Origin of the sequence: Actinomycetospora sp. CA-053990, assembly GCF_050948445.1 — a bacterium.
GTDB classification, from domain to species: Bacteria; Actinomycetota; Actinomycetes; order Mycobacteriales; family Pseudonocardiaceae; genus Actinomycetospora; species Actinomycetospora callitridis.
Genome location: NZ_CP192043.1, coordinates 4,647,605 through 5,098,140 on the forward strand (window position 1 = coordinate 4,647,605; position 450,536 = coordinate 5,098,140).

The window sequence follows — 450,536 nt, forward strand, 5'->3', positions numbered from 1 at the left end:
ACCCCTCCATCACGCCGCCGGGTGCGTGGACTCCGAACGCCACGGCGTCCTGCGCGGACTCGTTGCGGATCGTGTGCGGGGTGTCGCCGGCCATCGTCACCGTCTGCCCGACGCCGGCCACCCGGCGACTGGTCCGCCCGTCGGTGTCCGTGATGTAGAAGGTCAGTTCCCCGGAGAGCACCCGGTAGATCTCGCTGGGCGCGTGCCGGTGCATCACCGGTGGGCCGCCGCCCGGCGGCATCCGGAGCTCGACGGCGAACAGATCGCCGCCGGTCTCCGCACCGCCGGCGAGCACGGTGATCTCGTCGGTCCCCACGCGGAGGGTCTCGATGTCGGTCGGAGAATCGACAGGTAGCATGTCCATATCCGACGGTAGACAGGCGGCTTGTCTGATGTCAACGAGGATCCCCGTGCTCGCCGGGCACGAACGGCCCCACAACCTCGTGGTGCAGCTACGGGAGGCCTTCACCGCGCTCAACGACCTCGTCGTGCCGCACCTGGTCGAGCACGGCTTCACCGACTTCCGACCTGCGCACGGGGCGGTGTTCCAGTATCTCGACGACACCGGCACGACCGTGAGCACGCTCGCCACCCGGGCCCAGATGACCAAGCAGGCCATGGCTGAGCTGGTCGGCCATCTCGAGCGCGGCGGCTACGTCGTGCGGGTGCCCGACCCCGACGACCGTCGCGCCAAGCGCGTCGTGCCGACCGAGCGCGGCCGCGCCGTCGTCGAGGTGGCCCAACAGCTCGCACCGGAGATCGAGGAGCGCGTGGAGCGCCTCATCGGCGCGACTCGGCTGTCCGCGCTGAGGGCCGACCTCGAGGCGATCCGGGCGGACTTCGACACGGCCGAATCCCGGCACGACGAGGGGCCCGCGAACAGCGCCACCTGATGGGTACGGGCCGGGAGGAGCACGACCGGCCTCTGCCCCCGGGCCTCGGTGACGCGCTCACCGGGCGGCCCGCTACGGGCGCGGGGTGACCGGAGCCGACGCGGTCTCGTCGCGGGGCGCGCGGCGGCGGTCCTGGGCGAGGCCCATGGTCCGGGCCACGGCGGCGGCCTCCCGGCGCGTGCGGACGTCCAGCTTGGTGAGGATCGCCGAGACGTGGTGGTCGGCGGTCTTCTCCGAGATGACCAGGCGCGCGGCGATCTCCGCGTTGGTGAGCCCCTCGTCGAGCAGGCGCACCACGTCGACCTGTCGGGACGTCAGGCCCGCCGGGTTGGCTCGGGTGCTCGTCCGGGGCCGTGCGGGGACCCCGGCGACGCCGCGCCGACGCAGGCTCCGCCGCACCGTCGCCGCCACGGTGTCGGCGCCCAGCCGGTCGAGGATCTCCAGGGCCGCGAACATCTCCGCGAGCTCGCCTGAGTCGACCATCGCGAGCGCCCGCTCGTAGGGGCAGCCCAGCGCCTCCCAGCACTCTGCCGCCGCCAGGGGCCGACCGTCGAGCAGGAGGCGATACGGCCGGGCGATGTGCAGGTGCGCGGTGTCCACGTCCCGGCCGAGGCGCACGAGCCACACCGCGAGGTCGCCCGCCGACCACTCGGTGCCGGGCAGGGACGCGGTCGGGAGCAGAGCCGCCGCCTCGTCGAGGCGGGGGTCGGCCGCTGCGGTCGTCCAGCACCTCTCGGCGAGCGCGGCGGCGGCCGGCAGCAGCCGGAGCGGCTCGCCGAAGCGCTGCGCGAGCTCCCAGCCCCGCGCGAGGTGCTCCTCGGCGCCGGCCCGCCCAGTGCGCAGCTCCACCAGCCCGCGGACCAGGCACGGCCAGGTGTGGGTCACCGGCGAGCGACTACCCGTGAGCACCGTCGACGCGTCGTGCCAAGCCTCGTCCCAGGCCCCGCGCAGCAGGTGCAGCCGCGCCCGGACGCCGAGCTGCAGGCCGTGCGCGATCCGGACGTCGCGCTCCGCGATCAGTGGCAGGCTGTGGTCGAGGACCTTCTCCGCGTCGTCGAGCCGACGCTGCTCGACGTCGAGATCGACGAGGCTGCCGGCGACCGTGGAGCGGGCCTCCTCGTCGAACCGCTCACGGGCGTGATCGAGGACGGCGACGAGCCTGTCTCGGCCACCCTCATCCCCGGACATCACGGCGACCACCGACTCGATCACCCCGAGCCGGATCTCGAACGCGCGGTCCGTGGCACCGTCGGCGACCTCCCGGGCCCGCGCACATCGCTCCCGGGCGCCCACCAGGTCGCTCATCTGCATAGCCAGGAACGCCTGGATCGAGTAGGCGTGCCCGAGCACCGCGTTCTCGGCTGCGGCAGGGTCCGGGCGGCCTTCGAGGACGTCGACGGCGGCAGCCGCGTACTCCTCGGCGCGGCGACGGTTGCCCAGGCACCACTCGAGCACGGCCAGCAGCCGGCGGCCGGCGCTGACGCCGCAGACGTCGCCCTCCGCGTGGCGCCACGAGACCGCTCGGCGGCCGACCGCGACCGCCTCGTCGAGACGGTCGGTGAGGTAGAGCTCGACGGCGAGCAGCTCGGCCAGCCCGGCGGTGGCGGCGCTCGGGGCCGCGTCCAGGGCGGTCCGGAAGAACCGGACGGCCTCGGTGTGGGCTCCCGACCCCGCCGCGGCGCGCCCGGCACGCTCGGCGTAGGAGAACACGCGCTCGGCGTCGCCGGCGGCGAGCGCGTGGTGCACCAGCACGACGGGATCCGGGTCGGGCTGCGTCTCGAACGCCGCGAGCATCCGCCGGTGCAGCGCCACGTCGCCGCCCGGGGGGATCGCGTCGGCGACCGCGAGCCGGCAGATGTCGTGCCGGTAGGTGATCCGGCGCCGCTCGCGGGCGACCAGCCCGGCGGCGTCGAGCGTGCGCAGGGCTCCGCTCCCGACCCCGAGCGGGGACAGCAGGACGTCCGGGATCCCGGTGGGTGCGCAGGCGACCAGCTCGGCGAGGTCGCGCGCAGCGGCGTCGAGCCCGGCGGCTCGCGCGAGGACGGCGTCACGCACCGTGGTGGGCAGGACCTCCCCGTCCTGGCTGACGATCTCGGTGACGAAGAAGGAGTTGCCGTGGGTGAGCCGGTGCAGGTGCGCCGGGTCGATGTCGCGAGCGCCGACCATGGTCGTGACCGCCTCGATGCTCAACGGCGCGAGGTCGAGCCGGGTGGCCGCGGGCGCCCGGGCCACGTCACCGAGCAGCCCCCGCAGCGCGTGCTCGTGGTCCAGGTCGTCGTCGCGGTACGTGGCCAGCACCAGCGACCGGGTCCCGGCGATCCGGCGCAGCAGGAAACGCAGCAGGTCGACCGTCGCCGCGTCGGCCCACTGCAGGTCGTCGACGACCAGCAGCACCGACCGGGCCTTCAGGAGGCGCAGGACCTCGGCGGAGATCGCGTGCAGCGGAGCGCCGTCGGCCAACAGCCGGGCGAGGGCGTCGCCGAGGTCGGCCTCGACGTCGTGCAGCGGGCCGAGCGGGCGCGGTACGCCGAGCGGGTCGCAGGCGCCCCACAGGACCGGGACGTCGTCGAGCCCGTCGACGAACACCCGGGCCAGCTGGGTCTTGCCGATGCCGGACTCACCGGCCAGGAGGACGATCGACCCCGACCCGCCGAGCGCGTCGTCCCAGGCCCGACGGAGGCACTGCAGCTGGTGGTCGCGCTCCAGCAGAGCCACGACGATCACGTTACGTGATCACTTCCGCGCGCGGAACGCCCGATCGGACCACCGCGGCCGGCGGTGTAGGGAGTCGCCTCCCGCAACGTGGGCACTCGACACCGATGAGGTGATGGGCGGTCGGGCCACATCGTTCTCGGCATGACCTCCACCGACCAGCCCACGACCCGTACCCCCGTGCCCCCGCACGGCGCGAACGCGCAGCCGGGACCGCCGCCGACCCGCTCGTTCTCGACGCCGGGTGCGGCGCCGCCGGGCCGATCGCGAGGGGTGAAGCTCGCCGTGGCGGCGGTCGCGCTGGCCATCGCGGCCGGCACCGCGACCGCGCTCGCGCGCCTGGACCCCGGCCCGGACAACGAGTACCAGACCGTCTCCTACGCCGGGGCCGACCCGTTCACCGCGCCGGTGGGCACCGACGTCCCCGGCATGCCGCCGGTGGACGCCGGTGGCGAGCGGCCCGCGGACACCCCGCAGATGTACGCCGCGGACCCGGCCGCGCCGGCCTGCGACGCGACCGCGCTGCTCTCGGCACTGCAGACCGATCCGGCTCGGGGGACGGCGTGGGCGCAGGTCCAGCGCATCGCCCCCGACCAGCTGCCGGCCTACGTCCAGGGCCTGACGCCGGTGGTGCTGCGCACGCCCACCGCGGTGGTCGACCACGGTTACCGGGACGGGACCTTCGCGCCCACCCCCGCGGTGCTGGCAGCGGGTACGGCGGTGTTCGTCAACAGCTACGGCCAGCCCACCGTCAAGTGCTTCTCCGGCAACCCGCTCACTCCCGGGCAGAGCTCCGACCCGGCCGTGACGACCGTGGTGCCGGCCGCTGCACCGATCGCGACCCACACCTTCCGCCACCCGGCCACCGGCGGACCGGTGAGCCGCCCGGGCAAGCCCGACACCACCGGCTCGGGCCCGGTCCCGACCGACATCGACGGCGGCATCGGCGACACTCCCGCCGACCCGGACCCCGGTACGCCCGACCCCGGCACCCCCGCCCCGCCGGTGACCGGCACCTTCGAGTACGACGGTTCGGTCCTGCTCTCCGACGGGCGTCTGGTGAAGCCCGACGGGTCGATCGTCACCCTGCCGACGCGCTCCGCCGCCGACACCACCGGCCTGCCCGACGGCGGCTGGCGGGACAAGTACGGGCTCGTCTACAACCGGGACGGCTCGCGTCGGGACCTGGTGTACATCTACGGGAACGACGGCACGGACTTCTACCTGACGCCCGAAGGGCAGTTCATCGACGGCAACAACCGTCCGACGACGCCGCCCGACGAGGCCCAGATCCTCCGCAACTACGACGGCTCGGTGACGTACATCTTCCGGACCAGCAGCACCACGGTGACCCTGCAGACGACGTACAAGGACGGCACGCGCGGGAAGGTCACCGAGGGCCGAGGGTTCAACGGCGGAGTCTTCACGGACGCCCAGGGCAACCGCTACAACATCGACGGTTCCGAGCGCAAGGGTGCCGACCTCCCCGGCGGCGGCCGGATCGAGCCGGACGGGACGAACGTCCCCCCGCCCTCGACGAGCACGAGCGGGCAGCCGAGGGTCCCGGGCGAGCCGCAGAACGGCGGGGTCGTCGGGCCGCTCCCGACGACCACCGACGTCCCGGCCACCGACGTCCCGGCCACCGACGCGCCGGTCGAGCCCGGCGATCCGCAGAACGGCGGCGTCGTCGGCCCGAACGTGGACACCGGCGGGACCGCCGACGGGGCCGGCGGCACCGACAGCGGCGACACGACCAGCGGCTCCACCGAGGAGGGCAGCGGCACCTGACACGCACGACCCGGCGCGGAGCCCAGGGCGGCCGAGAGGCGGCCCTGGGCTCTCGCTTGCGTGCGCCCACGGCCGCTCAGCTGCCCACCGAACGGCCGCGATCGAGCGGTGCCGCGCTCGGCACCAGCACCTCGGGATCGCGCACACGGCGCACGAAGCTCGGCCGCCCCGACAGCACCACCGCGCCGACGACGAGCCACTCGAGGACCACCGCGAGGAGCGGCAGCGCCTCGTCACCGGCACTCGTCGCCGCCAGGGGAAGGGCGAAGACATTCATGCTCGCGTGCAGGAGCACGGCGATCAGGACGCTGCCGCGGGTGTGCAGGAAGACCCACGTGAAGATCATCGACTTCGCCATGAGGTCCGCGACGAGCAGCCAGAGGGGGCGTTGGTGGAGGGCAGCACCGGGCGTCCACACGAGCGGCAGGTGCCACGCCGCCCAGATCGCGCCCAGCACCAGGCTCGCCACCAGGGGCGTCCGGCGTGACAGCAGCCGAGGCAGGGCGAAGCCCCGCCAGCCGAGCTCCTCGCCCAGCCCGTCCGTGAGGGCCGCGACGAGGAGGAAGACCGGCAGCGCCGCCCAGTCGCTCGCCGTGAACACGAGGGGATTGCCCGCGTCCCACGCAGCGCCGAGCACCGTGCCCAGGACAGCGACGAGGGCGGCGAACAGCACGGGACCGAGCAGGACGACCACATACCAGCGCCAGCCGACGCGCCACCGCACCAGTCGGGAGAGAAGGTCGCGCAGCGCGCCCCGACCCCCGGTCAGCAGGGCCACGACGATCGCGACCAGCGAGACGGTCCACGTCCAGAGCAGCCCGACGACCCCCACCGGGGCACCGAGCGCCCGGGGTATCCACACGGCCCAGGTCGCGCCCACGGCGAGGACGACGAAGGTGACCAGGGGATACCGGCGGAGGATCCTCATGCCGGTCCGCTGACGGCCCGAGCCGTCCCCCTCGGGAGAGGAGCCGGCGTCGTCATGACCGCACGGTGCGCCCGGGGACGTCGCCGCACCAGCAGGCCAGCCCTCGTCCTCGCGAGGGTTGTCCCCGTGGCCGGACGCCGGCCGGCGGTCTAGCGCTGCCGTCCGGGACGCCGACCACGTCCCAGCGCGAGTGAGGCTCCGAGCACGGCGAGGCAGATCGAGGCCGAGAGGAGGTTGACCTCGACACCCTTGACGGTGTTCGCCGGCGAGTCGCTGAACTCCTCATCGCTCAGCGCCGTGCCCGGGAAGGCCGCGGCGCCGAACATGCCCACGTGCGGTACGGACACGATCGCGGTGGCGAGGACCCGGTTGTGGTCCGGATCGCCGTGCGGTGAGCTCAGCAACCGCAGGCCGAGCCCACCGAGCAGGGCGCTCATGACGATGTACTGCGCGTTGTGGAACTTCGCGTGCGCAGGCCAGCGGGGGTTGCGCATGTGCTGTCGGGCCGTTTCCGGCAGGAGGGCGTCCACGACCACTGCCCCGGCCGCCGTCCCCCCTGCCACCAGGCCGACCATCGCGCGTGATGCGGTCTTCGATGCACTCATGGGAGGTACCTCGCTCGTGATCGTGGCCCCGCCGGGGACGGCCCCGACGGATCGGCCGGTAGGAGGGTGCTGAGGAGGACCATCGCGGCGTCGGTGAGTTCCCCCAGGTCGGCGCCGTCGTCCCCCTCGACCCATCGGGCGTACGCAGTGGCGAACACCTGCACTCCGACGCGCGTCGCGAGTCGGGCCGCAGCCTCCTCGACCCCGCGCCGTTGCAGGGCGTGGATGACCTCGATCGCGATGTCGTTCTGCTTGATCAGCTCGCGTTCCAGCAGTCCCGGGTTGGCCGCGATCACCGCGTGACGCCGGCGCTGGAGCTCCCTGTCGTGACCGGTCCAGTCGAACTCCGTCAGGACGGTGATGACCACCCGGAGCGGCTCCGTGACCTCGGGGGCATCGAGGATCGCCTGCACGAGCGCCGTGCGGATGCGATCCGACTCGGCGAACAGCACCTCGCGCTTGTCCGGGAAGTACCGGAAGAACGTGCGCGTGGTGACACGCGCGCGGTCGGCGATCTCGACGACGCTCGTGTCCTCGAACCCGTGCTCCTCGAACAGCTCCAGGGCGGCCTTCGTGAGTCGGTCCGCGCTGCCCTGTTCCCAGCGGGGCATGGCCTCCCCCTCGCGCTGTCGACGTCGATCTCACCCGACTTCGATGTCGCGGTGTGACATCAACCGTAGCACCTGATGTCGCACCATGACATCAATCGGTGTGACGGTGCTCCCCTACCGCCGCCGTGCGGGGACGCTGACCACGGTGAGGACCGCGGCGAGGAGGTAGCCGGCGGCGCCGAGGGCCATGAACGTGGTGACGCCGGCGGGCAGGCCGGCCACGGCGACGAGCGACCCGGCGATCGCGACCCCCGCGGCCGAGCCGGTCTGCCGGGCCGTGTTGAGGGTCGCCGACGCCGTCCCGGCGTAGTCGGCGGGGGCGGCACCCATCACCGTCGACGTCGCCCCGGTGAGCGTGAACGACGTGCCGAAGCCGCAGGCCACCATGGCGATGACGAGGACCGCGTAGCTCGCCGCGTCGCCCACCACGGCCCAGAGGGTCAGACCGAAGCACGCCGTCAGGAGGCCGACGAGCATGAGGCGCTGGTGGGGGAAGCGGTCGGCCAACCGCCCCGAGAGGGCGGAGGCCACCATCGTCACGGCCATGGCGGGCAGCAGGGCGAGCCCGGCCAGCGCGGCGCTGAAGCCCTCGTGCTGCTGGAAGTAGACGCTGGCGGCGAAGATCATGCCGTAGAAGCCGAAATTGAACAGGAGTCCGATGGCGGTGCCGCCCACCAGCGGTCGGGATCCCACCAGGGGCCTCGGGAGCGGCGGGTGGGCGCCGTAGCGCTCGCGCAGGACGAACACGCCGGCGGCGACGGCGGCGACGACGACGCCGGCGATGACCGCGGGCCCTCGGATGCCCTGGCGACCCACCTCGTTGAGCGCGGCGATCAGGGCGGCCACGGTGACCACGACGGCGGCCTGCCCGAGGGGGTCGATGACACGGCGGGGGTCGCGGGGCGACGGTCCCACCGTCGCGAGCGTGGCGCCCAGGCACAGCAGCCCCACCGGCAGGTTGATGACGAAGACCCAGCGCCACCCGACCGTCGAGGTCAGGACCCCGCCCACGAGCGGACCGGCGGTGGCGGCGACACCCGCGATCGCGCCCCACAGCCCGAACGCGCGCGCCCGGGCCTCCGGCGTCGGATGGACCTGTTGCAGCAGCGCCAGCGAGGCGGGCACCAGCAGGGCCGCGCCGCACCCCTCGACGAGGCGGAACACCGTGAGCGTGAGGGCGTCGCCCGCGACGACGCAGCCCAGGGACGCGCCCGTGAACACGGACACCCCGAGGCAGAACACGCGGCGGTGCCCCCAGCGGTCGCCCAGCGCCCCACCGAGCAGCAGCAGGCCCGCGAACGCGACCGAGTAGCCGTCCACGATCCACTGCAGGTCCGTCAACGACGTGGTGAGCTCGCGCCCGATCGCGGGCGCCGCCACGTTCACGATGGTCACGTCGAGGATGACCATGAAGTAGCCGGAACAGACCGCCAGCAGGGGCGCCAGCGCGACCGCGGCACCCGGCTCGGCAGGGTCACCCACGGAGCCCCGGCTGGCCGTCACGTCGACATCATCCACCCCGCCACCGAACAACTCATCCGCCCCGACATCGTGTTCGGCGAGGTGCTGACGATGCGTGCCGCCCCGGCGTCGGTCAGCGCAGGGAACGGAACGCGGCGCGGACCTCGGTGGAGAAGAGCGCAGGCTCTTCCCAGGCGGCGAAGTGACCGCCCCTGTCGGCCTCGTTGAAGGAGGCGAGGCCGGGATAGACGGTCTCGACCCAGCTCCGCGGGGCAGCCCAGATCTCGTCGGGGAAGGTCGTGAAGCCGACCGGGACCGACACCGGTGGTGGGGCCTGGCCCGCCGCACGGGCGACGAACTGCGCGAACTCCCAGTACCACCGGGCGGCTGAGGCGCCGGTGCCCGTGAGCCAGTACAGCGTGATGTTGTCGAGGACGCTGTCCCGGGTGAGATGGCCGACGGGCTCGCGGTCGACGAACGCGCGGGAGATCTTGTAGTAGCTGTCCGTGTCGTGGTCGAGCATCCACGCCGCCAGCCCGACGGGCGAATCCAGCAGGGCGTAGCCGATCGTCTGCGGTCGGGTGGACTGCTCGAGGAAGTAGCCGAAACCGTCCGTCGTGAACGTGGTGAGCGCGGCCAGCGCCGTCCGTTCCGGCTCGGTGCCCGCCGGCAGCACGTCCTTGATACCGATCGCCCCGGCGAGCAGATTGACGTGGATGCCGAGCAACCCCTCGGGTGCCTGGCGCCCCATCGCGTCGGTCACGGCGGCGCCCACGTCGCCGCCCTGGGCGACGTAGCGGGTGTAGCCGAGGCGGACCATCAGCTCCGCCCAGGCCCGGGCGATGCGGCCGGCGTCCCAGCCGAGCTCGGTCGGCTCGCCTGAGAAGCCGTAGCCGGGCAGGGACGGCAGCACCAGATGGAAGGCGTCCGCCGGGGTCCCGCCGTGCGCGGTCGGGTCGACCAGCGGGCCGACCGCGTCGAGCAGTTCGACGACCGAACCAGGCCAGCCGTGCGTCATGATCAACGGCATCGCGTCCTCGTGTCGCGACCTGACGTGGATGAAATGGACATCGACGCCGTCGATCGTGGTCGTGAACTGCGGAAGAGCGTTCAGCCTCGCCTCGCAGCGCCGCCAGTCGTACTCGCTCGTCCAGTAGCGCGCGAGTTCCCGGACCGTCTCCCGTTGCACGCCCTGCGAGCGATCGGACACGAGTTCCCTGGTGGGCAGACGTGTCGCCAGCACGCGTCGGCGGAGGTCGTCGAGGTCCTCCTGCGCGACCTCGACGCGGAACGGGTGTATCTCGGGGCGGGTGCCGGTGGGGATCTGGGTATCGGTGGGTGCCGACATGGAATCTCCTGACAGGGAACAGCGGATGGCGTCGAGGTGTGCCCCCGGTCGGCATCGAGACGATTCCGCTGAACCCGAGCTCTCTACGCGGCACTCGACGGACGGCTCACGAGGGCGCCGGCTGGCCGTCCTGCGACGCAGCCGACCGCCAAGAGGCGCTACGCCGACACGAATGCGACGTCGCGCGCCGATCTCCGCGAGCACTGACTCCGATCGCCGGGCACTCCGACAGCAGAATCGGAGGGAGTCGTCCTGGCCACTACGTCACTCTCTCCGAGCAAACCCGCGAATGGAGAACCGTACTCCTGGACGTCCCGTCGCTGGGAGGCGTCGACTCCAGGAGGGAACGTGTGCCGATGCTGTTCGACCCGTCGGCGGCACGATCTCTCCTCCATCGGAGGGAGGAAACGAGAATTCGCGCACGGGGAGTGCCCGAAACGTCACGCTCGGGCACGAATTCACCAATCGGTCTCTCCGATGGTGATCCGCTGATCGTATCGCCCGGCCGGTCGGCGGCTGTTCGGCGGTACGCCCGCGCCGTTCGCAGACGCTAGCGTTCGCCGGCGCGACACGTGGCGCATCCGTCAACGCAGGGGGCGGCGCCGGTGTTCGGCGCCCGGACCCGGGTGCCTCGTCCCGGACTCCTGCGCGCGTTCCGGAGCGAGCATGTCTCCCACCGTCTCCGCGGCCGTCGTCACCAGCCGCATCGAGGCCGAGCTGATCGCCGGCTTCCTGCGGGACCACGACATCCGCGCCGCCGTGGCGGCGGACGACGCCGGTGGCCAGGAACCCGAGTTGCAGCTGCAGGGAGTCCGCGTCCTCGTGGACTCCTCCGACGAGGCCTCCGCGCGTCGTCTGCTGGCCGCCGTCGAGGACGGCGCCGATCCCGGCGAGTAGCCGCCGACCCGAACCCCACCGCAAGGAGCACGTCATGGCCACGCGCGCATCGAGCACGGCGACCGCCGAGCGGGAGATCCGACCCTTCACCATCGACGTCCCCGAGGAACAGCTCGCCGACCTGCGGCGTCGCATCACCGCGACGAGGTGGCCCGACCGGGAGACGGATCCCTCGCAGGGCGTGCAGCTCGACACCATCCGGGCGCTGGCCGGCTACTGGGCGAGCGAGTACGACTGGCGCGCCTTCGAACGCCGGTTCGCGGCCCTGCCGCACTTCGTCACCGAGATCGACGGCGTCGACATCCACTTCATCCACGTCCGCTCCGAGCACCCGGACGCGATGCCGCTCATCGTCACGCACGGGTGGCCGGGCTCGACCGTCGAACAACTCAAGATCATCGATCCGCTCACCCGCCCCACGGAGTACGGGGCGAGCGCGTCGGACGCCTTCGACCTGGTGATCCCGTCGCTGCCCGGCTACGGGTTCTCGGGGCGACCGACGGAGACCGGCTGGGACCCCGTGCGCATCGCGCGAGCGTGGGTGGAGCTGATGGGCCGGCTCGGCTACACGAGGTTCGTCGCGCAGGGCGGCGACTGGGGCAACGCCGTCACGGAGCAGATGGCGCTCCTGAAGCCGCCGGGGCTGCTCGGCATCCACACGAACATGCCGGCGACGGTCCCGCCGGAGATCTCGAAGGCGCTCGCCGTCGGGGACCCGGCGCCGCCCGGCCTCGCCCCCGCCGAGGAGAAGGCGTACGAGGTCCTCGCCCACTTCTTCGCGACCGGCGTCGGCTACGCCGGCGAGATGGCGAACCGGCCGCAGACGCTCTACGGCATCGCGGACTCCCCCGTCGGCCTGGCCGCGTGGATGCTCGACCACGACGTCCGCAGCTACGAGCTCATCGCGAGCGCCTTCGCCGGACGACCCGGCGGGCTCTCGCGGGACGACGTCCTCGACAACATCACCCACTACTGGCTGACCAACACCGCGATCTCCTCCGGGCGGCTCTACTGGGAGAGCAAGCTCGCCTTCTTCGACGTCAAGGGCGTGGAGATCCCGGTCGGCGTGACGGTCTTCCCCGACGAGCTCTACCCGGCCCCGAGGAGCTGGGCGGAGCGGGCCTACCCACAGCTCATCCACTTCAACGAGGTCGGCGAGGGCGGTCACTTCGCCGCCTGGGAGCAGCCGCAGACCTTCGCGGAGGAGATGCGGACGACCTTCCGGTCGCTGCGGTGACCAGGACCGCGGAGCTCCCGGTCGAGGGTGTGTTCCCGCCGCTCGACGGGGCGACGACGTGGCTGAACTCCGCTCCGCTGACGCCCGAGGAGCTGCGCGGGAAGGTCGTCGCCGTCCAGTTCTGCACCTTCTCCTGCATCAACTGGCTGCGCACCGTGCCGTACGTGAAGGCCTGGGCGGAGGAGTACGGGCCCGGGCTGACGGTGGTGGGCGCCCACTCCCCCGAGTTCCCGTTCGAGCACGACCCCGAGAACATCCGGTCGGCGCTCGCCGCGATGGGCATCGGCTACCCGGTGGCCGTCGACAACGACTTCGCGGTCTGGCGCGCCTTCGACAACGCCTACTGGCCGGCGCTGTACGTCGTCGACGCGCAGGGACGGGTGCGCTACCACCACTTCGGTGAGGAGGCCTACGAGCGGTCGGAGCGGGCCATCCGGCAGCTGCTCGCCGAAGCCGGGCACGACGTGGACCCGGAGCTGGTCCACGTCGAGGCGGACGGGGTGTACCTCGCCGCCGACTGGCCGCGGCTGGGATCGCCGGAGACCTACGTCGGCTACGCGCGAGCCACCGGGTTCGCCTCGCCGGGCGGATTCGCCCTCGACCGCAGCCGGGTCTACCCCGAGCCGGAGCGGCTCCGGTTGAACCACTGGTCGCTCGCCGGCGCGTGGACCGCGGGCAGGCAGGTCATGGTCCTGGACGAGCCCGGCGGCCGGATCGTGCACCGTTTCCGGGCCCGGGACGTCAACCTCGTGATGGGCGGCCGGGCGGACGGTGGGCCGGTGCGCTTCCGGGTGACGCTGGACGGCGAACCACCGCGCAGCGCCCGGGGGCTGGACGTCGACGAGGACGGCTCCGGGACCGCCCGCGAGGAGCGGCTCCACCAGCTGATCCGGCAGGACGGAGCGATCCGCGACCGGACCGTCGAGATCACCTTCACCGACGCCGGGGCCCGCGCCTACGTGTTCACGTTCGGCTGAGGGCGAGGTCGCCTGCCGGCAGGCGCACCCCTGACGCGCCGTCGAGAACGCACCGTCCGCCGCCGCGTGGGCGTAGGTTCGGGGAGTCGGCCCCGAGAGCCGGCGTCCGTTCTCCGGGCACCCGTGATCCGGGCGAGCCCGTGCCCCCGACCCCGTCGCTCACCAGTGGTAGCGGCGGGGTCGTGTCGTGTCGTGGGGTCTCCCGCCGAGGCGATCGCCGGTAGTCAATCGTCACCTGCCCGGCATGCGGTGCCGCTAGCGTCGACCTCCGTCCGCCGCTTCGCCCGAGCTGAGGAGACCTCTCGTGGACATGCACCTGGCGGGCAAGGTCGCCGTCGTCACCGGCGCGAGCAAGGGCATCGGGCTGGCCGTGACCCGGGCGCTGGTCGCCGAGGAGGTGCGGGTGGCCGCCGGCGCCCGCACGACCAGCGACGAGCTCGCGGCACTGACGGCGGACGGGACGGTCGTGCCCGTCCTGGGCGACCTCTCGGCCCCGGACGGTCCGGCGGCGCTGGTCGACGAGGCGGTGCGGACGTTCGGGGCGATCGACGTGCTGGTCAACAACGTGGGCGCCGTGACACCGCGGCTCGACGGCTTCCTCGCCATCGACGACGCGGAGTGGGAGCGCACCCTCGCGATCAACTTCCTCACGGCGGTGCGGGCGACCCGGGCGGCGCTGCCTCACCTGCTCGAGCGCGCCCCGTCCACCATCGTCACCGTCTGCTCGGTGAACTCCTTCCTCCCCGACCCGACGGTGGTCGACTACAGCGCCGCGAAGGCCGCGCTGGCCAACCTGAGCAAGTCGCTGTCCAAGGAGTTCGGCCCCCGCGGCGTCCGGGTCAACACCGTGAGCCCGGGGCCGGTCGAGACCGCGCTGTGGCTCGGGGACCAGGGCGTGGCGGCCACGCTCGCCGGTCCCGGTGGGCGGGAGCCGGAGGCCATCGCCAAGGAGGCCGTCGCGGGGGCCGCCACGGGGCGGTTCACCCGTCCCGACGAGGTCGCCGACGTCGTCGTCCTGCTCGCCGGCGGCCGGGCCGGGAACGTCACCGGCTCCGACGTCGTCATCGACGGCGGCCTGGTGACCACCTTGTGACCACGACGAGGCGGGCGGATGCCCGTCTCACGAGGGCTGCTCGAGGGGGCTGCCCACAGTATCCAGGTGCTGCCGGAGGATCATCAGGGTCCGGTCGCCGAGCTCCGACGGTACGGTCCCGGTCTCGCCGAGCCGCCGCTCGTGGTCGGCGAGGACCCGACGGGCGGCCTCGACGAGCGAGACGCCGCCGAACTGGGCCTTGAAGTCGAGGCTCACGGCGGCCTGCTCGGTCGGCACGCCGAGCACGACCGCCAGCACACCCTCGGCCTGGTGGACCGTCGCCTGATCGCGGACGGCCTCGGTGATCTCGCTGGTCTCCATCGACAACCCCGACGTACTCGTGCCGCGACGGAACGCGGCTGGTGGTCGGCGGGGGCTGGGCCGAGAGATCGACACTTTCACCATCGCCCATCCCCGGCCTCGATGCCACCCGATGTGCGGTCCCGCACGATGTCACCACGGGACGGTGCCGCCGCGGGACGCCGGGACGACGGAGGAGAGCACGGATGGACGGGCAACGGGTGCTGGTGACCGCGGGCGCGGCGGGGATCGGGCTGGCGGTCACGGAGGCGTTCGTCGCCGCCGAGGCTCGGGTGCACATCGTGGATCTCGACGCGGCCGCCCTTGCCGAGGCGACCGGGCGCTCCGCGGCGACGACGGGCACGGTCGGCGACGTCACCGATCCCGCCGCGGTGGAGCGCCTGTTCGCCGACGTCGAGCGCGAGCTCGGCGGCCTGGACGTGCTCGTCAACAACGCGGGCGTCGCCGGGCCGACGGCGTCCGTGGAGGACTACGACGCCGAGGCCTGGAACAGCGTGCTGGCCGTCAACCTCACGGCCACCTTCGTGATCACACAGCGCGCGATCCCCCTGCTCAAGCGGTCCGACCGCGGGTCGATCATCATCATGAGCTCGGTGGCGGGCCGTTTCGGCTACCCGAACCGCGTGGCGTACTCGACGACCAAGTGGGGGCTGGTCGGGTTCGCCAAGACCCTCGCCCTCGAGCTCGGCCCCCACGGCATCACCGCGAACACGATCCATCCCGGGGCCGTCGCCGGCCCCCGCATCGAGCGCGTGCTCGCCGGTCGCGCCCAGGTGGCAGGGACCGACGTCGAGACCGAGCGCGCCAGAGCCCTCGACAACCAGTCGGTCAGGGAGCTCACCGATCCCGCCGACGTCGGCGCCCTGGCCGTCTTCCTCGCCGGACCGCACGGTCGCTCGATCTCCGGCCAGGTGCTCCCGATCGACGGCGACTCGAAGTCCGCCCAGTGATCGCGCCGACGCCGCGGTCAGCCGCCGGCGGCGACCCGGCGGTAGCGGATGTGCGTGGCCAGCGGCGAGTGGAGCACCTCGACGGGCTCGAAGTCGAAGGAGTCGACGCCCTCGAACATGCGCTCGCCGGCACCGAGCAGGGTGGGGGCGATGTCGAGGCTGAACTCGTCGATCACGCCGGCGTTCAGCGCCTGCCGGACGGTGGAGGCGCCCCCGGCGATGTCCACGCCCTTGTCGCCCGCGGTCTCGGACGCCTGCGCGTACGCCGCATCGAAGCCCTCGGTGACGAAGTGGAACGTCGTCCCACCCTCCATCTCGATCGGTTCGTGGGCGTGATGGGTGAGCACGAACACCGGCGCGTGGTACGGCGGTTCGGCGCCCCACCAGCCGCGCCAGTCCTCGTCCCACTCCCCGCGGATCGGCCCGAACATGTTCCGGCCCATGACGTAGGCCCCGCGGGGGCGCATGAGCCACCCGGTCGCGATCTCGTCGGCCTCGGTCGCCCGCGGGTCCCCGATGTGCCACCCGTGCACCTCGATGCCCCGCTTCCCGAGCGGGTCGTCGCGGCTCTGGTCCGGCCCGGCGACGAAGCCGTCGAGTGAGATCGACATGTGGCAGGTGGTGTCCGACATCAGCACTCCCGAGTGATTGCGAGTTGCAACCGGTCGGGACACGCTAGCAGTCGGATCAGCCCGGCGGACGGGTGCGTCGGCCCCGTCCTCCCCGGCGGGACCTGGGCTACGCGGACCCGTACACCACCAGCGTGTTGCCCCACGGATCGCGAGCGACGGCGCGCACCTCGTGCGGACCGGTCTCCGCGGGGCGGACGACCGTGCCGCCGGCCTGCTCGAGCGCGACGAGCGTCGCCGCGACGTCGGCGACCTTGAACGACGCCGCCGGCACACCGCCGGTGATGTCCTCCTCCGGCGCGGCGAGCGCCAGCGTCGTCCCGTTGCCGTCGAGCGCGGCGTAGCGGTCGCCGTCCACGAACCTCGTCGGCAACCCGAAGGCCGTCGCATAGAAGTCGACGGCTGCGGCGACGTCGGCGACCGGGTGCAGCACGTTGCCGATACGAGCGGGTGTCGTCATGACGCGCAGCCTAGGAACTACGCGGTGGTCCCGAGAGTGCTCGACGCGCTGCGCGTGCCGACCGAGGAGGACCCGTCACCGGTGCGGGGGCCGGAGTCCGGCACCCCGGCGTAGTCGGGCAGCTCGGGGCCGGTGACCGCACGCTCGATGAGCTCGGTGAACCACTCCGAGGTGAAGTCCGGGAGCGGCTCGGGGTCCGGCCCGGGGACGTCGCGGGTGCGCGCGTTCAGCCGGCCGATCTCCTGGTTGGCCTCGACGAACGAGCGCATCCGCGCCTCGTAGCCGGCGAACCCGGCCTCCGGATCCCATCCGGCGGCGGCCAGCTCCCCGGCGAGCATGTACGCGCCGACCAGCGCCAGCCCGGTGCCCTGCCCGGACATCGGCGACGAGCTGAACGCCGCGTCCCCGAGCAGCCCCACCCGTGCGCTCGACCAGCGGTCCATCACGACCTGGGCGACCTGGTCGAGGTAGAAGTCCGGGGTGTCGTCGAGGTGCTCGAGGATGCGCGGGGTCCACCAGCCGTACCCCGCCATCCGCTCGCGCAGCAGCCGCTTCTGGGCCCCGACGTCGCGGTGGTCGACGTCGTGGTCGGCCGCGGGGAAGGAGAACATCGCCATGGCCTCGTGGGCCTCGTGGATGGGCCGCAGGCCGGCGGAGCGCCCGTTCTCCTGGTACTCGATCAGCCAGCGGTCCAGACCGAACTCGTTGGGCACGCTGTAGAAGGCGAGCACGTGTCCGAGGTGGCGGACGAACCGCTCGCGCGGCCCGAAGACCATCGCCCGCAGCGCCGAGTGCAGCCCGTCGGCCCCGACGACCAGGTCGAAGCGCCGCCGGTCGCCGCCCTCGAAGGCCACGTCGACCCCGTCCGCGTCCTGGGTGAGCTCGACGATGCGATCGCCGAAGAGGTACTCGACGTCGTCGCGGGTGTCGTCGTACAGCACCCGAGCCAGGTCCCCGCGCAGGATCTCGATCTCCGCGATGAACCCGTCGCCGCCGTCGTCCTCCGCGCTGAAGGTCTCCAGCACGTTGCCGTCCGCGTCCACGCTGTGGGCCCCGGCGGTGACGGTGCGGGCCGCGCGCACCTGCGCGTCCAGCCCCATGAGCCGGATGACCTCCTTGGCCACCCCGCGCGCGTCCACCGCCTGCCCGCCGGGACGCAGCCCGGGGGCCCGCTCCACCACGGTGACCTCGGCTCCTCGCCGACGCAGCCAGTGGGCCAGCGCGGGCCCCGCGATGCTCGCCCCCGCCACCAACACCCTCGTGCCGCTCACTGCGCCCCCTGCTCGCCCGCTCCGACCACGGGTCCGGACCCTACGGTGGCCCCCCGACACGGCAGCTCCGGCCGACGGTGGTCCGGACCTGGTCCGAGGGCAGGATGTGCCCGTGAACGACGAGCACCTCCGGTTCTGCGCGAGCGCCGAGTGGGCGGCCGTGGTCCGCGACGAGCTCCTGCCCTGGGTCCTCGGGGACGAGGGTCTGGGCGACGACGTGCTCGAGCTCGGCGCAGGGCCCGGGCTCGTGACCGACCTGCTGGTCGAGCGCGCGGCCCGCGTCACCGCCGTGGAGCTCGACCCCGCGCTCGCGGCGGCCCTGGAGGAGCGGATGGCCGGGCACCCCGTCGAGGTCGTCACCGCCGACGCCACGGCCCTGCCGTTCGAGGACGGGCGCTTCTCGGCCGCCGCCTGCTTCACGATGCTGCACCACGTCCCGACGCGGCAGCTCCAGGACCTCGTGCTGGCCGAGGCCCGGCGGGTCCTGCGACCCGGCGGGCTCCTGGTGGGCACCGACGGCGAGGACACCCCGGCCCGGCGCGCCCTGCACGTCGACGACGTCTTCGTCCCCTCCGACCCCGCCGAGCTGCCCGCGCGCCTGCGGGCCGCCGGGTTCGTCGACGTCGTGGTCGACAGCACCGGCGACCGCTTCCGGTTCCGGGCCGCCGTCCCGGCGCGTTGATGCGGGAACCCGCCGTCTCAACCCCCCGGGCACGGTGACGTTCGGCCGATCGGTCCGGGGATGACGGTGCCGCGCGCCGGTGTTGCACAGGACATCGGGCCCGGGTCCCCTGCAGTCCCCCGGTCCCCTGTCCGACCGGCACCACCGGTCAGGAGGAGCACCACATGACCGACGTCAGCCCCGCCAGCACCGAGCCCACCACCGGCAACGTCCGCACCGTGCGGGTGCCCGAGCTGGTCGGGGTCCCGGCCATCGACGCCCACGACCGTGCCCTCGACGCCGGCGTGCTCGCCGTCGCGGAGAACGCCACCCACACCGCGAGCGGCCGGAGCCTCATCCACCGCCAGGACCCCGACCCGGGCGCCGAGGTCGAGCACGGAGCCATCGTGCGGATCTGGGTCAGCTCCTGATCCGGTAGCCACGCCGGGGGCTCGAACCGCGCCGCTCGGTGGGGCACGATTCGCAGCATGTGCCGCAACATCCGGGTCCTGCACAACTTCGAGCCCCCGGCCACCGACGCCGAGGTGCACGAGGCCGCCCTCCAGTACGTGCGCAAGATCAGCGGAGCGGCGCGGCCCTCGAAGGCGAACGAGGACGCCTTCGCCAGGGCCGTCGCCGAGGTCACGGCGAGCACCCGCGTGCTCCTCGACCAGCTGGTCACCACCGCACCGCCGAAGGACCGCGAGGTCGAGGCGGACAAGGCACGGGAGCGGGCCCGCGAGCGCTACGCCCGCTGATCAGCCCGCGGACGGGTCACTCAGGGGGCCACCGCTCAGCGCGCCCTGCTCCGCGGGCCGGGACGGCGCTGGATGACGCGTTCCGACGACGTCGGCGCAGCGACCGGCGGGCGTGTGGCCTCCGGCTGCACGGGCTCCGGCTCGACCGACCCCGGCTCGACGGACCCCGGCTCGACCGCCGCGGGCGGCGGCGCGTCCTCGGCCCGGTCGCGCCCCCGGGGCAGACAGCACTTCTTGTACTTCGCGCGTGAGCCGCACCAGCACGGGTCGTTGCGGCCCGGGGGCCACGGGAGGCGAGGTCCGGGCTCCGGGGCGGTGCCCTCGTCGTCGTCCTCCGACAGCATCGCGGCGAGCAGCCCCGGGGTCGCCACCTCGACCTCGAGGACCTCGCCCTCGGCGTCGGCGGCCTGCAGCTCGCCCTCGACGATCGCCCGGTGGGCGTCCCAGTCGCGCCCGAGCTCGTCGGCCGCCTCCGGCTGGGCGGCCAGGAGCTGGAGGAACGCCGCCTCCGGGTAGAACACCAGGTCCGGCGCGGCGTCGAGGTCGTCGGCGAGCGTGTCGTACTCGTCGGGCACGCGACCGAGCCCGGCACGGACGTCGCGGCGGGTCATGACCAGCTCGTCCACCACCGCCGCCACCTCGAGCTGCTCCTCGGAGCCGTCGGTCGCCCGGTCCTCGCGTTCGATCGCGGTGAGCATGGCGGCCGTGACCCACTGCTCGGCGAGCTCGGCGCGCCCGGTCTCGGTGAGCGCCTCGACGACCGGCCCCACGGCGTCGACGTCGCGGTGCAGGAGGGGCCGCAGCGCCGCGAGTGCCGCCATCCCCTCGTCCTCACGTCCGAGACGCAGGAGGCGCTCCGCGTGGATCGCCTGCAGCCACGTCGCGTCGACGGTCCCCTCGCCCGTCGTGGCCGCCCGGGCCGAGAGGGCGAGAGCGCCCTCGTGGTCCCCGGCGAGCTCGCGGGCCTCGGCGGCGAGGCTCAGCGCGTAGCCGGCGTCGTCGGGGTCGGCCAGCCGGCCCCCCTCGACCGCGGCGACCAGCTCGACGGCGAAGGGACGTGGATCGCGCGCGGCCTGCGCGTCGGCACCGATGGCGTCGAGATCGTCCGCGGTCAGGAGAGGGGCCACCGGCGCAACGTAGTCCCGGCCCGCCCGCCGCCGCCGGTCACTGCGACCCGGCGGCCACCAACGTCGCGGTGAGGGGCTCGAGCTCGGCGATCAGCTCGTCGAGCTCGGCGGGGGTCAGGGCGTCGTAGGGCGGGGTGGCGAGCTCGTCGGTCATGGCCTCGATGCGCTGCTGGGTCTCGCGGCCGGCGTCGGTGAACCGGCCGTCGGCGTCGACGAGCCCGCGGTCGCGCAGGCCGGCCATGACCGCGGCGAGCCGCTTCTTCGGCAGGTGGTGGATGCGTCCGAACGACTCCGCCGGGTAGATACCGTGCGCCAGCGCACTGAGCACGTGGGCCTCCGTGCCGCCGACGCCCGCCGCGAGCAGCGCGGTGACGTGCCCGTCACCGCGGTGCTCGCGCAGCATCGTCGCGGCGTGCCACAGGCGGGTGACCGGGTCGCCGGGCATCTCCAGGGCGCGCCATCCGGCGTACATCACCCGGCCCTCGGTGGGCGCGCCCGTCGCCGCCTTCGTCGCCAGGTCGGCGGCGCGCACCAGGCCCGGGAGTCGGCCAGCTCCGCACCGAGGATCCGGCGCACCGACGCCGCGCTGCCCCGTCGCCACGCGGCGAACGACGTCTCGGGCGGGACCGTCTCCCACGCGCTCGGGATGTGCCGCGCGGCCTCCCCCTCGGCGAAGCTGTAGAACGCCGCGTGCACGACCTGGGCCGGCACCCGCCCCAGCGGCGCGGCGCGGGCGGCGAAGTAGCCGTCCCAGTACGTGCGGTGCCCGAGCGCGGCCAGCTCCTCGTTCGACTCGTCGGCGAAGTAGGTGACCAGGCAGATCGGCTCCAGGAGCTCGAACATGTGACGGGCGGTGCGGGTCATGGCGGGTGCCTCTCCCTCGGTGGCGGGCCTTCACCACGACGACGAACGCGCTCCCCCCGTTTTCGACACCGGCCCTCGGCGCTCACGCCCCGCGGCGCAGGACCGGTCGGCGTAGGGTCGATCCCACCGGCGGAGTTGGCCCCGGACCTCGGCGGACCCCGTCCCTTTCTCGTTGGGCGGAGTTCCCGTGAGTGCCTTGTTGATCTCCCTTGTCGTCGTCGTCCTGGTCCTGCTGGTGCTCACCACGGCGAGCGTGCGGCTCGTGCAGCAGTACGAGCGAGGTGTCGTGCTGAGGTTCGGCCGCCTCCTGCCGGACATCCGTCAGCCGGGCCTGCGCCTGCTGATCCCGTTCGCCGACCGGATGGCCAAGCTCTCGGTGCAGACGGTCGTCCTCGACGTGCCGTCGCAGAGCACCATCACCCGCGACAACGTCACCATCGGGGTCGACGCGGTCGTCTACTTCCGCGTCGACGACCCCGTCCGGGCTGTGATCAACGTCCAGAACTACCTGCAGGCGACCTCCCAGGTCGCGCAGACCTCGCTGCGTTCGGTCATCGGCCGCGCCGACCTGGACACGCTGCTCTCGGACCGCGACCGGATCAACGGCGAGCTCAAGGACGTCATCGACGCCCCCACCGAGGAGTGGGGCATCAGCATCGACCGCGTCGAGATCAAGGACATCTCGCTGCCGGAGGGCATGCGGCGGTCGATGTCGCGCCAGGCCGAGGCCGAGCGCGACCGGCGGGCCCGCGTGATCAACGCCGACGGTGAGCTCCAGGCCTCGACCAAGCTGTCCCAGGCCGCCGCGGCCATGGGCGAGACCCCGGGCGCGCTGCAGCTGCGCCTGCTCCAGACCGTGGCCGACGTGGCGTCGGAGAAGAACAGCACGCTGGTGATGCCGTTCCCGGTCGAGCTGCTGCGCTTCTTCGAGAACCGCAGCGGCGACCCCGTGCCGGCGACCACCGCCACTCCGGCGCCGGTGCCCGCGTCGGAACCGGACGCGGACGCCCCGGCCGCCCTCGAGACCACGCCGACGACGGACGCGCCCACCAACGGCGCCGTCGTCCCGTCGAACGTGACCGACCTCCAGGACGAGGGCGACCGCTGAGGGCGCGAGCTCAGTCCTCCCGCAGCGCCCGTCGCAGGATCTTGCCGGTGGTGGTGCGGGGCAGCTCGTCCAGGAACTCGATCTCCCGTGGCACCTCGTGGGCGGCGAGCCGCGACCGGACGTGGGTGCGCAGCTCGTCGGCGAGCTCCGCGGACGCGGTGACCCCGGGGCGCAGCACGACGAACGCCTTGGGGACCTGCCCGCGCCGCTCGTCCGGCACGCCGACGACCGCGGCCATCGCGACGGCCTCGTGCCCGCCGAGGCTCTGCTCGATCTCGCCGGGGCCGATCCGGTAGCCGGCCGAGTTGATGACGTCGTCCTTGCGGGACTCGAACCAGATGTAGCCGTCCGCGTCCTGGCGGGCCAGGTCGCCGGTGAGCAGCCAGTTGCCGAGGAACTTGGCCTCCGTCGCCTCCGGGTTGCGCCAGTACTCCAGCATCGTCGAGGGCGTCCGGCGGTCGAGGGCGAGCTCGCCGACCGTGTCGACCACGGGCGTGCCGTCGTCGTCGAGCACGACGGCGGTGAACCCCGGCAGCGCCTTGCCCAACGATCCGGGACGGACCGGGTACACCGACGCGCAGTTGCCGATGCAGGCGTTGAGCTCGGTCTGCCCGTAGCCCTCGTTCACGGTCGCGCCGAAGAACTCCTCGCTCCACTTCAGCAGGTCGGCGCCCAGGGCCTCGCCGCCGGAGGCCACCGAACGGAACGCGAACCCGTCACCGTCGATCCCGGACGCGCGGATCACCCGCAGCGCGGTGGCCGGCAGCAGGGTGAGCGTCACGCCGAACTCGCGCATCAGCCACACCGACCGCTCGGCGGTGAACGCCGGCTCGCGGTCCACCACCACGGGCAGACCGTGGAACCAGGCCGGCACGAGGATGTCCATGATCCCGGCGATCCACGCCCAGTCGGCCGGGGACCACAGCACGTCGTGGGCCTTCGGATAGAACTCGAAGATCGCCTCGAAGGCGACCAGGTGCCCGAAGACGATGCGGTGGGCGTGCAGCGCGCCCTTGGGGTCGCCGGTCGTGCCCGAGGTGTAGATCAGGAACGCCGGGTCCTCCGCGGCCGTGTCCACGGGCGTGAACTCCGGGGACGCCGCGGCCAGCGCGTCCTCGTAGGAGTCCGCGCCGGTACCGCCGATCACCAGCAGCGGCACCTGATCGCCGCCGTCGTCGAGCGCCTCGCGCACCCGGTCGGCGTTCGCCGCGGCCGTCACCACGGCCTTCGCGCCGGCGTTGCGCAGCCGGTAGCGCAGCGCGTCCGGGCCGAACATCGACGACAGGGGCAGCGCGATCGCACCCATCCGGAACATCGCGACGAAGCCGACGCCGGTCTCGAACGAGGCCGGGCTGACCAGCCCCACGACGTCGCCCCGCCCGACCCCGAGCCCGGCCAGCGCGTTCGCGAGCCGGTTCGAGGACTCGGTCACCTCGCCGAACGTGTGGTCGCGCGAGGTCCGGTCCACCTCGATGACCGTCAGCGCCCGCGCGCCCGGGTCCTGCCGGTCGGCGCACGCCACCCCGAGGTTGAACCGTTCCGGGATGTCCATGGTGGCGAAGTCGACCTGTCGCCAGAGCTCGTCGTAGCTCGAGGCGGGGCTCAGCAGCGGATGCTCCACGACGACTCCCGCGGGTCCACGACGATGAGGACCACTCCACGGTAGGGCGCGGACGGTGGCCTGGATAGCTCCCCGGGCCACCGGGCCAGTGGTCCGGGTGTGCACGATCTGGCGTCTGCCGGTGCGCTCGGTGGCGGCCGCGTCGGTGCGGGGCCTCCTACAGTCGCGGCACGGGCCCGATCGCGTGCTCGGCTCGGCGGACCGGGAGGTGACGGATGAGCGCACAGGCTCCGGAGGGCTCTGCTCCCTCCGCCCGTCACCTGGTCGCGGTGGCGGACGCCGGCGACGGCGCCCGGTTCGCGGCGCTCCTCGCCCCGTCGGTCGGCCCGGTCCGGGTCCGCCCGCTCGTCGACGGCACCTTCCGCAGCTCGCTGCGCAGCGCCGTGGCGGGCGAGGTGCGGGTCTCCGTGATGAGCGGCAGCCCGTGCGTGCTCACCCGCGACCCCGACCTCATCGACCCGGCGGATCCCGCGTTCCTCACCGTCACCCTGCACCGCACGGGGCGGGCCGGGGTCGCCCAGGACGGGCGGCACTGCCTGCTCGGCCCCGGGGACCTCGTCAACTACGTCACCTCACGGCCCTACGAGGTGACGTTCTGGGAGCCGTACGAGGCCGTGGTCGTCTCGGTCCCGATCGCGGCGCTGGGATCGCACGCGGACACGCTGGCGGGACGCACGGCCGTCGCCGTCGGCACCGACTGCGGGCCGCGGGACGTGGTCGGCGCGCTGTTCGAGGGCCTCGCCGCGAAGGTGGACGGCTGCACCCTGGGCGCGGCGAGCCGCAGCAAGGAGTACCTCGCGGACGCGATCGTCTCGCTCGTCATCGCCGAGCTGGTCGACATCGCGCCGCAGGGAGCGGGCGACGACCTCGCGGACAGGGTGCTCGCCCACTGCCTGGCCTCCCTGGCCGATCCGGGGCTGACCGTGGAGTCGGTGGCGCGGGCCCACGGCGTGTCCGTGCGCTATCTGCACAAGGTGCTCGCCCCCACCGGCCACACCCTCTCGGCCTGGATCCGTCGGCAACGGCTGGAGCGGGTCCGTCGCGACCTCGTCGACGAGTCGCTCCACGGGCGCACCGCCTCCGCGATCGCCGCGCGGTGGGGCATCACCGGCACCGAGCACCTGAGCCGGGCGCTGAAGGCGGAGTTCGGCATGACCGCCAACGAGATCCGTCGCTCCGGCCGGTGGGAGCGCGGCGGGCCACGCCCGCCACGCGAGTAACGCGGTTCGCCCGCCACCCCACGGATCCCACACCCCGAGGGCCGCGCCGAGCGGTCCCGTCGATGACGCACGTCCCGAGGAGATTCCATGACCACCACGAACGGCCAGAAGGTCGTCATCGTCACCGGCGCATCGCGCGGCATCGGGGCCGGTGTCGTCGAGGGCTACCGCAAGCTCGGCTACGCCGTCGTCGCCACCTCGCGCTCCGTCGCGCCGTCCGACGACCCACAGGTGCACACCGTCCCCGGGGATCTCGCCGAACCCGGGACCGCCGACCGCGTGGTCGATGCCGCCCTGGAGCGGTACGGACGCGTCGACACCCTGGTCAACAACGCCGGGATGTTCCTCGCGAAGCCCTTCACCGCCTACACCGACGACGACTTCGCGGCGATGGTCGGCCTCAACCTCGCCGGGTTCTTCGGCATCACCCGGCGAGCGGTCGCGACGATGCTCGAGCAGGGCGCCGGCCACGTGGTCACCCTGACCACCTCGCTCGTCGACCATCCGCTCAAGGCGGTCCCCTCCGTCCTCGCGTCCCTGACCAAGGGAGGGCTCGACGCCGCGACCCGGTCCCTGGCCGTGGAGTGCGCCGGCTCCGGCGTGCGGGTGAACGCGGTGTCGCCGGGGATCATCAAGACCCCCATGCACCCCGTCGAGGCGTACGACGCCTACGCCGGGCTGCACCCGGTGGGCCGCATGGGCGAGATCGAGGAGATCGTCCACGCCGTCCTCTATCTCGAGGCCGCGGCGTTCGTGACGGGCGAGACCCTGCACGTCGACGGCGGCCAGTGCGCCGGCCACTGAGGAGGGAGGAACACGCCGTGACCGTCACCGATTCCGTCCGCAGCGAGCAGCAGACCCTGCGCGCCCGGGCGCGCGAGTTCGCCGGCGACGTCCTCGCCCACGTCCGCGACGTCACCGACCCCCTGCCCACACCCACCGAGCGCTACCGGGCCACCCGCCCCTTCTACCGGCAGATGGTGGAGGCCGGGTTCCTGCGCCGGCTCGTGCCGCAGGCCCTCGGCGGGGACGGGACCGGGGCGTCCACGACCGCGGTGCTCGCCGAGGAGCTGGTCGCGGGCGATCCGAGCGTGGCCCTGCACCTGTTCTCGACCGGGCTCGGGCTGACCCCCCTGCTGCGCGCCGGCAGCGCGGCTCAGCACCGGCAGTTCCTCGCCCCGTTCCTGGCCACGACCGGGACCCCGCTCGCCTCCCTCGCCCTGTCCGAGCCCGGCGGCACCGCCAACCTCGACCAGCCCGATCCCGGCACGGGGATGGAGGTGGGGCTGCGGACCACGGCCCGCCGCGACGGCGGGCACTGGATCCTCGACGGGGAGAAACAGTGGGTCTCCCACGCGACCGGGTGGGACGGCGACGGGCCCGACCTCATGACCGTGGTGTGCCGCGCCGGGGACGACCCCGATCCGCGACGGTCGACGGCGGTGCTCCTCGTCCCGGGCCCGATCGAGGGGCTGACGATCACCGAGGTCCTCGAGCCGCTCGGCCATCGCGCGCACCTCCTCCCCCGGTTCTCCCTGAGCGACGTCCGCGTCCCGACCTCCCACCTCCTCGGCGAGGTCGGCGACGGTCTCGGCATCGTCGCCACGTCCTTCGGCGGCGCCCTGATCGGAGCCTGCTCGGCCGGTGTCATGCGCGCCGCGTTCGACGTCGCCCTGCAGTTCGCGCGCACCGACCGCCGCGGCGGGCTGGTGCCGGTCGTCGAGCACCAGGGCGTCGGTTTCCAGCTCGCCGACGTGAAGACCCGGATCGAGGCCGTCCGCGGCCTCACCCGTGCGGCGTGCGCGGCGGTGGACAGCGGCTCACCCGGCGCCGAGGAGCTGTCCGTCCACGCCAAGATCTTCGGTTCCGAGGCGGCCGTCCAGACCCTGGTCGAGCTGATGAGGGTCGTCGGCGTGGACTCCTACGGACATCACCTGCCCCTGGCCGGCCTACTCCAGGACGCGCTCGCGTATCCGCTGTTCAGCGGCGGCAACGTCGGGTTCCGCCGACGCCGGCTGCACGCCCTCCTCGCCGACCCCCACTACGACCCGTGGTGCACCGTCGAGGGCTGACCTCGGAAGAGAGCGACCACGGCCACCCCCACCCCACCCGCGACGCTCGGCGCGGTGTTCACCGCCGACGCCACCCTCGACTTCGGGCCCGCCGCCCGGGCGACGGGCATCGTCGACGGGGTCGCGGTCAGCGTCGGGCCCATGGACACGGTGCACATCGCGACCAACCTCCGCGTGCTCCACGCCGAGGGCGACGGCGCCCGCGCCCCGGGTCGTGCCGGTCGGCACGCCACCCCGAGGTTGAACCGTCCGGGATGTCCATGGTGGCGAAGTCGACCTGTCGCCGGAGCTCGTCGTAGCTCGAGGCGGGGCTCAGCAGCGGATGCTCCACGAGGACTCCCGCGGGTCCACGACGATGAGGACCTCTCCACGTAGGGCGCCGGCGGTGGCGTGGGTCGCTCCGGTCGGTGGTCGGGGAGCGATCCGGCAACGCGTACCTGACCACGAGCACGTCGGAGCTATGGTCTGGTCGGCACCGCTGAAGGCGGGGACGCCATGATCGTCGTGACCGGAGCCGGCGGCCGGCTCGGCCGCGCCGTGGTCGAACAGCTGCTCGACCACGTGCCACCCGGTCAGGTCGGGGCGAGCGTCCGCGATCCGCTGAAGGTCCAGGACCTCGAGCAGCGGGGCGTGCGGGTCCGTCACGGGGACTACACCGTCCCGGCGAGCCTGGGTCCCGCCTTCCGCGGCGCGTCGAGGCTGCTCGTGATGTCCGCGGACACCACCGGGGAGGAGGCCGTGCGACGCCACCGCGCGGCGATCGCTGCGGCCGTCTCGGCCGGCGTCGAGCGGGTCGTCTACACCAGCCGCATGGGCGCCGATCCGACCTCGCCCTACGCGCCCATGCCCGACCACGCCGCCACCGAGGCGATCCTCCGCGACAGCGGCGTCGCGTTCACCTCGCTGCGCAACGGCTTCTACGCCTCGACCGTCCCGCAGCTGCTGGCGGGCGCGTTGCAGACCGGCGAGCTCCGCGCGCCCGCGGACGAGCCCGTGGCGTGGACGACTCACGCCGATCTCGCGGCCGGCGCGGTGCTCGCGCTGACCGGGGACGTGTTCGACGGCAACACCCCGCCGCTGACCGGCTCCGAGGCCCTCGACATGACCGACGTCGCTGCCCTCGCCTCCACCCTCGTCGGCCGGGCGATCAGGCGGGTGGTCGTCCCCGACGCGCGGTACCGCGCCGAACTGCTGGAACAGGGCCTCTCCGAGCACGCGGCCGACCTGCGCGTGGGCTTGTTCGCCGCGAGCCGGCGCGGGGACTTCGCGCCGGCGGACCCGACACTCACCCGCCTCCTCGACCGCCCGACCACCACGCTCGCCGCGTTCCTGGACGCGACGCTGACGCCGCCCGGGACCACGGGTCCGTAGGGCCATCACCGCGGCGGCGACGCTAGGACCTCGGTCGAAGGAACGTGAGGCCGATCCGGTCAGGTGCCGAGATTGTTTGTCGCGACCAGTACCCGAGTCGGCACTGACCGTGAGAGCATGCCATTCCTGTTCCTGCAGCCGGGGTACGCTCACGACCGCCGTGAGGTCGAACCAACTCGGCATTCGACCGCTCATGGCCTCGTGCGCTCCCGATCTCCCGGTTCCGTGAGTAACGTGGCTTCCCGTCTGGTCGGCGGTGAGATCGCGATGTCTCGCCGGGTGAGTCGCTCTCGTCCACCTCCCACACGTCGGGCCGACTCGCCAGTTCGTGCCGCTACCACGCTCACCGAGATCCATGGCCTGCGGTCGTGCGGCCGATCGAACTCCGACCACCTGCGAGTGGGAGCGCCCCATGGGAACCATCACCGTCGCCGACGGTACCGAAATCTTCTACAAGGACTGGGGTTCGGGCCAACCGATCGTGTTCAGTCACGGTTGGCCGCTCTCGGCTGACGACTGGGACACCCAGATGCTGTTCTTCGTGCAGCACGGTTTCCGCGTCGTCGCCCACGACCGGCGGGGTCACGGACGGTCGAGCCAGACGGGCGACGGCCACGACATGGATCACTATGCCGACGATCTCGCGGCGTTGACGGCCCATCTCGACCTCACGGATGCCGTCCACGTCGGTCACTCCACCGGAGGCGGCGAGGTGGTCCGCTATCTGGCCCGCCACGGCGAGGGCCGAGTGGCGAAGGCTGCGATCGCGAGCGCCGTACCGCCCTTGATGGTCCGCACCGACGCGAACCCGGGCGGCCTCCCCAAGAAGGTCTTCGACGACTTCCAGACCGAGCTCGCATCCAATCGATCGTCGTTCTACCGTGAGGTGGCGGCCGGCCCGTTCTACGGTTTCAACCGACCGGGAGCGGAACCCTCCGAAGCCATCGTCCAGAACTGGTGGCGCCAGGGCATGATGGGTGGCGCGAAAGCGCACTACGACGGCATCGTCGCCTTCTCGCAGACTGATTTCACCGATGACCTGAAGAAGATCACGGTGCCCGTGCTCGTGATGCACGGCGACGACGACCAGATCGTGCCCTACGCGGACTCGGCGCCCCTCTCGGCGGAACTTCTCCAGAACGCCACGCTGAAGACGTACGAAGGATTCCCGCACGGTATGCCGACCACGCAGTCGGAGACGATCAATGCCGATCTGCTGGAATTCATCAGGTCGTGACCGGACCCAACCTGTGAGAGGTACCGATGAGCCGTCCTTCCGTCGTCGTCGTCGGAGGCGGGTTCGCGGGATACTTCGCGGCACGAACGCTGGAACGCCTGGTGCCGGCCGATTCGGCCGACCTCACGCTGATCAGCGCAACGGATCATTTGTGCTACAGCCCGCTGCTGCCCGAGGTCGCGGCGGGCCGGCTGGATCCGAGGCGCATCGCCGTTCCCCTTCACTCGGGCCTGCAGCGCACCCGCCTCGTCCAGGCCACGGTGGCGAACGTGGACTTCGAGGGGCGGACACTCGAGGTGGTCGCCGAGTCCGGCCCCGTCGAACCGGTTCGGTGGGACCGCCTGGCCCTGACCACCGGCAGCGTCACACGCACGCTCCCGACGCCCGGGGTGGACAACCACGCGCTGGGCCTGAAGACACTGGTCGAGGCCCAGTTCGTCCATGACCACGTCCTGCGGCAACTGGAGCTCGCCGACAGCACGGCGAACCCGGATGAGCGCAGGGCTCGGTTGACCTTCGTCGTGGTGGGGGCGGGCTACGCCGGTACAGAGACCGCCGCACAGCTTCAGCGCGCGACGGTCACGCAACTGGACCGCTTCCCGCGGCTGTCGCGGGACGAGCTGCGGTGGGTCCTGCTCGACCTGGCTCCGTCCGTGTTGCCGGAGCTGGGTCCGCGCCTGGGTCGAGCGGCGCTCGCCGTCATCCGGGGCCGGGGGATGGAGGTGCGCCTCGGTACGACCCTCACGTCGATCGGCGAGGGACGCGTGGCCCTCTCCGACGGGACGGGTCTGCCGACTCACACCGTGGTGTGGACCGTGGGGGTCACACCACCACCGCTCGTAGGTCGGCTCGGGCTGGCCGTAAGTCGTGGTCGGCTCGTCGTCGACGAGCACCTCCGCCTGCGCGAGGGGGTGTGGGCGGCCGGAGACAGCGCAGCGGCTCGCGATCCCTTCAGCGCGACGGGGAGCGACTACCCGCCGACAGCCCAGCACGCGCAACGCCAGGGCCTGGTCATCGGCCGCAACGTGGCGGCCAGCCTCGGCGTCGGGAGGGCGCGCCGCTACCGACACCGCGATCTCGGCCTGGTCGCTGACCTGGGCGGCGTCGCGGCCGTCGCCCGTCCGATGGGCGTGCCGCTCACCGGACTGCCCGCCAAGCTGGTGACCAAGGCCTACCACCTGTACGCGTTGCCGGCGGCAGGCAACCGATTGCGGGTCGCGGCCGACTGGGCGCTGAACCTGGTCAGCCGGCCGATCGCGGCTCAGCTCGGCCTCGTTGGACCAGCCGCGGCCCGTCTGGCCGCCGAACACGAGGGCGCAGATCGGTGACGCGCTGGACAGGAAAGCCCACGAGAGGTCGTCAGCGCCGCGGGTCCTCCGGCCACGCGTGCTTGGGGTAGCGGCCCCGCAGCTCCGCGCGCACCTGCGGATAGCCGGAGTCCCAGAACGACGCGAGGTCGGCGGTCACCGCCACCGGACGTCCCGCGGGTGAGAGCAGGTGGACGACGACCGGGACCCCCGCCAGGACCGGAGCACGCTCCCACCCGAACGCCTGCTGGACCTTGAGCGCGACGACGGGGGCCGCGGGGTCGGTGTAGTCGACGCGGACGCTGCGTCCCGACGGGGTCGTCACCGTGGTCGGCGCGAGCTCGTCGAGCCGGCCGGCCTCCGACCACGGCACGAGGTGGCGCAGCGCGGACGCGACCTTCACGCGCGCGACGTCCGCCCGGCGGCGCACCCGCGTGAGGTCGAGCCACTCGTCGAGACGGGACAGCAGGGCCTCGTCGTCGACCGCGGGCCACGGGTCGCCCCGCGCCGCGTGCAGGAACGCCAGCCGGGCCCGCAGCGCCGTCGCCGCGTCGTCCCAGCGCAGCAGCCCGAGCCCCTCCGCGGCCATGCCGTCGCGCACCGCGGCCGCGACCGCCGCCGGGTCGGGGTGGGCCAGCGGCCGGCGGGCCAGCACGATCGCGCCGAGGCGCTCGCGGCGCTCCGCCACGACGTCGCCGCCCTCCCAGGCCACCACCGCGTCGTCGTGCCACCAGCCCGCGGCGGCCTCCCGGGCGAGGTCCTCGTCAACGGGCACGGCGAGCCGCACCCGCGCCACCCGGTCGCCGGGACCGCGCACGGCGTCCGCCACGGCGATCCACGGGCTGCCCCGCAGCCGCGACCCCGCGGAGAGCTCGACCCCGGTGCCCCCCGTCGTCAGGTACTCGCGGGCGTCGGCGCCGCGGGCCCGGGCGAGGCGGTCGGGGTAGGCGAGGGCGACGACCGAGGCCGCGCCCTGCGAGCGCGTCGCACCGCCCCGGCGACGGGGACCGTTGCCCTGGCGGAGCCTCCGGACCTCCGCCCGCCACCGCGGATCGTTCGCGGCCCGAGCGGTGCGCAGGAGCTCCTCCAGGTCGTCGGAGTCGCCCCGCACGTCGGCGGCGAGCAGCGCGACCACCTCGGTCGCGGTGTCCGCCCCGACGGCCTCCGCGCCGTCGAGCAGCGCGCGACCGAGCCGGGGGTGCACGCCGGTCGTCGCCACCGACCGCCCCCGTTCGGTGATGTGCCCGCCCTCGTCCACGAGCCCCAGCCCGCGCAGCACCTCCCGCGCCGCGTCGAACGCCACGGCCGGCGGCGGGTCGAGCAGAGCCAGCCCCGTGGCGTCCGGCGTGCCCCACCGCGCGAGCTGGAGCGCGAAGCCGGCCAGGTCGGCGTGCGCCACCTCCGGGGCGTCGTCGCGGTCACGGTGCGCGTGCTCGGCCTCCGACCAGCAGCGGAACACCGTCCCGGCGGCCTCCCGGCCCGCGCGCCCGGCACGCTGCGTCGCCGAGGCCTGCGAGGCGAGCACCGTGACCAGGGCGTCGAGGCCGCGGGCGTGGTCGGTCCACGGCCGCCGGGACAGCCCGGCGTCGACGACGACCCGCACCCCCGGCACCGTCAGGCTCGTCTCGGCGATCGAGGTCGCCAGCACCACGCGGTGTCGTCGGGAGGGCCCGCCCGAGGAGCCGCCCAGCACGGCGTCCTGGTGCGCCGCGTCCTGCCCGCCGTGCAGCGAGAGGACCTCCGCGTCCACCGGGCCCAGGCGGCGGCCGACCTCGTCGATCTCCCGACGACCGGGCAGGAACACGAGCACGTCCCCGGTGGTCTCGGCGACGGCCCGTCGCACGACCGCGCCCACGTGATCGAGGAACGCCGGCTCCACCCGCATCCCGCGCGGCGGTGGGACGGGACGCGGGGGCGGGCTCCAGACGACGTCGACCGGGTGAATCGGATCGGGCGCGGTGACGACGCGCCCGTCGAGCGCGACCGCCAGGTCGTCGGCGGCCGCCGTGGCGGAGGTCGCGAGCAGGCGCAGGTCCGGGCGCAGGGCGGCGCGCGCGTCGACGCCGAAGGCCAGCGCGAGATCGGTGTCGAGGTGGCGCTCGTGGCACTCGTCGAGGACGACGGCGTCGACGCCCGCGAGCTCCGGATCGCGCTGGAGCCGGGCGACGAGCAGGCCCGTCGTGACGACCTCGACCCGGGTCTCCGGTCCGGTGCGCCGCTCGCCGCGGATCGCGTAGCCGATCCGCCCGCCCACCGGCTCGCCGAGCAGCCACGCCATCCGCTGGGCCGCGGCGCGGACGGCCACGCGGCGCGGCTCGGCGACGAGCACCCGCCCGGCGACCGACCCGGCCAGCGCGAGCGGCACCAGGGTCGTCTTGCCCGTGCCGGGCGGGGCGACGAGGACGGCGGACCCGCGCTCGTCCAGCGCGGCCTCGAGCTCCGGGAGCGCCGCACGCACCGGCAGGTCGAGGTCGACCTCGTCGATCACACCTGTCGGTCTACCAGTCCCTCGACTCATCCGAGCCGGGTGATGCGGTCGGCGGCCGGTGCTACTTGTCTCGACCCTGATGACGGACCCACGCACCCCCGCCGCGAGCTGCCGTCGTCAAGGGAGTCGCGATGTCCGCCGTCGATGATCTGACGGAGCTGGTCGAACGTGCGGGTGCCGCCGAACGGGCCGCGCTCGCGTCGAGGTGGAAGGAACGCGAGGACGTCGACGCTCTCCGGCGACGTGTGGAGGGCGCCATCACCGAAGCGCACCAGCTGGAGAAGCTCTCCTCGGGGCCCGTGCTGAGCGATCGGCGCGCCCGCCTCCGGGACGCGTTCCTCGACGAGGGGCTCCGCAGCGAGCCCTCTCCGACGGTGACCCACGCCGACGCCGCGCGCGCCGAGTCGGAGGCTGCCGGCGCCGTGACCGTGGCGCGGCTGGCGCTGCTCGAGGCGCACCTCGCGGTGCTCGACGCCCGGCTCGCCCGCATCGACGCCGGTGAGGCCGAGCCCGGCGCGGAGGCGATCGACGGCCACACCCCGCTGCAGGGGCGCAACGCGGTCACCCGGCACGGGCCCGCGCTGGCCAACGGTGTGCGCGGCGAGATCGTGTACATGCTGACGCGCAAGCCACGCTCGCTCCTCACGAGCCTCGCGATCGGCCTCGCGCTCGGCCTGCTCTACCTCGGCGTCATCCGGGTGTTCCAGTGGGACCGGGCCCAGGCGTGGCTGCCCTACCTCGGGCTGTGGGCGATCTCGGTCGTCATGGGCGGCGCGGTCTGCCTCAACGCCATGAGCTTCGACGCGATGCGCGTCCGGGCCGCTCTCGACAGCGGGGCGCGGCTGTGGCACCTGCTGGTGACCAAGAACCTGGCCCTGGTCTCCCTCGTCGCCCCGATCGGCTTCCTGCTCAGCGGCCTGCTCGCCTGGCGGGCCGGCAACCTCGACGCGTTCTTCAAGGCCTGCGCCCTGATGATCTCGTTCATCCTGCTCTGGCTCGGCGTCGGGAACGTGCTGTCGGTCGTCGTGCCGATCCGGGACGAGCCGATCCTGCGCCGCCGCAAGGACGGCACCCTCAAACAGTTCGCGATCGTCTTCGCCGTGTCCTACGCGATCGGCTACCTCGTGAACATCATGCTGCTCTGGCGGGTGTTCGCGGCCCAGGAGTGGGCCGCGCGCCTGGGGAGCGCGATCCTCCCGGCGATCTTCGTCATCGTCAGCAGCGCCTCGATGTGGATCCTCCTGACCATCGTCGCGGTCGCGCTGTCCCAGCAGCCGAAGATCCGGCGGGGCCTGATGAAGGAGCTCGCCGACTTCCAGTCGAACGCCGAGGCACAGGCGCTCGCCCGGGAGGCGGACCAGGCACGCGCGAGCGGGGACTCGGCGCCCGAGCCGACGGCGGAGACGGGAGCATCAGCCGCCCGGTGACCGCGTCCGGGAGGTCATCGGGGGCTCCTGCCAGGTGCCGTCGATCACCGAGGGCTCTGGTCCGTAGAGACGGAAGATCGCGGTGAACGGGCCGGCCGGCGCGGGCAGCCAGTTGGCTCGTTCCTCGGGCGCGGACGGTTCGTCGTGCTGCACGGTCAGGGTCAGGGAGCCGTCCGGACCGAACACCAGGCCCTCGGTGCGGTCCCCGATCGAGTACCTGTCGATCGGGTTGTCGACCAGCAGGCGGCTCGGGAGCGCGTACATGGTGATCGACCAGAAGAGCTTGACCGGCGGGAGCCGGTCGGCCGGGAAGTGCACCGTGTAGGAGTCCCCGCCCGTCAACGGGCGGCCCTGCTCGTCGGCGTGCCAGCCGATGTAGATCGCTTCCTCGACGTTGTTGCCGTAGATGCCCATCGCCGCGGCCGTGGCGCGACGCAGGTAGTCCTGGCCCAGGCTCGCGCGACTGCCGAAGAGCCCGACGGACGAGTGCGTGGCGTGGATGGAGTCGGTCAACCGGCGATGCCCGTCCTCCACCCCGGCGTCGAGGGCTGCTCGCTGCTCGTCGGTCAGCGACCCGGCGTCGAACGACCACCCCGGACCGATGCCGGCGCGGGCGAAACGGGCCATGAGCTCCCGCTCGGACGGGTCGGGCGGCTGGCAGAACTGCAGCAGGAAGTTCAGGTAGGCGATGAACTCGCGGCTGAGGGCACGCTGCTCGTCCCACACCGGCCAGTCCACGGCCGGGGCGGGCGGGGGTGGCTCCGTGCCGGCCACGGCGTGCCGTGGCGCGAGCCCGTACTGCTCCTGCAGCGCCTCGACGTTCGCCAGGTCGTCCGGCCCGTCGAGGCCGGTGCGACCCAGGCAGCCGATGAACTCGGTCTCGGATCGGAACACCCCGTCGATGCCCTCGGGCACGTCCCCGTCCCAGCCCGGGCCGGCGAACAGGTAGCGGCCCCCGGCCCGGCCGGTGCTGAGAACGCCGGCGTAGGCGAAGTTGTAGGTGAACAGGTCGAACCACTGGAACGTCACGTACCGGTCCCCCGGGACCGGCGGCACCGTGAGCACCCACGGTTCGGCGCGCAGGTCCAGCCAGGCCCAGGAGTACGGGGTGTCGTTGTTGGCCGTGACGATGTCGGTGTCGGCAGGGGTGTAGACGCGGTCGTAGTGGCGAAAGCGACCGAAGCCCCCGACATAGCCGGGGAACGTCTCGTCCACGGCCTGCTCGTAGAGGGTCTTGTAGTTGAACAGCATCGCGTAGGCGTAGACGAACGCGTCGGCCGTCGTGGCCCTCAGCTCGTCCGGTCCGGCGTCCACCCGATGGCCTCCCGCACTCCGCCTCAGCCCTGACCACCGCACGGTAGGGAGGCGCCCGGCGTCGAGGCCTCCTCCTGAGCGGGTGAGATCGAGTTCGACCGGGCCCGCCCTCAGCCCACCCGCGTGATGTCGACCGTCGCCTCGGAGCCCTCGACAGCGGTCACCAGCGTCCGCAACTGCGCCTGCTGCCCGTCGACCCCGCCGGAGCAGACGGTGGACGCGTCGACCTGGGCGGGCAGGTAGCCGGGGCAGATGACATCCGTCGCACCGCTCTGGGCGCCGACCTGCTCGGCGAGCGCGTCGCTCGGCACCTCCGGGCCGTACTCGCCGTTCGTGACCCCGACCGTCGCCGTCCCGGCCGGTCCGGTCGGCACCGGATCCGTCGGGGCCGCCGGCTCGGAGACCTCGGGTTGGTCGGGGACCGGGCCGGGTCCCGACGACACGACCTGCGCCGCGAGGACGGTCAGGTACACCGTGGCCCCGAGGCCGAGGACGAGGAGCACGACGGAGAGCGCCAGGCCGGCCGTCGCGAGTCCCCGTCCCGGCTGGCCGGTGCGACGGGTCTGGCGACGCCCGACGATCCCGAAGACGATGCCCAGCGGGGAGAACAGGACGGCGAAGACGACCGAGAGGATCGCCATCGTGTTCGTGCCGGCGGGTCGGCCGCCGCCGGGCATGGTCGGCGGCGGGCCATGGGTCGGCGGCGGGCCATGGGTCGGCGGCGGGCCGTAGGTCGCCGTGGGTCGCAGGGACACCGTCGGGGCGTCGTCCTCGGCGAACGTCCGCGGCGCACGAGGGTGGGTCGGCGGCGGCTGCTGGCTCATGGGCGACGTCCTCGTCGGAGGCGGTGCGGGGTCGCTGCGCACGCTAGGACCACCGACGATCACCGGCGTAGGTCTTCACCGGCGATGCAGTAGCCCGTCCTCGGGAAGGCAGTAGTCGGGAGCGCCCTCGACGACCACCCGCACCTCGTGCACGGCGTTGCGCGCGCCGTCGAGGGGCTGGACGCGGCCCTGCGCGTCGGTGGCGCGGGCGGCGAGCACGTGCTCGCCCGCCGGCAGCTCGAGGTCGAGCGTGAACCGCTGCCACGTCCGGTGCTCGCCCCGCGCCTCCAGGGAGGCCGGACGCCACCGGCCGTCCACGCCGACCTCGACCGACGCCACCGGCCACGCGCCCCACGCCCACCCGGTCACCGCGACCGCGCGGCCGACGCGTGCTCCCTCGACGGGCGTCGTGACGACGCTGGTGACGTCGAGGTCGCGCACCGGCTGCGGCACGGGCTCGCCGGGCACGGTGCGCTGGTAGAGGCGAGTGGTGAACAGGTGCTCGGGGCGCCGGTCGGCGACGGTGAGCGCGCGGAGCCACTTGACGTTGTTGGTGCCGAAGTACCCGGGCACCACGAACCGCGCCGGCCCGCCGTGCGCGTCGTCCAGCGGCGCCCCGTTCATCCCGAGCGCCACGATCCCGCGCTCGCGGGCGACCTCGAGCGGCACGTCCTTGCGGTACTCGGTGCACGCGACGTCGGCGAAGACCCCGGCGTCGGCGCCGGTCGCCCACAGCGCCGACACCGACGCCGCGCCGGCGGCCTCGAGCAGCGCCGCGACCGGGACGCCGTGCCACACCACGTTCGCGGCCCGGCGTACGAACACACCCGGCTCGAGCGGGTTCCCGAAGCACTCGAGGACGGCCGGCACGTCGACGGTGGGCAGGCTGCGCAGCGTGGGCAGGTCCAGCTCCCGCGGCGTCGCGACGTCGCCGTCGATCCGCAGCCGCCAGGACTCGCGGTCGACGTGGGCGATGCCGAAGTGACCGATGAGGTAGACGTCGTCGATCGCCGTCACTCGCTCGGTGAGGCGCTCCGGGCCGGGGATCCACTTCGTCGTCGACGCGGGGTCCATGGGGGTGGCGGTCACGGCAGGACCTCCCAGGTCGGCCAGGGTCTGTCGTCGGGTCTGCCCAGGCTCCGGTGCCGGCCGTCCCGGGTCCAGAGGACGGCGCCCCGAACAGCTGTGGCGACGGGCCGGACCTGCGTAGCGTCAGGGCGCATGACGACGCCGTCGGTGCTGGACGAGACGCAGCTGGGCCACCTGCGCCACTGGGACAACCTCTCCCGCCGTCTGCCCCACGACTGGTCGCTGATGCAGGGCAAGGGCGCCGGCGAGGACGACTTCGGCAGCTACCGGTTCCAGCTCGCCTACATGATCTACGGGCTGGCCCTCACCCACCGCCACCGGCTCCCGGCGGCCCCGGGCCTGTTCCGCCCGACGATCCAGCGCCTCATCGAGAAGCTGCTGATGCCCGACGTCTGGCTCTACTGGCGCGACGTCTCGCGCGGCGGCATGGTCGCGAACGCGCACCTCTCCGAGGGCTACCACGAGGAGTGGGACCCCGTGGTGCGCGACAACATCATGTACTCGGCCTACGTGCAGTCCTGCGCCCTGCTGCACGACCACCTCTTCGCCGAGGACCGCTACGCCGAGCCCGGCGCGCTCACCTTCGAGCACTGGTCCTTCTTCTGGGGCGGTGAGCCGAAGCGCTTCCCCTACGACCGCGACTCGCTCAACGAGCACCTCTACTGGCAGATGGTCGAGAACGGCTACCTCGGCGTCGCCTGCGAGCCGAACTGCGTGTTCCAGATCTGCAACCAGCCCGCGATCCTCGGCTTCCGGCTGCACGACGTCCTCACCGGCGGCGACCGCGCCACCGAGGTGGTGGCCGGCTACGAGAAGGCCTGGGCCGACTTCGGGCGCCTCGACGCAGCGGGGCACTACAACCAGATGATCCTGGAGGACAGCAAGATCGTGGCGCCCAACGCCATGCTCGCGCCCTGGGTCGACGCCTGGTGCGGGGCGCTGATGAACACCTGGAACCGCGACTTCGTGCGCGAGAACTACCCGCGCCAGGTGGCGGAGTTCCTCGTCCCCGGCCCCGACGGCACCCTCTCGGTCCGCTCCGCGCCGGCGCGGAACGTGATGGGCCAGGCCGTCATCACCGACACCTGCGACACCGGGTGGGTCGCCGCCTGGGCCGCCGAGATGGGCGACCGCGCCACCCTGGACGGCCTGCTCGCCCACGCCGACCGGTTCATGGCGCCCACCCGGCAGGACGGCGGCCTCTACTACCCGCGCAACGACACCCCGTCCGACGCCGACGGCCACCGCACCGAGGTCGAGCCGATGACGGGCAACGTCCTGCTCGGCTACGCGCGGCTCAACGTCCCCGACGGGCTGCACGAGCTCTACCAGCGGCCGTGGGGACCCGAGCACTTCACCGAGCCCGCGCTGACCGAGGTCGGGCGCGACGTCGAGGTCCACCGCGCCGAGGTCGTCGACGGGGTCCTGCACGCCCGTCTGCGGCGCACCGGCGACGGCGAGTCGGCCGTCGTCGTCGGACGTGTGCCCGAGGGCGCGCGGCTGCGGATCGACGGCCGGGAGGTGGAGGCGCGCGCGGTGCCCGAGGGCCTGCGCATCGACGTCGCCCCCGGACCGGCCCACGACCTCGAGCTGGTGTGAGTGAGCGCGCCCCCCGACGTCGCCTTCGACCTCGTCGACCACGACGGCGCCCCGGTGGACGCCCGGTCCTACCCCGGCGCGTGGCTGCTGGTGCAGTTCGGCTTCACCTCGTGCCGCGTCGTGTGCCCCCGGGCGCTCACCCGGCTCACCGCGGCCCTCGACGCCCTCGACGACGAGGTGGCCGGCCGGGTCCGGCCGCTCTACGTGAGCGTCGATCCCGAGCGCGACACCCCCGAGGTCCTCCGGGCCTTCCTCGCGGCGTCGTACCCGCGCTTCACCGGGCTCACCGGCACCCCGGAGCAGGTCGAGGCGGCCAAGCGGGCCTTCCGTGTGTTCGCCCGCCGCCGCGCCGATCCCGAGGACCCGGACGGCTACGCCGTCCCGCACACCGCGATCACCTACCTCGTCGACCCCGACGGGCACCTCGCCCACCACTGGCCCGACACCGCCGACGCCCCGACCGTCGCCGCCGGGCTCACGGCGCACGTGGCGGCCGGGATCGGGGCGAGCCCGACGCCCTGACCGGGTCACGGCGGTCCGGCCGGGGTCGGTGCGAGCCGGTCGAGGAGCAGGGCGAACAGCTGCTCGGCGAACGCCACGTCACCACCCCGCGCGAGGGACAGCACGGCGATGCCCGTCGAGGTGGCCTGCAGGAGCGCGATCGACACCGGGTCGGCGTCCCGCCCCGCGGTGGCGAGCACCTCCGCGCCCAGCGGCGCGACGCCGGCGGCGAGGGCACCGAAGGCGGGGCGGACGGCCTCGTTCTGGTCGGCGGCCTGGGTCAGGGCCAGCAGCACCCGGGTGTCCGCGGGCGAGCTGACCACGCGCGCGAGGGCGGCGACCTGCTCGGCCCTCCCGTCGGCGCCGGCCAGGGTCTCGGCCAGCAGGGCCACGCGACGGCGCACCGCCTCCTCGGCGACGGCGACGACCTGCTCGTCGCGGGTCGGGAAGTAGTAGGTGAGGTGGCTCTGGCGCATCCCGGCCCGGGCGGCGACCCGGGGCTGGGTGAACCCGGCCGGCCCCGACTCGCCGATCACCTCGAGCGCCGCGTCGACGAGGGCGCGGCGCCGGTCGGGCTTCGCCGTCACGACGGTCCTGCGACCGCCGCCGGCTCGGCGGCGGGCGCGGCGACGTGCAGCGTGTCGGCGAGGTAGCGGCGCACGAGGGCCGGGTCGGACGTGTCGGCGACGAGGCCGAGGTAGCCGTCGGGGCGGATCAGCGCCAGCCCCTCGGCCGCGAGCCCGTAGGCGCGGCCGACGACGTCCTCGGGGTCGAGCACGTCCTCGCCGATCCGGACGACCGACCCGAGGTCGCCGAGGGCCTCCGCCGGCCCGGTGGCGTCGCCCCGCACGAGCAGCAGGAAGCCGGGTCGCTGCGCCAGCTCCTCGACCGCGACGGGCGTGCCGTCGGGACGGGTGAGGCCCTCGGGGTCGGGGGCGTGCTCCCCGCGCGGGCCGCGCCGCGGTGGTGGGCCCCGTACTGCACGGACAGCGGGCTGTGGCGGTAGCTCACCCGCAGCTCGGCGGTCGTCGTGGCCGCGGCGGTCCCGAGCGGGTGGACGTGGCCGACGACGAACAGGGCGGCGTCGCGCAGCGCCGCACCGGCGCCCTGCGCCGTGCCGACGTCGGTGAGCAGCGTCGTGGCCTTGACGACCTCGGCGCCGACCGGGTGCCGCTCGTCGTGGTAGGTGTCCAGCAGGACGGCGTCGGCGCGGCCCCGCACGACCAGGGCGAGCTTCCAGGCGAGGTTCGCGGCGTCCTGGATGCCGGTGTTCATGCCCTGCGCCCCGGCCGGGCTGTGGATGTGCGCGGCGTCGCCGGCCAGGAGGACCCGCCCGAGGCGGTAGCGCGGGACCTGGGCGTGGTGGACCTCGAAGTAGGTCAGCCAGCGCGGATCGCGCACGGTGACCCGCCCGCCCATGCGGGCGTCGGCGAGGGCCTGGATCTGCGCGAGGGTGGGGTCGGGCGCGTCCGGCCCGGGGTCGTCGACGAGGAACATGATGCGGGCGCGGGCGCCTGCGAGCGGGAAGAGGATCCCCATCCCGTCGGGGTGGGTGAACATCCGGATCGTGTCGGGCGACAGCTCGGTGTCGACGTCGACGTCCGCCATCGCGAAGTGCTGGCCGTGGAAGGCCCCGTCGAGGTGCGTGCCCGCGAGGTGCCGCGTGGCGCTGTGCCCGCCGTCGGCGCCCACGACCCAACCGACGCGCGTCGTCCGCTCGCCCTCCGGTCCGCGCAGGGTGACCTCGACGCCCTCGTCGTCCTGGGCCAGCCCGGTCAGCGAGACCCCGCGCTCCACGACGATCCCGAGCTCGGTGGCGCGCTCGGCGAGGACCGCCTCGGTGTCGGGCTGGGGGATGTCGAGCAGGAAGGGGTGGCGGCTCGGCACGTCGTCGAACGGGACGCGCGCCCGCGTCTCACCGGTGCGGCCGTCGACCATCGCGATCGCGGGGATGCGTCGTCCCCGGGCCTCGAGCCGGGGCAGCACGCCCATCGCCGCGAGCATCTCCATGCTGCGGGCGTGGAGGGTCACCGCGCGCGACTCGGTGGTCGGCGCCGGCAGGGCGTCCACGACGCGCACCGGCACGTTGAGCCGCGCCAGCTGGGACGCGGTCGTCAGCCCGACGGGCCCCGCGCCGACCACCAGTACGCCGTCTGCCGTGCTCATGTCCTGTGTCCTCCGCGCCCTTGTTTGGTGACCCAACCAAGTAGAGAACGCCTGCTCAGAGGCCGTCAAGTGGCACTCCGCGGGGTGCTCGACCGGACACGGAGGGCACGCGGCGCACCCCTCGGTGGTCCTCTCAGGCCGGCGGCCGGCCGAAGTCGACGAGGACGCGCTCGAGGGGAGCCGGGTGGACCGCGACGTCGCCGGCGAAGGGGTGGTCGAGCGCCAGGGCGACGACCATGAGGACCCCGATGAGCCAGGCCGGCAGGGCGTTCACGGGCGAGGAGCCCCGGTGGACCTCGTCCCGTCGTGCATGTCGGCTCCCTCGATCGCGTGACCCACACAGCCTTTCCGTGCGCGCGGGACCCCGCACGGGTGCGCTCCCGGCTCGACCGACGGGAGGGGGCGTGGGACCTCGGGCGGTGGGAGATGCCCGTGGCCGTCGCCGCGCTGCTGTGGGTCGTGGTCGCCCTGGTCGTCGCCATCGCGACCTCACCGTCCCCGGGCCCGCTGCTGATCGTCGCCGGGCTGATCCTGGTGGGTGGGGTGTCCTTCGCCTACCTGCTGGTGTTCCGGCGACACGTGCTCACGACTCCTCGGGCTGGAGCTGACCCGGAGTGACGCTCTGGGGCCCGAGGACGGACAGCAGCTGCAGCTTCTCGTAGCTCGCGCTGCCCGGGACCGCGGTGTAGACGAACAGCAGGTGGGACTGCTCGGGGTCGAGGAGCGTCTGGCAGTTGAGCTCCAGCTCGCCGACCTCGGGGTGCACGAAGCGCTTGACGTCGTGGGGCCGCAGGCCGATCTCGTGGGCCTCCCACAGCGTCCGGAACTCCTCGCTCTCCCCCAGGAGGAGAGCGGCCAGGTACGCGGCCCGCGACGCGGGTCCGCGCAGGGTGACCAGCCCCCGCAGGCCCGAGGCGTACATCCGCGAGAGGAACGCGTGCTCCCCGGGCGCGTAGAGCGCCCGGGACGCGGTGTCGGTGAACCACCGGTAGCCGCGGCTGCGCGCAGGCCCCGTGTAGGCGGTCGCGTCGCCGACGAGCGCCACCCCCAGCGGGCTCTGGCGCAGCGTCTCGCCCAGCTCGGTGACGATCTCGGCCGGGGTGTCGGCGAGGCGGTCGAGGATGCGCAGCAGGCCCGGGCTGATGTGCTCGCTGGCCGCGCCCCGCACCGGGGGGTGGTGCCCGGCGAGCCGGAAGAGGTGGTCGCGCTCCTCGAGCGAGAGGTGCAGTCCCTGCGCGATCGAGGCGATCATCTGCTCCGAGGGCTGCGGACCGCGCTCCCGCTCGAGGCGTGAGTAGTAGTCGGTCGACATGTGGCACAGCGCAGCGACCTCCTCGCGCCGCAGCCCGCTCGTCCGGCGGCGCGCGCCCCGCGGCACGCCGACGTCCTCGGGCTGCAGCGCCTCGCGGCGTCGCCGCAGGAACGCCGCCAGCCCGGCCCGGTCGATCATCGACTACCGCCCTCTCCTCGCTGCTCCCCCGTTCCTACCGGCGCGCCGCCGCAGGCAGCCACGGTTCGTCGATCCCCCTCTGACGACGACCCCGTGCCCCCGGGTCCCTGGGAGATGCTGTCCCCGGTACCCGGCGAACGAGAGGTCACGGCGATGACGACGCCCGCGGCGAAGCCGAAGCGCATCCCCAAGAAGCTCTACGAGGCCGAGCTGCTGCGGCTGCAGGGCGAGCTGGTGCAGATGCAGGAATGGGTCCGCACGAGCGGCGCCCGGCTCGTCGTGGTCTTCGAGGGACGCGACGCGGCCGGGAAGGGCGGCGTCATCCAGCGGGTCGTCGAGAACCTCAACCCCCGCGTCGTGCGCACCGTCGCCCTCCCCGCGCCGACCGCGCGCGAGCGCACGCAGTGGTACTTCCAGCGCTACGTCGCGCACCTGCCGGCGGCCGGGGAGATCGTCCTGCTCGACCGCTCCTGGTACAACCGCGCCGGCGTCGAGCACGTCATGGGCTTCTGCACCCCGCAGGAGTACGACCGCTTCCTGCGCCAGTGCCCCGTCTTCGAGGACATGCTGATCGAGGACGGCATCCTGCTGCGCAAGTACTGGTTCTCGGTGAGCCCCGACGAGCAGGAGCGCCGTTTCCGCGCGCGCCTGGAGAACCCGCTCAAGCGCTGGAAGCTCTCCCCCATGGACCTGGAGTCGATCAGCCGCTGGGACGAGTACTCGAAGGCCAGGGACGCCATGCTCGCGGCCACCGACACCGACACCGCGCCCTGGACGGTGGTGGAGTCCGAGGACAAGCGGCGCGCCCGCCTGAACACGATCGCCCACCTGCTCGACACGGTGCCGTGGACGCCGACCGACCTGTCACCGCTGTCGATCCCGGCGCGCCCGGCGGGCGAGGGCTACGTGCGCCCGCCCCGCGAGCTCGCCCGTGCCGTCCCCGACCACGCGGCGATGCTGCTCGACGAATCCTGATCCACAATGGGGTCTCACCGAACGCGAGGTGTGGCCCCGGATGTCCGATCTGAACGACCCCCGACCGCCGGAGCCCGCGCGCCCGCTCTCCGACGAGGAGGAGGCGGTGCTCGCGCGGCTCGAGGCCGACCTCGCTCAGGACCCTGGGCCCGAGCCCGAGCCCGCGCCGCCCGAGGTGGCGACGCGGCCGGGCCCCCGGCCCCGCACCCTGCTGGTGCAGGTCGTCGTGGTCGTCGCCCTGGCCGTGGTCCTAGCGCCCAGCGCCGCGGTCGGCGCCGTGATCGCGGTGGTCGTGCTCGCCGGTCCGATCGCGGCCTCGCTGTGGGCCCTGCGGGGCACGGCCGGATCCCCGTCCTGATCCTGCGGAACGACGGCGCCGGGCAGCGTTGCCGCGTAGCGGCGCACCCGACGGGCGCGGGACACCGCGAACAGCGCCGCCGCGCCGCCCAGCACGGCCAGCGGCGGCTCGACCAGCAACAGGCCGGCCGCGAGCAGCGCCCGCCGAACCCGAGGACCTGCCATCGGCGCTGCGCCGCGAGGCACCGCGCCCGCTCGTGCGCGATCTCGCGGGGGTCCGCGTCGACGACGCCCGGCGCCGGCTCCCCTCCGCCTGGGGGTCCCGGAGGGCGAGCCAGGCGTTGGCCGCGCCCGCGAGCGCGAAGACGGCCGCCCACACCGGCGCCCCCTGGGCCGCCCGGACACCGGCCAGGGCCAGGAACCCGACCCCGAGCACGACATGGCGCCACGACACCGTGGTCCTCATGCGATCGCCCCCACCAGCTCGAGGATCGCGACCACGCCGCAGACGGTGAGGAACGCCGAACCGAGCACGACCAGCGTGCGCAGCGTCCGTCCCATCCGGTAGGGCTCCGGCAGGTTGACCTTGTCGATGTACACCAGCCCGGCGCCGTAGATGCCGCAGGCGAAGACGCCGCCGAGGATCGACGCCGGCGTGACCAGGTCGGTGAAGCTCAGGTCCGAGAGGATCGCGACGAGGGCGATGGCGCCGGTCCATCCGTAGACGACGGGCCGGATTCCGCGCTGCCCGCGTGCCCGCACCTTCTCCGAGACCGCCGCGAGGCTCTCGTACGCGGTCCAGGAGTAGGCCTCCCAGAGCGCGTAGATCGTGCCGAAGAGGACCATGACGATCGCGACGATGTAGAAGTACTCGAAGACCGGCGCCACCACGCCGAAGAACTGCGACTGGTAGGTCAGGACGTCGTTCTCCTCGGGCACCTGCTGCTGCGCACCCAGGATCGTCGCCCCGTTCATCATGAACGCCACGGCGATGACGCCCAGGGCCAGGAACGCCGCGAGCATGTCGAAGAACGGGGCGCGGCTCCAGGCGCGCGCGGTCGCGACGTCCTCGGGATCGGTCGACAGCGGGATCGGTGCGCGGTCGTCCTCCGCCGCGAGGTCCTGCTCGATCCGGGCGGCGTCGCGGTGGCCGAGCATCCCCCACTTCTTCTCACGCAACATGCCGGTGTAGCCGATGTAGTCGTACATCCCGCCGCCGAGCCCGCCCATGAACACCGCGAGCTCGACCCACACCGACGTCTCCGCGACCTCGGGGTACCGCTCCGCCACGAAGGGCGCGTAGTCGGGGAACACCGGCAGCAGCCCGCGCAGGGCCGCGAGCCAGTCCGGGTTCGAGACGAACACCGCGATCAGGACCAGCAGCACCATGATCCCGGCGATCGCCACCTGCACCTTCTCGAGCACGGCGTAGCCGCCGACGAAGGACAGCACCGCGGCGACGAGCAGCACGCCGACGGCCCAGAGGGTGGCGTTGCCGAGGCCGAGGGCCTCCAGGTAGTCCCCGAGCGCCGTCGCCACCCCGCTGGCCCAGCCCGGGAAGGAGGCGAAGCAGATCACCACCAGCACGATCGGGAACCAGCCGCGCGGGCCCGGCATCACCCGCGCGAAGCGCCGCATCGGGTGCTCCCCGGTGAGGGTGATGTAGCGGTTCGAGGCGTACACGAGGGCGCCCTTGGCGACGCAGCCGACCACGACGGCCCAGAGGACGGCGTAGCCGAAGACGGCGCCCTCGCGGGAGGCGAGGATGGATTCGCCGCTGCCGATGGTGAGCGACGCGATGATCGCCCCGGGTCCGAAGTACCGCAGAGCGGTCGCCACCCCCACCCGTCGCTTGCGCAGGGCCGCCGGCGCCTCGGGCAGACGGAGCACCGGGTCGGTGGCCCGGCTCGTCTCGGATGTCGACATGTCGATCACTCAGATCGTGTAGGAAATTTCCTGTAGGGTGCGTGTGAGGCGGCTCACCCGTCAAGGGGTGGGGCCGGAGCGACGGGGGTCGGACATGAGCAGCGCAGCGCCGGGAGCGACGGTCGGCCCGCTACCCCGCCGTCAGATGCTGGCCGACGACGTCCACGAGGCGATCAAGGCGCTGATCATGGATCACGCCCTCGAACCGGGCGCGCGGGTCTCGATCGACGGCCTCGCGCGCCAGCTCGGGGTGTCGCCCACGCCGGTCCGCGAGGCGCTGGCGCGCCTGGAGTCGGCCGAGCTCGTGGTCAAGGAACCGCTGCGCGGCTACCGCACCTCGCCGCTGCTCTCCCGCGAGCAGCTCGACGACCTCTACGAGTTCCGGCTGCTCATCGAGCCGTGGGCGGCGGCGCGCGCGGCCGAGCACGCCGACGCCGAGGGCCGGGAGCGGCTCGACGCCGAGATGCGGTCCTGCGCGACGCCCGCGAGCGACACCTACGACTCCTACAAGGCGCTCGCCGCGCACGACACCCGCTTCCACGTCCTGGTGGCCGAGTTGGCCGGCAGCGCACAGGTCCGGCGGGCGTTCGAGCGCACCCACTGCCACCTGCACATCTTCCGGCTGCACTACGACCGCGGGCTGGGCGAGCGGACGCTCTCCGAGCACCGCCGGATCACGCGCGCGATCCTCGACCGCGACCCCGTGGCGGCGGAGGCGGCGATGCGCGGCCACCTCGAGGCGGCCTGCTACGAGCGCCTGCGCCCGGTGTCCGAGGAGGCCGGCGGCCCGACGCAGGGCTGACGGCAGGGCTGATCTCATCCCGTCTCTCATCCCATACGGAGCACCTCCGAGGTCCCGAACCGCTCCGCGACGAGCTGCTTGACGCCGCGCGGGAAGTCGCGCTCGCAGGCCAGGTGGGTCGGGGTGAACTTCCGCATCGCGTCGGCGTCACCGGCGAACGCGGCGGCGCACAGCTCGGGGGCGACGTTGGCCAGGGCGAGGATGCCGCCCGCGCAGCCGAGCGCGCCGGCCATGTGGATCAGCGCCGGGTTCCCGGTCCAGACGGGCCCGGCGTAGGAGTCGATCGTGGCCAGCAGGCGGGTCGGGTCACCCGACGAGTCCTTGCAGCCCGCGACCGGCAGCCCGGGCAGCATCTCCACCGGGATGCCGGGCGGGGAGACCGCCGGGAAGTGGTAGGCCAGCACCGGGGTGGCGCCCGCGGCGTCGGCGAGTTCGCGGTAGTAGCCGGACGGGTCGGCGAGCCCGCGCGGGGTGCGGGCGATCACCGCGTCCACGCCGGTGTCGGGGGCCCGCGCGGTCAGCGCCACGGCCTGGTGGGTCGAGGCGGCCCCGGTGCCGCCCACCACCACGGCCCCGTCGGACGCCGACCCGACCGCGGCGCGCACCGCGGAGAACAGCCGCAGCCGCTCGTCGTCGTCCAGCGCGTCGGCCTCGCCGGTCGTGCCGGCCACGACGATCGCGTCGGCGCCCAGCTCGACCAGCTGCGCGGCGAGCCCGGCGGTGGCGTCGGCGTCGAGCGCCCGGTGGTCGTCGAACAGCGTCACCAGGGCGACGCCCACGCCGGTGAAGACGGGGTCCATGTCGTTCCTCCTCAGCGGAGAGTGGGGATCAGTGCGATTCGCGCGGGACCTCGGCCCCGCCGGCCCCGACCAGGAAGTCGAGGTCGGCGCCGTGGTCGGCCTGCAGCACGTGCTCGGTGTAGAGGCGGGTCCAGCCGCGGGACTCCGCCGGCGCGGGCGCGCGCCACCGCTCCCGGCGGCGGGCCAGCTCGTCGTCCTCGACGTGCAGGGTCAGCGAGCGCCCGGGCACGTCGAGCTCGATCTCGTCCCCGGTCTCGACCAGGGCGAGCGGTCCCCCGACGGCCGCCTCGGGCGCGACGTGCAGCACGACCGTGCCGTACGCCGTGCCCGACATCCGGCCGTCGCAGACCCGCACCATGTCCCGCACCCCGCGTTCGAGCAGCTTGCGGGGCAGCCCGACGTTGGCGACCTCGGGCATGCCCGGGTACCCGCGCGGGCCGCAGTAGCGCAGGACCAGCACCGTCGACTCGTCGATGTCGAGCTCGTCGCTGACCGCCCGGTACTCCTCGGGCGACTCGAAGACCAGGGCGCGGCCCCGGTGCTGCTGCAGCGACGGCGACGCCGCCGACTGCTTGATCACGGCACCGTCGGGGGCGAGGTTGCCCCGCAGCACGGCCGTCCCGCTGCCCGCGGGCGCCATCGGCCGGTCGAACGGGTGGATGACCTCGCGGTTCCAGCACGCCGCGTCCGCGATCGCGTCCGCGACGGTGCCCCCGGCCACGGTGGGCCGACCGAGGTGCAGCAGCCCGGCGATCTCCTGCATCACCGCCGGCAGCCCGCCCGCGTAGCAGAGGTCCTCCATGAGGAACCGCCCCGAGGGCTCGAGGTCGACGAGCGTCGGCACGTCGCGGCCCAGCGCGTCGACGTCGTCGAGCGAGAACGGGACGCCCAGCCGGCCCGCGATCGCCGCCAGGTGGATCACGGCGTTGGTCGAGCCGCCGATGGCCGCGTTGACCTTGACGGCGTCCTCGAACGCCTCCCGGACCATGATCGACGACGGGCGGACGTCGGCCTCCACCAGCTCGACGATGCGCTGACCCGCCCGTTGCGCGGTCTGGTCGCGGCGGGCGTCGACGGCGGGCCAGGTCGCCGAGTACGGGAGCTGCATCCCCAGCGCCTCGGCCAGGCACGCCATCGTCGACGCGGTGCCCATCGTCATGCAGTGCCCGGGCGAGCGGGCCATCGCGCCCTCGGCCACCGCGCACTCGGCGGGCGTGATGGTCCCGGCGGCGAGCTCCTCCTCGAAGCGCCACACCTGCGTGCCCGAGCCGAGCTGACGGCCCTGGTACCGGCCGCTGAGCATGGGCCCGCCGGTGACCATGATCGCCGGCAGGTCGACGCTGGACGCGGCCATGAGCAGCCCGGGCGTCGTCTTGTCGCAGCCCGAGAGCAGGACCAGCCCGTCGAGGGGGTTGGCCCGCATCAGCTCCTCGGCCTCCATCGCCAGCAGGTTGCGGTAGAGCATCGCCGTGGGGCGCAGCAGCGTCTCGCCGAGCCCGGTGCACGGGAACTCGCGGGGGAACCCGCCGGACTGCCACACGCCGCGCTTGACCGCCTCGGCGACGCGGTGCAGGTGGGCGTTGCACGGGACGAGCTCGGACCACGTCGTGGCGATCCCGATGACCGGGCGCCCGTCGAAGACCTCGTCGGTGACGCCCTGGTTGCGCATCCAGGAGCGGTGGATCATCCCGGACCGGCCCTCGGCACCGAACCACGCCGCGCTGCGACCGCTCATGGCCGACCTCCCGCACTCGTCAGATGGGCCCGGACCCACTCCTCGACCTCGACGACGTGGGTGGAGGCCGCGGTCCAGGCGGCGAGCGAGTCCCGCTCGCGCAGGGCCCGCAGGATCGCCACGTGCTGGTCGTGGGTCCAGCTCAGGACGTCGTGCTCGACGATCGCCCGCCAGATCCGGACGCGCGCCGTGCGCCCCGCGACGGCGGCGGTCAGCGAGGCGAGCGTCGCGTTGCCGGCCGCCGCGGCGATCGCGGCGTGGAACTCCAGGTCCTCGGCGACCAGGCGCTCCGGCTCGGTGAGCCCGCGCATCCGTGCGAGCCGTTCCTGGAGATCCTGGAGGGCCGCCTCGTCGATGCGGGTCGCGGCCAGGGCGGTGGCGCCGGGCTCGAGCACGCGGCGGCACTCGAAGAGCTCGGCGACCCCTTGCTCGCCCACCAGCTCGAGGAACGAGCCGGTGGCCCGCACCAGCCGGTCGGGACGCAGGTCGGTGACGAAGGTGCCGTCGCCGCGGCGCACCTCGAGCACCCCGGCCCCGGCGAGCGCGCGCACCGCCTCGCGCAGCGACAGGCGCGACACGTCGAGGTCGGCGGCCAGGTCGGTCTCCGGCGGCAGGCGCTCCCCCGCCGAGAACTCCCCGTTCTCGACGCGGGCGACCAGCGCACCGATCACCCGGTCGACGACGCTGTCAGCTCGCGTCACGGGCCCGGTCCGTCCACGCCGAGCCGTGCGGGAACGCGTACGCGGCCCGGGAGGCCGCGAGGATCTCCGCGCTGTAGCCCGGCCGGGTCGGCGGCAGGTAGGACGTGCCGCGCATCCGGACCGGGTCGGCGAAGTGCTCGTGTAGGTGGTCGACATACTCGATCATCCGATCCCGACGGGTGCCGCTGACGGCGACGTAGTCGAACATCGACAGGTGCTGCACCAGCTCGCACAGCCCGACGCCGCCGGCGTGGGGGCAGACGGGGACGTCGTGGGCGGCGGCGAGCAGCAGGACCGCGACGGCCTCGTCGACGCCGCCGGGCCGCGCGGCGTCGAGCTGGCAGACCCCCATGGCCCCGGCGGCCAGGAACTGCTTGAACATCACGGCGTTGTGCGCGTGCTCGCCGGTGGCCACGCGGACGGGGGCGATGGCGCGCGCGATCGCGGCGTGCGCGAGGACGTCGTCGGGGCTGGTCGGCTCCTCGAACCACCAGATGTCGTACGGCTTCAGGGCGTCCGTCCAGCGCACCGCGTCCGCGGCCCCGAGCGTCTGGTTGGCGTCGATCATCAGGCGACGCCCGGGACCGATCGCCTCCCGGGCGAGCGCGCAGCGGCGGACGTCGTCGGCGAGGTCGCCGCCGACCTTCAGCTTGATCGCGTCCCAGCCCGCGGCGACGGCCTCCCGGCACAGGCGCACGAGCTTGTCGTCGTCGTAGCCCAACCAGCCGGCGCTCGTCGTGTAGGCCGGGTAGCCGTCCTCGTGCAGGCGGGCCTCGCGCTCCGCGCGCCCGGGGAGCTGCTCCTCGAGCATCGCGAGCGCGGCCTCGGGGGTGAGCGTGTCGCGCAGGTAGCGCCAGTCGACGAGGTCGACCAGCTGCTGCGGGCTCATGTCCGCGAGGACCTTCCACACCGGCTTCCCGACGGCCTTGCCGATGAGGTCCCAGGCGGCGTTGACCACCGCGGCGAGCCCGAGCTGGATCGTCCCCTTGGTCGGGCCCAGCCAGCGCAGCTGGCTGTCGGCCTGCAGGTGCCGGGAGAAGCCGCCCGGGTCGGCCACCAGCTCGGCGATCGACCAGCCCCGCGCCCGCCGGCCGATCGCCTCCGCCGCCGCGAGCGCGAGCTCGTTGCCGCGCCCGATCGTGAACGTGAAGCCGTGGCCCTCCAGGCCGGCGTCGGTGTGCAGGACGACGTAGGCGGCCGAGTAGTCCGGCGCCTCGTTCATGGCGTCCGACCCGTCGAGCGCGCGTGACGTCGGGAAGCGGAGATCGACGGTCTCCACGTCGACGATGACCCCGTGCATGGCCCGCTCCTCAGACCTCTCGACCACTCCGAGCGCAGCGATCGCCGGAGATGCGCGAGCTCCTCACGGTGCCAGGCACAGACATCAGATGTCTAGCGCGGACGGTCGCCCTCTCCCGAGGTCGCCATCTCCGGGCTCGACGGCTCGTCAGTGACGTGGTGGCGCAGGTTGCTGCGGAAGTACAGCAGGATCCCGAGGAAGCACAGCGCCGAGACGACGAAGGACATCTGGAGCGATCCGAGCACGTCGGACACCGCGCCCTGCACCACCGGGATCACCGCTCCGCCGACGATGGCCATCACCAGGATCGCGCCGGCGGTCTCCTGGTAGCGCTTGTCCTCGATGGTGTCCAACGTCTGCCCGAAGATCGTCGGCCAGCACGGTCCCATCACGAGGTTGGAGGCGATGACGAACCAGATGGCGGACGAGGCCGGACCGAACGCGGCCAGCGTCAGCAGCACCGCGCCGATGGCGCAGTAGACCACCAGCACGCGGGCCGCCGAGTACCGCGCGATGAGCCCGTTCGCCACGAACTTGCCGACCAGGAAACAGGTGAAGCCGGCGATCATGTAGTTGGTCGCCCCGCGCTCGTTCATGCCGGGATAGAGCTCCAGCGCCACCCGGATCGTGAACGACCACACCGCCGTCTGCAGGCCGACGTAGAGGAACTGCGCGACGATCCCCTTGCGGTACTGCGCGGTGCGCACGAGCACCCGCAACGTCTCGGCCAGCCCGGCCTGCTGCCGCGCCGGCTCGTCCGCCGGCTTGCCCCGGGGGAACTCGGTGACCACGAAGAGCACCAGCAGGCAGACGAGCACGATCAGGATGTACTTGTAGGGCAGCAGGGTGTTCTGCAGCAGGGCCTCCCCGAGGGCCCGCTTCGCCTCCGGCGTCGGCGCCGCGTCGAGCTGCGCCTCGATCGAGTCCCCGGTACTGAAGATCAGGTACTTGCCGAGGATGACGCCCAGCAGGTTGCCGATCGGGGTGAAGGTCTGCGAGATGTTCAGCCGCAGCGTCGACGTCCGGCGCGGACCGAGCATCGACGAGTAGGTGTTCGCGCTGGTCTCGAGGAAGCTCAGGCCGATCGCGACGGCGAAGATGCTGAACAGGAACATCGCGTAGGTCGCGAGCGTGCTGGCCGGGAAGAACAGCGCGCAGCCGACGATGTAGACCGACAGGCCGATCAGGATGCCGACCTTGTACGACGTCCGGCGCACGATGCGCGACGCCGGGATCGCGATCAGGAAGTAGCCGCCGTAGAACGCCGACTGCACGAAGGCCGTCGCCGCGTCGGACAGCGTGAAGACGTGCTTGAACTGCGTGATCAGGATGTCGTTCAGCCCGGCTGCGGCGCCCCACATCGGGAACAGCAGCGACAGCAGGACGAACTGGAAGATCGGCGTCTTGTCGAGGTATCCGGAGGCCAGCTGCCGTGCCGGATTCTTGATCAGCATCAAATCACCCCGCGCGCCGCCGCACCCCCGACGGCTCGCAAGGTAACCCGGCGGTTCGAACGGCGGCAATCCTCCGGTGACCCCGTCGTGGCGTCCCGGCCCACCTACCCCAGCGCCGGGACGACCGCCTCGATCAGGTGCGGGCCGGGCTCGCCCCGGGCCCACCGCAGGGCTTCGAGCAGGTCCTCGGTGGTCTCCACCCGCCGCGCGGGCACGCCGTACCCGGTCGCCAGCGACACGAAGTCCGGCGTCGGGTCGGCCAGGGTCAGCATCCGCCCGGCGCGCCCCGAGTGGGCGGCCTCCCCCGCCCCGGTGCGGGCGAGCTCCACGCGCAGGATCGCGTAGGCCGAGTTGTTGATCAGCACGGTCGTGACGTCGAGCTGCTCGCGGGCCTGGGTCCACAGCGCCTGCAGCGTGTAGAGCGCGCTCCCGTCGGCCTGCACCGCGACGACCGGCCGGTCGGGGGCCGCCATCGCCGCCCCGAGCGCGGCGGGGGCCCTGCCCGATCGCCCCGCCGGTCAGCGCGAGCTGCGTGTGCGGGGCGGCCGTCTGCAGCGCCGGGGCGAGCACGGCGGCGGCGGTCAGCGACTCGTCGACCACGATCGCGTCCTCCGGCAGCGTCGCGGCGACCGCGGCGCACAGCGACCGCACGTCGAGCGGCCCGGGTGCGGGCTCCGGCGCGTCCCGCGGTGCCGGGTCGACCACGGCGTCCGGCGCCACCTCGGCCGCCAGCGCCTCCAGGGCCGCCGCCGCGTCGGACGCGGCGTCGGCCAGCCCGACCACCGTGCACCCCTCGGGCACGAGATCCCCCGGGGCCCCGGGGTAGCCGAAGAACGACACCGGCGACCGCGCCCCGGCCAGCACCAGCGACGACGCCCCGTCGAGCTGTTCGAGCGCCTGCTCGGCGAAGTAGGCCAGCTTGTCCGCCCGCGGGCGCCCGGCGCCGGTGTCCCAGCGCCGCGGGAACGTCTCCGTCAGCAGGCGCGCGCCGGTCGCGGCCGCGACCCGGCCCGCGGCGTCCATCGCCTCCGCGGTCAGCGCCGGGCCGCCGAGGAGGATCACCGCCCCGGGCTCGCGCACCGCCTTCGCGGCCGCCGCCACCCGCGAGGGAGCCGGCGGGAACGGTGCCGCCGCGGGCAGGGCGGGCGCGAGGGCGCCGCCCTCGGACCACGACACGTCCGCCGGCAGGACCAGGGTCGCGACCTGACCGCCGCGCTCCGAGGTCGCCGCCAGCGCGCGCATGGCGTCGTCGGCCACGTCCCGAACGTCGCCGCACACGTGCACCCAGCCCGACACCGTCCGCGCGAGCGCGGTGATGTCCGACTCCAGCGGCGCGTCGTGGCGCACGTGGCTGGTGGCGTGCGCGCCGACGACGCACAGCAGCGGGGTGCCGGCCCGGCGGGCGTTGTGCAGGTTCGCCATCCCGTTGCCCAGGCCCGGTCCCAGGTGCAGCAACACGGCGGCGGGCCGGCCGGCGAGGCGCGCGTAGGCGTCCGCGGCGCCGGTCGCGACGCCCTCGAACAGGGTGAGCACGCCGCGCATCTCGGGGACGGAGTCCAGCGCCTGCACGAAGTGCATCTCGGAGGTGCCGGGGTTCATGAAGCACACGTCCACGCCGGCCTCGACCAACGAGCCGACCAGCGCCTCGGCGCCCCTCATGCGTCGGGCCCGGGCAGCGGAGCGGGCGGGGAGCACCACGACGTCGTCATGGTGCCCACTCCACACGGTCCGGCCCCACCGGTGCCAGCCGGGATCGGCGCTCGGCCGTCCGGCGGTGGAGGAACGGAGCGTGTGCGTTCAGACTCGGAGGGTGAGGCGCACCACACCGGCCATCGGGGGCCGGCGCCGCGGAGCACCTGACCGCGGATCGGTGGACGCCGCGACGAGGAGGACGCCGATGTCCGAGACCGTGTCCACCGATCTCCGTGAGCTCGACGCCCTGGTGGTGGGAGCCGGGTTCTCCGGTCTGTACATGCTCCATCGCCTGCGGAACACCCTCGGCATGTCGGCGCTCGTGCTCGAGGCCGCCGACGACGTCGGGGGCACCTGGTACTGGAACCGCTACCCGGGCGCGCGGTGCGACTCGGAGAGCTACTTCTACAGCTTCTCCGACCGGCTCTCCGAGGACCTCCTCGAGGAGTGGACGTGGAGCGAGCGCTTCGCGGGCCAGCCGGAGATCCTGCGCTACCTGCAGACCGTCGCCGACCGCTTCGACCTGCGCCGCGACATCCGCTTCCGGACCACGGTCACGGCGGCGTCCTGGGACGACGACGCCGGGCGCTGGCTGGTCGACACCCGGGACGGCGAGCGCTTCGCGGCCCGCTTCCTCGTCACCGCGGTGGGTTGCCTGTCGACGACGAACCTGCCCGAGTTCCCGGGCCGTGACAGCTTCCGGGGCGACTCGTTCCACACCGGGCTGTGGCCGCACGAGGGCGTGGACTTCACCGGCAAGCGCGTCGCGGTCATCGGCACCGGGGCCACCGGCGTGCAGCTGATCCCCGAGGTCGCGCAGGAGGCCGCGCACGTCACCGTCTTCCAGCGCACGCCCAATTACGACATCGCCGGCGGCAACCACCCGGTGACCCCCGACTTCGACCGCAAGATCAAGGACGACTACCCGCAGATCTGGGCGCGGACCCGCGAGACGGCCTTCGGCTTCCCCTACGACGTCGCGGACCGCACGGCGCTGTCGGTGCCGGAGGAGGAGCGCCGGGAGATCTTCGAGGAGGCGTGGGCGAAGGGCGGCTTCCGTCTCGGCACCACGTTCAACGACCTGCTCCTCGACGAGGACGCCAACGAGACGGCCGCCGAGTTCCTCCGCAACAAGATCCGGGAGCGGGTGGACGACCCGGAGATCGCCGAGATGCTCGCGCCGAAGGACCACCCGTTCTTCACGAAGCGTCCGCCCCTCGAGAACGGCTACTACGAGACCTACAACCGGGACAACGTGACGCTGGTCGACGTCAACAAGTCGCCGATCGAGGCGATCACGCCCGCCGGGGTGCGCACGGCGGACGGCGAGTACGAGGTCGACAGCATCGTCTACGCCACCGGGTTCGACGCCATGACCGGCACGCTGTTCAAGCTCGGCATCAGGGGGCGGGACGGACTGACGCTCGCCGAGAAGTGGGCCGAGGGCCCGCGCAGCTACCTCGGGATCGCCACCCACGGCTTCCCGAACCTGTTCATGATCACCGGACCGCAGAGCCCGTCGGTGCTGAGCAACATGCCGGTCTCGATCGAGCAGCACGTCGACTGGGTCGCAGGCTGCCTCCGCCACCTCCGCGAGCAGGGTGTCGCCCGGATCGAGCCGACCCGCGAGGCCGAGGACGGCTGGGTCGCCCACCACGACGAGGTGACCGCGACGACGCTGCTGCCCCGGGCGAACTCCTGGTGGGTCGGGGCCAACATCCCCGGCAAGCACCGCAGCCTCTACCCGTACGTCGGCGGGGTGGGGACGTACCGCGGCATCTGCGACGACGTCGCCGCGAAGGGCTACGAGGGGTTCACGCTGAGCCGGGCCGACGTGGCGGCGGCCTGAGCGGCTACCGCTGCGGCCGGGCCATCGCCCCCTGGCGGGCGGCCTTCTCGGGCTCGGACATCGAGCGGTGGTCGACGACCTGCTGCTTCGTGGCCTCGTCGCCGCCGACGACGTGGTCGTCGCCGGCGAACAGGGCCTCGATGCCCTGGCGGGCGACCTCGGTCCGGTCGTTCTTCCAGCTGTTGTCGCCGAAGACGGTGTCCCCCATGCCGGCGTGGGCGTGGAACTCGGAGTCGGTGGCGCCGGGCAGCAGCGCGGTGACGGTGACGCCGTCCTCGCGCAGTTCCTCACGGATCGACTCGGCGAAGGAGAACCCGAAGGCCTTGGTGGGCCCGTAGACCGGCTCGTAGGGCGTGGGGGTGGTCGCCGACACCGAGGAGACGACCAGGATGCGCCGATCGCCCTGGTCGGGGCCCTGATCGAGCATCGCGCGGACCACGCGCTTGGCCATGTGGACCGTGCCCGCGCAGTTGATGGCGATCATGCGGAGCTCGTCGTCGAGGTCGGTGTCGGCGAAGGCGCCGCCGACACCGATCCCGACGTTGAGGCAGGCGACGTTGACCGGGCGCCCGAGGTCGGCGACGAACCGCCAGAACGCCTCGACACCGTCGAAGGTGGCGGCGTCGGCGCGGAACGGATACGCCTCGACGCCGAGATCCTCGAGCTCCTTCGCGGCGTCGTGCACGCGCTCGCTCTGCCCGGAGATCGCGACGTCGTGGCCACGCTCGGCGAGGCGGGCGGCCAGCTCGTAGCCGATCCCCGACGAGCCGCCGGTGACGAGGGCGAGGGGGCGGATGGCAGTCATGGCGCGGGGGTGCCCGACGGCATCCGTCGCGACCCCCGCGAGGAGGTCGTGCGGGTGTGGCCGTTCGGGCCCTCGTTGTCGGGGGTCGACTCTAGAATCGAACACATGAGCGAACGAGGTCCCGGGGTGGTGGAGCGCGAGGCGCTCGACCGCGCCCGGACGCGCCTGGTCGCTCTGCGCGCCGAGCAGTACCGGTTGCTCGAGGACATCGCCGAGCTCGAACGCCTCGGGGTCGCCCAGCAGACGGGGGACCGCGCGACACCACGCCTGCTGCAGGACCTCTCGACGCTGGATCTGCACGAGGCGAAGCGGCTGACCGAGGAGACCGCCGATCTCGCCCCGCGACGTTCCCTGCTGGGGGAGCCGTTGCCTCCGCGGCTGCCGGTCACGGCGACGGTCTACGCCTCCGGGGAGATCGGCCCGGGGCACGTCGTGATCATCCGCAGGACGATGGCGCACCTGGAACGCCTGGAGACGGTGTCGGTGGAGGACTGGTCCGCCGCGGAGCGCGTGCTCGCCGACGACGCGACCCGGTTGCCGCCGCGGCTGCTCCAGCGGGTGGCGGCCCGGTTGATCCTCCAGTTCGACCCGGACGGGGCGGTGCCGCCGGAGGGAGAGGACTGCCGCGACGAGCTGCACCTGGTGCGCCGACGCGACGGGCGCCTCGAGTTCAAGGGTCGGTTGCACGACCCGGTCGACGGGGAGGTGTTCCTCGGCGCGATCGACCCGCTCGCCGAACCGTTCGGCCCCGACGACACCCGCAGCCTCGCGCGGCGGCGCATCGACGCGCTCATGGACATCCTCGGCGACTCCGCCCGGCCCGGCGGCGTCAGCGCCGACACCGCTGCCGCCCACACCGACACCGACGCCGACCCTGAGGACGAGGACGACGACGCGGGCGCGCTGATCCCGCGGCCGCGCCGACCCGAACCGGCACCGGCGCGCACACAGCGCCCGGGTCGGGCACTGGTGACGATCACGATGGACCTGCGATGGCTCCAGCTCGCCACCGGCCACGGCGCCCTCGACACCGGAGCCCCGGTCGACCCGGCCACGGTGCGCCGGTGGGCCTGCGACGCCGAGGTCGTCCCGGTCGTGCTCGGCTCGAAGTCCGAGCCCCTCGACGTGGGCCGGTTGCAGCGCACCGTCACCGACGCCATCCGTCGTGCCCTCAACATCCGCGACGTGGGCTGCGCGTTCCCCGGCTGCGACCGGCCCCCACGACGCTGCCACGCCCACCACATCCGGTTCTGGGGACACGGCGGCGACACCAGCCTCGACAACCTCGTCCTCTTGTGCCGACACCACCACCAGGTGATCCACCACGGGCACTGGACCGTGCGGATCGCCGACGGCCTGCCCTGGTTCACCCCACCGAGCTGGATCGGACCCCGACCAGCGACCCCGACCCGGCGGCCGACCCCGCGTCCCTCTCTGACGGCCGAAGTCCAGACCCCGCGCTCCAGCGCGCCTTGACCATGCCGCGACGGCACGGTGTTCCGTGGACGCCATGACCGCCGCACCCGCCCGCGGGTCGATGCCCGACCTGATCGACGTCGAGGACTTCTTCGCCGATCCGCCTTTCGCCGACCTGTCGATCTCCCCGGACGGCACGCGGATCGCCTACCTGGCGCCGCACCGGGGACGCCGCAACGTGTGGGTGCGCGGCGTCGACCAGGGGCACGACCACGCCGTCCCGGTCACGCACGACACCCGCCGCGGGATCAGCACCTACTACTGGACCGACGACCCCCGCTGGCTGCTCTACCGGCAGGACACCGACGGCGACGAGGCGTGGCACCTGCACCGTGTCGACCTCGACCACCCGGACCAGCCGGCCGCCGACCTGACGCCGCTGGCGCCGGGCTCACGGGTGTTCGCCGTCGAGCCGGAGACCACGGTGCCCGGCACGGTGATCGTCTACATGAACCCCCGTCCGCTGTTCGTCGACGTCTTCCGCGTCGACGTGGCCACCGGCGTGACCACCCCGCTCGTGGAGCGGACCGATCCGGCGGAGACGTTCCTGCTCGACCGGGCCGGGCGCCCGAGCTGGCACGTCTCACAGGACGCCGCGGGCACCCACGAGATCGCGGCCGTGGACCCCGACACCGGCGAGCGGCGGATCGTCCACCGGGTCGGCGGCCCGGAGCACCCGATGGGCCTCTTCCTGATGCCCACCCCGGACGGCCGCGGGGCACTGCTCGGCGACTACCAGGACTCCGACGACCTGCGGCTGACCCGGATCGACCGCGACACCGGCGAGCAGACGGTGGTCGCCGCCGTCGACGGCCACAGCCTGGACAGCCTGAGCTCGGTCGCCGACACGCTGCCGCCCAGCGTGTTCGTCAGCCGGCGCACCGGGGAGGTCATCGCCGCCCGCTTCACCGGAGACCGGCCCCGCGTCGTTCCGGTCGACCCCCACTTCGCCGAGGTCCAGGCCGCGCTGGAGGAGCTCTCCGACGGGGTCCTGAACGCGGTGTCGTCCGACCTGGACGAGCAACGCTGGATCGCCACCTTCGGCCACGACCGCGAGCCGACGGGGTCGACCTGGTTCTACGACCACGCCACGGGCGAGAGCCGCCTGCTCTCGAGCGGCGCCCCGCACCCGGACCCGGCGGTCCTCGCACCGATGACCCCGGTCGCCTTCCCGGCCCGCGACGGCCTCCCGCTGCACGGGTTCCTCACCCTGCCCGTCGGGGTCGCCCCGGAGAGCCTGCCGCTGGTCCTGCTGGTGCACGGCGGGCCGTGGATGCACGACACCTGGGGCTACAACGCCACGGTGCAGTTCCTCGCGAACCGCGGCTACGCCGTGCTGCGCGTGAATTTCCGCGGCTCCACGGGCCACGGGCGCCGCCACCTCACCGCCGCGATCGGCGAGTTCGCCCGAGCGATGCACGACGACCTCATCGACGCCGTCGACTGGGCCGTGGCCGGCGGCCACGCCGACCCCGACCGCGTCGGCATCCTCGGCGGCTCCTACGGCGGGTACGCCGCGCTGGTCGGCGTCACGGTGACCCCGGACAGGTTCGCCGCCGCCGTCGACTACGTCGGCATCTCCGACCTGGCGAACTTCCTGGCCACGCTTCCCCCGTTCGTGCGCGCGAACATGACCAACAACTGGATCCGCTACGTCGGCGACCCCGACGACCCCGAACAGCTGGCCGAGATGCGCCGGCGTTCCCCGATCACGATGGTCGACCGCATCCGGACCCCGCTGCTCGTCGCCCAGGGCGCGAACGACGTCCGCGTCGTGCAGGCCGAGTCCGACAACCTGGTCGCGCCGTTGCGCGAGCGCGGAGTGCCGGTGGAGTACCTCCTCGCCGAGGACGAGGGGCACGGCTTCGAGAACCCCGAGAACCAGGTCCTGCTGCACCGCGCGATCGAACGGCACCTCGCCACGCACCTCGGCGGTCGGGCCGCCCCGTGACGGGGCCGATCAGCCACGCACCTCGGCGGCGAGGTCCGCCCGTCGCGTCTCGAGGAAGGCACGTTCCGTGTCGTTCGTGGCCAGGGTGATCGCCTCCGCGTAGGCGGCGACGGCCTCGTCGGTCCGACCCAGACGCGCGAGCAGGTCGGCGCGGGTGGCGGGCAGCAGGTGGTAGCCGGGGATGGCCAGCTCCTCGACCGCCGCGAGGGCGGCCGCGGGTCCGTGCACCTCGGCGACGGCGACGGCGCGGTTGAGCGCGACGATCGGGGTCGGGGTGAGCGCCATGAGCTGGTCGTAGAGGGCGAGGACCTGGGTCCAGTCGGTGGCCGGGCCGTCGGTGTGCACGGCGTTGATGGCGGCCTGGATCTGGTACGGACCGGGACGGTCACGGCGCAGGCAGCGCCGGACGAGCTCGTGCCCCTCGGCGATCAGCTCCTGGTTCCACAGGGTGCGGTCCTGCTCGGCGAGGGTCACGATCTCGCCGGAGGGCGCCGTGCGGGCCGGCCGGCGTGCCTCGGTGAGCAGCAGGAGCGCGAGCAGCCCGAGCACCTCCGGCTCGTCGGGCATCAGGTCGGCGAGCGCCCGGGCGAGGCGCACCGCCTCCCCGGAGAGATCGGTGCGCAGCAGCGGGCCGGTCGTCGCCGTGTAGCCCTCGTTGAAGATCAGGTAGAGCACCGTCAGCACCGGCGGCAGACGGTGGGGCAGCTCCGCCTCGGCCGGGACGCGGTACGGGATGCCGGCGTCGCGGATCTTCTTCTTGGCCCGCACGATCCGCTGGGAGATCGTCGCCTCGGGGGCGAGGTAGGCGCGGGCGATCTCGGGGACCTCGAGGCCGCCGAGCAGGCGCAGGGTGAGCGCGGTCTGCGCGAGCGGCGAGAGCGCCGGGTGGCAGCAGGTGAAGATCAGTCGCAGCTGGTCGTCGCGCACCGGTCCCACCTCCTCGGTCTCCTCGGGCTGGTGCAGCAGCAGGGCCTGCGCATGGCGGGCCTCGCGGGTGGATTCGCGGCGGATGCGGTCGAGAGCCCGGTTCCGGGCCGTGGTGACGATCCAGGCGCCCGGGTTGCGCGGCACCTCCTCCCCCGGCTGCGTCCACTTCTCCATCGCCACCGCGAACGCGTCCTGCACGGCCTCCTCGGCGAGCCCGATGTCGCCGAGGAGGCGTGTCAGGGTGGCGACGCAGCGGCCGTACTCGGCGCGGTAGACGCTGGTGAGGTCCATGCTGGTGACGTCCATGGAGACGGGGCGTCCCGGTCAGGCGAGGCCGTCGAAGGGACGGACCTCGATGGGCGCCTCGCAGGCGTCCGCGCACTTCTCGGCCCAGGCCAGCGCCGCGTCGAGATCCGGGACCTCGATGACCCAGAAGCCGGCGAGCTGCTCCTTCGTCTCCGCGAACGGCCCGTCGGTCATGGTGGTGGTGCCGTCCTGCACGCGGACGACGGTGGCGCTGTCGTAGGGCAGCAGGCCCCCGGCGAAGACCCAGATCCCCTGCGCCTTCATCTCGTCGTTCACGGCGCCGACCCGGGCGAAGTTGCGCTCCTGCTCCGCCTCGGTGGGCCGGGGTCCGCTCTGGTCGAGCTCGACGCTCATCAGGTAGTGCACGGTGCTCGCTCCCGTTCGTTGAGGTCGGGTCAGGCCAGCCGGCGCGCGACGGTGGGGATCACGATCGCGGCGGCCACGACGTGGGTGAGGATCAGCAGCATCTTCGTGGACACGGTGGCGTCGGCGAGGACGTCCGGCACGAAGGAGAGCACGGTCAGCGCGACGGTGGTGCGCACCCACGCCGCGCGCGGGTGGCGGGCGAAGCGCCGCAGCGCCGTGGCGATGACCAGCCCGAGGACGGAGAAGATCGCGGTCAGCACGGCGAACCCGCTGGTCGGGATCGGCGCGCCGGCGACGGCGGTGCTGATGCCGATCGCCTGGCCGCCGGCGGCCACGGCCGCGGTGGCGACGGAGGCGGCGACGGTGGCCGCGGCGCCGGCCAGGAGCATCGAGCCGACGCCCGGGGCGGCCGCGGTGGTGTCGTCGGTGTGGACGGTGGCGGTGGTGGTCGTGGACACGGGGACCTCCGGTGGGTGCGGGGAGCGGCTCGGTTGCCGCTCCCTCACCCAGGCGACGAACGGGGTCGACCCCTTTTCGACATGCCCCCGGAAATTCCTCCAGAGAATCTTCGCCGGCCCCTCAGGCGCCCTGCCCAGCGAGCTCGCCCTCGCGGCGGGTGAGGACCAGGGGGCCGTCCTCGGTGACGGCGATGGTGTGCTCGGAGTGGGTGGTGCGCGAGCCGTCGGCCGAGCGGATGGTCCAGCCGTCCGGGTCGTAGGTGATCTCGTCGGTGGTGCGGGCGAACCAGGGCTCGAGGGCCAGGGTGAGCCCCGGCCGCAGGCGCAGCCCCCGTCCGGCGCGTCCGGCGTTGGCGACGTGCGGGTCCTCGTGCATCGTGCGCCCGAGCCCGTGCCCGCCGAACTCGAGGTTGACCGGATAGCCGTGCCGGGCGGCGGTCGCGCCGATGGCGGCGGAGACGTCGCCGAGGCGGTGACCGTCCTGCGCGGCGTCGATCGCGGCCTCGAGGGCCTCCTCGCCGGCGCGGACCAGCTGCCGGTCCTCGTCCCGGGGGGTGCCGACGATGACGGTGCGGGCGGAGTCCGCGACCCAGCCGTCGACGGCGACCGCGAGGTCCATGCTCAGGACGTCGCCGTCGCGCAGCACGTAGTCGTGCGGCAGGCCGTGCAGGACGGCGTCGTTGACCGACAGGCAGATGACGTTGCGGAAGGGGCCGCGGCCGAAGGAGGGGGCGTAGTCCCAGTAGCACGACTCGGCGCCGCGCTCCCGGATGAGCTCACGGGCGTGGAGCTCGAGGTCGAGGAGGTTGACCCCGACCTCCGCGCGCTCCCCCACGGCGCTCAGGACGTGGGCGACGAAGCGCCCGGTGGTGTGCATTCGCTCGATCTCGGCAGCGGTCTTGAGCTCGATCATCGCCGCACCTCGGAGTGGGATAGTTATCCCGGTATTAGTATCACGGTCATGGTGCGCGTGCCCTTGACCCCGCAGGACCACGAGCGAGGCCGGCGACTCGGCGAGGTCCTGCGCGCGGCGCGCGGGCCGCGGAGCATGACGTCGGTGGCCACGGCGGCCGGGATGTCCCCGGAGACCCTCCGCAAGATCGAGACGGGCCGGGTGCCGACACCCGCGTTCTTCACCGTCGTCACGCTGTGCACCGAGCTCGGGGTGCCGCTCGACCAGCTCGCCGACCGGTGTGCCGGCGAGGACCCGGCGGAGCCGCGCAGCGCCTGACGGCGGACCTCCGGACGGCGGTGGACTTCCCGGCGGGTCGGGAGCACAGTGGCGTCGACCCCGGTCCGGACCCCGCCGTGGCGTGCAGTGCGCGACTCCTCACGAGCCGCGAGCCACGAGCGCAGGGGGTGACGATGGACGACGACGGCCGATCTTTCGACCCCCGGGTCCACCAGGCCGAGGGCATGCTCACGGCGCGGTACGGGGTGCCGATCACCGAGGCGGCCGTGATGCTGCGCGCGTGGGCGGCCCGCGGCGACGTGACGGTGCCCGAGATGGCGGCCCAGGTCGTCGGCACGCTCGTCGTCCGCCGCGGGAACGGCCACCGGGGACGGTGACCGGCCACGCGGGGGAGCCCGACATGGTCGAGCAGCACGTCGTGAGCACCGGTGAACGTGCGGGCGACGATCTGGCACGGGCCCTGGAGGACGCGGCTCGCGGGCTGGTGGAACGGGGGGCGGACGAGGACGTCGAGCACACCCTGCAGCTGATCGTGCGGGGTGCGATCCACACCATCCCGCACGTCGAGCAGGCCGGTGTCTCGCTCGTCGAACGCGGCGGGATCGTCACGGCCCGCGCGCCGAGCAACGACGTCGTGCGCGAGCTCGACGAGCTCCAGACCGAGCTCGGGGAAGGGCCGTGCCTCGACTCGATCTGGTACGAGCAGCGGACGTTGATCGAGGACATGAGCCAGGTGCGCGCCCGGTGGCCCCGGTGGGCGGTCGAGGCCGAGCGACGCGGCATCGGGTCGTTGATGGCGTTCCAGCTGTTCACCGACAAGGGCAGCGCCGGAGCCCTGAACCTGTACGCCTCCGAGCCCGGGGTGTTCGACGAGGCCACGGCGGACACCGGCTCGCTGTTCGCCACCCAGGCCGCCCTGGTGCTCCACGGCGCCCGGCGCGTCCACGGCATGGCCGGCGCCCTGGCCAGCCGCGACCTCATCGGGCAGGCCAAGGGGGTCCTCATCGAACGGATGGGCGTCGGTCCCGAGCGGGCCTTCGCGCTGCTCGTGGAGTCGTCCCAACAGACGAACATCAAGCTCGTGGACGTCGCAGCCTGGCTGGTCGACGAGGCGCAGAAGCCCGGCAGACCGGGCCACCGGAGACGTTAGCCCGGCACAACGAGATGGGTACCTCCGCGCCAGGTCGGTCGTGACACCCGCGGGTACGACGTCGGCTCAGGTCCCGTCGGTTCAGCCTTCACGAGCCGGCGGGACCGTCGTCGTCCGGGGGCTCACGCGGCCCGGAACTCCTCCGGACGTCGCGGGGTGGCCTCGGCGAGGGCCGCGCGGACGCCCTGCGCGTCGTGGTCCTTGCCGTAGACCGGCGTCCCGGGCTGCTGGCGCCACGACTCCCCGAGCGGGCCCGCGTCGACCGGGTCGAACCCGAGCTCGTCGACGAGCGCGACCACGGTGTCCTTGCCCGGCCCGTCCGCCCCGGCGACCGGGAGCGCGATCCGCCCCTGCTCGCCCCGGGGCTTCCCGCGCTCGAGCAGGTGCTTCCAGTAGATGCCGTTGAACACCTTGTACACCGGCACGCCGAGGTGCCCGGCGACCCACACGCTCTCCGGGGTGCCGTCCTCGAGCGCGTCGATGCGGCCGTCGCGCTGCTGCGGGTAGTAGTTGTTCGTCTCGATCACCGGCGCACCCGGCCGTGCCGACGTCACGAGGCCCGGCGCGAGGTCCGGGGTGTTCTTCTGCGGGATGCTGACGATCACGACGTCCGCGTCGACGGCGGCCTCGCGCGCCCATACGGCCGTCGCGCCGGTCTCCGCGGCCAGCTCGGCCAGCGTCTCCGGGTCCCGGGAGTTGGCCACCCGGACCTCGTGCCCCAGGGCGCTCAGCCGTCGCGTCAGCGTTCCGCCGATCAAGCCTGCACCGATGATCCCGATCCTCATGACGACCAGAACCCGGCGTCGCGCGCCCTGATTCCGGCGGCGCTCAGGCCAGGCGGACGACGTCGGACCCGGCGCCCTCGACGACACGGGGGTCGTGACCGGGGACGACGAGGCCGTCGTCGCCGGCGAGCTCGACGAGCCGGTCGAAGGCGGCGTGCACGTCGGGCACCGAGTGCAGGATCGGCGGCGGGTGGTCGGCGGTGAGGTTCTCGTGGAAGTGGGCGGCGTCGGAGGCCAGCACCACCGGGCCGGCGGCGGTGCGCACGCGGACCACCTGCATGCCCGCGGTGTGCCCGCCGACGTGGTGCACCTCCAGCCCGGGCACGACCTCGGCGGAGCCGTCGACGAGGTCGAGCCGGGAGCGCGCCGGACCGGTGAGGTGGCCGACGTCCTCGCCGCTGACCAGCCAGTGCTCGCGGCGGATGCGGGCGGCCACCGGGCCGGTCCAGTAGTCGAGCTCCCGGCGCTGCACGACGTAGCGGGCGGCGGGGAAGGCCGCGACCGTGCCCGTGTGGTCGTAGTGCAGGTGGCTCAGCACGACGTGGTCGACCTGCTCCGGACGGATCCCCAGCTCGGCGAGCCCCTCGACGGGCGAGCGGTGGAACGTGATCCCGTCGATCGGCACGGGCCGGGCGGGGTCGATCCCGGCGTCGACGAGGACGACGTGGTCGGCGTTCGCCGCGAGCCAGACGTAGTAGGCGGTGGGGTGGGGCTCGCCCGCGCGCTCGTCGTGACCGAGGAAGTGCTGGCCCCGCACGCCGGGCCGGCTCGCGAAGCGGACGGCGTGCACCGCGAACGGCGGCGCCCCGCTCACGAGGCCGTCGGGCTGGCCGCGGTGGTCTCGGACCGCGGCACCGGGCTCCCGCCCAGGTCCTCGGTCGGGGTGCGGTAGTAGTCGCGGCCGGTGGCCACGGCGACGATGTTGAGCAGGCAGACCGCCGCGACGAAGACCGCCACCGCGGGCCAGTTGCTGCCGTCGTCCCCCGCGAGGGCGGCGGCGATCGTGGGCGCGAAGCCGGCGACCGCGAAGCCGATCTGCGTGCCGATCGCGACCCCGGAGAGCCGGACGCGGGCGGGGAACATCTCGCCGTAGAAGGCGGGCCACACACCACCGGTGGCGCTGTTGCCGAGGCCGAACACCAGGATGCCGAGGACGAAGATCCAGACATAGCTGCCGGCCGAGATGGCGGCGAGGTAGCCGGCCATCGTCACGGCCATCGCGATCGAGCCGGCGAGGAACACGGGCTTGCGGCCGATGCGGTCGCCCAGCGCGCCGAAGAGGGGGATGACGACGATGGCGACGAGGTTGGCGACCACCCCGACCCAGAGCATCGCGGTGCGTGAGAGCCCGACGTCGTTCACGGCGTAGGACAGCGCGTAGACGGTGAAGATCGTGCTGACGGTGGCGATGGTGGAGGCCAGCACCACCCGGATCACGGCGCCGAGGTGGGAGCTGAACAGCTCCGCGACGGGCGCGCGGGAGGTCTCGGCGCGACGCTGCTGCTCCTGGAAGACCGGCGTCTCGTCGAGGGTGCGGCGGATGAGGAGCCCGGCGACGACCACGACGGCGCTGAGCCAGAACGGCAGGCGCCAGCCCCAGCTCAGCAGGTCCTCCGTGGGCAGCGCGGCCACCGGCAGGAAGATCGCGGTGGCGAGCACCTGGCCGAACTGGGTGCCGCCGAGGGTGAAGCTCGTGAAGTACGCGCGACGGTTCGACGGGGCGTGCTCGAGGCTGGTCGACGAGGCGCCGGCCTGCTCACCGCCCGCCGAGAAGCCCTGCAGGAGGCGCAGCACGACGAGGATGATCGGCGCGGCGATGCCGATGGACGCGTAGGTCGGCAGGCAGCCGACGGCGAACGTCGCGATGCCCATGAGCAGCACCGTCGAGACGAGGATCCGCTTGCGCCCGAAGCGGTCGCCGAGGTGTCCCAGCACGAACGCCCCGACCGGTCGCGCCACGTACCCCGCGCCGAACGTGGCGAGGGCGAGCAGCGTGCCGGTGGCCGGCTCGGCCCCGGGGAAGAACAGCTTGTTGAACACCAGCGCGGCGGCCGTGCCGTAGATGAAGAAGTCGTAGTACTCCAGCGCGCTGCCGATCCAGGCGGCCAGCGCGGCCTTGCGGGGCTGGGCGGGGGGCGCCTGCGGCGATGCGGTCACGACCACTCCTCGACACGGTGCGTCTATGTACCGTTTGGTTACGTACCGGATGGTGAGTTGAGACGCAGGGCCGTGTCAAGCCACTCGGGTCAGGCTCGGCCGACGTGCGCAGTCAGGTACTCCAGGACGAGGTCGCCGACCATGCGCCGGTAGTGCGCGCGCCGGTCGGGGTCGAGGAGGTCCCGGTCGAACACGGCCTGGAAGGTGTGCCGGTTCGCGGTGCGGAAGATGCAGAACGCGCTGATCACCATGTGGACGTCGAGGGCGTCGACGTCGGCGCGGAAGAGGCCCGCCGCGCGGCCGCGCTCGAGGATGCCGCCCAGCACGTCGACGGCCGGCGCCGCCAGGCCGGCCAGGGCCTCCGACGTGCGCAGGTGCTCGGCGCGGTGGATGTTCTCGATCGCCACGAGACGGACGAAGTCGGGGTGGGACTCGTGGTGGTCGAACGTCAGCTCGGCCAGGGCCCGCATCGCCCGGGCCGGGTCGAGGTGCTCGACCTCCAGCTGGGCCTCGAGGACCCGGATGCCGGCGTAGGCGTTCTCGAGCACCGCCAGGTAGAGCCCGCGCTTGCTGCCGAAGTAGTAGTAGATCATCCGCTTCGTCGTGCGGGTGCGGGCCGCGATCTCGTCCACGCGCGCACCGGAGAACCCGTGGTCGGCGAACTCGGTGGTGGCCACGGCCAGCAGGTCGGCACGGGTGCGGACGGCGTCGCGGCGCCGCTCGGCCACCCCCACCTCAGCCACCCCCGCCTCGGCGACCCCCGCCTCCTCGCTCACGGCCCCGAGCCTAGGCGGCGCGGACCCCGGCCGGGCCTCCGAGGTCTGGATAATGAACCATCCGGTACGTACGCTGCGGCCCGTGAGACTCGTCGCCGACCCCGACACCGTGCACGTCGGCCTGATCGGTGCGGGCATCGGCCCGTCGCTCTCCCCCGCGCTCCACGAGCGCGAGGCAGGCGCACTCGGGCTGGCGTACCGCTACACGCTGGTGGACCTCGACGTGCGGGGCCTGGGCCCCGCCGACGTCGGCGACCTGCTCGCCGAGGCCCGCGACGCCGGCCTACGGGGCGTCAACGTCACCCACCCCGTCAAGCAGCGGATCCTGCCCCACCTCGACGCGCTCTCCCCCGACGCCGCGGCGATCGGGGCGGTCAACACGGTGGTGTTCGACGGGGACCGCGCCCTGGGCCACAACACCGACTGGTCGGGGTTCGCCGCGGCCCTGCGGACGGGTCTGCCCGGGGCCGCGCTCGGACGGGTCGCCGTGCTCGGGGCCGGTGGTGCCGGCGCCGCCGCGGCCCACGCCCTGCTCACCGCCGGGGCCGGCACCGTCGACGTCCTCGACGTCGACGCCGCCCAGGCCCGCGAGCTCGTCGCCCGGCTCGACGCGACCTTCGGCCGCGGCCGCGCGCACGCCGCCGCGGCCGACACGATCGGCGACGTCCTGACCTCGGCCGACGGGCTGGTCCACGCCACCCCGACCGGCATGGCCGACCACCCCGGCCTGCCCGTCCCGGCCCCGGTGCTGCACCCGCGCCTGTGGGTCGCCGAGATCGTCTACCGCCCACTGCGGACCGCCCTGCTGGACGCCGCGGCGGGGATCGGGTGCCCGACGCTCGACGGCGGTCTGATGGCGGTGCACCAGGCCGCCGACGCGCTGCACCTGTTCACCGGCCTCCGGCCCGACACCGCCAGGATGCGCCGCCACCTGCACGAGCTCGTCGGCGAACCCGCTGAGACCGACCCCCGGGAGGACCACCGTGCCGGCTGACCCCCGCACCGCCGTCGCCACGGTCTGCCTGTCCGGCGCCCTCGAGGACAAGCTGGCGGCCGCCGCCACCGCGGGCTTCGACGGGGTCGAGATCTTCGAGCCCGACCTCGTCGCCTCGCCGATGTCGCCGGGCGAGGTCCGGCTGCGCTGCGCCGACCTGGGCCTGTCGATCGACCTCTACCAGCCGTTCCGCGACCTCGACTCCACCGACGACGAACGCCTCGCCGCGAACCACCGCCGCGCCGAGCACAAGTTCGACGTCATGCGCGCCCTGGGCACCGACACCGTGCTCGTGTGCTCCTCGGTCGCCCCCGACGCCGTCGCGGACCCCGACCGGCTCGCCGGCCAGCTGCACGGCCTGGCCGACCGCGCCGCCGAGCGCGGCCTGCGGCTGGCCTACGAGGCGCTCGCGTGGGGCCGGCACGTCGACACCTGGGAGGCGTCCTGGGACGTCGTCCGGCGGGCCGACCATCCGGCGCTGGGACTCTGCCTCGACAGCTTCCACGTCCTGTCCCGCACATCCGAGATCGACGGCATCGCCGGGATCCCCGGCGAGAAGATCTTCTTCCTCCAGCTCGCCGACGCCCCGGTGCTCTCGATGGACGTGCTGCAGTGGAGCCGCCACCACCGTCTCTTCCCCGGCCAGGGAGGCTTCGACCTGCCGCGCTTCCTCGCGGCGGCCCTGGACGCCGGCTACGCGGGGCCGCTCTCGCTCGAGGTCTTCAACGACGTCTTCCGCCAGGCCGACCCCGTGCGCACCGCCGTGGACGGGCACCGCTCGCTGCTCGCGCTCGCGGAGGCCACGGCCGCCGGCGGCGCCGGGACCGACCCGGTGGGCGGGCCGGCGCCCGCCGTCGAGGGCACGGCGTTCGTCGAGATCGCCACCGGTGGCGAGGACCCGGCCCTCGACGACGCGCTCACCGCCCTGGGATTCGCCCGCACCGGGCAGCACCTCACCAAGCCCGTCGACCGCTGGGAACAGGGCCGCGCCCGCATCCTGGTCAACCGCGCCGAGGGCCCCTCCGCGGCGATCAGTGCGCTCGCGGTCGAGTCGGCGGACCCGCCGGCCGCGGCTCGCCGCGCCGCCCGGCTCGGGGCGCCCCGCCTCGCCCGCGCGCACGGTCCCGCCGAGGCCGACCTCCCGGCCGTCACCGCCCCCGACGGCACCGCGCTGTTCTTCTGCCGGCCGGGTGTCGACGCCGACTGGAGCGGCGACTTCCGCGCCACGGGGAGCACGGGTGAGGGCCTGGCCGGTGGTCTCGGTGTCACCGCCGTGGACCACGTCGGGCTCGCCCAGCCCTTCGACCACTTCGACGAGGCGACCCTGTTCTACCGCGCGGTCCTCGGCCTGCAGCCCGGCAGCGCCGGCGAGTTCGCGGCCCCGTTCGGCCTCGTGCGCAGCCGTGCCCTCGCCGACCCCGCCCGGCGCGTCCGGCTGGCCCTCACCGTCTCGCTGCTGCGCCGCGGCGAGTGGGCGCCCGGCATCCCGGAGCCGCAGTACATCGCGCTCGCCGTCGACGACGTCGTGGCCGCCGCCCGCGCCGCGCGGGCGGCCGGGGCGCCCCTGCTCGGCATCCCGGACAACTACTACGACGACCTCGCCGCGCGCGTCGACCTCCCGCCCGACCGGCTCGCGGCGTACCGCGAGCTCGGCGTCCTGCACGACCAGGGGCCGCACGGCGCGTACCTGCAGGTCTGCACCGAGGTCCTCGCCGGCCGGATCTTCGTCGCCCTCGTCCAGCGGGTGGGCGACGACGACGGGTACGGCTGGACCGACACCCCGGTGCGCATGAGCGCCCACCGCCGCCAGCGCCTCGCGCGCCGGGCGCTCACCCCGGGCTGAGGCGGTCCTCCGGCGTCGCCGTCGGGGTGATCAGGCGCCGGGTCGACCGGCGGAACGCCCAGAAGGCGACGGCCGCGGCCACGAGGGTCATCGGCGTCCCCATGACGACCTTCGCGATCGCGAGCCCGCCCGTCGCGTCGATGCCGTAGAGCCACTGCGTCACCACGAAGCGGGCGCCGAACACGGCCGCGGCGGCCAGCGTGGCGACGTCGTGGGCGCGCCGGACCGGTCGGTCCTCCCGCCACGCGTGGCCACCGCCGTGCAGGGCGTTCCACGCGAGCCCGGTCAGCGGCCGGCGGACGACCACCGACGCCGTGGTGGCGACGAGGCCGACCAGGGCCGCCACGATGCCGACGAGGAAGAAGTTCGCGGCCGAGCCGGTCCACACCGAGATCCCGCTCGCGATCGCGACGCCGAGCACGCCACCGGCGACCGTCGTGGTGGGCTCCCCGCGCGCCCGGAAGATCGCCGCCTGCACCAGGGCGACGGCGAGGGCGATGCCCGCCGCGGCGAGCAGCGGGACGACGACGATCGCGACGGCGAACACCACCTGCGGGATCGCCGCGCCCAGCACCCCCCACGGCCAGCCGACGCGCTCGAGCAGCGTCATCGGCCGGTCCCCGGGGCCGGGGACGGGCACCTCGTCGGTCGGGGTCCCGTCGACGTCCCCGGGTCGCGGGGGGCACTGCGGCCTCGGCGCTCTCATGGCGGTCCTCCGTCGTCGGAGCGGGCCCGGACGAGCTCACTGCCGCCTCACGAGACGCCGTGCCGCCACGGCACACTCAAGCGCCCGCGCGCGTGAGCGCCGTCACCCGCCGAGCGCGGCGCGGTGGACGTGGACGAGCGCGACGTCGTCGTCGTGGACGCCGCCGGTGAGGCTCGCGATCAGGCCGTCGCAGGCCGCGGCGGTGACCGGCCGGGGCAGCGCGGCGACCTCCTCGAGCAGCCACTCGATGCCCTGGGTCAGGTCGCGGGTGCGGCTCTCGACCAGCCCGTCGGTGTAGAGGAGGAGGTCGGCCCCGGGCGGGAACTCCGCGCTGCGCTCGGAGAAGGCGCGGCCGACGCCGAGCGGCTGGGCCATGGCCTCCCCGAGCTGCTCGATCGTGCCGTCGGCGCGGCGCAGCACGGCCGGCAGGTGCCCGGCATTGGCGTAGACGAGCCCCTCGTCCGGCCGGAGCACCGCGTAGAAGCAGGTGACGAAGGTCGGCTCGGCGAAGGTCTCGAGCAGCGCCGAGACGTAGCGCAGCACGTCCGAGGGCGCCAGCCCGAGCACGGCGTACGCGCGGATCGCGGTGCGGACCTGGCCCATGATCGTCGCGGCGGTGACCCCGTGCCCGACGACGTCGCCGATGACGACCGCGGTGCCGCCGCCGTCGAGGGGGATGACGTCGAACCAGTCGCCGCCGATCTTGTGCCCGGTGGCCGCGGGCAGGTACCGGGTCACGAGGTCCAGCCCCGGCACGGCGGGCGCCTCGGGCAGCATGCTGCGCGAGAGCTCGCGGGTGTAGTTCCGCTCGCGCTCGTAGAGCTGGGCGTTGTCGAGCGCGATGGCCGAGTAGCCGGCGATGCCCTCGGCCAGGTACTCGTGGCGGCTCGTGAACCGCGCGCGCTCGGGGTGGCCGAAGAAGAACCCGCCGAGCACCTCGCCACTGGTCGGGCTGATCACCGAGACCGCCAGGTAGCTGCTCACGGGCAGGTGTCCCTCGGGCATCCCGTGGTACGGGGTGTTGTGGCCGAAGCGCCGGTCGGCGGTGATGTCGTCGCTGCGGACGGTGCCCTCGCCGTCGAACGTCGGCGCGAACACCAGGGTGTTGCGCGGCATCGGGAAGCGGGAGAAGGCCTCCCGGGGCACCCCGGAGAGCGTGTAGAGGGTGTACGACTCGCCGAACTGGTTGATCAGGTTGTAGAAGAAGGCGCCGAACGCCGCCCCGACGGCCGTGGTCGCCGCGTCGGTGGCCTCCTGGACGAGCTGGTCGATGTCGAGCTGCGCGGTCAGCCGCCGGCCCACGGACTGCAGGGCGTCGATCACGGCGGCCTCGGCGCGCAGCGCCGCGAGGGCGCTGCGCAGCCCGTCGGTGGCGGTGACGACCGCCTCGGCCGCGACCAGGTGGGTGCGGTCCACCGCGACCCGGGTGATCAGAGCCGTCGCGCCGCCGGGGTCCTCGCGGTCGACGACGACGAGCCCGGCCGTCGCCCCCGGGACCAGCGCGGCGAGCTGCGCGTCGTCGGGGACCAGGACACCCGAGCCCCCCGCGGTGGGCAGGCCGGCGAGCCGGTCCGGGCCGAGTGCCACCCGCTCGACGGGCACCCGCTCCCCGTCCGGTGCGGTGAACACCCCGGCGAGCGCGGTCAGCAGGGCGTCCGCGTCGGGCCCCGGGCCGTCGGTGCCGGGCGGCGGCGCGGTCATCCCGGCCTCATCCGGCGGCGAGGGCGTCGGCGAGCGTCGCGTGGATCGCGAGCTCGTCGGTGAGGCGGGTCAGCTCCAGCGGACGCAGGACGAGCCGCCCGGTGGCCACGACGCGAACCAGGATCTCGCCCTCGAGCTGCCGGTGGGTGCGGACGAGCTCGGCCATGCCGGAGGAGGCCAGGAACGTCACGGCCGTCAGGTCGAGCACCAGCAGGGCCGGACGCAGCCGCGCCGCCCGCTCGACGGTCCGCCGCACGGTCGGGGCGAGCGCGAGGTCGAGGGCCCCGGACACCGCCAGGACGATGCCCTCGGGCACCTGGTCGAGGGCCACCGAGCCCGCCGGCTCGTCCTCGGACGGTTCCCCGTCCACCGATCCGCGCCCGGTCATGGCGTCATCCTCCCGTGAAGTGCCGACGCGCCGACACCGGCTCCGGCCGAGGGAACCCGGCCGCGCCCAGGGTGACGATGTGCACCTTTCCCGCGACCCGGTGGGCACCCCGGGCCACGGTGGCGCACGGTGTCGTGACCGGCAGACGTCACCAGCGGAGACAGGAGCATCGGGTGGACGACGAGGCGATCGTGCTGGCAGCGCCGCTCGTCCGGACCGACCCGCACCGCCCCGACACCGAGACGTGGCTGGGCCGTCCGGTGCCCGAGGGCTATACGGACATGATCGACCAGGTCCGGGAGCTGCTCGACCGCCTCGCCGGGGCCGCCCCGAGCGCCGAGGTCGTGCGGTCCACGACCAAGACCGTCGCGGAGCTGAGCGCCGCGCTGGCCGCGTACGAGGTCGACGAGCCCGACCAGCTCTCCGGGCGGCTCGGGTCCGCGCCCGGCCGGGCGCAGGTGGCCGGTCCCGCGCTGCACGTGGACGAGGTCGACGACGAGCGGATGACCGGGCGGGTCCGGTTCGGCCGGCACTTCCTGGGCAGCAACGGCGTCGTCCACGGCGGCGCCATCCCGTACCTGTTCGACGACCTGCTCGGCCGGCTCGCCCTCGGCGGGGGACGTCCCCGCTCCCGGACCGCCTACCTCCACGTCGACTACCGCTCCGTCGCCCCGATCGACACCGAGCTGCGGGTGGAGGCCTTCTTCGAGCGCGAGGAGGGGCGCAAGCACTTCCTGCGCGGCACGCTCCACGACGGCGACCGCCTGTGCGCGGAGGCCACGGCCCTCTTCGTCGCGCTCACTCCGGGTCAGACCTGACCCACCCGACGTCGGCGCGGACGCTCCCCGAGACGTAGAACGCCGGCGCCGTCACCGACGTCCCGCACGAGGGGCAGCGCCGACGCTCGCGGCGTCCGCCGTCGACCAGGAAGCCCGGTGGGAACCGACGGATACGACCTCGGCACCACTCACCCGGGCAGATCAGATCCTGGTGCCACACCAGGTGCTCGCCGTCCCCCATGACCACCGAGTCTCGCCGGTCCGCGAGGCCTCTGGCGCGCCTCGCCGGCAATTACTTCCCGATGCCGGTCCGACGATCTCGCCGCCCGGTGCGACGGCTCCCCCGACCGCGCTCCCCCGACCGGCCCGGCGCGGGGGCGTGACGGCCCAGCGGTGTCGGCCACTCGCGACGCCACCCCGGCGACCGGCGCAATTCCGTGGGGAATCCGCGCCGACCAGCACCGCCGGATCGGCCGGACTCGTTGTGCGGGGAGACCGGCCGGGTTGCAGACGGACGACCCGGACCGGCTCCTCGCACGCTCCCCCCGGTATCGGAGAAACCTGTGATCATCCTCGGCATCATCCTCATCGTCGTGGGCTACGTGGCCCCCGTCCCGAGCATCATCGCCACCATCGGCTGGATCCTCCTGGTCGTCGGCCTGATCCTCACCCTGCTCGGCGCCGTCGGGCGCCCCGTGGGCCGCAAGACCTACTTCTAGGCACTCCCGGGGACCCGCCGGCGGCCGCTCGCTCGAGGGCCGCCGGCGGGTCGTTCCGTCACCGGCGGGGCGGGAGCACGACGTCGCTGTCAGCGTTGGTCGCAGGGCTGACCACCCTGGACGGCGTCAGCGGCGTCATGTTCACCTTCCAGGACTACCTCAGCGACATCGACCGGTTCGGCCAGGAGGTCATGCCGCTGCTCGCGGACTGACACGCCCGAGGGAGACCGATGAGCGCCCTCCCGCCCCCGTCCCGCTCGACGGCTGCGCTCCCGACGGCCGAGTACCCGGTCGCCGGGCTCCGCGGCGCCGTCGAGATCCTCGTCGACCGCTGGGGCGTCCCCCACGTCTACGCGGACACCCCGCACGACGCCTACGTGGCCCAGGGCTTCCAGGCCGCGCGGGACCGGCTCTTCCAGATCGACCTGTGGCGGCGGCGCGGCCTGGGGCTGCTCGCGGAGGCGTTCGGCTCTGCCTACCTCGCGCAGGACCGGGCGCGGCGCCTGTTCCTCTACCGGGGCGACATGGACGCTGAGTGGTCGTCCTACGCGGAAGGCACCCGGGAGATCGTCGCGGCCTTCGTCGACGGGGTGAACGCCTACGTCGACTGGGCGCTCCAGGCCCCGCACGACCGTCTCCCGCCCGAGTTCGCGACCCTCGGTCACCGGCCGGCCCGCTGGCGCGTCGACGACGTCGTGCGCATCCGCACCCACGGGATGTTCTACAACGCCGAGCAGGAGCTCGCCCGTGCGCTGACCGTGCGCGACCTCGGGCTCGGGGCCGAGGAGCTGCGCTCGGTGCGGGAGCCCGGGGGGCCGCTGGTCGTCCCGGACCCGGCGGTGCTCGAGGGCCTCGGCGACGAGGTGCTCGACGTCTACCGCCTCGCGCTCTCTCCGGTGGAGTTCGGCCCGGCCTCGGACTCCGCGACGGCCGCGACGGCCGCGCCCGGCGGGAGCAACAACTGGGTCGTGGCGGGGAGCCGGTCGGCGACCGGGCGGCCTGTCGTGGCCAACGACCCCCACCGCCCCGTCACGGTCCCGTCTCTGCGCTACCTCGCCCACCTCGAGGCGCCGGGGCTGACCGTGATCGGCGCCGGGGAGCCGAACCTGCCGGGCATCTCCATCGGCCACAACGGCCGGGTCGCCTTCGGGCTCACGATCTGGCCGCTCGACCACGAGGACCTCTACGTCTACGACCTGCACCCGACCGACGACGGGCGCTATCGCCACGGCGACGGCTGGGAGGCGTTCGACGTCGTCGAGGAGCGGGCGCCCGTGGCGGGGGCCGACGACGCCGTGCTGACCCTGTCCTTCACCCGCCACGGCCCAGTGGTGCACCTCGACCGCGAGGCCCGGACCGCCGTGGCGCTGCGCACCGCGTGGCTGCTACCCGGGATGGCGCCCTACCTCGCGAGCCTGGACTACCAGGACGCGGCCGACGCCGCCGAGTTCCGCCGCGCCCTGGCCCGGTGGGGGGCGCCCGGCGTCAACCAGGTCTTCGCGTCCGCCGACGGGGCGATCGGCATGCAGACGTGCGGCCTCGTGCCCCGCCGGACGGGATGGGACGGCGCCGTGCCCGTCCCCGGCGACGGCCGCTTCGAGTGGGACGGCGCGGTGCCCTTCGGAGACCTCACGGGCGAGCAGGACCCGGCGAGCGGCTGGGCCACGACGTCGAACCAGGCCAACGTGCCCGCGGAGGCAGGCTTCGTCGCCACCACGGACTGGTACTCGAGCGCCCGCCACGAGCGGCTGGCAGCCTGGTTCGCCGGTGGCACGGCCGTCGACGTCGACTCCAGCCTCCGTATGCAGGCCGACGCCTTCAACCTGCACGGCCGGCGGCTGCTCGACCGCCTCGCCCCGGTCCCGGTCGCCGAGGACCTCCGGGCGCTCTGGACGCAGCTGCAGGCCTGGGACGGGGTCGAGGACGTCGGCTCGCGCGCCGCCCTCGTCGCGCAGGTCTGGCTGCGCCGGCACTGGCGCCCCTGGCTGGTCGACCGCTGCCTCGACCGGCTCGGAGCCGGGGCGGACCCGGTCGCCCGTGCGCGCCTGATCCGCGACGACACCCTGTTCGGCGACCTGCGGCCCGACCTCCGCATGCTCGACGTCGTCGATCCCGACCGCGACGACGACCGCCGGCTCCTGGCCGAGGGGCTCGACGCGACGGTGCGTGCGGCGCTCGCGGAGATCCGGACCTGGCTGGGCCCCGACCTCGAGGGCTGGACGTGGGGCCTCCTGCACCGCACGGAGCTGCGGCACGCAGTCCTCGGGCCGGAGGGCTCGCTCCCGCCGCTCCCCCGGCCCGGCAGCGCCGACACCGTCGGGCTCGCCGGCCACGACGCCACGTTCAACTCGGTGATGGGCAGCAGCTTCCGCATGGCGATCGACGTCGGCGCCTGGGACGGGTCGCGCGCCATCACCGCGCCCGGCCAGTCCGGGGACCCCCGCTCCGAGCACTACGCCGATCTCCTCGGGCTGTGGGCCGACGGCGGCACCTTCCCCCTGCTCTTCAGCCGCGACGCCGTCGAGCAGGCGGCGACGACCCGGCTCGTCCTGCACCCCGGCCCGCCGGCGGACGGCGACGCCGCCCCGGACTGAGCACGCGGTGGTGTGCCTACGGTGGTGCCGACACCCGCACCGAGAGGACACCCCCATGGCGACACCGTCCGGCTCGGTCGGGGCCCACCTGGCGACCCGGCTCGTCCAGCTCGGCGTCCACCACCTCTTCGGCCTCCCCGGGGACTTCAACCTGGCGCTCCTCGACGAGATGCTGCCGGTGCCCGGGCTGGAGTGGGTCGGGTCGACGAACGAGCTCAACGCCTCCTACGCCGCCGACGGCTACGCGCGCGTCGGGCGCCGGGTCGGGGCGTTCGTCACCACCTACGGCGTCGGGGAGCTCTCCGCGGTCAACGGCATCGCGGGCAGCTACGCCGAGGACGTCCCCGTCGTCCACGTCGTCGGGATGCCCTCGCGCACCGCCATGGCCGCCGGCGCCCCGCTGCACCACACCTTCCTCGACGGCGACTTCCGCCGCTTCGAGCGCATCTTCCGCGAGGTGACCGCGGCGCAGACCGTCCTCGAGCCCCACAACGCCGTCGCCGAGATCGACCGGGTCCTGCGGGTGGCCCTCGAGACGAGCAAGCCGGTGTACATCGGGGTGCCCGCCGACGTCGCCACGGCCGCTCCGGGCGCCGGCTCGGTCGAGCCGCTGGTCGCCTCCGCCGGCGACCCCGCCGGGCTCGAGCAGTTCCGCGCCGGGCTGGCGGCGCACCTGCAGGGTCACGACGACGTCTGCGTCCTCGCCGGTCCGCGCGTGCACCGCCGGGGCCTCGAGCACGTCGTCGCCGGGCTCGCCGAGCTGCCCGGGGTCCGGGTCGCCTCGCAGTCCGGGTCGAAGGCGCTCGTCGACGAGGAGCACCGCGCCAGCCTGGGGACCTACCTGGGCGCCACCACCCGCTCCGACGCCGCCCGCGCCGCCGTCGACGACGCCCGTCTCCTGGTCATGGCCGGCACCGTCCACAGCGACTTCACGACGGGGTTCTTCACCCACCGCTACGACCGCGAGGCCGCCGTCGAGCTCGCGGTCGACCACGCCCGGATCGGGCGCGCCGTGTACCCGCGCGTGCGCCTCGAGGACTCGCTGCAGGTCCTCCACGAGCTCGTCGAGGCGGCGGGGTTCCCGCCGGCGGCCCCAGTCGAGCTCGCCCCCTCCGCCCACGAGGTGCTGGGCGCGGACGACGAGCCGCTCGACCACGCCCGGTTCTGGAGCCGGCTGCAGGGCTGGATCGCCCCGCGCACCACCCTCATCGCCGAGGCGGGCACCGCCTTCTACGGCGCGCTCGATCTCGCGCTGCCGGCCGAGTCCGATCTGCTCGGTAGCCCGGTCTGGTCGGCGATCGGCTTCACGCTGCCGGCCACGCTCGGCGCCGCGCTCGCACGCCCCGACCGGCGGCCCGTGCTCGTGATCGGCGACGGCTCGGCGCAGCTCACCGCCCAGGAGCTCGGGACGCTCTACGCCCGCGCGCCGGACGCGATCGTGCTCCTGCTCAACAACGACGGGTACACCGTCGAGCGCGCCATCCAGAGCCCGGACGCCGTCTACCAGGACATCACCGCGTGGGACTGGACCCGCCTGCCCGCCGCCCTGGGCGCCCCGGACGTCCACACGGCGTGCGCCCGGACCGTCGGCGAGCTCCGCACCGCCCTCGAGCACGCGGGGACGCCGGGGACCGCGTCGTTCGTCGAGGTCGTCCTGCCGCCGAAGGACGCGCCCCGTCTCCTGCTCGAGCTGGCCCGGGGCCTGTCCACCACCGGCCGGGCGGCCTTCGAGACGTCCTGACCCCAGCCTCGGGCCAACCAGCATCGGCCCGGCCAGCCTCGGATCGACGGGCCGTGGTGACCGTTCCGGCCAGGCCGCACTCTCGGGTCACACCCCCGAGAGCCAGGAGCGATCCCATGCCACGCACACGCCCCGACATCACCGTCCCCGACCTGACGGGCAGGCGCGCCGTCGTGACCGGGGCGAGCGACGGCGTCGGCCTCGGCATCGCCGCGCGGCTCGCCGCCGCGGGCGCCGAGGTGGTCCTGCCCGTCCGGAACCCGCGCAAGGGCGAGGCGGCGCTCGCCACGATCGCGGACCGGACTCCGGGGGCGGACGTCTCGCTGCGCGCCCTCGACCTGTCCTCGCTCGCCTCGGTCGCCGACCTCGGCACGACGCTGCGCGAGGAAGGCCGGCCGATCCACATCCTGATCAACAACGCCGGCGTCATGACCCCGCCGGACCGCCGGAGCACCGCCGACGGGTTCGAGCTGCAGTTCGGCACCAACCACCTCGGCCACGTCGCGCTGGTGGCCCACCTGATGGCGCTGCTGCGCGCCGGGCAGGCCCGTGTGACCTCGCAGATCAGCGTCGCCGCCCGCTCCGGCACGATCCACTGGCCGGATCTGGACGGGGTGCGCTCCTACGACGGGATGCGCGCCTACCGCCAATCGAAGATCGCGCTCGGGCTCTTCGGCCTCGAGCTCGACCGGCGCAGCCGGGCCCACGGCTGGGGCATCACCAGCAACCTGTCGCACCCCGGCGTCGCGCCGACTAACCTGCTCTCCGCCCGCAGCGAGGTCGGCCGCGACCGCCCCACCCTGGGACGGCGGGTCATCGGCGCCCTCTCCGCGCGCGGCATCCTCGTCGGCACCGTCGAGTCGGCGGGCCTCCCCGCGCTCCACGCGGCCACGTCCCCCGAGGCCGGTGGCGGGCTGTTCTACGGGCCGGGCGGGCCCGGGAGCCTCGGCGGCGCGCCCGCGGAGCAGAAGCTCTACGCGCCCCTGCGCAGCGCCGAGGAGGCCGAGCGTGTCTGGACGGTCTCCGAGGAGCTGGCGCGGGTGGGCCTGACGACCGGGTGACGCCGGACGTCAGTGCTCAGCCTCCGGCGAGACGCCGGCGGTTGCCCGTCACCGACTGGTGCACCGGGGCGAGGACCTTGCCCACGAACTGCGCGGTGTCCCGCGGCGGGTTCACCACCGCAGCGTATCCCGCCCGGCCGAAGGCGCTCGCCTTCTCGGTGACCATCCGCTGCAGCTCCCGGCGCTCCCTGGCGTTCGGGGGCCACCCGCCCAGCACGAGCTGCGCCGTCCGGTAGGAGATGACGATCGGGGTCGAGACCGTGATCTCGACGAGCTGCATCCACGGGCGCAGCCACCCCGACCCGGACCTCGTGCTCGTGGTGTTCATCCTGTCCACGGTACGGACGGGGCGCCGGGACGCCCGCCGACCGAGGGGGCCGCGGCCGGCAGCTCGCGGACGGCCCGGGCGTCCGCGCAGGTCAGCGCGGCCGCGGCGAGGTCGCGGGCGGAGTCGAGGTCGACGGCCCGGACGGCCTCCTTGACCGTGGCGGCCGCGCCCGGGGCGACGCTGAGCTCGCGGACCCCGAGGCCGATGAGGATCGGGACGGCGGCCTCGTCGCCGGCGAGCTCACCGCAGACCGCGACGAGCACGTCGTCGCCGGCCCCGCGCACCGTGGCCGCGATCAGCGCGAGGACCCCGGGGTCGAGGGCGTCGGCGAGCGCGGCGAGCTGGTCGTTGCCGCGCTCGGCGGCGAGCGTGTACTGGGTGAGGTCGTTGGTGCCGATCGAGAAGAAGTCGACGTGCGGGGCGAACGCGGCGGCCTTGAGCGCCGCGGCCGGGACCTCGACCATGATCCCGACCCGCAGGTCGGCGGGACGCCCCCGGCCGACGGTCTCGATGGCCTCGACCAGCGCCCGGCGGGCGGCGGTGAGCTCGTCGACGGCCGCGATCATCGGGAACATGACGTCGACGGGGTGGTCGTGGGCGACCCGCACGATCGCCGTCAGCTGGTCGGCGAGGATCCGCGGGCGGGCCAGCGCCAGCCGGATGCCGCGGACCCCGAGGAACGGGTTGGCCTCGGGCGCCACGGGCAGGTAGTCCAGCGGCTTGTCGCCACCGACGTCGAGGGTGCGCAGCGTGATCCGCCGGCCGTCCATGGCCTCCGCGATCGCGCGGTAGGACGCCTCCTGCTCGTCGACGGTCGGCGCCTCCCGCCGGTCGAGGAAGCCGAATTCGGTGCGGACCAGACCGGCGAGGTCGGCCCCGAGGGCGGCCCGGGCGTCCTCGGGTGACCCGAGGTTGGCGCCGACGAGCACGGTGGTCCCGTCGCGGGTGACCGCCGGCTCGTGCGCCCGGCGCTGTGCGTCGTCACGGCGCCGGTCGAACGCGGCGGCCCGGTCGCGGAAGGCGGCCAGCGTGGGTGGGTCGGGGTCCGCGACGACCTCGCCGGTGGTGCCGTCCACGACGAGGAGCGCGGCCTCGCCGGCCCGGGCGGCCAGCGCGGCGCCGACCCCGACGACGGTGGGCACCCCGCGGGCACGCAGCAGGATCGCGGCGTGCGCGGTGGGGCTGCTGCCGGCGAGGACCACGGCGGGCGTGCGCGCCGGGTCGAGCGCGGCGGCGTCGGCGGGGGTCAGGTCGTCGGCGACGAGGATCCCGTCCGGCGCGGTGTCCTGCTCCGTGTCGTGGGCGGGGGTGCCGCCGAGGGCGCGCAGCACCCGGTCCCGCACGTCGCGCACGTCGGCGGCGCGGGCGCGCAGGTACTCGTCCGCGGCGGCCGCGAACCCCGCTCCACCTCGTCGAGGGCGTCCGCCCAGGCGCGCGCGGCGTCGGCGCCGCCGTCGAGGCGGACGGCGGTGTCGGCGAGCAGGTCGGGATCGTCGAGCAGCAGGACCTGGGCGTCGAAGATGGCGGCCTCGGCCTCGCCGATCTCGCGGGCGGCGGTGCCGCGGACGCCCTGCAGCTGGTCGCGGGCGCGGGTGCGGGCCTCGTCCAGGCGGCCGCGCTGCTCGTCCGGGGTGCCGGGCCGGGCGTCGGGGACGGTGACGGCGGCTCGGCGCGCGACCCGCACGGGGCCGATCCCGATGCCGGGTGAGGCCGGGATCGGTCCGTGGGCGGCCGGCTGCTCCTCGACGTCGACCGTGGCCGGCGGCGGGCCGGCCTCGCCGAAGCCGTCCTCCGCGAGCGCGAGCACCCGGCGGAGCGCCTCCGCCGCGCCGGCGCCCCGGGCCCGCACCGCGACCTCGTGGCCGTGCAGGGCCCCGAGGGTCGCGACCTTCGACAGGCTCGCCGCGGACACCTCCGGCCCGTCGAGCGTGACGTTGCGCAGCCGCACCTCGGCATCGAGGCCCTGCAGCGCCCGCACGAGCTGGGCGGCGGGCCGGGCGTGGAGGCCGTGGGGCATCGCGACGATGAAGGACCCGCGCTCGTCGTCGCCGGACGGCGCGGTGTCGGCGGGCTGCGGTGCCGGCGCCGGGGTCGAGGACGGGGCCGAGGACGGGGACGGGTCGAGGTGGACCGCCTTCGCCTCCAGCGCGTCGCCCGCCTCGGCGGCGACGGCCGCGGCCGAGGCGCCGCCGGCCGCGCTGACCGAGGCCAGCACGAGGCCCTCGACGAGCGGGGCCGGGGTGAGCACCACGCGCTCGCGGACGTCGTCGTCGACCATCTCGAGGGCCAGCTCGGCGGAGAGCACCGCGCTGCCCATGTCCATGAGCACGACCACCCCGTCGCCCTGGTCGGCGCGGGCGACGGCCTCGCTGATGGCGATCGCGTCGGTGCCGAAGCCGCCGTCGTCGAGGCCGGCGGCGATCTCGATCGGACCGCGGCCGTCCTGCAGCATCTCCCCCGCCAGCGCCACCGCCGCCTCCGCGAGGGCCCGGCTGTGGGACACGACGACGATCCCGACGGTCACGCACCCTCCGCGACGGCCTCGCCGACCGCGCTGGCAGCCGCGGCGACCAGCAGGGCCGCCGACGTGGCGCCCGGGTCCTGGTGGCCCGCGCTGCGCTCCCCGAGGTAGCTCGCCCGCCCCTTGCGGGCGACGATGGGCGTGGTGCCGTCGCGGCCCTCGTCGGCGGCCGCGGACGCCGCGCGCAGCGCGTCGGCGAGGGACCCGCCGCCGCTCAGGCCGGCGTCGAGCGCGTCCACCGCCGGGGTGAGGGCGTCGACCATGGTCTTGTCGCCCACCTCGGCCTTGCCGCGGGCGACCACGCCCTCGAGCCCCGCCCGCAGTGCCTTCGCGAAGGTCTCGGGGTCGAGCGTCGCGGCCCCGCCGGTGGCCGGCGCCATCCGCAGGAACAGCGTGCCGTACAGCGGGCCGCTCGCTCCCCCGACCGACTTGACCAGCGTCATCCCCGTCTGCTTGAACAGCGCCGCCGGGTCGTCGGGGGGCGTCGCCGACAGGGACTCGACCACCGCGCTCATGCCGCGGTGCATGTTGGCGCCGTGGTCGGCGTCGCCGATGGCGGCGTCGAGGGAGGTCAGCTCGTCCTTGTGCTCGGCCACGGATGCGGCGAACGTCCGCAGCCAGCGCTGCAGGGTGTCGAGGTCGACATCGGCCATCACATGCCCCATCGCAGGCCGGAGGTGGCCACCGGCGCGTCCCAGAGCCGCAGGAGCTCGTCGTCGAGCTGCGTGATGCTGACCGAGCACCCGGCCATGTCCAGGCTGGTGACGTAGGGCCCGACCAGGCTGCGGACCGGCACGACGCCGGCCTTGTCCAGGAGGGCGGCGATCTCGCCGTACATCAGGTACAGCTCGAGCAGCGGTGTCGCGCCCGTCCCGTTGACGAACACGAGCACGCCGCCCCCGCCGGTGAAGTCGCGGTCCGCGAGCACGGGGTCGACGAGCATCGGGGCGATCTCGTGCGCGGGTGCGAGCGGGACGCGACGCCGGCCCGGCTCGCCGTGGATGCCGATCCCGATCTCGATCTCGTCGTCGGGGAGGTCGAAGGTGGGGCTGCCCTTGGCCGGGACGGTGCAGGACGTCAGCGCCATCCCCATGCTGCGGGAGTTGTCGTTGACGCGGCGGGCCAGGTCGGCGAGCTCGGACAGGCTGCGCCCCTGCTCGGCGGCGGCGCCGACGATCTTCTCGACGGCGATGGCGGCACCGGTCCCGCGTCGCCCGGCGGTGAAGAGGCTGTCCTCGACGGCGACGTCGTCGTTCATCACCACGGCCTCGACGGCCGTGTCGGTCTCCGCGGAGGCGAGCTCGGCCGCCATGTCGAAGTTCATGACGTCGCCGGTGTAGTTCCAGACGAGGTGGAGCACGCCGGCGCCGCCGTCGATGTTCTTGGTGGCCTCGGCCATCTGGTCGGGCACGGGCGAGGTGAAGACCTCGCCGGCGCAGACCGCGTCGAGCATCCCGGGGCCGATGAACCCGGCGTGTGCGGGCTCGTGGCCGCTGCCCCCGCCGGAGAGCAGCCCGACCTTGCCCGACACGGGCGCGTCGGCGCGGTAGATGATCCGGTTCTCGTGGTCGACACGCAGCTCGGGATGCGCGCGGTCCAGCCCGCGCAGGGACTCCGCGACGAGGTCGGCCGGGTCGTTGAGAAGCTTCTTCATGATTCGACTCCTGACGGTGAGCGCCGAGCCGACGATGGTCGTTCCGCCTGGTCCGGGCAAGGGTCCGGACGGCCGAGACGATCAGCGATCGGCCCGCGCGAGCCACCACGCCACGACATCTCTCTTGGTGTAGCCGACCGGTCGCCCGACGTCACCGGATCCGGGCTCGTCCGGTGATGCCATCGCCCGCCGGAGGCCGTCGGCGAGGCTCGCCGGGTCGCCCGGGACGGTCAGGGTGACCAGCGGGTGCCCGCGCAGGTCGTCCGCGAGGCCCGTCTCCGTCGTCGTCACCACGCGGCAGCCGTGCGTCAGCCCCTCCACCAGCGGCAGCCCGATCTGCTCGCGCCACCGCCGGAGCCGGACCGACGGCATGGCGACCACGGCGCTCGAGCGCAGGAGCTCGTGCACGACCTCCCGGGGCGGGGCACGCCGGATCGACACCCCGGCCGGCAGGTCCGGCTCGCCCTCCCCAGCGGGGTCGCACACCACCATCCGCCAGCCCTGCTCCACCGCGCCCGCGCGTTCCCAGGCCTCCATGAGCACGGGGAACCCCTTGCGCGCGCTGGGGGCACCGAGGACCAGGACGGTGCGGTCGCGGGGCGCCCCGGTCGGGGGCCCGCACACCCGGCAGGCGTCGAGCCGCGGCGTCAGGACGGTGTGGCGCGCGCGTCGCAGCGACCACCCGAACGCCCGCCGGTAGTTCTCGGACGCGCCGGTCGTCCCGAACACCACCGCGTCGAGCAGCAGGAGGGACAGGCCGAGACCGACGGTGGCGAGCCGCGTCGCCGCCGCGCCGAGCACGGGCCGGTCGTCGAGGGACGGGAAGCTCAGCCGCTCGCGCGCGTCGAGGTTCTCGATGGCGTAGGTCGCGACCCGCACGCGGCGCCGGCCCGGACGCACCGCGCGCAGCACCTTGAGCAGCAGGACGGAGCGCAGGGCCCGGACCCACTCCCCGACCCACAGCGGCTCCGCGACCTCGAGGAGCTCGAGGTCGGGGTCCTGCAGGGCCCGCAGCAGCGCCGGCCAGCTGAAGGGCCGGACGTCCGGGTGCGCCAGCAGGGCGGGGTCGGCGTCCCCGAGCTCCGAGGTCACGAGCAGCACCTGGCCAGCCGGCATCTCCTCCACCACCGAGCTCCGCAGGTTCGGGACGATCCGCAGCGTCTGCACCGCAGCTGGTACCCCGCCGGCGCCGGGCCAATCCGGCTGTCGGGCACCTCTCAGAGATCCATCGTGGGCAGTTGAATGGTGTACAACCGAACTGTCGGTCGGGGCTGGCACGGTGCGAGGAGGCACAGACGGTGGAGCGCGCTCGCCGACCCCGGGTGACCGTCGGGATCACGTCCGACGGCGACGTGCTCGCCGACGGATGGCTGGCCGAGAGGGCCCGCGGCGGTGATGTCGCCGCCTACGAGGTGCTCGTCCGGCGGCACCGCGACCGCATCCGCGGGATCGCGCTGCGGGTGCTCGGCAACACCGCCGACGCCGACGACGTCACCCAGGACGTCGTGATCGGGCTCTGGACCGCGCGATCGGGGTACGACGGCGCCGCCGCCTTCACCACCTGGCTGCACCGCGTCGTCGTCAACCGCTGCCTCAACCACCGCCGCGCCCAGCGCCCCACCGGCGAGCTGACCGAGATCCTGCACCCGGTCGCGCGGGGCCCCGAGGACTCCGTGGTGGCCGGCGAGCACGTCGCCGCGGGCCTGCGGGCGATCGCGGCGCTCCCCGACGAGCTGCGCGTGCCGCTGGTGCTGGTGCACCTCGAGGGCCTGAGCTACCGGCAGGCGGCGGCCGTCACCGGGCTGTCGGAGGCCACGCTGCGCGGGCGTCTCGCCCGCGCCCGCGCGCGGCTGACGGCCGAGATGACGCCGTGGGCCGTCGAGGAGCTCGCCGTCGCGGGGTGAGCTCCGGAGGGTCCGCCGTGGCCCCTCGCTGCGCTACCGTCGCCCCCTGCCCGGCCGCCGAGGACGGAGGCGGTTCTGTGTCGCCGACGGGATGGCTCGGGGAGCGCGGCGCCGTGCGGTGGCGGCGTGTGGCCGTGGCGGCCGTGCTGGCGGCCGGCCTGGTCGTCGAGGCCGTCCACCAGATCCGCGCCGGCGACCACGCGCCGGACCTCGCGATCATCGACGACTGGCTCCACGCCGGGCTCATCCTCGCCTCGAGCGCTGTCTGCGTGTGGGGCGCCCGCCGCCGGAAGACGAGCCCGTCCCGAGGCGCGTGGTGGTGCTTCGCCGCGGCGCTGCTGATCTTCGCCCTCGCGGAGCTCCTGTGGGGAGCGCTGTACGGCGACGGCGGCGACGTGCCCACCCCGAACCCCACCGACGTGCTCTATCTCGGGACCTACCCGCTCTTCATGGCGGGCCTCGTCCTGATGGTGCGGGCCCGGGTGGTCGACATCCCCTGGCACCGCTGGCTCGACGGGTTCGTCCTGGTGCTCCTCGTCGCCACCCCCGGCGTCCTGCTCGTGATCGTCCCGGTGCTGCAGAACGCCCCGATCGACCCGGCGGGGCAGGTCGTCGCCGTGGCCTATCCCCTCGGCGACGTGCTGCTCATCGGCGCCCTGCTCGGCACGCTCCCGCTGATGTCCTGGCACCTGTACGGCAGCTGGCCGTGGGTCGGCGCCGGGCTCGTGTGCCTGACCGTCGCCGACGCCGCCTACAGCCTCACCGCCGCCGACGTCGTCGCCCACCGCGGCCCCTACGACTTCCTCTGGAGCGCCGGCGCGCTCGCGTTCGCCGTCGGCGCCACCAGGCTGCCCGGCCACCCCCGACCGTCGCGGGAGATCACCGGCTGGCCCGCGATCGCCCTGCCGCTGTTCGCCCAGGCGGTCGCCGTCGCCACCCAGGTCTACGGGTGGTTCCGGCCGCTGCCGCCCGCCGAGCGGCTGCTGACCATCGCCGTGCTGGTCCTCGGGATCGCGCAGATCATCGTCTCGCGGCCCCGGCCGTCGGACGAGACGGACCAGCCGGCCGGGGCGGGGGCGGCGGGCGGCGCTACGCCGCCTCGACCTTCGGCATGATGTCGTTCTTGATGCGCTTGAGGTCGTCGAGCGTCTTCGCCACGGGCACGTCGGTGAAGGGCGGCCAGATCAGCGGCATCGTCAGACCGGCCTCCTTGTAGGCCTTGAGCCGGTCGGTGAGCTGCTTCTCGGTGCCCACCAGCAGGTTGGACGCGACGCCGTTGTCGCTCTGGTCGGTCTCCTCGTCGGTGATGACCGTCCAGATCATGCTGCAGATCTCGAGGTCCTTCGAGCGCTTCGGGCTCCCGATCTCCTCGAACTGCTGGTCGATGGCCGTGAGCCACTTCCCGAGGCTGTCCGGCGAGTCCTGGATGCCGATGAACCCGTCGAGGTCGTACTTCGAGATGCGCTTCGCCGCCCGCAGCGGGTCCTTGAGCCCGCTCATGAAGATCGGCGGGCGCGGCTGCTGCAGGGGCTTCGCGCCGAAGCCGCAGCGGTCGAAGTCGGCGAACTCGCCGTGGTACTCGAAGTGCTCGTTGGCCCAGATGCCCTGCAGCACCTCGATCGTCTCGCGGACGTGCTTGTGCCGCTTCGGGAAGATGTGCGCGGCGCTCGCGGCCGCGAACTCCTCGGGCATCCACCCGGCCCCGAGGCCGACGTTCAGGCGGCCTCCGGCGAGGTGGTCGATCGTCGCGAGCTCCGCGGCGAGCACCCCGGGCGCGCGGAACGGGGTGTCGATGATGCTCATCCCGATCCGCACCGTCGACGTCTTCGCCGCGAGCCACGGGATCAGCGGGAAGCCCTGGAAGAAGCCTCCCGTCGAGGCCACGGGGAGGGCGTTGGGGAGCCCGTCCATCATGCCGAACGAGTACTGGAGCTCCCCGCGGTCCGAGGCCTCCGGGACGACGATCCGGTCCAGGGTCCAGACGGAGTCGAACGCGAGCTCCTCGGCGAGGTCGGTCAGGTCCTCGAGCTCCTTGATGGTGACCTCGGTACGGAAGTTCGGCAGGTAGAGAGCGAGCTTCATCGGGGACGGTCTCCTTGCCCTCGGAGCGACGTGCGTCACAGCGGCCGACGATGACGCTCCCGCACCTCCTGATCCAGGGCAAGGGTTGCGTCCAACCGGAGCACCTCCCGCGACACCGGCCCTGCTGGCATGATCCGCACTCCGATGACCCTGACCTCCGACCATCCCGGGACCTCCCGCCGTCCCGGGACCTTCGCCGAGCTCTGGCTGCGCGCCGTCGACCGGTACGCCGACCGCCCGTTCCTCGTGTTCCGCAGCGAGGACGGCGAGATCGACACGTGGACCTACGACGAGTTCGACGGCCTCGTCCGCGACACCATGGCGCTGCTCGCGGCGCACGGCGTCGGCCGCGGGGACGCGGTGCACCTGTGCCTGCGCAACTGCCCCGGGTTCATCGCGCTCTGGCTCGCCACGACGGAGCTCGGCGCCTGGATGGTGCCCGTCGACCCGGCGTCGACGAGCCGGGACGTCGAGACCCAGCTCGCCCGCGTGACCCCGAAGATGGGCTTCTACGCGAGGTCGCGGAAGGACACCTACCTCGCCGGCGCGGAGGGTGCGGGCCTGCGGAGCATCGCCCTCGAGGAGACCGCCGCGGACGTGCGACCCGGCGGACGCCTGCGGGCCGGGGACGGCCGGACCGCCGAGGTGGAGGCCGTGGAGCCGGGCACCCGGCTCGCCGTCATGTTCACCTCGGGCACGACGTCGCAGCCCAAGGGCGTCGTGCTGACCCAGGCCAACTACCGCCACGTCGCCGCGGGCATGGCGGACGCCGCGGACCTCGGCGCCGACGACCGGTGGCTGGTCACCCTGCCGCTGTTCCACGCGAACGCGCAGTTCTACTGCTTCGCCCCGGCGATCGAGGTCGGCGCCTCCGTCGCCCTGACCGCGACCTTCTCGGCGAGCGGGTGGGTCGCCACGGCGACCGGGCTCGGCGCCACCCACGCCAGCCTGTTCGCCGCGCCCGTGCGCATGATCCTGGCGCGGACCCCCGAGGGCACCCCGCCCGCCGGGCTGCGCCACGTCTGGTTCGCCCAGAACCTGGGCCGGGACCACCACCGCGAGTTCTCCGAGCTCGTCGGCACCCTGCCGCGCCAGGTCTACGGGATGACCGAGACGACCACGGTCGTCACCGCCGACCGCGGCGATCCGCCGAGCCACGAGCTGATCGGGGAGCCGCTGCCCGGTCGCCGGGTCCGCCTCGTCGACCCGTCCACCCACGCCGATGTCGAGCCCGGCACGCCCGGGATGATCATCGTGGCGGGCGAGCGCGGCGTCGACCTGTTCGCGGAGTACCTCGACGACCCCGCGGTCACCGACCGCACGTTCACCACGGACGCCGACGGCGTCACCTGGCTGGTCACGGGCGACCTCGCCAGGGAGACCGAGACCGGCGCCCTGCGCTTCGTCGGACGCGCCGACGACGTCATCAAGGTGGCCGGGGAGAACGTCAGCCTCACCGAGGTCGAGGCGGTCCTCGCCCAGGCGCCGGGCGTGCTCGAGGTGGCGGTCGTCGCCCGCGCCGACGCGATGCGCGACCAGGTGCCCGTGGCCTACGTCGTCGCCCGCGACCCGGACCACGCCCCGACCGTCGACGAGCTCGCCACCTGGGCCGCCGGTCAGCTCACGCCGCAGGCCCGGCCGCGCGAGTGGCACCTCATCGACAGCCTCCCCCGCACCAGCGTCGGCAAGGTGCGCCGCTTCAAGATCGGTACCGACGACGCCTGAGCGGCGAATCTGCCGACGCCGGGCGTTTGTTGCTCATCCGGCGCGACCGTGGGTGTGATGTGGGCCTCACCATGACCCTCGGGAGGTCGTCGATGGCCGACACCATGAAGGCGCTCGCATTCCTCGGCATCGGGAAGGTCGGGCTCGTCGAGCGTCCGATCCCCACCGCCGGCCCCGGCGATGCGGTCGTCCGGACGACGAAGGCGCTGATCTGCACCTCCGACGTCCACACCGTCGCCGGCCTGCTGCCGGTCCCCGAGGGACGCCTGCTCGGGCACGAGAGCGTCGGCGTGGTCCACGAGATCGGCGAGGGCGTCACGTCGGTGCAGGTGGGCGACCGGGTCGCGGTCAACGCCGTCACCCCGGACGGCACGTGCGACAACTGCCAGGCCGGCTACACGTCGCAGTGCGGCGGCCCGCTCGGCGGCTACCGCTTCACCGTCCAGAAGGACGGCAACATGGCGGAGTACTTCCACGTCAACGACGCCGACTACAACCTCGCCCCGATCCCCGAGGGCCTCGCCGACGAGGTCGCGGTCTACGCCTGCGACATGCTCTCGACGGGACTCATCGGCTCCGAGAACGCCAACATCCCCGTCGGCGGCTCCGTGGCGATCTTCGCCCAGGGCGCGGTGGGTCTCTCCGCGACGCTCGGCGCCAAGCTCCGGGGTGCGGGGTTGGTGATCACCGTCGAGGGCCTGGCGAACCGGCAGGCGATGTCCCGGCAGTTCGGCGCCGACGTGGTGATCGACCCGGCGTCGGGCAACGTGGCCGAGCAGATCACCGAGATGACGAACGGCGGGGCGGACTCCACGGTGGAGGCGCTGGGCAACCAGGCCACCTTCGAGGGCGCGCTCTACGCGACGCGTCCCGGCGGGACGCTGTCGAACGTCGGGTACCACGGGGAGTCCGGCCCGACGGTCGTCATGCCGCTCGACGCGTGGGGTCTGGGCATGGCCGGCAAGAAGATCGTCACCGACCTCTGCCCCGGCGGCCGCCTGCGCATGGAGCGGCTGATGCGCCTGCTCTCCAACGGCAAGATCGACCCCACGCCGATGACGACCCACCAGATGGGCATCGACGACGTCGAGGAGGCCTTCGACATGATGACCCACAAGCGCGACGGGATCATCAAGCCGCTGATCACCTTCTGATCACCCCTCCCCCTCTCACCCCTCCGCCTCCCGGTCGGCCGGGCCACCGCCCGGCGGCCGGGGGGCGTTGAGGCGGAAGCCGACGCCCACCAGGCGGACGACGAGGGCCACGGCGGCGCCGACGAGCGTCCAGACCAGGCCGCCGACGCCCGCCCGCGCCGCCAGCACGACGACCGCGGCGCCCAGCATCGCCGGGATCGCGTAGAGCTCGCTGCTCAGCACGCTGGGGACGCGGCGCACGAGGACGTCGCGGATCGTGCCCCCGCCCGCCGCGGTGATCGTGCCGAGCAGGATCGCCTGCCCGGTCCCCGCGCCGTGGACGAGGGCCGTCGTCGCCCCCGTCACCGCGAAGAGGCTCAGCCCGAGCGCGTCGAAGACCGTGATCGGCAGGGTGAGGCGCTCGAGCTGCCCGGCCGCCGCGAACGCGACCAGCCCGCCGGCGGTGGCCACCGTGAGGTAGCGCCAGTCGCTGAACGTCGCCGGGGGCAGCGCGCCGAGCAGGACGTCGCGCAGGATGCCGCCGCCCAGGGCCGTGATCATCCCGAGCGTCACCACCCCCACGATGTCGAGCCGCGCGAAGCGGATCCCGGTGAACGCGCCGTTCAGGGCGAACGCGAACGTCCCGGCGAGGTCCAGGACGAGCGCCGTCGTGACGGCCGCGGGCGATCCGGTCATGTCCCCATCAACCCACGCCCGGCCGCTCCCGCGGCTCCGGGGTTCGCGGGACGGGCGAACTAGAGTCCCGTCCGTGATCGCAGCGGTTCGGCTGACGACGCGGGGGCACATCGACCTCGCGCGCGTGTCCTCCGCGCTCTGTCGTCCCTGACGCCGATCGCTCCCGGGCCTCCGCGCCCCTCGCTCTCCTCCCCCACGCCCCGTCGCGGCGATCTCGTGCGCCCTCCCGGGCGGACGACGCCGCGCGTCGGCGGCCGCCGTCGAAAGGACCCCGTTGAGCACCACGACCAGCACGGACGCCCCCGCCACCGACGAGCAGCTCGACGAGACCTTCGCCCCGGTGTTCGCCCGGATCGCCGAGGGCGCCGTGCAGCGCGAGCAGGACCGCTCGCTGGCCCGGGACGAGGTGGCCGCCCTCAACGAGGTGCGGTTCGGGGCGCTGCGCGTGCCGGTGGAGCTCGGCGGCTACGGAGCCTCGGTGCGCCAGCTGTTCCGGCAGCTGGTGAACCTGGCCGCGGCGGAGTCGAACCTGCCGCAGGCCCTGCGGGTGCACTGGTGGTTCGTCGAGGAGCAGCTCCTCGCCGAGCCCGGACCCGAGCAGGAGCGCTGGCTGCGGGCGGTCGCCGACGGCCGCCTCGTCGGCAACGCCATCAGCGAGCCGGGGGTCGGGGCCATCGACCGCTACCGCACGACGGTGACGCCGGACGGCGCGGACCTGCGCCTCAGCGGCACCAAGTACTACAGCACCGGCAGCCTCTACGCCGACCACATCGTCGTCGCCGCCGACCAGGACGGTGAGCGGGTCGCGGTGCTGGTCGACGCCGACGCCGAGGGCGTGACCCAGCACGACGACTGGGACGGCTTCGGCCAGCGCCTCACCGCCAGCGGCACCACCGAGTTCGACGGCGTGGCCGTGCCCGGCGACCGGGTGCTCGGCCCGGGGTACGGCACGCCCGGGCGCACCTACGGGACCGCCTACCTGCAGCTGGTGCAGCTCGCGGTGCTCGCCGGGATCGCCCAGCGCGCCACCGACGACGTCGCCGCGTGGGTGCGCGACCGCACCCGCACCTTCACCCACGCCGCGGCGGACCTCCCGCGGCACGACCCGCTGGTGCAGCAGGTGATCGGCCGGCTCTCCTCGGCCGCGTACTCGGCGCGCACGATCGTGCTCGACATCGCCGGGCAGCTCGAGCACATCCTCGCCACCGACAGCGCGGACGCCGACCTGCTCGACCGCGTCGAGTTCGACGTCGCCCGCGCCCAGGCCGCCGTCATCCCGTCGGTCCTCGACGCCACCACGCAGCTCTTCGAGGTCGGCGGGGCCTCGATCACGTCCGAGTCGTTGCGCCTGGACCGCCATTGGCGCAACGCACGCACGATCTCGGTGCACAACCCGCTGATCTACAAGCTCCAGACCGTCGGCGACCACGTCCTCAACGGCTCCGACCTGCCCTACGCGTGGAGCGCCGGGGCCCGCTGACCGGCCGTGCTCGCTCAGTGCCCCCGGAACGCCTCGGCCAGCCACCAGGACGGGCCGTCGGAGGTCACCTTCGCGTCGAGCAGCAGCGGGCGGTCGCGCGGGCCGTCGAGCCACTCCCCCACGATCGCGAGGTCCGCGCCCGACCGGACCACGGCCGCGTCGCACCCGTAACCGCGGGCGATCGCGGCGAGGTCGGTGTCGGGGAAGCGCACGGTCCCGTGGTCGGCGTCGGCGAAGTGGTGGAACTCGGCGCCGTACCCCGCGTCGTCGTACACCACCACGACCATCCCCAGCCCCAGCCGCACGGCCGTCTCGAGCTCGGCGATCCCCATGAGGAAGCCGCCGTCGCCGCACGCCGCGACGGCGAGGCGGTCCGGACGGGCCAGCGCGGCCCCGAGACCGGTGGCGAGGCCGAGCCCGATCGACTGGAAGGCCTGGGTGAAGCAGAAGCCGGCCGCGTCGGGGACGGCGAGGTAGCCGGCCGGGTAACCCATGAAGTTGCCGGAGTCCACGGCGACGGTCCGCTCGGCGGGCAGCAGCGCGTCGAGCGCGGCCGACAGGGTGCGCGGGTCGATGCGGTCCGACCCCGCGACGTCCGCTGGCGCCGCGTGCCGGCCGTCGGTGCGCAGGCGGCTCGCGACGGCGTCGGTGCGGTAGCCGACCGACTCGCCGACGTTCTCCCGCACGTCGCGGGCCGTCGCGGCGACGTCGCCGAGCACGCCCAGGTCGACCGGACGCTGGGCGCCGAGCGCGTCGGCCGTGTCGTCGACCTGCACCAGCGTCGCGTCGCCGAGCAGTGCCCCGTGCCGGGTGGTCCACATCGTCAGCGAGGCGCCCCAGGCGACGACGAGGTCGGCGCCGGTGATCAGCTCGGCGGCCAGTGGGGTGGAGAAGCCCCCGGAGATGCCGAGCGACCACGGACGGCCGGCGAAGAGCCCGTGCGCCACCGCGGACGTCGCGAGCAGCGCACCGCAGGCGTCGGCGAGCGTCTCGAGCTCCGCACGGGCGTGCCGTGCGCCGCGCCCGGCGATGAACACCGGGCGCTGCGCGCCGTCGAGCAGCGCGGCGAGCGCGGCCACCGCGCCGGGGTCGGGGCGGGGCGCGCGCCAGGTGGTCCGCGCCGGGGCGGGCGCCGGGTCCGCGGGCGCGGCCTGCACGTCGAGGGGCAGGTTGAGCACGACGGTCCGGCGCTGGTCACGGCAGGTGCCGTAGGCGCGGACGACATCCGCGGCCGCCGAGGCCGGCGAGTGCACCCGCTCCGCGACGGCGCCGACGGAGCGCGCCACGGCGTCCTGGTCGATCCGGAAGTTCGACCGCACGGCCGCTCCGGCGGTCTCGGCGGCGAGCACCAGCAGCGGGGTGCGGCTCTTCGCCGCCTCGGCGATGCCGGTCAGCGCGTTGGTCAGCCCGCAGCCCTGGTGCAGGGTGACGACGGCGACCTCTCCCGAGGTCCGGGCGTACGCGTCGGCCATCGTCGCCGCGCCGCCCTCGTGGCGGGCGGCGACGTACGGGACGCCTGCCGCGCGCAGCGCGTTGGTGACGTGGAAGTTGCCGCTGCCGACGACGCCGAACGCGTGCCCGACGCCCAGCTCCGCCAGGAGCGTGCCGACCCGGTCGGCGACCGTCACGTCTCCACCAGCGCCAGCACGCGCGTCGGACTCCCCGACCCGCCGACGATCGGCAGCGGGCACACCACCAGCACGGCGCCGGTGGCGGGGAGCCGGCCGAGGTTGCGCAGGCTCGTCAGGCCCCACTTGTGCGCACCCATGAGGAAGTGGTGGCACGCGAACGGCGGGTCGAAGCCGCCCGCGGCGCCGGCGTCGGTGCCGACGGTCTCGACGCCGAACCCCGCCAGCGGCGAGGACTGCGCGATCCAGCGCGCGCACTCGGCCGACACCCCCGGGGTGTGCGGGCCGGCCTCGTCGGCGTTCATGAACGCGTCCTGCGTCCCGCCGCGGGCCTCCCACCCGGTGCGGTAGAGCAGCCACCCGCCCTCGGGCAGCGGGCCGTGCTCGGCCTGCCAGGCCTCGATGTGGGCGACCTCGAGCAGGAAGTCGGGGTCGCCCTCGACCTCGCGGCTCATGTCGATCACGACGACCGGCGCGACGAGCAGCCCCATCGGCGCCTGCGAGACGTCGACGCCGTCCCGGCCGGTCACCCAGTGGTTCGGGGCGTCGAGGTGGGTGCCGGTGTGCTCGCCGGTGTGGATGTCGTTCCAGTACCAGGCGGGGCCGCGGTCGTCGTAGCGGGAGAGCTCCTCGAGCCGGAACCGCGAGGTGTTCGCGAACGGCGCGGGCAGCTCGAGGATCGGCGTCGACTCCTGCAGCGGCGTCGTCAGGTCGATGACCTCGACGCTCCCGGAGCGGGTCGCGGTCACCAGGGCGGACAGGACGGACACGGGGTCTCCTCGGTGGGGCGTGACTCAGTAGATGCGGCGCAGGCGCGCCGCCAGCGGGCGCCCGTCGGGATCCAGCACCCTGCGGTACGCGGGGCCCGTGATCCAGCGCTGCCGCCAGGTCTGGTCGACCTGCTCGTGCCCGGGGGCGTGGCGACGGAGGCGCCCGGGCGGACGCGCACCGGGCGCCCCGTCCGCGTGCCAGGCGTCGAGCGCGGCGGCCCGATCCCGCACGGTACGCGCGGCAGCGTCGGGATCGAGCAGGGCCGCGTCGTCCACCTCGAGGTGCTCGCGCATCAGCTCGAGGCGCAGCCGGCGGGCGAAGCCCCGGGCTCCGTCGCCCAGGCCCCCCGGGTCCGCGGGGGCACGCCCGTCGCGCTCGGAGTCGAGGATCGCGGCCGCCAGCTCGGAGTCGTGGGTCCAGGACCGGGTGTTGAAGTTGTTGCTCCCGACCGTGGCCCAGACGTCGTCGACGACGCAGATCTTCGCGTGCACGTAGACCGGGCGCGCCTCGTCGTTCTCGACGTCGAGGATCTGCACGCGGTCGCCGCCGGCCTCGTGGACCATCGCGATCGCCTCACGCTGCCCGACCGACGCCGGGGTCGGGCCGTCGTCGCGGTCGGGACGCGGGACGACGGCGATCAGGTGCAGCTGCGGGGCACGGCGCAGTGCGGCGGCGAACACGCGCGCGACGTCGGCGGACCACAGGTACTGGTCCTCGACGTAGACCAGCCGCTGCGCCCGGCCCAGCACCTTGATGAACGCACGGGCGAGGCTGCGCTCGCCCCCCGGGGCGAACGGGTGCGCGGGCCGCCGCTGCGGATAGGTGCGCAGGATCTGGATCGCGCACCCTCCGACCCGCGGCGGGTCCGGTGCCGGGTCCGGGAGCGACGATCCCCGCCGCGGCAGGCCGTGGAGGAGGTCGGGGACGACGTGCCAGGGCAGCCGGGCCAGCGGCGCCGGGTCGTCCCACCGCTCGGCGATGACGTCGTGCAGGTCCCGGACGACCGGTCCGCGCAGCTCGACCTGGGCGTCGTGGCGGGGGCTGCGGGTGTACTCGTCGCCGGACGCCGCCGACTGCGGATCGCCCCGGTGGACGATGTCGTCGCGGGCGCCGAGGACGAGGTCGATGCCGCCGACGTAGGCGACGTCGTCGTCCGGGTCGCGGTGCCGGAGGACGACGATCTTCTGGTGGTGGCTGCCCAGCGGGCGGATCCGCTGGTCGAGCAGCACCTCGCCGCCCGCGGCGAGGACCGCCGCCGCGAGCCGGCGGTTCTGCGCGACGTGGTAGCCGAACACCTCGAGGTGCGAGCGCCACAGCAGCCCGCGCACCAGGGCCCCGCGGCGCGCCGCACCCGTGAGGACCTCGGCGACCGTCGGTCCGCCGTCGCCGAGCTGCTGGTCGCCGTCGCCCCGCCAGCCGGCGAACAGCACCAGGTCGCCGTCGCCGGTCGCCGCCACGCGCTCGGTGAGCGCGCGGTAGTAGGCGCTCCCGTGCACCCGCAGGTGCACGGCGTTGCCCTCGGTCCACGCCCGCAGCCGGGTCGCCGGGTTGTCGCGCTCGGCGCGCGTGAGGAACCAGTCCTCGATCCGCGGCGCGCCGCGCCGTGGCCCGATCCCCAGCACCTCGCACAGCCCGGGCAGCAGCTCCTCGCCGTTCGGGGCCTCCACGACCGGCGGGCTGCCCTCGTCGCCGGCGGACGTCCGGTCGTCCCCGACGTCGACGAGCCGGCGCAGCGCGATGACCGCGACCCGCCCCGGGTGGTCGCGGGCGAAGTCCGCGAAGAGCTGGGGGTCGTGGCCTGCGTCGTCGCCCACGAGCACGAAGGTGGTGTCCGGGTGCCGGGCCACCAGCCGCTCGAGCACGGCGCGCTTGCTCTCCAGGCCCGCGCCGAAGAACCAGCCCGTGAAGATGCCGCGCCCGGCCATCAGCACCGTGCCCGGCGGGTAGTGGTCGTGGCGCAGGATCCGCCGCAGCGGGCGGGCGAGCCGGATCGGCAGGGCCGTCAGGAAGAACACGGAACCCCCGACCCCGCCCTCGACCAGCGTCCGCAGCACCCGCTGCATGCCGAGCTGCGACCGGCGGTCCTGCGGGCCCCGGGTCGCCAGCGCGCGCAGCCGGCCCCACTGCCGGCGCAGCGGCGCGATCCGCAGGATGGCGTCGATGTCGTAGACCACGGCGTAGGTCGGCTGCCCGGTGGTCACCGTGCGCATCGTCGCGGGCGGGCGGGCCGAGGACAAGCGTTGTCAGGCCGTCGCCGTGATCAGCCAGCAGGCGGCGGTGAAGGCCACCTCGTCCTCCCGGACGAACGGGGCGAGGGCCGGGCGGACGCGGTCGGCGACGCGGGCCCTGGTCGCGTCCTCCCGCCCGGCGAGCGCGCGGCCGACCGGGCCCATCAGGGTCAGGTAGGCCTCCAGCTCGCTCGCGGGGAAGGTGCACTCGCGGTCGACCGGCTCGACGGTGACCTCGCCCCACCCGGCGCCGCGGAGCATCGTCGCCGTGCGCTCGCCGTCGGCGAGGCCGAACTGGCCCGGGACCCCGGGCACGGCCGGGGGCACGTCGAGCAGGCCGGCGGCCGCCTCCGGCGCCGCGGTCATGAAGGGGTTCTCCCCGGGGTCGCGCCAGACGATCGCGCGCAGCGCGCCGCCGGGGGAGGCCGCCAAGCGGAGGTTGGCGAACGCCGCCGGCGGGTCGTCGAAGAACATCACCCCGAACCGGGAGGCGACCACCCGCGGCCCGGGACCGAAGTCGTGGCGCTGCGCGTCGGCGGCGACGAAGGGCACGTCCAGGCCCGCGTGCGACACCCGCTCGCGGGCGGCGGCCAGCATGGGCTCGGAGACGTCCACCCCCGTCACCGCCGTGCCCGGGCCGAGCCGTCGCGCGAGGGCGAGGGTCGTGGCCCCGGTGCCGCACCCGACGTCGAGCACCGAGGGGAGGCCGGGCGCGGCGTCGGCGACGCGGTCGACCAGGAGCTCCTCCAGCGGGACGTACATGGCGTCCAGGACGTGCTGCATCCGCACCCACGCCCCGCCGCCGGGTCCGTTCCACTGCGCCGCCTGCTCCGTCACCGTCCGCCCGCCTCTCGTCGCCGTGCCCCGTGACCATGCCGCGACGGCGCGGTCGGCGCACCTGGTCCCCCGCCCCGGCGGCTGGTCCGGGCCCGCGCGCTGGTGGACGCTGGGGTGCGTGGGCACGGAGCTGGGTCCCTATCGCCTGGGCCCGGTGCTGGGCAGGGGCGGGATGGGCGAGGTGTACCGGGCGTGGGACACGCGCCGCGGGCGCTGGGTCGCGCTCAAGCTGCTCCACCCCGGGTTCGGCGCCGATCCGGCCTACCGGCGCCGGTTCCGGCGCGAGGCGGAGGCCGCGGCGGACCTGCGCGAGCCGCACGTGGTGCCGGTGCACGACTTCGGCGAGATCGACGGCCAGCTGTTCCTCGACATGCGCCTCATCGACGGCACGGATCTCGGCACCGTCCTGGTCGAGGGCCCGCTCGCTCCCCCGCGCGCGGTCGACCTGATCACGCAGGTCGCCGCCGCGCTCGACGCCGCCCACGCCGCCGGTCTGGTCCACCGCGACGTCAAGCCGTCGAACGTGCTGGTGGGGCCGGGCGACTTCGCCCACCTGGCCGACTTCGGCATCGCCCGCTCCACCGGATCGGAGACCGCCGAGGGCTCGGTGATCGGGACCATGGCCTACATGGCCCCGGAGCGGCTGCGGGCCGAGCCCGCGGACGCACGCTCCGACGTGTACTCCCTGGCCTGCCTGCTGCACGAGTGCCTCACCGGCTCGCCGCCCTTCGTCGCCGAGGACCCGTCCGCGCTCGTCGACGCCCACCTGCGCCTGCCCCCGCCCGCCCTCACCGACGACACGATCCCGCCGGCGCTGCGCCGCGTCATCGCCCGCGGCATGGCGAAGGAGCCCGGGGACCGGCCCGCGGGCGCCGGGGCGTTCGCCGCGGAGGCGAGGGCGGCCCTGCACACGCGGGCGACCGCGCGCCTCACCCGGCTCGTCCCGTCCAACCGGCTCGTCCGGGGCTGGCGTCGCTGGTCGCCGCCCCTCCCCGGCCGGTGGGCCCGCCGGATCCTCGGCGTCGCGCTCGCGGTCCTGCTCCTCGTCGTGGGGATCGCCGCGGTGCGCCGCTATGTCGGCGAGGGGATCTCCGTCGGGTACAGCCCGGTCGCGGTGGCCTTCTCCGCCGACGGCGCGGACGCCTTCATCGCCAACGCGGGCGACCGGTTCGTCTCGGTGTACGACACCGGCCGGCGGGTCCGCGTGGGCGAGATCCTCCTCGAGGGCGAGACCGTGGGCGCCGTCGCCGACCCCGCGGGCGAGCAGCTGTTCGTCACCACCACCCGCCGCGACCGGCACGCCCTGTCCGTGATCGACATGCGCACCTCCGCCGTCGTCGCGGGCGTCGCCCTCCCCCGGGCCCCGGTCGCCGTGCCGGTGGTGGACGCCCGCCGCACGACGGCCTTCGTCCCGACGCCCCGGGGCATCGACGTCGTCGACCTGCGGGGACGGGGTGTCGTGGGCACCCTCAACCGCACGGCCACCGGGCTCGCGCCGAGCGCGGACGGCACCCGCCTGCTCACCGTCGACGACCGCCGCTCGACCGCCGAGGTCGTCGACGTCGCCAGCCGCTCGACGGTGACGTCGATCCCCCTCGAGGCGCCGGCACGCAGCGCGGTCGCGTCGCCCGACGGCACGAGGGTCTACCTCGGCAGCGCGGATCCGCGGCACGCCCTGACCGTCGTCGACCCCGTCGCGGGGGCCGTCGTCGACTCCGTGGCGCTGCCCGGTCCCGTCTCGGCGCTGACCATCTCCCGCGACGGCCGCCGGGCGTTCCTCGCCCTGGCCACCGCCGACCGGCCGGTGCTCGCCGCCGTCGACACCGACGACCTCCGGCCCCAGGTCGGCTGGTTCATGGAGGAGTTCACCGGCCGGGTCGCGCTCGCCGCCTCCCCGGACCGCCGGGAGGTCTACATCGTCAACACCGACCTGGGGACGCTGACGATCGACGACGTCACCCGCCGGCCGTGAGGGCCAGGGGGTGACGCACGACTGTTTGCGTTGTCGTTAGCGGTGCTATGGACTGGCGGTCATGCTCCGTGACGCCGACGCCGCGGTGGCGCCACCGAGCGACACCAGCACGGAACCTCCCCTCCGCTGGCTGGTCCCGGTGCTCAGCGTGCTGTTCGTGCCGATCTACGCGTCCGGGTTCCTCGCCGGGAAGATCGCCACCGCGCACATGGCGGTGCCGACGGTGCTGCTGTGGCGCTTCCTCATCGCGCTGGCCGTGGTGCTCGTCGCCGTCGTCGTGATGCGGCCCGCGATGCCGCGCGGCCGGGCGTGGGTGCACCTCGTGGTGACCGCCCTGCTGCTGCAGGTCGGCCAGTTCAGCTTCGTCTACACCGGCCTGGCGGAGGGCGTCCCGGCCGGCGTCTCCAGCCTCATCCTCGGGATGGCGCCCCTGCTGGTCGGGCTGCTGACGCCGCTGGTGCTCGCCACGCGCCTGGGGGCCGCGCCCGTCGTCGGCCTGCTGATCGGGGCCTGCGGGGTCTACATCGTCCTGTCCGACCAGCTCGGCGGGTCGCTCGGCTCGGCGGTCGTGCTCCCGGTGCTCGGGATGCTCTCGATGGCCGCCGGCACGCTCTACCAGAAGCGGTTCAACGACGACACGCCCGTCGCCACGAGCGTCGCGGTGCAGATGGCGGCGTCGCTGGTCGTGACCGTCGCCGCGATGCCCTTCCTCGGCGTGGGGTGGCTGCCCACCGACGCGGCCGGGTGGTGGGTGTCGCTGTGGCTCGGCGTCGTGAACTCGGCCGGCGCGTTCGCACTCATGTTCGTGCTGCTGCAGTGGCGCTCGACGGTGCACGTGAGCGCCCTGCTCAACCTCGTGCCGGCGACGGTCGCGCTCGCCGCCGTGCCGATCGTGGGCGAGCCCCTCACCGTCAACGCCGTCATCGGCCTCGCCGTGGCCCTCGTCGGCATGTACGTGGGCCTCGGGCTCCTCGGCCGGCGGCGCCGAGCCCCGTCCCCGCCCTGAGGGGGGCGTGCACATCCTGAGCCGATGTTGACGGTCGTCGCGCCACCTCACGACGATGCGCGGAGGCGATGACCCGCCGACGACTCGAAGGAGCCCGCCGTGATCGTGATCAACATCGTCATGCCGATCCGTCCCGAGAAGACGGACGAGTGGCTGGCCCTCGCCGACTCCTACGCCAAGGACGTCAACTCCGAGGAGGGCTGCCTGTTCTTCAAGTTCTCCCGCAGCCTCACCGACGAGAACGAGTACGTCTGCATCGAGGGCTTCCGCGACGCCGACGCCGGCGCGACCCACGTCCAGCAGCCCTACGTGAAGCAGTTCTTCGACGCCGCGCCCGACCTCGTGTCGGCGCAGCCGCAGATCCTCTACATCGACACGCCCCACGACGGCTTCGGCCCGATGGGCGAGATCCAGCCCCGCTGACCGTGCAGGGTCCGCAGGGTCTCCGCCGGCGGGCCTAACCGTCGTCGAACGGCCCGGACGCCGGGCCCACCTGGCCGATCGGGGCCGCGGGCGTGTGGCCGTGGCGTCCGTCGTGGCCCTGGAACACCAGGACCAGGCCGAGGACGCCGGCCGCGATCGCGAGGACCGCCCCCACGCGGTCCTTCGCCGACGTCGCGACCGGGACGATCAGCGGGCCGTCATGCGCGTGGCCCCGCTCCGCCCGGAGCCAGGCGGCGAGGCGGGACGGCTGGGTGGACCAGGGCATGGGGTCCGCCCCGTCGACCCGTATCCCGGCCCGGCGGGCGTTGCTCGTCCGACGCTCGACGACGGCGGCGACCGCGTAGGCGACGGCCAGCGGGAAGAGCGCCACGGTCAGCAGGTCGAGCGGGGCGGCGACCACCCGGACCAGCCCCGCGAGCAGGCAGGCGGCCGAGATGGCGACGCCGCCCTTCCAGCTCCTCAACCAGGTGAGCACGCCGGATCACCCCCAGATCGCGTCGATCGCGGTCCACACCGCGAGCCCGACCATGATCGCGGCCGCCACCCGCGTCACCCACTTCACCGGGATGTAGCGGCGGACGCGGTCGCCGCCCCAGACCGCGAGCGCGGAGACGACCCAGAGCCCGAGCAGGGCGCCGATGCCGACGGCGACCGGGTCGCCGTACCGCGCGACCAGCGACGCGGCGACGATCTGCGACGGGTCGGCGAACTCCGAGAGCACGGTGATCCCGAACGCGGTCGCGACCACGCTCCACGCCGTCCGGGGTGTCTCCTTCAGCGTGATCTCGTCGTCGTCATCGTCGTCCTCCTCGCCCTCGCGCCAGATCAGGAACGCCCCGACGAGGAAGATCAGGGCGAGGACGGCCTCGAGGGGCCGTTCGGGCAGCAGCGCCAGGAGGCTGCCGGCCGCGATCGCGACCCCGACGTGCACGAGCATCCCGGCACAGACGCCGACGAGCACCCACCGCGCCGGGAGGCGGCTGGCGAGCACGAGGGTGACCAGTCCGCTGGTGTCCGCCACCTCCGCCAGGAACACGAGCCCGAAGGTGATGGCTGCCACAGACACGGGGGGATCATCCAGTCACGCGCGTCCCACCACAACCGCCGCGGACGAGACGGAGGGCGCAGAATGGTTGTAGCGACAACCACTTCTCTCGCTCGACGCCCCACGAAGGAGCCCGATGACGGACGCCGGTCCCCGCCCCCTGCTGCAGATCATCGTCGCGAGCACCCGCCCCGGGCGGGTCGGTGAGCCGATCGCGCAGTGGTTCGCGTCGTACGCACGGCAGTACGAGGGGTTCGACGTCGAGACCGTCGACCTCGCCGACGTCGACCTGCCGATGTTCGCCGAGCCGGAGCACCCGCGGTTCGCGCGCTACACGCTCGACTCGACGAAGGCGTTCAGCGCCACGATCGCCCGCGCCGACGCCTTCGCGATCGTCCACCCCGAGTACAACCACAGCTACAACGCCGCGCTGAAGAACGCGCTCGACCACCTCAACCAGGAGTGGGCGGGCAAGCCGGTCGCGCTGCTCGGCTACGGCGGCGTGGCCGCGGGTGCGCGGGCCACCGAGGCGCTCTGGCCGGTGCTGGTCGCCCTGCGCATGGTGCCGGTGGCGGCCACCGTGCCGATCCCGTTCGCCAGCAAGTTCGTCTCCGGCGAGGGCGACGCGCGGACCTTCACCCCGCCCGAGGAGACCGAGGCCGGCGCCAAGGCGGCCCTCGACGGCCTCGCCGGGTGGATCGAGACCCTGGGGCTGCGCGGCACGCGCTGACCCGCACTCGCCGATACGATGGCGACCACTCGGGCAGCGTGGCTCGTCCGGGTGAGCACGTGCTGCCCGTCGGCCATGAGCTCGGCGACCGAGGGCGCCCGCGACGGGAGATGGCCGCCGACGCCGCGCGGGTGCGCGAGGGCCGGCCGACGATCCTGACGTCGGTGCGCACCGCTCCGGCCGTCACCGAGATCGCGGGCTGGGTCCGTGACGAGGTGGCCCGGCACGCGCTCGTGGCACACCCGGCGCACCGCGAGTAGCTCAGAGCGCCAGCCCCAGGCCCGCGGCGCCGAGCCCGGCGAGCACCGAGGCGACGACGTTGAACACCGCCGAGCTCCAGGCGCCCTGCTCGGCGAGGCGGACGGTCTCGTACCCGAGCGTGGACCACGTGCTCAGGGCCCCGCAGAACCCGGTGCCGACCAGCGCCGCCACCGCGGGCGGGCTGCCCCCGGCCACCAGCCCGAGGACGAACGAGGCGACGACGTTCACCGTGAACGTCCCCCACGGGAAGCCGGTGCCGTGGGTGGACTGCAGCCACCGGTCGGTGAGGTAGCGGGCCGGGGCGCCGACGGCGGCGCCGAGGACGACCAGCAGGCCGGCGGTGGCGGTCACGGGCGGGCCGCCAGGCCGACGGCGCGGCGGGTGACCATCAGGCCGAGCACGACCGCCACCAGGGCGGCGACGACGGTCAGGGCGAGGTAGAGCGCGGCCACCCCGAGGTGGGCGCCGTCCACGAGCTGCTGGGCCTCGACGGCGTAGCTGGAGAACGTCGTGAACCCGCCGAGGACGCCGACGCCGAGGAACGGCCGCACCATCGGGTGGGACTCGCGGGCCTCGGTCACGAGGACCACCAGCACGCCCATGAGCAGGCACCCGGAGACGTTGATCGCGAACGTCGTCGCCGGGAAGCCACCGGGCGGGGCGGGCCACACGGACTCGAGCACCCACCGGGCCAGGGCACCGAGCGCGCCGCCCCCCGCGACAGCGCCGGTGATCGCCGCCTGGCTGCGCAGCACGTCGTCTTCCCCCCGTCGTCGAACCCCGTACCGGCCGGTGTCTAGTTTCGTCCGGTGCCGCCCAACATGGCGATCCTGGTGCACGGGACGGTCGCCGTCCTCGGATCGGCCGCCGCCCTCGCCGCGCTGGCCGGTGCCGCGACGGCGAGCCCGCTGATGGCGCTCAACGCCGTCGGGTTCGTCGGTGCCGGCGCGCTGTCGTCCGCCGCGGTCTTCTACTCGGTGGCGCTGCTGCGGATCGGGCTGCACAGCGCCCGCAAGGCGGCGACGACCCTGGTCGCGGTGCTCGCGGGATCCGCGGGGTTCATGACCCTCGTCCTCGTGCTGCTCCTCACCGAGGCGAGGTTCCGCGACGAGGCGTCACGCTTCGGGCTCCACTCGGTGGCGGGCATCGGCGTGCTGCTCGTGCTGGCCGCGGCCCTCGCGGTCAGCTGGCACGAGCGGTAGCCGGGCGGCGGATCAGGGCCACGGTCTCGCGGACCGCCAGGAGCAGCGCGACGGTCGCGAAGACCAGACCGAGCACCACCGTGTCCAGCGCCAGGCCCAGCAGCGCTCCGGCGACGACCCCGGGCGCCGACGTCAGCCCCAGCAGCCAGCCCCAGCGGGCGGACGCCGTGCCCTGGCGGATGTGCACCCAGGACCCGACGATCGAGTTGGGGATGAACATCAGCAACGACGTCCCGGCGGCGACGTGCAGCTCGACCCCGAACAGCAGCACCATCGCCGGGACGGCGAGCAGCCCACCGCCGAGGCCCATCGCCCCCGACCAGGCGCCGATCACGGTCCCGACGACGACGGTCGCCGGGACGACGAACCACAGGTCGGCGAGCAGACCGGCCGGCAGGAGGGCGTGGGTCAGCAGCGGCAGCCCGAGCGCGTCGACCGAGAACTTGGCGGCGGTCAGCACCAGGATCACGATCAGCAGGACCCGCAGCAGCCGCTCGGACGCGCGGGCCAGGAGGCGGGGCCCGATGAGGCCGCCGAGGGTGCCGCCGACCATCATCCCGGTGCCGACCCGCAGGTCGACCGCGCCGCCGCCGAGCGCGTAGGCGGCCGAGCCGGCCACGCAGATGCCGATGTTCGCGATCGTCGACGTGCCGTGCACGCGGGCCCGGGACATCGCCGTGAAGCGGTCGAGCCCCGCGACGAACAGCACCCCGCCGCCGCCCCCGATCAGGCCACCGACGGCCCCGCCGACCACCCCGATGGCCGCGATCCCGCCGCGGGAGCCGCCCTCGGTCGGCTCGTCCCGCCGCGTCCGCACGGGGTCACTGTCGTCGATGGCGGTCGTCGGGGCCAGCTCACCGTCCAGCTCACCGTCCAGCTCACCGTCCAGCTCACCGTGCGGTCGGGAACGGCTCGATCGATCGGTACCGTCCGATCTGTCGATCCCGCCCGGGTCCGTTCGTGGGGAGACATGAGCATCGACATCGAGTACCTGCCACCCGCCCGCACGCTGCTGACCGGCCTGGCGATGGTGGAGTCCGCCCGCTGGCACGACGGGCGGCTCTGGTTCGCGCACTGGGGCGTGGGCGAGGTCGTGGCCGTCGACCTCGACGGCCACGCCGAGGTGATGGCTCCCGGTCCGGCCTCCATGGGCTGGTCGATCGACTGGCTGCCCGACGGCCGCCTGGTCACCACCGGCGAGTCGGTCACCCTGCGCGAGCCGGGCGGCCCGGCGGCGACGCTGCGCGACCACGGCGCCAACGAGGTCGTCGTCGACCCGCGCGGCCACGTCTACGTCAACGGCGCCGACTTCGACTTCGCCGGCGGCGCGGCCCCGGAGCCCGGCTGGATCGACCTCCTCGCGCCGGACGGGTCGTCCCGACGGGTCGCCGAGGACATCCAGTTCCCCAACGGCATGGTCGTGACCCCGGACGGCGGCACGCTCGTGGTCTCCGAGTCGTTCGCGGGCCGGCTGTCGGCGTTCGACATCGGCGACGACGGCAGCCTCACCGGCCGCCGCGTGTGGGCCGACGGGCTCGGTCCCGACGGCATCACCGTCGACGCCGAGGGGGCGGTCTGGGCCCAGACCGCCGACACCTTCGCCCACTCCCAGCAGCCGGACGCCCCCGGCGGGGCCTGCGTCCGCGTGCTCGACGGCGGGGAGATCACCCACCGGATCGACACCGAGCTTCCCTGCTTCTCGTGCGTCCTCGGCGGCCCGGAGGGCCGGCACCTGTTCCTGCTCTGCAACGAGTTCGAAGGTATCGACAAGCTCGCCGAGGTCCAGGCCCGGCGGTCGTCCCGCATCCTCGTCACCGAGGTGCCGGCGATCAGCCCAGGCGGGCGTGATCGATGATCGCCTCGAAGTCGACGCCGCGCAGCGTCCCGTAGCCCGGGCCCCAGCCGGTGCCGAGCCGTGAGGTGACGAACGCGTCGGCGACGGCGGTGGGCGCGTGCTCGACGAGCAGCGCGGCCTGCGCCGCGAGCGCGAGCCGCGTGACCAGGTAGCGCGTGGTGTCCTCGGGCTCGTTCACCAGCTCCTCGATGTCGGCGAGGGCACCGGCGAGCAGCGGGTGCTCGGCCGCGGCGGGCCGGATGTCGTCGAGCACCGGCTCGAGGGCCTTCGGCTCGCGGGCCAGGACGCGCCCGACGTCCATGACCATCATGTTCGAGGTGCCCTCCCAGATCGCGTTGAGCGGCGCCTCGCGGTAATAGCGCGGCAGCGGGTGCTCCTCGATGTAGGCGTTGCCGCCGATGGACTGGATGACCTCCTCGGTGACCCCGGAGACCCGCCGGCAGTTCCAGAACTTGGCGACGGGTGTGAGCAGGCGACTCACGAGCTGCTCGGACACCTGATCATGGGAGTCCTGGTGGTCCTCGGCGCGCGCCACGCGGAACCCGAGGTGCGCCGCCCCCGCCCACTCCAGGGCCAGGTCGGCGAGCACCGGGGCCTGGATCGGCAGCTGCGAGAGCGGGGCGCCGAAGGCGGTGCGGTGGTCGTTGAAGTGCAGGGCCTGCGAGAGCGCCGCGCGCATCAGGCCCGCGGAGCCGATCGCGAAGTCCAGCCGGGTGTACTCGGCCGAGGACAGGATCGTCCGCACGCCCTTGCCCTCCTCGCCGACCAGGATGGCCTCGGCGTCGTGGTACTCGATCTCCGAGGAGGCGTTGGCGCGGTTGCCGAGCTTGTCCTTGAGCCGGTTGACCCGGATGCCGTTGAGGCTCCCGTCGGCGCGCCGCCGCGGGATGAGCAGGCACGACACCCCGCCCTCGGTCTGCGCGACGGTCAGGTAGCAGTCGGCCATCGGGACCGAGGCGAACCACTTGTGCCCGTTGACCAGGTAGGTCTCCCCCGTCCCGCGCCGGCCGACCGGGCGGGCGACGGTGACGTTGGCCCGCAGGTCGGAGCCGCCGTGCTTCTCGGTCATGAAGTAGCCGATGGTGGCCGCGGACTTCGCGGTGACCGGCACGTCCGCGGGGTCGTAGCCCTCGACGACCACCTTCTCCGCCCACGGCGCGAGCTCGGGCCTGCTGCGCAGGATCGGGATGGACGCGTAGGCCATGCCCGTCGGGCAGGCGGTGGAGCCGTCGACCTGGTTCCAGAGGTACGACAGCACCGCCCGCGCCGAGTGCGCCCCCGGCTCGCCGGCGGTCCACGCCAGCGAGTGCACCCCGGAGCCGAACGCCAGGGACATCAGGTCGTGGTAGCTCGGGTGGAAGTCGACGTCGAAGACCTCGCGGCCCAGCCGGTCCAGCGGGCGCAGCTCCGGGGTGTGGCGCTGGGCCTTGCGCGCGGTCTCGAGCACCTCCGGGTCCCAGACGCGCGACCCGAGGGTGGAGGCGCGCTCGCGGGCCCACGGCGCGTACCGCTCGACGACCCCGGACGCGATCGCGTCGCCGGCGAAGGCGTCGACCCCGTGGAGATCCGGGATCAGGTTGTCGTCGGGGATCGGGCGCGGACGGGAGAACGGGGTCTCGTCGACGAGGGTCACGGGGCCATCTGAACCGCGACTCATCACCCTCGTCAATCGCCGGCTCAGCGCGGGTCTCAGCGCCGGTCGAGCCCGTCGAGCAACGGCGTCAGCGCCGCGGCGAAGCGGTCCGGTTCGCCGAGCAGGGCCAGGTGGCGGGCGCCGGGGAGCCCGGCGATCAGGGAGGTGCGCAGGCGCGCGGCGGTGGCCTGCGCCTGCTCCCGGGTGAAGCTGCCGTCCTCGCTCGTATAGAGGATCGCGGTGGGGACGGCGACCGTCGTCTCCTGCGCGTCGGTGAGGCCGATGAGCGGCTGTCGCAGGATGCTCGTCAGCGCGTCGACGGCCCCCGGGAGCAGGAACGGAGCGCGCCACCGGTCGACCGCCGCGTCGTCGACCGGGCACCCGGGCCCGCACTGCGCGGCGACGATCGAGCGGATCGGGGCGCGGTGCCGCATCGCCGCGGTGACGATCGCGGGCGCGACCGGGTCGACGAGCACCCAGCGGGCCCCGCCGCCCGAGCTCGTGCGGTCGGCCCCGAAGTACGGGGTGCCGTCCCCGTTGGCCGCGACGACGCCGGTGACGCTCTCCGGCGCGCGCAGCGCCAGCGACAGGGCGATCGCGACGCCCGACGAGTGCCCGACGACGATCGGGCGCTCGAGCCCGAGTGCCGCGACGAGGCCGCCGAGCTGGTCGGTGTCGGACGCGAGGTCGTAGGGCGGGACGCGATCGGTGAACCCGTAGCCGCGCACGTCGTAGGCGTAGACGTCCCGGTTCGCGGCGAGCAGCGGCGCGACCCGCGACCAGACGTAGGTCGACTCCGCGAAGCCCGGCACCAGCACCAGCGGCGCCTTGCCGGACGGTCGCACCGCGGGCCAGTGCTCGACGTGCGTTCGGACCCCGGCGGCGTCGACGTCGAACCCCGGCGGCGCGACGTCGAGCTGCTCCGGGCTCAGGCGGTCCCAGCCCAGGTAGGCCCCGGAGACGGCGAAGACCAGCACGACGAGCACCAGGAGGGTCAGGCCGACCCGCCGCGCCCACGTCCACACCCGACGGCGTCCGCGCACGGCGTCACTGTGCTCGCTCGCCGGTGCCGTCGCCGTGCGGCCCACCTCAGAAGGGTGGGGGGGGGTCGATGAGGGCCTGCCCGCGGCGGTGTGCCGTGTCTGTCGTCGACCCGGCTGTCTCCGGTGGAGGCGAGGGTGCGAGGTCGTCGGGGTGGCCGTCGTCGTCGTCCTCGTCGTCTGGGGGGTCGAAGGCTTCGTGGGCGGGCAGCGGCCGGGGCTCGTCGCCGGGCTGGGGCGCGGGGAGCGGTTCGGTGATGCGGGGTGGTTCGACGACGTGGTGGGCGCCGGCGCGGGTGGTGATGTGGAACCGGCCCGGGGAGGGTTGGGTGACCCGCCAGCCGCCTTCGTGTTTGGTGCGGTGGTGGTGGCGGCACCAGACCCCGCAGTTCCAGGACAGGCTCGGGCCGCCGAGGGCGTGGTCGAGGGTGTGGTCGAGGTCGCTGGCGTAGGCGGGGCGCCGGCAGCCCGGGGCCACGCAGTGGCGATCCCGGACCCGGACCCACCGGTCGACCTCGGCGCCGGGGCGTCGCCGCCGCGCCTGCGCCGGGGTCGCGGCGCGGTCGGGTGGACTGCCGGGCGGGCTGCCGGGTGGCTGGTCGGGTGGCTTGCCTGCGGCGAGTCGGCGTTGGAGTTCGTGCAGCATCGGGGCCCAAGCGCCGTGGTCGTCGGGGGTGAGGGCGGCCAGCAGCGTTGCCGGAGCTTGGAGCTCGACAATGGCGTTGCGGCTTGTCCCCCGCCGGTCTTCGGGCCGGTGGGGGCCGGCTGGTCGATCGACCGTTCGTGGGCGGCGGCGTGGGAGCAGGACCTGCCGCAGGCGGCCGTCGTCGTTGGTGATCACCATCCGCCACTCGCTGTGGCGGTGGCGTTCGAGCAGGTCGCGGGCGGTGCCGGCGAGGACCGTGCCCCATCCCGGGACTTGGGCCGGCATGTCGTCGAGTCCCAGGGCGGTCGAGAGCCGCAGCCGGACCTCCACGATCCCTTCCCGCACCACACCCGCCCGCGGGTCCGGGCCTGTGATCAGCTCGCCGCCCCCGGCGTCGTCACCACCGCGGCCTCCGTGGCCGGGTCCCTGGTCGGCTGCGGCTGCGGCAGGGTCGTCGCCCGCGACACGCCCGCCGGGCGCATCGCCCGGGGGCGCATCGGCGGCGGCCCCACGCTCATCGGAGCCGCTGTCGCTGGGACTGGCGCCGCCTCCGTCGGGGTCACCGTCATCGGGGCCACCACCGTCGTCACCTGGCCCGTCGTCGCCATCGGGGCCGCCGTCGCGATCGGGCCCACCGTCGCTGGGGCCACCGTCATCGGGCCCGCCGTCGTCGGGGCCACCACCGTCATCAGTGTCACCGTCATCGGGACCATCACCGTCACCGGGGCCACCGAGGTCGCCGTCACCAACGGGGTCACCGGCGTCATCGGGGCCACCGTCATCGGGGCCACCGTCGCCACCCGGGCCACCGTCGCCTCCCACGGGAGCGGGGGCGTCGGTGTCATCGGTGGGCTCGGCGCCGAGCTCGGCGATCAGCAGGGGCACCAGCTGGGCGTCGGTCAACCCCGCCGCGAAGCCATCCAGCAGCCGCTCGAACACCCGCCCCCGCAGCCACGCCATCCGCCGCGTCACACCACCGCGGCGCACCGCCACCGCCAGCGCATCCACCCGCGCCATGATCGCCACACCACTGGTCATCGGCAGATCACACCCCGACACGTTCGCCGTGCCCGACGGATTCCGCGACGCGACCACCCGCAGCCGTTTCTCCGCCGCCCGCTCCCGGCGCGCCGCCCACGCCGGATCCAGCGCCCCCGCCACCTCCTGCAACCGCGCGATCAACGCCCCCACCGGCAACCCCGGCGCCTCTGGCAACAACACCTCGCACACCTGGTGGGCGTGGTCGTCGGCCAGGTCACGGGTCCACTCCGAGAACACCCGGGCCTTGGGCTCGTCGAGCTCCCCCGACGCCATCGCCGCGTGCACCTCCACCAGACGACGGTGCAGATCGTCGGCGAACTCCAGACACCGCCCCGCCATCGACAGCGACCACCCCAACGCCGTCGACACCTCATCACCGGAGAACTCGTCCACCACCCCCCGACGGGTCGTCGTGCCGTCCTCCGCGCGCCCGGCCTCGTGCACCGCAGTCAGGAACCGCGCCGCCGCCCGATTCCGCGCCCGCGCACACCCACGCAGATATGCGATCGACTCCGCGCCCTCCAAGCACGTCGGATCGACCCCCTCCACCGCATCCACCAGCACCGATCCCGGCGCACGACCCTCCCACCCGGCCACACCACCGGGCACCGGATCGAGGTCGATGCTCACAACACGAACGCTAGACGCGACCCCCGACAACGATGTCGATCATGATCGGCCCACCCCTCACGGCGGCCCCAGAGCCACCAGCGTCGCGAGGCCGGGTCGAGTTCGTCGGTCAGGGCGTCGACGCGTCGCTGGGCCTCGCCGCCGACGTCGGTGATGCGGGATCGGAGTCGCCGCGCCCGCGCCGCCGCAGAGCGGCCACGACCGCGGCCGACGCGTCGGCGCAGAGAGCACACCCCCGACCCCGCACGCACAGCCCACCGCTCTGCACAGACAGGACATTCCGCCCGGACTCCCGCTGCCAGGTTGGGACGACCTGCTCGTCCTCGCGACGGCCTGAGAAAGGGACCCTGTCATGACCCACGCCGCCCGCCCGGCCCCCGACACCATCGTCCTCGTCCACGGCTTCTGGGTGACCCCGCGCTCCTGGGAGCAGTGGATCGCCCACTACGAAGCCAAGGGCTATCGGGTGATCGCCCCGGGCTATCCCGGCTTCGACGTCGAGGTCGAAGCCCTCAACGCCGATCCCTCGCCGGTCGAGGCGCTCACCGTCCCCGCGATCGTCGAGCACTTCGAGTCGGTCCTGCGCGGGCTGGAGAGCCCGCCGATCATCATCGGGCACTCGGCGGGCGGGGCGTTCACCCAGATCCTGCTCGACCACGGGTTCGGCGCCGCCGGCGTCGCGCTGAACTCGGCGCCCACCGAGGGCGTCCCGATCATCCCGCTCACCCAGGCCAGGGCCACGTTCCCGGTGCTCAAGAACCCGGCCAACCGGCACCGGGCGATCCGCTACGACTTCGAGCACTGGAACTACGCCTTCACCAACACCTTCCCCGAAGCCGAGGCCCGGGCGCTCTACGAGCGCTACGCCGTGCCGGTATCCGGCGGCATCCTCTTCGAGAGCGCCCTGGCGAACCTGGCCCCGGGGCACAGCGGGACCTGGGTGAACTACCACAACGAGGACCGGGCGCCGCTGCTGTTCGTCGCCGGCAGCGAGGACAACATCATGCCGCCGAGGATCCAGTGGTCGAACGCCCGGCACTACAAGGGCGAGAAGACGATCACCGAGGTGGTCGAGTTCGGCAGCAAGCCCCACCTCCTGCCCGCCGCTCCCGGCTGGGAGGAGATCGCCGACTACGTCCTGGCCTGGGCCCTGCGCCACGCCACGACCCCGCCCGCGATCGTGCCCGCGCCGGCGGCACCGGCGGAACCGATGGCGGTCTGACCTCCTCGATCACCACGACGCGTACACGCTGGTGTGCACGTCGTGGTGGTCGTTGACCCCGCGGTCCCGGGGACCGACGCTGAACGGGACGAACCACGACATCGGGGAGCACCCGTGCTCGTTCCCGAGCGGGCGACAAACGCCCCGGAGATCGCGCTGGTCCTGCCCACCGGCGACCCGGCGTCGTGCGCCCTCGTCCTCGTCGACCCGTCTGCGCCGGCCGTCGACAGCCGCCCCGGGGACGCCCTCCACCTCGACCTCGACGCGCTCGGCCTGCCCCTGGAGGTCGTCCGAGCGGCGGCCCCCGAGCTGCGGTCCAGCCCGCTCTACCCCCTCGTCCGGGACCACGTCGTCCGCGTGACCGCCCACGCACGGACGCTCTCCGACAGCGCCGCCGCCGACCTCGGCCGCGCCTCGGTGCGGCTGGTGCGCGCCCTCGTCCTCTCCGCCGTCGAGCAGGCCCGGGCGCTCGACGCGGCGGCGCCGGCGTCGACCGCGGACCGGGTCGACGCCTACGTGCGCACCCACCTCCGCGACCCCGACCTCGCCCCCGCGGAGATCGCGGCGGAGAACGGCATCTCGGTCCGCGCGCTCTACAGGGTCTTCGAGGATCGCGGCGTCGGCCCCGAGCGGTCGATCATCGAACGACGGCTCGAGGGCGCCCGGACCGACCTCGCGGCCCCCGGCCGTCGCCACCACTCGATCGCCACCGTGGCCTGCACCTGGGGCTTCGACAACCCGAGCTTCTTCTCACGGCGCTTCCGGGAGGCGTTCGGGGTCACGCCCCGGCAGTGGCGGGACGGGACCGGCGCACCCACTCCGACGGCGTGAGCCCGTAGGCGCTGCGGAACCGCCGGCCGAAGTGGCCGGCGTCGACGAACCCCCACCGGCGCGCCACCGCGAAGATCGTGACGTCGAGTGGCAGGAACGTCAGCTCCCGGCGCACGCGTTCCAGCCGCTCGCGCAGGATCCAGGCGGCGAGGGTCTCCTCCTGGTCGCCCCACACGGTGTAGAGCGTGCGGAGCGAGACGTGGTGCGCCGCCGCGACGCGCGCCGGCGTGAGGTCGCGATCGGCCAGGTGGGCCCGGACGTGGGCGACCACCCGCGTGCGCAGCGTCTCCCCCAGGACCTCCCGTTCCCGGTGCCCGACGGCGGAGACGACCAGGGCCCGCGTGAGGGCGGCCGTCGCCGTACCCAGGTCCGCGGCCACGACGGGGCTCGCCGCGAGCTCGTCGATCGCACCCGACATGTGCACGAGATGCGCCCGGACCAGTGGCAGCAGCTCGCTGCGGGCCAGTCGGGGGACGGCGGCCCGCACGACGTCGACGCCCAGGCCGAGGTCGTCGTGGGAGATGTGCGCGACGATCGAGCTCATGCGCGCCCCGGCGTGGGAGAACGCGTACGGGCTGGTGAAGTCGACGAGCACCACGCCGTCGCGGCCCAGCCGCTGGTCGGTGCCGTGCGCCGAGTACGTGCACCCGCTGCGCGCCAGCGCGATCCCGACGAGCTCGGGGGCGTCGCGGCGCACGTCGCGCGCCGTGCGGGTGAGCGTCAACGCCGTGCCCACGGTGCGCAGGACGCCGGTGGCGCCGAGCTGCCAGGCGTCGGCGCGGACGTCCACGGACTCGGCCGGGGCCTTCATCTCCACCCGGCGGCGGACGCCGCTGCGGGCGATCACCTCCTGCACCAGCTCGGCCCGATCGCCCGGTGGGTGGGCGGTGGACTCCAGGACGAGGGTCATGCCCGCTCCCTCCCGAGAGGCACACGCCCTTGTGACGCCCAGTCACCGACGACTCGTTCCAACAGGTGAGCATAGGGACGATCCGGGCAGGTCGGAAGCACCGACGGTGACCTCGGGTCAGGCGACGGGGTGCGACCCGTCGTCGGCCTTCGGCACGAGCACCTCGCCCTCGAGCCCGTCGGGATCGCGGAAGAACATGCTGAAGGCGCCGCCGAAGTCGTTGACCGTGCCGTCGGAGGCACCCCGGGCGATCAGCCGCTCACGGATGGTCGCGAACGCCGGGTAGGACGCGGCGTGCAGCCCGAAGTGGTCCAGGCGGCCGCGGTGCCACATGGGCGTCTGCCGGTCGGCCTCGTCGCTGCTCGGCACGGTGAAGACGTTGAGCTCGGTGTGCGGCCCGATCCGCATCACCGTCATGGTCTCCTCGCCCTCCTGGCCGTGCGTCCGGGTCGGCCCGATCTCGGCGTCGAACACCGCCGCGTAGAACTCCCCGAGCCGCGCCGGGTCGTGGGTCAGGCACGCGATGTGGTCCACCCCGCGAAGAAGCACGTCGATCATCCCTTTCGTCACCGATCGTCCCCGGAGCAGGGCGTCGCGGCGGCTGGTGCGGAGCCGCGCCGACCTGCCAGCATCCTCTCGTGGAGTCCACGCAGCCGTGGTTCACGCTCCCGATCCCCCGCTGGTCGGACCGAACCGCCACGGCGGGCCTCCAGGCCAGGGCGGGGACCACGCGGCACGAGCTCATCCTGGCGGCCGCCCGCCGCTTCGCGTCCCAGGGTTACCACGCGACGTCGCTGGTCCAGGTGGTCGAGGACTGCGGCCGCACCAAGGGCGCGCTGTTCTTCCACTTCGGCTCCAAGAGCGCCCTCGGCTGGGCGGTCGTGGACGAGGTGCACGCCTCGTGGGCGGACCTCGCCGGGCGCATCGCGGCCCGGCGCCTCGATCCCCTGCAGACCCTGCTCGTCGTGTACGACGCGCAGATCGGCCGCCTCATGCACGACCCGGTCGTCCAGGGCGGGGTGCGCGTGATGCGCGAGGACCCGGGCATGCAGGCCGACCGGCACAAGTGGGTGGAGGGCTGGCGCGCCGAGAGCGAGGTCCTGCTCGCGCGGGCCCGTGCCGACGGGCTGCTCACCGCCGACACCGACCCTGCCGCGGTCAGCACCATGCTGCTCAGCACCGTCGTCGGGCACCACTACCTCGCCGAGGCCCAGCCCGACGGCCCCAGCACCTGGGAGCGCATGACCACGACGTGGATCGGGCTCCTCCCGACCATCGCGGCGCACCCCTGGGTCGCGCGCTGGTCGGGCTCGGGCTGGGCGCAGCGGCCCACGCCGACGGCCGAGCCCTACGAGCGGGCACGGAGGGAGGGTGTGTCCGACCGGGTGTGACCCCGAAGGCCGTGACCCCGACGGGCGACCGGGCGGAGCGCCGTAGGGTCCTCGACGTGACGAGCCGAGCGACGTGGGGCGATGTCTTCACGACGCTGACCGATCGGTCCCACCTCGTCGTCGGCGAGGGCCTGTCGGCCATGCTCGACGAGGCCGTCCGGCCCCTCGGGCTCCACGCCGATGTGCTGCTGATCGACCTCGGCCAGCGGGTGCTCACCTCGGTGCGGGTGGACCCCCCGCCGCCGCAGTCGGTGGAGGGGACCCTCGCCGGACGCGCGTACCAGTACGGCGAGTTCGTCGCCGGCTTCGGCGACGACGGCCGCCGGATGCTGTGGGTGCCGATGCTCGACGGCACGGAGCGCGCCGGGGTGGTGAGCCTGGAGCTCGGTCCCGAGGTGGTCGACGACCTCGAGTTCCGCCGCCGGTGCTGGACCCTGTCCGGGCTGATGGGGCACATCGCGATCGCCAAGCTGCCCTACAGCGACCGCATCCGCCGGCTCCGCGCCCCCCGACCGCTGACGGTGGCCGCCGAGCTCCTCTGGCAGCTGGTCCCACCGCGCACCTTCGCCACCGACAACGTCTGCGTCACGGCGCTGCTCGAGCCCTACGACCGCGTCGCGGGCGACGGCTACGACTACGTCGTGGACCTCGACACCGCCTACGTCGCGGTGTTCGACGGCGTCGGGCACGACCTCGCCGCGGGCAGCGCGACCGCCCTGGCCGTCAGCGCGATCCGCAACGCCCGCCGCCGGGGCGTCACCGACCTCGCGGCACTGGCCCTCGAGGCCGACGTCCAGATGCAGGCGGCCGGGGTGCTCCCGCGGTTCGTCACGGCGATCCTGGCCCGGCTGGACCTGCGCACCGGCGAGCTGCGCTACCTCGTCGCCGGGCACCCCCACCCCCTGCTGCTGCGTCACGGGCACCTCGTCGACGCGTTCGGGGCGACCCCGCGACCACCGCTGGGGGTCGGCGAGCACGCCGCCCCGGTGGAGGAGGCCGTGGAGTGGCTCGAGCCCGGCGACCGCGTGGTCTTCTACTCCGACGGCATCACCGAGGCGCGCGGCGCCGACGGACGGTTCTTCGGCGAGCGCCGGCTGGTCGACCTCAGCGAGCGCGCGGAGCTCGACGAGGTCTCGGCGCCCGAGACCCTGAGGAGGCTCGCCGCCGCGGTCCTCGACCACCAGGGCGGGTTGCTGCAGGACGACGCCACCCTGCTGATGGTGGACTGGTCGGTCACGGCGCACGAGCGCCTGCTGCCCTCGGTCGCCCGGGAGGTCACGGCGTCGACCCCGCCGTCGCAACGACCGGAGAAGGTCCGGTCCAGCGCGGTCGGGGGCTTCCGCTCCCCCACGGCGTGAGTCAGAGGTAGCGGGTCAGGGCGAGGCTGGTGCCCCCCGGACCGGCCTCGATGGCGACGTCGTCGACCAGCTGCCGCATCATGGTGAGACCCCGGCCCCGGTGGCCGGTCTCGGCGCCCTCGAGCTGCCAGGACCCGTCGTCGGCGACGGTGATGACCAGCCGGTCGTCCGCGTGGGACGCGGTGAGCGTCATGGTGCCGGCCACGTCACCACGGGTGTAGGCGTGGTCGCAGCAGTTCTCGAGCGCCTCCGACGTGGCCAGGACCAGGTCCTCGATCAGGTCCGCGTCGAGGTGGTCACCGCCGAGCCACTGCGCGAGACGCCGGCGGAGCAGTCGGACGTGGCTCCCCTGGGCCGACGTACTGACCTGCAGGGTGTCGGGCCAGCAGGCGAGGGCGGCGGTGCCCAATGCGTCCGGGTTCGGCATGGTCCTTCCTGGGTGCCCGATCCACGACGGGCCAACCCACCGATTCCGGGGACGCGTTCTCGAGAATGGCATCCCTCCACGTCCCACCAATTCTCGACGATGGACGGGAATGGTCGAGGTGCGATGCCGGCCGCCATTCCTTGCTGGCGATTCTTGCCTGTGCTAAACCGACCGGGCCGTCCAGCCGCGGGCGGTTCACCATCGACAGAAGGGATCGTGGAGCCGGGATGAGCAGGTTCAACGGTGGCCGTCACGTCCTGCCCGAGCCGGAGCAGCCGGCCGGGGTGGTCACCGCCCTCGGGATCGACGAACAATCCGAACCCTTCGAGCCGGTCCGTCCGACGGCCGCGCCCGAGGGAGCCCCGAATGTCGTGGTCGTGGTCCTCGACGATCTGGGGTTCGGCAGTTCCAGCGCCTTCGGCGGACCTTGCGACATGCCGACGGCCGATCGGCTGGCCGCCGACGGGCTGCGCTACACCCGCTTCCACGTGACCGCGCTGTGCTCGCCGACGCGCCAGGCCCTGATGACCGGCCGCAACCACCACTCGGTCGGCATGGGCGGCACCACCGAGATGGCCACGTCGGCCCCCGGGTACTCCGGCTTCCGCCCGCGCAGCGCGGCGACGATGGCCCGGACCCTGCAGGGCAACGGGTACTCGACGGCCGCGTTCGGCAAGTGGCACCAGACCCCGCCGTCGGAGATCAGCCCGGTCGGACCGTTCGACCGCTGGCCCACCGGCGAGGGCTTCGACCACTTCTACGGCTTCATGGCCTGCGAGATGAACCACTGGTACCCCCTGCTCTACCAGGGCACGACGCCGGTCGAGCCCACGCGGCGACCGGAGGAGGGCTACCACCTCTCCGAGGACCTCGTCGACCACGCCGTCGACTGGGTGCGCACCCAGCGCACCCTGACCCCGGACCGGCCCTTCTTCACCTACCTCGCCTTCGGGGCGTCGCACGCGCCGCTGCACGTCCGCCCGGAGTGGCGGGACCGCTACCGCGGGCGGTTCGACCACGGCTGGGACCGGCAGCGCGAGCTGACGCTGGCCCGGCAGAAGGAGCTCGGGGTGGTCCCGCCGGACGCCGAGCTCGCCCCGTGGGCCGCGGAGGTGCCGCACTGGGACGAGCTCAGCGACGACCAGCGCGCGCTGGGGGCGCGGTTCATGGAGACCTTCGCCGGGTTCACCGAGCACGCCGACGCCCAGCTCGGGCGGTTCGTCGACGAGCTGGACGAGCTCGGCGAGCTCGACAACACGGTGATCGTCTACCTGATCGGCGACAACGGCGCCTCGGGCGAGGGCGGCCTCGAGGGAACGCTCAACGAGCACCGCCTCGGGCACGGCCTCGTCGACGACCCCGCCGAGATGATCGGGCGCATCGACGAGATCGGCGGCGTCACGAGCTACCCGATCGCCCCGGTGGGCTGGGCGCTGGCGCAGAACACCCCCTACCAGTGGACCAAGCAGGTGGCGTCGCACTTCGGCGGTACCCGCGACGGGCTGGTGATCCACTGGCCCCGGGGCATCACCGACGCCGGCGGCCTGCGCCACCAGTTCCACCACGTCATCGACGTGCTCCCGACCGTCCTCGAGTGCGCGGGCGTCCCCGCCCCGATCTCGGTGGACGGGGTCACGCAGAAGCCCATCGAGGGCACGAGCATGCGGTACACGTTCGACGACGCCGCGGCGCCCGACCGCCGCCGGACCCAGTACTTCGAGATGTGCGGCAACCGCGGCATCTACCACGAGGGCTGGACCGCGGTGACCCGTCACGGCGTCCCCTGGGAGATGGTGCCCGAGGCCGGAAAGTCGTTCCGGGACGACGTGTGGGAGCTCTACGACACCACCACCGACTGGAGCCAGGCCCACGACCTCGCCGACCGCCACCCCGAGAAGCTCGCCTCCCTGCGCGAGCTCTTCCTGATCGAGGCGGCGAAGTACCAGGTCTTCCCGCTGGACAACCGCGTCACCGAACGGGAGAACCCGAGGATCGCGGGGCGGCTCGACCTGCTCGGCGACCGCCGCTCGGTGACCTACCACGGGCGCACCCGCCGGCTGATCGAGGAGACGACGCCCAACGTCAAGAACCGCTCCCACACCGTGGTCGCCGACGTCGACACCGACGGAACGCTGACCGACGGGGTGATCGTCGCCCAGGGCGGGCGCTTCGGGGGCTGGGCGCTCTACTGCCTCGGCGGGCGCGCCTGCTACGTCTACAACTACTTCGGCACCACCAGCCACGTCCTGCGCGCCGAGGACCCGATGCCCGCCGGGCGCCACGAGGTCCGGATGGACTTCCGGTACGACGGCGGCGGCCTCGGCCGCGGCGGCACCGTCGTGCTCACCGTGGACGACGTGAAGGTCGCCCACGGCACGGTGGACGCCACCATCCCGTACTACTTCTCGTTCGACGAGACCTTCGACGTCGGCGTCGACCTGGGGACGCCGGTGGGCACCGACTACCCGGTGGTCGGCAACGCGTTCACCGGGACCGTGCACACGGTGCGGATCGAGCTCGGCGACGCCGGCGACGAGGAGGGGACCTCCGAGGACGGGGGGCTCTACCGGCGGGTGATGGCCGCCCAGTAGGAGGTCAGGTGGCGCAGCGGAACCCGAGGTTGCCCGAGCTGGACTCGGGGGTGTTCGACGACCGCGCCGCCACCCGGAACCGGTAGCAGTACGAGTCGTGGCAGAGGTACGAGCCGCCGCGCATCACCCGGCTCACGCCCTCCGCCGGCCCGACCGGGTCGGCGGGGGGCGACACCCGGTAGGTGTCCGGGGAGAACCAGTCGGCGCACCACTCCCAGACGTTGCCCACCATCTGCCAGAGCCCGTGCCCGTTGGGCCGGAAGGTCTTGACGGGGGCGGTCGTCAGGTAGCCGTCCTCCTCGGTGTTGTGGGTGGGGAAGCGGCCCTGCCAGATGTTCAGCGGCCACCGCCCGCGGGGCCGGAGCTCGTCGCCCCAGGGGAAGCGGGCGCCCTCGAGCCCGCCGCGCGCGGCGTACTCCCACTCCGCCTCGGTCGGTAGCCGCTTGCCCGCCCACGCGCAGTAGGCCTGCGCGTCGTCCCAGGACACGTGCACCACCGGGTGGTTCGCGCGGTCGCCCACCGACGAGCCCGGCCCCTCCGGACGCCGCCAGCAGGCGCCGCGCACCCCGAGCCACCACCCGGCGCCGTCGACGCTGGTCAGGACGTCGGCGCGGTCCCCCTGGAAGGCCAGGTGGAACACCGCCGACGACCCCCAGCGCTCCGCGTCGGTGACGTAGGAGGTGTCCTTGACGAACGTCGCGAACGCGGCGTTGGTGACCGCGGTGGCGTCGAGCCCGAAGGGCGCGAGGGTGACCTCGTGCACGGGGTGCTCGCCGTCGTCGACGTAGCCCTCACCGAAGTGGTCGCCCATGGCGAAGCGCCCACCGGGCAGGGCCACCTGCCCCCGCGTGCTCACGCCCCGACACTAGAGGCCGGGACTAGAGGTGGCCGGTGTTGAGCGGCTCGTCGCGACCCCGCAGGGCCAGCCACGTCACCACGGCCATGACGGCGGCGGCGACGCCGAGCACGGCGAGGGCCGGCTGGAGGCCGCCGACGCCGACCCCGATGCCCGCGATGACCAGCGGGGCGAGGAACTCGCCGAGGAACAGCGACCCGGTCCACAACCCGGTACCGCGGCCGCGCTGCTCGAAGGAGAGCCGGTTGACCGCCCAGGTCAGCAGGGTCGGCAGCAGCATGCCGGTGCCGAAGCCGGTGATCACGGCGCCGAGGGTGACGACGACGAGGGAGGTCGTGGCGAAGACGACCACCAGGCCGACGGCGGACAGGCCGAACGCGGTCGGCAGCAGGACCCGGGGCGAGAGCCGGGAGACCCGGCCGAACACGATGGCGCCGGCGGCCGTCGCCAGCGACATGACGGCGCTGATGCCGCCGATCACGGCGGTGGAGACGACCCCGAGGCCGTTGAGGACGAAGGAGAGCTCGACGATCAGGGCGTAGAAGACGGCCCCACCGAACAGCGTCACCAGGCACGGCGCGGCCAGCAGCCGCCACGGCACGCCCGCGAGCCGGGCGCCGGTCCGGGCCTCGGCGGTGGGACGGGCCGGCTGCCAGAGGAAGCGCGCCATGGGGACGACGAGCAGGATCGCGGCGAGGTACAGCCAGAACGGCGTGCGCCAGCCGGCGGCCCCGAGCGCCCCGCCGAGCCCGAGGAACACCGTCGCGGAGAGGGTCGCGACCAGCGTCTGCAGCCCGAGGTAACGGCTGCGCTGCTCGCCCGACCAGTAGTCGCCGATCAGCGTCGTCGCGCAGGTCATGATCGCGGCCTCGCAGACGCCGACCAGGACCCGGCTACCGAGGATCGCGCCGAGCGAGCCGAGGTACAGCGGTGCCGTGCCGAAGATCGTGTAGCCGACCATCGCGACGAGCAGCAGGCGCTTGCGGTCGAAGCGGTCGGCGATCGCGCCCGCGAACGGTGCCATCAGGCCGATGATCAGCGCGGGCACGGTGAGCACGATCGGGACGAGCACCTCGACGCCCGCCACCGCGGCGAACTCGGCCTGGATCTGCGGCAGGACCGGAGCGATGAGGACCGCGCCGAGCACGGACATGCAGCTCGCCGCGAGCAGCAGGATCAGCTGCGCGCGGCCGGCCGGACGGCCCGTGGCGGGGTCGACGACCGCGTCGCCCGCGGTGGCGGCGGCCCCCCGGACGGGCGGCGTGGTGGGACTGGTGGTCATGGGTGGTTGGCTCCTCGGCCCTGAGGTGACACGACCGTTCGTGCTGGTCGGCGGGTTGCGGTGGCCGTCAGGGTGACGGCGCTCTCAGGGCGCGAGGAAGCCCGAAGAGCTGATGGCGGGTATCGGGGCTGCCGATACGCGCGTCACACCGACTCTCGTCGCAGCCGGTCACGGACGCGGCCGAAGACGGTGCGCAGCCACTGGTGGCCGGTGTCGCGCTCGTAGACCGGGTGCCACCACAGCGCCTCGACCAGCGGCGTCACCGGGAAGGGGCACGCCAGGATCCGGACGTCCGCGGCGGCGGCGAGCCGGGCCGCGAGGCGCTGCTGGACGAGCGCGAAGCGGTCGGTGCCGGCCACGAGGAACGGCAGGGCGAGGAAGCTCTCCGAGACCGCCACGACCCGGGGCTCGATGCCGACCATGTGGAGCTGCTTGACCGCGGGGGTGAACCGGGTGGGCTCGCGGTAGGTGACGGCCATCGGCAGCGTGTGCAGGTGCTCGAGGGTGAACGTGTCCCCCACGACCTCGTTCCCGGCGCCGACCATGCAGACCCACTGGTCGTCGTAGAGGTCCTGGTGGGGCAGGTCGGTGAGGTAGCCGTGCGGCAGCAGCAGGCCGTCGACCGCGCGGAGGCTCTCGGGTGCGGCGTCGACGGTCTCGGTGCGCATCTGCTGGAACCGGAGGCACACCGACGGAGCCTCCGCGGCGAGCAGCTCGCTCAGGGGCCCGCCCAGCACCGTGGCCGCGTAGTCGGAGACGACGACGGTGAACTCGCGGTCGGAGACGGCCGGGTCGAACTCGGGCTGACCGGCGAAGACCCGCTCGAGGACGCCCACGGCGCCGGTGACGCGCTCGACGAGGTCGGTCGCCAGCGGCGTGAGCTCGTAGCTGTTGCCGACGCGGGTCAGGAGCTCGTCGTCGAAGTGGCGCCGCAGCCGCGACAGGGCCGTGCTCAGGGTGGGCTGGCTCAGCCCGAGCCCGGCCGCCGCCCGGGTGACCGACCGCTCGCGGAGCAGCGCGTCGAGGGAGACGAGCAGGTTCAGGTCGAGGTTCTGCAGCGCGACGCTGCGCCGCGCCCTCACCGCTCGCCCATCGGAAATCGCCATACCCCGCATCGCCAGGTTCGTGTTCCCCGATAGTGCTCGGCTGCCGCACGGTGAGGCAACACACACGAGTCCTCGGGAGGGACCAGCAGTGCCGACCGATCCGACCGGCGGCGACACCCGCGCCATCCTCGCGGCGGGCCTCGACCCGGCGAAACCCGAGGACGCCATCGCCGCCACCGTCGCCCGCGTCTCGAACTGGGGCCGCTGGGGTGCCGACGACGTCCTGGGCACCCTGAACCTGCTCGACGACGCCAAGCGCGTGGAGGGCGCCCGGCTCGTCCGGCGGGGCGCGGCGTTCTCGCTGTCGCAGCCGTTCGACATGGACGGGCCGCAGCGTGGGTGGCGGCGGCGCACCAACCCCGTGCACACGATGCTCGACACCGGCCGCGAGGCCCTCGACGGCGAGTTCCCGCACGGGCTCGGCGGCGCCGACGACGTCATCGCCATGCCGCTGCAGTGCTCGACCCAGTGGGACGGGCTCGGGCACATCTTCGACCACGGCCACGCCTGGAACGGTCGCGCCGCCGCGGACGTCGTCACCAGCGCGGGCGATCGCGTCACCGGCATCGAGACCGCCGCCGACCGCCTCGCCGGGCGCGCGGTGCTGCTCGACGTCGGCCGCGCCCTCGGCCCCACCACGGGCGCGGGCGCCGGCGAGCTGCCCGACGGCTTCGCGATCACCACCGAGCACCTCGAGCGGACCATCGCCGCCCAGGGCGTCACGGTCGGGCGCGGCGACATCGTCTGCGTACGCACCGGCCAGTACGCGCGCACCCGCCGCGAGGGCTGGGGCACCTACGCCGGCGGCCCCGCACCGGGCCTGTCGTTCACCACCGCCGACTGGCTGCACGACACCGAGATCGCCGCGATCGCCACCGACACCTGGGGCTTCGAGGTCCGGCCCAACGAGTTCGACGTCGCCTTCCAGCCCCTGCACCAGATCGCGATCCCGCACCTCGGGCTGTTCATCGGCGAGATGTGGGACCTCGAGGCGCTGGCCGCGGACTGCGCTGCCGATCGCGTCTACGACTTCTGGCTCACCGCCGCACCCCTGCGCATCACCGGAGCCGTCGGCTCCCCCCTCAACCCGCTCGCCGTCAAGTAGGAGGACCTCATGGCTGCGGTCCGATCCGTGCTCGTGGTCGGCGGCGGTGCCGCCGGCTGCGCCACGGCCATCCAGCTCGCTCGCGCCGGCGTCGCCGTCGACCTCGTCGAGGTCAAGAACGACGTCACGGCGGTGGGCTCGGGCATCACGCTGCAGGGCAATGCGCTGCGCGTGTTGCGCGATCTGGGCGTGTACGACCACGTCGCCGCGGTCGGGTACGGCTTCGACACCCTCGGATTGCGCGCGCCCGACGGCACGGTGCTCGTCGAGATGCCGGACGCGAAGACCGGCGGGCCGGATCTCCCCGCCACCGTCGGCGCCCGGCGCGCGGACCTGGCGCGCGTGCTCGTCGCCCGTGCCCAGGAGGTCGGCGCGAAGCTGCGCTTCGGCACCACCGTCGAGACCCTCGCCCAGGACGACGACGGCGTCGACGTCGCGTTCTCCGACGGCAGCACCGGGCGCTACGACCTGGTCGTCGGCGCCGACGGCGTCCGGTCGCACGTGCGGTCGCTGATCGGGATCGAGGTGGACGTCGCCCCGCTCGGGATGGGCATCTGGCGGGTGTTCACGCCCCGTCCCGCCGGCCTCGAGCGGACCGACCTCTACTACCACGGCGCCTGCTACATCGCGGGGTACTGCCCGACGGGCGAGGACAGCATCTACGCCTACCTCGTCGAGGACGCGCAGGACCGGTCCGGGCTCTCGCCCGAGGAGCAGCTCGAGGTGATGCGCGAGCTCGCCGCGCAGTACCACGGCCCGTGGGACGACATCCGGGCTCTGATGACCGACGCCACCCGCGTCAACTACACCTGGTTCGCGTGGCACGTCCTCGACGGACCGTGGCACCGCGGGCGCGTCGTGCTGATCGGCGACGCCGCGCACTCCTGCCCGCCCACCCTCGCCCAGGGCGCCGCCCAGGCCCTCGAGGACGCCGCCGTGCTCGCCGAGGTGCTGCTGGACGCCGACCGCCTCGACGGCGCCGTGCTCGACGCCTTCACCGACCGCCGTCTCCCCCGCGCCCGCACCGTCGTCGAGAACTCCGTGCAGCTGTCGCGGTGGCTGCTCGACCACGTCCCTCCCCCTGAGAAGGGCGGGGCTGCCGACGTCCCCGGCCTCATGGGCCGCACCGCCGCGCTGCTCTCGCAGCGCCCCTGAGAGGAAGCACGATGGACCGCCTCATCACCCACCTCCGGCACGTCGATCTCGGTGTGCCCGACTTCGACCGCCAGCTCGCCTTCTACACCGACCTGTGGAAGCTCTCCCCGGAGACCACCGACACCGGCATCGCGTTCCTCGCCGCCGAGGGCTCGCCGGAGCAGTACCAGGTGCGCCTGCGCGCCGACGCCGAGAAGCGCGTCGACCTCATCGCGTTCGGCGCCGAGTCGGCCGCCGACGTCGACGCCCTGGCCGAGAAGCTCGGACGCGAGGGCGTCACCCTCGTCAGCACCCCCGACAAGCTCCAGACCCCGGGCGGCGGCTACGGGTTCCGGTTCTTCGACCTCGAGGGCCGCACCGTCGAGGTGTCCTCGGACGTCGCGGTCCGGCAGCACCGCCGGGTCGAGGAGGGCGAGTCGGTGCCGGTGAAGCTCTCCCACGTCGTCATCAACTCGCCGCAGCCCGAGGCGCTCGTGGCCTGGTACGACCGCCACCTCGACTTCAAGCTCTCCGACACCCTCTACTCGCCGCACATGGGCGAGATGATGTGGTTCCTGCGCTGCAACCCCCAGCACCACTCGCTCGCGATCGCGCGCTGCCCGCACGTCTCGCTGCACCACGCGTCGTTCGAGCTGCGCGGCATCGACGAGTACATGCGCGGCACCGGCCGGCTGCTGCGCGCCGGGGTCGAGAAGGTGTGGGGTCCCGGGCGCCACATGGCCGGGAACAACACGTTCTCCTACTTCCTCGACCCCCAGGGCAACACCGTCGAGTACACGACGGAGCTGGAGAACCTCGACGAGGACACCTGGCACCCGAGCCTGCACGACTTCACCGACCCGATGGTCTCCGACCAGTGGGGCACCGCGAACCCGATGAGCGAGTTCGTCGCGAAGAAGTCGTTCAACGACCCCGACCGCGGCGTCTTCGTCGCGCCCCCGGTCTGATGATGGCCAGGAACTCATGAGAATCGCTTCGGTGCGCCACGACGGCGTCGTGCGCGTGGGCGTCGTCGAGGGCGACGGGGTGCACCTGCTCGGCCGCCCCGTCACCGTGCTCGACCTGCTGCGCTCCGGCGACCTGACGGCGGCCGGAAGGGACGCGCTGCGCTCCCGCCCGGTCGCGCTCGCCGACGTGCGCCTCCTGGCGCCGCTCGAGCCGCCGACGGTGCGCGACTTCGTCGCGTTCGAGGAGCACGTCGAGGGCGTCCGGAAGTCGATCGACGGCGTGGGCGGCGTCGTGCCCGAGTGGTACGAGGCGCCGACGTTCTACTTCACCAACCCCTACGCGGTGATCGGGCCGCACGACGACGTCCCGGTCCCGCCGGGGAGCTCGGTGCTCGACTTCGAGCTCGAGGTGGCCGCGGTGATCGGCCGCGAGGGCCGCCACCTCGCCCCGGAGCGGGCGCGTGAGCACATCGCGGGCTACACGATCTTCAACGACTGGTCGGCGCGCGACCTCCAGGCCCGCGAGATGAAGGTCAGCCTGGGCCCGGCCAAGGGCAAGGACACCGCGACGACGCTCGGCCCCTGGCTGGTCACGGCCGACGAGCTCGAGCCGTACCGCGACGCCGACGGCTTCCTCGCCCTCGCCATGACCGCCGAGGTCAACGGCCGCGTCGTCGGCCGCGACCTGCTCTCGAACATGGGCTGGCCGTTCGAGGACCTGATCGCCTACGCGTCCCGCGGCACCCTCGTGCGCCCCGGCGACGTCCTGGGCTCGGGCACCTGCGGCAACGGCGGATGCCTCGCCGAGCTCTGGGGCCGCGGCACCTCGCGCGAGGAGCTCCCGCCCCTGCGCCCCGGCGACGTCGTCACCCTGACCGTCGAGGGCCTGGGCACGATCGCCAACCGCGTCGTCCCGGGCGTCGAGCCGATCCCGGTCCCCGCCGCCCGCCCGCGACCCCGCACGCGCCCGTCCACTGCGCCGGTCGGGTCATGACGAGTGTCAGCGGCGTGGCGTCGCAGACGTTGAGTGTCCATCGAGACGAGCACGCCGATAGGGCTACGCAGACGACGGCCACCGCTCACGGCGGCGTCACGTCGATCTCCGACGGGCAGCGCTGACCCCGAATCCCGAGAGGACCCCGAAGTGTTCGAGTACTTCCCCGGCAACTACGTCTGGAACCTGGGCGTCGTCGCCACCCTCAACAGCGGCGGGCTCATCGACGAGGTCGACCGCGCGTGCCGCCCCATCAAGGAGGCCGCGGCCCAGGGCGAGGACGCCGGTACGCCGGACTTCCTGCGCGCCTGGACCGCGCTGACCGACCAGCTCGTCGGCCAGGCCGAGGAGGCCGAGAAGGCCGGGCACACCCGCACGGCCGGGCAGCTCTACTCCCGCGCCACCAACTACCTGTGCCAGGCCGAGCGCATGCTCGCCCACTCCGACGAGAACCGGGTCCCCACCTACCGCCGCGTGCTCGAGCTGGCGCAGAAGGCCTTCGACCTGCAGGACACGCGCATCACCCGCGTCGCGATCCCCTACCAGGGCACCACGCTGCCGGCCTACTTCAGCGCGGCCCCGGCGACCGACGCGGGCCCCGCGCCGGTGATCATCCTGGTGAACGGGCTCGACTCGGCCAAGGAGCACATGTACAGCTCCGGGCACTGGGCCGAGCTCGCCGCCCGTGGCATCTCCTGCCTGATGCTCGACCAGCCCGGCACCGGCGAGGCGCTGCGCCTGCAGGGCCTGACCGCGCGGATCGACACCGAGGTCTGGGCCGGCGCGGCCGTCGACTTCCTCGAGGCCCGCGACGACGTCGACGCCGACCGGATCGGGATCGTCGGCTGGTCGCTCGGCGGCTACTTCGCCCCGCGCGCCGCCGCGTTCGAGAAGCGCCTCGCCCTCTGCGTCGCCTGGGGCGCCAACCACAACTGGGGCGCAGTGCAGCGCCGGCGCCTCGAGCGCGAGGGCGAGCGGCCGGTGCCGCACTACTGGGAGCACGTGCTCTGGGTGTGGGGACACGACGACCTCGCGACGTTCATCGAGTTCGCCGACGGCGTGCACCTCGACGGCGTCGTCGAGCACATCACCGTCCCGTTCCTCATCGCCCACGGCGAGAACGACCGGCAGATCCCGCTCGACTACGCCCACCGCTCCTACGAGCAGGCGGTGAACAGCCCCCGGCGCGAGCTGCGCGTGTTCACCCCCGAGGAGGGCGCGACCGAGCACATCGGGCTCGACCACCTGCCGCACGTGAGCACCTTCGTGGCCGACTGGGTGGCCGACGTCTTCGCCGAGCTCCCGACGCGGGCGCGGTCGTGAACACCGGCCACCCGATCTCGGTGCTGACGTCGTGTCGGGGTCGTCACGACGCGGAAGGTGCCCCACCCCCCGGGGCGTTGACCACGACCATGGCCCCGACACTCCTCGCGCCGGACACCACCGTCGTCCTGAACAACGGCCTGCGCATGCCCCAGCTCGGCTTCGGGGTCTCGGAGGCCCGCGACGCCGAGGCGTCGGTCTCCGAGGCCCTCGAGCAGGGCTACCGCAGCATCGACACCGCCGCGGTCTACGGGAACGAGGAGGGCGTCGGCCGCGCGATCGCCGCGTCGGGCATCCCGCGCGACGAGCTGTTCGTCACCACCAAGGTGTGGCGCGGCCACGAGGGGTGCGCGCACGCCCGGGACTGCGCCGCCGGCAGCCTGGAGCGGCTCGGCCTGGACTTCGTCGACCTCCACCTCGTGCACTGGCCGGCGGACGTGCTCGCCGAGTCCGTGCAGACCTGGGACGGGATGGAGCAGCTGCTCGCCGAGGGCCGCACCCGGGGGATCGGCGTCTCCAACTTCCGCCCGGGCCACCTGCGGCGCCTGCTCGACCTCGGCGGCACCGTGCCCGCCGTCAACCAGATCGAGCTGCACCCGCACCTGCAGCAGCACGAGCTGCGCGCCCTGCACGCCGCGCTGGGCATCACCACCGAGGCGTGGAGCCCGCTCGGGCGCGGCACCGTCCTCGACGAGCCGACCCTCGTGGCCGTCGCCGAGCGGCTCGGTCGCACACCCGCCCAGGTCGTGCTGCGCTGGCACCTGCAGCAGGGCACGGTCGTGATCCCCAAGTCCGACAGCCCCGAGCGCATCGCGGGGAACCACGCCCTCTTCGACTTCGCGCTCACCGACGAGGACATGCTGGCGATCGCCGACCTGCACGTCGCCGACGGCGCCGGGCGCATCGGGCCGGTCCCCGACGAGCCGACCGGGGTCTGATCAGGCCGCGGGCCGGGCCCGGCCGACGAGCGACGGGAAGCTGCGCGCCGCCACCGCGGCGGAGGTCAGGACGACCACCGCCGAGACGGCGAACCCGAGGGCGATCGGCACGGCCCCCGCTCCGCCCTCCGCCGTCACGGGCCACGTCGACGCCAGCGCGCCGACCGCACCGACTCCGGCGACGCCACCGACCTGACGGACCGTGGACACCAGGCCCGAGGCCTGCCCGCGCCGGTCGACGGGCGCGGCGGAGAGCGCGGTGTTCGTCATCGGCCCGAGCAGCAGGCCGATCCCGAGCCCCGCGGGCACCAGCGCCACGCACACGACGACGACCTGGCCGAGCACGATCCCCGCACCGGCGCCGACGAGACCGGCGGCCAGGGCCAGCGTCCCGGAGACGCCGAGCACGCGGGGACCGACGCGCGGTCCGTTCCGCCCCGCCCACCGCGTCGCCACCAGCAGCGGCACCACCAGCGGGAGCACGGCGGCGCCCGCGGCCGCCGGGGGCAGCGACAGCGTCTCCTGCAGGGCGGCGGCGCCGTAGACCGTCGCGACCGTCATGCCGAACCCGAGCGCGAACAGCACCACCGACGCGCCCCCGAACGCGGGGCGGCGGAAGAGCCCGAGGTCCAGCAGGGCGCGTCCCGGGTGACGCGGCGTCACGGGACGCGCGCGGGCGAGCAGGACCAGCCCCGCGATGCCGACCGGCACGTTGACGAGGAACCCCCAGCGCCACCCCACGAACTCCGCGCACAGCCCGCCGACGAGCGGGCCGACCGTCGCGAAGCCCTGACCGACCCCTGTGTAGACGGCGAGCGCCCCGGCCCGCCGATCGTCGGGGTAGACCTCCGCGAGCACCGCGAGCCCCGCCGGCATCAACAGGGCCGCCGCGGCGCCGGCGACCCCCCGCCAGGCGAGGATCTCCGGGCCCGATCCCGAGAACCCGATCCCGGCCGAAGCGACCGTGAAGGCGGCCATGCCGATCGAGAACGCCCGGGCGGCGCCGAGCGCGTCGCAGAGCCGACCGCCCAGGGGCAGCAGGACGGCCAGCACGGCGAGGTAGATCCCGACGATCCAGGCCTGCGTCGCCGGCCCGACGTCCAGATCGGCGCGGATGCTCGGCAGCAGGACCCCGACGATGCTGGAGTCCAGCACGAGCATCACCATCGCCGACGTCGTGGCGATCAGCGTGGCGCGCACTCCGGGATCATCCCCGCCGGGATCCCACCGGAGGTCCGCCGGTCAGCGGCAGATGCAGCCCCGGTCCCAGCCGTGGTCCTGGGTGGCCGCGCAGAACCGGCGGCCGAGCGCGTCGTGCCCCGACCACGTGTGCGGGCAGGCGGAGCAGGAGGGTCCGCTCGTCTCGTCCAGGACCTGGTCGGTGGGATCCTCGATGACCGAGGCCTCGTGAGTGCCCATGGCGTGCCCTTCTCGAGCGGCTGGAGTGGCTCCGGACGCGAGAGGGACAGCCCGGCGGAGCAGGTACCGGACCTCGCCGACGCTACGCCGTGTCGTGGGATTCGCGTAGGCTGAGGTCACCTGCGGAGTTGGCCCCGGCACCCGGCGAGCCCCGTTCCCCTCCTGGTGGTCGGAGCTCCCATGGCGTCAGTCGGTCCGAACGTCGACGGTGATGTCCCTCCCGAGCGCATCCTCAAGAGCCACGAGGCCGAGGTCGCCGCGCACCACCTGGCCCGCCGCCGCGCCGTGCCGGTGATCGCCGGACGTGCCATCGACGCCGACGACTGCCGCGAGCTGCTCCACATGCTCGGGCTCGCCGACGTGGCGGGTCTGCCGTCGATCGACATCCCGCCGCGCCGCTGACTCCCGGTCAGTCCAGGAAGCGCGCCCGGTAGCGCGTGGCGACGACCAGCAGGGCCAGCTCGGCCACGACGGCGACCACCACGAGCTCGGCGTCGAGGTAGCCCAGCGCGACGTTGACGCCGGCGAGCGCCACGACGAGCCCGATCCGGCAGAGCCGGACGCCCGCCCGATCGCGCCCGATCACCAGAGCCACCGCCGCGACCAGCAGCAGGACGCCGACGACCGCCTCGCCCGCCGAGGCGACGACGAGCATCGGCGGTCGCGTGCCCGGCGGCACCACCTGGTCGTCGAGGACGATCTGCGTGTCCGGGTCGCTGCTCCACAGCGCGATGAGCACGACGAGGCCGACCAGCGAGAGCAGGCCGAGCAGCGCCGAGCCCGCGGCGAGCAGGATCCGGTGCAGCCAGCGCGGGACGAGCGCCGCCTCGGCCCGGGCGAGGCCCGCGATCCCGGCGCGGGACCGGCTCGGCGCCTCCTCGAGCGGGGCGGCCTCGACGACCGGGCGCAGCGCCGCGGCGTAGGCGACGAGGTCGGGACGTGACGTGTCGGCCTCCAGCGCCGCGAGGTCGCGGAGCAGCGCGGCACGGTCGTGCGGGCGCAGGGCGCCGTCGGCGAGGTCCTTCGACCGGACGGCCACCGAGTAGGCGAGCGCCCGGGGCCGGTCGAGGCGGGCGTGGCGCGTCACCGTCGCCAGCCCGAGCACCCCCAGGAAGACGACGTAGATGATCGGGGCCGCCAGCGGCGTGAAGTAGTCGTTCCGGCGGGTGATGAACTTCCCGACCTCGTCGACGAAGAGCCCGGAGCCGACGCCGACGAGGACCGCGGTGGCCGTCGGCACCCAGCGGTTGCTCCACATCAGGGCGGCGAGGCCGCCGAGCAGCAGGAGCAGCCCGCCCCAGAGGGCGTGGGCGAGGTGATAGGTCGCCCCGCCGATCTGGGGATAGCCGGTGAGTGCCAGGTAGAGGCGGGTGACCACCACGGTGACCCCGAAGGCGACGGCCACCAGCCGGACGTTGCGGGCGGCGTCCTCCCGCGGCACGGGACCGCGCAGCCGGCGACGCGCGGGAGCCTCGTCACCGGTCGACGCCGCCACCGCGGTCGTGGTCATGGAGCCCGACCGTAGTGACTCCGGGCGCACCGCGGGGGACGCCCGGCGCGCCGCCCGCCGGGGCGATTGCGAGCGCTCCACCGGGCAGGGGACCCTGTACGTGTGGGCGAACACCCGACGCACCTGGCACTCGACGACCTCGGCGTGGCCCGGGACCTCCCCCGGCCCGGCGGCAAGGACCAGATCCAAGGCGTCCCCTACCGACCGATCCAGTTCCTCGACGACGACCTCCCGACCGCCCTCGAGCGCTCGGCGACCTGGTTGAGGGAGGCCGAGCAGTGGCTCGGTGAGCCCCTCGACGTCATCGCCGTGCACCTCGACTACGACGACGCCAAGGGCTCGCCGTACTACGACCTGAAGCTCCTCTGCAACGAGGAGGATCTGGCGGGCGTGCCGATCGCGATGCGCAAGCGCGACAACCACACGGGGTAGGCACACGGGGTAGGCCCCCGGTCAGCGGCTCCGGAGCCCGGACGCCTCCACCTGGCCGACGAAGTAGCGCACCGACTCGGGACGGGCGGTGACGCTGAAGTCCAGGTGGTCGGCCGCCTCCCGCCCGGGGAGGGCACGCACGCCCGGGGCCAGCTCGTCGAACTCGACGCGCAGGGTGCCGGCGCCGACCGTGGCGACCTCGCGCAGCGCGGCGATCGGGAACTCCATCCGTCCGGAGTGCTCGCCGTCGAACGTCACCGCCATCGGTGTCACGCACAGCAGGCCGCGGTCGGTGGTGTGGGGCTCGGTGATGACGGCGCTGAGGACGGCGCGGACCGAGGTCGTCTCCGGCACGGCGGCGAGAGCCTCCGCGAGGTGACGCTTCGACCGCAGGCGCCCGGCGTCCTTGGCGTGCATGCCGTTCAGCGCCCGGCGCACGTCCTCCCGCTCGGGCAGCGGCACGGGCGGGGTGCGGGAGAAGAGACCCATGGCGTGGACCCTAGGGACCAACGTCGGGATTCTGAACGGAGTCTTCCACGGAGCGTCCGGCCCAACTTCGGTAGTGGCCGTCTGAACCCTCCTGATCAGGGAATGTCGATCACATGAGTGCCGACGACACGGTCAAGAACCGCTCGAAGCAGGTCAAGGGCAAGGCCAAGGAGGTCACGGGCAAGGCCACCGGCAACAAGAAGCTCGAGCGGAGCGGCCAGAAGGACATGGTCGTCGGCGAGGTCAAGGAGCGCGGCAACCTCTGACCGGCGCCCGCTGATCAGCACCCTCTGATCGCCGCCTGACGGCGACCCACCCTCGCCCCCATGATGGGGGGCGTGGCCACGCGGACGCAGGACACCGAGGTGATCCTCCGCCTGCCGTGCCTCGGTCCCGAGCCGATGCCGCTGGCGCAGGCGACGTCCGCGGTCGTGGGGTACGCCCGCGCCCGGCGATGGCTGCGCTTCCGATCGCCCGGCACCCCGGAGGGCCGGTGGGTGGAGGTGCCGGCGTTCGGCTGGGCGCGGTTCGACGCCCGCCCCGCCGGCGGGGGGCTCGACGCCGACATCCTGCTGGCCGAGGGCCTGCACGGGCGCCTCGACCACGCCGCCTGGCACGCCGTGCACGACACCCTCGCGGGGATCGGCGGGCTGGTCGACGCCCTGGTCGCACAGGCCGGCGGACAGACGTTCTGGGAGCTCTCCGACGAGGAGCTCTCGGTGCTCGGCGAGCCCGGCACCGTCGGGGCGTACCTGCGCCGGATCGGGCAGGACTCGGGCGCGTACTCCGGCCACGTCCTCGCCGCCCTGCACCACCGGCACCCCGAGCTCGTCCCGCACCTGACCCGGACCACCCGCCGCGCACTGCTCCCCCATCTCGAGGAGGGCGACAGCGGCGTCGAGGCCGTGGTGCGACGGGACCTGCGGGCCAACGCGGACGCGTTCGCCGCGCTGGAGGACGCCGTGGCGGCGGCGACGGGCGACGCCCGTCCGACCCGCCTGCGCCTGCACGACGTGCTGCTCTGGCTGTCGACGACGCTGCGCCTCGCGCACGCCGTCGCGGCCGGGGACCGCCTGCTCAGCGCGGCCGGCGATCCCGACTGCAGGTCGTGAGCGCCTCCAACAACGGAGCGAGGCGACGACCCTCGGCGGAGAGCGCGTACTCGGTGCGCGGTGGACGCGCGTCGAGCACACGCCGTTCGAGCAGCCCCGCCGCCTCGAGATCGGCCAGGCGCGCCGCGAGCGTCGCGGGCGGCACCTGGCCGAGGGCCTGCTCGAACTCCGAGAACCGGACCGCACCGAGGTGCGCGGCATAGAGCACCGAGAGCGACCAGCGTCGCTCCAGCAGTGCCGTCAGCGCACGCACCTCGGGCGGTACCGGCTCCCGTGAGCACATGTCAGGCGGCCACCTCGAGGCTCTGCGGCACGGGCTCCAGGGCCACGTCGAGGACCTCATTGATCGTCATCGACGGGTGGAACTCCAGCTGCGCGGCCACGTCGGCGGGGACGTCGTCGAGGTCGGCACGGTTGCGCTCGGGGACGACGATCTGCGTCAGGCCCGCCGCGTGCGCGGCCAGCACCTTCTGCTTCACCCCGCCGATCGGCAGGACACGGCCCTGCAGCGTGAGCTCACCGGTCATCGCGACCGTGTGCCGCACCGGGCGCCCGGTCAGCAGCGACACCAGGGCCGTGGCCATGGTGACACCGGCCGACGGCCCGTCCTTCGGGGTCGCGCCCGCGGGGACGTGCACGTGGAACGACCGTCCCGAGAACGCGTCCTCGGCGATGCCCAGCTCCGCGGCGTGCGAGCGCACCCACGACAGGGCGATCCTGGCCGACTCCTTCATGACGTCGCCGAGCTGCCCGGTGAGGATCAGGCCCTCGTCGCCCGCCATCCCGGCGGCCTCGATGAAGAGGACGTCACCCCCTGCGCCGGTCACGGCCATACCGGTCGCGACGCCGGGGACCGCGGTCCGCTCGACGGCCTCGGTGAAGACCTTCTGGCGGCCGAGGTGCCTGCGCACCACCTCGGTGTCGACGACGACCTTGTCCGACCCCGACGCCACCTCGGTGGCGATCTTGCGGGTCAGCTTGCCGAGCGCGCGGTCGAGCTGCCGGACACCGGACTCGCGGGTGTACTCCGACACCACGAGCCGCAGCGCGGACTCGTCGGCGCTCACGTCGTCGACCGTGAGGCCGGCGCTCGTGATCTGCCGCGGGAGCAGGTGGTCCCGGGCGATGGCGACCTTCTCCTCGACGGTGTAGCCGTCGAAGGAGATGACCTCCATGCGGTCGAGCAGCGGACCCGGGATGGTGTCCAGCTGGTTGGCCGTCGCCAGGAACACGACCTGCGAGAGGTCGATCTCGACGTCGAGGTAGTGGTCGCGGAACGCGTGGTTCTGCGCCGGGTCGAGCACCTCGAGCAGCGCGGCGGACGGGTCGCCGCGCCAGTCGGCGCCGACCTTGTCCACCTCGTCGAGCAGGATCACCGGGTTCATCGTGCCCGCGTCGCGCAGGGCCCGCACCAGGCGTCCCGGCAGGGCGCCGACGTAGGTGCGGCGGTGACCACGGATCTCGGCCTCGTCGCGGACGCCGCCGAGCGACATCCGGACGAACTCGCGGTTCATCGCCCGAGCGACGGACTCGCCGATCGAGGTCTTGCCGGTGCCCGGAGGCCCGACCAGGGTCAGGATCGTCCCGGCCTTCTTGTCGCCCTCGACGCCGCGGTCGCGGCGCAGCTTGCGGACGGCCAGGTACTCGACGATGCGGTCCTTGACGTCCTCGAGGCCGGTGTGGTCGGCGTCGAGCACGATGCGGGCTGCAGCCGGGTCGAGCTGCTCCTCGGAGACCTTCGACCACGGCAGGGCCAGCAGCCAGTCGAGGTAGGTCCGGATCATCGAGGACTCGCCGGACTGCTCGCCGCTGCGCTCGAGGCGGGCCAGCTCGCGCTCGGCCTGCTCGCGCACGTGGTCGGGCATGCCGGCCTCGGCGATCTTCGCGCGGTAGTCGTCGCCGCCGCCGCCCTCGTCGCCCTCGCCCAGCTCCTTGCGGATGGACTCGAGCTGGCGACGCAGCACGTACTCGCGCTGTTGCTTCGCCGCGCCGGACTCGACGTCCTCGCGCAGCGTCTTGCGCACCTGCAGCTCGGCGAGCCGCTCGCGCTGCAGGCGCAGGGCCAGCTCCAGGCGCTCACGCACGTCGAGCGTCTCGAGCAGGGACACCTTCTCGTCGTAGGGGGTCTCGGGCGCCCAGCCGGCGGTGTCCGCCAGCGCGCCCGGCTCGTCGATGCCGCGCAGGAACGTCGACACGCGGCCGTCGTCGCCGCGCAGCTCGAGGATCTCCTCGACCACCACGCGGTAGGTGCTCTCCAGCTCGCGAATCCGTCCGTCGCGATCCGTGCTGTCCTGGTGCGGCGTCACGTCGACGCGCAGGTGGCCTGCCTCGTCGGTGTTGCCCGTCCCGGCCCGGCCGCGGTGCACTCCGGTGAGCTGCACAGCGGTGACGCCGTTCGGGAGTCGGGTGCGGCCCGTGACGTCGGCGACCGTGCCCACCGTGGCGAAGCGACCCTCGTGGCGCGGGACGAGCAGGACCTGCTCGCCCTCCTCGGCACCGACCTCGGCGGCCGGGACCACGACGGTCATGCCCGGGAAGATCACGTTGTCGTCGACGGGGACCAGCAGCAGCTCGGTCATTCTCGTCACCCCATCACTCGTACTGATAGCAGCTACAAGTGTTGAAGTGGCTACGGTATTCCGTGCTGGTGCCCTCAGCCGAGCGCCGGGACGACACCCGCCTTCTGCAACCACCCGAGCCAGTCGCCGTGGTGCCAGATCTCGACCGGCATGCCGTCCCGCCAGGCGACGATGTGGCAGCCGGTGGCCTCCGTCGCCGCACCCGTGGGCGCCCCCGGCAGGAGGCCCGAGTCGCCGGTGAGCGTCCCGCGGCACGACCAGCGGTGGGCGCTGCGGTCGTCGGTGTCGAACGCGTCCTGGACCGTCAGCGAGAAGTCCGGGAAGGCGTCGTGGAAGGCCGACATGAACTGCTTCAGGCCGGCCCGGTCCATGTCGGGGAACGGGGCCAGGTGGTACACGACGTCGGCGGGCAGCAGCTCGTCGACGACGTCCACGTCGCCCGTCTCCCACACCTCGCCGAAGCGTTCGAACGTCGTGGCCGTGTCCGTCATGTCGCCCCCCCCTGCCCGGTCACCTGGACCGAGCAGCGTCCCACCGGCGCGGGACCGTCAGCGATACGCAGACCTACGTAGGGGTCAGGTGGTGCGGGGGCGGCTGCCGCCGCGGGGGCGCATGGTGACGCCGGCGTCCATGAGGAGCCGCCGGACGTGGCCGAAGCTACGGCCCGTGTCCTGCGCGAGGCGCATGAGGCTCTCGCCGGCGGCGTAGCGCTCGACCAGGTACCTCGAGAGCACCGCCCGCTCCGACCCGCGGAGCTGCTCACCCGTGTCCGGCACCCAGGTCCCCTTTCGTCGACTGCCGTGACCATAGGCAGGTTCAGGGACCTTCTCCGTGAACTGTCCGGGATTGAGACAGGCCACGTCTCAGCCCCTCGCGGCGGGGGAGGTCCCTGGCAGCGAACGCCCTATCGGCGTGCTCCCCCTGATTTCGCTGCGCTTCTAGGCGCGCAAAGTCCCCGTCGATCATCAGTAGGAGCGCTCCAGCCCGAGCACCGACTGCGCCAGGTAGTTCAGCGCCATCGCCTGGGGCAGCGGCGCGAGGCGCTGCAGGCGCGCCTCGCGGAAGTAGCGCTCGACGTGGAACTCCTGCGCGTACCCGAAGCCGCCGTGGGTCTGCACCGCGGTGTCGGCGGCGAAGAAGCCCGCCTCCGCCGCGACGAACTTCGCGGTGTTCGCCGCCTCCCCCGCGGGCTCCCCGCGGTCGACGGTCCACGCCGCCTCCCGCACCACGAGCCCGGCGGCGTGCAGGCGGGCGTGGGCCTCGGCCAGCGGGTGCGCGACCGCCTGGTTGGCGCCGATGCTGCGTCCGAACACCCGGCGTTCCTGCGCGTAGGCCACCGCGCGCCGCAGCGCCGCCCGGCCGGTGCCCAGCGCCTCCGCGGCGATGAGCACGCGCTCGGCGTTGAGGCCGTCGAGCAGGTAGCGGAACCCGCGGCCCTCCTCCCCGACCAGGTCGTCGGCCGACACCTCGAGCCCGTCGTAGGAGACCTCGCAGGACGCGACGGCGTTGCGCCCCATCTTCGGGATCGGCGTGATCGTCACCGCGGGGTCCTGCAGGTCCGCCAGCAGCAGGCTCAGGCCCTCGGTGCGTGTCGCGCAGTCCGCGGCCGGCGTGGTGCGCACCAGCAGCAGGACCTTCTCCGACTCCAGCGCCTTCGAGGTCCACACCTTGCGGCCGGTCACCCGGTAGAGGCCCCCGTCGCGGACGGCCCTCGTGGTGATGGCCGTGGTGTCGAGGCCGGCGTCGGGCTCGGTGACGCCGAACGCGACGTGGAGGTCGCCGGTCGCGATGCGCGGCAGGTAGCGGCGGCGCATCGCCTCGCTGCCGTGCCGCACCACCGGGTGCATGCCGAAGATCGACATGTGGATCGCGCTCGCGCCGTTCATGCAGGCCCCGGACGCGGCGACCTCCTCCAGCACGATCGACGCGGCCTCGATGCCCTGGCCCCCGCCGCCGTAGGACTCGGGGACGGCGATCCCGACCCACCCGCCGGCCGCCATCGCGTCGTAGAAGGCCCACGGGAAGGTGTGCGTGCTCTCGCACCCCGCCCAGTAGTCGTCCTCGAAGCGGGCACAGACGTCGCGAACGGCCTCCCGGATGAGCCGGTGGTCCTCGGATTCGCTGAAGTCCATGCCGGATGCGTACCAGCGGTCGGGTGACAGGGTGAACGTGTGAGCACCGCGACGCTGGACTGGTACGGGTGCGCGACGTTCCGTCTGCGCACGCCCGAGGGTCTCACCGTGTTCCTCGACGCCTACCTCGACCGCGTCCCCGACGCCGAACGCAGCGGCGTCGAGGTCGACGACGTCACCGAGGCGGACTGGATCCTCGTGGGCCACAGTCACTTCGACCACCTGTGGGGCGCCGAGCGGATCGCGGTGCGCACCGGGGCCACCGTCGTCGGGTCCTACGAGTCGGTGCGCATCCTCGCGCGGCTGGGCGTGCCCGAGGAGCAGCTGCTCGCGGTGGCCGGGGGCGAGCGCCTGGCCCTGGACGCCACGACCGTCGTACGCGTGCTGCCGAGCTTGCACTCGTGCGTCTGGTCGTCACAGCCGATGCCGCCCGCCGACGAGGTCTGTCTCGGCGAGCTGGGGCTCACGCTGCAGGAGCGGACCGCGAAGATGCAGGCGCTGTGGGCCGGCCTCGGCGCGCTGGGCGACGACGTGCGCGCCCACCTCGCGGCCGCCGATCTCAGCGAGCGCGGCGACGGCGGCGCGCTGGTGTTCGTGCTCGACACGTCGGAGGGGTCGGTGCTGTTCCAGGACAGCATCGGGTGCTGGAGCGGCGTGCTCGGCGGGGAGTCGCCCGACGTCGCGATCCTCGCGGTCGCGGGCCGCGGCAACCGGGACGGCGAACCCGTCCAGGGCTCGACGGCCGACTTCGTCGCGGAGCAGGCGGCCGCGCTCGGCGCGCGCAGGGTGGTGCCGTGCCATCACGACGACTGGCTGCCCGGCTTCTCGCGGGCCATCGACACGGCACCGATCCGCGCGGCGGTGGAGCGGGCGTCGCCGGGAACGGCGCTCGTCGACCTCGGCTACGCCGACGGGCACCGGTTGTTCGAGTCGCCGCTCACGTGACCGTGCGCCGCAGCGCACCGGCGATCAGCGTCCGAAGTGCTCGGCGTACCGGGCCCGCAGCTTGTACTTGAGGACCTTCCCGCCGACCGTCTCGGGCAGCTCCTCGGTGAACACGACCGCCTTGGGCGTCTCGTAGCCGCCGAGGCGCGTGCGGCAGTGCGCGACGAGGTCGTCCTCGGTGACCTCCGCACCGGTGGCCGGCACGACCACCGCGGTGACGGCCTCGCCCCACCGCTCGTGGGGGAGGCCGACCACCGCGGCGCGCGCGACGCCGGGGTGCTCGTAGAGCACGGCCTCGACCCGCAGGCTGGAGACGTTCTCACCGCCCGTCTTGACGATGTCCTTGATCCGGTCGACGGCGATCCGCAGACCGTCCTCGTCGACCGCGGTGCTGTCGCCCGAGTGGAACCAGCCGCCCCGGAAGGCCTCGCGGGTGGCCTCCTCGTTCCGGTAGTACCCGGCCGTGATGATCGGGCTGCGGTAGACCGCCTCGCCCGCGACGCCCGGCTGGTCGCGGAGGGACTCCCCCAGCTCGTCGACCACGTCGGAGGCCAGCAGCGGGCTGGGGACGCCGACGTAGTTGGTCGCCGGAGCGGTGCGCTCGTAGGTGTCGGGCCACTTGCCCGGCCAGAAACGGTGGCAGGCGATGGCCTCGGTCTGGCCGAAGATGCCCAGCACCACGAGGTCCTCGCCGGCCTGGTCGAGCAGCGTCCGGTAGACCTTCGGGGCCAGCGCACCCCAGCCGTAGACCAGCACACCCAGGCTCGAGAGGTCGTGCCCCGAGCCCTCGGCGTCGGCGGCGACAGCGGCGACGAACTGCGGCGACCCGGCCCAGAGGGCGGTGACCCGCTCCTCGGTCACCGCGGCCACCACATCTGCCGGCACCGGGCGGCGCCCGAGCACCAGCGAGCCGCCGGACAGGAACGCCGAGAGCGTGAAGATCAGGTCGCCGACGTGGTAGATGATCGGCAGGAACGTCCCCACCCGCAGGTCACCCTCGAGGCGCACACCGCGGGTCAGCGACAGGGCGAAGTTCATCGCGGCCAGGTAGCTGGACCCGTGGGAGGTCATCACGCCCTTGGGCATGGCCGTCGTGCCCGACGTGAACAGCATCTCCCAGATGTCGTCACCGTGGATCTCCACGTCGGGCTCCTCGACCGGCTGATCGTCGACGAACGCGGTGAAGGACGGGCTACCGGCGACGGCGTCGCCGCCGATCGTGATGGTGGCGCCGACCGCGAGCCCGGCGGCCCCGAACGCGCCCTGCGCCCGGGGCCAGAGCTCGGCGTCCACGATCGCGAGCGACGGGGCGGCGTGGCCGATGAGGTACTCGAGGACGTCCGGCGCGAGGTTCGGGTTGAGCGGCATGGCGACCATGCCTGCCTTCGCGATGCCGATCTTCGTCAGGTAGGCCTCGATCGAGTTCTCGCAGAACAGCAGCACCCGGTCGCCGGGCTGCAGCCCACCCGCGTGCAGGGCGTGGGCGACCTGGTTGGCCACCTGATCGGCCTCGCGGTAGGTCACCGACCGGAAGCGCTCGTCGGCATAGGCGCCCGGCCGTCCGGTCAGCGCCGTCTTCTCGGGGTGGCTCCACGTCATGCGCTCGAAGACGTCGCCGACGGAGGTGCGCTCCCAGCGCGCCGTGGCCCGGCGCCCGCGCAGGGTGGTGACGTCGAACGTCGTGGTGTCCAGGTCCACACGGGCCTCCCTGCCGGTCGGATGTGACCTGGAGCATTCCGGGCGGCCCACGCCTCGCGCAAGACCTAAGTCATCGGCAATTCACTTACGGCGCCCGCACGACCCTCCGCGGCGCCGCCGATCCCGAGGCAGTCCAGGCCCATGCGGCCGAGGAGCTCGGTGAGCCGGCCCGCGGGCAGGCCGCTGTGGTGGAAGAGCACCGCCTGGGTGGTGCCGACGGCGGCGTGGACGGTGAGCCGCACCTCGGCGTCGGAGAGGTCGCGGCGCAGCGGCGCGAGGACGACGACCCACTCCTCGACGTAGTGCCGCTGCGCGCGACGGAGCCGGCGCAGGTCCTCCTCGGGCAGGTTGTGCGCCTCGCGGTAGTACACCTGCAGCAGGCGCCGCTGCTCGATGGCGATGCGCACATGGTTGGCCACCAGCCCCTCGACGGCCTCGCGATCGCCCGCGGAGCCGGTGACGATCGCCGCGGCGGTGCGCTCCATCTCGTCCATGACCGTGCTCAGCAGGGCGACGAGCAGCGCGGACTTGCTCGGGAAGTGCCGGTAGATGCCCGAGCCGACGATCCCCGCCGCGGCGCCGATGTCCGCCATCCCGACGGCGTGGTACCCGTGCCGGGCGACGAGGTCGGCGGCCGCGGTCAGGATGCGGTCCTTGCGGGCGGGGTCGCGGCGCCGCCGTGGACGCGCGCCGGCGTCGCCGCCGGGGACGATCTCGGTCACCGGGACTCCGCCCTCGTCCACTCGCGACACGTCGTCCACCTCTCCAGTCTTGCGCTCTGCTAGTGAACGATGATGCACTACAACGGCACACGGCGCACCGATGCGAGGGAGTCTCGGCGTGGACCTGCAGGAGACCGACGAGCACCGGGCCCTCCGGACGACCGTCCGCGAGATCACCGAGAAGTTCGGCCCCCGCTACTACGTCGAGCGCGCCGAGGCCGGCGAGCCCTGCACCGAGCTGTGGCGCGAGCTCGGCACCACCGGCTTCCTCGGGATCAACCTGCCCGAGGAGCACGGGGGCGGCGGCGCGGGCCTCCTGGAGCTCGCGATGGTCGTCGAGGAGACCGCCGCGGCGGGCTGCCCGATGCTGCTGATGCTCGTGTCGGCGGCCATCTCGGGCGAGGTCATCGGCACCTTCGGGACTCCCGAGCAGCAGCGGACGTGGCTGCCGCGCATGGCGTCGGGCGAGGCGAAGGTCGTCTTCGGCATCACCGAGCCCGAGGCGGGATCGAACAGTCACAAGATCACCACCACCGCTCGGCGGGTCGGCAGCGAGTACGTCATCTCCGGCACGAAGCACTACATCTCCGGGATCGACGAGGCCGACGCCGTCCTGCTCGTGACGCGTACCGGCACCGACGACCGGGGCAAGGCCCAGCTCTCACTGCTGCTGGTGCCCACCGACGCGCCGGGGCTCCTCAGGACGCCGCTGCCGGTGTCGGTGTCTCTCCCCGAGAAGCAGTTCGTCCTGCACTTCGACGACGTCCGGGTGCCCGTCGAGGCGGTGGTCGGCGAGGAGGGCGGCGGGATGCGGCAGGTCTTCCACGGCCTCAACCCCGAGCGCGTCACCGGCGCCGCGCTGTGCGTCGGCGTCGCCCGCCACGTGCTGACCCAGGCCGCGGACTACGCCAACACCCGGGCCGTGTGGGACCGCCCCATCGCCACGCACCAGGGCGTGTCGCACCCGCTGGCCAAGGCGAAGATCGAGACCGAGCTCGCGGCCCTGATGACCACGAAGGCGGCGTGGTTCCACGACCGCCGGCTGCCCGCGGGCGAGGCCTCCAACATGGCGAAGTACGCCGCGGCCGAGGCCGCGCACGCCGCCGCGGAGGCCGCCATCCAGACCCACGGCGGCAACGGCCTGGCCACCGAGTACGGGCTGCTCCCCTACTGGGGGCTCGCGCGGCTGCTGCAGATCGCGCCGGTGAGCCGGGAGATGGTCCTCAACTACGTCGCCCAGCACAGCCTCGGGCTCGCCCGGTCCTACTGACCCTGCTGACCCGGTCCTACTGGCAAGGAGCCTCGGTGACCACCGTCCTGACCTCCCAGCTGCGAACCTCCGACGAGACCTACCTCCGGAACCGCACGGCGCAGGAGCAGAACCTCGCCGAGCTCGAGGAGCAGATCGCCGCCGCGATCGCCGGCGGCGGCCCGCGCTACCAGCAGCGCCACCACGACCGCGGCCGGCTGCTCGCGCGGGAGCGCATCGAGCTGCTGCTCGACCGGGACGCGTCGTTCCTCGAGCTGTCCACCCTCGCGGCGTGGGGCAGCCAGTTCACCGTCGGCGCCAGCATCATCACCGGCATCGGGGTGGTGTCCGGGGTCGAGTGCATGCTCATCGCCCACGACCCCACCGTGCGCGGCGGCGCGATGAACCCCTTCTCGCTGAAGAAGACGCTGCGGGCCCTGGAGATCGCGCGGATCAACCGGCTGCCGGTGATCAACCTCGTCGAGTCCGGCGGCGCCGACCTGCCGAGCCAGTCCGAGCTGTTCGTCCAGGCCGGCAAGATCTTCCACGACCTCACCGAGCTGTCCTCGCTGGCGGTCCCCACGATCGCCCTCGTCTTCGGCAACTCCACCGCCGGCGGCGCCTACGTGCCCGGCATGTGCGACTACGCGGTCCTGGTCGATCGGCAGGCGAAGGTGTTCCTCGGCGGTCCCCCGCTGGTCAAGATGGCCACCGGTGAGGACGCCGACGACGAGGAGCTCGGCGGCGCGGCGATGCACGCCAAGGTCTCGGGCCTGGCCGACCACTTCGCCGCCGACGAGCGCGACGCCATCCGGATCGGCCGCCAGATCGTCTCCGAGCTGCGCTGGCGCAAGCTCGGACCCGGCCCCACGCTGCCGGCCGACGAGCCGGTCTTCGACCCCGACGAGCTCCTGGGCATCGCCCCGTCCGACATCAAGGTGCCGTTCGACCCCCGCGAGGTGCTGGCCCGCGTCGTCGACGGCTCCCGGTTCGGCGAGTACAAGCCGCTGTACGGCACCAGCCTGGTCACCGGCTGGGCCTCGGTGCACGGCTATCCCGTCGGGGTCCTCGCCAACGCGCGCGGTGTGCTGTTCAGCGAGGAGGCCAAGAAGGCCAGCGAGTTCATCCAGCTCGCCAACCAGACGGACACGCCCCTGCTGTTCCTGCAGAACACCACGGGCTACATGGTCGGCAAGCAGTACGAGCAGGGCGGGATCATCAAGGACGGCTCCAAGATGATCAACTCGGTGGCCAACAGCCAGGTCCCTCACATCACGGTCAACATGGCGGCCTCGTTCGGCGCGGGCAACTACGGCATGTCCGGGCGGGCCTACGACCCGCGGCTGATGTTCTCGTGGGCCGGCGCCAAGCTCGCGGTGATGGGCGCCGCGCAGCTCGCGGGGGTGCTGTCGATCGTGGCGAAACAGAGTGCCGCGTCGTCGGGCAGGGAGTTCGACGTCGAGGCCGACGAGCGCCAGCGCGCGGCGATCGAGGCCCAGATCGCCGAGGAGTCGCACGCCTTCTTCGTCACCGCCCGGCTCTACGACGACGGTCTGATCGACCCTCGCGACACCCGCACGGTCCTGGGCATCGCGCTGTCCGCCGCCCACTCCAACCACGTCGCCGGCCAGCGTGGCTACGGCGTCTACCGGATGTGACCACCGTGAACCTCATCCGGAAACTTCTCGTCGCCAACCGGGGCGAGATCGCCGAGCGCGTCATCCGCTCGGCGCGCGCCCTCGACGTCGCCACCGTCGCCGTGTTCTCCGACCCCGACGCCGCGGCACCCTTCGTCGCCCTGGCCGACGAGGCCGTGCACCTGCCGGGCGCCGCGCCGTCCGAGACCTACCTGCGCGCGGACCTGATCGTCGCCGCCGCCGAGGCCGCCGGCGCCGACGCGATCCACCCGGGCTACGGCTTCCTCTCCGAGAACGCGGACTTCGCCCGGCGGTGCGCGACCGCCGGGATCCGCTTCGTCGGCCCGCCGGTGGAGGCCATCGAGGCGATGGGCTCGAAGATCGCCGCCAAGGAGCTGATGACCACGGCAGGCGTCCCCGTGCTCCCGGGCGCCGTGGTCGACGACGACGCCCTCGCCGCGGACCCGGACGCCCTGCGGACCATGGCCGAGGGCATCGGCTACCCCGTCCTGGTCAAGGCGGCTTTCGGCGGCGGCGGGCGCGGGATGCGGATCGTGCAGGACGCCGACGAGGTCGCGGACGCCGTGGCCGGGGCGCGGCGTGAGGCGGCGTCGGCGTTCGGCGACGGGACGGTGTTCCTCGAGCGGTTCGTCGAGGACCCTCGCCACGTCGAGGTGCAGATCTTCGGCGATACGCACGGCACCGTCGTGCACCTCTTCGAGCGCGAGTGCTCGATCCAGCGCCGGTACCAGAAGATCGTCGAGGAGGCGCCGTCGCCGGCCGTCGACGAGGCGCTGCGCGACCAGCTCGGCAGCGCCGCGGTCGCCGCCGGCAAGGCGATCGGCTACACCGGCGCGGGCACCGTCGAGTTCGTCCTCGCGGGCACCGGCGAGTTCTTCTTCCTGGAGGTCAACACCCGCCTGCAGGTCGAGCACCCGGTGACCGAGGAGGTCACGGGTCTCGACCTCGTCGCCCTCCAGCTGCAGGTCGCCGAGGGCGAGCCCCTGCCCGCGGACGTCCTGGGCGCCACCCTGCGCGGGCACGCGATCGAGGCTCGTCTCTACGCCGAGGACCCGTCGCGCGACTACCACCCCGGCAGCGGGACGCTGCACCGCTTCGCGGTCCCCGACCTGCCCGGCGTGCGCGTCGACACCGGTGTGCGCAGTGGCTCGGTGGTCGGCACGCACTACGACCCCATGCTGGCCAAGGTCATCGCGCACGGGGCCACGCGCACCCAGGCCGCGCGCCGGCTCGCCCGCGCGCTGGCCGAGTCGCAGATCCACGGGATGGTCACCAACCGCGACCTGCTGGTCGGCATCCTGCGCGAGGCCGAGTTCCTCGCGGGACGCACCGACACCGGCTACCTCACCCGCCACGGCCCGGCGGAGTTGTCGGCCGGCTCCTCCGCCGCGACGGCGCGGCGGGTGCACGCCCTGGCGGCCGCCCTCGCCGACCAGGCCGGGCGCCGCGCCGACCCGCCCGTCCAGCGACCGGTCCCCAGCGGCTGGCGCAACGTCGTCAGTGCGCCGCAGGTCGCGAAGTTCCGGCTCGGCGAGGAGGAGGTCGTCGTCGCCTACCGGCGCGAGCGCGGCGGCTGGTGGGCCTCGGTGGACGGCGAGGCCGTGAACCCGCTGCGGGTGTACGACGCGACGGCCGAGGCGATCGACCTCGAGGTCGACGGCGTCCGGCGCACCGTCGCCCTGCACCGGGTCGGTGCGAGCGTGTACGCCGACAGCCCGTTGGGCGCGACCGAGCTCGTCGACGTCGAGCGCCTCCCCGTGCCCGGGACCGAGGCCGCGCCGGGGTCGCTCTTCGCGCCCATGCCGGGCACGGTCGTGCGCGTGCTCGCCGAGCCCGGCCAGGCGGTCACCGCCGGCACCACGGTCCTGGTCTTCGAGGCCATGAAGATGGAGCACCAGGTGAAGGCCCCGGTCGACGGGCACGTCGCCGAGCTCCTGGTGTCCCTCGGTGACACGGTCGAGACGGGCGAGGTGCTGGCAGTGATCACTTCCGAGGAGGAGGCCGCATGACCGGCGTGCGCTACGAGGTCATCCGTGGGGTCGCATGGCTGACCATCGACCGCCCGGACGCCCGCAACGCCCTGTCGAAGGACGTCCGCGACGGTCTGTTCGACGGAGTGCACCGGTTCAACGCGGACGCGGAGGCGAAGGTCCTCGTGCTCACGGGCGCCGGGGACAAGGCGTTCTGCGCGGGCGGCGACCTCAAGGAGATGTCGCAGAGCGCGCTGACGGTGCCTCCGCCGGACTTCCTCCCGCAGTTCGGGCGCAACGTGGACGTCGCGAAGCCCACCATCGCGGCCGTCAACGGCGTCGCCTTCGCGGGAGGGTTCCTGCTCGCCCAGCAGTGCGACCTGGTGGTGGCCGCCGAGCACGCACGGTTCGCGATCTCCGAGGTCAAGGTCGGGCGCGGTGCCCCGTGGGCGGCGCCGCTGTCGTGGCTGGTCCCGCCCCGGATCGCCATGGAGCTGCTGCTCACCGGCGACCCGCTCGACGCCGCGCGCGCCCACGACGTCGGGCTGGTGAACCACGTCGTCCCGGCCGCCGACCTGCACGAGCACACCCAGGCGCTCGGCGAGCGGATCGCCGGCAACGCGCCGCTCTCGGTGCTCGCCGGCAAGCGCACCGCGTACCTCTCGGCGACCCATCCCCGCGAGGAGGCCTACGCGCGGGCCGAGGAGATCTGGGAGCCGGTGTACCTCTCGGCCGACGCCCAGGAGGGTCCCGCCGCGTTCGCCGCCAAGCGCACGCCCGTCTGGCAGGGGCGCTGACATGGCCGTCTCCATGCCCGACCTGCTCGCCGACCTCGACGCCGAGACCGCCGTGGTGCTGGACCTGGTCGCCGACCTCGACGACGAGGGCATGGCCGCGCCGACCCCGGCCGCGGGCTGGACGGTCCGCGACCAGCTCACCCACCTCGCCCACTTCGACGAGACCGCCACCCTGAGCGCCGTGGACCCCGAGCGCTTCCGCCGCGAGGCGGCGGAGCTGCTGGGGCGTGGCGACGACTTCCCCGACCAGGTCGCCGCCGAGCACGCGCACCTGCCGGCGGCGGCCGTCCGCGAGTGGCTCACCCGGTCCCGCGCCGAGTACGTCGCCACGTTCTCGGAGCTCGACCCGTCGACCCGTCTGCCCTGGTACGGGCCGGACATGAGCGCCGCGTCGTCGGCCACGGCGCGGCTCATGGAGACGTGGGCGCACGGCCAGGACGTCGCCGACGCCCTCGGCGTGACGCGTACCCCCACCGACCGGCTGCGCCACGTCGCCCACCTCGGGGTCCGCACCGCCGGGTTCGCCTTCGTGCTGCGCGGGCGGCCCGCCCCCGACGCCCCGGTGCACGTCGAGCTCGTCGCCCCCTCCGGCGAGACGTGGACGTGGGGTCCCGGGGACGCCGCCGACCGCGTCACCGGGTCCGCCCTCGACTTCTGCCTGCTCGTCACCCAGCGCCGCCACCTGTCCGACACCGACCTGGTCGTCGAGGGCCCGGTCGCCACCGAGTGGACGTCGATCGCCCAGGCGTTCGCCGGCGCGCCGTCCGAGGGCCGCGCACCCGTCGATCGGAGCCCGGCATGACCCGCCCCGTCCTCATCGGCAACTGCTCGGGGTTCTACGGCGACCGCCTCGCCGCCGCCCGCGAGATGGTCGACGGCGGCTCGATCGACGTGCTGACCGGCGACTACCTCGCCGAGCTGACGATGCTCATCCTCTGGAAGGCGCGCCGGAAGGACCCGGCCGCGGGCTACGCGAAGACCTTCCTCGCCCAGCTCGAGGAGGTCCTGGGCACCTGCCTGGACCGCGGCATCAAGATCGTCAGCAACGCCGGCGGCCTCAACCCGCCCGGCCTCGCCGCCGAGATCACCGCGCTGGCCGAGCGCCTCGGGCTCCATCCCCGTGTCGCCCACGTCGACGGCGACGACCTCACCGGCCGCCTCGACGACCTGCAGGCCGCCGGCCACGACCTCGCCCACCTCGACACCGGGCGCAAGCTCGGGGAGAGCGCGGTCCGCCCGGTCACCGCCAACGCCTACCTCGGCGGGTTCGGCATCGCCGCCGCGCTCGACGCCGGCGCCGACGTCGTCGTCACTGGCCGCGTCACCGACGCCTCGCTCGCGGTGGGCCCCGCCGCCTGGTGGCACGGGTGGCAGCCGGGCGACCTCGACGCGATCGCCGGCGCGATGGCCGCCGGCCACGTCATCGAGTGCGGCCCCCAGGCCACCGGCGGCAACTACGCGTTCGCCGACGAGGTCACCGACCGCCGCTACCCCGGCTTCCCGATCGCCGAGGTCGCCGCCGACGGGTCGAGCGTGATCACCAAGCACCCCGGCACCGGCGGACTCGTGTCCGTCGGCACCGTCACCGCGCAGCTGCTCTACGAGATCGCCGACCCCGCCTACGCCGGCCCCGACGCCGTCGCGCACTTCGACACCCTGGCGCTCGAGCCCGACGGCGCGCACCGGGTCCGCATGTCGGGCACCCGCGGCACGGCGCCGCCGGAGACGCTCAAGGTCGCGCTCAACCACGAGGGCGGCTACCGCAACACGATGACCCTGGTGCTCACCGGCCTCGACATCGAGGCCAAGGCGGCGTGGGCCGAGCAGCAGCTCTTCGAGCTGCTCGGTGGCAAGGACCGCTTCGCCGAGACCGACGTGCGGCTGCTGCGCTTCGACCATCCCGACGCACCGACCAACGAGCAGGCCACCGCGCACCTGCGGATCACGGTCAAGGACCCGGACCGCACGAAGGTCGGCCGCGCGTTCTCCAACACCACCATGGAGCTCGCGCTCGGCGGCTATCCCGGTTTCCACACCACCACGCCGCCCTCGGCCGAGAGCGCCTACGGCGTCTACTGGCCCACGGTCGTCCCCGCCTCCGAGGTCGAGCACCGCGTCACACTGCCCGACGGGACGGTCACGGTGATCGCGCCGCCGCCCTCGGGCGGACCCGTGACGCCGTCCCGTCGCACCGAGGGGGCCCCGGCGCCCGACGGCCCCACCCGGCGGGCCCCGCTCGGCGCCGTCGCCGGCGCGCGCTCCGGGGACAAGGGCGGCAACGCCAACATCGGTGTCTGGACGCGCACCGACGAGGCCTACGCGTGGCTGCGCACGTTCCTCACGCCCGAGCGCGTGCGCGCGCTCCTGCCCGAGGCCCGCGACCTGCCCGTCCAGACCTTCGAGCTGCCGAACCTGCGCGCGGTGAACGTCGTCGTCACGGGGATCCTCGGCGACGGCGTGGCGTCCGCGACGCGCCCCGATCCGCAGGCCAAGGGCCTCGGCGAGTACCTGCGCTCCCGGGTCGTCGACGTGCCCGAGCATCTGCTGCCCACCGCCGACCAGGAGTGACGATGACAACCTTGCCCGCCGACGTCGCCGAGAACCTCGTGCACCGCGTCAACGTCGGCGACTCGCTCACGCGCACGGCGGCCCGCCATCCCGGGCGCACCGCGGTCGTGGACGGCGACCGCCGGTGGACCTACCGCGAGCTCAACACCTGGGTGAACCGCCTCGCCCACGGTCTCGCGGGCCGCGGGTACGAACGCGGGGACGCACTCGCCCTCGCGTCGGGCAACAGCGCCGAGTTCCTCGCGACCTACTACGCGTGCGCGAAGCTCGGCCTCGTCTGCGTCCCGATCAACCTCGGATGGCGCACCGACGAGGTCGTCTACGTGCTGCAGGACTCCGGCGCGCGGGGGCTGGTCGTGGAGTCCCAGCTGGTCGCGACGCTCGCGCCGGCCGTGCAGGAGTCGCCGGCCGTCACCGACGTGATCGTCGCGCCGGGTACGGGTGTCGAGCTGGCCGAGGGTCTTCTGCTCGACGAGGTGCTGGCAGACAGCAGCGCCGAGCCGGAGGTCGTCGTGGGCGACCGCGACCCGATCACCTACCTCTACACGAGCGGCACCACGTCGGCGCCCAAGGGCGTGATCGGCAACCACACCGCGATCTACCTCGAGTCGCTGACCATGGCCTTCGAGGCCCGGTTCGCCGAGGACGACCGCTTCGCGGCGATGCTGCCGATGTTCCACACCGCACAGCTCAACACCCACTGCACGCCGGCGATCATGGCCGGCGCCGCCATCCACGTACTGCGGGCGTTCGACCCCGCCGGCCTGCTCGCCCTCATCGAGAGCGAGCGCATCACGCAGATCTTCGGGCTGCCGATGATGTACCGCGCGATGCTGGACCACCCCGACGTCGCCACGCGGGACCTCTCCAGCCTGCGCCGGGCCTGCTACGCCATGGCACCCATGCCCGAGGCGCAGGTGCGCCGCGCCATCGAGACCCTCGGCTGCGATCTCTACCTGCTCTTCGGGCAGACCGAGATGAGTCCGACGGCGACGCTCTTCCGCCCCGAGCACCAGCTCACCCACCCCGGCGCCGTCGGCACCCCGGTCGTGAACGTCCAGCTCGCGATCATGGGGCCGGACGGCGAGCTGCTCCCGGACGGCGCGGAGGGCGAGATCGTCTACCGCGGCCCGCACACCATGACCGGCTATCTGCACAACCCCGAGGCCACCGAGCGGGTCTTCGCCCACGGCTGGTTCCACTCCGGCGACGTCGGGAAGGTCGACGACGACGGCGTCCTCTGGTTCACCGACCGCTCCAAGGACGTCATCAAGACCGGCGGCGAGAACGTGGCGTCGCTCGAGGTCGAGCGGGCGCTCTACGCCGACACGCGCGTCGGGGAGGTCGCCGTGCTCGGCCTGCCGCACGAGCGGTGGAGCGAGGCGATCACGGCCGTCGTCGTCCCGGCGGCGGGGCAGACGATCGATCCCGATGCCCTGGTCAGCGACCTCGGCGGCCGCCTCGACCGCTACAAGCTCCCGAAGTCGGTGATCGTGGTCGACGAGCTGCCGCGCACCTCCACCGGGAAGATCCAGAAGAACGTACTCCGCGAGCGGTTCTCCGACCACTACGGCCGCTAGAGCTCCGCCCGCACCAGCGCCGCCCCCTGTGCCATCGCCGCGAGCTTCGCGCGCGCCACGGGCCCGGTGAGGTGCCGGAGCCCGCAGTCGGGGTTGATCACGAGACGGTCGGCGGGCACGAGGTCGAGGGCCCGGCGGATGCGGGTGGCGACGAGGTCGGGCGTCTCGACCTCGGCGCTCTTGACGTCGATCACGCCCAGCCCGATCGCGCGGTCCCAGCCGAACTTCTCGATCACGGGCAGGTCGTCGTCGCCCTTGCGCGCGAACTCCAGGACGAGCTGGTCGACCCGGGCGTCGAGGACGGCCGGGAAGAGGAAGTCGTAGTGGCCCTCCCACAGCGGGCGGGCGTAGCGGTTGCCGTAACAGACGTGCAGCGCCCAGGTGGCGTCCACGCCCTCGGTGACGACGTTGACGGCCTCGACGGCCCCGCGCACCTGGTCGGGGTAGCCGGCCAGGAAGGGCTCGTCGATCTGCAGGAGCTCCGCGCCCTGCGCGGCGAGCGCGCGTGCTTCGGCGTTCAGCACCCGCGCGATCGCCAGCGCCAGCTCGTGGCGGTCGTCGTAGGCGAGGTTCCGGGCGCGGCGGGCCAGCGAGAACGGGCCGGTGAAGGAGAACTTCACCGGGGCCGCGGTCTGGGCACGGGTGAACGCGAGGTCGTCGGCGAGCCCGAGCGCAGGACCCGTGGGGTCGGTGTCGGGGAGCACGCGCGGGACCGTGACGTCGTAGTAGTCGGACGCGAAGTCCTTGACCGTCTCGGCCAGCTCGACCCCGGGCAGGCGGGCGAGGAGGTAGTCGATGTCGTTGTCCCGGCGCAGCTCGCCGTCGGAGACGATGTCGACGCCCGCGTTCTCCTGGTCGCGCAGTGCGGCCTTGATCGCGGTCTCGTGGAGGTCGTCGAGCTGGGCGCGGCTCATGCGCCCGCGGTAGTAGTCGCTGGTCAGCCGCTCCATCCACTCCGGCACCGGGTAGGAGCCGACGACGGTGGTCGGGAGCAGGGGAAGCCCGATCATCAGCTCAGCCATCAGTCCATCACCTGGGCCGACATCGTCACGATGTTGCCGCCGCTGCGGTGCGCGAACGGCGCGTACTGCACGTCGAAGCCCCGGCGGCGGGCGACGTGGGCGAGCAACCGGCCGTTGACCCAGTTGACCACCGAGCCGTCGTACTTCCCGGGCCCGCGGAAGTGCGTGCGGTAGGCCTGGGTCTCGGTGACGAACAGGTCGTGGCACACCAGCTTCCCGTAGGGGTGCAGCAGCGGGAGGGTGTCGACGAAGCTCGCGAGCGCGCCGTTGCTGACGTGCATCCGCAGGTCGGCGCCGGACTCCAGCAGCGGGCGCAGCATCTCGCCGCTGACGCCCGGCGCCAGCGCGTAGAGGTCGAGCCCGCCGAGCGGGACGTAGCGCTCCTCGAGGCGGATCTCCGCCCACACGCGGCGCCAGAAGTCGACGGCCGCGGCGAGGTCCGGGACGTGGGCGGGCGCGGCGTCGACGAGCAGCTCGGGTCCGAGGCGCAGCAGCTTGCGGACCAGGCCCGGGAGCTCGCACGGCTCGGCGTGCACCTGCGCGGCGATCTCCGCGGCGGGCGCGGCCGGCAGGTGCGCGCGGGTCTGCACGCAGTAGGTCCGGCCGCCGAGCTGGGCGACCTCGTCGGTGGGCAGGTTGTCGTAGACGTTGGAGATGTAGACGAGGAAGACCTTGACCGTCAGGAAGCCGAGCGAGGTCCGCGGCCGCGTGGCGTCGAGGACGAACGAGCTGACGTGGTCGCGGTGCTCGGCGACGGTCGCCCGCGCCAGGTCGAGGACGTGCTGGGAGTAGTCGCACATCAGGTAGTGCAGGCGTCGGTAGTAGCCGCGTCCGTGGGCCCGGTCGCGGGCGCGGAACTCGTCGAGGAACACCCTGGCCTGGCTGCCGTTGCCCACGCCGAGCTCGACGACGTAGAGCTGATCGGGCAACGCGCCGGAGGCCGCGAGCCCGTCCCAGACGACGAAGAGCTCGTCGATCAGGGCCCGGGCACCGTCGCGGTTGCGCGCGTCGCTCTCCCCGCCGGGCAGCGCTTGCTCGTAGCCCTGCCCCGTCGCCTCCTCCCAGAGGCGCAGGTGGGACCAGTAGAGCGCGTTGAAGTCCCAGATGCAGCTCGCGCTCCCCGGACCCCAGTCCTCGAGGTGCACGCGCGCTCCGGGGTCGGCGCTGAGCCGGGCCGCGGTCAGCTCCTTGAGCGCGACACCGCCGCTGCGCCGCAGGTCGACGGCCACCTCGAGGTCGTCGTCGCGCACGCTGATCGGCGTCGGGGTCGGGCCCGCACCCGTCCCGTCGCACGACAGGATCGGCCGCACGTCGACCACGTCGCGGAAGCTCTGCTTGTACTGCACCCAGTCGCAGACGACCCGGACCCGGTCCAGGTCCGCGTCGTCCTCGCCGAGCGCCTCGAGCACCGGGGTGACCGCGGTGGTGAGGTCCACCGGGGTCGCGCCGCGCAGGCGCGCGTGGGGTCGCAGGTCCACCAGCATGGCGTCAGCCCTCTCCGGGAACGGCGGACAACGCGCGGGGCGGCGCATCGTGGGCGGGCCCGCGGTCCGACGAGAACCCGGCCGCGGCGAGGATGTCGGGGACGCCGCGCTCGTAGCCGAACGCCATGAGGTGCACGCCGGCGACACCCGGCACCTCGCGGAGCGCCTCGATCGTCTCGACGCACACGCGGATGCCCTCGGCGGCCACGCGGTCGGACGGGACGCCGCGCAGCCGGCGTTCCAGGTGGTCGGGGACGTGGATGCCCGGGACCCCGGTGCGCAGATACTCGAGCACGCGCAGGGACCGGACCGGGCCGACGCCCGCGAGCACCGCGCAGCGCTCCGGGAGCCCGAGGTCCCGGACGTCGGCCATCCAGCGGGCGAACCCGTCGACGTCGAACACGTACTGGGTCTGGGCGAACTCCGCGCCGGCGGCGACCTTCTTCGCGAGCCGCCGCGCGCGGTAGGACGCCGGCGGCGCGAACGGGTTCTCCACCGACCCGATGAGCCAGCCGGGTCGCCCGGCCAGCTCGCGTCCGGAGAGCAGCTCGCCCTCGTCGCGCAGGGTCCGGGCGGTCCACGTGAGCTGCACGCCGTCGAGGTCGAAGACCGGCATCGCGTCGGGGTGGTCGCCGTAGCGCGGGTGGTCGCCGGTGAGCAGCAGGACGTTCGGGATGCCGAGCGCGCCCGCGGAGAGCAGGTCGGACTGCAGCGCCATCCGGTTCCGGTCGCGGCAGGTCACCTGCATGATCGGCTCGACGCCGGCGCGCTGGACCAGCACGCTCGCGCCGAGGCTGCCCATGCGCACGTGCGCGCCCTGGTTGTCGGTGACGTTCGCGGCGTCCACCCAGCCCCGCAGCATCTCGGCCTTCGCCACGACGGCGCCCGCGTCGGCACCCCGGGGCGGCCCGATCTCGGCGGTGACGGCGAAGCGGCCGGCGGCGAGGGTCGCGCGCAGGCCGTTCCCAGGACTCGTCCTCACTGCGGGGTCAGCCCGAGCTCGCGGCGCAGCAGCGGGCGGTCATCGCGCGGCGCGGTCCACAGGTCGGCGTCGCGTCCCTGCCAGTGGTGGAGCCAGGAGCTCTGACCCCACCGGCGGTGGTCGAGCGGACGCTGCAGGCGGTCCATGTCCTCGCCGTGGCCGGACGCCTCGGCCCGCTCGTGGGCCGTCACCCAGACGCAGGTCATCTCCGGGTACACCTCGCAGCGCCCCTCCGGCGAGACGCCCCCGCACGGGCCGTTGCGCAGCTGCTTCGGGCAGGTCTGGGGGCACGCGTACCCGGTGGCGGGCAGGGCGCACTGCCCGCACATCCGGCATCCGTAGAGCCGTTCCTTGCTGGCGCGCTCGCCGCGGGTGAAGGCCCGCTCCAGCCCCGGGTGGCGCTCGACGAACGATGCCAGCGCCCCGTAGGCGCGGTGGCGGGCGAGGACGGCGTGGGCGGCGTAGCTCGCCCGCGCCGAGATCCGGGGTGTGCGCGGGCGGGGCCACGAGGTGTCCGGGACGGAGTCCACACGGGTCCTTCCTGACCACCGACGGCGGCTGGGTGACGCGGAATCCAGCCTGGCAGCCCGGCGGCGCCGATCCCTCGGGGCCGACACCAAGGTTCGGCGTCGCGACCTTGTGGTGTCCGACAAGCGACCGGGCGCGGTTGGGCCTCCTGGAGCAGCGCCACGCCCCGGCGCACGTCCTACGGTCACGCCGTGGCGCGATCCGGGTCCGGCGAGTCGGTGCTCGAGCGCGTCGTACGGATCCTCGAGGCCTTCACCCCGCGGTACCCCGTGCTGACCGTCGGGGAGGTCGCCCGCCGCGCCGACCTGCCGGTGGCGACGGCGTCGCGGCTGATCGCGGAGCTCGTCGGGCACGGCCTGCTCTCCCGCGACGAGGACCGCCGCGTGCGGGTCGGGACGCGGCTCTGGGAGCTGGGCTCGCGGGCGTCGCCGACGTCGTCGCTGCGCGAGCTCGCGATGCCGGTGCTCGAGGACCTCCTGCGGGTGGTCGGCCACCACGCGCAGCTCGGGGTGCTCGACGGCGAGGAGGTGCTGTTCGTCGAGCGGCTCTCCGCCGAGCACGCCGTCATCAACTACACCCGGATCGCGGCGCGGCTGCCGCTGCACGCGTCGTCGTCGGGTCTCGTCCTGCTCGCCTACGGCTCCGAGGTCCTCCAGGAGCGCATCCTCGCGGGGACGCTCGCGCGCTTCACGCCGGCGACGATCACCGACCCCGGCGAGCTGCGGCGCCGCCTCGCGGACGTGCGTCGCCAGGGGTTCGTGCTCTGCCCCGGCTTCCTCCACGTCGACGCGACGGGCATCGCGGTGCCGGTGCGCGACGAGAACGGTCACGTCGCGGCGGCGGTGTCGGTGATCGTGCCCAACGACGAGCACGCCCGTGGGTACGTCCCCGTCCTCACCGCCGGCGCGCGGCAGATCGAGCGCCGGCTCATGCAGGCCCCCACGTGAGCGAAGTTCCCGGCTATAGCCGGGAACTTCGCTCACATCAGGGGACCCGTCTCATTGAATGAGAAGGCCGTTCCGACCACGGCGGCGACCTCGTCATCCTCGGCGCATGGACAGCACCGCCGTCGACCGCCTCGTCGTCACCGGGAAGTCTCCGGCCGCCGAGGGCGTCGCGGTCCTGGAGCTGGCGCGGCCGGACGGGCGCCGGCTGCCGGACTGGACGCCCGGGGCCCACATCGACGTGACGCTCGCGAACGGCGAGACCCGCCAGTACTCACTGTGCGGGGACCGGTGGGACGCCCACCGCTACCGGGTCGCGGTGCTGCGCGAGGTCGACGGCCGGGGCGGCTCGGCCTACGTCCACGACGAGCTCGCGGCGGGCGACCCGGTGACGCTCGGCGGGCCCCGCAACAACTTCGCGATGGTGCCCTCGGCGCGCTACGTCTTCGTCGCCGGCGGTATCGGGATCACGCCGCTGCTGCCGATGATCACGCAGGCCGAGCGGGTCGGCGCGGAGTGGACGCTGCTCTACGGCGGCCGCCGGCGCGCCTCGATGGCGTTCCTCGACGAGCTCGCCCCGTACGGCGACCGCGTGCACGTGGTGCCCCAGGACGAGGCGGGGCTGCTGCCACTGGCGTCCTGGCTCGGCGAGCCGCGCACCGACACCGTCGTCTACTGCTGCGGCCCGGCCCCGCTGCTCGCGGCCGTCGAGCAGACGGTCGCCGCGGCCGGCTGGGCGCCCCACCGGCTGCGCACCGAGCGGTTCACCGCCGCCGAGGTCGGCGCGCCCGTCCGGGACGCCCCGTTCACCGTCGAGCTCACCCGCACCGGGACGACCGTCACGGTCACCCCGCAGATCTCGGTGCTCGCGGCCGCTCGAGACGCCGGGGCGACGACCCTGTCGTCCTGCGAGAAGGGCACCTGCGGCACCTGCGAGACCACCGTGCTCGGCGGCGTGCCCGACCACCGCGACTCGATCCTCGCCGACCACGAGCGCGCCGCCGGCGACTGCATGTTCCCGTGCGTCTCCCGGTCCTGCACCGACCGTCTCGTCCTGGATCTCTGAGGGGTTCCGACATGACCACCACCACCGCCCTGCCCGCGGTCGCCGCCGTCGACCCGTTCTCCCCCGAGGTGCTCGAGGATCCGCTGCCGTTCCAGGCGGCGCTGCGCGACGCCGGGCCCGTCGTCCCGCTGACCCGCTACGACGACCTCTACGGCATGGGCCGCTACGCCGACGTGCACGCCGCGCTCGTCGACTGGCAGCGGTTCTGCTCGTCGGCCGGGGTCGGTCTGTCGAACTTCCGTCGCGAGGCGCCGTGGCGTCCGCCGTCGCTGCTGCTCGAGGCCGACCCGCCGCACCACGACGCCCCGCGCCGGGTGCTCGCGCCGATCCTCGGCCCGCGGGCGCTGCGCCGGCTGCGCGAGCGGTGGTTCGCCGTGGCCGAGGAGCACGTCGACGCCCTGCTCGCGGGCGCCGGCCCGGTCCTCGAGATCGACGCCATGCCCGCGCTGGCCGAGGCGTTCCCGCTGCGCGTGTTCCCCGACGCCGTCGGCATCCCCCGCGAGGGCCGCGAGCACCTGCTGCCCTACGGCGACCACCTGTTCAACGCCTTCGGCCCGCCGAACGACCTGGTCGCGAGGGGCGCGCCGCACGTCGCCGAGCACGCCGGGTGGGTCAACGCGCAGTGCGCCCGCGAGGTGCTCTCCGACGACGGGTTCGGCGCCGCGATCTGGGCCGCCGCCGACCGCGGCGACATCACCCACGACCAGGCGCCGCTGGTGGTGCGCTCGCTCCTGTCGGCCGGCGTCGACACCACGGTCCACGGCCTGGGTGCCGTCCTGCGCGCGATGGCCACCCATCCCGGGGCCTGGGACCGGTTGCGCGCCGACCCGACGCTGTCGCGGGTGGCGTTCGAGGAGGCCATCCGCTGGGAGTCGCCCGTCCAGACGTTCTTCCGCACCGCCGAGGTCGACGTGCCGGTCGGCGACACCGTCGTCCCCGAGGGCGCCAAGATCCTCATGTTCCTCGGGTCCGCCAACCACGACCCCCGGCACTGGGACGACCCCGATGCCTTCGACCTCGACCGCGACCCGTCGGGCCACGTCGGCTTCGGCATGGGCCTGCACCAGTGCGTCGGCCAGCACGTCGCGCGCCTCGAGGCCGAGGCGCTGCTGACCGCGCTGGCCGCCCGCGTCGAGCGGATCGAGGTCGCGGCCGAGCCGACGCGGCACCTCAACAACACGATGCACGCCTTCGCGACCCAGCCCGTGCGGCTACACCTCGCGGGCCTGTGACCATTGACATGGCCGTACTGATTAGTAGGACTTCCGAGTAACCGCGGACCACCGGCACCGTGGAGTGCGGGCGTCGTCCACCACGGCGTGACCGCACCCTCGTGGAGGTCCCCCTCGTGCCGCCAGCCCCCATCGCCGCGCGTCCCGCCCCCGTCACGACCGGGGAACGACTGCTGGGACTGGGCGCGTACCGGCCGCGGCGCACGGTGGACAACGACGAGGTCTGCGGGCCGCTCGAGGACGTCGATCCCGACTGGGTGGTCGCCCGCTCCGGAATCCGGACGCGCCGCTTCGCCGGGGTCGACGAGACGGTCGTGGCCATGTCCACCGCCGCGGCCGGCGATGCCCTCACCGCGGCCGGGCTCACCGCCTCCGCCCTCGACGCGGTCCTCGTCGCGACGATGTCGCCCGACACCGCATCCCCGCAGGTCTCCACCCGCGTCGCCGCCGAGCTCGGCACGACCGCTCCCGCCTTCGACCTCGGCGCCGCGTGCTCCGGGTTCTGCTACGGCCTCGAGGTGGCGGCCTCGCTCATCCGCGGCGGCACGGCCCGCCACGTGCTCGTCGTCGGCGTCGAGCGCATGAGCGACCTGCTCGACCCGCGTGACCGCGGCACCGCGTTCCTCTTCGGCGACGGGGCCGGGGCGGTCGTCGTCGGACCCGCCGACGAGCCCGGCATCGGCCCCGTGGCCTGGGGCAGCGACGGCGGGCAGGCCGACCTCATCGTCCACTCCCCCACCTGGCAGGAGGCGGCACGGGGCGCCGGGGACGGGGTCCCCGGCCTGCGCATGCAGGGGCCCGCGGTGTTCCGCTGGGCCAGCACCCAGATCGCGCCGCTCGCGGAGAAGGCCCTCGCCGCCGCCGGGGTGGGCGTCGACGACCTCGACGCCTTCGTGCCCCACCAGGCCAACAACCGGATCACCGACGGGATCGTGCGCGCACTGGCGCTGCCCGACGGCGTCGCCGTGGCCCGCGACGTCGTCGACACCGGCAACACCTCGGCCGCGTCGGTGCCGCTCGCGATGCACGCGCTGCTGACGGGCGGCGAGGTCCGGGCGGGCGACCTCGCCCTGGTCTGCGGCTTCGGCGCCGGCCTGACCTACGCCGCCCAGGTGCTCACCCTGCCGCCGGTGGCCCCGTCGTCGGCGCCCCGCGAGGGCTGACCGGCAGGCTCGCGACCTCGTGGCGCCAGGCGGTGTCGTGGGTGAAGCCGCCGCCGAGGTCGGGGAGCTCGGCGAGGTCCTCGGGCGGCAGGTCCACCGGGAGCCCGCCGGCGCGCGCCACGGCGAGCGTGAGCCCGGCGAGGGTGTCGACGCTGCGGGCGCGCAGCACCGCCTCGGGCACCGACGCGCCGGTGGCCGTGAGGCCGTGGCCGCGCAGGAGGACGACCGGCCGGTCGCCCATCGCCGCGACCATCTCGGCGGCGAGCGCGCGGTTCCGGATCAGGACCGCCCGCGGGTACACCGGGATGCCGGCGGCGGCGAGGTGCGCACCGGGGATGTCGAACGCGCCGACGATCGGGCGCAGGGCCAGGCCCGCGAGGTCGGCGGCGACGGTGTCGGCGGGGTGGGCGTGGACGACGACCTCGACCCCCGCGCGGGCGCGCAGCACCTCGGTGTGCAGGGGCAGCTCGTTCGGGACCGCGTAACCGTCGTCGAGCTCGCCCGGCGCGCCCGGCTCGCCGTCGAGCGTCACGAGGCGGATGTCCTGCGCGGTCGTGAAGGCGAGCCCGCGCTCGTGGGGGCCGCGACAGCGCACCAGCAGCCGGTCGGGCGCGACCCGCAGGCTGACGTGCCCAAGGACGCCGGGGGCGAGGCCGCGGTGGGCGAGGACCCGGCAGGCCGTGGCGACGAGCTCGCGCGTCATGCCTTGGCCCCCATCCCGCCGTCGGGGTGGGCGACGTCGCCGGTGATGCCCCGGGCCCGCTCCGAGGCGAGGAAGACGTAGCTCCACGCGTGGTCCTCGCCGGCGAGCGCCACCTGCAACGGCACACGGGCGGCGATCGCGGCGGCGCGCTCGGGGCCGTCGTCGAGGCGCTCGCCGTCCAGCCCCAAGCTTGCGGCGCCCCGCAGGTCGGTGTGCACGGTGCCGCCGGGGGCGACGGCGTTCACCCGCACCTCCGGGGCCAGCTCGTGGGCCAGGCTCGTCACCAGCCCGCGGACGGCGAACTTCGACGCCACGTAGAGCACCCCGCCGCGGCCCGGGTAGTACGCCGAGGTCGACGACGTGAGCACCACCGAGCCCCGGTGCGCGCGCAACTCGGGCAGGGCGGCCCGCACCCCGTGCAGGTGGCTCTTGACGTTCACCGCGAACACCTCGTCGAACGCGGCGTCGAGGACGCCGGCGTCGATGTCGCCGAGCCCGCTGTAGAAGTCGAAGATCCCGACGCAGCTGACGAACAGGTCGAGGCCGCCGAACGCCTCCACCGTCGCCGCGACCGCGCGCTCGTTGTCCTCGCGGGTGGTGGCGTCGCCGGTGACGACGGGGACGCCGACGGTCCGCAGCGCCGCCGCCTTGTCCGGGTCCTTCTCCAGCACGGCCACGCGGGCGCCCTCGGCGCGGAACGCGTCGACGACGGCCCGGCCGATGCCGGAGCCGGCCCCGACGACCAGGGCCCGCCGACCGGCGAGCCAGTCAGTCATCGGGCCCGATCTCCAGGGACCCGTACGGGTTCCCGACCATCGCCGAGAACACCTCGTCGGACTGCCAGGTCAACGCCTCGAGCTCCAGCGGGCACAGCGCCACCCACTGCCCCGAGCGCGGGGACTCGATCATCAGCCGCGCGCCGTTGCGCGTCTCGACCCTGCGCACGCGGATCTCGGCGAACTCGTTGGCGACCGTGATCTCGTCGCCGTGGGAATCGTTGCTGCTCACAGGAAGATCGCCAGATTCTGGGTCCGCAGCACGGACTCGTCGACGCTGATCGTGCGGCGGGCGAGCATCCAGTGCCCGGCCGAGGGCACGGTGCCCGACGGGTCGCGGCGCAGCAGGTCCTCACGGCCCGCCGAGATCAGCGACGGCTCGCGGACGTCGCCCCGGCTGCGGAAGAGCAGCACCGCGGACTCGACGATCACCTCCTCGACATCGGAGCTGTCGGTGCCGTCGACGGCGAAGGTGCGGACGTTGCCGAGGTGGTGACGCAGCCGCGAGGGCGGGTCCTCGGTCCACGCGTGCTCGGTGGCGAAGCGCGCCACGCGCCGGGACAGCGAGTAGTGGTCCTCGTCGAAGTGCGCCATGCCCGTCGCGGTGTCGAACCCGGCGCCGCGTGCGGTGGTCACGCGGACCGGCATGAGGTAGCGGATGTCGCTGGTCATCAGGGAGAGCCAGGTGTCGTAGTCCTGGGTGTCGAGCAGCGCGGCCTCGTCGACGAGGAACTGGTGGGCCTCGAGGTGCCGGGGGTCGCCGAAGGGCAGGCAGCGCCCGAGGGTGCGGGGGGCCGGCGCGAGCGTCACGACACACCCCCGAGGTCCGTCTGCTCGGGCTCCGGGACCGGCGTCTCCAGGCAGTCGGCCCAGGCCCGCAGCATCGCGCGCTGGTTGTACTCGCCGAAGCCGACGTACGCGACGCCCGGCCCGGAGAAGTGCGCGAGGGGCGCCGACACCGGCTTGTCGTCCGCCAGCAGCCCCATCCGGTTGTTCAGCTTCAGGCGCCGGGCCATCGAGCCCGCGGCCGTCGAGGTGATCGACACCCAGTTCTCGACGTCGTCCTGCTCGAACATGCCGGTCGAGCCGAAGCACATGAGGTAGGCCTTGTAGGAGAGCTCCTTGAAGCGCTCCGGGGCGTTGCGGTCCACCGCGAACCACGACAGCACCTCGGTCTCGTCGGCCGAGACCGGCTGCCACTGACGCAGGGAGATGAACGGGACGACCTCGTCGGATTCCGTGTCCTCCACCTTGGGCCAGTTGTGCACGAGGCTGAGGTTCGGGAACACCGACGCCGCCGAGACCATGAAGCCGTCGTCGCCCACCAAGCGCAGCTGCGCATCGCTCCAGGTCGAGCGCATGCGCGCGATCATCTCGTCGGGGTAGCCGACGTAGCGCAGGCGCTCGTCGAGCGAGCCGGGCGGGAGCTTGTAGGTCGTCCCACCGCCGCTGCCCGCCCAGTAGAGCGCGCCCTCCTTGCGCTTGGAGGCCTTCGGCTCCCGGAACAGGCCGATCTCCACGACGCTGGAGTGGGTGTGGGGCGTGTGGTAGCTGTCGCCGGCGAAGTTCTCAGCGCCGATCTTCCAGTTCGCCTTCACGCGCCAGCGCTGCGGGCCGACCAGCTCGATGCCCTCGGGGCTCTGCTGCGTGTAGAGGTCGAGGTAGAACGCGAAGTCGCCGAGGTACTCGCGCAGCGGGGCCGCCTGGGCGTCGAGGCTGACGAAGATCAGCCCGTTGTAGACGTCGAGCGACGGCGCCGGCAGGAGCGTCTGGCCCTTCTTGCGGAACCCCTCCTCGCCGCCGTAGGCCTCGCCGTGGAAGGGCAGGCCGACGAGCCGGCCGTCGTTCTTGTACGACCAGCCGTGGTACGGGCAGCGGAAGTGCGACGCGTTGCCCACCTCGGCGCGGCAGACCTGCATGCCGCGGTGCAGGCACATGTTGAACAGCGCCCGCACGACGCCCGACTCGTCGCGGCTGATGATGAAGGAGTCGTCGACGACCCGTCGCACGACGTAGTCGCCGGGCTGCGGGACCTCGGACTCGTGCGCGACGAAGATCCAGGAGCGTCCGAAGACCCGCTCCTTCTCGAGGGCGAAGAGCTCCTCGTCGTTGTAGATGTGCGCGGGCACCATGCCGCGCCGGACGTCCCCGAGGACGGCCCCGTGGTCGCTCATGGTGAGCTCCCGTCTTCTGCTCCGCAGACAACGTTTCCTCTACGGAGAGAGTGCGGTCCGCGAGCGGGCGCCGTCAAGCACGTCAGAGGAGGAGCGCGTCGATCTCGCGGGCGGCCTCGCGGACCGCGGTGAGCATGGCGGACCACCGCGGCTCGCCGAGGCGGCTCACGGGGCCCGAGGCGTTGATCGCGTGGTGCGGCGTGCGGGCGGCGGTGAGAGCGACGGCGATCGAGCCGACGCCCTCCTCGCTCTCCTCGTGGCTGGTGGCGTAGCCGTCCCGGCGGATCGCGGCGAGCGCGGCGAGGAGCTCGGTGCGCGTGCCGATCGAGTGGTCGGTCATGCGCGCCAGCTGCTCGTGCGGGTAGAGCACGGCCACCTCGTCGTCGGTGAGCGTCGCGAGCATGGCCTTGCCGTTCGACGTGCAGTGCGCCGGCACCGACCGGCCGAGCCGTCCCCCCACGCGCAGCGCCCGGCTGCTCTCGAGGGAGTCGATGAAGTGCACCTGGTCGCCCTCGAGCCGTCCCAGGTGCACGGTCTCCTGGAGGTCGGCGTTGAGCTTCTCGAGCACCGGGTGCGCGCGGGTGCGCACGTCGAGGCGCCGCAGGATCCCCATCGCGACGCCGTCCAGCGACGGGCCCGGCACGTAGCTGCGCGTGGCGGCGTCCTGCCGGACGAAGCCGCGGTACTGCAGCATCGCCAGCAGTCGGTGCGCGGTCGAGGAGGCGACGCCGAGGTAGTGGCTGACGTCGGTCAGGCGCAGCCGCGGCTGGTCGCCCATGAGCAGCAGGACCTTGAGCGCGTTGTCCACCGAGTCGATCGGGTACTGCGGCGTCGACCCGAACTCGGGGGCCGTCGCCGGCGAGGCGCGATCCATGGGCCGAGCCTACGGACTGTCTGCTCTGCAGAAGACGCGCCGACCGGGTGGACAGGCACCGCTCACGCGGCCGGCAGCACGAACGCGATCCACGTGACCACCGGCGCCACCACGATGAGCGTCAGCCCCCACCCGAGCAGCGTGCGGAAGACCTTCGGGCGCCCCTCCTCCGGCACGTTGGCCAGCGTCAGCGCGCCGACCGACGAGAACGGCGTGGAGTCGACGACGGTCGCGGACACCGCGAGGGCGACGATCACGCCCGCCGCCCCGATCTGCCCGGCGACCAGGAAGGGCGCGGCCAGCGGGATGAGCACGCCCAGGATTCCCGCACTCGAGGCGAACGCCGAGGTCGCGGCACCCACCAGGCAGAGCAGGAACGCGACGAGCAGCGGGACACCGAGCCCGGAGATGCCCTGGCCGACCACGTCGATCGTGCCGTAGCGCGAGAGCGCCTCGACGTAGGTGACGACGCCGCAGATCAGCAGGACGACGCTCCACACGATGCGCTTGTCGGCGCCGGCGACCCGCTGCGGGAAGGCGAGGTGCAGCAGGGCCGCCGCGATCAGCGCGAGGAAGCCGATCTCCGCGCCGAACACGAGCGCGCCCACCGCCACCGCGAGGATCACGGTGAGAGTGATCCACTGGTCGGGGCGCAGGACCGTGCGTTCCGGGGCATCGGCGACGACCACCGGCGTCGGCGTGGCCGCCGGCGCCGTGACCGTGCCGGACGTGCCCACGGGGGCACCCCCACCCGCGCCGTCGGGCTCCTCGGCCGGGCGCGGCGCGGGGACGTCGGTGCCGCCGGAGGGGACCGCCGCCCGGCTCTCGCGCACGAGCGTCAGGCCGCCGAAGATCAGGTAGGCGGCCACGCCGAGCGCCAGGTTGGCGGCGAGGTTGCCGAAGAACAACTGGGCCGCCGAGACCTCGAGCCCGTTGGCCGAGGCAGCGCGGTTGACGATCACGGAGAGGCCGTTGAGCGGCGAGAAGTTCCCGGCCGACGAGCCGTGGATGACCATCAGGGCCGAGAGTCGGCGGTCGATGCCGTAGCGCTCGCCGAGCCCCAGGCACAGCGGCGCGAGCATCGCGACGCCCGCCGGTCCGAGGGCGCCCGCCATGGTGGGGATCGCGGCGAACAGGAAGATCAGCCAGGGGACCAGGGGCGGGCGATCGCCGAGCAGCCCGCAGGCGCGGTCGACGACCCACCCCAGCGTGCCGTTCACGGTGGCGATCCCGAAGAGGTACGTCACGCCCACGAGCAGCACGAACAGGTCCGGCGGGAAGCCCGACAGCAGCTCGTCGACGTCCTCCCCCGCCACGAGCGTGCCGATGAGGAACGTCGCGATCAGGGCGAGCACGCCGATGTTGACGGGGCGCAGCGTGCCGATCACGAAGATCAGCACGAGGCCCACGATCCCGATGACGTGGATGGACACGTGGCCTCCCGGGAACTCCAGCAGAAGTGTTCTCTGCGGTGAAGAAGAGTGTCTGGCAGGCTCGCGTCGTGTCAACCGTCACAGCGCCCGAGCCGGGAGGACCGATGTCCGAGGAGTCCCCGCCGCCCCGCCCGGGCGCCGACCTGGTGGTCGACTGTCTGGCCGCCGAGGGCGTGGACCTGGTCGCCGGCGTCCCGGGGACGACGGTGATGGAGGTGATCGACGCGATCGCCCGCCACGACGGCGTGCGCTACCTGCACACCCGCCACGAGCAGGTGGCGGGCTTCCTCGCCGACGGCCTCTCGCGCGGCGGGCGCCTCGGCGTCTGCCTCGTGTCGCGCGGGCCGGGCGCCGCCAACGCCGCGATCGCGGTGCAGAACGCCTACGACGAGTCGGTGCCGATGCTGCTGCTGGTCGGCCAGGTCGCCGACCGGATCGTCGAGCGCCGCGCCTTCGAGGAGGCCGACGTCGTCGCCGCCTTCCGGCCGATGAGCAAGTGGGCGGTCGAGGTGCGCCGGGCCGACCGCATCCCCGAGCTGCTGCAGCGGGCGGTGCGCACCGCCGTCTCCGGACGGCCGGGGCCCGTCGTCGTGTCGCTGCCCCTGGACGTCCTGCAGGAGCCGGTCGACCCCGCCGTCGGCCCGGCGCAGCGCTGGCGTCCGCACCGGCCGGCACCCGACCCCGACGGCGTCGCGGAGGCGGCTGCGCTGCTCGCCGCGGCCCGGCGGCCGGTGCTGATCGTCGGCGGCGGGGCCGCGGGCGCACCGGAGGCGATGACCGCGCTCGCCGACCGGGCCGGCGCGCCGCTGGTGACCACCTGGCTGCGGCAGGGCGCGGTGCCCCACGACCACCCCGCCTACCTCGGCGGCCTCGGCTACGGCGTCCACGACGTGACCTGGCGAGCGGTGCACGACGCCGACGTCGTCGTCGCGCTGGGCTGCCGGTTCTCCGAGTTCAGCACGCGACGCTGGACCCTCCTGGCCGACGACGTCCGCCTCGTCCACGTCGACGTCGACCCCGTGGAGCTCGGGCGCGTGTACGTGCCCGCGGTGGGCCTGGTCGCCGACGCCGCGGCCGCCGCGCGGGCGCTGGCCGCGGCGCTGGACGCCCCGCCCGAGGAGCGGGTGCGCCGCCGCGACGCGTTGCGCGCCGAGTACGCCGAGGCCGCGTCACCGGGCTCGCCGGTGCTCGACGCCGACGACCCGCGCGGCGGGGTGAGCAGCCGCGCCGCCCTCGCCGCGCTGGCCCCGCTCGCGTCCGGCGACGACGTGCTGCTCGTCCAGGACGCGCCGAGCTTCGGACCGTGGACCCACCGGTACCTGCCGCTGCCGGTGCCCGGGCGCTTCCTCGGGTCGGCCGGCGGCGCGATGGGCTGGGGGCTGCCGGCGGCTATGGGGCTGTCGCTGGCGCGTCCCCGCGAGCGCGTGGTCTGCGTCAGCGGGGACGGCAGCTTCTGGATGGTCGCCCAGGACCTCGAGACCTGCGTGCGCGAGGACATCCCGATGATCAACGTCGTCATGAACAACAACGCCTACGGCAACACCCGCGACCGCCAGCGCCTCGCGCACGAGGGCCGCTACCTCGGGGTGTTCTACGGCAACGCCGACCTGGCCGGGTTCGCGACGTCGCTGGGCGGCTTCGGGGTGCGCGTCGAGCGCGACGACGAGCTGGCGCCGGCCCTCGCCGCGGCGCTGGCCCAGGACCGGCCTGCGGTGATCGATGTGATCCAGGACCCCCTGTACGGCCTGCCCCCGGGCCTCGAGCCGCCGGCCACCCGATGAGCCGCGTCCCGATCACCCTCGCCTGCTGGGACTACGACCGCACCCGCGCCCTGGAGGACGGCACGGTCACCGTCGACGGCGTCGACCTGACCTACCTGCGCCTGCCGGTCGAGGAGACCTTCTTCCGGATGCTGCGCCACGGGGAGTTCGACGCGGCGGAGATGTCGCTGGCGTCGTACGTGACCCGGGTCGGGACGGGCGACCCCTCCTTCGTCGCGATCCCCGTCTTCCCGTCGCGCGCCTTCCGCCACCACGGGATCTACGTCCATACCGGCGCGGGCATCCGGCAGCCCGCGGACCTCGCCGGACGCGTCGTCGGCGTGCCGGAGTACCAGCTGACGGCCTGCGTCTGGATCCGCGGCATCCTCGCCGACCACCACGACGTCCCCGTCGCCTCGGTGCGCTACCGCACCGGCGGGATGCACGCGCCCGGCCGCGTCGAGAAGCAGGCGCTCGACCTGCCGCCCGAGATCGACATCGCCCCGATCCCCCCGGACCGCACGCTCGCGGACATGCTGGTCACCGGCGAGATCGACGCGCTCTACGCGCCGCGCACCCCGCGGCCGCTGCGCGAGGGACGCCCCGAGGTGGCCCGATTGTTCGCCGATCCCCGGGCCGCCGAGGAGCAGTACGCCGCCGCGACCGGGATCTTCCCGATCATGCACGTGGTCGTGCTGCGCGCCGACGTGCACGCCCGGCACCCCTGGCTCGCGCGATCACTGCACGACGCGTTCGGGCGGGCGAAGGCGGTCACCGAGGAGCGCCTCGTCGAGGTCGCCGCGAACCCGACGATGCTGCCGTGGCTCTACGACGAGATCGAGCGCGTGCGCGGCGTGCTCGGTCGCGACTTCTGGCCCTACGGCCTCGAGGCCAACCGGGCGGTGCTCGCGACGTTCCTGCGCTACGCCCACGAGCAGGGGCTGACCGCGCGCCGCCTCGAGCCCGACGAGCTGTTCGTGCCCTCGACCCGCGAGGACCACGTGGTCTAGCGCTCGGGAAGGGCCTGCGTCGCCGCCACCGGGTCGTCGCCGGGATCCGCGCTCTGCCGCATGGCCGCCCGGAGCGCCACGCGCCGGAACACCTCGGGGTCCGACGTCAGCGCCGCCACCCGCCGCCACCGGTCGAGCGTCGTGAAGAGCTCGACGAGGTCGCCGCTGATCTTCGCGTCGTCCAGCGCCTGCGCGTAGGCCGCGTCGAACTCCGCCCGGTCCTCGGGCGAGAGCACCACGCGGATGGCCGCCGGCGACGCCCCCTTGGCCAGCGGGTGTCCGGGAACCGGCTGCTCGTCGACCGAGTACATCGCCTTCATCGACCCGACCCTAGCCGCCGCGCCCGCCTCCGTGCCGCAACCGCACGACGGAGGCGCGATGTCGGGGGCCCCGCTAGCCTCCGACCGAGGTGAGGGCGATGACGACGGTGCGCCAGCTGCGCAAGGCCCTGGGCCAGGTCCGCGCCGAGGAGACGACGGACGACGAGGGTCGGCCGACGTTCGCCGTGGACGGGCGGGTGTTCGCGGTGCTCGACGGGAGCCACGTGCGTCTGCACCTCTCGGCCCCCGACGTCGCCGCGCTCACCGCGGCGTACCCGACCGCCGAGCCCGCACCCGACGGAGCGACGCTGGCCCTGGACGAGATCGACGGGCAGCAGCTCAACCACTGGGTCCGCCGGGCCTGGGCCGCCCGGGCACCCCGGGAGCTCGCCGGGACCGCGGCCGCCGCGGCGACGGCACGCCCGGGCGAGGTGGGAGACCTGCCCCGGGCGATCGGCCGACCGGCCACCCGTGCGCTGGCCGACGCCGGCGTCACCACCCTCGCGCGCGTCGCCGCCATGCCGCGGGAGGAGCTGCTCGGCCTGCACGGTGTCGGGGCGAAGGCCGTCCGGGTGCTGGACGAGGCGCTCGGCCGCGGTGAATCCTCGTGACGCCCCTCCCCCGCACCCCTCCAGGAGCGACCACCGTGCGCGTGTCGACGCTGACCCGCTACCCCGTCAAGTCGATGCTCGGCCAGCCGCTCGAGGAGGCCCTGCTCGCGACCGCGGGGCTGCCGCTCGACCGCCGGTACGGGCTGCTCGACGCCACCACCGGGCTCGTCGCCACGGCGAAGCACCCGCGGCTGTGGCGCCGGCTGCTGCAGTACACGGCGTCGGTGGAGGACGATCGCGTGCGCGTCACCGCCCCCGACGGCCACACCCTCGACGTCGACGACCCCCGGCTGTCCGACGAGCTCGCGGCCGACCTCGGCCGGGTCGTCACCATCGCCGCCGCGCGCCCGGGCGGCGCGGAGGTGGAGCGGCCCGACCCGGAGGACGTGCTCGAGCACGGCGTCGAGCACGAGGTCGCGGCGCCCACGCTGGAGATCTCGATGGGCAGCGCCGCGGACACGTTCGTCGACTACGCGCCGGTCCACCTCATCACCACCGCGACCCTCGACCACCTGGGCATGGACGCGCGGCGGTACCGGCCGAACCTCGTCGTCGAGTCCGACACCGCGCCCTTCGCCGAGACCGACTGGGTCGGCCGGGAGCTCACCGTGGGCGAGGCGACGCTGCGGATCGTGCTGCCGACACCGCGCTGCTCGGTGCCGACGCTCGAGCACGGCGACCTGCCCCGGGCGCCGGAGGCGCTGCGGCCGCTGCTGTCCGGCAACCGCGTCGACGTCCCGGGGTTCGGGGTGCTCCCGTGCGCCGGCGTGTACGCGGAGGTGGTGCGCGGCGGCACCGTGCGGCGCGGGGACACGGTCACCCTCGTCTAGGTTCGCGGACGTGATCAGGCGCCTCGGCGACGACGTGGGGCCCAGGTGGCAGGGAGGCGCGATGACCATCGCGTTCGACGACGGGCAGGTCGTCACCGTCGAGACCTCGGAGCCGGACTTCGTCTTCACCGCCGTCGTGCCGCCGCGGCACGCCGGCCCGCCCGCGCACCGCCACCGCCGCGAGCGCGAGGTGTTCACCGTCGAGTCCGGGCTGCTGATGGTGCGCCTCGGCCGCGAGCGGCACCTGGTGCAGCCCGGCGAGACCGTGAGCGTGCCGCCGGGGACGACGCACGCGTTCGCCAACCCCTTCGACGAGCCGGTCCGTCTGCGCACGGTCGAGACCCCGGCGGGGCCGCTGCAGGCGCAGCTTCGGGCGATGGCGGCCGCGACGGGCGCACCGCCGCTGCGTGAGCTGGCCCGGATCAACGCCGAGCACGACTGGTCGTTCACCGTGGCCGGACTCCCCGACCGCCCGCAGCGGGCGCTGTGGCGGCTGCTGGCGTGGTCCCCGTCCCGAGATCGGCAGGCCGGGCCCCGGAGGTAGGGACCGTCGGGCCACCCGGATCGGGGAGGGACCCCGACGTGTGGCCCCGGATCGCGCCGGAGAACCATGGCTCCATGGCTGCGGACGACCCCGTCGAGCAACCGGCGGGCACCCCCGGCGACGTCGTCGCCGCCTTCGAGGACATCCCCGCCGTGCTCTGGGCGTTCGAGGGCCCGGAGCACCGCGTCGTCGCCGCGAACCGCCTCGCCCGCGCGAGCATGGGCTTCCGTCCCGGGATCGTCGGGCGCCCCATCCGGGAGGTCGCGCCGGAGCTCGACGGCCAGCAGGTGTTCGAGACCCTCGACGAGGTCTGGGCGCGGGGCGAGCCGGTGATCGGTGACGAGCGGCGGATCCTCGTCGACCGCGACGGCGACGGCCGCCTCGAGGAGGACTGGTACTCCTACACGTTCGTCCCCACGCACCACCCGGACGGGTCGATGCGGGGCATGACGGTGCACATCGCGCGGGTCACCGACGAGGTGCTGCGCCGGCGGCGGGCCGAGCTCTCGGCCGCGGAGTCCGAGCAGCGCCGGCAGGCCGCGCAGGACGTCGTGCTCACCCTGCAGCGGTCGCTGCTTCCGGGCGGGCTGCCCGTGCTGCCGCAGGTCCGGCTGGCGGCGCGGTACGTGGTGGCCGGGCGGGAGCTCGCGGCGGGCGGCGACTGGTTCGACGCGGTGCCGCTGCCCGACGGGCGGGTGGCCGTCGTGGTCGGCGACGTCGTCGGCCACGGCGCCGCGGCCTCGGCGGCCATGGGCCGGCTGCGGGCCGTCGGGGCGAACGCGCTCGCCGCGGGCCGGGACGTCCTGGGCGCCCTCGCCGAGCTCGACCGGTTCGCGGGCCGCGAGCGCGCGACCCGCGCGACCACCGTGTGCGTCGCCGTCCTCGATCCGCGCTCCGGCGACCTCGAGGTGGCCGCCGCCGCGCACCCGCCGCCGCTGGTGGTCACCGCGGAGGGCACCCGCGCTGGGTCGAGGTGGCCGCCGGGGCGCCGCTCGGGACCGGCGGCGCCGGGGCACCGCGGGTGACCTCCGACCGGCTCGGGCCCGGTGACGTCCTCGTCCTCTACACCGACGGCCTCGTCGAGCGGCCGGGGCGCACGCTCGACGACAGCCTCGAGGCTCTCGCCCGTACCGCCGTGGCGGCCGGCCACGAGGCCGTCGAGGACGACGCGACGGTGCCGACCGCGCAGGTCGACCGGATCGCCGCGCTCACCGTCGAGCGGATGGGCTGGACCGGCGGCGGGCACACCGACGACGCCACCCTGCTCGCCGTGCAGCTCATGGCCGAGCCCCTGGCGCCGCTGACGCTGGAGGTCGCTCCCGACCCCCGTCGCCTCGGACGGATGCGCCGCGCGGTGGGGGCCTGGCTGGAGCACGCCGGGGTCGGCGAGGACGACGCGATGGCACTGGTCCACGCGGTGGGCGAGGCCGTCACCAACGCCATCGAGCACGCCTACCCGGAGCCGCCCGCCGACGGCGTCGGCGCCCGCGTCCGGGCGGCGCTCGACGACGAGGGCCGGATGCACGTGACGGTGACCGACACGGGACGTTGGCACCCCGCGCCCGACGACCCGGGCGGTCGCGGGCGCGGCCTGATGATGATGCGCGGGCTCGTCGAGCACGTGGACATCACGGCCGGCCCCACCGGCACGACGGTGACCCTGGTGGCGCCGGTGCACCGCGAGGTCTCGGTGGGCAGCTACGACGACGAGGCCGCGGTCTCGGGTCTGCGGGGCGTCGACCGCGAGCTCACCACCACCGCGGAGCCGGAGCCCGGCGTGCTCGCCGTGGCCGGTCCGATCGACACCGGGACCGTCGAGCGCTTCCGCCACGGGCTGCTGGCCGCCGCCCGCGGCGGTGCCCGCGGGCTCACCGTCGACCTCGACGCCGTGACGGTGTTCTCCAGCTCCGCCGTGCAGGCGATCCACGAGCTCCGCGGCGCGCTCCCGGGCCTGCGGCTGCGCGCAGGCCGGGGCAGCGTGGCCGGCCGGGTCCTCGACCTCACCGGCCTCTCCGACCTGATCGACGAGGTGCCCGACGGCGCCGCGATGGCCTGACACCCGCGTGACACCCGTATGGACACGGACGGGGGCGCGGCGGACAGCGAGCCCTCGTCGGCGGTGCGCCCGCCTCGTGTGACGATGGTCGGCCTGTCTTGCTGGACGCGGTGGAGAAGGAGTGCGTGTGGACGCCCGGGCCGACGATGCGGACGACCCGTCGACCGACGACGAGGTGGTCCACGAACCCGGTGAGATCACGTACGCGGAGCACCTCCACCCCGCGCGCCCGCGGGCGCTGCGCCACCGGGCCCGGGTCCGCTCCCCCTTCGAGCGCCGGTCCAGCGCGCGCGACGGCGAGCCGGTGGGCACCAACCCCACCTACGTCTCGTGGCTGCTCTCGGAGTCGATGCTCGCCGACGCCAACACGATCGCCCGCCAGTTCTCCGGCCAGGGCTCGATGTGGCAGAACCCCTACGCCGACCCCAACCCGCGCCTGGCCGTCGACACCGCGTCGGTGTGGTTCACCGCGTACCCGCTGTCGCTGATCACCCGTCCCGGCCAGTCGTTCCTCGCCGCGCTCGGCGAGGAGGAGCTCTGGTCGTCGTTCGCCGACATCGGCATCGAGGCCGTGCACACCGGGCCCGTCAAGCGCGCAGGCGGCATCTCCGGCTGGGGGCACACGCCCAGCGTCGACGGGCACTTCGACCGCATCTCCACGGTCATCGACCCCGCCTTCGGCTCCGAGCAGGAGTTCCGGGCGATGTGCGGGATGGCGACGTTCTACGGCGGCACGATCATCGACGACGTCGTGCCCGGCCACACCGGTAAGGGCGCGGACTTCCGGCTCGCCGAGATGGGCTTCGCCGACTACCCGGGCATCTACCACATGGTCGAGATCGAGCCCGACGACTGGCACTACCTGCCCGACGTCCCGGCCGGCCGCGACTCGATCAACCTCGACGCCTCCACCGAGGAGCGCCTGGAGAAGGCCGGCTACATCATCGGGCGCCTCCAGCGCGTCATCTTCCACGCGCCCGGGGTCAAGGAGACCAACTGGAGCGCGACCGCCGCGGTGGCCGGCGTGGACGGCATCGAGCGCCGCTGGGTGTACCTGCACTACTTCAAGGAGGGCCAGCCCTCGATCAACTGGCTCGACCCGTCGTTCGCGGGCATGCGCCTGACGATCGGCGACGCGCTGCACTCCCTGGCCGACCTCGGGTCGGGAGCGCTGCGCCTCGACGCCAACGGGTTCCTCGGCATCGAGAAGAGCGCGGCGGAGGGGCCGGCGTGGTCGGAGGGCCACCCGCTCTCCGAGGCCGCCAACCACCTCATCGCCAGCATGGTCCGCAAGGTCGGCGGGTTCACCTTCCAGGAGCTGAACCTGACGATGGACGACATCCGCGAGGTCGGCGAGGCCGGCGCGGACCTGTCCTACGACTTCGTCACCCGTCCCGCCTACCACCACGCGCTGGCCACGGGCGACACCGACTTCCTGCGCCTGTGCCTGCGAACGAGCCTCGAGACGGGCATCGACCCGGCCTCGCTCGTGCACGCCCTGCAGAACCACGACGAGATGACCTACGAGCTGGTCCACTGGTCCACCGGGCACCGCGACGACGTCTTCACCTTCCGCGGCGAGCCCGCCACCGGCGCCGAGATCGGCGACACGGTGCGCCGCGAGCTCGCGACCGCGCTCGCCGGCGAGAACGCCCCCTACAACCTGGTGTTCACCACCAACGGGATCGCCTCCACCACGGCCACGGTGATCGCCGCCGCCCTCGGCGTCCGGCGCCTCGACGACATCACCGAGGACGACGTCGTCGACATCCGCCGCGTGCACCTGCTGCTCGCGATGTACAACGCGATGCAGCCCGGCGTCTTCGCCCTCTCCGGCTGGGACCTCTGCGGCATGCTCACGCTGCCGCCCGAGCAGGTCTCCGACCTGCTCGCCGAGGGCGACACCCGCTGGATCCACCGCGCCGCGCACGACCTCATGGGCCACAACCCCGATGCGACCCGCTCCGCCGAGGGCATGCCGCGCGGCCGCAGCCTCTACGGCTCGGTGCCCGACCAGCTCGCCGACGAGGCGAGCTTCCTGCGCCAGCTCCAGGCGATCCTCGGCGTGCGCAAGCACTACGGCATCGCCACCAGCCGTCAGGTGGACGTCCCCGACGTCAGCCACCGCAGCGTGCTCGTGCTGGTGCACGCTCTCGACACCGGCGAGCACCCCCGCCACGCGCTGACCATCCTCAACTTCGGCGCCGAGCCCGTGCCCGCCACCGTGCGCTCCACGGTCCTGCCTCCCGGCGGCACCGTGATCGACATGTTCACCCAGGAGACCGTGGGCGTCGTCGACGACCTGCACGCGGTGGGGATCGACCTCAACCCCCACCAGGGCGTCGCGATGCTGGTGCAGCCGCCGCCGGCTACTTGATCTTCTTCAGCGTGAGGTGCGAGTCGATCCGCGCCAGGCCGGGCGTGCGGGCGAGGCGGTCGACCACGAACGCCTCGTAGGACTCGAGGTCGCGCGTGGCGACCCGCACGAAGTAGTCGGGCAGCCCGAACATGCGGCGCAGCTCGACCACCTCGTCGAACGCCGACACCTCCTCCTCGAAGGCGAGGAAGTCGTCGCGGTGCTTGCTGACGAGGTCGATGTTGACCAGCACCTCGAACCCGCGCCCCTCGACCACGGGGTCGATCTCGGTGCGGTAGCCGATGATGATGCCGTCGTCCTCGAGCCGCCGCACCCGGCGCAGGCACGGCGCCGGCGTGAGCCCGACGCGTTCGGCCAGGTCGACGTTCGGGATACGGCCGTCACGGCGCAGCTCGTCGAGGATTGCGCGATCGATCTCGTCCACGCACTGATGATGCCGAAGTTGCGACGAGTGCGCACCTGGTTCGCCATCGGGTGGCGCGGCATTCGTCCTAACGTTGCCCCATGAGACAGGTCGACCTCCGCGACGCGCTGCGGGACGTCGCCGCCGTGGGCCCGGGCATGGGCGTGCTCGGCACGAGCTTCGGGCTGCTCGTCGTCGGCTCGGGACTCGACTGGTGGTGGGCGCCGGTCTTCAGCGTCGTGGTGTTCGCCGGCTCGCTGGAGTTCCTGCTGGTCGCCCTCGCGGTGGCCGGCACCCCGCTGGCCGCGATCGCCGTCACGACGCTGCTGGTCAACGGCCGGCATGCCTTCTACGGCCTGTCGTTCCCACTGCACCGCATCCGCAGCCGGGCGGGCCGCGTCTACGGCGTGCTCGCGCTCACCGACGAGGCGTACGCGCTCTACACCGCCCGTCCCGCTGCCTCGCTGTCGGGCACGCGCATCGTCACCGGCCAGGCGCTGATGCAGGCGTGCTGGGTGGGGGGCGGCACGATCGGCGCCGTGGCCGGGAGCGGGTTCGGCCTGCACGTGCCCGCGCTGGAGTTCGTGTTCACCGCGCTGTTCGTCGTGCTCGCCACCGAGGCCACCGTGGCCGGGCGCGAGGCCACCGGGCCCCTGCTCGCCGTCGCGTGCGCGCTGGTCGCCCAGCTCGTCGCCCCCGCGGAGATGCTGCTGGTCGCGATGGGGCTCTTCGTGGCGGCGCTGCTGGGGCGGCACCGGTACTCGGCATCGCGGGAGGCCGCACGTGCCTAGCACCGGCTACCTGATCGCGGTCGTCGCGGTCGCCGCCGCGATCACCGTCGCCCTGCGCGCCGCGCCGTTCGCGATGACGGCGACGCTGCGCTCCTCGGCCCTGGTCGCGGACCTCGGGCGCCACCTGCCCGCCGGGATCATGATCATCCTGGTGGTGCACGTGCTGGGCGACGTCCCCCTCGACGGCCCGCTGGTGGGGGTGCGCGAGCTCGTGCCGGTGGCGGTGACGGTCGCCGTCCACCTGTGGCGCCGCAACGCCCTGCTCAGCATGGCGACGGGCACCGCCTCCTACGCCGTGGCGCTGGCACTCGTCCCGGGCTGAGCGCGCCTCAGCGCAGGGGGACCTCGCGGCCGTCGACGACGAGCCGCCCGCCCGGACGCAGCGCCGCCGCGACCGCGGCGAGGGCCCGGCCGTGGTGCGCGGGATGCCGGCCGTCGAGCACGCCGACCCGCACCGCGAAGGCGAGGTCGAACGGCTCCTCGCCGTCCTGCAGCACCAGGTCCTCCACCGCGACCTGCCGCACGCCCATCCGGCCGGCGGCGATCTCCGCGGCGGCGCCCTCACGGGCCTGACGGACCGCGGTGGCGGACCGGTCGGTGGCCAGGACGAAGCCGGGATCGATCTCCCGGTCGACCCGGGCGGCGACGGCCCGGGCGGCGGCGCCCGGCCCGCACCCGATCTCCAGCACCCGCATCCCGGGCACGAGCGGCAGCGCGTCCACGACCGCCACCAGCCGGGGGGACAGTCCGGTCGGCACGCCGTGACGGTAGCGCCGACGACACCTCCCCGGTGCCATGCTGTCGACCATGAGCGAGCCGGCCCCGCACTCCTCGCCCCGCATCGGCACCGCCGAGCGCGAGGCGGCCATGACGGACCTCGGCACTCACCTCGAAGCGGGGCGACTCGACCCCGAGGAGTACGGCGAGCGCAGCGCGAAGGTCACCGAGGCCCGCACCGCGGCCGACCTGGAGCCCCTCTTCGCCGACCTGCCCGAGCCCCGGCCGCACGTGGGCGCGGGCGAGGTGGCGGCGCCGGTGACGAGCGCCCCGCCCGCGACCCGGTCCGGGGGCCCGAGCGCCCTCGCCCGGTGGGGACCGGCCGTGAGCGGGGCGCTGCCGATCATCGCGCTGATCCTCTTCTTCACCGTGCCGATCGCGAACGCCTGGGTGTTCTTCCTGCTCATCCCGCTCGGTGGCGCCCTCTTCGCGCAGAGCCGCCGTGCCGACGACGGGCGCGGCGACCGGGACGAGTGACCCGTGACGACCTGGGTGAGCTGGTCGGGCGGCAAGGACGGCGCTCTCGCGCTCGCCCTGACCCGCGAGCGCGGCCCCGTCGCCGGGCTCCACACCACCGTCCTCGCGGGCGGCGAGGTCGCGGCGAGCTACGTCCCGCGGGCTCTCGTCGAGGCGCAGGCGGCGGCGCTCGGACTGCCCCTGGAGACCGTCGAGCTGCCCTCGCCGTGCCCGAACGAGGTCTACGAGGAGCGCGTCGGTGCGTCCTGGGCGGCACTGCGGCACCGGGGCGCGACCGAGGTCGTGTGCGGCGACCTGTTCCTCGCCGACATCCGCGCCTTCCGCGAGCGGGCCCTCGCCGCGACCGGGCTCTCCGCGCGCTTCCCGCTCTGGCAGCGCCCCACGGCCCAGCTGGCCGGCGAGATGCTCGACCGCGGGGTGCGCGCGGTCGTGGTCTGCGTCGACCCCGCCCGGGTGCCCGCGGAGCTCGCCGGGCGGGCGTGGGACGCCGACCTCCTGCGCGCGCTGCCCGAGGGCGTCGACCCGTGCGGCGAGAACGGGGAGTTCCACACCCTCGTCACCGACGGGCCGGGCTTCGCGCACCCCGTCCCCGCGCCCGTCACCGGTACCCGCGAGCGCGACGGGTTCGTGACCGCGGTGCTCGCGACCTGACAGGCTCCCCGCATGCCAGCGCGCCTGCGGGAGATCGCCGACGGGGTGCACCTCGGCGCCCTGGCCCCGGCGGGGCTCCTGCAGACCGTCCTGCTCGAGGGCCCGGACGGCGACGTCGTCGTCGACGCCGGGTTCCCGTGGTCGGCACGCCGGCTCGCCACCCTGCTGCGCGGGCGCCACATCGTCGAGCACGCCGTCACCCACGCGCACGGCGACCACGTCGGCGCGAGCGCCTGGCTGTGCCGCCAGACCGGCGCGCCGCTCGCGATGGGCGCCGCCGACGCCCCACGCTTCGAGAACGGCCGCATCGACACGCACTCCGGGGCGGCCGGCCGCCTCGTGCTCGGCGGGCTCGCCCGGGAGCGACGACCGGTCGACCGCCGGCTGGTCGAGGGCGACCGCGTCGCGGGCTTCGAGGTGCTCGCCGTGCCGGGTCACAGCCCCGGCACCCTCGCGCTGTGGCGCGCCGGCGACGGCGTCCTCGTCGTCGGCGACGGCCCGGTGAACGTGTCCTCGGACCCGACGTCGCCGCGCTGGCTGCCGCTCCCCGCGGCCTGCACGACGACCCGCCGGTCGCGGACGCCTCGCGTCGCCGGCTCGCCGCGCTGCGCCCCGCGCTCGTGGTGGCCCTGCACGGGCGGCCGGTGGCCTCCCCCGACGCCTGGGCCCGCGCGGTCGGCGCCTGACCCTCCCGGAGCACCCCATTTCGGGCGTAGCGTCGGACGATGGCCAAGGGGAAGAAGAAGCAGCAGACCAACGGCGTCGCGGTGGAGGACGTCGTGGCGGAGGCCCTGACGGCACCCGAGGCCCCCGTGGTGGCGAGGACGACGGACGCCCCGGCTCCCCCGACGGCCTCCCCGGTCACGCCGTCGCCGGCGACCCCGCCCCCTGTCACCCCGCCCCCGGCCCTCGACCACCACCAGGAGGGCGTCGTCGACACGGCGGTGGCCACCGCCTCGGAGGTCGCGCGGTTCGTCAACGCCGTCGTGCCGCAGCGCCTCCCCGCCTACCTCGGCGGCGCGGCGCTGCTGGTGCTCGGGGTCATCGACCCGCCGCTGGTCCTCGGCGGCGTCCTCGCCTACGAGGCGATCCGGCGCTGGGGTCCCGCGCCGCGGGCGTGACCAGCGGCATCACGTCGGCGGGCTGAACCCGGGTACTCCCGGGGATGACCCCGCGGCGCGTCCTCGTCTCCGGAGCCGGCGTCGCCGGTCCCGCCCTCGCCTACTGGCTCGGCGTCCACGGGTGGTCGACCACCGTCGTCGAGCGTTCCACGGAGCTGCGCGACGCCGGCCAGAACATCGACGTGCGCGGCGCCGGGCGCGAGGTGCTGCGGCGCATGGGCCTCGAGGACGCGGTGCGCGCGGCGGGGACCGGCGAGCTCGGCACGCAGTTCGTCGGCGACGACGGCGAGGTGATCGCGAGCTTCGACGCCGGCGAGAACGACACCGACGGCGCCACCGCCGAGCTGGAGATCCTGCGCGGGGAGCTCGGCCGGCTGCTGCACGAGCGCACGCGCGACACCACCGAGTACGTCTTCGGCGACGAGGTCAGCGGCCTCGACGAGCACGCCGACGGCGTCACCGCCACCTTCCGCCACGGGGCACCGCGGACGTTCGACCTCGTCGTCGTCGCGGAGGGCCTGACGTCGCGCACCCGCGCCCTCGTCTTTCCCGAGGCCGACATCCGCTCCCTCGGCCTGCTCATGGCCTACCTGACGGTGCCGCGCACGGCGGCCGACACCGACTGGTGGCGCATCCACCAGGCCTCGCAGGGGCGGGCGGCCACCCTGCGGCCCGACAACGTCGGGACGATCCGGGCGACGCTCTCGCTGCTCACCGACGTCCGCGGGATCGAGGACCTCGACCGGCCCGCCCAGGTGCACGTGCTGCGCCGGACGTTCGCCGACGCCGGCTGGGAGGTCCCGCGCATCCTCGACGCGCTCGACGACGCGCCCCTCTACGTCGACGCGGTCGGCCAGGTGCGGCTGCCGACCTGGCACCGGGGACGGGTCGTGCTGCTCGGCGACGCCGCCCACTGCCCGTCGCCGATCACCGGGATGGGCACCAGCCTGGCGCTCGTCGGCGCGTACGTGCTGGCCGGCGAGCTCGCCGGCGCCGCCGACCACGAGCAGGCCCTCGCCGCGTACGAGACCCGGATGCGTCCCTACGTCGAGCGGGCCCAGCAGCTGCCCCCGGGCGCGCCGGGCCTCGTCCACCCGCGCACCCGGACCGGCGTGCGCGCGCTGCGCGCAGCCGTCGGCGTCGCCGGCAGTGCTCCGGCGAAGCGGCTCGGGAGCCTGCTCGGGGCGGCCTCGTTCGCGTCCCCGCCGGCCGAGGCGATCGACCTGCCGCGCTATCCGGTGCCCGTGTCCGCCTGACGGCACGGCCTGGGACGCGCCCCCGGAACGACGTCGGTGGCGAAACCCGCGCTGAGCGCGGATTCCGCCACCGAGGTCGCAGAGGCGGTGCCGGGTCAGTCCTCCGGCTTCACCGCCAGCACCGGGATCGGACTCTCCAGCAACAGCCGCTGGCTGATGCTGCCGAGCAGGGCCTTCGACACGGGCGACCGTCGCCGCAGGCCGATGACCAGGCGAGAGACGTCGGGCCGGTCGGCGAGCTCGTCGAGCACCGCGTCGGCGGGGTCGCGGTCACCGGGCCCGGAGCGCTCGAGCAGCGTGACCTTGAGGTCTTCGGGCACGCCCGAGACGTCGATCGTGGACAGGGTCAGGTTGAGGACGACGAGGTCGGTGTCCAGCAGACGGGCCTCGGTGATACCGGCGTCCAGGGCCTGCGGACCCTCCCGCCCCTCGGGAACGGCGACGAGCACGGTCATGGGTCTCTCCTTCCGGAGGTCGCGGGGCAGGTCAGGAGTACTGGGTGCGGAACTGGTCCTCGAGGTCCTCGAGCGAGCGACCCCGGGTCTCGGGCACCGAGGTGTAGACGAACACCAGGGCGAACAGGCCGAGCACCACGAAGATGAAGAAGGTCGGCGCGATGCCGAGGCCCTCGACGACGACAGGGAAGCCGAGGGACACGACGGCGTTCGAGAGCCAGAGCACCAGGACGCTGATGCCGATGGCGAGGCTGCGAATCTTCAGCGGGAAGATCTCCGAGAGCAGGAGCCAGACCAGCGGGCCGATGGTGGCCTGCATGAAGAACACGAAGAGCACGACGAAGACGAGCACGAACCAGGCCTTGGCCGTGCCGTCGGGCAGGAGCAGCGCCGACAGGCCGACGAGCAGGTGGAACGTCGTCGTCAGGGCGAAGCCGCCGAGCAGCAGCGTGCGCCGGTCGATCTTGTTCATCACCATGATGCCCGCGGTGATGCCCAGGACGCTGAACAGGCCGTTGGCCGTGTTGGCGATGATCGCCGCGCTGTCGGAGAAGCCGGCGTCGCCCAGGAGCTGGGTGCCGTAGTACATGATCGAGTTGATGCCGGTGAACTGCTGGAACATGCCCAGACCGGCACCGATGAGGATCAGGCGGCGGATCCAGCGGACGCCGAGGTCGGTGGCGCCGGCCGTCTTGGAGGTCCGCTCCTCCTCGGCGAGACGATGGACCTCGTCCATCTCGGCGCGGGCACGTTCCGGGGTGCGGACCTGCTGGAGGACGGCCAGGGCGTCGTCCTCACGGCCCTGGGCGACCAGCCATCGCGGGCTCTCGGGCATCCGCATCATGCCGATGAACAGGACGATCGCGGGGAGCACCGCGACCACGAGCATGACCCGCCAGACGCCCTCGTGCTCGCCCCAGACGTTGAAGATGATGGCGTTGATCACGAACGCTGCGAACTGACCGCTGACGATCATGACTTCGTTGCGGGTGACGATGCTGCCGCGGCGCTCCGCCGGTGCGACCTCGGCGAGGTAGACCGGGACCGTGGCCGAGGCGCCCCCGACGGCCAGGCCGAGGATGAAGCGGAACAGGGCCAGCACCGGCCAGCTCGGCGACAACACGCAGCCGAGGGTGGCGACGGCGAAGACGATCGCCAGCATGAGGATGTTGTGCCGGCGGCCGAAGCGGTCGGACAGTGCACCGCCGATGATCGCGCCGATGGCCGCGCCGAAGATCAGGATGCTGACGACGAAGCCCTCGGTGAACGCGGTGAGCCCGAGGTCGGCACTCAGCGGCTCGAGCGCGCCGTTGATGACTCCTGTGTCGTAGCCGAAGAGGAGGCCACCGAACGTGGCCACGACGGCGATGATCCCGAGTCGCTTGGAGTGGGGGCCGGGGACATCCGGCGGGAGAGCCGGGTGCGCCGGCTGCTGGTTGTAGGTGGTCATGCGAGAACTCCCCGTTGAGGAATGGCGAATCGCGGCGTGGAGCGGAAGAACGGGCCACTCGGCGTGACGCTCTCGCGAGCCCCCCGGGGAGAAATCCCCGCCGGCATCGAGATCGACCGAAGGTCCCTTACCGTCATCGAGGATGACGGGGAAGTGTGATCGAAGTCAAGGCGTTCTGAAGAATTGTTTCAGCGCCCTGAGCAGGGCAGATGAGACGAAGAAAGCCCGGGAAGCGGCGTCGCTTCCCGGGCGTTCTGACGGTTCTTCTGGAAATTTCGCACTGTCTTCTTCGTGCCGTTCTCCGCGACGACCTCCGGACACAGAAAAGGATCGTGGGAGAATGCCGATCACCATTCGAGGCGACCGTGCGGACGGTTCGTGCTGCTGGTGACGACGGTACGAGAGGTCCGGGGTCCCCGTCAAGACTTTGTCCTGACATTAGGTCAACCAGTCGTGGGTTCGTCCCGGCGCCGCCCGGACCTCCACCTGGGCAGGGCGGAGCGCCCGCGGCCGGCTCGGAGGCCGACCGCGGGTGCCGCGAGCGGGGATCAGGAGTTGCGGGGGAACCCCAGGTCGAGCTCGCCGGACTCCCCGCGCCGGGCCGGGTCGATCCAGCGGGCGGTGACGACCTTGCCGCGGGTGAAGAAGTGCACGCCCTCCGCCCCGTGGGCGTGGGTGTCGCCGAACAGCGAGTTCTTCCAGCCACCGAAGCTGTAGTAGGCCATCGGGACCGGCACCGGCACGTTGATGCCGATCATCCCGACCTCCACCTCGTTCTGGAAGCGCCGTGCGGCGCCACCGTCGTTGGTGAAGATCGCGGTGCCGTTGCCGTAGGGGTTGGCGTTGATCAGGGCGACGGCCTCGTCGTAGGTGTCGACGCGGACCACGGCCAGCACCGGACCGAAGATCTCGTCGGTGTAGATCGACATGTCGGTGGTGACGTGGTCGAACAGCGTCGGGCCGACGAAGAAGCCGTCACCGTCGGCGTCGGGCGTGACGCCCCGGCCGTCGACCACCAGCGTCGCCCCGGCGGCCTCGCCCGCGTCGACGTAGGACGCGACGCGATCGCGTGCGGCGGCCGTCACCAGCGGGCCCATGTCCGCGCCGCGACGGCCGTCGCCGGTGACCAGGCCGCGGGCCCGCTCGGCGATCTTCTCCACGAGCACGTCCCCGGCCGAACCCACCGCGACCACCGCGGAGATCGCCATGCACCGCTCGCCCGCCGAGCCGAAGCCCGCGTTGATGGCCTGGTCGGCGGCCAGGTCGAGGTCGGCGTCCGGCAGCACGACGGCGTGGTTCTTCGCTCCGCCGAGGGCCTGCACGCGCTTGCCGTGGGCGGTGCCCGTCTCGTAGACGTAGCGCGCGATCGGCGTCGAGCCGACGAAGCTGATGCTCTTCACCTCGGGGTGGGTCAGCAGCCCGTCGACGGCGACCTTGTCGCCGTGCAGGACGTTGAACACCCCGTCGGGCAACCCGGCCTCGCGCCAGAGCTCGGCCATCCACTGGGCCGCCGAGGGCACCTTCTCCGAGGGCTTGAGCACCACGGTGTTGCCGGCGGCGATCGCGATCGGGAAGAACCACATCGGCACCATCGCCGGGAAGTTGAACGGGCTGATGATCCCGACGATGCCGAGCGGCTGGCGGATCGAGGAGACGTCGATGCCGGTCGAGGCGTTCTCGGTGGCCGAGCCCTTGAGCAGGTGCGGCATCCCGCAGGCGAACTCGACGACCTCCTGGCCGCGGGCGACCTCGCCGGCGGCGTCGGAGAGCACCTTGCCGTGCTCGGCGGTGATGATCTCGGCGAGCTCGCCGGCACGTTCGTTGAGCAGCTCGCGGAAGCGGAACAGGATCGACGTCCGCTTGGTCAGCGAGGTGTCGCGCCAGCCGGGGTAGGCCCGGGCGGCCGCCTCGATGACCTGCTCGACGTCGGTCTCGGTCGCCAGCGCGACCTGGCGGGTCACCTCGCCCGTCGCCGGGTCGGTGACGTCGCCGAAGCGGTCGGTCGCGGACTTCAGGACCGCGCCGGCGGCCCAGTGGTGGAGGGTCTCGGTCATGGGGACGTCCTTCCGGATGGCGACTCCAGAGCAGTGTCCGAGCCGAAGTGCTTGCTGACGAGGTCGGTGATGGTGGCGCGGTCCGCGGCGACGATCTCGCTCGCACGCTCCTCCCAGCCGAACACGCAGTGGGTCAGTGTGCCGTCGAACCCGGCCGCGGCGAGCGCGGCGAAGACGGCGTCGAAGTCGACCTCGCCTGCGCCCATCGGGGCGTGCTGGTGCACGCGCACGGTGGAACCGGGCGGGTTGACGATGTAGCGCAGGCCGCCCGACGCGGTGTGGTCGAGGGTGTCGGCGAGGTGCACGTTGGTCACCCGGGCACCGGCGCGGGCGATGATCCCCGCCGGGTCGTTGCCCTGATGGAACGTGTGCGGCGTGCAGTAGAGGAACGTGACCCAGTCGCGGTCCAGGCCGGCGACCATGTCGACCGCGGCGTGCCCGTCCTCGATGAAGTCGTCGGGGTGCGGCTCGAGCACGAGGCGGATGCCCTCGCGCTCGAAATCCGGCGCCAGCTCCTCGAACGAGCGCAGGAACATCGCCTCGGCGTGCTCCGCGGCCTCCGGGCGACCGTTGAACTCGGTGTTCATCGTGTCGACGCCGAGGTCGACGGTGATCTGGAGGGCCCGGCGCCAGGCACGGACGGCGGCCTGGCGGGCGTCCTCGGACGGCCCCGACCAGCGCAGCACCGGCAGCACCGAGGAGATGCCCACGCCGGCGTCGGCGGCACGACGGCGCAGCGTAGCGACGGTCGCGGAGTCGACCCGGGGATGGGCGAAGAACGGGATGAAGTCCTCCTTCGGGGAGAGCTCCATCCACTGGTAGCCGGCGCGGGCGACGGCGTCGGGCAGGTCGGTCACCGCGTGGGTGCGGTGGAACATCTGGGCGTCCAGGGCGAGCCTCATGAGTCATCCCCCGTCGCTCCGCTCGCCCCCGAGCGGGCCTCCATCCCGGTCTCCACGCGCTCGCCCTTGATGACGGCGGCCACGCCGGCCTCGCAGATCGCGGCGGCCGCGTAGCCGTCCCAGCTGCCCGGGCCGTCGACGGCGTCGCCGCCCGTGGTGACGCCCCGGGTCGCCGCGTCCACCCAGCGCTGCATCTGGTCGTCGTAGGCCTGGCCGAAGCGGGCGACGAAGTCCGGCGTGCTCGTCCCGCCCCACGTCCCGCCGACCCGCTTCGTGACCACGTTCTGGTCGAGGCCGATCAGGGCGGAGCCGCGCTCGGCGACGACCTCGGTGCGGACCTCGTAGGCGATGCCCGTCCGCACGAAGATCTCGATGGTGACCAGGGCGCCGGACTCGGCCTCGAAGAGCACCAGCATGGGGTCGGACACCCCGGCCGGGGCGCTCCCGGTCGGGCGGCCGCGCACCACGCTGACCGCGGTGATCTCCTCGCCGAGCAGGAAGCGCGCGGAGTCGGCCTCGTGGACGACCGAGTCGCGGATCATGAACTCGGAGTCGAAGAACTCCGGGACCGCGGGGTTGCGGTGGGTGCAGTGCAGCATCAGGGGCGCGCCGAGCTCGTCGCCGGCGATCATCTGCTGCAGCGCGGCGTACTCGTGGTCGAAGCGGCGCATGAAGCCGACCTGGATCAGGCGGCGGCCGAGCTCGATCTCACGGCGGTGCACGGCGGCCGCGGTGGCGGCCTCGGTGGTCAGCGGCTTCTCGCACAGCACGGGCTTGCCGGCCTCGAGGCAGGCCAGGACCTGCTCCTCGTGCGCCGTCCCGGGGCTGGCGATCACGACGGCGTCGACGTCGTCGGCGGCGATCGCCGCGAGCGGGTCGGCGACGACCCGGGCGCCGATCGGGTCGGCGACGCGGTGGGCCTGCTCGTCCGAGAAGTCGCTGACCACGGTGACGCGGGCGCCCCGGGTGCGCCGCGACAGGCTCTCGACGTGGAACGAGCCCATCTTGCCGACGCCGAGGACGGCGACCTTCAGTTCGGTGTCCTGGGAGCTCATGGCTGCCTCCTCTCAGGCCGGCGTGCCGATGCGGACCGAGCCGGTGCCGCAGGAGCCGAGGTAGGTGTGGGTGCGCTGCGCGATCGGCAGCGGCTGGTCGGGCGGGCAGGGGTACATGTCCTGCTCGACGATGGCGAAGACGTCGAGTCCCGCCTCCTCGACGGCCTGCAGCACCTCGGGCATCGAGGGCACGCCGTAGGGCGGCTCGATCATCGCGCCGGCCTTGACGGCATCCGGGAACGGCAGGTCCTCGGCCTCGACGCGGTCGATCACCGCGGGGTCGACCTGCTTGAGGTGCAGGTAGCCGATGCGCTCGGGGTACTTCCGGATGATCGCGACGTTGTCGCCCCGGTAGTAGGAGACGTGCCCGGTGTCCAGGCAGAGGTTGACGTAGCGGGGGTCGGTCGACTCGACGAACCGCTCGATCTCCGACTGGTAGCCGACGTGCGAGTCGGCGTGCGAGTGGAACTGCACGCGCAGGCCGTACTCCTCGAGCACCCGGCGGCCGAGCTGATCCATGCCGGTGGTCAGGCGGTCCCAGCCAGCGGCGTCGAGGGTCGGCGACTCGAGCGGCGCGCCGGTCTTGTGGTCGCGCCACGGCTCGGGGATGACGACGAGGTGCTCGCCGCCCACGGCGCGGGTCAGCGCGGCGACCTCCGTGACCTGCTCCCAGACGTGGTCGAAGCTGTCCGGGCGGTGCAGGTGCTCGAAGACGGTGCCGGCGGACACCGTCAGGCCGTGGGCGCGCAGGGTGTCGGCGAGCTCGGTCGGGTCGGTCGGCAGGTAGCCGTACGGGCCGAGCTCGATGACGTCGTAGCCGGCGGCCGCGACCTCGGCGAGGAAGCGGTCGGCCGGGGTCTGGTCGGGGTCGCTGGGGAACCAGACACCCCAGGAGTCGGGGGCACTGCCGACCCTGATCCTGCTGGTCGAGCTCGAACTCACGAGGACACCTCTTCGCTGGGGTGGAGGAAGGTCTGCTGGGTGGACTTCGCGTCGTCGTAGGTCTTGCGGGCCCGCTGGGTCGAGTCGAGGGACGACACCTCGGCGACCGGGACGTCCCACCACGAGCGGGAGTCGGGGGCGGGCACCAGCGGGTCGGTCTCGACGTGGACGACGACACTGGTGGCGGCGGCCTTGGCCTCCCGGAGGGCGGCGGCGAACTCGTCGGCGGTGCGGACGCGCAGGACGCGGACGCCGAGCGACTCGGCGTTCGCGGCGAGGTCGACGGGCAGCCGCTCGCCGTCGAGGCGCCCGGAGCCCGATCGGTAGCGGTAGCGGGTGCCGAAGCGCTGCGAGCCGAGCTCCTCGGACAGGGCGCCGATCGAGGCGTAGCCGTGGTTCTGCACGAGGACGGTGATCACCTTGACGCCCTCCTGGACCGCGGTGACCAGCTCGGTGGCCATCATCAGGTAGGACCCGTCACCGACCATGACGACGACGTCCCGGGCGGGGCACGCGAGAGCGACGCCCACGCCACCGGCGACCTCGTAGCCCATGCACGAGTAGCCGTACTCGACGTGGTAGCCCTTCGGATCCCGCGTGCGCCACAGTTTGTGCAGGTCACCGGGCATGGAGCCGGCGGCGCAGACCACCACGTCGCGCGGGTCGGTGAGCTCGTTGACCATCCCGATCACGGCGTTCTGGGTGAGCAGGCCGTCCGACGGGACATCCGCATGGACCCGGGCGACCGTCGCCTCCCACTCGGCGTCGAGCCGCTGGTACTCGGCCTCGTAGCCGGAGCCGACCCGGTGCCCGTCCAGTGCCGTGGTGAGCGCCTCGAGGGTCTCGCGGGCGTCGGCGACGACCCCGATCCCGGAGTGCTTCACCGCGTCCAGCCCGGCGACGTTGATGTTGACGAACCGGACGCCGTCGGCCTGGAACGCGGTCCGGCTGGCGGTGGTGAAGTCGGAGTACCGGGTGCCGATCCCGATGACGACGTCGGCGTCCCGGGCGATCGCGTTGGCGGCCGTGGTGCCCGTGGAGCCGATCGCCCCGAGGCACTGCGGGTGGTCGAACAGCAGCGTGCCCTTGCCGGCCTGGCTCTGGCCGACGGGGATGCGGGTGGCCTCGCAGAACGCCGCGAGGGCGTCGGTCGCGCCGCTGTAGTGGACGCCGCCGCCGGCGACGACCAGCGGGCGCCGCGCGGAGCGGATCGCCTCCACGGCCCGCGCGACGGCGGCCCGCTCGGGCAGCGGGCGGGCGACGTGCCACACGCGCTTCGCGAACAGCTCCACGGGCCAGTCGTGGGCCTGGGCCTGCACGTCCTGCGGGAAGCAGACCGTCACCGCGCCGGTCTCGGCCGGGTCGGTGAGCACCCGCATCGCGGCGAGCATCGCCGACGGCAGCTGCTCCGGGCGCCACACGCGGTCGAAGTAGCGCGAGACCGGGCGGAAGCAGTCGTTGACGGTGACGTCGCCGGAGTCCGGCAGCTCCAGCTCCTGGAGCAGCGGGGACGCGGCGCGGTCGGCGAAGGTGTCCGCGGGCATCAGGAGCACCGGCAGGCGGTTGATCGTCGCCAGGGCCGCGCCGGTGACCATGTTGGTGGCCCCGGGGCCGACGCTCGTCGAGACGGCCCAGGTCTGGAGACGGTCCTTCATGCGGGCGTAGGCCGCGGCGGAGTGCACCATGGCCTGCTCGTTGCGGCCGAGGACGTAGGGCAGGAGCTCGGGTTCAGCGAGCTCGGCCTCGAGCAGCGCCTGCCCGATGCCGGCCACGTTGCCGTGGCCGAAGATGCCGAAGCAGCCGGCGAACAGCTTCTGCTCGACGCCGTCGCGCTCGGAGTACTGGGCGCCGAGGAAGCGGACGAGGGCCTGGGCGACGGTGAGACGGACGGTCTCGCTCATGAGTGGCCTGCCAAACGGGGATCCACTGCCTGGTCCGCCCACGTGGCGCGGACCCAGGCCTGGTCGGGGTGGTCGGTGATCTTCCAGGCGCGCTCGCCAGGGCCGGCCATGACGTTGAGGTAGTACATGTCGTGGCCGGGGGCCGCGGCACACGGGCCGTGCCAGCCGTGGGGCACGAGGACCGTGTCGCGGTCGCGGACCTCGACGAGCACGTCGATGTCGCCCGCGTCCGAGGCGCTGGTGCGGTGGAAGCCGAGACCGGGCTCGCCGTGCGGGCCGGGCGCGATGACGTAGTGGTAGATCTCCTCGAGCTGCGACTCGTGCTCGGTCGCCTCGTCGTGCTTGTGGGCGGGGTAGCTCGACCAGTTGCCGCCGGGGGTGATCACCTCGACGGCGATGAGGTTGCCGGCCTCGAAGATCCCGGCGGCACCGAAGTTGCGCACCTGGCGGCTGCACTGCCCGGCGCCGCGCAGCTCGACGGGGACGTCGGCGGCCGGCACGTAGCGGAAGGGCAGCGCGACCTCGGTGCGGGCGCCGGTCAGCGCGACCCGGACCGGCCCCTCGTCGGCCCGGAGCGTCGCCGTGGTGCCGATCGGGAGGTACGCGACGTCGGTGGGGCCGGCGAAGACGTCGGTCCGGCCGGCGAGCACGTACTCGGTGGTGCCGTCGCCGACGGTGACACCGCCGGAGAGCGGGACGACGATCATCTCCTCGTCGCCGGTCACGACCTCCCGGCGCTCCCCGGCGCCGAGCGTCAGCGTCCGCAGGCTCGACCAGGTCCAGCCCGCGGTCGCCGGGGTGATCTCGAGGTCGTATCCGGACGCCGCGGCGGTGCCGGCCGGGACGTGCAGCTCGGCACGGGTCGGCGCGCTCATGCCCGCACCCCCGGTCGGACCATCGCCACGGCCGTGTCCACGGCGCCGGCGACGTCGTCGTCGGACGGGTAGAGCAGCGTGCGGCCGACGATGAGCCCGCGCACGCTCGGCAGGGCCAGGGCGTGCCGCCACGACGCGTAGGTCTCCTCGGGCGCGGACGCCGGGTCGCCGCCGAGCAGCAGGGTCGGCAGCGTCGTCGCGTCCATGACGCGCTCCATCTCGTCGACCACGGGCAGCTTCATCCACGTGTAGGCGCTGCTCGCCCCGAGCCCCTGGGTGATGTGGATCGAGCGCACCACGGCCGCGGGCGAGAGGTCGTTGATGACCTTCCCCTCCACGCGGCGGGAGATGAAGGGCTCGACCATGGCGACGGTCTGCGCGCGGTTGAGCTCGGTGACCGCGTCGGCGCAGGCCTGCAGGGTCTCGACGGTGCCCGGGTCGTCGTAGTCGATGCGGGTGAGCATCTTGGCGGCGTCGAAGCCGGCCTCGACCGTGCCGCGGACGTCGTAGCCGGTCATGCGGTCGTCCATCTCGAAGACCGCGCCGGCCAGCCCGCCGCGGTTGAGCGAGGACACGACGACCTTGTCCTCGAGCGCCCCGAGCAGCAGCAGGTCCTCGAGGATGTCGGAGGTGGCGAGGACGCCGTCGACGCCCGGGCGGGCGAGCGCGGCGCGCAGACGGTCGAGCAGCTCGGGACGGCTCGCCATGGCGTCGGCGCGGCCGCCGGCCGCCAGCGCGCCGCGGGCGGGGTGGTCCGCCGCGACGATCATGAGACGCCCGTCGGCGGGGACGAACGGTCGCCGGCGGCGGGCCGCGAGCAGCTTGGCGACCCGTTCCGGTTCGGTCGCGCGGATTGCGCGGACGTCGTCGTAGGTGGCGGCGAAGGTCATGCCGGGGAGCCCTTCTCGAGCAGGATGTCGATCTCGTCGGGGGTGGGCATCGCGGTGGAGCACTCGAGGCGGGACGCGACGATCGCGCCGGCGGCGTTGGCGCGGTGCAGCACGGTCCCGAGGTCCCACCCGGCGAGCAGGCCGTGGGCCAGCGAGCCGCCGAAGCTGTCGCCGGCGCCCAGGCCGTTGAGAGGGGTCACGGGGATCGGCGGCGCCTCGACGCGCTCGCCGTCGCGGGTCTTGCCGAGCACACCGCGCGGTCCCTGCTTGACGACGGCGATCTGCACGCCGGCGTCGAGCAGCGCGTCGGCGGCGCGTTCGGGGTCGGTCTCGCCGACCGCGACCTCGCACTCCTCGCGGTTGCCGACCGCGACGGTGACCTGGCCGAGGACCTTCTGGACCTCGGAGGTCGCCGTCGCGGCGTCGGCCCAGAACATCGGGCGGTAGTCGAGGTCGAGGACGACGTGGCCCCGGCGGTCCCGGGCGTCCAGGACGTCGTGGTGCGTCTGGCGGCTGGGCTCCTCGGACAGGCCGGTGACCGAGAGCCAGAGCAGGTCGGCGGCGCGGGCGACGTCGAGGTCGACGTCGGCGGTGCGGACCTGCAGATCGGGGGCGGTCGGGCGCCGGTAGAACCACAGCGGGAAGTCGTCCGGCGGGAAGATCTCGCAGAAGGTCACGGGCGTGAGGTGGTGCGGGTCGGTGACGACGTGCGCGTCGTCGACGCCGAGGCGGCGCAGCTCGCGGCGCACGTACCGGCCGAAGGGGTCGTCGCCGACCCCGGTGATGATCGCGGCGCGCCGGCCGAGCCGGCTCGCGGCCACGGCCACGTTGGCGGTGGTGCCCCCGAGGAACTTCCCGAAGGTCTCGACGTCCTCGAGCCCGACGCCGGTCTGCAGTGGGTAGATGTCCACCCCGCTGCGCCCGAACGTCAGGACCTCCGGCGCGGTGCTGGCGGTGCTCATGGGCTGTCCTCGTCCGTCCGTCTCGAGGGCCTCCGGCGATGTGCCGCGGCGATGACGAGGACGTTAGGCAGCGAGCCGCGCCACCGTCAATAGTTTGTCCAGACATAGAGTCATTGAGACCAATAGGCTCTGCGGTTAGGATCGATGTCATGACCGTCGCGTCCGGGCCCGTCGAGCTGCCGATCGAGCTCGACCGCTCCAGCCCGGTGCCCCTCTATCACCAGCTCTCCCTGGCCCTCGAGCGCGCGATCACCGACGGGGCCCTGCGCCCGGGCGACCGCCTGGAGAACGAGCTCGCCATGACCACCCGGCTCGGTCTCGCCCGCCCCACGGCCCGCCAGGCCATCCAGGAGCTCGTGCGCAAGGGCCTGCTCGTCCGCAAGCGGGGGGTGGGCACGCAGGTGGTCGCGGCACCGCCGATCCGCCGGGACGTCAAGTTCTCGAGCCTGCACGACGACCTCGCCTCGACGGGCCACGAGCCCTCCACCGAGCTGCTCGAGCGGTCGTCGGGCACGGCCGCGGAGCTCGGCGTCGACGACGTCGTGGAGGTCGACGAGCGGCTCGTGCACCTGCGTCGGCTCCGCCGTGCTGACGGCGACCCGCTCGCGATCATGACGAACTACCTTCCCGACCGCTTCCGGCTCGAGGAGGAGGAGCTGCGCGAGCGGGGCCTCTACGCCACCCTGCGCGCCCAGGGCGTCACCTTCGCCATCGCGCACCAGACCATCGGCGCCCGTCTGGTGACCTCGGAGGAGGCCGCCCTGCTCGGCGAGACGGAGCCGGCCGCGTGCGTCACGATGCAGCGGCTGGTCTACGACGACACGGGCCGTCTGGTCGAGCTCGGGCGCCACATCTACCGCGCGTCGCAGTACACGGTGCAGACCTCGCTGGTGATCTGACCCGGCGATCCGGGCTCAGACCCCCGCGCCCCGGAGCAGCTCGTCGAGCCAGGCCGCGGTCTTGGTGCGCTGCTCCGGCACCGCGGCGGCGTCGTGGAGGGCGAGGAAGCGGGTCACGGCCCGCGCGACGTCCGCGGCCTCCTCCGGCGCGCAGCGCGCCGAGAACTCCTCGAGCACCAGTCCGCCGGGGAAGCGGCAGCGCTCGTGGCGGGCGTGCGGGAGCTGGCACCGCGGGCGCGGCACCGTGACCCGCTCGACGGCCAGCGGCCCGTGGGCGCGCAGCGCCGCCACCCCGGGGCGGCCTCGTCGAGCAGCGCGGCCTGGGCCCCGGTGAGCACCTCGCGGGTGTCGAGGTGCCCGTCGCGGCAGGCGAGGGCGCGGTCGACGTCGACCACCTCGCGCAGCTCGGTGGAGTGGAAGGCGTGACCCGGCAGGACGTCCAGCTCCACCCGCGCGCCGCCGGGGCGGGGCAGGTCGGCCACCGGGCCCTCGCCCCGCAGCCGGACGGTGACGTCCCAGCGGTCGCGTCCGCGGTCACGCAGACGGACGTGGACGCCCGCGCGCGCGAGGACCAGGTCCGGGGTGTCCATCAGGTAGAGCCGGCGCTGTCGCACCCGGCTGGCGTGGTGCACCGTGAAGCGCGCCCCCGTGCCGGGACCGGGCCGGAGCAGGACCTTGAGCTCGACGCTGTCGACACCGGAGCCGGCGACCCACGTCCAGAGGGCGTCGTCGGGCGGCGGGAACCCGACGGCTCCGGGGGGATCCCCCTGGGCCGTCCGGGCACGGTCGAGCATGCGGTCTCCCAGCGCGACGCACGAGTGGGAGGCGTCGCCGGGTCGAGGACTCAGGTCACCGCGGCACCGCTGCTGGACCGCGCTGTCCGACCGTAGGCGACCCCGGGTCCCGGGGACACCCCGATCGGGGCACGGACCGATCAGCGCGAACCGGACATCACGGGCGCCGGGCCCCGCCCGGGCCCACCGCCGCCGGGCCGGTCTTCGGCTTGCCCTCCCACAGCTCGCCGCCGGTGAGCACGTAGACGAACGGCACGATCGGGACCAGGGCGAGCACCGCCCAGACGATCTTGGCGGTGGCGCTGAGCTCGGGGCGCACCACGAGGTTGAGCCACACGAGGATCACGGCGATGGGGTGCAGGAAGCAGACCAGGAGCTCCGCGAGCTTCTTCATCGACCGTCCCCGGCTCGGGTGACCGGGCCGGTCACGGGAGCACCGACGGTAGCGGGATCATCGGGCGTCACACCAGATCTGCGGGCACCAGGGTGCGCAGGACCCGCTCGACGTCGGCGGTCGCCCACGGACGGTCGTCGCACCAGCACCGCAGGAACAGGCCGTCGACCCCCGCCGCGGCCGCGAGCCGCCGCGACGGGTCGGGCACCAGCGGGAGCAGGAGGGCGTCGAGCGCGGCGGTCCAGCGCTCCCACTCCCCGCAGCGCGGGGCGGCGCCCGGCCTGCAGGAAGAGCTCGTACTCCGCGGCGACGGCGGGACCGCGGTCGGCGCCGCAGGCCGCGACGAAGCCGGCCAGGGCCCGCACCGGGTCGTCGTGCCGCGCGCACCGCTCCAGTGCGGCGACGTAGGCGTCGTTGACCGCGGCGAGCGTCGCCGACAGGAGCGCGTCGACCGTCGGGTAGTGGTAGCTGACGAGGCTCGGCGTGAGGCCCGCCTCGGCCGCGACGGACCGCTGGGTGACCGCGGCGACCCCGCCGTCGGCGATGCGCCGCATCGTCGCCTCACGCAGCAGGCGGCGCCGTTCCTCGCCCTTGCGTCGCCGCCCGTCGGTGGTGGGGGCCGAGGCGGCGTTCGTGTGGTCTGGGCTCACGTCGGCCGGGCTCACGTCGGTTGGGCCCCGAGCTCGAGGGCCAGCACCCCCGCGATGACCAGCCCGATCCCGCCGATCTGGACCCACGTCAGGGTCTCGCCGAGCAGCACCGCGCCGGCGATCGCGACGAGCGCGACCCCCGCGGCAGCCCACAGCCCGTAGGCGACGCTCACGCCGAGCCCCCGCGCCAGGGCCTGCGACAGGAACGCGAACGCCGCGAGATAGCCGACGACCACGACGACGGACGGGACGAGCCGGGTGAACCCCTCGGAGAGCTTGAGCGACACCGTCGCGACCACCTCGCAGGCGATCGCGACGGCGAGGAGCACGTAGGGCACGGGTCCGCCTTCCGGGCAAACAAACTGGGCGACTGACCAAATTGTACTCGAGTATGTGCTCACACGTGGCCGACCCGTTCCCTCATCCGCAATACTCGGTCGCGCACGATCGATCGGAGGGGTGAGGCATGGAGGGTGTGGCGACGCGGCCGCAGCCGGTCACGCGGTACCGCTGGGCCAGCACCGACCCGGACGCCGCGACCGAGTACCTCCGCGAGACCTACACCGACATGCGGCCCGGCCGGGTCGATCCGCACGGGTTCTCGTTCTGGACCGAGGTCGCCGTCGCCGGTCCCGTCGTGATGGGGAAGGTGCGCCACTCGGGTCCGCTCCACGCGTGGTGCGAGCCCCCGGAGGCCCTGGTCGTGGTGCAGACCCTCGCGGGCGGGCCGCACCACGTCCGCGACGGTCGCGGCGAGGTCAGCGGGTCGCTCAAGCTGACGCCGACCTGGTCGGCGTACGAGACGGGCTGGGACGACGTCACCGTGCTCGCGACGGCGCTCGACCCCGCCGAGGTCGCCCGCGTCGGTGCCGGCGTCTCCGGGCTCGACCCCGGTGCGATCACGTTCACCTCGGCGGCCCCGGTGTCGGCCTCGCTCGCCGGCTACTGGTCGCGGTTGAGCCAGTATCTCCAGGACGAGGTCATCGCCTCCGACGCGCTCATGGCCCAGCCGCTGGTGCGCGCCAACGTCGTGCAGCAGCTCGCCTCGGCCCTGCTCGCGACCTTCCCGAACACCGCCCTCGACGCGCTCACCGACCCGCTCGCGCACGGCGACGGGAACGGCGAGCCGGCCACGGTGCGCCGCGCGGTCGACTACATGGACGCCCACGCCCACCGGGACATCGGGCTCACCGAGATCGCCGAGGCCGCGCGGATCGGGGCGCGCTCGCTCCAGCTCGCCTTCCGCCGCCACCGGGACATGACGCCGCTCGAGTACCTGCGCCGCGTCCGGCTCGAGCACGCACACCGCGACCTGCGCGACGGCGACCCCACCCGTGGCGACCGCGTCGAGGCGATCGCCGCGCGCTGGGGCTTCGCGCACCCCGGGCGGTTCTCGGTGGTCTACCGGGAGCACTACGGGCGTTCGCCCAGCGCGACGCTGCGCCACTAGCTGACGCCGTGTCGCGGTTCGCGAGTCCGCCGTCGTCGACACCAACGCCGACGGCACCTTCGAGACCACCGCCTACGACCCCAACGGCTTCTGACCCGTGAGCGAAGTTCCCGGCTATAGCCGGGAACTTCACTCACGTAGGGTCAGGCCTTCTCCACCGCGAAGATCTGGAGGTCGGGCGGGGCGCCCTTGAGGTGGGTGTTCCAACGCTTGCGGCGCACGCGCAGGCGGGATTCGTCGAGGCGGGCGAGCAGGTCGCCGCTGATCAGGATCTCGTCGGGCCCGGCCCGGTCGCCCAGGCGCGCCGCGGTGTTCACGGCGACGCCGAGGAAGTCGCCGCCGACGCGGCGCGGGCGCCCGATGTGCAGGCCCGCCCGCATCCTCGGCGTCCAGTCGGGGACGGTGAGCGCAGCGAGCCGCGTCCGGGCCTCGATCACGGCTTCGAGGGCGCTGGTCGGCTCGGCGAAGGCGGCCATCATCCCGTCGCCCAGGCGCTTGACCACGGTGCCCGCGCGGTCGGTGACCGGCTTCTCCCAGGCCTCGCTGACCTCGCGCAGCACGCGCTGGACCTCGTCGTCGCCGGCGCGCAGGGCCCAGCGGGAGAACTCGACGAGGTCGGTGAACACCAGCGTCACCTCCCGCTCGCCCACACCGCCGCCGAACCGCTCGAGCACCGACTGCCAGAGCTGCAGCCCGCCCAGGCTCACCTCGCGCGTGACGCCGGGCCGGTCCCCGGTCAGGCCGACCACGGCGCGGCCGGCGAACTCCGCGTGCCGCGCCCCGCCGAGGGACAGCGGGTCGCCGAAATGCGCGTCGCCGGGCAGGGCGCGGCGCACCCGCGCGACGGCGGTGCGCAGGCCCTCCGACCGGTCCAGGTCGCGCGCCCGCCGTGCGGCCTGCGCCGTCGACGCGCGGAACCGCGCCCACCGGCCGTCCTGCTCGTCGGTGCTCTCCTGCTCGGCCATGCGGTGATCCTCGCCCGCACCCCGGGAGCCGGCGCGGGCGGGACGGTCCTCAGAGGTCGGCGCGACGCTCGGCGAGCGTGGCGGCGACGTCGCGCAGCTTCACGTTGAGGTCCTGCGACGCCCGGCGCAGCACGTCGAACGCCTGGTCGGCGGGCAGGCCCCGGCGCTCCATGAGGATGCCCTTGGCCTGGCCGATGACGTCGCGGGAGTCCAGCGCGACGCGGAACTGCGTCTGGCGCAGCTCGGCGGCCTCGGTCGCCGTGACGTACGCGAGCGACGTCGACACGTGGGCGGCGAGCAGCACCGCGGCCTCGCGGTCGGCCTGACCGAAGCCCCCGGCGTCGCGACGGTAGAAGTTGAGCGCGCCGCGCAGCGGGCGCTGACCGCCGACGGGGAAGAGGCCGACCGCGAACACACTGCCCGCCCCGAGATCGGCGGCGGCCGGGCCGAAGCGCGGAAAGGTGGTGTCGTGCGCGAGGTCGTCGCTGCGGGCGACACCGAGCCCGCCGGCCTCCAGGGCCCGCACGCAGGGGCCCTCCTGGTGGTCGTACTGCACCTTGTCGAGCTGGACCGCGAGCTCGTCGGAGTATGCAGGCGTGGAGTAGCCCCCGTCGTCCTCGCGGCGCAGGGTGACGCTGGCGAGGTCGGCGGCGGTGACCACACGGGGTCCGAGGCCGACGACCCGCTCGAGCAGCTCGTTGACCCCCTCGGTCAGCGGGGTGTCCAGCAGCGCCGCGGAGAGCTCGCCCACGGCCTCCGCGAGCATGCCGATCCGTGGCCCCCCGGCCGGCGCGCTCCCGTTGCTGGGGTATCCGTCGTTGCCCTTGAGGCGCTCGGTCGCGTCCTCGGCCACGAAGGCCGAACGCTCGGCGTCCCAGTCGACCTCGCTGCCCTGCCTCGTCACCCCACCGCTCCCTCTCGTGTCGTTCCCGACCGCGTCCAGGCTCCGTATTGCGTACCCGAAGGTCGGGAGAGGTACGCGTCAGCCCTCCCCGGCCGCCAGCGCCCGGGCCACCTCGGCGCCCAGGGACACGTTGCCCCGGTAGACCGCGACGTTGACCTCGAGACTGCGGTCCTCGGTCGAGCGTCGCATGTGATCGAGCAGGAACGGTGTCGTGTCGTGGCCCACGACACCCTGCGCGCCGGCCTCGGCGAGGGCCTCGTCCAGCACCGCACGGTGCTCGTCGGGGTCGAGCTGGGCCGACACGGCGACCGGGTTCGCGAGCACCACCGCCGAGCGCAGGTCCAGCGCGTCGCGGGCCCGGACGACGGCCGCGACCTCCTGCGGGCTCTCGACCCGGGCGGGCACCGGCGATCCGGAGTCACGCACGTAGAAGCCGGGGAACGCGTCGGTGCGGTAGCCGAGCACGGTGACGTTGAGGGTCTCGAGGCGCTCCAGGGTGGCGGGGACGTCGAGGATCGACTTCACGCCCGCGGAGACCACGAGGATCGGGACGCCGGCGAGCGCGACGAGGTCGGCCGACTCGTCGAAGGTCGTCGACGCCCCGCGGTGCACGCCGCCGAGCCCACCGGTCGCGAAGACGCCGATCCCGGCCCGGTGGGCGAGCAGGGCGGTCGCGGCCACCGTGGTGCCGCCGTCGGCGCCCCGCGCGGCCGCCACCGGCAGGTCGCGCACGCTGATCTTCTCGACGCCCGCCGTCCCGGCCAGGCGCGCGAGCTCGGCCCGCGCCAGGCCCACGACGGGACGCCCGCCAGCGACGCCGACCGTCGCCGGCACCACGCCGGCGTCGCGGAGCAGCTCCTCGGCCTCGAGCGCCGTCGCGAGGTTGCGTGGGCGCGGGAGCCCGTGGGTGATGATCGTGGACTCGAGCGCGACGACCGGCCGACCTGCGGCGATCGCCTCCCGGACCTCGTCGGCCACGAGCACGGTGGCGGGTGGTGTCACCTCGGGAGTGTCGCCTGTCGGCGCGCGGTGAACGACGGCTCACCCGATCAGCCGATGGCTCCGGCGTTCGTTCCACGCGACGGTACGGAGCGTGACCGACCCGGCCGGCTCGACCCCGCACCCCTCGGTGGAGCAGGTCGTCGTCGCCCTCGACGCCGCCGGCGACCGCGTCGTCGTGCGCCACCCCGACGGCGAGACCACCGGCGCCGAGCTCCTCGCCGCGATCCACCGCTACGCGCGGGCCCTCGCCGGCCTGGGCATCGGCACGGGGGACCTCGTCGCGCAGTACGGGCCGAACCGCCCGGACGCGCTGGCGGTGCGCTACGCGACGCACCTCATCGACGCGGCTGCGGTGTACGTCTCGGCGCCGCCCGGGGCGGACCGCCGGGCGCAGCAGCTCGCGCAGATCGACCCGCGACTCGTGGTCGTCTTCCCGCAGACCGCCCACCTGCTGCCGGAGACGACCGCACCCGTGGTCGCGGTCGGCCCCGTGGCGGGTGTCCCGGAGCGCCTCGACGAGCTCGCCGCCGCGCAGTCGTCCGCGCCGCTCGCGTCGCGGGCGCACCTGGCGGACCTCGGCACGGTCCTGTCCTCCGGAGGCACGACGGGCATCCCGAAGAGCAGCGTGCGCGACGTCGCCGCCTGGGCCGCGGCGGTCGCCACCCCGCACCGCCCCGAGCGGCGCCAGCTCGCCTCGGGCCCCGAGGCCTACCTGACCCAGATCCTCGTCGCCCAGACCCTCATCGGCGGCGGCACGGTGGTGCTGCGCGACGACTCCGATCCCGCCGGCCTGCTGGCGTCGATCGAGGCCGACGGGATCACCGACCTGTTCCTCGTCGAGCCCCAGCTGGTCGCGCTCATGGACCACCCCGACGTGGCCCGCCGCGACCTGTCCTCGCTGCGGACGCTGACGCACATCGGCGCCTCCGCCCCGTCCGCGCTGCGCCGGCGTGCCGTCGAGCGCCTCGGTCCCGTGCTCCAGCACACCTACGGCGCCAGCGAGATGGGCATCGTCAGCGCCCTGCGGCCCGCCGACTACGACCCCTTCGACCCCTTCGACCCCGAGCGCGCCACCTGCGCCGGGACGGTCCTGCCTGGCGTCGAGGTCCGGTTCCGGCGCGACGACGGCGCCCTCGACCCCGCGTACGGGTCGATCGAGGTCCGCTCCCCCGCCATGGCGCACGGGTACCGGAACCGGCCGGTCGAGCAGGCGGAGCACTTCGTCGACGGCTGGTACCGCACCGGCGACCTCGGCCGCCTCGGCGACGACGGCCGCCTGCACGTCCTCGGGCGCGCCGCCGACTGCACGCTCGTCGACGGCCGGCTGGTGACGCCGACGGGGATCGAGGACACGCTCATGCGCCGGCCCGACGTGCGCTACGCCGTGGTCGTGGCCGACCCGGCGCGGGGCCGGCGGATCGCGACGGTGCTGCCCTGGGGCGCGGGGGTCGACGTCGCGGCCGGCCGGGACGTCGTGGCCGCCGAGCACGGCCGGGCGGTCGCCGACACGCTGGTCATCGTCGAGCCGGACGACCTCCCGCTCACCGAGCAGGGCAAACCCGACCGGGCCGCGATCATGGCCCTCGCCCCGTCGTGAGGGGAGCCTGCCGCCCGTGAGCGGGTACACCGTCGCCGACCACCTCGTCGACCGGCTGGCGGAGCTGGGCGTCGACCGCGTCTTCGGCGTCCCCGGCGACTACAGCCTCGCGATGCTCGACCACGTCACCCACCACCCCACGGTCCGCTGGACGGGGTGCACCAACGAGCTCAACGCCGGCTACGCCGCGGACGGGTACGGGCGCCTGCGCGGGATCGCCGCGCTGTGCACGACCTTCGGGGTCGGCGAGCTCAGCGCCATCAACGCGATCGCGGGCAGCTACGCCGAGCACGTGCCGGTGGTGCACATCGTCGGCGCCCCCGCGCTCGCCGCGCAGGCCCTGCGCCGCCCGGTGCACCACACGCTCGGCGACGGGGTGTTCGGGCACTTCACGGCGATGCACGCCGACATCACGGTCGCGCGGGCCTCGCTCACCGAGGACGACGCGGTGGCCGAGATCGACCGGGTGCTGCGCGAGGTCCGCGACCGGCGCCTGCCCGGCTACCTCGTCGTCCCCGCCGACGTGGCCGCCGCGCCGGCCGGGAAGGCCGCGGCCGCGCTGCCCGCGCCCGTCGACACCACCGACCCCGAGGCGCTCGAGGGCTTCGTCGAGGCCGCCCGGCGGCTCCTCGGGGCGGCGTCGTCACCCGACGACGTCGCGGTGCTCGCCGGGCTGCAGGTGCACCGACTCGGGGCGGCCGAGACGCTCGCCCGCCTGCTCGCCGCCGGTCCCCTGCCGCACGCGACGACGCCGTGGGCGAAGAGCCTCGTCGACGAGAGCGCGCCCCGGTTCGCGGGGACCTACACCGGCGCCGCGAGCCCGCCCGCCACGCGCACCGCCGTCGAGGACGCCGGGGTGCTCGTGGTCGCCGGAGTGCAGTTCACCGACCTCAACAGCGGGATGTTCACCCAGCACATCACCCGCAGCCGCACCGTCGACGTCGGACCGCGCTCGGTGTCGGTCGGGGCCGCGACCTTCGCGCCGGTCGAGCTGCCGACCGCCCTCGCGGCCCTCGAGCCCCTCGTCGCCGAGGTCGCCGCCCGGCGCGCGGGACCCGCGCCGACCGCCCCGCTGGCCGAGCCCGTGACGGCGGTGGACGCGGCCCCCGACGACGAGCCGCTCGGGCAGAGCAGCCTGTGGCGGGAGGTGAGCGCGTTCCTGCGCAGCGGCGACATCGTGCTCGCCGACCAGGGCACGAGCTTCTACGGCATGGCGCCCCACCGCCTGCCCGCCGGCGTGACCTTCGTCGGCCAGCCGCTGTGGGCGTCGATCGGCTACACGATCCCCGCGCTGCTCGGCACCTGCACCGCGCGGCCCGGGCACCGCGGCGTGCTGCTCGTCGGCGACGGCGCCGCGCAGATGACGGCCACCGAGCTCGCGACCGTGCTGCGCGAGCGGATCCCGGCGGTGATCGTCGTCGTGGACAACGACGGCTACACCGTCGAGCGGGCCATCCACGGTCCCGACGAGTCGTACAACGACATCACGGCCTGGGACTGGCCGGCGCTCGCGCGGGCCCTCGGCGGGGGCGACCAGCTCGACGCCTCGCGCGTCGGCACCGTGGGCGACCTGCGCGCGGCCCTCGCCGGCGCGAGCGCCCACCCCGAGCGGGTCACGCTCGTGCAGGCCGTCGTCCCCCGCGACGACGTCCCGGACCTGCTCGCCGCGCTCACCCGCGTGCTCGGGAACCGCCCGGCGCCGGCGCACTGATCTGCTCGCGCGCCCGCGCCCGGCGCAGCTCCCGGCCGCCGCGGGCGTACCAGCCGGCCATGAGGGCCACGGCGAGCGCGATCTCCACCGCGCTGCCGCCGTAGTACATGACCTGCGCACCGAGGCGGAGCTCGTCGGGGCTGCCGGCGCCGGCGGGCAGGAGCCGCGCGTACATCAGCTTGGCCAGCACGTCGTGCCCGGCGGCCACGACCAGCAGGAGCACCAGCGAGCCGACGATCCCCGGACGCTGCGGGAGCGGGTCGCGGCCGACGAGGACCACGCTGAGCAGGAGGCCCGCGAGCACCATGTGCACGTGCACGAGGGTCATCAGCGCCGGGTGCGCGTGGGCCAGGGCGAAGAGGTCGGTGAGGTAGAAGGCGTACATCCCGCCGAGCTCGAGGACGGCGACGACGGGCGCCCACGTCAGCACCCGGGCGGGGCGGCTGTGCAGCACGGCGAGCAGCCGCCGGCGCCCGGTGCTGGGCAGCGCGCGCAGGGCGAGCGTGACGGGCGCGGCCAGCGCGAGGAGCAGCGGCGCGACCATGGCCAGCAGCAGGTGGCCGACGACGTGCGCCACGACGTCCGGTCGGTCGCCCAGGGGCGGGAGCAGCGCGGCGCCCATCGCCGCGACGGCACCGGCCGCGGCCGTCGAGCGCGCGGGCGACCAGCGGTCCCCTCGGGCGCGCAGGCGCAGGACGCCGGCGGCGTAGAGCGCGGCGACGGCCAGCACCGGCAGGGCGGACGCCCAGACGCCGGGCCCGACCGGCGCATCGTGGACCCCGTGCTCCATGGCCGTCAGGGCCCGTCCTCGGCGCGCACCGCGATCGGGCGTGCGGGGCCCAGGAGCAGCACGATCCCGACCACGGCGCCGACCGCGCCGGAGATGTTCCAGGCGAGGTCGTAGGGCAGGAGGTCGACCTCGTAGCGGATCTGGTGCAGCCCCAGCACCTTGTGCTGGAACAGGCCGTCATAGACCTGGAACACGCCCCACCCGAGGAAGCCCCCGGCCCAGACGCGCTTCGGCACCGTCGCGCGGCGGCGGTGGAGGTCGGCGAAGAGGAACAGGCCGACGACGATCGCGAGCCAGCCCCCGGCGTGGAACACGCCGTCGGAGACCAGCCCGGCCTCGAGCCCCGCGCCGTCGAAGAAGTGGTGCCAGTGCAGCAGCTGGTGGAAGACGGTCTCGTCGAGGAACGCCGCCACGCCGACCCCGATGAGGACCCCGGCGAGGACGGACCGGCCCGTCGCCGGGCGCGTCGCTGTCGTGTCCATGCGGCGTGGTGCCCGGGGACGGCGCCCGCCGAACCCCTCAGGCCGGCGGCAGCGTGCGGTAGCCGGGGTGCACGCCCGGCGTCAGGCCCCGGTCGGCGGCCAGCTTGGCGAGCAGGTCGTGCAGGCGGGCCCGCTCGTCGGCGTCGAGGGAGGCCAGGATGGCGTCGTCGTGCTCGCGGGCGACCCGTCCGATGTCACGCAGGAGCGTCGTGCCGGCGTCGGTGAGGTGCACGGCGTGGAGGCGCCGGTCGGCCGGGTTGCGACGACGCTCGACGAGGCCACGCTCCTCGAGGCCGTCGACCAGCGCGACGAGCCGGGTCGCCGGGGTCCCCAGCAGCTCCGCGAGCGCCTGCTGGCTGCTGCCGGGGGCCTGCGCGACGGCGCGCAGCAGGCCCGTCTGGGGCGGCGTGAGGTCGAGCTCGCCGATCCGCCGGGCGAAGGCCTGCGCGCAGTGCGTCCCGAGCTGGGTGAGCAGGAAGGCCGACCCCGCCACCGGCAGCCCCTCCGCGTCCACGTCGAGAACGATAGTGCTTGACGAACGGTGTCGCCAACTCAATCATGACAACTTGTAACGATTACCGGCCGAGGAGACGCCATGACCGCCACCGTCCAGGACCTCGTCGAGCGCTACGCCGCCGCCGAGGCCGCCCACGACGCGGCGACGCTCGCCGCGATGGCCACCGACGACGTCACCCTCGTCGGCCCCGTCGGCTTCGTCCTCGACCGCGCGGCCTGGCTGCGCCGCTTCGACGACGGCCTGTCGTACGCCGAGCTGTCGATCGACGACGTCGCAGTGCGCGAGCACGGCGACCACGCGGTGGCGGTCGGGGTGCAGACGCAGTCCGCGAGCTACCACGGGCACACGATGGCCGGCCGCTTCCGCCTCACCCTCGTCGCGAGCCGCGACGACGAGGACTGGCGCCTGCTGAGCGCCCACCTCAGCGGGCCGATCCCCGAGGGCGTCCGGTGAGCGTCCGCGCGCCGGTGGGTCCTGCGACGGCGTGGTCGTGGCCGCGGGTCCTGGTCGTCACCGGCGCCGTCCTGCTGGTCGCGATGGTCGTCCACGTCGTCGCGATGGTCCTGCTCGGCGGCGCGGTGAGCGGCCCGGTGTCGCTGCGCAAGCCCGCGACGTTCGCCGAGACCGGTTGGCTGCTGTGCTGGTCCGTCGCCGCCGTGCTGCCCCGCCTGCGCACCCGGGCCTGGCAGCGCCACGTCGTCGGGGGTGCGGTGCTGGCGTTCGCGGTGGTCGAGACCACGGTGATCGGCATCCAGGCCTGGCGCGGCGTGCCCAGCCACTACAACTTCACGACCCCGCTCGACACCGCCCTCATGCGCGGCGGCGCGGCCGGGACCGCGGCGGTGTTCGTCGTCGGGATGGTCGTGCTGCTCGTCGTCGCGCTGAGGTCGCGTGGCGTGGCGCCGTCCCTGCGCCTCGGGGTGGTCGGTGGTGTCGTCGTGGTGCTGGTCGGCGCCGCCACCGGCATGGTCATGATCTCCACCAACAGCGGCGTCTACCGGGGTGGCATCGGCCGCGCGTTCGGTGCCACCGGCGCCTACTTCGGCCCCGACGCCGCCACCGTCGGCCCGGACTACGCCGGGTTCCGACCGGCCACGATCGGCGGCGACCTCGTCCTGCCCCACGCCGTCGGCGTGCACGGCCTGGTCCTGCTCGCCGTGCCCGCGGTCCTGCTCGCCGGGACGGCGCTCACCGGGCGCGCGCGACTCCGGCTGGTCGCGACGATGTGCGCGGCGGTGGGCCTCGGTCTGGCGATCCTGCTCGTCCACGCCTTCCGGATGCTGCCGTTGGACGCCCTGAGCACGGTGACGCTGGCGGTCCTCGGACTCTGCGTCATCGCCTACCTGGCCGCGGTCGGTGTCGCCGTCGCCGCTGCCGCGCGCGCGAGTGCGTGGCCCTACGGACACTCAACGTCTGCGACGGCACTCCGCTGACAGTCTCTCAGGCCTGAACCACGCACCTCGTCGACCGTGGCGTGGTCACCCGAGGTGCGCGAGCACCGCCCGGTGGTCGCTGCCGGGCAGGTCGAGCACGCGCGAGGTGCGCACGGCGAGGCCACCGCCGGCGAGGACGTGGTCGATGCGGAAGCCGAGCCACCGGGGCCAGCGCCGCGGCCAGGTCGGCGGGCCCGGGACGCCGCCGTCGCCGAGCGCGGCGAGGGCGCGGTGCTCGACGGTGGTGTTGAGGTCGCCGGCGACCACGGTGGAGCCCGGGGCGGCGGCACGCCACGCGGCGACGAGGTCGAGCTCGTCGCCCCACCGCTCGACGAGGCCGGGCACCGGGGCGACGGTGTGCGTGGCGAGCACCCGGGCGTCGCCCAGCTCCCCGCCGGTGACCTCCAGCCAGCCGTACAGCCCGCCGGAGACGAGGCGCGCGACGCGGACGTCGCCGAGCGAGGGCGCCGTGAGCACCGTGGTCCACGGGCCGTCGGGGTGCTCCGGGACGTGGCGGTGCGGCCGGGGCGGCGGGGCGCAGTGCGCGACGTAGCCGAGGTCGGGCTTGAGACGGTCCTCGAGCCGGGCCCGGAACCGCTCGCCGGACTCGGGCAGGACGACGAGGTCCGGGCGCTCGGCCTCGACGATCGCGGCGAGCGCCTCGGGGTCCGCCCGGCCCTGCCAGACGTTGGCGACGAGGACGGTGAGCGTGACCGGACCCGGCGACGTCGCCGCCGGTCGCCGTCCCGCGACCAGCACGAGCCCGGCGACGCCCGCCGCGCCGAGAGCCGCCGGCCGCGCTCGGGACGAGGTCGCCGCGAGCGCCCCCGCGAGGACACCGAGACCGCCCGCGAACACGGGTCGCGCGGCGAGCAGGACCGGCCAGGGCGGCCGGCGCTCCACACCGAACATCTCGGGCACCAGGAGGGCCGTCGCCGCCGCGGCTCCCGTCACGAGTCCTGCGGGCCAGCGCGCCACTCGATCCTCCCCGCCTCGGCAGCCGTCGCCGATCATCGTGGCGGGTCGGGGATCGGTTCGCCGTGATCGCGCCGGTCAGGCGGCCCGGTCACGTCGCTCTGGCGCGCGGCGCGAACGCCCCGCGCACCGCCGCGGCGAGGGCCGTGCGGCGTCGCTCGTGCTCCGCCGGGTCGTCGTCCGTCGACGCCGCGACCGTCACGCTGGCCGGCGACCAGGCCATCGACAGCGCGATGACCAGCGAGTACACGTCGGCGGGCGCGGGCTCGGGGTCGATCAGGCCCGCCTGCTGCGCGTCGGCGATCCGGGCGAGCTTCACCGCGACGTCGTCGGCGGCGACCGCGAGCAGGTCGCCCGTCGGCACGCGCTCGAGGCGCGCCCACGTCGCGAGCAGCACGACCTCGGGGCGGTCGAGGTAGGCGTCGTAGAGGCGGACGGCGTAGCCGGGGAGGTCGGTGGCGTCGAGGGGCACGAGGCCGACGATCAGCGACAGGTGCTCCACGAACACGGCGTCGAACAGGCCGTCCTTCGACGAGAACCAGGCGTAGATCTGCGCCTTGTTGGCCTGCGCGGACGCCGCGATCCGGTCGACGCGGGCCCCGGCGATCCCGTAGCGCGCGAACTCCGCGGTCGCCGCGTCGAGCAGCCGTCGCCGCGTCGCCTGTCCGTCACCCACGAGAAGAGAATAACCAGTTGGTTTGCGCGACGCACAGGTCCGGCCTACCGTGAGCCATCAGTAACCAACCAGTTTGTTTTCGGAGGAACCCCATGCACGAAGTGACGGGATGGGCAGCCCACGCGCCGGGGGCGGCGCCGGCGCCGTGGACGTTCGAGCGTCGCGACCCGGGCGAGCGCGACGTGGTGGTGCGCGTGACGTACTGCGGCCTCTGCGCGACCGACCTGCACGCGCTGCGCCACGGTGACCCCGCGGGCTTCCCGCTGGTCGCGGGGCACGAGATGGTCGGCGAGGTGACCGCCGTGGGCACGGGGGTCACGGGGTTCGCCACCGGCGACGCGGTGGCCGTCGGCAACATCATCGGCTCCTGCGGGGTCTGCCGCGAGTGCCGCGCCGGGCGGGAGAACGACTGCCGGGAGTTCCCGACGCTGACCTACGGCGGCGCCGACCGGGTCTCCGGCGGCATCACCCAGGGCGGGTTCTCGCGCGAGATCGTCGTGGACGGGCACTTCGTCTACGCCTCCCCCGCCGGCCTCGACCCCGCCGGCGTCGCCCCGCTGCTGTGCGCGGGGGTCACCACGTGGTCGCCGCTGCGGCGGTTCGGGGCGGGGCCGGGCACGACCGTCGGCGTGGTCGGGGTCGGCGGCCTGGGACACCTCGCGATCCGCTTCGCCCATGCCCTGGGCGCGGAGACGGTCGCCTTCACCTCCTCGGCGTCGAAGGCCGACGCCGCCCGGGGTCTCGGCGCCGACGACGTCGTCCTGTCCTCGGACAGCAAGGAGATGGACGCGCAGCACCGGCGCTGCGACATCGTCCTCGACACCACCGGCGCGAGCCTCGACCTCGCCCCCTACCTCGCCGCACTCGCCGTCGACGGCACCTTCGTCCTCGCCGGCATCCCGACCCGCCCGCTGACCGTCGACCCGATGAGCCTCGTGGTCGGCGAGAAGCGGATCGCCGGCACGGGGAGCGCCGGCGTGCCCGACACGCGGGAGATGCTCGCGTTCTGCGGCGAGCACGGGATCACCGCCGACGTGGAGGTCGTGCCGGCCGAGCGGCTCGGCGAGGCGATGGATCGCCTCGCGCGCGGCGACGTCCGCTTCCGCTTCTCGGTGGACCTGGGCTGAGCGCCCGCCCGTCCGATGCGTCCACGACGCGGCCCGGGAGCGGGTCCAGGATCGTCGCCATGACGACGCAGACCCGTTTCGTGGCGACGACGATCGCGCGGCCCTGGCGCGAGGTGTACGCGTACGCGTCCGACCCTCGTCACCTCGTCGACTGGGCCGGAGGCCTGGCGACGGCGCAGGTGGAGCCCGTCCCCGACCGGCCCGGGACGTGGATCGCCGACTCGCCGATGGGGCGCGTCGAGGTGGAGTTCGTGCCGGAGAACGAGTTCGGCGTGCTCGACCACGTCGTGCGCCTGCCCGACGGGCTCGAGATGCCGAACCCGCTGCGGGTGGTCCCCCTCGGCGACGGCGCGGAGCTCGTCTTCCACGTGCGCCGGCGGGACGGGATGAGCGACGAGGAGTTCGCGGCGGACGCCGAGCACGTCGCCCGCGACCTCGAGACGCTGCGGCGGATCCTCGAGAGGAGCGGAAGTCCGGCGAGCGACTGAGTCCTCGCGTCGCGGACCCACGGACGTCACCTTCTCCGACTACGGTCCCTCCACATGACCGACCGCGAGGTGGAGTCCGTCGCGTACCCCGGACCCGGGTCGCGTCCCTTCCGCCGGGATCTCGACCCGATTCTCCCCCACGTCATCGTGCTGTTCGGCTGCACCGGCGACCTCGCCAAGCGCAAGCTCCTGCCGGGCCTGGCCTACCTCGCCGAGTCCGAGCTCGCCCCGGCGATCCGGATCGTCGGTACGGCGATGGAGGACATCGACACCGAGGCCTTCCGGGCGCTCGCGAAGGACGCGGTCCAGAACTACGGCATGCACCGGCTCAAGGACGAGGCCTGGGAGGACTTCGCCGCGCGGCTGAGCTACGTCCCCCAGGGCGCAGGCCCCGAGGGTCTGACCTCGGCAGTGAAGGAGGCCCAGTCGCAGCTCGGCGACGACGCGCGGCTGCTGCACTACCTCTCGGTGCCCCCGCGGGCCGCGCAGGCCGTGGTGGAGATGCTGCGCGACGCCGACCTCACCTCGGGCGCCCGGGTGATCATGGAGAAGCCGTTCGGGCACGACTTCGAGAGCGCGGTGAAGCTCAACGACTTCGTCCACCGTGTCTTCGACGAGTCGCAGGTCTTCCGCATCGACCACTTCCTGGGCAAGGAGGCGGCGCAGAACATCCTCGCGTTCCGCTTCGCCAACGGCCTGTTCGAGCCGATCTGGAACCGCAACTTCATCGACCACATCCAGATCGACATCCCCGAGGAGCTCGGGCTCGACACGCGGGCGAACTTCTACGAGGCCACCGGCGCGTACAAGGACATGGTCGTCACCCACCTCATGCAGGTGATGGCGTTCGTGGCCATGGAGCCGCCGACGGCCCTCGAGCCCCGGTCGATCAGCGAGGAGAAGAACAAGGTCTTCCGCTCGATGCTGCCGATCCACCCCCACGACGTGGTGCGCGGGCAGTTCGGCGGCTACCGCGACCACCCCGACGTCGCGAACGACTCCGACACCGAGACGTTCATCGCGCTGAAGGTCGGGCTCGACAACTGGCGCTGGGCGGGCACGCCGTTCTACCTGCGCACCGGCAAGCGCCTGGCCGAGGGCCAGCGGATCATCTCGATCGCGTTCAAGGAGGCCCCGCGCACGATGTTCCCGCCGGGCTCCGGCGTCGGCACCCAGGGCCCGGACCACTTGACCTTCGACCTCGCGGACTCCTCCCGGGTCTCGCTGTCGTTCTACGGCAAGCGGCCCGGCCCCGGGATGCGGCTGCAGAAGCTCTCCATGCAGTTCTCCACCCAGGAGACGGGCGAGGCGTCCGACGTCCTCGAGGCCTACGAGCGCCTGATCCTCGACGCGATGCGCGGGGACCACACGCTGTTCACGACCTCCGAGGGCATCGAGTCGCTGTGGGAGCGATCCATCCCGCTGCTCTCCGATCCCCCGCCGGTGAAGCCCTACCCCGTCGGCTCGTGGGGTCCGAACGCGATCCACCAACTGATCGCGCCCAACGCCTGGCGCCTGCCGTTCGAGCGCGCGTGGCGGGAGAAGAAGTAGGAGCTCTCCGCTCAGCTCGCCGGGGTGCTGACGGGCCCTTGAGATCAAGGGGGACGACGGCCGGGGATGGCCGAGGCCGACGCGGCGATCGCCGAGAAGAGAGGGACGAGGACCGAGCCGGTAGGTCTCCCTCGCCACCACATGAGACGGGGGAACGACAACGCTTCGGAAACCGAAGCATCTGCCGGGGTACACCTACGCCCCGCGATGGGCGCGACTATCCAGCCCCCGGTGCCGTGAGGGCCTCGTCGATCGTCCGGTGGACGTAGCTCGGGGGCGCCGAGGGATCGGGCCGCCACGCGGGCAGCTCGTCGGGACCCTCGGACGGCGCCGTGCTGCCCGGGCCGTACTCGTAGAGCCACCAGAGGTCGCCCCAGGGATCGCGCAGGCGTGCGAGGCGCTGGCCGCCGTGGAACGGGGTCGGCTCGGTGACCACCTCGGCGCCCGCCTCCCGCGCCCGCCCCACGACGTCGTCGACGTCGCGCACGTAGACCTGGAGCAGGGCGGGGGTGGCGACCCAGTGGGGCTTGGCGTCGCAGACCATGATCGTGGAGCCGCCCACCCGGATCTCGGCGTGGATCAGCAGGTCGTCGGCGTCGACGGTGTGGGCCGCGCGGGTCTCGCGGCCGTCGAGGACGTGGGCGACGAACCGGAGGAACCCCGGCGCGCCACCGGGCCCGCGGACCGCGACGAAGGGGTTCACGGTGCCGTAGCCGGGCGGGAGGTCGGCACCCTCGAGCACTGGGGTCATGGCCGTCAGGCTGCCGGAGGGGACGGACAGGAACGGTCCGCCTCCTAGTCCGGGAGCATCGGCATCTCGATCCCCTGCTCACGGCCGAGGAGGGTTGCCCGCGTGACCGCGGAGAGGCCGTAGCGCTCGCGGACGTCGTCGACGGCGACGTCGAGCGCCAGCGGGGCGGCGTCACCGGCGAACGGCAGTTCGAGCTGGTGGCTGCCGGTGTCGTCGAGGTTGCCGACGGCCACGCCGAGCATCGACAGCCCGCGCTCGAACATCATCGGGGCCGCGGCCTCGGCGAGGAGGCGGACCGCGGCGAGGATCGCGTCGGTCTCGGCCGTCGGCGTGGCGAGGGTGTGCGAGCGGGTGGCGCGGCTGAAGTCGCCGAAGCGCAGCCGGAGCGTCACGGTGCGGCCCGTGCGCCCGGCGCGACGCATCCGGCGGGTGACCCGGTCGACCAGGCCCATGAGCACGGCGTCGGTGCGCGCGGGCGAGACGGGCTCGCGGCCGAGCGCCCGCTGCGCGCCGACCGAGCGCCGGCGGCGCCCGACCTGCACGCGGCGCGGGTCGCGCCCGTGGGCCAGGGCGTCGAGGTGCCGCCCGGCACCCTTCCCGAGCAGCGACTCGAGGCCCGGCCCGCCCATGGCCGCGAGGTCGCCGACGGTGGTGATGCCCTGGCCCCGCAGCGTGCGGCTGGTCACCTCGCCGACGCCCCACAGCACCTCGACGGCGAGGGGGTGCAGGAACTCGAGCTCGCCGCCGACCGGCACGACGAGAAGCCCGTCGGGCTTGGCGACGCGGCTGGCGACCTTGGCCAGGAACTTCGAGCTCGCCACCCCGACGGTGATCGGCAGCCCGACGTCGTCGGCGACCTCCCGCCGCAGGCGCGCCGCGATCTCCGGCGGTGGCCCGGCGATGCGCCACAGGCCGCTGACGTCGAGGAACGCCTCGTCGATGGAGATCCCCTCGACCAGCGGTGTGACGGAACCGAAGACCGAGAAGACCGCGCGGCTCGCGCCGGTGTAGGCCTCCATGCGCGGCGGGACGACGACCGCGTCCGGGCACAGCGCCCGCGCCATCCGCCCGCCCATGGCCGTGCGCACCCCGCGGGCCTTGGCCTCGTAGCTGCAGGCGAGCACGACCCCGCCGCCGACGATCACGGGCCGTCCGCGCAGCGCGGGATCGTCGCGCTGCTCCACCGAGGCGTAGAAGGCGTCGAGATCCGCGTGCAGGATCGTCGGCTCGCCGGACACGAACACACGTTCGCATGGCGCACCGACGGACGCGATCCCTCCGCGGGACTTGACGAAAACCTGCAGATGGAGCTACAACTATCCGCGTCAGGAACAGCAGGTTTGCAGTGCGGCAACGGAAGGAGCTGACCGATCGTGCTGCTGAACTACGACCCCTTCGACCCGTTCCGTGCGCTCGAGCGCCTCGCCGGCTCGTCCCGGCACCAGGCCGTCAGCGGCATGCCGATGGACGTCCACCGCGCCGGTGACCACTTCGTCGCCTCGTTCGACCTCCCCGGCGTCGACCCCGGCTCGATCGACGTGTCGGTCGAGGGCAACGCGCTGACCGTCACGGCCGCCCGGACCGCCCCGAGCGGCAACGGCGACTACCTCGTGGCCGAGCGGCCGCGCGGGCGCTACAGCCGTCAGCTCCTGCTCGGGCGCGACCTCGACACCGACCGGCTGCACGCGTCGTACACCGACGGCGTGCTGACGCTGACGATCCCGGTCGCCGAGAAGGCCAAGCCGCGCCGCATCGAGATCGAGCACGCGGGCGCCACGACCAGCATCGAGGGCAGCATCGAGGGCAGGACCCACGAGCAGCACGACACGGAGGAGGCGCCCACCTCCTGATCACCGTCCGGACCGACTCCCCAGCCGCGAGCACCCGTCGGGACCCCCGGCGGGTGTTCGCGCACGCCCGCGCCCCGGCGGTCGGCACACCGAGAGGAGGGCCACCATGGGCGTCGAACGCCTCGACGACCACGACTACCCGGCCCTGACGATCGGTCAGGCCGCCGACCTCATCGGCGTCGCGCCGGCGTTCCTGCGCAGCCTCGACGCCGCCGACCTGCTCCACCCCCACCGGTCGGACGGCGGGCAGCGGCGGTACTCACGGCGCCAGGTCGACTTCGCCGCGCGCGTGCGCGAGCTCGCCGACGACGGCCACACCATCGCCGGAGCGGCGTCGATCCTCACCCTGCAGGGCGACCTCGCCGACGCCCGGCGCGACCTGCAGGACGCGCGGGCGGAGCGCGACGAGGCCCGCGCCGAGCGCGACGAGGCCCGCGCGGACCTCGACCGGCTGCGCGACCGTGCCTGATCAGTCCCGCAGCCGCAGGATGACCCGCTCCCCGGGCGCCCGCCCCAGGAGCTGCGCCACGCGCCCGACCAGCCCGAGCACCGAGACGAGACGCCATTCCCAGCCGTACTTGCGCGCGAGCGCCCGCCGCGGACCCGCCTGCGCGTCGGGATCGTCGACGACCTCCGCCCGCCCCGGCGCGCTCGGGGCGTCCGGCGCGACGGTGCCCCGCCGGTCGCACGGCCGCAGGAGGACGCGGGGGTCGCGGCGCAGCCGCTTGACCTTCCCGCTGGCCCCGCCCGTGATGACGACGAGGACACTGGCGTCGTCGCCGTCCCGGGCCACCCACACCGGCGTCGACACGGCGTCACCGTTGCGGCGGTAGGTCGTCAGGGAGACGAAGGGCTCGTCGCCGAGGGCGGAGAGGTCCGTGGGCGCGCTCACCGAGCCACTCCAGCACGGCGGACGCGGCACCGCGCGACAGGGGGAAGGAGTCCCATGGCCAGGAGCACCGCCGCACGGCCGGCCGACCTCGTCCTCGAGGGCGGCGGGGTGAAGGGCATCGGTCTCGCCGGGGCGGTCGCGGCGATGACCGACCGCGGCTGGGCCCCTCACCGCATCTCCGGCACCTCGGCGGGCGCGCTCGTTGGCGCGATGGTGGCCGCCGGCGCCCGCGGCGAGCAGCTGCGCGAGATCACGGCCCGGCTGAACTTCCGCGAGGTGGCCGACCCCAGCGGCCTCGGGCGCGTGCCGGTCGTGGGCCCGGTGCTGGCCTTCCTGGGCGGCCAGGGCCTCTACCAGGGCGAATGGCTGCACTCGTGGGTGGAGGAGGAGCTCGCCGCGCTCGGCGTCCGCACCTTCGGCGACCTGCGCATCGACGACCCCGCGCTGCCGCGGTCGCAGCGCTACAGCCTGGTGGTGACGTGCTCGGACCTCACCCTCGGCCAGCTCGTGCGCCTGCCCTGGGACTACCGCTCGGTGTACGGGCTGGACCCCGATCGGCAGTCGGTGGCCGACGCGGTCCGCGCATCGATGGCCATCCCGTTCCTGTTCAAGCCCACGACCCTGACGAACCCGCGCACGGACGTCACGTCCACGCTCGTCGACGGGGGTCTGCTCTCGAACTTCCCCATCGACTCGCTGGACCGCACCGACGGGCGCGAGCCCGCGTTCCCCACCTTCGGCGTCACGATCACCACCGCCCCCAAGCCGGGCATCGGCGACCGGGTGGCCCTGTTCCACTCGCGCTGGTTCGACATCCCCCAGCCTGCGCCGCTGCGCCTGCTCGAGCAGCTGATCACCACGATGCTGCTGGGCCGCGACCAGGCCGTGCTCAACCAGCCGTGGGTCGCCGCGCGCACCATCCACATCGACGCCGGTGCGGTGGGGCTCCTCGACTTCGGGATCACCCCCGAGCGCGCCCGCGCGCTGTACGACACGGGCTACGCCCAGGCCTCCGAGTTCCTCGAGCAGTTCGACTGGCGCGCCTACAAGCGCCGCTTCCGCCGCGACGCCCACGCCGCGGTCAGTGGCGCAGGCTGAGCAGCTGCTCACAGAACCCGCCGATGCCGCGCTCGCGGTCGACGAGGTGCACCTCGAGGATCCAGTGCGCCCGCCGCCCGGAGGCGTCGACGGTGCGCATCACCAGGTCGTTGGCCCCGGTGATGTAGCTGTGCACCCGCTCGGTGTCGATGTGCTCGTGCGGGAACTCCCCGACGAGGTGCCCGGAGTGCCACCCGCCGAACTCCCAGCCCCGGGCCTGGGCGAGGGCACACATCTCGGCGTAGAGCTGGGCGGCCGTGACGTCGGGGTGGGCCTCGAAGAACGCGCGGCCGGCGTCGAACACCTCCTCGAGGTCGGCGGCGAGGCGGTGCTTGTGCGGGTCGTCGCCGAGCACGAACGTGCGCCCGACGTCGGCCTCCCAGGCCTCGAAAATGGGTCCGAAATCGAGGAAGACGATGTCGTCGTCGGCGATCACGCGGTCCGGCGGGTTGTCCTGGTAGGGGCGCAGCGTGTTCTCGCCCGCGCGCACGACCCGCTTGTGCCAGTGCTTGTCGGTGCCGAAGAGCTCCGCCCCGAGGTCACGGACGTCGTCGCTGACCTGCTTCTCGGTGCGCCCCGGCGCCACGAGCCCGCGCCGGAGGACCTCCTCGAACAGCGCGACCGCCTTCTTCTCGGCCTCGATGAGCTCCCGCGCGCGCTCGTCCTCGTCGATGCCGGTGGCGGTGCCCATGCCGAGCATCCTGCCCGCAGGGCAGGATGACGGGCCATGAGCTTCACGCACGTCGTCACCTTCTCCTGGACCGGCGACGCGGCCGAGGACCCCGCGGTCGTCGACGGCATCGCCGACGCGCTGCGGCGGTTCATCGCCGACGCCGACCTGCCGGGGCTGCGGTCGTGGAGCTGCGGGCGCGACGCCGGGATCGCCACCGGCAACGCCGACTTCGCCGTCCTCGGGGTGTTCGACGACGTCGACGCCTTCGCCGTCTACCGCGATCACCCGGAGCACCGGCGGATCATCACCGAACAGATCGCGCACAGGGTGGGCCAGCGCACGGCGGTCCAGTTCGCCGAGTAGGCCGCCCCCGGCGCAGGATCGAGGGATGACGGGCTTCGAGCTCGGGACCGACGGCCCCGGCACCATCCTCACCGCGGTCGACGGCTCCATCACCTCGCTGCGGGCCGGCGCCTACGCCGCCGGCCTGGCGCGGCGCCAGCACGCGCACCTGCTGGTCGTGACGGTCGCGACCACGCCGGCGATGGCGGCGATGGCCCCCGGCGCGCTGGCCGTGCTCAGCGAGACCGCCGAGGCCCTCGCGACGGACGTCCAGGCGCAGGCACGGAAGTATCTCGAGGACCTGTCGCTGACCGGGGAGCTCGTGCGGGTCGGGGGCGACCCGTACACCGAGATCGTGCGCCTGGCCGACGAACGCCGGGTCGACGCCGTCGTGGTCGGTGCGTCGGCGAAGGCCGGGCACCGGATCGTCGGGTCGCTGGCGGGTCGCCTGGTGCGGGCCGGGAAGTGGCCGGTCACCGTCGTTCCCTAGCCGTTCGGCGCCGAATCACCCATCTGTACCAGTGAGGCCGGCGACTCTTCACCTACAGTCATTCTGGTCGCTGCTCCAGCCCTGCCTCCGAGGTCGCCGTGACCACGCATCTCACGCCCGCCAGCCCCACCCACCTCGCCCCGTCGTACGCGACGCCGGCCTGGTTGCTCCGGGGTCTGACCAACGAGCCCGGGGTGCTGAGCCTGTACGCCGGTCGGCTCCGGCTGGTGACGGGCGAGGGCGTGGTCTTCGACGCCCCGCTCGGTGCGGTCGAGCGCCTGGCGTTCCCCTGGTACGAGGGCGCGGCCGGCCTCCGGGTCACCGTGGGTGGGCGCCGGCACCGCGTGTCGCTGCACCGCCCGCGCGGCTCCGCGCTGCCGCCGGCCCGGCTGATGGGCCAGGACGTCGAGCCGGTGATCGGGGCGGGCCGCCCCGACGCCGACCGCGGCATCACCGTGCACTCGGTGCTGCAGGGACGCGGCGCCGGGCGGGTCTGGCGCACGCTGCTGCAGGCCTGATCCCGCCCGACGGCATGGTTCAGCTCATGTTCGGCTGACCGTTCGAGGCGCCCAGCCCGCCGTCGACCGGGATGTGCGCGCCGTTGACGAAGCGCGCGTCGTGGCTCGCGAGGAACGCGATCACGTCGGCGACCTCCGCGGGCTCGGCCGGGCGACCGATCGGGATGCGGGCGCGGAAGGCGGCCAGGTTCTCGTCGTCCTCCCGGATGCCCTCGCTCATCTCGGTGGCGGTCAGGCTCGGGTGCACCGCGTTGACGCGGATGCCCTCCTGCCCGTGGTCGAGCGCCATGGCGTTGGTCAGGTTGGTGACCGCGCCCTTGGCGGTGTTGTAGGCCGCCATCCCCCAGTCGCCGGCGAGCCCGGACACCGAGCCGACGTTGACGATGCTCCCGCCGACCGCGCGCAGGTGGGGCAGGACGGCCTTGGAGGCGTGGAAGACGCCCTCGACGTCGATCGCCATGACCTCGCGGAACGTCTCCACGTCGAGGTCCTCGACGGTGCCGGGGCGCGCGATCGCGGCGTTGTTGACCAGGGTGTCGACGCGGCCGTACTCGCGGGCGACGTCGTCGATCAGGGCGGTGATCGCGGCGCCGTCGGAGGTGTCCGCGGCGCGCGCCACGAGCGTCGCGCCCTGCGGGGCGTCCGCGACGACCTTGTCGAGCTTCTCCTGCGTGCGCCCGGCGATCACCACCGTGGCCCCCTCGGCGCCGAAGCGGTGCGCGGTGGCGGCGCCGATGCCGGAGCCCCCGCCGGTGACGACGACGACCTTGCCCGTGAAGCGGCCCTCGGCCACGAGTCCTCCTCGAACGGTTGAACGCTGGACGAGGCCGGGGTTACCCGGTCGGCCCGCCGTGACCCGTGGTGTCGAGAGGCTCACGTCAAGTGGCGGGTCACGCGTACCTAGGTCACGCTGACCTATGTGTGGGTGGACGTGCTGTTGCTGAGCCAGCTCGCCCGCCGCCCGTCGCACGGCTACGAGCTGCGCCGGCGGGTGGAGGCGGCGACGGGGATCAAGCTGCACAACAACTCGCTGTACCCGGCGCTCAAGCGCTTCGGGGAGGCGGGCGCGGTGACGCGCACGCTCGAGCCGCAGGACGGCCGCCCCGCCCGGCACGTCTACACGCTCACCGATGTCGGCCGTGAGCTCCTGCACGACCAGCTGGCCGACCTGCCCGACGAGCTCGCCGGCGACGAGGCGGAGTTCCTCGCGCGCCTGGCGGGCTTCGGCCGCCTGACGCCGTCCGAGCGTCGCGGCGTGCTCGCGGCCCGCGGCCGGGTCCTCGCGGAGCGCCGGACCCGGCTCGCCGGGCTGGCCGAGGCGATGGCCCCGGCCGACACCACCGCCGGCGGGAGCGACCCCTGGGCCGCTCTCGTGCTCGACGAGGTCCTGCGGCGCATTCGCGAGGAGCAGGGCTGGCTGGACCGCCTCACCCACCGGGCCGACGACCCCACCGAGGAGATGCCGTGACCACCGCGTCCACGCACGAGCCGACCATCACCACCTCGACCGCGCACGACGACGACGCCGCCCTGCCGCAGCTCCCCTTCGCGCGCGCGGGCGTCCTGCGCATCTCCCCGCTCTACGAGCGCCTGCGCGCGGCCGGTCCGGTGACGCGCGTGCGCACGCCCGTGGGCGACGTCGTGTGGCTGGTGTCGCGGTACGAGGAGGCGCGGACCCTCTTCGCCGACAAGCGCCTCGGGCGCTCCCACCCGAAGCCGGAGGAGGCCGCGCGCGTCTCCGACGCCGGCGTCATGGCCGGGCCCAGCGGCGACCACGAGCACGAGGACGCCGACCACACCTCGATGCGCCGGCTGCTCACGCCGGCCTTCTCCGCCAAGCGCATGCGGCGCCTGCACGAGCGGGTCGCCGAGCTCGCCGAGGGGCTCGTCGACGACCTCGTCGCCGCGCGCGACAGCGGCACCGACCCCGTGGACCTGCACGCCGGGTTCTCCGTCCCGCTCCCGATCTTCGTGATCTGCGAGCTGCTGGGCGTGCCGGTCGAGGACCGCGTCTACTTCAAGGGTCTCTCCGAGCGCATGGCGACGCTGACCGGCGACGACCCGGCCGTGGCGCGCGCCGAGTTCGAGCGCTACACCGCGCAGCTGGCCGAGGCGAAGCGCGCCGAGCCCGGCGAGGACGTCATCTCCGACCTCGTCGCCGCGCAGGCGCACGACCCGCGTCTCACCGACGCGCGCCTGGCGGAGCTGACCGTCGGGCTGCTCTTCGCCGGGCACGAGACGACGGTCAACCGGCTCTCGCTCGGCGTGGTGCTGCTGCTGGTGAACCCCGAGGTCCGGGACCGGCTCGTCGCCGACCCCGAGGGGTCGGTCGACGCGGTCGTCGAGGAGGTCCTGCGGCTCGCCGAGCCCGGCGGGATGGGGCTGCTGCGCTACGCGCACGAGGACGTCACGGTCGGCGAGGGCGACGAGGAGGTCACCATCGCGACCGGCGACGGCGTCGTCATCGTCACCAGCGCCGCCAACCGCGACGAGAGCGCCTTCGACGCCGCGGGCGCGTTCGACCCGGACCGGAGCCCGAACCCGCACCTGTCGTTCGGGCACGGGCCGCACTTCTGCATCGGCGCGAGCCTGGCCCGCACCGAGCTGCGCGTGGGACTCGCGACGATCTTCACCCGGCTGCCCGGGCTGCGCCTCGCCGTCGAGCCCGACGCCCTCACCCTGCACACCGAGCGCCTCACCGGCGGGCTCGACGAGCTGCCCGTCACCTGGTGATGTGCCCTCCGGGCACGTGAGCACTTCGGAGTGCTCCGGCACTCCGAAGTGCTCACGTGCGCGTCAGCGCACCCCTACAGCTCCGCTCGGCGGGTCACGAGGGTCTCGGCGACGTCGCGCAGCTTGACGTTGAGGTCCTGCGAGGTCCGGCGCAGCACGTCGAAGGCCTCGTCGGCGTCCAGCCCGCGGCGCTCCATGAGCACGCCCTTGGCCTGGCCGATGACATCGCGGCTCTTCAGGGCCTCCTGGAGCTGGGACTCGCGCAGCTCGTGGGCCGTGCGGGCCTGCACCGCGGAGATCGCCGTCGCGGCGTGGGCCGCGAGGACGAGCGCCATGTCGCGGTCGGCGTCGTCGAGGCCGCTGGGCGACCACGAGTAGAAGTTCAGGGCACCGAACCGCGGCGGCGCTCCCCCGGGGAACATGCCGGTGGAGAGCACCGCGTGGAGGCCGAGCTCGCCCGCGGCCCGCTGCGCGAACACGGGCCACGACGGGTCGCCGCCGCTGAGGTACCCCATGGCCGCGCCGACCCCGGAGCTGTGCATCGCCGTGTGGCTGGGCCCCTCGCCGGCCTCGTCCTGCAGCCCATCGGCCTTCTGCGCCGCCGGGTGGCTGAACGCGACGGTGTCCAGCCGGCCGTCGGGCCCGCGCAGGACGGCCGAGACGACGTCGGCGCCCGGCACGATCGACCGCGCGGCGTCGATCACGCGCTCGACGACACCCACCACCCCGGCGTCGCGATCGACGGCGAACAGCGCGTCCGCGAGGCCGACGAACGCCGTCACGAGACCCCCGTCGATCTCACCGGAGTCCGACGGGCTGTCGATGGTCATCACGGCACCTTCACGATTCAGCGTGGACGGGGTTCTGCGGCAGTATCCGCGACCCGGAGCTGGGCGCAACGTCCAGGTCCCACGGGTGGACCACCCCGTGGGCACCGTCACGGCCCCGTCCTCACCGCGTCAGCGGGCGATGAGCTGCCCCAGGCGCTTGGTGAGCTTCACGTTCTCGGTGTAGTCGACGGGGACGACGATCACCGACGGCTTGTCGCGACGGTCGAACGCCTCCTTGAGCGCCGGGCGGAACTCGTCGGCCGAGCCGATGCGCCGCGCGTGGCACCCGAGGCCCTCGGAGATCGTCACGAGGTCCGGGGTCGTGAACTCGGTGCCGAAGTGGTGGCCGAACTCGACCTCCTGCTTCCAGGAGATCAGCCCGTAGTCGTTGTCCTCCCAGACCACGTTGACCGGGGCGACCCCCAGACGCGTCGCGGTGGCGAGCTCGGCCATGTTCATCATGAAGCCGCCGTCACCGGAGAGGGCGACCACGCGACGCTCCGGCGAGACAAGCGCCGCCGACACCCCGCCGGGCACCGCGATCCCCATCGAGCAGAAGCCGTTGGAGATGATGCAGGAGTTCGGCGCGTACGTCGGGTAGTGCCGCGCCACCCACATCTTGTGCGCCCCGACGTCGCTGATCAGGACGTCCTCGTCGTCCATCTCGGCGCGCAGGTCGGCGAGGATTCGCTGCGGCTTCATCGGGAAGTCGCCGGTCTCGGACTCGGCGCCCGCCCCCGCCTCGGTGATCTCCTCGGTGAGCGACCGGCGGACCCGGCGGTGCAGATCGATGTCGGGGTAGTGGTGCTCCTCGGTGAGGCCCTCGTTGATGGCCCAGAGCGTGGCGGCGACGTCGCCGACGATCTCGACGGTGGGCCGGTAGGCGTCGTCGACCTCGGCGGGGTCGAAGTCGATGTGCAGCAGCCGCTTGGTGCGACCGATGTTCCAGCGGGCGGGCGGCCACTCGACCATGTCGTAGCCGACGGCGATGACGAGGTCGGCAGCCTCGAACACCTCGGTGACGTAGTCGCGCGAGCCGAGCCCGACGGCGTAAAGGCTGCGCTCGTGGCGGTCGGACAGCGCGCCCTTGCCCATGAAGGTCATGCCGGCGTAGATGCCGGTGGACTCGACGAAGCGCTGCAGCTGGCGGCTCACGCGGGTGCGCACGCAGCCCTGACCGACGAGCAGCACGGGGCGCTCGGCGCGGGCGATGAGGTCGAGGGCGGCCTGGATGCTCTTCTCGTCCGGCACGGGCCGGCGCACCTTCTCCGGCGGCACGATCGGGGCGGCGCCCTCGATCTCGTGCTTGGCGATGTCCTCGGGCAGCTCCACGTGCGTGGCGCCGGGCTTCTCGGCCACCGCCAGCTTGAACGCCTTGCGGATGACCTCGGGGATCGTCGACTCGTCGCGCAGCGACGTCGTCCACTTCGTGATCGGCGTGAACATGTTGACCACGTTCATCGCCTGGTGCGACTCCTTGTGCAGGCGCGTCGTCGCGCCCTGCCCGGTGATCGCCACGACCGGGGAGTTGTCCATGTTCGCGTTGGCGACGCCGGTGACCAGGTTCGACGCGCCCGGCCCGAGCGTCGACAGGCACACGCCGGGGCGGCCGGTCAGGCGGCCGTAGACGTCGGCCATGAACGCCGCGCCGGCCTCGTGGTGCGTCGGCACGAACCGCACCGAGGACTCGCGCATCGACATGAGGAGGTCGGCGTTCTCCTCACCGGGAACCCCGAAGACGTACTCGACGCCCTCGGCCTCGAGACAACGCATGAACAGATCGCTGGCCCTCATGGATTCGGTCCCACTCCCCGGGGTCTCGGCGCACGTCGGACCGTGGTCAAGTGCCCGCAGGGCGCGTTCGGCACACTCACCCGGGCGATCGGGGCATTCCGGACGGTCTCACGACGCCCCGGGTGGCGGTCGTGTCGGCGCCGGTCGAGCCCGTGGAGCCGGTCCCGGTGGACGCCGGCTCCGCCCTGGTGCGCGTGCTGGTGCCCGTCCCGGCGCCGGTGTTGGACGCGTCGGTGCCGCCGTCGGCGTCCCCGGCCTGCGCGCCGCCCTGCCCGGACCCGCCGGTCTCGGCGCCGGTCTCGGCGCCCGTCTCGGCGCCCGCGAGGCCCGACACCGACTCGAGCGTCTCGCCGATCTTGAGGTCGTTCAGGAAGATCGTCGCCGGCTCGGCGGGCCCGCCGGTGTGGCGATAGATGCCGGTCTTCAGGTAGTCGAACGAGTCGATCATCGTGCCGCGCGGCGGCCGGAAGTCCTGCAGGACCTGCCGGCCCCCGCGGTACACCGAGACCGAGCCGCCGCCCTCCTCGAACTGGATGTCCAGCTGGACGTCGAGGTTGCGGCCGGCCTGCACCGGTCCGAGGTCGCGGACGCGGTCGCCCACGTTGGCGAGCCAGAGGTTGCCGTCGACGATCTCCAGCGCCACCGGTGGCGAGGTGTTCGTGCCGCCGTCGTGGAGCTGCCAGATGACCTGCCAGTCCGAGGTGTCGACCGGGAAGTCGGCCGGCAGGAACGCGCTGTAGCCGAAGAACAGGTGCTCGCCGGCGCGGATGTCCTGGGCCTCCTCGGGGCGGACCTCCGAGCGCTTGGCGCCCCCGGGCACCTCGAGCTTGACCACCTGCCGACCCGGCACGTTGGGGCTCTCGACCTCTTCCGGGTCCAGCCCGCCGCCTTCGACGTTGCCTCCGGTGGAGTCCTGGAAGCCCGCGAGGCCCGAGGTCAGCGACCACAGGGCGTCGGTGGCCTCGCCTGCGCTGCCGCCTCGCGAGCCGCCCGCCTGTCCCGAGCTTCCGGTATCGGAGGCTGCGTCGTTGTCAGGGTCGTCGCCCGATCGGGCGGGGCCGCCCCTCGCGTCGGAGGGCGTGGTGCGGGTGGTCGTGGGCGCGGCGCCCACACCACCGGAACCCGAATCGTCGGCACCGGACGCTTCGGAATCCGAAGCATCCCCGCCGGCGTCCTCACCACCCGAGCCCGACGCGTCGGAGCCGGGAGCGCCTCCGGTGCGCGTGCCGGTGCTGCCCGTCCCGGTGCGGCCCGTCCCGCTGCCGCGCCCCGTGGCCGGCGACTCGTCCGGCGGTGTCGTGGACCGGGGCGTGGCGCTGCTGTCCGCCGATCCCGATCCCGTCCCGCCGGTCCGCGGCGAGGTGGTGCCGGTCGGAGCCCGCGAGCCCGTCGGCGCGGAGCCCGAGCCGGTGCCCGAGCCGGTGCCGGCCGGGTCCGGCGATGTCGTGGTCGTCGCCCCGCCCGAGCCACCGCCCGTGCCCGGCGGGGTGGTGGGCGTGGCGGCGCCAGAGCCGGTGCCGGCGTCCCCTCCTGTGTCGTCGCCGGGATCGGCCGCCCCGGGCGCACCGTTGCTGGTGCTCCTCCCGGGCGCCGTCGTGCCCGTCGGCTCGGTCGCACCGGCACCGGTGTCGTAGCCCGGATCCGTGCCCGTCTCGGGAACGGTCGTCACCGGCGCCCCGGTCCCCGCGCCCGTCCCGGGAGCCGTCGTGCCCGTGGGCTCGGCCGCGCCGGCGCCCGCCCCGCCGGTCCCAGCAGGGGCGTCGGACCCGTCGCCGTAGTCGCCGCCACCCGCGGGGGCCTGGCTGGTCGGCGCAGCACTGCTCGGAGCCGTCGTCCCCGGCGCCGTGGTCCCGGCAGACGGAGCACCCGTGGCGGTCCCGGCCGGCTGTCCGCCCGCGGGAGCCGTGCCGGGGGCCGGCAGCGAGGTGATGAGCCGGCCCAGCGACTCGGATGCCCAGGCCGTCGCCGGGGTGTCCGGGGCGACGGTGAGCTCCGGGTAGTCGATGTGTGCCGGGGCGGCGACGGCCTGCTCCAGCGGCGGCGGGGTGGCGCCCGCCGCGGTGGCGCACACCGGGTCCTGCGGCGCGCAGACCTCGATGGTGCGCGCGGCCAGCGCGCCGAACCCGCCCTCGCGGGCCGGCAGCACGCCCTGTCCGGTGACGCCCGCGGGGACGGTGCGCACCCCGGCACTGCGGGCGGGGTCGCCGAAGAGACCGACGGCGAGGACCCGGTCGGCGGGGACGCGCGGCTCCTGACCGGCCCCGATGCGGGCGGCGACGTCGCCCGCGACGTGGGCGCCCTGGGAGTAGCCGAACAGCATGGCGCGGCTTCCCGGGCACGCGGCGAGCTGCGCGGCCACCTGGTCGGTGAGGGTGGTGACCGCCTGCTGCTCGCTCGCCTCGTACGACGCGCCGACCTCCGGCCCGGCGACGGCGACCACGGCGAGCCGCGCCCCCACCTGCTGCACGAGCGGGTCGGTGACCGCCGCGAGCGTCTCACCGCCCGCGGCGCCGCTGCCGTTGACGGCGAAGAGCGTGACGTCCCGGCACTCGGCGGGCGCCGCGCTGGGGGTGGCGAGGGTGACGACGCCCGTCCCGAACGCGCCGACCAGCAGCGTCGCGGCCAGCGTCCCCGCCACGGCGAGGACGCCGACGGGGCGCCGTCGCGGCCGGTCGGCCACCCCGCGAGCACCGGAGCCCTCCGGCGGGACCTCCGGCGGACGTCGTCCCACGCCCCGCCGGCGCCCGGCACCGGCGTCGCGCGGGGCGCCCGCGCGTCGTCGACGGCGCCGTCGGGGTGGACGACCAGCGGCCACGCGCTCCACCGCCCCGCCATCTCGACGCGGACGGGCCGCCCGAGGTGGGTGGCACGGCGGGCGGCGACCGCGAGGCCGGCGCGGTGCGGGTCGGCGCCGCGCCCCACGGGCACGGCGACGTCGTCGACGAGCAGCGGCACACCACCCGGCGTGCGGTCGACCCGCAGCCGCACCAGCGGAGCGGCGGGCACGGCGCGACCGAACCGGTCGACGAGCTCGCCACCGCCCCGCACCGAGCGCATCCACACCCCTCCACCCCGCGGGACCCGGCCGGGGCCGGGGCGGGGCGGGACCGGTCACACGGCGCCGGATCGCCCTCGCGCGGTCAGCATCGGCGAGCGCGCCGGCGCGTGGGGGCGGTTTCGGACAAGTCGCCGAAGTGTTCCCGAGTGCAAAGCAGGGGCTACCCCAGCGCGTCGCGCAGGAAGGCGACCTGCAGCAGGAGCAGGTTCTCGGCGACGACCTCCTGGGGCGTCATGTGCGTGACCCCGGAGAGCGGCAGCACCGTGTGCGGGTGCCCGGCGGCGAGCAGGGCCGAGGAGAGCCGCAGGGTGTGCGCGGCGACGACGTTGTCGTCCGCGAGCCCGTGGACGAGCATGATCGGCCGCGCCGGAGCCGTCGTCCCGGGGTCGTCGAGGATCGAGGAGCGCTCGTAGGCGTCCGGGCGTGTGTCCGGGTGGTCGAGGTAGCGCTCGGTGTAGTGGGTGTCGTACAGGCGCCAGTCGGTCACCGGCGCGCCCGCGACCGCCGCGTGGAAGACGTCGGGCCTGCGGAGCACCGCCAGCGCGGCCAGGTACCCGCCGAAGGACCAGCCGCGGATGGCGACGCGGTCCAGGTCGAGGTCGCCGACCTGCTCGGCCGCCGCGTGCAGCGCCGCGACCTGGTCGTCGAGCACCGGGGTCGCGAGGTCGCCGAACACGGCCCGCTCGTAGGCGGGCCCGCGCCCGGGGTGCCGCGGCCGTCGGCGACGACGACGGCGAAGCCCTGGTCGGCGAACCACTGGCTGGTGAGGAACGCCCCACGCGACGCGAGGACCCGCTGGGAGTGCGGCCCGCCGTAGGGGTCGAGCAGCACCGGGAGCCGCCGGGACCCCGCCACGTGGTCGTGCGGGAGCAGCACCGCCACCGACGGGCCGCCGGGGTCCGTCGCGACCCGCCGCACCTGCGGGACGAGCCCCGTCGACTGCGCGTGCGACACCACCCCGACCGAGCTGCCGTCGGCCCGCAGGACCGTGGTCCGGGTCCCGTCGGAGTCGAGGTCGGCGCCCGCGAGCACGGTGACCCCGCCCGCGCGACGTCCCGACCACACGCCGTACTGCGGACCCAGCCGCACCGGCCCGTCCGCGCGCGACCACGTCCACACCGTGACGTCCTCGGGCCGCTCGGAGGCGGTGAACAGCACCGTGTCGCCGTCGACGTCCGCGACGCCCCTCACCTGCAGCCCGGCGGGCGTGACGGGCACGCCGTCGACGACCAGCCGGCGCGTGTCGTCCCGGTCGGCGCAGCGGACGAGGGCGCCGTCGGACAGGTGCGTGGGCACGCCGCCCACGAGGTCGACCCAGACGTCGTCGGTCTGCTCCACGGCCACCGTCGTCTCGCCCGTGTCGGGGTCGACGCGGCGGACGTCGACGCGCCGCTGGTCGCGCGTCGAGACGGTGACGAGCAGGTCGTGCACGCTCCACGCGACGTCGGCGAGGTACGCGGTGTCCGCCCCGAGGTCGACGGCGGTGCGCGTGCCGTCGAGGTCGACGAGGGCGAGGTCGACGACGGCGTTGGCGGTGCCGGCCGCGGGGTAGGGCATCTCCACGGGCCGGCGGTCGGGGTGCGCCGGGTCGGCGATCCACCACCGGCTCACCGGCGCGTCGTCGACGCGGGCGACGGCGAGCTGCGAGCCGTCGGGCGACCACCAGTACCCGCGGTAGCGGTTCATCTCCTCCGCGGCGATGAACTCCGCGAGCCCCCAGCTCACCCCGGGGCCGTCGCCGTCCCCCGGACCGGCCAGGACGTGGGTCGTGCCGGTCGCGCGTTCGTGGACGTGCAGCGTGCCGGCGCGGACGAACGCGACGCGGGCGCCCGTCGGGTCGGGCCGCGGGTCGATCACGGGGCCGTCCACCGGCAGCGGCTCCGGGCGCGCCCCGGGCACCAGGTCGACGGTGAACGCCCGGCCCGACACCACGAAGACCGCCAGGCTGGCCGCGGCGTCGAGGGCGTACTCGACGATCCCGCCGGACTGCTCGCGGACCCGCTCGCGGCGGGCGCGTTCCTCCGGCGGCAGGTCCTCGTCGCCGGGGACGTCGAGGTCGCGCGGGTCGACCAGCAGGTGCTCCTGCCCGGACGGGACGTCGAGCAGCCACAGGCAGGTCACGGGGTCGTCGCCGGCGCGGCTGCGCAGCAGCACCACGCGGCGCCCGTCGGGCGAGACCGTGGGTCGGCGGGGGGCGCCGAGGGTGAACCGGCGCGTGGCGGCCTGGCGGCGCGGGAAGCTGGCCGTGGGATCGGAGGCGGCGGGGTCGGCGGTCACGCGGCCGAGTCTGCCTGCTGCCACCCCCTCGACGCCCGAACCCGGTCGCCCCCGCCCGTTAGGCTCGGCCCGTGGTGGAGACGGAGCGACGCAAGATCGCCCTGACCGGGATCAAGCCCAGCGGCGAGCCGCACCTGGGCAACTACGTGGGGGCGATCCGGCCTGCGCTGGAGCTCGCCCGCACGGCCGACTTCGACTCGCGGTACTTCATCGCCGACCACCACGCGCTCACCGGCACGCCCGCGGCCGGCGACATCGCCGCGTGGACGCGTTCGGTGGCCGCGACCTGGATCGCGGCGGGTCTCGATCCCGAGCGCACGGTCTTCTACAAGCAGTCCGACGTGCCCGAGACCTTCGAGCTGACCTGGATCCTGTCCTGCGTCACCGGCAAGGGCCTGATGAACCGGGCGCACGCCTACAAGGCGGCCCGCGACCGCAACGTCGAGGCCGGCGAGGACCCGGACGCCGGGATCAACCTCGGTCTCTTCGACTACCCGGTGCTCATGGCCGCGGACATCCTGATCATGGAGGCCGACCTCGTGCCGGTCGGCCGCGACCAGCTCCAGCACGTCGAGATCGCCGCCGACGTCGCGGGCAGCTTCAACCACCGCTACGGGCAGGGCTTCCGGCTGCGCATCCCCGAGGCGGTGGTGCCGCCGGAGACGACGGGCCACACGCTGCCCGGCCTCGACGGCCGCAAGATGAGCAAGTCCTACGACAACTACATCCCGCTCTTCCTGCCCGCGCCGAAGCTCAAGAAGATGGTGCGCCGCATCCCGACCGACTCCACGCCGGTCGAGGCGCCGAAGGATCCGGACTCCTCGGCGGTGTTCCAGATCCTCGCCCAGTTCGCCGAGCCCGACGTCGTGGCCGACACCCGCAAGCGGCTCGAGGCAGGCGGGGTGGGCTGGGGTGATCTGAAGAACCAGCTCGCCGACGTGCTCGAGGTGCAGCTCGGCCCGCTGCGGGCTCGTTACGAGGAGCTCGTCGCGCCGGACAGCGAGCTCGACGCGATCCTGGCCCACGGCGCCGAGGTGGCGCGCGAGCAGGCGTTGCGCGTGCTGCGGGGCGTGCGGCGCGCCGTGGGCGTGGAGGTCTGAGCCCGGCCCGACGCGTCAGCCGATGGTCGTGCGCTCGGCGATCCCGGCCGACTCGCGACGCGGCGCGGGCAGACCGGCGACCAGCCCGTCCCACCCGCCGCGACGGCCCATCTCCTCGGGCGTCTCCGGGACCTCGGGCACCTCGCCCAGCCAGAGCCGCAGCGGCCCCGTGTCGAGCGGACGCAGCGCGCCGTCCGGATCGGTGGCCTCGGTACGGCGGCGCAGCCAGGTGCCGAGCGCGAGCGCCGTGACGATCGACGCGACGCACCAGACGGCCACCACGATCGCGACCCACATGAGGACCGGCACGAGCACCTCCGACGTCACAGGGAGCGCAGTGACCGAGCGTGCCCGGAGGACCACCGCGTGCGTTGCGCTGAGGATGACATCTCGCGTGGACCGACGGGTAGGGTCTCACTCGATCGGATGTCCGGACGCCAACCGTCGGTCGATCGCGGAGGACCGTTTGCGGGCGTTCGCGACCGTTGAGCGTCCGATGGCGACCTTTCGGCGCGTCAACGGCACCGGCGACCAACGGTGAGAGTCATCCGGCTTCCAGAGCAGCACCGATACGCCGAGCGACGGCGGCTGACTCGTCCGGAGAGCCGTAGGGGTGGCGCGGTCCGAGGAAGAAGCGCAGCCCGTCCTTGGGCCGGCGCGGGATCACGTGCAGGTGCAGGTGCGGCACCGACTGGCTGATCACGTTGTTGATCAGCACCAGCGAGCCGGGCGCGTCCATGGCGCCCTCCACCGCCCGCTCGAGGCGCTGGGCGAGCGTGAAGAACGCCGCGAGCTCGTCAGGAGGCAGGTCGGCGAGCGTGGTGACGTGCGTCCGCGGGACGAGCAGGACGTGACCCGGGAAGACCGGCTTCGTGTCCAGGAACGCCACCGTCGTGGGGCCGGAGTGGACGACGTCGGCCGGCGCGTCGCCGGCGACGACCGCACAGAAGGCGCAGGGCTTGCTCACGGGTCGCAGCGTGTCAGGGTCGCCGGATGGATCGACGCACCCGGGGCGTTGGGACGGACATGGACCCGGCCCCGGACTCCCCGACCCTGCTCGTGATCGGCCACGAGACGGACACCGACACCGTGCCCGTGCTGGCCGGGACCCTCACCACCTGGGCGGCGGACCGCGGCGTCACCATGGTGCCCGCCGTCGCCGGGGGCCCGATGCCCGATCCCGCCGACGTCGACGCGGTCGCCGTCCTCGGCTCGGCGCAGGGCGCGTGGGACGACGACGTGCCGTGGCTCGCCGCCGAGATCGACCACCTCCGGGCGGCGATGGCCGCCGGCACGCCGGTGCTCGGCATCTGCTTCGGCGGACAGCTGCTCGCGCGCGTGCTCGGCGGCCGGGCCGAGCCCGCCTCGGGGCGTCGGGAGAACGGGTGGCAGGAGATCGTCACCACCGCCCCGGACGTGGTGCCCGCCGGGCCGTGGATGGAGTTCCACTTCGACACGTTCACCGCGCCCCCGTCGTCGGAGGTGCTCGCCACCTCGCCGCGCTGCGACCAGGCGTTCCGCGAGGGCCCGCACCTGGGCCTGCAGTTCCACCCCGAGGTCACCCCCCAGGAGTTCGACCTCTGGATGCGCCGGCTGTCGGCGGAGCGCCTGATCGAGCTCGGCATCGACCCCGCGGCCCTGCGCGCCGAGACCGTCGCGCGGGCCGAGGAGTCGCGCGTGGCGAGCTGGGGCCTGTTCGACGCGTTCGCCGAGCGGGCGGGACTGGTGAACCGCACAGTGGCCCGATGAGCCGTGCCCAGACGACGAGTGACCCGATGAAGGTCCGGGTCGGCATCGGCGCCGGTCCGTCGCGCGACGACCCGGCCGCCGCGACCCTCGAGCTCGTCGACGGCTGCGAGGCGCGGGGCATCGACTCGGTGTGGTTCCCCGACCGCATCGCCGCGCCCGCCATCGAGCCGCTCGTGGCGATGGGCTGGGCCGTCGCCCGCACGAGCTCGCTGAAGGTCGGCAGCGGCGTGATCGTCCTGCCCGGCCGCAACCCGGCGGTCGTCGCGGCCCAGCTGGCCTCCCTCGCCGCCCTGGCACCGAAGCGGATCCTGCCGGTCTTCGGCCTGCGCCCGGCCACCGCGGCCGAGCGCACCGCCTACCCGGTCGCGGGGCCGCGTGCTGCGGTGTTCGAGGAGGCCCTGACGGTGGTACGCCGCCTGCTCACCGAGGAGTCGGTGACGTTCCACGGGTCGTTCTTCACCCTCGACGACGCCGTCGTGGCGCCGCGCCCGGCCCGCCCGCTCGACCTCTGGCTCGGCGGCCTCGTCCCGGCCGCCCTGCGCCGGGTCGGACGGCTGGCCGACGGGTGGCTCGCCTCGTTCGTCACCCCCGCCGAGGCGGGCGAGGCACGTCGCACGATCGCCGCCGCGGCCGACGAGGCGGGCCGCGAGGTCGAGGACGATCACTACGGCACGAACCTCCTGGTCCTGCCGCCGGAGACGTCCGCGCAGGACGCGGACCGGGCGCGCGCGTCCTTCGCGCACCGGCGGCCCGAGATCGACCCGGACGAGCTCCTCGTCGACGGCTGGGACGCCGCGCGCGCTCAGGTGCAGCGGTTCGTCGACGAGGGCATCACGAAGTTCGTCGTCCGCCCGGCCGTGGCGCCAGCGTCGTGGCCGGGGTTCCTCGACGAGTTCGCCGAGCACCTCGTCCCGCTGGAGAGTTAACGACTACCCATCACGCGGGTCAGCGCGATCTCCAGGACGACGCGCTTCGGGTTCTCCCGCGGGACGCGGTAGCGCTGGGCGTAGCGGTGCTCGCCGTCGGCCACCGACTCCGGGTCGTCCCGGACCACCGCCAACCCCTCGAGCGTCGACCACCGGCCGCGGTCGACCTGGCTGACCGCGACCCGCGCGCCGCCCTCCCCCGCCGCGCGCACCTGGCGGGCCTTGGCGCTGGTGCCCGACGTGATGACCCGGGCGATCGCGGTGTCCAGGTCGAGGGTGACGCCGACGGGCACGACGTGCGGCGACCCGTCACGGCGCAGGGTCGTCAGCGTGCAGAGGTGGTACTCGGACCAGAACTGCGCGAACTCCTCGCCGCGCGCGTGCAGGTCGGCCGGTGTCACGGTCACGGACGCCGATCGTGCCCTGCCGGGTGCGCGGGCGGTCACCCGCCCTGGGGCGGCGGCGGTGACGCCGACCGGGTGACGGTGTCGGCGAGCCACGCCCAGAAGCGCGGGTCCATCGGCGACGTGGTCGGGATGACCATCTGGGGCTCCACCTCGGCCGCGCTGGTCGACGTCCGGTCCGAGGAGCTGTCGGAGCTGTCGGAGGTGTCGGAGCTGTCCGAGCTTTCCGAGCTGCTCGAGCTCTCCGAGCTGGACCCACCCGGGTCGCGGTCCCCGGTGGCCACGGTGCGCCGCGAGGTCGGGCCGTCGGTGGCCGAGCTGCGGGTGGCCGAGCTGCGGGTGGCCGAGCTGCCGGTGGCCGAGCTGCGGGTGGTCGGGTCGTCGTCGGCCGTGGCCCGGGTGCTGGCGCGGGACGAGGTCTCCGACGACCGGTCCGAGCTGTCCGACGACTCCGGGGCCTGGGTGGTCGTCCGGGGCCGCGTCGCGGTGACCGACTCGTCGCCCGTGGACGCCGAGGCCTCCCCGTCCGAGGCGGACGCCGTCGCGTCGCCGGCCGAGGCCTCGGCCCCGTCGGCCGACGCCGAGGCGGACGGGCGGGCGGTCCGGGCCGCGGTCGACGTGGGGTCGGCCTCGGTGGTGTCCGGAGCGGACGTGTCGTCGTCGGACGCCGGGTCGCGGTCCTCCGGCGCGCTCGTGCGGGTGGTCAGCGAGGCCCCGGTGGTGGGGTCGACGGTCGTGGTGGTGCCCCGCTCCGGATCGGTGGTCGTGGTGACCCCGGTGGACGGGTCGGTGGTCGTGGTGGGCGCCGCGGAGCTCCCGGACGTGTCGTCGTCCGGGGCGACCGTGGCGTCGCTCGGGAGCGGCCAGCCCTCGGGCGTCGTAGTGGGTAGCGAGCGCTCGGCGGTGCCCTCCGGCGTCGACTCCGGGCCGCTGCTGTCGGCGTCCGCGCTCTCGGTCGGCTCCCCGTAGGTCGGCCAGCCCTCGGGCGTGGTCGCCGCGGTGCGGGAGCCGGTGGGGAGCTCGAGGGTGGGGTCGTCGGCCGTGGTCACCGGCGGAGTGGTGGCCGCTCCCCCGGGTCGGTCGGCGGGGGTCTCCGCCGGCGTCCGGGCGGGCGTCCCGGTGGGCGAGGAGGGCTCGTCGGCGCCGCTGGGCAGCAGGTCGGGCAGCAGGCCTCCACCGCCTCCGCGGCCCCGGCCTCGCTCGTCACCGTCACCGCGGTCGCCGCCGCGGCCGCCACCGTTGCCCTCGCCCCGGCCGCCTGCGTCCCGGCCTCCTGCGTCCCGGCCTCCGCCGTTGCCGCCGGGCGAGCCGGTGGGCTCGTCGCGCGTCGGGTCGGGCAGGAGCGGGAGGTCGAGGACCGGACCGGTGTCGTCGTCGTCAGCCGTCTCCCGCGGCCCGGTCTCCCGCGGAGAGGTCGGCGTCGGACCTCCCGTGTCGAGGGGGATGCTCGGGTCGAGCGGGGGCTCGATGGGGTCGGGCGAGCTGTCGGCACCCGGCAGGGGCACGGGGTCGAGCTCGGGTGCGAGCTGGTCGAAGCCCGGGGGCGGCGTGACGGGCTGCGCGGAGCCCGGGTACGCGGGCTCGCCCGCCGAGGCCGACGGTGTGCCGAGCGGGCGCGAGCCCGGCAGCGGGATGGGCGTCAGCGGCGGGGCGACATCATCGGGAAGAGAGCCGTCGGGGAGCGAGCCGCCGGGCAGGGCCTGGGGGTCGTCGGTGGAGGCGGGCGCCTCGCTGGCTGGTTCGCCGGAGACCGGCTCGCCCTCGGAGGAACCGTCGGCCGTCTCGGAGGTGGTGGGGGCGTCCGAGGCGTTGCCGGTGAGGCCGGTGGCGTCCTCGCGGGGGCCGGCCGGGACGACCGCCGTGCCCACGCCGAACAGCGCAGCGACGAGGGCGACCGTGAACAACGTGGTGACCACGATGTTGCGCGGAGTGCGGAACGGCCACGGTCGCGGACGCGGCGCCGGGTTCCACCCTCGGGACGAGGTGGACGGCATTCAACCCCCATCGAATCCAGCGTCGAATCCAGCCCGCCCCCGACAGCGGTCCGTGGCCCCACGACCTCGGAGATCTGCACGCTACGCCGCTCCCGCACGCCGGGTCAGCCGTTTCGTGGTTCTCCCGGCTTTTCCGCGGGCACGATGGAGGGCGTGGGTGCCGAGCTCGGGGCGCGCGACGTCGCGCGCCCTCCGACCGTCGAGATGCCGACACCCCGGCTCGATCTGGACCTGGCCATCGTGCGCAGTGCCTATCGCACGATGCGCGGCCTGCTGCCCGATGTGGAGCTCTGCTACGCGGTCAAGGCCAACCCGCAGTCCGAGGTCCTGACCCTGCTCGTCGCCGAGGGCGCGTCGTTCGACCTGGCGAGCGTCGGCGAGCTCGATCTCTGCCTGCTCGCCGGCGCCCGTCCCGGCGCGCTGTCCTGGGGCAACCCGGTGAAGAAGGTCACCGACGTCCGGGCCGCCCGCGCCGCCGGGGTCGCCCGCTTCACCACCGACGCCCCGGCCGACGTCGACCTGCTCGCCCGCGAGGCCCCGGGCGCGACCGTGGGCGTGCGGCTCGCGGTCGCCGACGACGGCGCGGCGACGCCCTTCGCGGGGAAGTTCGGCGCGGGCGAGGACGACGCCGTGGCGCTCCTGGGTCGCGCCCGGGTGGCGGGTCTCGACGCCGCCGGCATCGGCTTCCACGTCGGCAGCCAGCAGCGCGACCCCCTTGCCTGGGCGCGCGCGATCGACGTCGCCGCACGGGTCGCCGCACGCCTCGGCGAGGACGCTCCGAGGGAGCTGAACCTCGGCGGCGGCTTCCCCACCACGCACGCCGGCGGTCCGACACCCGACCTCGCCGCCTGCGCCGCCGCGATCCGCGAGGCCCTCGCCCGTCACGCCGGCCGGTGGCGTCCCCGTCTGGTGGCCGAGCCGGGCCGGGCCCTGGTGGCCGACGCCGGGACCCTGCGCGCCGAGGTGGTGCTCGTCGCCGAGCGTGCGGGGCGGCGGTGGGTCTACCTGGACGTCGGCCGCTACCAGGGGCTCGCCGAGACCGAGGGCGAGATGATCGTCTACCGGCTCCGGACGCCCGGACGCACCGGCGCGACCGGTCCCGTGGTGCTGGCCGGGCCCACCTGCGACGGCGACGACGTCCTCTATCGCCACGCCGACGTCCGCCTGCCCCTCGACCTCGCGCCCGGCGACGTCGTCGAGTTCCTCGGCGCGGGCGCCTACACGGCCAGCTACGCCTCGGTGGGCTTCAACGGCCTGCCGCCCCTGCCCACGTACGTGCACGAGACCCCGGAGGAAGGTGGGCGTTGACGACCACGACCCCGACCACACACCAGACGGACCCCGCGTCGTTCGCGGGCCGCCACGTGCTCGCCGAGCTGCGCGGTGTCGATCCCGCCGTGCTCGGCGACGAGCACGCCGTGGCGGACGCCCTGCGCCGCGCGCTCGACGAGGGCGGCGCGACGGTGCTCGACGTCATCACGCACCGGTTCGAGCCCCAGGGCACCACCGTCATGGCGTTGCTGGCCGAGTCGCACGCCTCGGTGCACGCGTACCCCGAGGCCTCCGCGGCGTTCGTGGACGTGTTCACCTGCGGCGTGCAGGCCGACCCCGAGCTCGTCGTCGACACCCTGGGGCGAGAGCTGGGGGCGACGGAGGTGCGCGCGCAGGTCGTCGCCCGGGGCGCCGGACTCGCGCCCGCGGGTGGCGGCCGGGAGGTCGACGAGCCCCTCGCGGCCGGGATGCGCCGGCGCTGGCGGCTCGACGAGGTGCTGTGGCGGGGTCGCACGGAGTGGCAGGACATGATGGTCGCGCGCACCGCGCAGGGCATCTCGCTGTTCTGCGACGGCGAGCGCCAGTCCACCGAGCAGAGCCAGCTCGTCTACCACGAGGCGCTCGCCGTCCCCCCGATGCTGCTGGCGGACGAGCTCCGCTCCGTGCTGGTCGTGGGGTCGTCGGAAGGCGTCGTCTCGCAGCTCGCGCTGGCCGCCGGCGCGACCCGCGTCGACCACGTCGACATCGACACCGAGTGCGTCCGCCGGTGCGCCGAGCTGCTCCCCTACGGCTACACGCCCGCCGAGCTGGCCGCCGCCGAGGCCGGCGACGGCCCGGTACGCATGCACGACGCCGACGGCTGGCAGTTCCTCGCCGACGCCGCCGCGCGCGGCGAGCGCTGGGACGTCGTGATCGTCGACCTGCCCGACGAGCCGGTCGAGGTGACCGACCCCGCCCAGCACGCCCGGCTCTACGGTGCGGAGTTCCTGCGCCGGTGCGCCGACGTCCTCACCCCCGGCGGGGTCGTGTGCTCGCAGGCGGGCTGCCCGACCCTGTGGCGCAACGACACGCTGCAGCGGATGACCGACCGCTTCGACGACGTGTTCGCGACGGTGCTGCCCTACTGCTCCGACGAGCACGAGTGGGCCTACCTCAGCGGCCGCGTCGACCCGGTGGACGACCCGGTCGCGCTCGCGATCTCACGCCTGGACCGCTTCCCGGAGCTGACCTCGATCGACGCCGACGCCCTGCGCCGCGGCGCGATCCTGCCGTTCGCGATCCGCGCCGGCCTGCCGGGCTCCTGACCCGGACGACCGCGCGCACGCCATGATCGGTGCGTGGGCGTCGCGCTGAGCGTGGTCTGGGCGATCGTCGGGCTGCTGTGGCTGGTCACGGCGCCGGGCGTCCTGGTCGCGTTCGCCGCCGTCGGGGACCCGCCGCCCGGGTTCCTGCCGGGGTGGGTGGTCGCGTTCCTGGGTTGGCTGTCGGTCCCCGTGACGGTGGTCCTGGCCCTCGTCGCGATCTCCGGCGACGGGGCGGTCGGCGTCCGGCCGTGGCTGCCGGTGGCATCGCTGCTCGTCGTCCCCGCCGGCTACCTGGTCGGGCTCGTGAGCGTCCGGGTGGTCGCCCGGTGGCGACGCGATCCGCCGACACCGCCGCCGACACCGCCCCCGCGACGCCTCCGTCCCGGGGATCTCGACGCCCTCGACGACGACGCCCTCGCCGCCCACCAGCTCGAGGTCGTCGGGGCGGCCGTCGCCCGGTGGTTCCCCGACGGCTACCCCGGCCTCGACCCCGCGTTCCCGCGCCTCGTGCTCGACAGCATCCGGCGCGGCGACGACGGCGAGGCCGTCCGGCGGGCTCTCGACGAGCACCGCGACCTCGAACGAGGCCGACGGACCCTCACCCCGCCCGCGCGCCAGCACGCCCTCTGGGCGCTGCTGATGCTCGCCCGCCTGCGCGGGGTCCGCGGACCCGACCGGCCCCCGCGGCGCGACGAGCCCCTGCACCGGGAGCTCCTCGACCACGCCCACGACGCCCTCGAGGACTACTGACCCAGCGCCGCCGCGAGCTCCTCGGGGATGCCGGGGGCCTTGCCCCAGTCGCCGGTCTCGGGGTCCTGCACCACGACGACGTAGACGTTGCGGCCGACCACGGCCACCTCGTCCGCCGAGCGGTACACCGTGAAGCCCAGCGTGAAGCTCGTCGTCCCCCGGCGCTCGCACGTGACCTCGACGCGGGCGTCGTCGCGCCAGCGCACGGAGCCGCCGTAGTCGAGCTCGGAGTGCACGACCATCACGTCGACCCCCGACGCGATCAGCTTCGGGTAGGGCAGGCCGACGTGGTCGAGGAAGCCGGTGAAGGCCTCGTCGAACCAGGTCAGGTAGTGGCCGTTGAACACCACGCCCTGCTGGTCGATCTCCGCGTAGCGCGGGACGACGGCGAACGAGTAGGTCACTGGCGCAGCTCGGGGAAGTCCTCGTCCCGGTACTCGCTGTCCGGGGCCGGCGCGTCGGGGCCGGGGCGCAGCTCGTCCTCCCGGCCGCGGAGCTCCACGCGACGGATCTTCCCGGAGATCGTCTTCGGGAGCTCGTAGAACTCCAGGCGGCGCACGCGCTTGTAGGCCGGCAGGTTCTCGCGGGCGTGGCGCAGGATCGCCAGCGCCGTCTCCCGCGAGGCCTCGTAGCGCGTCGAGAGCACGACGTAGGCCTTCGGCACGGCCAGGCGCAGCGGGTCGGGTGACGGGACGACGGCGGCCTCGGCGACCGCGTCGTGCTCGATGAGCACGCTCTCCAGCTCGAACGGGCTGATGCGGTAGTCCGACGCCTTGAACACGTCGTCGGAGCGCCCGACGTAGGTGATGTAGCCGTCCGCGTCGCGGGAGCCGACGTCGCCGGTGTGGTAGACGCCGTCGCGCATCACATCGTCGTTGCGCTCCGCGTCGTCCTTGTAGCCGACCATCAGCCCGAGCGGGCGGTTCGCGAGGTCGATGCAGATCTCGCCCTCGTCGCCGCGCTCGCCGGTGACCGGGTCGACCAGCACGATCGGGTAGCCCGGCAGCGGGCGGCCCATCGAGCCGTCCTTGACCGGCTGCCCGGGCGGGTTGCCGATCTGCAGCGTCGACTCGGTCTGGCCGAAGCCGTCGCGGATGGTCATGCCCCAGGCGTCGCGGACCTGCTCGATGACCTCGGGGTTGAGGGGCTCGCCCGCGCCCACGAGCTCGCGCACCGGCACCTGCACGCGCGTCAGGTCGGCCTGGATCAGCATCCGCCACACCGTCGGCGGCGCGCAGAACGTGCTGACGCCCTTCTCGACGATCACGTCGAGCAGCTTGTCGGCGTCGAACTTGGTGTAGTTGTAGATGAAGATCGTCGCCTCGGCGATCCACGGCGCGAAGACGTTCGACCACGCGTGCTTGGCCCAGCCCGGCGAGGCGACGTTGAGGTGCACGTCGCCCGGCTGCAGGCCGATCCAGTACATCGTCGACAGGTGGCCGACGGGGTAGCTCGTGTGCGTGTGCTCGACGAGCTTGGGCTTCGACGTCGTGCCCGAGGTGAAGTAGAGCAGCAGGGTGTCGCTGCCCTTGGTCGGTCCGTCGGGCGTGAACTCGGCCGGGGCGTCGTACGCGGCGGAGAAGTCGAGCCAGGGCTCGGTGATGCGGTCGCCGACGGCGATCTTGGTGTAGTCGCCGGGGACGTCGTCGAACTTGTCGACGTCGACATCGCGGACGACGACGTGCTTCGCGTTGCCGCGGTCGATGCGGTCGCGCAGGTCGGCGGCACCGAGCATCGGCGTCGACGGGATGAGGATCGCGCCGAGCTTCATCACCGCGAGGATGGTCTCCCACAGCTCGACCTGGTTGGCGAGCATGAGGATGACCCGGTCGCCGCGGCCCACGCCCTGCGCACGCAGCCAGTTGGCGACGCGGTTCGAGCGCTCGCTCATGTCGGCGAACGAGTACTTCGTCTCCCGCCCGTCCTCCTCGACGACCCACAGCGCCGGGCGTTGCGAGGTGCCGGGGTCGGAGCCGATGGCGTCGAAGTGCTCGAGGGCCCAGTTGAACTCGTCGAGCTGCGGCCACGCGAAGTCGCGCAGCGCGGCGTCGAGGTCCTCGCGCCGCTCCAGCAGGAGATCCCGCGCCCGGCGGAACTCCGTCGCGGCCTTGCTGAGCTCCGACACGATGGGCCCTTCCCTCGAGACGCCGATGGCCGAGGCGGTTCTACCACCTCGGCCATCGGACCCGGGAGACGCTGCGTCCCCCGCTACTTGAACAGCTTCCGCAGGATCACGAGCCCCACCAGTGCGCCGGCGGCGTAGACGGCGTACTTGATCCTCGGGTCGGCCCACTTCTGAGCGGCCATCTCCTTGCCCTGCTCCGAGAGGCGCTGGGGGCTGGCCTTCTCGGAGAGCTCGTCGAGGGCTCCGGCCAGCGCCTCGCGCGCTTGCTGGATCTCCTTCTCGATGGCGTCCGTGTCCCGTGCCACGACACCTCCCGTGTGGTCGTCGGTCGCGCTGACCGTCGCTCGTTCGCGACCGGCCGGTGGTCGGCGGCTATCCTGCCCGCCCGTGACCGCCGATACCCGCTTGGCCCCCGGTCAACCCGCGCCGGACTTCTCGCTGACCTCCGATCAGGGGTCGACGGTGTCGCTCGCCGACCACCGCGGGCACCGCGTCCTCGTCTACTTCTACCCGGCCGCCATGACCCCGGGGTGCACGAAGGAGGCCTGCGACTTCCGCGACAACCTGGCCTCGTTCAACGACGCCGACGTCGCCGTCCTCGGGATCTCGCCCGACAAGCCGGAGAAGCTCGCGAAGTTCCGCGACAAGGAGGGGCTGACCTTCCCGCTGCTCTCCGACCCGGACAAGTCGACCCTCGCGGCCTATGGCGCCTACGGCGAGAAGACGATGTACGGGAAGACGACGGTGGGCGTCATCCGCTCGACGTTCCTCATCGACGCGGAGGGGAACATCGAGGAGGCCCAGTACGGCGTCAAGGCCACCGGCCACGTGGGCCGGTTGCTGCGCGATCTGAAGCTCTGAAGGTGCCGGCGGAGGGATTCGAACCCCCACTGTCCGCGTCCTAGGCGCGGTGCCTCTGCCATTGGGCTACGCCGGCTCTGCCTGTTGGACTACGCCTTGCGTCGGGCTGCTCCGACGATACGACCCCTCCAGGCGCCTCGGTGCAGCGACTGGACGCCCTACAACAGCGCCCGCACCGCCGCCGCGACCTCGTTCGCCGCCTCCAACGGCACGAAGTGCCCCACGTCCTCGAGGTGGTGCACGCCGCGCAGGTCGGAGAACGCCTGCTCCAGCCCCTCGGCGAGCCGGGGCGGGAAGAGCGGGTCCTGGTCGCCCCAGAGCACCGTGGTCGGCACGGTGATCGGCGCCGGCGGCTCCTGCCCGCGCATCGCGAGCGCGGTGGCCAGGGTCGCCGACCCCGAGCGGTACCAGTTCAGCGACGTCGTGAAGGCGCCCGGACGCGCGTAGGCCTCGACCAGCTCGTCGGTCACCGACGCGATCGCCCGGTGCCCCCAGTGCGACCAGAAGTGCTCCAGGTAGGTCCGCACGGCAGGCCCGGACCCGTCCACCAGCCGCGACGCCAGCGCCAGCTGGTGGAAGTCCTGGTACCAGAACTCGGCGCGGTGGTCGTCGTCGAGCGAGGCCGCCGCCGAGCCGGGGTGGATCGCGTTGCCCAGCACCAGGGCCCGCACACGCTCGGGACGGGTCCGGGCGATGTGCGACGCCGTCGTCGACCCCACGTCGTAGCCGACCAGCACCGCGTCGTCGAAGCCCAGCTGGTCCATCAGCTCGATCACCGCGGCGGCCTGGGCGTCACGGCCGAAGTCCGTCGCCGGGCGGTCCACGTCGGACGGCGCGAAGGAGGCACCGAAACCGCGCAGCTCGGGCACGACCACCTGGGCGTCGCGCTCGAGCAGCGGCAGGAGCGCGCGGTAGTCGGACGCCGCCCCGGGCCAGCCGTGCAGGCAGACGACGGGGACGCCGTTGCCCTCGTGCGCGTAGGAGATCACGCGACTTCGAGTACCCGGAATCCCGCGTTCGACGACAGCCGGGTCGTCGGGTGGCCCTGCTCGGCGAGCCAGCGGGCGAGCGAGTCCGAGCCCAGGTTCTTGCTCACGACGAGGTACGACGGCCCGTCGACGCGCGGCAGCCAGCGCAGCAGCAGCTCGTGCAGCGCGGCCTTGCCCGAGCGGATCGGCGGGTTGGACCAGAGCTGGGCGAACCGCACGTCGTCGGGCACCTCGTCGGGGCGGCAGACGCGGACGTTGGACAGCCGCGCCGCCGCCGCATTGGCCCGCACGAGGTCCAGGGCGCGGTCGTTGACGTCCACCGCCCAGACCGTCGCGCCCGGCTGCTGCGCGGCGAGCCAGAGTGCGATGGGCCCGTAACCGCAGCCGAGGTCGAGCAGGTCACCCTCGGCGGGCTCGGGGGCGTGCGCGAGCAGCACCCGGGTGCCCTTGTCGAGCCGGCCGCGCGAGAACACCCCGGCGTCGGTGGTGAGGTCGAGCGCGACCCCGCCGACCTCGAGACGGAACGACACCGGGTCCGACGCCGACCCGGGCTGCTCCGAGAAGTACTGGTCGGTCACGTGCTAGCCCAGCTCCGACAGCCGGGGCAGCAGCGCCCGCAGGGCCTGCGAGCGGTGGGAGACCGCGTCCTTCTCCTCCGGCGCCATCTCCGCCGACGTGCGCGACTCGCCCTCGGGCACGAACGCCGGGTCGTAGCCGAAGCCGTTCGTACCCCGCGCCAGGCGGATCAGGGTGCCGGGCCAGCGTTCGACGACGACCACCTCGCGCCCGTCGGGGTGGGCGGCCGCGGCGGCGCAGACGAACGCGGCGCCGCGCCGGTCCTCGGGGACGTCGGCCATCTGGTCGAGGACGAGCGCCAGGTTCGCGGCGTCGCGTTCGGTACGCGAGCCCCTGCGCCCCGACCACCGCGCCGAGAGCACCCCGGGCATCCCGTTGAGCGCGTCCACGGCGAGCCCCGAGTCGTCGGCGACGGCCACGAGCCCCGTCGCCGCGGCGGCGTCACGGGCCTTGGCCAGCGCGTTCTCCTCGAACGTCGCGCCGGTCTCGGGGGCCTCGGGGAACTCGGGGACGTCGTCGAGCCCGACGACCTCGAAGCCCCGGCCGTCGACGAGCCGGCGCAGCTCCGCGAGCTTGGCGTCGTTGCGGGTGGCGAGCAGGATCCTCACGCCCGGAGACGAAGCGGAGCGGAGCTCGACCATCATCACAGCTCCCCCGGGTACGGCTCGGCGAGGGCGGCGACCTGGAGCTCGGTGAGGCGCGCGCAGCCGGCGAGCGCCGAGTCGAGCATCGCGTCGAGCGTGGCGCGGGTGTAGGTGGCGCCCTCGCCGGTGCCCTGGACCTCGACGAGCGTGCCGGTGTCGGTGGCGACGACGTTCATGTCGACCTCGGCCCGCGAGTCCTCCTCGTAGGGCAGGTCGAGGCGCACGCGGCCGTCGACCACACCCACGGACACCGCGGCGATCGAGCACGAGAGCGGCTGCGGGTCGGCGAGGCGCTTGTGGGCGCGCAGCCAGGTCACGGCGTCGGCGAGGGCGACGTAGGCGCCGGTGATCGCCGCGGTCCGGGTGCCGCCGTCGGCCTGCAGGACGTCGCAGTCGAGCTGGATGGTGTTCTCGCCGAGCGCCCGCAGGTCGATCGCCGCGCGCAGCGACCGGCCGACCAGGCGGCTGATCTCGTGCGTGCGCCCGCCGACGCGGCCCTTCACCGACTCCCGGTCGCTGCGGGTGTGCGTCGCCGACGGGAGCATCGCGTACTCGGCGGTGAGCCAGCCGAGGCCGCTGCCCTGGCGCCAGCGCGGGACGCCCTCGGTGACGCTGGCCGCGCACAGCACCGTCGTCTGCCCGAACGAGACGAGCACCGATCCCGCGGGGTGCTGCTGGAACCCGCGCCGGATGCTGATCTCGCGGAGCTCGTCGTCCGCCCTGCCATCGCTGCGTGCCACGAGCGACCACCCTAGGAGCCACCCGGCACGCGACGGTTCGTCGGGCTAACTTCGACGGTCGTGCGTACCGACGGCCGGACCGGGCTCGTGCTCCTCGCGAGCTGCCTCGCCCAGTTCATGGTCGTGCTCGACGTCTCGGTCGTGAACGTCGCGCTGCCGGCGATGCGCACCGCGCTCGGGTTCGACGCCGAGGGGCTCGCCTGGGTCGTCAACGCCTACACACTGGCGTTCGCGGGGTTCCTGCTGCTGGGCGGCCGGGCGGCGGACTACTTCGGGCGACGCCGCATGTTCCTCGTCGGGCTCGGGCTCTTCGGCTTCGCCAGCCTCGTCGGCGGGCTCGCGAACGACCCGGCCCTGCTGCTCGCGGCCCGCGCGGCCCAGGGCCTGGGCGGGGCGGTGCTCTCCCCCGCGTCGCTGGTCATCCTGCAGACGACGTACGCCGAGGGCGCGGCGCGCGCGAAGGCGTTCGGCTGGTGGTCGGCGATGGGCGGGGTCGGCGGCGCCGCGGGCGGACTGGCCGGCGGCGTGCTCGTGGGCCTGCTGAGCTGGCGCTGGATCTTCCTGGTCAACGTGCCCGTCGTCGCCCTGACCGTGCTGCTCACCCTCGCCGTGGTCCGGGAGACCCGCGCCGAGCAGCGTCCGGGGCTCGACGTCGCCGGCGCCGTGCTGGTCACCGGGGGCCTGGTCGCGCTGGTCTACGGGGTGGTGTCGCTGGAGTCCTCGCCGTGGACCTCGGCGCGCGTCCTGGGCAGCCTGGCGGGCGCGGTCGTGCTGCTCACGGCGTTCCTGGTGGTCCAGCGCCGCAGCCGCCACCCGCTGGTGCCGCTCTGGGTGTTCCGCATCCGTGCGGTGAGCACCGCCAACGTCGTCATCCTGCTCATCACGTCGGCGATGTTCTCGATGTGGTTCTTCGTCTCGCTGCACATGCAGGGCGTCCTGGGCTTCGACGCGCTGACCGCGGGGCTGGCGTTCCTGCCGCAGTCCGCGTCGGTGGTGGTCGGCTCGCAGATCTCCTCGCGGCTGGTGTCCCGGCTCGGCGCCCGGGCGATGATCGTCGCGGGGGCGACGCTGACCGCCGCGGGCTTCGCCTGGTTCTCGCTGCTGACCCCGACCACGAGCTGGGCGGCCGGCATCCTCGGGCCCGGCATCGCGGTGTCGCTCGGCATGGGCATCGTCTTCCCCGCGGTGACGACGGCGGCGACGAGCGGGGTCGACGGCAGCCTCGCGGGCCTGGTCAGCGGGCTCGTCACCACCTCGCGCCAGATCGGCGGCGCGGTCGGCCTCTCGGTGCTCTCGACGCTGGCGGCCGCGCACACGGCCACCCTGACCGCCGAGGGCGCACCCGCACCCGTCGCCTCGACGTCGGGCACGACGGCCGCGTTCACCGTCGCGGCGGTCGTGGTGGCGATCGCGGCGCTGGTCGCGCTCCTCGTCCCGGCCCCGGAGCGGACGGGGACGCCGGAGCCGGCGCGGGTCTAGCCGGATCTCGTCCTAGATCTCGTAGCGCCCGTCGGGCACGACGAGCTCCACCGGGCCCGGGTACTCCTCCTTGGCCTCGGCGAGCAGGGCCTGCCCGTCGGCCCAGGACGGGACGTGGGTGAGCAGCAGGCGCTTGACGCCGGCCTGGCGCGCGGTGCGCCCGGCCTGCTTGCCCGACAGGTGCACCCCCCGCGGCCGCTCCGGCCCGTCGCTCCACGTCGACTCGCACAGCAGCACGTCCGCGTCGCGGGCGAGCTCGACGAGCTCGCGGCACGGCCCGGTGTCGCCGGAGTAGACGAGCGTCCGGCCCTGGTGCTCGAACCGGGTGCCGTAGGCCTCGCACGGGTGGTCGACGGGCGCGCTCGTCAGCGCGACGGGACCGATCGCGGCCGGCCCGAGCGCGAACGGCCGGTGCACGAAGACGTCGGTGAGGTCCGTGGCCACACGCTCGTCCGACGACGGCGCGTAGGCGACGGCCAGGCGCACCTCGGACTCCGTCGGGCCGTGCAGCGGGACGATCTCCCCGGGCCCGTCGGGGTGGTAGCGCCGGTGGACGATCAGCCCGGAGATGTCCGCGCAGTGGTCGGGGTGCAGGTGGGACAGGACCACCGCGTCGATGTCGAACGGGTCCATGTGCCGCTGGAGCACACCGAACGCACCGTTGCCGAGATCGAGGACGATGGACGTGTCGCCCGCGCGGACGAGGTAGCTCGAAGCCGCGGAGTGCGGGCCGGCGCCGCTGCCGGAGCACCCCAGGACGGTCAGTTCCACGACCGCACCCTACGGGCCTGACCTCTCCGAACGCACAGGCCCGCGAGCACCACCCGGGTCACGGAACGAACACGGACAGGCGAGCCTCACGACACCGCGGGCGTCGTGGTCGGCCCCGGCCGGCGACGGTCGGCCGCGACGGTGAACCGGGCCGCGATGATCCCGCCGATCGCCCCGCACAGGTGCGCCTGCCAGGAGATGCCGGGGTTGCTCGGCAGCACCCCGAACAGCAGCGATCCGTAGATGCCGAACAGGACCACGGCGAGCACGATCTGCCCCACCGACCGCGCGAAGAACCCGCGGACCAGCAGGAACGCGAACCAGCCGAAGATGATGCCCGAGGCGCCGATCGTCGAGCCCGGGCTGCCGATGAGCCAGGTGCCGACGCCGCTGACCACCCAGATCACCGCGGTGACTGCGAGGAACTGGCCGAGCCCACCGGCGAGGACGAGGAACCCGAACACCAGCAGCGGGACGGTGTTGCTCGCGAGGTGCTCGAAGCCGCCGTGCAGGAACGGCGCCCACAGGATGCCGCCGAGGCCCTCGAACGTGCGCGGGATGATGCCGTCGTCGTCGAGACCCTGCGGCGGGTCGATCGCGACGAACACCGTGCGGTCGAGGATCTCGAGCACCCACAGGAGCGCGACGATCGCGGTGATCGTCACCGCCGCGCGCAGCGGCTGCGCGGGCCAGATGCGGGGCGCGGGTCTCGCCGGGCTGGTCACGCGCACGACATTACGGGCGCACGTGACGGATCCGCGTGGGTTCCGACCCCGAGCTTCCTCAGGGGGTGACCCCTGGACGTCGCGCCGGCAGGCCGCACCTCGAGCGACGAAGGAGCTCGAGGTGCGGAACCGGCTTGCGACGAGGCTAGGCCCAGAGCTGACCTTCCAGGGCCTCGGCGGCCTCCTCGAGCGTGCCGGAGTAGGCGCCGGTGGACAGGTACTTCCACCCGCCGTCGCAGACCACCATGACGATGTCGGCGTCGTCGTCGCCCCCCGCGGCCTTCTCGGCCTGGGCAAGGGCGGCGTGGAGGATCCCGCCGGTCGAGATGCCCGCGAAGATGCCCTCCTGCTCGACGAGCTGGCGGGTGCGGCGCAGCGCGTCGAAGGCGCCGACCGAGTACCGCCCGGTGAGCACGTCGGGGTCGTAGAGCTCGGGCACGAACCCCTCGGCGATGTTGCGCAGCCCGTAGACCAGCTCGCCGTAGCGGGGCTCCGCCGCGATGATCTGGCAGTCCGGCTTGTGCTCGCGCAGGTACCGGCCCGTGCCGACGAGCGTGCCGGTGGTGCCGAGGCCCGCGACGAAGTGCGTGATCGTCGGCATGTCGCGCAGGACCTCGGGCCCGGTGCCCTCGTAGTGCGCGAGCGCGTTGGCCGGGTTGCCGTACTGGTAGAGCATCACCCAGTCCTCGTGCTGGGCGGCGATCTCCTTGGCCGTCGCCACGGCCTGGTTCGACCCGCCGGCCGCCGGCGAGAAGATGATCTTGGCGCCGTACATCTCGAGGAGCTGGCGACGCTCGGCCGAGGTGTTCTCCGGCATGACGCAGACCAGCTCGTACCCCTTGAGCTTGGCCGCCATCGCCAGCGAGATGCCGGTGTTGCCGGAGGTCGGCTCCAGGAGCGTGCACCCCGGGGTGAGCCGACCGTCCGCCTCGGCCTGCTCGATCATCCGCAGCGCCGGCCGGTCCTTGATCGAACCCGTCGGGTTGCGGTCCTCGAGCTTGGCCCAGAGCCGCACGTGCGGCGCCGGCGAGAAGGACGGCAACCCCACCAGGGGCGTCTCCCCCAGGGCGTGGATCAGGGACTCGTACCGGGCCATCGTCGTCTCCTCGAAAGCGCTCCTAGCGCGAGCCGCCCGCCACCGCGGGAAGGATCGTCACGGTGCCGCCGTCGGGCACCTGCGCGTCGAGGCCCCCGGTGAAACGGACGTCCTCGTCGTTGACGTAGACGTTGACGAACCGGTGCAGCGCGCCGTCGGTCACCAGCCGGTCCTTGATGCCGGGGTGGTTGGCCTCGAGGTCGGCGATGACCTCCTGGAGGGTCTTGCCCTCGGCCTTGACCTGCTTCTCGCCCCCGGTGTGGGTGCGCAGGATGGTCGGGATCGAGACGGTGGCGGACACGGGTTCCCTCCGGATCGGGGTGGACATCGGGATCGACATCAGCGTGGTGGGGACAGCGTCGCACGGCGTCGCGACATTCCGTGGCCCGATGGGTACCGGCGGATACCCGCCGAGGACCTGCGGCAACGCCTGCGGCGACGTCAGGGGCGCGCGGGGTCCGGGACGTCGTCGGTGCCGGTGTGGCTGAACATGTAGTTCTCCACCACCTGCACCTCCTCCTCGGTGACCTCGCCGTCGACGATCCGGTACGAGCGCAGCTCGTGCTCCTCGGGATCGCGGGTGCCGACGAGCACGTAGTGCGCGAACGGCTCCTGCGCGAGCGAGATGTCGGTGCGCGACGGGTACGGCTCGGTGGCGGTGTGCGAGTGGTAGACGACGACGGGGATCTCGTCGTTCGCGTCCATCGCCTTGTAGACCTTCAGCTGCTCCATCGAGTCGAAGCGGTAGAAGGTCGGCGACCGCTCGGCGTTCTCCATCGGCACGAAGCGCTCGGGCCGGTCGGAGCCGTCGTCGGGGCCCGCGAGGATGCCGCAGGCCTCGTCCGGGTGGTCCCGGCGGGCGTGCGCGACCATCTGCTCGACGAGGTCGGCCCGGATCACCAGCACGCCGCCAGTCTACGGAAGACCACCGGCCCGCGTCGGACCTCAGCCCGTCAGCGTCATCACCAACGAGTCCTGCAACCAGGTCAGCCAGTGGTACACGGGCAGGTGGTCGGCGCGGGGATCGTCGGCGGGCAGCTGCTCGGGCATGTCCTCGGTCACCTCGAGGGCGACGCCCAGGGCGAGGCGCACGTCGTTGATCGCCGCCAGCCACTCCTCGGCCTGCGACGGCGCCAGCTCCACCCGCCCGCCGCCGGCCGGGCAGGTGGCGAGCACGGTGGCGATGGCCGCGCGCTTGGCCTCGATCAGCTCGGGCTCGCGCATCGAGCGCAGTGCCGACGAGAGGTCGTCGGCGTCCTTCTCGTCCGAGGAGGCGAAGTCGGGCAGCAGGCGCGCGAGCACCGGGTCGTCGGGCGGGGTGGACGGGCCCGTGCGGATGCCGGTGAGGGCGGCGAGCTCGTCGTCGGGCGCCTCGGCCCCGCGGCCGGTGAGCATCTGCTCGATCTGGCCCATGAGGCCCCGCAGCACCGACGCCTCGGGCCGCTCGAGCACCGCGACGTAGCGCACGCGGTCACCACGGCCCTGCCGTCTCCAGGCCTTCACCCGCGCTAGCTCGCCCGCTGCATGGTCGCCCAGAGACCCGCCGCGTGGAGGCGGGACACGTCGCCCTCGACCTTCTCGCGGCTGCCCGACGACACCGTGGCGCGGCCCTTGTGGTGCACGTCGAGCATCAGGGCGGTGGCCTTGGCCTTGTCGTAGCCGAAGAGCTTCTGGAGCACGTAGGTGACGTACGACATGAGGTTGACGGGGTCGTTCCAGACGATGGTCTGCCAGGGGGTGTCGGCGAGGGTGGCCTCGTCGACGGCCTCCTCGGTCCGCTCGTCGACCTCCGGCTCGGCCGGGGCGGACAGACGCACGTCGGGCGGCACGACGCGCGGCGGAGCTGCCGCGCAGGGGGCCGGAGACATGTCTCCATCGTGACACCCCGGACGCCCGGGCCGCACGGGGACCGGCCGCTCCCGCCTACCCTGGCCCCGTGACGTTCCCGGGGCCGAGCACCGCGCTCCTCACCGACCAGTACGAGCTCACGATGCTCGACGCCGCCCTCGCCGACGGCACCGCCGAGCGGCGGTGCACGTTCGAGGTGTTCGCGCGGAGCCTGCCCCACGGGCGCCGCTACGGCGTCGTGGCCGGCGTCCCGCGTCTGCTGGACATGCTGCCGCGGTTCACCTTCGACGACGCCGAGCTCGCGGTGCTGCGCAGCGCCGGCGCGGTCACCGACCGGACCGCGGAGTACCTCTCCGGGCACCGCTTCCACGGTGACGTCGTCGGCTACCCGGAGGGCGAGCTCTACTTCCCGGGCTCGCCGGTGCTGTCGGTGACCGGGACCTTCGCCGAGTGCGTGCTGCTCGAGACCCTCGTGCTCTCGGTGCTCAACCACGACTGCGCCGTGGCCTCGGCCGCCGCGCGGATGACGACGGCGGCCAACAACCGTCCGCTGATCGAGATGGGGTCGCGCCGCACCCACGAGGAGGCGGCGGTCGCGTCGGCGCGGGCGGCCTACCTCGCCGGCTTCGCCGCCACCTCGAACCTCGAGGCCCACCGCCGCTGGGGCGTGCCGACGACGGGCACGAGCGCGCACGCCTTCACGCTGCTGCACGACACGGAGGCCGACGCGTTCCGCGCGCAGGTCGACGCGCTCGGCGTCGGCACCACGCTGCTCGTCGACACCTACGACATCACCGAGGGCATCGCGACCGCCGTCGAGGTCGCGGGCACCGAGCTCGGTGCGGTGCGCATCGACTCCGGCGACCTCGGCGTCCTGGCCCAGCGCGCCCGCGCCCAGCTCGACGACCTCGGGGCGACCCGCACCCGCGTCGTCATCTCCGGCGACCTCGACGAGCACTCGATCGCCGCCCTGCGCGCCGAGCCCGTCGACGCCTACGGGGTGGGCACCTCGGTGGTCACCGGCTCCGGGGCGCCCGCCGCCGGCATGGTCTACAAGCTCGTCGAGGTCGAGGGCCGGCCCGTCGCCAAGCGCAGCTCGTCGAAGGAGTCGCGCGGCGGGGCGAAGTCGGCGCTGCGCCGCCACAAGCCGACCGGCACGGCCGTCGAGGAGGTCGTGCACCGCCTCGACGCCGACCCCGAGCGCGGCGAGCACGACCGCGTCGTCCCCGTCCCGCTGCTGGTCAAGGGCGAGCCGACCGCCGACCAGCCGACCCTCGACGAATCCCGCGAGCACCTGCGCCGCGGCCTGGTCGCCGTCCCGTGGGAGGGGCTCAAGCTCTCCCGCGGCGAGCCGGCGATCCCGACGACGTTCATCCCCTGAGTGCAAGCCCTGCGTCCACGCTTGCACTCGACGCCAGGAAATCCGCTTCGATCATGAGCGCGAGCGCTCAGGACGCCGGGAACAGCGGCGTCTCCGGCTCCGCGACCGGGGTCGCCTCCGGGGAGGGCGGGGTCGTCGACGTCACGGACGGCGTGGGCGCGCTGGGCGTGGTGGTCGGTGGCGCCGTCGTCCCCACGGGCGGGGGCATGGGTGTCGTCGCCGGGCGCGGCGTCGTCACCGGCGGGACCGGGTGCGTGGGTCGCGGGACGGCCGCCAGCTCGGGCGCGACGGCGGGGACGGCCGGGGCCACGTCGAGGGGCACGGTGGGGGCCACGTCGAGGGGTCGGTCCGGCGGCACGTCGACCGGTACCGACGGCAGCGTGACCGGCGCGGAGGTGCCGGCGGCGTAGGCGACCTCGAGGGCGAGGACCTGCGCGACGTAGGCGTCCGAGTGGTTGTAGCCGAAGACGGCGGCAGCGCGCTGCGCGGGATCGGCGAGATCGACCCCGCCCGCGCAGAGGTGCCGCCCGCTCGCGACGGCCGCGTCGTCGACGTCGTCGGCGTCCCCCGCGCCGTAGGTCGCCCAGCTGGACGGCAGGAACTGCATCGGCCCGACGGCGAGATCCACGCCGGGGTCGCCGTCGAGGCTCCCGGCGTCGGTGTCGGGGAAGAACGGGTGGCCGGCGGTGCCGTCGAGGCGCGGCCCGCGGATCGGGCTCAGCGTGCGGCCCTCGACGGTGACGACCCCGCCGCCCGCGTGGTCGGACTCGACGCGCCCGATCGCGGCCACCAGCGACCACGGCAGGTGGCAGCCCGGCGCCGGCTCGCCCAGCACGCGCTCGGCGACCCGGTAGGCCTCGAGGACGCGGCCCGGGATGCCGGTGGCGTCGACGGGCCCGACGCCCACCAGGAGCGGCGGGGTGGGAGGGACAGGCGCACCGGGCGCGCTGGTCACCACCGGCGCGGGGGCCGCCACCGCGGAGGGCCGGGGCACCGGCTTAGGGTCCGGCGCGGTGACGAGCACGGCGAGGAGCGCCAGCACCGGCACCGCCAGCACGCTGGACACGAGCACCGCCGCGCGGCGGCGCTCGCCGACCGGCGGGTCGGTGAGGTCGAGATCCTCCGGCGGGCGGTCGAGGTCGCCCGGCAGGGGCCGCCAGCCGGTCGAGGTCGTCACGGCGGGGCCTCAGCCGGCGACGACGTCGCCGGGCGGGGTCCCGAACGTCGCGTCCACCGGCCCACCCCCGTCGCCACCCGACCCGCGTCACGTCGAGCGTGACGATCAGTAGCCGGATGTGACGGTAGGGAGCCCCGTGGGTGAGGACCACCGGCGTCACCGGTCCGGGCGCGGACCTCCACCCGACCGTGCACGCCCTGCGTCCACGCCGGCGTCCCACGCCAGGAAAGCCGCGTCGATCACCGAGGACGCGCGCCTAGGCTCGGGAGCATGACGACCGCGCTGATCGTGGTGGACGTGCAGCTGGACTTCTGCGAGGGCGGCTCGATGGGTGTCGACGGCGGGGCCGCGACCGCCGCCGCGATCAGCCGGTTCCTCGCGACCGAGGGCCGCGGGTTCGCACACGTCGTCGCCAGCCGCGATTACCACGAGGATCCGGGCGACCACTTCTCGTCGACGCCCGACTTCGTCGACACCTGGCCGCCGCACTGCCGCGTCGGGCACGCGGGCGCGGCGTTCCACCCCGACCTCGACGTCCATCGCCTCGAGGAGGTCTTCTCGAAGGGCCAGTTCGTGGCGGCCTACTCGGCGTTCGAGGGCCACGCCACGGACGGGCAGCCGCTGGCGCCGTGGCTGCGCGCGCGGGGCGTCGACGCCGTCGAGGTCGTCGGGATCGCCACCGACCACTGCGTGCGGGCGACGGCGCTCGACGCGGTGCGCGCGGGCTTCACGACCACCGTGCGCCTCGACCTCACCGCCGGCGTCCTGCCACGCACCACCGCCCGTGCGCAGGAGGAGATGGCCGGCGCCGGGGTCGCGCTCACCGGGACGCCGCGCTGACCGGCTGGACGCCGCGGCCCGCGACGCCGCCGGCCGACGTCCCCGTCCCGCCGGCGGTGACGCGGGTGGCGGGCGACGACCCGACCCGGCCGGTGTGGCGCAACGACCTCGGCGGCCTGACCTTCGCGCTGGGCACGCACCGGTACGCCAAGTGGTCACCGCCGGGAGGCGACGACCTCACCGGCGAGGCCGCGCGCCTGCGCTGGGCGGGTGCCCACGGCGCGGTCCCGGCCGTGCTCGAGGGCCGCGCCGACCTGCTCGTCACCGCCGCCCTGCCGGGACGCAGCGCCGTCGACCCGCAGTGGCTCGCCTCCCCGAGGTCGCCGTCGCCGGGCTCGGCCGGGGCCTGCGCGCGCTGCACGACGCCCTGCCCGTCGCGGGGTGCCCGTTCACGTGGTCGGCGGACGAGCGCGTCGCGGACGCCCGCCGGCGTGCCCACGAGCTCGACCCCAGCGCCTGGCACCCCGACCACCGCCACCTCACGGTCCCCGACGCGCTCGCCGCCGTCGCCGATCCCCCGCCGGTCGATCGGCTCGTCGTCTGCCAGGGCGACGCCTGCGCGCCGAACACCGTGCTCGCCGACGACGGCACGCCCGTCGGGCACGTCGACCTCGGCGCGCTCGGGGTCGCCGACCGGTGGGCCGACCTCGCCGTCGCCAGCTGGAGCACGGTGTGGAACTACGGCGCCGGCCACGAGGACGCCCTGCTCGCCGCGTACGGCGTGGCGCCGGACCCGGCGCGGACCACCTACTACCGGCTGCTCTGGGAGCTGGGTCCGTGAATCCGGTGCGTCCCGAGGGAACCGATCGGCCCGGCTCGTAGTCTGAACCGTCGTGGGGCAGACGAGCACGGCGACGGGCCCGCCCCCGGTGGCCGAGCTGCTCGCCGCAGCGGTGTCGGCCCTGGGCGGCAGCGAGCGCGAGGGCCAGCAGCAGATGGCGGGCGCGGTGGAACGGTCACTGCGCACGGGCGAGCACCTGGCGGTGCAGGCCGGGACGGGCACGGGGAAGTCCCTGGCCTACCTCGTGCCGGCGATCCGGCACGCGCTCGAGTCCGAGCAGGCCGTCGTCGTGTCGACGGCGACGATCGCCCTGCAGACCCAGCTCGTCGACCGGGACCTCCCCCGCCTGACCAAGGCCCTCCAGCCGGTGCTCGGGCGCGAGCCGACGTTCGCGATCCTCAAGGGCCGGGCCAACTACCTCTGCAAGCACAAGGTCGAGAGCGGGGCCCAGGCGGCCGCGGACGATCCCGGCGACGAGCAGCTGTTCGACCCGTTCCAGGTCTCCGCACTCGGCCGCCAGGTCACGCGGCTGCACGAGTGGGCCGAGCAGACGACCACCGGCGACCGCGACGAGCTGGTCCCCGGCGTCACCGACCGCGCGTGGCGCCAGGTGTCGGTGTCGGCCCGGGAGTGCCTCGGCGCCTCGCGCTGCCCCGTCGCCGAGGACTGCTTCTCCGAGCACGCGCGCCGCGCCGCCGGCAGCGCCGACGTCGTCGTCACCAACCACGCGATGCTCGCGATCGACGCCATCGAGGGGCGCGCGGTGCTCCCCGACCACGACGTAGTCGTCGTCGACGAGGCGCACAACCTCGTCGACCGCGTGACCTCCGTGGCCACCGGCGAGCTCACCGCGGCCGCCGTGAGCGCCGCCGCCCGCCGTTGCGGGAAGCTCGTCGACCAGGCGCTCTCCGACGCGCTGCTCGACGCGGGCGAGGGTCTCGACACCGTGCTCGCCGAGGTCGTCCCGGGACGGTGGGAGCGGCTGCCCGAGGGCGTCGGGCGGATGCTGACGGGGATCCGGGACGCGTCCTGGTCGTGCCGGCAGGCGCTCGGCCCCGACCGGGAGAAGGGCGGCCGCGACGACGACGCCACCGCACGAAAGTTCGCGCTGGCGCTGGTCGAGGAGGTGCACGACGTCGCCGGGCGCCTGCTCACGGCGTTCGACCGCGAGGACCCCGCGACCCGCCCCGACGTCGTGTGGTGCTCCGAGACCGAGCGCAACTCCACGCGGACGCGCGCGCTGCACGTCGCGCCGCTCTCGGTGGCGGGGCTGCTCGCGAGCCGGCTGTTCGGGCGCTCGACGGTGGTGCTGACGTCCGCGACGCTCGCGCTCGGGGGCTCGTTCGACGCCCTGGCGCGGCAGTGGGGTCTGCCGGCCGGGGGGCCGGCGAAGATCCAGGAACCGATCCCCGACGACGGGTCGGGCCACGATCCAACCCAGCACGCCGATAGGGACCCCGCGACCAACCTCGTCTGGCACGGCCTCGACGTCGGCTCGCCGTTCGCGCACGGCAAGGCCGGCATCCTCTACGTGGCGCGGCACCTGCCGCCGCCGGGTCGCGACGGGCTGTCGCCGGCGTGCCTCGACGAGATCGAGGCGCTCGTGCGCGCCGCGGGCGGCCGGGCGCTGGGGCTGTTCTCGTCGATGCGCGCCGCGAAGCAGGCCGCCGAGGACCTGCGCACCCGCTGGGACGGCACCGTGCTCTGCCAGGGCGACGACGCGACGGGCACGCTCGTGACGAAGTTCGCCGCCGATGTGGAGAGTGTGCTGTTCGGGACGCTGTCGCTGTGGCAGGGCGTCGACGTGCCCGGCGAGTCGCTGCAGCTCGTCATGATCGACCGCATCCCGTTCCCGCGCCCCGACGACCCGCTGGTCTCCGCGCGTCAGCGAGCGGTGGACGCGCGGGGAGGCAACGGCTTCCTCACCGTCTCGGCCACCCACGCCGCGCTGCTGCTCGCCCAGGGCGCGGGGCGCCTGCTGCGCGGGACCGGAGACCGGGGCGTGGTCGCGCTGCTCGACTCGCGCGTGGCGACGAAGCAGTACGGGGGCTTCCTGCGCGGCTCGCTGCCGCCGTTCTGGAGCACGCAGGACCCGGCAGTGGTCCGCGGGGCGCTGGAGCGGCTACGCGGGGCCTGAGGCCGGCGAGTGATCGAAGCGGCTTTCCTGGCGTTGAGTGCCAGCGTGGACGCAGGGCTTGCACTCAGAGGGCGGCGAGGAGGGCGTCGGCCAGGCGGTCGGGGGCGCCCGGGGCGCGGCGGAGGAACAGCTCGGGCTCGATGAGCTCGAGCTCCATCACCACCGGCTCGCCGTCGAGGCGCACGAGGTCCACGCGGGCGGCGACGAGGGCGTCCCGGGACACCGGCGCGCACGCCAGGGCCGCCTCGGCGACCTCGACCTCGCGGCTCGTCGGGGTGTGGTCCTCGAGCACCCCTCCGTGCTTCTCGTGGACGAGGAAGCCGCCGGCGGCCGGGAGCTTGCGCACCGCGTGCGACCACGACACCCCGATCCGGATCAGCGACACCTCGCCGTCGCGCCCGATGCTCTCGACGGCGGGCTGGACGAGCACGTCGCCGTCCGCGAGCAGCTCGGCGACGGTGTCGTGCAGGTCCTGCGCGCTGCCCAGGTGCGTGCCGCGACCGCCCGCGGAGACGGCGGGCTTGACGACGAGGGCGCCGGCCCCGAGGTCGTCGGGCACCGCCGAGCCGGCGTCGAGCAGGGTCGTCGGCACCACCGGCACCCCGGCGCCGGCGAGCTCGGTGAGGTAGCGCTTGTGGCTGTTCCACGTCAGCACGGCGAGCGGGTTGACCAGCGTCGTCGTGGCCTCGACGCCACCCGCCCAGGCCAGGAAGTCGTCGCGGCGCTCGGTGTAGTCCCAGGTGGTGCGCACGGCGACGAGGTCGGCGCCCGCCCAGTCGACGGCGTCGTCGTCCCACGGGGCGTCGGTGGCGTCGACACCCCGGGCGGCGAGCGCGTCGACCAGCGGGCGGGTCTCGATCTCGGAGCGCTCGCTGCGCACCCGGGAGCCGGCGACGACGACGCGGGTCACCGGGCCGCCACGCACGTCACCGTGCCCGGCGCGACCTCGGTGAACCCCGCGTCGCGCACCGGGGCGATCCCGTGCTCCTCCCACGCCGTGCGGCCGTCGGCGTCGGCGGCGAGCGCCTCGGTCCAGCGCGCCCAGTCCTCCCGCGAGGCCGGGCGCACCGCGGCGTCCAGCGCCCGGGCGGGGTCGGAGCCCTCGGCCGCGAGCACCGTCGCGAGGATCATGCTCGCGTGCCCGACCTGGGCGGCGGCCTTGCCGACGGTCTGCTCGACCTCGGGGCTCAGCCAGATCACGGGCCCGGCAGAAGGGGAGCACGCCGATAGGGGGCCGGGCTCGTCGGGCGGGAGGTCGGTGCCACCGATCTGGAGCCGGCGGACCTCGTGGGGCACGTCGTCGACCGGCCCGGGGACCAGCGCGCGCACCAGCTCGCCCACCGTCACGCCGTCGATCTCCTGGACCGCCCGCCAGTGCGCCGTGCGGGCGCGCCGGGAGAGCTTGCGGATGCGCCCGGCCCCGGCCCACTCCGTGACGGCGTCGAACCACGGCCCGTCGGGCCCGGCGCGCTCGTCGAGGCAGAGCGCGAGCGCGGCGGCGGCCGCCGACTCGAGCACCGCCGTCCGCGTCGGTGCGTCGCGCTCGAGGCGCAGGATCAGCGTCATCGCGCGGACGACACCGTCCTCGGGCTCGTCCTGGTCGGGAGCGACGGTGTCGACGAGCCAGGGGCACACCCGCGCCGCCAGCGGGGCGAGCGCCGGGGTCAGCGCCACCGACGTCACAGAGGCACCCGCCGCAGCAGCCCCTCGGCGGCGTCGGCGAACTCGATCTCGTCGCGGGTGACGCCCAGGATGAACAGGACGGCGTCGAGGTACGGGTAGGACAGCGCGGTGTCGGCGGCCGCGGCCACCACCGGCTTGGCGTTGAACGCCACACCGAGGCCGGCGGCCGCCAGCATGTCGAGGTCGTTGGCGCCGTCGCCGACCGCCACGGTCTGCTCGATCGGCACGCCGGCCTCCCGCGCGAAGCGCTCGAGCGCCGTCGCCTTGCCCGCGCGGTCGATGACCTCGCCGATCACCCGGCCGGTGATGCGCCCGTCGACCACCTCGAGCTCGTTCGCCGCGGCGAAGTCGAGCCCGAGGTCCTCGACGAGCCGGTCGATGATCGCGGTGAAGCCGCCGGAGACGACGCCGCAGCGGTACCCGAGGCGCTTGAGGGTGCGCACCGTCGTCCGCGCGCCCGGCGTGAGCTCCAGCTCGGCGGCGACGTCGTCGAGCGCGGTCGCCGGTAGGCCTGCGAGCGTCTGGACGCGCTTGTGCAGGGACTCCGCGAACTCGATCTCACCGCGCATCGCCGCCTCGGTGATCGCGCGGACCTCGTCCTCGCACCCGGCCCGGGCGGCGAGCATCTCGATGACCTCGCCCTGGATGAGGGTCGAGTCGACGTCGAACACGATGAGGCGCTTCGCCCGCTGGGCGAGCCCGACCCGCTGCACCGCGACGTCACAGTGGGCGCGGCGGGCCGCCGCGGCGAGGGCCTGGCGCAGCGCCGTGTCGCTGGGTGGGCCGTCGGCGGGCATCGACACCCGCAGCTCGAGCCCGGTGACCGGGTAGTCGGCGATGCGCCGCACGCGGTCGATGTTCACGCGCAGCGCCGCGAGGCCGCGGGCGACCTCCGCGAAGTTCGCCGCGGTGATCGGGCGCCCGAGCACCAGCACGACGTGGGACGAGAACGGGTGCACCGCCGACGCGTCGCCGCCGATCTCGACCGTCACCGCGAGCCCCAGCGACGGCATCGTCAGATCGAGCGCCGCCTGCAGGCGGGCCGGATCCCCGGGCAGCGTGACCAGCGCGCTCAGCGTGATCCGCCGGTGGATGGTCGCCTGCTGGACGTCGAGCATGGCGGCCTCGTACTCGGCCAGCACCGCGAACAGGGCGGCGTTGACCCCGGGGAAGTCCGGCCCGGTGACGGTCACGAGGACCGGCACCGGATCGGGCCCGCCCTCGCCCTGCGGTGAGAGCACGACCGGGGACTCCGGGAAGTCGTCGCCGGACTGGTCGTCGGGGAGCGCCCGGGTCACTTGTTCCGGGGGTCGCTGCCGGGGATGTGCTCCTGGCCGGTCTGCCCGGCCGCCGCCTCGCCGATGCTCTCGCGACCACCGACGTGCGCCTCGAGCCGGATGCGTTCGGTGAGGTGCGGGTAGTGCAGCTCGAACGCGGGCCGCTCGGAGCGGATGCGGGGGAGCTCGGTGAAGTTGTGCCGCGGCGGCGGGCACGACGTCGCCCACTCCAGCGAGTTGCCGTGGCCCCAGGGGTCGTCGACCTCCACCGGACGCCCGTAGCGGTAGCTGTGGAACGCGTTCCACAGGAACGGCAGCGTCGAGGCCCCGAGGATGAACGCCCCGATCGTGGAGATCGTGTTGAGCGTCGTGAACCCGTCGGTGGCCGCGTAGTCGGCGTAGCGGCGCGGCATGCCCTCGTTGCCCAGCCAGTGCTGCACCAGGAACGTCATGTGGAACCCGATGAACGTCAGCCAGAAGTGCACCTTGCCGATGCGCTCGTCCATCATCCGGCCGGTCATCTTCGGGAACCAGAAGTAGATGCCGGCGTAGGTGGCGAACACGATCGTGCCGAAGAGCACGTAGTGGAAGTGCGCCACGACGAAGTACGAGTCGGAGACGTGGAAGTCCAGCGGCGGGCTGGCCAGCAGGACGCCGGTGAGGCCGCCGAAGAGGAACGTCACGAGGAAGCCGACCGAGAACAGCATCGGCGTCTCGAAGGTCAGCTGCCCCTTCCACATCGTGCCGATCCAGTTGAAGAACTTGATGCCGGTGGGCACGGCGATGAGGAACGTCGTGAACGAGAAGAACGGCAGCAGCACGGCGCCGGTGGCGTACATGTGGTGGGCCCAGACGGCGACCGACAGGGCGCCGATCGACAGCGTGGCGTAGATCAGCGTCTTGTAGCCGAAGATCGGCTTGCGGCTGAACACCGGGAAGATCTCGGTGACGATGCCGAAGAAGGGCAGCGCCACGATGTAGACCTCGGGATGCCCGAAGAACCAGAACAGGTGCTGCCAGAGGATCACACCGCCGGACTCGGGTGCGAAGAGCTGCGCGCCGAGGTGGCGGTCGGCCGCCAGGCCGAGCAGCGCCGCGGTGAGGATCGGGAACGCCAGCAGCACGAGGATGACCGTCACCAGGATGTTCCAGGTGAAGATCGGCATCCGGAACATGGTCATGCCCGGGGCGCGCATGCAGACGATCGTCGTCACGAAGTTGACGCCACCGAGGATGGTGCCGAGACCGGCGACGACCAGGCCGAGGATCCAGACGTCGGCGCCGAGACCCGGCGAGTGCACGACGTCAGAGAGCGGGGTGTAGGCGAACCAGCCGAACGCGGCGGCGCCGTCCGGGGTGAAGAACCCGGACACGACGATGATCCCGCCGAAGAGGAACAGCCAGTACGAGAAGGCGTTGAGCCGCGGGAACGCGACGTCCGGGGCACCGATCTGCAGCGGGACGATGTAGTTGGCGAAGCCGAAGAGGATCGGCGTCGCGTACAGCAGCAGCATGATCGTGCCGTGCATGGTGAACAGCTGGTTGTACTGGTCCACCGAGAGGAACTGCAGGCCCGGCTGGGCCAGCTCGGCGCGCATCAGCAGCGCCATGAGCCCGCCGACCAGGAAGAACCCGAACGACGTGACCAGGTACAGGATCGCGATGTCCTTGGGGTCCGTCGTCTTGAGCATCCGCCCGACGAACGACCCGCGCTTCGTCTCCCGCGCCGGGTACGGCGTGGTCGCGATCGGCTTGGGTGCGACGGCGGTCACGAGGGCCTCCTGCTCACGATGGGTCTCCTCCACCCCGGCGGCCGTGACGGCCGCACGTGCGGACGAGGGGAATCGTAACCGCCGTGCGGCCCTGTGGCTCGCCGGGTGAGCGCTTCAACGACGATCGGTCGTAGGCGGCGGCGTGACCTGGTGGAACCACGAAAAAGGACCGTCGCCCGCAGGCGACGGTCCTCTCGTGGATGGGTGGAGCTGAGGGGACTCGAACCCCTGACCCTCACACTGCCAGTGTGATGCGCTACCAGCTGCGCCACAGCCCCATCGCCGGGAAACGGTACACGCCGGTGGACACCGCCGGACGCCGGGGGTCCCGACGTCAGAAGTCCTGGCGGCCCTGCTCCTGCTCCAGGACCGCGTCGAGGTCCTTGAGCCGGTCCATGGTGGCGACGGCCCGCGCGGTGCGCTGGTTCGCACGCAGCAGGTCCTGGTGGCGGTGCACGAACTGCCAGTAGCCGGCGGTGAACGGGCAGGCCTTCTCCCCCACCCGCACCTTGGGGTCGAAGACGCAGTCGCCGCAGTGGTCGCTCATCTTGTTGATGTAGGCGCCCCCCGAGGAGTACGGCTTCGTGGCGAGCTTCCCGCCGTCGGCGTGCTGGCTCATCCCGACCACGTTGGGCGGCATCACCCACGCGAAGCCGTCGACGAACGACGTCGTGAACCACTCGGACAGGGCACCCGGCAGGTACTCGCGCTGGAGGGCGTGGTTGCCCAGCACCATGAGCCGCGGGATGTGGTGCACCCAGCCGCGGTCGCGCACGCCCTTGAGGGTCTCCGAGAGGCACGCCGCGCTGATGGCGTCTCCGTCGAGCTCGGTCCACCACGTCGGCAGCGGCGTCCGGTGGTCCATCTCGTTGCGCGTCGAGTAGCCCTTGCCGAAGTGCCAGTACAGGTGCCAGATGTACTCGCGCCACCCGAGGATCTGGCGCACGAAGCCCTCGACGGAGTTCAGGCGCGCCTCGCCGTCGCGGTACGCCTGCTCGGCGGCGTGCACGGCCTCGAGCGGGTGCAGCACGCCGAGGTTCTGGGGCACCGAGAGCAGCGAGTGCGCCATCCACGGGTCGCCGGAGAGGATCGCGTCCTCGTAGGGCCCGAACGCGTCGAGCCGGTGCTCGATGAAGTGGCGCAGCGCCGTGCGGGCCTCGTCGGGCGTCACCGCGAACAACCGCGGACCGTCGGCCCCGACGGTCGGCAGGTCCATCCCGTCGAGGTCGTCACGGACCTGCGCGTCGATCTCGTCCTCGGTGGGCCACCAGGGGTCGGTCACGCCGAGGGTCGCCCGGTCACCCTTCTTCTCGGCTTTCGGCGGCGCCTCCCGGTTGTCGTGGTCGAGGTTCCACTTCCCCCCGACCGGCGACTCGCCCTCCATCAGCACGTCGAAGCGCCGGCGCTGGTTGCGGTAGAAGTTCTCCATCGTGAACGACGAGTCGTCACCGGCCCACGACTCGAACTCCGCGCGGGGCCGCGCGAAGGTCGTCGACGGGAGCACCGCCTCGACGAGCCCCTCCGCGCGCAGGCCCTCGACGAACTCGACGGCGGTGTGCGACGTCGGCTGGTGGACGACCACCGGGCGGCTGACCTTCTCCAGCGCCTCGCGGTAGGTCGTGGTGCGGTGGTACGTGGACCGGTCGCCGAGGTCGTCGTCGAGGTGGCGCATCCCCGAGAGCAGCAGGTGCAGCTTCTGGCGGTGGTAGCGACGTCGGCGCAGCACCGCCGACGACTCGACGAGGACGACCTCGCGCTCGGCGTGCTGGGGCAGCCCGTGCACCGCGGGGCCGAGCTGGTCGCCGAAGACCCAGAGCGGCGCCGTGGGGTCGACACCCTCGAGGGCGGCGTCGATCCCGTGGGCGTGGGTGTCGGTCACACCATCTGGGACGCCGTGCGGCGCGTCCCCGGCGCGGCGGGTCATGCGCGGCGGGTGCCCGCGTCCTCCCCCGACGAACCGCCGGCCGGATCGCCCGCCGGATCGGCCCCCGCATCGCCTGACGGACCGCTCCCCGACGGCACCCGGGCCCACACGACGAGGGCGACGAGGGCGATCGACGCGCTGAGCACGAAGGCCCCGCCGAACGACGCGTTCTCCGCCAGCGCGCCGGCCGCGACCGGTCCGACGATCGACCCGACGTCGGCGGCCATCTGGAACCCCGAGAGCGCGGGGCCCCCGGAGCGCCGCGACCCGACGATGTCGGCGACGGCGGCGCCCTGCGCGGGCTGGAGCAGGCCGGCCCCGGCGCCCGCGACGGCGGAGGCCGCGAGCAGCACGACGAGCCCCGCGGTGCCCGACAGCGTGGCCAGGGCGAGCGAGGCGGTGCCCACGGCGACGAGCGCGAGCCCGGCGATCACCACGGGGCGCCGGCCCCGGCGGTCGGACAGGCCGCTGGTGGCGAGCAGGACCAGCCCGTCACCCACCGCGAACACCGTGAGCGCGATCCCCGCCCACAGCGGCTCGCGACCCAGGGCGACGGCCACGAACAGCGGGAGCAGGCCGACGCGCACGCCCTGTACGGCCCAGCCGGTGGCGAGGCTCGAGACGAGCGCCGCGCGGTAGGTCGGCCTCCGCAGCGCCGCGCTGATCGTCAGCGGGGTCGCGTCGGGGTCCCGGGGCCGCGCGCCGACGTGCGTGGAGCGGGCCAGCAGCGTGCCGACGACGAGGGTCGCGAGCACCAGGGCCAGCGCGTAGACGATGAAGGGCGCGCGCAGGTCGACGGTGACCAGCACGCCCCCGAACGCCGGGCCGGTGACCCCGCCGAGCAGGAACGCGCCGGTGAACAGCCCACTCGCCTGCCCGCGGCGTCCGTCGGGGGCGAGCCGGAACATCAGCGAGAACGCCGAGACGGTGAACATCGTCGACCCGATGCCGCCGAGGCCGCGGAAGATCAGCAGCTGGGTGTAGCTGGTGGCCAGCGCGCAGGCGCCGGTGGACGCGGCGACGACGAGCAGGCCCGTGAGGTACATCGTGCGCTCGCCGGTGCGGGCCACCAGACGCCCCGAGATCGGCGCGAAGAGCAGGCGCATCACCGGCAGGGCACTGACCACCGCCGCCGCCGCGGTGACCCCGACCCCGAAGCTCTGCGCGAACACCGGCAGGGCCGGCGCGACGATGCCGTACCCGGCGGCGACCAGGAAGCTGCCCGCCAGCAGGGCCCAGACCTCCCAGGGCAGCGACGGTGTCGCGGCGGACGAGGCGGCGGACGAGGCGGCGTCGTCGGGAGTCGGGTCCTCGGGGGTGCGGTTCCGCTGCGGTGCGGCACCCATGGGGCTGGGGAGCTCCCTCGCTGCTCGGGGACACGGGGCCACGGGGTGGCCTGCGGCCGAGTGTGCCCTCGCACCAGTGTGCCCCCGACCGGTGTGCCCGCGCTCAGGGGCGGGCGCCGGGGGTCAGGGTGCGGCGAGGGTGGCGGGGGTGCCCGCGTTGCGGGGCGCGACCGGTGTCGTGGTGGTGCTGGTCGGGCCCGTCGTCGGCCCGGTGGTCGGCCCCGTGGTGGAGGTCGTCGTCGGCGGGACGGTCGGCGGGACCGTCGGGGGCACCACCGGCGGGACGACGGGCGGGGCCGGCAGCGTCGTGACGTCGCTGGTGATGGGGCTGGGGTCGGTACTGCGCGACGACGTCTCGCGCACGTAGGTGTCCTCGCCGTCCTCGTCCTGCGAGGTGGACGCCCCAGACGACCCCGACGACCCGTCCGGGCCCGACGACCCCGGCGGGGCGACCGCGACCGGCGGAGCGACGGGCCGGGTCGGCGTCGTCAGGTCGGACACCCCGGCCTCGCGCGGCGTCCCCGGCTCCTCGGACGCCCAGAGGAAGAGCCCGGACGCCGCCGCGACCGTCAGGGCGGCGCCGCCGAGGGCCGCGAGCTGGACGCCGCGCCCGGCCAGTCGTGCGCGCCGGCCGAAACGCGCGGGGACGCGCTCCCCTCCCGCGGCGCGGGCACCGGCGGGACGGCGACGGGCGGCGCCGTCACGGCGGGTGCCGCCGCCGCCATGGCCGGCGACGCGGCCACGAGCGGGACGATGCCGGTCTCGTCGTCGTCGACGTGGCGCAGCGCCTCCGCGACGCGGGCGAGGGTCTCGGCGGCGGTGCGAGCCGCGATCTTCCCGGCGGCCATGTCGCCGAGCGCGTGCTCGAGGGCCGGCGCCGCGGGCGCGGCCGGGTCGAGGACGGCGCCGAGCGCGCGGCCGAGGGCGGCGACGTCGTCGGCGGGGTGGGGCGGCACCGCGCCGGGCCCCTGATGGAGAGGCGGCGGATCGAGGGGCGGCGCGGGACGCAGCGCCGCGGTGAAGCCGGTGAGCCAGGCGTGCGGCGCACCGACGGTGCCGCCGAGCACCACGCTCGCGAGCCCGATCCGGCCGTGCACCACCCCGCGGGCGTGGGCGTGCGCGAGCCCGGAGGCGAGCTGTGCGCCCACCTCGGCGACGGTGATCGGCGCCCAGCGCGAGCGGTCGGACGCCGGGTCGAGGGGACGGCCGTCGACGCTCTGGAGCACCAGGGTGCTCTCGGTGCCCTCGGCGAGGCCGTCGACGTCGAACACCTCGACGAGGTGACCGTGGTGCAGGCCCGCGAGGCGCCGGACCTGCTCGGTGCGCACGACGAGGTCCTCGCCGTGCACCGGGGGCAGCGTCACCATCGCGACCTCGCGGCCCAGGACCGCGTCGAGGCCGCGCGTGGCGGCGTCGGCCGCGCCGGGACCGGCGTCCGGGGCGGGGGTGGGCGCCTCTTCCGGATCCGTCGCCCTCACCCCCTTCGTCGGTGCACGTCCGTCCGGGCAGGCTCCTCCGGACGAGTGAGCCTGTGTGCCCACGGTAGCGCCCGAGGTGACGCTGGGTCGACCGGTCCATCGGCCGGAGCCGCCCGGTCGAAAGGACGACGAGAGCGACTCCCCCCGACGACCTCGGGCCCGGAGAGCGGGTGCTCTCCGGGCCCGAGGTGTGAGGGGGGTGGAGGTGCCGGGAATCGAACCCGGGTCCTCCGATCAGCAATCAGGACTTCTCCGTGCGCAGTCCGCGACGTCTCTACTCGGATCCACCGGTCTTGCGAACGAGCCGGTGTGACGATCCCAGTCGCTGTCTGGTGTCCCGCCGAGCTCCGCGACCGAGCCCGACGGTGAGACCCCTAGCTGATGCCGGCGACCGGGCCGGGGACGAACCCGGGCCGACAGACTTCCCTACTCGCTGTCAGGCAGCGAGCTGGAAGTCGCGCTGAGAACTCTCGGCGCTTAATTCATTGCAACGCATGGTTAACGAGATCATCGTTGCCTTCCTCGGCACGCTTCTCCTGATGAACCACTCGGAGTCGAAACCAGTCACCCCCTCGGCGCCCGCACTCTGCGGACGGCCACCGATCATAACGCGCGTCGGTGCCCGGTTCATCCCGCCGTCCCATGGTCGACGCCCAGCAACCCGGCCGGCACGTCGTGGAGCACCGAGCGCAGGAACGGCGCGCCCAGCCGGTCGTCGGCGGCGGCCCACGAGGCGATCGCCGCCAGCTGCTCGGCGTAGGCGTACGGGATGTTCGGGAAGTCGGTGCCGAGCGCGACGCGGTCGGCCACGCCGGCCAGCCGCGCCGGCCAGTCGCGCGGCAGCGGTGCGAACTGCTCGGTGTAGGCGGTGCCCACCATCGTCGTGTCGAGGTGCACCCGCGGGAAGCGCTCGAGCAGGCCCAGCGCGCGCTCGTACTCGGGCAGGCCGGCGTGGGCGAGCACCGCGGTGAGGCGCGGGTGGCGCTCGAGGACCTCGGCGAAGATGTCCATGCCGGTGTGCGCGCCGGGGATCGGGCCGTCGCCGCAGTGCACGATCGCGGGCACCCCCGCCTCGGCGATCAGGCCCCAGGCGCGGTCGAGCAGCGGGTCGCGCGGGTCGTAGCCGCCGACCTGGACGTGGGCCTTCACCGCCCGGGCGCCCGCGTCGAGCGCGTCGCCGAGGTAGGTCGTCACCGACTCCTCGGGGAAGAGGGTCGCGGTCGGCACCGCCTCGGGCACCTCCGTCGCCCACTCCAGCGCCCACGACGTCAGCCACGCCGCCATCCCCGGCTTGTGCGGGTAGACCAGCGGCGCGAACGTGCGCACCCCGAACCCGCGCAGGAGGTCGATCCGCGTCTGCTCGGGCTCGCGGTAGTGGATCGGCCAGGCCCGCCCGTAGTGGGTCTCGGCCTGGTCGAAGTAGGCCCACACCTTCTGCAGCATCCGGTCGGGCAGGAAGTGCACGTGCAGGTCGACCAGGCCGTCGACGCCGGTGGCGGCCACCCAGGCCGGCACGTCGGTGTCGTCCACCGGCGGCGCCGCCAGCGGATCGCGGGCGGGACTCACCACGCCCGCGTCACCACCCCTTGATCCGCCGACCGACGATCCGCTCGGCCTCGCGCTTCGCGTCGCGCTCGGCCATCGCCTCGCGCTTGTCGTGCTTGGCCTTGCCGCGCGCGAGGGCGAGCTCGACCTTGCACAGGCCGCCGGAGAAGTAGAGCGACAGCGGGACGAGGGTGTGGCCCGTCTCGCGCGTCTTGCCGACGAGCCGCGCGATCTCCGACTTGTGCAGCAGCAGCTTGCGGACGCGCCGGGGCTCGTGGTTGGTCCAGGAGCCGAAGTCGTACTCCTGGATGTGCAGCCCGCGCAGGAAGACCTCGCCGTCGGTGACCAGCGCGAACGCGTCGTTCAGCGACACGTGCCCGGCCCGCAGGCTCTTGACCTCGGTGCCCTGCAGGGCGATGCCGGCCTCGTAGACGTCGAGGATCTCGTAGTCGTACTTCGCCTTGCGGTTCGTCGCGACGACCTTGCGGCGTTCCTCGGGGCGGTTGCTGCTGGCCTTCTTGGGAGCCGTCTTCGGTGCCATCAGCCCTCCCCTCTCTACGTGCGTACGTACAGCCGCAGGGTCACGTACCCCGTGGCGGTGGCGATCAATGCACCGACGACCACCAACACCGGTCCAACGTAACCGAGCACGTCGCTCATCCCGATCGGCGGGATCGTGTTGGCGAGCAGCCGTCCGGACATCAGACGGTCCAGGAAGAAGATCTTGCCGAGCACCAGCCCGCCGGTGGCCAACACCGCCCCGACGACGCCGGTGACCACCGCCTCGATGAGGAACGGCACCTGGGTGTACCAGCGCGTGGCGCCGACCAGCCGCATGATCCCGACCTCGGTCCGCCGGGTGAACGCCGAGAGCTGGATGGTGTTGGAGATCAGCAGGAGCGCGGCGAGGGCCTGGACGACCGCCAGCCCGAACGTCGCGTTGCGCACGCTGCCGAGGAACGAGAAGAGGTCCGCGACGGTGCTGCGCTGGTCGACGACGTTGCGCACCCCGGGCCGCCCCGTGTACTGCGTGACGATCTCCTCCCCGCGCAGCGGGTCGGCCATCGTCACGCGCAGCGTGGCGGGCAGGCTCTGGGGCCGTACGAGCTGCAGGATCGACTGCCCGGCGTAGATCCGCTGGAAGCGGGCGAAGGCGTCGTCCCGGCTCTCGTAGGACACCGACGCCACCAGCGGGTTCGCCTCGAGCTCGCCGCGCAGCCCCGTGCAGACCGGGCTCGAGCAGTCGCGGTCGTCGGCGCTGGTCGGCTCGTCGAGGGCGACCTGCACGGCGATGAGCGAGTAGTAGAGCTCCTCGGTGCGGTCGATCGTGCGCACCGCGAGCAGGCCGGCGCCGAGCAGGCCCAGCGAGATCGCTGTGGTGATCACCATCGCGATCGACATCGTCAGGTTGCGCCGCAGCCCCGCGAAGGCCTCGCGCCAGACGAACATCATGGTCAGCGAGCCACCCCGTAGACGCCCCGGGCGTCGTCGCGCGCGAGCTTGCCCGCGGAGAGCTCGACCACCCGGCGGCGCATGCTGTCGACGATCTGGCGGTCGTGCGTGGCCATCAGCACCGTCGTCCCGGTCCGGTTGATCCGCTCGAGCAGCGTCATGATCCCGGTGGACGTCTCGGGGTCGAGGTTGCCGGTGGGCTCGTCGGCGAGCAGGACCAGCGGCCGGTTCACGAAGGCCCGGGCGATCGCGACCCGCTGGGCCTCCCCACCGGAGAGCTCCGAGGGCATGCGGTCGGCCTTCCCGGCCAGGTCGACGAGGTCGAGCACCTCGGGCACGACGGTCCGGATCGTGTGCCGCGGCTTGCCGATCACCTCGAGGGCGAACGCCACGTTCTCGGCGACGGTCTTGTTCGGCAGCAGCCGGAAGTCCTGGAAGACGCAGCCCATCCGCTGGCGCAGCCGCGGCACGCGGCGGCCGGCCAGCCCGCCGACGTTCCAGTTGGCCACCCAGACGGTGCCGGAGCTCGGCACGTCCTCGCGGATCAGCAGCCTCAGGAGCGTCGACTTCCCCGACCCCGAGGGACCGATGAGGAAGGCGAACTCGCCCCGCTCGACCTCCACGCTGACGTCGTCGAGCGCCGGCCGGGCGGAGGTCGGGTAGACCTTCGAGACGTTCTCCAGCCGGATCACGGCCGGGAATGCTACTGCGCCGGAGATCCGCCGCTCGTCACGCGGCGGCTTCGCTCTGCTTGCGCCAGCGGATGCCGGCGTCGAGGAAGTCGTCGATGAAGCCGTCGAGCACCTGCGAGGTCTGCGACGTCTCGTGGTTGGTCCGCAGGTCCTTGACCATCTGGTACGGGTGCAGGACGTAGGAGCGCATCTGGTTGCCCCAGCTCGACCCGGAGTCCTTGAGGGAGTCGAGCAGGGCCCGCTCCTCCTCCTTGCGCCGGGCCAGCAGCTTCGCGGCCAGCACGGCCATCGCCGACGCCTTGTTCTGCAGCTGCGAGCGCTCGTTCTGGCAGGACACCACGATGCCGGTGGGCAGGTGGGTCAGCCGGACCGCGGAGTCGGTGGTGTTGACGCCCTGACCACCGGGCCCCGACGAGCGGTAGACGTCGACGCGCAGGTCCTTCTCGTCGATCTCGACGTGGTCGGTCGACTCCACGACGGGGGCCACCTCGACACCGGCGAACGAGGTCTGGCGTCGGCCCTGGTTGTCGAACGGCGAGATCCGGACCAGCCGATGGGTGCCCTGCTCCACCGAGAGGGTGCCGTAGGCGTACGGCGCGGACACCTTGAACGTGGCCGACTTGATGCCGGCCTCCTCGGCGTACGACGTGTCGTAGACCTCGGTCGGGTAGCCGTGGCGCTCCGCCCAGCGCAGGTACATGCGCATGAGCATCTCGGCGAAGTCCGCGGCGTCGACGCCGCCGGCCTCGGCCCGGACGGTGACCAGCGCGTCACGCTCGTCGTACTCGCCGGAGAGCAGCGTGCGCACCTCGAAGGCCGCGACGTCGGCGAGCAGCGCGGCACGCTCGGTGTCGGCCTCGGCGCGCAGGTCGGTGGAGTCCTGACCCGCCTCCTCGTCCGCCATCTCGTAGAGCGTGCCGAGGTCGTCGAGGCGCGAGCGCAGCGATTCGGCCCGCTTGAGGTCGGCCTGCTTGTGCGTGAACGCGCTGGTCAGCTTCTGCGCGGTCGCGACGTCGTCCCAGAGATCGGGTGCCTGGACCTGCTGCTCGAGCTCGGCCACCTCACGCCGCAGACCGTCGAGGTCCATCGCCGCCTCGACACTGTCCAGGGAGGCGGCGAGGTCCTTCAGCTCGGTCGCGGTCGTGTCATCCACTCCCCCAGCGTAATCGCCCGGTCTCCCGGCACCTCCGTGCCAGCATCGCGAGAACGAGAGCACTGCTCTTGCACTCTGTCCCGCCGAGGTGCATGCTCGATTGCGAGAGCGCTGCTCTCGCTTCACGTCTCGCCCCTCAGGAGGCAGCCATGCACCCCACCGTCCTCGTCACCGGCGCCACGGGCGCCACCGGCGCCGCCCTGCTCACCGCGCTCGAGGGCCGGGACGTCACCCCGCGGGTGATGGTCCGCGACCCCGAGCAGGCGGCGCGCTTCCCCGGGGACGTCGCGGTCGCCGACCTCGACGACGGGGCCGCGGTGGCCCGCGCGCTCGAGGGCGTCGACGCCGCCTACCTCGTGACCCCGTCCTCGGAGCAGGCCGCGGAGCGCCAGATCCGGTTCGCCGACGCGGCCGTGGCGACCGGCGTGCGACGCCTCGTCGTGCTCTCCCAGTTCGCCGCGCGCCCGGACTCGCCGGTGCGCTTCCTGCGCTGGCACGCCGAGGTCGAGGCGCACCTGGCGACCCTGCCGATCGAGCGGGTGGTCCTGCGCCCCAACCTCTTCTTCCAGGGTCTGCTCGCCTTCGCGGAGCAGATCGCCCGGACCGGGCGCTTCGCCGCCCCGATCGGCGACGCCGCGGTCAGCGCCGTCGACGTCCGCGACATCGGCGCGGTCGCCGCCGCGACCCTGGTCGAGCCGGGGCACGCCGGCGCGACCTACACGCTGACCGGCCCCCGCGCGGTGACCCACCCGGAGATCGCCGCCGCACTGTCGGCCGCGACGGGGCGCCCGGTCGCGTTCGACGACGTCACGCCCGCCGCGTTCGCCGAGGCGCTGGCGTGGTTCCTGCCCCCGTGGGGGCTCGCGGGGCTCGTCGAGGACTACGCCCACTACGCGCGGGGCGAGGCCGCCCTCGTGGACCCGGCGATCGAGCAGGTCACCGGTCGCCCGGCCATCGACATCACCGACTTCGCCCGCGACCACGCCGGCGCGTTCACCGGCGCCGGCGCGGCCTGATCACGTCCCGACCACGAACGCCTCCCGCTCCGCCGCCGTGCCCTCGCGCATCGCGAGGACGGCGGCGAGCGTGATCAGGCAGACGACGACCATGTACACCGACACCGACAGCGACGTCCCGGTCGCACCGATCAGCGCTTGCGCGATGAGCGGCGCGAACCCGCCGCCGAGCACCGCGCCGATCGCGTAGGCGAAGGACGCGCCGCTGTAGCGCACGTCGGCCGGGAAGAGCTCCGCGTACGCCGCGGCCTGCGGGCCGTAGGTCAGCCCGAGTCCGACGCCGAGCACGGCGACCGCGAGCAGCATGAGCGGCAGCGACGCCGTGTCGAGCAGCAGGAAGAAGGGGAACGACCAGACGAGCAGGGCGATGGTGCCGATGAGGTAGACGCGCCGCCGCCCGACCCGGTCCGACCACGCGCCGGACCAGACGATCGCGACGCCCCACACGACCGCGCCCACGATCCCGACGGCGAGCATCGTCGAACTCGGGAGCCCCAGGACGCGGGTGCCGTACGACGTGATGAAGGCGATCAGCAGGTAGCCGATCATGTTGTTGGCGATGAACAGCCCGATCGCGACGAGCAGGGCGCGGGGCTGGTCGCGCAGCACCGTGAGCATCGGCGCGGACCGGCGGGCGCGCTGCGAGCGCAGCTTCGCGAACACCGGGCTCTCGTCCACCCGGGCCCGGACGAAGAGGCCCACGCCGATCAGCACCACCGAGAGCAGGAACGGGATGCGCCAGCCCCAGGACAGGAACTGCTCCTTGGTGGTCGACGTCGACACCACGAGGAACACCAGGTTGGCGAGGATCAGCCCGATCGGCACGCCGACCTGGGGATACGTGCCGAAGAACCCGCGCCGGCCCGGCGGGGCGTGCTCGACGGCCATGAGCGCGGCGCCGCCCCACTCGCCGCCCGCCGAGAGGCCCTGCAGCAGGCGCAGCACGAGCAGCAGGATCGGGGCGGCGACGCCGATGCTCGCGTAGGTGGGCAGCAGGCCGACGCCCACCGTCGACAGTCCCATGATCAGCAGGGTGGCCACGAGCATGCGCTTGCGCCCGACCCGGTCGCCGAGGTGGCCCGCGATCACCCCGCCCAGCGGGCGGGCGACGAAGCTGACGCCGATGGTCGCGAACGAGGCGAGCAGCGCGGTGGCCGGGTCGAGCGCGGTGAAGAACAGCTGGCTGAACACCAGCCCCGCCGCGCTGGCGTAGATGAAGAAGTCGTACCACTCGACCGTGGTGCCGACGAGGCTCGCGAGCGCGACCCGGCGTACCGCAGCGGGGTCCTCGGTGGACGTCGGCGGGCTCTGCGTCATCGCGGGCTCCCTCTCGATCGGTGCGCCGGGAGGGTAATCAGCCGAACGGACGTTCGGAAAGACCTCGGGCGCTACCCGCCGACCGGCTCGTAGCGGCTGAAGCGCCGGGTGAACGACGCCGTCCCCGAGGTCAGGGCGCGCAGATCCACGGCGTAGCGCAGCAGGGCCTGCTCCGGGACCTCGGCGCGCACGTGCGTGCACCCCGGCTCGCCCGGCTCGGTGCCGACGACCCGGCCGTGACGGGCGGAGAGGTCGCCGAGCACGACGCCGAGCTGCCCGTCGTCCACCGCGACCTCGACCTCGTACAGGCGCTCCATCACGACGGTCCCCGCCGCCGCCACCGCCTCCCGCGCCGCGAGCGCCCCCGAGGTCTGGAACGCCTGGTCGGACGAGTCGACGCTGTGCGCCTTGCCGTCGACGAGGGTCACCCGCACGTCGACGACGGGCCGGCCCGGCGTGACCCCGGACTCGAGCTGGGCGCGGACCCCCTTCTCGACGCCGGGGATGTAGGCCCGCGGGATCGCCCCGCCGACGATCCGGTCGACGAACTCGACGCCCGACCCGCGCGGCAGCGGCTCGATCTCGATGCGGCACACGGCGAACTGGCCGTGCCCGCCCGACTGCTTGACGTGCCGCCCGAGCCCGGTCGCGGATCCGGCCACCGTCTCGCGCTCGGGCACCGCGACGTCCGTGACCTCGACGTTCGCGCCCGAGGCCCGCAGCCGGGCGAGCACGACGTCGGCGTGGGCCTCGCCCGTGCACCACAGCACGATCTGGTGGGTGTCCTCGTTGCGCTCGACGCGCAGCGTGGTCTCGGTGGCGGCCAGGCGGGAGAGCCCGCGGGCCATGGCGTCCTGGGCCGTCCGGTCGGCGGCGGTGACGGCCACCGGGAGCAGCGCCTCGGGCAGCTCCCACCCGTCGAGCCCGACCGGGTCGTCCGCGGTGCACAGGGTGTCGCCGGTGGTGGCGACGCCGAGCCGGGTGAGCGCGCACAGGTCGCCCGCGACGCACCACGGCACCTCGCGCAGCGTCGCCCCCAGCGGCGCGTAGACGCGGGTGACGCGGGTGGTCTCGCGCGGACCGGCGTCGGCCCCGGTGGGGTCCTCCGCGTCGCGCGGCGCGGGAGGCGCAGCGGGTCGGCGCACACGGACAGGACGGTGTCGGGGCGCAGCCGGCCGGAGAAGACGCGGACCAGCGAGACCCGCCCGCCCTGGCCGTCGGTGCCGGTGTGCACGACCTCGGCGACGAGCGGGCCGTCCGGATCGGGGGCCACGGGGTCGTGCCCGGCGCCGTCGGGGGCGTGCGCGGGCAACGGCCTGTGCGCGGTCGGGGGTGGCACCGCGTCGACGACGAGGTCGAGCAGCGCGTCGAGCCCGGCGCCGGTCGGACCGCACACGCCGGCGACCGGGACGAGGGCGCGCCGGGCCACCGCCGCGGCGAGGTCCTCGCGCAGCGCGGCCAGCGGCACGGCCTCGCCGCCGATCCAGCGCTCGAGCAGCGCCTCGTCCTCGGCCTGCTCGATGAGGGTCTCGACGAGCTCGCGCCGGAGGTCCTCGTCGTCCTCGGCGGTCGGGTCCGTGCCGTCGGGGCCCTCCAGCAGCGGGTGCACGGTCAGGGTGCCGTCGGCGCCCCGCTCGGTCCGGGTGACCGGGACGAGCACCTCGCCGGATCCCTCCGCCACCCGGCGGCAGGTCGCGAGCGCGGCCGCCTCGTCGGCGCGGGCGTGGTCGAGGCGGCTGAGCACGAGCACCGCGGGCACGCCCGCGCGCCGGCACTCCGCGAGCAGGGCCGAGGTCGGGGCGGCGACCCCGTCCGCGGCGTCGGCCGTCCCGACGACGAACAGCACGGCGTCGGCGGCGCGGAGGCCGGCGCGGACCTCGCCCAGGAAGTCCGGGCAGCCCGGGGTGTCGATCAGGTTGATCTTGATGTCGCGGTGGACGAGCGAGGCCACGGCCGGCGACACGGACCGCTGCTGGCGGCGCGCGTCGGCGTCGTGGTCGGTGACCGTCGTGCCGGCGGTGACCGACCCCGCGCGGGGGATCGTGCCGGTCGCGGCGAGGAGCTCCTCGATCAGCGTCGTCTTGCCCGCGGCCATCGGCCCGACCACCGCGACCGAACGCACGGCGGACGGGTCGTCGGGGGCGAGGGCGTCCCCGCGGCCGTTGCGTGCTCTCCGGGCGGAATCGCCCGCCGTCCGACCAGCCATGACGACCACCTCGCGCGCGTCTCGTCCGTGACCGTCCAGTTCACCGGAGTGACCGAGATCACGGCAAGGGCTGCTCAGTCCATCGTGAGGGCGGCCAGTCGCTCGCGGTGCTCGTCGGCGGAGCCGAACAGCGGCGCGCGGCGGCGAGCGCGCTTGTAGAAGAAGTGCGCCTCGTGCTCCCAGGTGAAGCCGATGCCGCCGAAGAACTGGATCATCGCGCCGGTGGCGGCCCACGCGGCGTCGGCGGCCTTCGCCTTCGCGACGGCGACCGCGACGTCGACGCCGGGGTCGGCCGTGTCCACGGCGTGGGCGGCGAAGAGCACGGCGTGCTCGGCCATCGTCACGGCGACGTGCAGGTCGGCCATCGTGTGCTTGATCGCCTGGAACGACCCGACGGGGACGCCGAACTGCTTGCGCTCGCGGTCGTAGTCGACGGTGCGGGTGAGCGCCTCGCGGGCGACGCCGACGAGGTCCGCCGCCGTGAGCACCGCGCCGCGGGCCATCAGCGCGGCCACCGCGTCGGCACCGGAGAGCGTGCCGCCGGTCAGGGGCTCGGCCGGGGTGTCGGCGAGCTCGACCGCGCCCACGCGGGCGGTGCCGTCGTAGGTCTCCTGGTCGCGGATCGCGAGCCCGGCGGCCCCGCTCTCCACGAGGAAGAGGCCCGGCGACCCGGACGGGTCGGTGGCCGCGACGACGATCAGCCCGGCGACGGCCGGGTAGTCGACCGGCGACGCGGTGCCCGAGAGACGCTCCCCCGACGCGTCGACGGTGATGCCCCGGCCGTCCCACGACCCGGCCTCGCCGCGCAGGGCGACGGTGCCGATGGTCTCGCCGGCGGCGAGGCCCGGCAGCCAGGCGGCCTGCTGCTCGGGCGAGCCGGCGAGGCGCAGGGCCTCGGCGGCGAGCACGGTGGCCGTCCACGGACCGGGCGCGACGCCGCGTCCGAGCTCGCGGGCGACGACCTGCGCGTCGAGCAGGCCGAGCCCGAGGCCGTCGTGCTCCTCGGGGACGAGGACGGCGAGCGCGCCCTGGTCGGCGAGGCCCTTCCACAGGCTGATCGGGTGACCGTCGCCGTGCGGGTCCTCGACGACACCGCGGACGGCGTCGAGGTCGAAGCGGTCGGCCAGGAACTCGCGGACCGTGGTCGCGAACGCCTGCTGGTCGTCGGTGAGCGCGAAGAACACCTGCGAGCTCCTCAGCGGGGGAGGCCGAGCACGCGCTCGGCGACGATGTTGCGCTGGACCTGGGACGAGCCGCCCCAGATGGTGACCGACCGCGACCACATCGCCTGGTGCTGGAACGGCGTGAGGTCGACGTCGGGGCGCGGCCGGGCGAGGCTCGCCTCCGGGCCGAGGACGTCGTCGAACGCCTCCCAGAGGTCCTGGAAGGTCTCCGACCACTGGAGCTTGGTCATCGACGACTCGGAGCCCAGGTCACGGCCCTGCTCGACCTGCGTGAGGATGTGCATCGCGTGGTAGCGCAGGCACTCCAGCTCCACGAGGCAGTTCGCCAGCTTCTGGCGGGCCACCGGGTCGTCCGAGCGCCCGAAACGCCGGGCCTCGGCGACGATCTCGTCGTACTGGCGGCGGAACTCGGTGTACTGGCCGACACCGGACGCGCCGCGCTCGAAGGAGAGCAGCAGCATCGCGGTGCGCCAGCCCGCTCCGATCTCGCCGAGACAGTCCTTGGCCGGCACCCGCGCGTCGGTGAAGAAGACCTCGCCGAACTCGCTGGCCCCGCTCATCTGCTTGAGCGGCCGCGCCTCGACGCCCGGCTGGTCCATGTCGATGAGCATCATCGACAGGCCCTTGTGGCGCTCCCAGCCCGGCTCGGTGCGCACGATCGTGAAGATCTTGTCGCCGTGCATGGCGTTCGTGGTCCAGATCTTCTGGCCGTTGACCACGTAGTCGTCGCCGTCGCGCACGCCGCGCGTGGCCACCGCCGCGAGGTCGGAACCCGCGCCGGGCTCGGAGAAGCCCTGGCACCAGATCACCTCGTTGCGCAGCATCGGTCCGATGATCTCGGCCTTCTGCTCCGGCGTACCGATCGCCATGATCGTCGGGGCGAGGAACGTCAGCCCCAGGACGTTGACGGTCTGGGGCGCGCGGGCGCGCACCATCTCCTCGTCGTAGATGGCCTTCATGCCCGGCGTGCCCCCGCGGCCGCCGTACTCCGTCGGCCACTCGATGCCCGAGAAGCCCGCGGCGGTCTTGGAGGCCTCCCAGTCCCGCCGCAGCCGGAACGACTCGTCGTCGTCGAGGGCGCGCCAGAAGCCCGGCTGCGTCCACTCGTCGGGGATGTTGGCCGCGAGCCAGGTCCGCAGCTCCTCGCGGAACTGCTCCTCCTCGGCCGTGTAGCTCAGGTCCACGGACGCCACTCTGGCAGAACCCCCCGACCCTCCGCAGGATCGGACTACCCGCCAGTAGGGATCAGGGCGCGCAGCGGAGGATCCCGCGGTCCGACTTCAGCGTCAGGACGCGGCGCGCGCTCTCCTCGAGGCGGCGGGCGAACGCCGGGTCCTCGTCGGCCCTCGCCGTCAGCGCCTCGACCATCGGCCCCAGGTCGGACGCCTCGATCGTCAGCACCTGGTCGCCGCCCGCGGCCACGAAACGGGTGGCCCGCTGGCCGACCGGCACGTCGGTCACCGCGGCCGCCGCGCCGACGTCGTCGGTCGAGACCACCCCGGTGAAGCCCAGGCGCCCGCGCAGCAGGTCGGTGATCACCGCGCGGCTGAAGAGGGCACGGTTGTCGGGGTCGATCCGCTCGTAGACCGCCGAGGACATCATCACCACGGGCGCGCCGGCCGCGATCCCGGCACGGAAGGACGCGAGCCCGGGGTCGTCGACGCCGGTACGGGTGTCCGCGGCGCCGGCGAAGTCGGTGTTCTCGCGCACCCGCCCGAGGCCCGGGAAGTGCTTGAGCGTCGCGTGCACCCCGCCCTGGTCCAGGCCCTCGACGAAGGCGGTCACGGCGTCGGAGACCCGCGCGGGGTCGGTGCCGAAGCCGCGGCCGAGGGCGCCGACCGGCTCGTTGGCCTCGCCCAGGTCCGGGTCGACGACGTCGGCCACCGGAGCGAGGTCCAGCGTCACCCCGGCGCCGGACATCTCCTCGCCCCACCCCCGGGCGTCGGCGCGCAGACCGGCCGGGTCACGGCCCTGCGTCGTGGCCGCGGGGATGCGCGTGAAGCCGGCGCCCTTGAGGTCCTGGACCTTGCCGCCCTCCTGGTCGACGGCGACCGTCACGGGGACGCGGGCGGTGTCCTGCACCTCGCGCGTGGTGGCCGTGACCTGCGCGCGGGAGGCCTCGCCCCCGGCGGCGTCGGTGAGGATCACACCGCCGGCGCCCTCGCCGAGCGCCTCGCGCCCGGAGGCGGTGAGCCCGTCGGCGGGCACGCCGACCATCACCAGCTGGGCGGCCCGCTCGCGGGTGTCCATGCTGCCGACGACGCTGTCCACGCAGGCGACGGCGGGATCGGCCGGGGCCTGCGCCGACGGGGGCGTGGCGGCGCGAGGGCTCGGGGCGTGGCTCGCGGGCGCCGGTGGCGGCCCCGCAGGCTCCCCGGCACAGGCGGTGGGGCCGAGCACCAGCAGCGCCGTCACGGCGACGAGCACGCGGACGGGGACGCGACGGGCACCGGGCATCGCGGGCAGTGTGCCCTACGGGCGTGGACGGGCTCGGTGCCCTCCGGAGGTGCGCCTGCGTCGCTGTGCCGACACACGGGTGAGCACGCACCGGCGCGGGACGAGAGGATGGCCCCCGATGACCGCCACGCGCCGCACGCGCACCCTGCACGGGCAACGGATGTCGTACGTCGAGGCGTGCCCCGACGCGGCCCGGAGCGCCGACGACGGCACGGACGATCCCGAGGTCGTCGTCCTCGTGCACGGCATCGCCGGCAGCGCGGAGACGTGGACCCCGGTGCTGCAGGCGTTCGAGGGCACCGGCTGCGACCGGCTCCTGCTGGCCCCGGAGCTGCTCGGGCACGGCGAGTCCGCGGGCGTGGGCGGCGACTTCTCGCTCGGCGCCTACGCCAACGGGCTGCGCGACCTGCTCGCGGTGCTCGGGCACCGCCGGGTCACCGTCGTCGGGCACTCCCTCGGCGGCGGGGTGGCGATGCAGTTCGCCTACCAGTTCCCGGAGATGTGCTCGCGGCTCGTGCTCGTCTCCTCCGGGGGTCTGGGGCGCGGCGTGAGCCCGGTCCTCCGCCTCGCGGCCCTCCCCGGCGCCGAATGGGTGCTGCCCGTCCTGGCCTCCACCGGGCTGCTCGGGCTCGGCGCCCGCGGGCTGCGCCTGGCCGCCTCGCTGCCGACGATGGGTCCCGGCGCGGTGGGGCTGCGCGAGGCCGCCCGGCACGCCGCCTCCCTCACCGAGCGCGCCCACCTCGACGCGTTCGTCGACACCGTCCGGTCGGTCATCGGCCCCGGCGGGCAGCGGGTCAGCGGCACCGACCGGCTCTACCTCACCGAGGGCCTGCCCACCCTCGTCGTGTGGGGCGACCGCGACCCCGTCATCCCCGTCGGGCACGCGCGCCGGGCGGGCGAGCTCATCCCGCACGGTCGGCTGGAGATCTTCGAGGGCGCCGGCCACTTCCCGCACTGCGACGAGCCGGAGCGGTTCGCGGCCCTGCTCACCGAGTTCTGCGACGCCAACGCGCCCGCCGAGATCGACGTCGCGAGCATCGGCCCGCGGGTGGCGTCGCGCGGGGCGTGAGCCCCTAGCGGGGGTTCCGGCACTGGTAGGCCAGCGCCGGGGGCAGGTTGCGCCACACGGTCGGGGTCACCCGCACCTCGCTGAACTCGCTCTCCAGCACGCCACGGAAGCGGCGCTGGGTGGGCAGCCGCGTGACGTGGCTGTAGGCGAAGGTCGTGAACGGCGCGCCGGGGGCGAGCACCTTGGTGACCTGGTCGATGATCCCGCGCTGCGCCGACTCCGGGAACAGCGTCCACGGCAGGCCGCTGATCGCGGCGTCGACCTGGTCGACCCCGATGTCGGCGAGCAGCTTCTGCAGGTCGGCCGCGTCGCCCTCGACGACCTCGAGCCACGGCCGGGTGCGTCGCAGGTGCTCCACCATGCCGGGGTCGATCTCGACGGCGATGTGGCGCGCGCCCTCGGGCAGGCGCCGGCGGAGCGCGGCGCTGACCACGCCCGTGCCCGGCCCGAGCTCGACGACCACGGGCTGCCCCTCGGCGGGGGCCACGGAGGCGAGCAGGTCGGAGAGCGCCCGCCCGCTGGGCGCCACGGCACCGATGACGGCCGGGGAGCGCACGGCCGAGGAGACGAAGGTGACGAAGTCTCGGACAGGACTCACGGGGACCACAGTGTCAGCTCCCCGCGCTGGTCGCCCACTCGGGAGACGTGGCGCGCGCCTCTCTCGTCCTGCGGGTTCGCGCAGTGGTCCCTCCGGCTCAGCGGGGGTCCACCACTCGCATCAGGATGAACGTCACGAGCAGCAGGATCATGATCGACAGGTCGAGGCTGACGTTGCCGATGCGGACCTGCGGGATGATGCGGCGCAGGAGCTTCACCGGCGGGTCGGTGACCATGAAGAGCACCTCGAGCCCCGCCGCCGTGCTCCCGGCGGGGCGCCAGTCGCGGGCGAAGCTGCGCACGATCTCGACGACGAGCCGCCCCACGATGAACAGCCACAGCAGGAAGAGCGCGTAGTAGACGAGCAGCAGGGCGAGCTCCATGTCTCCAGAGTGCCTGACCGTCCGGGGAGACGGAGACCCGCCTGCCGGTTCCCCGATCGATTGGCTACGGTCGACGACCGCCGTCGGGAACGCAGGACAGGAGGTCGCGTGGTCGTCCTGGTGCCTGTCGACGAGCGGCTCACGGGTCCGGGTGCGCCCGGGCTGGCGGAGCTGTGCGCCGACGGGGTGGAACCGCTGGTCGAGGCCGTGCTGCGCTCCGAGATCGACGTGGCGCCGTCACCCGAGACCACCGGTCCGATCCCTCGCGGCGGCGTCGAGGCCGACGTGCATCCCCGGACGTTCCTGTCCGTCGACCCCCGCGACCGCCAGGTGGTGGGCACCTGCGGCTTCCGCGGGCCCGTCCGCGGCGGACGCGTCGAGATCGCGTTCTGGACGTTCCCGCCGTTCGAGGGCCGCGGCTGGGCCACGGCCATGACGCGCACGCTCGTCGCGCGCGCTTTCGAGGACCCGTCGGTGCACACCGTCGTGGCCCACACCCTGCCCGAGCGCGCCCCGGCCGCGAGCGTCCTGACGGCGAACGGGCTGGTGCGCGTGCAGTCGCGCCGGCGCGACGAGTCGGGCCCCGGCGGGGCGGTGCGCGGGACGGTGTGGCGGTGGGAGACCCACCGGCCGACGCGGGCGAACGCCGCCCCGGCCCGCTGAGCGACACCGACGACGCCGTGATCCTGCACCTGTGCACCCGCGAGGAGCTCGCCGCGGCGCGCGCGGAGGGGGCCCGCAGGCCGCCGTCGCTCGACGAGGTCGGGTTCGTCCACCTCTCCGACCCGGGGACCGTCCACATGCCCGCCTCGCGGCTCTACGCGGGCCGCGACGACGTGGTGGTGCTCGTCGTCGACCCCGCCCTCCTGGCCGCCCACGGCGTGCCGGTGCGCTGGGAGCCCGGCGTGGGCCCGCAGGGCACCGAGGACGCGCGAGGGCCGTGGTTCCCCCACGCCTACGGTGCGCTGCCCATGGACGCCGTCGTGGCCGTGCACGACCTCGTCGCGGAGCAGGACGGGAGCTTCCGGCCGCCGCCGCCCGTCGCCGACGCCGCGACGCGGGGGTCCTGAGCCAGGGCACCGGGCCGGGTTACCGGGCCGGGGGTACCGCGCGAAGGGCACCATCAGCCGACTAGAGCGGCCGTGGGCGCCCTTCGCCGGAACGGGCCGGAGCCGGGGCTACTGCGCGAAGGGCACCATCAGCCGACTAGAGCGGCGGTGGGCGCCCTTCGCCGGAACGGCCGGCCGGCGCGGCCCCTGAACACGAGAACGGCCCCCGACCTGGTGGTCGGGGGCCGTCGCCTCGCGTAGCGGGGACAGGATTCGAACCTGTGACCTCTGGGTTATGAGCCCAGCGAGCTACCGAGCTGCTCCACCCCGCGTCGTGCCCGTGGCCCTGGGCTGGGGATCCCGGCCTCCGGAACGATCTCCGGAGCCGGTGTCGTAGCGGGGACAGGATTCGAACCTGTGACCTCTGGGTTATGAGCCCAGCGAGCTACCGAGCTGCTCCACCCCGCGCTGCGTTGTGTCCGTAACGGTACACCGGCGCCCACCCCACCCCGCCGAGGGGGTGGGGTGGGGCCGCTGACCATCAGGAGCCCGTCGGGGGACCCGTCAGCCGCCGGCGGTGGCCGGCGTGGCGGTGGCAGGCGCGGCCCCGGTGGCCGCCCGGAACTGCGCGATCGCGGCGTCGAGCGCCGCCTCGGCGTCACCGATGCCCCGGAAGTCCCGCGCGGCCTGGGCCTGCGAGAGCCGATCGAGGGCGTCGTTCATCCCGGTGACGGCCTGGTTGAGCTCCGGGCTCAGCGTCTGACCCTGCTGGCCGGTGGGCAGCGGCCCGCCACCGGTGTTGACGCCCGGCGCCGCCGGCTGCTGCGCCACCGCCCCCAGGCCCGGGACGCTGAGCCCCGGCGGGAGCGGCACGCCCTGGAACGCGGCCTGCAGCGCGCCCTGCAGCGTCGGCGCGTAGCCGATGTCGCCGTTGTTGAAGCGGGCGATGACGCCGAACAGCTGCGGGAACGACGTCTGCGCGTTCCGCTCGACGTAGATCGGCTCGACGTAGAGCAGACCGCCGGCGACGGGCAGCGTGAGCAGGTTGCCGTACTGCACCTGCACCGGTGTGCCCGACTGCCGCAGCGTGAACAGCCCGCCGTTGACCGACTGGCTGGTCAGCAGCTCGGCCTGGACCTGCTGCGGACCCTGCGGCCCCCGCTGGTCGCCGGTGAGCTGCGCGGGCAGCTCGAGCACCGTCATCCGCCCGTAGTTCTCGGGCTCCGAGCTCACCGACAGATAGGCCGAGAGGTTCGGTCGCGAGAGGGCGAGCAGCGTGCTCGTCATCTGGAACTGGGTGTCCGGCGCCGCGCCGGGTCGCGGGTCACCCGCGAGCAGGTAGTACGGCGGGATCGACGCGTTGCTCTCGCGCGTCGGGTCCTCCGGGACGGTCCAGAAGTTCTGCGTCGAGAAGAAGTCGCGCGGGTTCTCGACGTGGTACCGGGTCAGCAGGTCGCGCTGGACCTTGAAGATGTCCTCGGGGTACCGGAAGTGCGCCCGCAGGGACGGCGGGACGTCCGCGGACGGCTGGACGACGCCGGGGAAGGCCCCCATCCAGGTGCGCAGCACCGGGTCCTGCTCGTCGACCGCGTAGAGGTGCACCTCGCCGCTGTAGGCGTCGACGGTGGCCTTCACCGAGTTCCGCATGTAGCCGGCGGAACCGTTCGGGGTGGCGGGGCGCAGCGAGTCGCTGGTGGCCTGCCCGAGGTCGACCTGCTGGGCGTACGGATAGCGCGGCAGCGTCGTGTAACCGTCGATGATCCACTGCATCCGGCCGTCGACCACCGCGGGATACGGGTCGACGTCGGTGCGCAGCCACGGCGCGATCTTCTGGACGCGCTCGACCGGCGTGCGGTTGTACATGATCCGCGAGTTCTCGCCGATCGAGCCGTTGAACAGGATGTTCCGCTCGCCGTAGGCGGCGGCGAAGATCAGCCGCTGCGCCCAGTTGCCCACCGGGACGCCGCCGGGGCCCTCGTAGGCCGTCGCCGGGCGACCGGGGCCGTCGTACTCGCGACCCTGCTCACCGGGGTTGCCGCCGACGATCGCGTAGTCGTCGGCGCCGCCGAGGAACTCGCCGTAGTAGATGCGGGCGCCGTCGGGGCTGATGCCGAACGGCCCCGGGTTGCTCGAGTCGCTGACCTCGAACTGCGGCAGCCCACCCTGGCTCGCCTCGGCGCTCGCCGGGGCGTTGACGCGGTCGGCCGGCGCCGACACGAGGCCCTGGCCGTGGGTGTAGACGAGGTGCCGGTTGATCCAGTCCTGCTGGTTGCCGATGAGGGCGTCGGGGTTGATCTCGCGCGCGGCGAGCACGTAGTCCTGCCGCTGGCCGCCGACCGTGTAGCGGTCGATGTCGAGGTCCGGCGAGAAGCTGTAGAAGTTCGTCAGCTGCTGCTGGACCGCGAACGTGCGGTTGAGCCGCGACGGGTCCTGGATGCGGATGTTGTTCAGCGTCGCCTGGCTGTTCGCGACGTCCTGCGGCGGGATCGCGGCGTTCCCGGCGGCCGACGCGACCTGCGGGGCGTAGGGGATGACGCCGACGTTGTTGAGCGCGAAGGCCTGGCGCGTCGCCGCGATGTTCCGCGAGATCGACTCCGCCTCGCGGTCGATGGCGTTGGGGCGCACGGAGAACTGCTCGAGCACCGCGGGCCACGCCGCCCCGACCAGGACGCTGGAGAGCACGAGCAGTGCCAGCGCGATCGCGGGGATCTGGAGGTTGCGCAGCACCACCGCGGAGAAGAAGGCGGCCGCGCAGATCACCGCGATGATCAGCAGGATCAGCTTCGCCGGCATCGCGGCGTTGAGGTCGGTGTAGGTGGCGCCGAAGAAGTTGGCGCCGCCCTCGGCCGCCTTGCGGTCGGAGAACAGCAGCTCGTAGCGGTCGAAGAAGTAGGCGACGGCCTTGAACAGCACGAACGTGCCGGCGAGGACCGCGAGGTGGGCACGGGCCGGGGGGGCGACCGCGCCGTTGCGCCCGGCCAGGCGGATGCCGCCGAAGAGGTAGTGCGCCACCAGCGCGGCCACGAAGCTCACGGCGATCGCGACGAACAGCCAGCTCAGCAGCCAGCGGTAGAACGGCAGCTGGAAGACGTAGAACGATATGTCGTGGCCGAACACCGGATCGGCGACGCCGAACGCCGTGGAGTTCAGGAAGAGCTGGACGGTCTGCCAGTCGGCCTGCGCCGAGAGGCCGGCGATGAGCGCGACGACCGCGGGGATGCCGATCGCGAACCAGCGGGGGCGCGCGAGCACGACGGTGCGGTACCGGGCGACGGGGTCCTCGGCGGCCGCGCCGGCCACGGGCACGAACACCGGCCGCACCCGGTAGGCGATCACCAGGTTGAGGGCGAGCAGGCCGCCCATGAGCACGGCGGCGACGACGAACTGCAGCACCCGGGTCCACAGGATCGTCGTGAAGACGCCGCGGAAGCCGACCTCGCCGAACCAGGCCCAGTCGACGTACACGTCGACCAGGCGGGCGCCGCCGAGGAGCACGACGAGCGCCACCGCGCCGACGATCAGCAGCGTCTTCGTCCGTCGCGACAGCTGGGGGGTCGCCGTCGGGGGCCGGTTGGCCACGGGGTCACTCTCCTGATAGCGGGGGCCGGACGCGCAATCGTGGCCGGGCGTACGTGTATCTCGGTGCGTGTCTCTCAGGGCGCCACTCTACGAATACCGTGTGGGGTCGACGTGGCCCGGCATGTCCGGATCCCCTCACGCCCTGCTCCGGGGGCGGTGGGCCCGCTCACCAGGGGTGTCGGGATCTCAGCAGGGGGTCGGCGCGCGCCCGGCGCGGATCGCCTCGAGCGCGGCGATGCCCTCGTTCAGCGTCCCGACCCTGGCGAGCTGGAGCCCGTCGGGGACGTCCGTGACGGCCTCCGCGCAGTTGCCCGCGGGGACGAGGAACACCTGCGCGCCGTCGTGGCGGGCGGCGTCCATCTTGAAGCGGATGCCGCCGATGTCGCCGACGCGGCCGGTGGCGTCGATCGTCCCGGTGCCGGCCACGACCCGTCCCCCGACGAGATCGCCGGGCGTGAGCTTGTCGACGATCGCCGTGGCGAAGATCAGGCCGGCCGAGGGCCCGCCGATGTCGCCGAGGCTGATCCGCACGTCCACGGGCGAGTCGACGATGTTGGTCGGGGTCACGCCCAGGAAGCCGCGCGGGTCGCCGTCGGGGCGGGCCGCGGCGACGACGGCGACGTCGGTGCGCGGGCCCGGCGCCCCGAGCGGGCCGCGCTGCACGGTCACCGTCACCGTCTGGCCCGGGCGGGTCGGCGCCAGGGCGTCGACGACCTCCTGCGGCGTCGTCACCGGGCGGCCGTCGACCGCCACGATCCGGTCGCCGGGGGCGAGACGGCCCGCGGACGGGGAGTTGTCGAGCACCGAGCCGACCTGCACGGCGGTCGGGTAGCCGAGGTAGCGCAGGGCCGCGGCCTCCGCGTCGGTCTCGGACTGCGCGAACTGCCGGGTGTTCTCCTGGTCGACCTGCTCGCTGGAGCGCCCCGGCGGATAGACCGACTCGCGCGGGAGCACCTGCTCCTCGCCCGAGGCCCACATGGCCATCGCGCCGAAGAGCGTCACCTGGGTGGTCACCGCGACGGTCGTCATCCGCAGCTGGCCGGTGGTCGGGTAGACGGGGACCGGGCCGCTGACGTCCACCACCGTGCGCCCGTCCGCGCCCGCGCCGAGGACGTCGAACGTCGGGCCGTCGCCGAGCGCCACGAACGGCACCCGCACCGTGGCGCCCAGCAGGCCCAGGACCCCGGCCAGCACGAGTCCGAGCGCCAGGGTCGCGCGCAGCCGGGTCACGGGCGGTCAGGGTAGTGATTGCTCGGGCACGACCGATCCGCACCCGTGCACGGGGTCCGGCCCGTGCGCCGGCTGGGAAGTTCCTGGGCGTTCGCCGTGGGCGTGCGCTGACGGCCCACGCGGGTGTCCGGGCCGCGTACCGTCGGCACCATGAGTGACCTGCCCTTCGGCTTCGGGCCGTCCGACTCCGACGACGAGTCCCGCCGCTCCGGCTCCGGTGGGTCCGGTGGCTCCGGCCCCGGGGGTCCCGGCGGCCCCATGGGCTTCGGCCTGCCCGGCATGGGGGGCGCCGGCGGCCCCGGTGGCCCCGGTGGCTTCGACATGGGCCAGCTCGGGCAGATGCTCACCCAGCTCGGGCAGATGCTCAGCCAGTCGTCCGGCCCGGGTGCCGACGGCCCCGTGAACTACAAGCTGGCCGCACAGATGGCCCACCAGCAGCTCGGCGCCGAGGGCAGCGCGAAGCCGACGAGCGAGCAGCAGCGCGCGGCCGAGGAGTCGGTGCGCCTGGCCGAGCTGTGGCTCGAGGACGCGACGACCCTGCCGTCGGGCACCTCGCAGGTCGCGGTCTGGTCGCCGGCGCAGTGGGTGGACACGACGATGCCCACCTGGCAGCGCCTGTGCGACCCCGTGGCGCAGCGCGTCGCGGGCGCCTGGGTCGAGGGCCTGCCCGAGGAGGCCCGCCAGATGGCGGGCCCGATGCTCGGGATGATCTCCCAGGTCGGCGGCATGGCCTTCGGCTCGCAGCTCGGCGCCGGGCTCGCCCAGCTCGCCAAGGAGGTGCTCACCTCCTCGGAGGTCGGCCTGCCCCTCGGCCCGGAGGGCACCGCCGCGCTCCTGCCGGCCGCGATCACCACCTTCACCGAGGGCATCGACCGCCCGGCGGGCGAGGTGCTCGTCTTCCTCGCCGCCCGCGAGGCCGCGCACCAGCGCCTGTTCGGGCACGTGCCTTGGCTGCGCCAGCGCCTGCTCGCCACCGTCGAGGAGTTCGCCCACGGCATCACCATCGACACCTCGCGCATGGAGGAGCTCGCGCGCGACGTCGACCCGATGAACCCCGAGTCCCTGCAGCAGCTCATGAGCTCGGGGATGTTCGAGCCGCAGACCACCGAGTCGCAGAAGGTCGCGCTGCGCCGCCTCGAGACCCTCCTCGCGCTCGTCGAGGGCTGGGTCGACGTGGTGGTCGCCGACGCCGTGGGCGAGCGCCTGCCCGGCGCCTCCGCGCTCGGCGAGACGCTGCGTCGCCGCCGCGCCTCCGGCGGGCCCGCGGAGCAGACCTTCGCCACCCTCGTCGGGCTGGAGCTGCGGCCACGCCGGCTGCGCGACGCCGCGGCGCTGTGGCGGGCGCTCACCGACGAGCGGGGCATCGAGGGCCGCGACGCGGTCTGGTCGCACCCCGACCTCATGCCGACCGCCGACGACCTCGACGACCCGGCCGCCTTCGTGGGCGGCACGAAGACCGTGGCGACCGGCCAGGCCGAGGGCTCCGCGGAGAGCTTCTCCGACCTCGACGACCCGCTGGCGCGCCTCGAGGCCGAGATGAAGGCCGAGCAGGAGGCGAAGGACGCGAAGGACGCGAAGGACGCCGAGAAGGACGAGCCCGGGGAGGGCGACGGTCCGTCGTCGTCCTAGGACTCAGTCCTCCTCGGGGGCCTCGTCGGGCTCGCCGTCGGTCTCGGTGATCGGGAGTCCGGCGCCCGCGGCGAGGCCCTCCAGGTAGCCGATCGCGCGCTCGCTGCGCGGGTACGCGGCCTCGAGCGCCCGGAACGCCGGGCCGTGCCGCGGTTCGCGCAGGTGGACCAGCTCGTGCACCAGCACGTGGTCGAGCACCCACCCGGGCACCTCGCGGAGCTTCTCGCTGACGCGGATCGTCGCGTCGGCGGGCGTGCACGACGCCCAGCGGGTGCGCATCGGCTTCGTCCAGCGCACCGACGCCGGCCGGGGCCAGGCGCCGTCGGGGGCGACCGGGTCCAGGTGGGCGCGCGCCAGGGCGTCGGCGCGGTCACCGAGGTCGGCGTCCCCCGCGCGGCGGCCCGGGCGGCGCCGGGCGTCCGCGCGCTCCAGGCGCTGCAGCATCTCCTCGACCCAGTGCCGCTCCTGCGCCCGCGACATCGACGCCGGGATGTTCACCACGACGGTCGAGCCCTCGCGGTGGGCGTCCACCGTGCGCCGACGCCGGGCGCTGCGACGCACCTCGACGTCGGGACGCGATTCGACCATGACGCCGAGCCTAGAAGGCGGGATCCGGACGGGCCTCCGCTGCGTCGAACCAGGTGTGTCCCCGGCTCCCGTGCTCTCCCCCGTCCCCACCGTCCCGCTCCCCGACCGGCCGCGTCTGCGCCACGCGGCCCTGCACCGCGCGCCCGACGTCCTGCAGTTCGGCGCCGACCCGTCCGAGGCCCTGGTCGTCGACGGCCTGACGCCGCCGCTCGTGCGGATGGTCGACGCCCTCGACGGCACCCGGCCGCGTGCCCGGGTCCTGGCCGAGGCCGTCGCCGCCGGCGCGGCCCCGGACGCCGCCGACGAGCTGCTCGCCCGCCTGCACGCCGAGGGCCTGCTCGTCGGGGCGCCGCGGCCCGATGCCCTGGCCGAGCGCCGCGTGGTGGTGCGCGGGGCGGGGCGCATCGCGGTGTCCGTGGCCTGCCTGCTCGCCGCGGCGGGCGTCGGGCGGGTGCTCGTCGAGGCCGCGGGCACGGTGATGCGCGACGACGTCGGCACCGGCCTGCTCCCCGGCGACGTCGGGCGCCCCGCCCGCTGGGCGGCCGCCGATGCCGTGGCGCGTGCGGCGAGCGGGGGCGCGCGGCCGCCTGACGACAAGGCGCGCCGCTGGCTCGCGGCCCACGCCGACCTCGTCGTCCTCGCCGACGGCGCCCGCCCCGACCCGGTGGCCGCGTCGCAGCTGGTCGTCGCGGGGCGGGCCCACCTCCCGGTGGGCGTCGTCGACGGCCGCGGCACGGTGGGTCCGCTCGTCGTGCCCGGGGCGACGCCCTGCCTGCGGTGCGAGGACCTCCGGCGCACCGACACCGACCCCACCTGGCCCCGCCTCGCCGCCGAGCTCGCCGGCCGTCGCGACCCGGTCGGGGTGGTCCCGGCCGCGGCGATCGCCGCGCTCGCCGCCGCCCAGGCGCTCGCCCATCTCGAGGGCGACGTCCCGGCGGCGCGCGGCGCGACGCTCGTGCTCGACCCGGACGGCACCCGGCGCCCGCGGCCCGCCCGACGCCACCCGGACTGCGGGTGCCGGGCCCTCACCGTGCGTCCGGGCACGAACCGCCTCCCCGTGGCGGCAGCGTGATGACCGGAACACGGGCTGCACGTCACATCCGGAGTGAGTCGATCGCCGCGGTCGGCAATCCTCCCGGTGGACCTCGAGAAGGAGACGGCCATGGCTCCCACCATGACGCGGCCCCCGGCGATCGACACCCGCGGCCACGACCCCCTGATCACGGTGTTCGGCGCCGAGGGCGCGACCTACAGCTGCCCTGACCTGCAGTCGGTCGACGCGCACCTCGCGAGGCTGTGCGATCGGCTCCGGTTCGCGACCCCGCGGTTCCCCGCGCTGATCGCGCTGTTCCGGTCGGAGATCGACCGTCTGCTCGACCGCCGCCGGTGGCTGGAGCTCGACGCGATGGTTGTCGACACGCTCTAGAGGACCGCCCCGCGGCGTCGACGCGAGCCGACCTGGGCGCGCCGTCACCCACTGCGCGGGGGACAATCGGCTGCGTGACCGATGACATCCCCCGCCGGTCGGTCCAGCGGTCGGCCCGGCTGGCCTCGCTGCCGCTCGGATTCGCTTCCCGCACCGCAGCGGGGTGGGGCAAGCGTCTCGCCGGGGGTGACTCCGGCGAGATCTCCGCCGACGTCGCCCGCCGTGGTGCCGAGCAGCTGTTCGCCGTGCTGGGCGAGCTCAAGGGCGGGGCCATGAAGTTCGGCCAGGCCCTCAGCGTCTTCGAGGCCGCGGTGCCGCCGGAGATGGCCGAGCCCTACCGCGAGGCGCTCACCAAGCTCCAGACCGCCGCGCCCCCGATGCCGGCCGCGCGCACCCACCGCGTGATGGCCGAGCAGTTCGGCCGGGGTTGGCGCGACCGGTTCCGCGAGTTCGACGACACCCCGGCGGCGGCCGCGAGCATCGGACAGGTGCACCGAGCGGTCTGGCACGACGGCCGCGACGTCGCGGTGAAGGTGCAGTACCCGGGCGCGGAGGAGGCCATCATGGCCGACCTGCGCCAGCTCCAGCGCTTCAGCCGCATGGTCCAGCCGCTGGTGCCGGGGATGGAGATCAAGCCGCTGCTCACCGAGCTGCGCGACCGCATGGCCGAGGAGCTCGACTACCGCGACGAGGCCGACGCGCAGCGCGCGTTCGCGGCCGCGTACGAGGGCGACGAGCACGTCGTCGTCCCCCGGGTGGTGGCGTCGGCGCCGAAGGCGATGGTCTCCGAGTGGGTCACCGGCACGCCGCTATCGGCGATCATCCGGTCCGGCGAGCCCGAGGAGCGCGACCGGGTCGGCCTGCTGCTCTCCCGCTTCCACTTCTCGTCGCCCGCGCGGGTGGGCCTGCTGCACGCCGACCCGCACCCCGGCAACTTCCAGCTGCTGCCCGACGGTCGCCTGTGCGTGATCGACTTCGGGGCCGTGGCGAAGCTGCCCGACGGCCTGCCGCGCGAGCTCGGGCACATGCTGCGCCTGGCGGTCGAGGACCGCGCCGACGAGCTCCTGGAGCTGCTCAAGCAGCTGAACTTCGTGCTGCCCGGCGTCGACATGGGGTCGGACGAGGCGATCGCGTACCTCGGCCCGCTCACCGACCCGCTGCGCACCGAGAAGTTCCACTTCACGCGGTCGTGGCTGCGCGGGCAGGCCGACCGCCTGGGCGACCTGCGCCGACCCGAGTTCACCACCGGCCGCGGGCTGAACCTGCCACCGCAGTACCTGCTGGTGCACCGCGTGACGCTCGCGTCGGTGGCGGTGCTCTGCCAGCTCGACGCCGAGATCCCGCTGCGGGGCGTCTTCGAGCAGTGGCAGCCGGGCTTCGCCGCCTAGACGACTCCTCGTCCGGGGCCCGGTGCGCACAGGACACGCACCGGGCCCCCTTCTCCCCCTCGCGGGGTCCTGGGTGGGGTCAGGCGACCCCGCTGGCGGCCCGGGCGGCGGCGAGCTCCGCGTCCCGGGCGAGGTCGGCCTTGGACGGCCGGCCCCGGGGCCGCTTCCGGGCGATCACGGCGCCCCGGTCGAAGATCTCTCCGCCCCACACCCCGCAGTACTCCCGCCGCTCGAGCGCGCCGGCGAGGCACGCCCGCCGGATCGGGCAGGCACCGCAGAGGCCCTTGGCCCGTTCGAGGTCGGCCGGGGCCTCGGAGAACCAGAGGTCCTCCTCGGCGAGCCGGCAGGGGAGCTCGACGGAGGGCAGGGCGTCGAAGAGGTCGGGGAACCCGGGACCGGGGTCGGGGGCGGTCGGGCGTTCGAGTAGTCCGGCGGGGGACACGGTGCTACCTCCGGTGGGCGGGTCGGCGGGGCCGGGAGCCGCGGAGGTCGATCGCCTAGACGACGACGGAGGCCGCGGTCCCTGGAGCGGGTCCGCGGCCTCGTGTGATCCGGTGGGTCCTGAAGGTCAGGGGCCCCACCGACGGGGCGCGGACGTCCGCTGCGGGTCGAAGGTCGGGAGGTTCGCGAGATCGCGCTCACGGACGACGGGACGCTGCTGCTGTCCCCTCGGCCCGCACACGGCGATGCCCGAGGGCATCAAGGCCGTGGAGCAACGCCAGCTCGCGACGTGGCGACCGGTGCCCGCGACGGTGACGATGTCCATGTCTGCGAGCCCCCCTCGATGTCCCACGTGCGGCCGAACCGCCCGACCGGCAGCCTCGTGCGCCGGTGTGTGATCGACCGTAGGGCGGTCCCGCGCAGGAGGGCAACGTATTTTCGAGAACTTTCCCGGCGATCTCCCGACCGGGCACGGACGGCCTCCTACGAGGCGTGCCACCGCAGCAGGGTGAGCACCTCGGTGCCGTACCGCTCGAGCTTCGACGAGCCGATCCCGGGGATGGCGACGAGCCCCGACGGGTCGGCGGGCCGCTGCTCGGCGAGCGCGATGAGCGTGGCGTCGGTGAACACCACGTAGGCGGGCACGGACCGGGACTTCGCCTCCGCGGAGCGCCACGTCCGCAGCGCCTCGAGGAGCTCCTCGTCGACGTCCGACGGGTGGGTGCTGCAGCGCCCCAGCTTCGCCGACGCGGGGTCCGGCAACGGCTTGCCGCAGAGCCGGCAGGTCGGCTTCCCCCGCGAGCCGCCGTTCTCGCCGCGGCCGGTGGGCACCCGGGCGGCAGGGTGCTCCTCGGGCACGAGGCCGTAGAGGAAGCGGCTGCGGCGCCGCGAACGCCGGCCGCCGGCGTTGCGCGACAGCGCCCACGACAACCGCAGGTGCACGCGGGCACGGGTGACGCCGACGTAGAACAGCCTGCGCTCCTCCTCGACCGCGTCGCCGTCGCCGTCGGCGTGCTGGATGGGCATCGTGCCGTCGGTGAGCCCGACGAGGAACACGGCGTCCCACTCGAGGCCCTTCGCGGCGTGCAGGGACGCGAGCGTCACGCCCTGCACGGTCGGCGGGTGCTGGGCCTGCGCGCGGGCGTTCAGCTCGGTGAGGAAGGCGCCGAGGTCGGCCTCGGGGACGGTGGTGACGAGCTCCTCGGCGAGCTCGGCCAGCGCGCGCAACGACTCCCAGCGCTGGCGGGCGGCGCCCTCGCCGGCGGACCCGGCGGGCGGGGCCTCGGTGAGCCCCTGCTCGCCCAGGACCGCGCGCACCAGCGACACCATGTTGTCGCCGGTGGCGTCGTCCGGGGCCCGCGTCGCGGCGGTGCGCAGGGCGGCGATCGCGGTGCGGACCTCGGTGCGCTGGAAGAACCGCTCGCCGCCGCGCACCTGGTAGGCGATCCCGGCGTCGCCGAGCGCCTTCTCGTACGCCTCCGACTGGGCGTTCACGCGGTAGAGCACGGCGATCTCGGCCGGCGGCACGCCCTGCTCGACCAGCTCGCCGATCGCGGCCGCGACCGCCGTGGCCTCGGCGGGCTCGTCGTCGTGCTCGGCGAAGTCGGGATCCGGGCCGGGCGGGCGCTGCCCCTCGAGGCGCAGCCGCGAGCCGGCGGCGCGCCCTCGGGCCGCCCCGATGACGGTGTTCGCCGCCGAGACGACCTGCGGGGTGGAGCGGTAGTCGCGCACGAGGCGCACGACCGTCGCCTCGGGGAAGACGCGCGGGAAGTCGAGCAGGTAGGACGGGCTGGCGCCGGCGAACGAGTAGATCGTCTGGTTGGCGTCGCCGACCACGGTGAGGTCGTCGCGCCCGCCGAGCCAGGCCCGCAGCAGGCGGTGCTGGGCCGGGGTGACGTCCTGGAACTCGTCGACCACGAAGCAGCGGTAGCGCTCGTGGAACTCGTGGGCCACCTCCGGGTGCTCCTCGAGCGCCGCGGACGTGTGGAGCAGCAGGTCGTCGAAGTCGAGCTGCTCGGCGCGGTTCTTGAGCGTCTCGTAGGTCTCGTAGACCTTCGCGACCTGCTCGACCGGGCCCGGGACGTCGCGGGCGGCCCGGCCGGCCGCCGCCGCGTAGTCGTCCGGGGCCACGAGCGAGGCCTTGGCCCACTCGATCTCGCCGGCGAGGTCGCGCAGCGACTCGCGGGTGGTCGGCGCCCCGGCGCGCTGGGCGGCCTGCCCGACGAAGCGCAGCTTGCCCTCGAGCACCTCCCACGGCGCCCCGCCGACGACGCGCGGCCAGAAGTAGCGCAGCTGGCGCAGGGCCGCGGCGTGGAAGGTGCGTGCCTGGACCGGCGGGCGGCCCGGCCCGTCGACGCCCAGCGCGCGCAGCCGCGTGCGCATCTCGCCGGCCGCCCGGGCCGTGAACGTCACCGCGAGGACCTGGCCGGAGGAGACGTGACCGCTGCCGACCAGGTGCGCGATGCGGCGGGTGATCGTCCGGGTCTTGCCCGTCCCGGCCCCGGCGAGCACGCACACCGGGCCCCGCGGCGCGAGCACCGCCGCACGCTGCTCGGGGTCGAGCCCCGCCACCGCGTCCGACCCCGCCCCGCTGCCCGCTGCACTGCCCACGAGGCTCATGCTCTCAACCCGGGCCGACGGCCGGGGGCGGGACGGGCCCGGACGAGGGGTCGGGTCCGAAATCTCCACGACGGCTGTCGGACCCCTCTGACACGGTGGAGGTGTGCCACCTGCCATCGAGGCCGACGGTCTCGTCAAGCGCTTCGGCGCCACCACCGCGCTCGCGGGTGCGAGCCTCTCCGCCGCCGAGGGCACCGTCCTGGGGGTGCTGGGGCCCAACGGCGCCGGCAAGACCACCGCGACGCGGGTACTCGCCACGCTGCTGGCGCCGGACGAGGGACGCGCCGTCGTCGGCGGCTACGACGTGATCACCGAGCCGCACCGCGTGCGCTCGCTCATCGGGCTCACCGGGCAGTACGCGGGGGTCGACGAGGCGCTCACCGGCACCGAGAACCTCGTGCTCATCGCCCGGCTCCTCGGCCAGGGGCGCGCCGCGGCGAAGGCCCGGGCCGCCGATCTCCTCGGGCAGTTCGGGCTCAGCGACGCGGCCGGGCGCGCGGCGCGCACCTACTCCGGGGGCATGCGCCGCCGGCTCGACCTCGCGGCGTCGCTGGTCGGGCGACCGCGCATCCTCTTCCTCGACGAACCCACCACCGGGCTCGACCCGGCGAGCCGCAACGAGCTGTGGGGCATGGTCCGCAGGCTCACCGACGACGGCGTGACGGTGCTGCTCACCACCCAGTACCTCGAGGAGGCCGATCAGCTCGCCGACGACATCGTCGTCATCGACCGCGGGGCGGTGGTGGCCACCGGCACGCCCGACGACCTCAAGGCCCGCGCCGGCGCTGCCGTGCTCCAGATGCGCCCCACCGACGCCGGGCAGGTGGCGGTCGTGGCGCGGATCGCGGGCGAGCTCGCCGGCACCACGCCGACGGTCGACCAGGACACGGTCTCGGTCCCCGCGGGCGACGACGCGCTCATGCCCGCCGTGGTCCGCCGCCTCGACGACGTCGGGGTGCGCCTCGCCGAGCTGACGTTGCGGCGCGCCACCCTCGACGAGGTCTTCCTCGCGCTCACCGGCCGCCGCGCGGTCCCCGGGTCCAGCAACGACTCCGACAGCACGACCGACCGGGAGCTGGTGTGACCCTCGACCGCACGCTGGCGGGGCCACCCGCCGCCGACCTCCCCGCTGCGCCGGCGCCCCCGTCCCGGCGCACGACGCCCGCCCAGTGGGCGAGCCAGTCGCTCACCATGGCCTGGCGCAGCCTCGTCCAGATCAAGCACAACCCCTCCGAGCTGCTCGACCTGTCGATCCAGCCGATCATGTTCGTGCTGCTGTTCACGTTCGTGTTCGGCGGGGCGATCGGCGGCTCCACCGACGCCTACCTGCAGTTCTCGCTCGGCGGGCTGATCGCGCAGAACGCGCTGTTCCTCACCGTCTACACGGCCACCGGGCTCGCGACCGACCTGCAGAAGGGCACCTTCGACCGCTTCCGCAGCCTGCCGATCGCCCGGTCGGCACCGTTGTCCGGGCGGATCATGGGCGATGTGGTGCGCCAGCTCTGGTCGCTGGTGGTGCTGCTCGCGGTCGGGGTGGCGCTCGGGTTCCGCATCACCACGAGCCCGCTCGCGGTGCTCGCCGCGTTCGGGCTGCTCGTCGCGTTCACCGTGGCGTTCTCGTGGACCTCGGTGCTGCTCGGGGTCCTCGCGCGCGACCCGGAGAAGGTGCAGATCTACGGGTTCACCGTGCTCTTCCCGCTGACGTTCGCGAGCAACGCCTTCGCGCCCACCCAGACGATGCCGGACTGGTTGCAGGCCTGGGTGTCGATCAACCCCGTGACGCGGCTGGCCGACGCCCTGCGCGGGCTCCTGGTCGGCGGGCCGGTGGCGGCCAACGCCATCGCCACGCTGCTCTGGGGCGTGGCCTTCGCGGCGGTGTTTGGGCCGCTTGCGGTCTGGGCGCTCCGGACCCGCGTCTGAAGCCCTACCGAGCCCGCCGCCGGTACTGCCCCGGCGTCTCGCCCGCGAGGCGGGCGAACTGCCGGGTGAAGGCCGGCTGGTCGTGGAAGCCGCAGGCGGCGGCGATCTCGGCCAGCGGGGTGGCGGTGCCCGTGAGCAGGGTGCGGGCGTGGTCGATGCGCGTGCGCAGCACGAACTGCGTGGGCGCGAGGCCGAACACCCGCCGCATCCGCCGCTCGAGCACCGAGGTCGAGCAGCCCGCCGCGAGGGCCATCTCCTCCACCCGCGGCGGGCGGTCGGGGCGGCTCGCGGCGAGCTCGACGGCGCGGGCGAGGGCGGGCAGGGACGGGTCGGAGTCCTCGGGAGCGCGGAGATCCTCGGAGACGCTGACGACGCCGACGACTCCCTCATCGCCGAGCACCGGGAGCTTCGTCGTCACGTACCAGCCGGCGACGCCGTTCCCCCCGGCGGATGAGCTCGAGCTCGTGGCGCAGCGGGCGACCGGAGGCCAGCACGGCCGCGTCCTGCTCCTCGTAGCGCTCGGCGAGCGCCGGGACGAACAGGTCGCGCGCCCGCCGGCCCACCACCGCCGCGCGGGTGCGCTCCCGGGTGCGCCGCACGAAGGCGTCGTTGACCTCGGTGTAGCGGCCGTCGGCGTCCTTGGCGCAGAACATCACGCCGGTGAGCTCGCCGAAGAGCTCGAGCAGCGCGTCGACTCCCGGCGGGGTGGGCACGGCCGGAGGATGCCCCGGCGCGTGGTGCCGATCCGGCGCCGGGGCCGTCGAATCCGGACAAGACCCGGACGGCCGGATCGGGCCACGATGGAGCCATGACCGAGCAGCTCGCGCCGACCACCCACGGGGCCGCCGGCGGTATCCCCGACGAGCTCGTCGAGCGGGCGGTCGCCCGCGCCGACCAGTGGGCGCGGGCCGGCGCCGTCGGCGCGGCCACCGGACCCTCGGCGCAGCTCGCCGCCCTCATGCACGACCCGGCCGGGGTCGACTTCACCCTGCGCTTCGTCGACCGCGTCGCCCGCCCGGCCGACGACCACGTCGCCGCCCGGGAGCTCGCCCGCCTGGCCGGCCCGGACGCGCCGCTGCCGGACTTCATCGGAGGGGCCGACCGGGCGCTGCTGCGCACCGGCGCGAGGCTCGCCCTGCGGGCTCCCCGGGTCGTGGTGCCGCTCGCGCGGCGCCGGCTCCGGGCCCTCGTCGGCCACCTGATCGTCGACGCCGATGGCCGCGGGCTGGAGCGTCGCCTGGAGGAGGCCCGCGCCGAGGGCTTCCGGCTGAACCTCAACCTGCTCGGCGAGGCCGTGCTCGGCGAGGAGGAGGCGGACCGTCGCCTGGCGCGCACGATGGACCTGCTGCGGCGGGGCGACGTCGACTACGTCTCGGTGAAGGCGTCGTCGGTGGCGAGCCAGCTCGTGCCGTGGGACCTCGAGGGCAGCCGCGACCGGCTCGTCGAGCGCCTGACCCCGCTGTTCCGTCTGGCGCGCGAGACCGGCTCCTTCGTGAACCTCGACATGGAGGAATACAAGGACCTCGACCTCACCGTCGCCCTGTTCACGACCCTGCTGGACCGCCCCGAGTTCACCGGGCTGGAGGCCGGGATCGTGCTCCAGGCCTACCTCCCCGACGCCCTGGGCGCCCTGGAGGAGCTGGCCGTGTTCGCCCGCCGCCGGGTCGCGGCGGGGGGCGCACCGATCAAGGTCCGGCTGGTCAAGGGCGCGAACCTCGCGATGGAGAAGGTCGATGCCGAGGTGCACGACTGGCCGCAGGCGCCGTACACGACGAAGGCGGAGGTCGACGCGAACTACGTGCGCCTGCTCGACCGGGCGATCGGGGGCGACCTCGTCGACGCGCTGCGCCTCGGCGTCGCGAGCCACCACCTCCACCACGTCGCGCTCGCCGTCGAGCTCGCCGCCGCCCGCGACGCCGAGCGCCAGATCGACGTCGAGATGCTGCAGGGCATGGCGCCGGCGCAGGCGAAGGTGGTGGCGCGCGACGTGCGGGACCAGCTCGTGCTCTACACGCCGGTGGTGCACACCGGCGACTTCGACGCCGCCGTCTCCTACCTCGTGCGCCGGCTCGAGGAGAACGCCTCGCCGGAGAACTACCTCTACGCGCTGTTCTCCGACGCCGGGCCCGCGTCGTACACCGACCGCTTCCGGGCCTCGGTGCGCGACCGCGACGCGGTGCCAGCGAGGCCGAGGCGCTCCGCGCACGTGAGTGATTCGGGTCGCCCGGGCGACCCGAATCACTCACGTGCGGAGCATTTCGTCAACGAGCCCGACACCGACCCGTCCCTGGCGGCGAACCGCGCGTGGGCGCTGCGGGCGATCGCCGCGCCGGGGCCGGGGGTGCGCGAGCCGGAGCTCACGGATCCGGGTGCCGTGGACGCGGTGGTGGATCGGGCCTCCACCTCCTCGTGGGGCCTGCGCACGGGTTCGGAGCGCGCGACGATCCTGCGCGAGGCCGCCCGCGCCCTCGCGGCGGCGCGCGGGGACCTGCTGACCGTGATGGTCGACGAGGCCGGCAAGACGATCGCCGAGGCGGACCCGGAGATCTCCGAGGCGATCGACTTCGCGGCGTACTACGCGGACCGGGCCGAGGAGCTGGACGGCGCGCCGTTCACCCCGGACCGGGTCGTCGTCGTCACCCCGCCCTGGAACTTCCCGATCGCCATCCCGCTCGGCGGCTGCGTCGCGGCCCTGGCCGCCGGGGCGTCGGTGGTGATCAAGCCGGCGCCGCAGGTGCGGGCGTGCGCCGAGGTCGGCGTCGCCGCCCTGCACCGCGGCGGCATCCCGGCCGACGCCCTGCAGCTCGTGCACACCGACGAGGGGGACGCCGGGCGGCGGCTCGTCACGCACCCGGCCGTCGACCACGTGGTGCTCACCGGGGCGTCGCAGACCGCGGAGCTGTTCCGGTCGTGGCGCCCCGACCTGCGGCTCATCGCCGAGACCAGTGGCAAGAACGCGCTGGTGATCACCCCCAGTGCCGACCCGGACCTCGCCGTCGCCGACCTCGTGCGCTCGGCCTTCGGGCACGCCGGGCAGAAGTGCTCGGCGGCGTCGCTCGCGATCCTCGTCGGCTCGATGCGCTCGACGCGCACGGCGGCCGGGTCACGGTTCCACCGCCAGCTCGCCGACGCCGTGCGCACCCTGCGCGTCGGTCAGGGCAGCGACCCGTCGACGACGATGGGCCCCCTGATCGGGCCGCCGGACGAGAACCTCGAGCGGGCGTTGACCCGCCTCGACCCGGGCGAGACGTGGCTGGTCGAGCCCCGCAGGCTCGGCGCGTCGCTCTGGACACCGGGGGTGAAGGCGCCGGTGGCGCCCGGTTCGTGGTTCCACCTCACCGAGTGCTTCGGGCCGGTGCTCGGGCTCATGCACGCGGCGGACCTCGACGAGGCGATCGCGCTGCAGAACGCGACGGGCTACGGCCTCACCGGCGGCCTGCACGCCCTCGACCCGGACGAGATCGCCCACTGGAGCGAGCACGTCGAGGTGGGCAACGCCTACGTCAACCGCCACATCACGGGCGCGATCGTGCAGCGCCAGTCGTTCGGGGGCTGGAAGGGCTCCGTCGTCGGGCCGGGCGCGAAGCCCGGCGGGCCGAACTACGTCGCCCAGTTCGGGACGTGGCACGACGGCCCGGTTGACGCGCTCCCAACTGCGCCCCTCGCGCCGCCGGTCGCGGCGCTGCTCGCGGACGAGGCCCCGCGCTGGGGCGCCGAGGACCTCGCGTGGCTGCGCGCCGCCGCCGGGTCGGACGCCGCCGCCTGGCGCGACGAGTTCGCCGTCGAGCACGACCCGACGGGCCTGCGCGCCGAGGCCAACGTCTTCCGCTACCGGCCGCTGCCCGCGCTGCGGCTCGTGATCGGCGCCGACGCCGCCGCACGCGACGTGCTGCGGGTCCGCCTCGCAGCGGCGTGCGCCGGGGTGCCGGTGACGGAGTTCTCGGGCTCAGCCGAGGCGGGCGAGCGGCTGCGGGTGGTGGGGACGGTGCCCCCGGGCCTCCAGCGGGCCGCGGCCTCGGCCGGCGCGTCCCTCGTCGACGCCCCGGTGGTGGCCGACGGCCGGCGCGAGATGCTCACGGTGCTGCGTGAGCAGGCGATCAGCCGCACGCGGCACCGCTTCGGTCACGTCGAGGACTGAATCCGGCCCTCGACGCGTTGCACCGGGCGTGGCACAGATGACGATGTACACGACCAGCTGGTGCGGGTTCTGTCGGCGCCTCAAGACCCAGCTCGACCGCGAGGGCATCGGGTACGAGGAGGTCGACATCGAGCGCGTCCCGGACGCCGCCGAGATCGTCACCAAGGTCAACGGCGGCAACCGCACCGTGCCGACCGTCGTCTACCCCGACGGCAGCGCAGCGACGAACCCCAGCTTCGCCGAGGTCAAGGAGACGCTGGCGCGCGTCGAGGCCGCCTCCTGAGCGCCTGATCTGTGGGAACGAACGCGCTGTTCGCTGCTTCTATGCGCACGAACGGCGCGTTCGTTCTGTCTGGGCGTCGGCGGCTCGCGACGCGAACGGGGACTTTGCGCGCGTAGAAGCAGCGAACAGCACGTTCGCTGCAAGACCACCGTCAGCCCGCGGCGGCCCAGGCCTCGAGCATGGCGCGGGCGATGGAGACGCCGCCGGGAAGGATGAGCTCGCGCCCGGCGCCCGCCTCGAACGCCGTGCCGCCGACGCCCTGGGCGCCACGAGAGCTCCCGTCCCGATGCGACCACTCCCCCGCCTCCAGGGCCTCGCGGAGCTCGGCGCGGGTGACCCAGCGGGCGCCCTCGATCTCGCCCTCCTGCAGCTTGATCGGCTGGTCGGGGTCGGCGACGGCCGAGAAGCCGATCATCAGTGAGCGCGGGAACGGCCAGGGCTGGGACCCGAGGTACGAGATCGTGTGGACGTCCACGCCGACCTCCTCGGCGCACTCGCGGGCGACGCAGGCCTCGAGCGACTCACCGGCCTCGACGAAGCCGGCGAGCACCGAGTAGCGCCCCGCCGGCCAGATCGGCTGGCGCGCGAGCAGCACCTGGTCGGCGCCGTCGTGCACCAGGCAGATCATCGACGGGTCGGTGCGCGGGTACTCCTCGTGCTGGTGCGCGGTGCACAGGCGCGCCCAGCCCGCCTTGATCGGGTACGTCTCCGATCCGTCGCGCGCGCAGAAGCCGCTGCGGTCGTGCCAGTTGAGCAGGGCCACCGCAGTGGTGAGCAGACCGGCGCCGCGCGCGTCGAGGTCGGCCCCCGAGGTGCGCAGGTCGGTCCAGTTCTCGTGGTCCGGCCCTCCACCCGCGCGCGCCCACTGCTCGGCGGTCATGAACCCCGAGCCCGCGTCGTTCGCGTGCGCCTCGGCCGGGTCGGGCACGCGGACGGCCCAGTACGCCGTCCCGTCCTCCTCGCCGAGCAGCACCGCGCCGTCGGGCGTCTCGTCGCCGAGGGTGCTGGTCGGCGCCATCAGCAGCGTCACGCTCCCGCCCTCACCCCGCTCGACCGGCGTCCGGCCGTGCGGGTCGACGAGCACGACGCGGGCGTCGGGCCACAGCGCGCGGCTGTGCGCCGGGTCGACGCGCAGCTGCTCGCGGCGATCGACCGTCGAGCGCGACAGCGACGGGTCCTCGTCGAGGTGGAAGGCGGCGCGCAGGTCGGGCCCCGCGGTCCCTGACGTCACGGAATCTCCACTCCGCCGAGGGCACGCAGCCCGGGACCGGTCCGTGCGGCGTCGGCCACCACGACCCCGGTGAACCTCGTCGGCGCGAAGAACTCCGCCGCGGCCGCCGCGACCTCGTCGGTGGTGACGGCCTCGAGGCGCGCCGGGTGCTCGCGCACCCACGCCGACGAGAGCCCGTGCGCGGCGAGCGCCGCGACCGTCGAGGCGTAGCCGGCCTGGGTCGTCATCGAGATGAGCAGGGAGCCCACGAGGTAGCGCCGGGCCGACTCGACCTCGTCGTCGGTCGGCGGCACCACCGCGAGCCGGCCCAGCTCGTAACGCGCCTCGAGCAGCGCCGGGGCGGTGACCTCGGACGCGACGTCGGTCTCCACCGCCAGCACCGCGCCGTGCGGATCGAGCTCGAGGCTCGACGACGCGTGGTAGGTGTAGCCCTTGTCCTCGCGCAGGTTCTCCACCAGCCGCGACGAGAAGTAGCCGCCGAGCGCCAGGTTCGCCAGCTGGAGCGCGGGATAGCGCGGGTCGGTCCGCCCGACCGCCGGCGCGGAGAGCCGCAGCTGCGACTGCACGGCGCCCGGCCGGTCCACGAGCAGCAGGTCGCGGGCCCGGAGCTCCGGCAGCGCCGGCAACGGGGCGGCCTGCCCGCCCGACCAGCCGGCGAGCGCCTTCTCCACGCGCGCGACGGCGTCGGTCGGGTCGAGGTCGCCGACGAGCACGAGCACCGAGCCGCCGGGCAGCAGGGCCGAGGCCTGCAGCGACCGCACGGCGTCGGCGGTCACCGCGGTGACCTCCTCGGGCCGCGGCATCTCGCGCGTCACCGGGTGCGTGCCGTAGCGGCGCTCCTGCAGCGCGCGGCGGGCGATCACCGACGGCTGCGCGGACGCCAGCTCGATGCGCTCGACGAGACGCTCCCGCTCGCGGGCGAGCTCGTCGTCGGGGTGCGTCGCCGCGAGCACGAGGTCGGCGAGCACGTCGAGCAGGGTGTCGAGGCCCTCGGCCAGCGCGTGCCCGGAGACCGAGAGGCGCTCGGGGTCGACGGAGAACCCGATCTCGCCACCGACGCCGGCCAGGTCGTCGTCGATGCCGACGCGGCTGCGTGACGCGGTGCCGGACAGGATCGTCGTCGCGAGGACCTCGGCGACCGCGGCGTGGGCCGAGTCGTCACGTCCGCTGGTGTCGGCGAACGGGACCCGCAGGCGCAGCTCGACCATCGGGACCTCGGAGCGGCGCACGGCGACGACGCGCAGGCCCGAGCCGAGGACGGTGTCGACCTCCTCGGGCGCGGGCACCGAACGCTGCGGACCCAGCGGGGGCAGGTCGCGGGGGCCCGTGGGGGTGCTGCCGATCTCCTCGGCGCTGCGGCGCCCGGTCATGCCGCACCTCCCGGGGTGACGGTGAGGACGGCGCGCTGGTCGGGTCGCAGGGACCCGGCGGCGGCCGCGACGGCCGACGGCTCGACCGCGGCGATGAGGCCGGGCAGCTCGTCGGCGAGCTCGGCGCGGCCCTGGACCAGCTCGGCCGACCCGAGGGCGAGCATGCGGCTCATCAGGCGGTCGTGCTCCCGGTGCAGGGAGGAGGCCCAGCGGGCGGTGACCCGGCGCAGCTCGTCGGGGTCGGGGCCGTCGGCGGCGAGGGTCGCGAGCTCGTCGTCGACCGCGCCGCGGATCCGCTGGGGGTCGACCGAGCCGGGGTGCACGGCGGTGATCGTGAACGTGTCGGGGTCGCGGGCGTCCAGCGGGGCACCCATGAGCCCGCAGGAGGCGGAGACGTCGGTGACCAGCTCGTCGCCGTACACCAGGCGCTGGGTCAGCCGCGCGGCCTCACCGTCGGTGAGCAGGCTCGCCAGCACGGCGTGCGCGAGGTACCCGGGCAGGTCGGCCTGCGGGTCGGGCAGGCGGTACCCCAGGGCCAGAGCCGGCAGCGGGGCGTTCGCGTCGACCACCGACTCCCGGCGCTCGCCGTCGGGCGGGGGCTCGGCGAAGCTCGGGCGCGTCGGCACCGCGCGGGCGGGGATGTCGCCGAAGTGCTTGTCGACGAGCGCGGCCGTCTCGTCCGGGTCGAGGTCCCCGACGACGGTGAGCACCGCGTTGCCCGGCGCGTAGTAGGCGTCGAAGAACGCGGCGGCGTCGTCGAGGGAGGCCTGCTCGAGGTCGGTGAAGTCGCCGTACCCGTTGTGGGCGTTCGGGTAGGTGTCGTAGAGCACCGGCGGCAGCAGGATCCAGGGGAAGCCGCCGTAGGGCCGGTTGAGGACGTTGAGGCGGATCTCCTCCTTGACCACGTCCACCTGGTTGCGCAGGTTCTCCTGCGTCAGGCGCGGGGCGCGCAGCCGGTCGGCCTCGAGGAACAGCGCCCGCTCGAGCGCCGCCGACGGCAGGACCTCGAAGTAGTTCGTGTAGTCCTGGTGCGTCGAGCCGTTGAAGACGCCGCCCGACGACTGCACGTGCCGGAAGTGGGCGAGCTTCTCCAGGCTCTCCGAGCCCTGGAACATCAGGTGCTCGAAGAGGTGGGCGAACCCGGTACGGCCCTCGGGCTCGGAGCGGAAGCCGACGTCCACGTGGACGGCGACGCCCACGACGGGGGCGGCCGGGTCGGGCACCAGGAGCACGCGCAGCCCGTTGTCGAGCACACGTCGGTGCAGCCCCCGTGCGGGGGCGGTCACGCTGGAGGTCACATGACCAACCTAACGGCGGTGCGGACCGGCGGCCGGGCGACGCGACCCGCCGCCGGTCCCCCGGTCCGTGCCCCGGCTCCGCGGGCGGCCCTCGCCGCTCGCGGTGATCCGGCGCGAGGTGCCCCCGCGGGGAGCCGGCACGCGACGTCCGGCGTCGAGCGCGGCGGGCCGTCCGGCCGTCGCCGACCGGCCGGGACGCGACGCGGGGCGGTGGACGGTGCCCCGGTCAGCGGCCCGGTCGATAGCTGGGCGGGGGCGGCCGTCGTCGTCGTGGTCCGCGTCGGCCGCGCCGGCGGGGCCGCCGCGCGGGCCGCCGGCCGGCGGGACCGCTCGCGCACCACGGCGACGAGCAGGCCGGCCATCCCGAGCCCGGCGACGCCGGTGAGCAGGATCGCCAGGCGGCCGGTCAGCGGCGACTCGGCGGGCTCGGTCGCGGCGAGCGCGGCCGCGGACCCGGTGCCGAGAACGCGGGCCGGCGTGTCGGCCGCCGGCTCGGTGCCGACGAACGCCATCCGGACCGTCAGCTTCGAGCCGACCGGGGTGCCGCACCCGTCGAGCGGCATGAGGCGCCGCCCGCCGGGGCCCTCGACGGCGACGACGTCACGCGGGTCGTCGGCGATGCAGGAGTTGCTGGTGATGACGACCGCCGGACCGACGGTCTCGACGGCGGCCGGGGTGGCCGGGGCGTCCGGGACCCCGGCGCCGCCGTCCTCCGCGTGGGCCCCGACCGGGTGCGCCACGAGGATCAGCCACAGCGCGAGTGCGGCGCCCAGGGCGAGCGCGAGGAGCACGCCGAGCACCGCACCGCGCCGTTCCCGGCGCACCGTGGTGCGCGGTGACCGACTCCCGCCCCGCACCAGGTGGGATCGATCCAGATGCGACCTCGCCGTGGTCCCCGTGAACGACACGAACGGGATTCAAACACCTCCCGCCGTCCCACGATCGAGGTATCCTCGTCGTCCACGATCCGGCGTCTGCTAGCGCGTTCCGGGCACGCGCGCCGGACCTTGAGTCGCCGTTCACGGCAGATTCCGGCGCCTCGCGGCGCCGGAGAGCGACGGCCGGCGAGCCCTCCTGCGCCGGCCGGGTGATCGCCCTCGTCGACCCGACACGCCGTCCGCGACCGTCACACGTTCGGTGGACGTCGTGGGCGGGCCCGGCGGGCGCGGATGGGCGCGCCACGAGCCGTCAGGCGAAGGCGTCCACACCCGTGCGCTCGGCCGAGACGGCCCAGAGACGGGCCGCGGCCTCGGGGTCGACGGCGTAGTCGCGGACGCCGCGGGCGCCGGGTTCGTGGGCGAGCTCGGCGACCTCGCAGTCCTCGAGGTAGAGCCCGCCACGTCCGGCGAGCTGGGGCGACGTCGCCGCCCAGACCTCGGTGGCCGCCCCGGCCTCGGGGGTCTTGAACCCCGCGGCCGCCTCGGGGGTCGGGTCGCCGTTCTCGTCGAGCCAGCCGAGCGCGACCATCTCCTCGCGCGGGAGGTGGCGCTGCAGCGGGGTCATGATCCCGCCGGGGTGCAGCGAGAACCCGCGGACGCCGCGGTCGGCCGCGAGCGCGTCGAGCTGCACGGCGAAGAGGACGTTGGCGGTCTTCGACTGCCCGTAGGCCGCCCACTTGTCGTAGGGCTCGGCGCGCCAGTCGAGGTCGTCGAACCGCACCGGCGAGCGGTGGTGACCCCGGGAGGACACCGACACCATCCGCGCGTCGCGGCCGCGCTCGATCGCCGGCCACAGGCGGTTGACCAGCGCGAAGTGACCGAGGTGGTTGGTGGCGAACTGGGCCTCCCAGCCCGGGCCGACCCGGGTCTCCGGCGTCGCCATGATCCCGGCGTTGTCGATCATCATGTCGATCGCGCGCCCGGACTCCAGGAAGTCGCGGGCGAAGGCGGCGACGCTGTCGAGGTCACCGAGGTCGAGGGTGGCGAGCTCGACACCCTCGATGCCGTCGAGCGCCTCCTTCGCCGCGTCCGGACGGCGGGCGGGGACGACGACATGGGCGCCGGCCGCGGTGAGTGCGCGCGTCGCCTCGAGGCCGAGTCCCGAGTACCCGCCCGTAACGACCGCGAGGCGGCCGGTGAGGTCGATGCCGTCCAGCACCTCGCGGGCGGTGGTCGCCGCGCCGAATCCGGAGCCGATCGGGGTCTGTGCCGTGGTCATGTCCCCGACGCTAGGACGTCGAGTGCGCTCGAACGCAAGCTCAGACCCCGCGCTCCCCCAGCAGCCGCCAGAGGTGGGCGGTGGCCTCGGCCCCCTGCAGCAGGAGCGGCAGGACCGCGCGCTCGTCGGGGGCGTGGATGCGGTCGGACGGCAGCATGACGCCGAGGAAGGCCAGCGGGGCCGCGAGCTCGGTGGACAGGAGCGCCTCGGGGCCGCTGCCACCTTCGCGCGCGGGCAGGACCTCGGCGCCGAGGGCGATGCCCATCGCGTCGCGGATCGTGGTGACGAGGAGCGAGTCGACGTCGCAGATCAGCGGCGGCACGCCCGGGCCGGTCGCCGACACCTCGGCCTCGATCCCGGCCGGGGTGTGCGCGGCGACGAAGTCGCGGACGGCGGCCAGGACGCGCGCCGGATCCTGGTCGGCGACCAGCCGGAACGTCAGCTTGGCGGTCGCCGAGTGCGGCACGATCGTCTTGTGCCCGGGGCCTGCGTAGCCGCCGTGCAGGCCGTTGACCTCGGCGGTCGGGCGCGCCCAGAGCCGCTCGTAGGTGCTCCAGCCCGCCTCGCCGGAGGTCGCCCGCGCGCCGGCCGCGGAGCCCGCCAGCCACGCCGGCTCGTCGAAGGGCAGGGCGGCCCAGGCGTCACGCTCGGTCGGCGTGGGCGGGCGTACGTCGTCGTAGAAGCCCGGCACCTGGACGCGCCCCTGGTCGTCGTGCAGCGCCGCGACGAGGCGCGCGAGCTCGGTGACCGGGTTCGGGACGGCCCCGCCGAACTGGCCCGAGTGCAGGTCGACCGACGCGCCGCGGAAGACGATCTCGGTGTCGACCATCCCGCGCATGCCGGTGCAGACGGTCGGGGCGTCGCGGCCGACCATGCCGGTGTCGGTGACGACGATCGCGTCGCAGGCCAGCGCGTCGCGGTGCGCCGCGAGCAGGGACGCGAGGTGCGCCGAGCCGGACTCCTCCTCGCCCTCGGCCAGCAGCTTGAGGTGCACGGCCGGGCCGTCGGCACCCGTGGCGGCGAGGTGCGCGGCGAGGCCGAGCCGCACCATCGCCAGGTGCCCCTTGTCGTCGGAGGCGCCGCGCCCGCGCAGCTCCTCCCCCACCACCTCCGGCGCGAACGGCTCGAACGACCAGCCGTCGGAGAGATCCGCGGGCTGGACGTCGTGGTGGCCGTAGACCAGGACCGTGGGTGGGGCCGGATCGGCGGCGGGCCACGACGCGTAGACCGCCGGCAGCGCGTCGGTGTCGTCCCACACCTCGACCTGCGGCCAGCCCTCGGCGCGCAGCCGCTCGGCGAGCCACGCCGCGGAGCGGGCCACGTCGCCGTGGTGGCCGGGGTCGGCGGAGATCGACGGGATGCGCAGCCAGGTCTGCAGATCCTCGACGAACGCCTCGGCGCGGGCGGCCACCTCACGGGCCTCGGTGCTGGTCATGCGATCCACGCTAGCCACGCACGACACCGCACGGCCGTCGCAGGGGACGACGACCGGGCGGGGAGACCGCGTCGACGGGTCGAGCTCCGCTCCGCTTCGTCTCCCAAGGGGCTCAGCGCTCGAGCACGCGGGCGATCTCGGCGCGGCGCACCCAGGCGACGACGCCGAGCAGCACACCGAGGATCACCGGCGTGAACCAGAAGCCCTCGCTGAGGAAGAACAGCTGCGCCAGCGTGGCGCCGACCATGAGCGCGACCAGGCAGGAGGCGGCGAGCCCCGCCAGGCGCGGCACGAGCAGCCCGATCCCGCCGGCGACCTCGAGCAGGCCGACGACGACCCGCAGCCACTGGCCGGTCCCGAGGTCCTCGAAGATCTGCACCGCGTAGGCCTCGCCGAAGAGCTTCGGCGCGCCCGACCCGACGATGAACATCACGCCGAGCAGGACCTGCAGCGTCCAGAGCGCGATGGTGGCGGGACGGGAGCGGGTGCCGACGCTCGGAGCGGGCGCGGTGGTCGTCATCGGGGGCCTCCTGGTGCCGGGTGCGATGGGAGAAGCGTGACGCACGTCCTAGTCCTACGTCAATACCTACTCATTGCTATCTCGTACTCCTCTTCCGTCGGCGCCATCGGATCGGCTTCGCTGGCGCCGTGACTCCCCCGGGTTGGACCTCGCCGCCGGACTTCACCACTCGGCCGGTGCTGGAGGGCACGGTCGGGATGGCGGCGGGGACCCACTGGGCGGCCGCCGCCACCGCGATGGGCGTCCTCGAGCGCGGCGGCTCCGCCTTCGACGCCGCGGTCGCGGGCGGGTTCGTGCTGCACGTCGTGGAGCCGCACCTCAACGGACCCGGGGGCGACATGACCGCCGTGTTCGCGACCGCCGCCGACCCGACGCCCCGGGTGCTGGACGGCCAGGGCCCGGCACCGGCCGGGGCGTCCGCGGCGGCGTACCGCACCGAGGGTCTCGACCGGGTGCCGGGCTCGGGTGCACTGGCCGCGGCGATCCCCGGCGCCGTCGACGCGTGGTTCCTGCTGCTGCGCGACCACGGCACCTGGGAGGTCGGCGACGTCCTCGCGCCGGCGATCGGCTACGCCCGCGACGGCGTGCCCGCCGTCCCGCGGCTGGCGAGCACCGTCGGGGCGGTCGCCGACCTGTTCCGCGAGCACTGGCCGACCTCGGCCGCGCTGTGGCTGCCCGACGGCCGGCCGCCGCGGGCGGGCGAGGTCCTGCGCAACCCGGCGTGGGCGCAGACGCTGGAACGCCTCGCCGCCGCGGCGCAGGGCCACGACCGGGCCGCCCGGATCGACGCGGTGCGCACCGTCTGGGCCGAGGGCTTCGTGGCCGAGGCGATGGCGGCGTCGTGCCGCACGCCCCACCGGCACTCGTCGGGCACCGACCACGCGGGCGTGCTCACCGTCGCGGACACGGCCGGCTTCCGGGCACAGGTCGTCGACGCCGCCGTCGGCGAGTTCCGCGGTCGCCGGATCGCCAAGACGCCCGCCTGGGGTCAGGGCCCGGCGCTGCTCGCCGCGCTCGCGGTCCTCGACGGCTACGACGACGCTGACCTCGACCCGTCGTCCGAGCGCGGCGCGCACCTCGTGCTCGAGACCACCAAGCTCGCGATGGCGGACCGCGAGGCGTGGTTCGGCGACGCCGACGACCCCCTCGACGTCGCCGCCCTGCTGGCTCCCGCCTACGTCGCCGAGCGACGGGCCCTGATCGCCGACACCGCCTCGCCCGACCTGCGCCCCGGACGCCTCGGCGGCCGCGAGCCGCGGCTGGCCGACCTCGCCGTCGACGGCTCGGCGTCCCGGGTGACGTCCGACGGCACGATCGGCGAGCCCACCGTGGTGCTGTCCGGCGAGACCAAGGGCGACACCTGCCACCTCGACGTCGTCGACCGCGCGGGCAACATCGTCTCGGCCACCCCGTCGGGCGGGTGGCTGCAGTCGTCCCCGACGATCCCCGAGCTCGGGATGGCGCTGGGCACCCGGCTGCAGATGAGCTGGCTGCAGGAGGGTCTGCCCTCGACGCTGACGCCGGGACGCCGGCCGCGGACCACCCTCACCCCCACGCTCGTGCTCGACGACGACGGCCCCGTCGCCGCCCTCGGGACGCCCGGCGGCGACCAGCAGGACCAGTGGCAGCTCCTCTACCTGCTACGCACCCTCGTCGGCGGCTACGACCCCCAGCAGGCGATCGACGCACCCGCCCTGCACTCGACGTCGTCGCCCAGCTCGTTCTGGCCGCGGGGCCGCGAGCCGGGGGGCGCCGTGGCGAGGACCGCCTGCCCGACGGCGTCGTCGAGGGCCTCGAGCGGCGCGGGCATCGCGTGACCCGCAGCGGCCCGTGGTCGCTGGGCCGGCTCTCGGCCGTCGGGATCGACCGGGCGCGCGGGCTCCTGTGGGGCGCCGCCAACCCCCGGGGGATGCAGGGCTACGCGGTCGGGCGCTGAGGGGGCGGTTCTGCCAGGGTGCGGCCCGTGCGCCGTTCGCGATCCACTGCCCCCACCGCCGTGCTCGCCGGCGGGCTGATGACGATGGGCGTGCTGCACGGGGTGGCGCCGCAGCCGTTCGACACCATCGTGCCGCCGTGGCTCCCGGGCACGGCGCGGTTCTGGACCTACGCGAGCGGCGCCGCCGAGCTCGCCGTCGGTGCCGCCGTCGCCGCACCGCGCACCCGTCGGCTCGGCGCGTTGGCGGCCGCCGCCCTGTTCGTCGCGGTGTTCCCCGCGAACACGCAGATGGCGTGGGACTGGCGCCGGCGGCCGTGGCCCTACCGCGCGATCGCGTTCGGGCGCCTGCCGCTGCAGGCACCGATGGTCGCGCACGCGCTGCGGGTGCGGCGCGAGGCCTGACGCTCAGGCCGGGTTGCCGCGCGGCTTGATCGTCGCGTGCGGGAGGGCGGGCGCCGGGAGGCGGGCGGCCGCCCCGGTCCGCCCGTCGCGCCCGACGTAGCCCGCGACCTCCCCGAACCGCTCGCTCCCGGCCTCCCAGTCGGCGCGGAAGGCGACGATCTCGTCGTGGGTGCGGGCGACGAAGTTCCACCACATGACGATCTGCTCGCCGAAGGGCGGGCCGCCGAGCAGGACGAGGCGGGCGGGCTCGTCGCCCGCGACGATCTCCAGCGTCGAGGGGCCGGGGTCGACGACGCCGAGCTCGGCGCGCGCCACCGGGCGTCCCTGCAGCGTGGCGCGGCCGCGGTCGACGAGCAGGCCGTGCTCGAAGGTGGGGTCGACGGCGAGCTCGACGCGCGCGCCGGGATCGAGGAGCAGCTCCGCGCCGAGCAGCGGGGACGCGGTGACCACCGGCGACGTCGTCCCGGCCAGCGTGCCGAGGAAGACGCGGGCGACCGCACCGCCGCCGAGATCCGTCGTGTCGGGGATGTGGTGGGCGAAGTCGCGGGGCTGGTCGCGGGCGTGGTCGGGCAGCGCGACCCACAGCTGCACGCCGTGCAGCAGGGTGGTGTCCGGCGTGCTGACCTCGGAGTGCGCGACCCCGTGCCCGCCGGTCATGAGGTTGAGCTCGCCGGGGCGGACCATGGCGTGGGTGCCGAGGCTGTCGCGGTGCTCGACCTCGCCGGTGAACAGCCAGCTGACCGTCGCGAGCCCCGTGTGCGGGTGGGGCGGGACGTCCATGCCGCCCGAGCTCGCGGTGTCGTCGGGCCCGTAGTGGTCGACGAAGCACCAGGCACCGATCAGCGAGCGCTGCCGCTGGGGCAGGGTGCGGCGCACGGTCATCGCGCGGGGCCCGCCGAGCGGCACGTCGCGCGGGGTCAGGACCTCGACGCGCCCCGGCGACCCGCCGGGCTCGCACTGCACTTCGGCGGGCGCGGTCTCGGTGTTGCTCACTCCTCGATTCTGCTCCTCGGTGGCACGTGCTCGGGCTGCTCGGGGTCAGCGGAGGTCGAGGTCCACGTCCTTGTCCGGGCCCTCGTCCGCGTCCGGGTCGGTGTCGTCGGGGCCCGCGAACGACGGGGCCTGCGGGTCGCCCTCCGGGACGCGCTGCTCCTCCGGCACGGTGGCGACGAGCGCGCGCAGGCCGGCGGCGTCGAGCAGGTCGGCGGGGCTCTTGGTGACGTCGTCACGGACGTAGTGCAGCGCCGCGCGCACGCGCTCGACCGGGATCCCCGAGAGCGCCGACCAGGCCAGCCGGTACGCGGCGAGCTGCACCGCGAGCGCCGGCATGGCGTCGTCATGCGGCACCCGCCCGGTCTTCCAGTCGACCACCGTGGCGCCGCCGTCGTCGTCGGCGAACACCGCGTCGATCCGGCCGCGCACGAGCGTGCCCGCGACCTCGGTCTCGAACGGGACCTCCACCGCCACCGGCGTGCGGTTGGCCCAGCGGCTGGCGGTGAAGCGCTCACGGAGCTCGGCGGCGTCGGCGGCGCCCGCCGGGTCGGCGGCCGCGTCGGCGTCCTCGTCCGCCGCACCGGGGAGCTCGTCGAACTCCAGCAGCTCGGTGGCCGAGAACCAGCGCTCGAGCCACGCGTGGAACTCGGTGCCGCGCCGCGCCCGCGGGTCGGGGGACGCGGCACCGGGCGTCGCAGCCGTCGGGCCAGCGCATCCGGGTCGGCGGCGAGGTCGACGAGCTGACTGACCGACAGCTGCGGCGGCAGGAGCACCCGCGCGTGCCGGTGGCGCGCCGCCGCCCGCTCGGCCAGCAGGACCTCGATGTCGGCGGCCCAGCCCTCGGTGTCGTCCTGGTCCTCTGGGTCGTCCTGGTCCCCGGGTTCGTCCGTCTCCTCGGCCCGGCGTGCGCGCGCCGCCCGGACGAGCGCCGCGCCCTCGTCGACCGCGGCCCGCCGCGAGCCCAGCGGGTCGACCGGCCAGGCCGTCTCGTGGACGGCCGACGCCATCGGGTTGGCGACGCCCTCCTCGGGCGGCTCGGCCCACGCCTCGACGACCCCGCAGCGACCGCCACCCGCCGCGGCCAGCTCCCCGACCTCGGCGAGGAGGTCCGACGGGCCGCGCGGCGACTCGCCGGTCTCGCCCCACCAGTGCCCGGACACCAGCAGCGCGTGCTCGGCGCGGGTGAGCGCGACGTAGAAGAGGCGCCGCTCCTCGACGAGACGGCGGTCGTCGAAGGCCCGCTCGTGCTCGTCGAGCCGCTCCTGGATCTCCTTGCGGTCCGCGGCACCGTCGAGCTCGAGCTCGGGGAGGTCCGGCCGGTCGCCGCGCAGGTGCACGGGCAGCGACGCGACCGACGTCAGCCACGAGCCCGACCGCTTCCCCGCCGGGAACACCTTCTCGACGACGTGCGGGAGCGCCACGAGCTCCCACTCGAGGCCTTTGGCCGCGTGGACGGTGAGGACCTGGACGCGCGTGCCGCCGGTCGCCGGGTCGGCGACGTCGACCTCGCCGGGCGTCAGGCCGTCCTCGGCCTCCTCGGCGGCGTCGAGGTAGGCCAGCAGCGCGGTGACCGTCGCGGTGCCGCCCGAGGAGGCGGCGCCGGCGGAGAAGTCGGCCACGACCTCGGCGAACGCGTCGAGGTGCGCGCGGCCCGTCGGACCGGGCCGCGCGGCGGTCTCGACGTCGAGGAGCAGGACGCGCTCCACGTCGGCGACGAGGTCGACCAGCGGGGCGGTGACGCGGCGGCGCAGCATCGCGAGCTCGTGCGCGAGGTGCTTGAGCCGCTCGAACCCGACGGCCGAGTAGCGCGCCGCGGGACCGGGGTCGTCGAGCGCGTCGACCAGGCCCGCCCGCTCGGCGTGCTCGCCGGGCAGCGCGGCGGCGACGGGGTCGGGGACCTCCCTGCTGACCGTGCTGGTCACGTCGGTGCCCAGGGCCGGCGCCGCCAGCTCGCGGGCACGCCGCCAGAGCGCGGCGAGGTCGGCGCCCCGATGCGCCAACGCGCGCCCGTGAGCAGCCGGACCGCGGCGCCGCCGGCCAGCGGGTCGACCACGAGCCGCAGCGCCGACACGACGTCGCGCACCTCGGGCTCGTCGAGCAGCCCGCCCAGGCCCACGACCTCGACGGGCAGGTCGCGGGCGCGCAGCGCGGCGGCGAGCGCGCTCATGTCGGCGCGGCGGCGCACGAGGACCGCGGTGGTCGGCGGCTCGGTGTCCGCGTCGGCGGCGGCCCGCCACCGGTCGGCCACGGCGTCGGCGAGCCACGCCCGCTCGGCCTCGACGTCGTCGTGCAGGGCGACGCGCACGTCGCCGGCCGGGGCGCCGGGGCGGGGCCGCAGCTCGTCGACCGCGACACCGCTCGCCCGCAGGGGCTCGGCGATGCCGTTGGCCAGGGCGAGCACCTCGGGCGGGTTGCGGAAGCTGGTCAGCAGCCCGTGGCGGGCGGCCGCGACGGTCTCGCCGTCGGGGTCGACGCGCGGGAAGTCGGTGACGAACCGCGGCAGGTTCGCCGCGCTCGCACCGCGCCAGCCGTAGATCGACTGGAACGGGTCGCCGACCGCGGTGACCGAGGTGCCCTCGTCGTTCGAGAACAGCGAACGCAGCATGATCCGCTGCGCGTGCCCGGTGTCCTGGTACTCGTCGAGCAGCACCGCGCGGAACGCCTCGCGCTCGGCGGCCCCGACCTCGTCGTGGGTCTCGGCAAGGCGGGCGGCCGCGGCCATCTGGTCGGCGAAGTCGAGGCAGCGCTCGGCGCGCTTGCGCTCGGCGAGCTCGCTGACCAGCGGCAGGAGTGCCGCCCGGAACCGCTGCGCGGCGACCTTGGTGGCCAGCGCCACCGGCAGCGCCGCCTTCTGGCCCTTGGCGCGCGGGGCGTCCTCCACCGCGCGGGCGAAGCGCTCGGCGTGGAGCGCCAGGGTGCTGGGGTCGGCGAGGTGCTCGCCGAGCTCGCCGGCGAGCGACTGCACGAGCGCGGTGACGGTGGAGGGCACGCGGTCGGTGTCGAGGTCCGCGGCCCAGGTGGACACGATGCGGTGCGCGAGCTGCCACGACGCGGTGGGCGAGAGCAGGCGCGCTCCGGGGTCGACGGGCAGGCGCAGGCCGTGCTCGGCGAGCAGGCGCCCGGCGTAGGCGTGGTAGGTCGAGATCGTCGGCTCGCCGGCACGGGCCGCGAGGCGCCGGTCGCCGGTGGGGTCGAGCTCGTCGAGCAGGCTCGAGGAGCCGAGCACCCGCAGCCGGCGTCGCACGCGGTCGGCGAGCTGGCCGGCGGCCTTGCGCGTGAACGTCAGGCCCAGCACCTGCTCGGGGCGGACCAGCCCGTTGGCGACGAGCCACACCACCCGCGCGGCCATCGTCTCGGTCTTGCCCGAGCCGGCGCCGGCGGTGACGAGCGCGGGCTCCGAGGGTGCGCCGATGACCGCCGCCTGCTCCTCGGTGGGCCGGCGCAGGCCGAGGCGCTCGGCGAGCTCGACGGGGTCGATGAGCTCCGTGCCGCCGATCCTCCGGGCGGGGGCGATCGTCGTCACGGGACCTGCCTCCCCGACACGTGGACCGGGCACGCGGTGCGCACCGGGCAGCGTGGGCAGGAGTCGTTCTCACGTCCCACGAAGATCGGCCCCTCGGTGGCGCGGGCGGCCGCGCTCACGTGCTCGCGCCACGCGGCCAGGCCCTCGTCGTCGAGGGGCTCCTGCGCGCGTTCCTTCGCGGCGCCGCCTGCCCGCGACAGGTACACGAGGCGCGCGCCGCCCGGAGCGCTGCGCGCGGCAGTCCGGTCGGGGCCCGCGAGCGTCTCGGCGAACGCACCGAGGGCGGTGGCGAGCTGGTAGACGGCGAGCTGCGGGTGCTCCTGCGCGGCGGCGTGCGAGATCGGCGTCTTGCCCGTCTTCACGTCGACGATCACGGGCCGGCCGTGGGTGTCGATCTCGAGCCGGTCGACCCGTCCGCGCACCCTGACCCCCTCGGCCACCGCCACCTCCATCTCGCGCTCCACCGCAGCCTCGGTGAGGTGCGCACGGGTCTGGTCGCGCCAGGCGAGGAACGACGCCAGCATCCGGCGGGTGCCGGCGAGCTCGCGGCGCGAGAACCACGGCGCGCCGGCGTCGACCGAGGCCCAGGCGACGTCGAGGGCGTCCTGGAGCTCGCGCTCGCCGGCGCCCTCCGCCGCGCGCTGGACCAGCGCGTGGACGAGCGAGCCCGTGACCGACGCCAGCGAGTCGCTGTCGTCGCCGCCGTGGGCCTGCAGCGCCCAGCGCAACGGGCAGGTCAGGATCGTCTCGACGGCGCTGGGGCTGACCGCGACGGGGGCGGTCGCCGGGCGCAGCGGCGCCTCCGTGGACGGGGCCAGCAGCCCGTACCAGTCGTCGGGGTCGGCCCCCGGCACGCCGGCCTCGGCGAGGCGCGCGAGCCCGGCGGCCGCGCGCTCGCGGCGCTGCCGGGAGGTGTCCGGGTCGGTGACGGCGCGCCGCAGCTCGCCGACGAGCTCGGCGAGCACGAGCGCCCGGCCCGGGCGGCTGCGCGGGCGGTTCGCCTCCGCCGGGTCGTCGGTGACGGGACCTCCGTCGACGTCGTCGAGGAACCGCGACGGCGTGACGTCCTCGGCCTCCACGGCGCTGACGTGCACCGCGCGCCGCGCCCGGGAGAGCGCGACGGCGAAGAGGCGCCGCTCCTCGGCCAGCAGGGGCGCCTGCGCGGAGACCGCGGGGTCGTCGGGGAGCCCGGCGAGGACGTCGACGAGGCGTTCGACGCCCAGGAGCGTGCCCCGTCGGCGCAGGTCGGGCCAGACGCCCTCCTGGACGTCGGGGACGATCACGACGTCCCACTCGCGTCCCCGGGAGGCGTGGGCGGTGAGGACCGCGACCGCCTCGCCGTCCGGGGCGCGCGGGGCGAGGGTGTCGGCGCGGATGCGCTGGTCGTCGGCCTGCGCGACGAACCCCGCGACGGTGCCGCCGGGGAGGTCCTCGACATAGCGGGCGGCGCGCTCGACCAGGGCGACCACGGCGTCGAGGTCGCGGTCGGCCTGCGCGCCCGTGACCCCGCCGCGCTCGCTCGCGGCCACCCAGCGGCGCTGCAGGCCGCTGCGCTCCCACACCGCCCACAGGACGTCGGGCACCGAGGCGGCCTTCTCGATCGCCGCGGCCGCAGCCGCGAGCAGTTCGCCGATCCGGGCGAGCGGGGCGGCTTCCGAGGTACTGAGCAGCGCGAGGGGGTTCTTCGCGTGCGTGATGTGATCGGTCAGCGCGTCGACGATGAGCGCGTCGCTCGGGGTGTCCGCCGCTCCCCCGCCGGCCTCGTGGCGGCGCAGCAGGCCGCGGCGCAGGCGGCGCAGGGCCAGCGGGTCGGCGCCGCCCAGCGGGGAGGCGAGCAGGGCGAGCGCGGTGTCGGCGTCGAGGCGCGCCGGGTCGGCGGCGCAGCGCAGCACGGTGAGCAGCAGGGCGACGGCCGGGAGGGCCGCGAGCGGGGTGTCGTCGGCCGGGACCGCGAGCGGTACCCCGGAGGCGAGCAGGGCGCGCCGCAACGGGGGCAGCGAGCCGGACACCGAGCGCACGATCACCGCCATCCGCGACCAGGGCACCCCGTCCTGCAGGTGCGCGCGGCGCAGCCGGTCGGCGGCCGCGGCGGCCTGGCGTCCCGTGGTGGCGAAGACGTCGACGGTGACGCGGCCGTCCTCCCCGTCCTGCGTTGTCGGCGAGGTCGGCGAGGTCGGCGAGGTCGGCGCCGTCCGCGTCCGTCCCGGCCCGGCGCCGGGCAGCGCGGCGACGACGCGGGCGACGGCACCGCGCAGCGCGGGGCGGCTGCGGTGGTCGGCGCGCAGGACGACGGTGGCCAGGCCCCCCGGGTCGGCGTCGCGCAGCAGCGACGGGTCGGCCCCCCGGAAGCCGAGGACCGAGGAGTCGGGGTCGCCTGCGAGCACCCAGTCGTCGGCGGCGGCGCCGAGCGCGCGGGCGAGCTCGATCTGCTGGGGGTCCATGTCCTGGACGTCGTCGACGACGAGGTGGCGCACGGCGGCGCGCTCGGCCTCGAGGAGGTCCGGGTCGGTGACGAAGGCGTCGAGCACCGCCGCGACCAGCTCGGCGGCGTCGAGCGGGGGCGCGCTCGCGAGAGGGTTGGCCGAGCCCGCCGCCGCCCGCAGGAGCGTGACCTCCTCGTACGTGCGGTAGAAGCGCCCCGCCGCGATCCAGGCGGGCACGCCGTGACGCTTGCCGAGGTCCGCGAGCTCGCGCGGCCCGAGCCCCCGCTCGGCGGCGCGCAGCAGGAGGTCGCGCACCTCGCCGGCGAACGCGGGCGCCTCGAGCGCGGGCTGCATGCGCAGCGGCCAGCCCGACGGCGCGCCGACGCCTGCGATCTCGCCGGCGAGCAGCTCGCGGACCATGGCGTCCTGCTGCGCGCCGGGCAGCAGGCGCGGCGGTGCCTCGCTGCGGCGCGTGGCGTGGCGCCGGAGGACGGCGAAGGCGTAGGAGTGCACGCTGCGCACGAGCGGTTCGGCGGCCGCCGACGCGCCGCGGTCCGGCCCGTCGAGCACCCGGCGGCGGGCGGCGATGCGCTCGCGGAGGGCGGCCGCGGCCCGCCGGTCGCCGACGAGCACCAGGGTCGGGCGTCGGGGCGCTCGTGCAGCAGGCGCGCGACCCGCTCGGCGAGCAGCGTCGTCTTGCCCGTGCCGGGCCCGCCCAGCACGCGCAGGAAGCCCGCGTCGTGCTCGACGACCCGCCGCGCGGCGTCGTCGAGCACCAGCTCGCCCGGCACCCACGCCGCGGCGCGCCGTAGCTCGGGGGCACGCTCCTCACTCACGCCGTTCACTTCACCACGACCCCCCGACAGTCCCGGCGCGGAGGTGGGCGTGTCGTGCAAGCCCTGCGTCCACGCTGGCACTCAAGGCCAGGAAATCCGCGTCGATCACGGAGCCCGGGGTGCCCGGCACCCTCATCGCCGTGCTGGACTCCACGCCGTGGACGAGGCGCGCCACGAGCGCATCCGGGCGGCGGTGCGGGCGATCCCGGAGGGTCGGGTGTCCACGTACGGCGACGTCGCCGCGGCGGCCGGCGAGCGCTCCGCGCGCGTGATCGGCTGGGTGCTGCGCGACGACGGCGCCGACCTGCCGTGGCACCGGATCGTGCGCGCGGACGGGTCGAGCGCGCCCCACATCGCCGACGAGCAGCACGCGCGCCTGCGCGAGGAGGGCGTCGAGATCCGCGACGGGCGCGTCGTGCTCGCGAACCACCGCATGGCGAGCGGGGGGATTTCCTGACCTTGAGCGTCAGCGTGGTCCCCATGCTGGCGCTCAGCTCGCCGATCCCGCGCCCGCGACGAAGCGGATTTCCTCGCGTTGAGCGCAAGCGAGGCCGCAGGGCTTGCACTCAGTGCCGGTACAGGGCGAGGTGCGCCTCGGCCGCCGCGTCCCAGGTGTGCGCCGCGGCCAGGGCGCGGCCGACGGTCGCGTGGGCGGGGTCGAGGTCCGGGTCGGTCCCCTCGAGGACCCCCGCGATCTCGCGCGCGAAGCCCTCCGGGCCGTCGGCGAAGCGCGCCGCACCGGCGAACACCTCGCGCAGCACCGGCAGGTCGCGCGTCACGAGCGGGACCCCGGCCGCGAGCGCCTCCATCGCCGAGAGCCCGAAGCCCTCCTTCGTCGACGGGAACGCGAACACCGCGGCGCCCGCCACCAGCCCCGGGAGCTCGGCGTCGTCCACCGGCCCGAGCACCACGGGCTCCACGCCCAGCGACGCCGCCCGCGCGAACACCTCCTCGCGGTAGGGCCGGTAGTCGAACAGCGTGTCCCCGCCCGCCACCAGCAACGGCAAACTCGGGAGCCGCGCCATCGCCTCGACCAGCTCCAGCGTCCCCTTGCGCGGCTCGATTCCCCCGACGGCGAGCACGTAGCGCCCGTACCGCGCGCGCCACGGCTCCCCCGCCCCGGACTCGGCCGCGCGGGCGAAGCGCGCCGCGTCCACCCCGTTGGGGATCACCGCCGGCGCCCGGCCCCAGCCCGCCCGGACCTCGCCCGCCACCGCCTCCGACACGCACACCAGCGACGCCGGCTCCACCAGCGCCCGCTCGTGGCAGGCGGCGAGCTCGGGGGTCGTGAACTCGTCGAGGTGGTGCACGGTCCGCCACAGGCGCTCGTACCCCCGCGCGCGACCCACCGCGTTGGCCGACAGGCAGTCCTGCGCGTGCACCACGTCGAACGATCCCTCGAACGCCGACGCCAGCAGCGCGATCGAGCGCAGGATCCGCTCCCCGACCGTCTCGCCCTCGACCTCCTCGACGGGCACGAGCCGGACGGTCACCGCGGCGTCGACGGGACGGAAGAAGCCCGTGTCCCCGCCCCGCGCCAGCGCCCAGACCGTCACCTGGTGCCCGGCACGGGCGAACGCCTCGGCCAGCGCGAGCGTGTGCACCACACCGCCACGCGGCTTCGTCGAGTAGGTCAGCAGGGCGATCCGCACGATCAACCGTAGGTCTCGGGACGACGCTCGGCGAGGTGGTGCAGCACCGTCCGGGCCGCGCCGACCAGCTCCGGGAGGTCGACCTCCGCCACCGCCAGCCCGCCCTTCGACCACGTGCGCGCGAGGATCTCCCCACCCGGCCCGACGACCTTCGCCCGGCCCAGGAAGTGCAGCGCGCCGTAGCGCCCGCTCTGGTTCGACGACAGCAGGACGACCTGGTTCTCGGCGGCGCGCGCCTGGTCGTAGAGGTCGAACAGCCGCGCCTGGCGGTCCTGCGCCATCCGCGGCGCGCGGTTGGTCAACGAGGTCGGCCAGGCCGAGAGGCAGGCGAGGATCTCGGCGCCGTCGACGGCCAGGGTGCGCGCCGCCTCCGGGAAGGTCTTGTCGTGGTCGATGAGCAGGCCCATCCGGCCCACCGGGGTGTCGAACGCACGGAACCCGTCGCCCGCCGCGAACAGCGGCGCGACGCCGGCGGGCAGGTGGACCTTGCGGTGCCGCCCGAGGATGCCGTCCCCGGAGAGGCAGACCGCCGCGTCGTAGCGGACCAGCCCGTTCCCCTCGTCGGGACCCCGCTCGCTGTACCCGAGGCAGACCACCATGTCGCCCGCGAAGTCGATCACCGATCGGACCTCGTCGCCGTTCGGCTCCAACACGGGTGGCAGGTCGTCCTCGTCGGGTCCGCGCAGGTCCGTGAGGTACCCGCCGAGCGCGCCGTCGGGCAGCGCCAGCAGAGAGACCCCGGCGTCCCGCGCGTGCGAGATGATCATCTTGATGCGGTCGAGGTCGAACCCGATGTCCCGCGTGAAGTGGGCCGCGGCGGCGGCGAGACGGACCACCCGCGCCCGCCTAGCTGGCGCGCGCGGGGACGACGGGCGGCGCGTCGTCCGGCGTGCCGAGGTACGACGCGGGCCGCCGGTCACGCAGGTGGCCCATGAAGCGACGCGCGGCGTCCACCGCGTCGTCGACGTCGACCGACGCCACCGCGAGTCCGGCCTCGGTCCCGGTGGTGTCGAGGACCTCCCCGCCCGGGTCGACGATCTTCGCGCTCGCGACGAGCTGCATGTCCCCGAAGGTCCCGGCCTGGTTCGCCGAGACCCAGACGATCTGGTTCTCCAGCGCCCGGGCCCGGTCGAAGAGGTCGAAGCGGCGGGTCCAGCGGTCGTCGGCGAGCACCGGCGCCTGGTTGGTGCGCGACGCCGGCCACGCCGACATGCACACGACGATGCGCGCCCCGTCGACCGCCAGGGCCCGCGCGGCCTCGGGGAACGCCTTGTCGTAACAGATCATCATGCCCATCCGGCCGACCGGAGTGTCGAACGCGGCGAAGCGGTCGCCCGCGGCGTACGAGGTGTTCTCGTTGAGCGGCTGGTGGACCTTGCGGTGGTGACCGAGCACGCCGTCGCCGCTCACCGCGACGCAGCTGTTGTAGGGACGGTGGCCCGACGCCGCGTCCCCACGCTCGCAGAAGCCGACCGTGACCACCATGTCCCCGGCCAGCGCGATCAACCGGCGGATCTCGGGGCCGTCGACATCGAGCTGCGGCGGCACGTCCTCAGGATCATCGTGCAGTGACGACAGGTACCCCCCCAGCGCCGCCTCGGGCAGGGCGAGCACGTCGGCCCCCGCCGCCCGCGCCCGCTCGAGCAGCGACGAGATCGTCGCGAAGCTCTCGTCCAGGTCGCGGCCGAAGCCGGCGGCCGCGGCGGCGAACGTCCTCACGGTCACGGGTGGTTCCCTTCGCTGATCCGGGCGCGGCCCAGTCCGGTGACGCCCCCGGCGACGGCCTCGGTGACCTCGCCGTCGGGCCAGCGCAGGGCGACCCCGGCCGGTCCGGTCGCCGGGTCCGTGAGTACCCCGCACACCGCGCTGGTGGCGGGCCCCGCCGACGGGGCGGGGGCGCCGGACTCGTCGGCGGTGAGCAGGGCGAAGCCGGGGAAGCAGGTCAGCCAGTCGGCGACGGTGGCGCCGACCGGCCGCGGGACGGCCGCGACGTCGAGCACCGCGCCGGTGCCCGAGGCCTCGGCGAGCATGCCGAGCGTCCCGACGACCCCGGCCATCGAGACGTCCTTGGCGGCCGCGGGCCGGTGGGGCGCGTCCGGCCCGATCGCCGCGACCATCGCGCGCAGGTCGGCGGGCGCGCGCGTCGAGGTGGAGTCCCACTGGCGACCGGTGTAGCCCGGGCGCCAGGTGCCGGCGAGGTCGGCGGTCAGCCGGACCTCCATGCCCGCCCGTCCCCCGGCCGCGGGGACGGGGCTCGCGGCGCGGCCCAGCGCGGTGACGGTGAGCGAGGCGGGCACCTCGAGCTGGGTGTGCCCGCCGATCACCGGCACCCCGTAGGCGTCGGCGGCGGCGCGCAGGCCGGTGAGGACGCGGTGGGCGAACGAGGCGTCGCGGGCGCCGACGGCGTCGAGCAGGGCGGTCGGTGCGGCCCCCATCGCGGCGAGGTCGTTGACGTTGACGAGCACCCCGCACCAGCCCGCCCACTCGGGGTCGCGCTCGACCATCGCGGGCAGGATCGCGTCGCACGCCGCGACGAGGTCGCTGCCCGGCACGGGGGCCCCGTCGTCGCCGACGTGCAGGCCGGACCCCGCCAGCCCGGCGACGAGCTCGCCGAGCGGGGCCTTGGTGGCGGCGACGAGGTCGGCGAAGCGACCCATCGGACGGCGCATGCGCACGTGCGGGCGACCGGCGACCGTCGTGTCCCGGAGCCGCTGCCAGCCCAGGCGCGCGAACAGCCTCTCGTTGGCGGCCTGGACCTCGGCCTCGAACCGCAGCACGCCGGCGGCCTCGGCGCGGGCGCACGCGGCACGGATCAGTGCGGCCCCCACCCGGATGCCGGCGCGTCGGCGGGCCGTCGGGGCGACGACCAGACGGCTGCCCGTCCACCAGCCCAGGTCGGGGCGCGACGCGTCGGGGTCGACCGGGGCCAGGCGGACCCCGCCGAGCACCTCGCCGGCGCCGTCGCGGGCGACGAGCACGATCGCGCGCGGGTCGTGGTCGTGCCCGTCCAGGTCGCCCGCCGCGCCGCCCGAGAACAGGCCCTGCTCGTCGACGAAGACCGCGCGCCGCAGCGCCCGGTGGGCGACGACGTCGGGGTGGCGGGCGTCGATCGCCGGCGCCTCGGTGATCCTGACGTCGTGGGGACGGCGGCGGGCCCGCCCGCCGAGGATCTCGTCGGCGGCGCCCAGTCCGAACTCGTGGTGGTCGAGGATCGACACCGGACCTCAGCCCCCCGCCGCGGACAGCGCCGAGCACGCGCCGCACGCCGCGCACCCGGCGGCCTGGTCGGCGCCGCGCATGCCGGCGGCCACGAGAACCTTGGCGACGCGGGCGGTGACCTCGGCGAGCAGCTCGGGATCCGGCGCGGGGTCGCCGTCGGCGAACGCCAGGGTGCCCGGGATCGGGCGGTAGGGGACGAGGAACGGGTAGACGCCGCGGTCGACGAGCTCGGCGGCGCCGGCGACGAGCTCGTCGGGGTCCTCGCCGAGGCCGACGATGAGATAGGTCGAGACGGCGTTCGGGCCGAAGAGGCGGACGCTCTCGTCCCAGGCCAGCCGGTACTGGGACAGGGGGACGGACGCCTTGCCCGGCATCCAGCGCGCGCGCACGTCGTCGTCGAGCGACTCGACGTGGATGCCGATGGCGTCGGCGCCGGCGTCGCGGAGCTCCTGCAGGGCCGCGAGGTCCGACGGCGCGGGCGGCTCGCACTGGACCTGGATCGGCAGGCCCGGCACCGCCGCCCGGATCGCCCGGACGCAACGGGCGAGGTGACGGGCGCCGCGATCGCGTCCGTTGCTCGTCCCGGTGGTCAACACCATCTGCCGCACGCCGTCGAGGCGGACCGCGGCCTCGGCGACCTCGGCGAGCTGCTCGGGCGTCTTCACCGCGGTGGTGGCGCCGGTGCGCAGCGACTGCTCGATGGCGCAGAACCGGCAGCGGTCCTGGTCGCCGTAGCGCACGCAGGTCTGGACGACCGTCGTCGCGAGCACGTCGTCGCCGTGCAGGCGGGCGATCTTCTCGTAGGGCACGCCGTCGGCGGTCGTGAGGTCGTAGAACGCGGGGCGGGCGACGGTGGCGACCTCGACGCCCAGGTCGGTGACCCCGCCGTCGGGGCCGGTGCGCACGAGGCGCCCGTCGCGCAGCCGGTAGGGGCTCGTCTCGTTGATCGGGATCGTGGTCTTGAGGCCGTCGACGAGCACGTGGCCGTCGGCGGACGGCCCGGCGCCACCGGGGCGGCGCAGGGGGATCGTCGACCCGAGGTCGGTGGTGGTCGTCGGGTCGGAGAACGTGTCGGGCAGGTCGAGCGCCACACCGCGGACGGCCACTTCGGAACGGGCGGACAGGCCCAGATCGGACTGCGGGGACGACATCAACGGACCTCCGGGGCGCTCGACTCGGGATGTCACGGGCGCGATGCGGGGACGGGCGTGCCGCCCCCGCACCGGGCCGTGCGCCTCAGAGCTGGTAGGTCGAGTTGATGATCGCGCCCTTGCGGGCGAAGTGGATGAGCGCGTCCTGCACGTCGAGCGGGTGCGTGGGGATGACGCCCTCGATGAGGTCCTCCTCGCGGGCGCCGTGCAGCGACAGCCCGAAACGGCAGCAGTAGGCCTTACCGCCCTCGGAGATGAAGGTCTTGAGCTGGTCGTTGATGTTGTGCTCCCCGGGGAACGCCGAGCTGCCCGTGGTGGGGAAGCCGCGCGTGGCCAGGCAGTTCAGGGAACCGGGGCCGTAGAAGTAGATGGCCGTCTCGAAGCCCTTGCGCAGCGCCCGGGTGGCCTGGAGGACGGCGACGAAGCTGACCGACGACTCGTGCGCGATGCCGTGGACGAGCGTGAAGTAGCTCTCGCCGTTCTCGGCCTGCAGGTCGGGGAAGACCTTCGTGCCGCCGTAGATGCTCGAGCCCTCGGGCAGCGACGGGTGCGGGATCTCCTCGAGGCTCTTCTTCTCGACGTCGGAGAGCTCGGTGCTGGTCATGCGGTTCTCCCTCGGAGACGTTCGGTGGAGCGGGAACGTGGTGCGCCCTGCGCACCCGACGGCGTCGGGGGCGAGGGGTCGGGGGTGCGGGGTCCTCGCCGACCCCGCCGGGGTCCCGGTTCCTGGCTGGGATCAGCTCACCAACCGGCCATTTCCGAAGTGTTTCTTCGTGACTACGACAGCGGGTCGGCCTCCGTCCCGTGTTTCGCGGTGGTGACGGGGTGTCAGCCTGGGGGCCATGCTGACGTTGAACGTCAGCAACGCCCCCAGCTCGCCGTCGCGGCGAACGGCGCACATCCGCCGAATGCGTCCACAGGCCACGGGCGAGTACTCACGTACCGGGCGGACCAGCAGTCACCGTCATCGCATGCGGCGAGGTGACTGGGCGGTCAACCCCGAGATGCTGTGGGCGGCGAGCAACGAGGGCGTGATCACGGCTCGCGAGCTCGAGCGGCTCGGGGTCCCCGAGGGGACCACCTACCGCCGGTGCCGCGACGGAGGCCCCTGGCAGCGCATCGGTCCCGGCATCGTCGCTCTGCACAACGGCACGCCGACCTGGCGTCAGCACCTGATCGCAGGGCTCCTCCATGCCGGGGACCACGCCGTGATCACGGGACGGGCGGCGCTCCGTCTGCACGGTCTCCGCCAAGGCCCCGAGCCCGACCGCGTGCACCTCCTGATCCCGCATGCCCAGCAGGTGCGCAGCTGGCGGCTCTTCCACGTCGAACGGACGTCACGGATGCCCCGTGCGCTCGAGCGGGCGGGCCTCGCCGTCGCGCCCCTCTGTCGGGCTGTGCTCGACGAGGTCCGGACTCTCCACGACGCGCGGGAGATCGCGGCGTGCCTGGCCGAGCCCGTCCAGCGTCGCTTGGTGACTCCGCAGCCACTGTTGGAAGAACTCGACGCGGGGTGCCGCAGGGGCAGCTCGACCCCCCGCGCCGTGCTGCGGGCGATCGAGGACGGCGTGAGATCGGTCGCGGAGTTCGACGCGCGGGCGTGGTGGCTCGCCCAACCGGAGCTACCGCCGGCGCGCTTCAACGTGCGCGTCCTGGACGCCGCAGGACGGCAGGTGGGGATCGTCGACGTGCTCGTCGAAGAGTTCGGGTTCGCCTGGGAGATCGACTCGACCGAACACCACTTCGCGACGCCCGACCAGGTCGAGGCCACTTTGCGGCGTCAGCGCTCTCTGCGGGCCGTCGGGTTGCACCTCGTCAGCACGCGCCCCTCCCAACGACGCGACGACCCGACAGGGACCCTTCGGGACCTCTTGGACGGGCTCGCCGTCGCCGCAGCGCTGCCCACACCGCGGGCGACCTTCGAGGACGACATCCGCCGCGTCGCCTGAGTCGCCCTCGCGAGCTGGGGGATCTTCTGACGCTGAACGTCAGCATGGCCCCCATGCTGACACTCCCCGAGCGCCGTCCCGCCGGAGCTACTCGTCGAGCGGGGTGGAGCCGTCGCCGGTCTCGACGGCGCCGGCGGGGTAGGTGGTCGTGGTCGAGGTCGACGAACCGGTGGCGACGGCGAGGTTGTTGACGAGGCTCGACAGGAACACGGTGATCGAGGAGCCCGCGTCGGCCAGGGTCGAGGCGCCGCCACGGGTCGTGGAGGCAGCCTCCTGGGGGTCGGAGATGATCGCGAACAGCACCAGGATGATCACGATGGTCCCGATGACGCGTGCGAGCATGCCCCTAGCATCACCCTTTCGTGACAAACCGTAAACATCGGGGTGGCTCTCAGTTGCCGAGAAGGCGCTGAACGGCCACGTCGGTGAACCCGATCGGCGGCGGCAGCGCCATCGCCCGGTCGATGTCGGGTGGCCCGACCGGACGCTGCGGCTCCGGGACCCTCGCGGGGATCGATCGTGGCCGGCGCGCCGTGCGGGCCAGCAGACGGTCGCCGACGACGGTGCCGAGGTAGCGATCGGAAGGGTCGAGGACGTCGTCGCGCGGCTCGGGCGACGACTCGTGCGACCACGGGAACCAGCCGATCCAGCGGTCCTGGGTGTTCCACACGTACGGCATCCCCGGGCGGTACCACGCGATCCAGCGCCCGCCGGAGTCGTAGAGGTGCACCGCGAGGCCCACGCCCACGCTCACGTCCCGACCGCCGCCCGGTAGCGCGCGGCGGCCACGCCGACGACGTCCGGGTGGTCGCCGAGGGGCTCGGCGACCAGCGCGGCGCCCGCCGAGGAGAGCCACCGGTGGAAGGCGCCGGGCGCGAGGAGCCAGGTCGCGATCACGGCGCGGGGACCCCGCGCCGCCGTGGACTCGACCACCGACGCGACCCGCGGCTCGCCGCCGGCGATGTAGCCCACCGGCACCTCGTGGCCCACCCGCGCGGTGAGCAGGGCGGCGGCGGTGCGCAGATCGTCCTGCGCCACGGGGTCGGTCGACCCGGCCGCGGCCAGCACCACCGTGTCGCCGGGCTCCGCGCCGGCCTCGGCGAGCCGGTCGAGCAGCACGCCGACCAGCGCCGGGTCGGGCCCGAACGGCTCGGCCACGACGACGTCGTCGCGTCCCGTCGCGGCGAGCTGCTCGGGGACGTCGACCCGCACGTGGAACCCGGAGGCGAGGAAGGCGGGCACGACGACCACGGGGCCGGGCAGCTCGACCAGCACGTCCGGCAGGGACGGGCTCGCCACCCCCGCGTACGCCAGCCGCACCTCGACCCCGGGCAGCGCCCGGTCCACCGCCGACGCGAGCCGGTCCCAGGTGGCCTGCCCGGCGGGGTCCTCGGTGCCGTGGGCGAGCAGCAGCAGCGCGGGTGCCGTCACGGACGGGCCAGCACGGCGGCGTGCTCCTCCAAGCGCTTCACCATCGCTCCGAGCCGGAAGCGCTCGGGCGCGATGCCGACGACGCCCAGGCGCTCCAGCGGCGCGGCGGTGACCGGTCCGACGCAGCAGGCCAGGACCTCGCCCGAGCGCAGCGCCGCGAGCACCTCCTCGCGCATGCCCCGGCCCTCGGCACGGTGGACGAGCCCCTCGACCGCCGGCGCGCTGGTGAACGTCACGGTGTCGACCTCGCGCGCCACGATCGCGTCCAGCAGCGTGTCGACGGCGGGCAGGTCCGGCGGCGGCTCCCAGCGGTACACGGCCACGGTCACCACGTCGGCGCCCGCCGAGCGCAGCGCGGCGAGGAAGTCGGTCATCGGGTCGCCGTGCAGCTGCACCGCGATGCGCCGGCCGTCGACGCCCTCGTCGAGCAGGTGCGCCAGGACCTCCGGCGACGACTCCGTCTCGTCGGCCGACCACGCCTCCCGCAGCCCCGCGCCCCGGATCGCCCCGCGCGCCTTCGGACCGCGGGCCAGCAGCGTCGCCGAGCCCAGCATCGCGTGCAGGGCGTCGCCCAGCCCCCAGTCCGACGCCACCTCGAGCCAGCCGCGGAAGCCCTGCCCGGTGGTGGCGACGACGACCGCCGGCGGGTCGGCGAGCAACTCCCGCGTCACCGAGGCCAGCCGGGCGTCGTCCGACAGCGGCACGATCCGCATCGTCGGCCCGTGCAGCACCTCCGCGCCCTTGCGCCGCAGCAGGTCGAGCTGGTCGTCGGCGCGGCGGTCGGCCGTGACGCCGACGCGCCATCCCGCGAGCGTCTGCGCGCTCACGGGCGACCGATCTCCGAGGACACCACCCGCACAGGATAGGTCGCCGCGTCGACGCCGGCGCGGGGCTCCGCGGCCGTCACGCCCTCACACCTCCGCGTAGGACATCCGCCGACCGGTCGTCGGGTCGGTCGCGGTCTTGCCGGAGCGCAGGTAGACCACGGAGGTCACGACGAAGCAGACGGCGTAGAAGGCGACGAACGACCAGAACGCCGGCGTGCCACTGCCCGCGGTCTGGAACGACGACCGGAACGCGAGATTGATCAGCAGCCCGCCGAAGGCCCCGATCGCACCGGCGATGCCGATGACCGCCCCGGAGATGCGGCGCGCCCACAGCAGGGCCTCCGAGGTGTCCCACCCGCGTTCCTCGGACGCCGCGAGCGCCTTGGTGCGGAAGACGGCCGGGATCATCTTGTAGACCGAGCCGTTGCCGATGCCCGAGGTGATGAACAGCAGCACGAAGCCGATCGTGAAGATGGCCAGGGACTCGATCGCGGAGGCCCAGATGCAGATCAGCGACGACACGGCCATCGCCACGAAGTTCCAGAACGTCACCCTCGTGCCGCCGACGCGGTCGGAGAGCCAGCCGCCGACGGGGCGGATCAGCGAGCCGAGCAGCGGGCCGATGAACGTGACCGCCGCCGCCTGTAGCGGCGTGCGGTCGAACTGGTTCTGCAGCACGAGGCCGAACGCGAAGCTGTAGCCGATGAACGACCCGAACGTCCCGATGTAGAGGAAGGAGAGGATCCAGGTCTGCGCGTCGCGGGTGGCCTCCTTGAGCGCGCCGGAGTCGTTGCGCACCGAGGTCAGGTTGTCCATGAACAGCGCCGAGCAGAGGACCGCGACGACGATCAGCGGGATGTAGATCCCGAGCAGGATCCGCGGCGCGCCGGTGCCGGCGGTGGCGATGATCAACAGGCCGATGAGCTGCACGACCGCGACGCCGAGGTTGCCGCCACCGGCGTTGATGCCGAGCGCGGCGCCCTTCTGCTTCTCCGGGAAGAACGCGTTGATGTTCGTCATCGACGAGGCGAAGTTGCCGCCGCCGACCCCCCCGAAGACCGCGACGACGATGAACGTCGTGTACGAGGTGCCCGGCTGCATGACGACCGCGGCGAGGATCGTGGGGACCAGCAGCAGCGCGGCGCTGATGATCGTCCAGTTCCGTCCGCCGAAGACGGCGACCGCCATCGTGTAGGGCAGGCGCAGCACCGACCCGACCAGGGTGGGCACGGAGACGAGGAAGAACTTCCCGGCGGTGTCGATGTGGTAGGTCGCCTCGGGCATGAAGAGCACGAGGACCGACCACATCGACCAGATCGAGAACCCGATGTGCTCCGAGAGCACCGAGAACCACAGGTTCCGGTTCGCGATCTTCTTGCCCGTGCTCTGCCAGAACGACTCGTCCTCGGGACGCCAGTCGTCGATCCAGCGTCCACGCAGCAGCCTCGGGGATGCGGTCATGACGGCGGACGGTAGGAACCGTGTGTTACGTGCCGATGACCGCGTGTTGCGACGGGACGAACCCGCGTGCGGGGCTCGTCACCCCGGGTGGCTCCCTAGTAGGGCAGGAGGCTGCCGACGAGGCGCGCGGCGTGCTCGAGCCCGTGGAGCGACTCGCGGGTGCACGACGGGTGCTGCGCGTGGACGGCGAGGCGGAAGAGCAGCGCGTGCAGGAGCATCTGCGGCCACTCCGCGAGGTGCGACCAGCGCGTGAGGATGCCGGGGTCGGCGCCGCCCCAGGCCAGGGCGTCGATGACGACGACCGCGGCCGCCCACTCGACGGGCCGCCAGAACGGCACGAGGTCGAGCACGGCCGGCGGCGCGCTCGGGTCGGACGGGTCGAACAGCACGGTGCCGAAGAGGTCGCCGTGCACCAGCTGCGACGGCCGGTCCAGGGGACGGCGGCGGCGCGCGAGCTCGGCGAACAAGGTCCCGCCGGTCTCGGGGTCCAGCGGGGCTTGCGCTCGCCGAACGCGGCGCGGTCGGCGCGGGCGAGCAGGTCGTCGCGGTCGTCGACCAGGCGCGGGCGCTCGAGGCGTGCGGTGGCGCGGTGCAGGCGCAGGGACGCGGCGATCACGTCGTCGTGGCGCGGCTCGACCCGGCCGGGGACGTCGTGGCTCGCGGCCCAGCCGGCCACGACTCGTCGGCCGTCGCTGGCGCGGACCGGACGGGCCAGGCGCAGGCCGTCGACGCCTGCGGTGCCGAGCTCCTCGATCGCGCCGGCCGACCAGGCGGCGAGCACGGTGTCGGCCACCGGGCGCAGCACCAGCGCGTCGCAGCGCCACGCCGGACCGGGCAGATCCGGGCGCGGCCGCGGCACGGCCTCGCGCACCCCGAACGCCGTCCGGACGTGCTCGGGCGGGCCGTGCTCGAGGCGGGGGTCGGAGCCGGAGCCGGTACCGGGGACGGCGACAGAGCCCGAATCGGACCCGGCGGGGCGGGCACCGGGGCGCGGATCGGACCCGGCCGCACCCGTCGCGGCGTCCTCGTCGGGCGAGGGCGCCGTCTTGTGCGGGGGCGCGGCGGTCACGCTCCGCACGCTACTCGCGAGCGCGGAGCGACCCCCTCAGCCGTCACCGGCGTGTCGGGGGCTTCACCACACCTTGTAGGGCAGGAACTTGCCGTTGAACGTCAGCTTCACGCGGTCGCCCTTCGGGTCCTCGACGCGCTCGAAGTCGAGGGTGAAGTCGATGGCGCTCATGATGCCGTCGCCGAACTCCTCGCGGATGAGCTCGTGGAGGCTCGTGCCGTACACCTGCAGGGCCTCCTGGAGCCGGTAGGTGACCGGCTCGGTCGGGTCCATCGCGGCGTCGCCGCGCACCGGGGGCAGCAGGAGGGCCTCGACGGTCTCCTCGTCGAGGTCGAGCAGCTTCGCGACGGTGGTGGCCTGCGTCGCGTCGAGCGGCTGCTGGCCGAGCAGCGCCGACGTCGTCCACACCAGCGACCGGTCGAGGGCCTCGGCGAGCTTCGCCCAGCTGACCCCGGCGGCCTCCTTGGCGCGCACGATCTCGCGGCCGGCCTCGAGGCGGTCGTCCCTGTCGCTCATGTCGGCGTGCTCCTCGTGGTTCCTGGTGCGGGCGTCCCGGCGAGAGCCTGCACCCGCCGCAGGCGGGCGGTCCACCACTCCCGCGCGTCCGGATCCGCGTCGTAACGCGCGAGCAGATCCGGGTCCGTAACGGGCGGGTGCCGCGGCACGTCCAGGACGCCGGCCACCGGGTGCAGCGGGGTCGTGACGACGTCGGCGGCGAGCAGGTCGGCGGTGCCGAGGCCGCAGGCGTAGGGCAGGTCGGGCAGCGCGCCGGCCAGCGCGAGGCCCGCGGCGAGCCCCACCGAGCTCTCGACCGCCGACGACACCACGCACGGCAGGCCGATCTCCTCGGCCATCCGGAGCGCGGCCCGCACGCCCCGAGCGGCGCGACCTTGAGCACCGCGACGTCGGCGGCCTCGGCGCGCACGACCAGCAGCGGGTCCTCGGCCCGGCGGATCGACTCGTCGGCGGCCACCGGGACGTCGACGCGGCGGCGCACCGCGGCGAGCTCGTCGACCGACGCGCACGGCTGCTCGACGTACTCCAGCCCGCCGGCGGCGCGGGCGAGCGCCCGGATCGCGGCGACAGCGCCGTCGACGTCCCACGCACCGTTGGCGTCGACGCGGACCTTGCCGCCCGGCCCCAGCGCGTCGCGCACCGCCTCGACGCGGGCGAGGTCGTCGGTCAACGTCCGAGCGGCGTCCTGCCCCTTCTCCGCGACCTTGACCTTGGCCGTCCGCGCCCCCGACGCGGCGACGATCCGGTGCGCGTGCTCCGGCCCGACCGCCGGCACCGTGGTGTTGACCTCGACCCGCTCGCGCACCGGGGCCGGCCACCCCTCGTGCGCGGCTTCCTGCGCGCAGCGCCACCACGCCAGCGCCTCGGCGTCGTCGTACTCGACGAACGGGCAGAACTCGCCCCACCCGGCCGGGCCCTCGACCAGCGCGAGCTCGCGCGTCGTGATGCCCCGGAACCGCGTCCGCAGGGGCAGGGCGACGACCGATGCTGGACCCATCACCCACCTACCCTAGGTCGGTGCGCGCCGTCGAGACCGTCCCGACCGACGGGAGCCCGGACGCCGCCGCGCGCCTCGGTGCCGCCGCCCATGCGGCGCTCGAGGGCGACGGGCCGGCCGTGCTGCCGACCGGCCCCGGCGACCCGGCCCCGACCGCCGACCTGCTCGCGCCCGTCGACGACGCCGTCGCCGCGGTGGTCACCACCACCGGCTCCACCGGCGCCCCGAAGGCCGTCCTGCTGCCCGCCCACGCGTTGCGGGCCTCGGCCGACGCGACGTACGCCCGCCTCGGGCCGCCCGGCCGGTGGCTGCTCGCGCTGCCCGCCCACCACATCGCCGGGCTGCAGGTGCTGCTGCGCTCGGGCCGCGCCGGCGCCCCGCCGCCGTGATGGACCTGCGCGAGGGCTTCCGTCCCGAGGCGTTCGCGGAGGCGGCCGTGCGCTCCGGCGCGGCGTACACCTCGCTCGTCCCGACCCAGCTCCTGCGCCTGCTCGACGCCGGCGGTCCCTCGCTCGAGGCGCTCCGCACGTTCACCGCGGTCCTGCTCGGGGGTGCGGCCGCGGACCCGTCCGTGCTCGAGCGCGCCCGGGCCGCGGACGTCCCCCTCGTGACGACGTACGGGATGAGCGAGACCTGCGGCGGGTGCGTCTACGACGGGCGCCCGCTCGACGGCGTCACGGTGACGCTCGAGGAGGACGGTCGCATCCGGCTCGGGGGCGCGACGGTGGCGGCGGGGTACCGGGGCGCGGTGTCCGAGGCGGACCGGGCGGCGTTCGCCGAGGACGGTTTCCGCACCCACGACCTCGGCGCGTGGAGCGCGGACGGCCGCCTCGAGGTGCTCGGGCGCGCGGACGACGTCATCGTCACCGGCGGGGAGAAGGTCGCGCCGGCGACGGTCGAGCGCGCGCTGCTCGCGCAGGCCGGCGTCCGCGAGGCGTGCGTCGTCGGCGTGCCCGATCCCGAGTGGGGGTCGCGGGTCGTCGCCGCCGTCGTGGGCGAGGGCCTCGACCCCGACGCCCTGCGCGCCGCCGTCGCCCCGGGCCTCGGCCGGGCGACACCGCGATCAGTGGCCGTGCTCGACGCGCTCCCCCTCCGCGGGATCGGGAAGCCCGACCGGTCGGCGGTGCGCGCTCACTTCGGCGGCAGTGAACGCACGTAGGACACGCCCTCGTCGACCCATCCCTGCAGCGTCGCGTCGTCGATCGTGGTGGCCTCGACGTCCAGCCAGCCGCTCATCGGCTTCCCGCGCATCACCATCGGCTGCACGCCCGGCCGGGCCAGCAGGTCGTCCGCGCGGCTCGGGTGGATGCGGACCATCAGCTCACCCCGGGAGTTCGCGGCGAGCGCCATGTGACCGTCGAGCAGGAACGCGAGCCCGCCGAACATCCGCTTCTCGGTGAGGTGCTCCTCGCCCTCCAGCAGCGCCCGCAGCCGGTCGGCGAGCTCCCCGTCGTACGCCATGGCGGGAGTATGGCGTGCTGTCCCGACACGCCGGCGGGGGCGACTCGGTGTCAGGAGATGCTTCGGTTTCCGAAGCGTCTCCCGTCCGGTGGGACCGAGGGTCCCCTCCTAGGCTCGCGCCCATGGTCGACGCCGACGCCCCGCTGTTCGATCCGTCCGTGTGGCGCGAGGTCGCGAGCTTCACCGACATCACCTACCACCGTCACGTCGAGCTGGGCTGCGTGCGGATCGCGTTCGACCGTCCCGAGGTGCGCAACGCGTTCCGTCCCCACACGGTCGACGAGCTCGCCACCGCCCTCGAGCACGCCCGCACGAGCGCCGACGTCGGCGCCGTCCTCCTCACCGGGAACGGCCCGTCGAGCAGGGACGGCGGGCACGCGTTCTGCTCGGGCGGCGACCAGCGCATCCGCGGGCGCACGGGGTACCAGTACGCGGAGTCCGAGACCGAGGTCGGCGCCGACGAGAAGGGGCGGGCCGGGCGGCTGCACATCCTCGAGTGCCAGCGCCTCATCCGGTTCATGCCCAAGGTCGTCATCGCCGTCGTCAACGGGTGGGCCGCCGGCGGCGGGCACTCGCTGCACGCCGTCTGCGACCTCACGCTGGCCAGTGCCGAGCACGCCCGGTTCAAGCAGACCGACGCGGACGTCGGGAGCTTCGACGCCGCGTTCGGGTCGGCCTACCTCGCCCGGGCGGTCGGCCAGAAGTTCGCCCGCGAGATCTTCTTCCTCGGCCGGACGTACACCGCGGAGCAGATGTACGCGATGGGCGCGGTGAACGAGGCGGTCCGGCACGCGGAGCTGGAGACCACGGCGATCCAGTGGGCGCGGGAGATCCTCGGGAAGTCGCCGCAGGCGCAGCGGATGCTGAAGTACGCGTTCAACCTCCCCGACGACGGCCTCGTCGGCCAACAGCTCTTCGCCGGCGAGACCACCCGCCTCGCCTACATGACCGACGAGGCCACCGAGGGCAAGGAGTCGTTCCTGGAGAAGCGGACGCCCGACTGGAGCCCGTTCCCCTGGTACTACTGACCGTGGCACGTCGCTCCTGGTAGGACCGACGCCGTGGCCGTACACGAGGACGTCGACGCCTACATCGCGGCCGCCGCGCCCGGCCGCCAGGACGCGCTGCGGGCGCTGCGCCGGGACTGCTGGCAGTGCCTGCCCGGCTTCGCCGAGGAGATCCGGCACGGGATGCCCGCCTACGTCCGTGACGGCGAGACGGAGCTGGCCTTCGCGAGCCAGAAGCAGCACCTCGCGCTGTACGTGATGCGCGCCGAGGTCCTCGAGCGCCACCGTGACGAGCTCGCGCACCTGGACGTGGGCAAGGGCTGCGTCCGGTTCCGCCGCGTCGACCAGATCGACCACGACCTCGTCCGCACGATGCTCACCGAGACCGCGGCGTCGCGCGATCCGGTCCGCTGAGCCGGACCCGTCCCCGGAAGACACGGCCGGCCGTCGGTGTTGCCGCGATCACCGAAGGAACCGAGCACGGGGAGACGCGGATGGGTGAGGACGGACGGCCGGGGATCGCGGTCACGGGAGCGACGGGGCGCCTCGGCGGGCGCGTGGCGCGGCTGCTCGCCGCGCGCGGCGTGGCCCAGCGGCTGGCCGTCCGGAGCCCCGAGCGTGCCCCGGACCTGGCGGGCGCCGTCGCCGTCCGGTGTGCGTACGACGACCCCGAGCTGGTCCGGACCGCCCTCGACGGCGTGGAGACGGTCCTCATGGTCTCCGGCTCCGAGACCCCCGACCGCGTCGAGCAGCATCGGACGTTCATCGATGCGGCGGCGTCCGCCGGCGTGCGCCGGCTCGTCTACATCTCCTTCTTCGGGGCCTCCCCGACGGCGACCTTCACCCTCGCGCGCGACCACTGGGCCACCGAGGAGCACCTCCGCGCGAGCGGGCTGGCCACGGTGCTGCTCCGCGACAACTTCTACCTCGACTTCCTGCCCGAGCTCGTCGAGGCCGACGGCGTCATCCGCGGTCCCGCCGGCACCGGTCGGGTCGCGGCCGTCGCCCAGGACGACATCGCCGAGGCGGCCGCCGCGATCCTCGTCGACCCGAGCGGCCACGACGGCGCGACCTACAGCCTCACCGGGCCCGAGGCCCTCACGCTCGACGAGGCCGCGGGCGTCATCTCCCGCCGCACCGGCCGGTCGGTGACGTTCGAGGACCAGACCGTGGACGCGGCCTACGCCTCCCGCGCCGGGCAGGCTCCCGGCTGGCAGCTCGACGCGTGGGTCAGCACCTACACCGCGATCGCGAGCGGGGAGCTCGACGGCGTCACCGACGACATCCCGACCCTCACCGGTCACCGGGCGCGCTCCCTCGACGACCTGCTCGCCGAGCGCTGAGCGGGTTACGCCCACAGCGAGATCGCCCGCGCCGGGGCGCGCCGCACGGGACGATCACCTCGAACCACCGGCGGAGGAGGACCCCTTGGCGCGTACCGCGGTCGAGATCGGGACGCACGACGGGACCTGCCCCGCGACCCTGCACACGCCCGACGGCGACGGATCGTGGCCGGGCGTCCTGTACTACCCGGACGCGGGCGGGGTCCGGGAGACCTTCGCCGCGATGGCCGACCGGCTGGCCGGCCGCGGCTTCGCGGTGCTGCTGCCCGACATCTACTACCGGACGCCCTACGCGCCCTTCGACACGACGACCCTCTTCGGGGACCCCGAGGAGTTCGCCCGGCTGACGGCCCTCGTCCGCGCCCTGACACCCGAGAAGTCCGACGACGACGCGGGCGCGTTCCTCGCGGCGCTCGCCGGGCGGCCCGAGGTCGCGCGCCCGGCCCTCGGCACCGTCGGCTACTGCTTCGGCGGCGGGATGGCCTTGCGCGCCGCAGGCCACCATCCCGGGTCGGTGGCCGCCACGGCCACGTTCCACGGCGGGGGCCTCGCGGTCGCCGACGACCCGACGAGTCCCCACCTCGTCGCCGACCGCATCCGCGCCGCCGTCTACGTCGCCGCCGCCACCGACGACGCCGCCTTCGACGCCGACCAGCACCGGCGCCTGCGCGACGCGTTCGACGCCGCGGGGGTGCGGGCCGAGATCGAGACCTACCCCGCCGCGCACGGTTTCGCGGTGCCCGACAACCCCACCCACGACCCCGCCGCCGACCGGCGCCACCTCGAGACGATGACGACCTTCCTCACGGCGCACCTGGCGCCCTGACCCGCGGGGCGCTCGTCCATGCTGGCCCCGTGACGGAGCTCTTCGGCGCCCCGAGGCCCGCCCGACGCGACCCCGGGCCGGTCGGCAAGGCGATCCTGGTGGTCCTCTGGCTCGTGATCGGGGTGCTGCCGATCGCCTTCTCGATCTCGGACGTGCGGCTCGCGTCGGGCGCCGTCGGCAGCCCGGGGACCCTCACCGTCGAGCAGTGCACCGACCTCGGGAGGGGCCGCTACGACTGCGTCGGCACCTTCGTCCCGGCCGGCGGCGGCCTCCCGACCGCGGTCGACGCCACGCCGGACTCGACGCCCGGCGAGAGCCGGCCGGCCCAGCTCGGTCCGGAGGGCGACCGCGCCGTGCCCAACGGCACCGCGGGCGTCCTCGCCGCCCTCACCCTGCCGTTCCTCGGCGTCGCGGTCCTCGGGCTGCTGCCCGCCGTGGTCATGTGGGGCACCGAGCGCACGCGGAACATCCGCCCGGCGCTCTTCTGGGGCGCCGTGGTGGCCGTGATCGGCGGGGTGGGCGTCGTCATCGGGATGGTCGCCGCGTACTCCTGAGCGGCGCGCGGCCCGTCCGATCGTGCCCCCGCACGCCCTCGGCGAGACGGGGAGCGCTCCGACGTCACCCTCCGTCTCGCGGACGACGCTGGCACCCCGCCCCACCCCACCGCACCGTGCCCTGCCGTCCCGAGGGCGAGCAGGGACTCAGGCCGCCCCGACCGTCGCCTCCTGCGCCGGCATCGGGTCCTCGGACGGGCTGTCGTCGGGCCGCCCGACCACCAGGGACCCGATCACGCAGACCCCGACGTTCACGGCGAGCCCGAGCAGCCCGCCCGGCACGCCGCCGAGGTCGTCGACGCCGGCGAGGGTGAGGCCGCCGGCGATCAGCGCGCCGGCGAGCATCCCCCAGAACGCCGGACCCGCCGCCATGCGCCGCCAGTACAGGCCGAGCATGAACACCGGGGCGAGCTGCACGATCAGCTCGAACTTGAGCACGAAGATGTCGTAGAGCGTGCCCGGCGGGTTCCAGGCGATCACGAGGAGGATCGCGACGGCGACGACTCCCGCGATCTTGCCGACGAGCACCTGGCGCTTCTCCGGCGCGGCCGGGTTGACGTGCCGGCCGTAGACGTCGCGGGCGACCACCGACGAGAACGCCAGCAGCGCCGAGTCGGCGGTCGACACGATGGCCGCCACGACCCCGCCGAACAGCAGGATCATCATGATGTAGAAGAAGACACCGAGCCCCGCGACCTCGTTGGCGATCATGCCGACGAGCTGCTCGGAGTCGTCCTCGGACAGGCCGGGGAAGAGCTGGGTACCGACGATGCCCACCACGAACACGACCGCGGTGGTGAGCAGCGGCATCCACGCCATCACAGCGAGGGAGCGCTTGAGCGTGCGCTCGCTGCGCGCCGCGTAGATGCGCTGGATCGCGTGCGGGTACACCGCGGCGCCCAACCCGATGAGGACGATCATCGACAGCCACTCCACGGAGTCGGCCGTGGCGGGCACCGCGACCTTCTCCGGGTCGGTGTCTGCCAAGGTCGCGGTCACACCCGTGACGTCGCCGCCGACGAGGTAGAGCGCCCCGAACAGCAATACCGCGACCCCGACGAGCAGCGCGATGCCCTGCATGACGTCGGTGAGCGCCACGGCGCGCATCCCGCCCGACCACGAGTAGATCAGCATGACGAGGACGAACGCGATGACGCCGACCTCGTAGGGGATCGTCGCGCCGGTCAGCCCGGAGATTCCTTGGCCCATCGCCACCAGCTGCTCGAGCAGGTAGTTGGCAAGGCCCCAGAGCATGAGCACGGCGGCCAGGATCGTCAGCTTGCCCTGGCCGAACCGGTGCCGAATCCAGTCGATGGGGGTGATGAAGCCCTCGCGCTTGGCGACGACGTAGAGCCGGGGCGCGAAGATCAGGTACGCCGCGATGACGGCGACCATGAACGGCACCGACTGCCACCACGTGAAGCCCGACCGGTACGCCTCGGGCGCGTAGCCCACGATGGAGTTGCCGCTGTACTGAGTCGCGTAGAGCGTGAAGAACAGCGCGACGAAGCCGAGGCCGCTCCCGGAGAGGTAGTAGCTGCGCGCCGAGCTCGACGTCGTGCCACGCCCGGCCCACCACCCGATGACCAACATGATCACGGCATAGGCGGAGAGGACGAGCACCCCGCTGGTGCCGGAGAACGTCAGTTCGTCCACGACTTCACCTCCTCGCGTGCGGCCGCTTCCTCAGCGGGCTCGGCGAGGTTCCAGTCGCGCAGGCAGGCCCAGCACGTCAGGGCGCTGAACGCCAGCGTCGCCGCGACGCTGATCAGCAGCCAGTAGGGCACCCCTCCGACGAGCGGGCGGATCGAGCCCGTCGGCAGGTACAGGGGCACACCCGCAATGATCACGACGGCCATGGCGATCCACAGCCGGGGACTGCGGATCGGCTCGCGCAGCGGCCGGGCCGGAGTCGGTGATCCCCCGGCGTGCGGCGCCGGGTCGGGCGCCGGATCGGGCGATGTGGAACGTCCTCGGTCCATCGGTCCTCCCGTCGTGGCTCCGGCGGTCAGCGGCTCCGACACCTCCTCGCTCTGTGTACAAGCTAAGAGGACGAACAGTCACAGACAAGACATCGGCCGGGACGAATCAGGGCACGCGGGCGTGCTTGTACACAAGCGTGGCGGCGTGTGTGGCGCCTGTGAGGCCGATGGTCAGCGGCGCGGCGCCGGGTCGTCGCCACGCCGGCTGTGCCGCCCGGGACGTCCGCCCGGCCGGTTCGCCGCCCCCGCATCCCACGCCGCATCCCCCGCCGCATCCCCCGCCGCATCCCTCGCTGCATCACGGAACGACAGCACCGGGTCGTGGCCCCGGGGACGACTCGGCACGACCCCGGTCGCCGCGTCGGGCGTTCGGGCCGGTCGCGGCGGGGTGGGGGTGGGAGACGGCAGCGGCGGCGGCGGGGCGGGCACGGGGACGGGCACACCGGGGACGGCCGACGTGCGCGGCACCGGCGTGTACCGCCCGGTGCCCGGCCCGGCGGAGCCGGCCGCACTCCTCGCCCCCGCCGGCACCGGGACGCCGGTCGGCGGGGACGACGGCACGGGACGGCGGGCGCCACCGACCGGGACCGGAGCGCCCCGCGGCGCCGGCCGCGACGACGGCGCGGGCGCCGCGCGGGGCGCCGGGGTGGAGGAGGGGCGTGGCTGGTCCGGACGGGATCGGTCGGGCCGGGGCTGGTCGGCACTGGCCCGTCCCGGGCGCGGCTGGTCGGTGCCGGTCTGTCCGGGGCGCGGCTGGTCGGTACGGGACTGCCCGGGGCGGGGCAGGACCGCGGCGACGCGGTCGGCGTGCCCCGAGGGCGGCGCGGCGCCGACGACCCGGCCGACGAGGGCGCGCAGCGACCCTGCGACAGCGCCGACGTCACCCCGTTCTCGACGTCGTTGGGGATCACCGGCGGGCGGGGGCCCTCGGCGGCACGACGGGCCGGGCGACGGGCCCCGCCGCCGCTGTTCGGCAGCAGCGAGAGCGACCGCCCCGCGGCGAGGTCCTCGACCCAGCCGAACGCGAGCACGCTGACGACGATCAGGACGACGGCGATCGCGAAGTGCTGGCCCTCGGACTCCCAGCCCAGGACGTCGCCGATCGAGGGCGAGACCGCGATGGCCACGTTGTGCCACAGGTAGATCGTGATCGCCCGGGCGTTGACGACGGTGACCAGGCGTCCGAGCAGCGGCACCCGCTCCAGCCACGCGACCGCCGGGTTGAACCGCAGCACGAGCAGCACCGCACCGAACGAGACCAGGGCCTGGGCGAAAGGGATGTCGTTGAGGTCGATGCCGATGTCGCCGGCGGGGTGGGTGAACGCCCAGGCCAGACCGCCCGCGACGAGGACGGCGGCGCCGCCCCAGGCGAGCAGGACGGGCAGCTTGCGCAGCGTGCCGTCGCGGTGGGCGAAGCCGAGCATCCAGCAGGCGGCGAAGGTGGCGCCGTCGACGAGCACGGGACCGATGGCACCCCACTCGCCCATCGGCGATCCGAGCACGGCGTCGAGGCCGACGACGAGCAGCGGCACCGAGAGCGCCAGCAGCGGGCGCCGTCGGAACACCCACAGCATCAGTGGCGTGAGCAGCACGAACCACAGGTAGGCGCGGATGTACCAGAGGCCGACGACCGCGTCGGAGCCCCAGTCACTGCCCGGCGGGTCGACCAGCGGGAAGACCCAGTACAGGAGGTCCGACCACACGAGCGGCGAGGTCACCGACCCGTCGGCGTCCTGCCCGGCCCAGCCGTGCCACAGCATCAGGGGCACGGCGAGCAGCCCGAAGAACCACAGCGGGGGCAGCAGGCGGCGCAGCCGGTGACCGATGACGTCGAGGGCCTCGCCGCGGCGCAGCGACTGCACCATGAGCGACCCGCCGAGGGCGAACATGACGCCCATCGACGGGAACACCATGCTCATCCAGCCGTCGCCGAACGCGTGGTAGGTCACGACGCGGATCAGCGCGATGGCGCGCAGCAGGTCGAGCCACCGTTCGCGGCCGCCGCCGGTGCGCGGGGCACGCGTCGCGGCGGGTTCCGCGGGCTCGGCGTCCGGCGCCGGCCCGCGCACGGCCGCCGGGGCGGGCAGGCGGTCGGCCGCGGGACGCGAGCGCCCGTCGTCGCCGAGGCGCGTGTCCGCCCGGGCCGGGGCCGCGGGCGCGAGGTGCTCGGCGACCGCGCCGGTGCGCTGCAGCTTCTGCCAGCGCACGCCCGCGCCGGTGAGCGCGCTGATCACGGCCTGGACCAGCACCACGTACATGAGCTGGCGGTACATGATCTGTTGCACCGGCAGGGCCCAGAGCGGGCCGAGCGGCTCGCCGTCCATCCGGAACGCGAGGACGCCGGCGATCAGCTGCAGCAGCAGCATCGAGCCCCAGAGCAGCAGCGCCACCGCCGGGTCGCCGAAGAGCAGCCCGTAGACGAAGAGCAGGTCGACCAGGGGCGCCGCCAGCGGCAGCGCGACGTGGAAGATCCCGATGTGGGCCAGCCCGAGGCGCCCCATGCGGCCCGAGGCGCCGCGTTCGCGCAGCGCGCGGCGGTGCTTCCAGAGCGCCTGCATGGTCCCGTAGCTCCAGCGGAACCGCTGGCGCCACAGCTGGCCCGCGGAGACCGGGGCCTCGGTCCAGGCCAGGGCGCGCTCGGCGTAGACGACGCGCCAGCCCGCGCGCCCGAGCGCGATCGTGAGGTCGGTGTCCTCGGCGAGGGTGTCCGAGGAGAGCCCGCCGACCTCCTGCACGGCCTCGCGCCGGAACGCGCCCGCCGCGCCGGGGATCGTCGAGATCGAGCCCCAGGTGTCCTGCACGCGCCGGTCGACGTTGAAGCCGACGACGTACTCGAGGTGCTGCATCCGCGGGATCAGGCGGTCGCGGTTGGCGATCTTGACGTTGCCGGCGACCGCGCCGATCGCGGGGTCGGCGAACGGCGCCACGAGCTGCGCCACCGTGTCCGGCTGGAAGATCGTGTCGCCGTCGATCATGACGATGAGGTCGTGCTTCGCGGCCGCCACGCCCCGGTTGAGCGCCGCGGACTTGCCCGCGTTGGCCTGGCGCACGACGCGCACCCGGGGCAGGGCGAGGTCCTCGAGAAGGTCGGCGGTGCCGTCGGTGGAGCCGTCGTCGACCACCACGACCTCGAGGGGGTGGTCGTTCGCGAGGATCGAGCGGACGGTCGCCTCGATGTTCTCGGACTCGTTGTAGGCGGGCACCACCACCGAGACGGGGTCGGTCACCGGCTCGCCCCACGAGAACGACGGGTCGCGACGACGCTTCGCGTGCCGGCGGGCCACCACCAGCATCACGACCAGCCGTGCGATCACCAGGCCGCCGACGCCGATCAGCGCGATCTTCATCAGGGTCACGACGCCCTGCGCGACGCCGACCGTGGCCAGCAGGCCCTGCCCCACCATGCGGTCGCGGGACGGCGCAGGCTGCCCGTGGGGGCCGAGGCCCGCGGCGTCGCTGACGGTGGCGAACCGGTAGCCCTGGGCCTGCAGCTGCGGGATCAGCCGGTCGAGGGCGGCGACGGTCTGCGCGCGGTCGCCGCCGGCGTCGTGCAGCAGCACCGTCGCGCCCGCGCCGTTCTGCGGGGTCGCGTTGCGGACGATCGCGTCGACGCCGGGGCGCTGCCAGTCCTCGCCGTCGACGTCGGTGAGCACCGTGACGTAGCCCTGACGGCCCGCGGCGAGCACCGTGCCGTAGCCCGGGTCGTCGAGGGCGTCCGAGGTCGACGAGAACGGCGGGCGGACGAGGTGGGTGGAGACGCCGGTCGCGCCGGCGATGGCCAGCTCGGTGTCGGCGATCTCGCGGTCGCGGCGCAGCTCGGACACGCCGGCGAGGTCGGGGTGCGTGAAGGTGTGGACGCCGATCTCGGAGCCCGACGCGACGACCCGCTGGGCCATGTCGGGGTGCCGGGCGACCATCGAGCCGACGACGAAGAACGTGCCGGGCACCCGGTGGCGCGCGAGCACCTCGAGGATCTCCGGGGTCCAGACGGGGTCGGGGCCGTCGTCGAACGTCAGGGCGACGGTGCGGTCGGGCAGTCGGCCCGAGCGCACGGGGTCGGTGCGGGCGTCGATGATCGGGCCGCCGGCGCTGATCGCCGCCGGCACGCTCTCGTGCCCCTCGGGCGCGCGGGCGTGCGCGTCGTTGCCGATGCTGGAGCTCACCAGGCCCGAGACCGTCAGGACGGTGAGCACCATCAGGACGAGGACGCCGGTCATCGTCCAGATGCCCCACCGGCGCTTCGGGGCCGTCGACCGCGTGCGCCTCCTGGTCACGATCCGTCACCTCCTCCCGCCCCGCCGCGACACGACCGTGTCCTGACCGTCACCTCGTCGTGCACAGGACGATATCCGGAGCGCGCAGACAGTCACGCGGCGTGGGAGCGCTACGGGCCCGATCCCCGCCGGTTCCGTGCCGGTCCGTGTCGCTCTGTCCCGTGGTGTCCGGTTCTTGCGAGCGCCCGCGGGGCCGCGTCGGCACGCGCGACGGCGTTCCCGCGCGGAGCAGGGCCCCGAGCGCCGCACGGGCCCGCGGGGCGCCCGCGCGGTCCGCTCCGTCGCGGGCGTCCGATCCGCCCGGGTCCGCGAGTCCGCGCGCAGGCGTCGGGACCGCGCACGGGACGACGGGACGGTGGCACAGCGTGATCATCCGGGTTCGGCGGAGCCCCTCGCCCACCCGTCGCTCTCCGCAACCGGCATCGCGACCACGACCCGACCCACGCTTGCGCGCGCGCCCCGTCGACGGACACCCCGGCCACCCGGGGTCGCGGGGGCTCGCGGCTGGTGCGCCGGCTGCTCGTGCTGGAGATCGTGACGGTCGTGCTCACCGCCGTGATCGCGGGCGGGGTGAGCGCGTGGAGCACCCGCCAGACGATCGAGCGCGACGCCGCGGACAAGGTCCTCGCGGTGTCCGTGGCGCTCGCCGCGTCGCCGGGGCTGGCGGACGCGGTCGCCACCCGGGACGTGCCGCGCATCCAGGCCGCCGCGGAGGCGACGCGCGCCGGCACCGGCGTCTCGTTCGTCACCGTCATGGACCCGGCCGGCACCCGCCTGAGCCACCCGGAGCCGGCGCGGATCGGCGAGACCTACCAGGGCACGTTCCTGCCCGCCGCCGGCGGCGCGACGCTCGTGGAGACGTTCCCCGGCACGCTCGGGCTGTCGGTGCGGGCGATCGTGCCGGTGCTCGGGGCGGACGGCACCGTCGTCGGGATGGTCGCGGCCGGTCAGCTGCGGGTGCAGGTGGCCGACCGGATCGCCCGGGAGCTCGCGGTGCTCGCGCTGGCGGCCGCGGTGGCGATCGCGCTGGGGTGGGGCTCGCCTGGCTCGCGGCGCGCCGCGTCAAGCGCGACACCCTCGGCCTCGAGCCGCACGAGATCACCGCCCTGCACCGCCACCACGAGGCCGTGATGGCCGCGATGCGCGAGGGCCTGCTGGTGCTCGACGCGGACTCCGGGCGGGTCGTGGTGCTCAACGCTGAGGCGGCCCGGCTGCTCGGGCTGCCCGCCACGCTCGCCCCCTCGCGCGCCGCCGGGCCGACGCTCGACGAGCTCGGCGTCGACCCCGCGCTGCGCGAACGGCTCGCCGACCGCTCCCCCGTCACCGACGAGACGATGCTCGTGGGCGAGCGGCTGCTGCTGGTCAACCGCGCGGACGTGGCCGGTCCGGCGCCCGACCTGGTCGTCACCCTGCGGGACCGCACCGAGCTGGAGGCGATGACGCGCGAGCTCGACGACGCCCGCTCGGTCACCCGCGCGCTGCGCTTCGCCGCCCACGAGCACGCGAACCACCTGCAGGCGGTGTCGACGCTCATCGAGCTCGGCGCCCAGGACGACGCCCGCGACCTGGCCCAGCGTTGGACCCGCGACCTCCTCGGCGCTGGCGACGGGGCCGGCGACGGGGACCTGCGCGACCGTCTCGCGGACCCCGCGCTCGCCGCGCTCGTGCTGGACAAGGCCACCGACGCCCGCGACCGGGGGCTCGCGCTGCGCATCGGGGAGGGCACCGCGCTCGACGCGGCCGACACCGGGGACGAGCAGGCCTCGACCGACCGCGTCACCGTCGTCGGCAACCTCCTCGACAACGCCCTGGACGCCGCGCTCGAGAGTGCCCACGACGGGCGGGGCGGCGGCGTGGTGGAGCTCGACCTGCACGTCGCGGACGGGGCGGTCGTCGTCCGGGTCGCCGACGACGGACCGGGCCTCGCCGACCCCGAGGCGGCGTTCACGCCGGGCTGGTCCACCAAGCACGCCGATGGGCGGGGACTCGGCCTCGCCCTCGTGCGCCGCGTCGTCGACCGGCGCGGCGGGAGCGTCGAGGTCGGGGCGGGCGAGGACGGGCGCGGCACCGTCTTCACCGTGCGGCTGCCGATCAGCCCACGGCCGGCTCAGGCGCCGGTCGACTCCCCCGCGGCCAGCCGGTAGCCGACGCCCCGGACCGTGACGACCGTGCCGGGGGCGTCGAGCTTGCCGCGCAACGCGGCGACGTGGACCTCGAGCGAGTGCAGGCCCTGCTCCCGCCCCGGGTCGTCGGGGGCGAGGCCCCAGACGTCGTCGAGCAGGTCGGCCCGGGTGACGACGGCGCCGTCGCGGCGGGCGAGGGCCGCGAGCAGGTCGAACTCCTTGCGCCGCAGCGTCACCTCGCGGCCCGAGACCTCGACGACGCGGCGCGACAGGTCGATGCGCACCGCCCCCGCCTCGATCACCGGGGCGACGACGTGTCCCGCGCTGCGGCGCAGCACGGCGTCCATGCGCGCGGTGAGCTCGTCGATGGCGAAGGGCTTGACGACGTAGTCGTCGGCCCCGCTGCGCAGCCCGAGCACCCGCGCCTGCTGGTGGCCCCGGGCGGTCACCGCGATGACCGGCACCGTCGACCGCGCCCGCAACCGGCGGCACACCTCGACGCCGTCGAGGTCGGGCAGGCCCATGTCGAGCAGCACGAGGTCGGGCGGATCGGCGGCGGCCTCCGGCCCGGTGACGGCCTCGAGCGCCGCCTTCCCGGTGCCGACGGCGGACACGCGGTACCCGGCGGCGCGCAGCGCTGCGGTGAGCGCGTCGCGGACCGGGGCGCTGTCCTCGACCAGCACGACCTTCACGCCCGCCTCGTTCCTCAACTCGTCCGCAACTCCGCGACGTTCGCGTCGCTGACGCCACACACGCGCCTTAGCCTCACCTGCCAGATGAGACGCACGCCACCCCCAGGGCAGAGGAGACGACGATGTCGACGCAGGCAGCGGACGCGGGGCCCGCGCCGGGCACCGGAGGGAGCTCCGGAGGCTCCCGGCGGCGCGGGGTCTGGACCCAGCTGTGGTTCTGGGTGGTGGTGGGCATCACGGCAGGCGTCGTGGTCGGCCTCGTCGCGCCCGACTTCGCCTCGGACCTGAAGTTCCTGCCCGACATCTTCATCCAGCTGATCAAGATGATCACGGCGCCGGTCATCTTCTGCACCGTGATCGTCGGCATCGCCTCGATCGGCAGCCTCGCCGCCGCCGGCGGGATCGCGGCGCGGGCGCTGGCGTACTTCCTGCTCATGACGCTGGTCGCGCTGGGGCTCGGGCTCCTCGTGGTCAACATCGTCAAGCCGGGCGCGGGCTTCCCGCCGATCCCGCCCGACCCCTCGACGCTCGCCGAGGCGCAGGCCGACATCGCCGAGGGCGGCGACGAGGGCGGTGCGATCGGGTTCATCACGAACACGCTGCTGCCCGACAGCTTCGTCGGCCCGTTCGTCGAGAACGAGATCCTGCGCGTCCTGGTGCTGGCGATCCTCGTGGCCGCGGCGACGTCGATGCTCGCGCCGGCGCTGCGCAAGCGCGTCGTCGGCGGCATCGACCTGTTCGCCAAGGTCATCTTCGGCATGATCCGCCTGATCATGTTCCTCGCGCCCCTCGCGGCGTTCGGCGGGATCGCCTACACCGTCGGCGCGCTCGGCGGCGAGAGCCTCGGCAACCTGGCAGCCCTGATGGTCACCTTCTGGGGCACGTGTCTGATCTTCGTGGTCGTCGTGCTCGGCGGTGTCTCCGCGTACTCCGGGTTCAACATCTTCAAGCTGATCCGGATGATCAAGGACGAGATCCTCATCATCGTCGGCACGTCCTCGTCGGAGACGGTGCTGCCGCGCCTGCTGGCCAAGCTGGAGTCGGCCGGGGCGTCGCGCTCGACGGTCAGCATGGTGCTGCCCACCGGGTACTCGTTCAACCTCGACGGCACGTGCATCTACCTGACGATGGCGGCGCTGTTCATCGCCCAGGCCGGCGGGCAGGACCTGCCCTGGGGCGTCCAGATCGGCCTCGTCGCGCTGATGCTGCTGACGTCCAAGGGCGCCGCGGGCGTCTCCGGCGCGGGCCTGGTGACCCTCGCGGCCTCGCTGCAGGCGTTCGGCGGTGACTTCTACACCGTCGAGTCCATCGCGATCGGCATCGCGATCATCGCCGGCATCGACCGCATCATGAGCGAGGGTCGCGCGCTGACGAACGTCATCGGCAACACCGTCGCCGTCATGGTCATCTCGGGGTGGAACGGCGACCGCGACGACGAGCGCTTCCAGGCCGCGCTCGACAATCCTGACCTCGTGCGCGACGCCATCGAGCAGAAGACCCACCGGGGCGACGACGAGATCGAGGAGACCCCGGCCGACCGGACCCCGGCCACCGCGGGCGCCTCGGCCTGACGCCACTCCCGAAGACACGAACGCGCCGTTCGCTGCTTCTATCGCAGCGAACGGTGCGTTCGTTCGTTCACGGGTGACCGCCGGAGCGCATCTCCTCGGCGCGGCGGGCTAGTACGTCGGCAGCGTGGTGTCGACCTGCTGCGCCCAGCCGGTGACCCCGCCGCCGACGTGGACGGCGTTGGAGAACCCGGCCTTGTGCAGCGCCGAGAGGGCCTCGGCGGAGCGGACGCCCGACTTGCAGTACAGGATCGTCTGGCGGTCCTGGGGGATCTCGGCGAAGGCCTCGCCCGAGAGGATCTTGTCCTTCGGGATCAGCTTGGCGCCGGGGATCTTCACGATCTCCCACTCGTGCGGCTCACGGACGTCGATGAGCTCGAACTTGTCGCCCGCGTCCATCTTCTCCTTGAGCTCGGGCGCGGTGATCGTGTTGCCGACCGCCGCCGTCTGGGCCTCGTCGGAGACGGTGCCGCAGAAGGCCTCGTAGTCGATCAGCTCGGTGATCTCCGCGGCGTTCGGGTCGCGACGGATCTTCACCTCGCGGTACTCCATGTCGAGCGCGTCGTAGATCTTCAGACGGCCGAGCAGGGTGTCGCCGATGCCGGTGATCAGCTTGATCGCCTCGGTGACCATGATCGAACCGATCGACGCGCAGAGCACGCCCAGCACGCCGCCCTCGGCGCACGACGGGACCATGCCCGGCGGCGGGGGCTCGGGGTAGAGGTGCCGGTAGTTCAGGCCCTGGCCGTTCGGCGCGTCCTCCCAGAAGACCGAGACCTGGCCCTCGAAGCGGAAGATCGAGCCCCAGACGTAGGGCTTGCCGAGCAGCACGGCCGCGTCGTTGACGAGGTAGCGCGTGGCGAAGTTGTCGGTGCCGTCGAGGATCAGGTCGTAGTCGCGGAAGATGTCCAGCGCGTTCGACGAGTCCAGCGGGACCTCGTGGAGGTTCACCGTGACGAGCGGGTTGATCTCGGCGACCGACTCCTTGGCCGACTGCGCCTTGGGCTTGCCGATGTCGGACTGCCCGTGGATCACCTGGCGCTGCAGGTTGGACTCGTCGACGACGTCGAAGTCGACGACACCGAGGGTGCCCACGCCGGCGGCGGCCAGGTAGAGCAGCGCCGGGCTGCCCAGGCCGCCCGCACCGACGACGAGCACCTTGGCGTTCTTCAGGCGCTTCTGACCCTCGACGCCGACGTCGGGGATGATCAGGTGGCGGCTGTACCGGGCGACCTCGTCCTTGGTCAGCTCCGCGGCCGGCTCCACCAGGGGCGGCAGGGATGCCATGACGGCCCTCAACTCCTGTCGGTTCGATGCTCAGGTCCTCACGACGCACAACCGTCGCGGCCCCCGGGATTGTTCCTGACCGGCGCTCGGGCCGACGGTCAGCCGGCCGGGGCGACGGCGCCCTGCGGGTACGGCCACGCGTTGGGCTGACACGTCTTCCCGTCGCGCGGGATCTGCGTGCCCTGCGGGTTCTCCTCGGTGAGCTGCGCGAGGTAGTCGTTCGCCGTGCCGAAGCTCTGCTGCATCATCACCGGCGCGAGGGCGCCGTTGACGGGGCAGGGCACGTGCGGGTTGTTGAAGACGTGCCCGACCTCGTGGTTGATCGCGTACTGGCGGTAGAGGCCGAGCTGCCCGTCGAACGCGCCGGCGCCACGCACCCAGCGCGCGCCGTTGATGAGCACGCGCCCGATGTCGGACTTCCAGCACGACGCCTCGTACCGGATCGCATATCCGCACTGGCTGCGCGCGGTCATCTGCGCCGACAGGCTGACACGGAAGTCGGGGTCCCCGGTGTCGATGCGCCGCACGGCGATCTGGCCCGAGCCGACCCAGCTCCGCGGGTCGGTGAGCGTGGCGTCGACGGCGGTGGCGAAGGCCTGGTCGCCCTCGGGGAGGACGGCGCCGTCCTCGACCTCGACGGTGTAGGTGTAGACGCGACCCGTGCCGGCCTGCGGCGTGGTGCCCGGGATGACGTGCCACGTGCCGGAGCCCGTCACCGGGAACGCGCCGCCCGCGGGCAGCTCCGCGGTGGGGATGTCGACGTTCTGACCGGCACCGGGCGGGGCCTCGCCCACCACCGGCGCGGCCGTCGGGGGCGCGAGCAACGGCGACGCCGACCCGGCGTCCCCGTCGGGGGACACGGCCTCGATGACGGCCAGCACGGTGAGCACCACGAGCGCCGGGACCACCCACGTCCGCCAGGACCGCAGCACCGAGATGGACGGGCCGGAGCGCGCACGTCCACGCGCCGGAGCGCGTCCGGAGCGGCTCCCGGATCCCGCGCGTTCGCGCACCGCGGTGGCCGTGGGGCCCTCCGCGCGGCCTCGCGCGCCGCGACCGTCACCCGAGTACGGGAGGTCGGGCGAGGAGTCGGCCGACGCGTCCTCCCCGCCGGCAGGGCGCCGCGCCGGCCGGGTCACACCGGAACTGTCCCACACGGGGTGGGGTGGGACCGCCCGACGCCCGGGTGGACGAGATCGTCATCTGTCCGGGTGGCGGGCCCGGCGGCCGCGGATACCGCCGCCGGCCACGACCCGTCCGCCGCGCCGTCGAACAGCCCGAGCACGGCCCTCGCGACGATCTCGGGACGCTCGATCTGGGCGACGTGACCCACACCGGACAGGCGCAGCAGGCGCCCGGCCGGCAGCGTCGCGGCGGTGCGGGCGGCGCGTCCCACGCCGACGAGACGGTCGAGCTCGCCCCACACCACCAGCGTCGGCGCCGTGACCTGCGCGGCAGCAGCCCAGAGCGAGCGCGACCGCGGCGCGAACCAGGTGCCCACCAGCCCCAGGAACGAGCGGTGCAGCGCCTCGGGCGCCCACGCGAGCTCCGCGCGCTCCTCCGCCTCCGCGGCGGCCATGGCGAAGGCGTGCGGACCGACCGCCTCCGGGTCGGCGTGGCAGAGCGCCATGGTGTGCGCGAGCCGGTCGCGGGGCGTGCGCGCCGCCTGCTCGGCCCGGGCGCGTCCCCCGAGCAGGGGCAGCAGCGCCAGCGCCGCGCGCCTCCCGCCGAGGCGTGAGGGCAGCGGGCGCAGGTCGGGCATGGCCGGGCTGACGAGGGTCAGCGTGCGCACGAGGTCGGGTCGCGCGGCGGCGACCAGCAGCGACACCGCACCGCCGAGCGAGTTGCCGAGCAGGTGCACGGGCCCGGACCCCTGCCGGCGACGGTCCTCGAGGGACGCGATGACGGTGTCCGCGTGCGCCGCGGGCCGGTAGTCGCCCGTCGACGGCGGGCGCGTGCGCCCGAAGCCGGGCAGGTCGACGGCGTACCCGTGGCAGCGGCTCGAGAGGGCGGCGGCGAGCTCGGTCCAGTTGTTCGACGAGCCCCCGAGGCCGTGGACGTAGACGGCGGTCTCGCCCGTCCCGGCGGGGCCCGGCGTCTCACGGACGTGCAGCGTCACCCCGCCGACCTCGACCTCCCGGCCCGGCCAGTACGGCGTCGGGGCCGCGGGGGTGCCGATCGGCCCGAGCGCGGCGGGGTCGGCGAGGGGGACCGGTCCGGTGGACGGCACGGAGCGGCGGACGATCACGCACACCATCATGCGGTGTCCTCGCGGCGACGTCATCGTGACCCGCACGTGAACGGCGGACGACGGGCACGGCCGGGGCTCCCGATGCGTCGCTGGCGTGGCGCAACGCCACACGATCGTCACCCGATGGGTAGGGTCGTGCCTTCGGGGCGGCCGACACACACGAGCCGCCGAGGCGGTCGAGTGGGGGACTGGGATGAACGGGCGCGCGAGCCTTCCGGGGGCGAGTCCCGGGTCCGCCGCGGGTCGCCCGCGCATGACGCGTTCCGCGCGGCGTGCCCAGCTGCTCGACGCCGCGCGCGAGGTGTTCGGCGCCCACGGCTACCACGCGGCGGCGATGGACGAGATCGCCGAGCGCGCGGGGGTCAGCAAGCCGGTGCTCTACCAGCACTTCCCCGGCAAGCTCGACCTCTACCGCGCCCTCGTGCAGGGCGCCGCGGACGACATGGTGCGCACGGTGCGCGCCGCGATCCGCTCGACCACGGACAACAAGGCGCGCGTCCAGGCCACGATCCAGGCCTACTTCGACGTCGTGTCGTCGCGCGACGGCGCGATGCGCCTGGTGTTCGAGACCGACACCCGGGCGACGCCCGAGATCGCCGGGCTCGTGGACCGCGCGACGTCGGACTGCATCGACGCGGTCACCGAGGCCGTCACCAACGACGCGGGCCTCGAGCCCGAGCGCGCCCGCCTGCTCGCCGTCGGGCTGGTGGGCCTGTCCACCACCGCTGCGCGCTACTGGCTCGACGCCGGCCTGCAGCCGCCCCGCGAGGACGCGATCACCCTGATGTCCCAGCTCGCGTGGCGCGGCATCGGCGGCTTCCCCCGTCAGGAGGGGTGATCATCGGGGCCCTGGCGACCAGCGCCCCGACGACCCCCTGACTAGCTCCCTACACCGAAGCCCACGCGACGGCCCTCCGACGGCGCGATCTCCACGTAGGCGATCCGGGCCGCGGGGATGACGTACCGGCGGCCCTTGTCGTCGGAGAGCACGAGGGTGCCGCCGTTCGAGGCGAGCGCCTCGTCGACGAGCCCCTGCACCTCGTCGGGCGTCTGGTCGCTCGCGACCACCAGCTCGCGCGGGCTCTCCGCCACGCCGATCTTGACCTCCACGCGTTCCTCCACCTCGGACGTCATTGGTGCCCGCGCGAGGCTAGTCCACCGCCGGGCCGGGGGTCGGGTCCTACAGCCCGAGCGCGTGCAGCCGCTTGGAGTGGCGCGACTTCAGCGCCTTGAACACCACCTGGCGCGACGTCCCACCGAGCAGCGCCGTCGCCGCCTCCGGATGGGCGTCGAGCACCTCGGCGGCCGCCGCGAGGGTCTCCCCCAGCAGCCGGCGACCCCACAGGGCCAGGTGACCGCGGGTCTGCTCGTCGGCGACGAGGTCGACGACGGCGTGCTCCGCGAACGCGTCGAACCCGCTCTCCCCCGCGGCCTCGCGTCCGGCGTCCGGGCCCCGGAGGAGCTCGGCGGCCTCGTCGCCCCCACGCCCGTCGTCGGGGACCGCGCCCGTCGCGGCGACGAGGTCGACGGCCAGCGTGCGACCCACGTAGGCGCCGACGAGCGCCTCCCCCAGTTCCGCGGGGCGGTCCGGGCCGCGAAGGCGTCGAGCACGGCCGCGAACGGCGCCATCGCCGCGACGAGGTCCACGCCCCGGTCGGTCAGGTGGGCGCGCACGCGCTCGACGTGCGCCATCTCCGCGGCCGCGAGGGCCGCCATCTCGGCGCGCCCGGTGAGGTCGGGGGCGAGCGCGGCGTCGGCCGCGAGGCGGGTGAAGGCGGTCAGCGCGCCGTACGCGACGGCTCCGAGCAGGTCGACGGGTGGGGCGGCGGGGGCGCTCTCGGGGTGCTGTCGACAGCCCCCGTGGCGGTGGTGGCGGGGCGGCCGCGCTCGGGCTCGGTCACGGCGCTCCACCCTAGGGCCCGGCGCCCGGGACCGGCGGTGACGCGGGCCTCCCGGGGCGGCGGGTAGCATGGGTACGTCCCGCGGTGGCACGCACCGTCGCCGACCTCCCGGTCGCCGTCATGTCCCGCGGAACGCACCCGAGCGTGCGGGCGCCTCAGCCGGCTCTCCCGCGTCCGGCGATGTGGGGTCACGCTCCGACGATGGAGCGGGCCCGTGCACCACCCCGTGCACCGTCGCCGCCCCGACGTGGTCGAGCCAGCCGGCCCGCCTCGTGCGCACGAGCCGCGAGGAAGGCAGACCCCTGACCACCGTCACGACCGACACCCGATCCGAGTCCGAAGGCCACGACGCCGACGAGGAGCCGGCCGTCGAGCCGCTCAAGGCCGACGCCCCCGTCGCCGAGGACTCCCCCACCTTCGCCGACCTCGGCGTCGACCCCGCGATCGTCGCGGCCCTCGGCCGCGCCGGGATCGTGCGCACGTTCGCCATCCAGGAGCTCACGCTGCCGCTGGCGCTCGCCGGCGACGACCTCATCGGCCAGGCGCGCACCGGCACCGGCAAGACCCTCGGCTTCGGCGTCCCGCTGCTGCAGCGCTTCGGCCGCCCCACCGAGGACGGCACGCCGCGCGTCCTGGTGGTCGTCCCCACCCGCGAGCTGTGCGTGCAGGTCGCCAAGGACATCGAGGCCGCGGGCGCCGACCTCGGCACCCGCGTCCTCTCGATCTACGGCGGGCGCCCCTACGAGAGCCAGATCGCGGCCCTGCAGCGCGGCGTCGACCTGGTGGTCGGCACCCCGGGCCGCCTGCTCGACCTCGCCCAGCAGGGACACCTCGTGCTGGCGAAGATCGGCGGGCTCGTCCTCGACGAGGCCGACGAGATGCTCGACCTGGGCTTCCTGCCCGACGTCGAGCGCATCCTCGGCATGCTGCCCGACCAGCGCCAGACGATGCTGTTCTCGGCCACCATGCCGGGGCCGATCATCACGCTGTCGCGCACGTTCCTGACGCAGCCGACGCACATCCGCGCCGAGCAGGTCGACTCCTCGGCCATCGGCGAGAAGACCGCGCAGTACGTCTACCGCGCCCACGCGCTCGACAAGGTCGAGATGCTGGCCCGCACGCTGCAGGCCACCGACCGCGGTCCGACGATGGTGTTCACCCGCACCAAGCGCACCGCCAGCAAGGTCTCCGAGGAGCTCGCCGAGCGCGGCTTCGCCGTCGGCGCCGTCCACGGCGACCTCGGCCAGGGCGCCCGCGAGCACGCGCTCAAGGCGTTCCGCGACGGGCGCATCGACGTGCTGGTCTGCACCGACGTCGCCGCCCGCGGCATCGACGTCACGGGCGTCACGCACGTCATCAACTACCAGTGCCCGGACGACGCCAAGACCTACATCCACCGCATCGGCCGCACCGGTCGCGCCGGTCTCACGGGCATCGCGGTGACGCTGGTCGACTGGGACGACCTCCCCAAGTGGAAGCTCATCTCGGACGACCTGGCGCTCGGCGCGCCCGAGCCGCCGGAGACGTACTCGAACTCGCCGCACCTCTACGCCGACATGGGCATCCCCGAGGGTGCGACCGGGCGCGTCGCCCGTCGTCGTCGCCCCGCCGAGGAGGAGGCCGAGGACGGCCCCCAGCGCGAGACGCGCGAGAGCCGCGGCGGGCGCGAGCGTTCCGCGGGCCGGTCGCGCGGGCGTCCCCGCGGCGGTGAGGGCGGCGACGCCAGCCGCGGTACCGGCGAGGACGCCGAGGGCAGCGAGGAGCAGGGCCCCGGGCGGGGCGGGCGCCGCTCGCGGTCGCGCACGCGGCGCCGTGCCGGCGAGGTCGTCGCGGGGTCCGAGGGCGCCGAGGGTGGCGCCCCGGCCGAGAACGCCGCCGACACCGACAGCGGCACCGACCACGGCACCGACGCCGTCTCCGAGCGCACCGAGGAGGCGTCGGACGAGGACCGTCCGCGCCGCCGGCGCCGTCGCGGCGGGCGGGGCTCCGGCTCCCGCTCGGGTGGCGGCTCGGGCAACGGCTCGGGTGCCGAGGAGACCGCCGGCGAGTCGGCGTCCGCCGCCGCCACCAGCGAGTAGGCCCGGCGCGCGGTGAGCTCGCCGACGTCGTCGCGGACGTCAGGGCCGGCATCCGGTCCCACGACCGACCGGGCGGATCCACCGGACCCGCCCGGTCGACGCCGGCTGCCCCCGCCCGAGCGGCGGCGGCGCGGCGACCTCGTGGCCGTCGCGTTCCTGGCGGTCGCGGCCGTCGTCGGCACGCTGCTCGTCCTGGCGTCCGGTGACGCCGGCGACACCGAGGCCCGCGTGGCCCCGGTGCCGCTCGCGCCGGCGCCCGACGGGCCGGTGCCGACCGCGCTCACCGAGGCGTGGCGTGCGGAGAGCCCGGCGACGCCGGCACCGCTCGCCATCGGTCCGGCCGTCATCACCGCGGGCCCCGACGGCGTCGCCGGCCTCGACCCGGCGACGGGCCGCGAGGCGTGGCGCTACTCCGCCCCGAGGCGCCCTGCACCGTGGGGTCGGGCTTCGGCGACGTGCTCGCGGTCTTCCGCACCGACGGCGCGCTGGGCACCTGGTGCTCCGACGTCGCCGCCCTCGACCCGGCGAACGGGGCCCGCGGGCCGTCCCGCAACGCCGACCTGCGCGAGGGCACCCGCCTGCTCGCCGACCGCGACCACGTCACCGGCACGGGCGCCGACCACGTCGAGACCTGGCGCTCCGACCTGGTGCTGACCACCGAGGTCGGCCGCGTCGCCACGCCCGTCCAGCCCCCCGACGCCCAGCCGCGGGCCGACTGCACCAACGGCTCGATCGCGGTCGGCGGCGGCACCGTCGGCATGATCCAGCGCTGCCCCGGCGACGACTCCGACCGCCTGACCGTGGTCGACGCCGACCCCTCCAGCTCCGAGAAGCCCGAGGAGCGCTCCAGCACGCTGCTCGGCGTGCGCGGCGCCCGGCTCGTCGCGCTGACCGACCAGCGCGCCGCCTGGGCCGGCCCGGACGGCACCCTGCACGTCGTCGGCACCTCGCCCGACACCGCCGACCTCGTCGGCACGGTCGACATCCTCGGTCCCGCCGCGGGGCCGACCACCGACCCGCCGGACCTGGCCGCGACCGTCCGACCCGTCGGCCCGGTGCTGCTCTGGTGGACCGGCAGCGCGACGGTCGCGCTCGACTCCGGCGACCTGCGACCGCGGTGGACCGTGCCCGGGGCGCTGGGTGCGGGCGCGGCCTGGCCGGGTAGCGCCCCGGCCGCCGTCGCCCTCGTGCCCGTCCCCGAGGGCCTGGCCGTGCTGGACGCGGCCACCGGGGCCCCGCGCGGCCCGACGATCCCCGTCGCCCGCGGCCTGCCGGCCGGTACGCCGGTCGCGGTGGCCGCCACGGGCACCACGGTGGTCGAGCTGCGCGGCACCACGGTCGTCGCGCTGCGCCCGCCGGGCTGAGGGGGCCGGAGGGGCGGGCCGGATGGGCGGGCCCGATGGGGTCGCCGACACGCCCCGGACCGGCCCCGGATGCGGCAGAGTGACGTGGGTGGGCCGCCCCGAGACCCCTGACACCGCCCGGCCGGCCGGCGCCGCGGCGGACGGGGTCGCGCCGCACCGCCCGCCCGACGCCTCCCCGGCGCTGCCCCCCGCCCGCGGGACGGCCCAGCGCCACCCGCACGGGGCCCGGACGGTCACCGTCGACTCCGCCCTCGGACCCCTGACGGCCTGGCGCGCCGACGCCGACGAGTCCGCCGCGGTCGAGGGCCCGCCCGCGACTGCGGTGCTGCTGCCCGGGTACTCGGGCTCGAAGGAGGACTTCGCGCCCCTGGTCGACGCGATCGCCGCCGCCGGGATCGGGGTGCTGGCCCTCGACCTGCCGGGCCAGTACGAGTCGCCCGGCCCCGACACCGAGGCCGACTACCGCCCGGGGGCGCTCGGGCCGGTGGTGGCCGGGGTCGTCGCCGACGAGGCCGCGGCCGGGCGGCGGGTGCTGCTGCTCGGGCACTCCTTCGGCGGGCTCGTCGCGCGCGCCGCCGTGCTGGCCGGGGCACCGGTGCACGGCCTGACCCTCATGGACTCCGGGCCCGGCGAGCTGCCGATGGGCGGGCGGCGCACCCAGCTCGACGTCCTCGAACCCGTCCTGCGCCGCCGCGGCATCGATGCGGTCGTGGCGCTGCGCGACGCGTCGGGCGAGTGGTCGTCGACCGATCCCGAGGTCGTGGCCCTGCTGCGCGAGCGCCTGCGCCGCTCGGCGGTCGCGGGCCTGCTCGGCATGGGCGACGCGCTGCGCTCCGAGCCCGACCGCACCGCCGAGCTCGTCGCCGCCGTCCGCGCCCGGCGGGTGCCGTGCCTGATCGTCTGCGGGATCGACGACGACGCCTGGCCGGTCAGCATGCAGCGCACCATGGCCGACCGCCTCGAGGCCGAGTTCGCGAGCATCCCCCACGCCGCGCACGCCCCGAACGTCGAGAACCCCACCGCCCTGCTCGACGTCCTCGTCCCCACGTGGCGCACCTGGCTCCGGGACGACATGCTCGGGTAGTGCGCTCCGACGACGGCTACTTCGGTCCCGGCAGCGTCACCTGGCGCGTGCTCGCCGACCCGGCCGCGGGCCCCGGCGGCATCTCGTCGCTGTTCATGCAGGCCCTGCACCCGCTCGCGATGGCCGGGGTCGAGCAGCACTCCGACTTCCACGACGCCTTCTGGCCGCGGCTGCAGCGCACCGCGGAGTACGTCATGACGGTGACGTTCGCCGACCGCGCGAAGGTCGACGGGGCCGCCGCCCGGGTGCGCGCCGCCCACGAGTGGGTCCGGGGCACCGACCCGGTCACCGGTCGCCACTACGCCGCCGGCGACCCCGACCTGCTGCGCTGGGTGCACGTCACCGAGGTCAGCGCGTTCCTCGAGGCGGTGCGCCGCGCCGGCGCCCCGATCAGCGACGCCGAGGCCGACGAGTACTACCGCGAGCAGGTCGTCGCGGCCGAGCTGCTCGGCGCCGTCGACGTCCCCGCGAGCTGCGCGGACGTGGCCGACTACGTCGCCGACGTCCGCCGCACCGACCTGGTCGCGTCGTCCACCAGCCGCGCCGCCGCGCTGCGCCTGCTGCTGCCGCCGATGTCGCTGCGCACGACGTTCACCACCCCGGCCCGCCCGGCCTGGACCGCGCTCGCGGCCCTCGGCTTCGCCCTCCAGCCGCGCTGGGCACGCAGCCTGCACGGCGTCCCCACCCTGCCGACCACGGACCTCGCCGCGACGCTGACGCTGCGCGCCCTGCGCACCACCGTGCTCGCCCTGCCCGAGGACTGGCGCCGTGGACCGGTCGCGCGCGAGGCGCTGGCCCGCGAGCGCGAGGCGTTGTCCGAGGCGTCCTGAGTCAGGCCCACCAGGAGGTGGTCAGCACCACCAGGAGGATCACCGGGACCGCCGCCGCGGCGGCGAGGGCGGGCCCGGACGGCGTGCGCCGGTGGGCGGCGACGGCCGTGGCGCCGATCGCGAGCACGGCGGCGACCACGTGGCCGGTCACGGTGTCGGCGCCCGCTCCCGGGCCGCCGAGGAGGTACGGCGCGGCGATGACCGCGAGCGCGAGCACCACGAGACCGCCCGCGAGGACCCGGGCGACGGCCACGAGGCGACGGCGGGGTCGGGCGAGCCGGTCGCGGCGGTAGGCGCGCGGCATGCCGCTGGTGGGGAAGCCCCGGTGCCGGGGAACCCCGACGGCGGGGTGGGGCGCCCGGTCGGGCGGGGTCGCTGCGCGCCGCGGCCCGGCGTCGGCCCGGCGGCGGCGCCCCCGTGCGGCGGGGTCGGGTCGTCGTGCTCGCTGTCGTGCCGGGCCCAGCCCTGCGGCGGTGTGGGGCGCCAGGGGCCCCAGGCGCCGTCGGGGTCCGGCTCGGGCGCGGCGGCGCGGCTCACGGTGCGAGCCCCGCCCACGCGGGCTCGGCCGGGGCGGCGGCGCGGCCCTCGGGGCAGTGTCGGCGCACGTCGCAGGAGCCGCAGCGGGGACCCGGTGCGGGCGGGAAGAGGCTCTCGGCGAGGCGCGGGTCCTCGTCGAGGGCGTCCGCGGCGGCGCCGAGCGCGACGGCACCGGCCTCGGCGCGGGCCCGGTGCGCGGCCAGGGACTCCTCGTCGTGGTCGACGCCCGCGACGGTCCCGCTGGGCAGGTGGTGCAGCTCGACACGGCGGCACGGGCGCCGCAGGGTCCGGCGGGCGGCGAGCACGTAGAGGGCCAGCGCCGGCGACCGGCGCGCGTCGTCGGCGTCGGGCACCCGCCGGCCGGTCTTGTAGTCGACGACCACCACCTCGCCGTCGCGCTCGTCGAGACGGTCGGCGCGGCCCTCGGCCACCATCGCCCCGACCGGCGCGCTGAGCCAGCGCTCGAGGCCGACGGTCTCCCCCATCGGCTCCGGGGCGCCGTCGACGGCGTGGCGCTCGACGTAGTCGGCGACCCAGGTGCGGGCGCGCTCGCGGTGGGCGGCGGCCTGGGTGTCGTCGCGGAACCCCTCGGACGACCACTGGCGGTCGACCTCGGCGGCCGCCCGGGCGGGGCTGCGCCGCGCGGCCGGCGCGCCGTACACCGCCTGCAGGGCGTTGTGCACGACGGCGCCGAGCGTGCTCGCCGCCCGGGGACCGCCGCGCGGGAGCGGGGGACGGTCCAGGTAGGTCAGGCGGTACCGCCGCCGACAGTCCTCCCAGGTGGCGAGGCGCGACGGGGTCACGCGCACCAGGCGGGCGGGCATGCCCTCCAGACCCAGCTGCATGCTCATCGCCGTCCACCCTAGGTGGCGGGAGGTCGTCGGTCGGCGAGGACCTCGACGCCTTTCGCACGCTCGATGATCTTCTCGAACTCCGCCGGCGCGGTCGTCTCGCCCGCGATCGGCGTGTTCGTCTTGTTCGTACCGTGGTAGTCGCTCGAGCCGGTGACGATCAGCCCGGTCTCGGCCGCGAGCGCTCCGAGGGTCGCCCGGTCCTCGGGACCGTGGTCGGGGTGGTCGATCTCGATCCCGTCCAGACCTGCGGCGGCGAGGTCCAGGATCACGGAGGACTCGACGATCGGCCCCTTCTTCCGGGCGAAGGGGTGCGCGAACACCGCGACACCGCCGGCGGCGCGGATCATCGCGATGGCCGTGGCCATCGGGGTGTTGTACTTCTCGACGTAGTACGGGCCGTCCTTGCGCAGGGGGCCGGCGAACGCCTCGGACACCGACTCCACGACCCCGGCCGCGACGAGCGCCTGCCCGATGTGCGGCCGGCCGGCGGGCGAGTCCGCGGGCAGCCGCGCCAGCAGGGCCTCGCCGTCGACCGGCAGGCCGCCGGCGGCCATGCGCTCCCCCATGGCCCGCACGCGGTCCCGTCGCGATGCACGCACCCGCTCCTGCTCCGCGACGATCGCGGGGTCCTCGGGGTCGAACAGGTAGCCCAGCAGGTGGGCGGTGACCTCCCCGCCCCGCCCGTCCGGGCTCACGGTGGAGAACTCCGCGCCGCGCACCAGCGTCATGCCCGACGGCCTCGCGGCGGTGGCCTCGGCCCACCCGCCGGTGGTGTCGTGGTCGGTCAGCGCCAGCACGGTGACGCCCGCGCCGGCGGCCGTCGCGAGCAGCTCGGTGGGGGTCTCGGTGCCGTCGGAGACCGTGGAGTGGGTGTGGAGATCGATCACCACCCCAGTATCGGCGCCGGTCTCAGCGCCGGCGGCCCCGCGCCCCACCGAACCCGGACCCCGGGAGCGTGTACGAGCGGGTCTGGCGCTTGTCGCCGAACACCAGCTCGGAGATCGCCTCGTAGACCTCTTCGGGGTCGGGCAGGTAGTGGATCTGGTTGAGCGCCTGGATCTGGCCTGCCGACTCGATGACCATCGTCCCGTAGCCGAGCAGGCGCCCGTTGAACGTCCGGATGAAGCTGAGGTCGGTGACCTTGGTCAGCGGCATCATGCCGACGTTGTGGGTGAAGATCCCCTTGGTCAGCATCACCCGCTTGTCGGTGACGACGACCTTCTCGACCCACCACTCGCTGACCTTGTAGCTCGACTTCAGCAGCACGAGCAGCGCGCCGTACCAGAACAGGTTGTCCAGCACGACGTTCTGCGGGAGGAACGCGGCGCCGAGCGCGAGCAGCACGAACAGGATGACGGCCTGCAGCACCTCGCCGACGATGACCGCCCAGTGACGCCGGAAACGGATCACCCGCCGTTCGGTCGGCAGGACGTACTCGTCGACCTCGCGGGGTGCCAGCACGACGGCCTCCGGACCTAGAACAACGCTTGGATGAAGGCGACCACGGATGCGGCCGCATCACCCAGGATAGTGAGGATGTTCAGCACGAGGTCGGCGGAATTCTGCGGCTGCGAGATGACGAAGAAGAGTGCGAACGCGACACCCACGATGATGCCGATCTTCTTCGCGTTCACCAGGTTCCCTCGCGGTGCTCGGTCGACGGTCGTGCGTCGGCAGTATGGGCCGGTCCGGGCGCGGACGGCCATCGGGTCACGGGTGATACTAGGGTGAACTCCTGTGACGATGCGTGATCCGGGGTCGGTGCCCGGCGCGTCGTCCCCGGACGAGGTCCTCTGCGTCGGCGGCATCGTCACCGACGCCGCCGGACGGCTCCTCCTGATCCGCCGTGCCCACCCGCCGGAGGCCGGGCGATGGTCGCTGCCGGGCGGCAAGGTCGAGCCCGGCGAGACGGTGCCCGAGGCGACCCGCCGCGAGGTCGCCGAGGAGACCGGGCTCGACGTCGAGGTGGGCGAGGAGGTCGGCCGTGTGCGCCGGCCTGCGCCCGACGGCCGGGTCTTCGCGATCCACGACCTGCGCTGCCGCCCGCGCGACCCGGCCGCGACCCCGCGCGCCGGCGACGACGCCGCCGACGCGCGCTGGGTCGACGCCGCCGCCTACGACGCGCTCGACGCGGCCGGGGAGCTCGTCACCGGGCTCACGGCCGCGCTGCGCGGGTGGGACTGCCTGCCGCTCTCGTCGCTCTAGTCGCGCTGGGGAACCGGGCGGCGGGGCTGCTCGGCCTCCAGGGCCTCGTCGGAGCCCTCGGCCGCCGGGCGCTTGGGCACCATGACCTTGCGGCGGTAGATGCAGACCACCACGCCGTCCTGGTTGTAGCCGATCGTCTCGACTCCGACGACGCCGCGGTCGTTCTTCGACGACGACTCCTTCTTGTCCAGCACCGTCGACTCGCCGTAGATCGTGTCGCCGTGGAAGACCGGCTTGACGTGGCGCAGCGACTCGACCTCGAGGTTGGCGATCGCCTTGCCCGACACGTCGGGCACCGACATCCCCAGCAGCAGCGAGTACACGTAGTTGCCGACGACGACGTTGCGGCCCTGCTGGGTCCCGGACGCGTAGTGGTTGTCCAGGTGCAGCGGGTGGTGGTTCATCGTGATCAGGCAGAACAGGTGGTCGTCGTACTCGGTGACCGTCTTGCCGGGCCAGTGCTTGTAGGTCGCACCGACCTCGAACTCCTCGAAGTACCGACCGAACTGCACGAATCCGCCTCCTGAACGTCTGTGGTCATGGCGGTGTCGGACGGGCGACGGGAGAGTCCGCCGTCCGACGCCGCACGTGGCGGCCGTTAGGATGACGGATCGACCGACGTGGTGTCGTGCGACGCGAGGGAGGTGAGACGTGGACGACTCGAGGTCCGACCTTCCGCCCAGTACGGGCCGCGTCTCCTCCCGGACGCCCGCCGCGCGCTGACCGGCGCGGCTCGCCCGGGGAGGGACGCGGTGGCTCATCCGCCCGTAGCCCCCGTCTCCACACCGTCCGGTCCCCGGAGGTCCCCATGCCCAGCCTGCCCACGCTGCGCAACGCCGGTTCCCGCGTGATCCGCCCCGGCCGTCCCCGCAACCAGGACCCACGTGTGCCGCACGTGCCGCTGTCCGCCTTCGTCGTCGACTGTGCGGTGTACGTCGACGGCAAGCGGCTCGACGGCCGGTGGACCCACCGCGAGGCGATCGAGGAGGTCCGCCGCCGCGAGGAGGGCTTCGTCTGGATCGGTCTGCACGAGCCCGACGCCGAGCAGATCACCGACATCGCCGAGGTCTTCGGGCTGCACCCGCTGGCCGTCGAGGACGCGGTGCACGCGCACCAGCGGCCGAAGATCGAGCGCTTCAGCGGGGCGCCGGGCGGCGGGGACGACATGCTGTTCTCGGTGTTCAAGACCATGCGCTACGTCGCGCACGCGTCGCCGACGACGGCCAACGAGATCGTCGAGTCGGGCGAGCTCATGGTCTTCCTGGGCCGGGACTTCGTCGTCACCGTCCGCCACGGCCAGCACTCCGGACTGCGTCGCGTCCGGCACCAGCTGGAGTCCGACCCCGAGCACCTCGCCCAGGGCCCGGCGGTCGTGCTGCACGCCGTCGCCGACCACATCGTCGACGCCTACCTCGGCGTCTCCCAGAGCGTCGAGGGCGACATCGACACGATGGAGGCGGAGGTCTTCGCGCCCTACAGCGAGGTCGGCGCGGAGCAGATCTACCTGATGAAGCGCGAGGTCCTCGAGCTGCGCCGCGCCGTCGGCCCGCTCGTGACGCCGATGCGCCGGCTCACGGAGGGCTACTCGCCCCTCGTGCCGTCGGAGGTGCGCAGCTACTTCCGCGACGTCGACGACCACCTCGCGACGGTGGCCGAGCGCGTCGCGTCGTTCGACGAGCTGCTCACGACCCTCGTCGACGCGGTGCTCGCGAAGATCACGCTGCGCCAGAACAACGACATGCGCAAGATCACCGCCTACGCCGCCCTGCTCGCGGTCCCGACGATGCTCGCCGGCATCTACGGCATGAACTTCGACTACATGCCCGAGCTGCACTGGGAGTTCGGCTACCCCGCGGTGATCGTCGTCATCCTGATCATCTGCGCGGTGCTCTGGCGGACCTTCCGGCGCAACCGCTGGCTCTGAGACCTCGGCCGTCGGTCAGGTGTCGGTGCCCAGCGCCAGCTTGCTCAGCATGTCCCGGGCCTTCTCGGCGTTGCGGGGCTGGCAGAGGACGTCGTAGCGCCCGGCCACGATCTGGCTCTGCGAGGTGAAGTCCCGCCGGCCGCGGGAGGCGCCGTAGGTGATCGCCCCGGACACGACGCCGAAGATGATGCCGATGACGAGGCCGGTGAGGATCGACCCGAACCCGCTGCCGACGGGCGCGAGCAGCGAGAGCACCAGGCCGACGAACAGCCCCAGCCAGGCACCCGACGCGGCGCCGGTGAGCAGCACGCGACCCCAGGTCAGGCGGCCGATGACCCGCTCGACGAGCATCAGGTCGACGCCGACGATGGTCACGTCGGCGACGGGGAACTCGTTGTCCGCCAGGTGGTCGACGGCGCGCTGGGCCTCCTCGTACTTGGCGTAGGAGCCCACGGGCCAGCCCGACGGCGGCTCGGGGAGATTCGGCAGCCCGGGCTGGGCGCCGGGGCGGTTCCCGGTGAACGGCGCAGTCACGACGATCCCTCGCTGTCTTCCAAACGGTCCATCACTTCGTCAACGCCTCACCCGGCCCGGGAGTGCCCGGGCCGGACGAGGTGTGACGGAGGACGGTACCGCTGATCAGCGCAGCTTGTAGTCCTTGAGCAGCCCTCGGCTGATGATCGTCTTCTGGATCTCCGAGGTGCCCTCGCCGATGAGCAGGAACGGCGCCTCGCGCATGAGGCGCTCGATCTCGTACTCCTTCGAGTAGCCGTAGCCGCCGTGGATGCGGAACGACTCCTCGGTGACCTCCTTGCAGTACTCGGAGGCGAGCATCTTGGCCATGCCGGCCTCGACGTCGTTGCGCTCGCCGCGGTCCTTGAGGCTCGCGGCGTTGACCATCATGTGGTGCGCGGCCTCGACCTTGGTCGCCATCTCGGCGAGCTTGAACGCGATGGCCTGGTGCTGGGCGATCGGCTTGCCGAACGTCGAGCGCTGCTGGGCGTACTCGATGCCGAGCTCGAAGGCGCGGATCGCGATGCCGCAGGCGCGGGCGGCGACGTTGACGCGGCCCACCTCGACGCCGTCCATCATCTGCGCGAAGCCCTTGCCGGGCGCGTTGCCCAGCACCTGGCTCTGCGGGATGCGGTGGCCGTCGAACACCATCTCGGTGGTGTCGACGCCCTTGTAGCCCATCTTGTCGATCTTGCCGGGGATCGAGAGCCCCTCGGCGACCTTGCCGAAGCCGCGGGGCTTGTCGACCAGCAGCGTCGTCAGGTTCTGGTAGGGCTTCTCGGCGCCCTCGTCGGTCTTGACCAGCACCGCAGTGAGGTTCGACGAGCCGCCGTTGGTCAGCCACATCTTGGCGCCGTTGACGACGTAGTCGTCCCCGTCGGCCTTCGCGCTGGTCTTGATCGCGGCGACGTCGGAACCGAGGTCGGGCTCGGACATCGAGAACGAGCCGGTGATCTCGCCGGTCGCCATCTTCGGCAGGTAGTGCGCCTTCTGCTCCGCCGTGCCGTGCTGGCGCAGCATGTAGGCGACGATGAAGTGGGTGTTGATGACGCCGGAGACGCTCATCCACCCGCGGGCGATCTGCTCGACGACGAGCGCGTAGGTCAGCAGCGACTCGCCCAGACCGTCGTACTCCTCCGGGATCATGAGCCCGAACAGGCCCATCTCCTTCATCCCGTCGACGATGTCCTGCGGGTAGACGTCGTCGTGCTCGAGCTGCTGTGCGTGCGGGATGATCTCCTTGTCCACGAAGTCGCGGACGGTGGACAGGATCTCCTGCTGCACATCGGTGAGACCGGCGGTCTGGGCGAGGCGTGCCATGCGTCGTGCTCCTGCTCGTGAGTGGTTACCGGCCAGTATGCCGTCGATCCGTCCCGGCGAAGGGTGCCTCTCGCCGCTCTATCCGGCTGAAGGTGCCCTTCGCGCGACACAGCGGGCGACGGCTCACGACTCCGGCGGCGTCCAGCGCTCGCCGCGGGTCATCCCGGCGGCGCGGCCCTTGCCCGCGATGACGAGGGCCATCTTGCGGGACGCCTCGTCGATCATCTCGTCGCCGATCATCGCCGAGCCCTTCTTCCCGCCGGCCTCGGAGGTGAAGTACTCGTAGGCGTCGAGGATGTTCTCGGCGTGGTCGTAGTCGTCCTGGTCGGGCGAGAAGACCTCGTTGGCGGCGTCGATCTGGCCGGGGTGCAGCACCCACTTGCCGTCGAAGCCCAGCGCGGCCGACCGGCCGGCGACGCGGCGGAAGCCGTCGACGTCGCGGATCTGCAGGTACGGGCCGTCGATGGCCTGCAGGTCGTAGGCGCGGGCCGCCATGAGGATCTGCATGAGGATGTAGTGGTAGGCGTCGCCCACGTCGTAGCCGGGGGGCTGCTCGCCGACCACCAGCGACTTCATGTTGATCGAGGCCATGAAGTCGGCGGGGCCGAAGATGATGGTCTCGTTGCGCGGCGAGGCGGCGGCGATGGCGTTGACGTTGGTCAGGCCCATCGCGTTCTCGATCTGGGCCTCGATGCCGATCCTGCCGACCTCGTAGCCCATGGTCTTCTCGATCTGGGTGAGCAGGAAGTCGAGCGCGTGCACCTGCTCGGCGTTCTGCACCTTCGGCAGCATGATCGCGTCGAGGTTGGCCCCGGCGCCCTCCACGACCTCGGTGACGTCGCGGTAGGTCCACTCGGTGGTCCAGTCGTTGACGCGCACGACGCGCGTCTTGCCCTCCCAGCCGCCCTCGTTCAGCGCGGCCACGATCGTCTTGCGGGCCTCGGGCTTCGCCAGCGGCGCGCAGGCGTCCTCGAGGTCCAGGAAGATCTGGTCGGCGGGCAGCGTCCGGGCCTTGTCGATGAACTTCTGGCTCGACCCGGGCACCGCCAGACACGACCGGCGGGGGCGGTTCTCGACACTCACGAGTAGCTGACCTCCATGTCCACGTGACTGGCGGCCGATGCTGACACGCGTCGCGGCGCAGCATCGGCCGAGGTGGCGACCCTCTCACCCGTGCGCGGATCCGACTCGATACAGCCCGCCGCAGGTCCCGACGGCTAGCCTGCTCCGGTGACTACCGCCATGGGCAGGGTGTTCGTCGCCCGCATGGTCGGGCTGCCCGTCCTCGGACCGGACGGGGAACGGATCGGCCGGGTGCGCGACGCGGTGTGCGCGGTGGCCGTGGGTCCGCGGCCGCCGCGCGTGCTCGGGCTGGTCGTCGGCGTCGGCTCGCGGCGCCGCATCTTCGTGCCGATGCTGCGGGTCACCACCGTCGACGCCGCCGCGGTGACGCTGGCCACCGGGCAGGTCAACCTCCGCGCGTTCGCCCAGCGACCCAACGAGGTGCTCGTCGTCGGCGAGATGCTCGACGCCCGTGTCCGCGTGGTCGACCACGACGCCGACGCCCAGGTCGTCGACGTCCTCATGGAGCACCAGCGCAGCCGCGACTGGCTGGTCACGCGCCTGGCGGTGCGCGAGCTCGTGGGACGGCTCGGACGGCGGGGCCCGGTGCAGGTGCTGCCCTGGGCCGCGGTCTCGGGGCTGTCGCTCTCGGAGTCCGGGCAGGGCACCGAGCAGCTGCTGGCCACCTACGAGGACATGCGCCCCGCCGACATCGCCCACGCGCTGATGGACCTCCCGCAGCGGCGCCGCCACGACGTCGCCGACGGCCTGGGCGACGACCGCCTGGCCGACGTGCTCGAGGAGCTGCCGTCCTCCGAGCAGCAGGACCTCCTGCGCCACCTCACCACCGACCGCGCCGCCGACGTCCTCGAGGAGATGGATCCCGACGACGCCGCCGACCTGCTCGCCGACCTGCCCGGCGCCGAGTCCGAGGAGCTCCTCGGCCTCATGGAGCCCGAGGAGTCCGAGCCGGTCCGGCGCCTGCTGACCTACTCGTCGAACACCGCGGGCGGCCTCATGACGCCGGAGCCGATCGTGCTCGCGCCCGGGGCGACCATCGCCGAGGCGCTCGCCCACGTCCGCAACCCCGACATCACCCCGGCGCTGGCCTCGATGGTGTTCGTCGCCCGGCCGCCGTCGGCCACCCCCACCGGCCGCTACCTGGGCTGCGTGCACGCCCAGCGGCTGCTGCGCGAGGCGCCGTCGGACCTGGTCGCGGGCGTCCTCGACTCCGAGCTCACCCGGCTCGGGCCCGAGGCGTCGCTGGCCGAGGTGACCCGGTACTTCGCGACGTACAACCTCGTCTGCGGCCCCGTCATCGACGAGGCGGGCCACCTGGTCGGCGCGGTGACCGTCGACGACGTCCTCGACCACCTGCTCCCCGAGGACTGGCGCTCGCACCCCGACCCGGAACCGGCCGCGCGGGGTGGCGGCCATGCCTGAGCCCAGCACCCGCCGGCGGCTCGACCAGCCGGCCGGCACCCGCCGCCTGCGCCTCGGCGTGGACGCGGAGTGGTTCGCCAAGGTCGCGGAGCGCCTCGCGCGGTTCCTCGGCACCGGCACGTTCCTGCTGTGGCAGTCGGTCATCGTGGTCATCTGGATCACGCTGAACGTCTTCGCGATCAGCCTGCAGTGGGACCCCTACCCCTTCATCCTGCTCAACCTCGCGTTCTCCACCCAGGCCGCTTACGCCGCGCCGCTGATCCTGCTGGCGCAGAACCGCCAGGACGACCGCGACCGCGTCTCCCTCGAGGAGGACCGCACGCGGGCGGGCCGGCTCTCCGCCGAGACCGAGTACCTGGCCCGCGAGCTGGCGTCGATGCGCCTGCAGCTCGGCGAGGTCGTCACCCGCGACTATCTGCGCGGCGAGCTCGAGCAGGCGCGCGGCGGTCGGGAGGGGCGCGACGACCGGGGCGGCAGGAGCGACAAGGCCCTGGAGAAGGCCGTCACGAAGGCCGTCGACCGGGCCGTCGACCGGCAGCTGGGCACCGTCGTCGAGCAGGCGCTCGTGCGGGCCCTGGAGCGGACGTCGGACAGGGCATCGGAGCGGGCTTCCACCACCGACGGCGGGCCGCACAGCAACGGCCGGTGACGGGCCGGTGACCCCGCAGTGACGTGGGACGCGCCCGGGCCGGACAACGCGGACCGGACCGGCACGTAGCATGGCGGTGAGCCGACGGGGGCTGGGCGCGCTCGAGAGAGCCCGGCGCAGCCTCCGCCCCCGGTCCCGATGCAGGGCACTCCCCCGGGACCCCCCGTCCGAGAAGTCGAGAAGGGTCCGATGGCCGAAGCACCGTCCGTCGACGCGATCCGGTCCGCACTGGCCGGCGTCGAGGATCCCGAGATCCACAAGCCGATCACCGAGCTGGGCATGGTCAAGGACATCCGCGTCCTCGACCACGGCAAGGTCGAGGTGGCGGTCTACCTGACCGTCGCCGGCTGCCCGATGAAGGACACCATCACCTCGCGGGTGACCACGGCGGTGTCGGCGGTCTCCGGTGTCACCGCGGTGTCGGTCGAGCTCGACGTCATGAACGACGAGCAGCGCCGCGAGGTCCGCAAGACCGTGCGCGGCGACGCCGACGAGCCGGTCATCCCGTTCGCCCAGCCGGGCTCGCTGACGCGCGTCTACGCCGTGGCGTCGGGCAAGGGCGGCGTCGGCAAGTCGTCGGTGACCGTGAACCTCGCGGCCGCCATGGCCGACCGCGGGCTGTCCGTCGGCGTGGTCGACGCCGACATCTACGGGCACTCCGTGCCGCGCATGCTCGGCACCGACGAGCGGCCCACCAAGGTCGACGACATGATCCTCCCGCCGCAGAGCCACGGCGTGAAGGTCATCTCGATCGGCATGTTCACCCCGGGCAACACCCCCGTGGTCTGGCGTGGACCGATGCTGCACCGCGCGCTGCAGCAGTTCCTCGCCGACGTGTTCTGGGGCGACCTCGACATCCTGCTGCTCGACCTGCCCCCGGGCACCGGCGACATCGCGATCTCCGTCGCGCAGCTGATCCCGAGCGCCGAGCTGCTCGTGGTCACCACGCCGCAGCAGGCGGCCTCCGAGGTCGCCGAGCGCGCCGGTGCGATCTCGCTGCAGACCCGCCAGCGCCTCGCGGGCGTCGTCGAGAACATGTCGTGGATGGACATGCCCGACGGGTCCCGCATGGACCTGTTCGGCTCCGGCGGCGGCCAGAAGGTGGCCGACTCGCTGGCCAAGTCCGTCGGCGGCAACGTCCCGCTGCTGGGCCAGATCCCGATCGACACCCGCCTGCGCGAGGGCGGCGACGCGGGCATGCCGCTCGTGCTCACCCAGCCCGACTCCCCCGCCGGCGCCGCCCTGCGCGCCGTCGCCGAGAAGCTCTCCGTGCGCTCCCGCGGGCTCGCGGGGATGTCGCTGAACATCTCGCCCGCGGGGCGGTAGCTCGCCTCGGTTTCGCAGCGAACGCCCTATCGGCGTGCTCAGTAGGACGTTCGCGGCTTCTACGCGCGCAAAGTCCCCGTTCGCTCGGGGCAGTGCGACTGACGGGCCGCAGCGAACGCGCTGTTCGTACGCATAGAAGCAACGAGCAGCGCGTTCGCTCCGAACCGGGGACTCAGCGGCTGCGCTCCCGGTAGGCCGCCCGCTGGGCCTTCGTGATCGTCTTCGACCGGCCCCGACGTTCGGCAGCGAGCCGGGCGTCGGTGCGCGCCGCCGCCCACTCGTCCTCGCGCAGGAGCTTGCGGTAGGCCTCCCAGCGCCGCTCCGGGAGCTCGTGCGCCTCGACCGCGGCCCGCACCGCGCACCCGGGCTCGCGGTCGTGCGCGCAGTCCGCGAAGCGGCAGCCGTCGGCGAGCTCCACGACGTCGGTGAACGCCTTGTCGATGCCCTCGGCGGCGTCGATGAGACCCACGGCCCGCAGGCCCGGCGTGTCGACCAGGACGCCGCCGTCGAAGGGCACGAGCTCGCGGTGCACCGTCGTGTGGCGACCCTTGCCGTCGGAGGCGCGGACCTCCCCGACGGCCAGGGCGTCCTCGCCGAGCAGGGCGTTGGCGAGCGTGGACTTGCCGGCCCCGGAGGGACCGACGAGCACCGTGGTGCCGCGCGCGGCCTTCGCCACGTCGTCCAGGCCGTCGCCGGTCACGGCGCTGACGGCCAGGACCTCGACGCCGGGCGCCGAGAGGGCGAGCTCGGCGACGGCGTCGGCGACCGCCTCGAGCCGGTCGGTCTTGGTCAGCACGACCACCGGCGTCGCCCCGCTCTCCCAGGCCAGGGCGAGGAGGCGCTCGACGCGGCCGGCGCGCCCGCCGGCCTCGCAAGGGACGGTGACGAGCACCGTGTCGACGTTGGCGGCGAGCACCTGTGCCTCGGACCGCCCGGAAACGGTGGCACGCACCAGGGCGGTGCGGCGGGGCAGGACGGCGGCCACGGACGGGGCGCCGCTGCCGGGATCCACGAGCACCCAGTCCCCCACCGCGGGCGGGACGGGACAGCGGGCGCGCACGCGGCCGCGGTCGGTGAGGACGTCGACGCGGCCGCGGTCGACGCGGGCGACGCGGCCGGGCAGCCGGTTGGGCCCGTCGTGCGCGAGGGCGAGCTGCTCCCACGCGTCGTCCCAGCCGTAGCGGGACAGGGTCGAGATCGATGAGGGTGAAACAGAGAGCACTGGAGGGGACCCTTCGAGGAGCCGCCGTCGCGTGACGGCGGCGAGAACCCTGGTGCGCAGCACTCAGCGCGAGCCGGTCGGCGTCACCAGGCGGTGCGTCGGACGGCGCCTCTCATGGCGCCCGTGCGGGCCGCCATGGCGTTCACTCCTCGAACTCCGAGCCCGGGATCGTCCCCGGTCGGGGTCAGCATGCTCCGGGCATCCGGCCGTCGCCAAGCCCTTTCCCGGCGAACGAACGGGGAGTTCGTCCGCCTAGAAGCAGCGAACAGGCCGTTCGCTGCAACGGGGAGGCGAGCGTCAGGCCACCTGCAGCGACCGGCGGGACAGGCCCCACATGGTGCCGTCGATCGTCGTGGTCACCGGGGCCTCGGGGTCGGTGGCCGCGCCGAGGGTGACGAACAGCGGCACGAAGTGCTCGGCCGTCGGGTGCGCGTAGGGCATGCCCGGGGCCTCGCGGAAGCGGTACAGGGTCTCGAGGTCGCCGCGGTCGAGGGCCTCGGCGGCCCAGGCGTCGAAGTCGCCCGTCCAGCCCGGGGTGTGCTTCCCGGCGAGCATCTCGCGGGACAGGAACGGCAGCCCGTGGGTCATGAAGCCCGAGCCGATGACGAGCACCCCCTCGCTGCGCAGCTCGCGCAGCCGGGCGCCGATCGCGAGCAGGCGGTCCGGGTCCTCGGTGGGCATGCTCATCTGCAGGACGGGCACGTCGCCGAGCGGGTACATGACCTTGAGCGGCACCCAGGCGCCGTGGTCGAGCCCGCGGCGCGACGCGTGCGCCGGCTGGCCGTCGGGCAGCGTGGCGGCGACGCGGGCGGCGAGCGCGGAGGCGTCCGGCGTCGCGTAGGTCATCCGGTAGAAGCGCTCGGCGAAGCCGCCGAAGTCGTACACCAGCGGCGTGTCCGCCTCGGCGCTCGTCAGCGTCAGCGGCGCGGACTCCCAGTGCGCCGAGACGATGAGGATCGCCTTCGGCGTCGGCAGCCGGTCGGCCCACTCGCCGAGGCGCGTCATCCACTCCGCGTCGTCGAACAGCGGCGGGGCGCCGTGGCTGAGGTAGAGCGCGGGCAGCGGCCCGTCCTGCGGGGTCCAGGGCGTGCGGCCGGCGGCGCGCTCGCGGGCGCCCGGCTCGAAGGCGTCGAACGCCGCTCCCGGGTGGGCGGTGGCGAACGGGTCCATGGCAGCACGCTCCAGTCGGTGGTTGATCGTTCAACACCGAACACTACCTGCGAAGAGTTGAAGCATCAAGTAATGTGGTGCCCATGACCGAGGGGCCCTGGCTGGACGACGACGAGCAGCGGGCGTGGCGGCGCACGGCCGCCGTGATGACGCTGCTGCCCGCGGCGCTCGACGCGCAGCTCCAGCGCGACGCCGGACTGACCCAGTTCTCCTACCTGACGCTGGCCATGCTCTCCGAGACGCCGGGCCGGACGCTACCGATGAGCGCGCTGGCCGCCACGGTCAACTCGTCGCTCTCGCGCCTCTCACACGTGGTCGCGCGGCTCGAGCAGCAGGGCTGGGTCGTCCGCGAGCCCTCGCCGGAGAGCGGCCGGGTCACCGTCGCGCGGCTCACGGACGCCGGCATGGAGAAGGTGCGCGAGACCGCCCCCGGCCACGCCGCCGAGGTCCGCCGGCTCATCTTCGACGCGCTGGACTGCGACGGCGTCGAGTCCCTGGCGTGCGTCGCCGCCGCCATCCTCGGGCGGCTCGACCCCTCCGGCGGGATGCGGGCGAACCCGCTCAGCCAGGAGACCCCCCGGGCTTCCGGCGACCGACGCGCCACGGGGTGATGTCCGGGGGCACGCCCTTCCCCCGGCGCCTGCTCAGCGGGAACGTCGCGTAGGAGCCGTCCAGGAGCGCACGGGTCGGGCTCGAGACGCACACCTCACCGGCGCCCGCCGCGTCCGTGATCCGGGCCGCGATGTTGACGTCGCGCCCGTAGTAGTCGCCGCCGAGCTGCTGGGGACGGCCGACGTGCACGCCGGCGCGCAGGTGCAGGCGGTGGCCGTCGACGTCCAGCTCCTCGACGGCGTCGCGGGCCGCGAGCGCCACCTCGACGGCGTCCTCGACGGTCGGGTGGACGGCCATCAGCCCGTCGCCGAGGCGCTTGACCACCCGGCCCCGCCGGCGCACCAGCGGCTCGACGGCCGCGCCGACCCGTCGCAGCGCGGTGACCGCGAGGTCGTCGCCGACCTCGAGCGTCCAGTCCGAGAAGCCCGCGAGGTCGGTGAACAGCACGACGACGTCGTCACCCTCGGGCCGTTCCTCGACCCCGGCGTGGGCCTGCCAGAGCTGCAGCGCCGTGAGACCGACCTCGCGCAGCACGCTGGGGCGCGTCGCGGCCAGCGGCGCGAGCTGGGCGGCCACGCGGCCGATGGCGTCGTCGCCGGTCGAGAGCGGATCACCGTAGAACGGGTCGCCCGGGAGCCACGAGCGCGTCCACTCGACGGCCGCGAGCAGCCGCGGGTCGCTGTCGAGGCGGCTGGCCGCCTCGAGCACCCGCCGGCGCATCGGCTCGCCCTGACGCACGATCACGCTGATCGACGCTAACAGCGGAGCCCCGATCGGCTCCCGCCTCACCCCCGTGAGGAGCGCCACGAGGGCCCGGAGGCAACCCGGTCAGGTCGCGTCGGGGTCCAGCGGGGCGATCTCCCCCGGCCCGAGGGGGCGGTCCGCGTCGCGACGGGCCATCGGAGCGGCGGCCGCAGCCGGCGGGACGTCCGGCGCGGAAGGGGTGGCCGGCACGCCCGGCGCGGTCGAGCCGCTCCAGGTGCCGTCGACGGGCGGGTCGGTGAACAGGTGCTGGCGCACGGCCCGGCGGGGGTTGAGGTCGCGCACCGAGCGCAGGTCCTCGAGGGGCTTGCGCAGGTCCTCGAACTCGGGGCCGAGCTCGGAGCGCAGCTGGTCGCGGGCGCCGGTGGCGTAGTCACGGACCGTCCGGACGGTGTTCGCGACCCAGGCCGCCGCGGCGGGGAGCCGCTCGGGCCCGAGGACGAACAGCCCGACGAGGGCGAGGACGAGCAGCTCGGGCCAGCCGATGTTGTCGAACATCCCGCCCCCTAGAGCGTGACCTGCAGCGAGAGCGGACGGCCCTGCCGCACGACGCCGAGCGTGATCGCCTGGCCCGGCGGGTGCTCCCGCACCGCCACGACGAGCTCGTCGGCCGACGCGATCGGGCGGTCGTCGACCCGCAGGACCACGTCGCCCTCCAGCAGCCCGGCGCGCGACGCAGGACCACCCTGGCGCACGTTGAGCACCTGCGCGCCGTCCGAGGCGCCGTCCGTGACCGACTTCGCGTTCACCCCGAGGTCGCTGTGGGTGTAGCCGCCGGTGCGGATGATCGACTCGGCGATGACGCGGACGTCGTCGATCGGGATGGCGAACCCGAGCCCGATCGACCCGCCCTCGCCGCCGCCCAGCGTGCGGATCGCGGTGTTGATGCCGACGACGGCCCCCGAGGTGTCGACGAGCGCGCCGCCGGAGTTGCCCGGGTTGATCGCCGCGTCAGTCTGGATGGCGTCGATGACGGGGTTGGCCTCGGCGGACTCGGCGTCGAGGCGCACCGGGCGGTCGACCGAGCTCACGATGCCCTCGGTGACCGTGCCGGCCAGGCCGAGCGGCGACCCGATCGCGATGACCCCGTCGCCCACCTGCAGGTCCGACGAGCGTCCGAGCTGCGCGACGACGGGATTGGCCAGCTCGACCTTGACGACGGCGACGTCGGTCTGCGGGTCGCGCCCGACCACCCGCGCGGGGGCCCGCAGCCCCGAGGCGAAGACGGCCTCGAGGGTGGCGCGCGGGTCGGTGGCCGCGAGCTCGACGACGTGGTTGTTGGTGACGATGTAGCCGTCGGGGCTGAGCACGACGCCCGACCCGGTGCCGCCGCTCGACCCCGCCTGGAGCTCGAGGGACACCACGGCCGGCGCGACCCGGCCGGCCACGTCGGCGACCGAACCCGGCGGGCGCTCGCGCCCCGGCGACACCGGGGTCAGCGAGGCACCCGGGTCGACGAGACGGTCGGCACCGCCCGCGACGGCCCAGCCGACGACGCCCCCGACCCCGCCGAGCACGAGCGCGACGACGGCGAGCAGGGCCAGCGCCGCGGGCTGCACGCGGCGGCCGAGGACCAGCTCGCGCGCGGAGAGGCGGGCGCCGACGGGGCGTTCGGCGGTGCTGCCGTGCGACTCGCGCAGCGCCGGGCCGCCGAGCTCGGCGGCGGCGTCCGGGTTGCGCCACGGGTCGGCGGGCGACGTGTCGTCCCAGAAGTCGTCGGGACGGTCGGCGTCCGCGTCGGCGGGGCGGTCGGGGCGCTGCAGCGACGGGGCGGAGGTGTCGCTCGCGCCGCCGGGGCGCCCGAACGCGGAGACCAGCGCCGGCGCCGGCGGCTCGTGGCGTCCGGACGGACGGGAGCCCGGGTGGCCGTTGGCGCCGGGCCCGAACGCGCCCCGGACACCCTCGGGGCGGCCGAACACCGCCGCCAGGTCGCGCTCCCCGGGAGCGGACCGGTGGCCGTTCCCGGTGCCGTGGCCGTTGCCCGAGTCGTGGCCGTGGCCGTGGCCGTGGCCGTTGCCGTTGTCCGAGCCGTGGCCGTTCGTGGTGGGTGACGCATGGCCGTTCGTGGCGTGGCCGTTCGTCGGGGCGTCGGCGTCCGAGCCGGCACCCGCCTCGGTCTCGGGCGCGGCGGCGCCGGGCTCCGTGGGGCCGGTCATCGGGTCGCCCCCGTGATCCGGACAAACCGGACGGCGCGGCCACTGCTGCCCGAGCGGTGGGCGGGGAGGGTCCCGGGCTCAAGGGTGGTGCTCATCGCCCCACCACCGTAGAGCCTCGGGGCGCGGCCTGCGTCGACACCGTCACAGCGTGCGACCACAGCAGTGAAGGGCCGGTCAGCGCAGGAGGAACGGGTCAGGGTGCGCCGGGACCGTGCGGCGCGGAGGCGGGGCGCGACGGGTCCTCGTGACGGACGGCGTCGCGGGCGGGGTCGGTGTCCCGGGCAGCGAGCTGGGCGGCCGCCGCCGTGGGCGTGACCCGCGGCGCGACGCTGCCGGGCGCGGCGGGCGCGGTGCCCGCGACCACGGCCGGGCCGGCGAACGCCGCGAGGGCCGCGGCGCCGACGACGACGCCGGAGCTGACGGCGACGGGCAGACCGAGCGCGCGGCGGCGGCCCCAGCGGGACCGCCCGTTCCTGGCCGCGCCGCCGCCGACGCCCGCGGTGTCCGGGGTGTCGGCGGTGCGCCCGGCCTGCGCGGGCACGACGAGCGTGCCGTCGGCGGCCACGGCGAGACCCGCGGGCGCGCCGGGTAGCGGCGCGACGTCCGGGATCGAGCACAGGGTGCTGAACAGGGAGCTCGGCACGCACGGGTCGCCCGCGGCCCGCACCCGGCGCCGGGCCTGCCGCTGGGCGGCGACCTCGGCGGCGCAGGTCAGACAGCGGTCCACGTGCGCGGCCGCGCGATGGGCCGGGCCGGGCGGGAGCTCCTCGTCGACGAAGGCGACGACCGCGTCGAGGGCGAGGTGCCCGGACTCGGTGAACCGCTCCGACCAGCCGGACCACCCGGAACGACCCGAGATCATGCCGGGCCCCCGACGGGGACGGCGGCGACGCGCTCGGCGGCGCGGGACTCGAGCGAGGCGCGCAGCGCCTGGCGTCCGCGGTGGATGCGACTCCTCACGGTCCCCAGTTTGACACCCAGCGTCGCCGCGATCTCCTCGTACGACAGTCCTTCGACGTCACAGAGCACGACGGCGGCGCGGAACTCGGGCGCCAGGGCGTCGAGCGCGGCCTGCAGATCGGGGTCGAGGTGGGCGTCGGACCACACCTGCTCGGGGCTCGGGTCGCCGCCGGGGAGGCGGTCGGTGTCCTCGGGCAGCCCCTCCATCCGCAGGCGGGCGCGGCGACGCACCATGTCGAGGAAGAGGTTGGTGGTGATGCGGTGCAGCCAGCCCTCGAACGTCCCGGGCTTGTAGCCGGCGAGCGAGCGGAACACGCGGATGAAGGTCTCCTGCGTGAGGTCCTCGGCGTCGTGGGCGTCGCCGGTGAGGCGGAAGGCCAGCCGGTACACGCGGTCGGCGTGCTGGCGCACGACGTCGTCCCACGTCGGGGGAACCCAGACCTCACCCTCGCCGGCGTGGTCGGAGGCCGACTCGACGTCGGTGACGGTCTCGACGGGGCGGTCGAGGACCGCGGTGGCGGGGCGGTCGGGCATCGGGGTGCGTGCTCCTCGGCTCGTCCTGGCGGTGCCGGTCGGGGATGCCGGCGACCTGGTACCACCATGGCGGGCCCTCATGTCACGGACGTGAGGTCGTGCTGAGAGACGGCTGAGGATCCTGGGGGTTGCTCGTCACAACCCGGGCCCGACCGGGTGGACGGCGAGTCGGCGCGGCACGCCGTCGGCGCCGCCCGGACGATCTAGCCTGCTCGGATGGCGACGGGGCGCCCCGGGGGGCGCGGTGGAGGCGTGCGCGGCACGCCCGCGCGCTGCGGGCGGTCCGGCGTGACGTCCCCGCGGCGAACGGTACGGCGACCGACGGGGACGGCGCCGATGAGGCCCCCGCGGCCGTCCGCGCGAGCGCCCGCATCGGCGAGCGCGCCGAGGCCTTCCTCACCGCGGACCCCCTGCTCGCCGACCTGCGCGAGCAGTCGGTGGCCGAGGGCGTCGTCGCCGTCGCGCCGGCCACGGCGGCCGCGCTGACCTTCCTCGCGACGTCGACGCGGGCGCGCGCCGTCGTGGAGATCGGCACCGGGCTCGGGGTCGGCACCGTCGCCCTGCTGCGCGGGATGCCCTCCGACGGCCTGCTCACCAGCATCGACACCGACGGCGGACGGCAGGCCCGGGCCCGGGCGGCATGCGTCGAGGCGGGCTTCGGGCCGGGCCGGGTGCGGATGATCACCGGGTCGTCGCGGCAGGTGCTGCCGAAGCTCTCCGACGGCGGGTACGACCTCGTCGTCGTCGACGGCGCCACCACCGACTTCCCCCGCGACCTCGAGGCCTCGCTGCGCCTGCTGCGCCCGGGCGGGGTGGTCGTGCTCGACGACGTGCTCTGGCAGGGCCGCGTCGCCGACCCGGTGCGCCGCGAGGCCGTCGCCGGCGCACTGCGCGAGACGGTGCGGGCCGTGCGCGAGGACGAGCGCCTCGTCCCGCTGCTGCTGCCGGTGGCCGAGGGCCTGCTCTGCGCGGCGCGACGCTAGGGGCTCCGCAGGCCCTCGCGGCGCAGAACTCCACGAGCGTCCGGGTGGCGAAGCCCGTGGCGCCCTTGGCGACCTCCTCGTGCGGGGAGTCGCAGCGCGCCGGGCCGGCGATGTCGAGGTGCACCCAGGGCCGCCCGTCGGTGAAGCGGCGCAGGAACAGCGCCGCGGCGATGCCGCCGGGGCCGGGCGGGGCCTGGCGCACGTCGGCGATCGTCGAGTCGACGTCGGTGTCCAGGTGCGCCGACAGCGGCATCGGCCACCACGCCTCGCCGACGGCGGCGCCGGCGTCGACGATCGCGGTGCGCAGATCGGGCGAGCTCGCGAACACGCCGCCGGTGCGCACGCCGAGCGCGACCTTCATGGCCCCGGTGAGGGTGGCGACGTCGACGACGACGTCCGGCGCGAGCTCCTCGAGCGCGAACGCGATCGCGTCGGCGAGCACCATGCGGCCCTCGGCGTCGGTGTTGGTGACCTCCGAGGTGGTGCCCCCGCGGTGGCGCACGACGTCCCCGGGCCGGTAGGCGGAGCCTGACACGTGGTTCTCGGCCAGCGGCACGAGGCCGGTGACCCGGACCGGGACGCCGAGGCGCGCCACCGCCCGCAACCCGGCGACCACGGCGGCGCCGCCGGAGCAGTCGGTGCGCATGTCCGCCATGCCGGCGTTCGGCTTGATCGAGATGCCGCCGGTGTCGAACGTGATGCCCTTGCCGACGAGGACGACGTGGCCCGCGTCCGGCGCGGCGTCGGCCGGTGACCACCGCAGCTCGAGGAAGCGCGGCGGGCGCGACGAGCCACCGCCGACGGCGAGGACGCCGCCGAACCCGTGCTCGGCGAGCCAGGTCTCGTCGCGGACCGTCACCTCGAGGCCCCGGGCGTCGGCGACCAGGTCGGTCGCGGTGGTGGCGAACCAGTCGGGCGACTTGGTGCCCGACGGGGTGTCGGCGAGGTCGCGGGCGCGGGCGGTCGCGGTGGCGAGCTCGACGGCCCGCTCGACGGCCCCGTGGTGCTCGGCGGGGACGTCGAGGTGGACCGTCACCCGGGCGCTCGGGCCGGTGGACTTCACGGAGGACTTCACGGAGAAGCGGTGCGAGCCCAGGACGACGCCGAGCGCCAGTGACGCCCAGTCGTCGGCGGTCCCGGGGAGGTCCTCGGGCCGTGCGGGGGCCAGGGTGGCCGCGCGGGGGCCGTCACCGGCACCCACGGCCGCGCCGGGGCGTCCCGCAGCGCGCGCACGGCGGCGGCCCCGGCGGCGCGCCAGTCGCGGGGACGGCCCGCGCCGACACCGACCAGCCACTGCGCGGGGGCCGGGCCGGGGAGTGCGGCGACGGAGCCGGCCGACGGGCGCCAGCCCGGGGGCGCGCCCTCGACCGCCCCGTCCCCGTCGTCGGTCTCGTCGTCGCCGGCGCTCTCGGTCGACTCGTCGGAGGTGGTGTCGAACCCGTCGGACCCGTCCGTGCCGTCGCGTCGGCGCCACCGCAGGACGGCGACAGGGCCGTCCGGGACCGCGGTGGTCAGCGTGGCGAGCGGGGTGGGCAGCGCCGGGGACGCGAAGGGCGCGTCCCCGGTCACGGCGTCCCGCCCGGCGGTTGCGGTGCTCAGCCGACCACGCCCGTCAGAGCCTCCCGCAGGTCGCCCGCCTCGTCCGCCGTCATCTCGACGACGAGGCGCCCCCCACCTTCGAGCGGCACGCGCATCACGATGCCGCGCCCCTCCTTGGTGACCTCGAGGGGACCGTCTCCGGTCCGGGGCTTCATGGCCGCCATAGCGTGCTCCCTCCGCGAGCTGCGTCGTTCCCGTTCCCCGCGTCGCCCGCGTGGGCGTCCGGAGAGCGAGCGCCGTGTGACAGGCGACGATTCTTCACCATGCGACCGACCGGCACGACACCGGAGCGATCATCCGGGCGTGTCCGCCCCGGTCACACGGCCGGTCAGACCTCCGGTGCGCCGATCGCGCGGAAGCATCCGGCCACGTGGTCGTCGACCATCCCGGTCGCCTGCATGAGCGCGTAGCAGGTCGTCGGACCCACGAACCGGAAGCCGCGGGCCCGCAGCGCCTTCGCCATCGCGGTGGACGCGGGGGTGGTCGCGGGCACGTCGTCGAACCCGCTCGGCGGCTGCTCCCGCGGGGGCGGGGCGAACGACCAGAGCAGGGTGTCGAGGTCCTCGTCGCGGTCGGCCAGGGCCAGCACGGCGCGGGCGTTGGCCACCGTCGCCTCGATCTTGGCGCGGTTGCGCACGATGCCGGCGTCGGCGAGCAGGCGTGCGGTGTCGGCCTCGTCGAAGCGGGCGACGGCCTCGGGGTCGAAGCCGGCGAAGGCGTCCCGGAACGCGGGGCGCTTGCGCAGCACGATCAACCAGGAGAGGCCGGACTGGAACGCCTCGAGGCTGATCCGCTCGTAGAGCGCGTCGCGGCCGTGGAGCACCCGGCCCCACTCGCGGTCGTGGTACTCGCCGAGCAGCTCGCTCCCCGCGCCCCACGGGCAGCGGCCGACCCCGTCGTCGCCGACGACGGCCACGACCCCCGGGGCGCTCACCGCCCGCTCACCGTGACCAGCTCTCCTCGCACCGGCGTGCCAGGACGTCGAGCGAGCGCTTGACGCCCCAGGCGAACGTCGGCTTGACCACCGGCCACCCCAGCGCCCCGAGGGCACCGAGCGGCAGGTCGAGCTGCTCGCTCCACACGAACGTCGACGCCTCGCGGCCGTCGTCGGTACGGCGCTCGAGGACAGTGAAGACGCCGCTGCCGCGCACGACCCGGCCCGTGTGGCGGACGGTGGCCCGGTGCGGCGGGTCCCAGCCGACGATCTCCATCGTGTCGGTGACGCCGAAGGGCCCGACGCCGGTGGTCGCGGCCAGCTCCGAGCCGACGCTCGTGCCGTCGCCGCGGGTGACCTTCACGGAGGTGCCGAGCATCCACTCACCCTGGGACTCCCAGTCGGTGACCTCGCCCCACACCGTCTCGACCGGTGCGTCGACGTCGACCGACACCGTGATCTCCCGTCGCGCCATCCGGCGTTCCTTCCGCGTGCTCTCGGGACCCGCGTCAGCGTCCGGGGCCGTCGACGCCGGACATTCCCCGCCCGGCACCGGACGACGCTCCTTGTGACGCAGCCCGTGCCGCGCCGGGCGCCTCCCGGCCGGTCACGGTCGGGTCGGTGGGCGTCGGGTCGGCCACGTCGGGCGCGGGTTCGGCGTGGCCGTTGAGCGTCGTGGCGGGCGCCTCGCCGTCGGTCTCCATCGCCTCGATACGGGCGCGCAGGGCGTCGACCTCGGCCGCGAGGCGCTCGAGCGCCCAGTCGACCTCGCTGCACTTGTAGCCGCGCAGGGCCTGCTGGAAGCGCAGGTCGCGCACGTCGCCCGCGGTGAGGTCGCGGGCGGGCAGCCGCGTGGGGGTGGCGCCGGGCGGCATCGGGGCGAGCTCCTCGCCCCGGCCGAAGACGAAGGCCGCCAGCAGGTAGACCGCGGCGGCCACGAGGCCCACCACGATGACGTACACCAGCGCGCTGCCCATGGCCCTCGATCGTAGGGGTGCCGACCGATGCTCTCCGTCAGCTCCCGGTGGCCCGCTGTGTCGCGAGCGGCGGGCGGTCGGCGGTGGCGACAGCCTGCTCGTCGGGCAGCCAGTCGCCGTCGACCGGCACGAACTGCGTCAGCGGGTCCGCGCCCGGGTGCCCGGGGACGCAGCGGCGCAGCACGGCGTCGAGCACCTCGGCCGCCGTGGCGCCCAGGGCCCGCAGGCTGCGGTGGCGGTGCTTGCGCACACCGAGGTCGACCTGGGCGATCGCGTCGAGCCCGCGCGTGGTGTGGGTGTCGAGGAGCAGGCCGATCTCCACGCCGTAGCCCGCGGCGAAGGGCAGCGACTCGAGCAGCTCGCGGGTCGCGGCGTACTCCCCGCCGAGGGGCTGCACGACGCCGGAGAGCTCGGGACGCAGCGCGGCGAGGGCGGGGCGGGCGGTCAGCTCGGTGACCCGGCCGCCGCCGGTGAGGGCCGCGTCGGCGTCGGAGATCCTGAGTGGTCGGTGGTAGAAGCCCTTGACCAGCGCCACGCCCTCGACCGTGAGCAGCGGGCCGAGCAGGTTCACGACGAAGTCGGGGCCGAGGTCGACGAGGTCGGAGTCGAGGAAGACCACCAGGTCGCCCGACGTGGCCGCCAGCGATCGCCACAGCACCTCGCCCTTGCCCTGCCGGACCGGGACCTCGGGCAGGACCGCATCGCGCGGGACGACGCGGGCACCGGCCGCGCGGGCGCGGGCGGCGGTGGCGTCGGTGGACCCGGAGTCGACGACGACGATCTCGTCGACCAGCGTGCCGAGCAGGGGCCGCACCGCGGCGACCACGCCGCCGACGGTCGCCTCCTCGTCGAGTGCCGGCAGGATCACCGACACCGTCCGCCCGGCACGGGCCGCGACGAGCTCCGCGGCGGTCCACGTCGGGCGGGCCCACGTCCGCCGTGGGAACCACTGCTCGGTCCCATCCCTCACGAGCGGGCCCTCATCGACGGTCCTGAGCGTGCCGGGGAGATCGTGTATCAAGACGGGATGGTGACCGAACACCGGGACGTGGCCCGCGGCGTGAGGACGGTGTCCGGGTGGTGAACGTCGTGGCCGGGCCGTCCGCACCGACGCAGATGGTGATCCGCGGCCGGCGACTCAGCCGGGACCGCGCCCTGATCATGGCGATCGTCAACCGCACCCCGGATTCGTTCTACGACAACGGCGCCACGTGGGCACCGGAGGCGGCGCAGGCCGCCATCGGCGACGCCGTCGCCGCCGGCGCGGACGTCGTGGACCTCGGCGGTGTCCCCGCGAGCCCCGGTCAGGACGTCTCCGTCGCGGAGGAGCTCGACCGGGTGGTGCCCACCCTGCGCTGGGCCCGGGAGCGGTTCCCCGACCTCGTGATCAGCATAGACACCTACCGCGCCGAGGTCGCCGACGCGTGCCTCGCCGCCGGCGCCGACCTGGTCAACGACAGCTGGGCGGGCTGGGACCCGGAGATCCTGCCCGCCACCGCCGCCCACGGGGCCGGGTACGTGTGCGCCCACACCGGGGGCCTGACCCCGCGCACCGACCCGGTGCGGCCCACCTACACCGACGTCGTCGCCTCGGTCATCGACGACACCACCGCCCTCGCCGAGCGCGCGATCGCCGCCGGGGTCCCCGCCGAGGGCATCCTGCTCGACCCGACCATCGACTTCGGGAAGAACACCCTGCAGAGCCTCGAGGTCCTGCGCGGCCTGCCGCGGCTGATCGGCACGGGCATCCCGGTCCTGCTCGCCATGTCCAACAAGGGCGTCGTCGGCGAGACGCTCGACGTGCCCCTCGACGGCCGGCTGACCGGGACGCTCGCCGCCACGGCCCTCGCCGCGCAGGCGGGGGTCACGATGGTGCGGGTGCACCAGGTGGAGGAGACCCGCCAGACGCTCGAGATGGTGGCGAGCATCGCCGGGCACCGGCCGCCGTCCCGCGCCGAGCGCTGGATGAGCTGATGCAGCAGGTCTGGCCGCTGCCCGCACGGGACCTCGACGAGGAGGCCCTCGAGGAGCTGTACACGTACCCGGCCGCGAGCGACCACTGGCTCGCGGTCAACTTCGTCAGCTCCCTCGACGGCGGCATCGAGGTCGAGGGGACATCGGCCGGGCTGTCCACCCCGGCCGACCGCCGGGTGTTCGCGCTCGGGCACGACCTGGCCGACGTCGTGCTGCTCGGGGCGGGGACGGCCGTCGCGGAGGACTACCCGGGGCTGCGGCCCGACGCCACGACGACCGCCCGCCGTGAGCGCCACGGCCTGTCGACCGTCGCGCCGCTCGCCCTGGTCACGTCGGGGGTGTCGCTGCCCGCCGACGCCACGAGCGTCACCGACGTCGAAGTCCCGTCGATCGTGATCACGTGCGCGAGCGCCCCGGAGGACCGGCGGCGCGCCTGGCAGGACGCGGGCGCACACGTCCTGCTGGCCGGCGAGGACGAGGTGGACCTCGCCGACGCGCTCCGGCAGCTCGCCGACGCGGGCCTGCGGCGCATCGACTGCGAGGGCGGGCCCGGGCTCGTGGGCAGCCTGCTCGCCCGCGGTCTCGTCGACGAGATCCGGCTGAGCATCGCCCCGGTGGCCGTGGCGGGCCGGGCGGCGCGGGTGGCCTCCGGCGCCGTGGCGCTGAGCCCCCCGGCGGCGTTCGAGGTCGCGTCGCTGCTCGTCGACGACAGCACGCTGCTGGTGCGCTACGTGCGCTGAGCTACCTGTTCCGGCCGACGGCGTCGAGCGCCTCGTCCACCGTCTTCGTCCGCACCACGCCCGCCATCCCGCGCTCCGAGACGTAGCCGGTGGCGCGCAGGCCCTCGAGCCAGGCGAACAGGGGGTCGTAGTGGCCGTCGGGGTCGAGCACGACCACCGGCTTGTCGTGCATCCGCAGCGACCGCGAGGTCCACGCCTCGAAGAGCTCCTCGAGCGTCCCGAGGCCGCCGGGCAGGGCGAGGACCGCGTCGCTCCGCGCGTCCATCTCGCCCTTGCGGGTGCGCATGTCGGGCACGATCACCAGGTCGTCGGCCTCGTCGTCGGCGACCTCGTGCGCCACGAGGGCCTCGGGGATGACGCCGACGGTGCGGGCGCCGCCCTCGCGCGCGGCCCGGGCCACCGCGCCCATCATCGACACCCGCCCGCCGCCGGAGACCAGGCTCCAGCCCCGCGCGGCGATGGCCGTGCCGACCTCGGCGGCGAGCGCGACGGCGGACTCGGGCACCGGCCCCGAGGCGCAGAAGACGCAGACGGCCAGCGTCACGAACCTGCCCTCACGATCCCACCGCCTCGCGGAAGCCCTCCTCGACGATGGTCACGACCTCGTCGATGTCGTCGGTGAGGTGGATGAGGTCCACGTCGCGCTGGCTGATGGTGCCGGCGGCGATGGCGGGGCCGGCGAGCCACTCGAGCAGCCCGCCCCAGTAGTCGCGCCCGAGCAGGACGACCGGGAAGCGGGTCACCTTGCCGGTCTGCACGAGCACGAGCGCCTCGAAGAGCTCGTCGAGCGTGCCGAAGCCGCCCGGCAGGCAGACGAAGGCCTGTGCGTACTTGACGAACATCGTCTTGCGGGCGAAGAAGTAGCGGAACCCGACGCCGAGATCGACCCAGGGGTTGAGGCCCTGCTCGAACGGCAGCTCGATACCCAGGCCGACGGACAGGCCGCCCGCCTCGGACGCCCCGCGGTTGGCCGCCTCCATGACGCCCGGGCCCCCGCCGGTGATCACCGCATAGCCGGCGCGCGCCAGCGCGGCGCCCAGCTCGACCCCGCGGCCGTACTCGGGGTGGTCGGTCGGGGTGCGCGCGGAGCCGAAGACCGTCACCGCCCGCGGGATCTCGGCGAGCACGCTGAAGCCCTCGACGAACTCGGCCTGGATGCGCTGGAGGCGCCAGGCGTCGGAGTGCACCCAGTCGACCGGCCCGCGGGAGTCGAGCAGGCGCTGGTCGGTGGTCGACGACAGCCGCGCCGGGTCCCGGTGCTCGGATCGGCGGCGGTCGATGGTGGTCGGGCGCGGGGCGGTGGCATCCCGGCCGGCCGGGTCGTCGTGCAGCATGCCGCCGAGCCTAGGAGCACCCCACGAACGGGGCCGGTCCGTGGGGTGACGGGCGGCATGACGGCCGCCGTTTCGGGCGGGACGGGGCGTGGCACCCGAAGTTGAACCGACAACTACTCCTCTGGAGGCTCCCCATGGCCACGGTCACCCCGAAGGTCGCGATCATCTACTACAGCTCCACCGGCACGATCCACGCGATGGCCCAGGACTACGCGAAGGGCCTGGAGAACGCGGGCGCCGAGGTGCGGATCCGCAAGGTGCACGAGCTGGCGCCGCCCGAGGCGATCGCCGCCAACGAGGCGTGGGCGCAGCACGCCGAGGCGACGCAGGACGTCCCCGAGGCCACGGCCGACGACGTGCTGTGGGCCGACGCCGTCGTCTTCGGCACGCCGACGCGCTACGGGAACGTCACCGCGCAGCTCAAGCAGTTCATCGACACGCTCGGCCCGCAGTGGGCGCAGGGCCAGCTCGCCGACAAGGTCTACTCCGGGTTCACCTCGACCTCGACCGCCCACGGCGGCCAGGAGTCGACGCTGCTCGCGCTCTACAACACGATCCACCACTTCGGCGGCATCCTCGTGACCCCGGGCTACACCGACCCGATCCAGTTCACCACCGGGAACCCCTACGGCCCGTCGCACGTCGACGGCCAGGGCTCGATTCCGATCTCGGACGACACGCGCCAGGCGACGCAGTACGCCGGCCAGCGCGTCGCGACCGTCACCCGGCAGATCGTCGCCGGGCGCCACGAGGTCGACGCGATCTGAGCGAGCCGTCCCGGCGTCCTGGCGAAGGTCACCGTTCGCCGCTCTATGCGGCTGAAGGTGCCCTTCGCGCGGTTCCGGCACGGCGCGGTCCCCGGGGCCGCGTCAGCCGCGGGTCAGGTACCCGCGCAGGACGTCGCAGGCGGCGGTGACGGCCTCGACCGGCACCGACTCCTCGCGGGTGTGCGCGAGGTTCGGGTCGCCGGGGCCGAAGTTGAGCGCCGGGATCCCGAGCGCGGCGAAGCGGGCGACGTCGGTCCAGCCGTACTTGGCCACCGGCGTCGTCCCCGTCGCGGCGACGAAGTCCGCGGCGGCGGGTGCGGCGAGGCCGGGCAGGGCGCCCGGGGCGGCGTCGGTCTCGACGAGGTCGAAGCCGTCGAGCACCCCGGCCACGTGGTCGCGGGCGTCGTCGAGGGAGCGGTCGGGCGCGAAGCGGAAGTTGACCGTCACCTCGCACGCGTCGGGCACGACGTTGCCGGCGACGCCGCCCGCGATCCGGACCGCCTGCAGGCCCTCGCGGTAGACGCACCCGTCGATGTCGACGTCGCGGGCGGTGTACTCCGCCAGCCGCGCGAGCACCGGCGCGGCGGCGTGGATCGCGTTCTCCCCCAGCCACGACCGGGCCGAGTGCGCGCGGCGCCCGCGGGTCGTCACCACGACCCGCAGCGTGCCCTGGCACCCCGCCTCGACCTGCCCGGACGTGGGCTCGCCGAGCAGTGCGAGGTCGGCCTCGAGCCAGTCGCGGTGCTCGCGCTCGAGCCGCCCGAGCCCGTTGCGCGCCGCCTCGACCTCCTCGCAGTCGTAGAGCACGAGCGTGACGTCGTGCGCCGGCTCGCGGACGGCGGCCGCGAGGTGGGTCATCACCGCGACCCCGGACTTCATGTCGCTGGTCCCGCAGCCGTAGAGCGTCCCGCCCTCGCGCCGCGACGGCACGTTGTCGGCGATCGGGACCGTGTCGAGGTGCCCGGCCAGCAGCACCCGCCGCGCCCGGCCGAGCCGCGTGCGCGCCAGCACCGCGTCTCCCGAGCGCAGGATCTCGAGGTGCGGCGCCTGGACCGCCAGCGCCGCCTGGACCGCGTCGGCCAGGGCCCGCTCGTCGCCGGACACGCTCGGCACGTCGACCAGGGCCGCGGTCAGCGTGACGGGGTCGGCGAGCAGGTCGAGGGTCACGGGTGGGGCGCTCACGACGCGCGAGGCTAACCGGGTGTGCGGTCTGCTGCGGGAGGTGCATGCGCCGGACGGCCCAGCACGGCGAGCGCGGCGGCCGCCAGGAGCACGGCGAGCACCGGCACCGCCCAGCGCAGGACGGCGAGCAGGACCGCCGCCGCGGCAGCCCCCACGACCAGCGCGGCGAGCTGGCGCAGCCCCGCCACCCGGCGCCGCGAGCCGCCCGTGACGAGGGCGACCGTCGCCCCGGTGAGCGTGCCGGTCAGGTAGGTCGTCGACTCCCCCAGCCGCAGCGCCGTGCTGCTCTGCCCGCCCATCGCGACCGCGGCGGCGCCCAGCAGCACCAGCACCGTCGCTCCCCGCGGCGCCGTCCCCGTCACGACCCACGCGACGGCGAGGGCGGCGAGCAGGACGAGCTCGGCGATCAGCGGCCGCGCGACGGCGGCGGGGAGGCGGCGCCAGGCGAACGCCCACGCGGCCGCACCGAGGGCGAAGCCGAGCACCGCGATCAGCGGCGGCCACAGCGCCGGCGCGTCACCCCGCCCGGCGGCGCCGCCGACGGTGACGAGGTTGCCGGTGACGACGCCCGCGAACGGGCCGCCGAGGCTCGTCACGGCCCAGAGGTCGACGACGCCGGAGGCGCCGGCGAGCAGCGTCGTCGCCGTGGCGACCCGGGCCACCCCGCGCTCGGTACCGGCGTCCGCCACGCCCGATAGCCTGGCGGACGATGAGCACCCCCGCCGCCCCGCGTTCCTCCCGTGCCGTCGGTGTCGGCCTCGCCACCGTGGCCGCCGACGGCACCGTCCTCGACACCTGGTACCCGCTGCCCGAGCTCTCGGACGTGGCCGACGGGATGGCCGAGGAGCCGGGCACGGTCCTGGTGCCGGCCGGCGATCTCGAGCCCTCCCTGGTCGAGGCGCTGGGCCCCGACGAGGACCGCGGCGTCGAGGTCGTCGCCGTGCGCACCGTCGCCGACCTCACGGGCCCGCCCGCATCGGCCTACGACGTCTACCTGCGGCTGCACCTGATCTCCCACCGGCTCGTGGCGCCGCACGACGTCGACCTCACGGGGATCTTCGGGCACCTCGCGAACGTCGTCTGGACCAACCACGGGCCGTGCCCGGTGCCGGAGTTCGAGCGCGTCCGCGCACGACTGCGCGCCCGCGGGCCGGTCACCGTCTACTCGGTCGACAAGTTCCCGCGCATGGTCGACTACGTCATCCCCTCCGGTGTGCGCATCGGCGACGCCGACCGCGTGCGCCTGGGGGCGCACCTCGCGTCCGGCACCACCGTGATGCACGAGGGCTTCGTCAACTTCAACGCCGGGACGCTGGGCGCCTCGATGGTCGAGGGGCGCATCTCCGGCGGCGTGGTCGTCGGCGACGGCTCCGACGTCGGCGGCGGGGCGTCGATCATGGGGACGCTCTCCGGGGGTGGCAAGGAGGTCATCTCGATCGGCGAGCGCTGCCTGCTCGGCGCCAACGCCGGCATCGGGATCTCGCTCGGCGACGACTGCGTCGTCGAGGCAGGCCTCTACGTCACCGCGGGCACCCGCGTGACCCTCTTTGAAGACGAGCACGCCGATAGGGGTGCCGTGGTCAAGGCCGCCGAGCTGTCCGGGCGCTCGGGGCTGCTCCTGCGCCGCGACTCGGTCACCGGCGCGGTGCACGCCCTGCCGCGCACCGAGGGCGCCAAGGTGGAGCTGAACGCCGCGCTGCACGCGAACGATTAGCCTGACGAGCGTGGACGTCGAGGTCACCCGTCTGCCCGGGATCGGCACCAAGCAGGAGTTCGCGACGACGTCGGGGCGCCGCATCGGGGTGCTGACGCACCGCGACGGGCACCGCGAGCTGTTGGTGTCCGGCCGGGAGGATCCGGACTCCTGCAGCGCCTCGGTCGGGCTCACCGACGTCGAGGGCCAGACGCTGGGCACGCTGCTCGGCGCGCCGAACCTCGTCGCGCAGCTGCAGGACCAGCAGCGCGAGGTCGAGGGCATCAGCACCGCGCAGTTCCCGGTCGGCGCCGGCTCGCCGTACGACGGCCGCACGCTGGGCGACACCGCGATGCGCACCCGCACGAGCACGTCGATCGTCGCCGTCGTCCGCGACCACGTCGTGTCCCCGTCGCCGGGCCCGGAGTTCGTGTTCCGCGCGCACGACCTCGTGGTCGTCGTCGGCACCGGTGAGGGTCTCGGCCAGGCCGCGGCGATCCTCGAGGACGGCTGAGCCCCACCCGTGCACACGACCGCCCTCTCGCTCATCGAGCTGGGCGCGCTCTTCTTCGGGCTCGGCATCCTCGGTCGCGTCGCCGGGCGCCTCGGCATCTCGCCGGTGCCGTTCTACCTGCTCGGCGGGCTCGCGTTCGGGGTGGGCGGCGTCCTGCCCCTCGAGGGCATCGAGCCGTTCACGGGGGTGGCGAGCGAGGTCGGGGTCGTCCTCCTGCTCCTGCTCCTCGGTCTCGAGTACTCCGCCTCCGACCTGGTCGGCGGCCTGCGGCGGTCCTGGCTGGCCGGGATCGTCGACATGGTCCTCAACGCCGCGCCCGGGGCGATCACGGCGCTGATCCTCGGCTGGGGTCCCCTCGGCGCGCTCGCCATGGCCGGCGTCACGTGGGTGTCGTCGTCCGGGATCGTCGCGAAGGTCCTCGAGGATCTGGGCCGGCTGGGCAACCGGGAGACCCCGGCGGTGCTCTCCGTGCTCGTCATGGAGGACCTGGCGATGGCCCTCTACCTGCCGATCACCACCGCCGCGCTCGCCGCGCTCGGCCTGGTCGCGGGGCTGCGCACGGTGGCGATCGCGGTCGGCCTGCTGATCGTCGTGCTCGTCGTCGCGCTGCGGTTCGGGCGGGCGGTGTCGGCCGTGGTGGAGTCGCCGACCTCCGAGGTCTTCCTGCTGCGCGTGCTCGGCATCGCGCTGCTCGTCGCCGGCATCGCCTCGCAGCTGCAGGTCTCCGCGGGCGTCGGGGCGTTCCTGCTCGGCATCGCGATCTCCGAGGACACCGCCGAGAACGCCACCCGGGTGCTGTCCCCGCTGCGCGACCTGTTCGCCGCGATCTTCTTCGTGGTCTTCGGCCTGAACACCGACCCGAGCCAGATCCCGGCCGTCCTGCCGGCCGCGATCGTGCTCGCGATCGTCTCGACGGCCACCAAGCTGGGCGCCGGCTGGTTCGCGGCCCGCCAGATCGGGGTCGGGCGCCTGGGACGATGGCGGGCGGGGGCCGCGCTCGTCGCGCGCGGGGAGTTCTCGATCGTCATCGCCGGGCTGGCGCTGGCCAGCGGGACCGTCGACCCCGGCCTGGCCCCGCTGGCCACCACCTACGTGCTGCTCATGGCGATCCTCGGGCCGATCGCGGCCCGGGTCGTCGAGCCGGTGCACGCCCGGCTCACCCGCCCACTGCGGCCGTCGCCCTCCTAGCCACGGGAGCGGACCGCGAGCCGAGCCCCACCGCGGCGGTCACCGCGAAGCCGACCGTCGTGAGCAGCCAGGCGAGCCCGTCGAGCAGGTGGTTCGGCGCGATCACGGCGACGACGAAGTGCGCCGGCTGCGAGACGATCAGCGCGGTCGCCGCCCACCACGGGACGGCGCCCCACAGCGCCACCCCGAGCAGGACGAGGCCGAGGATGTGGCCGGCCACCCAGAGCACGGTGGCCGCGGTGCTCACGGGGTGGACGACGGACGCGGTCAGCAGCGCGGCGGTGCTGGCGTTCGGCAGCCCGGCCTCGACGCCGGCGAGCGCGATCTGGTCGGGGCCCACCAGGAACGGCAGGGTCGCGAAGGCGAACCAGGCGAGGACGGCGCCGACCGTGCCCAGGACCGGGCGGGCCCGCACGGCGACCGCGCCGACCACGAGGATGCCGAGCGGCAGGGTGAGCAGGGCGAGGAGGCCCAGCCACAGCACGGCGGACTGGGCGCCCGGGTGCGACGCGACCTTCGCGATCACGGTCGCGGGCTCGTCGGTGGTGTCGTAGGGCAGCAGCCAGCGCAGCGCGGCGATCGCGAGCGGGCCGATCGGGGTGACGATCAGGGCGGTGCGCCGCCAGGCGGGCGAGAGAGGCAGGGGCGGCGGAAGAGGCACGGTCATGCCGGTCACGGTCCGGTGCCGGGCATCCCGCAGGCCAGGGGTGCGCTCCCGGTCCGGGCCGGGCGCTCGCCCGGGTCGGACCGGGACCCCGACCGGGGACAACGGGGCGCCCGTTCGGCCACACTCGGCACCGTGACCACGGGCGTGACCAGCGACGGGACCCAGGGCGGGACCAGCGGGCGCTCGACCGTCGTCGCCTGGGGGCTGTTCGCGCTCGTCGTCCTCGAGATCGTCGTCGCCGTCGTGGGCGCGGGCCTCGCCGGCGTCTCGCTGGCCGAGGCCGTCGACGGCTTCGTCGTCACCAACATCGCGATCGGGCTCTCGTGCGCCACCGCGGGCGTCCTGATCGCCTGGCAGCGGCCCTCCCGCGCGCTGGGCTGGCTCCTCCTCGCGGCCGGGGTGAGCCAGACGGCGACGGCCGCCGCGGCGCCCCTGGTCCTGCTCAGCACCGACCGGGCGTGGCCCGAGCCGGTGCTGCGGACGCTCGACACGGTCTTCGCCTTCGCCTGGCCCTGGTCGATCGCGCTCTTCCTGCCGCTGGCGCTGCTCGTCTTCCCCGACGGCCTGCTGCCCGGACGGGTCTGGCGGGCCGTCGCGGGGGCCACGGCGGCGGCGTCGCTGCTGTTCGTGCTCAACGCCGGCGCCGGGCCCAGTCAGGTGGTGGGGCGTGCCCTGCGGCCGTGGCTCGTGATCGACGGCTACGCCGCCCTCGCACCCCTGTGGACCACCTCGGAGATCCTCCAGCTGCTGGTGCTCGTGGCGGCCGTCGTGGGCCTGGTGGTGCGCTACCGCCGCGGCGACGAGCAGCGGCGCCGCCAGCTGCTCTGGCTGGTGCTCGCGCTGGTGCTGACGATCGTGGTCCTCGTGCCCTGGGGCCTCTTCGGCGCCGGGCCGATCCTGCAGCTGCTCGCCATCGCCCTGATCCCGGCCGCGATGACGATCGCGGTGCTGCGCCACCAGCTGCTCGACATCCGGCTCGTGCTCTCCCGCACGGTGCTCTACGCGCTGCTCACCGCCGGGGTCGTGGGCGTCTACCTGGCACTGGTCGCCGTCGCGGACGTGCTGCTGCGCCGCGCGGGCGGGCTCGCCCCGGGTCCGGGCACGAGCGTCCTGGCCACCCTGGTGATCGCGGTCGGGTTCAACCCGGTGCGGGTGCGCCTGCAGCGCGTCGTGGACCGGGCCCTCTACGGCGACCGCGCGGACCCCGTGCGTGCCCTCTCCCGCATGGGCGAGCGCCTGCGCGCCGGGACGGAGCCCGACGACGTGCTGGTCGCCGTCGCCGAGGCGCTGCGGCTGCCCTACGTCGCGGTCCGCCGGGACGGCGAGGTCACCGCGGCCCACGGCACAGGGCACACAGGGCACACAGGGCCCACAGGGCCGGCGACCACCGAGACACTCCCCCTGCGGTACCGCGGCGAGGACGTCGGCGAGCTCGTCGTCGGCGTCCGCCGGGGCCAGGGCGCCCTCCAGCACGCCGACCGGGCCGCTCTCGAGCTGCTGGCCGTCCCGCTGGCCGTCGCCGCGCACGCCACGCGGCTCTCGGAGGCGGTCCAGCGCGCGCGGGAGGAGCTCGTCGGCACCCGGGAGGAGGAACGCCGGCGGCTGCGCCGCGACCTCCACGACGGCCTCGGGCCCGCCCTCACCGGGATCGCCTTCTCCGCCGACGCCGCCGGCAACGTCCTGACCACCGACCCGCCGCGGGCGGAGGCCCTCCTGCGGGCGCTGCGGGCCGCGGCCACCGACGCGATCGACGACGTCCGCCGCCTCGTCTACGCCCTGCGGCCGCCGGCCCTCGACGAGCTCGGGCTGGTCGGGGCGCTCCGGCGCCACGTCGACGGGCTGGGCGGGGGCGCGGTCACGGTGACCGTGCACGAGGACGGCGATCTCCCGCCCCTGTCGGCGGCGGTCGAGGCGGCGGCGTACCGGATCACGGTCGAGGCGGTCACCAACGCGGTCCGGCACGCGGCCGCGTCCCACGTGCAGGTCCGGATCACGAACAACGGGGCGCTCGAGCTGGCGGTGACCGACGACGGGACCCCACCGGCACCGTCGACCGGGTCCTGGATCCCGGGCGTCGGGCTCACCTCGATGCGGGAACGGGTCGCCGAGCTCGGCGGCACCCTCGACGCCGGGCCGGTGCCCGAGGGTGGCCGCGTCACCGCGAGGCTGCCGCTGTGAGCGCCGCCGAGGGACCACTGCGCGTCGTCCTCGCCGACGACCACCCCGTCATCCGCGACGGGCTCTCCGCGCTCCTGTCGTCCGTGCCGGGCCTCGAGGTCGTCGCGACCGCGGCGACCGGCCGCGAGGCCGTCCGGGCCGCGGTGACCGAGACCCCCGACGTCCTCGTGCTCGACGTGCAGATGCCCGACCTCGACGGGGTCGCGGCCGCCACCGAGGTCCTGCGGGCGGCGCCGTCGGTGGCGGTCCTGATGCTCACGATGTTCGACGACGACGACACCGTCTTCGCCGCGATGCGCGCCGGCGCCCAGGGCTACCTGCTCAAGGGCGCCACCCAGGAGGAGATCGTGCGCGGCATCCACGCGGTGGCCGCCGGGGAGGCGATCTTCGGGCCGGGGATCGCCCGCCGCGTGCTGGGCCTCCTCGCCGGGGCCGACCGGTCCGCCGAGCCGTTCGGGGAGCTGACCCAGCGGGAGCGCCAGGTCCTCGAGCTGCTCGCCGCGGGCCTGACCACCACGGCCGTCGGCACGAGGCTCGGGCTCGCGCCGAAGACGGTCACCAACCACGCGTCGTCGGTGTTCGCCAAGCTGGGCGTCAGCGGGCGGGCCGAGGCCGTCGCCCGGGCCCGCCGGGCGGGGCTGGGCGGCGCCGGTCAGGTGTAGGTGACCCGGCGCGGTCCGAGACGCACGACCGCGACGCCCTGGACCACGACGCCCGCGGCGATGACCGCCAGGGCCGCGCGGAAGCCGGCGAGGTCGATGAGCACGCCCATCACGGGCGGGGCGACGGCGGCGAGGAGGTAGGCCGAGCCGAGGGTCAGCGCCGACACCGACGCCGAGGTGGCCCCGTCCGGGGTGCGCCACGCGACGACGGCGAGGCCGAGCGGGAACCCGGCGCCGACGGCGACCGAGGCGAGGACGACCCACACCCAGGGCCCGACGACGGGCAGCACCGGCGCGACGAGGATTCCGGTGACGCCGATCGCCCCGCACACGACGCAGAACGCCGCCCACGGCGCCCAGGCGCGACGCCGCTCCGCGGCCAGCGGCACCAGCAGGGCGGCGGGGATCTGCACCACGTTCCACACCGAGAGCAGCACCGCGGCGCGGGCCGTCGAGAACCCCTGCGCCTCGTAGAACGGGGCCAGCCAGGTCAGCCACCCGTAGAACTGCACCGACGACATCGCCTGGAACAGCACCGCGAGCCGGGCGAAGCGGTTGCGCCACGGCAGGCGCACCGGTGCCGCCGCGGGGATGTCGTGCAGTCGCCGGGTGGCCGGCCACCACACGACGAGGGCGAGCACGGCCGGCACCGTCCACGCCGCCAGCGCCCACCACCACCCGCCGAGCGCGTCCTGCAGGGGCAGCGCGGTCAGCGAGGCCACCGTCGCCCCGCCCATCATCGACACCGTGTAGAGGCCGGTGGCGGCGCCGGCGCGCTCGGGCAGGTGGTCGCGGACGACCCCGGTGATCGCGACCCCGACGACGCCGATGCCGAGCCCGATCGCGAGGCTGCCGGCGACGAGGGTCACGGCCGCGGGCACCCCGTGCGTCGCCGAGCCGAGCGCGATCGCCGCGATGCCCAGGGCCGCGGCCTGCTCGCGGCCGACGCGCCGCGCGAGGATCGGCGCGGCGAAGGACCCGGCGCCCATCATCAGGATCGTCGCGGCCTGCACGAGTCCCGCGAACCCGGCGGAGAGGCCGAGGTCGGCGCGGATCGTCTCCAGCAACGGCGGATAGGCCGAGAGCGCGGCGCGCAGGTTGACGCCCAGCGCCAGGACGGCGAGGAGGACGACGACCGGGCGGACGGCGGGTCGGGTCTCGGTCACAGGGGTGTCCGGCACGACGGGATCACCCCGCCAGGCGCTCCGCGGCCGCGGCGATGCGCTCGTCGGAGGCGGTCAGGGCGACGCGGACGTGAGCCCCGCCGGCGGGGCCGTAGAACTCGCCGGGGGCGACGAGGATGCCGCGCCCGGCGAGGCGGTCGACGGTGGCGCGGCAGGGCTCGTCGGCGGTGGCCCACAGGTACAGGCCGGCCCGGGAGTGCTCGACGCGCAGGCCGGCGGCCTCGAGCGCGGGCGCAGCACGTCGCGGCGGGCGTCGTAGCGCGCGCGGGTCGCGGCGACGTGCTCGTCGTCGCGCAGCGCGACCGTCATCGCCTCCTGGACGGGGCGCGGCACGATCATCCCGGCGTGCTTGCGCACCTGGAGCAGGCCGGCCACGAGCTGGGGGTCGCCGAGCACGAGCCCGGCGCGGTAGCCCGCGAGGTTCGACGTCTTCGACAGCGAGTGGACCGCGAGCAGGCCCTCGACGCTGCCCCCGTGCACGACGGGGTCCAGCACGGACGTCGTGACGACGCCGCGCCCGGGCAGGGCCAGGTAGCACTCGTCGGAGGCCACCACCGCGCCCAGCGCCCGGGCCTCCTCGACGCGCGCGGCCAGCGCGCCGGCGTCGAGGACGCGGCCCGTGGGGTTCGACGGCGAGTTCAGCCAGACCAGCCGCGTGTCGTCGGGCAGCGGCTCGTCGTCACCGACCCGCGCCGGCTGCGCGCCCGCGAGCTGCGCGCCGACCTCGTAGGTGGGGTACGCGAGGTCCGGGAACGCGACCACGTCGCCACGACCCAGGCCGAGCAGCGTCGGGAGCCAGGCCACCAGCTCCTTGGAGCCGATCGTGGGCAGCACCGCGTCCGGGTCGAGGCCCTCGCCGTCGGTGCGCCCGGCGCCGTGACGGCGCGCCAGCGCGTCGACGGCCGCCTCCCGCAGCGCCGGGGTGCCCCAGGTCTGCGGGTAGCCCGGGGAGTCCCAGGCGGCGCCCAGGGCCTCCCCGATCGCCGTCGGCACCGGGTCGACCGGTGTCCCGACCGACAGGTCGACGACGCCGTCCGGATGGCTGCGGGCGACGGCCGCCGCGGCGGTCAGGCTGTCCCACGGGAAGTCCGGCAGCGCGGGGAAACGCACCCCCACGCCGACGGACCCCCTCGAGGTCGAGGTCACTCCCCCTGCGGCGGGAGCGCGGGCACGGGGCCCGCGTCACGGTCGACCTTGCCGACCTTGGAGGCACCGCCCGGCGACCCCAGCTCGTCGAAGAAGTCGACGTTCGCCTGGGTGTAGACCGACCACTGGTCCGGGACGTCGTCCTCGTAGTAGATGGCCTCGACGGGGCAGACCGGTTCGCACGCCCCGCAGTCGACGCACTCGTCGGGGTGGATGTACATCATCCGGCCCCCTTCGTAGATGCAGTCGACAGGGCATTCCTCGATGCAACCCTTGTCGAGCACGTCGACACACGGTTCTGCGATCACGTACGTCACGTCTGCTCCTGCTCCTCACTCGCGTCGTCCGGCGTACCCCGGCCCTCACATGGTGGTGTCATGCGGAGCCCACGGGGGACGCCTGCGGCGAGTATTCCGGTCGCCGACGCGTCACGCCCGTGCGGGGAGGGTCCGATTGGTCCTCCGGGCCGTGTCGGCCACCACACCCCCCACCGTCCCCGCGACGCGCGGCGCTGTCCACCGTCACCCCACCGTCACCGTCGTCCCTGCTCACGGGCGACCCAGCGCGCCGCGGCGCGGGCCGCGCGCTTCAGACCCGAACGCTCGCTGCGGTAGCTCCCGACGGCGCCCACGACGGGCACGTTGGCCAGCGTCCGCCAGGCCCGGTTGCCCTTCGGGCGCCGGTCGAGCTCGGACTGCAGGCCCCACAGCGTGCTCCCCATCCGCCACACCGCCCGGGCCAGGGCCGAGAGCCGGCCCCGCTCCTCCTTCTCCTCCCCCACCGTGCCGCTGAGCTCGCCGGCCTCGCGCTCGACGTCGGCCGCGTGGGGGTCGCCGTGGCGGGACGGGTCGACGTCGCGCCCGAACAGCACCGACGCCAGCAGCCGCACCTGCTCGTCACGGCCGTTGAGCCCGTGCTCACCGGCGATCGCGCAGATCACGAGGCCCTGCGCGGCGAGGCCGAGGATGTCCGACACCGGCAGCCGGCGGGCCAGCGCGCCCCCGATGCCGGGAATGGACGCGACGACGGAGGTGAAGCGCCCGACCCGCGACACCCACCAGTCGTCGCGCTCCTCGGGGCTCATCGTCTGCCAGCGCGGGGTGCCGGGGAGCTTGGAGGTGGCGAGACGGTCGAGCGCCCGGGCGCGCCCCGTCCGCGCGACCCGGGCGACCTTCCCCCGGCGGCTGGTCGGCGCCTGCTCGGGGGCACGACCGCCGCTCTCCTGCAGTTCGAGGGCGCGGCGGCGGGCGAGGCGTCCGAGCCGGAACGGGTCGGCGTCACGCAGGCCCCGCAGGACGGGGCCGGTGGCGGCCACGAAGGGGCGCAGGACGCGGACGACGTGGTCGTCCGGGATGGCGGGCATGGCCGGTCGGTTCCCGACCGCCGCGCCGCTCAACCGTCCCCGGACTCGTGTCTCACGGGTCCGGAGGTGGGCGGGAGGGGGTCGTACCGGCCGGGACGGCGCATCCCGACGACCAGCGCGGGCAGGACTCCGGCGGCGAGGAGCAGGACCGCGCGCCAGTCCGGCGGGAGCACACCGGCCCCCGCCGGGCTCCACAGCCCGGCGCCGACGACCGTGAGCGTCCACGTGCCGAGCGGGGCGAACAGGGCGGCCGACCGGGGCATGGCGGCGTCGGCGGCGAGCACGAGCAGCGGCGTCGTCACGGCGGCGACCAGCGCGGACAGCGGCAGCGGGAACCCCGTGCCCTCGGTGCGGATGGTCAGCCACGCCATCTCGGTCCAGGCCAGCAGGATCGCGTCGACGGCGAGGATCACCACCACGACGACGGCGAGGACCGGGCGACGCCGGGTGGGGGTGGACGGCTCGTCGGACGCGGTCACCGAGGCGGGAGCAGGGCGTCGAGGCCACCCGCCGGGCCCCGGAGGTGCACGAAGCACTCGGTGGGCAGGACCGGCTGGGCGAGGTCGTTGGACAGCGCGTAGGCCGGCGGCTCGCGGCCGTCGTCGTGGACCGCGATCTGGGTGGCGTGGGCGCGCAGGGCGGCGAGCTTGGCCACGCGCGCGGCGCCCAGGGCGATCCGGGTGGTGATCGTCGCGTCCGGCACCGTCGGCAGGTCCTCCACCGGCGGGACGGGCAGCGGCAGCCACGCCCGCCGGCGCAGGGCGGCGAGGCCGGCGTCGACCTCGTCGTGCGCCGCCGCGGTCGCCTCCACCGAGATCCGCGCGGCGTCCGGGTCGACGGCCGCGACCGCCGCCGTCGTCACCTCGTGGGCGCGGACGTGGTCGGGGTGGCCGTAGCCACCGCCCTCGTCATAGGTGATCACCACGGTCGGCTCGACCTCGCGCAGGACCGCGACCAGCGCCTCGACCTGCGCCCCGAACGCCCCGGGGCGGCGAAGGCGCCGTCGCCGACCGTGGCCGGCGCGGCGGCGCGGATGCCCGCGCCGGCGAGCACCATGCCCGAGTCGTGCCACGGTCCGACCCCGGTGCCGTCGCCGCCGAGCCAGCGGTGGTCGGTGACGCCCAGCGCCGCGCAGGCCCGGGCGAGCTCGCCCTCGCGGTACTCGCCGAGCGCGTCGCCGGTGAGGTGCCGGAGCCCGGGCGGGATCACCTCGCCGAGCTCGCCGCGGTTGCAGGTCACGAGGGTCACCGGCACCCCGGCGCCGGTGGCGAGCGCCATCAGCCCGCCGCAGGTGATCGTCTCGTCGTCCGGGTGGGCGTGGACGAGCAGCAGGCTCACGCCCGGCACGCTAGGCCGTCCGGACGTGCGCGCTCGCGCCGGGTGGGGACGAGACTGGTGGCGTGACGGACCTGGCGTGGTCGGTGTCGTGGGAGATCGAGCTGGACGACGCGGCGCACGGGGCGCTGGCCGCGCTCCTGGGACGCGCCTACGCCGCGCAGTCCGTCCGGTTCGGCGACGGACGGAGCTGGGCGGGCGCCCGCCCCGAACTGCGGGTGGTCGCGCGCGCCGGCGAGACACCCGTGGCGCACGCGGGGATCATCCGTCGCTTCCTGCGGGCCGTGCCCGACGGGCCCGACGTCCTCGTCGGCGACGTGGGCCTCGTCGCGGTGGACCCCGACCGGCACGGGAGCGGTGTCGGCCGCGCGCTGATGGCGCAGGTGGTGACGACCCTCGTCGACCTCGACGTCCCGTTCGGCTTCGTGTCGTGCGGACCCGCGGTCGAGGGCTTCTACCGTGCCGCGGGCTGGACGCGGCTGCCCGGCGTGAGCGTGCACCTGATCGACACCCACCACCGCAGCCGCGTCGACGCCGACCCGGCGATGGTCCACGCCGCGGGCCGGCCGCTGTCGGCGTGGCCGGCCGCGCGGGTGTTCGCCCGCGACGGGCAGCTCGTCTGACCGGACCAGCGCGCGAGTGATCCACGGAGCGATACGGCCGCTGAGTGTCAGCGACGGTCCGCCGCTGACACGAACCGGGCTACTCCGTCCGGACCAGGTGCGGGGGCTCGGCGAAGTGGCACGCCGCGGGGTGGTCGGTGGACGCCCGGACCTCGAGCGCCGGGGGCTCCTCCGCGCACACGGGCTGGGCCTTCGGGCAGCGCGTGCGGAACCGGCAGCCCGAGGGCGGGTCGGCCGGGCTGGGCACGTCGCCGGTGAGATGGATGGCCTCGCGGCGCCCACGCAGCGAGGGGTCCGGCACGGGGACCGACGACAGCAGCGCCTGCGTGTACGGGTGGCTCGCGCGCTGGTAGATCTCCTCGGCGCTCCCGGTCTCCACGATCGAGCCCAGGTACATCACCGCGACGCGGTCGCAGAGGTGGCGCACGACGCCCAGGTCGTGTGCGATGAACAGGTACGCCAGACCGAACTCGCGCTGCAGGTCGCCGAGCAGGTTGAGCACCTGGGCCTGGATCGACACGTCGAGCGCCGAGACGGGCTCGTCGCACACGATCACCTTGGGGCGCAGGGCCAGTGCGCGCGCGATCCCGATGCGCTGGCGCTGCCCGCCCGAGAACTGGTGCGGGTAGCGACGGATGTGCTCGGGGTTGAGCCCGACCACCTCGAGCAGCTCCTGCACCCGCCGCTGGCGGTCGCCCTTCGGCGCCACCTCGGGGTGGATGTCGAAGGGTTCGCCGACGATGTCGCCGACGGTCTTGCGCGGGTTCAGCGACGTGTACGGGTCCTGCAGGACGATCTGCATGTCGCGCCGCCAGGCCGTCAGCGCCGCGCCCTTCTTGGCGAAGAGGTCCTCGCCCTCGAAGGTCGCGGTGCCCCCGGTCGGCGGGATCAGGCGCATCAGCACCTGGGCGAGCGTCGACTTCCCGCAGCCCGATTCGCCCACCACCCCGAGCGTCTCGCCCGGGTACAGGTCCAGCGAGACGCCGTCCACGGCGCGCACGTGCCCGATGGTCTTGCGGAACAGCACGCCCCGCGTGATCGGGAAGTGTTTGACCAGGTCACGGACGGCCAGGATCGGCTCGCTCATCGGCTGACCACCTCATGCGTCGTCGGACGGTCGGTCCCCTCGGCGACGAAGCGCTCGGCGAAGTGGCAGGCCGCCTGGTGATCCCCACCGAGCTCCCGCAGCGCCGGCACCTCGGTCACGCACCGGTCCACCGCGTGCGCGCAGCGCGGGTGGAACGGGCAGCCGTCCGGGATCGCCGCGAGGCTCGGCGGCAGGCCGGGGATGGGCCGCAGCGGGGCGCCGGCGACGTCGTCGACCCGCGGCACCGAGTCCATCAGCCCGCGCGTGTACGGGTGACCGGGCCGGGCGTAGAGCGTCGCGGCGTCGGTGTGCTCGACGATCCGCCCGGCGTACATCACCGCGATCCGGTCGGCGACCTCCGCGACCACCCCGAGGTCGTGGGTGATGAGGACCAGCCCCATGCCCCGCTCGCGGCGCAGCTCCTCGAGCAGCTCCATGATCTGGGCCTGCACGGTGACGTCGAGCGCGGTGGTCGGCTCGTCGGCGATCAGCAGCTCGGGGTCCAGCGCGAGCGACATCGCGATCATCGCGCGCTGGCGCATCCCGCCGGAGAACTGGTGCGGGTACTCCTTGACGCGCTGCTTCGCGTTCGGGATGTGCACCTGGTCGAGCATCTCCGTCGCGCGCACCATCGCGTCCTTGCGCGACATCCCCCGGCGGAAGCGGAACTGCTCGGCGATCTGGAAGCCCACCGTGTAGACGGGGTTCAGCGCCGACAGCGCGTCCTGGAAGATCATCGCCATCGACTCGCCGCGCAGCAGCCGCCGGCGTTCCGGGTCGGCGCCGAGCAGCTCCTCGCCGCGGAAGCGCACCGAGCCGCCGGTGATCCGCCCGGGCGGAGTGTCGAGGATGCCCATCACCGTCTGCGCGGTGACGCTCTTCCCCGAGCCCGACTCGCCCAGCACGGCGAGCGTCTCGCCCTCGTCGACGTGGTAGCCCACGCCGTTGAGCACCGACGCCGTCTGCCCGCCGCGTCCGAACTCCACGCGGAGGTCGGAGATCTCCAACAGGGGAGCCATGCGTCACCGTCCCCGGGGGTCGAGGGCGTCGCGCACGGCGTCGCCCATCATCACGAAGGCCAGGACGGTGATCACGAGGAACCCGGCCGGGAAGAACAGCGCCCACGGGATGTCCTGCACCCGGTCCTTTGCCTCGGCGATCATCACGCCCCAGGAGACGACGGGGTCGCGCAGCCCGATGCCGAGGAACGACAGCGTCGCCTCGGCGCCGATGAAGACGCCGAACTGGATCGCGCCGTAGACCAGCACCGGCGCCAGCGTGTTCGGCAGGATGTGCCGCAGCACGACGCGGAACGGGCCCGCGCCGAGCGCCCGGGCGGCCTTCACGTAGTCCTGCTGGGCCGCCTCGATCGCGGCGGCGCGCATGATCCGCATGGCCACCGGCCAGGTCAGCACGACGATCGTCAGCACCACCTGGAACACGAGCTCCTGGGCGCCCACGATCTCGCCCGGCTCGTTGAGCGAGGTGAGGATGACGATGCCGCCGAGGACGAAGGGCAGGCCGGCGAAGATCTCGCCGATCCGCGAGAGCAACGAGTCCGCCCAGCCCTGCGAGTACCCGGCGAGCAGCCCCGCCAGGGAGCCGATCACCATCGTGCCGAGTGTCGCGAGGAAGCCCACCGCGAGCGAGGGCGCCGCCCCGTAGATGGTGCGGGCGTAGACGTCGCGGCCCTGCAGGTCGTAGCCGAAGATCGCGCCGTCCCCCGGAGGCTGCCGCGAGCGTGAGAGCTCGCCGACGGTCGGGTCCACCGAGGTGAACAGTGACGGCACGAGCGCCATCAGCAGCAGGAGGACGATCAGAGCCGCGGCGATCCAGAAGCGGGGACGGCGGCGCAGCTCGGCCCACGCGTCGACCCACAGCCCGCGGGTCTCCTCGACGGCCGGTCCCTCGTCCTTCGCCGTGTCCGGCGACGTCGCGAGTTCAGTCATAGCGGATCCTCGGGTCGAGCACGGCGTAGAGCAGGTCCACGACGAGGTTGGCGACGAGGTAGACGATCACCAGCAGCGCGACGACACCGACCACGGTGGCGATGTCCTGCTGCTGCAGGCCCTTGTAGATCAGCCCGCCGATCCCGCGGATGTTGAACACGCCCTCGGTGACGATCGCGCCGCCCATGAGCGCGCCGATGTCGGTGCCGAGGAACGTCACGACCGGGATGAGCGAGTTGCGCAGCATGTGCACGCCGATCACCCGGCGACGCGGCAGGCCCTTCGCGACGGCCGTGCGGACGAAGTCGGCGCGGGTGTTCTCGATGAGGCTGGTGCGGGTGAGCCGCGCGACGTAGGCCATCGAGAGGCTGGCGAGCACGAAGCCCGGCACGATCAGCTCCCCGATCGACGGGTTCGCCGGGACCGATGTGCGGATGATGCCGAGGTCCACGCCCAGGACCTGGCGCAGCACGAGACCCGTGACGAACACGGGCAGCGCGATGAGGAACAGCGTCGAGACCAGCACGAGCGTGTCGGCGAAGCCGCGACCCCGCAGTCCGGAGACGACGCCGGCGACGATCCCGATGACCGCCTCGATGACGAGCGCGATGATCGCGAGCTTGATCGTGATCGGGTACGCGTCGGCGATGAGGGTCGACACCTCCGTGCCGGAGAACGTCTGGCCGAAGTCGCCGGTCAGGATCGCACCCAGGTACTTGAGGTACTGGACGATCAGCGGGTCGTCGAGGTTGTAGCGCTCGGTCAGCGCGGCCCGGAACGCGGGCGAGCACTCGCGCTGCCCGCACTTGCCGGCGAACGGGTCCTCACGCAGGCCCCAGACGAGCCAGTAGACGAGGAACGTGGTCCCCAGGAAGACGGGGATCAGCTGCAGCAGGCGCCGCAGCGTGTAGCGGCCCACGGTGGCTCTCCTCCGGTCGGTCCGACCCGCCGCGCGGGACCCGGGTGGACCCGGGTCCCGCGCGGGCGGTGGTGGTGGTCGGTGACGGGATCAGCCCTGGGGGTTGAGCCGGAACGACGTCGTGACGAGCCGGTCGAGCGGGTTGCGCTCGCCGGAGGCCAGCCGCGCCGAGTCCCCGTAGATGATCTGCCGGGTGAACAGGGGGATCGACGGCATGTCCGCGAGGATCAGCCGCTCGGCCTGCTGGTACCCCGCCTCGGCGGCCTGCTCGGTCGGGGCCTGGTCGGCCTGGCTGAGCGCCGCGTCGACGGCGGGGTTGGAGTACTTGAAGTCGTTCGACGACGCGTCGGTGCGGTAGAGCTGCGTCAGGAACGTCTCCAGGTTCGGGTAGTCGCCGATCCACGCCGCGCGGAACAGGCCGGTGAACTGGAAGGCGTTCGCCTGCTGGCGCACCTCGGAGAACGACGGCAGCGGCGTGTACTGCGCGTCGACGCCGAGGTTCTGGCGCAGCTGGTTGGTCACCGCCTGCATCCACTCGGCGTGCCCGCCGTCGGCGTTCGCGGTGAGCGTCAGCGGCCCCGAGAACCCGCCGCCCTGGGCGAGCAGCTCGCGCGCCCGCTGCGGGTTGAACTGGCAGTTCTCGCCGCACTGGTTCGGGAGGTACCCCTGCGCGGCCGCCGTCGCGAGGCCGTCGGCGGGCTTGTACGTGCCGCCGAAGATCTGGTCGACGATCGCCTGGCGGTCGATGGCCATCGACATCGCCCGGCGCACCAGCGGGTTGGCGAACCGCGGGTCGTAGAGCGGGAAGCCCAGCGCCGTGGTCTGCAGGCCGTCCTTGGCGTGCGCGCCGGCCCCGAGGTCCTGGCGCCAGCGCCCGCCGGCCAGCGCCGAGGAGGGGATCGCCTTCACGTGGTCCAGGTTGCCGGACACGACGTCGTCGTAGGCCGTCTGGATCTCGGTGTAGACACGGAACTCCAGGCGCGGGACCTGCGGCTTGTCGCTGCCGGCGTACTGGTCGTTGCGCACCAGGGTGAGGTTCTGGTTGGGCGTCCGGGACTCGAACTTGAACTCGCCGTTGCCCACCGGCGCGGCCTCGTAGCCGGCGCGGTCGGTGAAGAACTTCTGGGGCAGCGGGTAGTAGGCCGAGTAGCCCAGCGTCGTCGGGAAGATGACGAACGGCGCCTTGAGGGTGACCTGGAAGGTCAGCGGGTCGACCACCCGCAGGCCCCGCATGGTCGGCGCGGTCGGCGTCTCGGTGGAGACCTCGTCGTACCCGTCGATCTTCTCCATGAACGACTGCGCCTGGGCGGCGTTGGGGCCCGCGGCGACCCAGTTCCAGGCGTCGACGTAGTTCTGTGCGGTCACCGGGGTGCCGTCGTGGAACGTCCAGCCCGGCTTGAGGCGGATGGTCCAGACCTTGTTGTCCGCCGAGGTGATCGACTCCGCGGCCTCCGGCGACGGTGCGGCCGTGTTCACGTCGTACTTCACGAGCCCGGCGAAGAGCGCGTCGAGGACGTCGCCGCCGTTCTGCTCGGTGTTGTTGCCGGGGATCAGCGCGTTCTCCGGCTCACCCCAGTCGAGGGTGACGGTCTGGGCGGACTGGTCGTCCCCTCCCCCGCCGCACGCCGTCGCGACCAGGGCCACGGCGAGAGCAGCGGCCACGGCGGTGGCCAGGCGGCGCAACGGCAACGTCTACCTCCTCGAGAGAACCCGACTCCTCGCGCGGGGCGACCGGGCAATCACCGCGCGTGACACGACTGCGGGGAACCTAGGGAATTCTGTTGACAGCGGCAAGACATGCACTTCACGTGAAGATGACGCGACCCGTCAGTTGATGCCGTCGTCCCCGCGCTGGGTCGCCGGCGGCGGCGTCCAGCGATCGGCGCCTGCGAAGGGGCTCTCCGGGAGCGGGCCGATCACGACGTCGGTGCGCTCGGTCGGGCCCACGAGCACCGAGGCGGCCTGGAAGAGCGGGATCGTCGGCAGGGCCGTCCACAGCGTCGGCTCGGCGAGCGCGAGCGCCGTGTCCGTGGAGACGGCGCCGGACGACGCGGCGTCGAGCAGCGACTGCAGCGCCGGGTCGCAGTAGCCGGTGGGCGTGAGCGCCTCCGAGGCCTGCGGCTCGGACAGCTCCTCGATCGCGTCCGGATCGGCCTCCGCGCTCTCCGTCGGCGCGGCCGGGGCGTCCGTCGACGTCGGCGCCGCGCCCGTCGCGGACGCCGGCGGCGCGACGCTCGTGGGCGCGGACGTGCTCGTCGGCGCGGCGGGCGTGCTCGGGGCGGCGGCGGTCGCGCCGGGCAGCCTCGGCGCCTCGTCGCTCGCGGCGAGGTCCACGGCCGGGTCGGTGCCGGTGCGGCCCGAGGTCACCGGTGCCCGTCCGCCCGGGCAGCCGACCACCGACGCGAGGTCGGTGATCGGGTCCGTGCCCACCGGCAGCGCGACGACGGCGATGTCGGCGACCGCGAGGTCCGACGGCGAGTCGGGGGTCGGCGGCACGGTCGTGGTGGTGGAGCTGGTGGCGCCGACCGGCGCGCCCGTCGGGCCCTGGGCGGGCGACTGGGCGGGCGACTGGGCGGGCGTCTGGCGGGGCGGGCCCGCCGTCGTCGGGGTCGGCGCGGGGGTGGGCACCGGGGTGGGCACTGGGGCCGTCGTCGTCGACGCCGGGCCCCGGCCGGGCTGGAAGGGCGTCGAGCCGCCGTCGGCCACGACCACCGACGCGATGCCGGCGGCGCGCAGCTGGGTCCCGAGGGTCGAGACCAGGCGGCCGAACGGCGCCACCTGGGGCGGCGCGGCGAGGCGCAGGACCAGCGGCTGCCCGGCACGGCTCCACTGGCCGTCCTCGCCCCGGGTGTAGCCCGCCTCGGTCAGCAGGCGCGCCGACTCGCCGAGATCCCGCTGCGCGGCGGGCGAGTCGGCGGGCAGCGTCGACCGGTAGCCGGCCTGGGAGGGCGCACGGGCGAAGGCGTCGGCGGGCAGGTCCGCCGAGGGCCCGCCGTCGGCGCCGACCTCGCGCAGCGCCGACCGGTCGATCGCCGACGCCACCGCCTGCCGCACCCGCAGGTCGGCGAGGGGCCGTCGTCGCTGCGCAGGGCGAGCTGGACGACGGCGGGCTCGGGCAGGGCGCGCACCGTCAGCCCGGGGCCCGCCGTGGCCAGCGCGGCGAGGTCGTCGCCGGTGGCGCGGAACTGGGTGGCCTGGACGTCGCCGGAGCGCACCCGGTCGATGAGCGACGTCGCCTCGGCGGCCTGGAAGACGATCTCGTCGGGCACCGAGGGCGTGCCCCAGTAGCGGTCGTTGCGGGCGAGGGTCACCTGGCCGCGGACGCGGTCGACGACGCGCACCGTGAACGGCCCTGCGGACACCGGGATGCTGTCGGTCAGCCCGCCGCCCCACGAGCCGGGCGCGTCCTTGAGCAGGTGCGCCGGCAGCAGGTGGTCGAACAGGGTCTGCCAGGCCGGGAAGGGGCGGTCGAACACCACGTCGACGGCCTTGCCGCCCGCCCGCGACCGGACGTCGCTGATCGCCCGGTAGCCCGCGGCGCCCACCACGCCGGGCTGGCTGCGCATCTGCTGCCACAGGTAGACGAAGTCCTCGGCGGCCACCGGGGCGTTGTCCGACCAGGTCGCCGCGGCGGCGATCTCGTAGGACACGGTGTAGGGCTCGGTGTCGGTGACGCGGGCCGAGGTCACCACCGTCGAGTCGAGGCGCGGCTCGCCGTCGGGGCCGGGCCGGAACGCCGAGGGCAGCACCAGCGGGGCCATCGCGCGGGCGACCGGGGTGTCGTCGGCGACGCGGTGCGGGTTGAAGCCGATGCCGAGGTCGTCGACCCCGATGCGCAGCTCGGTCGGGTCGGGCTCGAGCTGCGGGGTCGGCGCGGGGGCCGGGACGGGCACCTGGCCGACGACCGGCGGCGGAGCGCCCGAACAGGCCGCTACCAGGAGGGCGAGGGCGACCACGAGAGCGGGGAGGACTCCGACGGCACGTCGGGGACCGCTCACGCCTTCGTCCGGCCCTTCGTCTCGGGGAGATCGCCTGGTCGTTCGCCGGTCGGTCGGACCTCGCGGGACCAGTCGTACCGGGATCGTCATCGTGACACGGTGGCCGTCGGCCCTGGTCGACGGGTCTGGCCCGCGGCCGGGACCAGAGGTTAGCCTCGCCTCATGGGCAAGGGCGCGAAGAAGGGCCGCCACCGGACGGAGTGCCCCACCTGCGGGGCCGCCCGGACGGGCCGCGACGCGGCGCCCGCGGACGAACCTCCCGCGCCGAAGGAGAAGGGCCCGAAGGTCCCGCTCCACCTCGCCGCCTACGCCCACGCCGCCCCGCTCACCGGGGCGAAGAAGATCAAGAAGCAGTGCTGCCGGTCGTCGCCCCGCTGCAAGGGCTGCCCGGTGCTGCTCATGCGCGCGGCGCGGCTCCAGGAGTCCGGCGTGACGGGCAAGGACCTCAAGAAGGCGCTGAAGAAGGCGCGCGCGGCCTAGCTCGCGCCCCCGTCGAGGAGAGCCGCCAGCGCGGGCAGCACGGCCCGGTCGGCGTCCAGCCAGTCGAGGTCGTCGAGGTCGTCCGGCCCCACCCAGCGCAGGGCGTCGTGCTCGAGCGCCGTCGGCTCCCCGTCGGCACGACAGGCCCGGATGCGCAGCACCCGGCCCTCGGGGAGCGTCACCTCGGGGCCGACGCGGTCCCCCACCGCGACGTCGGCGAGGGCGAGCTCCTCGCGCAGCTCGCGGGCGAGCGCGGTCACCTCGTCCTCGCCGGACTCCACTGCTCCCCCGGGCAGCTCCCACCGTCCCGCGGTGGAGGCGGGCCGGGTGCGACGCGCCGCCAGCACCCGGCCGTCGCGGACGAGGGCGGCTCCCACGACGATGCGCACGACGGTCAGTCTCCCCGCCCCGTCTCTGGGAGGATGCCCGCATGGCTGAACTCCTGAGTGAGGACGCGATCTCCCGGGCCCTGGAGGACCTGCCGGGCTGGCAGCGCGAGGACGACGCCACCATCGCGCGCTTCGCCAAGCTGCCGAGCTTCCCCGAGGCCATCGCGGCCATCGACGCCGTCGCCGAGCTGGCCGAGTCGGCCAACCACCACCCGGACATGGACATCCGCTACAACAGCCTGAAGTTCAAGCTGTCGACGCACTCCGAGGGTGGCCTGACGGCCAAGGACACCGACCTCGCCGCGAAGATCTCCGCAGAGCTCTCCTCCCGCGGCGCGGAGTGATCCCCGCCTGAGCGCCGACACCCCGGCGGGCCTCCGGTCCGCACCCTTCGTCGCGCTCCTCGCCGCGACCGTCCTCGCCTTCGGCGGCTACGCGCTGCTGCTCCCGGTGGTGCCGGTGCACGCGGCCGCGGGCGGTGCGACGCCCGGGCCGCCGGCGCCACCACCGGCGTGTTCATGGCGGCCACCGTCGCCGCCCAGCTCACCGTCCCGGCCGTGCTGCGCCGCGTGGGCCCGCGCGCGGCGATGATCGCGGGGGTGCTGGCGATGGGCGCCCCGCGGTCCTGCTCGCCGCCACCGCGTCCCTGCCCGTGCTGTTCGGGGTGGCCGTGGTGCGCGGGCTCGGGTTCGGGCTCGTCACCGTCACCGGCGCCGCCCTCGTGGCCGACCTCGCGCCGCCCGCCCGGCGGGGACGGGCGATGGGCCTCTACGGGGTCGCCCTCGGCCTGCCGCAGCTCGTCCTGCTCAGCGGAGGTGTCTGGGCCTACGAGGTGGTCGGCGGGACCGCGGTGCTCCTCGCGGGGGCGGCGCTGCCGCTCCTGGCCTCCCTCGCCTGCGGACGCCTGCCGATCCGCGTCGTCACCTCCCCCGGCGATGCCGTGGGCGGGCGCACGTTCCCGGTCACGGCCGCGCTGGGCCCCTGGACGGCGATGGTGGTCTCCGCGGCCGCGGCCGGCGGCGTGATCACCCTGCTGCCCCTGTGGACCCCCGGGACGGGCTCGGCCGCGGGCCTCGCCGGGGGACGACCACCGCCGCGATCGCCCTCGCCGTCCTGACGACCGGCCAGCTCGCGGGACGCGGGCTCGCGGGCGAGCTCGCCGACCGGCGCACCCGGACCCCCGCGATCGCCGTCGGGCTGGTCACCGGCGGGGGCCTCGTGACCGTCGCGGCCGGCGCCGGCGTGATCGCCCTGGGTGGGGAGGGTTCCGGGCTCGTGGTGCTCCTCGGTGCCGCGCTCGTGGGCCTCGGGTTCGGCGCGGTCCAGAGCGACACCCTGCTCGCGCTCTTCGCCCGTGCCGGCCCGTCCCGCTCGGGCGCCGCCAGCACCTGGTGGAACACCGGCTACGACGCCGGCACCGGCCTCGGCGCCGCGGCGCTGGCCGCGGTGCTCGGCGCCGCGGGCGCGCCCACCGCGTTCGTCGTCGCCGCGGTCGCCTGCGTCCTCGTGCTCCCGGTCCCGCTCGCGGCGGTGCTCGGGCGTCGGGCGGGGTGAGCGCCGGCCCGAGGGCTGTCGACCGCTCGGGACGCTTCGGTTTCCGAAGCATCGGCGGTGGGAGGACCGCAGGCGGAGGGTCCTCGTCGCGGTCGTGGTCCACGTCGCCCGTCCGGACGTCGACGACGTCGTTCGGTCCGCGGTCGGGGCTGTACGGGTGACGTGCCGACGCGATCGGGGGAGAACCTGTCATCGGCTGTCACGAGGTGGGCACCGCCCGCGATGTCCGCCGTGTCCGACACGGGTCGGACGTGGGTGACGGAGGCCGACGTGGTGAAGAAGGTGCTGTTCGCGGCCCTGCTCGGCGCGGTCGTGATGATGGGGTCGGCGCAGGCCGGCTACCTCACCTCCGCCACCCTGCCGGACCCCGTGGCCCCGGGTGCGGCGCGCGCCCCGGAGCTCTCGGGCGCCGTGACGCCCGTGCCGCCGCCGCCCGGTGCGGCTCCCGGGACCGCGGCGCCGGTGGGACCCGCCGGGCCCGCGGGACCGGTCGGGGCGGGCGGCCCCGGCGCGGTCGGTCCCGTCGGCGCCACGGGCGGTGGCACCGGCGAGGCGGCGACGCCTCCCCGCACGGAGCGCTCGGCGGCGGCCGACAGCAGCCCGGACACCGGGTCGTCCGGCCGCACCGGTTCCTCCGGCGGCTCGGGGTCGTCGGGCGACGCCGCCCCGGCCCGCGGGTCCGGCTCGTCGTCGGGCGGGTCGTCCGGAGGCTCGTCGACCGGGTCGTCCGGCGGGCAGGCGAGGGAGGACCCGGGCGGGGTGCGCGTCCAGGTGTGCCTCGAGCGCGTGCTCGGGCAGTGCGTCCGCGTGGGCCTCGGCTGAGACTGGGGCTGGGGACGCGGGGTCGTCAGCCCGCGGCGACCTTCTCGGGCGCCGTGCCGGACACGGCCGCGCGCTCGGCCTGCGCCACCGCGGCGATGGTGTCGTCGAGCAGCGCCACGAGCAGGCGGTCGCGTGCGGCGGCGTCGAGGTCGGCCACGCGGGCCGCGACGAGCAGGTGGGCGCAGGCGTGGTTCACCGGCCCCACGTGCAGCAACGTCGCCAGACGCCCGCCGTGCCCGCTCTCGCCCCGGCCCGGGCGTCCCGGCCCGGCCGCCGCGCGTCGCTGGAGGCGGCGCTGCAGGCGGGGGAAGAACCGGTTGGCGGGGTCGATCGCGAGGCCGGCGCGCGCGATCGTCGCGAGCACGATCGGCCGGACGTCGACGCCGGAGTCGTGCCCGAGACCGATGAGCGTCACGGCCCGGGTCGCGAGCTGCTGACGGGCGTCCGAGGACACGGCGTCGTTGACCTGCCACGCGACGGCGGCGAGTGCGGGATGGGTACAGCGCGGCCGGTCGGTGAAGCGTTCACCGGCGAGGACGGAGACGTACTCCATCAGGCAACTGCCGGCCTCCGCGTCGCGGTGCGCGCCGGCATCGAGGACAGGCATGCCCTCCGGGGGGCGGGTGGACGTCATGGGAAGCTCCCTTCCCCGGCCCCGGGCCCTCGCGCCCGGTCGGATGCTCCACCGTAGACCGAAACCGGGCGCAGGACAGGGGGTCCGGACGAGGGAATCGAGATCGGGGTCACCCTCGCGGGCGGTCGGTCAGCGCTCGGAGCCGATGACCGTGGTCGCCGTGAGCGCCGCGAGCACGGCGCCGACGGTCGGCGAGATCAGCCGGCGGATGTCCTGGGCGACGCCGAGCGTGACGTGCCGGCCGTCGGAGATCGCCCGGGCGCGCCGGGCCGCGAGGGTCGGGTCGGCGGGGCTGAGCTCCCGGACGCGGCGTCCGTGGTGGAGCAGCACGATGAGCATCGCGACCGCCTCGTCGGGCTCCTCGCCCTCCAGCGAGGCGCGGACGGCGGCGCGGTCGTGGTGCAGCGCCTCGACCTCGTGGACCCGCAGGGCGGACCCGAACACCGGCATCGCGACGTAGCCGAACACCCGGCGGGGCTCCCGGGCGGCCAGCCCGCGTTCGACGAGACGGTCCGTGGTGCGGCGGATCATCTGGGCGCCGCGGTGGCCGGTGACCGCGTGCTGCAGGTCGGTCTTGGCGCCGCCGTGGGCGAGGAGGCTCTCGGCCACCCAGCCGAGCAGCGGATCGGTGACCTCGACCGGCCCGCGCCGGTAGGCCGTGCCGCCGTCGAGCAGGGAGGCGTCGAGCAGCAGCTCGACCATCGCAGCCGCGACGAGCAGGCCCGCGGGCTCGGTGAGGGTGGACATCGGGCGTCCTTCGTCGTCACCGAGGATCCACGCCACCCGCTCCGGCAGCGTCAGGTCCGCGGTCCGTGACGACCACCGCTCCGAACGCACGGAGACAGCCTAGGCACGGCTGTCCCCCACCCGAGCGAGGAGTCCACGGGCGGCGGCACACGGCGTCGAACGGTGCGGCCGCTCGGGGTATCGAGGTCGGCCGACCGCCCGGGCGCCGGTCGCCGACGGTGAGGGCGTGATCGCCGCGCCGGATCCGGACCCCGCGTGTCGGACCCCGGGGGCACACTGCTCACATGACCGACCCGGGCACCGCGACGCCCGTCGCCCCGCCGGCGCCGGACGGCGCGGCCGACGACCTCGAGCGCGCCCGCCGGGGCGACGACGACGCGTTCGCCCGGCTGGTCGCGCCGCTGCGCCGGGAGCTGCACGCGCACTGCTACCGGATGCTCGGCTCGGCCCACGACGCCGACGACGTCCTGCAGGACGCGCTCCTGCGGGCCTGGCGGGCGATCGGGCGCTTCGAGGGCCGCCCGGACCGGCCGAACGCCCTGCGCTCGTGGCTGTACACGGTGGCCACCAACGCCGGGCTCGACGCCGTCGCCCGCCGCGGCCGCCGGGCCCTGCCGATGGACCTCGGCCCGTCGAGCGAGGCCCCGGGGGACGACCCACCGCGCACCGAGATCGCGTGGCTCGGCCCTTACCCCGACCACCCGGACGCCACCGTCGAGGAGCGCGAGGCCGTCGAGCTCGCGTTCGTCGCGGCGCTGCAGCACCTGCCAGGCAACCAGCGGGCCGCACTGCTGCTCATGGAGGTCCTCGGGTTCTCGGCCGCCGAGGTCGCCACGATGATGGTGACGACGACGGCCTCGGTGAACAGCGCCGTGCAGCGGGCGCGGGCGACTCTCGCCGCCAAGGTCACCGGCCCCAGCCAGCAGCGCACCCTGCGCGCGCTCCCGGACGCCGCGCTCGCGGCCACGGTCGCCCGCTACACGTCGGCGCTCGAGGCCGGCGACGCCGACGCCCTCGTCGGGCTGCTCACCGCCGACGTCACGTGGTCGATGCCCCCGAGCGCCGTCTGGTACCGCGGCATCGCCGCGGTGTCGGCGTTCCTGCACCAGGGCCCGCTTGGCGTGGCCTGGCGCCACGTCCCGGCCCACGCCAACGGCCAGCTCGCGGTGGGGTGCTACCTGTGGGACGCCGACGAGTCCCTGTGGCGCGGCGGGGTGCTCGACGTGCTCACGCTCGCCGAGGACGGCCGGATCGCCGAGGTCACCGCCTTCATCGGGGCCGAGCACCTCGCCGCGGCCGACCTCCCCGCGACGCTGCCCGGGGACACGCCGCCCACTACAGCTCCCTGATCATGTCCTCGGTGCGCTGCTCGGCGGCCGCGAGGAAGGTCGCCATCCGCGCGAGCACCGCGTCGTCGGCACTCGCGAGCTCGGCGGCGAGGCGGGCGTTGAGGGGGTCGTAGAGCGCGGCGATGCGCTGCAGGGTCGCCGGGTCCGGCTCGATGAGGACGCGACGCCGGTCGGCCGGATCGGGCACGCGGTGGACGTGGCCCGCGGCGTGCAGGCGCTCGACCATCCGCGACGCCGACCCGGTGGTCAGGTTGACGCGCGCCGCGAGCGTCCCGGGGGTCGCCGGGCCGTGGCGCGCGAGCTCGTAGAGGCACTGCAGCTCGGTGGTCCCGACGCCGATGCGCGCGGCGACCACCCCGTTGAACTGGACGAGCCGCACGCTCCAGGCCGCCAGCGCGGCCACCACCTCCTCCGGTGCCACGTCTCCCCTTTCTCTGCATCGTGCAGCGAATGTGTGTCACAGTGTCTGCATGTTGCAGCAATCGTCGCACGGCGCCTGCCCGTTCGTCGCCGGGACGCGCCGACCCGACGAGCCCTACCCGGGTCGCGAGGCGCTCCGCTCCGCCGGACCGGTCGTGCTCGCCGAGGCACCGGCGGGCGGACCGGTCGCGATCGTGACGACGGCGGCGCTCGCCCGGGACGTCCTCGGCGACCCGCGGATCGTGAAGGACACCGCCTGGGCACCGCTCGGGTGGGACCCGCGGGCGGCGGAGCTGGAACCGACCGCCGCCCGGGCGCTGTCCCTGACCACCACCGAGGGCGCCCCGCACGCCGCGCTGCGCCGGGCGCACGCCCCGATGCTCTCGCCGCGGCGGATGCGGGCGCGTCGCGACGCGATGCGGGACACGGCCCGGGAGCTGCTCGCCGGGCTGGGCGAGGGCCCCGTCGACCTCATGGCCGAGTTCACCACCCGCTACCCGCTGGCCGTGGTCGGCGACCTGCTCGGCGTCCCGCGCGCGATGCTGGACGACGCGGTCGAGGCCTGCCGGCGGATGTTCGGCGACGAGGCCGACGTCGCCGCGGCGATGGGCGGGTTCGCGCGGATCGCCGCGACGGCGATGCAGCACGAGGGCCTCGCCCGCGAGCTCCGCGAGCGCCTGCCCACCGACGTCACCGACGAGCAGGTGCACTACCTGCTGTTCACGCTGCTCTTCGTCGGCCAGCTGACCACCGGCCCGGCCCTGGGGTTCGCGCTGGCGCGGGCGCTCACGGAGGGCGCCGGGGACACCGCCGCCCTCGTCGACGACGTCCTGCGCCGCGACCCGCCTGCGCCGTTCACGCTCTGGCGGTTCACCGCGCAGGAGGTCGAGCTCGCAGGCGTGGTCCTCCCGCCGCGGACCCCGGTGCTCGTCGACGTCGCGGGGACGGCCGACGACCCCGACGCCGGCCCCGGCCCCGGCCTCGCGTTCGGCGCGGGCCCGCACCTCTGCGCGGCCGTCCACCTCGCCCGGGCCGAGCTCGTCGCGGCCGTCGACGTGCTCGTCACCGACTTCCCCGACGCCCGCCTCGCGGTGCCCGCGACCGACCTCCGTCGTGTCGACCCGGGCGGGATCGCGGGCAGTCGGCTCGCCGCGCTCCCCGTGCATGGCCTCCGGCCTCGTGAGCGATCCGGGTCGTCCTGACGACCCGGATCGCTCACGTGCGCGGAGCGCCTCAGGGGAGCCCGGCGTGCGGCACGTCGACGCGGGTCGCCAGCAGCTGGGCCTCGCGCACCGGGCGACGCTCGTGCTCGGCGAACGACGGCGCCGCGCAGGCGTAGAGCGTGCGCCCGTCCTCGCCGCCGAGCATGCAGGCGTAGACCCCGGTGCCCGTCGGGAGCTCCTCGAGGATCTCCCCGCCCTCGGCGACACGCAGCAGCCGACCGTGCAGGGCGTCGGCGACCCAGATCGCGCCGTCGGCGTCGGCGCAGATGCCGTCGGGGGCCACGGGCAGCGCCCCGACCGCCTCACCGACGTCCGTGGTCGCCGGCGGCTCCGCGAACCGCGCCCAGGACCGCCGCCGCGCGAGCCCGCCGTCGTCGGCGACGTCGAAGGCGGTCAGGCGCGCGCCGAACGTCTCGGCGACCACGAGCACGCCGTCGCGCAGGACCATGCCGTTGGGGAAGAGCAGGTCGTCGGCCACGGTGCTCGCGGCGCCGTCGGGGTCGACGTAGGTCAGCGTCGTCGAGCTGATCGGCGCACCGCCCATGAGGTCGAAGCCGAAGTTGCCGACGTAGGCGCCGCCCCGGGCGTCGACGACCATGTCGTTGAGGTGGTCCGCGACGAGCCCGGAGAGGTCGGCGTGCTCGACCAGCGAGCCGTCGTTCTCGCGGCGCAGGATCCGGTGGTCGCGCATGGACACGATCAGCGCGCGGCCGTCGGGCAGGAAGCCCAGGCCGGAGGGCTGCTCGGGCACCTCGGCCATGACCTCGTGGTGCCCGGCGTCGTCGATCGCCACGACCTTCTCGGTGTAGAAGTCGGAGACCCACAGCCGTCCCTCGTGCCACCGCGGGCACTCGAGGTACGACCACCCGTCCGACACCACGTCGACGTTCCGTCCAGCCACGGCGCTCCTCCTCGAGCCTCGATCGTCCGCGCACGCTCTTGGCACCCGCCGGTGGGTGTCAAGAGCGCGACCTCCACACGATCTCCACGGAACGACCCCGAATCCCGACCGGCCCGGCTCCTACGCTCGCCGACCATGAGCGGCCCCACCCGGCGCATCCTCGTCGTCGAGGACGAGCCCGTGATCAACGGCGCGGTCACCGACCGGCTCGTCGCCGCCGGCTACGACGTCGTCCGCGCGTGGGACGGGCCCGGCGCCGTCGCCGAGTTCACCGCCCGCGAGCCCGACCTCGTCGTCCTCGACGTGATGCTCCCCGGGCTCGACGGGCACGAGGTGTGCCGGCGCATCCAGGCCGTCCGGCCCGTCCCGGTGCTGATGCTGACCGCGGCCGACGACGAGGCCGACGTGCTCGTCGGGCTGGCCGTCGGCGCCGACGACTACCTCACCAAGCCGTTCCGGATGCGCGAGCTCGTCGCCCGGGTCGCGGCTCTGCTGCGGCGGGTCGAGCGTGCAGCCGAGCTGTCGACGCCGGAGCTGTCGTCGCAGGACCCCGACGTCCGGCAGCTCGGCGACGTCCGCATCGACCCCGGCGCCCGCCGCGTGTGGGCCGCCGGCGACGAGGTGCACCTGACGCCGACCGAGTTCGACCTCCTGCGCTGCCTCGCCGCCAGCCCGGGCGTGGTGCTCACGCGGGAGAGACTCATGGGCGAGGTGTGGGGCTGGCCCGGCGCGTCGGGCACCCGCACGGTCGACAGCCACGTGAAGGCGCTGCGCGCCAAGATCGGGCCCGAGCGGGTGCGCACGGTCCACGGCGTCGGCTACGCGCTGGAGATCACCGGGGCCGGCGCGTGAGTGTCCGCGCGCTCGACCCCGTCCGCTCGGTCAAGGTCAAGCTCGGGGTCCTGGTCGGCGCCAGCGTCACGCTCGCTGCGGTGATCGCGACGATCGGGGCGGGCGCCCGCGTCCCGATCTGGCTGGGCATCCCCGTGACCATCGCCGTGGCGCTCGCCGTCACCCAGCTCCTCGCCGTCGGCATGACCTCGCCGCTGCGCGAGATGACCACGGCCGCGCGACGCATGGCCACCGGCGACCACGACGTCCGCGTCACCGCCACGTCGCGCGATGAGGTCGGCGAGCTGGCCCGGGCGTTCAACTCGATGGCCGAGGAGCTCGCCGGGGTCGACCGCCAGCGCCGCGAGCTGGTCGCCAACGTCAGCCACGAGCTGCGGACGCCGCTGGCCGCGCTGTGCGCCGTGCTGGAGAACCTCGCCGACGGCGTCGCCGCGCCCGACCCCGCCACGCTGCGTGCCGCCGTCGACCAGGGCGAGCGGATGTCGGACCTGGTCACCGACCTGCTCGACCTCTCGCGCGTCGACGCCGGCCGGGCGCCGCTGCACCGCGAGCCCGTCGAGGTCCGCCCGCTGCTGGAGGCCGCCGTCGCCGAGGCGCGGGTGGGCGGGCAGGACGTCGCCCACGTGCTCGACGTGGACCCGCCCGATCTCGTCGTCGACGGCGACCCCGCGCGCCTGCGCCAGCTCGTCGCCAACCTCCTCGACAACGCCGCGCGCCACAGCCCGCCCGGCGGCACCGTGACGGTCCGGGCGCAGGAGGCGGACGACGACCGCTGGCACCTCGAGGTCGTCGACGAGGGCCCCGGCGTCGCGCCCGAGCACCGCGACCGCGCCTTCGAGCGCTTCGGGACGCTCCGGGAGGTCGGGATCTCCAGCGGCGGCACCGGCCTCGGGCTCGCCATCGCCCGGTGGGTGACCGACCTGCACGACGGGTCGATCGGCTTCGCCGACCCCGAGCCCGGCACGTCCGGCGCCCGCGTCCGCGCCGACCTCCCGACGACGCCGGCGCGACGCCGACCCGCACCACCCACCCCCGTCCAGGAGGCGATCGCCGTGCCCGCACCCCCGGTCACGCCCGCGCGACCCGAGAGCCCGGCGCCTGCCGAGGTCCCCTCGCTCACCGACGGGCTCTTCGGCGACTTCTGGCCCGACCGCGGGGTGCCCGGCAACGTCGCGGTCCTGCTCGGCGCGCTGGGCGTCGGCGTGCTCGCCGGCGTCGTGCTGCCCTTCCGGAACCTCGGGCTGGGCACGTTCCTCGTCCTGCTCGCGACCACCGGCGTCCTGCTCGTCGCGAGCCGGCACCGCCGCGACCGCTTCACCTCCGTCTGCGCGGGTCTGTGCGTCGCGCTGGCCTGCGTCGTCGTCGTCCGGGACGCCGTGTGGATCGTCCTGCTGTGCCTGCTGACCGGCGCGGTGCTCGGCGCGGTCGGGCTGACCCGCGGACGGCGCGTGCCGGCGTTCCTCGTGGCCCTCGTCGCCTGGCCCCTCGCCGCGCTGCGCGGGCTGCCGTGGCTGGGGCGGACGGCGCGGGCCGTCACCGGGCTGGGCAACGGGGCGGCGCTGCTGCGCACCGCGGTCTGGTCGCTGCTGGGGATCACCGTGTTCGCCCTGCTCTTCGCCTCGGCGGACGCGCTGTTCGCGGAGTGGGTCGGCGCGGTGGTCCCCGACCTCGGCTCGGCGGACCTCACCGCGCGGGTGTTCGTCGCCCTGGGCGTCGGCGGCGTGGTGCTGTGCGGGGCCTACCTGGCCCTCAACCCGCCGCGCGCCGAGCGCGGCGAGCGCGGCGCCCGCCCCGTCGCGCACCGCTTCGAGTGGCTGGCGCCGGTGCTCGTCGTCGACGCGGTGTTCCTCGTGTTCCTCGTCGCCCAGGCCACGGCGTTCTTCGGTGGCCACGACTACCTGGAGCGCACGACGGGCCTGACCTACGCGCAGTACGTGCACCAGGGCTTCGGGCAGCTCACCGTCGCCACCGCGCTCACGCTCCTCGTGGTCTGGGCGGCGACGCGCAAGGCGCCGCGAGCGACACCGTCCGACCGCACCTGGATCCGCGTCTCGCTCGGACTGCTCTGCGCGTTCACGCTGGTCGTCGTCGCCTCGGCGCTCTACCGGCTGCACCTCTACGAGCAGGCCTACGGCCTGACCCGCCTGCGCCTGCTGGTCGCGGTGTTCGAGGGCTGGCTCGGTGTCCTGGTGCTCGCCGTGATCGCCGGGGCCGGGCCGCTGCGCGCGCGATGGCTCCCCCGGTTCGGGCTCGTGTGTGGCGTCGTGCTGCTGCTCGGGCTCGCAACGGTCAACCCCGACGCGTGGGTCGCGCGGCAGAACCTCGAGCGCTACGCCGTCACGCGGACCGTCGACTGGGAGTACCTCAGCGACCTCTCCGCCGACGCCCTCCCCGCCTACGCCGCGCTGCCCCGGCCGCTGGCCGAGTGCGCGCTGCGCCCGACCGGGGAGGAGCGCGACGACTGGCTCGCGTGGAACCTCGGTCGCTCGCGCGTCGACGCGTTCCTCGACGCGTCGGGGGGCGTGTGGCAGCACCGGACCGACTGCCCGGGCCAGACCCGGTCGGGCTGAGGGGTCGGAGCGCACCGGCCCTGTGACGGTGCGTTGCTCCTGGTCGCCCACGGCTGCGACATCCGAGTGGTGAAGCTCGCCGGGTCCTGGTGTGACCCCTGACACTGCGTGTCTGCCGAGCCTGCGAGGTGCGCCATGACCGCCACCGACTCCCGACCCGCCCTGAGCGGGTTCCACCACGTCGCCGTCACCGCGAGGGACGTCGAGGCCAGCGCCGACTGGTACCAGCGGGTGTTCGGCATGACGCGGCTCCCGCCGCAGTTCCCCCACCACGGCGCCGACGCCAAGGGCTACACGCTGGTGCTCATCGAGCCGGAGACGAACCTGTGCGTCGGGATCGTGCACCACCCCGGCAACTCCGGGGAGCCGGCCGACGAGACCCGCTGCGGGATCGACCACGTGGGCTTCGCCATGGCCACCCGCGCCGACCTCGACGCCTGGGCGGGCTGGCTCGACGCCCTCGGGATCGCGCACTCCGGCGTCACCGACACCGGGGACCCGGTGCCGTACTCCGCGCTCGTCTTCCGGGACCCCGACAACGTCCAGCTCGAGCTCTTCCACATGGACATGTCCGGCTGACGCCTCGTGGTTCGGAGATCGTGCCCGGTTGCACTGTTCGAACGAGCACTACCGCCCGCGGCCCGCCACGAGGCCGCACGGGGCGACACATCACCATTGATGACGAGGGGCCGATGATGACCACGTCCGGACCGAATCTGATCGAGCAATTCGCGAAGTATTTCAACTCGGGAGATCTCGAGAGCCTCGTCTTGATGTACGAGGACGGTGCGGCCTTCATCCCGGAGCCGGGCACCGTCCTGAACGATGCCGCCGGACTGCGTGCGTCGCTGCAGGCCTTCCTGGATCTGAAGGGGACGATCACCATCGTCTCCACGACGGAGGCGGTCAACAACGAGCTGGCCCTGACGCACAGCCACTGGCGCATCGACCTCCCCGACGGTGGGTCGATGGAACACACATCCGCCGAGGTCTCGCGCCGTCAGGCCGACGGCACGTGGAAGTACGCGCTCGACAATCCCTTCGGCGGCGACGTCCTTTCCTGAGGGTTCTCCGAGGTATCCGATTCCCGACTCGGACATCGACAGCTGGGCCGCACGGATGTACCTCTCACCCACGGTGATCAGCAGGGCGGACATCGGAGGGGGCCCGTGCGGCGGTCGAGGGTGCGGGTCGGGGCGGTGGTGATCGCGCTGACGGTGGTGCTGGCGGCGTGCTCGTCGGCGCAGGGGGAGACCGGCCCGGCGGCGGGCCCGGCGGACTTCGCGGGTCTCGTGGACGTCGGCGGGCGGAACCTCTACCTCGAGTGCCACGGCAGCGGGAGTCCGACGGTCGTGCTCCAGTCCGGGTTCCCGAACGCCGCCGACATCTGGTCCGTCGGTGTCGAGCGTCCGCCCTCGGTGATGCAGGGCGTCGCCGCGTTCGCCCGGGTCTGCGCCTACGACCGGCCCGGATCGACCCGGATCTCCACGCCCGAGGGCCTCCCGGCGGACCAGCCCACGCCCGGACGCAGCGACCAGGCCCCGATGCCCCGGACCGCCGCGGACGTCGTGGCCGAACTGCACGCCCTGCTGGCCGCCGCCGGGGTCCCCGGCCCCTACGTCGTCGTCGGGCACTCCCTCGGCGGGCTGTTCTCGCAGCTGTACGCGCAGACGTACCCGGCCGACGTCGCCGGCGTCGTGCTCGTGGACCCGACGCCACCGGCGGTGCGGGACCTGCTCCCGCCGGCCCTGTGGGAGAGCTTTGCGCAGTCGGTCGAGCGGCCCGAGAGTCCGGTCCCGGGCTACACCCTGGAGGCGTACGACCTGACCGCGAGCACGGACCAGGTCCGCGACGCACCGGCACCGCCGCGGGTGCCCGCGACGATCCTGGTCGCGGGCGCCGTGGATCCGGTGCCACCCGGCGACCCGTCGGCCGAGGCGATCGCCGCGATCGAGCGCGTGCGCCCCGAGGCCTACGCCCGCCTCGCCCAGAGCATCCCGGGCTCGCAGCTCGTCACGGTCCCCGACACGACGCACTACATCCAGATCCTCCGTCCCGACGTCGTCATCGGCGCCGTCCGCTCGGCGGCCGGGAGATAGTCGGAGCGACAGCCGGCGGAATGCCCCTCGACCCCGCACCGTTGGTTGAAGTGTGAAGAACATCGGGTTCCTGTCCTTCGGGCACTGGTCGGCGTCCCCGCACTCGCGGGTGCGGTCGGGAGCCGACGCCCTGCTGCAGTCGATCGAGCTCGCGGTGGCCGCCGAGGAGGCGGGCGCCGACGGCGCCTACTACCGCGTGCACCACTTCGCCCAGCAGCTCGCCTCGCCGTTCCCGCTGCTCGCCGCGGCGGCAGCGCGGACCAGCCGGATCGAGCTGGGCACCGGCGTGATCGACATGCGCTACGAGAACCCGCTGTACATGGCCGAGGACGCCGGGTCCGCCGACCTGATCTCCGGCGGCCGGCTGCAGCTCGGCATCAGCCGCGGCTCGCCGGAGCAGGTGATCGACGGCTACCGCTACTTCGGCTACACCCCGTCCGAGGGCACGAGCGACGGCGACATGGCGCGCGAGCACACCGCGCGGTTCCTCGAGGTCCTCGACGGCGAGGGCTTCGCCCGGCCCAACCCCCGGCCCATGTTCCCGAACCCGCCCGGCCTGCTGCGGATCGAGCCGCACGCCCCCGGCCTGCGCGACCGCATCTGGTGGGGCGCCGGCAGCCGTGCGACCGCCGAGTGGACCGCCGAGCAGGGGATGAACCTCATGAGCTCGACGCTGCTCACCGAGGACACCGGCGTGCCGTTCCACCGACTGCAGGCCGAGCAGATCCAGCGCTTCCGCGACGCCTGGACGGCGGCCGGGCACGAGCGCGAGCCGCGCGTCTCGGTGAGCCGCAGCATCTTCCCGATCGTCAACGACCTCGACCGTCAGCTGTTCTGGCGCGAGCACGACAGCACCGACCAGGTCGGGTGGATCGACGGCGGCAACGCCCGGTTCGGCAAGACGTACGCCAACGAGCCGGACAAGCTCATCGCCGAGCTCGCCGAGGACGAGGCGATCGCCGCCGCGGACACGCTGCTGCTCACGGTGCCCAACCAGCTCGGCGTCGACTACAACGCCCACGTCGTCGAGAGCGTGCTGACCCACCTGGCCCCGGAGCTCGGCTGGCGCTGAGCGGTCAGCTCCGGAGCAGCTTGTCGACGGTGCCGGCGAAGTCCTCGTAGCGGCGCAGCGCCGACACGTTGATGGTCACGTGCTGACCCATCTCGACCATGATCGGGAGGGTGAACGAGATCTCGTCGAGGGTGTCGTGGCTGTCGACGTCGACGATCGCGATGACGCGCCGCTCGCCGGCGACCTTCCAGAGGTCGACGACGACACCCGCCTGCTTCGCGCCGAGCGCCGCCTCGGCCTCCCGGGACCAGGTCGCGAAGAGGTCCTGCTGGCTCATCGTCGCGCCGTACTCGACGTGGAAATCGAGGTGGAAGAGCATCGGGGGCCTCCGGGGGGCTTCGGTCGGGTGATCGGAACCTAGCGCCCCTCGGAGCCGTACGGACCGATCTCGCCCGCCTGCACCCCGATCACGCGGCACGGGCGGTTCATGGCCTGCAGGGCGCGCTCGAGGACGCGGCCCACCTCCTCGACGGCCGCGCGCGCGTCCCCGGCCGTCGTGCTCCCGGTGACCTCGAGGACGCCGAACGGGACCGTCGGGACACCGCCGACCTCGACGAGCCGCTCGAGGAGGTCGGCGAGTCCGTCCTCGTCGAGGCGCGTCAGATCGGTCATCAGGTGGACCCGGTACTTCGTCATGGATGGAGTGTCCTCGGCCGGCGCGGCCGCTCGATCAGCGCTCACCGACGCGCCCGCTTACCGTCGGCGTGACGCGCATCACGATCGATCCGTGGGGTCGACAGGAGTGCCGTCGCCGACGAGGGAGTCAACACCATGGCTGACGTCAGCAGCACGGGAAGTGGACCGGTGTTCCGCCTGGTCTACCGCAGCAGGCTGAGCATTCCGCCGGACGACGTCGAGAGCGAGGTCGCCCGCATCCTGGAGGCGGCCCGCACGAAGAACCCGCAGCACGGCATCACCGGCGCCCTCGTCGTGTGGGAGGACAACGTCGTCCAGACCCTGGAGGGCGAGGAGGGCGTGGTCCGCGGCCTGTACGAGACGATCAGCCGCGACCCCCGCCACGTGCAGGTCGACCTCGTCGAGGAGACCTCCGGCGTCGAGCGGGCGTTCACGCGGTGGTCGATGGCGCGGGTGTCCGACGGCGCCGACGCCGACATCCCGCTGTCGAACCAGTGGGAGGGCGGCATCGACGTGAGCCGCCCCCGGTTGACCACGCCCGCGGAGGACGCGGTCGTCGACGCGATGCGTGACCGCGTCCGGGGCGCCACGGCCTGACCCCCGCCCCGGCCTGATTCGCACGGTCCCGTCGTCGACGCCGTCACCGGCGCGGCGGCGGGACGGTGCCGGAGGGCGGCACGAGCGTCGTGAGATCGGGCAGCTCCTGCGCCAACCCCGCGTCGAGCGTGGCCAAGGACGAGCCGGGTATCGCGGCCGCCAGGCTCGCGAGATACGCATCGGTCACCTGCCGGTGCCCGTGCACGTGGGTGAGGCCCGCGTCGGCGTACGACAGGGAGTCGGCCCAGAAGGCGCAGCCGGGCAGGGCGTGCACCGCTCTCAGCAGCGCGGTCGCGACCGATGGCGTCTCCCCGGACCGCACCAGGAACCTGACGAGCGCGCCCTCCACCACGGGACACACCGCGAACTCCTGGATGCCGGCCGCCCATGCCGACGTCCGATCGTGGTGCTCGTGCTCGACCACCGTGAGAGCGATCAGGACGTTCGCGTCGAGGAGGTAGGTCGTCACTCCTCGTCCGACGCGATCGCGACGTCCTCCGACGTCACTCGGCGACCGACGCTCACGACCGGGAATCCCGATCGCTCGTCGACCTCGATCACGGCGGGTTCACCGAGCTGGATCAGACCGCGGGCCGCCAGCTCGGCCACGACGGCCGAGAGCGACAACCCACGGCGCTCCGCGATCTCCTTGGCCTGCCGGTGCACCGCTGGCGGCAGGTCGACGGTGGTCCGCATCCTTGCATCGTAGCTGCATCGACCGTGATGCAATGCGTCGTCCACACGTCCTGGCGGCGCTGAACCGGCCGTGGTTGCCCCTCGGCGTCGCACGTGCCTCGGTACCGATGCCGGCCCGCGGAGCGTCCTCAGAGCGTGGTCGTCGCGACCAGGACGAGCACGAAGGACGCCACGATGATCGCGACGCGGAGGTAGTGCAGCCGGTCCCAGCGCCGGTGCTGCTCCCGCCAGTCGTCGGGGTGGTTCTCCGCGGTCCACCCCCTCGAGCGGTTGTTGATCGGCACCAGCAGGGCGACCGACATGACGACGCTGACCACCAGCAGCACCGCGGCGACGAGCAGCGCCGTCGTCGCGGTCGGCGTGCCCCAGACGACCGCCGCGAGGACCGCGGTGAGCGCCAGGGACGCGATGTACCAGAACGGCATCGCACGCCCCAGCACGCGCCCGCCGTCCGCTCGGGCGGCCAGCGACGCGCCGGCGGGCAGGCGCAACAGCATCGGGTTGACGACGACGGCGACCGCGAACTCGACGCCGACCATGAGGCCGACGACGGTCGCGGTGACGACCGCGAGCACGGATGTCATGGCGAGACCTCCCTTGATCTAGCACTGCTAGATTTCCTAGCAGTGCTAAGCTAGGCCGGGTCGGGCCGGATCACAAGAGGGGGAGCCGATGCCGGATCAGACGGCGCGCCGGCAGCGGCACGAGGAACGCGGTCGTCACATCCTCGATGTCGCGCGGGACCGCGCCGACGCGCAGGGATGGGCCGCCGTCACCACCCGACATCTCTCCGACGCCATCGGCTACAGCCAGCCCGTGCTCTACAGCCACTTCCCCGGCGGCAAGGCGGAGATCATGCTGGCGGTCGCCCTCGACGGCTTCGTCGAGCTGACACGGCGGTGCCGCACGGCCCTCGACGGCCGGCAGGGACGGCCCGCGATCGAAGCCGTGTCCGTCGCCTACCTCGACTTCGGTGCCGAGCACCCAGCGGTCTACGAAGCGATGTTCCACCAGCCGATCGACACGCCGTTCGCCCACGACGACACCCGGCCCGAGCTCCGCGCCGCGTTCGACGTGCTGGCCGGGACGATCGGCGACGACGACGGCACCGCGACCGAGGTGTTCTGGAGCGCCCTGCACGGCATGAGCGTTCTGGAACGTGCCGGGCGTATGCGCCCGGAGCACCGCGGCCTCCGAGTGTCCGAGCTCGGCGTCCGCTTCGGAGGGACCCCGACCCGGTAGGCGCCTCCGGCCACCTACAGGATCTCCAGCGGGCGCTTCCGGTCCGGCGGCGGGAACGCGGCGTCGAGCGCGGCCCGGTCGTCGTCGGTGAGTGCGACGTCGAGCGCGGCCTGGTTCTCGGCGATCCGCGCCGGGGTCGCGGTCTTCGGGATCGCGCTGACGCCGGGGTGATCGAGCACCCACGCGATGGCGATCTGTGCGGGCGTGGCGTCGTGCCGGTCGGCGACCTCGCGCAGCGCGGGCTCGTCGAGCAGTCGCCCCTGCTCGACGGGCGAGTAGGCCATCAGCGGGAGCCCCCGGCGCTCGGCCCAGGGGAGCAGATCCCACTCGGGTCCCCGCCGCACGAGGTTGTAGAGGATCTGGTCGGTGGCCACCTGGTCGCCGTTCGGGACCTCGTCGAGCTCGGCCAGGTCGTCGACGTCCAGGTTGCTCACGCCCCAGGCGCGGATCTTCCCGGCGTCGCGCAGCTCGACGAACGCCTCGACGGTCTCCGCCAGCGGGTACCGGCCGCGCCAGTGCAGCAGGTAGAGGTCGATCCGGTCGGTGCGCAGCCGGCGCAGGGCCCGGTCGCAGGCCTCGACGGTGCCGTGGCGGGAGGCGTCCGAGGGAAGGACCTTGTCCACGAGGAACGCCTCGTCGCGCCGCGCGGCCAGCGCCTCGCCGACCAGCTCCTCGGCGCCGCCGTCGGCGTACATCTCGGCGGTGTCGATCATCGTCAGCCCGGCGTCGAGTGCGGCGCGCAGCGAGTCGATCTCGTCCCGGCGGCGGGCCGGCTGTTCGGCGTATCCCCAGGTCCCGACGCCGAGCAGGGGCATCGGGGTGCCGTCGGGGAGGGCGATGGTGGGGACGGTCATGGGTGTGGCCTCCGGCCCTGTGAGCACTTCCGGTGCTACGGGACGGTCCTAGACGTTGAAGCGGAACTCGACCACGTCGCCGTCGTGCATGACGTAGTCCTTGCCTTCCATGCGCACCTTGCCCGCGGTCTTCGCGGCGGCCATCGACCCGGCGGCGACGAGGTCGCCGTACGAGACGATCTCGGCCTTGATGAAGCCCTTCTGGAAGTCCGTGTGGATCACGCCGGCCGCCTCGGGGGCGGTGGCGCCGATCCGGATCGTCCAGGCGCGCGACTCCTTGGGGCCCGCCGTGAGGTAGGTCTGCAGCCCGAGGGTGCGGAAACCGGCGCGGGCCAGCGCGTCGAGACCCGGCTCGGGCTGACCGATCGACTCCAGCAGCTCCTGGGCCGACTCGGCGTCGAGCTCGAGCAGCTCCTGCTCGACCTTCGCGTCGAGGAACACGGCCTCGGCCGGGGCGACGAGCTCGGCGAGCTCCTTGCGCTTCGCGTCGTCGACGAGCACCGGCTCGTCGGCGTTGAAGACGTAGAGGAACGGCTTCACCGTCATGAGGTTCAGCTCGCGCAGCCGCGGCGAGTCGAGCCCGGCGGAGAAGAGGGTGCGGCCCTCGTTCAGCACGCTCTGCGCGTGCTGGACCTCGTCGACGGCGGCCTTGGTCTCCTTCTTGACCCGCGCCTCCTTCTCGAGGCGCGGCAGGGCCTTGTCGAGCGTCTGGAGGTCGGCGAGGACGAGCTCGGTCGCGATCGTCTCGATGTCCGCCGCCGGGTCGACGCGGCCGTCGACGTGGACGACGTCGTCGTCGGCGAAGACGCGCACGACCTGGCAGATCGCGTCGGCCTCGCGGATGTTGGCGAGGAACTTGTTGCCCAGCCCGGCGCCCTCGCTGGCGCCCGCGACGATGCCGGCGATGTCGACGAACGACACCGTCGCCGGGACCACCTTCTCCGAGGAGAACATCTCCGCGAGGCGGTCGAGCCGTGGATCCCGCAGGGGCACCACGCCCACGTTGGGCTCGATGGTGGCGAACGGGTAGTTCGCCGCCAACACGTCGTTACGGGTCAGGGCGTTGAACATCGTCGATTTACCGACGTTGGGCAGTCCGACGATGCCGAGGGTCAAGCTCACGAGAATCCAGTCTGCCAGCGAGGGATCCGGGCGGGCCCCGGCGGCGTCCAACCAGGGTGACAGCTGCTCCACGCAACCCCTGGAGGTCCCCGTGTCCGCCCTGGCCACCGTGTCCACTCCGCTCGGCCCGTTCACCGCCCTCGTCGACGCCGAGGGCGCCGTCCTCGCCTCGGGGTGGACCGACGACGCCGACGCGCTGCTCGCCCTGGTGCACGCCGAGCTGCGTCCGACCGACCCCGCGCGCCGCGAGGACCTCGGGGAGGTCACCGCGGCGGTGGCGGCGTTCCACGACGGCGATCCCGGCCCGGCGGCGGCCGTGCCCGTGCGTCAGATCAGCGGGCCGGCGACCACCGCGATCTGGGAGCGGCTGCGCACGGTGCCGGCCGGTGCGCCGACGACCTACGGCGAGCTCGCCGACGCCGCGGGCTACCCGAAGGGTCACCGGATCGCCGCGCGGGCGTGCGTGCACAACGCCGTCACGCTCTTCGTCCCGTGCCACCGCGTGCTGCGCCGGGGCGGCGCGCTCGGCGGGTACCGCTGGGGGCTGGAGCTCAAGGAGCGGCTGCTGGCCCTCGAGGCCTCCTGGCGCGTCGATGACGCGGCGTTGTCGGGGGTGTGATCCATCCTGCCGGTCATGACGGAGGAGCCATGACGACGGCCGGGGTGCTCGCGGGGCTGCTGCTGGGGCTCGTGATCGGCGCGGGCGTCGGCGCGTGGGTCGCGCTGCACCTCGCGGGGGCCCGGCGTGACGCGGCGGTGTCCGAGGCGGTGCGCCGCGCGGGGCCGAGGTCGCCGCGGCGCGCGCCGAGCTCGACGCCGAGCGTCGCGGGGCGGGCGACCGCGAGCGCGCCCTGGGGCCGGCCGTGCGCGCCGCCTCGACCGACGTGCTCGATCGCGTGCTCGAGCCCGTGTCCGCGGCCCTCGGTCGCATGGAGCGGGAGATGGCGGGCGCGGAGCGCGAGCGGGCGGCCGCCTTCGCGTCGCTGCGCGAGCAGGTCGGCGCCGTCGCCGAGGGCGCGCAGGGGGTCGCGGGCGAGACGCGCGCGCTGGTCGGGGCCCTGCGCGCCCCGAACGTCCGCGGGCGGTGGGGTGAGCTGCAGCTCGAGCGGGTGGTCGACCTCGCCGGCATGGTCGAGCACTGCGACTTCACCCGCCAGGCCCACGCCCGCGGGGTCGACGACGACGGCGCCCAGCGTCCCGACCTCGTGGTGCACCTCGCGGGCGGCAAGCAGGTGGTCGTCGACGCGAAGGTCCCGTTCGCCGCGTACCTGGAGTCCACCGAGGCCCGCGACGACGCCGCCCGCCGCGAGCGGATCGCGGCGCACGCCAAGCAGGTGCGCGCCCACGTCGACGCGCTCGGCGCCAAGGCCTACTGGCGGCGCTTCGACCCGACGCCCGAGTTCGTGGTGATGTTCGTCCCGGGCGAGGTGTTCCTGTCCGCGGCGCTGGAGGCCGATCCGGCGCTGCTCGAGCACGCCTTCGGCGCCGACGTCGTCATCGCGACGCCCACCACGCTGATGGCGCTGCTGCGCACGGTCGCCTACGCGTGGCGCCAGGAGGCCCTCGCCCGCAACACCGCCGAGGTGCACGCGCTCGGCCGCGAGCTCCACGGCCGGCTGGCCACGCTGTCGGGGCACCTCGCGCGGCTGGGACGGTCCCTCGACGGCAGCGTGCGGTCGTTCAACGAGACGGTCAGCTCGCTGGAGTCCCGCGTGCTCGTCAGCGCCCGGCGGTTCGCGGACCTGTCCGTGACCACCGCCGATCTGGAGAGCCCGGAGCAGATCGAGCGCCGCCCGCGGGCACCGGCCGAGTCGATCGCGGAGACGGGATGACGCGAGCATGAGTGGTCCACGTCACCGCACTCGCCGGTGTGCGTGCGGGTGCGACGGAACGTCACGGTCCGACCGCTAGCGTTGGGGTGTGACCAGCGCGCGGGAGGAGGCACTCGGCACCGGGCCCGTCGGCCCCGGCGAGCGCTCCGTCGTCCGGTCACTGCGTGGGCTCCGCTGGTGGGGGACGTTGCTGCTCGGCGGGGTCTTCACCGTTGCCGGCGTGGCGATCGACCTCGTGCTCTCCGGCGAGCTGGGCGTGGCGTTCACCGCCTGTTTCGCCGGCGGCTGCATCCTCGCGACCGCCTGGTCCCGGCGTGACTCGCTGTTCGTCCCGCTCGTCCAGCCGCCGCTGCTGCTGGCGGTCGGCGTGCCCGTGGTCGTCGTCGCCACCGGGTCGCTCCCCCGCTCGGGTGGCACGGCCTCCACGCTCCTCGCCGTCGGCGGGCCGCTGGTCAACGCCTTCCCGACCCTCGCGATCACCACGGCCGTGTGCCTGGCGCTCGGCTTCATCCGCTCGCGCCTCGAGCCCTGGCAGCGGGACGGCGACCGGCTCGACCCCGACGCCCCGCGCGAGCCCCGGGACCGGCCGCCGCGGGACCGGGACCGCGACCGCGACCCTCGCGAGCGCGAGCTGCGGGAGCGGGACCGCCGCGAGCGGGAGATCCGTGAGCGCCAGCGGCGCGAGTCCCGCGACCGGGACCCCCGCGACGGAGACCGTGACCCCGCGATCGGGACCCTCGCGACCGTGACCCCCGCGACCGAGACCCCCGGGATCGCGACCCCCGGGATCGCGACCCTCGGGACCGGGAGCCTCGCGAGCGCCGTCCCCGCCAGGTGCCCGTCGAGGCCCGCCCGGCGCGCGACGACCGCCGCCGCCCGGCCGCCGGCGACCCCCGGCGCCGTCCCGTGCGACCGGACGACCCCGACGAGGAGTTCGGCCCCGGGGTCCGGCGCGTCCCGCGCCGCGTCGACGGGCCCGACGACCGCCGCTGACGCGGATCCGGTTTCGTGGAGCGTGCGCTCCGCGGAGGGGAACGATCGCTCCTCGGTCTCGGATCTCCGGTCGTCGGCCGCCGACTGCCCGAGATCAACGGGGAGTTCGTGCGCGTAGAAGCAGCAATCAAGGGAGCACGCCGATAGGCCGTTCGCTGCACCGGGAGGCACGTCAGCAGCCGGCGTACTCGTCGCGCCGCAGGAGCATCGCGCCGAGCATCGTCACGAACATCAGGACGTGGCCGCCGATCATCAGGGTCTCGCCGGAGATGGCACCGAGGCCGTAGGGCACCAGAAGCAGCACGAACGGGGCGCACATCGCCGCCGACATCTCGACGATCAGGCGAGCGCGGTGACGTCGCACCGCCATCCAGACCGCCGTGCCGATGGTCATGTCGGCGGCCATGACGAGGGCGTGGACGGCGGGCAGTGCGGCCCAGGCCGCCGGCGTCAGGGGCATGAGCAGCGCCATGCCGACGAACATCGCCACGACCATCTCGAGGTAGTGGCCGACGAAGCGCAGCACGGGACGGCGAGGGGCGCTGGTGGTCGCGGTGGGGATGGTGGGCTGGGTGGTCATGGCGGGTCCTTCCACGGGGCGGCTCGCGATGCCGACGAGCTTCGCGAGCCCGGCCCCCGCGGACAGGTGCCGGACGTCATGGTCGGGGTCACGACCTAGAGCAGGTCCAGGGCCCGGGCGCGCAGCGCGGCCTGGGTGCGGTCGCGGGCGCCGAGCTTGCCCAGAACGTTCGTGACGTGGTTCTTCACCGTGCCCTCGGCGAGGTGCAGCCGGCCGGCGATCTCGCGGTTGCTGCGGCCGTCGGCGAGCAGGCGCAGCACGTCGACCTCCCGCTCCGAGAGCGGCACGACCAGCGGCTGGGCGCGGCGCGCCGGCTCGTCCGCGGGCAGGCGCGCGACACGGGCCACGACCTTCGCCGCGACCGAGGGCTCCAGCACCGACCCGCCCGCGGCCGCGGTCAGCACCGCCTCGACGAGTCGCGCGGAGGAGACGTCCTTGAGCAGGTAGCCGACCGCGCCGGCCCGCAGCGCGGCGAAGACGTCCTCGTCGTCGTCGAAGGTGGTCAGCGCGATCACGCGGACGTCGGGCTGCTCGGCGCGCAGGCGGCGGGTCGCCGCGACGCCGTCGAGCACCGGCATCCGCAGGTCCATGAGCACGACCTCGGGGGCGAGCTCGGCGGCGCGGCGCACGGCCTCCTCGCCGTCGCCCGCCTCCCCCACCACGACCACGTCGTCGCGCACGCCCAGCAGCGTGGCCAGCGCCTCGCGGAACAGCGCCTGGTCGTCGACCAGCAGGAGCCGCACGGGCGCCCGCGCGGTCACGCCGGCACCTCCAGGACCAGCGCGCACCCGCCGGACGGGGCGCGTCCCAGCTCGAGGCGTCCGCCGAGGTCCGCGGCCCGTTCGCGCAGGCCCAGGAGCCCGACACCTCCGCCCTCCCCGTGCCTGCCGTCCCCCTGCTCATCGGCACCACGCCCGTCGTCGCGGACCTCCACGCGCACGGCCGCCGCGGCGTAGTCGAGCACCACCTCGGCGCGGCTCGCGCCGGCGTGCTTGCGCACGTTCGTCAGCCCCTCCTGCGCCGCCCGGAACAGCGCCTCGCGGGCGGGCTCGGCGATCGCGCGCTCGTCCCCGACGACGCGCACCGACGTCGGGAGGCCGGCCTCGGAGCTCTCCGCGGCGAGGTCGTGGAGCGCGGTGCCCAGCGGCGGGACGAGGCGGGGCTCGCGCAGGGCGCCGACGGAGCGCCGGACCTCGCCGAGCGCCTCCTGCGACTGGTGCTGGGCCTTGGCGAGCACCTCGTCCGGGTCGCCGCCGTTCGCCAGCAACGCCCGCGCTGCCTGGAGCTGCATCTGGATGACCGTGAGCGAGTGCCCGAGCCCGTCGTGGATGTCGCGGGCCACCCGGTTGCGCTCCTGGGCGGCGGCGAGGTGCTCGACCTGCTGCTGCGCGGCCGTGAGCTCGCGGCGCATCTGCTGCTCGCGGCGCAGCAGCTCGGTGACCACGGCCGCGAACACCACGGCGACCAGCGTGCCCAGCCCCTCGCGCAGGCCGTCGAGCACCGGCATCCCGGTGTGCACGAACGGCACCATCGCGATCACGACGATCGTGGCCGGCAGCGGGAGCAGCAGGACGCACTGGCTCACGAGCACGATCAGGAAGAGCGTGCCGCCCACCCCGGGGGCGAGCGCGAACACGACGGACGCGAGCACGAGCCCGAGGAGCACGTACGCCGCCGACCACCAGCGCCGCCCGCGGGCGAGCACCCACCGGAAGCCGAGCGTGGCCAGCAGCGCGAACGCGGCGCCGAGCGGCAGGACGGCCACCGGGTCGCCGCCGCCGACGACCCCGAGCACCAGGGTGAGCAGCGCTCCCCCGGTGAGCAGGGTCAGGGCGAGGAGCACGGGGACACTGTGCGGTCCCCGCGCCCCGAGGACAACGGGCTCCTAGCGGACCGCCTGCGGCTTCATGTCCCGCTTGAGCTCGCGCGGCAGCGAGAAGGTCAGCTTCTCGTTCGCGGTGGTGATCTCCTCGACGTCGGCCCAGCCGCGGTCGGCGAGCCAGTGCAGGACGTCGCCGACGAGGATCTCGGGCACCGAGGCGCCACTGGTGACACCGACGGTGGTGACGCCCTCGAGCCAGGCCTCGTCGATCTCACCGCAGTGGTCGACGAGGTGGGAGTCCTTCGCCCCGGCCTGCAGCGCGACCTCGACGAGGCGCACCGAGTTCGAGGAGTTCCGGGAGCCGACGACGAGCACGAGGTCGCACTCCGACGCCATCTGCTTCACCGCGACCTGGCGGTTCTGGGTGGCGTAGCAGATGTCGTCCGACGGCGGGTCGGAGATCGCCGGGAACCGCTCGCGCAGCGCGGCGACCGTCTGCATCGTCTCGTCGACCGACAGCGTCGTCTGCGAGAGCCAGATGACCTTCTCGGGGTCGCGCACGGTGACGTCGGCCACCGCGCCCGGCCCGTCGACGAGCTGCACGTGGTCGGGCGCCTCGCCGGCGGTGCCCTCGACCTCCTCGTGGCCCTCGTGGCCGATGAGCAGGATGTCGTAGTCGTCGCGCGCGAAGCGCTTCGCCTCCTGGTGCACCTTCGTGACCAGGGGGCAGGTGGCGTCGACGGTGCGCAGCTCGCGGGCCGCGGCCTGGGCGTGCACCGCCGGGGACACCCCGTGCGCGGAGAAGACGACGGTGGCCCCCTCGGGCACCTGGTCGGTCTCCTCGACGAACACCGCGCCGCGCTCGGCGAGGGTGTTGACGACGTGGCGGTTGTGCACGATCTCCTTGCGGACGTACACCGGGGCGCCGTAGGTCTCGAGTGCCTTCTCCACGGCCACGACGGCCCGGTCGACGCCGGCGCAGTAGCCGCGCGGCTTCGCGAGCAGCACGCGCAGCGCGCCGTCGCCGGTGTGCTCGCTCTGGTGCTCAGGGGACATACGTCCAGCCTACGGGCGACGCACGTCACCGTCCGTGCGCGAGCGGCGATGACCGACCCGCCGTGGCCGTTCGCACATCATCGGCCCAGCCCTGGCACGCTGTCCGGTATGAGTTCGCTCCCGTTCCCGGTGCGGGTCGCCGCCGGCATCGTCGTCGCCGCCGTGGAGGAGACCCGGGACCTCCCCCGCACCATCGCCGGCCTGCCCATCACCGCGGTCAGCCGTGTGCTGCAGCTGGGGATGCGTGCCCAGCAGGTGGTCACGGAGCTGGCCATCAAGGGCGACACCGCGCTGGACGGGATGCGCCCGGTGGAGGAGGCCCCGTCGTGGGCCCGCTTCGACGACGACCTGCCCGCGCCGCCGGCCCGCTTCGAGTCCTACGACGTCGACGACACCTCGATCGAGTTCACCGACCTGGCGGACGCCCCGCGTGTGAACGGTCACTCCCGTGCGCTCGAGGTCGTGGGCGGCACCGAGGTGAAGACCTCCGGCACGCCCGACGCCCTCCCCGGGTACGAGTCGATGACGATCGCCCAGCTGCGCGGGAAGCTCCGCACGCTGAGCGTCGACGAGGTCGGCGAGCTGCTGGAGTGGGAGACCGCGCACGGCAACCGGCCGCCGTTCGTCACCATGCTCAGCAACCGGATCGCCACGCTCAACGCCCAGTCCTGACCCTCGCGTGACCACCCCGCCGGCGACCAGCGCGGAGGAGCCGTGGCCGGTCCGGACGGTCGCGCGCAAGATCGCCGCGTGGATCGAGCGGCTCGGCGCGGTGTGGGTGGAGGGCCAGCTCACGCAGGTCACCGCCCGCCCCGGGTCGGGGACCGCGTTCCTCGTGCTGCGTGACCCGGCCGCCGACGTCTCGATCAACCTGACGGCGCCGACGACCATGGTGCGCGGCACGGTCCCCCCGCTGGCCGAGGGCGCCCGGGTCGTCGTCCACGGTCGGCCGTCGTACTTCTTCGGCCGGGGGACGCTCTCGCTGCGCGTGGACGAGATCCGCCCCGTCGGGGTCGGCGAGCTGTTGGCGCGCATCGAGCGGCTGCGGGCGCTGCTGGCCGCGGAGGGGCTCTTCGACCCGGCGCGCAAGCGGCGTCCGCCGCGGCTCCCGCGCTGCGTGGGCCTGGTGACGTCCCGGGCGAGTGCCGCCGAGCACGACGTGATCACCGTCGCGTCGGGGCGGTGGCCCGCGGTGCGCTTCCGCACCGTCAACACCCCGACGCAGGGCCCGCAGGCCGTGCCGGAGATCCTCGACGCGCTGACCGCCCTCGACCGCGACCCGGACGTCGACGTGATCGTGCTGGCCCGCGGCGGCGGCAGCGTCGAGGACCTCCTGCCGTTCTCCGACGAGGCCCTGTGCCGGGGCGTCGCGGCGTGCCGGACGCCCGTGGTCTCGGCGATCGGCCACGAGCCCGACACCCCGCTGGTCGACCACGTCGCCGACGTCCGCGCGGCCACCCCCACCGACGCCGCCAAGCGGATCGTCCCCGACCTCGCCGAGGAGACCGCGCACCTCGCGCAGCTGCGCCGCCGGATGCACCGGGCCCTGCACGCGTGGGTGGAACGCGAGGACGCGGCGCTCGCCGCGCTGCGCCGCCGTCCCGTCCTCGCCGACCCCCTCGGGCCGATCGCCGCGCGGGAGGACGCCGTTGTGGCCCTGCGCGGGCGGGCCCGCCAGGTGGTCGACGCCGGGATCACCGCCCGGTCGGCCGACCTGCGGCACCTCACCGCGTCGCTCACCGCCCTGGGCCCCGCCGCGACCCTGGCCCGGGGCTACGCGATCGTCCAGCACGGGCCTGCCGTCGACGCCCCGGTCCTGCGGTCGGCGGACACCCCCGCGGCGGGCGACACCCTGCGCGTGCGCCTCGCCGACGGCGCCCTGCACGCGGTCGTGCGCCCCGAGCCCGGCTGAGCTCGGGCGGAGCGGGTGCGTGGCCCTATCGGCGTGCTCCTTCGACTTCGGACACTGGATGACAGCGACGCCACGCCGCTGACAGAACGAGGAGGTACCGAGTGGGCGAGACGGACGAGCCGGGGTACGAGCAGGCGCGGGACGAGCTCGCGCAGGTCGTGGCGCGCCTGGAGGCGGGCGGGCTGAGCCTCGAGGACTCGCTCGCGCTGTGGGAGCGGGGCGAGGCGCTGGCGCGGCTGTGCGAGCGCCACCTCGCCGGGGCCCGCGAGCGCGTCGAGACGGTGCTGTCGGAGGCGGCGGGCGAGGACGGGGCGAGCAGCTGAGCGACACCCGGGCGAAGAGGCACCGTCGGCGCCCCGTGATGGCGCAGACTCGACGTCCATGAGCAGCCCGTACTCGCCCGGAGGGGCCGACTTCGACCGGGCGGTCGCCGGGGCCCACGCCGACTACCACCGCGAGATCCAGCAGCACGACGAGCCCGACGGCCTCGTGGACGACGTCGTGACCTACCAGATGCTCGCGCCGCACCTCATGCGCTCGCTGCTGTTCCTCGTCGCGCCGACGGTGCTGCTGCTGATCAAGGTGATCATCGACTACCTCGCGTCGATGTCGTCGCCCGACGACGTCACCGACGCCGTGTCGGTGATGCTCGGGGTGATGGTGGTCGTGCTCTACCTCGCCGGGATCGCGGCGTTCTTCGCGCCGGCGAAGGAGCCGATCGCCGAGCACGCCCGTCTGCTGGAGAACCGCGGCGACGCCGCCGCGAGCGCCTACGAGCACGTGCGCCTCGCCGCGGCCGCGCGCCGCAGCCCCGCGGAGGTCCGCCCGTCCACGGTGGCGGGCGTGCCCGTGCTGCTGTTCGAGCAGTACAGCGAGCGGGCGATGCTGCTCGTCCAGCCCTACGGGCGTGACCTCTACGTCGGCTGGACGATGTGGCGCTCCCGGTCCACCGCCACCCTGCTGCTGCACTTCCTGCGCGACACCTTCGGACGCTTCGCCCCGGCGCCGCGTTTCTCCGCCGAGCTGCGCGCCGCCGCGACCCGCGCCCTGCGCGAGAGCGTGCACTCGCTGTCCCGCGAGGGTGTGGCCGCCGCGCTGCAGGCGAGCGGGCCGGAGCCGGAGTCGCCGTACGAGCCGACCCATCAGGAGCCGCCCCGTCACGAGCCCCAGCGTGCCGAGGCCCCCCGCGAGACGTACACGCCGCAGGCCCGCCCCGAGCCGCCCCACGAGGAGCGTTGGCCGGAGTCCGAGGACCCGCACCCGCTGGGCGTGCTCCCCACCGCCCCGCCTGCCGGGCCCCACGTCGACACCCGGACCGCCTGGACCGGCGAGGGCCACGACGGAGAGCGCGTCGGCGTCCGCCGCGAGCCCGACGAGGACTGGGGTCCGCCGCCGCGCGACCGGTGGTGAGCCGCGAACGGGCGACCGGAGCGGCGGACTCTGCGAGGATGGCGACCGGCGCGCCCACGCCCGATCCGCCACACGTCCGCCCCTGGAGGTGCACACCCGGTGAGCTCGCAGGAACACGATCGCGTCCGGACCCCTGAGCGTCCCGACCGCAACCTCGCGCTCGAGCTCGTCCGGGTCACCGAGGCCGCCGCCATGGCCGCCGGCCGCTACGTCGGCCGCGGCGACAAGAACGGTGGGGACGGCGCGGCCGTCGACGCGATGCGCAAGCTCATCGGGTCGGTGTCGATGCGCGGCACCGTCGTCATCGGGGAGGGCGAGAAGGACGAGGCCCCGATGCTCTTCAACGGGGAGCAGGTGGGCAACGGCGACGGCCCCGAGTGCGACGTCGCGGTCGACCCGGTGGACGGCACCACGCTGATGGCCAAGGGCATGCCCAACGCCCTCGCGGTGCTCGCCGTGGCCGAGCGCGGGGCGATGTTCGACCCGTCCGCGGTGTTCTACATGGAGAAGCTCGCCGTCGGCCCCGAGTCGGCCGACGTCGTCGACATCGAGCGCCCCGTGGCGGAGAACCTGCGCGCCGTGGCCCGGGCGAAGGGCATCAACGTCTCCGACGTGACGGTCGTGGTGCTCGACCGGCCCCGGCACGAGCAGCTCGTCCAGGACATCCGGGACGCCGGCGCGCGCATCCGCTTCATCTCCGACGGCGACGTCGCCGGCGCGATCGCCGCGGCCCGCCCCGAGAGCGGCGTCGACATGCTGCTGGGCATCGGCGGCACCCCCGAGGGGATCATCACCGCCTGCGCGATCGCCTGCATCGGCGGCTCGCTGCAGGCCAAGCTGTGGCCGAAGGACCCCGGGGAGCGCGAGAAGGCCCTCGCGGCCGGCCACGACCTCGACCGCGTCCTGCACACCGGCGATCTCGTGCGCGGCGAGAACATCTTCTTCTGCGCCACCGGCGTCACCAACGGGGACCTCCTGCGCGGCGTGCACTACCGGGCCGGCGGGGCGTCCACCCAGTCCCTGGTGATGCGCTCGAAGTCCGGCACCGTGCGGATGATCGACGCGTGGCACCGCCTCCACAAGCTGCGCGAGTACTCCGCGATCGATCTGGGCACGGACGATGCACCCGATGTGTCGATCTGGGGGCCCGAGGACTCGACCTTGTAGCTCGACACGGGGATGATCGTCGTCCGATCCGGGGTATCCGGTGAGGACGCCACGGTCCCGGAGGTCCCCGTGTCATCACCCGCCTCATCGCGTCGCCGCTCGACGGCCGCCCTCCTGATCGCGCTCGTCGCGACGATGTCGGCCCTCCTGGCCGGGACGGCCACCGCGGGCACGGCACCGGGGAGCCCGGCGCCCGCGCCGATCGCGCGCCCGGTGGCGGACGCCCCGGCCACGGGGGTGCCGACGGTCCCGGCGATCCCCGCCCTGACGCGCGGCACACCCTGCAAGTCCTCGGCGGTCGCGTGCGTCGACCTCTCCTCGCAGCAGGCCTGGCTCACCGACGGCGAGGGCAACGTGACCTACGGCCCGGTGGGAGCGCTCGGCGGGACGCGGAAGTACCCGACGCCGACCGGCACGTTCTCGGTGGACTACAAGGACGCCGACCACGTCAGCAACCTCTACGACGCCGACATGCCGTACTCGGTGTTCTTCGCGCCGGCGATCGCGTTCCACACGGGCAGCCTCTCGGAGCGCTCGCACGGCTGCATCCACCTCGGGCGGACCGCCTCGAAGCGCTTCTTCGCGAACCTCTCGCCGGGTGACACCGTGCAGGTGGTCTCCTGACTCCGGTGAAAGACTGCGCCTCATGACGGAGGAGCAGGAGTACCGGATCGAGCACGACACCATGGGCGAGGTCCGGGTGCCGGCCGCGGCGTTGTGGGCCGCGCAGACCCAGCGGGCCGTGGAGAACTTCCCGATCTCCGGACGCCCCATCGAGCCCGCGCAGATCCGTGCGCTCGGCCTGGTCAAGGGTGCGTGTGCGCGCGTCAACAAGGACCTCGGCGTGCTCGACGCCGACCTCGCGGACGCCGTGGCCGCCGCCGCGGACGAGGTGGCGTCCGGCGCGTACGACGACCAGTTCCCGATCGATGTGTTCCAGACCGGCTCGGGCACCAGCTCGAACATGAACGCCAACGAGGTCATCGCGACGCTGGCCTCGCGCGCGTCGGGCCACAAGGTGCACCCGAACGACCACGTCAACGCCTCGCAGAGCTCCAACGACGTCTTCCCGACGACGATCCACCTCGCGGCCGCCGAGGCGATCGTGCGCGACACGGTGCCCGCGCTGGACCACCTCGGCGCGGTGCTCAACCGCAAGGCGCAGGACTGGAAGCACGTCGTCAAGGCGGGACGCACCCACCTCATGGACGCCGTGCCGATCACCCTCGGCCAGGAGGCCGGCGGCTGGGCGAGCCAGTGCAGCCACGGCACCGAGCGCCTGCGCGCGACGCTGCCCCGCCTCGCCGAGCTGCCGATCGGCGGCACCGCGGTGGGCACGGGCATCAACACCCCGGTGGGCTTCGGCGGCAAGGTCGTCGAGCAGCTCCGTCAGGCCACCGGCATCCCCGAGATCTCCGAGGCCCGCGACCACATCGAGGCGCAGGGCGCCCGCGACGGGCTGGTGGAGGCGTCCGGCGCGCTGCGCACGGTCGCCGTGAGCATCTACAAGATCGCCAACGACGTGCGCTGGATGTCGTCCGGCCCGTCGACCGGCCTCGCCGAGATCCGCATCCCGGACCTCCAGCCCGGCTCGTCGATCATGCCCGGCAAGGTCAACCCGGTGATCTGCGAGGCGACGATGATGGTCGCCGCCCAGGTCATGGGCAACGACGCGACCATCGCCTTCTCCGGCTCGCAGGGCAACCTCGAGCTCAATGTCATGATGCCGGTGATGGCGCGCAACGTGCTCGAGTCGGCCCGCCTGCTGGCCAACGCCGCGCGCCTGCTGGCCGACCGCGTCCTCGAGGGCACGGAGCCCGACGAGGAGGCCTGCCGCCGGTACGCCGAGTCGTCGTCGGCGATCGTCACGCCCCTCAACCGCCTCCTCGGTTACGAGGAGGCCGCGAAGATCGCGAAGACGGCGATGAAGCAGCGCAAGACCATCCGCGAGGTCATCGACGAGGAGGGCTACGTCTCCGACGGCAAGCTCACCCAGGAGCAGCTCGACGAGGCCCTGGACGTCCTGGCGATGACCCGGGTGGACCAGCCGCAGTGACACTGCTGGGCGAGGTCGTCGCCGCCTCCGCGGAGGTGGCGGCGACCCGCTCGCGCAAGGCCAAGACCGCGACGCTCGCGACGCTGCTGGCGGGCCTGCAGCCCGACGAGGTCCGTCCCGCGACGGCCTGGCTCGCGGGCGAGATGCTGCAGGGCCGCACGGGCATCGGCTGGCGCACGCTGCAGGCGGTGTCGCCGACCCCCGCGTCCGAATCCACCCTCACCGTCGGCGACGTCGACGCCGCCCTCGACCGGCTGGCCGCGATGGCCGGCTCGGGCACCGGGGTCGGCGCGCGGCGCGCCGCCGAGCTGGGCGGGCTGCTCGACGCGGCGACGCCGGACGAGGGCCGCTTCCTGGTGCGCCTGCTCGGCGGCGAGCTCCGTCAGGGCGCGCTCGAGGGGATCATGATCGAGGCGGTCGCGGCGGCGGCCGAGGTGCCCGCCGAGGCGGTGCGCCGGGCGTTCATGATGTCGGGCCGCCTGCCCACCACCGCGCACGTGGCGCTGACCAGCGACGACCCGCTCGCCGAGCTCGGCGCCATCGGCCTCGAGGTCATGCGCCCGCTGCGGCCCATGCTCGCCTCGCCGGGCGACTCCCTGGACGCGGCGCTGGCCGAGCTGGGCGCGCCGGACGGCGACCCGGGCGTGGTGGTCGAGCACAAGCTCGACGGCGCCCGCATCCAGGTGCACCGGCGCGGCGACGAGGTACGGGTGTGGTCGCGGACGCTGCGGGAGATCACCGACGGTGTCCCGGAGATCGTCGCCCTGACCCGGACCCTGCCCGTCGAGACCGTCGTGCTCGACGGCGAGACCCTCGCCGTCGCCGAGGACGGCCGGCCGCGGCCGTTCCAGGAGTCGATGAAGGGGCTCGGCTCGGGCGCCATGCAGCCCTGGTTCTTCGACTGCCTGCACCGCGACGGCGTCGACCTGGTCGACGAGCCGCTGTCGGCGCGGCGGGAGGTGCTCGCGGAGGTCGTGGGCGACCGGCTGATCCCCGGCGTCGTCCGCCCCACCGTCGCGGAGGCGGAGCAGGCGGTCGCCGACGCCCTCGCCGCCGGCCAGGAGGGGTCGATGGTCAAGGCCCTCGACTCGACCTACTCGGCGGGCCGGCGCGGGCGGTCGTGGCAGAAGGTCAAGCCGTCGCACACCCTCGACCTCGTCGTCCTCGGCGTCGAGTGGGGCTCGGGGCGCCGCCGCGGGTGGCTGTCGAACATCCACCTCGGCGCCCGCAGTGCAGACGGCGAGTTCGTCATGATCGGCAAGACCTTCAAGGGCATGACCGACGACATCCTGCGCTGGCAGACCGAGACGTTCCCGCGGTACGAGACCCACCGCGACGACTGGACGCTCTACCTGCGGCCCGAGATCGTCGTGGAGATCGAGCTCGACGGGGTCCAGACATCCACCCGCTACCCCGGCGGCGTGGCCCTGCGCTTCGCCCGCGTCGTCCGCTACCGCGACGACAAGACCGCCGCCGAGGCGGACACGCTCGAGACGGTGCGCGCGCTGAAGATGTAGCGAACGCGCCGTTCGCTGCTTCTACGCGCGCGAACTCCCCGTTCGCACCGCGGATCTCAGCCGAGTTCGCCGCGCCGGACGGCCCGGCGCTCGAACCAGATCGTCGCCGCCGGCGGGATGCTCGCGGCGAGGGCGAGCAGGGTCGTCCCGATCGACCACCGGAACGCCCGCGCGGTCACCAGGGCGACCACGACGTACGCGACGAACAGCACGCCGTGGATCGGCCCGAAGACCCGCACCCCGACGTCGTCGAACACGACGAGGTACTTGAACGCCATCCCGATCAGCAGCCCGATCCACGAGCAGGCCTCGGCGATGGCGACGGCGCGGAACGTGCGCGCGAGGACCGTCGCGCGCGGGCTGGGGAGGACCGTGGACACGGCTCCACTCTGCCGGGAGCCGATCAGCGGGGCGACGCGGCGATCGTCACGCGAGGACTCGCGCCGCCGGAGAGGAAGGCGGCGAGCGCCCGGCCCTCCTCGCCGACGTCCTGGCGGTCGGCGCGGGAGAAGCGGCGCAGCGGGGTGACGGTGACGACGCCGTCGACGACCGTCCAGCTCGCCGCCACCCGGCCGTCGACCAGCACGAACCGTGTCCCGGCCACCGAAAGCCCGCGGTGGGCGTCGTCGATGAACCGCGAGCGGTCGTCGTAGCCCAGCACGAGGTTGTCGAACGCCGGGAGGAAGCGGACGGGCGCCGGCACCTCGGGATCGGGGCGCGGGGCGTCGGGAAGGTCGAGCAGCTCGCGGCCGCGCTCGTCGCGGAAGGCCACGAGCCGCTCCCGCACGCGCGCCACCGCCGGCGGCAGGCCGGCGAGCCCGGACCAGGCGCGCAGGTCGGCCGTCGCCGCCGGGCCGAAGGCGGCGAGGTAACGCAGGACCAGGGCCTCGCCGACCGGGTCCTCCCCGTCCGGCGACGGCGGGTCGCACGCCCGCCCGAGCCACGTCGCGAGCGCGACGCTGCTGGCCGGCCCCGCCTGGCCCCACAGCCCGCGCGGCGGCACCTGCACGAGCGG

General features: G+C 74.3%; 444 protein-coding genes, 4 tRNA genes, 1 other RNA gene and 16 pseudogenes (2 of these 465 running past the window's edge). 195 read left to right on the forward strand and 270 right to left on the reverse strand.

Annotated elements, in window-relative coordinates; translation table 11 throughout:
* A protein-coding gene (locus ACQPYN_RS23830; protein ID WP_433028533.1) for a cupin domain-containing protein crosses the window boundary here: on the reverse strand, nt 1-316 show its 5' portion. 122 nt of this gene lie to the left of the window's left edge; the window shows 316 of its 438 coding nt (coding positions 1-316); the start codon lies at nt 314-316; its stop codon lies off the left edge, out of view.
* A gap of 94 nt (nt 317-410) precedes the next feature.
* Here ACQPYN_RS23830 and ACQPYN_RS23835 point away from each other — a divergent pair, with 94 nt between their 5' ends.
* Complete coding sequence (locus ACQPYN_RS23835; RefSeq protein ID WP_433028535.1) at nt 411-893, forward strand: MarR family winged helix-turn-helix transcriptional regulator; 483 nt, start codon at nt 411-413, stop codon at nt 891-893.
* Between the two features lie 72 nt (nt 894-965).
* Here ACQPYN_RS23835 and ACQPYN_RS23840 read toward each other — a convergent pair whose 3' ends face one another.
* The gene (locus tag ACQPYN_RS23840; protein ID WP_433028537.1) at nt 966-3,608 is read right to left on the reverse strand and encodes an ATP-binding protein; all 2,643 of its coding nucleotides are present in this window, start codon (nt 3,606-3,608) and stop codon (nt 966-968) included.
* 141 nt (nt 3,609-3,749) lie between these two features.
* On the opposite strand from ACQPYN_RS23840, the gene ACQPYN_RS23845 reads away from it, so the two are divergent.
* Complete coding sequence (locus ACQPYN_RS23845) at nt 3,750-5,393, forward strand: DUF6777 domain-containing protein (protein ID WP_433028539.1); 1,644 nt, start codon at nt 3,750-3,752, stop codon at nt 5,391-5,393.
* Nucleotides 5,394-5,469: 76 nt separating this feature from the next.
* On the opposite strand, the gene ACQPYN_RS23850 is transcribed toward ACQPYN_RS23845, so the two are convergent.
* The 5 genes from ACQPYN_RS23850 to ACQPYN_RS23870 all read right to left on the reverse strand — a co-directional run bounded on the left by ACQPYN_RS23850 (nt 5,470) and on the right by ACQPYN_RS23870 (nt 10,550).
* Nucleotides 5,470-6,321, reverse strand: coding sequence for a CPBP family intramembrane glutamic endopeptidase (locus ACQPYN_RS23850; RefSeq protein WP_433028541.1), 852 nt, complete (start codon nt 6,319-6,321; stop codon nt 5,470-5,472).
* 149 nt (nt 6,322-6,470) lie between these two features.
* Nucleotides 6,471-6,926: a DUF6640 family protein gene (locus ACQPYN_RS23855; protein ID WP_433028543.1), complete on the reverse strand. Its 456-nt coding sequence runs from the start codon at nt 6,924-6,926 to the stop codon at nt 6,471-6,473.
* Entirely contained in the window at nt 6,923-7,537 is a 615-nt protein-coding gene (locus ACQPYN_RS23860) for a TetR family transcriptional regulator (protein WP_433028545.1), read from the reverse strand. The genes ACQPYN_RS23855 and ACQPYN_RS23860 overlap by 4 nt, the downstream gene beginning before the upstream one ends.
* Nucleotides 7,538-7,651: 114 nt before the next feature.
* Complete coding sequence (locus ACQPYN_RS23865; RefSeq protein WP_433028547.1) at nt 7,652-9,040, reverse strand: MFS transporter; 1,389 nt, start codon at nt 9,038-9,040, stop codon at nt 7,652-7,654.
* Nucleotides 9,041-9,131: 91 nt separating this feature from the next.
* Nucleotides 9,132-10,550 carry an epoxide hydrolase family protein gene (locus ACQPYN_RS23870; protein ID WP_433028549.1) on the reverse strand — a complete coding sequence of 473 codons (1,419 nt, stop codon included), beginning with the start codon at nt 10,548-10,550 and terminating at the stop codon, nt 9,132-9,134.
* A gap of 462 nt (nt 10,551-11,012) precedes the next feature.
* Between ACQPYN_RS23870 and ACQPYN_RS23875 the strand changes: the two genes are divergently transcribed.
* From ACQPYN_RS23875 to ACQPYN_RS23890, 4 genes are all read left to right on the forward strand, one after another.
* Nucleotides 11,013-11,243 (forward strand): putative signal transducing protein, encoded by a 231-nt coding sequence (locus ACQPYN_RS23875; protein ID WP_433028551.1) that lies wholly within the window; start codon nt 11,013-11,015, stop codon nt 11,241-11,243.
* A 34-nt stretch (nt 11,244-11,277) separates the two neighbouring features.
* Nucleotides 11,278-12,480 carry an epoxide hydrolase family protein gene (locus ACQPYN_RS23880; RefSeq protein WP_433028553.1) on the forward strand — a complete coding sequence of 401 codons (1,203 nt, stop codon included), beginning with the start codon at nt 11,278-11,280 and terminating at the stop codon, nt 12,478-12,480.
* A complete protein-coding gene (locus ACQPYN_RS23885) occupies nt 12,477-13,457 on the forward strand; it encodes a hypothetical protein (protein WP_433028555.1) in 981 nt (326 codons plus the stop codon). Before ACQPYN_RS23880 ends, ACQPYN_RS23885 begins: the two co-directional genes overlap by 4 nt.
* Nucleotides 13,458-13,767: 310 nt before the next feature.
* Nucleotides 13,768-14,550: an SDR family NAD(P)-dependent oxidoreductase gene (locus ACQPYN_RS23890; RefSeq protein ID WP_433039013.1), complete on the forward strand. Its 783-nt coding sequence runs from the start codon at nt 13,768-13,770 to the stop codon at nt 14,548-14,550.
* Between the two features lie 27 nt (nt 14,551-14,577).
* Here ACQPYN_RS23890 and ACQPYN_RS23895 read toward each other — a convergent pair whose 3' ends face one another.
* On the reverse strand, nt 14,578-14,871 hold the full coding sequence (locus ACQPYN_RS23895; protein WP_433028557.1) for a hypothetical protein: 294 nt from the start codon (nt 14,869-14,871) through the stop codon (nt 14,578-14,580).
* A gap of 185 nt (nt 14,872-15,056) precedes the next feature.
* Here ACQPYN_RS23895 and ACQPYN_RS23900 point away from each other — a divergent pair, with 185 nt between their 5' ends.
* Nucleotides 15,057-15,821: an SDR family oxidoreductase gene (locus tag ACQPYN_RS23900; RefSeq protein ID WP_433028559.1), complete on the forward strand. Its 765-nt coding sequence runs from the start codon at nt 15,057-15,059 to the stop codon at nt 15,819-15,821.
* A gap of 17 nt (nt 15,822-15,838) precedes the next feature.
* On the opposite strand, the gene ACQPYN_RS23905 is transcribed toward ACQPYN_RS23900, so the two are convergent.
* From ACQPYN_RS23905 to ACQPYN_RS23915, 3 genes are all read right to left on the reverse strand, one after another.
* Nucleotides 15,839-16,453, reverse strand: coding sequence for a dihydrofolate reductase family protein (locus tag ACQPYN_RS23905; RefSeq protein ID WP_433028561.1), 615 nt, complete (start codon nt 16,451-16,453; stop codon nt 15,839-15,841).
* 106 nt (nt 16,454-16,559) lie between these two features.
* Entirely contained in the window at nt 16,560-16,910 is a 351-nt protein-coding gene (locus tag ACQPYN_RS23910; protein ID WP_433028563.1) for a VOC family protein, read from the reverse strand.
* A gap of 17 nt (nt 16,911-16,927) precedes the next feature.
* On the reverse strand, nt 16,928-18,166 hold the full coding sequence (locus ACQPYN_RS23915; protein ID WP_433039015.1) for an FAD-dependent monooxygenase: 1,239 nt from the start codon (nt 18,164-18,166) through the stop codon (nt 16,928-16,930).
* Nucleotides 18,167-18,293: 127 nt separating this feature from the next.
* On the opposite strand from ACQPYN_RS23915, the gene ACQPYN_RS23920 reads away from it, so the two are divergent.
* The 3 genes from ACQPYN_RS23920 to ACQPYN_RS23930 all read left to right on the forward strand — a co-directional run bounded on the left by ACQPYN_RS23920 (nt 18,294) and on the right by ACQPYN_RS23930 (nt 19,600).
* Nucleotides 18,294-18,863 carry a class I SAM-dependent methyltransferase gene (locus ACQPYN_RS23920; RefSeq protein ID WP_433028565.1) on the forward strand — a complete coding sequence of 190 codons (570 nt, stop codon included), beginning with the start codon at nt 18,294-18,296 and terminating at the stop codon, nt 18,861-18,863.
* Between the two features lie 164 nt (nt 18,864-19,027).
* Nucleotides 19,028-19,273, forward strand: coding sequence for a PASTA domain-containing protein (locus tag ACQPYN_RS23925; RefSeq protein ID WP_433028567.1), 246 nt, complete (start codon nt 19,028-19,030; stop codon nt 19,271-19,273).
* A 57-nt stretch (nt 19,274-19,330) separates the two neighbouring features.
* Nucleotides 19,331-19,600 (forward strand): DUF2277 domain-containing protein, encoded by a 270-nt coding sequence (locus ACQPYN_RS23930; protein ID WP_274192013.1) that lies wholly within the window; start codon nt 19,331-19,333, stop codon nt 19,598-19,600.
* Nucleotides 19,601-19,635: 35 nt separating this feature from the next.
* Here the strand turns inward: ACQPYN_RS23930 and ACQPYN_RS23935 are convergent, their stop codons facing one another.
* Nucleotides 19,636-20,727, reverse strand: coding sequence for an SEC-C domain-containing protein (locus ACQPYN_RS23935; RefSeq protein WP_433028569.1), 1,092 nt, complete (start codon nt 20,725-20,727; stop codon nt 19,636-19,638).
* Nucleotides 20,728-20,764: 37 nt separating this feature from the next.
* Nucleotides 20,765-21,591, reverse strand: a pseudogene (locus tag ACQPYN_RS23940) (SCO6745 family protein).
* A gap of 187 nt (nt 21,592-21,778) precedes the next feature.
* Here ACQPYN_RS23940 and ACQPYN_RS23945 point away from each other — a divergent pair.
* The gene (locus ACQPYN_RS23945; RefSeq protein WP_433028571.1) at nt 21,779-22,699 is read left to right on the forward strand and encodes a slipin family protein; all 921 of its coding nucleotides are present in this window, start codon (nt 21,779-21,781) and stop codon (nt 22,697-22,699) included.
* 10 nt (nt 22,700-22,709) lie between these two features.
* Here ACQPYN_RS23945 and ACQPYN_RS23950 read toward each other — a convergent pair whose 3' ends face one another.
* Nucleotides 22,710-24,320, reverse strand: a complete 1,611-nt coding sequence (locus ACQPYN_RS23950; RefSeq protein ID WP_433028573.1) for an AMP-binding protein — start codon at nt 24,318-24,320, stop codon at nt 22,710-22,712.
* A gap of 215 nt (nt 24,321-24,535) precedes the next feature.
* Here ACQPYN_RS23950 and ACQPYN_RS23955 point away from each other — a divergent pair, with 215 nt between their 5' ends.
* From ACQPYN_RS23955 to ACQPYN_RS23980, 6 genes are all read left to right on the forward strand, one after another.
* On the forward strand, nt 24,536-25,540 hold the full coding sequence (locus ACQPYN_RS23955; RefSeq protein WP_433028575.1) for a helix-turn-helix domain-containing protein: 1,005 nt from the start codon (nt 24,536-24,538) through the stop codon (nt 25,538-25,540).
* A gap of 87 nt (nt 25,541-25,627) precedes the next feature.
* Nucleotides 25,628-26,344: an SDR family NAD(P)-dependent oxidoreductase gene (locus ACQPYN_RS23960; RefSeq protein WP_433028577.1), complete on the forward strand. Its 717-nt coding sequence runs from the start codon at nt 25,628-25,630 to the stop codon at nt 26,342-26,344.
* A gap of 17 nt (nt 26,345-26,361) precedes the next feature.
* On the forward strand, nt 26,362-27,612 hold the full coding sequence (locus tag ACQPYN_RS23965; RefSeq protein ID WP_433028579.1) for an acyl-CoA dehydrogenase family protein: 1,251 nt from the start codon (nt 26,362-26,364) through the stop codon (nt 27,610-27,612).
* 495 nt (nt 27,613-28,107) lie between these two features.
* On the forward strand, nt 28,108-28,983 hold the full coding sequence (locus ACQPYN_RS23970) for an NAD(P)H-binding protein (RefSeq protein WP_433028581.1): 876 nt from the start codon (nt 28,108-28,110) through the stop codon (nt 28,981-28,983).
* A 412-nt stretch (nt 28,984-29,395) separates the two neighbouring features.
* The gene (locus ACQPYN_RS23975) at nt 29,396-30,220 is read left to right on the forward strand and encodes an alpha/beta fold hydrolase (RefSeq protein ID WP_433028583.1); all 825 of its coding nucleotides are present in this window, start codon (nt 29,396-29,398) and stop codon (nt 30,218-30,220) included.
* Between the two features lie 26 nt (nt 30,221-30,246).
* Nucleotides 30,247-31,548 (forward strand): NAD(P)/FAD-dependent oxidoreductase, encoded by a 1,302-nt coding sequence (locus ACQPYN_RS23980; RefSeq protein WP_433028585.1) that lies wholly within the window; start codon nt 30,247-30,249, stop codon nt 31,546-31,548.
* A 31-nt stretch (nt 31,549-31,579) separates the two neighbouring features.
* Here the strand turns inward: ACQPYN_RS23980 and hrpB are convergent, their stop codons facing one another.
* On the reverse strand, nt 31,580-34,045 hold the full coding sequence (gene hrpB / locus ACQPYN_RS23985; RefSeq protein WP_433028587.1) for an ATP-dependent helicase HrpB: 2,466 nt from the start codon (nt 34,043-34,045) through the stop codon (nt 31,580-31,582).
* 101 nt (nt 34,046-34,146) lie between these two features.
* On the opposite strand from hrpB, the gene ACQPYN_RS23990 reads away from it, so the two are divergent.
* On the forward strand, nt 34,147-35,442 hold the full coding sequence (locus ACQPYN_RS23990; RefSeq protein WP_433028589.1) for a hypothetical protein: 1,296 nt from the start codon (nt 34,147-34,149) through the stop codon (nt 35,440-35,442).
* Here ACQPYN_RS23990 and ACQPYN_RS23995 read toward each other — a convergent pair.
* From ACQPYN_RS23995 to ACQPYN_RS24005, 3 genes are all read right to left on the reverse strand, one after another.
* On the reverse strand, nt 35,428-36,756 hold the full coding sequence (locus tag ACQPYN_RS23995) for a DUF1254 domain-containing protein (protein WP_433028591.1): 1,329 nt from the start codon (nt 36,754-36,756) through the stop codon (nt 35,428-35,430). The genes ACQPYN_RS23990 and ACQPYN_RS23995 overlap by 15 nt on opposite strands.
* A 110-nt stretch (nt 36,757-36,866) precedes the next feature.
* Nucleotides 36,867-37,580 (reverse strand): DUF4190 domain-containing protein, encoded by a 714-nt coding sequence (locus ACQPYN_RS24000; RefSeq protein ID WP_433028593.1) that lies wholly within the window; start codon nt 37,578-37,580, stop codon nt 36,867-36,869.
* A gap of 75 nt (nt 37,581-37,655) precedes the next feature.
* On the reverse strand, nt 37,656-38,669 hold the full coding sequence (locus ACQPYN_RS24005; RefSeq protein ID WP_433028595.1) for a molybdopterin-dependent oxidoreductase: 1,014 nt from the start codon (nt 38,667-38,669) through the stop codon (nt 37,656-37,658).
* Between the two features lie 132 nt (nt 38,670-38,801).
* Here ACQPYN_RS24005 and ACQPYN_RS24010 point away from each other — a divergent pair, with 132 nt between their 5' ends.
* Nucleotides 38,802-40,268: a hypothetical protein gene (locus ACQPYN_RS24010; protein WP_433028597.1), complete on the forward strand. Its 1,467-nt coding sequence runs from the start codon at nt 38,802-38,804 to the stop codon at nt 40,266-40,268.
* On the forward strand, nt 40,269-40,790 hold the full coding sequence (locus ACQPYN_RS24015; protein WP_433028599.1) for an SCO family protein: 522 nt from the start codon (nt 40,269-40,271) through the stop codon (nt 40,788-40,790). It begins immediately after the preceding gene.
* A gap of 5 nt (nt 40,791-40,795) precedes the next feature.
* Here ACQPYN_RS24015 and ACQPYN_RS24020 read toward each other — a convergent pair whose 3' ends face one another.
* The 4 genes from ACQPYN_RS24020 to ACQPYN_RS24035 form a co-directional block, all read right to left on the reverse strand.
* Entirely contained in the window at nt 40,796-41,356 is a 561-nt protein-coding gene (locus tag ACQPYN_RS24020; RefSeq protein WP_433028601.1) for a TetR/AcrR family transcriptional regulator, read from the reverse strand.
* Nucleotides 41,353-41,547 carry a hypothetical protein gene (locus tag ACQPYN_RS24025; RefSeq protein ID WP_433028603.1) on the reverse strand — a complete coding sequence of 65 codons (195 nt, stop codon included), beginning with the start codon at nt 41,545-41,547 and terminating at the stop codon, nt 41,353-41,355. Before ACQPYN_RS24025 ends, ACQPYN_RS24020 begins: the two co-directional genes overlap by 4 nt.
* Nucleotides 41,484-42,935: an FAD-dependent monooxygenase gene (locus ACQPYN_RS24030; protein ID WP_433028605.1), complete on the reverse strand. Its 1,452-nt coding sequence runs from the start codon at nt 42,933-42,935 to the stop codon at nt 41,484-41,486. Before ACQPYN_RS24030 ends, ACQPYN_RS24025 begins: the two co-directional genes overlap by 64 nt.
* Nucleotides 42,936-43,068: 133 nt before the next feature.
* Nucleotides 43,069-43,209 carry a hypothetical protein gene (locus ACQPYN_RS24035; RefSeq protein WP_433028607.1) on the reverse strand — a complete coding sequence of 47 codons (141 nt, stop codon included), beginning with the start codon at nt 43,207-43,209 and terminating at the stop codon, nt 43,069-43,071.
* 98 nt (nt 43,210-43,307) lie between these two features.
* Here ACQPYN_RS24035 and ACQPYN_RS24040 point away from each other — a divergent pair, with 98 nt between their 5' ends.
* Nucleotides 43,308-43,553 carry a hypothetical protein gene (locus tag ACQPYN_RS24040; RefSeq protein ID WP_433028609.1) on the forward strand — a complete coding sequence of 82 codons (246 nt, stop codon included), beginning with the start codon at nt 43,308-43,310 and terminating at the stop codon, nt 43,551-43,553.
* On the opposite strand, the gene ACQPYN_RS24045 is transcribed toward ACQPYN_RS24040, so the two are convergent.
* Complete coding sequence (locus ACQPYN_RS24045) at nt 43,519-44,385, reverse strand: helix-turn-helix transcriptional regulator (protein WP_433028611.1); 867 nt, start codon at nt 44,383-44,385, stop codon at nt 43,519-43,521. The two genes, ACQPYN_RS24040 and ACQPYN_RS24045, sit on opposite strands and share 35 nt — an antisense overlap.
* Nucleotides 44,386-44,538: 153 nt before the next feature.
* On the opposite strand from ACQPYN_RS24045, the gene ppk2 reads away from it, so the two are divergent.
* Together ppk2 and ACQPYN_RS24055 are read left to right on the forward strand one after the other, a co-directional pair.
* The gene (gene ppk2, locus ACQPYN_RS24050) at nt 44,539-45,360 is read left to right on the forward strand and encodes a polyphosphate kinase 2 (protein ID WP_433028613.1); all 822 of its coding nucleotides are present in this window, start codon (nt 44,539-44,541) and stop codon (nt 45,358-45,360) included.
* A 40-nt stretch (nt 45,361-45,400) separates the two neighbouring features.
* Entirely contained in the window at nt 45,401-45,718 is a 318-nt protein-coding gene (locus ACQPYN_RS24055; protein ID WP_433028615.1) for a hypothetical protein, read from the forward strand.
* Between the two features lie 401 nt (nt 45,719-46,119).
* Here the strand turns inward: ACQPYN_RS24055 and ACQPYN_RS24060 are convergent, their stop codons facing one another.
* On the reverse strand, nt 46,120-47,583 hold the full coding sequence (locus tag ACQPYN_RS24060) for an Nramp family divalent metal transporter (RefSeq protein WP_433028617.1): 1,464 nt from the start codon (nt 47,581-47,583) through the stop codon (nt 46,120-46,122).
* A gap of 94 nt (nt 47,584-47,677) precedes the next feature.
* On the opposite strand from ACQPYN_RS24060, the gene ACQPYN_RS24065 reads away from it, so the two are divergent.
* Nucleotides 47,678-48,385 carry a GntR family transcriptional regulator gene (locus ACQPYN_RS24065; protein ID WP_433028619.1) on the forward strand — a complete coding sequence of 236 codons (708 nt, stop codon included), beginning with the start codon at nt 47,678-47,680 and terminating at the stop codon, nt 48,383-48,385.
* A gap of 26 nt (nt 48,386-48,411) precedes the next feature.
* On the opposite strand, the gene ACQPYN_RS24070 is transcribed toward ACQPYN_RS24065, so the two are convergent.
* From ACQPYN_RS24070 to ACQPYN_RS24095, 6 genes and pseudogenes are all read right to left on the reverse strand, one after another.
* On the reverse strand, nt 48,412-49,185 hold the full coding sequence (locus ACQPYN_RS24070) for a dihydrodipicolinate synthase family protein (RefSeq protein WP_433028621.1): 774 nt from the start codon (nt 49,183-49,185) through the stop codon (nt 48,412-48,414).
* A gap of 28 nt (nt 49,186-49,213) precedes the next feature.
* A complete protein-coding gene (locus ACQPYN_RS24075; RefSeq protein WP_433028623.1) occupies nt 49,214-50,920 on the reverse strand; it encodes an IlvD/Edd family dehydratase in 1,707 nt (568 codons plus the stop codon).
* A complete protein-coding gene (locus tag ACQPYN_RS24080; RefSeq protein WP_433028625.1) occupies nt 50,917-51,621 on the reverse strand; it encodes a FadR/GntR family transcriptional regulator in 705 nt (234 codons plus the stop codon). The genes ACQPYN_RS24075 and ACQPYN_RS24080 overlap by 4 nt, the downstream gene beginning before the upstream one ends.
* The gene (locus tag ACQPYN_RS24085) at nt 51,608-52,921 is read right to left on the reverse strand and encodes an enolase C-terminal domain-like protein (protein ID WP_433028627.1); all 1,314 of its coding nucleotides are present in this window, start codon (nt 52,919-52,921) and stop codon (nt 51,608-51,610) included. The genes ACQPYN_RS24080 and ACQPYN_RS24085 overlap by 14 nt, the downstream gene beginning before the upstream one ends.
* 92 nt (nt 52,922-53,013) lie before the next feature.
* Nucleotides 53,014-54,375 carry an L-fucose:H+ symporter permease gene (gene fucP / locus ACQPYN_RS24090; RefSeq protein WP_433028629.1) on the reverse strand — a complete coding sequence of 454 codons (1,362 nt, stop codon included), beginning with the start codon at nt 54,373-54,375 and terminating at the stop codon, nt 53,014-53,016.
* A gap of 104 nt (nt 54,376-54,479) precedes the next feature.
* Nucleotides 54,480-56,034, reverse strand: a pseudogene (locus tag ACQPYN_RS24095) (acetolactate synthase large subunit).
* A gap of 238 nt (nt 56,035-56,272) precedes the next feature.
* Between ACQPYN_RS24095 and ACQPYN_RS24100 the strand changes: the two are divergent.
* The gene (locus tag ACQPYN_RS24100) at nt 56,273-57,916 is read left to right on the forward strand and encodes a flavin-containing monooxygenase (protein WP_433028631.1); all 1,644 of its coding nucleotides are present in this window, start codon (nt 56,273-56,275) and stop codon (nt 57,914-57,916) included.
* A 4-nt stretch (nt 57,917-57,920) separates the two neighbouring features.
* On the opposite strand, the gene ACQPYN_RS24105 is transcribed toward ACQPYN_RS24100, so the two are convergent.
* Nucleotides 57,921-58,721: an SDR family NAD(P)-dependent oxidoreductase gene (locus ACQPYN_RS24105; RefSeq protein WP_433028633.1), complete on the reverse strand. Its 801-nt coding sequence runs from the start codon at nt 58,719-58,721 to the stop codon at nt 57,921-57,923.
* A gap of 105 nt (nt 58,722-58,826) precedes the next feature.
* Between ACQPYN_RS24105 and ACQPYN_RS24110 the strand changes: the two genes are divergently transcribed.
* Both ACQPYN_RS24110 and ACQPYN_RS24115 read left to right on the forward strand, forming a co-directional pair.
* Complete coding sequence (locus ACQPYN_RS24110) at nt 58,827-60,197, forward strand: DUF222 domain-containing protein (RefSeq protein WP_433028634.1); 1,371 nt, start codon at nt 58,827-58,829, stop codon at nt 60,195-60,197.
* Between the two features lie 34 nt (nt 60,198-60,231).
* Nucleotides 60,232-62,148 carry a S9 family peptidase gene (locus ACQPYN_RS24115; protein ID WP_433028635.1) on the forward strand — a complete coding sequence of 639 codons (1,917 nt, stop codon included), beginning with the start codon at nt 60,232-60,234 and terminating at the stop codon, nt 62,146-62,148.
* A 9-nt stretch (nt 62,149-62,157) separates the two neighbouring features.
* Here ACQPYN_RS24115 and ACQPYN_RS24120 read toward each other — a convergent pair whose 3' ends face one another.
* From ACQPYN_RS24120 to map, 4 genes are all read right to left on the reverse strand, one after another.
* Nucleotides 62,158-63,366, reverse strand: a complete 1,209-nt coding sequence (locus tag ACQPYN_RS24120; RefSeq protein ID WP_433039017.1) for an RNA polymerase sigma factor — start codon at nt 63,364-63,366, stop codon at nt 62,158-62,160.
* Between the two features lie 33 nt (nt 63,367-63,399).
* Nucleotides 63,400-63,735 carry a YciI family protein gene (locus ACQPYN_RS24125; RefSeq protein WP_433028637.1) on the reverse strand — a complete coding sequence of 112 codons (336 nt, stop codon included), beginning with the start codon at nt 63,733-63,735 and terminating at the stop codon, nt 63,400-63,402.
* A gap of 41 nt (nt 63,736-63,776) precedes the next feature.
* Nucleotides 63,777-64,205, reverse strand: coding sequence for a DUF6069 family protein (locus ACQPYN_RS24130; RefSeq protein ID WP_433028639.1), 429 nt, complete (start codon nt 64,203-64,205; stop codon nt 63,777-63,779).
* 121 nt (nt 64,206-64,326) lie between these two features.
* A complete protein-coding gene (gene map / locus ACQPYN_RS24135; RefSeq protein WP_433028641.1) occupies nt 64,327-65,118 on the reverse strand; it encodes a type I methionyl aminopeptidase in 792 nt (263 codons plus the stop codon).
* A gap of 48 nt (nt 65,119-65,166) precedes the next feature.
* On the opposite strand from map, the gene ACQPYN_RS24140 reads away from it, so the two are divergent.
* The 3 genes from ACQPYN_RS24140 to ACQPYN_RS24150 all read left to right on the forward strand — a co-directional run bounded on the left by ACQPYN_RS24140 (nt 65,167) and on the right by ACQPYN_RS24150 (nt 66,547).
* A complete protein-coding gene (locus tag ACQPYN_RS24140) occupies nt 65,167-65,436 on the forward strand; it encodes a helix-turn-helix domain-containing protein (protein WP_433028643.1) in 270 nt (89 codons plus the stop codon).
* Between the two features lie 134 nt (nt 65,437-65,570).
* Nucleotides 65,571-65,774 carry an ANTAR domain-containing protein gene (locus tag ACQPYN_RS24145; RefSeq protein ID WP_433028645.1) on the forward strand — a complete coding sequence of 68 codons (204 nt, stop codon included), beginning with the start codon at nt 65,571-65,573 and terminating at the stop codon, nt 65,772-65,774.
* 23 nt (nt 65,775-65,797) lie between these two features.
* Nucleotides 65,798-66,547, forward strand: a complete 750-nt coding sequence (locus ACQPYN_RS24150) for a GAF and ANTAR domain-containing protein (protein ID WP_433028647.1) — start codon at nt 65,798-65,800, stop codon at nt 66,545-66,547.
* Nucleotides 66,548-66,669: 122 nt separating this feature from the next.
* Here ACQPYN_RS24150 and ACQPYN_RS24155 read toward each other — a convergent pair whose 3' ends face one another.
* The 4 genes from ACQPYN_RS24155 to ACQPYN_RS24170 form a co-directional block, all read right to left on the reverse strand.
* On the reverse strand, nt 66,670-67,419 hold the full coding sequence (locus ACQPYN_RS24155) for an NADPH-dependent F420 reductase (RefSeq protein WP_433028649.1): 750 nt from the start codon (nt 67,417-67,419) through the stop codon (nt 66,670-66,672).
* Nucleotides 67,376-68,146, reverse strand: coding sequence for an N-acyl homoserine lactonase family protein (locus ACQPYN_RS24160; RefSeq protein WP_433028650.1), 771 nt, complete (start codon nt 68,144-68,146; stop codon nt 67,376-67,378). Before ACQPYN_RS24160 ends, ACQPYN_RS24155 begins: the two co-directional genes overlap by 44 nt.
* Entirely contained in the window at nt 68,143-69,489 is a 1,347-nt protein-coding gene (locus ACQPYN_RS24165) for an MFS transporter (RefSeq protein ID WP_433028652.1), read from the reverse strand. Before ACQPYN_RS24165 ends, ACQPYN_RS24160 begins: the two co-directional genes overlap by 4 nt.
* An 89-nt stretch (nt 69,490-69,578) precedes the next feature.
* A complete protein-coding gene (locus ACQPYN_RS24170) occupies nt 69,579-70,265 on the reverse strand; it encodes a TetR/AcrR family transcriptional regulator (RefSeq protein ID WP_433028654.1) in 687 nt (228 codons plus the stop codon).
* An 82-nt stretch (nt 70,266-70,347) separates the two neighbouring features.
* Here ACQPYN_RS24170 and ACQPYN_RS24175 point away from each other — a divergent pair, with 82 nt between their 5' ends.
* The gene (locus ACQPYN_RS24175; RefSeq protein WP_433028656.1) at nt 70,348-71,259 is read left to right on the forward strand and encodes a shikimate dehydrogenase; all 912 of its coding nucleotides are present in this window, start codon (nt 70,348-70,350) and stop codon (nt 71,257-71,259) included.
* Nucleotides 71,249-73,102, forward strand: a complete 1,854-nt coding sequence (locus ACQPYN_RS24180; protein WP_433028658.1) for a TIM barrel protein — start codon at nt 71,249-71,251, stop codon at nt 73,100-73,102. The genes ACQPYN_RS24175 and ACQPYN_RS24180 overlap by 11 nt, the downstream gene beginning before the upstream one ends.
* Here ACQPYN_RS24180 and ACQPYN_RS24185 read toward each other — a convergent pair.
* The 3 genes from ACQPYN_RS24185 to ACQPYN_RS24195 all read right to left on the reverse strand — a co-directional run bounded on the left by ACQPYN_RS24185 (nt 73,089) and on the right by ACQPYN_RS24195 (nt 75,897).
* Nucleotides 73,089-73,712: a DUF3159 domain-containing protein gene (locus tag ACQPYN_RS24185; protein WP_433028660.1), complete on the reverse strand. Its 624-nt coding sequence runs from the start codon at nt 73,710-73,712 to the stop codon at nt 73,089-73,091. The two genes, ACQPYN_RS24180 and ACQPYN_RS24185, sit on opposite strands and share 14 nt — an antisense overlap.
* A gap of 198 nt (nt 73,713-73,910) precedes the next feature.
* Nucleotides 73,911-75,509, reverse strand: coding sequence for a PP2C family protein-serine/threonine phosphatase (locus ACQPYN_RS24190; protein ID WP_433028662.1), 1,599 nt, complete (start codon nt 75,507-75,509; stop codon nt 73,911-73,913).
* A 7-nt stretch (nt 75,510-75,516) separates the two neighbouring features.
* On the reverse strand, nt 75,517-75,897 hold the full coding sequence (locus ACQPYN_RS24195) for an STAS domain-containing protein (protein ID WP_433028664.1): 381 nt from the start codon (nt 75,895-75,897) through the stop codon (nt 75,517-75,519).
* Between the two features lie 173 nt (nt 75,898-76,070).
* On the opposite strand from ACQPYN_RS24195, the gene ACQPYN_RS24200 reads away from it, so the two are divergent.
* The 5 genes from ACQPYN_RS24200 to ACQPYN_RS24220 all read left to right on the forward strand — a co-directional run bounded on the left by ACQPYN_RS24200 (nt 76,071) and on the right by ACQPYN_RS24220 (nt 82,791).
* Nucleotides 76,071-76,715 carry a PaaI family thioesterase gene (locus ACQPYN_RS24200; RefSeq protein ID WP_433028666.1) on the forward strand — a complete coding sequence of 215 codons (645 nt, stop codon included), beginning with the start codon at nt 76,071-76,073 and terminating at the stop codon, nt 76,713-76,715.
* Nucleotides 76,716-77,239: 524 nt separating this feature from the next.
* Entirely contained in the window at nt 77,240-77,395 is a 156-nt protein-coding gene (locus ACQPYN_RS24205; RefSeq protein ID WP_274191524.1) for a DUF6131 family protein, read from the forward strand.
* 230 nt (nt 77,396-77,625) lie between these two features.
* The gene (locus tag ACQPYN_RS24210) at nt 77,626-79,989 is read left to right on the forward strand and encodes a penicillin acylase family protein (RefSeq protein ID WP_433028669.1); all 2,364 of its coding nucleotides are present in this window, start codon (nt 77,626-77,628) and stop codon (nt 79,987-79,989) included.
* 55 nt (nt 79,990-80,044) lie between these two features.
* Nucleotides 80,045-81,730, forward strand: a complete 1,686-nt coding sequence (locus tag ACQPYN_RS24215; RefSeq protein ID WP_433028671.1) for an alpha-keto acid decarboxylase family protein — start codon at nt 80,045-80,047, stop codon at nt 81,728-81,730.
* 116 nt (nt 81,731-81,846) lie between these two features.
* A complete protein-coding gene (locus tag ACQPYN_RS24220; protein WP_433028673.1) occupies nt 81,847-82,791 on the forward strand; it encodes an SDR family oxidoreductase in 945 nt (314 codons plus the stop codon).
* Between the two features lie 16 nt (nt 82,792-82,807).
* On the opposite strand, the gene ACQPYN_RS24225 is transcribed toward ACQPYN_RS24220, so the two are convergent.
* The 6 genes from ACQPYN_RS24225 to ACQPYN_RS24250 all read right to left on the reverse strand — a co-directional run bounded on the left by ACQPYN_RS24225 (nt 82,808) and on the right by ACQPYN_RS24250 (nt 88,461).
* Nucleotides 82,808-83,119: a hypothetical protein gene (locus ACQPYN_RS24225; protein WP_433028675.1), complete on the reverse strand. Its 312-nt coding sequence runs from the start codon at nt 83,117-83,119 to the stop codon at nt 82,808-82,810.
* Entirely contained in the window at nt 83,116-84,462 is a 1,347-nt protein-coding gene (gene ptsP / locus ACQPYN_RS24230) for a phosphoenolpyruvate--protein phosphotransferase (protein WP_433028677.1), read from the reverse strand. The genes ACQPYN_RS24225 and ptsP overlap by 4 nt, the downstream gene beginning before the upstream one ends.
* Entirely contained in the window at nt 84,366-85,643 is a 1,278-nt protein-coding gene (gene dhaM / locus ACQPYN_RS24235) for a dihydroxyacetone kinase phosphoryl donor subunit DhaM (RefSeq protein ID WP_433028679.1), read from the reverse strand. The genes ptsP and dhaM overlap by 97 nt, the downstream gene beginning before the upstream one ends.
* On the reverse strand, nt 85,640-86,293 hold the full coding sequence (gene dhaL / locus ACQPYN_RS24240) for a dihydroxyacetone kinase subunit DhaL (RefSeq protein WP_433028681.1): 654 nt from the start codon (nt 86,291-86,293) through the stop codon (nt 85,640-85,642). Before dhaL ends, dhaM begins: the two co-directional genes overlap by 4 nt.
* A complete protein-coding gene (gene dhaK, locus ACQPYN_RS24245) occupies nt 86,293-87,294 on the reverse strand; it encodes a dihydroxyacetone kinase subunit DhaK (protein ID WP_433028683.1) in 1,002 nt (333 codons plus the stop codon). Before dhaK ends, dhaL begins: the two co-directional genes overlap by 1 nt.
* Before the next feature lie 81 nt (nt 87,295-87,375).
* A complete protein-coding gene (locus tag ACQPYN_RS24250) occupies nt 87,376-88,461 on the reverse strand; it encodes a glycosyltransferase (RefSeq protein WP_433028685.1) in 1,086 nt (361 codons plus the stop codon).
* A gap of 131 nt (nt 88,462-88,592) precedes the next feature.
* On the opposite strand from ACQPYN_RS24250, the gene ACQPYN_RS24255 reads away from it, so the two are divergent.
* Nucleotides 88,593-89,198 (forward strand): RNA polymerase sigma factor, encoded by a 606-nt coding sequence (locus ACQPYN_RS24255; protein WP_433028687.1) that lies wholly within the window; start codon nt 88,593-88,595, stop codon nt 89,196-89,198.
* Between the two features lie 77 nt (nt 89,199-89,275).
* Entirely contained in the window at nt 89,276-90,313 is a 1,038-nt protein-coding gene (locus tag ACQPYN_RS24260; RefSeq protein WP_433028689.1) for a hypothetical protein, read from the forward strand.
* On the opposite strand, the gene ACQPYN_RS24265 is transcribed toward ACQPYN_RS24260, so the two are convergent.
* Nucleotides 90,288-91,280, reverse strand: a complete 993-nt coding sequence (locus ACQPYN_RS24265) for an LLM class flavin-dependent oxidoreductase (protein ID WP_433028691.1) — start codon at nt 91,278-91,280, stop codon at nt 90,288-90,290. The genes ACQPYN_RS24260 and ACQPYN_RS24265 overlap by 26 nt on opposite strands.
* Nucleotides 91,281-91,424: 144 nt before the next feature.
* Here ACQPYN_RS24265 and ACQPYN_RS24270 point away from each other — a divergent pair, with 144 nt between their 5' ends.
* Nucleotides 91,425-93,005, forward strand: a complete 1,581-nt coding sequence (locus ACQPYN_RS24270) for a class I adenylate-forming enzyme family protein (RefSeq protein ID WP_433028693.1) — start codon at nt 91,425-91,427, stop codon at nt 93,003-93,005.
* Nucleotides 93,006-93,097: 92 nt separating this feature from the next.
* Nucleotides 93,098-94,159, forward strand: coding sequence for an alcohol dehydrogenase catalytic domain-containing protein (locus ACQPYN_RS24275; protein WP_433028695.1), 1,062 nt, complete (start codon nt 93,098-93,100; stop codon nt 94,157-94,159).
* 15 nt (nt 94,160-94,174) lie between these two features.
* Here ACQPYN_RS24275 and ACQPYN_RS24280 read toward each other — a convergent pair whose 3' ends face one another.
* A complete protein-coding gene (locus tag ACQPYN_RS24280) occupies nt 94,175-94,834 on the reverse strand; it encodes a trimeric intracellular cation channel family protein (RefSeq protein WP_433028698.1) in 660 nt (219 codons plus the stop codon).
* Between the two features lie 274 nt (nt 94,835-95,108).
* Between ACQPYN_RS24280 and ACQPYN_RS24285 the strand changes: the two genes are divergently transcribed.
* Complete coding sequence (locus ACQPYN_RS24285) at nt 95,109-96,314, forward strand: acyl-CoA dehydrogenase family protein (RefSeq protein ID WP_433028700.1); 1,206 nt, start codon at nt 95,109-95,111, stop codon at nt 96,312-96,314.
* Between the two features lie 14 nt (nt 96,315-96,328).
* On the opposite strand, the gene ACQPYN_RS24290 is transcribed toward ACQPYN_RS24285, so the two are convergent.
* Genes ACQPYN_RS24290 through ACQPYN_RS24305 form a run of 4 tightly spaced genes read right to left on the reverse strand, consistent with a single transcriptional unit; the run spans nt 96,329 to nt 101,778 of the window.
* A complete protein-coding gene (locus ACQPYN_RS24290; RefSeq protein ID WP_433028702.1) occupies nt 96,329-97,942 on the reverse strand; it encodes a thiamine pyrophosphate-binding protein in 1,614 nt (537 codons plus the stop codon).
* On the reverse strand, nt 97,939-98,712 hold the full coding sequence (locus ACQPYN_RS24295) for a cyclase family protein (RefSeq protein WP_433028704.1): 774 nt from the start codon (nt 98,710-98,712) through the stop codon (nt 97,939-97,941). Before ACQPYN_RS24295 ends, ACQPYN_RS24290 begins: the two co-directional genes overlap by 4 nt.
* A 24-nt stretch (nt 98,713-98,736) precedes the next feature.
* Nucleotides 98,737-100,914, reverse strand: a complete 2,178-nt coding sequence (locus ACQPYN_RS24300; RefSeq protein WP_433028706.1) for a phosphatase domain-containing protein — start codon at nt 100,912-100,914, stop codon at nt 98,737-98,739.
* Nucleotides 100,915-100,956: 42 nt separating this feature from the next.
* Nucleotides 100,957-101,778 (reverse strand): class I SAM-dependent methyltransferase, encoded by an 822-nt coding sequence (locus ACQPYN_RS24305; RefSeq protein ID WP_433028708.1) that lies wholly within the window; start codon nt 101,776-101,778, stop codon nt 100,957-100,959.
* 118 nt (nt 101,779-101,896) lie between these two features.
* On the opposite strand from ACQPYN_RS24305, the gene ACQPYN_RS24310 reads away from it, so the two are divergent.
* The 3 genes from ACQPYN_RS24310 to ACQPYN_RS24320 all read left to right on the forward strand — a co-directional run bounded on the left by ACQPYN_RS24310 (nt 101,897) and on the right by ACQPYN_RS24320 (nt 105,179).
* Nucleotides 101,897-103,750: a serine/threonine-protein kinase gene (locus tag ACQPYN_RS24310; protein WP_433028710.1), complete on the forward strand. Its 1,854-nt coding sequence runs from the start codon at nt 101,897-101,899 to the stop codon at nt 103,748-103,750.
* Between the two features lie 61 nt (nt 103,751-103,811).
* Nucleotides 103,812-104,756, forward strand: coding sequence for a DMT family transporter (locus ACQPYN_RS24315; RefSeq protein WP_433028712.1), 945 nt, complete (start codon nt 103,812-103,814; stop codon nt 104,754-104,756).
* Nucleotides 104,757-104,855: 99 nt separating this feature from the next.
* Nucleotides 104,856-105,179 carry a putative quinol monooxygenase gene (locus ACQPYN_RS24320; protein WP_274198145.1) on the forward strand — a complete coding sequence of 108 codons (324 nt, stop codon included), beginning with the start codon at nt 104,856-104,858 and terminating at the stop codon, nt 105,177-105,179.
* Nucleotides 105,180-105,213: 34 nt separating this feature from the next.
* Here ACQPYN_RS24320 and ACQPYN_RS24325 read toward each other — a convergent pair whose 3' ends face one another.
* Nucleotides 105,214-105,675, reverse strand: a complete 462-nt coding sequence (locus ACQPYN_RS24325) for a hypothetical protein (protein WP_433028715.1) — start codon at nt 105,673-105,675, stop codon at nt 105,214-105,216.
* A 6-nt stretch (nt 105,676-105,681) separates the two neighbouring features.
* A complete protein-coding gene (locus ACQPYN_RS24330) occupies nt 105,682-106,266 on the reverse strand; it encodes a TMEM165/GDT1 family protein (RefSeq protein WP_433028717.1) in 585 nt (194 codons plus the stop codon).
* A gap of 115 nt (nt 106,267-106,381) precedes the next feature.
* Between ACQPYN_RS24330 and ACQPYN_RS24335 the strand changes: the two genes are divergently transcribed.
* The gene (locus ACQPYN_RS24335) at nt 106,382-106,975 is read left to right on the forward strand and encodes an NADPH-dependent FMN reductase (protein ID WP_433028719.1); all 594 of its coding nucleotides are present in this window, start codon (nt 106,382-106,384) and stop codon (nt 106,973-106,975) included.
* 38 nt (nt 106,976-107,013) lie between these two features.
* Entirely contained in the window at nt 107,014-107,235 is a 222-nt protein-coding gene (locus ACQPYN_RS24340; protein WP_433028721.1) for a hypothetical protein, read from the forward strand.
* Between the two features lies 1 nt (nt 107,236).
* Here ACQPYN_RS24340 and ACQPYN_RS24345 read toward each other — a convergent pair whose 3' ends face one another.
* Both ACQPYN_RS24345 and crcB read right to left on the reverse strand, forming a co-directional pair.
* On the reverse strand, nt 107,237-107,587 hold the full coding sequence (locus tag ACQPYN_RS24345) for a fluoride efflux transporter FluC (protein WP_433028723.1): 351 nt from the start codon (nt 107,585-107,587) through the stop codon (nt 107,237-107,239).
* Nucleotides 107,584-107,991: a fluoride efflux transporter CrcB gene (crcB, locus tag ACQPYN_RS24350; protein WP_433028725.1), complete on the reverse strand. Its 408-nt coding sequence runs from the start codon at nt 107,989-107,991 to the stop codon at nt 107,584-107,586. The genes ACQPYN_RS24345 and crcB overlap by 4 nt, the downstream gene beginning before the upstream one ends.
* A 54-nt stretch (nt 107,992-108,045) precedes the next feature.
* Here crcB and ACQPYN_RS24355 point away from each other — a divergent pair, with 54 nt between their 5' ends.
* Nucleotides 108,046-108,438, forward strand: coding sequence for a hypothetical protein (locus ACQPYN_RS24355; RefSeq protein WP_433028727.1), 393 nt, complete (start codon nt 108,046-108,048; stop codon nt 108,436-108,438).
* Here the strand turns inward: ACQPYN_RS24355 and ACQPYN_RS24360 are convergent.
* Nucleotides 108,419-109,255, reverse strand: a complete 837-nt coding sequence (locus ACQPYN_RS24360) for a sulfite exporter TauE/SafE family protein (protein WP_433028729.1) — start codon at nt 109,253-109,255, stop codon at nt 108,419-108,421. The genes ACQPYN_RS24355 and ACQPYN_RS24360 overlap by 20 nt on opposite strands.
* 153 nt (nt 109,256-109,408) lie before the next feature.
* On the opposite strand from ACQPYN_RS24360, the gene ACQPYN_RS24365 reads away from it, so the two are divergent.
* Nucleotides 109,409-110,293 (forward strand): SMP-30/gluconolactonase/LRE family protein, encoded by an 885-nt coding sequence (locus tag ACQPYN_RS24365; protein WP_433028731.1) that lies wholly within the window; start codon nt 109,409-109,411, stop codon nt 110,291-110,293.
* On the opposite strand, the gene ACQPYN_RS24370 is transcribed toward ACQPYN_RS24365, so the two are convergent.
* The 3 genes from ACQPYN_RS24370 to ACQPYN_RS24380 are packed head-to-tail and all read right to left on the reverse strand — an operon-like array spanning nt 110,268 to nt 115,283.
* The gene (locus ACQPYN_RS24370) at nt 110,268-111,926 is read right to left on the reverse strand and encodes an acyl-CoA dehydrogenase family protein (protein WP_433028733.1); all 1,659 of its coding nucleotides are present in this window, start codon (nt 111,924-111,926) and stop codon (nt 110,268-110,270) included. The genes ACQPYN_RS24365 and ACQPYN_RS24370 overlap by 26 nt on opposite strands.
* A gap of 56 nt (nt 111,927-111,982) precedes the next feature.
* A complete protein-coding gene (locus ACQPYN_RS24375) occupies nt 111,983-112,969 on the reverse strand; it encodes an alpha/beta fold hydrolase (RefSeq protein WP_433028735.1) in 987 nt (328 codons plus the stop codon).
* A gap of 46 nt (nt 112,970-113,015) precedes the next feature.
* Entirely contained in the window at nt 113,016-115,283 is a 2,268-nt protein-coding gene (locus ACQPYN_RS24380; RefSeq protein ID WP_433028737.1) for an HNH endonuclease signature motif containing protein, read from the reverse strand.
* A gap of 352 nt (nt 115,284-115,635) precedes the next feature.
* On the opposite strand from ACQPYN_RS24380, the gene ACQPYN_RS24385 reads away from it, so the two are divergent.
* Nucleotides 115,636-116,505, forward strand: a complete 870-nt coding sequence (locus ACQPYN_RS24385; RefSeq protein WP_433028739.1) for an alpha/beta hydrolase — start codon at nt 115,636-115,638, stop codon at nt 116,503-116,505.
* A gap of 114 nt (nt 116,506-116,619) precedes the next feature.
* Nucleotides 116,620-117,336 (forward strand): helix-turn-helix domain-containing protein, encoded by a 717-nt coding sequence (locus ACQPYN_RS24390; RefSeq protein ID WP_433028741.1) that lies wholly within the window; start codon nt 116,620-116,622, stop codon nt 117,334-117,336.
* Here ACQPYN_RS24390 and ACQPYN_RS24395 read toward each other — a convergent pair.
* Both ACQPYN_RS24395 and ACQPYN_RS24400 read right to left on the reverse strand, forming a co-directional pair.
* Nucleotides 117,284-118,246, reverse strand: coding sequence for a helix-turn-helix domain-containing protein (locus ACQPYN_RS24395; protein ID WP_433028743.1), 963 nt, complete (start codon nt 118,244-118,246; stop codon nt 117,284-117,286). The two genes, ACQPYN_RS24390 and ACQPYN_RS24395, sit on opposite strands and share 53 nt — an antisense overlap.
* A gap of 117 nt (nt 118,247-118,363) precedes the next feature.
* Entirely contained in the window at nt 118,364-118,816 is a 453-nt protein-coding gene (locus ACQPYN_RS24400; protein ID WP_433028745.1) for a VOC family protein, read from the reverse strand.
* 68 nt (nt 118,817-118,884) lie between these two features.
* Here ACQPYN_RS24400 and ACQPYN_RS24405 point away from each other — a divergent pair, with 68 nt between their 5' ends.
* Both ACQPYN_RS24405 and ACQPYN_RS24410 read left to right on the forward strand, forming a co-directional pair.
* Nucleotides 118,885-119,637, forward strand: coding sequence for a TetR family transcriptional regulator (locus tag ACQPYN_RS24405; protein ID WP_433028747.1), 753 nt, complete (start codon nt 118,885-118,887; stop codon nt 119,635-119,637).
* A 56-nt stretch (nt 119,638-119,693) separates the two neighbouring features.
* Complete coding sequence (locus ACQPYN_RS24410) at nt 119,694-120,995, forward strand: PP2C family protein-serine/threonine phosphatase (protein WP_433028749.1); 1,302 nt, start codon at nt 119,694-119,696, stop codon at nt 120,993-120,995.
* A gap of 1 nt (nt 120,996) precedes the next feature.
* Here the strand turns inward: ACQPYN_RS24410 and ACQPYN_RS24415 are convergent, their stop codons facing one another.
* The gene (locus ACQPYN_RS24415) at nt 120,997-121,422 is read right to left on the reverse strand and encodes an ATP-binding protein (protein ID WP_433028751.1); all 426 of its coding nucleotides are present in this window, start codon (nt 121,420-121,422) and stop codon (nt 120,997-120,999) included.
* 227 nt (nt 121,423-121,649) lie between these two features.
* Here ACQPYN_RS24415 and ACQPYN_RS24420 point away from each other — a divergent pair, with 227 nt between their 5' ends.
* Nucleotides 121,650-124,013 (forward strand): arylsulfatase, encoded by a 2,364-nt coding sequence (locus tag ACQPYN_RS24420; protein ID WP_433028753.1) that lies wholly within the window; start codon nt 121,650-121,652, stop codon nt 124,011-124,013.
* A gap of 4 nt (nt 124,014-124,017) precedes the next feature.
* On the opposite strand, the gene ACQPYN_RS24425 is transcribed toward ACQPYN_RS24420, so the two are convergent.
* The 3 genes from ACQPYN_RS24425 to ACQPYN_RS24435 form a co-directional block, all read right to left on the reverse strand.
* Complete coding sequence (locus tag ACQPYN_RS24425) at nt 124,018-124,869, reverse strand: formylglycine-generating enzyme family protein (RefSeq protein WP_433028755.1); 852 nt, start codon at nt 124,867-124,869, stop codon at nt 124,018-124,020.
* Between the two features lie 22 nt (nt 124,870-124,891).
* Nucleotides 124,892-126,151 carry an MFS transporter gene (locus tag ACQPYN_RS24430; protein WP_433028757.1) on the reverse strand — a complete coding sequence of 420 codons (1,260 nt, stop codon included), beginning with the start codon at nt 126,149-126,151 and terminating at the stop codon, nt 124,892-124,894.
* Between the two features lie 143 nt (nt 126,152-126,294).
* A complete protein-coding gene (locus ACQPYN_RS24435; protein ID WP_433028759.1) occupies nt 126,295-127,257 on the reverse strand; it encodes a LysR family transcriptional regulator in 963 nt (320 codons plus the stop codon).
* Nucleotides 127,258-127,345: 88 nt separating this feature from the next.
* Here ACQPYN_RS24435 and ACQPYN_RS24440 point away from each other — a divergent pair, with 88 nt between their 5' ends.
* From ACQPYN_RS24440 to ACQPYN_RS24465, 6 genes are all read left to right on the forward strand, one after another.
* A complete protein-coding gene (locus tag ACQPYN_RS24440; RefSeq protein ID WP_433028761.1) occupies nt 127,346-128,362 on the forward strand; it encodes a cyclase family protein in 1,017 nt (338 codons plus the stop codon).
* 9 nt (nt 128,363-128,371) lie between these two features.
* Nucleotides 128,372-129,517 (forward strand): FAD-dependent monooxygenase, encoded by a 1,146-nt coding sequence (locus ACQPYN_RS24445; protein WP_433028763.1) that lies wholly within the window; start codon nt 128,372-128,374, stop codon nt 129,515-129,517.
* An 11-nt stretch (nt 129,518-129,528) separates the two neighbouring features.
* A complete protein-coding gene (locus tag ACQPYN_RS24450) occupies nt 129,529-130,464 on the forward strand; it encodes a VOC family protein (protein WP_328305648.1) in 936 nt (311 codons plus the stop codon).
* 16 nt (nt 130,465-130,480) lie between these two features.
* Complete coding sequence (locus tag ACQPYN_RS24455; protein WP_433028766.1) at nt 130,481-131,458, forward strand: fumarylacetoacetate hydrolase family protein; 978 nt, start codon at nt 130,481-130,483, stop codon at nt 131,456-131,458.
* 150 nt (nt 131,459-131,608) lie between these two features.
* On the forward strand, nt 131,609-132,781 hold the full coding sequence (locus ACQPYN_RS24460) for an alpha/beta hydrolase family protein (protein ID WP_433028768.1): 1,173 nt from the start codon (nt 131,609-131,611) through the stop codon (nt 132,779-132,781).
* An 89-nt stretch (nt 132,782-132,870) separates the two neighbouring features.
* Nucleotides 132,871-133,719 carry an aldo/keto reductase gene (locus ACQPYN_RS24465; protein ID WP_433028770.1) on the forward strand — a complete coding sequence of 283 codons (849 nt, stop codon included), beginning with the start codon at nt 132,871-132,873 and terminating at the stop codon, nt 133,717-133,719.
* On the opposite strand, the gene ACQPYN_RS24470 is transcribed toward ACQPYN_RS24465, so the two are convergent.
* Nucleotides 133,720-134,919, reverse strand: a complete 1,200-nt coding sequence (locus ACQPYN_RS24470) for an MFS transporter (protein WP_433028772.1) — start codon at nt 134,917-134,919, stop codon at nt 133,720-133,722.
* 42 nt (nt 134,920-134,961) lie between these two features.
* Nucleotides 134,962-135,138, reverse strand: coding sequence for an RGCVC family protein (locus tag ACQPYN_RS24475; protein ID WP_433028774.1), 177 nt, complete (start codon nt 135,136-135,138; stop codon nt 134,962-134,964).
* A 180-nt stretch (nt 135,139-135,318) separates the two neighbouring features.
* On the opposite strand from ACQPYN_RS24475, the gene ACQPYN_RS24480 reads away from it, so the two are divergent.
* Nucleotides 135,319-135,540 (forward strand): hypothetical protein, encoded by a 222-nt coding sequence (locus tag ACQPYN_RS24480; RefSeq protein ID WP_274198113.1) that lies wholly within the window; start codon nt 135,319-135,321, stop codon nt 135,538-135,540.
* A 7-nt stretch (nt 135,541-135,547) separates the two neighbouring features.
* On the opposite strand, the gene ACQPYN_RS24485 is transcribed toward ACQPYN_RS24480, so the two are convergent.
* Nucleotides 135,548-136,648, reverse strand: a complete 1,101-nt coding sequence (locus ACQPYN_RS24485) for a hypothetical protein (protein WP_433028777.1) — start codon at nt 136,646-136,648, stop codon at nt 135,548-135,550.
* Nucleotides 136,649-136,750: 102 nt separating this feature from the next.
* On the opposite strand from ACQPYN_RS24485, the gene ACQPYN_RS24490 reads away from it, so the two are divergent.
* The gene (locus ACQPYN_RS24490) at nt 136,751-137,080 is read left to right on the forward strand and encodes a hypothetical protein (RefSeq protein WP_274198111.1); all 330 of its coding nucleotides are present in this window, start codon (nt 136,751-136,753) and stop codon (nt 137,078-137,080) included.
* 21 nt (nt 137,081-137,101) lie between these two features.
* On the opposite strand, the gene ACQPYN_RS24495 is transcribed toward ACQPYN_RS24490, so the two are convergent.
* Nucleotides 137,102-137,569 (reverse strand): hypothetical protein, encoded by a 468-nt coding sequence (locus tag ACQPYN_RS24495; protein WP_433028779.1) that lies wholly within the window; start codon nt 137,567-137,569, stop codon nt 137,102-137,104.
* A 113-nt stretch (nt 137,570-137,682) separates the two neighbouring features.
* Between ACQPYN_RS24495 and ACQPYN_RS24500 the strand changes: the two genes are divergently transcribed.
* A complete protein-coding gene (locus ACQPYN_RS24500) occupies nt 137,683-137,835 on the forward strand; it encodes a CsbD family protein (RefSeq protein WP_433028781.1) in 153 nt (50 codons plus the stop codon).
* A gap of 72 nt (nt 137,836-137,907) precedes the next feature.
* Complete coding sequence (locus ACQPYN_RS24505; protein ID WP_433028783.1) at nt 137,908-138,681, forward strand: hypothetical protein; 774 nt, start codon at nt 137,908-137,910, stop codon at nt 138,679-138,681.
* Here the strand turns inward: ACQPYN_RS24505 and ACQPYN_RS24510 are convergent.
* The 5 genes from ACQPYN_RS24510 to ACQPYN_RS24530 all read right to left on the reverse strand — a co-directional run bounded on the left by ACQPYN_RS24510 (nt 138,647) and on the right by ACQPYN_RS24530 (nt 143,392).
* A complete protein-coding gene (locus tag ACQPYN_RS24510) occupies nt 138,647-138,964 on the reverse strand; it encodes a winged helix-turn-helix transcriptional regulator (RefSeq protein WP_274198107.1) in 318 nt (105 codons plus the stop codon). The two genes, ACQPYN_RS24505 and ACQPYN_RS24510, sit on opposite strands and share 35 nt — an antisense overlap.
* 1 nt (nt 138,965) lies before the next feature.
* Nucleotides 138,966-141,260 carry an endopeptidase La gene (gene lon / locus ACQPYN_RS24515; protein ID WP_433028785.1) on the reverse strand — a complete coding sequence of 765 codons (2,295 nt, stop codon included), beginning with the start codon at nt 141,258-141,260 and terminating at the stop codon, nt 138,966-138,968.
* A 74-nt stretch (nt 141,261-141,334) separates the two neighbouring features.
* Nucleotides 141,335-141,751, reverse strand: a complete 417-nt coding sequence (locus tag ACQPYN_RS24520) for an ester cyclase (protein ID WP_433028787.1) — start codon at nt 141,749-141,751, stop codon at nt 141,335-141,337.
* 84 nt (nt 141,752-141,835) lie between these two features.
* A complete protein-coding gene (locus ACQPYN_RS24525; RefSeq protein ID WP_274191466.1) occupies nt 141,836-142,036 on the reverse strand; it encodes a helix-turn-helix domain-containing protein in 201 nt (66 codons plus the stop codon).
* A gap of 189 nt (nt 142,037-142,225) precedes the next feature.
* Nucleotides 142,226-143,392, reverse strand: coding sequence for an acyl-CoA dehydrogenase family protein (locus ACQPYN_RS24530; protein WP_433028790.1), 1,167 nt, complete (start codon nt 143,390-143,392; stop codon nt 142,226-142,228).
* Between the two features lie 39 nt (nt 143,393-143,431).
* On the opposite strand from ACQPYN_RS24530, the gene ACQPYN_RS24535 reads away from it, so the two are divergent.
* Complete coding sequence (locus tag ACQPYN_RS24535; protein WP_433028792.1) at nt 143,432-144,337, forward strand: MBL fold metallo-hydrolase; 906 nt, start codon at nt 143,432-143,434, stop codon at nt 144,335-144,337.
* A gap of 24 nt (nt 144,338-144,361) precedes the next feature.
* Here the strand turns inward: ACQPYN_RS24535 and ACQPYN_RS24540 are convergent, their stop codons facing one another.
* Nucleotides 144,362-146,035, reverse strand: a complete 1,674-nt coding sequence (locus ACQPYN_RS24540) for an AMP-binding protein (protein WP_433028794.1) — start codon at nt 146,033-146,035, stop codon at nt 144,362-144,364.
* Between the two features lie 65 nt (nt 146,036-146,100).
* Complete coding sequence (locus tag ACQPYN_RS24545) at nt 146,101-146,757, reverse strand: TetR/AcrR family transcriptional regulator (protein ID WP_433028796.1); 657 nt, start codon at nt 146,755-146,757, stop codon at nt 146,101-146,103.
* Between the two features lie 118 nt (nt 146,758-146,875).
* Here ACQPYN_RS24545 and ACQPYN_RS24550 point away from each other — a divergent pair, with 118 nt between their 5' ends.
* Genes ACQPYN_RS24550 through ACQPYN_RS24580 form a run of 7 tightly spaced genes read left to right on the forward strand, consistent with a single transcriptional unit; the run spans nt 146,876 to nt 156,579 of the window.
* Nucleotides 146,876-148,027 carry an acyl-CoA dehydrogenase family protein gene (locus ACQPYN_RS24550; RefSeq protein ID WP_433028798.1) on the forward strand — a complete coding sequence of 384 codons (1,152 nt, stop codon included), beginning with the start codon at nt 146,876-146,878 and terminating at the stop codon, nt 148,025-148,027.
* A 35-nt stretch (nt 148,028-148,062) separates the two neighbouring features.
* The gene (locus tag ACQPYN_RS24555; RefSeq protein ID WP_433028800.1) at nt 148,063-149,664 is read left to right on the forward strand and encodes an acyl-CoA carboxylase subunit beta; all 1,602 of its coding nucleotides are present in this window, start codon (nt 148,063-148,065) and stop codon (nt 149,662-149,664) included.
* Nucleotides 149,661-151,673: a biotin carboxylase N-terminal domain-containing protein gene (locus ACQPYN_RS24560; RefSeq protein ID WP_433028802.1), complete on the forward strand. Its 2,013-nt coding sequence runs from the start codon at nt 149,661-149,663 to the stop codon at nt 151,671-151,673. The genes ACQPYN_RS24555 and ACQPYN_RS24560 overlap by 4 nt, the downstream gene beginning before the upstream one ends.
* The gene (locus ACQPYN_RS24565; protein WP_433028804.1) at nt 151,670-152,431 is read left to right on the forward strand and encodes an enoyl-CoA hydratase/isomerase family protein; all 762 of its coding nucleotides are present in this window, start codon (nt 151,670-151,672) and stop codon (nt 152,429-152,431) included. Before ACQPYN_RS24560 ends, ACQPYN_RS24565 begins: the two co-directional genes overlap by 4 nt.
* A 1-nt stretch (nt 152,432) precedes the next feature.
* A complete protein-coding gene (locus ACQPYN_RS24570; RefSeq protein WP_433028806.1) occupies nt 152,433-153,233 on the forward strand; it encodes a TIGR03084 family metal-binding protein in 801 nt (266 codons plus the stop codon).
* Nucleotides 153,230-154,999: an acyclic terpene utilization AtuA family protein gene (locus ACQPYN_RS24575; RefSeq protein WP_433028808.1), complete on the forward strand. Its 1,770-nt coding sequence runs from the start codon at nt 153,230-153,232 to the stop codon at nt 154,997-154,999. Before ACQPYN_RS24570 ends, ACQPYN_RS24575 begins: the two co-directional genes overlap by 4 nt.
* A gap of 2 nt (nt 155,000-155,001) precedes the next feature.
* Nucleotides 155,002-156,579 (forward strand): long-chain-fatty-acid--CoA ligase, encoded by a 1,578-nt coding sequence (locus tag ACQPYN_RS24580; protein WP_433028810.1) that lies wholly within the window; start codon nt 155,002-155,004, stop codon nt 156,577-156,579.
* On the opposite strand, the gene ACQPYN_RS24585 is transcribed toward ACQPYN_RS24580, so the two are convergent.
* From ACQPYN_RS24585 to ACQPYN_RS24600, 4 genes are read right to left on the reverse strand one after another with little or no spacing between them, the layout of a single operon-like run.
* Complete coding sequence (locus tag ACQPYN_RS24585; RefSeq protein WP_433028812.1) at nt 156,576-157,601, reverse strand: hypothetical protein; 1,026 nt, start codon at nt 157,599-157,601, stop codon at nt 156,576-156,578. The two genes, ACQPYN_RS24580 and ACQPYN_RS24585, sit on opposite strands and share 4 nt — an antisense overlap.
* A complete protein-coding gene (locus ACQPYN_RS24590; protein ID WP_433028814.1) occupies nt 157,601-159,079 on the reverse strand; it encodes a hypothetical protein in 1,479 nt (492 codons plus the stop codon). The genes ACQPYN_RS24585 and ACQPYN_RS24590 overlap by 1 nt, the downstream gene beginning before the upstream one ends.
* 10 nt (nt 159,080-159,089) lie before the next feature.
* The gene (locus tag ACQPYN_RS24595; RefSeq protein WP_433028816.1) at nt 159,090-160,067 is read right to left on the reverse strand and encodes a methylenetetrahydrofolate reductase; all 978 of its coding nucleotides are present in this window, start codon (nt 160,065-160,067) and stop codon (nt 159,090-159,092) included.
* Complete coding sequence (locus ACQPYN_RS24600; protein ID WP_433028818.1) at nt 160,064-160,597, reverse strand: methylenetetrahydrofolate reductase C-terminal domain-containing protein; 534 nt, start codon at nt 160,595-160,597, stop codon at nt 160,064-160,066. The genes ACQPYN_RS24595 and ACQPYN_RS24600 overlap by 4 nt, the downstream gene beginning before the upstream one ends.
* Nucleotides 160,598-160,786: 189 nt before the next feature.
* On the opposite strand from ACQPYN_RS24600, the gene ACQPYN_RS24605 reads away from it, so the two are divergent.
* From ACQPYN_RS24605 to ACQPYN_RS24620, 4 genes are all read left to right on the forward strand, one after another.
* Entirely contained in the window at nt 160,787-161,542 is a 756-nt protein-coding gene (locus ACQPYN_RS24605; RefSeq protein WP_433028820.1) for an IclR family transcriptional regulator, read from the forward strand.
* A gap of 106 nt (nt 161,543-161,648) precedes the next feature.
* Nucleotides 161,649-162,605, forward strand: a complete 957-nt coding sequence (locus ACQPYN_RS24610; RefSeq protein ID WP_433028822.1) for a PDR/VanB family oxidoreductase — start codon at nt 161,649-161,651, stop codon at nt 162,603-162,605.
* A gap of 11 nt (nt 162,606-162,616) precedes the next feature.
* On the forward strand, nt 162,617-163,837 hold the full coding sequence (locus ACQPYN_RS24615; protein ID WP_433028824.1) for a cytochrome P450: 1,221 nt from the start codon (nt 162,617-162,619) through the stop codon (nt 163,835-163,837).
* A 116-nt stretch (nt 163,838-163,953) separates the two neighbouring features.
* Nucleotides 163,954-165,000 (forward strand): beta-ketoacyl-ACP synthase 3, encoded by a 1,047-nt coding sequence (locus ACQPYN_RS24620; RefSeq protein ID WP_433028826.1) that lies wholly within the window; start codon nt 163,954-163,956, stop codon nt 164,998-165,000.
* Here ACQPYN_RS24620 and ACQPYN_RS24625 read toward each other — a convergent pair.
* The 7 genes from ACQPYN_RS24625 to ACQPYN_RS24655 form a co-directional block, all read right to left on the reverse strand.
* Nucleotides 164,954-165,703, reverse strand: coding sequence for a class II aldolase/adducin family protein (locus ACQPYN_RS24625; RefSeq protein ID WP_433028828.1), 750 nt, complete (start codon nt 165,701-165,703; stop codon nt 164,954-164,956). The genes ACQPYN_RS24620 and ACQPYN_RS24625 overlap by 47 nt on opposite strands.
* Nucleotides 165,700-166,479 carry a 3-(cis-5,6-dihydroxycyclohexa-1,3-dien-1-yl)propanoate dehydrogenase gene (gene hcaB, locus ACQPYN_RS24630; RefSeq protein ID WP_433028830.1) on the reverse strand — a complete coding sequence of 260 codons (780 nt, stop codon included), beginning with the start codon at nt 166,477-166,479 and terminating at the stop codon, nt 165,700-165,702. The genes ACQPYN_RS24625 and hcaB overlap by 4 nt, the downstream gene beginning before the upstream one ends.
* Nucleotides 166,472-166,711 (reverse strand): dihydrodiol dehydrogenase, encoded by a 240-nt coding sequence (locus tag ACQPYN_RS24635; protein WP_433028832.1) that lies wholly within the window; start codon nt 166,709-166,711, stop codon nt 166,472-166,474. The genes hcaB and ACQPYN_RS24635 overlap by 8 nt, the downstream gene beginning before the upstream one ends.
* Nucleotides 166,708-167,289, reverse strand: coding sequence for a 3-phenylpropionate/cinnamic acid dioxygenase subunit beta (locus ACQPYN_RS24640; RefSeq protein WP_433028834.1), 582 nt, complete (start codon nt 167,287-167,289; stop codon nt 166,708-166,710). The genes ACQPYN_RS24635 and ACQPYN_RS24640 overlap by 4 nt, the downstream gene beginning before the upstream one ends.
* Nucleotides 167,286-168,653: an aromatic ring-hydroxylating oxygenase subunit alpha gene (locus ACQPYN_RS24645; protein WP_433028836.1), complete on the reverse strand. Its 1,368-nt coding sequence runs from the start codon at nt 168,651-168,653 to the stop codon at nt 167,286-167,288. Before ACQPYN_RS24645 ends, ACQPYN_RS24640 begins: the two co-directional genes overlap by 4 nt.
* Before the next feature lie 82 nt (nt 168,654-168,735).
* Nucleotides 168,736-169,527: an IclR family transcriptional regulator gene (locus ACQPYN_RS24650; protein WP_433028838.1), complete on the reverse strand. Its 792-nt coding sequence runs from the start codon at nt 169,525-169,527 to the stop codon at nt 168,736-168,738.
* Between the two features lie 62 nt (nt 169,528-169,589).
* Nucleotides 169,590-170,960 (reverse strand): SLC13 family permease, encoded by a 1,371-nt coding sequence (locus tag ACQPYN_RS24655; RefSeq protein WP_433028840.1) that lies wholly within the window; start codon nt 170,958-170,960, stop codon nt 169,590-169,592.
* A 104-nt stretch (nt 170,961-171,064) separates the two neighbouring features.
* Between ACQPYN_RS24655 and ACQPYN_RS24660 the strand changes: the two genes are divergently transcribed.
* Together ACQPYN_RS24660 and ACQPYN_RS24665 are read left to right on the forward strand one after the other, a co-directional pair.
* A complete protein-coding gene (locus ACQPYN_RS24660) occupies nt 171,065-172,741 on the forward strand; it encodes a thiamine pyrophosphate-binding protein (protein WP_433028842.1) in 1,677 nt (558 codons plus the stop codon).
* A complete protein-coding gene (locus ACQPYN_RS24665; protein ID WP_433028844.1) occupies nt 172,738-173,730 on the forward strand; it encodes an ABC transporter substrate-binding protein in 993 nt (330 codons plus the stop codon). The genes ACQPYN_RS24660 and ACQPYN_RS24665 overlap by 4 nt, the downstream gene beginning before the upstream one ends.
* Here the strand turns inward: ACQPYN_RS24665 and ACQPYN_RS24670 are convergent.
* Entirely contained in the window at nt 173,727-174,050 is a 324-nt protein-coding gene (locus ACQPYN_RS24670; RefSeq protein WP_433028846.1) for a DUF6247 family protein, read from the reverse strand. The genes ACQPYN_RS24665 and ACQPYN_RS24670 overlap by 4 nt on opposite strands.
* 98 nt (nt 174,051-174,148) lie before the next feature.
* Here ACQPYN_RS24670 and ACQPYN_RS24675 point away from each other — a divergent pair, with 98 nt between their 5' ends.
* The 6 genes and pseudogenes from ACQPYN_RS24675 to treS all read left to right on the forward strand — a co-directional run bounded on the left by ACQPYN_RS24675 (nt 174,149) and on the right by treS (nt 180,468).
* Nucleotides 174,149-174,661, forward strand: coding sequence for a helix-hairpin-helix domain-containing protein (locus ACQPYN_RS24675; RefSeq protein ID WP_433028848.1), 513 nt, complete (start codon nt 174,149-174,151; stop codon nt 174,659-174,661).
* A gap of 35 nt (nt 174,662-174,696) precedes the next feature.
* The gene (locus tag ACQPYN_RS24680) at nt 174,697-175,491 is read left to right on the forward strand and encodes an MOSC domain-containing protein (RefSeq protein ID WP_433028850.1); all 795 of its coding nucleotides are present in this window, start codon (nt 174,697-174,699) and stop codon (nt 175,489-175,491) included.
* Nucleotides 175,492-175,552: 61 nt separating this feature from the next.
* A complete protein-coding gene (locus ACQPYN_RS24685; protein ID WP_433028852.1) occupies nt 175,553-176,035 on the forward strand; it encodes a cupin domain-containing protein in 483 nt (160 codons plus the stop codon).
* Between the two features lie 74 nt (nt 176,036-176,109).
* A pseudogene (locus tag ACQPYN_RS24690) lies at nt 176,110-177,251 on the forward strand (PP2C family protein-serine/threonine phosphatase); the annotation flags it as partial.
* Nucleotides 177,252-177,314: 63 nt separating this feature from the next.
* Nucleotides 177,315-178,091, forward strand: a complete 777-nt coding sequence (locus tag ACQPYN_RS24695) for an ATP-binding protein (RefSeq protein WP_433039019.1) — start codon at nt 177,315-177,317, stop codon at nt 178,089-178,091.
* Nucleotides 178,092-178,218: 127 nt separating this feature from the next.
* Nucleotides 178,219-180,468: a maltose alpha-D-glucosyltransferase gene (gene treS, locus ACQPYN_RS24700; protein WP_433028854.1), complete on the forward strand. Its 2,250-nt coding sequence runs from the start codon at nt 178,219-178,221 to the stop codon at nt 180,466-180,468.
* Here treS and ACQPYN_RS24705 read toward each other — a convergent pair.
* On the reverse strand, nt 180,461-180,892 hold the full coding sequence (locus ACQPYN_RS24705; protein ID WP_274198089.1) for an Lrp/AsnC family transcriptional regulator: 432 nt from the start codon (nt 180,890-180,892) through the stop codon (nt 180,461-180,463). The two genes, treS and ACQPYN_RS24705, sit on opposite strands and share 8 nt — an antisense overlap.
* An 80-nt stretch (nt 180,893-180,972) precedes the next feature.
* Between ACQPYN_RS24705 and ACQPYN_RS24710 the strand changes: the two genes are divergently transcribed.
* Together ACQPYN_RS24710 and ACQPYN_RS24715 are read left to right on the forward strand one after the other, a co-directional pair.
* Nucleotides 180,973-181,662, forward strand: coding sequence for an AzlC family ABC transporter permease (locus tag ACQPYN_RS24710; protein ID WP_433028856.1), 690 nt, complete (start codon nt 180,973-180,975; stop codon nt 181,660-181,662).
* The gene (locus ACQPYN_RS24715) at nt 181,655-181,984 is read left to right on the forward strand and encodes a branched-chain amino acid transporter permease (RefSeq protein WP_433028858.1); all 330 of its coding nucleotides are present in this window, start codon (nt 181,655-181,657) and stop codon (nt 181,982-181,984) included. Before ACQPYN_RS24710 ends, ACQPYN_RS24715 begins: the two co-directional genes overlap by 8 nt.
* 7 nt (nt 181,985-181,991) lie before the next feature.
* On the opposite strand, the gene ACQPYN_RS24720 is transcribed toward ACQPYN_RS24715, so the two are convergent.
* Nucleotides 181,992-182,420 (reverse strand): methyltransferase domain-containing protein, encoded by a 429-nt coding sequence (locus ACQPYN_RS24720; RefSeq protein ID WP_433028860.1) that lies wholly within the window; start codon nt 182,418-182,420, stop codon nt 181,992-181,994.
* Nucleotides 182,421-182,469: 49 nt separating this feature from the next.
* Here ACQPYN_RS24720 and ACQPYN_RS24725 point away from each other — a divergent pair, with 49 nt between their 5' ends.
* The 5 genes from ACQPYN_RS24725 to ACQPYN_RS24745 are packed head-to-tail and all read left to right on the forward strand — an operon-like array spanning nt 182,470 to nt 185,944.
* Nucleotides 182,470-182,916 carry a DUF1707 SHOCT-like domain-containing protein gene (locus tag ACQPYN_RS24725; RefSeq protein ID WP_433028862.1) on the forward strand — a complete coding sequence of 149 codons (447 nt, stop codon included), beginning with the start codon at nt 182,470-182,472 and terminating at the stop codon, nt 182,914-182,916.
* A gap of 3 nt (nt 182,917-182,919) precedes the next feature.
* Nucleotides 182,920-183,567: an ATP-binding protein gene (locus ACQPYN_RS24730; RefSeq protein WP_433028864.1), complete on the forward strand. Its 648-nt coding sequence runs from the start codon at nt 182,920-182,922 to the stop codon at nt 183,565-183,567.
* Nucleotides 183,568-183,579: 12 nt separating this feature from the next.
* On the forward strand, nt 183,580-184,362 hold the full coding sequence (locus ACQPYN_RS24735; protein WP_433028866.1) for an MBL fold metallo-hydrolase: 783 nt from the start codon (nt 183,580-183,582) through the stop codon (nt 184,360-184,362).
* A complete protein-coding gene (locus tag ACQPYN_RS24740) occupies nt 184,293-184,688 on the forward strand; it encodes a hypothetical protein (RefSeq protein WP_433028868.1) in 396 nt (131 codons plus the stop codon). The genes ACQPYN_RS24735 and ACQPYN_RS24740 overlap by 70 nt, the downstream gene beginning before the upstream one ends.
* Nucleotides 184,689-184,732: 44 nt before the next feature.
* Nucleotides 184,733-185,944 carry an FAD-dependent monooxygenase gene (locus ACQPYN_RS24745; RefSeq protein WP_433028870.1) on the forward strand — a complete coding sequence of 404 codons (1,212 nt, stop codon included), beginning with the start codon at nt 184,733-184,735 and terminating at the stop codon, nt 185,942-185,944.
* Between the two features lie 95 nt (nt 185,945-186,039).
* Here the strand turns inward: ACQPYN_RS24745 and ACQPYN_RS24750 are convergent, their stop codons facing one another.
* The 10 genes from ACQPYN_RS24750 to iolC all read right to left on the reverse strand — a co-directional run bounded on the left by ACQPYN_RS24750 (nt 186,040) and on the right by iolC (nt 197,430).
* Complete coding sequence (locus ACQPYN_RS24750) at nt 186,040-186,399, reverse strand: universal stress protein (RefSeq protein ID WP_433028872.1); 360 nt, start codon at nt 186,397-186,399, stop codon at nt 186,040-186,042.
* 31 nt (nt 186,400-186,430) lie between these two features.
* The gene (locus ACQPYN_RS24755) at nt 186,431-187,849 is read right to left on the reverse strand and encodes a sugar porter family MFS transporter (protein ID WP_433028874.1); all 1,419 of its coding nucleotides are present in this window, start codon (nt 187,847-187,849) and stop codon (nt 186,431-186,433) included.
* Between the two features lie 548 nt (nt 187,850-188,397).
* On the reverse strand, nt 188,398-189,903 hold the full coding sequence (locus ACQPYN_RS24760) for a CoA-acylating methylmalonate-semialdehyde dehydrogenase (RefSeq protein ID WP_433028876.1): 1,506 nt from the start codon (nt 189,901-189,903) through the stop codon (nt 188,398-188,400).
* Nucleotides 189,900-190,805 (reverse strand): sugar phosphate isomerase/epimerase family protein, encoded by a 906-nt coding sequence (locus tag ACQPYN_RS24765; RefSeq protein WP_433028878.1) that lies wholly within the window; start codon nt 190,803-190,805, stop codon nt 189,900-189,902. The genes ACQPYN_RS24760 and ACQPYN_RS24765 overlap by 4 nt, the downstream gene beginning before the upstream one ends.
* A complete protein-coding gene (locus ACQPYN_RS24770; RefSeq protein WP_433028880.1) occupies nt 190,802-191,860 on the reverse strand; it encodes a Gfo/Idh/MocA family protein in 1,059 nt (352 codons plus the stop codon). The genes ACQPYN_RS24765 and ACQPYN_RS24770 overlap by 4 nt, the downstream gene beginning before the upstream one ends.
* Nucleotides 191,861-191,872: 12 nt before the next feature.
* Nucleotides 191,873-192,802 (reverse strand): sugar phosphate isomerase/epimerase family protein, encoded by a 930-nt coding sequence (locus ACQPYN_RS24775; RefSeq protein WP_433028882.1) that lies wholly within the window; start codon nt 192,800-192,802, stop codon nt 191,873-191,875.
* Nucleotides 192,799-194,703, reverse strand: a complete 1,905-nt coding sequence (gene iolD, locus ACQPYN_RS24780; protein ID WP_433028884.1) for a 3D-(3,5/4)-trihydroxycyclohexane-1,2-dione acylhydrolase (decyclizing) — start codon at nt 194,701-194,703, stop codon at nt 192,799-192,801. The genes ACQPYN_RS24775 and iolD overlap by 4 nt, the downstream gene beginning before the upstream one ends.
* On the reverse strand, nt 194,700-195,578 hold the full coding sequence (gene iolB, locus ACQPYN_RS24785; RefSeq protein WP_433028886.1) for a 5-deoxy-glucuronate isomerase: 879 nt from the start codon (nt 195,576-195,578) through the stop codon (nt 194,700-194,702). Before iolB ends, iolD begins: the two co-directional genes overlap by 4 nt.
* Nucleotides 195,575-196,468 (reverse strand): Cgl0159 family (beta/alpha)8-fold protein, encoded by an 894-nt coding sequence (locus tag ACQPYN_RS24790; protein WP_433028888.1) that lies wholly within the window; start codon nt 196,466-196,468, stop codon nt 195,575-195,577. The genes iolB and ACQPYN_RS24790 overlap by 4 nt, the downstream gene beginning before the upstream one ends.
* Nucleotides 196,465-197,430: a 5-dehydro-2-deoxygluconokinase gene (gene iolC, locus ACQPYN_RS24795; RefSeq protein ID WP_433028890.1), complete on the reverse strand. Its 966-nt coding sequence runs from the start codon at nt 197,428-197,430 to the stop codon at nt 196,465-196,467. The genes ACQPYN_RS24790 and iolC overlap by 4 nt, the downstream gene beginning before the upstream one ends.
* Before the next feature lie 149 nt (nt 197,431-197,579).
* Here iolC and ACQPYN_RS24800 point away from each other — a divergent pair, with 149 nt between their 5' ends.
* Complete coding sequence (locus ACQPYN_RS24800; RefSeq protein WP_433028892.1) at nt 197,580-198,329, forward strand: GntR family transcriptional regulator; 750 nt, start codon at nt 197,580-197,582, stop codon at nt 198,327-198,329.
* 113 nt (nt 198,330-198,442) lie between these two features.
* Here the strand turns inward: ACQPYN_RS24800 and ACQPYN_RS24805 are convergent, their stop codons facing one another.
* The 4 genes from ACQPYN_RS24805 to ACQPYN_RS24820 form a co-directional block, all read right to left on the reverse strand.
* Nucleotides 198,443-199,123 (reverse strand): hypothetical protein, encoded by a 681-nt coding sequence (locus ACQPYN_RS24805; protein WP_433028894.1) that lies wholly within the window; start codon nt 199,121-199,123, stop codon nt 198,443-198,445.
* A 157-nt stretch (nt 199,124-199,280) separates the two neighbouring features.
* Nucleotides 199,281-199,517, reverse strand: a complete 237-nt coding sequence (locus tag ACQPYN_RS24810; protein WP_433028896.1) for a hypothetical protein — start codon at nt 199,515-199,517, stop codon at nt 199,281-199,283.
* Complete coding sequence (locus tag ACQPYN_RS24815) at nt 199,514-200,167, reverse strand: TetR/AcrR family transcriptional regulator (protein ID WP_433028898.1); 654 nt, start codon at nt 200,165-200,167, stop codon at nt 199,514-199,516. The genes ACQPYN_RS24810 and ACQPYN_RS24815 overlap by 4 nt, the downstream gene beginning before the upstream one ends.
* Nucleotides 200,168-200,178: 11 nt before the next feature.
* Complete coding sequence (locus ACQPYN_RS24820; RefSeq protein ID WP_433028900.1) at nt 200,179-200,505, reverse strand: DMT family transporter; 327 nt, start codon at nt 200,503-200,505, stop codon at nt 200,179-200,181.
* 128 nt (nt 200,506-200,633) lie between these two features.
* Here ACQPYN_RS24820 and ACQPYN_RS24825 point away from each other — a divergent pair, with 128 nt between their 5' ends.
* Nucleotides 200,634-201,617, forward strand: coding sequence for a helix-turn-helix transcriptional regulator (locus tag ACQPYN_RS24825; RefSeq protein WP_433028902.1), 984 nt, complete (start codon nt 200,634-200,636; stop codon nt 201,615-201,617).
* 143 nt (nt 201,618-201,760) lie between these two features.
* On the opposite strand, the gene ACQPYN_RS24830 is transcribed toward ACQPYN_RS24825, so the two are convergent.
* The 3 genes from ACQPYN_RS24830 to ACQPYN_RS24840 form a co-directional block, all read right to left on the reverse strand.
* Nucleotides 201,761-202,582 (reverse strand): adenylate/guanylate cyclase domain-containing protein, encoded by an 822-nt coding sequence (locus ACQPYN_RS24830; protein WP_433028904.1) that lies wholly within the window; start codon nt 202,580-202,582, stop codon nt 201,761-201,763.
* A 49-nt stretch (nt 202,583-202,631) separates the two neighbouring features.
* A complete protein-coding gene (locus ACQPYN_RS24835; RefSeq protein WP_433028906.1) occupies nt 202,632-203,486 on the reverse strand; it encodes a GAF and ANTAR domain-containing protein in 855 nt (284 codons plus the stop codon).
* 78 nt (nt 203,487-203,564) lie between these two features.
* Nucleotides 203,565-204,488 (reverse strand): pseudouridine-5'-phosphate glycosidase, encoded by a 924-nt coding sequence (locus tag ACQPYN_RS24840; RefSeq protein ID WP_433028908.1) that lies wholly within the window; start codon nt 204,486-204,488, stop codon nt 203,565-203,567.
* Nucleotides 204,489-204,579: 91 nt separating this feature from the next.
* On the opposite strand from ACQPYN_RS24840, the gene ACQPYN_RS24845 reads away from it, so the two are divergent.
* Together ACQPYN_RS24845 and ACQPYN_RS24850 are read left to right on the forward strand one after the other, a co-directional pair.
* Nucleotides 204,580-206,085: a class I adenylate-forming enzyme family protein gene (locus tag ACQPYN_RS24845; protein WP_433028910.1), complete on the forward strand. Its 1,506-nt coding sequence runs from the start codon at nt 204,580-204,582 to the stop codon at nt 206,083-206,085.
* A 16-nt stretch (nt 206,086-206,101) separates the two neighbouring features.
* Nucleotides 206,102-207,796 (forward strand): alpha-keto acid decarboxylase family protein, encoded by a 1,695-nt coding sequence (locus tag ACQPYN_RS24850; protein ID WP_433028912.1) that lies wholly within the window; start codon nt 206,102-206,104, stop codon nt 207,794-207,796.
* Here ACQPYN_RS24850 and ACQPYN_RS24855 read toward each other — a convergent pair.
* Genes ACQPYN_RS24855 through ACQPYN_RS24865 form a run of 3 tightly spaced genes read right to left on the reverse strand, consistent with a single transcriptional unit; the run spans nt 207,756 to nt 209,582 of the window.
* Complete coding sequence (locus ACQPYN_RS24855) at nt 207,756-208,586, reverse strand: cytochrome c oxidase assembly protein (RefSeq protein WP_433028914.1); 831 nt, start codon at nt 208,584-208,586, stop codon at nt 207,756-207,758. The two genes, ACQPYN_RS24850 and ACQPYN_RS24855, sit on opposite strands and share 41 nt — an antisense overlap.
* Nucleotides 208,587-208,591: 5 nt before the next feature.
* Nucleotides 208,592-209,068 (reverse strand): DUF2243 domain-containing protein, encoded by a 477-nt coding sequence (locus ACQPYN_RS24860; RefSeq protein WP_433028916.1) that lies wholly within the window; start codon nt 209,066-209,068, stop codon nt 208,592-208,594.
* A gap of 37 nt (nt 209,069-209,105) precedes the next feature.
* Nucleotides 209,106-209,582 (reverse strand): MarR family winged helix-turn-helix transcriptional regulator, encoded by a 477-nt coding sequence (locus ACQPYN_RS24865; RefSeq protein ID WP_433028918.1) that lies wholly within the window; start codon nt 209,580-209,582, stop codon nt 209,106-209,108.
* A gap of 81 nt (nt 209,583-209,663) precedes the next feature.
* Between ACQPYN_RS24865 and ACQPYN_RS24870 the strand changes: the two genes are divergently transcribed.
* The gene (locus tag ACQPYN_RS24870) at nt 209,664-210,038 is read left to right on the forward strand and encodes a DUF4440 domain-containing protein (protein WP_433028920.1); all 375 of its coding nucleotides are present in this window, start codon (nt 209,664-209,666) and stop codon (nt 210,036-210,038) included.
* Nucleotides 210,035-211,018, forward strand: coding sequence for a hypothetical protein (locus tag ACQPYN_RS24875; RefSeq protein WP_433028922.1), 984 nt, complete (start codon nt 210,035-210,037; stop codon nt 211,016-211,018). Before ACQPYN_RS24870 ends, ACQPYN_RS24875 begins: the two co-directional genes overlap by 4 nt.
* A 45-nt stretch (nt 211,019-211,063) precedes the next feature.
* Here ACQPYN_RS24875 and ACQPYN_RS24880 read toward each other — a convergent pair whose 3' ends face one another.
* Both ACQPYN_RS24880 and ACQPYN_RS24885 read right to left on the reverse strand, forming a co-directional pair.
* Nucleotides 211,064-211,972, reverse strand: coding sequence for an endonuclease/exonuclease/phosphatase family protein (locus ACQPYN_RS24880; RefSeq protein ID WP_433028924.1), 909 nt, complete (start codon nt 211,970-211,972; stop codon nt 211,064-211,066).
* Nucleotides 211,973-212,084: 112 nt separating this feature from the next.
* Nucleotides 212,085-212,669, reverse strand: a complete 585-nt coding sequence (locus tag ACQPYN_RS24885; protein ID WP_433028926.1) for a TetR family transcriptional regulator — start codon at nt 212,667-212,669, stop codon at nt 212,085-212,087.
* A gap of 92 nt (nt 212,670-212,761) precedes the next feature.
* Between ACQPYN_RS24885 and ACQPYN_RS24890 the strand changes: the two genes are divergently transcribed.
* Genes ACQPYN_RS24890 through zwf form a run of 3 tightly spaced genes read left to right on the forward strand, consistent with a single transcriptional unit; the run spans nt 212,762 to nt 215,835 of the window.
* On the forward strand, nt 212,762-213,796 hold the full coding sequence (locus ACQPYN_RS24890) for an NAD(P)-dependent alcohol dehydrogenase (RefSeq protein ID WP_433028928.1): 1,035 nt from the start codon (nt 212,762-212,764) through the stop codon (nt 213,794-213,796).
* A gap of 59 nt (nt 213,797-213,855) precedes the next feature.
* Nucleotides 213,856-214,284, forward strand: coding sequence for an SRPBCC family protein (locus ACQPYN_RS24895; protein WP_433028930.1), 429 nt, complete (start codon nt 213,856-213,858; stop codon nt 214,282-214,284).
* 54 nt (nt 214,285-214,338) lie between these two features.
* Complete coding sequence (gene zwf, locus ACQPYN_RS24900; protein ID WP_433028932.1) at nt 214,339-215,835, forward strand: glucose-6-phosphate dehydrogenase; 1,497 nt, start codon at nt 214,339-214,341, stop codon at nt 215,833-215,835.
* A gap of 217 nt (nt 215,836-216,052) precedes the next feature.
* Here zwf and ACQPYN_RS24905 read toward each other — a convergent pair whose 3' ends face one another.
* Entirely contained in the window at nt 216,053-216,586 is a 534-nt protein-coding gene (locus ACQPYN_RS24905; RefSeq protein ID WP_433028934.1) for a VOC family protein, read from the reverse strand.
* Nucleotides 216,587-216,630: 44 nt separating this feature from the next.
* On the reverse strand, nt 216,631-217,830 hold the full coding sequence (gene dinB, locus ACQPYN_RS24910; protein WP_433028936.1) for a DNA polymerase IV: 1,200 nt from the start codon (nt 217,828-217,830) through the stop codon (nt 216,631-216,633).
* 129 nt (nt 217,831-217,959) lie between these two features.
* Here dinB and ACQPYN_RS24915 point away from each other — a divergent pair, with 129 nt between their 5' ends.
* Nucleotides 217,960-218,436, forward strand: coding sequence for an Hsp20/alpha crystallin family protein (locus ACQPYN_RS24915; RefSeq protein ID WP_433028938.1), 477 nt, complete (start codon nt 217,960-217,962; stop codon nt 218,434-218,436).
* Nucleotides 218,437-218,542: 106 nt separating this feature from the next.
* Nucleotides 218,543-218,905 (forward strand): MerR family transcriptional regulator, encoded by a 363-nt coding sequence (locus ACQPYN_RS24920; protein WP_433028940.1) that lies wholly within the window; start codon nt 218,543-218,545, stop codon nt 218,903-218,905.
* Here ACQPYN_RS24920 and ACQPYN_RS24925 read toward each other — a convergent pair whose 3' ends face one another.
* Nucleotides 218,906-219,328 carry a PPOX class F420-dependent oxidoreductase gene (locus tag ACQPYN_RS24925; protein ID WP_433028942.1) on the reverse strand — a complete coding sequence of 141 codons (423 nt, stop codon included), beginning with the start codon at nt 219,326-219,328 and terminating at the stop codon, nt 218,906-218,908. It lies immediately after the preceding gene.
* A gap of 54 nt (nt 219,329-219,382) precedes the next feature.
* Here ACQPYN_RS24925 and ACQPYN_RS24930 point away from each other — a divergent pair, with 54 nt between their 5' ends.
* Nucleotides 219,383-220,426, forward strand: coding sequence for a patatin-like phospholipase family protein (locus tag ACQPYN_RS24930; protein ID WP_433028944.1), 1,044 nt, complete (start codon nt 219,383-219,385; stop codon nt 220,424-220,426).
* Here the strand turns inward: ACQPYN_RS24930 and ACQPYN_RS24935 are convergent.
* On the reverse strand, nt 220,410-221,117 hold the full coding sequence (locus tag ACQPYN_RS24935) for a M24 family metallopeptidase (RefSeq protein WP_433028946.1): 708 nt from the start codon (nt 221,115-221,117) through the stop codon (nt 220,410-220,412). The genes ACQPYN_RS24930 and ACQPYN_RS24935 overlap by 17 nt on opposite strands.
* 36 nt (nt 221,118-221,153) lie before the next feature.
* Between ACQPYN_RS24935 and ACQPYN_RS24940 the strand changes: the two genes are divergently transcribed.
* The 3 genes from ACQPYN_RS24940 to ACQPYN_RS24950 all read left to right on the forward strand — a co-directional run bounded on the left by ACQPYN_RS24940 (nt 221,154) and on the right by ACQPYN_RS24950 (nt 222,449).
* Nucleotides 221,154-221,462 (forward strand): Dabb family protein, encoded by a 309-nt coding sequence (locus tag ACQPYN_RS24940; RefSeq protein ID WP_433028948.1) that lies wholly within the window; start codon nt 221,154-221,156, stop codon nt 221,460-221,462.
* Between the two features lie 25 nt (nt 221,463-221,487).
* Entirely contained in the window at nt 221,488-221,931 is a 444-nt protein-coding gene (locus ACQPYN_RS24945; protein WP_433028950.1) for a universal stress protein, read from the forward strand.
* Between the two features lie 98 nt (nt 221,932-222,029).
* Nucleotides 222,030-222,449: a hypothetical protein gene (locus ACQPYN_RS24950; RefSeq protein ID WP_328305572.1), complete on the forward strand. Its 420-nt coding sequence runs from the start codon at nt 222,030-222,032 to the stop codon at nt 222,447-222,449.
* 19 nt (nt 222,450-222,468) lie between these two features.
* Here the strand turns inward: ACQPYN_RS24950 and ACQPYN_RS24955 are convergent, their stop codons facing one another.
* Complete coding sequence (locus ACQPYN_RS24955) at nt 222,469-223,242, reverse strand: SDR family NAD(P)-dependent oxidoreductase (protein ID WP_433028952.1); 774 nt, start codon at nt 223,240-223,242, stop codon at nt 222,469-222,471.
* A gap of 132 nt (nt 223,243-223,374) precedes the next feature.
* On the opposite strand from ACQPYN_RS24955, the gene ACQPYN_RS24960 reads away from it, so the two are divergent.
* The gene (locus ACQPYN_RS24960) at nt 223,375-223,917 is read left to right on the forward strand and encodes a PadR family transcriptional regulator (RefSeq protein ID WP_433028954.1); all 543 of its coding nucleotides are present in this window, start codon (nt 223,375-223,377) and stop codon (nt 223,915-223,917) included.
* Nucleotides 223,914-225,182, forward strand: coding sequence for a cytochrome P450 (locus ACQPYN_RS24965; RefSeq protein WP_433028956.1), 1,269 nt, complete (start codon nt 223,914-223,916; stop codon nt 225,180-225,182). The genes ACQPYN_RS24960 and ACQPYN_RS24965 overlap by 4 nt, the downstream gene beginning before the upstream one ends.
* Nucleotides 225,183-225,256: 74 nt before the next feature.
* On the opposite strand, the gene ACQPYN_RS24970 is transcribed toward ACQPYN_RS24965, so the two are convergent.
* The 5 genes and pseudogenes from ACQPYN_RS24970 to ACQPYN_RS24990 form a co-directional block, all read right to left on the reverse strand.
* The gene (locus tag ACQPYN_RS24970; protein ID WP_433028958.1) at nt 225,257-226,012 is read right to left on the reverse strand and encodes an ANTAR domain-containing protein; all 756 of its coding nucleotides are present in this window, start codon (nt 226,010-226,012) and stop codon (nt 225,257-225,259) included.
* 129 nt (nt 226,013-226,141) lie between these two features.
* The gene (locus tag ACQPYN_RS24975; protein ID WP_274188322.1) at nt 226,142-227,806 is read right to left on the reverse strand and encodes an acetolactate synthase large subunit; all 1,665 of its coding nucleotides are present in this window, start codon (nt 227,804-227,806) and stop codon (nt 226,142-226,144) included.
* A gap of 76 nt (nt 227,807-227,882) precedes the next feature.
* Nucleotides 227,883-230,486 (reverse strand): cutinase family protein, encoded by a 2,604-nt coding sequence (locus tag ACQPYN_RS24980; protein ID WP_433028961.1) that lies wholly within the window; start codon nt 230,484-230,486, stop codon nt 227,883-227,885.
* 538 nt (nt 230,487-231,024) lie between these two features.
* Nucleotides 231,025-231,981 carry a prolyl oligopeptidase family serine peptidase gene (locus tag ACQPYN_RS24985; protein WP_433039021.1) on the reverse strand — a complete coding sequence of 319 codons (957 nt, stop codon included), beginning with the start codon at nt 231,979-231,981 and terminating at the stop codon, nt 231,025-231,027.
* A gap of 170 nt (nt 231,982-232,151) precedes the next feature.
* A pseudogene (locus tag ACQPYN_RS24990) lies at nt 232,152-233,165 on the reverse strand (DPP IV N-terminal domain-containing protein); the annotation flags it as partial.
* 50 nt (nt 233,166-233,215) lie between these two features.
* On the opposite strand from ACQPYN_RS24990, the gene ACQPYN_RS24995 reads away from it, so the two are divergent.
* A complete protein-coding gene (locus tag ACQPYN_RS24995; protein WP_433039023.1) occupies nt 233,216-234,241 on the forward strand; it encodes a tryptophan--tRNA ligase in 1,026 nt (341 codons plus the stop codon).
* A gap of 15 nt (nt 234,242-234,256) precedes the next feature.
* Here ACQPYN_RS24995 and ACQPYN_RS25000 read toward each other — a convergent pair whose 3' ends face one another.
* Together ACQPYN_RS25000 and ACQPYN_RS25005 are read right to left on the reverse strand one after the other, a co-directional pair.
* On the reverse strand, nt 234,257-234,550 hold the full coding sequence (locus ACQPYN_RS25000) for a hypothetical protein (RefSeq protein WP_433028963.1): 294 nt from the start codon (nt 234,548-234,550) through the stop codon (nt 234,257-234,259).
* Nucleotides 234,551-234,785: 235 nt separating this feature from the next.
* Nucleotides 234,786-235,208 carry an HIT family protein gene (locus ACQPYN_RS25005; protein WP_433028965.1) on the reverse strand — a complete coding sequence of 141 codons (423 nt, stop codon included), beginning with the start codon at nt 235,206-235,208 and terminating at the stop codon, nt 234,786-234,788.
* 59 nt (nt 235,209-235,267) lie between these two features.
* On the opposite strand from ACQPYN_RS25005, the gene ACQPYN_RS25010 reads away from it, so the two are divergent.
* Together ACQPYN_RS25010 and ACQPYN_RS25015 are read left to right on the forward strand one after the other, a co-directional pair.
* Nucleotides 235,268-235,990, forward strand: coding sequence for a type 1 glutamine amidotransferase (locus tag ACQPYN_RS25010; RefSeq protein WP_433028966.1), 723 nt, complete (start codon nt 235,268-235,270; stop codon nt 235,988-235,990).
* Nucleotides 235,987-236,916, forward strand: a complete 930-nt coding sequence (locus tag ACQPYN_RS25015; protein ID WP_433028968.1) for a TIGR03854 family LLM class F420-dependent oxidoreductase — start codon at nt 235,987-235,989, stop codon at nt 236,914-236,916. The genes ACQPYN_RS25010 and ACQPYN_RS25015 overlap by 4 nt, the downstream gene beginning before the upstream one ends.
* On the opposite strand, the gene ACQPYN_RS25020 is transcribed toward ACQPYN_RS25015, so the two are convergent.
* On the reverse strand, nt 236,913-237,323 hold the full coding sequence (locus tag ACQPYN_RS25020; RefSeq protein WP_433028970.1) for a TIGR03618 family F420-dependent PPOX class oxidoreductase: 411 nt from the start codon (nt 237,321-237,323) through the stop codon (nt 236,913-236,915). The genes ACQPYN_RS25015 and ACQPYN_RS25020 overlap by 4 nt on opposite strands.
* Before the next feature lie 129 nt (nt 237,324-237,452).
* Here ACQPYN_RS25020 and ACQPYN_RS25025 point away from each other — a divergent pair, with 129 nt between their 5' ends.
* From ACQPYN_RS25025 to ACQPYN_RS25040, 4 genes are all read left to right on the forward strand, one after another.
* Nucleotides 237,453-238,289: a hypothetical protein gene (locus ACQPYN_RS25025; RefSeq protein WP_433028972.1), complete on the forward strand. Its 837-nt coding sequence runs from the start codon at nt 237,453-237,455 to the stop codon at nt 238,287-238,289.
* 1,169 nt (nt 238,290-239,458) lie between these two features.
* Complete coding sequence (locus ACQPYN_RS25030) at nt 239,459-240,622, forward strand: type III PLP-dependent enzyme (RefSeq protein WP_433028974.1); 1,164 nt, start codon at nt 239,459-239,461, stop codon at nt 240,620-240,622.
* A complete protein-coding gene (gene speD / locus ACQPYN_RS25035; RefSeq protein ID WP_433028976.1) occupies nt 240,619-241,890 on the forward strand; it encodes an adenosylmethionine decarboxylase in 1,272 nt (423 codons plus the stop codon). The genes ACQPYN_RS25030 and speD overlap by 4 nt, the downstream gene beginning before the upstream one ends.
* 33 nt (nt 241,891-241,923) lie before the next feature.
* A complete protein-coding gene (locus ACQPYN_RS25040; protein WP_433028978.1) occupies nt 241,924-242,640 on the forward strand; it encodes a hypothetical protein in 717 nt (238 codons plus the stop codon).
* Here the strand turns inward: ACQPYN_RS25040 and ACQPYN_RS25045 are convergent.
* The 3 genes from ACQPYN_RS25045 to ACQPYN_RS25055 all read right to left on the reverse strand — a co-directional run bounded on the left by ACQPYN_RS25045 (nt 242,634) and on the right by ACQPYN_RS25055 (nt 245,070).
* Nucleotides 242,634-243,044 (reverse strand): acyl-CoA thioesterase, encoded by a 411-nt coding sequence (locus ACQPYN_RS25045; protein ID WP_433028980.1) that lies wholly within the window; start codon nt 243,042-243,044, stop codon nt 242,634-242,636. The genes ACQPYN_RS25040 and ACQPYN_RS25045 overlap by 7 nt on opposite strands.
* Entirely contained in the window at nt 243,041-244,768 is a 1,728-nt protein-coding gene (locus ACQPYN_RS25050; protein WP_433039025.1) for an AMP-binding protein, read from the reverse strand. The genes ACQPYN_RS25045 and ACQPYN_RS25050 overlap by 4 nt, the downstream gene beginning before the upstream one ends.
* 80 nt (nt 244,769-244,848) lie before the next feature.
* Nucleotides 244,849-245,070 (reverse strand): DUF3618 domain-containing protein, encoded by a 222-nt coding sequence (locus ACQPYN_RS25055; protein WP_274193767.1) that lies wholly within the window; start codon nt 245,068-245,070, stop codon nt 244,849-244,851.
* An 82-nt stretch (nt 245,071-245,152) separates the two neighbouring features.
* Here ACQPYN_RS25055 and bcp point away from each other — a divergent pair, with 82 nt between their 5' ends.
* Nucleotides 245,153-245,626, forward strand: coding sequence for a thioredoxin-dependent thiol peroxidase (gene bcp / locus ACQPYN_RS25060; RefSeq protein WP_274193768.1), 474 nt, complete (start codon nt 245,153-245,155; stop codon nt 245,624-245,626).
* Nucleotides 245,627-245,629: 3 nt separating this feature from the next.
* Here bcp and ACQPYN_RS25065 read toward each other — a convergent pair.
* The 5 genes from ACQPYN_RS25065 to rph all read right to left on the reverse strand — a co-directional run bounded on the left by ACQPYN_RS25065 (nt 245,630) and on the right by rph (nt 248,575).
* A tRNA-Leu gene (locus ACQPYN_RS25065) sits at nt 245,630-245,702 on the reverse strand.
* An 82-nt stretch (nt 245,703-245,784) separates the two neighbouring features.
* Nucleotides 245,785-246,615, reverse strand: coding sequence for an alpha/beta fold hydrolase (locus tag ACQPYN_RS25070; RefSeq protein WP_433028982.1), 831 nt, complete (start codon nt 246,613-246,615; stop codon nt 245,785-245,787).
* The gene (locus ACQPYN_RS25075) at nt 246,612-247,193 is read right to left on the reverse strand and encodes a class I SAM-dependent methyltransferase (RefSeq protein ID WP_433028984.1); all 582 of its coding nucleotides are present in this window, start codon (nt 247,191-247,193) and stop codon (nt 246,612-246,614) included. Before ACQPYN_RS25075 ends, ACQPYN_RS25070 begins: the two co-directional genes overlap by 4 nt.
* A gap of 3 nt (nt 247,194-247,196) precedes the next feature.
* Nucleotides 247,197-247,832, reverse strand: a complete 636-nt coding sequence (rdgB, locus tag ACQPYN_RS25080) for an RdgB/HAM1 family non-canonical purine NTP pyrophosphatase (RefSeq protein ID WP_433039027.1) — start codon at nt 247,830-247,832, stop codon at nt 247,197-247,199.
* A 2-nt stretch (nt 247,833-247,834) separates the two neighbouring features.
* Complete coding sequence (rph, locus tag ACQPYN_RS25085) at nt 247,835-248,575, reverse strand: ribonuclease PH (protein ID WP_433028986.1); 741 nt, start codon at nt 248,573-248,575, stop codon at nt 247,835-247,837.
* Nucleotides 248,576-248,635: 60 nt separating this feature from the next.
* Here rph and ACQPYN_RS25090 point away from each other — a divergent pair, with 60 nt between their 5' ends.
* The gene (locus ACQPYN_RS25090; RefSeq protein ID WP_433028988.1) at nt 248,636-250,054 is read left to right on the forward strand and encodes a DHA2 family efflux MFS transporter permease subunit; all 1,419 of its coding nucleotides are present in this window, start codon (nt 248,636-248,638) and stop codon (nt 250,052-250,054) included.
* Between the two features lie 12 nt (nt 250,055-250,066).
* Here the strand turns inward: ACQPYN_RS25090 and ACQPYN_RS25095 are convergent, their stop codons facing one another.
* The 7 genes from ACQPYN_RS25095 to clpS form a co-directional block, all read right to left on the reverse strand.
* Nucleotides 250,067-250,825, reverse strand: coding sequence for an MBL fold metallo-hydrolase (locus tag ACQPYN_RS25095; RefSeq protein ID WP_433028990.1), 759 nt, complete (start codon nt 250,823-250,825; stop codon nt 250,067-250,069).
* Between the two features lie 86 nt (nt 250,826-250,911).
* Nucleotides 250,912-251,550, reverse strand: coding sequence for a rhomboid family intramembrane serine protease (locus tag ACQPYN_RS25100; protein WP_433028992.1), 639 nt, complete (start codon nt 251,548-251,550; stop codon nt 250,912-250,914).
* A 145-nt stretch (nt 251,551-251,695) separates the two neighbouring features.
* Nucleotides 251,696-252,646 (reverse strand): PLP-dependent cysteine synthase family protein, encoded by a 951-nt coding sequence (locus ACQPYN_RS25105; protein ID WP_274193776.1) that lies wholly within the window; start codon nt 252,644-252,646, stop codon nt 251,696-251,698.
* 22 nt (nt 252,647-252,668) lie between these two features.
* Complete coding sequence (locus ACQPYN_RS25110; protein ID WP_433028994.1) at nt 252,669-252,947, reverse strand: MoaD/ThiS family protein; 279 nt, start codon at nt 252,945-252,947, stop codon at nt 252,669-252,671.
* 140 nt (nt 252,948-253,087) lie between these two features.
* Entirely contained in the window at nt 253,088-253,552 is a 465-nt protein-coding gene (locus ACQPYN_RS25115) for a Mov34/MPN/PAD-1 family protein (RefSeq protein WP_433028996.1), read from the reverse strand.
* A gap of 39 nt (nt 253,553-253,591) precedes the next feature.
* Nucleotides 253,592-254,149 (reverse strand): DUF2017 domain-containing protein, encoded by a 558-nt coding sequence (locus tag ACQPYN_RS25120; protein ID WP_433028998.1) that lies wholly within the window; start codon nt 254,147-254,149, stop codon nt 253,592-253,594.
* Nucleotides 254,150-254,154: 5 nt separating this feature from the next.
* Entirely contained in the window at nt 254,155-254,457 is a 303-nt protein-coding gene (clpS, locus tag ACQPYN_RS25125; RefSeq protein ID WP_378014937.1) for an ATP-dependent Clp protease adapter ClpS, read from the reverse strand.
* Between the two features lie 179 nt (nt 254,458-254,636).
* On the opposite strand from clpS, the gene ACQPYN_RS25130 reads away from it, so the two are divergent.
* Nucleotides 254,637-255,875, forward strand: coding sequence for a nicotinate phosphoribosyltransferase (locus ACQPYN_RS25130; protein ID WP_433039029.1), 1,239 nt, complete (start codon nt 254,637-254,639; stop codon nt 255,873-255,875).
* Between the two features lie 67 nt (nt 255,876-255,942).
* Here ACQPYN_RS25130 and ACQPYN_RS25135 read toward each other — a convergent pair whose 3' ends face one another.
* Nucleotides 255,943-257,052 (reverse strand): hypothetical protein, encoded by a 1,110-nt coding sequence (locus tag ACQPYN_RS25135; RefSeq protein ID WP_433029000.1) that lies wholly within the window; start codon nt 257,050-257,052, stop codon nt 255,943-255,945.
* Between the two features lie 270 nt (nt 257,053-257,322).
* Between ACQPYN_RS25135 and ACQPYN_RS25140 the strand changes: the two genes are divergently transcribed.
* The 3 genes from ACQPYN_RS25140 to ACQPYN_RS25150 all read left to right on the forward strand — a co-directional run bounded on the left by ACQPYN_RS25140 (nt 257,323) and on the right by ACQPYN_RS25150 (nt 260,810).
* Nucleotides 257,323-257,892 carry an isochorismatase family protein gene (locus ACQPYN_RS25140; RefSeq protein WP_433029002.1) on the forward strand — a complete coding sequence of 190 codons (570 nt, stop codon included), beginning with the start codon at nt 257,323-257,325 and terminating at the stop codon, nt 257,890-257,892.
* A gap of 301 nt (nt 257,893-258,193) precedes the next feature.
* Nucleotides 258,194-258,673 (forward strand): phosphotransferase, encoded by a 480-nt coding sequence (locus ACQPYN_RS25145; protein WP_433029004.1) that lies wholly within the window; start codon nt 258,194-258,196, stop codon nt 258,671-258,673.
* Nucleotides 258,674-258,725: 52 nt separating this feature from the next.
* Nucleotides 258,726-260,810 (forward strand): ATP-dependent DNA helicase, encoded by a 2,085-nt coding sequence (locus ACQPYN_RS25150; protein ID WP_433029006.1) that lies wholly within the window; start codon nt 258,726-258,728, stop codon nt 260,808-260,810.
* Between the two features lie 64 nt (nt 260,811-260,874).
* Here the strand turns inward: ACQPYN_RS25150 and ACQPYN_RS25155 are convergent, their stop codons facing one another.
* From ACQPYN_RS25155 to ACQPYN_RS25185, 7 genes are all read right to left on the reverse strand, one after another.
* Entirely contained in the window at nt 260,875-261,720 is an 846-nt protein-coding gene (locus ACQPYN_RS25155) for an ATP-grasp domain-containing protein (RefSeq protein ID WP_433029008.1), read from the reverse strand.
* Complete coding sequence (locus tag ACQPYN_RS25160) at nt 261,717-262,493, reverse strand: peptidyl-tRNA hydrolase (RefSeq protein ID WP_433029010.1); 777 nt, start codon at nt 262,491-262,493, stop codon at nt 261,717-261,719. Before ACQPYN_RS25160 ends, ACQPYN_RS25155 begins: the two co-directional genes overlap by 4 nt.
* Nucleotides 262,490-263,734, reverse strand: coding sequence for a phosphoserine phosphatase SerB (serB, locus tag ACQPYN_RS25165; RefSeq protein ID WP_433039031.1), 1,245 nt, complete (start codon nt 263,732-263,734; stop codon nt 262,490-262,492). Before serB ends, ACQPYN_RS25160 begins: the two co-directional genes overlap by 4 nt.
* 53 nt (nt 263,735-263,787) lie before the next feature.
* Complete coding sequence (gene ctaD, locus ACQPYN_RS25170; protein WP_433029012.1) at nt 263,788-265,542, reverse strand: aa3-type cytochrome oxidase subunit I; 1,755 nt, start codon at nt 265,540-265,542, stop codon at nt 263,788-263,790.
* Nucleotides 265,543-265,747: 205 nt separating this feature from the next.
* Nucleotides 265,748-265,820 (reverse strand) — tRNA-Ala (locus ACQPYN_RS25175).
* Between the two features lie 56 nt (nt 265,821-265,876).
* A complete protein-coding gene (locus ACQPYN_RS25180; protein WP_433029014.1) occupies nt 265,877-267,421 on the reverse strand; it encodes a cryptochrome/photolyase family protein in 1,545 nt (514 codons plus the stop codon).
* 41 nt (nt 267,422-267,462) lie between these two features.
* Complete coding sequence (locus ACQPYN_RS25185) at nt 267,463-268,812, reverse strand: MFS transporter (RefSeq protein WP_433029016.1); 1,350 nt, start codon at nt 268,810-268,812, stop codon at nt 267,463-267,465.
* A gap of 148 nt (nt 268,813-268,960) precedes the next feature.
* On the opposite strand from ACQPYN_RS25185, the gene ACQPYN_RS25190 reads away from it, so the two are divergent.
* Nucleotides 268,961-269,179, forward strand: a complete 219-nt coding sequence (locus ACQPYN_RS25190; protein WP_433029017.1) for a hypothetical protein — start codon at nt 268,961-268,963, stop codon at nt 269,177-269,179.
* A gap of 202 nt (nt 269,180-269,381) precedes the next feature.
* Here ACQPYN_RS25190 and ACQPYN_RS25195 read toward each other — a convergent pair whose 3' ends face one another.
* The 7 genes from ACQPYN_RS25195 to prfB all read right to left on the reverse strand — a co-directional run bounded on the left by ACQPYN_RS25195 (nt 269,382) and on the right by prfB (nt 275,132).
* Nucleotides 269,382-270,290: a hypothetical protein gene (locus ACQPYN_RS25195; RefSeq protein ID WP_433029018.1), complete on the reverse strand. Its 909-nt coding sequence runs from the start codon at nt 270,288-270,290 to the stop codon at nt 269,382-269,384.
* A gap of 197 nt (nt 270,291-270,487) precedes the next feature.
* Nucleotides 270,488-270,862, reverse strand: a transfer-messenger RNA (tmRNA) gene (gene ssrA / locus ACQPYN_RS25200).
* 55 nt (nt 270,863-270,917) lie between these two features.
* Nucleotides 270,918-271,856, reverse strand: a complete 939-nt coding sequence (locus ACQPYN_RS25205) for an amidohydrolase family protein (protein WP_433039033.1) — start codon at nt 271,854-271,856, stop codon at nt 270,918-270,920.
* A gap of 10 nt (nt 271,857-271,866) precedes the next feature.
* Nucleotides 271,867-272,376, reverse strand: coding sequence for an SsrA-binding protein SmpB (gene smpB, locus ACQPYN_RS25210; RefSeq protein WP_433029020.1), 510 nt, complete (start codon nt 272,374-272,376; stop codon nt 271,867-271,869).
* Between the two features lie 14 nt (nt 272,377-272,390).
* Nucleotides 272,391-273,287 (reverse strand): permease-like cell division protein FtsX, encoded by an 897-nt coding sequence (gene ftsX / locus ACQPYN_RS25215; protein WP_433029022.1) that lies wholly within the window; start codon nt 273,285-273,287, stop codon nt 272,391-272,393.
* A 2-nt stretch (nt 273,288-273,289) separates the two neighbouring features.
* Nucleotides 273,290-273,979: a cell division ATP-binding protein FtsE gene (ftsE, locus tag ACQPYN_RS25220; RefSeq protein WP_433029024.1), complete on the reverse strand. Its 690-nt coding sequence runs from the start codon at nt 273,977-273,979 to the stop codon at nt 273,290-273,292.
* Nucleotides 273,980-274,016: 37 nt separating this feature from the next.
* On the reverse strand, nt 274,017-275,132 hold the full coding sequence (gene prfB, locus ACQPYN_RS25225; RefSeq protein WP_274188283.1) for a peptide chain release factor 2: 1,116 nt from the start codon (nt 275,130-275,132) through the stop codon (nt 274,017-274,019).
* A gap of 149 nt (nt 275,133-275,281) precedes the next feature.
* On the opposite strand from prfB, the gene ACQPYN_RS25230 reads away from it, so the two are divergent.
* Nucleotides 275,282-276,148, forward strand: coding sequence for an NmrA family NAD(P)-binding protein (locus ACQPYN_RS25230; RefSeq protein WP_433029026.1), 867 nt, complete (start codon nt 275,282-275,284; stop codon nt 276,146-276,148).
* On the opposite strand, the gene ACQPYN_RS25235 is transcribed toward ACQPYN_RS25230, so the two are convergent.
* The 6 genes and pseudogenes from ACQPYN_RS25235 to ACQPYN_RS25260 all read right to left on the reverse strand — a co-directional run bounded on the left by ACQPYN_RS25235 (nt 276,149) and on the right by ACQPYN_RS25260 (nt 283,312).
* The gene (locus ACQPYN_RS25235; RefSeq protein WP_433029028.1) at nt 276,149-277,465 is read right to left on the reverse strand and encodes an MFS transporter; all 1,317 of its coding nucleotides are present in this window, start codon (nt 277,463-277,465) and stop codon (nt 276,149-276,151) included.
* A 71-nt stretch (nt 277,466-277,536) separates the two neighbouring features.
* Nucleotides 277,537-278,610, reverse strand: coding sequence for a hypothetical protein (locus ACQPYN_RS25240; protein ID WP_433029030.1), 1,074 nt, complete (start codon nt 278,608-278,610; stop codon nt 277,537-277,539).
* A gap of 245 nt (nt 278,611-278,855) precedes the next feature.
* A pseudogene (locus tag ACQPYN_RS25245) lies at nt 278,856-279,671 on the reverse strand (GTP-binding protein); the annotation flags it as partial.
* 74 nt (nt 279,672-279,745) lie between these two features.
* Complete coding sequence (locus tag ACQPYN_RS25250; RefSeq protein WP_433029032.1) at nt 279,746-280,855, reverse strand: acyl-CoA dehydrogenase family protein; 1,110 nt, start codon at nt 280,853-280,855, stop codon at nt 279,746-279,748.
* An 11-nt stretch (nt 280,856-280,866) separates the two neighbouring features.
* On the reverse strand, nt 280,867-282,039 hold the full coding sequence (locus ACQPYN_RS25255) for an acyl-CoA dehydrogenase family protein (RefSeq protein ID WP_433029034.1): 1,173 nt from the start codon (nt 282,037-282,039) through the stop codon (nt 280,867-280,869).
* Between the two features lie 61 nt (nt 282,040-282,100).
* Nucleotides 282,101-283,312, reverse strand: coding sequence for a glycoside hydrolase family 3 N-terminal domain-containing protein (locus tag ACQPYN_RS25260; protein ID WP_433029036.1), 1,212 nt, complete (start codon nt 283,310-283,312; stop codon nt 282,101-282,103).
* A 118-nt stretch (nt 283,313-283,430) separates the two neighbouring features.
* On the opposite strand from ACQPYN_RS25260, the gene ACQPYN_RS25265 reads away from it, so the two are divergent.
* Complete coding sequence (locus ACQPYN_RS25265; protein ID WP_433029038.1) at nt 283,431-284,381, forward strand: alpha/beta fold hydrolase; 951 nt, start codon at nt 283,431-283,433, stop codon at nt 284,379-284,381.
* Nucleotides 284,382-284,385: 4 nt separating this feature from the next.
* Here ACQPYN_RS25265 and ACQPYN_RS25270 read toward each other — a convergent pair whose 3' ends face one another.
* Both ACQPYN_RS25270 and ACQPYN_RS25275 read right to left on the reverse strand, forming a co-directional pair.
* The gene (locus ACQPYN_RS25270) at nt 284,386-284,979 is read right to left on the reverse strand and encodes a class I SAM-dependent methyltransferase (protein ID WP_274193803.1); all 594 of its coding nucleotides are present in this window, start codon (nt 284,977-284,979) and stop codon (nt 284,386-284,388) included.
* A gap of 97 nt (nt 284,980-285,076) precedes the next feature.
* On the reverse strand, nt 285,077-285,361 hold the full coding sequence (locus ACQPYN_RS25275) for a YggT family protein (RefSeq protein ID WP_274188273.1): 285 nt from the start codon (nt 285,359-285,361) through the stop codon (nt 285,077-285,079).
* A gap of 108 nt (nt 285,362-285,469) precedes the next feature.
* Between ACQPYN_RS25275 and ACQPYN_RS25280 the strand changes: the two genes are divergently transcribed.
* A complete protein-coding gene (locus tag ACQPYN_RS25280) occupies nt 285,470-286,024 on the forward strand; it encodes a GNAT family N-acetyltransferase (protein ID WP_433029040.1) in 555 nt (184 codons plus the stop codon).
* Nucleotides 285,976-286,431: a DUF952 domain-containing protein gene (locus ACQPYN_RS25285; RefSeq protein ID WP_433029042.1), complete on the forward strand. Its 456-nt coding sequence runs from the start codon at nt 285,976-285,978 to the stop codon at nt 286,429-286,431. Before ACQPYN_RS25280 ends, ACQPYN_RS25285 begins: the two co-directional genes overlap by 49 nt.
* A 237-nt stretch (nt 286,432-286,668) precedes the next feature.
* On the opposite strand, the gene ACQPYN_RS25290 is transcribed toward ACQPYN_RS25285, so the two are convergent.
* The 4 genes from ACQPYN_RS25290 to ACQPYN_RS25305 form a co-directional block, all read right to left on the reverse strand.
* Nucleotides 286,669-286,742, reverse strand: a tRNA-Met gene (locus tag ACQPYN_RS25290).
* Between the two features lie 62 nt (nt 286,743-286,804).
* Nucleotides 286,805-286,878: transfer RNA gene (locus ACQPYN_RS25295), tRNA-Met, on the reverse strand.
* 96 nt (nt 286,879-286,974) lie between these two features.
* Nucleotides 286,975-289,989: a UPF0182 family membrane protein gene (locus ACQPYN_RS25300; protein WP_433029044.1), complete on the reverse strand. Its 3,015-nt coding sequence runs from the start codon at nt 289,987-289,989 to the stop codon at nt 286,975-286,977.
* A gap of 186 nt (nt 289,990-290,175) precedes the next feature.
* The gene (locus ACQPYN_RS25305; RefSeq protein ID WP_433029046.1) at nt 290,176-291,219 is read right to left on the reverse strand and encodes a YlbL family protein; all 1,044 of its coding nucleotides are present in this window, start codon (nt 291,217-291,219) and stop codon (nt 290,176-290,178) included.
* Between the two features lie 150 nt (nt 291,220-291,369).
* Between ACQPYN_RS25305 and ACQPYN_RS25310 the strand changes: the two genes are divergently transcribed.
* Nucleotides 291,370-292,848, forward strand: a complete 1,479-nt coding sequence (locus ACQPYN_RS25310) for a zinc-dependent metalloprotease (RefSeq protein WP_433029048.1) — start codon at nt 291,370-291,372, stop codon at nt 292,846-292,848.
* Between the two features lie 3 nt (nt 292,849-292,851).
* Here the strand turns inward: ACQPYN_RS25310 and ACQPYN_RS25315 are convergent, their stop codons facing one another.
* Nucleotides 292,852-293,436 carry a M48 metallopeptidase family protein gene (locus tag ACQPYN_RS25315; RefSeq protein ID WP_433029050.1) on the reverse strand — a complete coding sequence of 195 codons (585 nt, stop codon included), beginning with the start codon at nt 293,434-293,436 and terminating at the stop codon, nt 292,852-292,854.
* A 70-nt stretch (nt 293,437-293,506) separates the two neighbouring features.
* Here ACQPYN_RS25315 and ACQPYN_RS25320 point away from each other — a divergent pair, with 70 nt between their 5' ends.
* From ACQPYN_RS25320 to ACQPYN_RS25330, 3 genes are all read left to right on the forward strand, one after another.
* On the forward strand, nt 293,507-294,508 hold the full coding sequence (locus ACQPYN_RS25320; protein WP_433029052.1) for a TOMM precursor leader peptide-binding protein: 1,002 nt from the start codon (nt 293,507-293,509) through the stop codon (nt 294,506-294,508).
* A gap of 90 nt (nt 294,509-294,598) precedes the next feature.
* Nucleotides 294,599-294,862 (forward strand): hypothetical protein, encoded by a 264-nt coding sequence (locus tag ACQPYN_RS25325; RefSeq protein ID WP_433029054.1) that lies wholly within the window; start codon nt 294,599-294,601, stop codon nt 294,860-294,862.
* A 74-nt stretch (nt 294,863-294,936) separates the two neighbouring features.
* A complete protein-coding gene (locus ACQPYN_RS25330; RefSeq protein ID WP_433029056.1) occupies nt 294,937-296,250 on the forward strand; it encodes an ABC1 kinase family protein in 1,314 nt (437 codons plus the stop codon).
* Between the two features lie 79 nt (nt 296,251-296,329).
* On the opposite strand, the gene ACQPYN_RS25335 is transcribed toward ACQPYN_RS25330, so the two are convergent.
* Nucleotides 296,330-296,692, reverse strand: a complete 363-nt coding sequence (locus tag ACQPYN_RS25335) for a WhiB family transcriptional regulator (RefSeq protein WP_433029058.1) — start codon at nt 296,690-296,692, stop codon at nt 296,330-296,332.
* Nucleotides 296,693-297,174: 482 nt separating this feature from the next.
* Nucleotides 297,175-299,310 (reverse strand): ATP-dependent DNA helicase UvrD2, encoded by a 2,136-nt coding sequence (locus ACQPYN_RS25340; RefSeq protein ID WP_433029060.1) that lies wholly within the window; start codon nt 299,308-299,310, stop codon nt 297,175-297,177.
* A 103-nt stretch (nt 299,311-299,413) separates the two neighbouring features.
* On the opposite strand from ACQPYN_RS25340, the gene ACQPYN_RS25345 reads away from it, so the two are divergent.
* On the forward strand, nt 299,414-300,394 hold the full coding sequence (locus tag ACQPYN_RS25345; protein WP_433029062.1) for an ATP-binding cassette domain-containing protein: 981 nt from the start codon (nt 299,414-299,416) through the stop codon (nt 300,392-300,394).
* Entirely contained in the window at nt 300,391-301,230 is an 840-nt protein-coding gene (locus ACQPYN_RS25350) for an ABC transporter permease (RefSeq protein ID WP_433029064.1), read from the forward strand. The genes ACQPYN_RS25345 and ACQPYN_RS25350 overlap by 4 nt, the downstream gene beginning before the upstream one ends.
* Before the next feature lie 4 nt (nt 301,231-301,234).
* On the opposite strand, the gene ACQPYN_RS25355 is transcribed toward ACQPYN_RS25350, so the two are convergent.
* A complete protein-coding gene (locus tag ACQPYN_RS25355; protein WP_433029066.1) occupies nt 301,235-301,648 on the reverse strand; it encodes a helix-turn-helix domain-containing protein in 414 nt (137 codons plus the stop codon).
* Nucleotides 301,617-301,943, reverse strand: coding sequence for a PAS domain-containing protein (locus ACQPYN_RS25360; protein ID WP_433029068.1), 327 nt, complete (start codon nt 301,941-301,943; stop codon nt 301,617-301,619). Before ACQPYN_RS25360 ends, ACQPYN_RS25355 begins: the two co-directional genes overlap by 32 nt.
* Nucleotides 301,944-302,038: 95 nt before the next feature.
* On the opposite strand from ACQPYN_RS25360, the gene ACQPYN_RS25365 reads away from it, so the two are divergent.
* Both ACQPYN_RS25365 and ACQPYN_RS25370 read left to right on the forward strand, forming a co-directional pair.
* Nucleotides 302,039-305,368: a proline dehydrogenase family protein gene (locus ACQPYN_RS25365; protein ID WP_433029070.1), complete on the forward strand. Its 3,330-nt coding sequence runs from the start codon at nt 302,039-302,041 to the stop codon at nt 305,366-305,368.
* A gap of 37 nt (nt 305,369-305,405) precedes the next feature.
* On the forward strand, nt 305,406-305,651 hold the full coding sequence (locus ACQPYN_RS25370; protein ID WP_274194674.1) for a mycoredoxin: 246 nt from the start codon (nt 305,406-305,408) through the stop codon (nt 305,649-305,651).
* A 151-nt stretch (nt 305,652-305,802) separates the two neighbouring features.
* Here the strand turns inward: ACQPYN_RS25370 and nudC are convergent, their stop codons facing one another.
* The 7 genes from nudC to ACQPYN_RS25405 form a co-directional block, all read right to left on the reverse strand.
* Entirely contained in the window at nt 305,803-306,882 is a 1,080-nt protein-coding gene (nudC, locus tag ACQPYN_RS25375) for an NAD(+) diphosphatase (protein WP_433029072.1), read from the reverse strand.
* Complete coding sequence (locus ACQPYN_RS25380; protein WP_433029074.1) at nt 306,879-308,252, reverse strand: M16 family metallopeptidase; 1,374 nt, start codon at nt 308,250-308,252, stop codon at nt 306,879-306,881. The genes nudC and ACQPYN_RS25380 overlap by 4 nt, the downstream gene beginning before the upstream one ends.
* The gene (locus ACQPYN_RS25385; RefSeq protein WP_433029076.1) at nt 308,249-309,538 is read right to left on the reverse strand and encodes a M16 family metallopeptidase; all 1,290 of its coding nucleotides are present in this window, start codon (nt 309,536-309,538) and stop codon (nt 308,249-308,251) included. Before ACQPYN_RS25385 ends, ACQPYN_RS25380 begins: the two co-directional genes overlap by 4 nt.
* Nucleotides 309,539-309,546: 8 nt before the next feature.
* Nucleotides 309,547-310,374, reverse strand: a complete 828-nt coding sequence (locus tag ACQPYN_RS25390) for a hypothetical protein (protein ID WP_433029078.1) — start codon at nt 310,372-310,374, stop codon at nt 309,547-309,549.
* 364 nt (nt 310,375-310,738) lie between these two features.
* A complete protein-coding gene (locus tag ACQPYN_RS25395) occupies nt 310,739-311,707 on the reverse strand; it encodes an SDR family NAD(P)-dependent oxidoreductase (RefSeq protein ID WP_433029080.1) in 969 nt (322 codons plus the stop codon).
* 40 nt (nt 311,708-311,747) lie between these two features.
* The gene (locus ACQPYN_RS25400; RefSeq protein WP_433029082.1) at nt 311,748-313,142 is read right to left on the reverse strand and encodes a M20/M25/M40 family metallo-hydrolase; all 1,395 of its coding nucleotides are present in this window, start codon (nt 313,140-313,142) and stop codon (nt 311,748-311,750) included.
* 112 nt (nt 313,143-313,254) lie between these two features.
* On the reverse strand, nt 313,255-313,662 hold the full coding sequence (locus ACQPYN_RS25405; RefSeq protein WP_433029084.1) for a DoxX family protein: 408 nt from the start codon (nt 313,660-313,662) through the stop codon (nt 313,255-313,257).
* 197 nt (nt 313,663-313,859) lie between these two features.
* Between ACQPYN_RS25405 and ACQPYN_RS25410 the strand changes: the two are divergent.
* Both ACQPYN_RS25410 and ACQPYN_RS25415 read left to right on the forward strand, forming a co-directional pair.
* Nucleotides 313,860-315,598, forward strand: a pseudogene (locus ACQPYN_RS25410) (gamma-glutamyltransferase family protein).
* 78 nt (nt 315,599-315,676) lie between these two features.
* Nucleotides 315,677-316,000: a DoxX family protein gene (locus ACQPYN_RS25415; protein WP_433039035.1), complete on the forward strand. Its 324-nt coding sequence runs from the start codon at nt 315,677-315,679 to the stop codon at nt 315,998-316,000.
* A gap of 3 nt (nt 316,001-316,003) precedes the next feature.
* Here ACQPYN_RS25415 and ACQPYN_RS25420 read toward each other — a convergent pair whose 3' ends face one another.
* The 4 genes and pseudogenes from ACQPYN_RS25420 to ACQPYN_RS25435 all read right to left on the reverse strand — a co-directional run.
* The gene (locus ACQPYN_RS25420) at nt 316,004-316,993 is read right to left on the reverse strand and encodes a pirin family protein (protein WP_433029086.1); all 990 of its coding nucleotides are present in this window, start codon (nt 316,991-316,993) and stop codon (nt 316,004-316,006) included.
* 45 nt (nt 316,994-317,038) lie between these two features.
* A pseudogene (locus ACQPYN_RS25425) lies at nt 317,039-320,516 on the reverse strand (ATP-dependent helicase).
* On the reverse strand, nt 320,513-323,572 hold the full coding sequence (locus tag ACQPYN_RS25430; protein ID WP_433029088.1) for a PD-(D/E)XK nuclease family protein: 3,060 nt from the start codon (nt 323,570-323,572) through the stop codon (nt 320,513-320,515). Before ACQPYN_RS25430 ends, ACQPYN_RS25425 begins: the two are co-directional and overlap by 4 nt.
* 74 nt (nt 323,573-323,646) lie before the next feature.
* Nucleotides 323,647-323,856: pseudogene (locus ACQPYN_RS25435) on the reverse strand (hypothetical protein); the annotation flags it as partial.
* A 76-nt stretch (nt 323,857-323,932) separates the two neighbouring features.
* Here ACQPYN_RS25435 and ACQPYN_RS25440 point away from each other — a divergent pair.
* The gene (locus tag ACQPYN_RS25440) at nt 323,933-324,232 is read left to right on the forward strand and encodes an MGMT family protein (RefSeq protein ID WP_433029090.1); all 300 of its coding nucleotides are present in this window, start codon (nt 323,933-323,935) and stop codon (nt 324,230-324,232) included.
* A 109-nt stretch (nt 324,233-324,341) separates the two neighbouring features.
* Here ACQPYN_RS25440 and ACQPYN_RS25445 read toward each other — a convergent pair whose 3' ends face one another.
* From ACQPYN_RS25445 to ACQPYN_RS25470, 6 genes are all read right to left on the reverse strand, one after another.
* Complete coding sequence (locus ACQPYN_RS25445) at nt 324,342-325,427, reverse strand: MSMEG_0565 family glycosyltransferase (protein WP_433029092.1); 1,086 nt, start codon at nt 325,425-325,427, stop codon at nt 324,342-324,344.
* A gap of 2 nt (nt 325,428-325,429) precedes the next feature.
* Entirely contained in the window at nt 325,430-326,263 is an 834-nt protein-coding gene (locus tag ACQPYN_RS25450; protein ID WP_433029094.1) for a carbon-nitrogen hydrolase family protein, read from the reverse strand.
* Nucleotides 326,264-326,273: 10 nt separating this feature from the next.
* Nucleotides 326,274-327,152, reverse strand: coding sequence for a carbon-nitrogen hydrolase family protein (locus ACQPYN_RS25455; RefSeq protein ID WP_433029096.1), 879 nt, complete (start codon nt 327,150-327,152; stop codon nt 326,274-326,276).
* A complete protein-coding gene (locus ACQPYN_RS25460) occupies nt 327,149-328,645 on the reverse strand; it encodes an MSMEG_0567/sll0787 family protein (protein ID WP_433029098.1) in 1,497 nt (498 codons plus the stop codon). The genes ACQPYN_RS25455 and ACQPYN_RS25460 overlap by 4 nt, the downstream gene beginning before the upstream one ends.
* 6 nt (nt 328,646-328,651) lie before the next feature.
* Entirely contained in the window at nt 328,652-329,797 is a 1,146-nt protein-coding gene (locus tag ACQPYN_RS25465; protein WP_433029100.1) for an MSMEG_0568 family radical SAM protein, read from the reverse strand.
* Between the two features lie 85 nt (nt 329,798-329,882).
* On the reverse strand, nt 329,883-330,401 hold the full coding sequence (locus tag ACQPYN_RS25470; protein WP_274188241.1) for an MSMEG_0572/Sll0783 family nitrogen starvation response protein: 519 nt from the start codon (nt 330,399-330,401) through the stop codon (nt 329,883-329,885).
* A 367-nt stretch (nt 330,402-330,768) separates the two neighbouring features.
* On the opposite strand from ACQPYN_RS25470, the gene ACQPYN_RS25475 reads away from it, so the two are divergent.
* The gene (locus ACQPYN_RS25475) at nt 330,769-331,746 is read left to right on the forward strand and encodes a hypothetical protein (protein WP_433029102.1); all 978 of its coding nucleotides are present in this window, start codon (nt 330,769-330,771) and stop codon (nt 331,744-331,746) included.
* Between the two features lie 87 nt (nt 331,747-331,833).
* On the opposite strand, the gene ACQPYN_RS25480 is transcribed toward ACQPYN_RS25475, so the two are convergent.
* The 8 genes and pseudogenes from ACQPYN_RS25480 to ACQPYN_RS25515 all read right to left on the reverse strand — a co-directional run bounded on the left by ACQPYN_RS25480 (nt 331,834) and on the right by ACQPYN_RS25515 (nt 338,047).
* On the reverse strand, nt 331,834-332,088 hold the full coding sequence (locus tag ACQPYN_RS25480) for a hypothetical protein (protein ID WP_433029104.1): 255 nt from the start codon (nt 332,086-332,088) through the stop codon (nt 331,834-331,836).
* Nucleotides 332,089-332,137: 49 nt separating this feature from the next.
* Nucleotides 332,138-332,500, reverse strand: a complete 363-nt coding sequence (locus ACQPYN_RS25485; protein ID WP_433029106.1) for a hypothetical protein — start codon at nt 332,498-332,500, stop codon at nt 332,138-332,140.
* Nucleotides 332,497-333,177 (reverse strand): sirohydrochlorin chelatase, encoded by a 681-nt coding sequence (locus ACQPYN_RS25490; protein ID WP_433029108.1) that lies wholly within the window; start codon nt 333,175-333,177, stop codon nt 332,497-332,499. Before ACQPYN_RS25490 ends, ACQPYN_RS25485 begins: the two co-directional genes overlap by 4 nt.
* Entirely contained in the window at nt 333,174-334,004 is an 831-nt protein-coding gene (locus ACQPYN_RS25495; RefSeq protein ID WP_433029110.1) for a uroporphyrinogen-III synthase, read from the reverse strand. The genes ACQPYN_RS25490 and ACQPYN_RS25495 overlap by 4 nt, the downstream gene beginning before the upstream one ends.
* Before the next feature lie 84 nt (nt 334,005-334,088).
* Nucleotides 334,089-335,465: a nitrate/nitrite transporter gene (locus tag ACQPYN_RS25500; protein ID WP_433029112.1), complete on the reverse strand. Its 1,377-nt coding sequence runs from the start codon at nt 335,463-335,465 to the stop codon at nt 334,089-334,091.
* 95 nt (nt 335,466-335,560) lie between these two features.
* A pseudogene (locus ACQPYN_RS25505) lies at nt 335,561-336,336 on the reverse strand (TIGR02569 family protein).
* Nucleotides 336,337-336,597: 261 nt separating this feature from the next.
* Nucleotides 336,598-337,050 (reverse strand): cyanase, encoded by a 453-nt coding sequence (cynS, locus tag ACQPYN_RS25510; RefSeq protein ID WP_433029114.1) that lies wholly within the window; start codon nt 337,048-337,050, stop codon nt 336,598-336,600.
* Nucleotides 337,047-338,047 (reverse strand): annotated as a pseudogene (locus tag ACQPYN_RS25515) (o-succinylbenzoate synthase). The gene cynS and the pseudogene ACQPYN_RS25515 overlap by 4 nt, the downstream one beginning before the upstream one ends.
* Before the next feature lie 20 nt (nt 338,048-338,067).
* Between ACQPYN_RS25515 and ACQPYN_RS25520 the strand changes: the two are divergent.
* Complete coding sequence (locus ACQPYN_RS25520; RefSeq protein ID WP_433029116.1) at nt 338,068-338,436, forward strand: AMP-binding protein; 369 nt, start codon at nt 338,068-338,070, stop codon at nt 338,434-338,436.
* On the forward strand, nt 338,436-339,206 hold the full coding sequence (locus ACQPYN_RS25525) for an AMP-binding enzyme (RefSeq protein WP_433029118.1): 771 nt from the start codon (nt 338,436-338,438) through the stop codon (nt 339,204-339,206). The genes ACQPYN_RS25520 and ACQPYN_RS25525 overlap by 1 nt, the downstream gene beginning before the upstream one ends.
* Here ACQPYN_RS25525 and ACQPYN_RS25530 read toward each other — a convergent pair.
* Nucleotides 339,179-339,508: a TfoX/Sxy family protein gene (locus ACQPYN_RS25530; protein ID WP_433029120.1), complete on the reverse strand. Its 330-nt coding sequence runs from the start codon at nt 339,506-339,508 to the stop codon at nt 339,179-339,181. The genes ACQPYN_RS25525 and ACQPYN_RS25530 overlap by 28 nt on opposite strands.
* 122 nt (nt 339,509-339,630) lie before the next feature.
* On the opposite strand from ACQPYN_RS25530, the gene ACQPYN_RS25535 reads away from it, so the two are divergent.
* The 5 genes from ACQPYN_RS25535 to ACQPYN_RS25555 all read left to right on the forward strand — a co-directional run bounded on the left by ACQPYN_RS25535 (nt 339,631) and on the right by ACQPYN_RS25555 (nt 343,238).
* Nucleotides 339,631-340,536: a 1,4-dihydroxy-2-naphthoyl-CoA synthase gene (locus ACQPYN_RS25535; RefSeq protein ID WP_433029122.1), complete on the forward strand. Its 906-nt coding sequence runs from the start codon at nt 339,631-339,633 to the stop codon at nt 340,534-340,536.
* Nucleotides 340,537-340,569: 33 nt separating this feature from the next.
* On the forward strand, nt 340,570-340,929 hold the full coding sequence (locus ACQPYN_RS25540) for an iron chaperone (protein ID WP_433029124.1): 360 nt from the start codon (nt 340,570-340,572) through the stop codon (nt 340,927-340,929).
* An 80-nt stretch (nt 340,930-341,009) separates the two neighbouring features.
* Complete coding sequence (locus ACQPYN_RS25545) at nt 341,010-341,858, forward strand: SDR family oxidoreductase (protein WP_433029126.1); 849 nt, start codon at nt 341,010-341,012, stop codon at nt 341,856-341,858.
* 85 nt (nt 341,859-341,943) lie between these two features.
* Complete coding sequence (locus ACQPYN_RS25550) at nt 341,944-342,684, forward strand: dienelactone hydrolase family protein (RefSeq protein ID WP_433029128.1); 741 nt, start codon at nt 341,944-341,946, stop codon at nt 342,682-342,684.
* A gap of 29 nt (nt 342,685-342,713) precedes the next feature.
* Entirely contained in the window at nt 342,714-343,238 is a 525-nt protein-coding gene (locus ACQPYN_RS25555; protein WP_433029130.1) for a hypothetical protein, read from the forward strand.
* 147 nt (nt 343,239-343,385) lie between these two features.
* Here ACQPYN_RS25555 and ACQPYN_RS25560 read toward each other — a convergent pair whose 3' ends face one another.
* From ACQPYN_RS25560 to ACQPYN_RS25570, 3 genes are all read right to left on the reverse strand, one after another.
* Nucleotides 343,386-344,894 (reverse strand): sodium:solute symporter family protein, encoded by a 1,509-nt coding sequence (locus ACQPYN_RS25560; protein WP_433029132.1) that lies wholly within the window; start codon nt 344,892-344,894, stop codon nt 343,386-343,388.
* Nucleotides 344,882-345,220 carry a hypothetical protein gene (locus ACQPYN_RS25565; RefSeq protein WP_433029134.1) on the reverse strand — a complete coding sequence of 113 codons (339 nt, stop codon included), beginning with the start codon at nt 345,218-345,220 and terminating at the stop codon, nt 344,882-344,884. The genes ACQPYN_RS25560 and ACQPYN_RS25565 overlap by 13 nt, the downstream gene beginning before the upstream one ends.
* Nucleotides 345,221-345,282: 62 nt before the next feature.
* A complete protein-coding gene (locus tag ACQPYN_RS25570; protein ID WP_433029136.1) occupies nt 345,283-349,494 on the reverse strand; it encodes a glycosyltransferase in 4,212 nt (1,403 codons plus the stop codon).
* A 507-nt stretch (nt 349,495-350,001) separates the two neighbouring features.
* On the opposite strand from ACQPYN_RS25570, the gene ACQPYN_RS25575 reads away from it, so the two are divergent.
* Together ACQPYN_RS25575 and ACQPYN_RS25580 are read left to right on the forward strand one after the other, a co-directional pair.
* Entirely contained in the window at nt 350,002-350,625 is a 624-nt protein-coding gene (locus ACQPYN_RS25575) for a hypothetical protein (protein ID WP_433029138.1), read from the forward strand.
* Nucleotides 350,526-351,638 (forward strand): sensor histidine kinase, encoded by a 1,113-nt coding sequence (locus ACQPYN_RS25580; protein WP_433029140.1) that lies wholly within the window; start codon nt 350,526-350,528, stop codon nt 351,636-351,638. The genes ACQPYN_RS25575 and ACQPYN_RS25580 overlap by 100 nt, the downstream gene beginning before the upstream one ends.
* On the opposite strand, the gene ACQPYN_RS25585 is transcribed toward ACQPYN_RS25580, so the two are convergent.
* A complete protein-coding gene (locus ACQPYN_RS25585) occupies nt 351,602-352,309 on the reverse strand; it encodes a response regulator transcription factor (protein ID WP_433029142.1) in 708 nt (235 codons plus the stop codon). The genes ACQPYN_RS25580 and ACQPYN_RS25585 overlap by 37 nt on opposite strands.
* Nucleotides 352,310-352,431: 122 nt before the next feature.
* On the opposite strand from ACQPYN_RS25585, the gene ACQPYN_RS25590 reads away from it, so the two are divergent.
* Nucleotides 352,432-353,880, forward strand: a complete 1,449-nt coding sequence (locus tag ACQPYN_RS25590; protein ID WP_433029144.1) for a cation:dicarboxylate symporter family transporter — start codon at nt 352,432-352,434, stop codon at nt 353,878-353,880.
* A gap of 108 nt (nt 353,881-353,988) precedes the next feature.
* Here the strand turns inward: ACQPYN_RS25590 and moeZ are convergent, their stop codons facing one another.
* From moeZ to ACQPYN_RS25605, 3 genes are all read right to left on the reverse strand, one after another.
* Nucleotides 353,989-355,164 carry an adenylyltransferase/sulfurtransferase MoeZ gene (gene moeZ, locus ACQPYN_RS25595; protein WP_433029146.1) on the reverse strand — a complete coding sequence of 392 codons (1,176 nt, stop codon included), beginning with the start codon at nt 355,162-355,164 and terminating at the stop codon, nt 353,989-353,991.
* 98 nt (nt 355,165-355,262) lie between these two features.
* Nucleotides 355,263-356,096: a DUF3152 domain-containing protein gene (locus tag ACQPYN_RS25600; protein WP_433029148.1), complete on the reverse strand. Its 834-nt coding sequence runs from the start codon at nt 356,094-356,096 to the stop codon at nt 355,263-355,265.
* Nucleotides 356,097-356,299: 203 nt separating this feature from the next.
* The gene (locus tag ACQPYN_RS25605) at nt 356,300-357,421 is read right to left on the reverse strand and encodes an alpha/beta fold hydrolase (RefSeq protein WP_433039037.1); all 1,122 of its coding nucleotides are present in this window, start codon (nt 357,419-357,421) and stop codon (nt 356,300-356,302) included.
* 247 nt (nt 357,422-357,668) lie between these two features.
* Here ACQPYN_RS25605 and ACQPYN_RS25610 point away from each other — a divergent pair, with 247 nt between their 5' ends.
* The gene (locus tag ACQPYN_RS25610; RefSeq protein ID WP_274193861.1) at nt 357,669-358,253 is read left to right on the forward strand and encodes a TetR/AcrR family transcriptional regulator; all 585 of its coding nucleotides are present in this window, start codon (nt 357,669-357,671) and stop codon (nt 358,251-358,253) included.
* A gap of 41 nt (nt 358,254-358,294) precedes the next feature.
* Here ACQPYN_RS25610 and ACQPYN_RS25615 read toward each other — a convergent pair whose 3' ends face one another.
* Together ACQPYN_RS25615 and ACQPYN_RS25620 are read right to left on the reverse strand one after the other, a co-directional pair.
* Nucleotides 358,295-358,525, reverse strand: a complete 231-nt coding sequence (locus ACQPYN_RS25615; RefSeq protein ID WP_433039039.1) for a DUF3107 domain-containing protein — start codon at nt 358,523-358,525, stop codon at nt 358,295-358,297.
* Between the two features lie 70 nt (nt 358,526-358,595).
* Nucleotides 358,596-359,386: pseudogene (locus ACQPYN_RS25620) on the reverse strand (ferritin-like fold-containing protein).
* A gap of 202 nt (nt 359,387-359,588) precedes the next feature.
* Here ACQPYN_RS25620 and ACQPYN_RS25625 point away from each other — a divergent pair.
* From ACQPYN_RS25625 to ACQPYN_RS25640, 4 genes are all read left to right on the forward strand, one after another.
* A complete protein-coding gene (locus ACQPYN_RS25625) occupies nt 359,589-361,394 on the forward strand; it encodes a DEAD/DEAH box helicase (protein ID WP_433029150.1) in 1,806 nt (601 codons plus the stop codon).
* 401 nt (nt 361,395-361,795) lie between these two features.
* Nucleotides 361,796-362,758, forward strand: a complete 963-nt coding sequence (locus ACQPYN_RS25630; RefSeq protein WP_433029152.1) for an Rv3212 family protein — start codon at nt 361,796-361,798, stop codon at nt 362,756-362,758.
* Between the two features lie 88 nt (nt 362,759-362,846).
* The gene (locus ACQPYN_RS25635; protein ID WP_433029154.1) at nt 362,847-363,842 is read left to right on the forward strand and encodes an alpha/beta fold hydrolase; all 996 of its coding nucleotides are present in this window, start codon (nt 362,847-362,849) and stop codon (nt 363,840-363,842) included.
* Complete coding sequence (locus tag ACQPYN_RS25640; RefSeq protein ID WP_433029156.1) at nt 363,842-364,672, forward strand: oxygenase MpaB family protein; 831 nt, start codon at nt 363,842-363,844, stop codon at nt 364,670-364,672. The genes ACQPYN_RS25635 and ACQPYN_RS25640 overlap by 1 nt, the downstream gene beginning before the upstream one ends.
* Nucleotide 364,673: 1 nt before the next feature.
* On the opposite strand, the gene ACQPYN_RS25645 is transcribed toward ACQPYN_RS25640, so the two are convergent.
* The 5 genes from ACQPYN_RS25645 to ACQPYN_RS25665 all read right to left on the reverse strand — a co-directional run bounded on the left by ACQPYN_RS25645 (nt 364,674) and on the right by ACQPYN_RS25665 (nt 367,697).
* Nucleotides 364,674-364,976, reverse strand: a complete 303-nt coding sequence (locus ACQPYN_RS25645; protein ID WP_433029158.1) for a hypothetical protein — start codon at nt 364,974-364,976, stop codon at nt 364,674-364,676.
* Between the two features lie 229 nt (nt 364,977-365,205).
* Entirely contained in the window at nt 365,206-366,060 is an 855-nt protein-coding gene (locus ACQPYN_RS25650) for a RecB family exonuclease (RefSeq protein WP_433029160.1), read from the reverse strand.
* 11 nt (nt 366,061-366,071) lie between these two features.
* On the reverse strand, nt 366,072-366,950 hold the full coding sequence (locus ACQPYN_RS25655) for a PHP domain-containing protein (RefSeq protein ID WP_433029162.1): 879 nt from the start codon (nt 366,948-366,950) through the stop codon (nt 366,072-366,074).
* 22 nt (nt 366,951-366,972) lie between these two features.
* Nucleotides 366,973-367,524: a PH domain-containing protein gene (locus ACQPYN_RS25660; RefSeq protein WP_274188211.1), complete on the reverse strand. Its 552-nt coding sequence runs from the start codon at nt 367,522-367,524 to the stop codon at nt 366,973-366,975.
* Nucleotides 367,525-367,538: 14 nt separating this feature from the next.
* Complete coding sequence (locus tag ACQPYN_RS25665; RefSeq protein ID WP_274188210.1) at nt 367,539-367,697, reverse strand: hypothetical protein; 159 nt, start codon at nt 367,695-367,697, stop codon at nt 367,539-367,541.
* A 109-nt stretch (nt 367,698-367,806) separates the two neighbouring features.
* Between ACQPYN_RS25665 and ACQPYN_RS25670 the strand changes: the two genes are divergently transcribed.
* Nucleotides 367,807-368,268: an NUDIX hydrolase gene (locus ACQPYN_RS25670; protein WP_433039041.1), complete on the forward strand. Its 462-nt coding sequence runs from the start codon at nt 367,807-367,809 to the stop codon at nt 368,266-368,268.
* On the opposite strand, the gene ACQPYN_RS25675 is transcribed toward ACQPYN_RS25670, so the two are convergent.
* A complete protein-coding gene (locus ACQPYN_RS25675; RefSeq protein WP_274193871.1) occupies nt 368,265-368,780 on the reverse strand; it encodes a MaoC family dehydratase in 516 nt (171 codons plus the stop codon). The two genes, ACQPYN_RS25670 and ACQPYN_RS25675, sit on opposite strands and share 4 nt — an antisense overlap.
* Before the next feature lie 296 nt (nt 368,781-369,076).
* On the opposite strand from ACQPYN_RS25675, the gene ACQPYN_RS25680 reads away from it, so the two are divergent.
* A complete protein-coding gene (locus tag ACQPYN_RS25680) occupies nt 369,077-370,192 on the forward strand; it encodes a magnesium and cobalt transport protein CorA (protein WP_433029165.1) in 1,116 nt (371 codons plus the stop codon).
* Nucleotides 370,193-370,207: 15 nt separating this feature from the next.
* Here the strand turns inward: ACQPYN_RS25680 and ACQPYN_RS25685 are convergent, their stop codons facing one another.
* The 3 genes from ACQPYN_RS25685 to ACQPYN_RS25695 form a co-directional block, all read right to left on the reverse strand.
* Entirely contained in the window at nt 370,208-370,726 is a 519-nt protein-coding gene (locus ACQPYN_RS25685) for a general stress protein (protein ID WP_274188206.1), read from the reverse strand.
* 105 nt (nt 370,727-370,831) lie between these two features.
* A complete protein-coding gene (locus ACQPYN_RS25690; protein WP_274193873.1) occupies nt 370,832-372,025 on the reverse strand; it encodes an acyl-CoA dehydrogenase family protein in 1,194 nt (397 codons plus the stop codon).
* 123 nt (nt 372,026-372,148) lie between these two features.
* Nucleotides 372,149-373,108: an HpcH/HpaI aldolase/citrate lyase family protein gene (locus ACQPYN_RS25695; RefSeq protein WP_274188204.1), complete on the reverse strand. Its 960-nt coding sequence runs from the start codon at nt 373,106-373,108 to the stop codon at nt 372,149-372,151.
* Between the two features lie 159 nt (nt 373,109-373,267).
* Here ACQPYN_RS25695 and ACQPYN_RS25700 point away from each other — a divergent pair, with 159 nt between their 5' ends.
* From ACQPYN_RS25700 to ACQPYN_RS25710, 3 genes and pseudogenes are all read left to right on the forward strand, one after another.
* Nucleotides 373,268-374,530, forward strand: a complete 1,263-nt coding sequence (locus ACQPYN_RS25700) for a magnesium transporter MgtE N-terminal domain-containing protein (protein WP_433039043.1) — start codon at nt 373,268-373,270, stop codon at nt 374,528-374,530.
* Nucleotides 374,523-374,972 (forward strand): annotated as a pseudogene (locus ACQPYN_RS25705) (DUF1003 domain-containing protein); the annotation flags it as partial. The gene ACQPYN_RS25700 and the pseudogene ACQPYN_RS25705, both read left to right, overlap by 8 nt.
* 396 nt (nt 374,973-375,368) lie before the next feature.
* Complete coding sequence (locus ACQPYN_RS25710) at nt 375,369-376,505, forward strand: Mrp/NBP35 family ATP-binding protein (RefSeq protein ID WP_433029168.1); 1,137 nt, start codon at nt 375,369-375,371, stop codon at nt 376,503-376,505.
* A 172-nt stretch (nt 376,506-376,677) separates the two neighbouring features.
* Here ACQPYN_RS25710 and rsgA read toward each other — a convergent pair whose 3' ends face one another.
* Together rsgA and ACQPYN_RS25720 are read right to left on the reverse strand one after the other, a co-directional pair.
* The gene (gene rsgA / locus ACQPYN_RS25715; RefSeq protein ID WP_433029170.1) at nt 376,678-377,727 is read right to left on the reverse strand and encodes a ribosome small subunit-dependent GTPase A; all 1,050 of its coding nucleotides are present in this window, start codon (nt 377,725-377,727) and stop codon (nt 376,678-376,680) included.
* Nucleotides 377,728-378,024: 297 nt separating this feature from the next.
* Nucleotides 378,025-378,897, reverse strand: coding sequence for a dioxygenase family protein (locus ACQPYN_RS25720; protein WP_433029172.1), 873 nt, complete (start codon nt 378,895-378,897; stop codon nt 378,025-378,027).
* 83 nt (nt 378,898-378,980) lie between these two features.
* Here ACQPYN_RS25720 and ACQPYN_RS25725 point away from each other — a divergent pair, with 83 nt between their 5' ends.
* Entirely contained in the window at nt 378,981-379,508 is a 528-nt protein-coding gene (locus ACQPYN_RS25725; protein WP_328305442.1) for a MarR family winged helix-turn-helix transcriptional regulator, read from the forward strand.
* Here ACQPYN_RS25725 and ACQPYN_RS25730 read toward each other — a convergent pair.
* From ACQPYN_RS25730 to sigE, 5 genes are all read right to left on the reverse strand, one after another.
* Complete coding sequence (locus tag ACQPYN_RS25730) at nt 379,459-380,253, reverse strand: adenylate/guanylate cyclase domain-containing protein (protein WP_433029174.1); 795 nt, start codon at nt 380,251-380,253, stop codon at nt 379,459-379,461. The genes ACQPYN_RS25725 and ACQPYN_RS25730 overlap by 50 nt on opposite strands.
* An 84-nt stretch (nt 380,254-380,337) precedes the next feature.
* Nucleotides 380,338-380,769: a Sec-independent protein translocase protein TatB gene (tatB, locus tag ACQPYN_RS25735; protein ID WP_433029176.1), complete on the reverse strand. Its 432-nt coding sequence runs from the start codon at nt 380,767-380,769 to the stop codon at nt 380,338-380,340.
* Nucleotides 380,770-380,777: 8 nt separating this feature from the next.
* Nucleotides 380,778-382,427 (reverse strand): S1C family serine protease, encoded by a 1,650-nt coding sequence (locus tag ACQPYN_RS25740; RefSeq protein WP_433029178.1) that lies wholly within the window; start codon nt 382,425-382,427, stop codon nt 380,778-380,780.
* 193 nt (nt 382,428-382,620) lie between these two features.
* Complete coding sequence (locus tag ACQPYN_RS25745; RefSeq protein ID WP_433029180.1) at nt 382,621-383,289, reverse strand: hypothetical protein; 669 nt, start codon at nt 383,287-383,289, stop codon at nt 382,621-382,623.
* Nucleotides 383,286-383,921: an RNA polymerase sigma factor SigE gene (gene sigE, locus ACQPYN_RS25750; protein WP_433029182.1), complete on the reverse strand. Its 636-nt coding sequence runs from the start codon at nt 383,919-383,921 to the stop codon at nt 383,286-383,288. Before sigE ends, ACQPYN_RS25745 begins: the two co-directional genes overlap by 4 nt.
* A 128-nt stretch (nt 383,922-384,049) precedes the next feature.
* On the opposite strand from sigE, the gene ACQPYN_RS25755 reads away from it, so the two are divergent.
* Complete coding sequence (locus tag ACQPYN_RS25755; RefSeq protein ID WP_433029184.1) at nt 384,050-384,904, forward strand: O-methyltransferase; 855 nt, start codon at nt 384,050-384,052, stop codon at nt 384,902-384,904.
* A gap of 91 nt (nt 384,905-384,995) precedes the next feature.
* On the opposite strand, the pseudogene ACQPYN_RS25760 reads toward ACQPYN_RS25755, so the two are convergent.
* The 7 genes and pseudogenes from ACQPYN_RS25760 to ACQPYN_RS25790 all read right to left on the reverse strand — a co-directional run.
* Nucleotides 384,996-385,979, reverse strand: a pseudogene (locus tag ACQPYN_RS25760) (leucyl aminopeptidase family protein); the annotation flags it as partial.
* Nucleotides 385,976-386,473 carry a hypothetical protein gene (locus ACQPYN_RS25765; protein WP_433029186.1) on the reverse strand — a complete coding sequence of 166 codons (498 nt, stop codon included), beginning with the start codon at nt 386,471-386,473 and terminating at the stop codon, nt 385,976-385,978. The pseudogene ACQPYN_RS25760 and the gene ACQPYN_RS25765, both read right to left, overlap by 4 nt.
* A 26-nt stretch (nt 386,474-386,499) precedes the next feature.
* A complete protein-coding gene (locus ACQPYN_RS25770) occupies nt 386,500-386,667 on the reverse strand; it encodes a DUF3117 domain-containing protein (RefSeq protein WP_274188192.1) in 168 nt (55 codons plus the stop codon).
* A 164-nt stretch (nt 386,668-386,831) separates the two neighbouring features.
* The gene (locus ACQPYN_RS25775) at nt 386,832-387,437 is read right to left on the reverse strand and encodes a DNA-3-methyladenine glycosylase I (protein WP_433029189.1); all 606 of its coding nucleotides are present in this window, start codon (nt 387,435-387,437) and stop codon (nt 386,832-386,834) included.
* A 7-nt stretch (nt 387,438-387,444) separates the two neighbouring features.
* The gene (locus ACQPYN_RS25780; RefSeq protein ID WP_433029191.1) at nt 387,445-387,912 is read right to left on the reverse strand and encodes an SRPBCC family protein; all 468 of its coding nucleotides are present in this window, start codon (nt 387,910-387,912) and stop codon (nt 387,445-387,447) included.
* Between the two features lie 223 nt (nt 387,913-388,135).
* Nucleotides 388,136-388,414, reverse strand: a pseudogene (locus ACQPYN_RS25785) (DivIVA domain-containing protein); the annotation flags it as partial.
* A gap of 37 nt (nt 388,415-388,451) precedes the next feature.
* A complete protein-coding gene (locus ACQPYN_RS25790; RefSeq protein WP_433029193.1) occupies nt 388,452-389,384 on the reverse strand; it encodes a glucosyl-3-phosphoglycerate synthase in 933 nt (310 codons plus the stop codon).
* Between the two features lie 146 nt (nt 389,385-389,530).
* Between ACQPYN_RS25790 and folP the strand changes: the two genes are divergently transcribed.
* Nucleotides 389,531-390,388 (forward strand): dihydropteroate synthase, encoded by an 858-nt coding sequence (folP, locus tag ACQPYN_RS25795; protein ID WP_433039045.1) that lies wholly within the window; start codon nt 389,531-389,533, stop codon nt 390,386-390,388.
* On the forward strand, nt 390,388-391,128 hold the full coding sequence (locus ACQPYN_RS25800) for a dihydrofolate reductase family protein (RefSeq protein ID WP_433029195.1): 741 nt from the start codon (nt 390,388-390,390) through the stop codon (nt 391,126-391,128). The genes folP and ACQPYN_RS25800 overlap by 1 nt, the downstream gene beginning before the upstream one ends.
* Before the next feature lies 1 nt (nt 391,129).
* Here ACQPYN_RS25800 and ACQPYN_RS25805 read toward each other — a convergent pair whose 3' ends face one another.
* The gene (locus tag ACQPYN_RS25805) at nt 391,130-391,672 is read right to left on the reverse strand and encodes a TIGR00730 family Rossman fold protein (protein WP_433029197.1); all 543 of its coding nucleotides are present in this window, start codon (nt 391,670-391,672) and stop codon (nt 391,130-391,132) included.
* 10 nt (nt 391,673-391,682) lie between these two features.
* Nucleotides 391,683-392,462: a TIGR00730 family Rossman fold protein gene (locus ACQPYN_RS25810; protein WP_433029199.1), complete on the reverse strand. Its 780-nt coding sequence runs from the start codon at nt 392,460-392,462 to the stop codon at nt 391,683-391,685.
* A 134-nt stretch (nt 392,463-392,596) separates the two neighbouring features.
* Between ACQPYN_RS25810 and wrbA the strand changes: the two genes are divergently transcribed.
* Nucleotides 392,597-393,229, forward strand: coding sequence for an NAD(P)H:quinone oxidoreductase (gene wrbA / locus ACQPYN_RS25815; RefSeq protein WP_433029201.1), 633 nt, complete (start codon nt 392,597-392,599; stop codon nt 393,227-393,229).
* A 102-nt stretch (nt 393,230-393,331) separates the two neighbouring features.
* Here the strand turns inward: wrbA and dapE are convergent, their stop codons facing one another.
* Both dapE and ACQPYN_RS25825 read right to left on the reverse strand, forming a co-directional pair.
* Nucleotides 393,332-394,411: a succinyl-diaminopimelate desuccinylase gene (dapE, locus tag ACQPYN_RS25820; protein ID WP_433029203.1), complete on the reverse strand. Its 1,080-nt coding sequence runs from the start codon at nt 394,409-394,411 to the stop codon at nt 393,332-393,334.
* An 11-nt stretch (nt 394,412-394,422) separates the two neighbouring features.
* Nucleotides 394,423-395,100: a DUF1275 family protein gene (locus ACQPYN_RS25825; protein WP_433029205.1), complete on the reverse strand. Its 678-nt coding sequence runs from the start codon at nt 395,098-395,100 to the stop codon at nt 394,423-394,425.
* 20 nt (nt 395,101-395,120) lie between these two features.
* On the opposite strand from ACQPYN_RS25825, the gene dapD reads away from it, so the two are divergent.
* From dapD to ACQPYN_RS25840, 3 genes are read left to right on the forward strand one after another with little or no spacing between them, the layout of a single operon-like run.
* A complete protein-coding gene (gene dapD, locus ACQPYN_RS25830; RefSeq protein ID WP_433029207.1) occupies nt 395,121-396,125 on the forward strand; it encodes a 2,3,4,5-tetrahydropyridine-2,6-dicarboxylate N-succinyltransferase in 1,005 nt (334 codons plus the stop codon).
* Nucleotides 396,126-396,135: 10 nt separating this feature from the next.
* Nucleotides 396,136-396,618, forward strand: a complete 483-nt coding sequence (locus ACQPYN_RS25835) for a cation:proton antiporter regulatory subunit (RefSeq protein ID WP_433029209.1) — start codon at nt 396,136-396,138, stop codon at nt 396,616-396,618.
* A gap of 9 nt (nt 396,619-396,627) precedes the next feature.
* Nucleotides 396,628-397,806: a cation:proton antiporter gene (locus tag ACQPYN_RS25840; RefSeq protein WP_433029211.1), complete on the forward strand. Its 1,179-nt coding sequence runs from the start codon at nt 396,628-396,630 to the stop codon at nt 397,804-397,806.
* Here the strand turns inward: ACQPYN_RS25840 and ACQPYN_RS25845 are convergent.
* Complete coding sequence (locus ACQPYN_RS25845; RefSeq protein ID WP_433029213.1) at nt 397,775-398,473, reverse strand: hypothetical protein; 699 nt, start codon at nt 398,471-398,473, stop codon at nt 397,775-397,777. The genes ACQPYN_RS25840 and ACQPYN_RS25845 overlap by 32 nt on opposite strands.
* 132 nt (nt 398,474-398,605) lie before the next feature.
* On the opposite strand from ACQPYN_RS25845, the gene ACQPYN_RS25850 reads away from it, so the two are divergent.
* Together ACQPYN_RS25850 and ACQPYN_RS25855 are read left to right on the forward strand one after the other, a co-directional pair.
* Nucleotides 398,606-400,651: a sensor histidine kinase gene (locus tag ACQPYN_RS25850; protein ID WP_433029215.1), complete on the forward strand. Its 2,046-nt coding sequence runs from the start codon at nt 398,606-398,608 to the stop codon at nt 400,649-400,651.
* Nucleotides 400,648-401,313: a response regulator gene (locus ACQPYN_RS25855; protein WP_433029217.1), complete on the forward strand. Its 666-nt coding sequence runs from the start codon at nt 400,648-400,650 to the stop codon at nt 401,311-401,313. Before ACQPYN_RS25850 ends, ACQPYN_RS25855 begins: the two co-directional genes overlap by 4 nt.
* Here the strand turns inward: ACQPYN_RS25855 and ACQPYN_RS25860 are convergent.
* From ACQPYN_RS25860 to ACQPYN_RS25890, 7 genes and pseudogenes are all read right to left on the reverse strand, one after another.
* A complete protein-coding gene (locus ACQPYN_RS25860; protein ID WP_433029219.1) occupies nt 401,304-402,494 on the reverse strand; it encodes an MFS transporter in 1,191 nt (396 codons plus the stop codon). The genes ACQPYN_RS25855 and ACQPYN_RS25860 overlap by 10 nt on opposite strands.
* Before the next feature lie 7 nt (nt 402,495-402,501).
* A pseudogene (dapC, locus tag ACQPYN_RS25865) lies at nt 402,502-403,607 on the reverse strand (succinyldiaminopimelate transaminase).
* Between the two features lie 32 nt (nt 403,608-403,639).
* Nucleotides 403,640-403,960 (reverse strand): ferredoxin, encoded by a 321-nt coding sequence (gene fdxA, locus ACQPYN_RS25870; protein WP_274193902.1) that lies wholly within the window; start codon nt 403,958-403,960, stop codon nt 403,640-403,642.
* A 215-nt stretch (nt 403,961-404,175) separates the two neighbouring features.
* Nucleotides 404,176-405,006, reverse strand: coding sequence for a hypothetical protein (locus ACQPYN_RS25875; protein ID WP_433029222.1), 831 nt, complete (start codon nt 405,004-405,006; stop codon nt 404,176-404,178).
* A 29-nt stretch (nt 405,007-405,035) separates the two neighbouring features.
* Nucleotides 405,036-405,485, reverse strand: a complete 450-nt coding sequence (locus ACQPYN_RS25880; RefSeq protein WP_433029224.1) for a hypothetical protein — start codon at nt 405,483-405,485, stop codon at nt 405,036-405,038.
* The gene (locus tag ACQPYN_RS25885; protein WP_433029226.1) at nt 405,482-405,931 is read right to left on the reverse strand and encodes a hypothetical protein; all 450 of its coding nucleotides are present in this window, start codon (nt 405,929-405,931) and stop codon (nt 405,482-405,484) included. The genes ACQPYN_RS25880 and ACQPYN_RS25885 overlap by 4 nt, the downstream gene beginning before the upstream one ends.
* Complete coding sequence (locus ACQPYN_RS25890) at nt 405,925-406,344, reverse strand: PIG-L family deacetylase (protein WP_433029228.1); 420 nt, start codon at nt 406,342-406,344, stop codon at nt 405,925-405,927. Before ACQPYN_RS25890 ends, ACQPYN_RS25885 begins: the two co-directional genes overlap by 7 nt.
* 62 nt (nt 406,345-406,406) lie before the next feature.
* Between ACQPYN_RS25890 and ACQPYN_RS25895 the strand changes: the two genes are divergently transcribed.
* Nucleotides 406,407-406,964, forward strand: a complete 558-nt coding sequence (locus ACQPYN_RS25895) for a GNAT family N-acetyltransferase (protein ID WP_433029230.1) — start codon at nt 406,407-406,409, stop codon at nt 406,962-406,964.
* 79 nt (nt 406,965-407,043) lie between these two features.
* On the opposite strand, the gene ACQPYN_RS25900 is transcribed toward ACQPYN_RS25895, so the two are convergent.
* From ACQPYN_RS25900 to ACQPYN_RS25930, 7 genes and pseudogenes are all read right to left on the reverse strand, one after another.
* Nucleotides 407,044-408,051 (reverse strand): ABC transporter ATP-binding protein, encoded by a 1,008-nt coding sequence (locus ACQPYN_RS25900; protein WP_433029232.1) that lies wholly within the window; start codon nt 408,049-408,051, stop codon nt 407,044-407,046.
* Complete coding sequence (locus ACQPYN_RS25905) at nt 408,048-409,070, reverse strand: ABC transporter ATP-binding protein (protein ID WP_433029234.1); 1,023 nt, start codon at nt 409,068-409,070, stop codon at nt 408,048-408,050. Before ACQPYN_RS25905 ends, ACQPYN_RS25900 begins: the two co-directional genes overlap by 4 nt.
* 3 nt (nt 409,071-409,073) lie before the next feature.
* Nucleotides 409,074-410,000: an ABC transporter permease gene (locus ACQPYN_RS25910; RefSeq protein WP_433029236.1), complete on the reverse strand. Its 927-nt coding sequence runs from the start codon at nt 409,998-410,000 to the stop codon at nt 409,074-409,076.
* Nucleotides 409,993-410,919: an ABC transporter permease gene (locus ACQPYN_RS25915; protein ID WP_433029238.1), complete on the reverse strand. Its 927-nt coding sequence runs from the start codon at nt 410,917-410,919 to the stop codon at nt 409,993-409,995. Before ACQPYN_RS25915 ends, ACQPYN_RS25910 begins: the two co-directional genes overlap by 8 nt.
* 90 nt (nt 410,920-411,009) lie before the next feature.
* Nucleotides 411,010-412,608 carry a peptide ABC transporter substrate-binding protein gene (locus ACQPYN_RS25920; protein WP_433029240.1) on the reverse strand — a complete coding sequence of 533 codons (1,599 nt, stop codon included), beginning with the start codon at nt 412,606-412,608 and terminating at the stop codon, nt 411,010-411,012.
* Between the two features lie 138 nt (nt 412,609-412,746).
* Nucleotides 412,747-413,961, reverse strand: a complete 1,215-nt coding sequence (locus tag ACQPYN_RS25925) for a hypothetical protein (protein ID WP_433029242.1) — start codon at nt 413,959-413,961, stop codon at nt 412,747-412,749.
* Nucleotides 413,962-414,095: 134 nt separating this feature from the next.
* Nucleotides 414,096-415,007: pseudogene (locus ACQPYN_RS25930) on the reverse strand (ABC transporter substrate-binding protein); the annotation flags it as partial.
* A 72-nt stretch (nt 415,008-415,079) separates the two neighbouring features.
* On the opposite strand from ACQPYN_RS25930, the gene ACQPYN_RS25935 reads away from it, so the two are divergent.
* A complete protein-coding gene (locus ACQPYN_RS25935) occupies nt 415,080-415,397 on the forward strand; it encodes a hypothetical protein (protein WP_433029244.1) in 318 nt (105 codons plus the stop codon).
* On the opposite strand, the gene ACQPYN_RS25940 is transcribed toward ACQPYN_RS25935, so the two are convergent.
* Nucleotides 415,394-415,780 carry an NUDIX domain-containing protein gene (locus ACQPYN_RS25940; RefSeq protein ID WP_433039047.1) on the reverse strand — a complete coding sequence of 129 codons (387 nt, stop codon included), beginning with the start codon at nt 415,778-415,780 and terminating at the stop codon, nt 415,394-415,396. The two genes, ACQPYN_RS25935 and ACQPYN_RS25940, sit on opposite strands and share 4 nt — an antisense overlap.
* A gap of 47 nt (nt 415,781-415,827) precedes the next feature.
* On the opposite strand from ACQPYN_RS25940, the gene ACQPYN_RS25945 reads away from it, so the two are divergent.
* From ACQPYN_RS25945 to ACQPYN_RS25960, 4 genes are all read left to right on the forward strand, one after another.
* Entirely contained in the window at nt 415,828-416,130 is a 303-nt protein-coding gene (locus tag ACQPYN_RS25945; RefSeq protein WP_433029246.1) for a 4a-hydroxytetrahydrobiopterin dehydratase, read from the forward strand.
* Nucleotides 416,131-416,438: 308 nt separating this feature from the next.
* Nucleotides 416,439-416,903, forward strand: coding sequence for a hypothetical protein (locus tag ACQPYN_RS25950; RefSeq protein WP_433029248.1), 465 nt, complete (start codon nt 416,439-416,441; stop codon nt 416,901-416,903).
* The gene (locus tag ACQPYN_RS25955) at nt 416,828-417,340 is read left to right on the forward strand and encodes a hypothetical protein (protein ID WP_433029250.1); all 513 of its coding nucleotides are present in this window, start codon (nt 416,828-416,830) and stop codon (nt 417,338-417,340) included. The genes ACQPYN_RS25950 and ACQPYN_RS25955 overlap by 76 nt, the downstream gene beginning before the upstream one ends.
* A gap of 231 nt (nt 417,341-417,571) precedes the next feature.
* A complete protein-coding gene (locus ACQPYN_RS25960) occupies nt 417,572-418,162 on the forward strand; it encodes a hypothetical protein (RefSeq protein ID WP_433029252.1) in 591 nt (196 codons plus the stop codon).
* A 25-nt stretch (nt 418,163-418,187) separates the two neighbouring features.
* Here ACQPYN_RS25960 and ACQPYN_RS25965 read toward each other — a convergent pair whose 3' ends face one another.
* Entirely contained in the window at nt 418,188-418,796 is a 609-nt protein-coding gene (locus tag ACQPYN_RS25965) for a hypothetical protein (protein WP_433029254.1), read from the reverse strand.
* Nucleotides 418,797-418,925: 129 nt separating this feature from the next.
* Nucleotides 418,926-419,633, reverse strand: a complete 708-nt coding sequence (locus ACQPYN_RS25970; RefSeq protein ID WP_433029256.1) for a GPP34 family phosphoprotein — start codon at nt 419,631-419,633, stop codon at nt 418,926-418,928.
* Between the two features lie 194 nt (nt 419,634-419,827).
* Between ACQPYN_RS25970 and ACQPYN_RS25975 the strand changes: the two genes are divergently transcribed.
* A complete protein-coding gene (locus ACQPYN_RS25975) occupies nt 419,828-420,892 on the forward strand; it encodes a sigma-70 family RNA polymerase sigma factor (RefSeq protein ID WP_433029258.1) in 1,065 nt (354 codons plus the stop codon).
* Here ACQPYN_RS25975 and ACQPYN_RS25980 read toward each other — a convergent pair.
* Nucleotides 420,879-421,313 carry a MarR family winged helix-turn-helix transcriptional regulator gene (locus tag ACQPYN_RS25980; protein ID WP_433029260.1) on the reverse strand — a complete coding sequence of 145 codons (435 nt, stop codon included), beginning with the start codon at nt 421,311-421,313 and terminating at the stop codon, nt 420,879-420,881. The genes ACQPYN_RS25975 and ACQPYN_RS25980 overlap by 14 nt on opposite strands.
* Before the next feature lie 49 nt (nt 421,314-421,362).
* On the opposite strand from ACQPYN_RS25980, the gene ACQPYN_RS25985 reads away from it, so the two are divergent.
* Nucleotides 421,363-422,514: a cytochrome P450 gene (locus ACQPYN_RS25985; RefSeq protein WP_433029262.1), complete on the forward strand. Its 1,152-nt coding sequence runs from the start codon at nt 421,363-421,365 to the stop codon at nt 422,512-422,514.
* Between the two features lie 31 nt (nt 422,515-422,545).
* Here ACQPYN_RS25985 and ACQPYN_RS25990 read toward each other — a convergent pair whose 3' ends face one another.
* Nucleotides 422,546-423,436, reverse strand: a complete 891-nt coding sequence (locus tag ACQPYN_RS25990) for an SMP-30/gluconolactonase/LRE family protein (RefSeq protein WP_433029264.1) — start codon at nt 423,434-423,436, stop codon at nt 422,546-422,548.
* A 135-nt stretch (nt 423,437-423,571) separates the two neighbouring features.
* On the opposite strand from ACQPYN_RS25990, the gene ACQPYN_RS25995 reads away from it, so the two are divergent.
* The 6 genes from ACQPYN_RS25995 to ACQPYN_RS26020 all read left to right on the forward strand — a co-directional run bounded on the left by ACQPYN_RS25995 (nt 423,572) and on the right by ACQPYN_RS26020 (nt 430,029).
* Nucleotides 423,572-424,288 carry a response regulator transcription factor gene (locus ACQPYN_RS25995; RefSeq protein ID WP_433029266.1) on the forward strand — a complete coding sequence of 239 codons (717 nt, stop codon included), beginning with the start codon at nt 423,572-423,574 and terminating at the stop codon, nt 424,286-424,288.
* Nucleotides 424,285-426,858: a DUF4153 domain-containing protein gene (locus ACQPYN_RS26000; RefSeq protein WP_433029268.1), complete on the forward strand. Its 2,574-nt coding sequence runs from the start codon at nt 424,285-424,287 to the stop codon at nt 426,856-426,858. Before ACQPYN_RS25995 ends, ACQPYN_RS26000 begins: the two co-directional genes overlap by 4 nt.
* Nucleotides 426,859-426,993: 135 nt before the next feature.
* Entirely contained in the window at nt 426,994-427,437 is a 444-nt protein-coding gene (locus ACQPYN_RS26005) for a VOC family protein (protein WP_433029270.1), read from the forward strand.
* 113 nt (nt 427,438-427,550) lie between these two features.
* On the forward strand, nt 427,551-427,922 hold the full coding sequence (locus tag ACQPYN_RS26010) for a YybH family protein (RefSeq protein WP_433029272.1): 372 nt from the start codon (nt 427,551-427,553) through the stop codon (nt 427,920-427,922).
* 105 nt (nt 427,923-428,027) lie between these two features.
* Nucleotides 428,028-428,957 (forward strand): alpha/beta fold hydrolase, encoded by a 930-nt coding sequence (locus ACQPYN_RS26015; RefSeq protein WP_433029274.1) that lies wholly within the window; start codon nt 428,028-428,030, stop codon nt 428,955-428,957.
* Between the two features lie 52 nt (nt 428,958-429,009).
* Nucleotides 429,010-430,029, forward strand: coding sequence for an LLM class flavin-dependent oxidoreductase (locus ACQPYN_RS26020; protein ID WP_433029276.1), 1,020 nt, complete (start codon nt 429,010-429,012; stop codon nt 430,027-430,029).
* Between the two features lie 4 nt (nt 430,030-430,033).
* On the opposite strand, the gene ACQPYN_RS26025 is transcribed toward ACQPYN_RS26020, so the two are convergent.
* Nucleotides 430,034-430,348, reverse strand: coding sequence for a muconolactone Delta-isomerase (locus ACQPYN_RS26025; RefSeq protein ID WP_433029278.1), 315 nt, complete (start codon nt 430,346-430,348; stop codon nt 430,034-430,036).
* 38 nt (nt 430,349-430,386) lie between these two features.
* Nucleotides 430,387-430,665 (reverse strand): hypothetical protein, encoded by a 279-nt coding sequence (locus ACQPYN_RS26030; protein ID WP_433029280.1) that lies wholly within the window; start codon nt 430,663-430,665, stop codon nt 430,387-430,389.
* A 135-nt stretch (nt 430,666-430,800) separates the two neighbouring features.
* Between ACQPYN_RS26030 and ACQPYN_RS26035 the strand changes: the two genes are divergently transcribed.
* Nucleotides 430,801-431,262, forward strand: coding sequence for a BLUF domain-containing protein (locus ACQPYN_RS26035; RefSeq protein ID WP_433029282.1), 462 nt, complete (start codon nt 430,801-430,803; stop codon nt 431,260-431,262).
* Between the two features lie 43 nt (nt 431,263-431,305).
* Here ACQPYN_RS26035 and ACQPYN_RS26040 read toward each other — a convergent pair whose 3' ends face one another.
* The 3 genes from ACQPYN_RS26040 to ACQPYN_RS26050 all read right to left on the reverse strand — a co-directional run bounded on the left by ACQPYN_RS26040 (nt 431,306) and on the right by ACQPYN_RS26050 (nt 432,542).
* The gene (locus ACQPYN_RS26040) at nt 431,306-431,731 is read right to left on the reverse strand and encodes a TA system VapC family ribonuclease toxin (protein ID WP_433029284.1); all 426 of its coding nucleotides are present in this window, start codon (nt 431,729-431,731) and stop codon (nt 431,306-431,308) included.
* Nucleotides 431,728-431,958 carry an antitoxin gene (locus tag ACQPYN_RS26045; RefSeq protein WP_433029286.1) on the reverse strand — a complete coding sequence of 77 codons (231 nt, stop codon included), beginning with the start codon at nt 431,956-431,958 and terminating at the stop codon, nt 431,728-431,730. Before ACQPYN_RS26045 ends, ACQPYN_RS26040 begins: the two co-directional genes overlap by 4 nt.
* Nucleotides 431,959-432,086: 128 nt before the next feature.
* Entirely contained in the window at nt 432,087-432,542 is a 456-nt protein-coding gene (locus ACQPYN_RS26050; protein WP_433029288.1) for an anthrone oxygenase family protein, read from the reverse strand.
* An 88-nt stretch (nt 432,543-432,630) separates the two neighbouring features.
* Between ACQPYN_RS26050 and ACQPYN_RS26055 the strand changes: the two genes are divergently transcribed.
* Nucleotides 432,631-433,200, forward strand: a complete 570-nt coding sequence (locus ACQPYN_RS26055) for a TetR/AcrR family transcriptional regulator (RefSeq protein ID WP_433029290.1) — start codon at nt 432,631-432,633, stop codon at nt 433,198-433,200.
* 14 nt (nt 433,201-433,214) lie between these two features.
* On the opposite strand, the gene ACQPYN_RS26060 is transcribed toward ACQPYN_RS26055, so the two are convergent.
* Together ACQPYN_RS26060 and ychF are read right to left on the reverse strand one after the other, a co-directional pair.
* Nucleotides 433,215-434,054, reverse strand: coding sequence for an aldo/keto reductase (locus ACQPYN_RS26060; RefSeq protein ID WP_433029292.1), 840 nt, complete (start codon nt 434,052-434,054; stop codon nt 433,215-433,217).
* 48 nt (nt 434,055-434,102) lie between these two features.
* Nucleotides 434,103-435,176, reverse strand: coding sequence for a redox-regulated ATPase YchF (ychF, locus tag ACQPYN_RS26065; RefSeq protein WP_433029294.1), 1,074 nt, complete (start codon nt 435,174-435,176; stop codon nt 434,103-434,105).
* Nucleotides 435,177-435,267: 91 nt separating this feature from the next.
* Between ychF and ACQPYN_RS26070 the strand changes: the two genes are divergently transcribed.
* The 3 genes from ACQPYN_RS26070 (at nt 435,268) to ACQPYN_RS26080 (ending at nt 438,119) form a co-directional block, all read left to right on the forward strand.
* Nucleotides 435,268-435,795 carry a methylated-DNA--[protein]-cysteine S-methyltransferase gene (locus ACQPYN_RS26070; RefSeq protein WP_433029296.1) on the forward strand — a complete coding sequence of 176 codons (528 nt, stop codon included), beginning with the start codon at nt 435,268-435,270 and terminating at the stop codon, nt 435,793-435,795.
* A 244-nt stretch (nt 435,796-436,039) separates the two neighbouring features.
* Nucleotides 436,040-437,008 carry a DNA recombination protein RmuC gene (locus ACQPYN_RS26075; RefSeq protein WP_433029298.1) on the forward strand — a complete coding sequence of 323 codons (969 nt, stop codon included), beginning with the start codon at nt 436,040-436,042 and terminating at the stop codon, nt 437,006-437,008.
* 88 nt (nt 437,009-437,096) lie between these two features.
* Entirely contained in the window at nt 437,097-438,119 is a 1,023-nt protein-coding gene (locus ACQPYN_RS26080; RefSeq protein WP_433029300.1) for a DUF6542 domain-containing protein, read from the forward strand.
* A 54-nt stretch (nt 438,120-438,173) separates the two neighbouring features.
* Here the strand turns inward: ACQPYN_RS26080 and ACQPYN_RS26085 are convergent, their stop codons facing one another.
* From ACQPYN_RS26085 to ACQPYN_RS26100, 4 genes are all read right to left on the reverse strand, one after another.
* Nucleotides 438,174-438,581 carry a hypothetical protein gene (locus tag ACQPYN_RS26085; protein ID WP_433029302.1) on the reverse strand — a complete coding sequence of 136 codons (408 nt, stop codon included), beginning with the start codon at nt 438,579-438,581 and terminating at the stop codon, nt 438,174-438,176.
* 95 nt (nt 438,582-438,676) lie between these two features.
* Entirely contained in the window at nt 438,677-439,342 is a 666-nt protein-coding gene (locus ACQPYN_RS26090; RefSeq protein ID WP_433029304.1) for a response regulator, read from the reverse strand.
* Nucleotides 439,339-440,424, reverse strand: a complete 1,086-nt coding sequence (locus tag ACQPYN_RS26095) for a sensor histidine kinase (RefSeq protein ID WP_433029306.1) — start codon at nt 440,422-440,424, stop codon at nt 439,339-439,341. Before ACQPYN_RS26095 ends, ACQPYN_RS26090 begins: the two co-directional genes overlap by 4 nt.
* Before the next feature lie 42 nt (nt 440,425-440,466).
* Nucleotides 440,467-441,459, reverse strand: coding sequence for a 4-hydroxy-3-methylbut-2-enyl diphosphate reductase (locus ACQPYN_RS26100; protein WP_433029308.1), 993 nt, complete (start codon nt 441,457-441,459; stop codon nt 440,467-440,469).
* A gap of 108 nt (nt 441,460-441,567) precedes the next feature.
* Here ACQPYN_RS26100 and ACQPYN_RS26105 point away from each other — a divergent pair, with 108 nt between their 5' ends.
* The 8 genes from ACQPYN_RS26105 (at nt 441,568) to ACQPYN_RS26140 (ending at nt 449,521) form a co-directional block, all read left to right on the forward strand.
* A complete protein-coding gene (locus ACQPYN_RS26105; RefSeq protein ID WP_433029310.1) occupies nt 441,568-442,131 on the forward strand; it encodes a lipid droplet-associated protein in 564 nt (187 codons plus the stop codon).
* A 7-nt stretch (nt 442,132-442,138) separates the two neighbouring features.
* Nucleotides 442,139-443,371 (forward strand): exodeoxyribonuclease VII large subunit, encoded by a 1,233-nt coding sequence (xseA, locus tag ACQPYN_RS26110; protein WP_433029312.1) that lies wholly within the window; start codon nt 442,139-442,141, stop codon nt 443,369-443,371.
* A gap of 101 nt (nt 443,372-443,472) precedes the next feature.
* On the forward strand, nt 443,473-443,694 hold the full coding sequence (locus ACQPYN_RS26115; RefSeq protein ID WP_433029314.1) for an exodeoxyribonuclease VII small subunit: 222 nt from the start codon (nt 443,473-443,475) through the stop codon (nt 443,692-443,694).
* A gap of 58 nt (nt 443,695-443,752) precedes the next feature.
* A complete protein-coding gene (locus ACQPYN_RS26120; RefSeq protein ID WP_433029316.1) occupies nt 443,753-444,781 on the forward strand; it encodes a hypothetical protein in 1,029 nt (342 codons plus the stop codon).
* Nucleotides 444,782-444,880: 99 nt separating this feature from the next.
* Complete coding sequence (gene glpX, locus ACQPYN_RS26125; RefSeq protein ID WP_433029318.1) at nt 444,881-445,948, forward strand: class II fructose-bisphosphatase; 1,068 nt, start codon at nt 444,881-444,883, stop codon at nt 445,946-445,948.
* 69 nt (nt 445,949-446,017) lie between these two features.
* Complete coding sequence (locus ACQPYN_RS26130) at nt 446,018-446,572, forward strand: L,D-transpeptidase (protein WP_433029320.1); 555 nt, start codon at nt 446,018-446,020, stop codon at nt 446,570-446,572.
* Between the two features lie 22 nt (nt 446,573-446,594).
* A complete protein-coding gene (locus ACQPYN_RS26135; RefSeq protein WP_433029322.1) occupies nt 446,595-448,004 on the forward strand; it encodes a class II fumarate hydratase in 1,410 nt (469 codons plus the stop codon).
* On the forward strand, nt 448,001-449,521 hold the full coding sequence (locus ACQPYN_RS26140) for an ATP-dependent DNA ligase (RefSeq protein WP_433029324.1): 1,521 nt from the start codon (nt 448,001-448,003) through the stop codon (nt 449,519-449,521). Before ACQPYN_RS26135 ends, ACQPYN_RS26140 begins: the two co-directional genes overlap by 4 nt.
* A gap of 56 nt (nt 449,522-449,577) precedes the next feature.
* Here the strand turns inward: ACQPYN_RS26140 and ACQPYN_RS26145 are convergent, their stop codons facing one another.
* On the reverse strand, nt 449,578-449,901 hold the full coding sequence (locus ACQPYN_RS26145) for a DUF3817 domain-containing protein (protein ID WP_433029326.1): 324 nt from the start codon (nt 449,899-449,901) through the stop codon (nt 449,578-449,580).
* 23 nt (nt 449,902-449,924) lie between these two features.
* Nucleotides 449,925-450,536 carry the 3' portion of a winged helix DNA-binding domain-containing protein gene (locus ACQPYN_RS26150; protein WP_433029328.1) on the reverse strand. The gene runs 483 nt beyond the window's last position, so the window shows 612 of its 1,095 coding nt (coding positions 484-1,095); its start codon lies beyond the right edge, outside the window; it ends in the stop codon at nt 449,925-449,927.

Bases quoted from the DNA above. Each gene is read 5' to 3' on its own strand.
- ACQPYN_RS23845 (WP_433028539.1), top strand. From the start codon at position 3,750: ATGACCTCCACCGACCAGCCCACGACCCGTACCCCCGTGCCCCCGCAC.
- ACQPYN_RS23850 (WP_433028541.1), bottom strand. From the start codon at position 6,321: ATGAGGATCCTCCGCCGGTATCCCCTGGTCACCTTCGTCGTCCTCGCC.
- ACQPYN_RS23855 (WP_433028543.1), bottom strand. From the start codon at position 6,926: ATGAGTGCATCGAAGACCGCATCACGCGCGATGGTCGGCCTGGTGGCA.
- ACQPYN_RS23860 (WP_433028545.1), bottom strand. From the start codon at position 7,537: ATGCCCCGCTGGGAACAGGGCAGCGCGGACCGACTCACGAAGGCCGCC.
- ACQPYN_RS23875 (WP_433028551.1), top strand. From the start codon at position 11,013: ATGTCTCCCACCGTCTCCGCGGCCGTCGTCACCAGCCGCATCGAGGCC.
- ACQPYN_RS23880 (WP_433028553.1), top strand. From the start codon at position 11,278: ATGGCCACGCGCGCATCGAGCACGGCGACCGCCGAGCGGGAGATCCGA.
- ACQPYN_RS23890 (WP_433039013.1), top strand. From the start codon at position 13,768: ATGCACCTGGCGGGCAAGGTCGCCGTCGTCACCGGCGCGAGCAAGGGC.
- ACQPYN_RS23895 (WP_433028557.1), bottom strand. From the start codon at position 14,871: ATGGAGACCAGCGAGATCACCGAGGCCGTCCGCGATCAGGCGACGGTC.
- ACQPYN_RS23900 (WP_433028559.1), top strand. From the start codon at position 15,057: ATGGACGGGCAACGGGTGCTGGTGACCGCGGGCGCGGCGGGGATCGGG.
- ACQPYN_RS23905 (WP_433028561.1), bottom strand. From the start codon at position 16,453: ATGTCGGACACCACCTGCCACATGTCGATCTCACTCGACGGCTTCGTC.
- ACQPYN_RS23910 (WP_433028563.1), bottom strand. From the start codon at position 16,910: ATGACGACACCCGCTCGTATCGGCAACGTGCTGCACCCGGTCGCCGAC.
- ACQPYN_RS23925 (WP_433028567.1), top strand. From the start codon at position 19,028: ATGACCGACGTCAGCCCCGCCAGCACCGAGCCCACCACCGGCAACGTC.
- ACQPYN_RS23930 (WP_274192013.1), top strand. From the start codon at position 19,331: ATGTGCCGCAACATCCGGGTCCTGCACAACTTCGAGCCCCCGGCCACC.
- ACQPYN_RS23955 (WP_433028575.1), top strand. From the start codon at position 24,536: ATGAGCGCACAGGCTCCGGAGGGCTCTGCTCCCTCCGCCCGTCACCTG.
- ACQPYN_RS23960 (WP_433028577.1), top strand. From the start codon at position 25,628: ATGACCACCACGAACGGCCAGAAGGTCGTCATCGTCACCGGCGCATCG.
- ACQPYN_RS23970 (WP_433028581.1), top strand. From the start codon at position 28,108: ATGATCGTCGTGACCGGAGCCGGCGGCCGGCTCGGCCGCGCCGTGGTC.
- ACQPYN_RS23975 (WP_433028583.1), top strand. From the start codon at position 29,396: ATGGGAACCATCACCGTCGCCGACGGTACCGAAATCTTCTACAAGGAC.
- ACQPYN_RS23980 (WP_433028585.1), top strand. From the start codon at position 30,247: ATGAGCCGTCCTTCCGTCGTCGTCGTCGGAGGCGGGTTCGCGGGATAC.
- hrpB (WP_433028587.1), bottom strand. From the start codon at position 34,045: ATGAGTCGAGGGACTGGTAGACCGACAGGTGTGATCGACGAGGTCGAC.
- ACQPYN_RS23990 (WP_433028589.1), top strand. From the start codon at position 34,147: ATGTCCGCCGTCGATGATCTGACGGAGCTGGTCGAACGTGCGGGTGCC.
- ACQPYN_RS24000 (WP_433028593.1), bottom strand. From the start codon at position 37,580: ATGAGCCAGCAGCCGCCGCCGACCCACCCTCGTGCGCCGCGGACGTTC.
- ACQPYN_RS24010 (WP_433028597.1), top strand. From the start codon at position 38,802: ATGACGACGCCGTCGGTGCTGGACGAGACGCAGCTGGGCCACCTGCGC.
- ACQPYN_RS24030 (WP_433028605.1), bottom strand. From the start codon at position 42,935: ATGAGCACGGCAGACGGCGTACTGGTGGTCGGCGCGGGGCCCGTCGGG.
- ACQPYN_RS24045 (WP_433028611.1), bottom strand. From the start codon at position 44,385: ATGATCGACCGGGCCGGGCTGGCGGCGTTCCTGCGGCGACGCCGCGAG.
- ppk2 (WP_433028613.1), top strand. From the start codon at position 44,539: ATGACGACGCCCGCGGCGAAGCCGAAGCGCATCCCCAAGAAGCTCTAC.
- ACQPYN_RS24055 (WP_433028615.1), top strand. From the start codon at position 45,401: ATGTCCGATCTGAACGACCCCCGACCGCCGGAGCCCGCGCGCCCGCTC.
- ACQPYN_RS24060 (WP_433028617.1), bottom strand. From the start codon at position 47,583: ATGTCGACATCCGAGACGAGCCGGGCCACCGACCCGGTGCTCCGTCTG.
- ACQPYN_RS24065 (WP_433028619.1), top strand. From the start codon at position 47,678: ATGAGCAGCGCAGCGCCGGGAGCGACGGTCGGCCCGCTACCCCGCCGT.
- ACQPYN_RS24070 (WP_433028621.1), bottom strand. From the start codon at position 49,185: ATGGACCCCGTCTTCACCGGCGTGGGCGTCGCCCTGGTGACGCTGTTC.
- ACQPYN_RS24075 (WP_433028623.1), bottom strand. From the start codon at position 50,920: ATGAGCGGTCGCAGCGCGGCGTGGTTCGGTGCCGAGGGCCGGTCCGGG.
- ACQPYN_RS24085 (WP_433028627.1), bottom strand. From the start codon at position 52,921: ATGCACGGGGTCATCGTCGACGTGGAGACCGTCGATCTCCGCTTCCCG.
- fucP (WP_433028629.1), bottom strand. From the start codon at position 54,375: ATGCTGATCAAGAATCCGGCACGGCAGCTGGCCTCCGGATACCTCGAC.
- ACQPYN_RS24100 (WP_433028631.1), top strand. From the start codon at position 56,273: ATGTCCGAGACCGTGTCCACCGATCTCCGTGAGCTCGACGCCCTGGTG.
- ACQPYN_RS24105 (WP_433028633.1), bottom strand. From the start codon at position 58,721: ATGACTGCCATCCGCCCCCTCGCCCTCGTCACCGGCGGCTCGTCGGGG.
- ACQPYN_RS24110 (WP_433028634.1), top strand. From the start codon at position 58,827: ATGAGCGAACGAGGTCCCGGGGTGGTGGAGCGCGAGGCGCTCGACCGC.
- ACQPYN_RS24115 (WP_433028635.1), top strand. From the start codon at position 60,232: ATGACCGCCGCACCCGCCCGCGGGTCGATGCCCGACCTGATCGACGTC.
- ACQPYN_RS24120 (WP_433039017.1), bottom strand. From the start codon at position 63,366: ATGGACCTCACCAGCGTCTACCGCGCCGAGTACGGCCGCTGCGTCGCC.
- ACQPYN_RS24125 (WP_433028637.1), bottom strand. From the start codon at position 63,735: ATGAGCGTCGAGCTCGACCAGAGCGGACCCCGGCCCACCGAGGCGGAG.
- map (WP_433028641.1), bottom strand. From the start codon at position 65,118: ATGATCGAGCTCAAGACCGCTGCCGAGATCGAGCGAATGCACACCACC.
- ACQPYN_RS24140 (WP_433028643.1), top strand. From the start codon at position 65,167: ATGGTGCGCGTGCCCTTGACCCCGCAGGACCACGAGCGAGGCCGGCGA.
- ACQPYN_RS24145 (WP_433028645.1), top strand. From the start codon at position 65,571: ATGGACGACGACGGCCGATCTTTCGACCCCCGGGTCCACCAGGCCGAG.
- ACQPYN_RS24150 (WP_433028647.1), top strand. From the start codon at position 65,798: ATGGTCGAGCAGCACGTCGTGAGCACCGGTGAACGTGCGGGCGACGAT.
- ACQPYN_RS24185 (WP_433028660.1), bottom strand. From the start codon at position 73,712: ATGACGCTGCTCGAGCGCGTCGGCTGGCCGTGGGGGGTGCTGGGCGCG.
- ACQPYN_RS24190 (WP_433028662.1), bottom strand. From the start codon at position 75,509: ATGACCGCGCCGCCGCCCGGCACCGACGGCCCGGGGCCCGACGCGGAC.
- ACQPYN_RS24195 (WP_433028664.1), bottom strand. From the start codon at position 75,897: ATGACCGGGCGCGGATCGGTGGACGGGGAACCGTCCGAGGACGAGCCG.
- ACQPYN_RS24210 (WP_433028669.1), top strand. From the start codon at position 77,626: ATGAGCGCCCTCCCGCCCCCGTCCCGCTCGACGGCTGCGCTCCCGACG.
- ACQPYN_RS24215 (WP_433028671.1), top strand. From the start codon at position 80,045: ATGGCGACACCGTCCGGCTCGGTCGGGGCCCACCTGGCGACCCGGCTC.
- ACQPYN_RS24220 (WP_433028673.1), top strand. From the start codon at position 81,847: ATGCCACGCACACGCCCCGACATCACCGTCCCCGACCTGACGGGCAGG.
- ACQPYN_RS24225 (WP_433028675.1), bottom strand. From the start codon at position 83,119: ATGAACACCACGAGCACGAGGTCCGGGTCGGGGTGGCTGCGCCCGTGG.
- dhaL (WP_433028681.1), bottom strand. From the start codon at position 86,293: ATGGCCGATGTCGACCTCGACACCCTGCAGCGCTGGCTGCGGACGTTC.
- dhaK (WP_433028683.1), bottom strand. From the start codon at position 87,294: ATGAAGAAGCTTCTCAACGACCCGGCCGACCTCGTCGCGGAGTCCCTG.
- ACQPYN_RS24265 (WP_433028691.1), bottom strand. From the start codon at position 91,280: ATGAAGCTCGCTCTCTACCTGCCGAACTTCCGTACCGAGGTCACCATC.
- ACQPYN_RS24270 (WP_433028693.1), top strand. From the start codon at position 91,425: ATGACCCTGACCTCCGACCATCCCGGGACCTCCCGCCGTCCCGGGACC.
- ACQPYN_RS24275 (WP_433028695.1), top strand. From the start codon at position 93,098: ATGGCCGACACCATGAAGGCGCTCGCATTCCTCGGCATCGGGAAGGTC.
- ACQPYN_RS24280 (WP_433028698.1), bottom strand. From the start codon at position 94,834: ATGACCGGATCGCCCGCGGCCGTCACGACGGCGCTCGTCCTGGACCTC.
- ACQPYN_RS24315 (WP_433028712.1), top strand. From the start codon at position 103,812: ATGCTCCGTGACGCCGACGCCGCGGTGGCGCCACCGAGCGACACCAGC.
- ACQPYN_RS24335 (WP_433028719.1), top strand. From the start codon at position 106,382: ATGACGGACGCCGGTCCCCGCCCCCTGCTGCAGATCATCGTCGCGAGC.
- ACQPYN_RS24365 (WP_433028731.1), top strand. From the start codon at position 109,409: ATGAGCATCGACATCGAGTACCTGCCACCCGCCCGCACGCTGCTGACC.
- ACQPYN_RS24385 (WP_433028739.1), top strand. From the start codon at position 115,636: ATGACCCACGCCGCCCGCCCGGCCCCCGACACCATCGTCCTCGTCCAC.
- ACQPYN_RS24395 (WP_433028743.1), bottom strand. From the start codon at position 118,246: ATGACCCTCGTCCTGGAGTCCACCGCCCACCCACCGGGCGATCGGGCC.
- ACQPYN_RS24415 (WP_433028751.1), bottom strand. From the start codon at position 121,422: ATGCCGAACCCGGACGCATTGGGCACCGCCGCCCTCGCCTGCTGGCCC.
- ACQPYN_RS24420 (WP_433028753.1), top strand. From the start codon at position 121,650: ATGAGCAGGTTCAACGGTGGCCGTCACGTCCTGCCCGAGCCGGAGCAG.
- ACQPYN_RS24430 (WP_433028757.1), bottom strand. From the start codon at position 126,151: ATGACCACCAGTCCCACCACGCCGCCCGTCCGGGGGGCCGCCGCCACC.
- ACQPYN_RS24435 (WP_433028759.1), bottom strand. From the start codon at position 127,257: ATGGCGATTTCCGATGGGCGAGCGGTGAGGGCGCGGCGCAGCGTCGCG.
- ACQPYN_RS24445 (WP_433028763.1), top strand. From the start codon at position 128,372: ATGGCTGCGGTCCGATCCGTGCTCGTGGTCGGCGGCGGTGCCGCCGGC.
- ACQPYN_RS24450 (WP_328305648.1), top strand. From the start codon at position 129,529: ATGGACCGCCTCATCACCCACCTCCGGCACGTCGATCTCGGTGTGCCC.
- ACQPYN_RS24455 (WP_433028766.1), top strand. From the start codon at position 130,481: ATGAGAATCGCTTCGGTGCGCCACGACGGCGTCGTGCGCGTGGGCGTC.
- ACQPYN_RS24465 (WP_433028770.1), top strand. From the start codon at position 132,871: ATGGCCCCGACACTCCTCGCGCCGGACACCACCGTCGTCCTGAACAAC.
- ACQPYN_RS24475 (WP_433028774.1), bottom strand. From the start codon at position 135,138: ATGGGCACTCACGAGGCCTCGGTCATCGAGGATCCCACCGACCAGGTC.
- ACQPYN_RS24480 (WP_274198113.1), top strand. From the start codon at position 135,319: ATGGCGTCAGTCGGTCCGAACGTCGACGGTGATGTCCCTCCCGAGCGC.
- ACQPYN_RS24485 (WP_433028777.1), bottom strand. From the start codon at position 136,648: ATGACCACGACCGCGGTGGCGGCGTCGACCGGTGACGAGGCTCCCGCG.
- ACQPYN_RS24495 (WP_433028779.1), bottom strand. From the start codon at position 137,569: ATGGGTCTCTTCTCCCGCACCCCGCCCGTGCCGCTGCCCGAGCGGGAG.
- ACQPYN_RS24500 (WP_433028781.1), top strand. From the start codon at position 137,683: ATGAGTGCCGACGACACGGTCAAGAACCGCTCGAAGCAGGTCAAGGGC.
- ACQPYN_RS24510 (WP_274198107.1), bottom strand. From the start codon at position 138,964: ATGTGCTCACGGGAGCCGGTACCGCCCGAGGTGCGTGCGCTGACGGCA.
- lon (WP_433028785.1), bottom strand. From the start codon at position 141,260: ATGACCGAGCTGCTGCTGGTCCCCGTCGACGACAACGTGATCTTCCCG.
- ACQPYN_RS24520 (WP_433028787.1), bottom strand. From the start codon at position 141,751: ATGACGGACACGGCCACGACGTTCGAACGCTTCGGCGAGGTGTGGGAG.
- ACQPYN_RS24530 (WP_433028790.1), bottom strand. From the start codon at position 143,392: ATGGACTTCAGCGAATCCGAGGACCACCGGCTCATCCGGGAGGCCGTT.
- ACQPYN_RS24565 (WP_433028804.1), top strand. From the start codon at position 151,670: ATGACCGGCGTGCGCTACGAGGTCATCCGTGGGGTCGCATGGCTGACC.
- ACQPYN_RS24570 (WP_433028806.1), top strand. From the start codon at position 152,433: ATGGCCGTCTCCATGCCCGACCTGCTCGCCGACCTCGACGCCGAGACC.
- ACQPYN_RS24575 (WP_433028808.1), top strand. From the start codon at position 153,230: ATGACCCGCCCCGTCCTCATCGGCAACTGCTCGGGGTTCTACGGCGAC.
- ACQPYN_RS24580 (WP_433028810.1), top strand. From the start codon at position 155,002: ATGACAACCTTGCCCGCCGACGTCGCCGAGAACCTCGTGCACCGCGTC.
- ACQPYN_RS24585 (WP_433028812.1), bottom strand. From the start codon at position 157,601: ATGGCTGAGCTGATGATCGGGCTTCCCCTGCTCCCGACCACCGTCGTC.
- ACQPYN_RS24610 (WP_433028822.1), top strand. From the start codon at position 161,649: ATGGACAGCACCGCCGTCGACCGCCTCGTCGTCACCGGGAAGTCTCCG.
- ACQPYN_RS24615 (WP_433028824.1), top strand. From the start codon at position 162,617: ATGACCACCACCACCGCCCTGCCCGCGGTCGCCGCCGTCGACCCGTTC.
- ACQPYN_RS24625 (WP_433028828.1), bottom strand. From the start codon at position 165,703: ATGACGCGCGAGCTCGTCGCCACGGCCTGCCGGGTCCTCGCCCACCGC.
- hcaB (WP_433028830.1), bottom strand. From the start codon at position 166,479: ATGACTGACTGGCTCGCCGGTCGGCGGGCCCTGGTCGTCGGGGCCGGC.
- ACQPYN_RS24645 (WP_433028836.1), bottom strand. From the start codon at position 168,653: ATGAGCGACCACGGGGCCGTCCTCGGGGACGTCCGGCGCGGCATGGTG.
- ACQPYN_RS24650 (WP_433028838.1), bottom strand. From the start codon at position 169,527: ATGGATCGCGCCTCGCCGGCGACGGCCCCCGAGTTCGGGTCGACGCCG.
- ACQPYN_RS24660 (WP_433028842.1), top strand. From the start codon at position 171,065: ATGTCCGAGGAGTCCCCGCCGCCCCGCCCGGGCGCCGACCTGGTGGTC.
- ACQPYN_RS24665 (WP_433028844.1), top strand. From the start codon at position 172,738: ATGAGCCGCGTCCCGATCACCCTCGCCTGCTGGGACTACGACCGCACC.
- ACQPYN_RS24670 (WP_433028846.1), bottom strand. From the start codon at position 174,050: ATGAAGGCGATGTACTCGGTCGACGAGCAGCCGGTTCCCGGACACCCG.
- ACQPYN_RS24675 (WP_433028848.1), top strand. From the start codon at position 174,149: ATGACGACGGTGCGCCAGCTGCGCAAGGCCCTGGGCCAGGTCCGCGCC.
- ACQPYN_RS24685 (WP_433028852.1), top strand. From the start codon at position 175,553: ATGACCATCGCGTTCGACGACGGGCAGGTCGTCACCGTCGAGACCTCG.
- ACQPYN_RS24695 (WP_433039019.1), top strand. From the start codon at position 177,315: ATGGCCGAGCCCCTGGCGCCGCTGACGCTGGAGGTCGCTCCCGACCCC.
- ACQPYN_RS24710 (WP_433028856.1), top strand. From the start codon at position 180,973: ATGAGACAGGTCGACCTCCGCGACGCGCTGCGGGACGTCGCCGCCGTG.
- ACQPYN_RS24725 (WP_433028862.1), top strand. From the start codon at position 182,470: ATGAGCGAGCCGGCCCCGCACTCCTCGCCCCGCATCGGCACCGCCGAG.
- ACQPYN_RS24735 (WP_433028866.1), top strand. From the start codon at position 183,580: ATGCCAGCGCGCCTGCGGGAGATCGCCGACGGGGTGCACCTCGGCGCC.
- ACQPYN_RS24740 (WP_433028868.1), top strand. From the start codon at position 184,293: ATGGCCAAGGGGAAGAAGAAGCAGCAGACCAACGGCGTCGCGGTGGAG.
- ACQPYN_RS24745 (WP_433028870.1), top strand. From the start codon at position 184,733: ATGACCCCGCGGCGCGTCCTCGTCTCCGGAGCCGGCGTCGCCGGTCCC.
- ACQPYN_RS24750 (WP_433028872.1), bottom strand. From the start codon at position 186,399: ATGACCGTGCTCGTCGCCGTTCCCGAGGGGCGGGAGGGTCCGCAGGCC.
- ACQPYN_RS24755 (WP_433028874.1), bottom strand. From the start codon at position 187,849: ATGACCACCTACAACCAGCAGCCGGCGCACCCGGCTCTCCCGCCGGAT.
- ACQPYN_RS24760 (WP_433028876.1), bottom strand. From the start codon at position 189,903: ATGACCGAGACCCTCCACCACTGGGCCGCCGGCGCGGTCCTGAAGTCC.
- ACQPYN_RS24765 (WP_433028878.1), bottom strand. From the start codon at position 190,805: ATGAGGCTCGCCCTGGACGCCCAGATGTTCCACCGCACCCACGCGGTG.
- ACQPYN_RS24770 (WP_433028880.1), bottom strand. From the start codon at position 191,860: ATGAGCTCCCAGGACACCGAACTGAAGGTCGCCGTCCTCGGCGTCGGC.
- iolD (WP_433028884.1), bottom strand. From the start codon at position 194,703: ATGAGCGAGACCGTCCGTCTCACCGTCGCCCAGGCCCTCGTCCGCTTC.
- iolB (WP_433028886.1), bottom strand. From the start codon at position 195,578: ATGAGCGCGCCGACCCGTGCCGAGCTGCACGTCCCGGCCGGCACCGCC.
- ACQPYN_RS24790 (WP_433028888.1), bottom strand. From the start codon at position 196,468: ATGACCTTCGCCGCCACCTACGACGACGTCCGCGCAATCCGCGCGACC.
- iolC (WP_433028890.1), bottom strand. From the start codon at position 197,430: ATGAGCACCGCCAGCACCGCGCCGGAGGTCCTGACGTTCGGGCGCAGC.
- ACQPYN_RS24800 (WP_433028892.1), top strand. From the start codon at position 197,580: ATGACCGTCGCGTCCGGGCCCGTCGAGCTGCCGATCGAGCTCGACCGC.
- ACQPYN_RS24805 (WP_433028894.1), bottom strand. From the start codon at position 199,123: ATGCTCGACCGTGCCCGGACGGCCCAGGGGGATCCCCCCGGAGCCGTC.
- ACQPYN_RS24810 (WP_433028896.1), bottom strand. From the start codon at position 199,517: ATGAAGAAGCTCGCGGAGCTCCTGGTCTGCTTCCTGCACCCCATCGCC.
- ACQPYN_RS24825 (WP_433028902.1), top strand. From the start codon at position 200,634: ATGGAGGGTGTGGCGACGCGGCCGCAGCCGGTCACGCGGTACCGCTGG.
- ACQPYN_RS24830 (WP_433028904.1), bottom strand. From the start codon at position 202,582: ATGGCCGAGCAGGAGAGCACCGACGAGCAGGACGGCCGGTGGGCGCGG.
- ACQPYN_RS24855 (WP_433028914.1), bottom strand. From the start codon at position 208,586: ATGGAGCACGGGGTCCACGATGCGCCGGTCGGGCCCGGCGTCTGGGCG.
- ACQPYN_RS24860 (WP_433028916.1), bottom strand. From the start codon at position 209,068: ATGGACACGACAGCGACGCGCCCGGCGACGGGCCGGTCCGTCCTCGCC.
- ACQPYN_RS24870 (WP_433028920.1), top strand. From the start codon at position 209,664: ATGACCGCCACCGTCCAGGACCTCGTCGAGCGCTACGCCGCCGCCGAG.
- ACQPYN_RS24890 (WP_433028928.1), top strand. From the start codon at position 212,762: ATGCACGAAGTGACGGGATGGGCAGCCCACGCGCCGGGGGCGGCGCCG.
- ACQPYN_RS24895 (WP_433028930.1), top strand. From the start codon at position 213,856: ATGACGACGCAGACCCGTTTCGTGGCGACGACGATCGCGCGGCCCTGG.
- zwf (WP_433028932.1), top strand. From the start codon at position 214,339: ATGACCGACCGCGAGGTGGAGTCCGTCGCGTACCCCGGACCCGGGTCG.
- ACQPYN_RS24905 (WP_433028934.1), bottom strand. From the start codon at position 216,586: ATGACCCCAGTGCTCGAGGGTGCCGACCTCCCGCCCGGCTACGGCACC.
- ACQPYN_RS24920 (WP_433028940.1), top strand. From the start codon at position 218,543: ATGGGCGTCGAACGCCTCGACGACCACGACTACCCGGCCCTGACGATC.
- ACQPYN_RS24930 (WP_433028944.1), top strand. From the start codon at position 219,383: ATGGCCAGGAGCACCGCCGCACGGCCGGCCGACCTCGTCCTCGAGGGC.
- ACQPYN_RS24935 (WP_433028946.1), bottom strand. From the start codon at position 221,117: ATGGGCACCGCCACCGGCATCGACGAGGACGAGCGCGCGCGGGAGCTC.
- ACQPYN_RS24940 (WP_433028948.1), top strand. From the start codon at position 221,154: ATGAGCTTCACGCACGTCGTCACCTTCTCCTGGACCGGCGACGCGGCC.
- ACQPYN_RS24945 (WP_433028950.1), top strand. From the start codon at position 221,488: ATGACGGGCTTCGAGCTCGGGACCGACGGCCCCGGCACCATCCTCACC.
- ACQPYN_RS24970 (WP_433028958.1), bottom strand. From the start codon at position 226,012: ATGACCATCGACAGCCCGTCGGACTCCGGTGAGATCGACGGGGGTCTC.
- ACQPYN_RS24975 (WP_274188322.1), bottom strand. From the start codon at position 227,806: ATGAGGGCCAGCGATCTGTTCATGCGTTGTCTCGAGGCCGAGGGCGTC.
- ACQPYN_RS25010 (WP_433028966.1), top strand. From the start codon at position 235,268: ATGGACCCGGCCCCGGACTCCCCGACCCTGCTCGTGATCGGCCACGAG.
- ACQPYN_RS25015 (WP_433028968.1), top strand. From the start codon at position 235,987: ATGAGCCGTGCCCAGACGACGAGTGACCCGATGAAGGTCCGGGTCGGC.
- ACQPYN_RS25025 (WP_433028972.1), top strand. From the start codon at position 237,453: ATGACCATCTGGGGCTCCACCTCGGCCGCGCTGGTCGACGTCCGGTCC.
- ACQPYN_RS25030 (WP_433028974.1), top strand. From the start codon at position 239,459: ATGGAGGGCGTGGGTGCCGAGCTCGGGGCGCGCGACGTCGCGCGCCCT.
- rdgB (WP_433039027.1), bottom strand. From the start codon at position 247,832: ATGGTCGAGCTCCGCTCCGCTTCGTCTCCGGGCGTGAGGATCCTGCTC.
- ACQPYN_RS25105 (WP_274193776.1), bottom strand. From the start codon at position 252,646: ATGGCCCGGTACGAGTCCCTGATCCACGCCCTGGGGGAGACGCCCCTG.
- ACQPYN_RS25130 (WP_433039029.1), top strand. From the start codon at position 254,637: ATGCTCGACGCCGCCCTCGCCGACGGCACCGCCGAGCGGCGGTGCACG.
- ACQPYN_RS25140 (WP_433029002.1), top strand. From the start codon at position 257,323: ATGACGACCGCGCTGATCGTGGTGGACGTGCAGCTGGACTTCTGCGAG.
- ACQPYN_RS25185 (WP_433029016.1), bottom strand. From the start codon at position 268,812: ATGGGTGCCGCACCGCAGCGGAACCGCACCCCCGAGGACCCGACTCCC.
- smpB (WP_433029020.1), bottom strand. From the start codon at position 272,376: ATGGCACCGAAGACGGCTCCCAAGAAGGCCAGCAGCAACCGCCCCGAG.
- ftsX (WP_433029022.1), bottom strand. From the start codon at position 273,287: ATGATGTTCGTCTGGCGCGAGGCCTTCGCGGGGCTGCGGCGCAACCTG.
- ACQPYN_RS25230 (WP_433029026.1), top strand. From the start codon at position 275,282: ATGCACCCCACCGTCCTCGTCACCGGCGCCACGGGCGCCACCGGCGCC.
- ACQPYN_RS25235 (WP_433029028.1), bottom strand. From the start codon at position 277,465: ATGACGCAGAGCCCGCCGACGTCCACCGAGGACCCCGCTGCGGTACGC.
- ACQPYN_RS25260 (WP_433029036.1), bottom strand. From the start codon at position 283,312: ATGCCCGGTGCCCGTCGCGTCCCCGTCCGCGTGCTCGTCGCCGTGACG.
- ACQPYN_RS25265 (WP_433029038.1), top strand. From the start codon at position 283,431: ATGACCGCCACGCGCCGCACGCGCACCCTGCACGGGCAACGGATGTCG.
- ACQPYN_RS25275 (WP_274188273.1), bottom strand. From the start codon at position 285,361: ATGGAGCTCGCCCTGCTGCTCGTCTACTACGCGCTCTTCCTGCTGTGG.
- ACQPYN_RS25310 (WP_433029048.1), top strand. From the start codon at position 291,370: ATGAGTGACCTGCCCTTCGGCTTCGGGCCGTCCGACTCCGACGACGAG.
- ACQPYN_RS25315 (WP_433029050.1), bottom strand. From the start codon at position 293,436: ATGGTCGAATCGCGTCCCGACGTCGAGGTGCGTCGCAGCGCCCGGCGT.
- ACQPYN_RS25325 (WP_433029054.1), top strand. From the start codon at position 294,599: ATGGCTCCCACCATGACGCGGCCCCCGGCGATCGACACCCGCGGCCAC.
- ACQPYN_RS25340 (WP_433029060.1), bottom strand. From the start codon at position 299,310: ATGAGCCTCGTGGGCAGTGCAGCGGGCAGCGGGGCGGGGTCGGACGCG.
- ACQPYN_RS25365 (WP_433029070.1), top strand. From the start codon at position 302,039: ATGACCGAGCAGCTCGCGCCGACCACCCACGGGGCCGCCGGCGGTATC.
- ACQPYN_RS25370 (WP_274194674.1), top strand. From the start codon at position 305,406: ATGACGATGTACACGACCAGCTGGTGCGGGTTCTGTCGGCGCCTCAAG.
- ACQPYN_RS25380 (WP_433029074.1), bottom strand. From the start codon at position 308,252: ATGACCGGGCGCCGCAGCGCCGAGGAGATCGGCAGCACCCCCACGGGC.
- ACQPYN_RS25395 (WP_433029080.1), bottom strand. From the start codon at position 311,707: ATGACCACGGCACAGACCCCGATCGGCTCCGGATTCGGCGCGGCGACC.
- ACQPYN_RS25400 (WP_433029082.1), bottom strand. From the start codon at position 313,142: ATGACCAGCACCGAGGCCCGTGAGGTGGCCGCCCGCGCCGAGGCGTTC.
- ACQPYN_RS25405 (WP_433029084.1), bottom strand. From the start codon at position 313,662: ATGACGACCACCGCGCCCGCTCCGAGCGTCGGCACCCGCTCCCGTCCC.
- ACQPYN_RS25415 (WP_433039035.1), top strand. From the start codon at position 315,677: ATGACGATGGGCGTGCTGCACGGGGTGGCGCCGCAGCCGTTCGACACC.
- ACQPYN_RS25465 (WP_433029100.1), bottom strand. From the start codon at position 329,797: ATGTCGTCCCCGCAGTCCGATCTGGGCCTGTCCGCCCGTTCCGAAGTG.
- ACQPYN_RS25470 (WP_274188241.1), bottom strand. From the start codon at position 330,401: ATGACCAGCACCGAGCTCTCCGACGTCGAGAAGAAGAGCCTCGAGGAG.
- ACQPYN_RS25475 (WP_433029102.1), top strand. From the start codon at position 330,769: ATGCGGCGAGGTGACTGGGCGGTCAACCCCGAGATGCTGTGGGCGGCG.
- ACQPYN_RS25480 (WP_433029104.1), bottom strand. From the start codon at position 332,088: ATGCTCGCACGCGTCATCGGGACCATCGTGATCATCCTGGTGCTGTTC.
- ACQPYN_RS25500 (WP_433029112.1), bottom strand. From the start codon at position 335,465: ATGACCGCATCCCCGAGGCTGCTGCGTGGACGCTGGATCGACGACTGG.
- cynS (WP_433029114.1), bottom strand. From the start codon at position 337,050: ATGAGCGACAGGGACGACCGCCTCGAGGCCGGCCGCGAGATCGTGCGC.
- ACQPYN_RS25525 (WP_433029118.1), top strand. From the start codon at position 338,436: ATGGACCTGCGCGAGGGCTTCCGTCCCGAGGCGTTCGCGGAGGCGGCC.
- ACQPYN_RS25530 (WP_433029120.1), bottom strand. From the start codon at position 339,508: ATGGCGTACGACGGGGAGCTCGCCGACCGGCTGCGGGCGCTGCTGGAG.
- ACQPYN_RS25535 (WP_433029122.1), top strand. From the start codon at position 339,631: ATGGTCGACGCCGACGCCCCGCTGTTCGATCCGTCCGTGTGGCGCGAG.
- ACQPYN_RS25545 (WP_433029126.1), top strand. From the start codon at position 341,010: ATGGGTGAGGACGGACGGCCGGGGATCGCGGTCACGGGAGCGACGGGG.
- ACQPYN_RS25565 (WP_433029134.1), bottom strand. From the start codon at position 345,220: ATGGACCGAGGACGTTCCACATCGCCCGATCCGGCGCCCGACCCGGCG.
- ACQPYN_RS25590 (WP_433029144.1), top strand. From the start codon at position 352,432: ATGTCGACGCAGGCAGCGGACGCGGGGCCCGCGCCGGGCACCGGAGGG.
- moeZ (WP_433029146.1), bottom strand. From the start codon at position 355,164: ATGGCATCCCTGCCGCCCCTGGTGGAGCCGGCCGCGGAGCTGACCAAG.
- ACQPYN_RS25605 (WP_433039037.1), bottom strand. From the start codon at position 357,421: ATGGTGTGCGTGATCGTCCGCCGCTCCGTGCCGTCCACCGGACCGGTC.
- ACQPYN_RS25610 (WP_274193861.1), top strand. From the start codon at position 357,669: ATGACGCGTTCCGCGCGGCGTGCCCAGCTGCTCGACGCCGCGCGCGAG.
- ACQPYN_RS25645 (WP_433029158.1), bottom strand. From the start codon at position 364,976: ATGCCGCGCGCCTACCGCCGCGACCGGCTCGCCCGACCCCGCCGTCGC.
- ACQPYN_RS25650 (WP_433029160.1), bottom strand. From the start codon at position 366,060: ATGAGCATGCAGCTGGGTCTGGAGGGCATGCCCGCCCGCCTGGTGCGC.
- ACQPYN_RS25670 (WP_433039041.1), top strand. From the start codon at position 367,807: ATGCGTGATCCGGGGTCGGTGCCCGGCGCGTCGTCCCCGGACGAGGTC.
- ACQPYN_RS25680 (WP_433029165.1), top strand. From the start codon at position 369,077: ATGCCCAGCCTGCCCACGCTGCGCAACGCCGGTTCCCGCGTGATCCGC.
- ACQPYN_RS25690 (WP_274193873.1), bottom strand. From the start codon at position 372,025: ATGGCACGCCTCGCCCAGACCGCCGGTCTCACCGATGTGCAGCAGGAG.
- ACQPYN_RS25700 (WP_433039043.1), top strand. From the start codon at position 373,268: ATGGGCAGGGTGTTCGTCGCCCGCATGGTCGGGCTGCCCGTCCTCGGA.
- ACQPYN_RS25710 (WP_433029168.1), top strand. From the start codon at position 375,369: ATGGCCGAAGCACCGTCCGTCGACGCGATCCGGTCCGCACTGGCCGGC.
- ACQPYN_RS25720 (WP_433029172.1), bottom strand. From the start codon at position 378,897: ATGGACCCGTTCGCCACCGCCCACCCGGGAGCGGCGTTCGACGCCTTC.
- ACQPYN_RS25725 (WP_328305442.1), top strand. From the start codon at position 378,981: ATGACCGAGGGGCCCTGGCTGGACGACGACGAGCAGCGGGCGTGGCGG.
- tatB (WP_433029176.1), bottom strand. From the start codon at position 380,769: ATGTTCGACAACATCGGCTGGCCCGAGCTGCTCGTCCTCGCCCTCGTC.
- ACQPYN_RS25740 (WP_433029178.1), bottom strand. From the start codon at position 382,427: ATGACCGGCCCCACGGAGCCCGGCGCCGCCGCGCCCGAGACCGAGGCG.
- ACQPYN_RS25745 (WP_433029180.1), bottom strand. From the start codon at position 383,289: ATGATCTCGGGTCGTTCCGGGTGGTCCGGCTGGTCGGAGCGGTTCACC.
- sigE (WP_433029182.1), bottom strand. From the start codon at position 383,921: ATGCCCGACCGCCCCGCCACCGCGGTCCTCGACCGCCCCGTCGAGACC.
- ACQPYN_RS25770 (WP_274188192.1), bottom strand. From the start codon at position 386,667: ATGGCGGCCATGAAGCCCCGGACCGGAGACGGTCCCCTCGAGGTCACC.
- ACQPYN_RS25780 (WP_433029191.1), bottom strand. From the start codon at position 387,912: ATGGCGCGACGGGAGATCACGGTGTCGGTCGACGTCGACGCACCGGTC.
- folP (WP_433039045.1), top strand. From the start codon at position 389,531: ATGGTGATCCGCGGCCGGCGACTCAGCCGGGACCGCGCCCTGATCATG.
- ACQPYN_RS25800 (WP_433029195.1), top strand. From the start codon at position 390,388: ATGCAGCAGGTCTGGCCGCTGCCCGCACGGGACCTCGACGAGGAGGCC.
- ACQPYN_RS25810 (WP_433029199.1), bottom strand. From the start codon at position 392,462: ATGCTGCACGACGACCCGGCCGGCCGGGATGCCACCGCCCCGCGCCCG.
- wrbA (WP_433029201.1), top strand. From the start codon at position 392,597: ATGGCCACGGTCACCCCGAAGGTCGCGATCATCTACTACAGCTCCACC.
- dapD (WP_433029207.1), top strand. From the start codon at position 395,121: ATGAGCACCCCCGCCGCCCCGCGTTCCTCCCGTGCCGTCGGTGTCGGC.
- ACQPYN_RS25845 (WP_433029213.1), bottom strand. From the start codon at position 398,473: ATGACCGTGCCTCTTCCGCCGCCCCTGCCTCTCTCGCCCGCCTGGCGG.
- ACQPYN_RS25875 (WP_433029222.1), bottom strand. From the start codon at position 405,006: ATGCCCGCCATCCCGGACGACCACGTCGTCCGCGTCCTGCGCCCCTTC.
- ACQPYN_RS25900 (WP_433029232.1), bottom strand. From the start codon at position 408,051: ATGAGCGAGCCGATCCTGGCCGTCCGTGACCTGGTCAAACACTTCCCG.
- ACQPYN_RS25905 (WP_433029234.1), bottom strand. From the start codon at position 409,070: ATGGCTCCCCTGTTGGAGATCTCCGACCTCCGCGTGGAGTTCGGACGC.
- ACQPYN_RS25910 (WP_433029236.1), bottom strand. From the start codon at position 410,000: ATGACTGAACTCGCGACGTCGCCGGACACGGCGAAGGACGAGGGACCG.
- ACQPYN_RS25935 (WP_433029244.1), top strand. From the start codon at position 415,080: ATGGGCAAGGGCGCGAAGAAGGGCCGCCACCGGACGGAGTGCCCCACC.
- ACQPYN_RS25945 (WP_433029246.1), top strand. From the start codon at position 415,828: ATGGCTGAACTCCTGAGTGAGGACGCGATCTCCCGGGCCCTGGAGGAC.
- ACQPYN_RS25965 (WP_433029254.1), bottom strand. From the start codon at position 418,796: ATGACGTCCACCCGCCCCCCGGAGGGCATGCCTGTCCTCGATGCCGGC.
- ACQPYN_RS25975 (WP_433029258.1), top strand. From the start codon at position 419,828: ATGACCGACCCGGGCACCGCGACGCCCGTCGCCCCGCCGGCGCCGGAC.
- ACQPYN_RS25985 (WP_433029262.1), top strand. From the start codon at position 421,363: ATGTTGCAGCAATCGTCGCACGGCGCCTGCCCGTTCGTCGCCGGGACG.
- ACQPYN_RS25995 (WP_433029266.1), top strand. From the start codon at position 423,572: ATGAGCGGCCCCACCCGGCGCATCCTCGTCGTCGAGGACGAGCCCGTG.
- ACQPYN_RS26005 (WP_433029270.1), top strand. From the start codon at position 426,994: ATGACCGCCACCGACTCCCGACCCGCCCTGAGCGGGTTCCACCACGTC.
- ACQPYN_RS26010 (WP_433029272.1), top strand. From the start codon at position 427,551: ATGATGACCACGTCCGGACCGAATCTGATCGAGCAATTCGCGAAGTAT.
- ACQPYN_RS26025 (WP_433029278.1), bottom strand. From the start codon at position 430,348: ATGCTCTTCCACCTCGATTTCCACGTCGAGTACGGCGCGACGATGAGC.
- ACQPYN_RS26030 (WP_433029280.1), bottom strand. From the start codon at position 430,665: ATGACGAAGTACCGGGTCCACCTGATGACCGATCTGACGCGCCTCGAC.
- ACQPYN_RS26035 (WP_433029282.1), top strand. From the start codon at position 430,801: ATGGCTGACGTCAGCAGCACGGGAAGTGGACCGGTGTTCCGCCTGGTC.
- ACQPYN_RS26045 (WP_433029286.1), bottom strand. From the start codon at position 431,958: ATGCGGACCACCGTCGACCTGCCGCCAGCGGTGCACCGGCAGGCCAAG.
- ACQPYN_RS26050 (WP_433029288.1), bottom strand. From the start codon at position 432,542: ATGACATCCGTGCTCGCGGTCGTCACCGCGACCGTCGTCGGCCTCATG.
- ACQPYN_RS26055 (WP_433029290.1), top strand. From the start codon at position 432,631: ATGCCGGATCAGACGGCGCGCCGGCAGCGGCACGAGGAACGCGGTCGT.
- ACQPYN_RS26060 (WP_433029292.1), bottom strand. From the start codon at position 434,054: ATGACCGTCCCCACCATCGCCCTCCCCGACGGCACCCCGATGCCCCTG.
- ACQPYN_RS26085 (WP_433029302.1), bottom strand. From the start codon at position 438,581: ATGACCACCCAGCCCACCATCCCCACCGCGACCACCAGCGCCCCTCGC.
- ACQPYN_RS26100 (WP_433029308.1), bottom strand. From the start codon at position 441,459: ATGTCCCCTGAGCACCAGAGCGAGCACACCGGCGACGGCGCGCTGCGC.
- ACQPYN_RS26105 (WP_433029310.1), top strand. From the start codon at position 441,568: ATGAGTTCGCTCCCGTTCCCGGTGCGGGTCGCCGCCGGCATCGTCGTC.
- ACQPYN_RS26120 (WP_433029316.1), top strand. From the start codon at position 443,753: ATGAGCAGCCCGTACTCGCCCGGAGGGGCCGACTTCGACCGGGCGGTC.
- ACQPYN_RS26135 (WP_433029322.1), top strand. From the start codon at position 446,595: ATGACGGAGGAGCAGGAGTACCGGATCGAGCACGACACCATGGGCGAG.